A 461,373-nucleotide genomic window follows, 5' to 3' on the forward strand; every position below is an offset into this window, starting at 1 on the left:
TGGTACTGCACGTCGACCGGCCCGGCGCGCAGCAGGTTGACCAGCCGCGACAGCATCGGACGGAACGCGCCGCGCTTGAGCTTCGAACGTTGCGCCAGCGAAATGATCGCGGATTGCGCGCGCGTCGGCGCAAAGGCGCCGAACGGCGGCGCCGACGGATCGTTGGCCGCGGCGATGCGGGGGGAAGGGCCTGATTGTGCCAAAATGGTCTCGCCGGAGAGGAGCGACTATGGCGTCTAGATAGCCGAGTTTGCGGCCGGCTCCAACGCCGCTCGCGCCAAGCTCAGACCTGGCGCTCGACCATCTTCAGCTTGAGTTCGGCGATCGCCTCGGCCGGATTGAGGCCCTTCGGGCAGGCCTTGGCGCAGTTCAGGATGGTATGGCAGCGATAGAGCCGGAACGGGTCCTCGAGATTGTCGAGCCGCTCGCCGGTGGCTTCGTCGCGGCTGTCCTTGACCCAGCGGTTCGCCTGCAGGAGGGCAGCAGGGCCGAGATAGCGGTCGCTGTTCCACCAGTAGCTGGGGCACGAGGTCGAGCAGCAGGCGCAGAGGATGCATTCGTAGAGGCCGTCGAGCTTGGCGCGGTCGTCGTGGCTCTGCCGCCATTCCTTCTGCGGCGTCGGCGAGGAGGTCTTCAGCCACGGCTCGATCGAGGCATATTGCGCGTAGAAATTGGTCAGATCCGGCACCAGATCCTTCACGACCGGCTGGTGCGGCAGCGGATTGATCTTCACCGCGCCCTCTTTCACGTCGTGCATCGACTTGGTGCAGGCCAGCGTGTTCTGGCCGTCGATATTCATGGCGCAGGAGCCGCAGACGCCCTCGCGGCAGGAGCGGCGGAAGGTCAGCGTGGGATCGACGTTGTTCTTGATCCAGATCAGCGCATCCAGCACCATCGGGCCGCAATCGTTGGTATCGACCAGATAGGTATCGACGCTCGGATTCTTGCCGTCGTCCGGATTCCAGCGATAGACCTTGAATTCGCGCGTCTCGGTCGCGCCTGCCGGTTTCGGCCAGGTCTTGCCGCCCGATATCCTCGAATTTTTCGGCAGTGCAAATTCAGCCATCGTGTCAAGCCTTCGCTGTCGTGATCAATACACCCGCGCCTTCGGCGGGATGTACTGCACGTCATTGGTCATCGTGTAGTCGTGCACCGGACGATAATCGATCCTGGTGTCGCCGCCGGCGTCGATCCAGGCCAGCGTGTGCTTCATCCAGTTCTTGTCGTCACGGTTGGGGAAATCCTCGCGCGCATGCGCGCCGCGGCTCTCGCTGCGGTTCGCCGCCGAATCCATCGTCACCACTGCCTGCACGATCAGATTGTCGAATTCGAGCGTCTCGACCAGATCGGAATTCCACACCAGCGAGCGGTCGGTCACCGCGATGTCGCTGATGCCGCTGTGCACCTTGTGAATCAGGTTGTGGCCTTCGTTGAGAATCTCGCCGGTGCGGAACACCGCGCAATTGCTCTGCATCACATGCTGCATGCTGTCGCGCAGCTTGGCCGTCGACGTGCCGCCGGAGGCATAGCGATAGTGATCCAGCCGCCCGAGCGCCTTGTCGGCCGAGCCCGCCGGCAGTTCCGGCTGCGTGGCGTTGGGCGCCAGCTTCTCGGCGCAACGCAAGGCCGCGGCACGGCCGAACACCACGAGATCGATCAGCGAATTGGAGCCGAGACGGTTGGCGCCATGCACGGAGACGCAGGCCGCCTCGCCGAGCGCCATCAGGCCGGGCACGGTGGTGTTGTCGTCGCCATTCGTCTTGGTCAGGACTTCGCCGTGATAATTGGTGGGAATACCGCCCATATTGTAATGCACCGTCGGCACGATCGGGATCGGTTCGCGGGTGACATCGACATTGGCGAAGATCTTCGCCGATTCGGAAATGCCCGGCAGCCGTTCGGCCAGCACCTTGGGATCGAGATGATCGAGGTGCAGGTAGATGTGATCCTTCTTCTTGCCGACGCCGCGGCCCTCGCGGATTTCGATCGTCATCGCGCGCGAGACCACGTCGCGCGAGGCGAGATCCTTGGCGGAGGGCGCATAGCGCTCCATGAAGCGCTCGCCTTCGGAATTGACGAGATAGCCGCCTTCGCCGCGCGCGCCTTCGGTGACGAGGCAGCCGGCACCATAGATGCCGGTCGGATGGAACTGGACGAATTCCATGTCCTGCAGCGGCAGACCGGCCCGCAGCGCCATGGCGCCGCCGTCGCCGGTGCAGGTATGCGCCGAGGTGCAGGAGGCGTAGGCGCGGCCATAGCCGCCGGTCGCCAGGATGGTGGTCTGGGCGCGGAAACGATGCAGCGTGCCGTCGTCGAGCTTCAGCGCGATCACGCCGCGGCAGGTGCCCTGGTCGTCCATGATCAGGTCGATGGCGAAAAACTCGATGAAGAATTCCGCGGCGTGGCGCAGCGCCTGGCCGTACATGGTGTGCAGCATGGCGTGGCCGGTACGGTCGGCGGCGGCGCAGGTGCGCTGCGCCTGGCCCTTGCCGTAGTCCAGCGTCATGCCGCCGAACGGCCGCTGGTAGATCTTGCCGTCCTCGGTGCGCGAAAACGGCACGCCCCAATGTTCGAGCTCGTAGACGGCTTCGGGCGCATTGCGCACCATGTATTCGATCGCGTCCTGGTCGCCGAGCCAGTCCGACCCCTTGACGGTGTCGTACATGTGCCAGCGCCAATTGTCCTCGTGCATGTTGCCGAGCGCCGCCGAGATGCCGCCTTGGGCCGCTACCGTGTGCGAACGGGTCGGGAATACCTTGGTGATGCAGGCGGTGCGCAAGCCCGCTTCGCTGCAGCCGACCACCGCGCGCAGGCCCGCGCCGCCGGCGCCGACCACGACCACGTCGTAGGTGTGGTCTTCGATCGGATAGGCCTTTCCATTGCCGGCGGGACCGCCAATCGGGGCCTTGCCGTTGCCGTCAGCCGCCATGGGCTACACTCCGGAGGACAGTTTGAGAATGGCGTAGATCGAGGCCAGCGCCACCGCAACCGAGAAGAAATTATTGGCCATGATGGCGGCGAGCTTCACCATCTCGCCATGCACATAGTCCTCGATCACCACCTGCATGCCGATCTTCATGTGCCAGATGCTGGCGACGATGAACAACAACAGGATGATCGCGACCAATGGCGAACCCAGGATTTGCGCGGCGCCGGCCTGGTTGCGGCCGAGCAGCATCATGACCACCACGATCACCGGCAGGATCAACAGCAGCATCGCCACCGCGGTGAGGCGCTGGCGCCAGAAGTCGGACGTGCCGGAATGCGAGGAGCCGAGGTTGCGGACGCGTCCGAGCGGCGTGCGCATCGATTTGACGCTGTGCGTATCGGGCGCGCTCATCGTCCGCCTCCGATCGCGTAGGCTGCGATCCATAACAGCACGGTGAGCGAGATGCCGCCGATCAATGCGCCCCAGGTCAGCGCCTCACGCTCGTTGGCCTTGAAGCCGTAGCCGAGATCCCAGAAGAAATGCCTGATGCCGCTGAGCAGATGATGCATCAGCGCCCAGGTGTAGCCGAACACGATCAGCCGGCCGATGAAGCTCGAGGTAAAGGCCTGCACATTGGCATAGGCGGTGGGCCCGGAAGCCGCCGCGATCAGCCACCACGCCAGCAGCAGCGTGCCGAAATACAGCGCAATACCGGTGATGCGATGGATGATGGACATCGCCATCGTCAGGGTGACGCGATAGGTCTGCAGATGTGGTGAAAGGGGTCGTTCGATCCTGGCGGTCATTGGCGACTTTGACGGTTGCGGGCCCACGCAGGGACCCCTTGAGGGATCGCGGTAGACGAAGCCTATTTACGAAGTCGAATCACTCAGTGCAACGACGAAATCGGCGGTTTGCGAACGGGTATTCATAGTTTCAGATGAGCCTTGCAATTGAGCGCATTGACAAGGTCGAGGGCTCCTGTTGGCTGGTATACCTGAAGCACGATTCATGAACGCGCGCAGTTTAGACGCGCCAACAGGGAGAAACCCCGCATGGCAACCGCTGGGCTCAATGTCTCCGAACTTGTCGAACTGGCGCTGCTGCTGGTCGCGGTCGGCGCGCTCTCGGGTTTTCTCGCAGGCGTGTTCGGTATCGGCGGCGGCGCCATCCTGGTCCCGGTGTTCTACGAATGCTTCCGACTAGCAGGTGTGCCGCTGGAGGTGCGGATGCCGCTGTGCATCGGCACGTCGCTCGCCATCATCATTCCGACCTCGATCCGCTCCTGGCGCGCCCACTACCTCAGGGGCGCGGTCGATACCGAGATCCTGAAAGCCTGGTGGCTGCCGGTGCTGATCGGCGTGATCGCTGGCAGCGTCACCGCACGCTACGCGCCGGAGCGGCTGTTCAAGATCGTTTTCGTCGCCGTGGCCTGGTCGGCCGCCGCCCGCCTGTTGCTGGCGCGCGCGACCTGGAAATTAGGCGACGATCTCCCCAAGGGTCCGCTGATGAAGGTCTACGGCTTCATCGTTGGAATCCTCTCCACGTTAATGGGCATAGGCGGCGGATTGTTTTCGAACCTGCTGATGACGTTCTACGGCCGGCCGATCCATCAGGCCGTGGCGACCTCGTCGGCGCTGGCGGTGCTGATCTCGATCCCCGGCGCGCTCGGTTATGTCTATGCCGGCTGGCCCGCGGCCGCGCGCTTTCCCGAAATCGCCGCGCTGCAACTGCCTTTCGCGCTCGGCTACGTCTCGCTGATCGGTGCCGTATTTGTGATGCCGACCAGCCTTCTGACCGCGCCGCTCGGGGTCAGGGCCGCGCATGCGATGTCGAAACGCACGCTGGAAATGGCCTTCGGCACCTATCTGTTCATCGTCGGCAGCCGCTTTGTCATAAGCCTGCTTTAGCGGAGGCGCGGCATGAATTCCAAATATGACCCGTCAATCCTTCAGTCGCACTTCGCTGTACCGCCATTTGCGTAGATCGCCTGCGCCCACGATCCGGTCGGACTCGACTAACGCGGCGAGGCGGGCGCCGACGATATCGGCATCGATCGGCGGCTTGAGTTGCTCGCACTGCTCCAGCGTCTTGAAGATAACCATCGCGGCCTTCTGCAACCGCGAGGTCATGACCGAAAAGATGATCCGATCGAGATCAGCTTCGGATATCGATGCCGGCAGGGAGATGTCTTTCCACCGAAGCCTGCTGCTGATGACGGGAGGCTCAACGAAAAGTCTCTTGTCCATTGGATCCTCCGCTGAAAACGCGACGCCTCATTTCGCCTTGGCGTAAATATCCGAATAGGTATCCCGCAAGATATTCTTCTGCACCTTGCCCATGGTGTTGCGCGGCAATTCGGCGACCACGATCACCTTTTTCGGCATCTTGAATTTGGCAATTCGGCCGTCGAGCGCCTTGAGCACGGAAGCCTCATCGACCCTGGCGCCCTGGTCGCAGACCAATACGGCGGTGACGCCCTCGCCGAAATCGGCGTGCGGCACGCCGATCACGGCGGATTCGATCACGCCCGGCATGGCATCGATCTCGCTTTCGATTTCCTTCGGGTAAACGTTGAAACCGCCGGAGATGACGAGATCCTTGCCGCGGCCGACAATGTGCACATAGCCCTTGGCGTCGATCTTGCCGAGGTCGCCGGTGATGAAGAAGCCGTCGTCGCGGAATTCGGCTTTGGTCTTCTCCGGCATCCGCCAGTAGCCCTTGAAGACGTTGGGGCCCTTGACCTCGATCATGCCGATCTCGTCCCGCGCCAACTCCTTGCCGGTTTCGGGATCGGTGACGCGCACCGACACACCGGGCAGGGGATGGCCGACCGCGCCGGGAACGCGTTCGCCATCATAGGGATTCGAGGTGTTCATGTTGGTCTCGGTCATGCCGTAGCGCTCGAGCACGGCGTGGCCGGTGCGCGCGAACCATTCGCGATGGGTGTCGGCGAGCAGCGGTGCGGAGCCCGAAATGAACAGCCGCATGTGTTTGGTCGATTCCTTGTTCAGCGCCGGGCTTTGCAGCAGCCGCGTGTAGAAGGTCGGCACGCCCATCAGCACGGTGGCGCGCGCCATCAGCTTGATGATCGCCTCCGGGTCGAATTTCGGCAGGAAGATCATCGAGGCGCGCGCGAACAGGGTGACGTTGCTCGCCACGAACAGGCCGTGGGTGTGGTAGATCGGCAGCGCGTGGATCAGTACGTCCTTGTCCGTGAAGCGCCAATAGTCGACCAGCGACAGCGAATTCGACGCGAGATTATCGTGGCTGAGCATCGCGCCCTTGGAGCGGCCCGTGGTGCCCGACGTGTAGAGGATCGCGGCGAGATCGTCGTTGGCGCGCGCGACGGTTTCGAATTCGGATTTGGCCTTGGCGGCGGCGTCGGTCAGCGACCCCTTGCCGTCGGCGCCGAGCGTCTCGACCTTGGCGCCGACTTTGGCGGCGATCTTGCCGATGCCGTCGGCCTTCGACGGATCGCACACCACCAGCGACGGTTCGGCGTCGGTGATGAAATATTCGAGTTCGTTGAGCGTATAGGCGGTGTTGAGCGGCAGATACACCGCGCCCGCGCGTACCGTGGCGAGATACAGCACGAGACCCGGCAGCGACTTCTCGGTCTGGGCGGCAACGCGGTCGCCGGTCTTGACGCCGCTTCTGACCAGCACATTGGCCATCTGCCCGGCGAGGGCGATCAGCTCGCCATAGCTGATGCGCCGGCCGTCGAGCATTTCGATCGCAAGCCGGGCTGGATCGTCGAGGCCGTCGAACAGGCGGGAGAACAGGTTGGCGTTCATGATGGTTTTCTGGTCGCGTTCATGCATCATTGCGGGAAGGGCGGACGCGGTGGTTTGGCCGCGACAATGTGACAGTTCAATAGCAAAAACGCCCTTCACAAAGCAACGGAGACAGTTTGCATGTCAAATGACGGGAAACGCGTGGCCTGGGTGACCGGCGGCGGCAGCGGGATCGGCGAGGCCGGGGCGGAGGCGCTGGCCGCCGATGGCTGGACGGTGGTGGTTTCGGGGCGGCGGAAAGACGCGCTGGATACCGTCGTGGCCAAGATCGACAGGAGCGGCGGCAAGGCCGAGGCGATCCCGCTGGATGTCAGCGTCGCCGCCGACGTCGACAAGGCCGCCGGGCAGATCCTCGCCAAACACGGCCGCATCGACCTGCTTGTCAACAGCGCCGGCATCAATGTACCGAAACGCAGCTGGGCCGACATGGAGCTGGAAGGCTGGAACCAGCTCGTCGATATCAATCTCAATGGCGTGCTGTACTGCATGCGCGCGGTGCTGCCGGCGATGCGCCAGCAAAAGGACGGCTGCATCATCAACGTCGCGTCCTGGGCCGGCCGCCATGTCTCGAAAATGCCGGGGCCCGCCTACACCACGACCAAGCACGCGGTGCTGGCGCTGACCCATTCCTTTAACATGGATGAATGCGTCAACGGCCTGCGCGCCTGCTGCCTGTCGCCCGGCGAAGTCGCAACCCCGATCCTGAAGCTGCGGCCGGTGGTGCCCTCGGAAGCGGAGCAGGCGCGGATGCTGCAGCCCGAAGATTGCGGCCGCACCATCGCCTTCGTCGCCAGTCTGCCGCCGCGCGTCTGCGTCAACGAGATCCTGATCAGCCCGACCTGGAACCGCGGTTTCGTGCAGACGCCGAACAATCGGGATTAGAGTTCGTTGGGCGGATTGAGCAGCAAGCGTAGCCCGGATGAGCGAAGCGATATCCGGGTCCGGTTTCCAGGCGCGCACTGCACCCGCATGTCGCTGCGCTCATGCGGGCTACACTCGCTCTCGCCCTCCTAAGGGCTGGGGCGCAGCAAGCGTAGCCCGGATGAGCGAAGCGATATCCGGGGCGGCTTGGAGGCGTACGTCGCCCGCACATCTTGGCGCTCATGCGGGCTACGGCGGCGGGCTCGGCTCTCCGAAATCTGTTGCGCTCTCGCCGATGTCGCCTGCCCAATCGTCCGGCAACCGGCCTTCCCGAACGTACCTGTGAAACGACGAATAGGGCCAGTCGCTCACCCGCCGCGCCAATCCATGTTTGACCGGATTGAAATGGATATAGTCGACATGCCGAGCGAAATCGCCATCATCGCGGATGGTGTGCTCCCAGAACCGTCGTTGCCAAAGCGCGAGATCGCCATTCGGCCAGCGCTTGAGATCGAGGCCCGCTCCGATTAATGCGTTGCTAAAATTCCCCTTGATCCGCCGCCAGCGGCCCGGGAAATCCTTGTCGTTCGCTGGCAAGGTCAGGATGGCGTGAAGATGGTCCGGGAGAACGACGATGGCGTCGATCGCGAAGTGGCTGGCGCGGCGAGCCGCGCAGAAGGCCGAACGCAGCGCGTCGATGTGGTCAACAAGAGCGGTCGAGCGCCGGTCAGCCAGTGTGGCGGTGAAGAACCATGTTCCGCCGGGGACGAAGTTGCGTCGATACCGGACCATTGGGGATCATCCATGCCACGGCAATAGACATGCACGCTATCCGATAATGTCGCCGGATCAACCAAGCGATATCCGGGGCCGGCCTGTGAGCCTGATGCATCCCCGCATGTCGCTGCGCTCATGCGGGCTACACTCGCTCCACCCATCCTACGGGCTAGGTGAAGTACTCACAACCACAAAAGGAATAGCTGCAGTCCTGCAAGCGCCAAAGCGATCGAAATCCACAGCCGCAGCTGACGGCGGCGGCGACGGGTTCGCTCCGAATCGACGCTAGAGAATTGGGCCACTACGGACAAGATCGAGCGATACCAGAACCCCGCAGAGTTACCATGATCTTCGACCCAATCGTGTATGAATCTAGTGTTATGGTACGCTGCGACAAGGACCACTCCAAAAAACAGCAGAGTGTTGATAAGGCCTGCGACGTTGATGAGCTTTTCCAACACCTAGCATCCCGCCCTAGGAATTACCGTGACAGTGCACTCAATACCACGCGCCGCGCCGGCCCGTCAGCTTCATCGAGGCTGGGGACCTTCCGCGTGCATTCAGCGGAATTGCGCGTAAAACCTAATTTCCTGAGCCGGATCAAGCTGATTCTACCTGTCCAGTCCCGCCTGAAAAAATATTCTGTTTTTCCGAAATCGCAAATCAGTTTATATCCGCAGCCGTTCACCCCACTCGAGGGGCGTATCGCGATCGTCACGGACGCGGGGTTGGATGCGATGGACGCGGGCGGCGCTAAAGACGAGAGCGTTTTGCTGGCGGACGGAGAAGTCGTGTGGTCCTGACGCCTCGACGCTGGCGTCAAGTTGGCAGCTCACGCTGCCGGCGACGGTGACAAGAAAGCCCGATCACCGGGGAGAGCCCGAAGGAAACCGTTAAAACCATTGCGCAGGGAAGGCCGGACTGCTTCCGCTGAACCTGTATGCTCGTGTGCGCTCTTTTGCACAATTTTGCACGCGAGACCGCGGGTGCAGCGCGCACCCGGCTTTCCCTGCGCCCTCTTTTCGAAGAGAGCGTGAAGAAACAGCAAGCCTCGGGCGCAACGCGTCGCGGGAATTATATGCATGTCCGGGAGATCGTCATTGCGAATGTTGAAACCGTCATTGCGAGCGCAGCGAAGCAATCCAGCTTTCTTGCTTGCTGCGCGATGGATTGCTTCGCTGCGCTCGCAATGACGGTCGGGGCTGCGCTTCGCGCCGACCGGCAATGACGGGGTTCCACACGGACACCCCAGCCAAAAGTTTCAAGCATCACGATAAATTATTCTTCGAAACCGCCCCCAAAACCTCCCGTAGCTCGGGCCAACAGCGACGCAGTCAGATCATCCTCCGACAAACGTCGTTGTTGCCACAAGCACCGGCGGATGTCCGCCGGGCGCCTCAATCCATCGGGAGATTATCCATGTCCAAGCGTATTGCATTTCTTTCCGCCGCCGCCCTCGCGGCGCTGGCCCTGACCGCAACCATCGTCGCGCCGGTGAGCGCGCAAGACAAAATGAAGAGCGAAATGTCCGGCGAGAAGACCGTGATGGTCGGGGGTGCTGCAATGTTCCCCTCGAAGAACATCATCCAGAACGCCGTCAACTCCAAGGACCACACCACGCTGGTGGCGGCGGTGAAGGCCGCCGGTCTCGTCGGCACGCTGGAAGGCAAGGGCCCGTTCACCGTGTTCGCGCCGACCAACGCCGCCTTCGGCAAGCTGCCGGCCGGCACGGTGGACACGCTGGTGAAGCCCGAGAACAAGGCGACCCTGACCAAGATCCTCACCTATCACGTGGTTCCGGGCAAGCTCGAGGCTTCCGACCTGACCGACGGCAAGAAACTGAAGACCGTCCAGGGCGAAGAGCTGACCGTCAAGCGGTCGGGCAACACCGTGATGATCATCGACTCCAAGGGCGATTCCTCGACCGTCACGATCCCGAACGTCAACCAGTCGAACGGCGTGATCCACGTGGTCGATACCGTCCTGATGCCGTCGTAACCCCGCTTGTCCTGGTTTAGTCCCCAACAGGATGTGCGACCGCGAGCCGGGGCAGCCCGGCTCGCTTTTTTGTGACTGCGATAGCCTGCCGGCATCGATTCTATCGTGCGTATGGCAGTAACGAAGCCGGGGTTCCCGGCGTATAATCTGACGTACCGACCTTTCAGAGATGGAAAAGCCAGGAATTAGCGATGTCCAGTCTTGCAGCCAGCGATGAACGTGCAGTCCCGGCCCCGGCGAAGGTGATCCAGCCGGCCTGGGTCCGGACCGTGCACTGGATCAACGCCGTGGCGATGATCCTGATGATCATGTCGGGATGGCAGATCTATAACGCCTCGCCGCTGTTCGATTTCCTGAAATTCTCGAAGACCATTACGCTCGGCGACTGGCTCGGCGGCGCGCTGCTCTGGCATTTCGCGGCAATGTGGCTGCTGATGGTCAACGGCCTGGTTTATCTCGCGCTGGGTTTTGCCACCGGCCGCTTCCGCAGGAAGCTGCTGCCGATCACCCCGGCGGGGGTGATCGCCGATGCCAAGGCGGCGCTGACCGGCCATCTCTCACATGACGACCTCACCCGCTATAACAACGTGCAGAAGCTGCTCTATGCCGGCATCATCGTGGTCGGCGTTGTCATCGTGCTGTCGGGACTGTCGATCTGGAAGCCGGTGCAGCTGCAATGGCTGACCGCGCTGTTCGGCGGCTATGACGTCGCGCGTTTCGTTCATTTCTTCTGCATGGCGGCGATCGTCGCGTTCCTGGTGGTGCACGTCGCGCTGGCGGTGCTGGTACCAAAAAGCCTGCGCGCAATGATCATCGGCCGCTAACAAATTCGAGGAGAATACGATGGGCCGACTTCGCTCGCTTCTGATCCCCGGCGTCGACAAGAAACTGTTGGTCCGGGACGCGGTAAAGGTGATGCCGGATCTGGCGCGCCGGCGCTTTATTGCCGGCGGCGCAAGCCTGGGCGCGCTGACGCTTCTGACCGGCTGCGACGTGTCCGACAGCTTTTCCGCCGAGGACATGCTGAAAAAGGTCTCGAAGTTCAACGACGCGGTACAGGCAGCGATCTTCAATCCCAATGCGCTGGCGCCAACCTTCCCGGAAAGCGCCATCACAAAACCGTTTCCGTTCAACGCCTATTACGCTCTCGACGACGCGCCTACCATCGACGGCAAGGAATGGAATTTCGAGGTGCGCGGGCTGGTCGACAACAAGAAGTCGTGGACGCTGGATGAACTCTACAAGCTGCCGCAGGTCAAGCAGGTCACGCGCCACATTTGCGTCGAAGGCTGGAGCGCGATCGGAAGCTGGACCGGCACGCCGCTGCGCGATTTCCTCAAGCTGGTCGGCGCCGACACCCGCGCCAAATATTGCTGGTTCCAGTGCGCCGATTCCGAAGGCTACAACTCGCCGCTCGACATGGAGACGGCGCTGCATCCGCAAACCCAGATGACCTTCAAATTCGCCGACGAGATTCTGCCGCGCGCCTATGGCTATCCGATGAAGATCCGGGTGCCGACAAAGCTCGGCTTCAAGAATCCGAAATACGTGATCTCGATGGAAGTCACCAACGACTACAAGGGCGGCTATTGGGAAGACCAGGGCTACAATTCGTTCAGCGGGAGTTGATGGCGTGAGTGGCGAATAGCGAATGGCGAATAGCGAATAGATAAGGAATTGTTCGCTACTCGCTACTAGCTACTCGCCATTCGCCATTCGCTATTCGCGGCTAACCAGCCTCCCCTGAAACGCCGCCGCCATCGCGCCCACTGCCAGCATCGCCGCGGAAACATTCAACGCATAGGACAGGCTGCCCATCGCGTCGGTGACGGCGCCGACCGCGATCGGACCGAGCGTCTGGCCGATGCCGAACGCGATCGTCATCGCCGCAATTCCCTTCGGCCAGGCGGAAGGCGGATAGTTGAGCCGGACAAAAGCGGTGGTCGATCCGACAACCGCGAAGAACGCCACCCCGAACACCAGTGCCGATACCGCCAGCAAAGCCGGCGAATGTCCGAACAGCGGCAGTGCTGCGCCCAGCGCGTTGACGCCGAGGATGATCGCGGTGGAGAGGCCGCCGCGGTCGAGCGCCAGCACACGGCGCCACACCCAGGGCGTCACGAAGGCGCTGACGCCGATCAGGCTCCAGAAGGCGCTCTGCGCCGCCGCGCCGCCGCCGGCGTCGCGCACATAGGCGATCATGAAGGTCATGTAGGCGATGTAGCCTGCGCCGAACAGGAAATAGCCGGTGAGATAGATTAGGATGGGGGAAACCGCGAAGTTCGCCGGCGCCGCGGCGGCGATTCCCGCATTGGCATCGACCGCAGTCAGCAGCAGAGGAACGATCATCACAAGGGAGAGCAGCGTCATTGCCCACCATACGATCCACCACGAGCCGGGCCCGAATGCCTGCAGCACAAAGGGGGCGATCAGTCCGGAGGACAGGATGCCGAGTCCGGGCCCGGCGTAAAACAGGCTCAGCAGAAAATCCGCCCGCGCAGGACGCGATTGAGCGATCGTCGCCGCCAATGCGGCGCCGGAAACGAATGCAAGCGCCGCGCCGATGCCGACCAGCAACCGCGCAACGCTGAGGACAACGAAATTGCCGGATAAGGCGCTCAACGCCAGCGACAGCACGCAGGCCAGCGTCCCCCAGCGCACCGCGGCCGAAAGGCCGTATCGCCCGATGAGCTTCGAGGCCGCCAACGCGCCGGCGAGATAGCCGGCCGCATTGATGGTGTTCATGAAACCCGCGGCCGAATACGACCATCCGAGCGCATCCCGCATGTCCGGCAACACCAGCGAGTAGGCGAAGCGGCCGATGCCAAGCCCAATGGTCGGCGCGAGCGACAGGATCAGGATCAGCCGCGCGGGATGCGCAGGTGGCGAGGGATCGGGGGCTCTCACGGGAATCTCCGGCAGGGTGCGCCATTGTGGCAGGCCGGGCGGCGGTTGCACAGGCGCGCCACCCGCAATGGTGTCTTGCCATCAGCGCAACGGCGTTTTAGCACTCCGCGCGCATCGAAATTGGCCGTCATGCCCGGGCTTGTCCCGGGGATCCACGTCCTTCCTCTTCGTTGCTATCGAAGACGTGAATGGCCGGGACGAGCCCGGCCATGACGAATGGTATGAGGAAATTTCCCATGGCGACCCACAAGCTCCTGCTACTCCCCGGCGACGGCATCGGCCCCGAAGTGATGGCGGAGGTGAAACGCCTGATCGGCTGGCTCGATGCGCAAGGCATCGCGCATTTCGAGACCGAGGATGGGCTGGTCGGCGGCGCGGCCTATGATGCCAGCAAGCAGAGCATCACCGACGCGACCATGGCCAGGGCGATGGCGGCGGATGCCGTGATCTTCGGCGCGGTCGGCGGTCCGAAATGGGACAGCGTTCCCTACGAGGCACGGCCCGAGGCCGGGCTATTGCGCCTGCGCAAGGACCTTGGCCTGTTCGGCAATCTGCGGCCGGCGGTGTGCTATCCCGCGCTTGCCGACGCCTCGAGCCTGAAGCGCGAGGTGGTCGAGGGCCTCGACATCATGATCGTGCGCGAACTCACCGGCGGGGTGTATTTCGGCGAGCCGAAAACCATCACCGATCTCGGCAACGGCCAGAAGCGCGCCATCGATACCCAGGTCTACGACACCTATGAGATTGAGCGCATCGCCCGCGTCGCCTTCGACCTGGCGCGCAAGCGCCGCAACAAGGTGACTTCGATGGAAAAGCGCAACGTCATGAAATCAGGCGTGCTGTGGAACGAGGTGGTCACCCAGGTGCATGGGCGCGAATACAAAGACGTCGAGCTGGAGCATCAGCTCGCCGATTCCGGCGGCATGAACCTTGTGAAATGGCCGAAGCAGTTCGATGTCATCGTCACCGACAATCTGTTCGGCGACATGCTCTCGGATATCGCGGCGATGCTGACGGGCTCGCTCGGCATGCTGCCGTCGGCTTCGCTCGGCGAGGTCGACGTCAAGACCAAGAAGCGCCGGGCGCTCTACGAGCCGGTGCACGGCTCCGCACCCGACATCGCCGGCAAGGGACTGGCCAATCCGATCGCAATGATCGCCTCATTCGGAATGGCGCTGCGCTACTCCTTCGACATGGGCCGGCTCGCCGACCAGGTCGATGCGGCGATCGCGGCAGTGCTGGCAAGCGGCCTGCGCACCGCGGATATCAAATCCGAGGGCACCACGTCCGTCAGTACCACGCAGATGGGCGAAGCGATCTTGAAGGAATTGCAGAAGCTGCACGCGTAAGGGCGCGCATCTCTCCGCGTCGTCGTCCCGGCCCTGAGCCGGCACCCGTCAGCACAAATGTGTGCGGTTGGTTTATCGAAGCGCAACGGCGTCTGGATCCCGGCGTTCGCCGGGACGACGTGAGATCTGGGGCGCCGGATCAATACAGCGGGAAACCCCGCGGATATCCACCCAGATCCGACGGCGGGTTCAGCGGCTGGCGGTCGATCGGGCGATTGTTGTTCTCGCGCGCGAAGTCCGGGTACCCGTACTCCGATGGAAACGCGTAATCCAGGAATTTGCGGTCGCCGGGCAATACTTCGACGCCGGCATCGAGCCAGGAGCGCTTGGTGACGTAGATGCGGGTGTGCGGCCCCTGCTGATACACCACATTGGGACCGTTCGCCCCGTAATAGGGCCGGCCACGGTTGTCGTACTGCCGCTTGGGTTCGGCGCTGGCCGATGTCATGGCGAAGCCAACGGCGATGACGGCAACGGAAGCCAGCAACATCGCAAGCCGGTTCGCAGCAGGGAATCTTGGGGTCATCATGTCCTCACGGGCGGACTATGCCGCCATTTCCGATTTGCGGTCACCTTAGCTGGCGCGGCTATCCAGCCACAAGGTCAAACCGGCCACACTGCGCCGGAATAATGCGGCGAATTGAAAAAAGTTGCTTGGAAACCAGCGGCTTGACCACCGCCGATCTACAGCGCGCCGCGCAAAAACGGGTTGCCGGCGGAAGTCACCCAGTCCGCCGAGGGCGCCGCCGGCGAAGCCGCCGCGCAGTTCGTCCGCCGGAGCTCGGCGCGGGCGAACAATTCCGCCAGTTTGGGGTCGTTTCCGGCCGTGAGCAGGATCAGCCGGTTGAGCATGCAGCCGACCGCCGCCCGCTGCGCTGGCAAGCCGTCGCCCGGGCAGGACCAGCCGGAGATCTGCAGATCGGGATCGTCGAGACGCTTGAGAAAGCCGAGGCAGGATCCGCCCTCGCCGGGACGGCGAAGCAGCGTCACCGTGCCGAATTTGCTGTCGATGACGCCGGCGGCTTCCAGCTCGCGCGCGCCGCTGGCCTCCATTCGCGCGGCAAGGTCGGCGAAAGCCGGTCCGGATTGGCTGAATTCATCGCCCGGACGATAGATTTCGAGCTCCGCGACCGGCTTTTCGCCCTGCCCGGTCCAGCGCATGATGTCCCGGCGACCGCCCAACGGATGCCGGAATATCTCGTAAGTTTCTGTTTTGTCTGGAAATTCGGATTGGCTCACGGCGAACGCCGGATGCGAGCGGTCAGCGAGACTCCAGCTCGCTTTGGCTGGGGGCTCGTTTGATCCGTCCACCGGCAATTGATCCCACAGATGGATGCCGAGCATCGCAACCAACGCCAGAGTACCCACATAAGCCAGCAGGCGCGCTAGCGTGGCCGTGCATTCGTCGGCGAAGCTGGTGAGCGCCGGATAAATTCGGGTCTGATATGAGGGGTGGGCGCGGCTGGTCCAAAACGATCGCATCAGGCGTCCGATTACGCGGGTCTAACGTTGTCTTGCCGGCGTTTCTCGCATAGAAGCGCTGCCTCTTCCCTTTCCGCCGCAGGCGGTGAGGAGGCATTTTTCTGCGGAGAGTGAACGATGGGTTACAAAGTCGCGGTGGTCGGTGCGACCGGCAATGTCGGGCGGGAAATGCTCAACATTCTGGACGAACGCAAATTCCCGGCTGACGAGGTCGTGGCGCTGGCGTCACGGCGCAGCATGGGCGTCGAAGTGTCCTATGGCGATCGTACCCTGAAGGTCAAAGCGCTCGAGAATTACGATTTCTCCGACGTCGATATCTGCCTGATGTCGGCGGGCGGCGCGGTGTCGAAGGACTGGTCGCCGAAAATCGGCGCCGCCGGCGCGGTCGTGATCGACAATTCCTCCGCCTGGCGCATGGACCCGGACGTGCCGCTGATCGTGCCCGAGGTCAACGCGGATGCTGTCGCAGGCTTCGTCAAGAAGAACATCATCGCCAATCCGAACTGCTCGACCGCGCAGCTCGTGGTGGCGCTGAAGCCGCTGCACGACAAGGCCGTCATCAAGCGCGTGGTGGTCTCGACCTATCAGTCGGTGTCGGGCGCCGGCAAGGACGCGATGGACGAGTTGTTCTCGCAGACCAAGGCGGTCTACACCAACAGCGACATCGTCAACAAGAAGTTCGCCAAGCGCATCGCCTTCAACGTCATCCCGGAGATCGACGTGTTCATGGAGGACGGCTACACCAAGGAAGAGTGGAAGATGATGATGGAGACCAAGAAGATTCTTGATCCCAAAATCAGGCTGACCGCGACTTGCGTGCGGGTGCCGGTGTTCGTCGGCCATTCCGAAGCCGTCAACATCGAGTTCGAAAACCCGATCTCGGCCGACGAGGCGCGCGACATCCTGCGCACGGCGCCGGGATGCCTCGTGATCGACAAGCGCGAACCCGGCGGCTACGTTACGCCCTATGAGGCGGCGGGCGAGGACGCGACCTATATCAGCCGCATCCGCGAGGATGCGACCGTGGAGAACGGCCTGGTGCTGTGGTGCGTCTCGGACAATTTGCGCAAGGGTGCGGCGCTGAACGCGATCCAGATCGCCGAATGCCTGATCAACCGCAAGCTGATCAGAGCCAAGAAAAAAGCGGCGTAAGTCATAAGGAGCCGGAAGTACGATGACCGAGCAACCGGCTCCGTATCGGCCCAATCCGACGCTGAAGCGTCTCGAGCACGGGATGGAAAGCGTGCTGTTCAACAGCCGCTGGCTGATGGCGCCGTTCTATCTCGGTCTCGTCGTCTGCCTCGCGGTGATGTTGTTCAAATTCTTCAAGAAACTGTGGGAGTTCATTCTCATCGCGCCGTCGGCCAATGAAGCCGATATCATCCTCGGCGCGCTGTCGCTGATCGACGTCTCGCTGATCGGCAATCTGATTCTGATCGTGGTGTTTTCGGGCTACGAAAACTTCGTCTCGCGGATCAATCCCGGCGACCATCCGGACTGGCCGGAATGGATGACCAAGGTCGATTTCGCAGGCCTGAAGCAGAAGATGCTTGCCTCGATCGTTGCGATTTCGGCGATCCAGGTGCTGAAGGCATTCATGAATATCGACGCTTTCTTCGACGCCCAGAAGATGGGCTGGCTGGTCGGCGTGCACCTGGTGTTCGTGGTCTCGACCCTGTTGCTGGCGCTGTCCGATCGCTGGGGCGGCGACCACAAGAGCGAGTAGCGAATGGCGGGTAGCGAATGGAAATTTCCCCCATTCGTCACTTGCCATTCGTTATTCGCCTACCCTGTGAAATTCCTTGGCCGCCTGGTCGAGCACGAACAACGAGCCTTCCTTCACGCCGAAATAGGCGCCGTGCAGCTTGAGCTCGCCGCGTTCGACCGGCGTCCGGACGAACGGAAATGTCAAAAGGTTCTCCAGGCTGCGGAACACGGCGGCCTTCTCGATCCGGATCGTGAAATCGGCCATCGACTCGTGGCCGCGCTGGGACACGGTCTCACCCGGCTTGATGAACATCGCCATCCATTTGCCGATGAAGTCGCCAGGCGACAGCGGCTCGATCTTGTCGATGAAGGCGCGGATGCCGCCGCATTGGGCGTGGCCGAGCACCACGATATGTTTTACCCGTAACACCGTAACGGCATATTCCAGGGCTGCAGACACACCATGCGCGCCGCTATCGGGCTGATAGACCGGTACCAGGTTGGCGATGTTGCGCATCACGAACAGTTCGCCGGGGCCGGCGTCGAAGATCACCTCCGGCGACACGCGGGAATCGCAACAGCCGATCACCATCACCTGGGGTGACTGGCCGCGCTCGGACAGTTCGCGGTAGCGCGACTGTTCGGTGGGCAGCCGCTGCGAGGTGAAGGTGCGATAGCCCTCCAGTAGACGTTCCGGAAATCCTGTCATGGGCGTTGCATAACCATATGCGGGAAGCGGGAACAAGCCTTTCGGAGGGTCGGCCGAGATGCTATCGCGAGAACTCCAGGAATTGAAGGGAACCAACCCATGATCCGCCCGCGCCGCAGCCTGCTGTTCATGCCCGGTTCGAACGCGCGGGCTTTGGAAAAAGCGCGGAACCTCCCCGCCGACGGCCTCATCCTCGACCTCGAGGATTCAGTGGCGCCGGAGGCCAAGGCGCTGGCGCGCGACCAGATCGCGAAGGCCGTTGCGGCCGGCGGTTTTGGCAAGCGCGAGATCCTGATCCGCGTCAACGCGCTGGATTCGCCGTGGTGGATCGACGACGTCACCATGGCCGGCAAGGCCCGGCCCGACGGCATCCTGGTTCCAAAAGCTTCCAGCGTGAAGGATCTGACGGCGATCGCCGACCGGCTCGGCGATATCAACGCCGACATCTCGATCAGGGTTTGGGCGATGATCGAGACCGCGCGCGCGGTGCTGCATGCCGAGGAGCTTGCCAGCGCCTCGCGCGATTCCGAAATGCGGCTGGCCGGTTTCGTGTTCGGGCCGAACGACATTTCGCGGGAAACGCGGATCAAGATGCTGCCCGGCCGCGCGGCGATGATCCCCATGATCACGCATTGCATCCTCGCCACGCGCGCCCACGGTCTCGACATTCTCGACGGACCCTACAGCGATTTCAGCAATTTCAACGGTTTTGGGCAGGAATGTACCCAGGCGCGCGATCTCGGCTTCGACGGCAAGACGCTGATCCATCCGGGTCAGATCGAGGCCTGCAATGCGATCTTCACGCCGCCGGCGGAGGAAGTCGCGCATGCCCGCAGGATCATCGCCGCCTTTGAGCTGCCGGAAAACGTCTCGCGCGGCGCGATTTCGCTCGACGGGCAGATGGTGGAGCGGCTCCACGCCGACATGGCCCGGCGCACGATTGCGATCGCGGACGCGATCGAGGCGATGGCGCATTGAAGGAACGGTTATCGTTGGATGGGTCGAGCTCTTGCGAAACCCATCAGACGGATTGGAAAAGACGATGGGTTTCGCTTCGCTCAACCCATCTACTGCCCGTTAGAAAATGCCTCCACCCGCATTGTGCAGGCGGATCAGGAACAGCGCCGCCACCGCAATGACGATGGCGAGCGAAACGTGAATCCAGGCGGAACGCGAGATCTTCATTTGTGCAACTCCAGACCCAGCACATCGATCGTGGGCGCGTTGGGGCAATATTCCTCATAATGTTCGGCGGCAGTGCCGGCGGCGAATTCGCGGACGCATTCGCCCTTCTGGTGGCAGAAGGCGCAGACGCGCTCCATGTCACGCAGCACCAAAGGCTGCGTGCGCGAAAGGGCCTCTTTGTCGATCCCGAGCGCCTTGAGCATCTGCGGCAGTTCGTCCGCGGCATGCGGCCCTTGACGGACCAGTTGGCTCGGGTCGCTTGGGGAAACCCTGAGTTCGCTGGCGATGCGGACGAATTCGGCGGTGTTGAGCCGACGCAATTCGTTCAGCTCCCGGCGGTGTTTCAGCCAGTCGCTGAACGCCGTAACCAGCGTGTCGAAGACGGCGTATGGTTTGGTTGGGTGGACATGGAACACCTCCGAATGCACGAAATTGAGCACGAACGGAGGCAGGCGTTGTTGCGGTAGATCAACCGTGGGCAGCCTCGGAAGGGCTCCTTAGGGCGAACCGAACCGTTCCGTCGCCCAGGCATAAAGACTGCCGGGGATCGGTAGTTTGCTGCCGCGGCCCTTGGGCGAGATATGCAAGCCCGTGATGCCGGGATCGCTGATCAAGGCTGAAAAATCCGACGGGTCGAAGAACAGTTTTGGGTCGGCGTGAACCGCATAAAACGATTTCTTCGGCAAGGCATGATGCAATTCGCTGGCCCGGCGCGCGAGCGCGGTCAGCGCCGCCGGCCCGAAGATCGCAACGCGGATGTCGGAGAGGCGGCTCGATCCGCCGCGCCAGCGTTGCAAGGCGAAGGTCAGCCGGTGCCGCAGCGCCAGCCAGTCCGGCGTCAATTCTTCCTGCTGGATCAGGTTCGCGAACGCCACCACGATCGGATCGCCTGGGGGCAGATAGAGCACGGAATTGCCGAGTTGGCGCGGTCGCTCCCAGGCGAAATAAGGCCGGGTCTGGTCGATCTCGACCGGCTTGAGCAGCAGCACGTCGGCGTCGAGCCACAGGCCGGCGCTCTCCGCCATCAGCCGCATCCGGAAAAAATCGGAAAATTGCAAGATGGTCCAGTCGCGCCAGCCGCCGTCTTGTTGCGGCGGCCGCAATCTTTCGGAGAAGGCGTGCGGCAGGATCGCCTCGGCTTCGGCGTTGCCGACACCGTCGGGCAACCCGGCCAGCGGATCGAAACTATAGACGGTGACCTTGTGGCCGGCGGCGACCTGTGACCTCAGGCATGTCAGCCGCAGCGCATCGAGCGGTCCGTGCCAGAAGGTGACGACGTCGGGCCGCATGCGCGTCACCTTCCTCAAGCGCCTGACTGCCGTCAGGTCAGGCCCAGGCGCGCTCGGTCTTTGCCTTGGCTTCGTAGGCGTCGATCGAGGTCTTCTTCTCCATGGTCAGCCCGATGTCGTCGAGGCCGTTGATCAGGCAATGCTTGCGGAATGGATCAATCTCGAACTTCACCGTGCCGCCGTCCGGGCCGCGGATTTCCTGGCTGGCCAGATCGATGGTCAGTGTCGCATTGGCGCCGCGTTCGGCGTCGTCGAACAGCTTGTCGAGGTCTTCCTGGGTAACGCGGATCGGCAAGATGCCGTTCTTGAAGCAGTTGTTGTAGAAAATGTCCCCGAACGAGGTCGAGATCACGCAGCGGATGCCGAAATCCAGCAGCGCCCAAGGCGCATGCTCGCGGCTCGAGCCGCAGCCGAAATTGTCGCCGGCGACCAGCACCTTGGCGTTGCGATAGGCCGGCTTGTTGAGGATGAAATCCGGGTTCTCGCTGCCGTCGTCCTCGTAGCGCTGTTCCGAGAACAGGCCCTTGCCAAGGCCGGTGCGCTTGATGGTCTTCAGGTACTGCTTGGGGATGATCATGTCGGTATCGACATTGATGATCTTCAGCGGCGCCGCGACGCCTTCCAGCGTGGTGAACTTGTCCATCGATCGCACTTCTCGGTTAGAGATTAGGGAAAAGCGTTTTGCCCGCGTGGTTTATCGCGAATACCGCCGTCGTTAAAGGGCAAATTCCCTAATCCGCGTCGGCCTCTATCGCCTCCATATCCTCGTCGGACAGGCCGAAATGATGGCCGATCTCGTGAATCAGCACGTGGCGGACGATATCGCCGAGCGCCTCGTCATGTTCGGCCCAGTAATCCAGGATCGGCCGGCGGTAGAGCCAGATCATGTTGGGCAGCCGGGCAATGTCGCCGTGGCTTTGATGGGGCAGACCGACGCCCTGGAACAGGCCGAGCAGGTCGAATTCGCTTTCCGCCTCCATCTCGTCGAGCACCTCTTCGGTCGGAAAATCGTCGATGCGGATGATCACGTCCTCGCACAACTCGCGAAACGTCCTGGGCAGGCGCCCGAAGACGTCGTGTGCCATGGCCTCCATCTCGGCCAGCGAGGGTGCTTTTGCGGTCCGCCACATTTGGAGGTTTTAGCGTGGGTTCCGCGTTCATGCATGCAGTATTAACGGAATAATTGGCACGTATTCCAATCGCAAAACCACAGCCCACCTTCGGATCGAGTCCGAGGCCGAGCTTTTGCGGAATGCGCGTCTGTGGTTGACCTCGGCGCGGCAATCGGAGACCTTGCCGCCGGCAACAGCTCGATGGTGGGTGTGATGATGCGGATCGGAACGGCGGCGATATGGGTCGCTTTGGCAGGCGTTTTTTCGCTGCCGGCGTCCGGGGCATACGCGCAGGACGCGCGGCGGCAGGCTTCGCAGGCGGCGCAGCCTGCCGCGGCCGAAATCTCCGCGCAGCGGCGGTTCCGGCCGCCGCAGACACGCCTGCGCGTCCAGCCCTATTACGAACCGAACCCCGAGGGCGTCTATCCCCGGTACTACCCCGGCCGCAACGCGGTGCGCGAATGCAACGCCACCTACGTGCAGGAATACCGGCCGAGCGGCACGGTAATCGTGCCGCGCATGAGCTGCTTCTGGCGTCCGGGCTAGTTTAGCGAAATTTGCCGTCGGGCGATTGTCGGAAGCGCTGCCGTGCGGCGTCGATCCGTCCCGCGCCGCGGAGTTTGATCAAGCCACGCCTTTTGCATCGGAGAGTGTCTCATGGCGAAGCGGATCGGCGCAGCCATCCTGGCGGCCACGTTGACGCTCGGCGGCTCAGTCGCGGGCAATGCCGCGTCGGCGGTTCCGTCGCAGACCGTGACGCAAAAACCGCAAACGGGCGGACCGACCGACGTCAGCGCACGCCTCCGCATCCAGCATCAGCACCGCGCCATCCATCGGCAAACTTATCGGCCTTATTATTACGACCGGCCTGTTTACTACGCGCCGGCGCCGTTCTTCCCGTTCCTTGGGCTCGGCTACGGACCCTGGTGGTGAGGCGGGAGCCTCGTCAGCGAACGGTCAAAGTTCCGAGACGCAAATCCCTTCGCCAATAACGCGGTCGATCATCGTCAGCTTTACGATGACATGAGCAGTCATCTCCAATCCCTATTCCAAATGAGCGCGATTTTTTTGCGCTTCGCTGCGTAGGTTGAGATTGCGGCGCGCACATTCATGGCGCGTTCACGTGCCCATCTTTATTTTAATGTTGGGATCGATCGCAAATGAACCTGCCGAAGTCAGGCCATTCTCTTGGCCCGGGCTTTCGTTGCCTGAATTCAGGGAGGTCTCACACATGATCAGCATTAATTCAGGGAGGTCTCACACATGATCAGGATTTTGGATTCCGGGCGCGGCGCTGTCCGTCGTCTCGGCTTTGCAGCTGCCGCGATGCTGGCGCTGTCAACCGTTCCGCAACGCGCCGAAGCGCTCTCGCTGATCAATCCGGGTGCTGTCTCCGCGGCGAAACTTGGCGCCGACGGGCTGACGACCGAAGTCCGCGGTGGACATGGCGGAGGTGGAGGAGGTTTCCACGGCGGTGGAGGTGGCGGAGGCTTCCACGGCGGTGGCGGTTTCCATGGCGGCGGAGGTTTTCACGGCGGCGGCTTCCACGGTGGTGGCGCCGTATTCCATGGCGGCGGGTTTCGCGCCGGACCGGTCTTCCATGGCGGCGGCCATCGATACAGCGGCCTTCGCTATGGCGGCTATCGATTTGCGCACCACCATCACTTTCACCGGCGCTTCTTCTATGGCGCGTCATATTACCCGTATGACGATTACCCCTATTATTATTCGTACCGTCGCTGCCGGGTGATCTTGACCCATTACGGCCCGCGCCGCGTCTGCCACTATCGCCATTGGCACCACCACTGGCACCATCATTATCGTTACCACCGGCATCACCACATCCATTGGTAAGCGTCGAGACGTCCGCTGAAATGAAACAGGCGCCCGAAAGGGCGCCTGTTCTATCGATGCCGGGCGAGGGCTACCCCCGATCCCAGTTCTTGAATTTCCATCGCTTGATCTTCCAGGGCGTTAGAGTCTCCAGTCGCCACTGCTCCCAGCGGTCCGGCGGCCAATGACTGAGACGAGAGGTTTCCTTGACCACGGGCTCGGCGGCGGTTCGGACGACGCGACGGCGGACCTGCCGCGTCGCTTCGCTGATCATATCGACGAATTCGGACTTGTCGGACATTGTTCGACTCCTCGCGAGCTGCCAAGCCTGCCTCGAACCAGTCTGCCTCCAACACCTTAACGAGTTGCTTCGGGAACGCCTCGAGGTTGAGCGAAGGGAGAAATCTACCGCCACTCCCGGATGTCGACGAAATGCCCGGCGATCGCCGCGGCCGCCGCCATGGCCGGCGAGACCAAATGGGTGCGGCCCTTGAATCCCTGGCGGCCCTCGAAATTGCGGTTCGAGGTCGAGGCGCAGCGCTCTTCGGGCTTGAGCTTGTCTGGATTCATGGCGAGGCACATCGAGCAGCCCGGCTCGCGCCATTCGAAGCCGGCCTTGAGGAAGATCTTGTCGAGGCCTTCGGCTTCCGCCTGCTCCTTCACGATGCCGGAGCCCGGCACCACCATGGCGTTGACATGGCCGTTGACGGTCTTGCCCTCGGCAACCTTCGCCGCCGCGCGCAGATCCTCGATCCGGCCGTTGGTGCAGGAGCCGATGAAGACGCGATCGAGCTTGATGTCGGTGATTTTTGTTCCCGCCTTCAGGCCCATGTAGTTCAGCGCGCGGTGCTTCGACAGCCGCTTGGCCTCGTCGGCGATCTCATCGGGGTCGGGCACGAAGCCGGTGATCGACACCACGTCCTCGGGCGAAGTGCCCCAGGTCACGATCGGCGGCAGTTTTGCGGCATCCAGCCTGATCTCGTGATCGAAATGGGCGCCGTCGTCGCTTCGCAGCGTATCCCAGTAGCGCATCGCGGCGTCCCAGTTGGCGCCCTTCGGCGCCTTCGGGCGGCCCTTGAGGAATTCAAACGCCTTTTCATCGGGCGCGATCAGGCCGGCGCGGGCGCCGCCCTCGATCGACATGTTGCAGACCGTCATGCGGCCTTCCATGGACAGCGCACGGATGGCATCGCCGGCGTATTCCAGCACATAGCCGGTGCCGCCGGCGGTGCCGATCTCGCCGATGATGGCCAGGATGATGTCCTTGCCGGTGACGCCGTCGGGCAATTTGCCGTCGACGACCGCGCGCATGTTTTTCGCCTTTTTCTGGATCAGGGTTTGCGTCGCCAGCACGTGTTCCACTTCCGACGTGCCGATGCCGTGCGCCAGCGCACCGAACGCGCCATGCGTGGAGGTGTGGCTGTCGCCGCAGACGATGGTGGTGCCGGGCAGGGTAAAGCCCTGCTCGGGGCCGATGACGTGGACGATGCCCTGACGCTTGTCGAACTCGTTGTAATATTCGATGCCGAATTCCTTGGCGTTATGGGCCAGTGCCGCGATCTGCTCGATGCTTTCAGGGTCCGGATTGGGCTTCGAGCGGTCGGTAGTCGGAACATTGTGATCGACCACGGCCAGCGTCTTCTCCGGCGCGTGAACCTTGCGCCCCGTCGTGCGCAGGCCTTCGAAGGCCTGCGGCGAAGTCACCTCGTGGACGAGGTGGCGATCGATATAGAGCAGGCAGGTGCCGTCATCGGCTTCGTGCACCAAATGGTCATTCCAGATCTTGTCGTACAGCGTGGTGGGTTTGGACATGAGTGTGAGCCCTCGAGGAAATTTGCGTGAGCAGGAAAGCGCGGTTACGCGCGAAACAGTCGAGATATCGGCGCGGCGTCAGAGCGCGCGCGAAAGTTCCGAGGTCGCCGAGGTCGCGAACCGTCCGAAAAAGCGGCCGGGCAGGCGGCTGCGATCGTCGATCACGATCCGTGAGACGATGAGGCAAGCGATGCTGGTCTGATCTGGAACCATTGGGTTTTCTACCACAGCGTCGGCCATCGCGACAATCAATCGATAGCTAGATAGGTATGGCGCAACAAAAAAGCGCGGGGTTGAGCCCGCGCTTTTCGTCAAATCCATGGTGCGCGGCGATTACTCGCCGACGGCAGCGGCAGTGGCAGCCGGGCGATCGGACTTCTTCTCGACGATGCGGGCCGACTTGCCGCGCAGGTTGCGCAGGTAATAGAGCTTGGCGCGGCGCACCTTGCCGCGGCGCACCACCGTGATCGAGTCGATCATCGGCGACATCACCGGGAATACGCGTTCCACGCCTTCGCCGTAGGAAATCTTGCGAACCGTGAAGCTCTCATTGAGCCCGCCGCCGGAGCGGCCGATGCAGACACCTTCATAGGCCTGCACGCGCGAACGGTCACCTTCGACGACCTTGACGTTGACGATCACGGTGTCGCCGGGGCCAAAATCCGGAATGGTTTTGGTGGCGGCCAATTTGTCGAACTGCTCTTTTTCGAGCTGTTGAATAAGGTTCATCGCAAAATCTCCATCGGCGGCGCGCCCCAGCCGCCAAGGCACGGGCTGCGCGGGTGTTCGTTATCCTGTAGCGCGTATTCCGCAAAGGTGGACACCGGTTTTGCGGAAAGAATACGCGCCACTCAAAAAATCGAGCATTTTCTTGCGGCAAAACCGGAATGCCACTTTGCCGGAAAATGCTCGGTGCGCGGATTTGGCGCTCGTATACGGCAAAGGCGGCGGCTTGTCACCCTTCCGTCGTGTTTTTTGGGCGTTTTTGCCGAGGCGCGGACGGGGCTTGCCTGGCGGCCCAGAGGTCCGGCCGCCGGGCCCGGGTCAGGGCCTCGGCCTCGGCCTGCCGCCAGGCCGCGATCTTGGCGTGATCGCCGGACAACAGGATTTCCGGAATGGTGCGGCCCTCGAAGTCCTGGGGGCGGGTATATTGCGGGTATTCCAGTAGTCCTTCGGAAAAGCTCTCCTCGGCCCCGGAAGCCGGCTTTCCCATGACGCCCGGCAACAGCCGGACACAGGCATCGATCACCGCAAAGGCAGCGATTTCGCCCCCGGACAGCACATAGTCGCCGATCGAAACCTCTTCGAGCCGGCGAGCCTCGATTACGCGCTGGTCGATGCCCTCGAACCGGCCGCAGACGATCAGGGGGCCGGGCCCGGCGGCGAGTTCCCTAACCCACGACTGGGTCAATGGCCGACCCCGCGGGCTCATCAATAGCCTTGGTCGATCCCTTGGACGGTCGGCAGCACTATCCGCGGCATCGATCGCAGCCGCCAGCACGTCGGCCCGCAGCACCATGCCGGGTCCGCCCCCGGCCGGCGTATCGTCGACGCTGCGGTGGCGGTCGGTGGCGGAATCCCTGATGTCGCGCGCCTCCAGCGCCCACAGGCCCGACGCCAGCGCCTTGCCGGCAAGGCTCGCGCCGAGGGGGCCGGGGAACATCTCCGGAAACAGGGTGAGGACGGTTGCTCGCCAGGGGATTATCTCGGCAGCCATGCTCAGTCGTCCGCACTGGAGGGATTGTCGCCCTCGATTTCGTCAGGCATTTCGATCACCACGCGTCCGCCTGGGACATCGACCATCGGCACCACGGCATTGGTGAACGGCAGCAGTAGGGTCGACCCGCTGGGCGGCGCGATCTCGATGATGTCGCCGGCACCGAAATTATGGATGGCGATGACGCGGCCGAGCGGTTCATTGGCGGTATTCACCGCGGCAAGCCCGATCAGGTCGGCGTGGTAATATTCATCCTCATCGGTGTCGGGCAGTTTTTCCCGCGCGACATAGAGTTCGATGCCGTTGAGACGCTCGGCCTCCTCGCGCGTGGCAACGCCTTTCAGCGTCGCCACCAGATGGCCCTTTGCCTCGCGCGCGCTCGTGACCTCGAACTGACGCGCGCCGTCTTTTGTCACCAGCGGACCGTAGGCCTTCACCGCCAACGGGTCTTCGGTGAACGTCCACAGTTTCAACGCGCCGCGCACGCCATGCGCGGCGCCGATCCGGGCGACGCAAATCGGTGCTGCCACTGTCGCAGCCCCGTTACGCGTCAGGCCGTCTTGGCGGCGGCTTCGGCCTGCGCCTTGCGCTCCTTGCGCGGCACGGCCCTTTCCGGATTGTTGCGGGCGGCACGTTTCACGACGCCGGCGGCATCGAGGAAGCGCGTCACGCGGTCCGACGGCTGCGCGCCCTTGGCGAGCCAGGCCTTGACCTTGTCCATGTCGAGCTTCAGCCGTTCGGCGTTGTCCTTCGGCAGCAGCGGGTTGAAATGGCCGAGACGCTCGATGAAGCGGCCGTCGCGCGGAAAGCGGGAGTCGGCGACGACGACGTGATAGACCGGACGCTTCTTGGTGCCTGCGCGCGCGAGGCGGATAACGACTGACATTTTGGTCTCCTTTGAGGTGTCTGTTCGAATGGTTGAGTGAATTGATCGCGATTATTTTTTCTTGCCGAGGCCGGGGAAACCGCCGAGGCCCGGCAGGTTCGGCTTGCCGCTCAAGCCGGTGAGGCCAGGCAGATTCGGCAGGCCCTGCCGCAAGCCTGCGGGAAGATCCTTCGGCAGCGCGGGCATGCCCCCGGGACCTGCGCCACCGGGCATTTTTTCGGTCAGCGCCTTCATCTGCTCGGGCGAGGGCGTGCCGCCGCCAAAGCCCATCGCCTGGGCGATGCCGGCCATCGGGCCGCGCTTGCCGGAGCCCATGGCCTTCATCATGTCGGCCATGTTGCGATGCATCTTCAGGAGCTTGTTGAGGTCTTCGACCTTGCCGCCGGCGCCCGCGGCAATGCGCTTCTTGCGGCTGGCTTTGAGGATATCGGGATGCTTGCGCTCCTGCCGCGTCATCGAATCGATCAGCGCGACCTGGCGCTTCAGGATCCTGTCGTCGATGCCGGCGTTGGCAATCTGGTTCTTCATCTTGGCGATGCCGGGCATCATGCCCATCAACCCGCTGATGCCGCCCATATTGGCCATCTGCAGCAATTGCTCGCGCATGTCCGACAGGTCGAACTGGCCTTTGCGCATCCGTTCGGCGGTGCGCGCCGCCTTCTCGGCGTCGATATTGGCGGCGGCCTTCTCGACCAGCGACACCACGTCGCCCATCCCGAGGATGCGTCCCGCGATCCGGCTGGGATGAAAATCCTCCAGCGCGTCGGTTTTTTCACCGGTACCGATCAGTTTTATGGGCTTGCCCGTCACCGCGCGCATCGACAGTGCAGCGCCGCCGCGGCCGTCGCCATCGACCCGCGTCAGTACGATGCCGGTCAGCCCGACGCGCTGGTCGAAGGATCGCGCCAGATTCACGGCGTCCTGGCCGGTCAGGGAGTCCGCGACCAGCAGCACTTCATGCGGATTGGCGGTGGCTTTGATCTCGGCCGCCTCCGTCATCATCTCTTCATCGAGCGTGGTGCGGCCGGCGGTGTCGAGCAGAACCACGTCGTAGCCGCCGAGCTTTCCGGCCTCCAGCGCGCGTTTGGCGATCTGGGTCGGCTTCTGGCCGGCGACGATCGGCAGGGTCGGGATATCGAGGTCGCGCCCGAGCACCGCGAGCTGCTCCATCGCCGCCGGGCGATAGATGTCGAGCGAAGCCATCAGCACCTTGCGCTTGTCGCGCTGGGTCAAACGGCGGGCGAGTTTTGCGGTGGTGGTGGTCTTGCCAGAGCCTTGCAGGCCGACCATCATGATCGCGACCGGCGGTACCGCGTTGAGGTCGATGGTCTGGCCGTCGGACCCCAGCATGGCGACCAGTTCGTCGTGGACGATCTTGACCACCATCTGGCCGGGGGTCACCGACTTGACGACGGTCGCGCCGACCGCCTGTTCGCGAACGCGATCGGTGAAGCTGCGGACGACATCGAGCGAAACGTCCGCCTCGAGCAGCGCGCGGCGCACCTCGCGCATCGCGGCATCGACGTCGGCTTCGGACAGCGACCCGCGCCCCGTCAGCCGATCGAGAATGCCACCAAGCTTTTCCGACAGATTGTCGAACAATGCCGTTGTTCCTTGCCTAGGCGCTGCGTCAGTCACCGCCGTCATACCCCGCGAAAGCGGGGTATCCAGTACGCCGCAGCTTCTCGGCTCAAGCGAGCTGCTCTGGGATACTGGATCACCCGCTTTCGCGGGGTATGACGACCACTTTACTATCTCGGCATAGTGCCGAGCCGATCAACCAAACACTTTCGCGCCCGAGGGCGCATCGCGCTGTCGGGCGTTAACCTCCGGCCTCAGGGACCGGGCGGCGGGTCGAAAAGATGAGTCCTTCCGATGAATTCCGCGGGTTAAACCCCCGCGAGGCCCAAAAGTCAAGGAAAGTCGCGGCCCGATGGCGGCTTCGTGAAGCCCGGTACCCGGTGTACCCCCTTGCGAAGGTGGAAGTTTTTGGGACCAATCGGGTCCATGAGCTCAGCAGACAATACCTATTCCGGCCCCGTTTCCGATCACTTCGACGGCCGGCAGTTTTTCGATCCCGATGGCGCGCCGCCCAAATCCCTTCGCGAGGTGCTGCGCTGGCAGTTCAGTCGCGACCGCCAGCGCCAGGTCTGGCCTGAATGGGCGCCGAGCCCGCATGCCGACACCCCGCCGGCCCGCGTCGACGGCGGCAAGGTGCGGCTGTCGTTTGTCGGCCATGTCAGCTGGTTGATCCAGACCGCGGGGCTGAACATCCTGGTCGATCCCGTATGGTCGGAGCGCGCCTCGCCGGTACGCTGGGCCGGACCACGGCGCCATAACGACCCCGGCATTGCCTTCGACGCGCTGCCACCGATCGACGTCGCGCTGGTGTCGCATGGTCATTACGACCATCTCGATATCGCCACGCTGTCGAAACTCTCGGCAAAATTCTCGCCGCGGGTGATCACGCCGCTCGGCAACGACGTCGCCATGCGCCGCGCCGACGACAAGGTCAGGGCCGAACCGTTCGACTGGCACGACCGCGTCGACCTCGGCAATGGCATCGCGGTAACGCTGGTGCCGACCCGGCACTGGACGGCGCGCGGGCTGTTCGACCGCAACAAAGCGCTGTGGGCGAGTTTTGTACTGGAGACGCCGGCCGGCAAGATCTACATCGTGTGCGATTCCGGTTATGGCTCGGGCAAGCATTTTCGCGATGTCGGGCAAGCGCACGGCCCACTGCGCCTGGCGATATTGCCGATCGGCGCCTATGAGCCGCGCTGGTTCATGCGCGACCAGCACATGAATCCGTCGGATGCCGTGAAGGCGCTCGACGATTGCGGCGCCCAAGCCGCGCTGGCGCACCATCACGGCACGTTTCAGCTCACCGATGAAGCCATCGACGCTCCCCTTACCGCGCTGCATGCTGCGCTGGATGACGCGAAGATCCCGCGGGAGCGGTTTGTGGCGCTGAATCCGGGGCAGGTATTCGAAATCTAGTCGCCGTCCCGGCCAAGCGAAGCGCGAGCCGGGACCATAACCACCAATCTGAATTATTGGAAAAGACTCGACCAACGGCTTCGCTTAGCCACGGAAGCCGGTGGTTATGGATCCCTGCTTGGCGCCTTCGGTAAAGCTTCGGCGGCCCACCGTCATGACCCCCGGCGAAGCCTTGGCGTAGACGGGTCGCAGGGACGACATTCTACGGCCCCGCCTGCTTGATCGCCCAGGACACGCTCACCGTCACCTGCAGCGTCTCTTCGCCCTGGGCGACCGGTGTCGGGGACACCGCCATGCCCGCGGCCATCTTGCGAAAGGGCATCGGGCCGGGGGCGCCTTGCTCGGAGATGTCGAGCGGCGCGCCCAGCGTGACGCCGGCGGCCTTGGCATAGATCTCGGCCTTGCGGCGGGCATCGGCGACAGCCTGTCCGCGGGCGTCATCCAGAAGCTTTGACGCGTTGGACACGGAAAAACCGATGCCGCCGATATTGGTCGCGCCGGCGCCTACCAGAATATCGATGGTGCTGGCGACCTTTGGGATGTCGTGCAATCGGACGGTGACGCGATTACTGGCCTGGTAGCCGACGACGGGAGACGGTCCGGGGCGGTTTGGCGCGTATTGCGGTTGCAGCGACAGCCGCGAGGTCTGGATATCCTTCTCGTCGATGTTGGCGGCCTTCAGCGCCAGCAACAGCTTGCCCATCGCCGCGTTGTTGGCATCGGATGCGTCGCGCGCGGTCTTGGCGTCCGAGGTGACGCCGGCCTCGATCTCCGCCCGATCCGGCGCCACCGATATGGTGGCTTCGCCGCTGACGGTGATCATCGGCGGCGGCATGGTCTGCGCCAGTGCAGGCGTAGCAAGCAACACGCTCGCGAAAATGGCGGCGGCGGGCGGAGTGCGATGTCCCATAAATCTCATTTCAGCGGCACGTAGACGTTGATGACCAGCTTGTCTTCCGCGGTCTTCAGGGGGTCGGTGAGGTATTCCTCGATAAAAGTGTCCTTGGCTTCGAGCTTCTTGTCGTCGAGGTGATTGGTGATGGCCTCATAGGTGTTGTCCATGTTGTCGTAGGACCCGCGATGGACGAATTTCAGGGCCTTGCCGTCGGGCGATTTGCCCATGCTCATGGCCTTGGTCAGGTTTTTCGGCTCCTGATCGACAGGGATTTCAGCCAGGTAGGTGAACCCGGTATCGTCGGTGGAGGTGTAGACGATCATCGCGTTGCCTGACGCCTTGATGCCCTGCTTGTCGAGCAGCGCGGAAAGCGACTTGAAGGAATCGATCAGGGTGTCGAACGCCGAATCCCAGTTGGCATTGCCCTTGAGGACGACGACCGTCTTGGGCTCCAGCGTGATCTGCTCGCCGAAGGGGTCGGCGGTTTGCAGCGGCGCGGCGGCGGGGGGCGTCGCGGGGGTCTCGGCGGCCGCCGGCGGGCTGGCGGGTGCCGGCGACGGGCTCGCGGCCGGAGCCGGGCTTGCCGCGGGAGCCGGGGTTTCCGAGGCGGCAGGTGCCGCGGGAGAGGCCGCCGGCGCCGGCGATTGCGCCAGCGCGTTGCCAAGGCCCACCGAAATCGCTGCGATCGGGATCAGCGCGAGCATGACAAGGCGAAACGAGCGGCGGCAAATCATTCGGTCTTCTCCAAAGCCTTAAATTCTGGCGGCGGCCCGCCCATGTGTCCGGGGTTGAGGTTCCGGTTCACGCCGGCGAGGTTGCCGCCATGCTAACACGCAGGCGCAGCTTTCGTCCCATGAGAGTTATTTCATGGGGCTCCCATGCAGGCAGGGGGCGTCGACACAGATTCACCACACTGGCCAATCCGTCGTCATTCGCCATATAAAGCAGGCGGAGTTCAGGGAATGCCATGAGCGCGCTCGCCAACCACAGCTTCACCAAGATGAATGGCATAGGCAACGAGATTGTCGTGGTGGATCTGCGCGACAAGTCCGCCGCCGTCACGGCCGAGGAGGCGCGCGCCGTGGCCTCGCCTGCCGGCGTGCCTTACGACCAGCTGATGGTGCTGCAGCCGCCGCGTCTGAACGGCACCGAGGCCTTCATCCGCATCTACAACAATGACGGTTCGGAGGCCGCCGCCTGCGGCAACGGCATGCGCTGCGTGGCGCGGCGGCTGTTCGAGGCCACTGGCCAGACGGCCGCCACCTTCGAGACCAAGGCCGGGCTATTGAATTGCTGGCAGGGCGCCGACGGGCTCTACACCGTCGATATGGGTCCGCCGAAATTCGGCTGGAAGGACATTCCGCTGGCGGAGGAATTTCGCGACACGCGATCGATCGAATTGCAGATCGGGCCGATCGACGCGCCGGTGCTGCACACCCCGTCGGTGGTCAGCATGGGCAACCCGCACGCGATCTTCTGGGTCGACGACGTCAACGCCTACGATCTCGGCCGCTTCGGGCCGCTCCTGGAAAATCATCCGATCTTCCCGGAGCGCGCCAATATCACGCTGGCCCATATCGTCGATCGCGACCACATCACCATCCGCACCTGGGAGCGCGGCGCCGGTCTGACAAAGGCTTGCGGCTCGGCGGCCTGCGCCACCGCGGTGGCGGCGGCCCGGCTGAAGCGCGCCAACCGCGTCGTCCAGATCGCGCTTCCGGGCGGCGAACTCGCCATCGAATGGCGCGAGGGCGACGACCACGTGCTGATGATGGGGAGTGCGACCTTCGAGTATGAAGGCCGTTTCGATCCGGCGCTGTTTTCCTCCGTCGCCTGAGATGAGCGTCGAGATCGTCACCTTCGGCTGCCGCCTCAACGCCTTCGAATCCGAGGTGATTGCGCGGCAGGCTGAGAGCGCCGGGCTGACCGACACCATCGTGGTCAACAGTTGCGCGGTGACCAATGAAGCCGTGGCGCAGGCGCGGCAATCGATCCGGCGGCTGAAGCGCGAGCGGCCCTCGGCCCGGATCGTGGTCACCGGGTGCGCGGCGCAGACCCAGGCCGGGATGTTCGCTGGCATGGCCGAGGTCGATCGCGTGCTTGGCAATGACGACAAGATGCGCGGCGAGGCCTGGCGCGCCGCGCGCGTCGCGCTGGACGGCGCGGCGAAATTCGGCGTCGAAGCCAGCGAAAAGATCGCGGTCGCCGACATCATGGCCGTCAGGGAAATGGCGCCGCATTTGCTGGAGGGGTTTCAGAAGGGCCTGCCGCGGGTATTCGTGCAGGTGCAGAACGGCTGCGACCACCGCTGCACCTTCTGCATCATTCCCTATGGCCGCGGCAATTCGCGGTCGGTGCCGATGGGCGCGGTGGTCGAACAGGTCCGCGCGCTGGTCGAGCGTGGCCATGCCGAGATCGTGCTGACCGGCGTCGACCTCACCAGCTACGGCGCCGATCTTCCGGGCGCCCCAAAGCTCGGGCAACTGACAAAACAGATTCTGCGGCATGTGCCGGAATTGAAGCGATTGCGGATATCATCGATCGATTCCATCGAGGTCGACCGCGACCTGCTCGATGTAATCGCGGACGACAAGCGGCTGATGCCGCATCTGCATCTGTCAATGCAGTCCGGCGACGATTTGATCCTGAAGCGGATGAAGCGGCGGCACTCGCGCGCCGATGCTATAGCGTTCTGCGCACAGGTGCGGCGCTTGAGGCCGGATATCGCGCTCGGTGCCGACATCATCGCGGGGTTTCCGACCGAAACCGAAGAGATGTTTTGTCAATCGCAGGACCTGGTGGAGGAATGCGGCCTCACCTTCCTCCACGTCTTTCCCTATTCACCGCGGCCGGGCACGCCGGCGGCGCGAATGCCGCAGGTTAACGGCAATGAAATTCGCGAGCGCGCCAGACGGCTGCGCGCAACGGGTGAAGCCAGCTTGCAGAAGCGATTGGCGTCGGAGCTTGGGCATACGCGGCAGGTGCTGATCGAGAGCGCCAGTCAGGGGCGTACCGAGCATTTTATTCCTTTTGCCATCACAGGCGAAACGCCGGGCGCGGTGCGGGCGCTTGTGATTACCGGAAACGATGGTGCGCGGCTGACCTCAGACGGTCGTCGCCCGGCTTGACCGGGCGATCCAGTACGCCGCGGCCTCTCGGTTGATCACGAACGTCTCTGGAATGCTGGATCATCCGTTTTCGCGGATGACGACAACGGTGGTTGTGGCCAGAGCGGCAGCGCGCTCGCAAATGACGAGCTTCACTCCCCATTCCATCCGCACACCCTGAGCCGCTCCTGCAGATGAGCCGGCGCCGGTGCCACCACGCGCACCGGGTCCTTGTTGCGGGATATCGGGATCACGATCTCGCGGGAATGCAGATGCAGGTGCGGTTCGCCGAAACGGGGACCGTTGCCGTAGATGTTGTCGCCGAAAATCGGCCAGCCCATGGCGGCGCAGTGCACGCGCAATTGATGGGTGCGGCCGGTGACCGGCTCCAGTGCGAGCCAGGTCAGCCCGTCGCCACGTCCCAGCACCTTCCAGTTGGTGACGGCTTTCTGCCCTTCCGGATCGGGCTTCTGCCACCAGCCGCGCTCGGCGTTGAGGCGGCCAAGCGGCATGTCGATAGTGCCCTCGTCCTCGGCCGGGCCGCCCTCGACCACCGCCCAATAGGTCTTTGAAATCTTGCCATGCTTGAATAGCAGGCCGAGCGACGCGGTTGCCTTGCGATGGCGTCCCAATACGAGGCACCCGGAAGTATCGCGGTCGAGCCGGTGGGCGAGAACCGGCGGGCGCGGCAGGCCGAAGCGCAAGCCGTCGAAGGAGGATTCCAGATTGGCGCCGCCGTTGGGGCCGCGATGGACCGGCAGCCCGGCGGGCTTGTCGATCACCAGCATCAGCCCGTCGCGATGGAGCACGCGGGCCTGGATTTCCTCCGCGGTCAATTCGGGAACTTCGGTCAAGCGTTCGAGACTTTCGCTCATGGCGCGAAACCGCTAACACAGCCCCGCCATGAACGACACTCCGGAAACGACAAAACTGAGCTGGTGGCGGCGGCTGTCCAGCGGCCTGAAGCGCACCTCGACTTCGCTCGGGACGGCGGTGGCCGATCTCGTCACCAAGCGCAAGCTCGACCGCGCCATGCTTGAGGATATCGAGGACGTGCTGCTGCGTGCCGATCTCGGAACCGAGGTGGCCTCGCGCATTTCGGCGGCGGTAGGCCACGGCCGTTACGACAAGTCGATCTCGGCCGCCGACGTAAAATCGGTGGTCGCGACCGAAGTCGAGAAGGTGCTTTCGCCGGTAGCAAAGCCGCTTGCCGTCGACGAGACCAAGAAGCCGTTCGTCATCCTCGTGGTCGGCGTCAACGGCTCCGGCAAGACCACCACCATCGGCAAGCTGGCGGCAAAACTTTCCGCCGAAGGCCGCAAGGTGATGCTGGCCGCCGGCGACACCTTTCGCGCCGCCGCGATCGAGCAGTTGAAGATCTGGGGCGAGCGCACCAAATCACCGGTCATCGCGGGCGCGCAGGGTTCGGATTCCGCGAGCCTGGCCTTCAACGCGCTGACGGCGGCGCGTGAGGGCAAGCTCGACGTGCTGCTGGTCGACACCGCCGGCCGGCTGCAGAACAAGGCCGAGCTGATGAACGAGCTTGAAAAGGTGGTTCGCGTCATCAAGAAGGTCGATGCCTCCGCGCCGCATGCGGTGCTGCTGGTGCTGGACGCCACGGTCGGACAGAATGCGCTGTCGCAGGTCGAGGCGTTCCACCGTACCGCGGGCGTTACGGGCCTCGTCATGACGAAACTCGACGGCACCGCGCGTGGCGGCATCCTGGTGGCGCTGGCGGAGAAACACAAACTGCCGGTGCATTTCATCGGCGTCGGCGAGGGCGTCGACGATCTCGCTGCCTTCACCGCGCGGGATTTTGCCCAGGCCATCGCAGGGATTGAATAAATGGACAAAACGACGCCGCATCCACTGCTCAAGCTCTTGACCGAGCTTGGTCCGCTCCTGGTGTTTTTCGGCGCCAACGCCAGGTTCGGCCTGTTCGCCGCCACCGGCGCCTTCATGGTAGCGATCGTGGCCGCGATCGTCGCGTCCTATGTGGTGACGCGGCATGTGCCGCTGATGGCGTTGGTTACCGGCGTCGTCGTCATCGTGTTCGGCACGCTGACGCTGGTGCTGCACGACGAGACCTTCATCAAGGTCAAGCCCACCATCATTTACGGCCTGTTCGCCGCGATCCTCGGCGGCGGGCTGTTGTTCGGCCGCTCCTTCATCGCGATCATGTTCGACCAGATGTTCAACCTGACGCCGCGGGGCTGGCGCATCCTCACCGCGCGCTGGGCGCTGTTCTTTTTGGGAATGGCGATCCTGAACGAGATCATCTGGCGCACCCAGAGCACCGATTTCTGGGTCGCCTTCAAGGCGTTCGGCGTGATTCCGCTGACCATGATCTTCGCGATCGCGCAGATGCCGCTGACCAAGCGCTATCATCTGGAGCCGGCGTCGCTGGAAGCGAGCGACGCGGCGGAGGGGGATGTGAGCAAGGGCTAAGCAGACAAAGGCAAAAATTAATTTGAAACGAAGTGTGTTCAGCCGGCTCGCATCGGCAGCCCCAGGAGTTACGGGGGTCTACGACCCCGCCTTGAGCGCCTTGTCGATCTCGACCTTGAGCACGGTGTTGATATTATCCGATGTCACCGGGCCGACCATCTTGTAGACGATGGTGCCTTCGCGGCCGACGATGAAGGTCTCGGGCACGCCATAGACGCCCCATTCGATCGCGGCGCGGCCGTTGCCGTCGACGCCGACGAAGCCGTAGGGGTTGCCGTAGCGGCCGAGGAAGCGCCGCGCATTGTCGGGGGCGTCCTTGTAGTTGATGCCGATCACCTGCAGCCGCTTGTCGCGGCCAAGCTGGGTCAACAGCGGCGCCTCATCGTGGCAGGGGATGCACCACGAAGCCCAGACGTTGACGACGCTGACCTTGCCTTTGAAGATGGCCGGGTCGAGCCCCGGCACCTGTGCGCCGCCATCGACCAGCCCCGCCAGCGGCGGCAGCGGCGTCTGCGGCGCCGGATGGCCGATCAGGGCCGAGGGGATATGCGAGGGATCGCCGGTGCCTAGGCGGAACCAGAACAGCGCGACCAGCGCCGCGAAGGCGATCAGCGGCAGCGCCATCAGCCAGGATCGGCTTGAAGTCGGGCGCGCCGGCGGAGTACCGCTTCTCGATGTCTCGCTCATTTCATATCCACCGCGCTGCGCCCGGAACGCCTGACCACGCCCGACGCGTCGAGCTCGCGCAGGCGCGACTTCTGGCGGCGATAATCGATTGCGATCCAGGCAATAAGAACAAGCACCACTGCTGTGACCAGCACATAGGAGGTCACGATGAAGGAAGTGTAGGGACCGAGCCACATCGTGTTCACGCCGATCGCCGGCTGGCTTGCATCATCTGCAAGCTGCGCACCCGGCGGCGCAGGATTTCGTTGCGCATCGCCGCCAGATGCAGCGTGAGGAATAACAGCGAGAACGCTACCGCCATCACCAGCAGCGGGATCAGGAAGGCGCGATCGAGCGCGGGCCCGCCCATCCGCAACACCGACGACGGCTGGTGCAGCGTGTTCCACCAGTCGACCGAGAACTTGATGATCGGCAGATTGATGGCGCCGACCAGCGTCAGCACCGCCGCGGCACGCGCGGCGCGGGAGGGATCTTCAACCGCCCGCCATAGCGCGATCAAGCCGAGATACATCAGAAACAGGATCAGCACCGAGGTCAGCCGCGCGTCCCATTCCCAATAGGTGCCCCACATCGGCCGGCCCCACAGCGAGCCTGTCACCAGCGCAAGAAACGTGAAGGAGGCCCCGATCGGGGCGGCGGCCTTGGCGGCGACGTCCGCGAGCGGATGCCGCCACACCAGCGTGCCCAGCGAGGCCAGGCTCATCACGCCCCAGACGAACATCGAAAGCCATGCATTCGGCACGTGGATGAACATGATCTTGACGGTGGCGCCCTGCTGGTAATCGTCCGGCGCCATGGCCGACTGGTAGAGACCGATCGCCAACAGGATCGCGGTTGTGCCCGCGAGCCAAGGCAAGACGCGCGCGGTCAGCGTCAGGAACCGGGTCGGGTTGGCGAGATCGATCAGCGTCATGGCACCCTGTTAATAGTCGTGGCCGCCAGAGGCAATCCGCATGAATGCGCTCCGCGAGAGTTGATCGAGGTCAAGTGATCCCAACGTCAATCCAGCCCGTGCCGCAGGCTGGCGGCGGCGGCGAACGGTCCGATGACGAAACTGATCAGCGACAGCGCGCACAGGATCGAAAACGGCGCGCCGAACGACAATCCCGATATCGCGGCCTGCGAGGCGGCGACGCCGAAGATCAGCACCGGTATCGACAGCGGCAGCACCAGCACCGCCAGCAACAGCCCGCCGCGATGCAGGGTCACGGCCAAAGCGGCGCCGATCATTCCGGTGAAGGTCAGCGCCGGTGTTCCCGCCAACAGCGTCAGGGCGACAGCCGACGTCGAGAGCGCATCGAGGTTCAAGAGGAGCCCCAGCACCGGCGTTGCGATCACCAGCGGCAGCCCGGCGGCCAGCCAGTGCGCCAGCGCCTTGGCGGCGCAGGCGAGTTCCAGCGGCGTGCGGCCCATCACGATCAGGTCGAGCGAGCCGTCGTCATGATCGGCGGTGAACAGCCGGTCGAGGGTGAGCAGGCTCGCCAGCAACGCGCCGAGCCAGAGGATCGCCGGTCCGAGCCGCGTCAGCAATGCGAGATCGGGGCCGACCGCGAACGGCATCAGCACCACCACGGTAAGGAAGAACAGGACGCCGATCAGCGCCCCGCCGCCGACTCGCAGCGAGATGGCGATGTCTCGCCGGATTAGCGCGGCAAGCGCGGTCACGACACGCCCCCGATCCGCAATTCGCGCGCGGCAAGGCCCAGCGGCGCGTGGGTGGCGGCGACGATCAGGCCGCCGGTCCTGAGGTGATCGCCCATCAGGCTTGCAAACAGGCTTTGGCCGCCGACATCGAGGGCGTTGGTGGGCTCGTCGAGCAGCCAGATCGGGCGCCGGACGGTCAAAAGCCGGGCGATCGAGAGCCGCCGCCGCTGGCCGGCCGACAGATAGGCCGCCGGCAGGGAAACCGCATGGTCGAGCCCAACCGCCGCAAGGCTCTCCTCGAGCCCTTCCCTGGTGTCGGAGCGCTCGCCGCCGAGAAAATCCCGCCAGAAGGACAGGTTTTCAAGGACGCTCAGCGCAGGCTTCAGCGCGTCGCGGTGCCCGAGATAATGGGCCTGTTCGGGCAGCGTCAGCTCGGCCTCGCCGCCTTCCAGGCCGATCGAACCGCCGGCGATCGCCAGAAGGCCGGCAATCATTCGCAACAACGAGGTCTTTCCCGATCCATTGGCGCCGATGATGGCCAGCGCCTCGCCCGAGGAAGCCTCGAAATCGAGGCCCGAGAACACGTCCCGGCCGCCTCTCACACACGTGACGCCACGTCCCGAGAGCCGCATTTTGCCCTTTCACAGCCCTCTAGAATTGATGGGTACCGCAGCAGAATTTTTGGGTGGCGCAGCGCTGCGGGACGATTGTCGGTGTGGCGGTGCCACCGGAATGATTCTATAAGCCGGAACCTGATGCAGCACACAATCCGCGTCTGCAAGCCATCGGGCCAACGCATGATGCAAGTTTGCTGACGGTGTTTAAATACCCTTGCCGGGTATAACTGACAATTGGGAATTCCTCATATGACCTCGCTCGACAGCTTCAAAAGCCAGAAGACCCTCAAGGTCGGCGGCAAGACCTATGTCTATTACAGCCTGCCCGCCGCCGAGAAGAACGGTCTGAAGGGAATCTCCAAGCTGCCCTATTCGATGAAGGTGCTCTTGGAAAACCTGCTGCGCAACGAAGATGGGCGCACCGTCAAGAAGGAAGACATCGTCGCGGTCTCGAAATGGCTGAGGAAGCGCAAGCTCGAGCATGAAATCGCATTCCGTCCGGCGCGGGTCCTGATGCAGGACTTCACCGGTGTGCCGGCGGTGGTCGATCTCGCGGCGATGCGCAACGCGATGCAGGCGCTCGGCGGCGACGCCGAAAAGATCAATCCGCTGGTGCCGGTCGATCTCGTCATCGACCACTCCGTGATCGTGAACTTCTTCGGCGACAACAAGGCGTTCGGCAAGAACGTGGTCGAGGAATACAAGCAGAACCAGGAACGCTACGAGTTCCTGAAATGGGGCCAGAAGGCGTTTTCGAATTTCTCCGTGGTGCCGCCCGGCACCGGCATCTGCCATCAGGTCAATCTCGAATATCTCGCGCAGACGGTCTGGACCCGCAAGGAGAAGATGACGGTCGGCAAGAAGAAAGGCACCTTCGAGGTCGCCTATCCGGACTCGCTGGTCGGCACCGATTCGCACACCACGATGGTCAACGGCCTCGCCGTGCTCGGCTGGGGTGTCGGCGGCATCGAGGCCGAAGCCTGCATGCTCGGCCAGCCGCTGTCGATGCTGCTGCCGGAAGTGGTCGGCTTCAAGCTCAAGGGCCAGATGAAGGAAGGCGTCACCGCCACCGACCTGGTACTGACGGTCACACAGATGCTGCGCAAGCAGGGCGTGGTCGGAAAATTCGTGGAATTCTACGGTCCCGGCCTCGACTATCTCTCGGTCGCGGACAAGGCGACCATCGGCAACATGGCGCCGGAATATGGCGCGACCTGCGGCTTCTTCCCGGTCGACGCCGAGACCATCGATTATCTCAAGACCTCCGGCCGCAAGTCCGACCGCGTCGCGCTTGTGACCGCCTACGCCAAGGCGCAGGGCCTGTTCCGTACCGCCAAGTCGCCCGATCCGGTCTTCACCGAAAAATTGATCCTCGATCTCGGCGACGTGGTGCCGTCGATGGCCGGACCGAAGCGGCCCGAAGGCCGTGTCGCGCTGCCCGCCGTGGCCGAGGGCTTTTCCGCGGCGATGACGAGCGAGTACAAGAAGGCCGCCGATGCATCGACGCGCTATGCGGTGGAGAACCGCAATTTCGATCTCGGCCATGGCGATGTGGTGATCGCGGCGATCACCTCCTGCACCAACACCTCCAATCCGAGCGTCCTGATCGGTGCCGGACTTCTGGCCCGCAATGCCGCGGCCAAGGGCCTGACCGCAAAGCCCTGGGTGAAAACCTCGCTGGCGCCGGGCAGCCAGGTGGTGGCGGAATATCTTTCCAATTCCGGCCTGCAGCTCGAGCTCGACAAGGTCGGCTTCAACCTGGTCGGTTTCGGCTGCACCACCTGCATCGGCAATTCCGGACCGCTGCCGGAAGATATTTCGAAGTCGATCAACGACAACGGCATCGTTGCTGCCGCCGTGCTGTCGGGTAACCGCAATTTCGAAGGCCGCGTCAGCCCCGATGTGCAGGCCAATTATCTCGCTTCGCCGCCGCTGGTCGTGGCCTATGCGCTGGCGGGAACGGTGACCAAGAATCTGGCCGTCGAGCCGATCGGGACCGGCAAGGACGGCAAGCCGGTGTACCTCAAGGACATCTGGCCGACGACGAAAGAGATCAACGCCTTCATGAAGAAATACGTCACCTCGGCGATCTTCAAGAAGCGCTATGCCGACGTATTCAAGGGCGACACCAACTGGCGCAAGATCAAGACTGTGGAGAGCGAAACCTATCGCTGGAACATGAGTTCGACCTATGTGCAGAACCCGCCTTATTTCGAAGGCATGAAGAAGGAGCCGGATCCGATCGTCGATGTGGTCGATGCGCGGATTCTGGCGATGTTCGGCGACAAGATCACCACCGACCACATCTCGCCGGCCGGCTCGATCAAGCTGACCTCGCCCGCGGGCAAATATCTGTCGGAACATCAGGTGCGTCCGGCCGACTTCAATCAATACGGCACGCGGCGCGGCAATCACGAAATCATGATGCGCGGCACCTTCGCCAATATCCGCATCAAGAATTTCATGCTGAAGGGCGCCGACGGCAATATCCCCGAGGGCGGCCTGACCAAGCACTGGCCCGACGGCGAGCAGATGTCGATCTACGAAGCGGCGATAAAGTATCAGGCCGAGCGGGTGCCGCTGGTGGTCTTCGCCGGCGCCGAATACGGCAATGGCTCGTCGCGGGACTGGGCCGCGAAGGGAACGCGGCTGCTCGGCGTTCGCGCGGTGATCTGCCAGAGTTTCGAGCGCATCCATCGCTCCAACCTCGTCGGTATGGGCGTGCTGCCGCTGACCTTCGAGGACGGCGCCTCCTGGCAGTCGATCGGCCTGAAGGGCGATGAGAAGGTGACGATCCGTGGCTTGCAGGGCGACCTCAAGCCGCGCCAGAAGCTGATCGCGGAGATCGTGTCGGGCGACGGCTCGCTGCAGCGCATTTCGCTGCTATGCCGGATCGATACGCTCGACGAGCTCGATTACTATCGAAACGGCGGCATCCTGCATTATGTGCTGCGCAAACTTGCGGCGTGATGCGGGTTGTGATCCATGGCTCACCGCGAAGTGAGTAGCGGCTCAAGGGGAGGCGGCCTATGAAGGGCCGCCTTCTTGCGTTCGAAGGCCGCCTTCCGGGGGACGGTATCAGGGACCGTAAAAGCGTTAACGGCGTGGGTGGGGTTCGGTTTCCAGCATGACAACGACGATGGCCTATAATCTGATTTCGCGCTGGTCGGGTACGCTTGGCGTCTGCGCGATTGTCGCCATCATCCGTCCGGCCCATGCCGACCCGCGCGCGGTGGTCGAGCTGTTCACATCGCAAGGATGCTCGTCATGCCCGCCCGCCGACAAGATTCTCGGTGAACTCGCCAAGGATCCGTCGGTGATCGCGATGAGCATGCCGATCGATTACTGGGATTATCTTGGCTGGAAGGATACGCTCGCGGATGCGCGGTTCAGCGCCCGCCAGAAGGCGTATTCCCAGGTGCGTGGCGATCGCGAGGTCTACACCCCGCAAGCGGTCGTCAACGGCGAAGTCCATGTGATCGGCAGCGATCGCGCCGGCATCGAGGATGCCATCGACGCCACCAAGAAGACCGTTGGCGTGATGTCGGTACCGGTAACGATGACGCAGTCCGGCAAAGAGATCAACGTTTCGGTCGCTGCCGCCAGCAAGGGGCCGGCGGCGATGCGCGGCGAAGTCTGGATCTGCTCGATCTCGAAATCGGTGCCGATCTCGATCGGGCGGGGCGAGAACGGCGGCCACGAGGTCACCTACCACAATGTGGTGCGCAACCTGCTCAAGGTGGGCGACTGGAACGGAACTGCCGGCAGCTGGACGGTGCCCCTGGAAAATATTTCCCGCGACGGAGTCGATGGCGCGGTGGTCTATGTCCAGGACGGCAGCCGCGACAAGCCCGGCGCGATGCTGGGAGCGGCCATCACTTCGCTGCACTGAGTTCCCGCTTTTGGGTTTTGTCATTCCGGGAGGCGCAGGTCCCCCGGACGTTTAGCGCTCAATCGTGGATGCGGCCTGGCTCGCTCGTTGCGCGCTGGAATGGCGGTCCCATGGGCGACAGCAGATGGCGGCGACAGCAGATCGGCGCAGGCCGGCCGCAACGACACTCCACGAACAAAGCCACCCTGCAAACAAACAAAAAGGACCAACTTTCGTTGGCCCTAATTGAGAATAGTCTCGCTGCGAACAGGCCCGATCCCGACGACCCCGGGGGGCTGGGGGCTGAGGAATCCGGAACCGAAAGGACCGGGCCAACGCAGAATCATCTTGTCGCAATTCAGCAGGGCGGGCCCTTGGCAGAAGTAGGGCGGTATTATGATTCCGCTAACGATCCCGTGACGGCCTGGATGCGCCATCGCACACCCGGTTTTCCGGCCGGCGAGGGGGCCCGGAGCGATCGGCCGGGCGGGAAATCGACGCACCCGTCACCGGCCCCTCTTGCAGCCGCGCGCCGTTGGCGCAATCATGTCGCCCGGATGACAAGGAGGCGCTCCATGAGTTCGATGTCGGAGGAAGCCGATCCAAGCGAGGCCCGCGCAGCGGCGCGCATCGCCGCTGCGGGTCCAGTGCCAAGCGGGGTGACGTTCAATCGTCTCGAGCTCAATCGCATCCTGAATTTGTACGGGCGCATGGTCGCCGACGGTGAATGGCGCGACTATGCCATCGATTTCCTCAGGGAGCGCGCGGTATTCTCGGTGTTCCGCCGCGCTTCGGAAGTGCCGATCTACCGCATCGAAAAAGATCCGCGGCTCGCGCGCAAGCAGGGCATGTACAGCGTGATCTCGGCGAGCGGGCTGATCCTGCGCCGTGGCCACGAACTCGACCGCGTGCTGCTGGTGATCGATCGCAAGCTGGCGGTGGTTTGAGTCGACATCTCGTTATTCCGGACCAGCGCACGGTGCTGATGTGAAGTATCATCCCGTCGGCAGCGTCGTGCCACCGTCGCCGAGGGCAAGCTGCATCATCACGGTGTCGAGCCAGCGGCCAAATTTTAAGCCAACATTGGGGTGGGTCCCGATCATCTGAAACCCGCACTTCGTGTGCACTCCGATCGAGCCGGCGTTGGCGGAATCGCCGATCACCGCGATCATCTGCCGGTAGCCGCGCGCCTCCGATTCCGCAATCAGCCGTTGCAGCAATCGCAGGCCGATGCCCTGCCGGTGGATCGCGGGCTGCAGATAGACCGAATTCTCCACGGTGAAGCGATAGGCCGGCCGCGGCCGGTAGGCGCCCGCATAGGCGTATCCGACCACGCGGCCTTCGAGGAGCGCGACGAAATAGGGAAAGCCGCCGTCCGTCAGCGCGTCAAAGCGCCGCGTCATCTCGGCGAGGTCCGGCGGGATCAGTTCGAACGTTGCGGTGCCGTGGCGGACCGCGTGCTCATAGATCTCGGTGACGAAGGGCAGGTCGGCCGCGGTGGTGGGCCTGATTTCGAGCGAGTGCATGACGGGAAGAGTATTTTCGCTTCGGGCAAAAGAAAAGCCCCGGCCGCAAGGCCAGGGCTCGAATTGTTCCGCTGAAGCTACCTGATCAGTCGCGCTGGCCCAGCAGCTGCAGCAGCAGCGTGAACAGGTTGATGAAGTTCAGATAGAGCGACAGCGCACCGAGGATGGAGGCGCGTTCCGCCACGACGCCGCCCTGCGAGGCGTAGCCGTAGATGTAGTCGTTCTTCAGCCGCTGCGTGTCGTAGGCGGTGAGGCCCGCGAACACCAGCACCCCGATCACCGACACCAGGAACTGCAGCATCGAACTAGCGAGGAAGAGATTGACCAGGCTCGCGATGACGATGCCGATCAGGCCCATGAACAGAAAGGATCCCATCCCGCTCATGTCACGCCTGGTGGTGTAGCCGTAGAGGCTGAGCGCGCCGAAGGTCGCCGCGGTGATGAAGAACACCCGCACGATCGAGGTGTGCGTATACACCAGGAAGATCGAGGACAGCGAAATGCCCATCAGCGCCGAGAACACCCAGAACAGCATCTGGGCCGCGGCCGGCTGCAGCCGGTTGATGCCGGCCGAGATCACGAACACCATCGCGAGCGGCGCGAGCATGAACAGCCACTTCAGCGGACTGAAATACATCGCGTAGCCGAACGAGGTCAGCGAAATATCGCGGAAGTGGTAGGCGGTCGCCGACGGATCGTTGGTCACCGCCGCCATATAGATGCCGAGCGCGGCGAGGCCGGTGATGGCCAGGCCAATGCTCATGTAGTTGTAGATGCGCAGCATGTAGGCGCGCAGACCGGCGTCGACGGTCGCGGCGTCAACGCGCCCGGCGGCCCGGCCGAAAGGAGAAGAATAGTTGCGGTCTAGGTCCGACATGGTCGAATTCCCGTTGGTTGCCCCGGCGGAGCGCAAGGGTTTGCGTCGCCGGTGGTAGAAATCTATCTCAGATACCACCGTTTGCTGACATTAATTTTGCGTCATCAAGCGGCGTCTAACCTGACTGGTATGTGGGAAACTAGCACATTCACCGCAAGCTTCCATGCGCGGCTGAATGTCGCTCCGCAAGCCCAAATCCCGCGGTTAAAGCGGATAACGGGGCCGTGAGTTATGTCCGGTTGCCGGAATTGGAGGTATCGGTCGCCTTAACCAGTTGGCCGCGGCCGGTATAAATTTTTCATAAATTCCGCAGCACGGTCGCGGGCTTCTGGTTCAGGGCCAGCAGCGTGCCCGCGAGCCCCAGTCCGACTGTGACGACCAGCGCCGCCGCGACCACGCCCGCGGCGCTGCCGGCCTGCCAGACGAAGCTCAGCGTCATCAGCCGGGTCACGATCAGCCAGGCCGCGACGGAACCGGCGATCACGCCGAAAACGGCGGTCGCAAAGCCGATCAACAGATATTCGAGCGCATAGGCGCCGAGCAGCCGCGCGCGGGTGGCGCCCAGGGTTTTGAGGATGACCGCGTCATAGACCCGGTGGCGATGGCCGGCGGCAAGCGCGCCGCCCAGCACCAGAATGGCCGAGATCAGGGTCACCGCGCTGGCGCCGCGGATCGCCAGCACCAGATTGGTGACGACGGTGCCGATGGTTTCCAGGGCCTCGCGGACCCGGACACTCGTCACCATCGGAAAGGCGTCGGCCACGGCCTTGATGATCTTCGCGTCCCCGGCGGGGTCCGGATGGATTTCGGTCAATGTCGCGATATGGGTGTGCGGCGCGCCCTTGAAGGCGTTGGGCGAGAACACCAGCACGAAATTGATGCCGAGGCTTTGCCAGTCGACCGTACGCAAATTGCCGATGGTGGCCGGAAGGTCGCGGCCGAGCACATTGACGACGATCTCGTCGCCGATCTTCAGCCCGAGCCCGTCGGCGATCTTCTTCTCCATCGAGACCAGCGGCGGCCCGCTATAATCGGCGCCCCACCACTGGCCATCGACCACCTTGGAGCCCTTCGGGATTTCCCCAGTATAGGTCAGGCCGCGGTCGCTCTGCAGCACCCATTCGCTGTCGGTGGAGGCCTTGAGGTCCTCCGCCTTGACGCCGCGGGCCGAGACGATGCGCCCGCGCAGCATCGGCACGTCCTCGATCGTCGACTCCGGGCCGGCGGTCGCTTTAAGGAAATCGGCGAAGCGGCCGGCGTCACTGGCGGGGATATCGATGAAATAGAACGACGGCGCCCGGTCCGGCAGCGCCGCCAGGAATTGCCGCCGCAGATTGCCGTCGATCTGGGTGATCGTAACCAGCACCGCCAGGCCAAGCCCGAGCGACATCACCACCGACGGTGTCAGCGCGCCGGGCCGGTAAATATTCGAAATCGCCAGCCGCAGCATGGTAAAGCGGCTGCGCGGCAGCCGGCGCGCCAGCGCCATCAGGCCGGCGGCGATGCCGCGCAACAGCGCGAATACCGCGATCGAGGACACCACGAACACGGCTGCGACGCGCTTGTCGTAGGCGAGCCCGATCACGACCGCGATCAGCAGCGCGATCACCACCGCCATCAGCGCGAGATAACGCCAGCGCGGGCGATGCCATTCGCTATCGACCGCCTCGCGGAACAGCGCCGCCACCGGCACGTCGTGCACCCGGCCGAGCGGCCACAATCCGAAGGCAAGCGCGGTCAGAAGCCCATAGATGAAGGACAGGACCAGTTCGTCCGGATGCAGGGCCGGGACCACCGGCAGCGGCAGCAGCTTGCCGAACACGCCGACGATGATGAAGGGCAGCGCGGCGCCCGCGGCCAGCCCGATCACCGAGCCTACTCCTGCGAGCACGACGACTTGGGTGAGATAAATCGTGAAGACGTCGCGGCCGGTGGCGCCGAGGGCCTTGAACGCGGCGATGACGTCACGTCGGCGATCGATGTGGCTCTTGACCGCGTTGGCGACACCGACGCCTCCGACCAACAGCGCGGCGAGGCCGACCAAAGTGAGGAACTGGGTGAATCGGCTGATGGTGCGCTCGAGCTGCGGCGAAGCGTTGGTGCGGCTGCGAATCTCCCAGCCGGCCTCCGGCAACGCCTTTCGCACCTCGTCGATCAGCGCGGTGGCGGCGCGGTCGTCGGTGGCGCTGTCAGGCAGTTTCAGGCGATAGATCCAGCGCACCAGGCTGCCCGGCTGCAGCAGTCCGGTTGCGCGCAGGCCGGCTTCGCCGATCAGGAAGCGCGGACCGAGACCGACGCCGCCGGCGAGCTTGTCCGGCTCGGCGTCGACGACGCTGCGGATCTGGAAATTCGCGCTGCCGACGCTGACGCGGTCGCCGAGCTTGAGATCGAGCCGCGCCAGCAGCGTGGAATCGGCGGCCGCACCGAATGCGCCGTCGCGTTCCGCCAGGAGATCGGCGACCGGCATTTTCGGCTCCAGCGCCAGCTCGCCGAGCATCGGGTAGGCGCCGTCGACCGCCTTGAGTTCGACCAGCGCCAGCCGGCCGTCGCCGGTGCGCGCCATCGCGCGCAACGTCGCCGCGACCGACAGCGCGCCGCGCGAGCGCAGGAAGGCGACTTCATCCGGCTTGGCTTCGCGCTGGATCAGGGAGAAGGCGACGTCGCCTCCGAGCAGCGTGCGGCCTTCGCGCGCCAGGCCCTCGCTGAGGCTGGCCGCGACCGAGCCGACGCCGGCGATCGCCATCACGCCGAGCGCGATGCAGGCGATGAAGACATAGAAGCCGCGCAGGCCGCCGCGCAATTCGCGCAGCGCAAAGCGCAGGGCAAGCAAGGAACTGCGGCCGCCGCGAACGGGTCCGGAAGCCATGGCGCCGTGAATGGGTTCGGAGGCAATCGTCATGAAGCGGCTTTTGGATCCGCGCCTTGGCTATCGATCCGGCCCGAGCGCAGCCGCACCACGCGATCGCAGCGCTGCGCCAGCGAGCTGTCGTGGGTCACCAGCACCAGCGTCATGCCGCGCTCGGCATGTTTGGTGAACAGGAGATCGACGATCTGCTTGCCGGTGGTCTCATCGAGATTGCCGGTGGGCTCGTCCGCGACCAGGATGGCGGGGTCGGGTGCCAGCGCGCGTGCCAGCGCGACGCGCTGCTGCTCGCCGCCGGACAATTGCGTGGGGTAGTGATGCAGACGGTCGCCGAGGCCGACGGAGTTGAGTTCCTCCGCGGCGCGTTTGGCGGCATCGGGATTGCCGGCGAGCTCCAGCGGCACCGCGACATTCTCCAGCGCCGTCATGGTCGGAATCAGATGGAAGGACTGGAACACGATGCCGACCTGGCGGCCGCGAAACCGCGCCAGCGCGTCCTCGTCGAGGGCATTGAAAGGGGTGCCGCTCACCACCACCTCTCCGCTGTCGGGACGCTCCAGTCCCGCCATCACCATCAGAAGCGTGGATTTCCCGGATCCGGACGGCCCGATCAGGCCGATCGCCTCCCCCGGCGCGACGCGCAGGCTGATATCTTTCAGGATATGAACGCGCGCGGCTCCTGAGCCGAGCGAGAGATTGACGTTCGAGATGGAAATGGTGTCCGACTCCAGGCCGGCAAGTGAAGAGGGTTCGATGAGACTGTCCATGGCTCGGTCATATGGCACTTCCGCATACGCGGTCGAGAGGCGGGTGCGGATGTTCGTGCACATACTTGTGTTGGGCATGGTCTTGATGACGGCGGGGGCGGGGTTTGCCCAGGCGCCAGGCGCGGCCGGGGCAAAGCCGATCAAGATCGTCGTATTGGGTGATTCGCTCAGTGCCGGCCTTGGCCTTACGGGTTCCGCGGCATTTCCCGAGCGGCTTCAAAAGACCTTGGAATCCAAGGGTATAGCGGTTGAGATCAGCAATGCCGGGGTGTCGGGCGACACCAGTTCCGGCGGCCGCGACCGGCTCGACTGGTCGGTGCCCGAGGACACCCAGGCCGTGATCCTGGAACTCGGCGCCAACGATGCCCTGCGCGGCACCGATCCCGCGGTGACGAAATCGGCGCTGTCGGATATTCTCGCCCGGCTGAAGGCCCGCGGGATCGCGGTGCTGTTGTGCGGCATGGTGGCGCCGCCGAATTACGGCAGCGACTATTCCGCGCGCTTCAATGCGATCTATCCCGATCTCGCCAAGTCTTTCGGGGTGCCGCTATATCCGTTCTTCCTCGAAGGCGTCGCCGCCGACGCCAAACTCAATCAGGCCGACGGCCTGCATCCGACCGCGGAGGGCGTCGACGTCATCGTCAAGAATATTCTGCCCACGGTACAGGCATTTCTCGGCACGATATCCGGGCAACGCAGTTGAAAGTTGGGCACCACTAACCCTAACGCCGTGTTTTCCCGGGAGCTTTCCGATCTGTTAACGTCGGCTGCTTCGCAGAGTCACATAACTACGCTAGAAATTAGTGATCGGTGATTCGTCACCGGGCTTGTTACAGGGCAGGATCGTTCCAAGGATCATGCCCCAGCATCGGGAGTCACGCTGATGCCGCGTTTGTTCACTGGACTGGAAATTCCGGCCGAGATCGGCCAGACGCTTTCCAATTTGCGGGGTGGCCTTCCCGGCGCCCGCTGGATCGACCCCGAAAATTACCACGTCACCTTGCGCTTCATCGGCGATATCGACGGCGTTGCGGCCAACGAAATCGCCTCGCTGCTGTTTCGGGTCAACCGCAAGCCGTTCGAGGTTGCGGTACAGGGCCTCTCCAGCTTCGGCGGCAAGAAGCCGCGCGCGGTGGTGGCCCAGGTGGTGCCGAGCCGGCCATTGATCGAGTTGCAGGCCGAACTCGAGCGGCTGATGCAGCGCATCGGGCTCGATCCCGAGGGGCGGAAATTCACCCCGCATGTGACGCTGGCGCGGCTGCGCGATGCTTCCAACCAGGACGTCGCCGATTATCTGTCGGTACGCGGCTATTTCCCGACCCGGGTTTTTACGGCCTCGCGCTTCGTGCTGTTCTCGTCGCGGGCCTCCACCGGCGGCGGGCCCTATGTGGTCGAGGATTCCTACGCGCTGAGCGCCTGAGGGAGAGGCAGCCCGGCGTGTTCCGGATGCCGCGCCGTGCACCTGGGTCCGCGCGCCGCGCGGCCTGAGCGCAGGCTCCACGGTGCGCTGCTGATCCGGGGCCTATGGCCGCCGAACTCCATGGGGTCCCGGCTCTGCTGTGCATCGCATAGGACGCCGCGCCGCGTCCGGACCGCGCGACCGCATAGCCGCTGCACCAATTCTTGGCTTGCATTTTCCGTCCTGTTGGGGCCGTAAGGGGGGCATGCTGTCTCCCCCGTCCGCCTCGTTCCGCGCCCATTATCAGTCCCTGGTTTCCTCCGGCGCGATCGAGCCCGACGCCGCGCAGGAAGAGGCCGCCGACGCATTGGCGGAACTCGAGCAGCGGCTCTCGGACTACAAGCCGCTCCGCAAGCAGGGCCTGCTCGGCCGGCTGTTCGGCGACAAGGACGAGCAGCCGCCGCGCGGCCTCTACATCCACGGCGAAGTCGGCCGCGGCAAGACCATGCTGATGGACCTGTTCTTCCAGCACAGTTCGGTCACCCACAAGCGCCGCGCGCATTTTCACGAATTCATGGCCGAGGTGCATGAGCGGATCTACGGCTATCGCCAGAACATGGCGCGCGGCGAGATCGCCGACGCTGACGTGATTGCGCTCACCGCAGCGTCGATCTTCGATGAGGCCTGGCTGCTATGTTTCGACGAATTCCATGTCACCGACATCGCGGATGCGATGATCCTGGGACGGCTGTTCAAGAAGCTGTTCGAACTCGGCACCGTGGTGGCAGCGACCTCCAATGTCGCGCCCGAGGATCTCTACAAGGGCGGGCTGAACCGGGCGCTGTTCCTGCCTTTCATCGCGCAGATCTCCGATCACATGGAGGTGCTGCGGCTCGATGCCCGCACCGATTTCCGGCTGGAGAAGCTTGCCGGGGTGAAAATGTGGCTGGTGCCGGCGGACGCCGCCGCCGCCGCGCTCGACAAGGCCTGGGCCAGGATGACCGGCAACGCCAAATGCAAGCCGCGCGACATTTCGATCAAGGGCCGCATCCTGCACGTGCCGTGCTCGGCGGACGGCGTGGCGCGGTTTCCCTTCGCGGATCTCTGCGAAAAGCCGCTCGCGGCGTCCGACTATTTGAGGCTCGCGCACGACTATCATACCATCATGGTCGACCGCATTCCGGTGATGGACTACGGCGAGCGCAATGCCGCCAAGCGTTTCATCGCGCTGATCGATACGCTCTACGACAACGCCGTGAAGCTGATGGCCTCGGCGGCGGCCGATCCGTTGTCGCTGTATCTGGCCACCGAGGGTCCTGAGGCCAATGAATTCAAGCGGACCTCGTCGCGGCTGATCGAGATGAGTTCGGAGTCCTATCTGGCGCTGCCCCACGGCTGCAAGGACTCCGCCGCCAGCGGGTCGACGACCGGATTGGTCGAGACGTAAGGCGCGACTTCCGGTCATTTCGGGATCGCGGGTGAAACGAGCGAGCCCGGAATCGCCGGGTTTCGAGTTTCATCCATCCCGAAATAGCGAAAGTTGGATGATCGAAATCAAGGCAGGGCTGACAATTGAGCATAGCCTGACTTGAACGGGTCGGTCGAAAGGGATAACCAGCCGTCCAGCTTCTTTTCTACTCCTCCTTGACCTTCAAAGGATAGATTTCCCATGGCGCGCGACAAGATTGCTTTGATTGGCTCCGGCCAGATCGGCGGCACGTTGGCTCACCTTATCGGCTTGAAGGAGCTCGGCGATGTCGTGATGTTCGACATTGCCGAGGGCGTGCCGCAGGGCAAATCGCTCGATATCGCACAATCCTCGCCGGTCGACGGCTTTGACGCGCATTTTACCGGCGCCAATTCCTATGAGGCGCTGGACAACGCCAAGGTCTGCATCGTCACTGCCGGCGTGCCGCGCAAGCCCGGCATGAGCCGCGACGATCTCCTCAGCATCAACCTCAAGGTCATGGAGCAGGTCGGCGCCGGCATCAAGAAATATGCCCCCGACGCCTTCGTGATCTGCATCACCAACCCGCTCGATGCCATGGTCTGGGCGCTGCAGAAGGCCTCCGGCATGCCGCACAAGAAGGTGGTGGGCATGGCCGGCGTGCTGGATTCCTCGCGCTTCCGTTATTTCCTGGCCGACGAATTCAACGTCTCGGTCGAGGACGTTACCGCCTTCGTGCTCGGTGGCCACGGCGACACCATGGTGCCGCTGGTGCGCTATTCCACGGTGGCCGGCATCCCCCTGCCCGATCTAGTCAAGATGGGCTGGACCTCGCAGGCGCGGATCGACGAGATCGTCGACCGTACCCGCAACGGCGGCGCCGAGATCGTCAACCTCTTGAAAACCGGTTCGGCGTTCTATGCGCCGGCTGCTTCGGCGATCGCGATGGCCGAGAGCTATCTCAAGGACAAGAAGCGCGTGGTGCCCTGCGCCGCCTACCTCAATGGCGAATACGGCGTGAAGGACATGTATGTCGGCGTGCCCGTCGTGATCGGATCGAAGGGTGTCGAGCGCATTGTCGAGATCGAACTGGCCGGCAAGGACCGTGAAGCCTTCGACAAGTCGGTCGGCGCCGTGCAGGGCCTGGTCGACGCCTGCAAGAAGATCGCGCCCGACCTCCTCGGCCGCTGATTCTGCTCGATTTTCGGGGCTCCCTGTTCGGAGGGCTCCGAAGCGGTTTGAATTGATCTGTGGTATATGGTATGCCAGCCGCAAAACTGATGTGAATTTCAAAATTCACCGCACGAGGGTTCGGGGAACGTCCAGATGAATATCCATGAATACCAGGCCAAGGCGCTACTGCACGAATTCGGCGTGCCGATCTCGAAGGGCATGCCGGTGCTGCGGCCTGCCGATTCCGACGCGGCGGCGAAAACGCTTCCCGGCCCGATCTGGGTGGTGAAGAGCCAGATCCATGCCGGCGGCCGCGGCAAGGGCAAGTTCAAGGAAGCGTCCGCCGGCGACAAAGGCGGCGTGCGCATCGCCAAGTCGGTCGCCGAGGTCAACGACTACGTCAAGCAGATGCTGGGCGCGACGCTGGTCACGGTGCAGACCGGACCGCACGGCAAGCAGGTCAACCGGATCTACATCGAGGAAGGCTCGGACATCGACAAGGAGTTCTACCTTTCGATCCTGGTCGATCGCGAGACCTCCGAAGTGGCGTTCGTGGTCTCCACCGAAGGCGGCGTCAATATCGAGGACGTCGCTCATTCGACGCCGGAAAAGATCATAACCTTCTCGGTCGATCCGGCGACCGGCATCATGGCGCATCACGGCCGCACCGTTGCGAAGGCGCTGAAGCTCACCGGCGATCTCGCCAAGCAGGCGGAAAAGCTGGTGGCGCAGCTCTATAACGCTTTCGTCGCCAAGGACATGGCGATGCTGGAGATCAATCCGCTGGTCGTCACCAAGCAGGGCCAGTTGCGAGTGCTCGACGCCAAGGTGTCGTTCGACGACAACGCGCTGTTCCGTCACCCCGAAATCATCACGCTGCGCGACGAGACCGAGGAAGATGCCAAGGAGATCGAGGCGTCGAAATACGAATTGAACTACGTGGCGCTGGACGGTACCATCGGCTGCATGGTCAACGGCGCCGGCCTCGCCATGGCGACCATGGACATCATCAAGCTCTACGGCATGGCGCCGGCGAACTTCCTCGATGTCGGCGGCAGCGCCGATAAGGCCAAGGTGACTGCGGCCTTCAAGATCATCACCGCCGATCCCAACGTGAAAGGTATCCTGGTCAACATCTTCGGCGGCATCATGAAATGCGATGTCATCGCCGAGGGCGTGGTCGCCGCTGTGAAGGAAGCCGGCCTGAAAGTGCCCCTGGTGGTGCGGCTCGAGGGCACCAATGTCGAAGCTGGCAAGAAGATCATCCGCGAGAGCGGCCTCAACGTGCTGCCGGCCGACAATCTCGACGACGCCGCACAGAAAATCGTCAAGGCCGTCAAGGGAGGCTAGGCCATGCCCGAGGACCATCTCGCCGCACCGACACCGCTTGAGGAGCACCGCAAGCTCGCAGCGTTCGCGGGCGAGTGGAGCGGTGACGAAGTGGTGTATCCCTCGCGCTGGAACCAAGGCGGGCCCGCCACCTCGCACGTCGTGGCCCGCATCGACCTCAACGGCTTTTACCTGATCCAGGACACCCGACAGACCCGCAACGGCAAGGAAAGCTTCGCCACCCACGGCGTCTTCACCTATGACCGCGAGGATCGGCTCTACAAACTGTTCTGGCACGACTCGCTCGGCTATTACCCGCCGTCGCCGGCCTCCGGCGGCTGGAGCGGCAAATCATTGATCCTGGTGCGCGGCTCGCTGCGCGGCAATGCGCGCCATGTCTACGAAGTCATCGACGAAAACAACTATTCCATGAAAATCCAGTTTTCGCCCGACGCGGAAGGGTGGGCCGACGTGCTCACCGGCGTCTACCGGCGGATCCACTGACCCCCCGACCTACCGTCTCGCGAAAGCAGCCCCAACCATGTCCATCCTGATCGGCAAGAATACCAAAGTCATCTGCCAGGGTTTTACCGGCAAGAACGGCACGTTCCATTCGGAAGCTGCGATCGCCTATGGCACCAAGATGGTCGGGGGCACGTCGCCCGGCAAAGGCGGCTCAACCCATCTCGGGCTGCCGGTGTTCGACACCGTGACGGAGGCGCGCGACAAGACCGGCGCCGACGCATCCGTGATCTACGTGCCGCCGCCGGGGGCTGCGGACGCGATCTGCGAAGCCATCGATGCCGAAATCCCGCTGATCGTTTGCATCACCGAGGGCATCCCGGTGCTCGACATGGTGCGGGTGAAGCGCTCGCTCTCGGGCTCCAAGTCGCGGCTGATCGGGCCGAACTGCCCGGGCGTGATGACGGCGGGCGAATGCAAGATCGGCATCATGCCGGCGAACATCTTCAGGCCCGGCAATGTCGGCATCGTCTCGCGGTCGGGCACGCTGACCTATGAGGCGGTGTTCCAGACCTCCCAGGAGGGCCTCGGCCAGACCACCGCGGTCGGCATCGGCGGCGACCCGGTCAAGGGCACCGAATTCATCGACGTACTGGAAATGTTTCTGGCCGACCCCAAGACCACCTCGATCGTCATGATCGGCGAAATCGGCGGTTCGGCCGAGGAAGATGCCGCCCAATTCCTCAAGGACGAAGCCAAGCGCGGCCGCAAGAAGCCGATGGTCGGCTTTATCGCCGGCGTCACCGCCCCTCCCGGCCGCCGCATGGGTCATGCCGGCGCGATCATTTCCGGCGGCAAGGGCGACGCCGGCTCCAAGACCGCGGCAATGGAATCGGCAGGAATCACCGTCTCGCCGTCGCCGGCCCGGCTCGGACATACCCTTGCCGAAAAATTGAAAGGCTAATTCATTCTTTGGTTCTTTTCGGGGCGCGGTTTCACCCCAAATAGGGTAAAAGGCCTCCTATCACGCTGATCCGGTAGCCGGATCGGGTGTTGCGCCGTTTTCTATGCGCCATTCGAAATCGCCAGGACGTTAATCATGTCTCGCCAAGACGCGAACGCCGCCTTCGCCCTCTCGTCATTTTTGCAGGGCACAAACGCCACCTATATCGACGAGATCTACGCCCGCTACGAAAAAGACCCGGCTTCCCTCGATCCCGAGTGGCAAGATTTCTTCAAAAGCCTGAAGGACACCCCGGCCGACGTCCGCAAGAACGCCGAGGGGCCGTCCTGGGGCCGCGACAACTGGCCGCTGACGCCGAGCGACGACCTGACCTCGGCGCTCGACGGTAACTGGGCCGAAGTCGAAAAGTCCGTCGGCACCAAGATCGCGGCCAAGGCGCAGGTCAAGGGTGGTGCCGAGCTGACCGCAGCCGACATCCATCAGGCGACGCGCGATTCCGTGCGCGCCTTGATGCTGATCCGGGCCTACCGCATGCGCGGCCACTTCCACGCCAAGCTCGATCCGCTTGGGATCGAGCCGGCGCGCAATCGCGAGGAGCTCGATCCCCGCTCCTACGGCTTCGTCGAGAGCGATTTCGACCGCAAGATCTTCCTCGATCACGTGCTTGGTCTTGAATATGGCAGCTTGCGCGAGATCGTTGCGATCTGCGAGCGCACCTACTGCCAGACCCTCGGCGTCGAGTTCATGCATATCAGCAACGCCGCGCAGAAGGCCTGGATCCAGGAGCGCATCGAGGGGCCGGACAAGGAAATCAGTTTCACCCGCGAGGGCCGGCGCGCCATCCTGATGAAACTGATCGAGGCCGAAGGCTTCGAGAAATTCTGCGATGTCAAATTCACCGGCACCAAGCGGTTCGGTCTGGATGGCGGCGAATCGCTGATTCCGGCGCTCGAGCAGATCATAAAGCGTGGCGGCAATCTCGGGGTAAAGGAAATCGTCGTCGGCATGCCGCATCGCGGCCGCCTCAACGTGCTGACGCAGGTGATGGGCAAGCCGCACCGCGCGCTGTTCCATGAATTCAAGGGCGGCTCGGTCAACCCCGACGCGGTCGAGGGTTCCGGCGACGTCAAATATCATCTCGGCGCCTCGTCGGACCGCGAGTTCGACAACAACCGCATCCATCTGTCGCTTACGGCCAACCCGTCACATCTGGAAATCGTCGATCCCGTGGTGCTTGGCAAGGTGCGCGCCAAGCAGGATCAGCATGGCGATCCGCCGGACCAGCGCATCTCGGTGCTGCCGCTGTTGATGCACGGCGACGCCGCATTCGCGGGGCAGGGCGTGGTTGCCGAATGCTTCGGCCTGTCCGACCTGAAAGGCTATCGCACCGGCGGCTCGCTGCATTTCATCGTCAACAACCAGATCGGCTTCACCACCTATCCGCGCTACTCGCGCTCCTCGCCCTATCCGTCCGACGTGGCGAAGATGATCGATGCGCCGATCTTCCACGTCAACGGCGACGATCCGGAAGCCGTGGTGTTCGCGGCCAAGGTCGCGATCGAATTCCGGCAGAAATTCCACAAGCCGGTCGTGATCGACATGTTCTGCTACCGCAGGCATGGCCATAACGAGGGCGACGAGCCGGCATTCACCCAGCCGGTGATGTACAAGCGGATCGCGTCGCATCCGAGCACGCTGGAGATCTATTCCAAGCGGCTGGTCGCCGAAGGCGTGATGACCGAAGGCGAGGTCGAGAAGGCCAAGGCCGACTGGCGCACCCGGCTCGACGCCGAACTCGAGGCAGGGTCCGGCTACAAGCCCAACAAGGCCGATTGGCTCGACGGCAAATGGGCCGGCTTCAAGTCGGCGGACCAGGAGGAGGACGCCCGCCGCGGCGTCACCGGCGTCGATGTCGCCGTGCTCAGGGATATCGGCCGCAAGATCACCAAGGTGCCGGATGGCTTCCGCGCTCACCGCACCATCCAGCGGTTCCTGGAGAACCGGGTGAAAGCGATCGACACGGGCGTCGGCATCGACTGGGCGACCGGCGAGGCGCTGGCGTTCTGTACGCTGTTGCAGGAAGGCCATCACGTCCGGCTGTCGGGCCAGGATTCCGAGCGCGGCACCTTCTCGCAGCGGCACTCGGTCCTGATCGATCAGGAAGACGAGAGCCGCTACACGCCGTTCAATCATATTGGCGGCGACCAGGGCCATTACGAAGTCATCAACTCGCTGCTGTCGGAAGAGGCCGTGCTTGGTTTCGAATACGGCTATTCGCTGGCGGAGCCGAATGCGCTGACGATCTGGGAAGCCCAGTTCGGCGATTTCGCCAACGGCGCGCAGGTGCTGTTCGACCAGTTCATCTCGTCGGGCGAGCGCAAATGGCTGCGCATGTCCGGTCTCGTCTGCATGCTGCCGCATGGCTATGAAGGGCAGGGGCCGGAGCATTCCTCCGCGCGTCTCGAACGCTTCCTGCAGATGTGCGCCGAAGACAACATGCAGGTGGTCTATGCCACCACGCCCGCCAACTTCTTCCACGTGCTGCGGCGTCAATTGCATCGCGAGATCCGCAAGCCGTTGATCCTGATGACGCCGAAATCGCTGCTGCGCCACAAGCGCGCGGTCTCGCGGCTCGACGAAATGGGTTCGGGGACCACCTTCCACCGCATTCTCTACGATGATGCGGCGATGCTGCCGGACGAAAAGATCAAGCTGGTGGCGGACAACAAGATCCGCCGCGTCGTGCTGTGCTCGGGCAAAGTCTATTACGACCTTTACGAGGAGCGCGAGAAGCGCGGCATCGACGACATCTACCTGATGCGCGTCGAGCAACTCTATCCGGTGCCGTTGAAGGCGCTGGTGCAGGAGCTTGGACGGTTCAAGGGCGCCGAGGTCCTGTGGTGCCAGGAAGAGCCGCGCAACATGGGCGCCTGGCACTTCATCGAGCCCTATCTCGAATGGGTGCTGAACCAGATCCATGCGCCGAACAGGCGCCCGCGGTACGCCGGACGCGCCGCGTCGGCTGCGACCGCGACCGGTTTGATGTCGAAGCATCTGGCGCAGCTCAAGGCGCTGCTCGACGAGGCGCTGGGCTAGCCATTCATGATCCGGATGCCCCCGCGAAAGCGGGGCATTCGCCTTCTTTCTCGATGACCGATTTTTGAGGCGCCGATGGCCGGGACTAGCCGGTCTATGACGCAAGAGGAAACAAGCCAATGACTGAAATTCGCGTTCCGACGCTCGGCGAATCCGTGACCGAGGCCACCATCGGCCGCTGGTTCAAGAAGGCCGGCGATGCCGTGGCCGTGGACGAGCCCCTGGTCGAGCTCGAGACCGACAAGGTCACCATTGAGGTCCCGGCGCCGTCCGCCGGCGTGCTCGGCGAGATCAGCGCCAAGGACGGCGAAACCGTCGCGGTCGGTGCGCTGCTCGGCCAGATCAATGATGGCGCGGCGGGAGCCGCCGCCAAGCCGGCTGCGGCGCCTGCGAAGGCCGCCGCACCGGCGGCCGCTGCCGCCGCGCCCGCTGCTGCGGCGGTTGCGTCAAGAACTCCCCCGGCCGACGCGCCGCTGGCGCCATCGGTGCGCAAGATCTCCGCCGAAAGCGGCATCGATGCCGCCACCGTCCCCGGTTCCGGCAAGGATGGGCGGGTGACGAAAGGCGACATGCTGGCCGCGATCGAGAAGGCGGCCTCGGCGCCGACGCCGGTCAACCTGCCCGCCGCCGCGGTGCAGGTGCGGGCGCCCTCGCCCGCCGACGATGCGGCGCGTGAAGAGCGCGTGAAGATGACGCGGCTGCGCCAGACCATCGCGCGGCGCCTGAAGGAAGTGCAGAACACCGCCGCGATGCTGACGACCTTCAACGAGGTCGACATGGGCCACATCATGGCGATGCGCACCCAGTACAAGGACGTGTTCGAAAAGAAGCACGGCTCCAAACTGGGATTTATGGGCTTCTTCACCAAGGCCTGCGTGCAGGCGCTGAAGGACATCCCGGCCGTCAACGCCGAGATCGACGGCACCGATCTGATCTACAAGAATTATTATCACATCGGCGTCGCGGTCGGCACCGACAAGGGCCTGGTGGTGCCGGTGGTGCGCGACTGCGACCACAAGTCGATTGCCGAGATCGAAAAGTCGATCGCCGATTACGGCCGCCGCGCCCGCGACGGTCAGCTCAAGATCGACGAGATGCAGGGCGGCACCTTCACCATCACCAATGGCGGCATCTATGGTTCGCTGATGTCGACGCCGATCCTGAACGCGCCGCAGTCCGCCATTCTCGGCATGCACAAGATCCAGGATCGCCCGATGGCGATCGGCGGCAAGATCGAGATCCGCCCGATGATGTATCTGGCGCTGTCCTACGATCACCGCGTCATCGACGGCAAGGAAGCGGTCACCTTCCTGGTGCGGGTCAAGGAAAACCTGGAAGATCCGGCGCGGCTGGTGCTGGATCTCTGATCGGCGTTCTCATTTTATCGTTGGCCGCGATGGCGTGCGTTTGGTTTTTCGGGGGCTAGTCTTGACGGACAAAGTTGCGATCATCACCGGCGGCAGCCGCGGCATCGGCCGCGCCACCGCTATCGCCGCGGCGGCGCACGGGTTTCGAATCGTGGTCGGCTACGCCAGCAATGAGGCCGCGGCCCGGAGCGTGGTCTCCGCCATCGAGGCCAGCAACGGCAAGGCGATCGCGGTGAAATGCGACGTCGGCGACGAGCACGATATCCTGGCGCTGTTCAAGGCCGCCGACAAATTCGGCACGTTGGGCGCGCTGATCAACAATGCCGGCATCGTCGGGCCGACGTCGCGGGTGGACGAGATGTCCGCCGAACGCATCCAGCGCATGATGGCGGTCAACGTCACCGGCAGCATGCTGTGCGCGCGCGAGGCGGTGAAGCGGATGTCGACGCGCCACGGCGGCAAGGGCGGCGTCATCGTCAATTTGTCGTCGGTGGCCGCCAAGCTCGGTTCACCCAACACCTATGTCGATTATGCGGCCTCCAAGGGGGCGATCGATTCCTTCACCATCGGCCTCGGCTACGAGGTCGCCGGCGAGGGCATTCGCGTCGCCGCGATCCGGCCCGGGCTGATCGATACCGAAATTCATGCTAGCGGCGGCGAGCCCGACCGCGCCCACCGTCTCGCGCATGCGGTCCCGATGAAGCGCGTCGGCACCGCCGGAGAGATCGCCAACGCCATCGTCTGGCTGATGTCGGACGACGCGTCCTACGTGACCAGCGCCATCCTTGATGTATCGGGCGGTCGCTAATACCTGTCACAGCCTCAAGCTACGGGACTTCCCATCATGGCCACTTACGATCTCGTTATCATCGGTACCGGTCCCGGCGGATATGTCTGCGCGGTGCGCGCGGCGCAGCTCGGCATGAGGGTCGCGGTGGTCGAGAAGGATGCGACGCTTGGCGGCACCTGCCTCAATGTCGGGTGCATGCCCTCGAAGGCGCTGCTCTACGCTTCCGAAATGTTCGAGGAAGCCGGCCATAGTTTCGCGAAAATGGGCGTCAGCGTTTCCGCCCCGAAGCTCGATCTGCCCGCGATGATGAACTTCAAGCAGCAGGGCATCGACGGCAACGTCAAGGGCGTCGAGTTCCTGATGAAGAAGAACAAGATCGACGTCATCCATGGCAAGGGCAAGATACTCGGCACCGGCAAGGTCGAGGTCACCGGCAATGACGGCAAGACCCAAATGGTGGAGACCAAGAACATCGTCATCGCCACCGGCTCCGACATCGCGCGGCTGAAGGGCATCGAGATCGACGAGAAGCGCATCGTGTCGTCGACCGGCGCGATTGCGCTCGACAAGGTGCCGGAAAAACTCTTGATCGTCGGCGCCGGCGTGATCGGGCTCGAGCTCGGCTCGGTGTGGCACCGTCTCGGCGCGCAGGTCATCGTGGTGGAATTTCTCGACCGTATCTTGCCGGGGATGGATGGCGAGGTCGCCAAGCAATTCCAGCGCCTCCTTGAAAAGCAGGGCTTTGCGTTCAAGCTCGGCGCCAAGGTCACCGGCGTCGACACCTCAGGCAAGACGCTGTTAGCGCAGGTCGAGCCCGCCGCGGGCGGCAAGGCGGAAACGCTGGAGGCCGACGTGGTGCTGGTGGCGATCGGCCGCGTTCCCTACACCGAGGGTCTCGGTCTGAAGGAAGCCGGAGTTGCGCTCGACAATCGCGGCCGGGTGCAGATCGACCAGCATTTCGCGACCACCCTGAAGGGCGTCTACGCCATCGGTGACGTCGTCGCGGGCCCGATGCTCGCCCACAAGGCCGAGGACGAGGGCGTTGCGGTCGCGGAAATTCTCGCCGGCCAGGCCGGCCATGTGAACTACGATGTTATACCAGGGGTCGTGTATACCACGCCGGAAGTATCGTCGGTCGGCAAGACCGAGGACGAACTGAAGCAGGCGGGCGTCGCCTACACCGTCGGAAAATTCCCTTTCACCGCCAACGGCCGGTCCAAGGTCAACCAGACCACCGAAGGTTTCGTGAAGATTCTCGCAGATGCGAAAACCGATCGGGTGCTCGGCGTGCATATCGTCGGCCGGGAAGCCGGCGAAATGATCCACGAAGCCTGCGTATTGATGGAGTTTGGCGGTTCCGCCGAGGATCTGGCGCGCACCTGCCACGCCCATCCGACCCGATCGGAAGCCGTCAAGGAAGCGGCGCTTGCAGTCGGCAAGCGCGCGATCCATATGTGATCGACGCCGAAAAACTGGGCGGGGACACCTCGGGATGATGCGCCGCCTCCTACAGCCGATCTGGGTTCTGCTCGCGATCATCTTCCTGATCGAAGCCTGGCTGTGGGATCACCTCGAGCCGATCGTGGCGTGGTTCGTGGCGCTGATCCCGTTGCGGGCCTTCAAGCAATGGCTCGCCGAACGCGTCGATACGCTGTCGCCGGCGATGACGCTGATCGTTTTCATCGTGCCGGTGATTCCGCTGTTTCCGCTCAAGCTGGTCGGGCTGTGGCTGCTCACCCATGAATACTGGATGAGCGCCATCGCCACCATCGTCTTCGCGAAATTCCTCGGGGTAGGCGTCGCCGCGTTCGTCTTCGACGTGACAAAGGACAAGCTCCTGGAGATGAACTGGTTCGAGACGCTCTACGAGTTTATCCTCGGGTTGCGCGCCAAGGCCAACGCGCTGGTCGATCCGATCAAAGCCAGAATCAGGGACGCGCTGCGCGGCGACGGCAGCAGCTGGTCATCGCGCACGCTGCGGCTGATCCAGCGCTTCCGCAAGAGCGTGCACGAAGCGCGGTAGAGCGTGATGAGTAGTTCGCGGGCTCTGCTCACCTCTCCCATCGAGAGAGGTGGGCGCGTAGCGCCGGGTGAGGGGTTACGGTCCCTCGTTAGAGCTGTGCCCCCTCACCCGATTTGCTGCGCAAATCGACCTCTCCCCGATGGGGAGAGGTGAAGGGAACGCGGACGGATCGATTCATACCAACGGCTCGAAACTGTGACTCATTAGGGATTCCCAAATCAGGGAAACTCTGACTCGATGCTAGCCTTTGAGAGGAGCGGCATCGATGGGAGCGGCGGTATCGATCACCCGACTTGATCTGACGGCTTCGGCGCTTCGCAAGGCGGCGAGCGGAGAGAAGGATAGCGCCGCGGCGCGTCGGATACTCGCGCTTGCGCTGGTGCTCGATGGCTCGGACCGCAAAACGGCGGCCGAAACCTGCGGCATGGACCGTCAGACCTTGCGGGACTGGGTGCACCGTTACAACGCCGCGGGACTGGCCGGGCTTCGCAATCTCAAATCGCCAGGTCCCGGATCAAAACTCACGGTGCGGCAGCAGGCCGAATTGGCCGAGCTTGTCGAGGCCGGCCCCGACCCCGCGGTGCACGGGGTAGTGCGTTGGCGGCGGGTCGATCTGCGCGACGAATTGCAGCGGCGCTTCGGTGTCACGCTCCACGAGCGTTCGGTCGGGAAGGTTCTAGCCAAGCTCGGCTACCGCAAACTGTCGGTAAGGCCCCGCCACCCGCAGGCTGACGAAGAAGCCCAGCAGACGTTTAAAAAAACTTCGCCGCGACCGTCAGGGCGCAAATTCCCGAGCACGCCAAAGACAAGCCGATCGAAATCTGGTTCCAAGACGAGGCCCGGATCGGCCAGCAGGGCACGCTGACCCGCGTCTGGGCCAAGCGTGGAACGAGGCCCCGCGCACCGCACGACCAGCGCTACGACTGGGCCTACCTGTTCGGCGCGGCCTGTCCGCAGCGTCGCGTCGCAGCAGGTCTGGTCATGCCGGCGGCGAACGCCGAGGCCATGTCGCTGCATCTCACAGCGATCTGCCGCAAGGTGGCGGCAGGTAGCCACGCCGCTCTTGTCCTCGATGGCGCCGGCTATCACATTGCTGCCGCGCTCACGATCCCCGAAAACGTCACCCTGGTGCGTCTGCCACCCTACGCGCCTGAACTCAATCCGATCGAAAACGTCTGGGAATATCTGCGCGGCAACAAACTCGCGATCACCGTCTTCGACGACTACGACGACATCGTTGATAAAACCTGCGACGCATGGAACTTCTTTGAACACGATCCAAAGCGCATCGCCTCAATCACCACACGAACATGGGCAACAGTCAATAATTAGGGCCGTTGGTATCACTCAAGAATCATCCCGCTCTAGAACGTTTTCAAGCGAAGTGGAGACCGATCCGCGTTGAGAAAACGCGTTACCCAAGTTCCGTTTCGATTCTATCGGAACGGGGCTCTCGCCGTTCACGGCAGATGCAACAGATGCGGCACGAAGATGCCGAGCGCGGTGAAGGCGATTCCCGCCAGCATCAACAGGCCGGAGATCCAGGCCAGCGCGATCATGCCGGTGATGATGGTCGCCGACGCCAGCACGATGCCGATCTGGAAGGCGGCGGAGGCGAGTTCGAAGTGATGGTACTTCGCCGTGGCGAGGTCGCGCTCTTCCTCGGCATGCTTGGCGCGTTCGGCGAGTTGCTCGGTGCCTTCGCCGGTGGAAGGCTCGGAGCGATAGCGCGCCGCGGTCTGCTGCCAGTCGTCAATCTGCTTTTGCAGCGCCGCCTTCGCGGCAGCGTCGCCCATCAGCCCGAGGCTTAACCTCGACTGGTCCGAGGCGGCCTGGACCACGGTGCGGCGGATGCTTTTGGCCTGAAAGAACGCCCACAGGTTCGAGGCCTCGACGTTCTTGGCGATGGATTCGGTCTGGGCGCCCTTGCCCAAAGTTTCCGACAGCGCCAGGCAGAGCGCGATCACGGCAATCAGCAGCGCGATCTTCCTGTTCTCGCCGGCGGCTTCCTTGGTGTGCTCCGCCTGCTCCAAAACTTCCTGTGCGCTCATGATTCCCTCCCTGTGGATGCGCCAACGATTGACCGAACGGCACCGCCGGCGCAAGGGGCAAGCGGGCGTGACGGTGGCGTGACGGGGATGAAAGCGGGGCGATTTTCAGGCGCGGGGATGCGTGGATTTATAGACTTCCAGCAGCCGCTCGCTGTCGATGCCGGTATAGATCTGCGTGGTCGAGAGCGACGCATGCCCGAGCAGTTCCTGGATCGCGCGCAGGTCGCCGCCCCGGCTCAACAGGTGCGTCGCGAAGGAATGCCGCAATGCGTGCGGCGTCGCGCTGTCGGGCAGGCCAAGCACACCGCGCAGCCGCTCCATGGTGAGCTGGATGATCCGGGGACTGAGCGGCCCGCCGCGGGCGCCGACGAAGACCGGCCCTTCCGGCGGCAGTTGATGCGGGCACATCGCGACATAATCCTGAACCAGCGTCAGCACATTCTGCAGCACCGGCACCATGCGGGTCTTGTTGCCCTTGCCGGTCACGACCAGTACGTCGCCGGCACCGGGCAGCGGCACGTCGCGGCGTTTCAAGCCGAGCGCCTCGGAGATGCGCAGGCCGGAGCCGTACAACAGCGCCATCACGGCGGCGTCGCGTGCCCAGATCCAGGGATCGCGGTCCTCGCCAGCGCGCTCGTCGGCGTCGGCAAAGCGCTTCGCCGCGACAATCGGAACCGGCTTCGGCAGGCTCTTGCCGACCTTGGGCGCGCGGATCGCCGACAGCGCTCCGACCTTGCCCCTGCCTTCCCGTTCGAGAAAACGGCCGAACGAGCGCAGTCCCGCCAGCGTCCGCATCAAGGACCGCCCGCCGATGTCATCGGCGCGCCGCATCGCCATGAAAGCCCTGACGTCGCTCGTCTCCAGCGCGGCAAAGCGCGAGAGCGTCACGCGCGCGCCCCAATGCCCCGAAAGGAAACCGAGAAATTGGCGGAGGTCGCGGGTATAGGCTTCCAGCGTCTTCGGCGACAGCCGCCGCTCGCTGCGCAGATGCGCCAGCCAATGCGTCATCTCCAGCGTGATGGTGCCGTCGGCGCAGTCGAGTTCGATCGGTTGAACCGCGGGAGCTGGCTTTGCCATTTGGCTGTCTTTCGGGCCGCTGTGCGCGCGCGATGATTCTTGCTTATTATATCGCACCTGTTTCGTTTACCGTTCGCTAATCTGGCGGCTGGCCGCGCCCGGACTCTGGCCCCGACCCGCCGATGGACGTAAGTTCAGCCCTTCCTCCCGGTTTTTGAGTCTGATTTTTGAAAATGGACCACACCACGCGCGCCGGCACGTCATCCGCATCGTCGACCGGTGTCGTCGATGTGCTGGTACCGGTCGCGCTCGATCAGAACTATTCCTACCGGGTGCCGCGCGGCATGGAACTGAAGCCCGGGGACGTGGTCTGCGTGCCGCTGGGGCCGCGCGAGGTGGTCGCGGTGGTGTGGGCGGAAAACGCCAATCCCGATCCGCGCCTGCACAACCGGCTCAAGGTTGTCGGCGAAAAGCTCGACGTGCCGCCGCTGAAGGAAGAGCTTCGTTCACTCGTCGATTGGGTCGCCAATTACACGCTGTCGTCGCGCGGCATGGTGCTGCGCATGTGCTTGCGGATGGGCGAACATCTAGGCCCCGAACGGGTGCGGATGGGCGTGCGCCTGATCGGCGAGGCGCCCAAGCGCCTGACCCCGGCGCGGCGGCGGCTGATCGATGTGCTGTCCGACGGCCTGCTGCACGGCAAATCCGAAGCCGCTCATGAAGCCGGCGTCAGCGCCGGTGTCATCGACGGCCTTGTCGACGAGGGCACGCTGGCGACCGAACCGATGCCGCGCGCGATGGCGCCGCCGGCGCCGGATCCTTCCTTCGCGACGCCCGACTTTTCCCGCCAGCAGCGCACCGCCGTCGATGCCATGCGCGCGCTGGCGGCCAATGGCAGCTTTCACGTCGCACTGCTCGACGGCGTCACCGGCTCGGGCAAGACCGAAGTCTATTTCGAGGCCATTGCCGAAGTGATCCGCCGCGGCAGGCAGTCGCTGATCCTGATGCCGGAGATCGCGCTGACCGGTCAGTTCCTCGACCGCTTCGCGCAGCGTTTCGGCGTCCGGCCGCTGGAATGGCATTCCGAACTGACGCCACGCAGCCGGCAGCGCAATTGGGCCGCGATCGCGGCCGGTGAAGCGCCCGTGGTGGTGGGGGCGCGCTCGGCGCTGTTTCTGCCCTATGCCAATCTCGGGCTGATCGTGATCGATGAGGAGCATGACCAGGCCTACAAGCAGGACGAAGGCGCGCATTACCATGCCCGCGACATGGCGGTGGTCCGCGCCCATATCGCCAAGATCCCGATCGTGCTGGCCTCCGCCACGCCGTCGGTCGAGACCGAAGTCAACGCGCGCAAGGGCCGGTACCAGCGTATCGTGCTGCCATCGCGGTTCGGCGGCCAGCACATGCCGCACATCGAGGCGATCGATCTGCGCCGCGAGCCGCCGTCGCGCGGCCGCTTCATTTCGCCGAGGCTAGCCGGCGAGATCAAAATCGCCATCGAGCGGCGCGAGCAGGCGCTGTTGTTCCTCAACCGCAGGGGCTATGCGCCCTTGACCCTGTGCCGGGCCTGCGGGCATCGCTTTGCCTGCACAATCTGCGACGCCTGGCTGGTCGATCACCGTTTTCGCCAGCGCCTGGTGTGCCATCACTGCGGCTTCTCGATGCCGCGCCCGCATGTCTGCCCGCATTGCCAGGCCGAGGAATCGCTGGTCGCGGTCGGCCCCGGCGTCGAACGCCTGCAGGAGGAAGCCGCGGCACTGTTTCCGCAAGCCCGCACCATGGTGCTGTCGAGCGACCTGATCACCTCGATCGAAACCATGCGCGCCGAGTTGACCGAGATCGCGGAGGGCCGCGTCGATATCATCATCGGCACCCAATTGGTGGCGAAGGGCCATAATTTCCCGAGGCTCAATCTGGTCGGCGTCGTCGATGCCGATCTGGGCCTGAGCAATGGCGATCCGCGCGCGGCCGAGCGCACCTGGCAATTGCTCAACCAGGTGATCGGACGCGCCGGACGCGATCAGGGCAGGGGCGTCGGTTATTTGCAGACCCACCAGCCCGAACATCCCGTGATGAAGGCCCTGGTGGCGTGCGACCGCGAGGCGTTTTATGCCAGCGAGATCGAGGCCCGCGAGCGCGCCTCCTATCCGCCGTTCGGCCGGCTGGCGAGCCTGATCATTTCCGCCGGCGACCGGCCGACCGCCGAAGGTTTTGCGCGCAAGCTTGCCGCGATCGCGCCGATCGACGAGCGGATCAAGGTGCTGGGACCCGCCGAAGCCCCGCTCGCGGTGATCAAGGGCCGCTATCGCTTCCGCCTGCTGGTGAAATCGGCCCGCAATGTCGATCTGTCGGAATATCTGCGCGAATGGCTGGCCGCCGGTCCGAAGACAAAAGGCAATCTCAAGCTTGAGGTCGACGTCGATCCGCAGAGCTTTTTGTGAGTGAGAGGATGATGCCGCAGTGACGGCCGACAAAAAAGCCCGCCGTCATTTACGACGGCGGACCCTTTTTCGGCGTGCAGCAAGTCTGCGGCCGTTACGCTACGCAACGCTTACTGGGTTTGATGGATCGAAGAGGCGCGCAAGACGCCGTCAGGAGACGACTTCAGCGGTCACCCGGCCGACGCCGGCGCTGGTCAGGCCGATCGCGCGGGCGGCGCCCGTCGACAGGTCCAATACCCGGCCGCGGACGAATGGGCCGCGGTCATTAACGGTGACGACGACGCTGCGGCCGCCATGGGTCACCCGGAGCTTGGTGCCGAACGGCAGTGAGCGGTGGGCGCAGGTCAGGGCGTTCTGATTGAAGTGCTGACCGGAGGCAGTCTTGCTGCCGGACTCGTTGCCGTAGAAGGACGCCATCCCCGAGAAGCTGCGTCCGCCGCCCGACGACGGAGCGATCGAGGCATTGGCGCCGCGCCAGGCCAGGCTGCCGGCGCCCCGCGGCGAGTCACTGGCGTGATGGTGATGATGGTAGCCGTCGTGATGATGCCGATGTGATTTGGCAGAAGCCTCGGTGGCGGTTCCGCCGACCAGGAGAGTTGCGGTGACGAGCGCCAGCGCAGTGCGCGACTGGGTTACCCTTCCCAGTGTCGGGTTTTTGAATGTTACCATGCATTAGTCCCTCGGATAGTATTGCCACATGTGTGACTAGTGGAACCCCCGTCCCAATTTGCTTGGTCGCCGTTTGGTGGGCTAATGAGGCATAAAAGGGGCAGTAAAACCTGTTTGTCTCCCGCTGAAATATCTTGTGACCGAATGCGGTCAATCGTTAATATTTCATAAGTACTGCAGACACATGAAGAATTAATGGTTTATTACTTAGAAATACTTTCAAGAGAAGTCGTCGCCGAAGAAGACGAGATTTCGCCAAGTAATGCGGGCGGTCGGATGAACCCGGCCAAGCCGGCGTTCCCTGCGTATGGCTCCATGCAGCCATGCATCCGGCGCCGGAACGAATTGCCGCTTGCGATTTCCGCGAAGCGTCAGCGTGATCTGGTCGGGGCCGAAAAACTCGCGGCGCCGGAGGAGCCGAAAAATGTCATCCGGCCGGCACGGATAAGCACATGCGACAAGGCAGCGCCGGCGCGTTCCGTCATGTTGCACCTGCGCTCCTGCTATGTTAGCAAAGCCGCGATTTTAACGATCCCGGTACAGCCTGTGCCGGTCGAAAATCGAAGTCCCGCTTGAATTCCAAGGGCTTGGATCGCTAGGCGCCGCATCGTGGCGACGGTTTTTCCCTTGCGAATTTGACAGCAATAAAGAGCAAGCTTGTGGCTGCAGAAGATCCGTCGGTTTCGGGAGTGTCCGGTCGTTACGCAACGGCCTTGTTCGAACTGGCGCGGGATGAAAAATCCATCGACGCGGTCAGGGCCGATCTCGATAAATTCGAGGCCATGCTCGGCGACAGTGCCGATCTGAAACGCCTGGTCCGCAGCCCGGTTTTTTCGGCGGAGGTGCAATCGAAGGCGCTTGCCTCCGTGCTCGACAAGGCCGGTATATCAGGCGTTGCCGCCAATTTCCTGAAAGTTCTCACCGCCAACCGCCGGCTGTTCGCGGTCGCCGACGTGCTGCGCGCGTTCCGCGCGCTGGTGGCCAGGTTCAAGGGCGAGGCGACCGCGGATGTCACCGTCGCCGAAACGCTCAGCGACAAGAATCTCGACGCCCTGAAGACCGCACTGAAATCGGTGACGGGCAAGGACGTCGCGCTCAACGTGAAAGTCGATCCTTCGATTATCGGCGGCCTTGTGGTCAAGCTCGGCAGCCGCATGGTGGATAGTTCGCTTCGCACCAAACTCAATTCGATCAAGCACGCGATGAAAGAGGCAGGCTGATGGACATCCGCGCCGCGGAAATTTCCGCGATCCTGAAAGACCAGATCAAGAACTTCGGCCAGGAGGCTGAGGTTTCCGAAGTCGGACAGGTGCTGTCCGTCGGCGACGGCATCGCCCGCGTTTACGGGCTGGACAACGTCCAGGCCGGCGAAATGGTCGAGTTCGAGAACGGCACCCGCGGCATGGCGCTGAACCTCGAGACCGACAACGTCGGTATCGTGATCTTCGGCGCCGACCGCGAGATCAAGGAAGGCCAGACCGTCAAGCGCACCCGCGCCATCGTCGACACCCCGGTCGGCAAGGGCCTGCTCGGCCGCGTGGTCGACGCACTCGGCAATCCGATCGACGGCAAGGGGCCGATTGCTGCGACCGAACGCAAGCGCGTCGACGTCAAGGCGCCCGGCATCATTCCGCGCAAGTCGGTCAACGAGCCGATGGCGACCGGCCTGAAGGCGATCGACGCGCTGATCCCGATCGGCCGCGGCCAGCGCGAGCTGATCATCGGCGATCGCCAGACCGGCAAGACCGCGATCGCGCTCGACACCATCCTCAACCAGAAGCCGCTCAACGCGCAGCCGGACGAGAAGATCAAGCTGTATTGCGTCTATGTCGCGATCGGCCAGAAGCGTTCGACCGTTGCCCAGTTCGTCAAGGTGCTGGAAGAGCAGGGCGCGCTGGAATATTCGGTCATCGTCGCCGCCACCGCCTCCGATCCGGCGCCGATGCAGTACATCGCGCCGTTCACCGGCTGCACCATGGGCGAATATTTCCGCGACAACGGCATGCACGCGGTCATCATCTATGACGACTTGTCCAAGCAGGCCGTCGCCTATCGCCAGATGTCGCTGCTGCTGCGCCGCCCGCCGGGCCGCGAAGCCTATCCCGGCGACGTGTTCTACCTCCATTCCCGCCTGCTCGAGCGCGCCGCCAAGCTCAACGACCAGCAGGGTTCGGGCTCGCTGACGGCGCTGCCGATCATCGAAACCCAGGCCAACGACGTGTCGGCCTATATCCCGACCAACGTGATTTCGATCACCGACGGCCAGATCTTCCTGGAAACCGACCTGTTCTTCCAGGGCATCCGTCCCGCGGTGAACGTCGGTCTGTCGGTGTCGCGCGTCGGATCGTCGGCGCAGACCAAGGCGATGAAGAAGGTCGCCGGCAAGATCAAGGGCGAGCTGGCGCAATACCGCGAAATGGCGGCGTTCGCGCAGTTCGGTTCCGACCTCGACGCCTCGACCCAGCGGCTGCTGAACCGCGGTTCTCGGTTGACTGAACTGCTGAAGCAGCCGCAGTTCTCGCCGCTGAAGATGGAAGAGCAGGTGTGCGTGATCTGGGCCGGCACCAACGGCTATCTCGATGCCCTTCCGCTCAGCAAGGTGCGCGCCTTCGAGGACGGCCTGCTGTCGCTGTTGCGCGGCAAGAACGTCGAGATCCTCAACAGCATCCGCGAAAGCCGCGATCTCAGCGACGATACCGCCGGAAAGCTGAAGGCGGTCGTCGAGAGCTATACCAAGACGTTTGCCTAGAGAACGAGACGTCGATGCCCGGCACAAAGCCGGGCATGACAAAAGCGAGGCTTGCGGTCGGATCGAGGATCGGATCGCCGGGGTGAACTGAGAATGGCTTCCCTTAAAGACATGCGGGTCCGCATTGCCTCCACCAAGGCGACGCAGAAGATCACCAAGGCCATGCAGATGGTCGCGGCGTCGAAACTGCGCCGTGCGCAGACCGCCGCCGAAGCGGCGCGGCCCTACGCGGAAAAAATGGACGCGGTGATTTCGAATATCGCCAGTGCCGCGGCGGGGTCGCCCGGCGCGCCGGTGCTGCTGGCCGGCACCGGCAAGGATCAGGTCCATCTGTTCCTGGTCTGCACCGGCGAACGCGGCCTGTGCGGCGCCTTCAACTCCTCGATCGTGCGTCTCGCCCGCGAGCGCGCGCTGGCGCTGATGAACCAGGGCAAAGAGGTCAAGTTCTTCTGCGTCGGCCGCAAGGGCTTCGAGCAGCTGCGCCGCACCTTCGAAAAGCAGATCGTCGAGAATATCGAGTTGCGCTCGGTCCGCCAGCTCGGCTTCGTCAATGCCGAGGATATCGCCAAGCGGGTGGTCGCGCGTTTCGACGCCGGCGAGTTCGACGTCTGCACGCTGTTCTTCTCGCGTTTCAAATCCGTGATCGCGCAGGTCCCGACCGCGCAGCAGATCATTCCGCTGGTGGTGGAGACCGAGGCCGCCAATGTTGGCGCTACCACATCCTACGAATACGAGCCCGAGGAAGACGAGATCCTGACCGGCCTGCTGCCGCGCAATCTGGCGGTGCAGATCTTCCGCGCGCTGCTCGAAAACAATGCCTCGTTCTATGGCGCGCAAATGAGCGCGATGGACAACGCCACCCGCAACGCCGGCGACATGATCCGCAAGCAGACCCTGATCTACAACCGAACCCGTCAGGCCCAGATCACCAAGGAGCTGATCGAAATCATCTCCGGCGCCGAGGCGCTCTAGCCACTCGCGCGACACACTGGCGGACTTCTAGCGAAAAGAATTCGAAGGAGAGAGTTTTATGGCCGCAGCAGCAAACCAGACCGGACACATCACCCAGGTCATCGGCGCCGTCGTCGACGTGCAGTTCGAAGGGCACCTGCCCGCCATTCTGAACGCGATCGAAACCAAGAACGCCGGCAATCGCCTGGTGCTCGAAGTGGCGCAGCATCTCGGTGAATCGACAGTGCGCACCATCGCAATGGACACCACCGAGGGCCTGGTCCGCGGTCAGGAAGTCACCGACACCGGCTCGCCGATCCGCGTTCCGGTCGGTGCCGGCACGCTCGGCCGCATCATGAACGTGATTGGTGAGCCGATCGATGAAGCCGGTCCGCTGGTAGCGGAAGGCCTGCGCCCGATTCACGCGGATGCGCCGAGCTATACCGACCAGTCCACGGAAGCCGAAATTCTCGTCACCGGCATCAAGGTCGTCGACCTGCTGGCGCCTTACGCCAAGGGCGGCAAGATCGGCCTCTTCGGCGGCGCCGGCGTCGGCAAGACCGTGCTGATTCAGGAGCTGATCAACAACGTTGCGAAAGCCCACGGCGGTTATTCGGTATTCGCCGGCGTCGGCGAGCGGACCCGCGAAGGCAACGACCTCTATCACGAGTTCATCGAATCCAAGGTCAACGCCGATCCGCACAATCCGGATCCGAGCGTGAAGTCGAAATGCGCGCTCGTGTTCGGCCAGATGAACGAACCGCCGGGCGCCCGCGCCCGCGTCGGCCTGACCGGCTTGACGGTCGCCGAGCATTTCCGCGATCAGGGCCAGGACGTGCTGTTCTTCGTCGACAACATCTTCCGCTTTACGCAGGCCGGCTCCGAAGTGTCGGCGCTGTTGGGTCGTATCCCTTCGGCGGTGGGTTATCAGCCGACGCTCGCCACCGACATGGGCGCGTTGCAGGAGCGCATCACCACCACGCACAAGGGGTCGATCACGTCGGTGCAGGCGATCTACGTGCCGGCCGACGACTTGACCGACCCGGCGCCCGCGACCTCGTTCGCCCATTTGGACGCGACCACGGTGTTGAACCGCGCGATTTCGGAAAAGGGCATCTATCCGGCGGTGGATCCGCTCGACTCGACCTCGCGCATGCTTTCCCCACTCGTCGTCGGCCAGGAGCACTACGACACCGCGCGCATGGTTCAGCAGGTGCTGCAGCGCTACAAGTCGCTGCAGGACATCATCGCCATTCTTGGCATGGACGAATTATCAGAAGAGGACAAGATCGCGGTGGCCCGCGCCCGCAAGATCGAGCGCTTCCTGTCGCAGCCGTTCCATGTCGCCGAAGTCTTCACCGGCTCGCCCGGCAAGTTCGTCGACCTCGCCGACACCATCAAGGGTTTCCGCGGGCTGTGCGAAGGCAAGTATGACCATCTCCCCGAGGCCGCCTTCTACATGGTCGGCAACATCGAAGAGGCGGTCGAAAAGGGCAAGAAGCTGGCGGCCGAAGCAGCGTAAGAGGGCGAATAGCGAATAGGGAGTGGCGAATAGTTAAAGGCCATTCCCTTCCTTCACTGCTCGCCATTCGCTACTCGCCACTTACTACTCGCAGGTACACCACCATGGCCACCTTCCACTTCGATCTCGTCTCGCCTGAAAAGCTCGCCTTCACCGGCGAGGTCGATCAGGTCGACGTTCCCGGCGTCGAAGGCGATTTCGGCGTGCTCGCCGGACATGCGCCGGTGGTGGCCGTGATCCGGCCGGGGATCCTCACGGTGACCACGGGCGGCACCCATCAGAAGATCATCGTGCTCGGCGGGCTTGCGGAAATGTCCGAGAATGGCCTGACCGTGCTGGCCGATGTCGCCACCTCGATCGACGAGCTCGACCGGGCGCGGTTCGCCGACACGATTTCCGAGATGGAAGCCAAGCTTGCCGAAAAGGACGGCTCGGAGCTCGATCGCGAGATCGAACGGCTCGATCATTTCAAGAGCATCCAGAGCCAGCTCAGCGCGACGGCGATGCACTGAGCGGGTCGGCCCCGCCAGCCGCGGCAAAACCAAACTGAATTGAGCCTCCGCGACGGCGCGACCGGCGCCGGAACTTAGGTTGCGCCTGTGAACTTCTGGCGCCATTCTGCGACCAATCATCGTGGTCCGGGGCCGGCTTTCATGAAACGCAAGATCGCAGCCATTTTTGCGGCGGATATTGCCGGCTATTCGAGGCTGGTCGCCGAGGACGAAGAGGAGACGCTGCGGCGTCTGGCCTCCTACCGGGCAGTGACCGACGATTTCATCGCCAAATCCGGCGGACGAATCTTCAACACCGCCGGCGATGCGGTGCTGGCCGAATTTCCGAGCGCCGTCGAAGCGGTGCGATGCGCGATCGACATCCAGGAAAGCCTGCGCACCCGCAATATGGCCTATCCGCCCAGCCGCCAGATGAGCTTTCGCATCGGCATCACGATCGGCGACGTGGTCGAGCGTGACGGCGACCTGCTCGGCGACGGCGTCAACATTGCGGCGCGGCTCGAGGGCCTGGCCGAGGTCGGCGGCATCTGCGTCTCGCGCGCGGTGCATGAACAGGTCGCCAACAAGCTGTCGGTGCAGTTCGCCGATATCGGCGCGCAGGAAGTGAAGAACATTCCGACCCCGGTGCATGCCTATATGGTGGCGATGCGCCGCGAGGACGGCACCTACGCGACACCGCAAGTGAAGAAGCCTGCTGCCAAAGCCTCGGCAACGCCGAACTGGATGTGGCCGCTGGCGGTGACGGTGGTGTGCGTCGTCGCCATTGGCGTCGCAGGCTTTCTGTATTTTACCAAGCTTGAGCTGCCAGGAAGGTCCGGGGAGACGTCCACCGCAGCCAACACGACCCCGGCGGCAACTGCGGTCGCGGCCGCGGCGCCCGCGGCGCCGGCCCCTCCGCCGGCGGCACCGATCGCATCGAGCGAGAGGTTTGCGGCCGAGACCGTGCCGTTCGTCGGCGATCGCGCCCGTATTACCCTGGCGAACGAGTATGCGCCCGCGGCGGACTTCAAGGCCGTCGCCCTCAACAATGCCGGCGTCAACGCGTTTGTCGTGGCGCAGCCGAGCGAAGAAGCCGCGAAAAGTGCCGCCGTCGAGCAATGTCAGAAACACGCCGACGCGGCGCAGTCGCCGCGAAAATGCGAAGTCTACGCCGTCGGCAACACGGTGGTTTCCATGTATGGCCATCCGCCGCTGCCGCCGACGCCCTGGATCGTGCACGATCCGTCGACCGAACGGCCGCTTGTTCCCGTCGAGGTTCCCCTGGTCCACGAAGGCCCGAGGAAGAGCATCGACGAAAGATACCTGCGGGGACGCAAAAGCAAGGCGATTGCGGTTGGGCCGGGAGGGCAAATGTTCTTCTTCTTCAATCAGGACTCGCCGGAAGAGGCGGCGCGGCGGACGCTCGAAGGCTGTGGCGCGGTCGCGGGTACGGCCTGCAAGATCGTCGCTGTTGATGATGTGTTCGTGGTGCCGGTGCCGACCATCCTGAAAGTCACCGGCCGGCCTGCCGGCAACGCCTCGATCGCGGCGGACGCGCGCGACGACGTGGTGCGCCAGCTCGCGGCTGCGTCGGACGGATGGAATGCGGTTGCGACCGGCGCGGCGGGGCATCCGGGATTGGCGCTCAAGGCGGCGAACGAACAGAACGCGATCAACCAGGCGCTCGGTAACTGCGCCAAACGCGACAGCGACTGTCACGTCATCGCGATCGGTCCGTTTTCGGTCGGACCGAATTAGGGCGCGTATTCATACATCGAGATTGATGGGCGCCGCCGTCGCATGATTGATCTGATATGAAAGAGGCCGCTGGGGCGCCATGATTCGTAATCTGCTCGCCATATTTGCGTTTGCTTCTTGCTTGACGGTGTTCGCTTCAGCAGCGGTCGCGACGTATTTTCATTTCCAAGCAATAGCAAACATCCCGGCTGGTGGCCCGCGTCGGAGGATTGTGAAAGTGAATCGCTTAAATGCTCTCTTGTTCCCTGATGAGCTATCCCCCATCGGACTGCAGTATAGAGTACGTTGCCTAAGGACTTTGACCGCGCCTTTGCTTCATTGTCGCTACGGCAGCGACGGCGTTGGTGCTTGCATTGACAAAAACCGAACTAAAACGCTGCGAGCGAACACTTGGCGTTCGCCGGAGAGAAACCGGTTCGTACACTACCGCATCACGCGCTGTAGTTCGCTCATCCCGCACACGCCGCAAACCGTTGCGCCACCGTGCGATACACCTCGCGCCGGAAGGGCACCACGAGTTCGGCGACGCGGTCGAGCCGCTCCCATCGCCATTGGTCGAACTCCGCCGGCTGGCCATTGCGCGGCGTCAGCGGATCGATCTCGGCATCGGAGCCGGTGAAGCGCAGCGCGAACCATTTCTGGCGCTGGCCGCGGAATTTTGCGAGTCGGTGCGACGGCGGTCCGGCGAATGGCGGAAACTCATAGGTCAGCCAATCCGTCTCCGACAGATAGTCGGCGTTGGTGACGCCGGTCTCTTCCCAGAGTTCGCGCATCACCGCGTCGCGCGGATTTTCGCCTGCGTCGATGCCGCCCTGCGGCATCTGCCATTCCAGTCCGGGAAGAATGATCTCCGGCCCGTCGTCCCGGAAGCGCCGCCCGATCAGGACATGACCGGCCGCGTTGAACAGCGCGATCCCTACATTGGGACGGTAGAGTTTGCCTTCTGTCATGGAGTCTCCGGTCGTCATTCCGGAATGCGCGAAGCGCAGATCCGGAATCTCGAGGTTCCGGGTTCATGCTTCGCATGCCCCGGAACGACGTAACGCACTAGCCGCCCGCGAGGCCGGAAAATTCCTTCACCACGCGCTCATAGACCGGCCGCTTGAACGGGACGATCAGCTCGGGAAGATTCTTCATCGGCTCCCAGCGCCAGGTGATGAATTCCGCCTTGTGGCCGCCGCCGGGACTGGCGACGTTGATTTCGGAATCTTTGCCGGTGAAGCGGACCGCGTACCATTTCTGCCGCTGCCCGCGATAGCGGCCCTTCCAGGTGCGTCCGGCGACGGTGCGGGGAATGTCGTAGATTAGCCAGTCGGTGACCTCGCCGAGCTTCTCGACCGAACGGACGCTGGTCTCTTCATAGAGTTCGCGCTTGGCGGCCTCCCAGGTATCCTCGCCGGGATCGACTCCGCCCTGCGGCATCTGCCAGACGTGGGAGTCGTCGACATGTTCGATGCCGCCGGCGCGACGTCCGATGAAGACGAGCCCTGCCGGGTTGATCAGCATCATGCCGACGCATGTTCGATAGGGCAGGTCTTCGTAGCGCGCCATTCCGTCAGAGCCTCTCCGCGTCATATGGGGCGGCCCGACACAAGGCCCAAGAGCCGGGGTCGCCAGCCGGTTGATATTTAGCTGGATTTTGATTTCAGCATCGTGGTTGTCAATGGCACAAGCATGATGCCGCGGCTTTCGAGCGTCTTGGCCCAGAGGCCGATCCGCTCGATCGAGATTGGCAGCGCCGAGGCGATACCGACCGCGGTTCCGCGGTCTTTCGCCAGATCTTCCAGCTTTGCCAGCGCCCGGTCGATCTCAGCCGCCGTCGGCACTGCGTCGATCGAGATATCGGCCCTGGCGAACGGCATCAACTGGCCCGCCGCCAATGAGGCCGCGACGCTGCGCGGCGCCGAGCCGTCGTCGAGATAGCCGAGCCCGCGCTTGGCGGCCTCGCGGACAATCGGCTGCATCACCGCATCGGCGGCGACGAAGCGCGCGCCCATGAAATTGGCGATCCCGGCATAGCCCTGGAACCGGCTGAGGTGCCAGTACAGCCGGTCGAGGTTTTGCTCGGGTCCAAGCGTCGTGAGCAGGGTTTGCGGGCCCGGATCGTTGTCGGGATAGTCGAACGGCTCCATCGGCACCTGCAGCAGGATCTCGTGGCGCTGCGCGCGCGCCCGCTCGGCCAGTTTGCCGGGATCGGAGCCATAGGGCGTAAACGCCAGCGTCACCGCGGGCGGCAGTTTCATGATGGCGTCAGTGGTCTTGGCGGCGCCGACGCCGAGGCCGCCGACCACGATGGAAACCGTCGGCATCCTGGCTGCCTTTGCGCGGTCGGCCTCGGCGGCGTAGACCGTGAAGGGTTTCAAGCCGTCCGCCACCACCGGGATCATGCCGTAGCGCGATTTTTCGAGCAGGCGGGCGTCGATGCCGGCCATCATGGCGGGCGCGGCCGCAGGCTCCCCCGCTGCGGCCTTTTCCGCAGCTTCGCCGCCGCCAATCGGGACGTCGTGGCGCGCGCCGCTGGAGCCGTCGATGATGGTGACGGTCTTCGGCTCGCCTGGGGTCTCGTGCCTGGAGGCGGCCTTGGCCCCGTGTTCCGGCGCGGCTGCGGGCTCCGCGGCAGGTTTTTCTTCCGCGGGCGTCGGCGGGCGGATCGCCACGCGGACGATCGGCTCGCCGCCCAGTGGATTGTCGTTGAAGAGGGCGAAGCCCGCGAAGGTAACCAGGAACAGGCCGAGCAATACGGCCAGCAGCTGGAATCCGGTAAACGGCAGCCGGTAGCGGCGTTTCCGGCGCGGTGTCGTCTGCCCAAGCGGCGTGCTCAGATCGTCGGCCGTCTCTGCCATGGATCTTTCCCGAATCAACGGGCCGACGATACCACGGCGCGGCACGGCCAAGGCAGATCCGCGGCCGCCGCGGCCGCACAGAGGCGCATTTCGGGGCCCAGGCGAACTTCCGGGAAATCATCCAGCAAAAAGGGCGGCCCGAGGGCCGCCCTTGGCGGTAGATGCAGGTGAGCCGCAGCCCTGAATCAGTTGGCCGACTTGTTGGCAGGCTTGTCGGTCGCGGTCCTGTCAGCCGTGGTCGGCGCGGTCGCGTTGACCTTGATGCCGTGCAGCAGGTCGTCCGCCATCTTCAGCGCCTTGTCGTCCTTGGCGTCCGGCGGCACGTAGGATTGCGAGCCGGTCTTTTCGTCGCCGTCGTTCTTCAGATGCCCGCGCAGCGAGGCTTCACCCTTGGTGTCGGTGCGCGACTTCAGTTCGTCCGGCACGTCCTGCACCACCTCGATATCGGGAACGATGCCCTTGGCCTGGATCGATTTGCCCGACGGGGTGAAGTAGCGCGCGGTGGTCAGGCGCAGCGCACCGTTGCCGCTTCCGAGCGGGATGATGGTCTGCACCGAACCCTTGCCGAACGAGCGCGTGCCGACCAGCGTCGCCCGCTTGTGGTCCTGCAGCGCACCGGCGACGATTTCGGAGGCCGATGCCGAGCCGCCATTGATCAGAACGATCACCGGCTTGCCCTTGGTCAGATCGCCCGGATGCGCGGTGCGGCGCTGGGTTTCCTCGGCGTTGCGGCCGCGGGTGGAAACGATCTCGCCGCGCTCGAGGAAGCTGTCGGAAACCGTGACCGCTTCTTCCAGCAGACCGCCGGGATTGTTGCGGAGGTCGATCACAAAACCCTTCAGCTTGTCGCCGATCTGGTTCTGCAGGTTGGCGACTTCCTTCTTCAGGCCCTCGGTGGTCTGCTCGTTGAAGGTGGTGATGCGGATATAGCCGATATCGTCGGCCTCGACATGCGCGCGCACCGAGCGGACGCGGATATTGTCGCGCACCAGCGTCACGTCGATCGGGTTGTCCTGGCCCTTGCGCATGATCTTCAGCTTGATCTTGGTATTGACCGGCCCGCGCATTTTCTCGACGGCCTGATTGAGGGTGAGGCCCTGCACGGCTTCGTCGTCGAGATTGGTGATGATGTCGTTGGCCATGATGCCGGCCTTCGACGCCGGGGTATCGTCGATCGGCGAAACCACCTTGATCAGGCCGTCTTCCATCGTGACTTCGATGCCGAGGCCGCCGAATTCGCCGCGGGTCTGCACCTGCATGTCGCGGAAGCTCTTGGCGTCCATATAGCTCGAATGCGGATCGAGGCCGGACAGCATGCCGCTGATGGCTGATTCGACCAGCTTGGAGTCGTCGGGCTTCTCGACGTAGTCGCTGCGAACCCGCTCGAACACATCGCCGAACAGATTGAGCTGGCGATAGGTGTCCGAGGTCGCGGCGCGCGCGCTCGATCCCATCAGCATGGAGCGAGGTTGGGTCACGAACAGCGTCAGAGCCGCGCCGGTGGCGGCGCTAAGGAGAATTACTGAAGTCTTGCGCATCATCCGCGAACCTTTTCGCCTTCATTTGCGGCCCACCATGGGCCTGGATCGATTGGAGTGCCGTCCTTACGGAACTCGACATAGAGCACGGGCTGGCTCGCATTAGTCGCGAGAATGGATGCGACCCGGGACACCGTCCCCATGATCGCGACCGGCTCCCCCGTAAGTACAAACTGGCCGATGTTGACCGAAATGCGCTCCATCCCGGCGATCAACACATGATACCCGCCACCGGCATTGAGGATCAAGAGTTGTCCGTAGCTGCGGAAGGGACCGGCGTAAACAACCCAGCCGTCACACGGTGTTGTGACCTGAGCTCCCGGCCGGGTTGCCAAAGAAATGCCCTTTTCGACGCCACCCGCCCCGTCGGAACCGCCAAAATCGCGAATCTTGACGCCATTAACCGGCAGCGCGAATAAACCCCTGGCGGAGGCGAAAGCAATGGCCGGGCTCAGCCGGGCAGGGTCCTTCAGCGCCCCCAGATTCGGCTTGCCGTTGAGGGCGGCGGGCGCGCCCTGCAGGCTGGCGGTTTCAGCCGCCTTCGCGGCGCTCTTCAGGTCCTGCTCCATCTTGGCGATCAGGCCCTGGAGGCTGTCGACCTGCCGGGACAGCGTGATGGCGCGCGCGCCTTCCGTTTCCATGTCTTTTTCGATCGAACTCTGCTGGCGCTGGCGCTCGTCGACAAGGGCGGCGAGCCGGGTCTGGTCGTCCCTGAGCTTGTCGCGGTCGGCCGCGAGCCGGTCCCGCTCGGTCGCGATGGTCTTGCGCAGCGATACCAGCTCGGTCAGATCACCCGTCAGTTTCTCCGCACGGGACCGCAGTTCAGGTACCACGGCGCCGAGCAGCATGGCGGTGCGAAGCGATTGCAACGCGTCTTCCGGCCTGACCAGCAAGGCCGGTGGCGTGCGCCGACCGGCGCGCTGCAGGGCGGCCAGCACCTCGACAATCTCGGAGCGGCGCGAATCGAGCGAACTGCGGATCTGCTGCTCGCGGGAATCCAGCGGTCGCAGCCGTGCTTCGGCATCGCCGATCCGGGTTTCGACACCGCGTACCTGGGCCGCGATGTCGATCAGCTGCTGATTGAGCTTGCTGCGATCCTGGCCCATCGAGGTAATTTCGGATTTCAGCTTCTCCTGGGCGTCGGCCGCGTTCTTTTGCTGCGTACGGGCCGCTTCCAGTTCCTGCTCGCGCTGCTTGATGGCGTCGGATGAAGCGGCCGTCGTCTGCGGCGTCGAAGCCGCGGTCTGCGCGGCAGCGGGCGACAGGCTAAAACTTGCAAACCCCGCGGACAACAACGCGATCGACAGCGGAATACGGCCGGAAGCGGACCGGCCGCGGCCGATGGTGTCAGGGTAGGCGTGGTTGGTTCGCGTTGGCTGCATCAAGGTCGGTCGGCGCTCTCTTCAACGAAGACGCTGGCGCGGCTTACGCGCGGTGATAGGGATGACCCGCCAGAATGGTCGCGGCCCGATAGACCTGCTCCAGAAGCATGACGCGAACCATCTGGTGCGGCCAGGTTGCGGCGCCGAACGCCATTCTCAAGTTTGCCTTGCGCCGCAAATCGGGCGAAAGTCCGTCCGCGCCGCCGATTGCAAAAATAGTGTTGGCAACCTGTTCGTCCCGCCAGCGGCCGAGATGCCGGGCAAAACCGACACTGTCGAGATTGTCGCCGCGCTCGTCCAGAGCCACCAGCACGGATTTTTGCGGGGTTGCGGCCGAAATGGCCGCCGCCTCCTCGGTCATCCGGGTCGAGGCGTCGCGCGCGCGGCTTTCGGGAATTTCATGAATATCGAGGCCGCGAAAACCGAGCTTGCGGCCGAGGTCGTCGAACCGTTCGCGGTAGCGCTCGGACAGCTCCCGCTCAGGGCCCTGCTTTAGCCGGCCGATTGAGATGACAACGAGGCGCATGAGCGCAAGCTAGCATGCGCTCATGCCGATTCGCATCGGCTCGTCGGTCAGATCGCCTTCGCCGCCGTCGGAACCTGCGTCCACAATCTCTCGAGATTGTAGAATTCACGGACCTCGGGTCTGAATACGTGCACGATCACGTCGCCGGAATCGATCAAGACCCAGTCGCAATTGGGCAGGCCCTCGACGTGGAGGTTCTTGATTCCGGTTTCCTTCAAGGCTTTGGCAACATTTTCCGCGATCGCGCCGACGTGACGGTTGGCCCGGCCCGAGGTGACGATCATGTAGTCGGAATATGCAGATTTGCCGCGAAGGTCGATGGTGACCGTTTCTTCCGCCTTCATGTCGTCGAGGCGGGAGAGGATCATATTCAGCGTCTTGTCGGCGTCGGGTTGCGCCTTCAAGGCCGCAGCTTGTGTCGATGTTTTACGCGCGGTTTTGGGGGCCGGTTTCTTGGGAACCTTGGGTAAAACAGACTTGGACAATACAGATGTGGCCAGGGACCATTCCTTTCACTGTATCGCGGGCGCCGAATCTCGGAGCCCACAGGCTATACTACGCATGTGGTGTTAACGGTTTCAATATTCTAGTGATGCGGTCCCGTCACTTTGTCTTCCAGCTGCCGTCCGGGTTCCGCATGCCGGTCGACGACAGATTGAGTTTCAGGCCGGTGAGAAACACCCAGGCCGGCGCACGGAGATCGGCGAGGCTGCCCGCCTGATTTTCGCGCAGACGGTAGCGGGCGAGCGCTTGCGCCGCGGGCGCGGCAAGCGCGCGAAAACTTTGCGGCGGACGGTCGATCACCGCGATCGGCACTTCGGACGCGATGCGCCGCCAGTTTTGCCATCGATGAAATTGCGCGAGATTGTCAGCGCCCATGATCCAGACCAGGCGCAGCCCGGGAACGCGGCGGCGCAGATAAGTTATGGTGTCAACAGTGTAGCGGGTTCCGATGACGGATTCGAGACAGCTGATGTCGATGCGCGGATCGCCGGCCATTTTGCGCGCGGCCTCGGCGCGTTGTTCGAGATCGCGCAAGGCGCCTTGTTCCTTGAGCGGATTGCCCGGGGTAATGAGCCACCAAACGCGGTCGAGCTTCAGCCGCTTGATCGCGAACAGGCTGATCGCGCGATGCGCGTCATGCGGCGGATTGAACGAGCCGCCGAGCAGCCCGATGCGCATGCCGTCGGTGTGAAGCGGGATGGCCTGAGCGAGAGACGCGACCGAGGCTTGCTTCAAATGAGCCACCGCGGGCGCAGTGCATTCATGTTTGACGCGTCCTTGTTTGACGCGTCTTCCTTGCGCCAACCGGCGTCCGCCACGCTTGAAAACGCTTTGCTTGAAAACGGCTTGTTTGAAAACGCTTTGGCGTTCACGGCCGCGTCTGCCCGGTGCCATGGACGCGGTACTTGAAGCTGGTCAGTTGCTCGGCGCCGACCGGGCCGCGCGCGTGGAATTTCCCGGTGGCAATGCCGATTTCCGCGCCGAAGCCAAATTCGCCGCCATCGGCGAATTGGGTCGATGCGTTATGCAGCACGATTGCCGAATCGACCTCGTCGAGGAACCGGCGGGCGGTGGCTTCGTCCTCGGTCACGATCGCGTCGGTGTGGTGCGATCCGTGGTTGTGAATATGCGCGATCGCCTCGTCGACGCCGTCGACGACTTTTGCTGCGATGATCGCGTCCTCATATTCGGTGTCCCAGTCTTCCTCGGTCGCCGGCTTCACCCTGACGTCGACTTTCTGCACGGCGGCGTCGCCGCGCACCTCGCAGCCGGCGTCGATCAGCATCTCGACCAGCGGCTTCAGCGTCGCGGCTGCGCCGGCGCGATCGACCAGCAGGGTTTCGGCCGCGCCGCAGACGCCGGGTCGGCGCATCTTGGCATTCAGCACGATCGACTTCGCCATTTCGAGATTGGCGGCGGAATCGACATAGACGTGGTTGACGCCTTCCAGGTGCGCGAACACCGGTACGCGCGCTTCGGCTTCGACGCGGGCGACCAGGCTCTTGCCGCCGCGCGGCACGATCACGTCGACGCCGCCGTTCAGGCCGGTCAGCAACAGGCCGACCGCGGCGCGGTCGCGGGTCGGCACCAGCGTAATGGATGCCTCCGGCAAGCCAGCCTCGCGCAAGCCCTGCACCAGACAGTCGTGGATCGCGCGGCAGGAGCGGAAGGAGTCGGAGCCGCCGCGCAGGATCACGGCATTGCCGGATTTCAGGCACAACACGCCGGCGTCGGCGGCAACGTTGGGACGACTTTCGAAAATCACCGCGACGACGCCGAGCGGCACGCGCACCCGTTCGATCACCATGCCGTTCGGCCGCTGCCAGCTTTCGGTGACGACGCCGATCGGATCCGCTATCTCGCGCACGGTGGCGATGCCGCCGGCCATTGCGTCGATGCGCGCCTGCGTCAGCGTCAGCCGGTCGATGAAAGCGGCGCTCGCGCCGCCGGCGCGCACTTCGGCGACGTCCTCGGCATTGGCTGCGAGGATAAGGGGCGCGTTGGCGCGAATGGCGCGCTCCATCGCTGTTAGCGCCTCGTTCTTCTGATCGGGGGAGGCAAGCGCCAGCACCCGCGCGGCGGCGCGGGCGCGGCCAGCGAGCTCGGTCATCAGAGCCGGCAAATCGGCGCTTCCGTCGATGGCTTTGAGCGGCGCGGACATATCGGTTTCAACCTTGGTTAAGGCAATGTCCTAGCACGGAAATCGCCATTTTGCGAAGGCCGGCGGGGCATGGCTGGCAGGCGGCGGCAGGCTTTTTGGGCCTGTGCCCAGCTAGGCCATTGGCCTAGCTCTGCGAAAACGCACCGCTCGGGCCGACCACGAGATCGTCGCGGTGGATCATTTCGGCGCGCCCGCTGACCCCGAGGATGGCCATGACGTCGGGGGAGGAGCGGCCCCTGATTTTCTCGGCATCCTCCGCGTCATAGGCGACGAGCCCGCGGCCGATTTCATGGGTGTCGGGGCCGCGCACCACCACCGCGTCGCCGCGCGCGAACTGTCCGTCGACCCGGATCACGCCCGCCGGCAGCAGGCTCTTGCCCGCGCGCAGCGCGCTCACCGCGCCGGCGTCGATGGTCAGCGTGCCCTTCGGCTCCAGCGATCCCGCGATCCAGCGTTTTCGCGCGGTGACGGGGGTCGCGGGCGTCAGAAACCAGGTGCAGCGGCCGCCGTCGGCGATCGCCTGCAACGGATGCTCGATCTTGCCGGACGCGATCAGCATATGAGTGCCGGCGGTGGTTGCGATCTTCGCCGCCTCGATCTTGGTATGCATGCCGCCGCGCGACAGTTCGGATTCTGCGGCACCCGCCATCGCCTCGATCTCGGAAGTGACGCTCTCCACCACGGGGATCAGTTTTGCGTTGGGATTGCTGCCCGGCGGCGCCGTATAGAGGCCGTCGATATCCGACAGCAGGATCAGCAAGTCCGCGCTTGCCATGGTGGCGACACGGGCGGCGAGGCGATCGTTGTCGCCGTAGCGGATTTCATTGGTGGCGACGGTGTCGTTCTCGTTGATGACGGGCACCGCGCGCCATTCCAGCAGTTTGCCGATGGTCGAGCGCGCGTTGAGATAGCGGCGGCGTTCCTCGGTGTCCTGCAAGGTCACCAGGATCTGGCCGGCGCCGATGCCGTGATGGCCCAGCACTTCGGACCAGGTTCGCGCCAGCGCGATTTGCCCCACCGCGGCGGCGGCCTGGCTCTCCTCAAGTTTCAATGTGCCGCGCGGCAGTTTCAGGCGGCTGCGGCCAAGCGCGATCGAGCCCGACGATACGATCAGGAGTTCGCGCCCTTCGCCGTGCAGTTTGGCCAGATCGGCGGCGAGCGCGGTGAGCCAGGCCGCCCGCACCTCGCCTGCGTCGGAATCGACCAGCAGCGAAGAGCCGACCTTGACGACGATGCGGCGGAATTTTTTTAAAGTCGGGCGGGCCATGGTGCTGTCGGACAATGCGGCGTGGGTGGCGAGAGCAATACGCGCCACTTCGATGATTTGGAAGTGGCGCGGAGGGCTAAAAAAAGTCAGCCCTGCGGTGTGGTCGAGGGCGCCCGAGCCTCGGATGCCCACGGCTCGGCCTGCGCCACGCCCTTGGCCTTGGCCGATACCGGGGCTTCGCCGATCACCGCGACCAGTGCGCGCAACGCCTCTTTCACGCCTTCGCCGGTTGCACCCGACATCAGCAACGGCGTCTTTTTGGCGGCGCGCTTCAGCCGGTCCTTCTGCTTCTTCAACTCGTCGCCCGTCACGGCGTCGATCTTGTTCAGCGCCACGATCTCGATCTTGTCGGCGAGCTGTCCCTCATAGGCTTCGAGTTCGGTCCGCACCGTCTTGTAGGCCTTGCCCGCGTGTTCGCAGGTCGCGTCCACCAGGTGCAGCAGGACACGGCAGCGCTCGACATGGCCGAGAAAGCGAGCGCCGAGGCCCGCGCCTTCATGCGCGCCTTCGATCAGCCCCGGAATGTCCGCCAGCACGAATTCGCGGCCATCGGAATTCACCACACCGAGTTGCGGGTGCAGCGTGGTGAAGGGATAGTCGGCGATCTTCGGTTTCGCCGCGCTGACCTTGGACAGGAACGTCGACTTGCCAGCATTGGGCAGGCCGACCAGGCCCGCGTCCGCGATCAATTTCAGCCGCAGCCAGATCCAGCGCTCCTCGCCCTCCTGTCCCGGATTGGCGTTGCGCGGCGCGCGATTGGTGGAGGTCTTGAAATGCGCGTTGCCGAACCCGCCATTGCCGCCTTCGGCCAGCACGAATTTTTCCCCCAGCGTGGTGAAGTCGTGGATCAGCGTCTCGCGGTCCTCGTCGAACACCTGCGTTCCCACGGGAACCTTGAGGACGATCGGCTTGCCGTTGGCGCCGTGGCGGTCCTTGCCCATGCCGTTGGTGCCCTTCTGGGCCTTGAAGTGCTGCTGATAGCGGTAATCGATCAGCGTGTTCAGTCCGTCGACCACCTCGATGACGACATCGCCGCCGCGGCCGCCATTGCCGCCGGAGGGTCCGCCAAACTCGATATACTTCTCGCGGCGAAACGCCACGCAGCCGTTGCCGCCGTCGCCGGAGCGGATATAGACCTTTGCTTCATCCAGGAATTTCATGGGCTATAGGTAAGGCAGAGGGGCCGGTGCGGCAACCCACGAGCTTGGTAAATATCGAGAAAGCTCAATATTTTAGGGCTTTATTGGGGCGTCGATGACGATCCGGCTTATGTGGTATGGTTTCCGCGGGGGACGTTAACCAGCGAGATCGGGAAATCCTCATGAGACGCCGCCGCTTCATCGGGCTCGTTGGCGGCGCGGCGGCTTCAGCGACGCTTTGGCCGCTCGCGGCGCGTGCGCAGCAGGATCTGCCAGTGATCGGATTGCTGCACGCGGGCTCCCGGGAAGAGAACGCCAAACGCCTGGCGTCATTTCAGAAGGGGCTGGCCGATGCGGGCTTCGTCGAGGGCCAGAATGTCACGATCGAATATCGCTGGGCCTCGGGCAGGAATGACGATCTGCCGGCGATGGCCGCCGATCTGGTCCGCCGGCGGGTGAGCGTGATCACGACGCCCGGCAGCACGGCGGCGGCGGTGGTCGCCAGCGCGGCGACGACGACCATTCCGGTCGTGTTCTCCTCCGGCACCGACCCGGTGGCGCTCGGTCTTGTCACGAGCCTGCGCCGGCCGGGCGGCAACGTCACCGGGATCACCTCGCTGAACGCCGAGCTCGCCGCCAAGCGGCTCGGGCTGCTTCGCGAATTGGTGCCGAAGGCGGCGCGCTATTTTGCGCTGGTCAAGCCGACTTCCGAACTCGCCGCGCCCTTTGTCAGGGATTTGCTGGGCGCGGCCGCGAGCCTCGACATCACGGTCGATGTCCTCAATGCCGATACCGCCGATCAGATCGATGCGGCCTTCGCCGGCATCCCGAAATCGCCCGGCAACGTCATGGTGTTCGGCCCCGAGGGGTTTTTCTACATTCATCGCGCCCGCATCGCGGATCTGGCGCTGCGCGGCGGGTTGTCGACGATGTTCGATGTCCGCGACTATGTCGATGCCGGCGGCCTTGCCAGCTACGGATCGGATTATCTGGATCTGATGGAGCTCACCGGCAATTATGTCGCCCGCGTCCTGAAGGGCGCGAAGCCGGCCGATCTTCCGGTGCAGCAGGCGACCAAATTCGAATTCGTGATCAATCGCAAGACGGCCCGCGCGCTCGGCATCGAGATTCCGCCGACGGTGCTGGCCACCGCGGACGACGTGATCGATTGAGGCTGCGGCCTATTTCGCCTTCGCCGGCCGGCGGCGGATCAGGAACTTCTGCATGCCCTCCAGCACCAGCTCGCGGCGCTGGTTGAACACCGTGGAGCGCAGGGTCACCACGCCGGTGGTGCGGCCGGGCTTAAGCTCCGTCACTTCGAGCGCAGGATAGATCGTGTCGTCGGCGAACACGGGTTTGAGAAACCGGCTCGACTGTTCGAGAAAGCCGACCAGCGATTCCTCCACCATGTAGGGAAACAGGCCGGCTCCCGGCGCCGTGTGGACCAGGGTCTGGAAACCATGGGCGAGCAGGTTTGGCATGCCGCGGGCGCGGCAATATTCGACGTCGTAATGCACCGGATGGGTATCGCCGCTCGCGGCCTGAAACGCGGCGAACACCGCCGGGGTCATGGTGCGGCTGGGAATGACAAAACGCTCGCCGAGCGTAAAATCCTCGAACCAGCGTTGCTCCGGCACCATGCGGTGGCTCACGGGATCGAACTCGGTCATGGCTGGGTTCTCGCGCGGACGGACGAATGTTCCAGGACTGATGTTCCATCGGTATCGCAGCGGTATGAGTGCCGCAATCGATTCCGGTCAATTCGTCGTGCCCGGGCTTGTCCCGGGCATCCACGTCTTTAAAACGACGCGGCACCAAAGACGTGGATGGCCGGGCATAGGCGAGCGAAAGCGACGCCGTCCTTTCGGACGGCTATGCCCGGCCATGACGGAGAACTGGGATCGCAATTCAGGATGAATCCACTTTCCAAAATCCCCGCCGTCACCGACGAGCGTTCCGCGCGCCTCGCCGGCATCGGGCTGATGCTGTTGTCGATCTTCATGTTCTCGTTCGGCGATGCGCTCGGCAAGTTCCTGGTCGCGACCTATTCGGTTGGACAATTGCTGTGGCTTCGCGCCTGCGCCGCGCTGATCGTGCTGTTGCCGATGATCTGGCGGCACCGCGGGGAGTTCTTGCGCCTCGAACGTCCGTGGCTGCAATTGTTCCGGGTGATGCTCTCCACCATGGAAGTCGCGGCGTTCTTCCTGGCGACCGTCTATCTGCCGCTCGCGGACGTCGTGACCTATTATCTGGCGTGTCCGATCTTCGTCACCGCGCTGTCGGCGATCGTGCTCCGCGAGCATGTCGGCTGGCGGCGCTGGAGCGCGATCCTGATCGGGTTTGGCGGCGTGCTGATCGCGCTGCGCCCGTCGGCGCAGACCATCAGCTGGCCCGCGATGATCGCGCTCAGCGGCAGCCTGTCGTTCGCGGTGCTGATGCTGATCACCCGCTCGCTGCGGGCGACGCCGGATATCGTGCTGGCCTCGTCGCAATTCATCGGCACGTTCGCGCTCGGCGCGCTGATGTCGCCGTTCGGCTGGGTCACGCCCGGCCTCGGCAGCCTCGGCCTGTTTGCCGCCGCCGGATGCATCTCGGTGAGCGCGCTGTTGTGTGTCAACCGCTCGCTGAAGCTCGCGCCTGCCAGCGTGGTGGTGCCGTATCAATATTCGATGATCGTCTGGGCGGTGATGTTCGGATATTTCGTCTTTGGCGACGTGCCGCAGATGGCGACGATCGCGGGCGCTGCCATCATCATCGCTTCCGGGCTCTACATTTTCCTGCGCGAGCGAAAGCTCGGGCGCGGCGAGGCGGTCGTCAGTCCGCCGGTGTAACCGGGGCGTGAGCCGATGCTTTGGCTGCGAGCCGCGGCGACAAGGCGATCGCGAGCGGCAAGATTGCAGCGGCCGTGATTGCCGTCGCCATCATGGCGCCGTGCGACCCTACCGCATCGCCCAATATCCCGAACAGAATCGGCGCAATCGCGCCGGCCCCGATCGTGCCGGTATAGAAGATTGCGAACGCCCGATCCGTGCGACCGGAGGGCGCCAGTTCCGGAACGGTGCCGTAGAGAACCGAGGAGGTGCCGTTGAGCATGAGGCCGACGACGGGCAGGAGCGCCAGCACCGGGACGAGCGGCAACACCAGGACGGAAAGGATTGCGGCGGCCGTTCCGGCCTCGGTCACAAGCACCGTCGCGAGGACGCCGAACCGTGCCCCCAGCCAGCCGCACGCAAACTTCCCGGCAGCACCGCCAATAAACACCAGAGCAAGCGCCGATCCGATCGTCGATAAGGATGCGCCCTGCTCCTTCAGCAAGAACGGCAGGAACGTCAGAAATCCCATGCGCACGCTGGAGTCGAGGATTCCGATGGCCAGCAGTAACGGGAATCCGCCATGCGCGCCGGAGGCGCGGCCTTCGGCTTTTTTGCCCAGGGAAACCGGCCGCAGGTTGGCCGGAAAAAAGACCGCCACGGCCACCGCCACGACCGCGCCGAGCGCGGCGAGAAACCACACCATTTGGTGCCAGGACATCATGACCAATAAAAGAGACGCGCCGCCCGGAATGGCGGCCTTGCCGACATCGCCAGCGAAATTGTAAGTGCCGAGGGGACCGCGTGCGTCGTCTTGATAGGCGCGCGAAACCGCGGCCGAGGCGATGGGGTGTTGCGTACTCAATCCGCATCCGGTCACCACGAGTGCTACGCATAATCCAGCCAATCCGGCCGAATAGCCCGCAAGCAGGTAGCCAATCGCCGCCAGCACCGTGCCGAGGGCGAGCGTGGTGCGCCCACCAAGACGCTCCGCTGCCCGTCCGGCCGGCACCTGCAGTCCCGCCATGGTGGCGGCGGCAAGTCCGCGCAAGAACGCCAGCGCACCGTAGCCGAGCCCAAACTCGGCCTGCCAGACCGGCAACAGCAGATAGATCAAATCGGTGTAGCCGTCATGCAGCGCGTGCGCCGCACAGGCGGTCCAGAGCGTCCTTCCGCGCGCCACAGTCCGGGCAGCCGCCTTTCTGCCGTTTGCGTCCAGCGCCGTCATTAGCCATCCGATTCGCTGTCTTGCCCCAAGCCGAGAAAAATCCTCCCAGGATGGATCCAAGCCTGCGGCCATTTCCATTTTTTCAGCTGGCTTAGCTCACTAGCCGGGAGCCTTCAACTGAGCTATTTTCCCGTTAGATGGGAGGAAAACTCACGCATGGGCGAAAATGAACTGCCACCCCTCAATGCGATCAGAGCCTTCGAGGCCGCGGCCCGGCGCGGTAGCTTTGTTGAAGCAGCGAAAGATTTGCACGTCACCCATTGGGCGATCGGCAAGCAGATAAGGCATCTGGAAGACTGGCTCGGCGTCCCGCTGTTCGAGCGACGCGCCCGCGGCGTCGCGCTGACGGACCATGGCGCGGACCTCCTGACAGATGTCGGCGCGGCACTCTCGCGCCTGACGTCGGCAACAAGCAGACTTCGAGAACCTCGATCCGCGCGCCGCGTGTCCGGCATCGTTCGCGTCAACGCGTTGTCGAGTTTCGCCCTGCGCTGGCTGCTGCCGCGGCTCTCGAGATTCCAGGAATCGTATTCGAGCGTCGAGGTGAAAATTTCAACCACGTCGCGCAAGCTCCGTTATGTCGGCACCGCTTTCGACATCGGCATACGCTCGGGCGTGGAGCACGGATCCGGAATTCACTGCGAGACGCTGATGCCGGACCGACGGCTTCCGGTGTGCAGCCCGAGAATCTTGCGTGACCGTCCGGTGGAAACCGCGCACGACTTGCGACGGCACGTTCTGTTGCATTCCACAACGACCCGCGCCGCGTGGCCGCAATGGTTCTCGGCGGCGGGCGTCTCGGGCCTGGCGCCGATCCGGCACCTCGAGCTGGATCACGTCTACCTTCACCTGCAGGCGGCCGTCGATGGCCTGGGCATCGCCCTGGGATCGCTGCACCTGATTGAGGCGGACATCGCGGCCGGTCGTCTGGTTTGCCCGATCGCGGCTCCCGAATTGCGGGCCGACGACTATCAACTCGTCATCAGGGATGATCGCCTGCGTGATCCCGCCATCGAGGCATTCCGAAGCTGGATTCTCACCGCCGCCAGGGAGCCATTGCCGAGCATCGAACCGCCCTTCCGCCAAAATCGGGGAACACGCTCTCCACGCCGACGGCCCGGATCCGATGCCCAGCGCGGCGGCAGATAGATCAGCGTTGGGTCCCCTGATAGCCGACGTTAGTCAAAACGGTCGGCGGGTCGAAAGGTGCCAACAGCGGAAGTCACGGCTTCCTTTATTTTGCGAGCCTCATATCGGAACCGGGGCGTTCAGCTCGTTCTCATCTTTGAGGCTGCTGCAGCTCTCGGGCGCTTCGCTTGACTCCGATCGTCCCGTATGGCCACGCGCTTCACCTTCTTCACGTCCGATCCCGCGTGTTTGGAGCCGCGGTTGTGCGCGGCATATTCCTGGCCGTCGACCGGTGCGACATGCGGCGGGTCCCTGTCGAGATATGGGCGCCCGATTCCGAACTCCTTCCCATGCGCATCGACCCACTTCCAGAGCTTTTCGGAGGAAGCCCATCGCTGGTCGCGAGTTTCGCCCTGGACACTCACGATATCGGCCGCAAGCCCATGCCCATAGCCACCATGGGAGCTCCCGCCATGATACGACCTGTTGCTCGCCGCCTTGAGGCCGCTTGCGATCGACTGGCGGTAGTCATCACGGAACGCGCTGGTGATGCCCGGCGAAAAGCCCGCCGCCTCCGCCGCGTGAAGCGTATGAAACAGTCTTAGCTTGAAGCTCCGATCCATGCCTCCGATCACGTAGTCCATCATCGACATGCCGGCTCGTTCCGCCGCCTTCGGATCCTTCCACCCAAAATCTTCATCGACGAGCTTGGTGAAGGTTCTGGCGACAGTCACCATCTTCCTTTTCCGCTTGACGGTGACGTTCCTCCGTTCAAGCTCCTTGATGGTGTCCTCCTTGGGCGTCCGTTGATAAAGCGCCCACAGATATCGATCGACACAGATGTCCACGACCAGGCACTCGTCGACGATTTCGATGGAACTCGCGGCTTCGTTGGAGCTCACGGCCTTGCCGGCGTCGCCCGGTTCGAGATCCGACGGATTCGCCATTGCGACTTGCACAGGCGCTGGTTCGGTTGGCGGCACATCCGGCAAATTGGTCGAGGCCGCCTCGACAACCGGCTCCGGGTTGTTCCCGGTGATTGATGCGTCGGCGACCGCTTCCGCAAGCGATAGCTCGGCCGTCGCTACATCGGTTTGACCGAGATTGTCATTGAGCATCGAGCTTGGCTGCGGTGCCCCCGCGAGTTCCTGTTCGGTGGAGAGAGAGGGAGCGCTGATGTCCGTGTGTGACGCCGCGCCGGTGTTCTGGATTCCTGCAGGCCCGAGGGCAGCGAGCAAGCCGACAACCCCGGTCGCGAGAATGACCGATCGCAACAAAGGCGCCGGCACTGTCGAAAGTCGCCGCGGGTTCATCATCCCAGCCTCCAAAGGCGGCATCGGACCGGATTGCACAGCAAGCATGCGGACGGCGCTGATTGTTCGGACAAGGTTATGGTCGCGCAATGGCGCAAACGGGCAGGTCGTGTGCTTTTCCCGGAAGTGTTGCCTGTGTGCAACGGCAGGCGGCAGGCCTGCGAACGCCCGCTCGATGGGCTGCGATCACCACAAAGGGTGAGCACACACATGCGAGCCACCCTTCCTCCTGCTCCGGCTGTCGTATATGAGAGATTTGCCAGCGGGACGTGCCGATACTCCCCGGGAGCGAATTGGCGGCGTGCATGGTGGCGGCGGTTAGCTAATCCGATAATCGCGTTTCGACACGTGATCGACGCAGGCGCGGGCAGGCATTTCAACCGGGGCGTGGCATGGCAAATCGATTGACGACGGCGCAATCCACCGGGGCGATGCGGCGTTGGAGGCCTCCAGTCATTGTGACGGTCGCGGCGATGGCCGCACTGACGGCGCTGACCGCTGACGCCGCGGCGAGACAGGCGCGCCCCGCGCCACCCATCGAGGCGACGGCGCCGCGCGAGGCAGGCGAGCCGATCATGGCGATTGTGTCGATCAAGAGCCAGCAAGTCACTTTCTACGACGCCGACGGCTGGATCCTGCGCGCACCGGTATCGACCGGCATCGCAGGACGCGAGACGCCAGCCGGCGTCTTCGCCGTCCTGGAGAAGGACGTGGACCACCACTCGAGCCTCTATGACGATGCCTGGATGCCGAACATGCAGCGCCTTACCTGGAACGGCATCGCGCTGCACGGCGGGCCGCTGCCCGGGTATGCGGCCTCGCACGGCTGCGTGCGGATGCCCTATGGCTTTGCCGAGAAGCTGTTCGACAAGACGTGGATCGGGATGCGCGTGATCATCTCGCCTGATAACGCCGAGCCGGTCGAGTTCTCCCATCCGGCGCTGTTGGTGCCGAACCGGGAAGCCATCGCGGCCGCGCCGGCCAGGGCCGAGGCGCTCGCCCGCGAAGCGGCCGAGGCTGCCGGGGCGGCCGTCGAGGCGAAGAAAGCCGCCGCGACAGCGCCGCGCGAGACGGCGTCGCTGACTTCGTCGCTGCGCAAGCTGGAGGGGCTCAAGACCCGCGCCGACGCCGAACTCGCCTACGCCGAGAAGGCGCTCGCCGCCGCCAGGACGGACGAGGCCAAGGCGCGCGCCGAGGACCTCAAGCAAAAGGCCGCCGCCAAGTCCGCGGATCTGGGGACCCAGCTCGACACCGCCAGGGCCGACGCGAAACCGAAGCTCGACGCCGCCGCCGCCGCAAAGGACGCCGCCAGGGCGGCCAACAGAAGGAAGGCCGACACCGCCAAAGCGGCAGGCGAGGCCACGCTCGCGCTGGAGCCGGTCTCGGTCTACATCAGCCGCGCGACGCAGAAGCTTTACGTGCGGCGCAACACGCATAAGCCCTGGCCGGACGGGGGCGAGGTGTTCGATGCGACCATTGAGGTTCCGGTCACGATCCGCGATCCCGACAGGCGGATCGGCACGCATGTGTTCACGGCGGTGGCGGGCAACGATTCGGGCCTGCGCTGGACCGCGGTGACGATCGACACCGGGGACGACGCCAAGGACGCGCTCGACCGCATCACCATCCCGCAGGATGTGCTCGATCGCATCGCGCCGACCGCAGTGCCGCGATCCTCGATCGTCGTCTCGGACGAGCCGTTGAGCAGCGAGACCAACTATCGCACTGAGTTCGTCGCGGTGCTGAACAACCAGCCCCAGGGCGGCTTTGTGACGCGCCGGCCGACGGCTGATGTCGCCGTTGCAGGCGGCAATTTCTGGGACGACGGCTTCGGGTCCTTTTTCCAGCCCAATCGGAACTTCCAGACCGGCAATCCGCGTCCGCGCGGCGGCCAGTCCTTTTTTCCGATGCAACGCGGCTGGTGGTAAGACGCGGCACGCTGCCTGAGCAAAAGTCTTCCGGGTTACCCCCGAAAGCGGACATCACTCAGTACAGGCGGCACTTCGGATATGCGCCATTAGCGGAAATCGTGCACTCATTCGATCACCTTATCTGCGCGGGCCAGAACAGAGTCGGAAATTCTGAGGCCGAGCGCCGCGGCCGTTTTGAGGTTAGGGCAAAATCGAAGGTCTGCGCTGACCCTAGTCATTGTCCGCCACGCTCCGAAAGCGACCGAAGTACTGCGTTGCTGCAAATTGACGTGACGGATCGATAGGGCGTGTGGGCAAGTAGATATAGTCCGCGTTTCGGCTCCCCGAGCAGGCCGTTACAGGCGCTCAAGAGCCGGTGATAACGCGGCGCGCTGCTCCGCTTCGCAGTTGGGCGCTTGCCCAGAGCCGAATATCGCTTCGGCAACGCCTTGTACCTAAAAGCCAGGACCGCGAAACTTGCGCCTCGCAGTCCTACTTCCGCCGCGCTTCCTGAGCCTTCTGCATGGATACTGCGTGATGCACGGATCGTCGCGCGACTTGGATGTCGGAGGCGTCTCAATTAGCGCGAGATATCTTGATGCAAATGAGCGGGCTGTGAAGGAGCAATTGCAGAAAACCGGCGTTCGACTTGCTCGCATACTCAATACTGCGTTTGGAAATTGACGACCGACAGTGCCGGGGGCGGGACCCTGTCGAGCCTCGACGGGGCGGTTTCTGCGCTGGCGCATAAAACGCCGTGGCATAGCTTAGCGCCTTTTTTCACTAGGCGATGTGCCGGATATGACTCGCGCCGCCATAATCTCGATGCCCGAAATTAGCGTCGCTTTCACGGTCCCTCGCGTCTCGATCTCCGCTGCTATCCTGACCGCTGCAGCGGTGGTGATACCGGTCATGACGCTCACATAATCAAAGGGTGCACCCCTGGTCGAGTAGAGGTTACATTGCCCCCCTTCTTTTTTAACTACCTTGGTGACATCATTTACTCCTTTCTTCTTCTGTGCTGCGCTCTGCACAGTACCTTTTTCGGTATGCTTGATGAGGAAGAAATACGTGACCACCTCATCTTTCACAGCGCCTTTAGGATGTATCGCTGCCATTAGCCCTTCTCCTCTGTTCTGATCCCGCCCCGCTCGGCGGATCGACACAATCGAACCGGTTTCGGTGGGTGTCAATAACGACCAAGCGACTCGCGGTGCCTCGCGAGCTCAAGCCATTCTCTCGCAAATTAGCACACGACTCTGAATTGCGCCCCACTTTCATTACGCGGACACACCATCAGTGCAGTGAATCCAACAGAGCCTTGGCCTCCTTAAGATCCGATGTCTCATAGCCTTCAGTGAACCAGTCGTAGATAGGGCCGAGCAGATCGCGCGCTTCATAGCATTTGCCTTCACTACGCCAGAGGCGCGCCAGGCTGGTTGCCGCGCGCAATTCCCAAACTTTTGCGCCCTGCCGTTTCGCAATCGCCATGGCCTGATGATAGTTCATTTCGGCCGCGGCTCGTTCGCCCATGCCATTCAGAAGATCGCCTCGCAACCGATGCAACTCGGCCTCTTCGAACCGCTCTTCGATCGTCCCGAGGACGAGCGCAGCTTCGGTAAGGCAACTTAGCCCCTCGTCAGGCTGTCCAATCATAGCGTAGGCATCTGCAAGCAACATGAGCCAATATGGCGTCATTAGGACGGTGCCGGTGGCACGTACTGCCGATAGCCCCTGCTTGATCAGCGTGAGTCCTTCCTGTGTCTGACCAAGAGCGCTCAACGACCATCCGCGATACGCAATGCCCCAAGCCAACCATAACGGAAAATTGTGTTCGATCGAGAGGGCGACACCTTCATCGGCGCGTCGACGCACGATCTCCGGCGAACGGCCAATCCACTCCACCCAACATGCGAAGGAAAGCGCCATGGCTCGCGTATACGCGTGTTCAAGCCGATCAGCCTCCGATAACACTTCATGAAGCCGCAGCCGAGCTTGATCGACGTAACCTAGGGACAGCAGCGTCCAGGCAAGATGCGCCATCGCAGCTACATATGGATCTGCCGTCGTCAGCTGCGTAACCACAGCCCGATGCACCGGATTGCCTAAGTCATGACACTGCTCAAAGTGCGCGCAAGCGGCGCCAAATTCCCCGAGATAGAAGCGAATCATTCCGTTTAGGTAATGCCCCAGCAATTGCACATCGACATCATTCCGTGACTCACCGATTTCTTCCACCTCTTCGGCACACGACAGCGCGAGCTTCAATTCGGATCGGACCATGTGGTACGCCCATTGGCCGTGGAGCAGTGGAACGAGATACTCCCGCCGATCCAGATGCTCAGCCAGTGCCTTCGCTCGGGCGAAGGTCGCGCCTACAGTGGGCGCTGAATACCCTCTTGTGGCGATCAGCGCTCGACCGAGTGCCATCTGTAGATCCAACTCCAGTTGCTGACGCCCAGGGCCATCAGGCAGTCTGGCAAGCTGGTCCAGTCCCTTCTGCAATTGTGTGCTCGCCTCCGTCATTGCGGATCGCGCTAGAGCCTGTTGGCCAGCCCTCAGCCAATAACCAACTGCCTCCTCTGTAAGGGCGGCCTCTTCGCAATGCTGTGCCAGAAGCGCAGGCTGGCCTGTCACAATTTCCGGGAACTGGCGCTCGAGAACGGCGACGATGCGTGCATGTACCTGGTGCCGTCCACTGCGCAGGAGGGTGCTATAGGCCGCATCCTGGACGAGCGCATGTTTGAAAGTGTATTCTGCGTCAGGCGGGCTGCCACGTTGAAACATCAATTCAGCGCCCACGAGTTGCGCCAACGCCTCGTCTATTTGCCGCTTCGGCATTGGCACAACGGCACTGATCAACTCATGTGAGAATCGTCGGCCGAGGGCCGCTGCAACCTGCGCGACTTCTCGCGTCGGTGCCAACCGATCGAGGCGCGCCAGAAGCGAATCGTTCAGCGTCGCCGGAATGGCAAGCTGCGGCAACGGCCTAGCCACGTTGTAGCGGTCGCCGACATCCACGACTAGGCCACTCTCGACGACGGTCATGGTCAGCTCCTCGATAAACAGCGGCACGCCATCGGTGCGCTCGACGATCTGGTCGGCAATTTCCTTGGGCAACCTCTTGCCGCCCGCTACCTGAACAACTATTTCGGCGCATCGCCGGGGCGGAAGTCGGTTGAGGTTGAGCATGGTCACATGCGGAAGGCCGACCCACGGTGGCGCGAACTCCCGGCGGAACGTAATGACGACAAGGACACGTAACGTCGGCACCCTGTCAACGAGCAGATCTAGCGACTCTCGCGTTGAGGGGTCGCTCCAGTGCAGGTCCTCATATACCATCAGCACCGGCTGACGACTTGCCAATCCTTCGACCTGTGCCAACCTTGCGTGAAGCGTCTTTTCCTTGCGCTTTTGCGGCGTAAGGTTCAGGGGCGGATAGCGGTCGCCCGTCGGGATCGACAGCAACTCCGCCATTAGGGGGACGGCCTCACTCAGATCATCGGTTGCCTGACGAAGCACCGCCTCCAACTTATTCAGCCGCTGCTCGTCAGTGTCCTCGCGCCGAAAACCGGCCGCCCGTTCGAGCTGCGTGATGCCTGGATACAGGGCGCTGTCCCGGTGGTGAGGAGAGCAAAAGTACCGCAAGCGGGTATGTGGCTCATTACTCAGGCGTTCCAAGAGCGTCTGAGCGATGCGCGACTTGCCGATGCCTGGCTCGCCGGAAATGAGCACCACGCAGCCCTCGCCGCGCTTCGCCTGGTCCCATCGGCGCAGGAGCAGGTCGATCTCCTCCTCGCGGCCGATGAGCGGCGTGGTGGTGCCACGCAGCGCCTCAAAGCGGCTGTCAACTGTGCTCAGGCCTGTCACATGCCAGGCCTGCACCGGATCGCCAAAGCCCTTCAGGGACATGACGCCGAGATCACGGTACTCGAAGAGCCCGCCAAGAAGGCGCCGGGTGCTGTCACCAATGACCACGGTCTCTGGCTCGGCCAGTCCTTGGAGCCGCGCCGCAAGGTTGGGGGTCTCGCCGACCACCTCGTGTTCCTGCGATACACCTTCACCGATGAGATCGCCGACAACCACCAGGCCGGTGGCAATGCCAACGCGCACCCGCAAACGGACACCGACGACAGTTCTCCGCTTCGCTACCGCCTCGACAAGACCTAGCCCAGCATGGACTGCGCGCTCCGCATCATGCTCGTGCGCTCGAGGGTAACCGAAATAGGCGAGCACACCATCGCCCATGTATCTGGCGACGAAACCGCCGCTCTTGTTAATTTGCTCTGCACAGCAGTGGTGATACGCGCCGATCACCTCCCTCAGATCCTCTGGGTCAAGTTTTGTCGCGAGCGCGGTCGAACCGACAAGATCACAAAACATAACGGTAAGCTGGCGACGTTCGGCTCCGTCCTGTGCCTGCGGTGCGGGGGGTGCTGCTGCCTGGGGCTGAGCGACGACCGCAAGCTCGATAATTGCTGCCAGCATCTTGCGTCGATGCCCGAGCGAGACACCAAGTTCATTAAGGTCTCGATCAGTCAAATGGCGGAGGACCGAAACATCAATGTCGTTCTCGGCAAAGCGCTGCGCGTATTCGGACATGCCGAGCGACGCCAGCCACTCTTCTATCGTGGACACAGGCTACCTCTTGGCTAAAACTCGACCCGGTGGTCGAGGGTAGCACTCAGGGTGCTCGCCGTTCTCCTTGCAGAAATTATCGTTCCCGGTAGTCGACGAGTATGAAACAGTTCACAAGATATCGGCAAAGCGCTCCCCGTATCCGCAGTTTATGGACTTCGCGGGGAATGATCCGGTCGTAACCCTAGTCAACAGCCGCCCCCCAGGAGCTCCGGGGATCATCGTTACGATTTCCATCCACGCCGCGGCCCGATGCTCGGCGCGATGAACTCTCGCCGCTTCGTTCGATCATCTCTCATGCCTATTCGCCGACTTCGGTAGTGATGACATCGCCGAACAATTCCCAACGCTCGCCCTTGAATGTCCTGAGCTGAAATTGCTTGATTGGAGCGAAGTCAGTTGCGCTGGTGTTGATCGTGATGCCGGGCAACACCCCTTCCAGCTGCAGACCCTTGATGCTCGCGGCCTGCTTCATGATATTTTCGCGGGTAAGATCATCGCCGCATGCCTGTAGTACATGGATCATCGTCTGCGCATAATTGTAGCCGATTACTACAGATGAGTCTTCGCGGTTACCTTCCGGAAAATATTTCGCCAGAAATGCATCGAAGTGCTTGATTCCGACGTCATCGTTCCACTGCGGATCCGTCGGATCCTTGTTGTAAGCGGTCGAGATGATGTTTTGTCCGTTTTCAATACCTGCGGGCCTCATGACGGCCCCGGTAGATGAGCCAACGCTGTTGAGAATGAACAGCGGTTTCCAACCCAATTCAGCTACTTTCTTGATCGACTGCGCTGCGAATTTCGGTGTCGTGATGCTAATGAAAATATCTGCACCCTCCGACTTGAGCGCCACGACGTGCGAGTCAATGGTAGGGGTGGCGGTTTCGTAGCTTTCCTCTCCGACAATCATCGAAGCCGCCTTGGCGCCCAGACCGTCCCGGATACCTTTGACGTAATCTTTTCCGTAGTCGTCGTTCTGATAAAGGATACCGATCTTGCCGGTCGGCCTTTCCTTCAAAATGTACTGTGCATAAATGCGACCCTCGCTCTGGTAATTGGGTATCCAGCCCATCGTCCAAGGAAAATGTTTCGGATCGTTCCACTTTGTCGCACCAGTCGAAACAAACAGCTGAGGCACCTTCTTCTCGTTCATATACTTTTGAATCGCCGAGTTGGACGGCGTACCGAGAGGATTGAAAATGAACAGCACTTCGTCGCTTTCAACCAGTTTGCGGGCTTGTTCAACCGCCTTCGGCGGGCTGTAGGCGTCATCATACGAGATGAAATTAATTTTGCGACCGTTGATGCCACCCTCCGCATTTATCTTCTTGAAGTACGCAGCCTCGGTCTTACCGATGACGCCGTAAGCGGAAGCTGGTCCGCTATAAGGCATGATGTTGCCGATCTTAATTTCAGTATCTGTCGCACCAGTGTCGTATTTCTTCTGGGCAATTGCGCCGGTGCTGGTTGCTGCCAACAAAATAATGGTTGCCGACAGTATCTGTAATCGATCACGAAAAGCTGGCATGATAGACCTCCCTGAAAAAGTAATTCGCGCAATAATTGTCGCATGCCCGTGCGCACGATGGGTGCTCGCTGAGAGACCGGCGCAAAAGGACTGTCGGTATTATTGAGAGTGCGATGCCCGCCGACGGCATTCTCCGCTGCCCATCCACCTCGAACGGAGACGTCGGCACGTCCCGTCTCGAAGAGCAGCTCTAAGCAACACTACATTATCCCCCGCCCATCCAAAAGACCTCATGTTGGCCCGGGGTGCGGCACATAGTTCGGTCAAAATCAGTGACCCAATGCCCGTTCTGGGTCATTCGCGTCACTTTGATCGGGCGCATGTGACTTCCGGTCTACCCCCGAAGAACGGACATCGCCGGACCGACCGGGTTATTCCGGTTCGTGCCAGAAGCGGGCATGTTGGCTCATCGGGACTATCTCAATCCAAATCGATTGGTGACCCGTCGGGCAAATCACTTCGTTCGGCGCGCGACGGCCTGTCCAGCCCTCTTTGCAAAAATATTCTGGTTTTCCGAAAGACCAAATCAGTTCTATATGCGCATCGTCCCGTCCCACAGAGGGGCGGCTCGCGATCGTCACGGACGCGGGACGGGATGCAGTGGACGCGAGGGCGCTCTTGACGAACGGCGCTGACGCGGACGGCAAAATCGTGTGGTCCTGACGCCTCGACGCCGGCGTCAAGCCCGGGAGAAACAAGCTTCTCAGGGATGACGGTGACAAAAAAGCCCGATCGCCGGGGAGAGTACGACATAAGCCGTAAAACCATTGCGCGGGGAATGCGGGGTGTTTCCCGGTGTGACCTGACAACGCGTGTGCGTTCTACCACACTCATTGCACACGCGGCTATCGGGCGCATCGGACGCCCGGCATTCCCTGCGCCCTCCGATCGGAGAGGGCGGAATGAATGACAAAACCTCGCGCGAAACATGCGGCGAGATCGCGGAGCCATGCACGGTGATCTCCCCTCCCTCCACGCGCCCTCGCGCGTGGCGGGAAGGGGGTGGGGGGTGTCTCGGCAGACTCGCTGCCGGAAGAGCAAGCCGATAGACCCCCCACCCCCCGACCCCTCCCCACCGCTTCGCGGGGGGAGGGGAGGAGTTGTTCGCGATGGCAGGCTGTTTGAAAATTGAATCCGTAGCACAGCTCCTGCTGTCATCATCCGAAAGCGGATGATCCAGTATCCAGAGACATCTGGAATTGAGCCGACGCGCCGCGGCGTACTGGGTCCCCGCTTTCGCGGGGACGACGGCAGCTACGTTCGCGGGCAGTTTTGTTCGCGGAAAGACGCGGTGGCGCTCAGTCGCTACCGCCCGCGCCGTGTCGAGCTGCCCCAGTTCTTCAGCGACGACCACACGCCGCGCGAAAGCCGGAAGCAATCGACCGGGGTCGATGAGCCCAGCGCCTCGAAGCGGTGCAGTTCGACGCCGCTCCACTGGAAGCCGCATTTCTCCAGGATGTTGCGCGACGACGGGTTGGTGACGCGTGCGCCTGCGACCAGGTGCTCGGCATCGAACTCCTCGAAGGTGAAATCGATCACCGCGCGTGCGGCTTCAGTGCCGAAACCCTGGCCCCAATACTCGACGCCGAGCCAGAAGCCGAGTTCCGGCGCGTCCGGCTGGCGCCAGTCGACGCCGACCATGCCGATCGGCGAAAAATTGTTTTCGATCAGGAATACGGTGCCGCGATTGTCGCCTGCGGTCGCGCGAACGAATTCGATCGCGTGGTCCTGGCCATAGGGATGCGGCAGGCGGCGGCTATTTTCCGCAATGCGGCGATCGTCGGCGAGACGCGCGATCGCTTTTACGTCCGCGAGCGTCGGCCTGCGCAGCAGCAGCCGTTCGGTCTCGAGGACGCAAGGACTTGCCTCGCGCAACGTAGGGGTCGGGATATCCTGCAGCATGTCGGGCTCCTGTATGCGAAAACAAAAAGCAACTCTGAACACGCACAACAAAAAAGGGAGGCCGGTTTCCCGCCTCCCCTGGAGCCTTCTCGCTCCGCCGGTTCAACAGGACCCGGCGGACTCATGTTGTCCACCGTTTACTCGGCCGCGGCTTCCGTCATCGGAACAACCGACACGAAAGTGCGGCCGTTGGCTTTTGCACGAAACTCGACATGGCCTTCGACCTTCGCGAAGAGAGTATGGTCGGTGCCCATGCCGACATTAAGGCCGGGATGCCAGGTGGTGCCGCGCTGACGTGCAATGATGTTGCCGGGAATGACGTGCTCGCCGCCATAGGCCTTGATCCCGAGCCGCTTGCCCGCTGAATCACGCCCGTTTCGCGATGAACCGCCTGCTTTTTTGTGAGCCATAGCCCGTCTCCAAACTTCGCCGAATCTTTAAATCAATTCCTTGACGGAATCATTTCACTTTTTATCACGCTTCACTTTTTATCACTTTTAGCCTTGGCGGCAGGCTTCTTCGCCGCCGCTGGCTTGGCGCGCGGTTTTGTCGCGGCCTTGGCAACAGCCTTCTTCGGCGCTGCCTTTTTCTTCGCGACCGTCGGCGCCTCGTCGTCGCCGTCCAGCGGCGCCGGAGCCACCGGCTTCTCCCGTTTCGGACGTGGTCCGATCGAGGGCGTCGCGCTATCGGTCAGGATCTCGGTGATGCGGAGCACCGTGATCTCGTCGCGATATCCGCGCTTGCGGCGCGAATTCTTGCGGCGGCGCTTCTTGAACGCGATCACCTTGGGGCCGCGCTTGTGCTGCAGCACTTCGGCCGCAACGGAAGCGCCTGCCACCGTGGGCGCACCAAGTACCGGCTGGTCGCCGCCGACCAGCAAAACTTCGCCAAGCTGCACGATCGTCCCGACATCGCCGGCGATCTTGCCTATCTCGAGCACATCATCCGGAACGACGCGGTATTGCCGGCCGCCGGTTTTGATGACTGCGAACATCGTTTTATTCCTTCGTGTTCGATCCCGGCCTCGGAACGGGTCCGGGCCGGCTTTTTCTTCAGTCGTTATGGGTTCATCGCGACGATCAGATCGTCGCGAATTTCCGCGCGATCGGGGAGCGATCCCTTAAATCCGCGCAAAAACAAGCGGCGCGAGGAATTTCCCGCGCCGGGTGCGGGGACTTATAGCCGGGAAGCGGCCTGAGTCAAGGAAAACTGCCCCAAAAACCGGCCAAATCTGAAGGATTTGGCGCATTTCTGGCCCGATCGGCCGGTTTCGGGCGAGGCTAACCTTGCCAGTGAAACCAATGGGTTCCCGCGCCGTTGTCCCGCCGGCTCCCACCGGGCAAGGGCAAAATGGCGGACGATGTAATAACGAGAACGGGCATCGCCCGCCACGGCGCCACCCGGCTGCCGTCGGTGGACGTGGACAGCTTCAATATCGAGCTGAAGGACGACGACGGCTTTCTCGGCGACCGCGCCAGCAAGCGCGCGTTCCGCAAGATCCTGGACAGCTTGCGCCAGCCGCTGAAGGGAAATGGCGACGATCCGCTCGGCAAGAAGGCCTCGGCGGATCTGGGCAAGAGCGAACTCGATGAGGCCTTGCTTGGCGAGGACGTCGGCGCCGCCGCGCTGGTGCATGGCGCGATCGAGGAGTTTGCCCAAGAGCTTAGCCATGTGACGCAGCGCTTCCTCAAAACCAAGGCCTGGGCCGATACCGAACGCATCGTGGTCGGCGGTGGCTTTCGCGAAAGCCGGGTCGGCGAACTCGCGATCGCGCGCACCGATGCGCTTCTCAAGGCCGGGGATTTCAAGGTCGATTTGGTGCCGATCCGCTATCACCCCGATGACGCCGGCCTGGTCGGCTGTCTGCATCTGGCGCCGTCGTGGATCTTCGAGGCCCATGACAGCATTCTTGCGGTCGATATTGGCGGGACCAATATCCGCTGCGGCGTGGTCGAAACCCGCTGGAAAAAGGCCCCCGATCTGTCGAAGGCCGCGGTCTGGAAATCCGAACTGTGGCGGCATGCCGACGACGAGCCGACGCGGGAAGGCGCGGTCAAGCGGCTGGTGAAGATGCTGAAGGGCCTTATTGCGGCCGCGGAAGCCGAAGGCCTCAAGCTCGCGCCCTTCATCGGGATCGCCTGTCCTGGCGTGATCAACGAAGATGGCTCGATCGAGAAGGGCGCGCAGAACCTGCCGGGCAATTGGGAAAGCAGCAAATTCAATCTGCCGGCGAGCCTGGTCGAGGCGATCCCCGAGATCGGCGATCACGACACCGCGGTGCTGATGCATAATGACGGCGTGGCGCAGGGGCTTTGCGAGGTTCCATTCATGCAGGACGTGGAGCGCTGGGGAGTGCTGACGATTGGCACGGGGTTAGGCAATGCGCGCTTCACCAACCGCCGCAAGGAAAAGGATAAAGGCAAGGACGAGAAGAAGGACAACAAGAGCAAGGATTAAGGTTGGGCGGACGGGTAACCTTGACTGGTTAGGTTAAGACCGGGATTGCGTTGCCGATTGTGGGCGGATCGCTACCGTCCAATCGTCGCTCGGGCTGGCCGGCGAAGCCGCACTTCACGGCCGCAATTTCAATGATGCGACACGGGACCGCCGGTTTTTATCGCGTCTGGCGGTCCCACCCTTGTCTGCAGCGGCTGCCGAACCGGGAATTTCCCCTCTCCGGCGCCTTGTCTGCCCCGCCATCCTCGCCTAGAACTCCGCCCGACCGCGGGCGCGAGAATCGCCCGTTATGGCGCCCGGAGAGGTGGCAGAGTGGTCGAATGCACCGCACTCGAAATGCGGCATAGGTGCAAGCCTATCGGGGGTTCGAATCCCTCCCTCTCCGCCAGTAAGTCTTTGATATAATTATATAAAATATATCTCGCGAAATTGCGCGGACACTTCCGCGGGTTAGTGCAGATACCTGCGGTAGTTGGCCACTGAGAGAGCGAATTGGTCGTTCTTTTCGCGATGAATGGAGGTCGTTTCTCATAACGCGACTTTGCCAGTGGCCTTCTCTGCAATTGATGGCGTCAATGACGGCGCGATCTTGTATATCGCGCGGCCTTTTTGATTTCTCCATACCGGCGTTGGGCCCTTTAACGCTCTATCTCGACTGGATTCTGCAGACTGCGCGACAGTGGGGCGCTGCATTCTCAAATCTTCGGTCAATTCGAGCGCAACCACACTTGCGCAGCGCCGAGCGCAGTAGAATTTGTTAAGCTGCTGACAGAGAACGCGCGCATTCGCCAAACTCGACCATGACGCAAACGGACATCAGAATTACCGACCTCATGACGCGGCTCACTGCGCTGGAACGCGAGCGAGCGGCGATCGTAGCCGAGATCGAGACGCTGCGATCGGCAGCGAGTGAGCAGGCCGCTGCGATCAAAGTTATCCCTTCGGAAAAAGCCGGCGATCTCGTCGATCGGAATTCGACAATCGAAAGCAAGATTGCCCTGTTCCGACGGCTTTTCCGCGGCCGTTCGGATGTCTTCCCTATCCGTTGGGAGAATCGCAAGTCGGGGCGCAGCGGCTACGCACCCGCCTGTGCGAATGAATGGCAGCGCGGGATTTGCGAAAAGCCGAAAGTCAAATGTTCGGCATGTCCAAATCAGGCATTCTTGGTCGTAGATGACGTGTCAATGGAACGTCATCTACGCGGGACCGACGCGAATGGCGCCCCGTTTGTTATGGGGGTCTATCCGATGCTTGCGGATAATACCTGTTCGTTCCTGGCCGCGGATTTCGACGAAGGGGAATGGCGAAGAGATGTCTTCGCTTTTAGGGAGACCTGCCAGCGTCACGCAATTCCTGTTGCCATTGAGCGGTCGCGGTCCGGAAACGGTGCCCACGCCTGGATCTTTTTCAAGGAGCCAATACCGGCAGCGTCGGCGCGCCGTCTTGGGGCATTCCTTATCACCGACACGATGGAACGTGTCCCCGATATCGGATTCGGATCCTACGATCGGTTTTTTCCGAGCCAGGATTCGATGCCGGCGGGTGGGTTCGGTAATTTGATTGCATTGCCGCTCCAGGGGCTTGCGCGCAGCTCTGGCAACAGCGTGTTCATCGACGAGTCTTGTTCGCCATATCTGGATCAGTGGACCTTCCTGTCCGCGGTTGATCCTATAGCGCGAGCGAAGGTGGATCATCTTATCGAGGAAGCAAGTGCATCTGGAAAAATTCTTGGCGTGCGTATCCCTCTCGTCGACGAAGACGAAGAACCGTGGCTTGCCCCGCCGTCGCGCCGACAGCCGCCACCAGCAATCGACGGGCCCTTGCCAAGTGCGATCACCGTCGTACAGGCGGACCAGATCTACATCCCGCGTCATGCGCTACCACCGTCGCTGATCGCCCGCCTTATTCGCCTCGCTGCGTTCCAGAATCCCGAATTCTATGCCGCACAAGCAATGCGCCGATCGACCCATGACAAGCCTCGGATCATCTCTTGTGCAGAGTTGACTAGCCATCACGTTGCTCTACCTCGGGGGTGCTCCGACGCCGTCTGCGATCTCCTCGCGTCACTTGGAATTGCAGTAACCATCGAAGATTGCCGCACCACCGGAGCGCCGATCCCATTCGCATTCACCGGCTCACTACGTCCCGATCAGAAACCCGCGATCGCAGCCCTGTTGCCGCACGATACAGGCGTGCTTGCGGCAACGACGGCATTCGGCAAGACGGTCTTAGCCATCCGGATGATCGCCGAACGCGGGTTGAATACGTTGATCCTCGTTCACCGCCGTCAACTGATGGATCAATGGATTGAGCGGCTCACGGCGTTCTCAAACCTGCCGCGCGATGCGATCGGCATAATAGGCGGTGGTCGTCGTAAGCCGAAGGGTCAGGTTGATGTCGCCCTGATCCAGAGCCTTGTTCGCAAAGGAGAAGTTGACGATATCGTCGGAAATTATGGACATCTCGTGGTCGACGAATGCCACCATCTGTCGGCCGTGAGCTTCGAAATGGTCGCGCGCCGCAGCAAGGCCCGTTACATCCTCGGCCTGTCAGCAACAGTGACGCGGAAAGACGGACATCACCCGATCATCGTTATGCAATGCGGTCCTGTCCGCCATCGCGTAGATGCGCGATCCGAGGCCGCCAAACGCCCATTTGATCACGTGGTGCGGATCAGGGACACCAGCTTCCAACTCCAAGCCACGTTGAACGCCTCTTCCCCTTCCATCCAGGATGTTTTCAAGGCAATGGTCGCCGATGAAGCGCGCAACGGTTTGATATTTGATGATGTCTTGCATGCACTCGAAGCAGGACGGTCACCTGTCGTGATCACCGAGCGGACCGCCCACTTGGAGATCCTTGCAAAGCGTCTCGAGCGTTTCGCGAGGCATGTGATCGTGCTGCGCGGTGGGCAAAGCGAGAAGCAACGCAGCGATATCGCCGCGCGTCTAGCCGCGATTCCCCCGACCGAGGAACGCGTCATAGTCGCGACCGGGCGCTATCTCGGCGAGGGTTTCGATGATTCCCGTCTCGATACTCTTTTCCTTACTATGCCCATAGCGTGGAAAGGTACACTTGCCCAGTATGCCGGCCGGTTGCACCGTCTCCACGACTCCAAGCGCGAGGTGATCATCTACGACTATGTCGACATGAACGTGCCGGTTCTGGCCCGAATGGCCGCAAAACGACGCGTCGGATATCAAGCAATCGGCTATAGGATTCTTGCTACCGGTGATTTGCTTTCCGGTCAGTCGGTCGCATCAGAGGCATCCGGTGAGGCGCCCGCAACTTTCTCCGTTTGAGGCGAATTATGTGGGATATTTTCGGACATCAATTTCGGGTCGGAGGGCCTAGGCGGACGGGTCGACACGCTCGCCCAACGCGCAGACCTTGCCCGCAATTGTCAGTGCCGGCCCGATTCGGCCGACATCCCCACTGGTGAGAGAGCGGTGCGCCGCGAGCTTCTGCACCTTTTGCGGGATTTCTCTCAGTGGGCCATTTTGCGGCACATGAGCGGAAATTCAGCCGACATTTCAAAAGGATATTTTGAGAAGCCTATCGGGAGTTTGAATCCCCTCTGGTCCGCCAGTAAGTCTCTGATATTACAATAGAAAATGTAACTGACTCAATTGTGCCGTCGCTTCCGCGGGTTAGCGCCCGCAGTTACGCGAGTAGGCCACCGAAAGAGCGAATTCCTCGCCCTTTGCACGTTCAGTGTCGGTCGTTTCTCAGAAGGCGACTTTGCCAGTGGCTTTCTCTGCGAATGATGGTGGTGATTAGAAGACGTTCCAGCGTACGCGCCGCGCTAGCTATCGTAGCGCCTTGATCAGGGCCGCGCTTCGAGCACCATGTTAAAGGGCGTTTCGGCGGCGCGACGGAACCGGGTGAAGCCGCCGGCGCTCACCACTTGCCGCAGTTTGACCTCACCCGCTTGCGCCCCGAGACCAAGCCCAACCTCCTGCGCCAGCGACGCGGGCGTGCAGATCATGGTGGAGGCTGCGTAATACATCCGTCCGACGGGATTGAGGTTTGCTGCAAGATGATCATGCGCGAACGGCTCCACAATCATCCAGGTGCCGTCTGGCTTCAGCGTCTCGCGCACGTGCGCGGACGCACCGACCGGGTCCCCCATGTCGTGCAGACAGTCGAAGAATGCGACGAGATCGTAACTCCCGGGATAGGTCTTGGCCTGCGCCACCTCGAAGCTGGTGTTGGCAGCGACGCCGGCGTCCGCGGCCGCCTTGCGCGCGCGATCAATCGAAGCCCCGTGATAGTCGAAACCGGTAAAATGCGATTTCGGGAAGGCCTTGGCCATCACCACCGTCGAGGCGCCATGGCCGCAGCCGACGTCGGCCACCCGCGCGCCCTGCTTGAGCTTGTCGACCACGCCATCCAGCGCGGGGAGCCAGGATGAAACGAGATTGGCATTGTAGCCCGGACGGAAGAAGCGCTCGGTGCCGCGGAACAAGCAAGCGCTGTGGTCATGCCATGCCAAACCCTTGCCGGTGCGGAACGCTTCCGCCACCTTTGGCTCATCGAGCCAAAACGCCGAGACCGCCTCGAAGGCGCCGGCCATGAAGGCCGGACTGTCTTCGTCGGCAAACACGGTGGCCTGCTCGGCGTTGAGATAAAAGGAATCCTCATCTCTGTCATACCCGACGTATCCGGCCGCGGCCTGGGCTGCGAGCCATTCGCGCACGTTGCGCTCGTGGGTTCCAGTCCGCCGCGCGAGTTCAGCGGCGGTCATTCTATCGCCGGACTGCATTGCCTTGTAGAAACCAAGCCGATCGCCCAGCACAACCAGGGCACCGGTGGCGACGCTGCCCAAGTCGCCGACCATCTTGCTGAGAAATGCGTCGAGTTTGTTTTGATCCGGCTGCTGCATGGCGCTCTCCCAAAGGTTCACGTCGAGAAACCGTCGTCCGTTTCGTGGTCACCCCTGAAAACACCCATCTTGCAAGCCAGAATCGACGGGCAACCTTCGTCGTTTTCGCGCGGTTACCGCCGCAGTGATGCACTGGAGAAACGGCGCAAGTTGATGGAGGCGTGGGCGAGCTACGTGAGCGGGTTACCGGCAATGTTGTGCAGATCAGGAATCGAAAAAGGCCCTGACTTTGGCTAGATCTTCAGGTGTTGAACGGTGGCACCCCGCTTGATTGCCTAAGGCTCAACTTGGAATTACGCTGCCGAACGGAGTTCGGGAGCCTTGGATTCTGTGGTGTTGCATTCTTTGAAGTGTGAAGCGATTTCCGCTTCGGCGAGATGCTCCCACTTCTGTGCTTCGATTAAATATTTCCAGCTATGTACAGGGTCGAACGCTGCGAACTGACGGCACAGAGAACCCATGGCCCGGTAATGTCGAACGTTTTCCATTGCAACCCCCGCCCGCTTCATATCCACAGCTTATTCTGCCTTTTTCGTCAGAGTCATTATGATTATGCGAAAGAACTATTTTTGGCTGGGGGGGCAATGTTTCGAACTTCCCGGGGGAAATCACGGAGACCGTGCTGGCGATGTCATCGGAGACAAGGCCGAACAGGCTTACAGGCGGGGCGATGCATTGGAGAAGCGCCGGAAGTTAATGATCGTGCTGCGCGGTGGGCAAAGCGAGAAGCAACGCAGCGATATCGCCACGCGTCTGTCCTTCTGTGCCAATTGTCGCATCGTTGTGAGATCTTACCCTATGACGCAGACCGACAGGGCCTTGATCGAAACCCACGGCCCGAACGCCGGGCTTAGAAGCAGTCTTCGTCGTTTGCGGCCTGAGTAGCAAGCGAGGACGGTGTTACCTCGCCGGAACGGGCTACCAAGTTCGTGGGAAGGAGCGGAGATCACGGAAATTCGCCCTTGAACAAACCGGCATCGAGCCTGTCGAGGGCACCGGACTATCTCAACGATGGTAAGGACCTGTTTCCGACTCACTGGGCCGAATTGCCTGAGCCACCCAAGTGATGCCAAGTACCTATGGCGTACCTAAGGCCGCTAGTGATTTCGGAATTCGTAACCTATGTATTTGGTTGGCGCTGCGTCAGTCATCGCTGAATCTTCAATGCCCGGAGGGCTTCATTGCGTTCGGGATGAAGAGCCAGCGCCTGAGGATTGAAATTGCACTGATCCGAAACCTGCTACCCCGGGTCCAATCATGTCCGGTGCCCTTGACCTAACCGAGCCCCGCCATCTTCTGACGAAGCTGTCGTACGAAATCGATACGCTCGCAGCAGACCCCCGCAACAGCTATGCGGCAATCAACGCTCTCCGCGACGCCTATCATTTGCGTGAATGGATTTGGCACGGCCGCTTGAAGAAGAACCCTGGGCTCCAAGCTCAGATCACGGGACGGGAGACCAAGGGGGCGGTTGCGGAAAGAGAATGTAAATGGAAGGAGTACGTCAACAGAAAATGTCAGAATTTTTCTCTCATCCAAGAACTATGCAACGGTTCAAAACACTTCAGGCCTAAGGCTTCGGACGAAGTGCAGGCCACTCATCACGCTGGATACGGTAGCCCTCTTTTTGCCTATGGCGCTGGGGTTCTCGGTTATGGCGTCGACGGCCTTTTCGTGCAGGTCAAAGCCGGGCACATCGTTTCAGTGACCCATCTCCTCGAATCCGCCCATGATTTCTGGATAAAGCTGTTTGAGCGGTCCCCACAACTAGGTTGACGTGAACCTTACGCGAGAGGCATCTGTCAGTGAAGGCGATTGTGTTGTCTGCGGGGGATGGCCCAAAGCAGATCAATCATCAATGCGGTTATTGATTGACAGCCTTCCACTGCAGGAGGTGGAGCAGATTTGCGACGGATGCTTACAGGCGTTTCGGACCAATTGCGTCGTTGGACCAAACCCTAGGCCGGACGGGCGGACAAGACATAGAGAGCGATCTAAGCGAACGATCTGTTTCGATAGACTGGCGCCGGGGGTTTATCGCCATTCAGTCTTCTGCTGGTTCATTGTCTTCCTCTATTTCAACTTCCCCTTCGCCGCAATTTAAGGCAGCGCGAGCCAGATTTATCTCTAGCAATTTGGCCAATGCATCTTCTTCCGAGATGTCAGCAGGCCATCCATAGGCTGCCGCGACAGCCGCATCGAGATCGCGATGGACGTCGGTGAGCCATTGCGGGCGCTGATTATAAAGGTTGGTTAGCGTTCGGGTTTTCAGCGTAACGGCGGCCTGCGCATCTTTCGGCAGGATACGGTCGGGATAGCCGGGGACAACTTCGGGCTCGATCTTCACGAGGTCAGGCGGATTGAGCCACGCGTTACGCAATTCATCGAGCCGCCTTGCCGCCCTCGCAACCGTCTGCGCGCGCGGATCGTTCTCGTAGTCCTTTGCGGGGATATTGGGCGTCAAGCCCTTGGGGAAGGGAAAGGTCCGAAACACGCGCGAACTGTTGTATCGACGAGCGGTCGGATGATTTCCGTAGGGAGAACCGAGAGCTCTAGCCCAGGCTATGTGGAACCGGGAATGCAAAATACCGAAACTGGTGTCGTCTGATCGCGAAATAACAATAAGATTTTTGTCTGGAACGACGCCAGTGGGAAGCCACGCGAACACAGTGTGTGTCGGCGTCTCAGGAGTGGCAATTAACCTGTGATGCGAAGAAATGTTAGAGAACATCGCAGGCGCACGCCGAGCCAGAAGCCACCAGCTTTTCTTTTCTCCAACGGAGCCAGATTTCTCGCGTGCCGATTTTACAGGCTGAGCAATATGTTGAAATGGAGCTTCATAAAGACTCGCCGCACGCAAGCTCATTTCCCCGAAATTTATTATCCATTTGCCCGAACCGCGCGCGGTTACGTCTTCGCCATTCAACCAAGGGAATAAGACGTCCGAGTTTGGTCTACCATTCGGATTGAGCGGCAACATAAGCCACGCACGCGCGAGATCGCCGACAATATCAAACGCGCCTTTCTTAGAGATTCCGTTGAACGCCGTGTTGGCGTTTTCAGGAAGCGCTGTTGCCGTGGTCATATCTGTCGAGCGCGATGAAAGATCGGAATGGATTTTTTCTACCTTTCTTGAATCAAGCTCTGCAAATCCTTGTGGCTTTGGATGATCGAAGCAAACGAGAGATACGCGAACAGCAGCTCCTTCAATCGTCCACTCTTCATTTGACCATGCGGCAAAGATCCTGCCGGCCGCTGCGATGCGATCTAGCACAGCGCGATTTGCGCCCCCTCGTATCGAATTCGTTGAAACTAGGCCAACACGAAGCGCAGCCTCAGAGCAGAGTTGCTTCTCCGCTTTGTCAAACCAGTAACACACCAGGTCTGCGCCTCCTGGCACGCGTCCAAGGTAAATCTCTCTTAGCGTCTCCGTATAGTCCCCGCCTAAACTCTCCCTCATAAATTTATCGCCTAGAAATGGCGGATTGCCAACGATGAACTCGGCAGCGGGCCAACCAGCTTCGACAAACGATCCTTCGCTCCTTTTTGTGATCAGCGCGTCGCGGCATTCGATCGCGTCAAGCTTACGTAGAATAGGTGGTGGCTCAGAATAAATTCCATTGCGCCTGCGCCATTGAATATCGCCGATCCAAATCGTGGTGCGAGCCAACTCGGCAGCAAATGGATTGATTTCGATGCCATGTACGATCTCAGGGCCTACCTCTAAGGCCCTGGGCGAAAGTTCTAGTGCCTCACACTCAAGTACGGCACGATTTTCGAGGTCTTTTACGCCTTGAAGCGCGAGATAAAGAAAATTTCCCGATCCACATGCTGGATCAAGGATACGTATGTTGGCCAATCGGTGAAGAAATGCATCGCGCAACTCCATTGCTTGGGACCGAAGCTTGCGAGAAGCGGTATCGGCAGCGCGGCGATCCCCTGGACTCTGGCTTCGGGGGACAATACCTGACGCTTTCTCCGCAAGAGGAATGATCTGTGCCTTTATGCTCTCCCATTCAGCGCGCAACGGGCGCAGAATGACCGGCTCGACGATCATCATTATTTTTTCGGGATCGTATAATGCGCGCCGATCTGCGCGCGCTTGTCGGGATCGAGGAAGCGTTCGAACAAAGTGCCGAAAATGGTAGGGTCGATCAGGCTCCAATCGAGATTTCCGGCCTCGACCAGCAACCCGATGTCGCCGTCATCAAGCTGGATGGCGCGCCGACCATCGAACAAACCGCCGTTGAAATGCGCAATATCGGTGAGGTCGAATTCGCCACCATTTTCCATAGCCTCGAACAGCGAATTGAAATATTCCTGCGCCTTGTCTGGTCGCTGCCCTGCACGCTTCAAAAGCTTCGGAAAGAAGCCTTCCGGTAAGAGCTTTACGCTGTTGGCAAAATAACAGAAGACGAGTTGGTTGACGAAATGCGCCACTTCCTCCGGCGTACCCCGGCCTTGTAACCGCAATGCGATCGTAGAAAACTTGTCTGCGGCTTCTTTAGTAATGCCAGTCCGGGTTTCTTTCGGCCGCAGCCGTTCAGGATCATGAAAGACCGCCCAGAGAATTTCGCGCTTTTCCGGCAGTGCCAGACCGTCGAGTTCGATTTCATATTGCTTCGGGACTGTGTTCGTCCATGCGGTGCGAATGATAAAGCGATCGGTATCGCAGACGACCTGAAGCGGTGGATTTTCCAGTGCGGCGGCGTACCGCACCAGCTGGTCCATGGCGGCGTTGAGGTCACGCTTTTTCTTTTTATATTCCCACGCAAAGAAATTCTTCTTCCAAACATCGGCGAAGCCCTCGCCACCACCGGTCTTAGTGGCTCCCTTTTCAAACGTGAACCATTCGCCAGTTGGATCAGCCGAAACCGGATCGTCGTGCTCAAACAACTTACACAAGTCGAGAAAGTGCGTATGCGCGGCAGCTCGCTCGGTGAGCGCAACGGGCTTCCATTTTTTTATGAATTCGGCGGGAGTCATCAATTGGGACAGACGTTGCCAGGCGGGGCTTATTGGTCGACTTGGGCCCTTGATTAACCACTAGCTGGCATGATTCTCTAGGCCAGCGAGGATAATAAATGGCGAAGAATCCAAAATTGAAGGGACCTCAAACCCCACGGCATAGGCGGCGGCGGAAACGACCACATCCCTGATAGGGTGTGTATATCTCCGGTTGTTCAGGACTCCGCTTGCTCCCGTTGGAAAGCGCCCATAATAATAGGCTTTTCCCGGAGATTCTTTATGGCTGAGGCGATATCTCTTCCAACCCGCACGACCATTGAAGACGTTATAGCCCTGGTCAAATACCTCGCAACCAAACCCATGGGGGCGACGGTTGCTGAGGCCAAGTCTATTATTGACAACGGGCATTTGGACGCCCGAAAGCTGAGTGCCTACAAATACTGGGGTCTTGCGGAAGAGGCCGATGGCGGAAGGCTCAAACTGGAGCTTCGGCGCACCGCGGCGAAGGATAAGGGAGCCCATCTCGCCAAGGCTATGCGGGGGGTGATCGAATCCATCCCTGCCATCATTGGCGAGTTCACATTGTCGTTGTAACTCCAGCCCTCATTGCCTGTGTTATAAGGCGGGTCGATAAACACGCAGTCCACCTTACCGGCGTACAAGGGCAGCAGTGCTTTTAGCGCGTGTAAGTTGTCGCCGTGAATGATGAGGTTGCCGTCAAGCGCGACGGCGCCAATCCCTTTTTTCGCGTGCGGCTCCAGCGGCCGAAAGGGCACGGCCAGGTGATGGTTGTAGACAAATTCTTTGCCTTTAAAGTTCAACTCAGTCACATCGCCCCCGTCCCGAAAACATCGGTTTCGCCGACGCATAGAATCGGATGGTGATGGTGCTGGCAACAGCACTCCGGACGCGCTCGCCGCAAAGACCGGTGGCAGGCACAGATAATTGCGTAAAGTGCCGAATGATTGCGGCCGAACCTTAAGCTCGGGCGACGAAATGTGAAGAAAAATCTTCCATTTTGCAAAAATATAGGCCATAAATCCGCCTATACGCAATTGATGGATTCGCTCAAATGCACGATACGGTCCAACGCCACCTACGCCTAACTCTCGGCAAAGACTTGCTTATTGACCTTGAGGACAGGGTGCGGGCCGAAGCGGTCAAAGCCTTCGAGATGATTCGCGACCATTCGGGTTTGGACAAAAAGCGGGCCCGAGAAGCTGAAGGACAGGCGCGGTTCCGGATGTGGGAGCAAGGCTTCGAGGAAGTCTGTTCGTCACATGGTGGCCGCCTTCTTGACGGCGGCGTGATCCCAAACACCGAACTGAAGGTGTTTCAACCGTTCATGCGGCTTGAGCAGGGCGAAACAGGCATCATCCTGGGCCTCGCAGCTATGCCCGAGCCAAAGTCGATTCCGATAAAAAATAAGTCGCGGAGCGCCGGCGTTAGCCTCAACTACGATCTTTCCCCGCGCCTGGATCTCGACGGTATGGGACCGAAAGTCGGAGACGTTTTTGCTCTGCTGCTTGTGTCTCGCCATCGTGAGCGGGCTGGCCAAATCGAAGAGATTGCCGTCGGGATCATCGATTCGGCCTATGAGAGCTACTTGTTCTATGAGTCACTCGACACTTTCCTAAGTGGTCACGGGGACGCTCCTGCTGCGGGCCCGGTCAATCCGACTTCGCCAACTCCGTCAGCGGCTCCAATCAAGGTCTCGCTGAAAAAAGTCGTAAAGCCATTCGTCCCACCAGAAGCTCCGAAGCCCGAAGAAGAAGACGGCAGTGCGGAAGGCGATTGAGCCTTCGCGACAGCGTAGATTTTCGGTTGGGTGAATAAAAATGCGTGTTGGAACGCCTGGATTCGTTCGGGAGCGATTGACCGAGGCTCGCGCCGCGCGACGACTTGCGAGCATGTCGGCGCTTGCTCGGCTTTTGAGCGTGAGCGCAAGCACGGTGACACGTTGGGAAGACGGCTCCAGTGCACCGGATTCTGATGCTCTCTCCGCACTTGCCGGCGCGCTACAGGTACGACGCGAATTTTTCCTTCGACCTGTGTTTGATAGCACCCGGCCTGTCTTTTACCGATCTCTGGCGAGCACGCTCGTCCGGGACATCGACTATCAGCACGCTCAGATGCATTGGTTGCAAGAAATCAGCGCGGCACTGCAACATTATGTGGATTTTCCCAGTGCTGACATTCCTGATGTGCTCGACGGGGCGAGTTACAAACAACTTCGCGATGAGGATATCGAGAAGATTGCACTCGATTTGCGGCGCCACTGGAAAATTGGTGAAGGTCCCTGCACGGACGTTGTGGCGCTGCTCGAACGCGTAGGAGTTGTCGTCGGCGCCATAGAAATGGGTACATCCAAGCTCGACGGGCTTTGCAGTTGGTCAGCTTCCGAGTGTCGGCCGCACATACTCTTGGCAACAGACAAGATGTCGTTTCCCCGGCGCCAAATGGACGCTGCGCACGAATTGGCCCACGCCGTTTTACATAAGGACGTCACAGAGGACGAGCTAAAGAAAAACCTCAAGCCAATCGAAACGCAGGCTTTTAGACTCGCGAGCGCATTTTTGCTGCCGTCTACAACCTATCCGCACGAGGTTCGGCGACCTTCGTTAGCGGCTCTTTTGTCTTTGAAAGAGCGTTGGCGCGTGTCCGTAAAAGCACAGATTAAGCGTCTTTCCGATCTCGATATCATTCCAGAGACTCATGCAACAGACCTCTACAAGCTCTACTCGGCAAAGGGCTGGAACCGGGAAGAGCCGCTGGATCGAGAGTGGCTGGTACCCGAGCCGCGAAGCCTAGCGGACGCGATGAATATTGTGGTCGACTCAGGCCTGCGCACCAAAGCAGACCTTCTCTCGGTCGAATTTACAATGTCGGCCGGCGACGTTGAGAATCTGACTTGCCTCCCGCCCGGTTGGTTCTCAGCACGTACAGCGGAAGTAGTTCAGTTGAAGCAGGATTCGGCACGTATCATGCCGAAATCAGAATTTCCCGGTGTGGTCGTGCCCTTTAATCGAAAGTAAGTCCGCCAAATATACGCAATACCGTAGTCCTCTGCAACATCTTGCGTTGACCGCCTTTACCGCTACATTGGTCCACAAGCTTACAGGCAGATTTATTATCGTGTTTCGCGATATATGATCCAAAGTCAGGCACGCTGCTCCCTATGATCCATGATTGAAACATATGGCCCATGGCCTATGCGACGCGTAGGAGTGCCTGTAAGCCTTTTTCCTTTGGTGATTTGCGTTGTCGATCCTTCACACCCTCCGCACAGCAAAAACTCGATATGATGTTGCAGCGCTGCTCGGCTACAAGCCGAGCGCTTTGTCCTATATCGTCTTTCAAATTCCAACGGCGGAAAAATACAAGACCTTCGAAATTAAGAAAAAAGGCGGCGGCAAACGTCGCATCGATGCGCCGATTCCGATGCTCAAGGGACTTCAGAGGCGACTCGCCGACGTTCTGTACGAATGCCTTCGCGAGTTAGAAGAGCCCGAGAAACGCAAGAACAAGTTGTCACATGCGTTTCGCAAGGACTACTCCATAATCACCAATGCGAAAGCGCATAAGTCGCGCCGTTACGTGTTAAATCTCGACTTGCAGAATTTCTTTCCTAGCTTGAACTTTGGGCGCGTCCGCGGCTTCTTTCTCAAGAATAATCAGTTCAAGCTGGCCGAACCTGTAGCGACCATTCTCGCACAGATTGCTTGCAATGATGGAGTATTACCCCAGGGAAGCCCATGCTCGCCGATCTTGTCCGAGCTATTGACGCATTTCCTCGATATAAGGCTGGTCAAATTGGCCGCCAAAAACCAATGTTCCTATACGCGCTATGCTGACGACATCACATTCTCGACCAACCAGAAGGAATTTCCAGTGGCCCTTGCGGTCGCGGTGGGCGAAGGTTGGATACTAGGTGATGAGGTAAAATCTCGCATCGAGGGTGCTGGATTTACGATAAACGACACAAAAACTCGTATGCAGGTGAGGGGGAGTCGCCAAACCGTCACCGGCCTCACGGTCAATGAAAAAGTCAATGTACCGCAGCGTTACTGCAAACTTGCACGCGCGATGACGCATTCATTTCTCGCCACCGGCGCCTACAAGCGCGACGGGGTAGATGACTCTTCTGTTCCGCGCCTGGAGGGCGTCCTTGACCACATCTATCACATTAAGGAACGACAGATAGATATTGCGATCGACGCTGAAAAGAACAAGGAAAAGCGGCACAAGCTGCATGCCGACCGGACCAAACATAAGAACGAATATCCCTCGGCGATACGCCTCATCTACTTCCAACTCGTTTTCTTCAAGCACTTCATCGATCCGTCAAAGCCGCTCATCATTTGCGAAGGACCGACCGACTCAATCTACCTTAAGAGTGCGATTCGCAAACTGGCGGCACTCCATCCGAAGCTGGCTTCGACTAAAGACGGCAAGCTTTCCCTCGATATTCATTTCTTCAAATATTCAAAGCAATCGAAGGATCTCCTGCAGCTTCGAGGCGGCTCACCTGACCTCAAATTCTTCCTCGAAGCATGGAGAGACAAGCTTGCTAAGTTCAAACACCGCCCGATGAAGCACCCGGTGATTGTGCTGATCGATAATGACGATGGCGCAACTCAGATATTTAAGCTGGCTCAGAGCAAGAAGTTTGGCGTCACCATTGGTCACGCGACGGACTTACCTTTCTATCATCTTGGCGGCCATCTCTATCTTGTCAAAACGCCGATCAAGGGTCCCGACAATAAGTCCTGCCCCGAGGATTTTTCGACCCGGCCCTGCTGGCAACCAAGATCGACGGCAAGACCTTTAATCCCGACAAGGAGCACGACGCGCCTGGCGAGTTCGGAAAGGTCGTCTTTGCAGAGCGTGTCGTGCGGCCGCAGGCGGGCAGCATCGACTTCTCAGGCTTTGATCCCCTTCTCACTCGCATTGACGCCGTACTCGATGATTACGCCAAACGCAGGGCTACGGGCCCAGCGCCCGCGCCATCGCCGGCGGTCCCAGCGGTGTCGGCACCGACAAAGAAGAAGCGCGCGAAGGCAGCCGCCGCCGTGGCCACGCCCTAACGTGGGCTGCGCAAGCCAATCGATTGATCTAGGACGGAACCGAGCTGGCGGGGGTGCGGCCGGCCGCGTAAATCCGGTTCAGGACTCGAGCCGGGAGGCGTCAATGCTTTTCCCGAACCTCAACACGGCACTGATGGAATCAAAGATGAAACGCGCCTCCGCCTTTTCCAAAAAAACGTTATCGTGGGCGAGGCTTTGATTTTTGCGGATATGGTTGAACTTGTCGAAAAGTCCGATCGAGTTCCTCAAAAGTTGTTGGGTCATCTCCCGCAATTCCCGCTCTTGAATGACACTCTTGACGTATTTTCCAAGCCTGCTCAGCAGGCCACCTGCGATACTTGAATTCCATAACATTGGATCGGCGAAACTCACCGCGCCCCGGGGCGCGAACGCTCGGTCGAGCTTTCTGGCTATCTCCGGCTCCATAGAACGTCGGACTTACGCGTAAGCATCGCCGTTTTCGCTAACGCGGTTGTCTCCGTATCACCTTCCAGGACCTTTCCGACCAGATCGGGTGACAACCATGCGAGATGAATCAGGTTGCTGACATAGTTGTCGGTGATGCCTTCACGTACCGCAATTTCCGCCATCGACCGCGATTTGCCCGTCGTGAGTTGTTCGAACCAGACCAAGGCGCGTGCGATCGCCTTTACGACAACGGCGTCAGGTGTCTTGCCATTCTGATCGTCGAAAACGAGTTTGCCAGAGCCGCCGCCTGGGGCGGCAGGAACAGTCGCCTCAAGTGAGATGATGTTGTCTTGGCCGTTGTCCTGGGATGGCTCCGCGAATGTGTCAGTCAACACCGCCAGTAACTGGTCTCGATTGATTGAGATATTTAGGCTAGTTGGACTGACAGTCACGCGCGCGAGAATATCCGCAACATTCTGCGCCATGGGTGCGGCGGACGTCAGCGAATCCGCGAACTTGCTTGCGATTTCAAGGCCGCTGCCAATCTCTGCCGGCCGACACCGCGTTTCGCGAAGCAAGGTCGATATCTGGGTTTTATCCGTCAGAAACCTTTGCAATTTCGCCAGCACGAGCTCGTCGATCATGACTGCGGGTAGCCGGAGCCTTGGTACGCTAGCCGCTGCGACGGAACGCCCATTCCCGTCTGACGTCACGTAATATCGGTAACGCTTGCCATTTTTGGTCGCGTGGCTGGAGACGAGCCGATTGCCGGCGTCGTCATAAATGAGCCCTGCGAGCAGACTTTTGCTTTTTGCGTTAGTCCGGGCCCGATTTTCGTGATGGTTGGCCCCAAGCTGGGCCTGGACGGCGTCCCATGTCGCGGCGTCAACCAGGGGCGGATGCTGACCAGGATACCGCACACCTTTATGCTCAATCTCCCCTATATAAAGAGGGTTCGACAGGATCTTGTAGAGGTGACCGCGCGCAAAGGACAAGCCGCCGACCGCTCGGCCTCGGGGCGTCGCATATGGCTTGGTCTTGAGATGGAGGCGAACGAGTTCGGTCTGGACCCGCTGGACGTTTTTGAGTTTCAGAAACAGGTCAAAGATCGTCCGGACGGTCACGGCCTCGGTTTCATTGATGGTGAGGGTCCGGTCCTTGCGGTCATAGCCGATCGGCACCCAGCCTCCCATCCACATGCCCTTCTGCTTGGATGCGGCGATCTTGTCGCGGATCCGCTCACCCGTGACTTCGCGCTCGAACTGCGCAAAGGACAGAAGGACATTGAGGGTCAGGCGCCCCATCGAGGTCGTGGTGTTGAATTGCTGGGTGACCGAGACGAACGAGACGCCCGCCGCGTCGAAGATTTCGACGATTTTCGCGAAATCCGCCAATGACCGGGTAAGCCGGTCCACCTTGTAGACCACGACCACGTCGATCAGGTGGGATTGGATATCGGCCAGCAACCTTTTGAGGGCCGGTCGTTCCGTCGATCCGCCTGAATAGCCGCCATCGTCATAGAGGGAGGGAAGGGGAGTCCAGCCCTCGTGCCGCTGACTCTTTATATATGCGTCACAGGATTCGCGTTGCGCATGCAGCGAATTGAAGTCCTGTTCCAGTCCCTCTTCGGAGGATTTCCGGGTGTAGATCGCGCAGCGAAAAACCTTGGTCCGGGGCGGGGCCGGATTACGCATTTCGCCCGCTCCTCGTAGACTTCACTTTTGAAACAGGCTCAGTGCTGACGTCAAGAGTTGCAGGCAAGTTAGTTCGCCGCGGCCCCGACGCGTTCTTGTTCCCAGATGGCGCCCGCTTGATGCCAAAGAAAGCAAACCCGTTCCAGTTGGTACCGGTAATGGCATTGGCGACGGCGGAGAGTGACTTGTAGGTCCGACCGTTCCACTGGAATCCCTCCGCCAATGCTGTGACGGTATGGGTGGTGCCCTGCCATTGCCGGATCATTTGCGTGCCGGGTTTAATGCGGCTGCTGCCTAGCATGGCGTTCGCGTCACCATTTCGAACGGCGTTGGCGATTTCCCGCAGCCGACGCTTTGTTGCGACCGATAGTCCACCATAGACCTCGACCTGCATTTGATACGCCACCGCCCGCGCCAAAAAATTTCGGCGCAATGATTTGGGCGCGGGATGGCCAAACAGCGCCTTCCATCGGTTCCGGAGTTCGAGAAGGCTGAGATCGCGCAAACGCCCGATCTCAGCCTCAAGAGCTGCATCTTCGATCGTGCCACGTGGCATTCGATCAAGCCTTTCGCGCCGCCGAGGTCTTCTTACTCTTTGCGGCTTTGGCCGTGCCGATCCGGTAGTTTCTGACACCGTCGATCTTCTCGGAGAGGAGGGCGAGTTTCAGCTTTTTGCGCACGGTGCCGGCGAGAAATCCGCGTACCGAGTGCTTCTGCCATTGCGTCTCCTTGACCAGGACATCCAACGTCGCGCCTTCCGGGCGCTGTAGGAGGGCGACGATCTTGTCCTGTTTGGAGTTTGGTTTGGCTCGATCGGGCGATGGCTTGGTTGTCCTCGTGGAAACGGCAGCGGTCTTCTCTGCCCTCGATCGCTTGGCGCGGCCTGGCCGCTCGTTCGACTTGGGTTGCGTGGATACATCTGGGCCTGCGACTTCATTGGGATCAGCCGCGGCATTATCGTCCGGCGCCTTGGCCAGCTCGATCGCTCTAAGGCCGGCCTTCGTAATCCGCAACGAATAAGGCCTGTTATCGTCGTCGCGCCGCCATATCGGCATGTCGTGCTTGGCGCGAAGCTCTTGCAGAAGCTTTTCGTTCAAGAGCCTGTCGACCACCTTCTTTGCGGCGTTGCCTTTGAGATTTGCAGGTAGAAGGGCTGCATGGTCGGCTCGTTGCGAAGCCGAAGACAGAATCAGTAGTTGAGTATCGGAGAGCTTCATAAAATCCTCCTTCAAGGTCGTGCGGCATCATCGCCGCCACGACCGCAACCCCGCGGAAGACGCAAGCGCCGGCGGGGAGGAGGCTTAAAGAAAAATGACCCTCAACTTTGTCGACTGATCCGGTTGATGAGGCTCGCGGCATTCAGCAGCGTGGTTGCCTCGTACAGAAGTTGCTCCATGTCGAGTGCGACTTCGAGGCCCTTCTCGTGAAAGCCAGCCCCAGCGCAGGCGTCTGCTGCGCGTCCTATTCCCGCGGCCTTGTCGAGCCGGCTGCGAATTTCGGTTAGGTAAGCTCTAATTGTCGTTTCGACTAAATGTGCGTCCATGGCGGATAACTCCTTGTTGCCACCACACACGCTTCCCGTGCCGGCGAAGTCGAGCGAAACCAAAGCAATCTTGTTGCTCATTTCAAGCGATACCAGGCATCTTAGGATCCGAATCGAGAATATCCTCATTAAAGCGAGGAAGACCTCAAAGGAGCATGCGCATCGGAATGTTGCCAAGCAAATTTCCCGTGTTACAACCCGTTCCAAAGCAGGAGTGGAAGTTGCCTAAAAAATCCAAAAAGAAAATCGTACGCGGGAATATTCGAAAGCCGATGTCAGAGAGCTTCGGGCTCATTCCAAAGCGAGAACACCCGTCGACAAGATCGCAAAGTTGACCAAGCGGACCGTGGGCTCTTTACGCCAGAAGGCGCTCAAACTTGGCATTGGCCTTGGTCACCAGCGCTGACTAAGAGGCGATCACTCACCCAATGCGCAGCCCGCAGCAGCGCGGTCACCGATTGGACGCGGTGCGGATCGGCCTCGAGACCGGATCGACGTCCACGTGATTAAGGACAGAACTCAACCGAGTTCGCCCACCACCCTCCGTAGCGAGCATGCAAGTGGGGTGCCGCGTCTTGACACGTGGTTTGTTTTCCCAAGCTGACGGTAAGAGAACTCAACCCTCTCAAGGTAAGGGTCGAGCGCAGATAATTTGTTGAACTCAAGAGAGGTCTGCCGTTTGAAATTGTATGGGGGAGCCAAGGGGGAGCGGCAGAGTGTTGTGCCGATCCCAAGTAGGGGCAGGCTTCGCGGTCCGTTAATGACCACCCACGTCGGGCATGGGGCCTTCCCGCGAAAGTGCTGGAGGACAACAGCTCGATGCCGTAAAAGCTGCAATTCGACAAATTGACGAGTTCGCGGACTTCCCGTTTTCGATTGACGCCAAGCCAACGAATGGTGGCCCAAAGAACTACATGCGCGACCTCTGGCTTGGACAGAAGCCTTCTCGGCAAAGGCGGGCCAATTCCCGAGGCGCAATCCGCCGGCTACAGGAGGGTTGACATCCAAAGCTTGGATAATATTTCCGCCGAGCAGCACTTAGGCGGCAATAGCGATCTCCAATTGCGCGCCGGTAGGCTGTGCTGAGCCCCCAAAGTAGGACTCCAACTCCGCCAATGCGCGATACTCCCAATCCTTGGCCTGCCCAAGCAAGGACCAGCTTTGGCCAGGTCGGAGGGCTGCGGTTTGCCGGTATAGCGACGCGATGGTGCGAAATCGACGTACGTTCTCTAGAACTGCTTCCCTGCTCATGATCTGCGCTCCACTTCACCCCTTTGACTGAGGAGAATGTGCGCAAGAACGATTTTCGATTCGTTACTGGTATTTACGCGATCGGTTGAATGGTTTGCAAACGGTTGCGAATCTGAGGACCCAAACTGCGCGGGCAATTTGCGGACGGCCTCTGATCAACCGGCTGGCGAGATCATCCGAAAAACCAATTAACGAGTGTGGCGAATCGGCGGGTTGCCGCGCGGCGGAGCTTAATAAAACAAAGGGAGCCGCCGAGGCGGCTCTCAGTAGCAGATGGCTGTGTCAGGGTCAGCCGCCAACTCGTCCGTTCTGCGCGGTCGTAGTCGGACATAGCTATTGCGATTCGATGCGACTTGCCTGTCACATGCATTGATTTCCAGAAGTTTAAGCCGTGCCTATCTGGCGGTTCGCTCGCTACCGCCCTGGCAATGTCAATCAGGCGGATGCATGGCTCGGGAACTCAATAGAGTCCGTCTAACCAGGCCGGATCTCCGTGGAACCTATTTAAGAATCGTTTTGCCATATAATCATAATGACTCTGACGCAAACAGAAGAAATAGACTGGCGGCAGGAGGGTCCTGGGATGAGTGACAATGATTGCTCGGCGATGGAATTGTACTGTCTGGAGCGGGCGAGGTTAGAGCCTTCGAATCGAGGAAAATGGATTTGGCAAGCGGAGCGCTGGCACGAGCTTGCACGCGCTCAAACTTCCTGGCGCCTCCAGAAGAGGCCACTTCAGCAGTCGATGCACACCGAGCCGATGGCAACGCAACGCCAACAAGGCTAAGCCTTCCGAAGGTTAGTTTGCGTGATGAATGTTAGCGAGTTGAAGAACGATGGGCTCGCGGCCCCTTCGATGTCATTTTAACGGAACGGCTCAGTTGTCTAGTTGGCCAAAATCTGAACTCGGAGAGCAGCGGAGAAAGATCCGGCGTGATCGCAAACATCTGGAGGCCAGATCACGACGATTTCTGAAGACATATTTGAACGCCGACGAAGCCCAAAAACCGCATTTCTATGAAGTATTGCAAGAGGCTTCTCAGCAATGCCACCCAACGCAATCGGGCTTGCCGTCGCCAGACTTGGAGGATGCCGACATCGCCGAAGCTACTTCCAATGCTGCGATGAAAGTGGTGTTAGAAAGAGGTATTCTTAAGAAAGGTGACCGCACTGCCGATTTCGTAACCGATGCCTACGCTACTGTTGGTGTCGCGTATCACAGAGCAGCAGGGGTCTACGTGCTTGATAAAGACATGCAGGAGTTGGGGACTGCGGCCGTTCACCTTCTCACAATAGCAACGTCATATATGACGCGGCACCATGACGGCTCTGAGCTGCGTTAACCGTACGACAAACAACTTTTCCAGTTCCTCCATCTTTTCCGAGCCTGCCCTTTAACAGCCTGAATCCGTCCCGAGCTTACGACGACCGAGTTGCTCGGCTTGAGGGATTAGCCATGAGGATAGTGGGGCTCCCAATTGTCTGTCTGATCCTCCTAGGGGCAATAGCGATTAAGGCTGGGACGGCGGCGTCGCGTCCTCCGGCCATCGAACCCTTACCGAATCGAACGACCGTTGGCTCAGCCGTCCCGCAGGACACCCTAACGAAGGCGGACAAGCTCGAAATCTCCTATGTGCGCAAGGCGGTCCCGGTTGACCCGGTCACACAGTTTGCGAAAGCAACCCCCGAACCCTCATTGCCGTTGCCCACAACGGTCCCGAAGGTTACTGGCCGTCATTGGCATGACCCGCATTCGATGAAGGTCGAAAAGGGCGCACAGGACCGACGCATCAAGAGCTCGCAATCAAAGAAGGGGCAAGAATCACAGAAGAGCAAGAATGTCGAACCTCCGAAGGCAATCGTCGACCTCAGGCCATGTCGGCGCCCCGAGGGCCTTGCGGGGTTGTTGAGGGCACTGAACCTCTCACCAGGATGCGACACGTAGTTTCGCACGACGGCGAGGTCAACGCAGGTTGAATAGGTTTCTCACTAGCTGTCCAGAAATGATCTCCGCGAAGGATAACCTGGTTGACGATACAGCTGTCGTCGAGCCGCCGCGAGCGACCGCAGGGGTGTTCGATAGCGTCGGTCGGTAGTTATCAACTCTGGCCCCCCGCCGTTCAACTGCCTTCGGCAGCTTTTTGGCTGAGTCGACCACTGTCGGAAATGGGTCCACAGAAGCGTACGATTGCAGCGACGATGGACTGCCTGCACCTTCGCTTTTGAATGGCGGCGGTGGCGGAACTACCGTCGGCTGACTGGTGTCAATGACCACTCGCTCGGGTGGCTGCTGAATTGAGGCTATCCGAATAACCGGCTTATCGATTGCCTCATGCCCTGGCTCTCGCGTGGGTTCGGGAAGGAACCAATTTGCCACGAACAGTAGCGCAAGAAGCGATGTGCCAACCCAGACTACGTATCGTACGATAGGCATAGAAATCTCTCGCCGTTGTGACGAGAGCAAACGCCGCAATTCCTGACGATCAACTAAAGAACGTGGTTACTGCCAGAATTGTTGTTGGGGCAGTGTAAGCAAGCTCCACATTTGCTCCAGCTTGGCTGCTCGATGTCGATAACCCCGGAGAGCGACTCACGCATTTCCCGCGCGATGCCAGCCGGACGCCAACAGGACGAACAGCGTTCGGTTGCCTTGATATTTGGCCTCAGCCCGACTGCTTGCCAATCCATTCATTATCGCCGCTCCGTGGCGGACACATGCGCCCTCCTGCTCGGGCTGCTCTTGATAATCATTACCTCCAACATGATTGAAGGCTACCTAGTCCCAATCAGTTAGAGTCCGCGCTTGATCAAGCAAGATACAGACTTGTCCACGCCAGCCATTGGCGCATATTTTTTGATGGCGGTTAAGTTTCCGCATTGTTGGGTTTCCGCTGCCGGGGGGACTTCACCGATTGCGCAATCCTCCCTGCGTCCGGACCCGGACGCAGGGATAGGCGGATGCTGACCTAAAGATTGGGGCGTCGCGACGCTATCCTACGCAGCGCATAGCGATGGAGGCCTTAGTGCCCGGTCTCCAAGACGATGACGAGGCCTGTCGGTTCCGGTTCGTGGGGCCTCAGTTTCGTAAGGGTCGCATCACTCCAACTGGCAAGGCTCACGACTTCTCCGGTTCGAATTTCCGTTTCCAGTTTTTCGGCCGGCTCCAGGACGTTAAGGCCGCTGTCATCGATAAAGAACGTATGTTCCCCGAACATGCTATGCAGTTGAGGAACCGCCGGATGATTATCGGGAAGAACCTCAGCCTCGAATTGGCTCAAGGTCTTTTTCACCTGTGTCGAATTCAGCTTCATGATTACTCCTGTTTTTGCCACCAGCCTTTCGGAGTGCGCGCTATATCTAGCGATGAAGGTCTGCGGGGAGCCTCTAGCAAAGCGGGGCTTTCTCCTAGTTCCCGCCGCCGGTACCGGGCGACGACGCGCCGAACGGCTTTGGTCATTAGTGAGAACCCACCATGATTGTTTGTGTTCCATCTTCAGCGCGACCAAAGCCAACCTGTCGCGGCGAGCGTCAGAGCCGGCGCCCCCTAAACAGACATCTTCGTAGCCGGCTGGAATGTCTCAAACGTGCCAACAGGCGACATCGCGCCTTGCGGCGAGTTGTGGCGCAATAATCACACCCGAATGAAATCGGTGGTTGATGCCGCGCCTGGTCTTGTTCAGCGGCGGTTCCGCCCTCATCGTGGGTCGGATTTAGGTTGGAGGAACAGGTTGGGGATGCAACATGTCTTCCGTCGATTGTGCCAAGAGTTCGTACGGCGCCATTAAAGCAAATCATATTCCTGACGCGTTCTCGGTCTCGGGCGCTCGTGTCCGGAATGTCATTCGACTGTTTGCCATCGTTCTCGGCGCGGCGTTGCTTGCGGCTTGCGCTCAGTCATCCGTTGTCACCAGGAATTCCGAATTTGTTGGCCCCAGTCGACAGGCGTCGCTGCAGCACAATCGAACGGCATCATTCGTCACCAACAGGCGTGTCGCATCCGCGAAAAAGCATATCCCGTTCGCGCGGCACAACAACGCGGCCCCGACACAGATCGCCTCGCGGGGAATTGCCAGCTTCTACACGGAAGGGCAACAGACCGCGAGCGGCGAAAAGTTCGATACGCACGATTTAACCGCCGCTCATCCTACGTTGCCGTTTGGCACCCGGCTGCGGGTGACAAACGTCGCGACGGGGCGGTCAGTGACAGTTCGGGTCAATGACCGCGGTCCGTACATTCCCGGACGAGTAGTCGATGTCTCACATACTGCGGCCGATGCGCTGGGAATGGTTGGAAGTGGGATCGCAAAGGTCAAACTTGACGTCGTCCAATAGCTAGCAGAAGCGGCCTAAAGGTAAGGATCGAAAGATCGTTTGGATCATCTTCAGACATTGACGCCCGCAATCGCGAAGTCTGCTTTGCCCGGAACAACGGACATCGTCGGATCGCCCGGCTAGGTCCGTTTCGTGCCACGAACGGACATTCACGTAATAATATTGAGGTCCGCTCACGCCTCGAAAACCAAGCGAGTTCCTGTGTACCCGCGTAAGAGCTTCGTCGGCATAGCAGCGCGCGCGATTTCGTAAAAAGGTTCGCCCGTACAATGCAGCGGAACCACGTAAGTCGGATCGATTTCCTGGAGTGCCTTGACCGTATCTCGAACGTAATCCTCTTGATAGGGCGCGAGATGAAAGCCTCCAATCACTGCATGAATTCTTTCCACACCGGAGGCAGCTTGAGCTTGCCTGATTGCGTTGACCACGCCGCGATGGCTGCACGAAGTCAGGACGACAAGCCCCCGTCCTTTCAGATTGAATGCCGTCGCAATCTCGTGCTGAAATTGATCCGGCACGACGGGCGCACTGCGTTCCGCCTCGCTGAGGCGGTCGGGATAGCAGCCGACGCCCCGCTCAAAGCCAATGGTCATTGCGCTCGGCGATAGCACCTTCTCAAAGGTCTTCTGACCGATCTGCCCCGTGGCCACGGCGTGATCGGCAACCAGGGCCGGTCTCTCCGCGACGGTCACGGCGAGGTCGGCCTCTTCGAGGGCTTTTCGGTTGATGACACCGAAGTTGCCCCGCGCCGGGGGGGCAGTCCACTCGCGCGCGCAGAAACATCCTTCGCCACCGACAAACAACGGCAGTTTGGGCTTTAGCTTGCCACTATGCGCCTGTAAGAAACCGACGAGGCCGCCAAAGTGGTCCTGGTGCCCATGGCTGAGCACAAGTGCGTCGATGGCCGCAGGGTCAATACCAAGCAGGCTCGCATTGTTGAGAAGTGCTTCCGGCGTGAAACCGAAATCCACCAGGACGTTGCGCGTCTCGTTGCCGCGCCGCGACTCGACATGCATCGCAAGGCCGAATTCGCTGACCAACGTTTTGCGCGGCGGCTTGTCGCTAAGACCCCAGCCAAAGTGCTGGACATCGAGGTTGGGCAGCTTTCTGCTCGGGGCGACAGCGAACTGATAGCTATCGATCACTATCCGGACTGCCACGCGGTCGAGCTCAGGCAATGATCCGGTGACCGTCTCAGCCCTGACCGGCTTCGAGCCAGCGAGGAGCGTAGCAAGTATCATGCTTAAGACACTGGCGCCGCCACTACAGATAAATTCTCGCCGCCCAACCTCGTCGCAGAAAAACTGCCGCCAAGGCACCTGAGGACGTGCCGGTGTTAGCGCAATCGAGTCTGAAATATGATCACTACCCATTGCTACCTCCCGTTCCTGCCAACAATCAGGCCATAACCAGAAGGCGCGGGACCGCACGGACGTATTTCGTCCCAGAGGGTCGGGCGTCTTAACTAAGAAATCATCCTATCAACTGCTCAAACTGCTGCCACGTCAACAAAACGCCGCCAAGAGCTTTGACGAGTTGCATAGTGTCGTTGGCCGTCGCCAAGGTTGGGACAGTCCGCCTTACCTGCATTAGCAGGTCTCCTCGACGAGAAGCTCGTCCGCGATCAAATATGACAGCCCTCGTCCAGCGCTGTAAGCGGCTTCTGCCGATGTCGCATAAGGGTCAATCGCGTCATTTTGGCCGCGTGCCGGTCACTTCCGGTTTGCCCCTGAGAGCGGACTCAAATCGGACATCGCTGGAGGTCCGTTTCGTGCCAAAAGCAGACTCATACACCGCAGCAAATAGCATCTCTAGCCGCATTTGGCTGTATAAGTTCGCGCTATGGCTTCCTTAGGAAGTTAGATCGCAACCTGTCAGCAAACCAAACCACAAAAATCGCAGCGAACGACAGACAAAAGTATATACCAGACCATAAAAGAGCGTTTCCCGCAGTTGTCATAGCTCTCTCCCTTGCATCCAAAAAGGATCGCCTCAATGGGATGATTGCCGACAATCGCAGGACGGATGTTGCGATAAATCAATTTGGCGCCACGCCGTTGAGGCGGATACTCCTTCATCGTGATGGACTTGCACCATCTACTCCTTGCCGGTCTCCCGGTGCACTCCGCTCTACCCCCAAAACCGGACATCGCTCAATGCGGTCGGCATGTCCGTTTCGTGCCATGAAGCGACATTGCGCGTCGCAAGAGACCGTCACTAAGGCGGCCTTAGTTCAGCGCGATAAGCGCGTGTGCCATTCCGGGTTCAGTCCGCGTTCAACGAGAATGCGAGACCCACGCGCCGGTGTTTTGAGAAAGTGAGCCGACGCCGAGGTTTGCCCACACGCCGCTCCCGAGGAGCAGGAGAGCGATACCCACTCCGAGCACTTGTTTCATTTTAAAACTCCATGGCTGGACGTCACGGAGCCAAGCGCGAACGTGCTTGTGAGAGCGAATGCGGTTGCCAGTGCGATTGTTAGTTTCATAATTGTCTCCTTGTTTACACAAAGGACAACCGCACACCGTCTTTCCGCCGTTCCTTGCTAGGTCACTTGAGCTGGGCTGTTGCTCATTCTTCAAAGGATGTTAGCCCATCTGCTTACCGCGTAAATCGCTGTGGATAGTGTTCGGTCCCATCGCCATCGGCCCAATCTCTTTAAAGCGCGATGCGGTCTCCTTCTGTGCCAGGTGTCCCCAGCGCTCCGCTTCACCAAGCCATTTCCAACTATGCTCACTATCAAACACGGCTCGTTGTCGGTAGAGCAGTTCCATATCGCGGCAACTCATTTGTTGTTTCATGGCTTACCTACCTAAGATTGGACCGCATTCTACGGTTTGTTTGCCCAGGCTTTCGTTACATCGGTGCGGCTATTGTGTGAAAGGGAAGCGCCCTTGACACATCGCCCACTCGCTATCTGTTTATTGGATATGCATCGTGAGAAGGCTTCGTCACTCTCATTACGCTTTTTGCTTCCGATGTCCGAATTGGGTGGCGGACATTGTCGTGCTCCTCATTCGTGGGATGGTCAGTGCGGAACAGGGCTTCGACACGTTGGCAGCGTTGCCCACAAGGGGTATCATTCAACTGACGGTGCTGAGCCGGACCTCTTTAGGTAGCAATTGGTACCGGCACCCGCAGCTGGCCAAGTCGCGATTAAGGTCTGTCATGGCTGCACCAGTGACCCATTACGTCAAGAGCGACGATGTTCATATCGCCTATCAGGTTATAGGCGATGGACCGTTGGACTTGCTGTTCGTCCCGGGTTTCGTGTCACACATCGAGGCGACCTGGCAGTCACCGGTACGCAGCTCGTTCTTCCGTCGCCTGGCATCGTTCTCCCGCCTTATCCTCTTCGACAAGCGTGGCACCGGAATGTCAGACCGGGGATCGCAGATTTTCACGCTTGAGCAGCGCATGCACGACGTGCGTGCGATTCTGGACGAAGTCGGTTCAGAGCGGGCGGCTTTGTTTGGCGTATCCGAGGGCGGGCCGATGTCCTTGCTTTACGCTGCCACGTATCCCGAACGCACATCGGCGCTGATCTTGTACGGCTCCTATGCTAAGCGCAGTTGGGCGCCCGACTATCCCCTAGGCTGGGACGACGAGCAATGGCAGCGCTTCCTCGAAAACATCGAACGCAATTGGGGCACACCACAAGGAATTAGTATCGAAATGTGGGCACCGAGCCTTGCCCGCGATCCGAGTTCCGCCGAACGCCTCGCTTCCTATTTTCGCACAGCGGCAAGCCCCGGAGCAGCCGCCGCGATCATGAAGATGAACAGAGAAATCGATGTGCGACACGTCCTGCCCGCGATCCGCGCTCCGACGCTCATTTTGCACCGCGTTGGAGATCGGGTTCTCGACGTCGAGCACGCGCGCAGAATGGCTCAAGGCATCCCGGGAGCCCAGCTGATCGAGCTACCTGGCACGGATCATACATTTTGGGTGAATGACGGCGGTCTGCTGCTGGACCATGTCGAGCAGTTCTTGACGGGCAAGCGCCATGCGCAAGACCGGGAGCGGGTCCTCGCTACGGTTCTCTTTGCGGACATCGTGGGATCCACCGAGCGAGCTGTCGCGATTGGTGATCGTTCATGGCGCGAATTGCTCGCGGCATTCCGTGCAAAAGTTCGGGATACGTTGCGGAACTTCAACGGGCGCGAGATTAATACTGCGGGCGATGGTTTCCTTGCGGCCTTCGACGGCCCGGCGCGAGCGATCCGCTGCGCAGGTGCGATCCGCGAAGCAGCGCGCTCGCTCGGCCTCGAAGTCCGCTGCGGACTGCACACCGGGGAATGCGAGCTGGTCGGTGAAGACCTGGCTGGTATCGCAGTGCACATCGGCGCGCGAGTCACCGCACTGGCCGCGCCCGGTGAAGTGCTCGTTTCCCAGACCGTTCGAGACCTGGTGGCTGGTTCAGGATTAACGTTCGCAGAGCGCGGCGTGCACACCTTGAAAGGTGTGCCGAGCGAATGGCGCCTGTTTCAGGCAATTGTGGATTGACGCACGACTTGGGCTTGCGGAACGCAACCACGGGGCCATCATCCGCACCCTGCCATGACTGCTATGGGTCAAACTGAGAAGAACTCAGTCTGAGCAAATGTCTTCCGGGTTACCCCTGAAAGCGGACGTCGCTGGATGCGGGAGGCATGTCTCAAACGTGCCATAACCGGAAGAACTCAATGAGAGTATGAGATTTTGAGCTCCCAAAACTGACGCGTTTGTTTCGGACGGGATTGGTTCTGCACGCGGTGCTGGCGTCATCTCCAGCCTGGACCAACAAGCGGTTCCGGCGCTTTTGGTTGCTTCAGCACAGAATTTCAGTCAGCAATCCGGGGAATCTGCCGTTCATGCCTTGACCGACCCGGCGGTGAGGCCGGAGACATAGTGTTCGACGAAGAGCGAGTAGATGAGTGCCACCGGGATCGAGCCGAGCAGCGCCCCAGCCATTAGTTGACCCCAGTAGAACACGTCGCCGCGGATCAGCTCGGCGATGACGCCGACCGGCACGGTGCGCACCGAGCTCTTGGTCAGAAAAATCAAGGCGTAGAGAAACTCGTTCTGCGAAAAGGTTGTGGTATGGGAGGCTTGGCTGGGGAAATTCCCGCCCGACCGGCCTTTACCCTTAGCGCTATCAAGACAAAGGTGGAGCTTCTTGCGGTGTCGGCAGCCGAACTCGGCTTTGAGACCGAGACTGCGTCGCTGGCGGACATCTATGCGCGCGCTCAACATCTAGGCTTTGGACTTGCGGCAGCAGAGGTCGCTCCGCAACTTAGGCTTCAATATTTTGAACAGCCGATCGGTGAATTTCTCATCATCGGAATGGAGCCAATCAAGACGTGGAACGGCGAGCCCGTCATTTTAAATGTAGCTAATGGCGGAGCGGGACTAATCTTCATCGGCCAAGATGGCAGCGCCGACGCACAAATATCCGTAGCGTCGCGTTTGCTATTCGTGCGGACCAATGAAGTCGACGAGGCCGCAGCGCTCGTCCATCACTGAAATTTCCAGGTACGCGCAGATACTGCCTAACTCAAGACGCTGCATAACAGGTGCGGCAAATCGTACCTAACCGATAGCCGAAGGGTGAATGCAGCAGCGCGAGCAGCTTCACTAACCCAACAACCCGTGCTAAAAGCGAGGTTGGACGGTAGGCTTACGGACTACCGCCCAACTTTGAGTAGGCGATGCTTAGAAACCCGCCTCCATACTGTAGAACCTTCCGTTCTTCCCGTGACTCGGAGGCGGGTTTTCTTCCTAGCCGCGTCACTCGCTCGTACACAATGTCCTGCCCGATTCCCAATGTCCGAGAAGGGGCAATCGCGTCACTTTGACGGCTGGCCGACGACTTCCGTTTTACCCCAATCAGCAGACTAATTCAGTGTCCGTCGGCAGGTCTCAAAGGTGCCAACAGCCGACGCGCGTTGAGACGTCGCCATCCCCCTTTGGGCCAAAAGCACCGCCTTCGAGCCCGCGTTCGACCACTTTCGGTCTGGTCCTATGGACGTACAATAGTTCTTGCGCCTGTCGAAGGCGTAAGATCTGAAGTTGGAAGGTGGACCGCTATTAGGGCAAAGGTAGTGGCCCCGCCGCGACCGGGCGGCGGGGCTCGAATTTTATTTGCGGGCCCGCGCCTGCTCAGGACGGCGCGATACGTCCGCGCGCGGCGTTATGAGCCGGGTGTTTTGACGACGAATTTCCCGTCATAAAGGCCGGCTCCCTTGAACGCGGTCGGCACGCTTTCGAAACTGCCCGTGCCCGTAGCGTTTGCGTAGGCACCCGTGCCAGAAAGGATCGTATATTCGCCCTTCGTCCGGCCTTCTTTGACCGAGCCAGCATAACGCGCCGTGATCGAGGATCCGTCTTCGAAAGTGTAGGTGCTGTAGCCGTAAATGGGTCCCGAGCCTTTGAGCAAGTCAGCGGAAGCCACGAAGTCCTTCACGGCAGTGCGGCCGTCCTTGAAGAAGGCCACGCCGAACATTTTGCCAGACCCGACCACTTGGCCTTCGATATTTGCTGCCTCTGTTACCTTGTAATCGATCGGCTTGGTGACGAGCTTGAACTCGAGCACCTGCTCTCCGGCTAGAGCGGTCGACGCCACAAAGACCAGCGCCACGCCAGAAAGGAAAACGGCGAGAGACTTAGGCATAAGCTCCTCCTGCGTTTGCTGAAATTTACGAATGCGTGCCGCAGCGGGCTGTACACTCTGCCTGAGATTTCTGTTGCGACACGGCAGAGAGCCCGAGCGATGCCCCGCCAGCGGCTGAAGTTTTGGAAATCCAGCATGCAGGCTTGGGCATGACTATAGGTCAAAGCGATGGAAAAAAGGTTCAGGACTTGATCAGGTGCGATTGTATCGGGGAGTGCCAATCCTCGCGGGCCGTTCACCGGGGCAGCGGTGACGCACGCTTTGGGTCATCTTCGGGCTTCGGCCCGCTTGATCGGGACGTCCGCTATTCCCCCCGAAAGCGGAAATCGTCAGGTCGCCCAGGCATGTCCGAAAAGTGCCAAGAGGAGACTCGTGCACTGCAGCAAATCGTCGCTATTCGATCACTTCGTCGGCACGCGACAACATCGTCCGCACCAAGTGAGTTCGATTATGTTTTTGGACAGCGGTTGATTTCGTAGGTCTGGAGATTGCATCGGGAGGCGGTAAGAAGTGGCGCGCTGACGCCTAGCCGCCCCGCGCATTCTGCAAGATCGCCGATAGTGTGCTCGCCTTCGGTGGGTCGACCGTCTTCCATATCGATCAGCATGAAGGGCCCATAAGCCGAGTCCGGTTGGGAAAATAGCGCGGAGATTTCGCCAGCGGTATTGAAAGCTGGCAACGGCGGGTAGCCCACCGCCGTTACGACCCGTGTGCACTCCGCGATGACGGCAGAGACAAAGGACGCGCCGTCAGATGCCCGTGCGATAACTCCGGCGCGCGATCTGCTCAAGGACGCGATTGTCGCGCTACAGGCAAATCCGAAGAATTTCTCCCACATCATCATGAGGACGTTGTCCGTGACTTGGACCGGGATGCCACCCGCTTCCAGCGCGGTCTTGATTGCAGTGCATCGGGAGGATGAGCGGCCGTCGAGTTCACCAATGGCGGTAATGTTAACACGTACCTGACTCTGCTGGATTGTTCCGTCCGGCATTAAGGCAGCATTGATGACCGTGAGCCCACCCAGCACGCGCCCGGCACCAAATCTCTCCGTAAGAACGTCAATATGTCGTACGCCATTCAGTACAGGTATGATCACGTTTTGCTCGCCCATCGCCGGAGCAATCGCGTCCATGGCCCCAGCAAGATCGTAGGTCTTGCAGGTGAGCAGAACGACATTGTAGGTCCCGTCGAGCTGGCCTTCTTGAACTGTCCTGACCTGCGTGCGGAGTTTCGACTCCGTCCTGTGTTTTTACGATCAGGCCATCGTGCCGAAGCTGGGCGGCGCGCGCTGGTCGGACGAGAAATGTGACGTCGGCCCCGCCCTTGATAAGCATTGCACCAAAATATCCCCCGAGCGCTCCAGCGCCCAATATCAGGTATCGCATTTGGTCCCCCGATGGCTCTCGATGGCCGATAGATCGTATTCACAGATTTACGTCGATGCCGAACTCGCGCTTGACCATGAGGATGTAGTCCGCATCGCTCGCCGCCCCGATATCAATTACCTCCTCGTCGGTCTTGCTCGCCCGCCATTGGAGGAACGGTGCGGCATCGGGACCGACGGGATAACGGAGCTGCCAGCTGTCGCTATCGACAATCTCGCGGATTTTGTCGCCAACAACGTAGGGCGACGTCGGTTTGGTCAGCGACTGCGCGAACATGGCCCTTTGACGCCGGTAATGCGGATAAGGACTGTCGTCGGCTACCGGCGCTGCCTTCGAGAATATCGGCGTAGCGATGACGCCGGGTTCGACAACGGCAACCCTCACATTGAACGCCTTCATTTCCTGCGCGAGGCACTCGCTCAAGGCCTCCAGAGCAAACTTGGACGCAGAGTAAGCCGCTGCAGGAGCCAAAGCCATTCGGCCAGCTATCGACGTGACATTGACAATGCAACCCTGCCGCCGCTGGCGCATCCCGGGTAAGACGGCCTTGATGCAGCGGAGCGCACCGAAGAAATTGGTTTCCATCACCTCACGAAATCTCGCCGCTGAGCTTTCCTCCACCGAGCCGCCGCCACCAATCCCGGCGTTATTCACCAGCACGTCGAGGCGACCGTGTTGGGCCATGACCTTGGCGAACGCACTTTCCACCGAAGCATCATCATCTACGTTGAGCGTGGCCATCGTGACCGGAAGCTTCTCGGCCGTCACGATTTTCTGAAGCTCCCCCGCGCTCTCCGGATTTCGCATCGTCGCAATGACGGTATGCCCCCCACGCGCAAGCGTCACGGCGGTCGCCAATCCAATTCCGCTGCTAGTGCCAGTAACCAACGCAATTGCCATTCTCGCCTCCCCGAAAAAAGCAACAGTGTAACTGCCCGCACTCCAAAATTGGAATACGTCTTGGGCTACTAGAATGAAATATATCCGTGAGTGGTCGACTTCCGAGAAGGGTCATTTTCGGACCTCAGCGCGGTCCTGAACGATGTCCGCTCTATGCCGGCGAACAGACATCACCGAGCGCGGACACGAGGTCGGTTTGGTGCCAACTGCGGTCATTCTGCAACCGCGTAGATGAGTGCTGCCCTCACCGGGAAGGCTGCACTTGATCTGCCCATGAGAGTGCTGGCGTGGGAGGATACCCAAGGTAAGGTGCAATTGAGTTACACGTCTTGGGGCGAGTTCAAATTCCGAAACCGATTCACCGGTCATGACAAGCGGCTAGCCGGGCTTTATGAATCTTTGGCCAATAAGGCCACCGAATAGCGACAGCAAGTAATTGGCGCTTTGGCCGTGACACAGCCAACGATATGATCTGGCCGCATCGCCAGAATTATCATGCTGCCTATGATCCGTCACGACAGACGCTCAGCATGTAGATGCAAAGCCATCTTTGTCGCGCCTTTCCGCTCGGCCGACGGCGGCCCGATGCTGAAGCGGCGAGCATGATACCGACGCGGTCAAAACGACTGCGCTTGGCGGCGTCGGCACATTGCGGCCGGTCAGGACCGCCGCGGCCGATACGGCTCACAGAACCTCAATACTCGAAAGCAACGCCCGCAACTCTCAGCGGAGCCTCAGAGATCGATGCCGACCGCGATGTTACGGCCCTTCAATTCGGCAAAGGTAGCTGTGTTTGCGTACAGCTTTGTGAATGCTTCGTCCTTTGCCAATGCCTCCTGTACCTTTCCGTACACTTCCCAACTGGAGTAGCGCGTGGAGATAAGAAACTCTCCGGCCCACATACCAGTGTGAAACCGGGAAAGTCGAAGAAATTCAGCACCGTGTTTTTCGAAGATTGCCTTCGCCTGCTTGGCGGTCTTGATCATTTCCTCAGGCTTGTCGCTCTTGAAGCGTGTAAATTGTACAATAGCCATGACCTAATCCCTCCGTTGAGCCCCCACGGGTAGGTCGAGGAGTGGCCGCAGAGGTTCACAGGAAATCGGGTCATAAGCGCCGTTTTAACGGTCGGCCGATGACTTCCGGTCTACCCCGAACTTCAGACATATCGGTGCAGCGCACTAAGTGACGTTATGTGCCAAAATCGGAAGTGGCGCGCGCTCATACCATCAGCTCGGCAGAAGAGGCCGGAGCGGAGTTGTGTTTACCCTTTATAACCCGAAATTTCACTCTTCGATTGTAAATTTACGGTAAAACATTAGGGGTTGAGATCGGCGTTATCCGGGGCGATCAACTTGCGGGAATTTAGCTTGGTAGCGGCTGTTGTTCTCGGGCTTATCGCCGGCGTTTTCGCGACGCTCCTTTTCATTTTGGTGGCAGCGAACATTTACGAACCCCTGCAGCCACGCCTTTTGCCGCCGAACCCATCGGCCGAAGTGTTTGCCCTGTTTATGCTTGCTCTCTATGCTTTCTGGTTTTTTGCGCTTTGGGCGATCACTCGGAAGGTAGGTCAGCTGAATTTCGTTCTCCTATTTCTCTTCGTGCTTCCTTTGCCTTCGATTGTGGTCGCCTACGAGTGGGGGAAATCTCTTGACGAGCGGTGGGGACATCGATCTGACTTAACGACCGCACCGAACGCCAAAGTCAGAGTGGCACGTTCGGTGGCGGTCCCTTTCCTTGCCGATTAGCGTCGGCGCTCGGTGCCTCGCCACTACTCTTAACCGCGAATACGCTTGAGGGCGTGACACTTACGCGCTGCTGGGATGCAAGCAATGGTATTTATGTTTCTTTTAAAGATGCTTCTCGCGAGCCCCGTCACGTACCTGGGTTTCATCATGGCTATTGTGGCTCCGTCGATGTTTAATTGGAAGCCAAACGCGCTGCTCTGGCTGCTTGCGCTGCTTCTGAACTTCCCTTCTCTTCAAGTTCTCTATTTGGCAAGCTCTCATTATGGAAGCTGGGTGGATGGAAACACTGATCACCTCGTGGATGCACCACCGATGGCGGTCGTGGATTCGCTTATAATCTTTTTTTGGGGCACCGGCGGCGCCGGTTTAGGATTGGTCCTTTGGTTAGTGTTACCAGAACGACTTCGGGCTATCAGACCAGCACGCGCCATTTTCTCGCGCAACTTTTGGAGGGCGAGGCGACCGGACTGACTATCCGCTAATGGGATCATTTTCAGACCTCAGACCGCTCTTGAGCCAGGTTCGTTGAAACCCCCAACAACAGAGTCAGGGCCCTTTCCTCAGCCGGCATTACCCAGCTTCGACGGTCATACGACCCCGTCCGACTCCCGCCATGGCCGCCGCCTTCGCGACGTTGAGGCCGCTACCCTCGCCCTTGACGGGTCTCCCCCGATTACCCGAACCACCTGCCTTGCGCTGGTGAAGATTCGCGAGGGTTGCCTGGGCCTCTTCTGATTTCGTTGTTCATGCCTGCCCCCTGTCCTGCGGGATGGCCGCCTGATCGGTCGCAGCGAGAACGAACCCTGCGCCGCGGATGTTGCGGATCATCGGGACTTCATTTGGCCCGTCGACCTTGCGGCGCAGCTTGCCCATGTGCACGTCGACGAGATTCGTTTCAGGCACGAATTTGTAGTGCCATACCTCTTGGAGCAGCATGGTGCGTGTCAGGATCTGGTCGTGCCGGCGCGCCATATATTCGAGCGGGCGGAATTCGCGCGGCCGGAGCTCAAACGATCGGTCGCCGCGCTTCGCTGTTCGATTGGTGAGATCAAGTTCGAGAGATCCTACGCGCAGTGCCGACCTCTGTTGATTACTTGCGATGGACACGGGCGCGTTTGTGGGTGGCGTGCTAAGCACGCGGGTAGCCTGGGTCATGTGGATTCGCTCCGTTGTGGCTTGGGTTAGAGCCGGGGCGGAAGTTCGCGCTTCCCCTCGGCTCGCCGATGTGGTAATACCAAAACATGCCAAAGTCAGGAACGGTATTACCAAAACCTAACAAGGGAGGGCGGCCCGCGACCGGTCGCGATCCCGTTCGCGCAATTCGACTTTCCGACGAATTCTTATCGAAGGTTGATGCTTGGTCATCAAAGCAGAATGACGAGCCCGGCCGCTCCGAAGCCATCCGCCGCCTGGTCGAGCTGGGCCTAAAAGCTCGGCGTTAGTTAGCAAAACTCACCTTGCAAGCCGTCGATGTTCGCTACCTGTCCTGCCATCCGTCTCCTATCTGACAGAAGGTACGGGACGTGAACGCGTCGGGCAGCCACAATTCTCGAGGGCGGCCAAGTCGACCGCCTGGAAGGCGGAGCGAAAATGACCGGACCTCGTCCAGCAGGCCGACCGTGGACGCTTACGGACGACGATATGCTGCGCAAGCTAGTAACTTCGGGAATGAAGCCGCGGCTGATCGCCCAAAAAATGAAACGCTCCATCGGAGCCATCCAATCGCGAATTTACCTTTTTAAAAAGTCCCGAAAGGAGCTTCCGCTGAAAGGCTCCTGATTTGCTGATTTGACAATTCCCCTTTCGGGGCGCTTTCGCCGCGTCGGCCGGCCACGCTACGGTGTGATGGTGGCTGCAATCAACGACGAAGGGGATGGTTATGATTTCGGTTTTGATCGGTGTTTTGATTATCGTCGTCATCGGCGCAATCTGCTTTTGGGCCATCGATAAGTTTGCCAACGACCGCCGACTATCGAATCTGCTCAAATTGCTCGTGGTGCTCATCTGCCTCGGTGCCATTTTGCAACGAGTGCTCCCGTTAACGGGAACATATTGATCAATGCCATCCGTCGCCTGGTCGAACTCGGGCTCAACGTCAAAACGCCAGAGCCGCCCGTCAACAAGCCCGCCCGCGCCTCGCGCGCCCGCTGCCGAATCGATCGACCAGATGATCGACCCATTGGCGCCACCCCAAGAACGCGCCCAGCGCCGAAGCCGGCTCACCAAGGGGCCTGAGGAGTTTCGTGAGGTGCGCGTCGATCGGCCGAAAGCGAGAAGATGAGCAAGCGCACGATCGCTCTGTTGGTTTTAGCGGTCGTTGCAGCTGCGGCCCTCACGGTTGAGGTCACCTATTTAGTGCTCGACCGCTTCGTGCTCCGTGATCCGAACGATCCACTTACCAAAGCGGGCGGGCTATCTCCGGCGAAGGACCTGAAGGCGAAGGGAAAATAACTCCTCAACCGCCATCTGTGCCCTTGCGCGGTCGTATCGGTATCACCCTCGCTGGCCCACGAGGCTTTTTGGGCGGCTCCGGCATCGGATCTTGTGGAGCGTCAGGATCGAATCGAGTCCATTCGTCGTCCGTGTAGCCACAGACCACACTCCACCACAGTTCGGACAGCTCAGCCCTCGCCCACGGCAGGCTTTTGATCTCTGCTTCTTCATCTTCTCGGTCGCCGACGTCCACCGGGACGGGTATCGCAGGGCTTGTCCACATGATGCCGCCAGCGGGCAACTCGACGTATTCGCAGCCGCCTACGTTGGTGCTCTCTCGCCGGCCCGACACTGGCGCTCGTCGGATTGCCGCTTGGCGTTCAGGGGAGAGCGATTATATGCACGAACAATGGGGAGATACGAAGTCCATCCAAGAGGAATGAACTTGAGAATCCCAGTCATAGCTGCAGTAGCGATGTCGATTATCGGGCCCGCATTCGGACAGACGCAGCCCACGCGGCCGTCTGCCTATGCGACCGGCCCGACGATGCCCTCCGCCTTCGCGACTGCTCCCCTCAATCCTTGCTATGCCCGCTTGTCGTATAATCCCACCAGCCCTTGTTACTCCGGTACTGCTTATCCCTCCTACTCCGCGATTGAGCCCTTCGAATTTCCTAATGCGACAAATCGGCAGGCTTTGCCGGGTGCCGATAGCCTCAACGGAGATCAGGCGAGGCAGCGAATTGAAGCGAAGGGTTATTCAGATGTATCCGGATTGCAAAAGGACAATCGCGGAATTTGGCGCGGCAAAGCGACGTTAAAAGATGGCAGGTCCGTTGCCGTTGTCCTCGATCTAGACGGTAACATCTACTCTGAATTGTCTCCGTCCATTACCATCCGTCCGCTCAACCTCAACGATTGATGATCGATCTTGTCTTGGCAGTCCTCAGGTTGATAACGAGCTCATATCTGGTCGGTGCCTGCACCGGCAGGTCAGCGGGCTTCTCGCCTCAGCGTCTTGAAATGTGGATAGGTCAGGGCCCCGTGCCTATTCCTTACCAGACTGGCGCGGTATTTTGTTACTTGGGCAGATGTATTGATCGCTCTTGTTTGAGAACTACCAAGTTATCGATGTCGTGCTTCCACTACGGGAGCTTGATTATGGAAATCGATTTAAGGTTCGTCACGGATGTCGGGGCGAGTGCCATTGCGTTGAAGGATCGACACGCCGGTACTCAGGCGCAAGGAAGCAAACCCTTAGTCGCCCCGAACGACTACGAGGGGCCTTGGCCGTTTATTCCATTTCCCGAAGATTGGTATGCGGCCTTCGCAGAAACGATGCCCACCTGCCCGAAGTGGGCTAGGGCCGTTGAAGAAATGATGTCGCGAGTTCAGCTCGACGACGGCGCGAGAAAAGCTAAAGCTGCCTCTCACGTCGGCCCTGCGGCAGAAGCAAACCCAATTCGCGAGCTCGTCGTCGAACGGAGGCGATGTGACGTCCAAGCTCTCTCGCCATTGTTGGCACTCTTTCCTTCCGCTGCGCGAGTTCGATCAGCAGCTTTGTCTCCTCTTCGGTCCATTTGCGGGGTTTTGCAGGCTCCATTGCTGTCCTCGCTCCGAGGATCGAAACCTGTATCAGTTGCGACTGCGATTCGGGCGCGATGAAGGCGGACACCTTCACCCACTGCGCCTGGCGGCAGGTCAATCGCGTCGGTTTGACACCCCGCCCTCTACTTCCGGCACCCTTTAAGTGTTCTGATGCTGAATAGGCAAATCATCCTGCTTCACTCCCTCTAACCGTAAAGAAAACGCCGCCCGCATCCACAGAACCTTCGAGGTTCATAGTGTGGCGCGTATCGCTTCTCACCGCGATCCTTAGCGCAAATTGTCGTAGTCTCGAATAGAATGGAGGAGCACGGATGGATTCTCGGATTTGCTGGATTGTACAACTGACGATCGTGGTTTGTTTTGTCTATCTGTTTGCAACAAAGCCGTCGTGCCGCGATGGCTATACGGCAGTTGTTGGTGGCGGCACGGGATGGTACTGCGCACCCGGATATCTACCTTAGGAAATGCATGCACCGATACGGTCTTCATACCGAACCCTCGGCCTATTCGCATCATCATCGAATTCGCGCGCGGCGTACTGTGAAAAAGATGTACAACAAATAAGCGTCTATCAAAATGGTGATCGCCATCACGCTGTAGGCCCACGGGCTTTCCATCAAGTCCAGCTCGATCAACACCCGGGAGAGGCCGAATCCGACGACCCATGCATCAAAGCTCATGCATATTCGACGAAACGTCTCGGCATCCACCCGTCGGATGAAATAGGCACCAAGCGGTATCCCAACCACAACGCAGGGAACGAACACCCGTAAGATGTCCCCGCTTTCGGCTATAAACAGGCCAAGCTGATAGTACACGACCGCGGTCACGCTCGACTCAACCACGCGAACCAATGCGAGACCGGCGCGAAACTCATTTTTGACTAGGCCTTGATTGTTGAACAAAATCGCCAAGGGAGGTCCTGAGATCGTTGTTACCGAATACAGGATGCCCAGCGCCGTTCCAAATGGGAGACCGATCAACCAGCTGAATCGAACTGGCCTCCGCCAACCGGCTGCCTGAGCCAGGATGAGGGGCAGAATGACTGTATAGGTCCAGAATTTGACCCAGCCGGGTTCAAGCGAAGCAAGAACAAAGGCTCCGACGGCGATACCGGGCAACATCCCAACGAGAATTGGAAACACCCTTTTCCATACAGTCGGGACGCCGTTCAGATTAATGAACAGGACGTATAGATTAAGGAAGACTTCGACCACAACGACGGCGGGATTGAGGATGCGATTTGTAAAAAAAACGAGCCCAAGCGGCACGGTGAGCGACGAAAACCCATAGCCGATGGCACCATTTACAAAGGCCGCAAACAGGGCGATCCCGGCAAGAACGATCGCAGCGTGGTCAAGGGAAGGCATCTTTAGTTCCTCCCAAGCGCGGCAGTATAGCTCAACGGGTCGGCGTGTCGAAAAAAAGGATAAGGGACCGTCCTCGCCTTAAGGGCCGTTCGCTACGCGGCCAATGTCCGGTGTGGGGTCAAAAGCTGAAAACCTCGATGCGAGCATATGTTTTCCGCTTTACCCCGAGAGCGGACATCGCCATGTCCGAAAACTCGCCCCGGATAAGATACAGGATCGGTCTTCCCGGCGCTTGCGAACCCACATGCCCGTTGAGACCCGTCCGTTAATGAGGTCGCACGCGCGCTGGACTCATATTGATCCGGGGCGCAACAGCAACAATCAGAGACCGCATACACTGATGCAAGACCGCTGACGCCAGCTCGACGAAAACCTCCTGCGACACGCGGCCGGACAATACATGTGGGTCAAAGCGGACGTGAAGTAATATTCAAACGGCGTCCAGCCGAACCTTCTCAAGGTCAGGGTCGAGGCAGATAGTTGTTGAACTCAAGAGGAAACTGCCGTTTGAAATTGTACGGGGGAGCCAAGGGGGAGCGTCAGAGGGTTGTGCCGAGCCCAAGTGCGACAGGCGAGGTCGGTTTACCGGGGCAGAGCGGACATGCCGCAGACATGCTGTGGGACCCAACTGCGACATTGGCCGCAACCCGTGTTCACCGCCTATATCATATGAGCCAGGAGGCCGATTACCGACGCTCTGCGAAATGGAAAAGGAGATGCGGAGCGTACGCATAGAGTATTCGTTTACGGCACGCTCAAGAGCGGCTTCTGGAACCATTACTTGCTTATGGGCTGCGAATTTGTTGGCGGCGCCGTTACCGTTCCGACTTACAAAATGATTGAGAACGGTTTCCCGGTGATCATGCCTGATCCTGAAGGCAAGCCCTTGGCCGGTGAAATCTACACCGTCGATGATGAGACGCTAGCGCGGCTCGACCAACTTGAGCGCGAGGGCAGCCTAGTAGCGTCGTAACTCAACGTCGGCGTGATGGCGCGTCAGAAGCTCCCCCTGCATGCTTCCGTCCGAGGATGCACAGCAACTCGCTCGCGGCCGCGAGTTGCATTCAAGCAACACTGTTTGAAAAAATCGATGACCTGGAGTTTCCGCCCTTGGGCGGTCATATCTTGATCCGAGGGTTCCCCGGCGTCGCATGCTTGGCAGTTCAATCTGGTTCAGGTGGAGCGTCGGGAGGCTACGATCATTAACCCGCGGCGATTGGCGATGGTGCCGGCGCTAACCGTAGTTCTCGCGGGTTGCGTTGTCGCCTGGGTTGCTGGCTTCGGTTCGTCCGGCATCGAAGACACCGCTGCGGCGCCAATCATCGACCGCCCCCCACCATCTCTCACTGCCGACGCCGAGATCGCGGACTCCCCACAGACAACCGTGTTGGCCAACGCCGCTGTCGATAGCGCCGATACGGCGGCGCCCGCCGCAGTGGTGACGGCAACCGACACGAGGGCGGTGTCAGATGAGCCGGAACCGATCGCCGAGGCCGCCGCGACTTCGCTTGCCGCGATCCATCAGATCGCGGTACCGCGCCCGAGCGTCGCAACGCCGAATGCTAGAGTTGCTGATGCATTCAGCGCCATCCCGCTGAACCTGACGACGGTGCCGACAACCGTCCGCGCATCGTTGCTGGCCCCGGCTATCGAGGCGAAATTCGATACAAGATCATCGGCTAATGCGATTGTTGCGGCGGAATTCAGCGACGCGGCGCCGGACGCGGTGATGCCGTCCGATGTGACCAGTTCGCTGCGGCAAGGGCTAATGTTGCGGGCCCGTGCCAGCCTTGAGGCTGCGCCGCCCGAGAACGAGGCAACGTCACAGCAGGACCGTCCGCTCGCTGCTTCGCCCAATCCGGACGAGGGCGAACTGCCGTATCTAAAGTACTACGTCTACTCGGAATGTCCGCCGCCGGAGAAACCCGCGAAGATCGCCTTGTCGGCGTTGAGCGACGTTCCGCTCGGAACGCCCGTCCAGGAGATCGAACGTGCAGCCGAAGCGTTCGGTGTCGATGTCAATTTCATGAAGGCGGTCGCCAAAATCGAATCCGATTTCAATCCCAGGCAACGCACCGGCTCTTATATCGGCCTGTTCCAGCTGAGCAAGTTTGAGTTCAGCAAATACGGATCGGGCGACATCCTCAATCCTCGCGACAACGCTATGGGTGCCGCCTACAAGTTTCTCAGCGAGGCTGCGCTATTCGAAATAATGACGCAGAAGAAGCCGACCTTTTCCGACCTCTACCTGATCCACCAGCAGGGCTGGGAAGGAGCCGCCCAACACATCAGCCGTCCGCAGCGGATTGCCTGGAAGTCGATGTGCGCAACCCAGGAGGGCTCGGCGAAGGGCGAGCGATGGTGCAAGCGCGCTATCTGGGGCAACACGCTGCCTGCGGTCAAACGCGAATGGAAGTCGGTCGATAGTCTGACCTCGGGTGCGTTCGTGGCGATGTGGCGAGACCGCGTCGACACGCTCTATGCCCGCTATCCTGTGCTAACTGCGGCGGCCGAACGCTTGAGATAGAACAGCTTGCGACTGCGCACGCCTGTCCCACACATCGTTTCGTCGGGAAGGTGTGTCGGCAATCTTGGGAGTCCATTTTCCGACGAAGACAAAAGAACCGGCCTGAGGCCGCTTGCCGATGGAACGGATCAGGCCGCGGCACTGGCGGTGCGTTCGGTCGCCGTGACTGCGCCTTGGACGCCGCATCAGATAAAGCGGCATCGTTCTTGGTACGGAGCGCCGGATCGGTCAGGCCGTTTTCACTCGTGTTAATTTCATCAAGGCATATGTCGCATCGTTACAATAGCGCAGCGCCTCGCCCAAGCGCTGCCTCGCAATTGAATTATATGATGATCGATCTTTTTCATTTTCGTTCGGGGGAAGTTCGGCCTGCTGGTTAGCTTGAAGCACCGCGACCATCTGCAAGATCAATCCGCCGGCTATGCCCAAAACGTATAGCTGATCCAGAAGGTGTATGAGTTCGTCGGGCGGAACAGGTTTGCTTTCTTGAAGAATGGCCGCTTCAATTTTTGGCTTAAATGCGGTCAGGGCTGGAATAAGAACGAGCGCTAGTCCCTGCGCTCTCCTGATCCGAGTTAAGTTGAACAGTTTTGGCTCAGGGCGCGACTTATTCACCGACATGTCACTTACTCCACCACGCGGATAAAATCGAACAGCCGCCATAGGGACGGTCGCAGCTCGTGCACGCGTATCCAGAAGGTGAGGTCTTCATGCTGCCCGGATATCGTTAACAAAAGGTTAAGGCGAGAGCTGTGCAGTTGTGCATACACGGCGATCACCGCAGCCTGATTTTCGATGGAACATTGTGGGTAGTCGGTAGTGCCAGCTATTCACAGAGGCAAAAAAGCGGGGGGCAAATCTTCCACATCAAATCACAGGCCAATGATTTGTTTTTCCGGGAGATTTCATTTCTTGTGGTGATTTTTCACTCCAATTGACATTGCTATCAAAGAAGCGACGTCAATCGTTGGCCACTTCATGATCGGGCAGCGACGATGTCGTAAATCGTGCATTTGCCGTTGCGGTGCATGTTTGAACCGGACGCTAATTATGACAAGTAGCGCCGCCTGATTGCCTACGCACCGATCCTCCAACCCGCGTGCGTTGTGCGATGACCGGCACTCGTCCGCCCCAACGGGACCGTGCGGCTTTCTCTCGGCGCGAATGATCGTCAGGAAGCGCGTTGCGCAAACGGAAGTGGAATGAAGCGATGAAGTGCAAAAATGGGAATACCGAACGCGAGTATCAGGACCGTCTCGAGATTTTGCGGAAAAATGCCTTCAAGACGCAACTACGGCCGCTGAGGTCACTCGAGACCGCAACCAAAAAGCGGAGAGCGCTGAAAAAGCAAGCGGCGGTCACGAAATCAACATCGACGACTTCCGGCTAACGGTGCGGCCGGCCGCGCGTTATACGAGATAACATTGCACCGCCTTCGGATGATCCTAAGGCCTCTACGCTCCCGCCGCGTAGGGAGGCCCCGACATGAGCGCGAATAAATCGCGCCGCCCTGGAATCGTGGAGTTAGGCGTCGCATTGTCTTGGGGGATTTCGGCGTGTGTAAGATTTTTGCGTTAGAAGGCTCGGTGCACGGCGCGCTACAGGCTGCTTGATTCCAAGGCGCGAGCGACGCGAATCAATACCGAAATCTCGCGCCGTCGCACAATCGCTTCCGTCGTGTAGTGACCATGCTTGAAAGCGTTCCTGTTGCCCTTCGGTGCACCCGGCGATGGTCCACCGCGCATTCGGCACCTTCCGTTTGCCATCGCTGGCGACTGGCGCGCCTTGCCGCCGCTTACCACACGTTGCTGCGCGCAAAAGCAGGCTCCCGGACCATCCCTCTTGCCCAGTCCCACCTCTGGCTACGATGCTTTTTCGGCTTTAGCGATGCCGCCGGCTTCCTTACCGGGGCGATGCCATCGCGCGATACCGATGCCATTGCTTCCTCACCCTTGGCCTCTTCGCGCCCGACTTCGCGGCGCGGCCACGCAAAATCGTCGGCGCGGCCGGGGGGCGGCGTCAGCGCTTCACCCTTGAGCAGCGTACGTGCGGCGAGCGCATCGACCGCGGCCGGGCTCGTTCCCGGCCCTCCGAGCAATTGATCGGTGCCGACCGAGGAGGCGACCAACGGCAGGATTGGACCTGCGAGGGGCCGCGGAGCGGGCTGACCGGGCACGGCATTGGCATCGGGCGTCGCGGGCTCGGTTGGCAATATGATTGGCGCCGAACGCGCGGCGAGGAGGCGCGTGATTTCGCGCTCGACATAATGCGCGAGCTTGCGCGCGCCGGCCTTGGTGAAATACACGCCGTCGGAAGAGCGCAGCTGTCGGATCTGACCTTCGAAGTCCGGGCCCTTCTGCACGAAGTGGCCCCCCTCGTCGACAAAGCCGTCCCAGACATCGACATAGGTGATGCCGGTCTTGCCGGCCACATCGCGATAGAGCGAATCCAGGAACAGCGTGTCGGCGGTCGCCTTCTGGCCATATACCACCGGCAGACCGACCCATAGCACCGGCACACCCTTGGATTTCAGGACGCCGATCATCTCCTCGATCTTCTTGGTGTAGAGCTCCACCCAGCGTTCCTCGTGAAACTGATAGAGGCCGTTCGGGGAGCGCGCGCTTTTCTCCGGTCCTATGAGGGGCGGCGCTACGCTATTGTCGGTGGCATCGTCCGGCGACAATTCAAAATCCGTTGCCTTGTCATGCGGCTTGGCATTGGGCTGCGCGTCGGATTTTGTGTCTGAAGGCTTGCCATCGGGTTTGGCCTTGGCATCCTTCTTGTCGCTCTTCTTGTCCGGCGATTTATTGTCCGATTCATTCGCGGCCGGCTCGTGGATCGCGACTCGGTCATTGAGCCCGAGCATGACAACAATGGCGTCAGCTTTTTCGGTGGCGAGAATGCTTTTGGCGGCGGCGGCCCAATCGGCCGGATCGCCCTTGGGCTGATATTTGATCAGGCCGGAGGTGTTTTTCGCCTTTCGGATCACGCCCAGGTCGGGCTGTTCTGCATAGGCGGTTTCAAGACCATCGGCGAGCCAGTCCGCCATGGCGTCACCGAGCACCAGAATGTGGTGCTCGGGTACGGTGTCGCGTTTCTCGGGCGGCGGCGCTTTTGAGAAATCCTCGTGCACGGGCGGTAGTGTTTGCCGGCGAGGCTGCGGCGCGTGCTGTTGGAACGGCGCAAATATGTCATTACCAAACCAGCCGCCACCGAACCCGCCGCCACCGCGTTGTGGCTGCGGCCGTTGCTGAAATCCGCCGAAATTGAAGAACTGCGCTGAGGTGGGCCCGACAAGGCCGAACACCATTCCCGCCGCCATAGCTAGCGCCATCAGCGGGCCTCTCTTGGTAAAGATGCACACCTTTCTTGGCATGCTGTTGGACTGCACAAGAACTTGCCCCAACACAAACTAGCACTCAGGCTCTATGACGAGTCTCAGATTACCGTGAAGTGCGTTACCGTCAGTGCGGACCAAACGAAGCAACAGCCCAAGTCCGCCTCGGGGTTCCAAATTGGGACAGCGGAAGGGATCAAACACCGGTCCTCCGCACGCCCGGCCTAATCGCATCAGGGCCGATATTTCATCGCCGGGCAATCGCTTCTGCCGAGTAACGGCCATGCTTATAGGCGTGCTGATTGGCCTTAGGGCGCCTGGAGATGGGCCGCAGTGCATCTGCACCGACCGTTCTTCATCGCTGGTGACCGGCACGGCTTGCGTATTTGCCAGAGGAGGACGCCTATCGCTGTCCAGCTGGAGAGCGATTGCCGTATCGCTAACGGCCGCTGCCTACTCGGCAAACTCGGACCTGGCGAGGCTCGCGCGGCACGTCCGTTCTACCCTCAACAGCAGACATTCGTCAGGCCGCCCAGCTTGTCCGAAAAGTGCCAAGATGCGACATTGAACAGCTCGAAGTTCATAGACCGGCCAACTGATACGGTCTCGCTTCTCCTGGCGCTGTGCACGCGCGGTACGGCCGCATCTCAAGCACCCCAATATTGCAGGCTTGGGCAGCGTATCGCTGGAGATGAATTACGTATATTTGGCAGTTCGTACGCGCGGCTTGTCTCATAGGGTTGACATTGCACCCAGGGACAGCGCCTACAGCAGTCACATCGAGCTATAACGCATCGCACTTCTGACCGCGTCATCAATCTCACCAGCCAACTGGTCTTCGCCTATTTGATGCAGATCAGTAGCCAATGACGCCGCCTGTCCGGCGCTCATCGAGAGCGGCTGGTCGGTGTCATAGCTGAACTTGATGCGCCAGATCCCGCCGTAATTTCGATGAGGCTCGATGAGCACTACCGGGAGATCGGGCAACCCGTTCTGAAACAGCAGCAACGACAGACTGGTCATTGGAGCCGCCGGGTGCGCTGATCCGATATTCACAACACCAGCTCCGCCTCAACGCGGCTTTGCCTGTTGCTGCGTTCGGCGTACCCATGCATCGAGTTAATCCCAAACAGGGCCTAGTTTGATTTTGGCGGCGGCCTTTGATGTCGTGGCAAAGCATAGTGGATCGTCGGCCAGGGTTGATGTTGAGAAATGTCCCTCGTCGTTTCCGACGTCAGGAAGTCCAATCATAGAGCAATGCCGGCCTAAAGATACAGCTATTAAAGCGGATTTGGCTGACGCCCGCCTCGCTATTGGGCGAGGGAGTTCCTATATCTCGGATATCACCGCCCGCCCTCGGCTGTTATCGGTGACTGAGAGCGTTGCGCTCCCGCCTCAACCAAGCAGGCGGTCCGATGCCCGATACCCCAAAATTCGATTTTCGTGAGTGGTCTGGTGCCGCCGGTGCTGCCGCCGATCTTGTTCGGCCTGCTGATCGCCGCTGCGGTCGTTCTTAATTGACCTGCGGCAGCGAAATCTGCGCGCATGGCGGACAGGAGACGGCATGGCAAATACAGCGACCATCAGGAACGCAAACGGACTTCCCGCGACCTTCGCCGGATCAAAGTCGGGGCAGGATGACGCCCCCTTTGTTTTTGTCAAAGTAGGCAACGAAGAGCGCCGCATGCGATGGGCCGAATGGGACGCGCTCCCGGCCTGGACCGGTCCCCGCCCCGCACGGACAGCCAAAGACTAATCGCGCCCGCTAAGCGTCCGCGAGGCAGCACGGGCCTCTGTTCCGTTTCAGTCCGTAGCGCCAGAGCCAGGAGGCCGCCTTGACGATCGAACATGCCATCGCCCGAACCAAGCCGAAGCCCTGGGGCAGCACCGATCTGCGTCCGTGGAGCCTGGCGTCGACAAGCGACGGCCCGATCGGGGAATTGTGGTTTGAGCGCCCGGGCCCCGCTGCGCCCGAGACGGCGCTGCTGCTCAAACTGCTCTTCACAACCGAGCCGCTATCGATTCAGGTTCATCCGGACGATGCGTTTGCGCGGTCGATCGGGCTTTCCAACGGCAAGACCGAAGCATGGTACATTCTCTCCGCCATTCCGGGCGCAGAGGTCGCGGTGGGACTGAATTATCCGCGTTCCGCCGCCGAGCTGCGAACGGCGATCGCGGACGGCTCGATCGCCAACATCATGCATTGGCACCCGGTCCATCAAGGCGACGTCATTTTCATTCCGGCCGGAACCATTCACGCGATCGGCGCCGGCATCGTTCTCGCCGAAATCCAGCAGCACAGTGACGTCACGTTCCGGCTGTTCGACTATGGACGGCAACGGGAATTGCACATCGAGAACGCCGTCGCCGTCGCGACGGCCGGGCCTCGCGAATCTCAATCGCCTCCCGAACGATTGAGCGACGCGCGAATGGTCCTCACCGTCAATCCTCACTTTGTCCTGGAGCAGATCGACCTTGATCCGGGTTCCGTTTGGGTGCTCGACGCACCGAAAGAGACCTGGGTTCTGGCGATCGAAGGTCACGCCCAACTCGGCTTGACGAGGTTGGCGCCTGGTGACGCCGTTTTCCTGGAAGCGGACCATGCCGAAATCGAGGTCGGCGCGCACGGGTTGAAAGCGTTGCTGGCCTATCCCGGCCCTACCATAAACCCCGATGCTCTGACAGAGCGCAGCGCTGCCGGGGTCAATCGCGCACGACATGCTGCCTCGTGTGCCCCGCAGGTGCCGACTCCCTTGGCGCATGCATCGCTCAATCAACCGGGGACATCAAATTGGCCGTTGTAAATCGTATCGCGTTCATCGGAAATTCGCTTCCCCGCCGCTGTGGCATCGCGACCTTTACCACCGATTTGCAGTGCGCCGTTGCGGCCTCGCGGGGCGATCTGGAAACCGTCATCGTCGCGATGACCGATCACGGCCAGGTCTATGATTATCCGGCCACGGTCGACCTGCAGATCGCTGACGATCGGCCGGAGGATTATGTGCGCGCCGCCGAGTATCTGAACAGCGGCGGGTTCGAGGCCGTCTCCCTGCAGCATGAATTCGGCATTTTCGGCGGCGAAGCGGGAGGTCAGATCATGACCCTGCTGTCGCGCCTGACCATACCGATTGTGACCACGCTGCATACGGTGCTGTCCGAGCCGACAAAGGTCCAGCGCGAGGTCATCGCGCGGATTGTCGAGGCGTCATCCAAGGTCGTGGTGATGGCTGAAAAAGGCCGGGAACTGTTACGCTCGGTCTATCAGGTTCCCGACGAGAAGATCGAAATCATCCCGCACGGCATCCCGGAATTTGCATTCGTCGAGCCTGACGCGGCCAAAGCCAAACTCGGCTTCAGCAACAAGTCCGTCATCCTGACCTTCGGCCTGCTGTCGCCGAACAAGGGCATCGAAGTCATGATTGACGCGATGCCCTCGATCCTGACAACCCGGCCCGACGCCGTTTACGTCGTGCTCGGAGCGACGCATCCCAACCTCGTGCGCGATCAGGGCGAGGCCTATCGTGAGAGCCTGGTGGCGCATGCGCGCAAGGCCGGCGTCGAGGATCATGTGGTGTTTCTGGATCAATTTGTAGATCAGAAGACGCTGCTCGATTTCATTTCGATGTCCGACGTTTACGTGACGCCGTACCTGAACGAAGCCCAGATGACATCGGGCACGCTCGCCTATAGTTTCGGGCTCGGCAAAGCCGTGGTTTCCACCCCGTATTGGCACGCCCGCGAACTGCTCGCCGACGGCCGCGGCATTCTGGTTCCGTTTGGCGACGCGGCCGCTCTCGGCCTCGAAATCGCAAAGCTGCTGACCAACGACGTGCTTCGGCAGGCGATGCGCAAGCGGGCTTATTCGAGCAGTCGCTCCATGACATGGGAACGGACCGCCGAGCGCTATATGTCGGTCTTTGAAAATGCTGGCCGCCGGCATCGGCTCAAGACCATCGCGCGCTCGGACACCAGCACGCTGCTGCGCGACAGACGCGCGCCGCCGGAGATGCAGATCGATCATTTCCTGTCGATGTGCGACGATACCGGACTGTTTCAGCACGCCGTTCACAGCGTACCGGACCGCGCCCACGGTTATTGCGTCGACGACAATGCCCGCGCGCTGCTGGTGGCCTGCGCCCTCAACAACCCGGGCGAACAGCGGCTGCCGGAAGTCCTGACGGCGCGGTTTGCCGCCTTCGTCCAGCACGCCTGGAATCCCGGCACGCAACGGTTTCGTAATTTCATGGGCTTCAATCGCTGCTGGCTGGAAGACAAGGGGTCGGAGGACAGCCACGGACGAACGCTCTGGGCCTTGGGTGTGTGCGCGCTCACCGACGCCAATTTGTCGCGGCGATCATGGGCCGCATCGCTGTTTTCCGAAGCGATGCCTGCGGTCGAAGGCTTTCGCTCGCCGCGTGCGTGGGCTTTTGTCCTGCTCGGGCTTGATGCCTATTGCACGGCCGTTACGGACGACGTCCGCGCGACGCGTCTCCGCACCCTGCTTGCCGATCGATTGATCTCGATTTTTGATGCCGTCGCAACCAACAACTGGGTTTGGTTCGAGGACGGGCTCGCCTATGACAATGCCCGATTGCCGCAAGCGCTGATCGTGACGGGCGTCGCCAGCAAGACATCGCGTTATGTCGATACCGGTCTGAAGTCGCTGCGCTGGCTGGTGACCCGGCAAACCTCGGCAAAGGGTCAATTCCGGCCGGTTGGCACGGCGGGATTTGGTGACAGGCGCCAACCGCCGCAAGCCTTCGACCAGCAGCCGCTAGAGGCCGCGGCGACCATCTCGGCCTGCCTCGCCGCGTGGCGCGCCGATCACGATGTCGAGTGGAAAGCCGAAGCCGCCCGGGTGTTCGCGTGGTTTCTGGGCAGTAACGACCTGTCGGTTTCCCTGGTCGATCTGGAAACGGGAAGCTGCCGCGATGGCCTGCATCCCGACCGTCCCAATGAAAATCGAGGCGGAGAATCCGTGGTGTCGTACCTGCTCGGGCTTTCCGAGATTCGACAAATTGCCCGCCTGAGCGAAAGCCGCCCCAAGCCTGCTCCGCTGGTCGCCTGACGGCGCCGATAACTATTCCTTCCTTCAATCTGTCAGAGGTCGCCGTGCCGGAATTTCCCTTTCTCAATCGCCAGGCCCTTCATCTGCGACCCGATCCGACACGCGTGATCGTTCGGCCTTTCAAGCCAGCAACGGAGCCGCGCGACCTCAATCCGACGGACAAGACCCGTGCCAACCATATCGTCGAGCGGGTTCTCGCGCTCGATCCCGAAGCCGCGGACCGTCAATTGGCCGATGTTCTGGAAAACTTCCTCGGCCGTCACCGCAATTTGTTGCAGACCTTCGAGGCCCGCGCCGCGGAGATGGAAGCCGCGCTGGCCGACCATGTCGCGTTCACGCAGGTGCAGCGGCAACTCGTGGGCGCCTATTTTCTCAACGAATATTCGTTCGAGGCGTCGGCATTATTCAATCCGAGTATCGTCGTGCATCCCGATCAGTCCGGAACGCCGGGAGGCAGCCTTCGCTTCATTCTGAGTCTTCGTGCCGTCGGCGAAGGCCATGTGTCCTCCCTGACATTTCGGTCGGGGTTGATTGCCGCGGACGGGACCGTCAATGTCGATCCGACGGCACGTCTTGCATCCAGCCCCGATATTGTCAGGCTGACATCGGGCGCAGGCGGCGACGATATCGACGTCACCTTCACGGCCGGCGAAGATATCAGCGAGCGGGTGATCTTTCCGGTCACCGAAGCGCAGTCGAACGGGATCGAGGACGCCCGCTTTGTGCAGTTCAGCGGTGCTGGACAGAAGGTCTACTACGCGACCTACACCGCCTATAGCGGACGGGCCATCCGATCGGAGCTGATCGAGACCTCCGATTTTGTATCGTTCCGGCTGTCGGCCTTGAAGGGCAGCGCCGCGCGTAACAAGGGCATGGCGTTATTTCCGCAAAAGATCGACGGCAAGTATGCAATGATCGCGCGCCAGGACAACGAGAACCTCTATTTGATCTATTCCGACGATCTCTACACATGGGATGGCGGCCAGCCGATTCTGAAGCCTCGATATCCCTGGGAATTCGTGCAGATCGGCAATTGCGGATCGCCGATCGAGCTCGATGAAGGATGGCTGCTGCTGACCCACGGCGTCGGCCCTGTGCGGAAATATTCGATCGGCGCGGCGTTGCTCGACAAAAAGGATCCTTCGAAGGTGCTCGCCCGCCTGCGCGAGCCGCTGTTGCGTCCCGACCCTTCCGAACGCGAAGGATACGTGCCGAACGTCGTCTATACCTGCGGCGCGATGCGCCATCGCGACAAGATCATCTTCCCTTATGCGGTCTCGGACACCTTCTGCAATTTCGCGACCATTGAGATTGATTCTCTGATCGCGGCGATGGACAGATAGCGCCGTAATTGTTCTTCTAACGTCAAAATCCTTCGCATTGGACGGCGCTAACCGTGCTCAAAATCAACTAGGCCAGTAAGATCGAAATAGACTGGTATCTCAGTTGGAAGGTATCAAGATAGCGGACTAGTTGAAGAGCGGGTCCTTCGCACGGAGGTCCGTTCTGGGTCAAAAGGCGAAATACTCGCTGCGAGCAAATATCGTCCGCTGTTGCCCCTATAGCAGACATACAGCGACTACATGCGCCACGTCCGTTCGGTGCCAACAGGCGACATTCCATTCAGACACCTCACCCAACGCGCCGTGGGGTTAGTTTTCCGCAATCTCTCGTTAGCGCCGTACCACCGGCAACATTAGCCCTACGATTCTTAACCCTTGCCGTTACTGCGCCCGCCCACCATCATGGTGCCGATTTTTTGTCGCAGCTAGGTGGTGGCCATGCCGGGCACGAGTAGTTGGCAGCTCCGCGAGGGCGAGCAAATCATTGCTTGCAATACAAGCCTATTCGGTCAAAAGCACTTTTTGATCGGAATCACCCGCGTTCGCAATGAAGCGCTCATTCTCCAAGACACGCTGGACTACGTCGGCACGAACGTCGATGCGATAGTCGCCTATGATGACGCGAGCACGGATCGAACGCTGGAGATTCTTGGCGAACACCCAAAAGTCGCTCTAGTTGTGACAAATCGGTCGTGGGAAGCGGACATCGAGGCACGCCGGATTGCCGAGGGTCGACATCGCGGACTTTTGCTGCAGACGGCGCGCGAACATTTGCAGTTCGACTGGATATTTTGCTTCGATCCGGATGAGCGCGTTACCGGAGATCTACGCGGGTTCATAGAAGGAACGCATTCCAGCGATTGCGACGGCGTTCGGATTCAATTGTTCGACGCCTATTTGACCCCTGGCGATCATGCACCCTATCAAGCCGATCGCGAACTATTGGGCTTTCGTCGTTTCTTCGGCCCGGAACGGCGAGACATTCTGATGTTGTGGCGAAACCGGTTGGAGTTCATCTTCGCGAAGCGAGAACCGAGCGGCGTAGAACACGTGCGGACCGATCTTTATTGCCAACACTATGGTAAGTCGTTGTCGGTCGACCATTGGGAAGAGACCTGCGACTACTACATGCGACACTTTCCATTCGATACCTACGGACGAAAATGGCTCGAGCGCAAAGGTCGAGCAATCCACACCCAATCTGACTTCATGCGACCCCTGCATGAGTGGGGCGACACGCTCTTCGCGAATGCGGTCAAGATGTGACCTGTCCGAAAATCGAACGTACCTTCCGCCCCGCGCCAATGTGACCGCTTGGTTTGACAGGCTAACGCCGCGTTTCTCACACAGGGCAATTTTTGGTCGAAACGGCCAACTAGACCAGCGAATGCAATGCCTTAACCGCGGCCTCGCGACCCCCGATAGGAACAAACAGATTCACCGAATGCGGTGACGAAACATATTTGTCGACGATGATCCCATGACTTTGCAGAATCTGAATGGCCTTGAATGGCAAGTCTGAAGAAACGCCGCCGAAGCATGTGATGCTCACCGAACTCAGGGTCTCGCGCTGTTTGCGCAAGTTCTTGCTCCCCTCCAGCGTGCGCAGCAAGGTGTCGAGCGATTCCGAATCGGAAGTCATCATGATGCGGGTTTTTCCGGCGGTGAAAGCCGAAGCGAGGAGTTGCGGCCAGGACAACCCGTTTTGTTTGAGATGCTGCGCGAACTTCTCAAAACCCTGATTGAGATCCGCCGAATCGATCTCCACATGCTCAATGCGAGCCATCGAGTTGACGGCCAAAACCTTTCCGTTTTCCATTCCGCAAACCTCCTTCATCACTTGCGTGCTGTGTTCAGCGCCGCCCCATTTTTTCAAAACCAAGCGCACATTTTGGCTTTGTGCCAGCTCCACGCTGCGGAAATGCAAAACCTTGGCGCCCCAGAAACACATTTCGGATAGCGATGCAAAATCCAGGTGACGCAACGGTTTGGAATTCACCACGATGCGCGGATCGGCCGAGCAGACGCCGTCGACCTCTTTGATTATTTCACAGCAATCGGCCCTCAGCGCCGCGGCCATGGCGACCGCAGTGGTGTCGCTGCCGCCCCGGCCCAGCGTGGTGATTTCTTTGGTCACCGGATTCACGCCCTGAAAGCCGGCCAAAACCACGATGCGCCCGCGATCGAGTTCTTCGCGCACGCGAACTGGCCGCACATCCAGAATGCGCGCGGAGGAATGGGATTCGTCGGTCATCACTCCGGCTTGACTGCCGGTAAAACTGATCGCCGGCACGCCGAAATCGGAGAGCGCCATGCTCAATAGAGACATACTGATGCGCTCACCGGTGGTCAGCAACATGTCCAGTTCACGGCGATTGGGATGCGGGCTTACTTGATAAGCCATCTTAACAAGTTCGTCGGTGGTCTTACCCATCGCTGAAACGATCGCAACTACCCGATGACCGCGTCTGTGTAGGTCGGCAAGACTGCTCGCAACCGCGCGGATTTTTGCCGGGGTTTCAAGGCAGGCGCCGCCGTATTTTTGCACGACGATGGGATTGTTGCGCATTCTACTTATAGAAATACCCCGAGCGAGCTCCGCGCGCCAGCGCGAACAAACTGCGACACGCGCGGCTGCGCGCCCGTATCAGGAGGCCAGTCCGTTTGGGATCAAACTCGGAAACACTCGCTGCGAGCAGATGTTTTCCGCTTTACCCCTTACCCCTGAAAGCGGTCCAACCCCCTCGAGCGGGAACGTTGTGGAGTTAGGGCGAAACAACGCAACCACCCGGTTTTCGTCAAACATAAACGCTGACTTATGTTTTATTCGGGTGCCTCAGGGCCTACGCAACGCCTGAGTGCTAATCCGAAATTCTGGTAAATGATCGTGAACTTGGTTTCTTGGGGTCCTAACTCTGTGAAGGTTAGGGCCCACATTGCAGTTCACTGTTGAATTCAGAGTTGCGCCGCTGTTTTGCTGGGAGAGCCGAGGGGAGCGGAAGGACAGTTCGCCGGAAGATTTGTCGTCCCGACGTAGGAAATCCGAATCGCTCTTAATTCTTAGGACTGTATTGCGCCCGAAATCTCAGCAGCCACTCAAACGCACAGGGAAGCTCATAGGCGCGATTTGCGTAACGCCGGTGCTTCGAGGCGGTCGGAATCCTTCAAATTTTGCCAGAGATTGAGCAAATCTTCGGTGCGGAATTAAGCGCTCGCACAGAAAAAGTAAATGAATTCAGTAGTTTAGGATTGCCGGCCTGTCGAGCGGTCGGTCCGATTCTCGAGGGTCTCAGCCCCCATTATGGTAGCGGCGCCGGTAATTCGTGAGCACGGACAAAGCCCGGGCATGTGAGTTTAGAGATCTTTGGCACGAAATATGCTATAATTGATATATAGTTGAATTGGAGATGAAACGATGCGAGCTACTCCCAAAACGATACAGCCTCAACCCTCGGAATTGGACAAGCCGGCCAAGGAGCGGATCGTCGAGCACGCTGATAGGCTATTCACCCTTTGGGGCGTCAGAATATCGACGGACATGATCGCCCACTTTGCGCACACCAATGTCGGCACGATCATCAAGCATTTCGGCACCCGAGAGCGGTTGGTTTCCGATTTCCTGAAATCGCTTATGAAGCGAGCGGAGCAATCATGGAAGCAGATCGAACAGGAACACCCAAATGATCCCGAGGCACAGCTCAGGACGTGGGTCCTCCACTCTGAATTCGCGGCCGACCTGTCCAATCAGGAAGAGCATGCCCAACTGTCGAGAGCTGCCGTGGATCTCATAGGCATTGAAGCCAAGAACCCTCTTTTGAGCGAAATCGAAAGGTTTTGGCAGGCCGAGCGACGGAAGATCGTAAAGTTGTGCGAACAGGCCAGGTTTCGCGATCCGTCGGGGTTGGCCGACAAGCTCCTGTTGCTGGTGCAGGGCGCGCGCAACGAGCGCAACGGCTACGGTTTTGGGGGGCCCAGTCAAAAGGTACGCGAGGCCGGGGACGACTTGATGGTAGCCCATGGTGCCCAGCGAAAGCCGCTTCTTGAAGTGTGATAGAGTTTGTTTATTCCATCGAGCCGGAGCAAAGCGTGTCGAAAGACGACCAATTCGCAATCGTCGTGTTCACTTCAGAAACGGTCGAAACCATTCTGAGTCGCGGCGGTACGGGAGACTGGGTATTGAGCCCAAAGACGGCTGGCGCCTGCAAATATGTCGTGTGTTGCCGAAAACCTGCCTGGGATAATAAGAAAGAGGGGATCACTCATCGGGCCGCGTTCCTGATTGGCCTCATTTCCGGTTTGCGCAAGCAACCCGAAAGCGAAAACGATCGCGGCCAGCCACGCTTTCTGATCGAGCTATCCGAATATACCACATTTGAGCGTGCGGGTGTCTGGAAGGAGGGCCGCAATCCCATCTCTTACAAGACTCTCAAGGCTCTGGGCATCGATCTCCGCGGGTTGAAGTTCAAACCGATGCCGGTGCCGGCTCCTTCCTCAAAATTGGGGGGTACTGGCAGCGCACCGATGACCATTGCGGACGCTAAAAAAGCCTTAGCTGCCACGTTTGGAGTAAGCCCCGATGACGTCGAAATCACGATCCGCGGCTGAGTTAATCATGACTACGATCGTTTGCGCCGCAGGCCAGAAATCATCAAAGTACATTTGAAGTACGCGATACTTAGATGTATATAGGCCTCAACGCAAGGAGGCGTACATGAGTGATTTCCGCATCGAACATCTGCCCGTTGCTGATCTGAAGCCCAATCCCCGCAATGCGCGTCGACATCCCAAAAAGCAGCTGCACCAAATCGCAGCCTCAATCCGCGAGTTTGGCTTCAACAGCATTGTCGTCATTGACGAAGACGGCGTTATCCTGGTGGGCCATGGCCGGGTCGAAGCAGCCAAGCTGGCCGGTTTGACAACCCTTCCCGTCCTGCGCATTACGCATTTGACCGCCGAGCAGAAGGTCGGATTTTCGCTCGCCGACAATAAGATTGCACTCAATAGCGACTGGGATATGGAGCAGCTGACGCTGCTTTGGCGGGAGCTGTCCGCACAGGACCTTAATTTCGATCTGGAAGTAACGGGATTTGAGACGGCAGAAATCGACCTACTGATTGACGGCCCGACGGTTTCGACCAAGGCCGACCGCAGCGACATTGTTCCGGAACTGCAGAACGAAGCCGTCTCCCGATTGGGCGATCTCTGGCACCTAGGCGAACACCGGCTGATTTGCGCCGACGCCTGCGACAAGGCCGTTTACCCGGAATTGCTCAATGGCGAACAGGCAAGGATGGTATTTGCGGATCCTCCCTACAACGTCCCGATCGACGGTCACGTCGGGGGTCTTGGCGGGGTCAAACACCGGGAGTTCAAGATGGCCTCGGGTGAGATGACCCCGGCCGAATTTCAACAGTTCCTGAAGGTGGTGTTTGCTAACATGGCGGAGGTTAGCCTGAACGGTGCTGTCCACTTCATCTGCATGGACTGGCGCCATATGGCGGAAGTCATGGGTGCGGCACACGGCATCTACTCGGGACTCAAGAACCTCTGCGTCTGGAACAAGAACAACGGCGGAATGGGATCGTTTTATCGCTCAAAGCACGAGCTGGTGTTCGTCTACAAGGTGGGGACTGACCCCCATGTGAACACGATTGAGCTCGGAAAGAACGGGCGCTACCGGACCAACGTCTGGGACTACGCCGGCGTCAATACCTGGCGGGCCGGTCGAGACGCGGACCTGGAAATGCACCCGACGGTCAAGCCGACGGCGCTGGTGATCGACGCCATCAAGGACTGCTCCCGCCGCGGGGAGATCGTACTGGATGCTTTCTCCGGATCGGGAACGACCATCATTGCCGCTCACAAGTGCCGGCGCAGGGCACGCGCGATCGAACTCGATCCGCTCTATGTCGACGTCGCCATTCGCCGTTGGCAGACCTTTACCGGCGAGGGGGCAACGATGGCCATCACGGGCGAAACGTTTGCGGAGGTCGAGGAAAGGCGCGGTGATCCGTTGCAGTAGCGCAGGCTCTCATTTGTGGCAAAAAACCCACAAACGCCCGCAATCAGCTGCTAATCTACACCCTGAAATTTGATCGCAACCGTTGTTTGTGATACACAATCAACACCTCGCCTAAGACCCGAATTGCGGTTTTAACCGTTGCGTGATGCACAAATTCGGGAGGTAAAGCGTAGATGACGGCGTGACGCCCGATAGGTCTGAATTTCTCGCAAGAGCAGAAATTCGGTAAACCTGCGGGGTCGCGCCGATCTTGTTTGTGGCCTCGCTCCTATTCGTCGTTTGACAGAGGAGATTGAATTGCCACGTAACAACTTGGGCCAGTTCAAGCCCGGCACGTGCGGAAACCCGCGAGGGCGCCCGCGTAAGCTGCCGCGAAAGATTCATCCGGACTTACTCAGGGCGGATTTTTTCGAAATCAGCGAAACCTTGGTCCCAATTATCGAAAATGGTCGGCGCAAGCTAATTCCCGCGAGTCTAGCCATTGATAAGCAGCTCGTGTTAAAGGCCGCTTCAGGAAATTTGCGGGCAATCCTCGAATGGAGCAAGATGCGTCACAGGCACGCGTTGGAGCATGTAAAGAGACAGCTTGACTGTATGGAGCAGTTGCTGAAGTCGGAAGACATCTTGCGAAAGTTTCCGGAGGATGTGACGGATGAGTACAAGGCTTTGACCAGGAATTTGCGTGCCGCAATCGATGCTGATTATTTGCCCTAGCTAGGGACTGAAAAATAGTGAAAGTCGCGGAGCGCATCCATGCGCTCCGCGATTTTTTATCTGCAAACGATCAAGGTCAAATCCGAAATCGTGCGGCGTCCTCGAAAGACCTCAAGCTGCCGTGGCTCTCGCCGGCGACATTAGCAGCCTGTACAGGCCTGTTTCGCACCTGTTCATCGCCTGTTAGCCGCCTGTTATCAGCTTGTTCTCAAGAGAAACAAATTACTTATCCATTCGATTAAACCCCGGAAAAGACGGAAAGAAATTGCCAGGGGCCCCATTCCGACGCTCAATCTTGAGTTTTTCGGCCAATAACAGGCGAATTGCCTTGAGAGTGGTTCGCAGCAGACTGCACCCACCGCCACCTCGGCAAAAACTCGAAAAGCCCTTATGTTATGGGCTTTTCCGATAGATGGCGCGCGCTGGCTTCAGGATGATGACGTCAAGGACGAGCGGACTTTCGCCAGCAGCTCAGCCCGTACTTTGCGGGCCGCCACCGCCTGATCCATTTCGACCTTGACGAACGTGACCGGCGTATTGGGCTGCAGCTGGCCGATCAGATCCATATCGGCCGAAATGACCGTGCCGACCATGAAATAGCCGCCGCCCGAAACCGCGTCACGATGCAGCACGATCGGTTCGGTTCCTCCGGGCACCTGGATCGAGCCATAGGGATAGCAGGCATCGGTGATGTTGGAGGGATCGGAGCCCGCGCCGAATGGCGGCTCGCGCGGCACGAACGCGAGCGGCTTGCCGCCCTTGAAGCGGTAGCCGATCCGGTCGGCTTCCGGAGCGACCTTCCAGGTATCGGAAAAGAACCCCTTGCCGGCGGCCTCGGTGATGCGATGCCAGTAAAGTCCGGGGATGACGCGCAACTCCGTTGGCATTCCAACCGGCAAGCCGCGCAATTCGTCCCCGACTGCACGGCCCTCCTTGACCGCTGCATTGGCCGTGCCGACCGGCAACTCGTCGCCGGCCTCGAGCTTGCGTCCCTTGAAGCCGCCGAGGGCGCCGAGCGCATAAGTCGAGCGCGAGCCGAGAACCACCGGCACGTCGATGCCGCCTGCGACGGCGATGTAGGCGCGCGCGCCTTTTTTCAGGAAATCGAAGGAGAGCTTTTGGCCGCGCTTCACGTTGAAGGAGGCCCACGTCTCGCGCGGAACGCCATCGAGCTTCGGCGGCAACTCGGCCCCCGTGACTGCGACCATGGCGTCATCAGTAAACTCGAGCTCCGGCCCCATGAAGACGGCTTCGAGAACGGCTGCTCCCTCCTCGTTGCCGACGAGCAGGTTCGCGGCTGCGAGCGCATGCCGGTCCATGCCGCCGGAAAGCGGGATGCCGATGTGATAATAACCGGGCCGCCCGAGGTCCTGGACGGTGGTGGCAAGACCCGGCTTCAGAACCTTAATGGCCATGGAGGACCCCCTCGAGTTTGTGATTGTAGCCATCGATGTCTTGGTTGAACTCGGTCAGCGAGAACGAGACGTCGCGGATGACCGGCGCGAAGCGGCCCGCCTCGACGTCGCCGACGGCCGCGTCATAGGCCGCCCGGTCGATCGGCTTCCACTTCACGATATCGCCCGGCTTGAACAGGCACATGAAATCGCGCAGGTAGCTGATCTTCTGGTTGGGATCGTAGATCGGCATCGGCGTGATGCCGAACATCTGGTAGCCGCCGGCGCCGCGCACCGAGTAGATGCAGCTGAAGCAGCCGCCGTGCCCGACCGTGAGCTTGGGCGTGTCCGTTCGCGGGCGCAGATATTTCGGCGCCTGGAGCTGCCGCTTGCGCTCGACCATCTGATAGAGGAAAGGCAGGCCGGCGACGAAGCCGACCATGGAGACGAACCAGGGCGCACTCGAATGCGCCTTGATGAAGGCGTCAACCCCGTCGAGATGGTTGATGCGTGCGGCATATTCCAGATCGGTGCTGTTGGGATCCTGATGACGCTCGCGGAAGCGCATCAGCGTCTCGTTGGTCCAGGGATCGTCGTACAGCACCGGGATTTCGATGATCCTGGTCGCGATCACCGGTTCCGACTTCCCGGCAGCCGAATCCAGCCGCTTCAGCTCGGCGAGCATGTCATCGGGCTTGATCAGATCGGAATCGAACTTCACCTGATAGGAGGCGTTGGCCGGGCATATCTCGGTGACGCCCTTGATCCTGGCGTCGCGCACCGCATTGGTGATGAAGAGGCTCTTGAAAAAAGCCTCGAGCGACATCGCTTCATCCACTTCGGCGAAGATGTGCTCATCGCCGCCGAAGGAAAATCGAGTTTGCATGGGGCACTGGCCTCCTGTTGCTGACGGGACGGATTATTTTGCGGTTGCGGGAGCGGGAACGGTCGGCACCGCCGGAGCAGCCTCTGCTGCGGCGAGACCTGCGATATGTGATGCCAGCCACGGTTCGAGCCAGGCGGTATGAAACCGCCCGGCCTGCACGTCGGGATCGCGAACCAGCGCCTGGTGCAGCGGCTTGGTCGTCGCCAGCCCCTCGACGTTCAGTTCACCGAGGGCGCGTTCGAGACGTCGGATCGCGCTTGCCCGATCCTCGTCGTGGACGATCAACTTGCCGAGCAGGCTGTCGTAGAACGGCGGCACCGTGTAGCCGGCATAGAGCATGCTGTCGAAACGCACGCCATTGCCGCCGGGCACGCTGAGCGCGGTGACGGTACCCGGGTTGGGGGCGAAGCCTTTCGCCGGATCCTCGGCGTTGATGCGGACCTCGATCGAGTGACCGTTGACGCGCACCTGGTCCTGGCGGATGCGCAGAGGCTCGCCGCCGGCGATCCGGATCATTTCGCGCACCAGATCGATGCCGGTCACCATCTCGGTCACGGGATGTTCGACCTGGATGCGCGTGTTCATCTCCAGGAAATAGAACGCGTGGCTGCGATCGTCGTACAGATATTCGAGCGTCCCGGCGCCGCGGTAGTGCACCGCCTTGGCGAGCGCGACCGCCGACGAACAGAGTTTTTCACGAATGGCTGGTGTCAGCGAGGGCGACGGAGCTTCCTCCCAGACCTTCTGACGGCGGCGCTGCAGCGAGCACTCGCGTTCGAAGCAGTGGATGACGTCGTGGCCGTCGCCGAGAATCTGCACCTCGATGTGCCGCGCGCCTTCGATGAGCTTCTCGACATAGATCCCGCCGTCGCCGAAGGCCGCGAGCGCCTCGGCCTGCGCCTGTGGCATCAGGTGATGAAACTCCTCGGCCGAGCGCGCGATGCGGATGCCGCGGCCGCCGCCGCCGGCCGCCGCCTTGATCATCACGGGAAAGCCGATTTTCTCCGCCAGGGCGAACGCCGCCTCGGCGGACTCCAGACGGCCGCGGCTGCCTGGAACCGTCGGCACTTTCGCCGCCGCCGCCGCTTCGCGCGCGGCGACCTTGTCGCCCATCAGGCGGATCGATTGAGCCGTCGGCCCCACGAAGATCAGCCCCGCCGCCTCGACCGCGGCGGCGAACTCGGCATTTTCGGCAAGGAATCCATAGCCTGGATGGATCGCGTCGGCGCCCGTTGTCTTGGCGGCGGCGAGAATCGTATCACGGTTGAGATATGATTTCGACGCCTGCGCAGGGCCGATGTCGACGCACTCGTCGGCAAGCCGCACTGCAAACGAGTCCTTGTCGGCCTTGCTGTAGACCTGCACCGTCGCAATGCCCAATTCGCGCGCCGCACGAATGATGCGCACGGCGATCTCGCCGCGATTGGCAATGAGAAGTTTCTGGATCGTCATGGGCGGTTTGACTGGCTCAGACATCGATCTCGGCGATCGGCTGGCCGGCCATCACGGCGTCCTCGTTGTCGACAAGGAAGCGCACGATCTTGCCGGCCACGCCCGCTTTTACTTCGTTGAACGACTTCATGACCTCGACGAGGCCAACCGTGTCTTCCTGCGTGACCGCGTCGCCATCGGATTTGTAGTCCGGCTTGTCCGGTGCCGGCTTGCGGTAGAATATGCCTGGGAGCGGCGAAAAGATTTGCTGTAGAGCCATGAGTTCCTCGTACTTTGATCGGCTTTGCCCTGCGCGTCAGCGCGCTGCCAGATAGGGGCGGACTGCGTCGCGAACCGCCACGGCGATGTCGACGGCATTCGGTGTGTCGGAGTGGACGCAGATGGAATCGGACCCGACGGTGATGTCGTTTCCAGCCACCGTGCGCGTCTTGCCTTCGGTCACGGCGCGCAGGCAGCGTGCAGCCGCGTCGGTGGGATCCTTGGCATCGTGTTCGCGCGTGATGATGAGGCTTCCATCGGCATTGTAGTCGAGATCGGCATAATATTCGGCGACGAAGGTGTGACCGCGGCGCTGATAGACCTTCTCGTGCAGCGTCCCTTTCATGCCGAACAGCGGCACCTTGTAGACATCTGCGGCGTCCGCCACGGCCTCGGCGATGTCCTCCATTCGTGCGGCCATGCCATAGAGCGCGCCGTGCGGCTTGATATGATTGAGAGCAACGCCTTCGGCATCTAGGAACGCCTTGAGCGCGCCGATCTGGTAGAGCAGGCAGTTCGTCAGCTCTTCGCGGCCGATCTTCATCTCCCGGCGTCCGAACCCCTGCAAATCAGGCAGAGAGGGATGGGCGCCGACCTTGACGCCGTGCTGTTTGGCCAGGCGCACGGTCTCGCGCATGTGATTGAAGTCCGAGCCATGGAATCCGCAAGCGACGTTGGCGACGTCGATCTGGGGCATCAGGCCTTCGTCATCGCCCATCTTGTAGAGGCCGAAAGCCTCGCCCATGTCGCAATTGATCATGACCATCTCCGTGTTGTCCTTATCCCCGCCGCTGCATTCGCAGCGCAACATTCGTGAACTAAATCTAAGCCCGGCGAACGAGACGCCTGCCGACTTCAGCAGGCGTCACGTTCATGGCGATCGACCCAAGGAGACGCCGCAGGCGAAAACCTTGGGCGACGCGTTGCCCGGCCTTACTTGGACACTAGATAGTCGACCGGGATCTTCTCCGAAATCGTCCACTGATCGACCACTTTCGGTTTGCCCGCTTCGGTATCGACGATCAGATAGCGGCCCTGGTTCTGATGGTGCAGGTCCTTGCTGAAGGTCCGCGGCCCGAACAGCGTGGGCTCGTTGGTCATTTTCTCCAGTTCGGCCACGACAGGCGCGGCATCCGTCGACTTGGCGCGCTCGACCGCCTTGGCCCAGACGTCGATCAGGACATAGCCGGGATAGACGTACTGGCTGGACGGATCGCCGCCGGTGACTTCCTTGTACTTCTTGTTGAACTCGGCGACCTTCGGATTGGGGTCGTCGCCATAGATCGAGCCCTGCACCGGCACGTAGAAATTCGACAGGTCCGGAACGGCGCTCAGCCAATAGCTGCCATCGACGCCCGAGCCGTTGAGGATCATCGACTTGATGCCGGCGGCGCGGATCTGCTTGATGGCCGAAACCGCGCCCGGCATCATCGTGCAGAGCATGATGGCGTCCGGCTCCTTCGGCAGGCTCTTGATGCGGGTGATCTGGGAGGCGATCGAGGCATCGTCGTTCTTGAAGGTGTCGGTGCCAGCGAGCGTGGCGTCCTTCAGATGCGGCATCTCCCAGTCGAAGCCGTCGCAGATTCCCTTGTTATAGACGGTCCAGCTGTCGAGCAGCCGGTAGAAGCTGCGGGCATTCTTCTTGGTGTAGGCCCACTCGGCCATCGTCGCGCCCTGCACCGCCGCCAGCACTGAGGCGGAGAACGAGTAGGGACCGACCCCGGGGATGCCGGCCTTGATCGACTCCGCGCACAGGAAGAAGGAGACTTTACCGGCCGACTGAGCCTGCAGAGCCGCCGGCGCACCGAAGTCATAGTCGCAGGAGACGATCACGAGGTCGGCGCCCTGGTCGAGCACCGCGAGGCCCGCTTTGGCGCCCTCGGCCTGATCGGTCTTGGTGTCGGCAAACACGGCCTTGATCTTCTTGCCAAGCAATCCGCCCGCTTTGTTGATCTCGTCGATGCGGATCAGCGCGGCGTCCTGGGCCGGCTTGTCATAGGCCTGCATGAAGCCGGATGCGGCGGTGGCAAATCCGACCACGATCTCGTCGGCCGCCAGGGTCGGGGTCGACCACAGCGCGCCCGCCACGGCCAACGCACTTAGTATTTTGGTGAAACGCATTTAACCACTCCTCCGTTTTGTGAACTGGACTTCAATTCGATTCCTTCAGGGCCGTCTGCACAGGCTGCGGCAACCGCTGTCCGAGCGGCCACCCTCTCCAGGAGAACTCGCGGTTGCGGGTAAGGCCGGTTGGCAAGTACATCAGGATGACGATGGTGATGATGCCGATTGCGATCTCCTGCACTCCGTTCGGGAGCGCGATGGTCAGGCCGCCGAGGCTGACGCCCTTTTCCAGGTCGCGAAACATCTCGATAAGCGCGGAAATCACCACGACGCCGGATACCGCCCCGCTGAGGCTGCTCATGCCGCCGACCACCAGCATCGACAGGGTGATGAACGTCGTGCGCAGATAGAACGAACCCGGATTGACGATGCTCAGGAAGTGCGCATAGAGCGCGCCGGCCAGACCAATGATGAAGGCGCTGACGACAAAGGCGATCAGCCGCTCGCGGACCATGTCGATTCCGGAGGCGCTGGCGGCCACGGCCTCGTCGCGGGTGGCGCGAAGCGCGAGGCCGGAGCGGGAAATCGAGTAGAGATAGGCAATCGCGATGGCGACCGCGGCGCCCAGCGATCCGATCCAGACATTCGTATTGGGCGGGATGCCGACAATAGAGCCTTGCCCGCCCGTCACCGAGTCCCAGTTCGAATAGACGTTGTTGACGACGCCGAGCAGCCCGAAGGTGGCGATCGAGGCCGCGATCCCCGATAACCGCATGATGACGCGCCCGACGATGAGCGCGAACAAGGCCGCGAATACGCCCGAGATCGGCGTCGCAACCCACATCGGCAACTGCGTGTGCAGGAGCCAGGCGGGCAGTCCCTTAAGCGTGACCGATTTCATCATCGGCGGGATGGTCAGCCATGCGGTCATATAGGCGCCGAGGCACATGAAGCTGATATGGCCGAATGACAGCAGTCCCGAATTGCCGACGAAGACGTAGAGGCCGGCGACCACCATGATGTTGATGAACATCTCGACGACGGTGCGATTGAAGGCCCTGCCGCCGAATTGATAGGTCAAGGCCGCAATGGCGAGCAGCGCGGCGACCAGGATGACCGGTGTCGTGATCGTTCGCCAAATCACCGATGTTCGCCGCGCCATGGATCAGACCCTCTGCTTGGCGGATTTGGGCGCGAACAGCCCTTGCGGGCGCACCAAGAGGACCACGATCACGGCGCCATAGACAAAGGCATCGCGGAACACGCGGGCGTCATGCGGCAGCGTCGCCTGGAACAGGACGCTGGCGCCGCCGATCAGGAAGCCGGCCGCAACCGCGCCCGGCACGCTGCCAAGACCTCCGATCACCGTGGCGATGAAGGCGATCAGCATAACATTGGCGCCCATCCCGATATCCGCCGTGCCGGAGTTGGTCGCCAGGATCAGCCCGATCGCGGCCGCCAGCATGCCGCTGATAGCAAAGGCCAGCAGAATGACGCCGTTGGCGCGCACCCCGAGCATACGGGCCATGGTGAAGTTCTCGGCGGCGGCGCGCATCTCCAGGCCGTAGCGCGTGCGCTTGAGGAACAGCGTCAGTACGATCAGGACGGTCAGGGTAATTACAATCGTCACGACCTGCAGCATCGGGATGCGGGCACCCAGAAGCTCGACCGGCAGGCTGAGACTCGGCCACAGCGTGATCGACTTCGGGCGGCTCGAATACAGCATCAGCAGCAGATTGCGGATCGCAAAGCCGAGGGCAAAGGAAGCGATCATCATCGTCGCCGGGTTGGCATTGCGGAAACGCCGGAAGACGATCACCTCCGACAACATCGACAGCGCCGCGCCGACGAGCAGCAGCAGCGGAACGAGAAGGTAGAACGGGAGGTTGCCGGCGAAGACGATGGCGGCCGCATTGATCGACGGCCACAGCATCGCGAACACGCAGAAGGCGATGAAGTCGCCATGCGCGAAGTTCACCAGCCGCATTACGCCGAAGATCAGCGCGATCCCCAGCGCGCCAAGGGCATAAAGGCTTCCCAGGCTCAGCGCGTCGAAGACGATTTGCAGCACTTCAGTCATGCTCAATGGTCCCCGAAGCCGAAATACGCCTGCTTCAGGCGCTCGTCCTTGATCATGTCGCCCGCCGCGCCCTCCAGAACGATGCGTCCGCCGCGCATCAGGATCATCCGTCCGCCGGTCATCATGGCGCGCGTCGAACTTTGCTCGACGATCAGGAGGGTAAGTTTGCGTTGCTCGCGCAGCCGGATCAAGATTTCGTACACGAGGTCGATGATCTTGGGCGCAAGTCCGAGCGATGGTTCGTCGATCGCCATCAGCCGGGGCGCGGCCATCAGGGCCCGGCCGATGACGAGCATCTGCTGCTGGCCGCCGGAAAGCATGCCGGCGGCCGTATGGCGGCGCTCGGCCAGCATCGGGAATTCGCGGTACACCGATTCAAGATCGCCGGCGACCTTGTGTTTGTCGGCGCGCATGCCGGCGCTGACTTTTAGATTCTCCTCGATGGTCAACGCACCGAATACGTTGCGCCCTTCGGGCACGAGCGAGAATCCGCACCGGGCGATTGTCTCGGGCGGGGCTCCCGTCACTTCGGTGCCGCCCAGCGTGATGGATCCCGAGACGGGCGGCACGACGCCCGCAATCGCGTTCAGCAAGGTCGACTTTCCTGCGCCATTGGGCCCCGTCACGAACAGGACTTCGCCCTCGGCGATGTTCAGGCTGATACCACGCAAGGCGGTCAAGCGCCCGTAGCGGACCGTAACGTTGTCGACGGCCAGCAGCGTCATGGAGCGACTGCCTCGCCGATCGCAACCGCCGGAATAATTTCGTCGCGTTGCGTGCCCATATAGGCGTGCCGAACCGCATCGCTGTTGCGGATTTGGTCCGATGGACCGACTTCGATGATCTCGCCGGAGTCGAGCACGAAGATGCGTTCGCACAGTTCGAGCACGAGGCCGATATTGTGCTCGATCAGCAGCACGCCGACGCCGAGTTCTCCGGCGATGCGCTTGATGATGGCCGCCAGATCGTGGCTTTCGTGCTCGGACATGCCGGCCGCGGGCTCGTCGAGCAGCAGATAGCGGGGATTGCACATGATGGCGCGGCCGATGGCGACGCGCCGCTCGTCGGTGTAGGGCAAGGCTCCGGCGATGGCGCCCGCGAGGTGCGATATGCCGAGCCAATCCATCACCCGCTCGGCCTCTGCGATCGCGTCGCGCCGGGTCAGCCCGAGGCCCACGCCGGTGACCTCGAGATTGTCCACGACCGGCAGCTCGCGAAAAAGACGTCCTGATTGAAAAGTACGGGCTACGCCCTTGCGCCGCAGCTTGTGAGCCGCAATGCCGTCGACCGTTTCGCCCTCCAGTTCCACGGTCCCCCAGCCAACGCGTTGAAAGCCCGTCAAAACGTTGATGAGTGTGGTCTTTCCGGCCCCGTTGGGTCCGATCAGTCCGGTGACGCGCCCGCGCGGCACGGCCAGCGTAACGCCGGACAAGGCTTTCAATCCCTCGAACTGGACGCTGACATCACGAGCGACCAAATCCAGGTGACCGGAAGTCATTGAGACGCCTTTTCAAACACGAACGAACCGGCTTGATTTGTTGCGTCGCACCAGCGATTGTAAAACTCGAAAAAATGCTCGCTGATATCGGAATTTTTTATGGCTCTGACTTTCCGTCAGGTGCGTCACTTCATTGCCACCGCAGAGACCGGAAAGGTTTCGGCCGCAGCTGCCGGCCTCAACGTGACGCAATCGGCCGTCACCGCATCCATCAAGGCGCTTGAAATCGAACTCGGACGAAAGCTGTTCGACCGCCATTCGAACGGCGTCACGCTCACCTTCGAGGGACAGCAGTTCCTGCAGCGCGCCCGCACCATCGAGGCCAGCGTTTCGGATGCGACGCGCGGGCCGCATCGCTGGGGGACCCAGGTTGATGGCACCGTCGATGTTGCCGTCAGCTACACCGTTGCGGGGTACTTCCTGCCGCCGCTTCTATCGCGCTTCTGGCGGGCCTTTCCGGGCATCACGGTGCGACTCCACGAGTACGAGCGCGACGCCATCGAGCAAAGCCTCATGAGCGGCAGTGTCGATGCCGCCGTCATGCTCGTTTCCAACCTGCACGACCGCCGCTCGATTCGCTCGCGCCTCTTGTTGCGTTCGCCGCGCCGCCTATGGGCCTGCGCCAATCATCCGCTGCTGCACAAGGACAATGTTCGGCTGGCCGATCTCGCCGGCGAGCCATTTCTGATGCTGACCGTCGACGAGGCCGAGCGCTCGGCGATGCGCTACTGGCAGCGTACCCCGCACGTTCCCAACGTCATCTTCCGCACCCTGTCCGTGGAAGCCGTTCGCAGCATGGTGGCCACCGGCATGGGCATCACCATTCTGTCCGACATGGTCTACCGGCCATGGTCTCTCGAAGGACACCGCATCGATCTCAAGACGCTCGATGACGAGGTTCACACCATGGATGTGGGGCTTGCGTGGAAGAGCAAGGCCCGGCTATCCCCGGCGGCCCGCGCCTTCTGCGAGTTCGTCGCACTGGCCTATCCCGGACCGGATCCGGTTCAGTTCGACTGAAGATCAGAGGCAGCCACAGCCAGCGCGCGCTTCGCCTTGTTCAGCGCGGCATTGCAGCGCGCAATATTGCCGGAGCGTTCTGCCGCGCGGGCGCGGTCAAGCGCATTGAGGGCGCGCCCGATATGCGATCCGTTGCCGGCGCCTTCAGCGGCTGCGATCGATCTGGGTGTTGGTTGATAGTTGCGCGTCGCAGCGAGGCTTTCCGGCCGCCAGGGGCCCTGGGCGGCACGGTTGGTGATAATGGCATCGGCCTGGGCCTGGACGCGATCAATCGAATCCTGGCAGGAGCTCGCGTGGCCCGGCGCCGTGGTCAGAAGGAGGATGACGAGTGCGGCACCAAACCGTGCGCCCTTTGTCATGGGTTAGCCTCCATTGCGTGCGGCAGCGGGCCGCCACGCGCCTATCAATTGCCGGAGTTCCCCACAAATGTCTTTCGCAAATGAACGTGTCGCATTTGATCGCGGTTCGAGAGGCCCGGCAGCCGCTGCGGAACGACGGCTACCCGGCGAGAGCGTCCGTCAGAGAGGCGATCAACTGATCGGCGCCGAAAGGCTTCGTTAAAAGGCTGTGCGCGCCGCTTGCCTTTGCCTGAGCCAATAGCGTCGGCTCGGTGCGAGCGGTAATCAGGATGACCGGAATGTCGCTGGCGCCGATCGCCTGAAGTTCGCGCTTGAGTTCAAGGCCGCTCATGCCCGGCATGCTGATATCCGAAATGACGCATTGGCAGCGTCCGACGTCGCTGCTCGCCAGGAAGTGCAGGGCCGATTCATAAGCGGCTGATCTGTAGCCGAGCGACCGGAGCAGGGTTTCCAGCGCCGAACACAAGGAGGCGTCATCGTCGACGATCGCGATTAACGGAGGCACAGACACGCGGGTTCCTTTCAAACGTACGGTCGTTCGAAACCCTTATGACGCCGCGGCGGCTGATAAAGTCATGCGCCAGCTATTGCGGGAGCGTTTAATTTAATACCGTAATAAAGGCATCAGGGTTTGGTCACTGTCAAGCGTCTCGCCGCGCCGCCCGTCCTTCACGTGATGCTCCCGCGGCCGAATTTCAGCCGGTTTTCCCGGCGCACGCCCGGTGTGATGGAATTGCGCTCGGAGTGTTCGTGCGATTTTGGAAAAATTTCGGGTCGTTTTGAAAGACCTGCCGCGGTCGATCAAAATACGAGTTCCCGCCGCGTGCCGATCTTTCGACGGAGTACGCTTCCCCTTGCTGATCTTGGAGAGCTGGCGCTCCCCTGCAAAAAGCTGTCGCGAAAGAACAACACCGACGGGCTCTCTGGAAGGCTGTCACAGCAACGACGTGTAATCGTTACGTAAGTTCCTCAAGGATTATCGCATGTCTTTACGGGCGCCCGGCTGGTTCGGGTGCTCGAATACACAGGGGACTTGCGATGACTATCAAGAACAGACTTCACGCGGTGTTGCTGGCGGCGTTCGCCGGCGCGACGCTCGTGCCGGCCTATGCGGTAGCCGACGACGCTCAGTCCGCGCGATTGCAACGCCAAATCGATGCGCTGCAAAGCCAATTGCAAAGCCTGCAGAAGCAGGTGAGCGAAACAAAGAAAGCGCAGCGCGAGGCGTCGGCTCAGGCGGCTCAAGCGCCGGCTGCCCAGGCCCAAACCGGTGGACCGCAGCTGCCCTTCAAGGCGCCGATTGCCATGCCGGGCGGTGTGAAAATGACATGGGGCGGCTTTCTGGCGGCTGAAGCGGTCTATCGACAGCATAATACCGTGTCAGATATCGGAACGCCCTTCGCTTCGATTCCGTATCCGTTCTCGCCGCAATACAAGGAACCCGAGTTCCGCGGCACCGCGAGGCAAAGCCGGATTTCGTTGCTCGTTGAGGGCGCCCTTGATCCCGTGCAAAAGCTCGCCGGCTATTACGAAATGGATTTTCTGGGAGTCGGCGTCACATCGAACTATAACGAGAGCAACAGTTGGGCACCTCGGCTGCGGCAAGGCTACCTCACCTATGACAACAGCGATTGGGGCTTCCATCTTCTGGCGGGCCAGTCCTGGAGCCTGCTGACCCAGAACACGGTCGGCATCACCCCGCGTAAAGAAAATATTCCGCTGACGATCGACGCGAACTATATCGCCGGCTTCGACTATACGCGAAACTGGCAAATTCGGGCGGTGAAGGATTTTGGGCCGACGGTCTCACTGGGCGTCTCGATCGAGAACCCGGCCTCACAGGTGTATGCAAGTTCCGGCGCCATCGCCAATGGCGGCTCGTTGAATGGTTTGATCGTGAACTGGGCGAACGCCGGCAGCAGCTTCCTGGGCAGCGGCGGCTTCGCCAACAACTTCAACACGGAAACGGCGCCGGACATCATTGGAAAGGCCGTGTTCGACCCGGGATGGGGTCATTACGAGCTGTTCGGGCTGGCTCGCTTCTTCACCGATGGCGTCTTTACTTGCAACCCGGCACTTGTGCCTGCCAACGGCGTTTGCCCCTTTACCACCGCGAACGTCGGAACAGCGAATTCGCACGTGACGGTTGGAGAGGGTGTCGGCGGTTCGGTGTTGTTGCCTGTCGTTCCGAAGCTGTTGGATCTGCAGGGGTCGGTCCTTTATGGCCGAGGCATCGGCCGCTATGGCGCCGCCCAATTGTCTGACGTCGTCGTGGCATCGGATGGCACCCTGTCACCGATCACGGCCTGGCATGCCATGGTCGGTGCGGTTGGTCACCCTGCGGCGGGACTTGATATCTATGCCTACGCCGGCACGGAAAGGGCCAACGGGAATGTCTTCAGTTCAGCTGCAGGTCCCACCGGATTTGGCGTTACGACCTTGAGCAATGCCGGCTGCGGGATTGTGACGGGAGCGTCGTTCACGGGTGGTACGTCCAACTGCGCCGCTGTGAACAAGGAAGTAGATATGGCGACGGTGGGTTTCTGGCAGAACCTCTACAAAGGTGACTACGGCCGAGTGGCAACGGGATTTCAATACCAATATATCAGGCGCAAGTCTTTCGACGGCGTGCCTGGTCCCGTCTCGACAAGCGACAACGTCGTCATGTCCTCGTTGCGTTATTATCCCTTCTGACGCCGGGATCGGATAGCGCGAGCGCAATGAGAGGAAGCGTCCGGCTATTGCTGGGCGCTTCATTCGGTGCCGTCCAGTCTCGGGAGACCCGTTCACCGCGCCATCGGCGTACCTATCACGTCGGCCTTGTCCGTCGAGCAATGCCGGCATCTCTCGATGATGGCGCGCGCTATTATCAACGCGCCCGAAATGCCGGCTTGCGTTTCTCCATAAACGCGGTGCGGCCCTCGATATAGTCGGCGGACGCAAAGCAGGCATCGACGGCCGCTTGCGCCGCGGCAAGGTTTCGTTTCTCGGGATCCTTGGTCGCTTCATTCACGCTGAGCTTGACCGAATTGATGGTCAGCGGCGCGTTGCCCCCGATCGTGCCGGCATAGTCGCGCACATAGGTCTCGATGCCGGCGGCCGGGACCACGCGATTAACCAGCCCCATTTGCAGGGCTTCCGTCGAGTCGAATTGTCGCGCAGTATAAAAGATCTCCTTGGCAAAGGAAGGGCCGACGACGTCGACGAGACGCTTGATGCCCTCATAGGCGTAGCCGAGACCGAGCTTGGCGGCGGGGACCGCGAAGCGGGAATTCTGCGCGGCCAGCCGAAGATCGCAACACAGCGCCACGCCGAGGCCGCCGCCGATACAATAGCCCTGGATCATCGCAATCGTCGGCTTGGGAAACCCGATGATGGCGGCATTGGCCAGACCCGCAATGCGGTTGTATTCCAGCACGGTTTCGGGCGATGAACGCTTTTCCCCGTACTCGGAAATATCCGCGCCCGATATGAACGCCTTGCCGCCGGCGCCGCTCAGAACCACCACCCTGATCTGATCGTCCTTTTCGAATTCGGCCATGATTTCCGGGACCGCCTTCCACATCTCCATCGATACGGCATTGTGGCGCGCGGGGTTGTTGAATTGCATCCAGCCGATCGGGCCGTCTTTCCTTGCAATCATTCGTTCCGTGCTCGTCTTCATGGGATTCTCCTGCTGGGACCGATTCAAATAATCAACTTGGCATTGCGAGCCAACGGGTCGGCGCAGAGCGCCGCCCGATGACGCGCTCCGCAAAGCAGACCACACTTGGTTTGCCGCCTCATGGTTGCTTCGCTCGCGCTCGCAATGACGGCGCCTTCAAACTATCTTTCGGGTTCGGAATTCGGCGATCGACTTGTCGTCGTAGCCATACGCCCTCAGAATTTCATCGGTGTGCTCGCCCTTGTCGGGCGTCGGATGGGCGATGTGGCTCGGCGTCCGGCTCAGCTTGACGGCCTGGTTGACGACCGCGATGTCGCCGAGCGCACCGTGGTGCACCGGCGCGGCCATGCCGAGATGCCGGACTTGCGGGTCGGCAAAAACCTGGTCCATGCGATTGATCGGGCCGCAGGGCACGCCGGCCTTGTTCAGCTTCGCGATCAGCTCGCTGCTCGACTGCTGCTTTGTCACTTCGGAGATAATCTGGTTGATCGCGGCCCGGTTCCTGGAACGCGCCGAATCCTCGGCAAAGCGGGGGTCTTCGAGCAGACGCGAAAGCCCGAGCGTCTGGCAGAAGCGCGTGAAGATATGCTTGCCGGCGGCAGCGATGTTGATATGGCCGTCGCGGGTGGGAAACACGCCGGTCGGAATACTGGTCGGGTGGTCGTTGCCGGCCTGGCCCGGTACGTCCCTGGCGATCAGCCAGCGCGCCGCCTGGAAATCCAGGAGCGAGATCTGCGCGCCGAGCAGCGACGACTGCACCCATTGACCCTCGCCGGAAACCTCGCGTTCCAGCAGCGCGACCAGGATTCCCATCGCACAGAAAATGCCGGCGCCAAGATCGGCGACGGGAATTCCGACACGCACCGGGCCCTGGCCGGGAAGACCCGTGATCGACATCAGTCCGCCCATGCCTTGCGCGATCTGGTCGAAGCCGGGCCGTTCGCGGTAGGGACCGTCCTCGCCGAAGCCGGAAATCGAGCCGTAGACGATGCGCCTGTTGATCGCGCGAATCGTCTCGTAATCGATTCCGAGACGGAATTTCACGTCCGGCCGGTAGTTCTCGATCACGACATCGGCGCTCTCTACCATCTTTTTGAAGATGGCGACGCCATCGGGTTCCTTCAGGTTGAGCGTGAGGCTGCGCTTGTTGCGATGCAGGTTCTGGAAATCGGGTCCGTGCCGGGGCCCGCCCATGTCGCTCTCGTCCAGCCCCTTCGGAAGCTCGATCTTGATGACATCGGCGCCCCAGTCGGCCAATTGCCGCGCGGCGGTCGGACCCGCGCGCACGCGCGTCAGATCGAGCACCTTGAAACGGGCGAGCGCCTGCGAGGCGGGAGTGAAGGACATCGGATTTTCTCCTGTTGATTTTATCGGGGATCAAGCGGGCTCACGCGATCAATGCCATCTGCCGCGGTTCGAACTCCAGCCAGGCGCTGGCGCCGATCGGGATGTCGTCCATCGGCGAGGCCATGACCCGCAGCGGCGAGGTCCCCTGGCGCGGCCGCACCACATAGTCCCAGTGCTCGCCGAGGAACGCGCGCTCCACGACGACGACATCGACGGAGGCTGAACCGGCGGCCGGCGGAATATCCGACAGCCGCATGCTGTGCGGCCGCACCGAAAAAACCGCCCTGCCCGCCGGGGGCATATCGTGCTCGAAGGCGGCGCGCGGCAGCGCAAAGCCGTCGAACGAAATCTGATTGTCCTCGGTAACACCCTCGATGAAATTGGTGCGCCCGATGAAGCCCGCCACGAAGCGCGTCTTCGGCTGGTTATAGAGCGCGCGGGGGTGGTCGACCTGCTCGATGCGACCATGGTTCATGACCGCGATCCGATCCGAAGTCACCATCGCCTCGGCCTGGTCGTGGGTGACGTAGACGGTGGTGACGTGAAATTCGTCATGCAAGCGCCGGATTTCAAACCGCATCTCCTCCCGCAAGGTCGCGTCCAGATTGGATAGCGGTTCGTCGAGCAGCAGCACCGAAGGCCGGATCACGATCGCGCGGGCCAGCGCCACCCGCTGCTGCTGGCCGCCTGAGAGCTCGGCGGGATAGCGGTCGGCGAGGTGATTCATGTGCACGACTTCCAGCATCTCGCCGACCCGGCGCTTGATCTCGGCCTTGGCGATCTTGCGCAGCTCCAGGCCGAAGGCGACGTTCTGCTCGACCGTCATGTTCGGCCAGATCGCGTAGCTCTGGAAGATCATCGACATCTGGCGCCGGTCCGGCGGAACCGAGCCGGCGGGCGAGGAGAGAATCTGGCCGTCCATCTCGATGGTGCCGAGCGTGGGATCGACGAAGCCCGCGATCATCCGCAAAGTCGTGGTCTTGCCGCAGCCGGAAGGCCCGAGCAGCGAGACGAATTCGCCGGACTGCAGTTCCAGATCGATACTGTCGACGGCAATAAAATTGCTGTAGCGCTTGCTGACGCCGGTCAGTCTGAGCCTGCTCAACTATTCCTCCGCAGCATGAAATCGCGTCCAATCATCCTGGAACCGATCGCGGCGATCGCTACCGTCACGACCAGCAGGATGACGCCGAGCGCCGACAGCACCTCGAAATTGCCTTCTTCCGACAGGTCGAACAGCATCACCGAGATCACCCGCGTGTTCGGCCCGACCAGGAAGATCGCCGAGGATAATTCCCGCGTCGCCGGAATGAAAACCAGGATCCAGGCGCCGGCGAGACTTTTCTTCAGGAGTGGAATCAGCACTTTGCGAATCGCCAGAAGACGGCTGCCGCCGAGAATCCGCACCGCCTCTTCCATTTCCGGGTTGATGCTGCGCAGCCCCGCTGCGCTCGAGGTGTAGGCGATGGGCAGAAAGCGGGTGGTGAAACCCAGGATCAGGATGGTCGCGGTGCCGTAGAGCGCCAGCGGCGGCGGGGCGTAGGCGGCATAGAAGCCGATCGCCAGCACGATGCCGGGAACCACGAACGGCGCGACGCAAAGGAACGCCAGCACGTTGCCGAACGGCACGAGCTTCCGGTTGACCACATAGGCGATCGCCAGCGACAGGCTGATCGCGGCAAAGGCGGTCACGCCCGAATAGACGAAGGTGTTGAGGATCGTTCGCTTGGCCTGGGTCTGCTCGACCAGAAGATAATAGAAATTGTGCAGGGTCAGATTGTCGAGGCTGAAGCCGCGGCCCCAGGCCTTGGCGAACGCGGCCTGCAGCAGCACAAGCATCGGCAGGAACACCGAAAGCGCGCAGACGATGAGCGCATAGCCGAGCATGACCCAGCGCCACGGCCCAAGCGCGATCATCCGCCGCTCGCCGCCCTTGCCGGTGACGGAAGTATAACCCCGGCGTCCCAGGATCCGGCGTTGCAGCCAGAACATCAGCACGGTGATAGCGAGCAGCGGCATCGAATAGGCAGCCGCCTCCTCGACGCGAACCGGATATTCGAAGAATTGCCAGAGCTGCGTCGACACCACGTTGAAACGCGCCGGCAGCGCGATCAGCGCGGGTGCGCCAAACAATGCGACGGCTTCGAGAAAGCTGATGATGATGCCGCCGATGATCGCGGGCGTCACCAGCGGCAGGGTGATGCGCAGCGTGGTCCGCAGCGTGCGGGCGCCGAGGATGTTGGCCGCATCCTCCATCTCCGACGACACCAGGTCGAGCGCCGAGCTGGTAAAGACAAAAGTGTAGGGAAATGAGGTCACGGCGATCACCAGGATCAGGCCGGTCATGGAATAAATATTGAAGACGCCGTGGGTGGCGCCGGTCAGCGCCATCCAGACCTTGTTCAGCCAGCCGGAATTCGGTCCCGCCAGCAGGATCCAGCCGATGGCGCCGAGATAGGGCGGCGTCACGAAGGCGGCGAACACCATCAGCCGGACGAATGCCTTGGCCGGCATGTCGGTGCGGGAAATCGCCCAGGCGATCGGAACGCCAAAGCAGGTGGCCAGCAGCGCGACGCCGACGCCGAGTTCCAGCGAGTTCAGCAGCGATTGCAGATGCCGGATACTGCCGTAGGCGGTGCGGTAGTTCGCCAGCGTAAAGCGGCCGGTGTCGGTTTCCTGCAGGCTGGAGACGATCAATCGCAGGACCGGATTAAGGATCAGGAAGCCGAGCACGGCAATCAGCACCAGCCACAGCAACATGCTGGCGTCGAGACGCCTTATTCTCGAAGCAAGGCCGGAAAATTGTACGGCGCGGAGGTCGAGCGAGTTGTCGGTCACGTTGTTTACCCTGCCGTGACTAGACGCCGAAGGTTTCGCGCCACTGCTTGATGACTTCCGGAATGCCCTTGGTGATCTGCTCGACCGTCGGCCGGATGATCTTCACATCCCTGGCCGATTTCGCGCCCGCGGGCGCCGAGACTTCCGGCCGGATGGTTTCGTTGAAGTGCTCGACCCAGATCCTCGAGGCGCCTTCACTCAGCAGAAATTCCATGAACAGGCGCGCGGCGTTGGGATGCTTGCTGCCCTTCATGATGCTGGAGGGCGCGATGATCAGCACGGTGCCCTCGGTCGGATAGATCATGGCAAGCGGGTTGCCCTTCTGCACGCTCTCCATCAGCGTGCCGACCGGCCCGGACCCGGCAATGGCGCTTTCGCCGGCGTTCAGCATGGTGACGGTATCGTTGATCGAGCGGCCGACCCGTGGATTGTTCTTCGCGAGCTTCTCGAAGAAATCCCAGCCGTATTGATTGCGCAGTGTCAGCGCCCAGGTGCCGACATAACCGCTGAAGCCGGGATGACCGAGCGCAATGTTGTTGTTCCACTTGGGATCGAGCAGGTCGGTCCAGTTTTGGGGAGCATCTGCTTCCTTCACCTTGGACGTATTGTAGCCGATGCCGATCATGCCGGCCGAGGTGACGAAATAATAACCGTCCGGATCGTAGTTCTTGTAGACGTCGAGCACCTTGCTCGAGTTCTCGGGAACGAATTTTTCGAAGGCGCCCCCGGCCTTCAATGCGACGGAGTGGCCGAGATCGGTCGAACTGAGGACGTCGCACTGGATGGCGCTGGCCCTGATCTCCTGGGTGACGCGCTGATAGGCGACCTGGGCGGTGGTGCGCAGCACGTTGACCTTGAGGCCCGGATAGAGCTGCTCGAAGCTGCGGCCGAGCACTTGGGCGGTGATGTCGTCGGATTGCGCGGTGTACCAGGTCAGTTCGCCGCCTTCCTTCTTGGCGGCCTCGTAAAGTTCCTTCTCGTGAGGGGTCATGGCGGCTGCGGATTGTGCCAGGGCGTTGTTGCCGCCGAGCACAAGAAACGCCGAACTGCCGAGAATGAAGTTGCGCCTCCGAATGGGGAACATGCGATCCTCACCTGAATCTTGCTTTTTGTTGCGGCGAGTATGCGGGCTTTTCGATCGGGCTTCAATTCATTCCGCCGCGAAATCTCTCCCACTTTGGAAGGGCAGCAGTGCGCCGCACCAATCGGACGCATGTCCTGCTGGAAAGACGTCCTTGCGAATTACGCGCCGCGATCGAGCATCGCCTTGAAATCCGCGCGGGCGCGCTGCGCTTCGAACCGGGCGGTTTCGGACACATCGCCGAGGCCGAAATAGCCGTGGATCAGGCCGGCGCCATGATGGTACCGGGTCGCGACATCGGCGGCGGCGAGCGCTTCGGCATAGGCTTTGCCTTCATCGCGCAGGGGATCGAACCACGCCGTGCAGACCACTGCCGGCGCGAGCCCCGCCAGGTTTTTTGCGCGCAAGGGTGAAACGCGCCAGTCCTCGCCATGCCCGGCGTCCGCAAGATAATGGCCGGCGAACCACTCCATCACCGCGCGCGACAGGAAATAGCCTTGCGCATTTTCCGCGCGCGAGGGGAAGCGCGCATTTTCGGTCGGGTTCGCGTAGCTTCCGGCGACATCGGTGACGGGATAGACCAGCAATTGCGCGGCGAGACTGATGCCGCTGTCGCGACAGCCGATCGCGACCGCCGCTGCCAGATTGCCGCCGGCGCTGTCGCCGGCGACACCGAGGCGCGCGCCGTCTCCGCCGAACTCGGCGATGCGCGCGGAAACGTCGCACAAGGCGGCAAAACTATCCTCGAACGCGCCGGGAAGGCGCGTCTCCGGCGGACGCCGGTAGTCGACGGAGACGACGACGGCGCCGGTTTCGATCGCAAGCAGACGTGCCTGCCGGTCGTGGGTTTCGAGATCGCCGGCAACCCAGCCGCCGCCGTGGAAAAACACCACCGTCGGCGATTTCACTTCCGAGACGCGATAGATCCGTGCGGCCAGCGGCGACGCAGCACCTGTCACTTCCGTGTCCCGCACGCTCGCCACCGGCGGTGGCGGAACCGCGGCCCGCGCCGCGGCCAGCGCGCGCAGCGAATCGCGCGCGCTTTGCGGGGTCATGGTCTCGGGATCGCGCAGCGGCAACAGCGGAATGATCTGGGCAATGACGGGATCGAGCGGTGCGGTCATGCGGGGGTTTCCGGCGGCATTCCAAACTGACGCGGCACCATATCGCGGCCGGCAATGACGGCAACCCGGGCGGCAAGAGGTCGTTGAGCGCCGCTTCGAAGGAACCCGGAATTGCACGCGCCGATCCGCGAGATTTGTTGCTTTCTGAAGCGGTTACGCCTAAAAGCCCGTCTTCACGGGAACACCCGCCATGGCCCATAATTTCGCGATCAACGACGACGTCCATCACCAGCAGCAGGGGCCGCAAGGCCGCGCCGACGTCAAGGAGCGCAGTATCTATACCATCGTCAGCTGCCTGCCGATCGAGGCGGACGGCCGCCCGCGCTACCGCATCAAGAGCAAGACCGAGAATGTCGAGCGCGTGGTGACCGAGGAGCAGATCAGCCGGCTGGGCTGACCTGCTGTCATTCATCATATTATGAGCATTTCGTCATGTTGGACGGTTTAGCTTGCTATCTCCGGCGCGGCAGCGTATACGCCGCCCATTCGAACAATCGATTTGCTTGTTGATCGCGCCGAACCGGCTCTACTCCCCAAGACATCGCTGAAATCGGATCAAGCCCGCGCGAAGGTTCGTGCGGGTGGCACCCGCGCATTTGCGCATCTTGGAGAAGTAAAATGGCTACCGGAACAGTTAAGTGGTTCAACGCGACCAAGGGCTTCGGCTTCATCGCGCCCGATGGCGGCGGCACCGACGTATTCGTGCATATCAGCGCCGTCGAGCGCGCCGGCATGAGCTCGCTCAACGAAGGCCAGAAGCTTTCGTTCGAAGCCAAGGTCGACAGCCAGCGTGGCAAGACCAGCGCGGAAAACCTTCGCGCCATGTGACGCCGTCTGAACCGGGATTACCGCGGACGTACCGGGATCTCGGATCAGCAGCGTTTCCCTGAGTAGACAAGATCAAGCCCGCCGGTTGCACCGGCGGGCTTTTTCATGGGCGAGGTTGGCACCCGATCCGGCCCGGAGGCCAAAGCCGGTTCAGGCCTCGGTGAGGTCGCTCATGCGGGCTTGACCGGCGGCGCGTTGGCCGGAGCGCCCGGTGCCGGCTGCATCAAGAGCGTAATCGGGCTTGATGCCGCATCCTTTGATGCCTCGCTCTGGCTTTTTTCGCTTGGCTTGACGGTGGATCGGACAACCATGAATCGGTTCAGAACGTCGAACCAGAAGGGCGCACCGAGCATGACGGCGAACGCGGTCACGAACCAGCCGATGACGGCCTTGAGCAGCGCGCCCGTCGCGAATTTACAGTTCTTCTCTTCGGAGCACATTTGCGGTTGCGGGAGCAACCATCCATCTTGTGTGTTCGCCCAACCGATGGGGAATCCGATTTTTCCCAACTCGGCTGACAGGTCGTCATATGACCTGGTCGTATCGGCGGCCGGAGCTGTGCCTTGCTGCTGCGCTGTCGCGACGATGCCGTCCCGGAGCGTTTTGTCGTTGGTCAGCCGCTGAGCTATCGTGATCGAATCCACGTTGAGGACAGCGGCGGCTGCGATGCCGATCAAAAAGAGGATCAACTGGGTGCGCCGCCGATACCAGCCGGAGACGCGATCCATGGTGGCATCGAACCAGCCTTCGAGGTTCTTCCTGACGGCGTTGATGTCGCCCTGCGCATCGTCGATTGCCCCGAGCACGATGTATTTGATCTGCGGCGGCAGATTGCCGGCGCACGACTTCAGACCATCTATCGTCAGGCTGGCGCGGGCATCCTGCAGCGGCGCAACGGCATTGGCCTGCGCGGCGGCGCCCGCTGCCGGCGGCGCGCTTCTCAATACGATGTCGAGAAACGCCGAAACAAATGTCCGCGACGGGATGTAGGACGGAAGGTCGCCGTTCTTGGCTTTGTCCAGCGTGTTCCGATACAGCGAGTTGATCAGGGGGTGCTTGTAGATTTGGCCGACGAGTCCGGCGTAATTGCCCTTCGTGCTGTCATCGAGCATTTCCCTGAGACCGTTTTCGAGTTCTTTCGACCGACTTTTAATGACCCCCTCGATTGCTTCGCGAACCGCGGTGGCTATCAGACTCATCATCAAAAACAGAAGGCTCATCCCGATGCCGACATCCAGAACGTCCGATCCCAACATATGATTTTTCTCCACGATGAAGTTGAAAGGCCTCTTCCGATTGACAAAAGTATGGGTAAGCAATGCAACCTTAATATACGACAATAACAGAATACAACTTCCATAGAGAGGTTGAAAAAATCAGCCAGCGGATTTGTTGCGGCGCAAATAGCGTCGCGACCGGATCAGCCGCCGCCGCCGCCGGCGGCGCCATCGCGCAAAGTGCGGTCGAGCTCGGAGAAAAGGTGTTTCCGACGTCTAGAGCCGGCGACAAGCGACGCACCCTACGCCGGTAACTGCGGAGATGGCAGCGTTCGGCAGCGTCAAGGCGACGGCGAGTGGAAGACCATCGCGCACGATACGCATATCACGTGGCCGGATACATCTGGCATCGCAGCGTCCGGCGATCTCACAAAGGGCTATTGGGCCTTCTCATGCGCGGCGATGCCGACGGCCTTGTAATCGTAGGTCGGATAGAATTCGGTGCGGTAGCTGCCCCAGGCGGTACTCTCCAGGATGCGGTTGACCTCGCGCAGACGGGACGCCGGCAGCCGCAGCGTGACGACCTGTCCGATTCCCATCATCACATACCAGGAAACCACTTCGACGCCGGCCGGCGGGAAGGCTTTGTAGAAGCCTTGTCTTTCGAGCTGCGCGTTGAGTTCGCTCAACGGGCGCGACTGGTCGTGCTTGAAGAATATCGTCAGCATCACGGCGTTGTCGGCCGTCGGCGCCGCGTTCTCGGTCGGCGCCGCCGCGGTCTGCGCCGTGGCGTCCGGGCCGAGCGCCAAAATGGCGGCCAGCGCCGCCATCGCCACCAGTGATCCCTTGCAGCGGCCCATGGCCATCTTCCTTTCGATGTGTCGGGCGTCCGCCGCGACTTGCGGGCGACGATCATCGCAAACTCCCGACCGGAGAGCCAGGTTCCTGTCCGCGCCGTTCAAACCCGCAAATGTGAAATATCTCACAGCCGGCGGTCTGGTTCGGCGCTATTCATGATCGCGGCCGGGCCACTTCCACATCAAGGACGGGGAAATGAACACGCGGCGGCTGGCTTATTGGTGGTTCAGGTTCGTCGTCTCGGGACGATTTCTGGACAAGTTCCTGAACACGCGACGCATGAGGCAGGATTAGCCGCCTTAAGCGAAAGGCAGCGCGCGCAGCATGCCACGGGAAAGTCGGCTTTCCAAACGCGCGATTTCTCAGGCCGCCCCTGTCAGCTTCTTCAAGAAGGCGCCGCCGCCGCTCACGGCGTCGCGACCCTTATAGGCCAGGTAAGTCAGGCGTCCGGCGAGGGAATCATGGCTGCGCAAGCGGCGCGATCCCAGGACATGGCCGACATTGTCGGGAAACCGCGCCACCTCCGCCTCGACCAGGGCAGCAATGGACGCCATCAGGGTTTCGAGGCGGACTCCCCAGTCGCATTGGTCGAGCTGGTCGATGCGGACCTGCAACGCGTATTCGGTGTCGTAGATCTCGGTCAGGATTTCCTTGGCGACGAGCACCCGGTTGTTCCTGAGCGCAACCCGCAACGTCGCCCGGCTGTCTTCCAGACGGTCCAGCACCATCGAGACCGCGATAGCATAGGGCGTGGCGGCGACGTCCGTGGCGTTCTTGGTGGCCGCTGCCTTGGTGGCAAGGCGGACGAGTTGCCAGTGATTCTTGAGCCGTTTGGCGATCATCGCGAGCGCAAAGGGAACAACGTCGGCGTGGTTTTTCCTGAACGCATCGAGCAATGCCGTTATCTTGACGACCTGCGCGTCGTCGAACTTCTGGATGGCCGCCGGCAGCGTCGCGTTGAATTTTGCCAGCGCATCCCGCTCGCGCAGTACGGCCTGCGTTTTGGTCAGGTCGTCATAGGCCGAGCGCGATGCCGTATAGGTCGCGAGCTTCTTGCGGGTCTGCTCGGCGCCATCCGGCGAGCCCAGCATGTTCTCGAGAGATTTGGCGACCTTGACCTGGAACGTGGCGGCGACCTGCACCGCCTGCTTCTGGTTGTTGGCAAGGATCAACTCGTCGATCTTCTTGGTGTAGTCGCTGGCCATGGTCCGCAACAGATCCCGGCTGATCCATTCCCAGATCGCGGCCAGTGAGCCGCGCTGTATCAGGCCGGAATTGGCATGCTCCGGGGCGCCGTTGACGAGCATCGGTTCCAGCGGTGCAAAGAAATAGCGCGACGGCATGCTGATTCGATTTTGCGTCGAGCCATCCTTGCGGAACTCCGCGCGCAACTTGGCGAGTACTTCGCCGGTGCCGGGCATTTCGCCTTCGCTGGCCTCCAGCCGCTCGAGTTCCGTCAGAAGACAGTTCCGCGTTAGCGGCGTCAGCCGCTGCAGAAACTCCTGAATCCGATCCGCCAGCTCCATTGCAACCGCGATCTGTCTGCGATTTTCGATCAGCTACGGCGCACCCTCCGCCTGGAGACGCGCCAATAGGATATGGAAACACAAAAACAGTTTGTGCCAGATTAAGAAATAAACGCGGGCCCCGTGAAACTACGGGCACCGCGGTTTAACGCCGAAAGCACTTCTACTATCCGTAGAACTACCGATGTTTTTGTCACAAGCCGTGGAATCACGGCGCTTTTCGTATGTATCGGCGGGATTTTCTGCGGGCGTCGCGACAGCCCGGCATTCCAGATTCTCCAAAAAGTCCGTATTCTTACTGAGTAGAAAATTAACCCTCGAAGAGCACAGGCTCGTTAAACAATTCGTATGGGACATCAAGAAAACCGAATCGCTGATTCGCCTTTCTCGACGTGGATCGAAAGCAGCGCGCCTCCCGACGACGATCTGGAAACGGTCCGGTTGTCCGCCGCACGCACGCGGGCGATGGATGAGGCAGGCGCCGCGATCGCCCGGCAGCTCAACGGACCAATGACTGCGCTCTTGCTCTACATGGGCGAGATCAAGCAGCACAGCCAGCAGCTTTCGCAAGCTGCGGGTAATCGGGTCTACCTGCAGCAGGTGGTCGAGAACGCCCTGCAGCAGACCGAGCGGGTCTGCGCCATGATCAAGCAGATGGCCGACACGCACGAGGAACCGGCCGCCGAGTCCGGCCGCAAGACCGGGTGGGAGAAGCGAGCCGGCCGCGGCAAGGAAGGTGCCGGCGTGATGTTCGCATCAAGCGCCGGCCAGAAGCCGCTGACCAAGCGCGAGCGCGAAGTGCTGAGCCTGATCAGCGAGGGCTATTCCAACAAGCAGGGTGCACTGCGGATGAATATCAGTCCGCGGACCTTCGAAAGCCACCGCGCCGAAGCGATGCGAAAGCTCGGCGCGCGAAACACCGCCGACCTCGTCCGCCTGGCACTGCTGCACCCGGCCGGCTAGGCGGCATCGGCTCTGATTGAGTCAGAGCCAGAGCGCCAAATCCCTTTCTGCCGCGTTCTTCACGCGCAGCGGTATCCGAGCCGCATCGGGCGCGGGCGCGCATGTTTCGTCCGAAAACGCGACGGCGTTGCCATCGCGCGGCGCGGCTGATGCGTGCGCCAGGCCGGATCGCTTGCCTGTCCTGAATTTTCTGGATTGCGATTTGTTGTCGGCGATGAGGCCGACGCGGGGCGCGCGCAGAGCGCGCGCCGGCTCAGTAGAGATCTTCCACGAATGAATGCACGCGGGGCGCGGTGGAGCGCGAGACGTCCGGTTTGGGCGGGCTCGGGATGATCGTAACGGTCCAGCGTTGCGGGATGCTTGTCTTGCTCTCGAGCACGGCGCGAACGTGGCCGGTGACCGTCGACCCGCCCGACCTTACCGTCGCGATTCTGCCGTTGAATTGCGCAATGCGGAGGCGCCGGACTTCTTTCTGGTCAGCCGTTTCAAACGTAAACATGAAGCCTCCCTCCCGCTCGCGCGATTGTCGCGGTTTGTTATTAGCCATGTATGAAAATGCGACGCCGTAGAAGTACGGCCGCAATCTTGCCGCGCAGGCTCGGTGTTGCAGGTTCTTCAGCGCTGCAGCTCCAGTGCCGCGGCCGATGAATAGGCCCTGTCCAGTTCGTCAAGCAGCGCGCGATACTCGCGAGCGCGAGCCGTTGGCGGCTTGTATCTGCGATTGTTAGGCGGCGGAGCCCGGGAACACCGCTTCCATTTTGGTTTTCAGGGTCGCGGCATTGAACGGCTTGACGATGTAGTTGCTGACACCGGCCTTCTTCGCGGCGATGACGTTTTCGGTCTTCGATTCCGCCGTTATCATGATGAAGGGGGTTTGCGAGAGCTCGGGGCTGGCGCGGACTTCCCTGAGCAAATCGTAGCCGGTCATCGGCTCCATGTTCCAGTCGGAGATCACCAGGCCGTACTTCTTGCCCTGCATCTTGGCGAGTGCGGCCGAACCGTCGCTGGCATCGTCAACGTTCTCGAACCCGATCTGCTTGAGCAGATTGCGGATGATCCGGATCATGGTGTTGTAGTCATCGACCACCAGGATCGGCATCGACAAATCAAAGGCCATGACTCTACTCCGCGCGGTTCGCAACTTGCCTGGCACGGGCGGGAGATCGCGGCATACGAAGAATTTTCGACGCTTTTTTCGAACTCGCGCTCGTCAGTATCGTGACAACTAGCAGCGGTCATTGAAGAGTGCGTTAATTCTGAACGGAATAAATCCACCGACAGCGCCGCGAGAGCCCGTAATTATACGGGTGCGGCTGGCCAGAACGATCTGCCGACCGGAGGTGGCGATGGCTCACGACAGGCAACGAGGCCGAAGCAGCCTGTTATACTGCGCCTTTACCGTCGCGTAGCATTCGCAAGAGGTTTTGCCGAGACCTTCGAGGTTGAGGATCTCGATGTGCCCCCGGCTGTAATGGATGAAATTGGCCTGCTGCAGCGTGTTGGCCACCAGCGAAACGCTGTTGCGCCGTGCGCCGATCATCTGCGCCATCGCTTCCTGGGTAAGGATGAGCTTGGCGCCGCCGGACAGATCGTGGGCCTGCAACAGACATCGCGCCAGTCGGGATTCCACCGTGTGCGAGGCGTTGCAGCCGGCGGTCTGCTGGATCTGCGCATAGACCGCCAGCCCGTGGCGAACCAGCGCCGCCCGAAACGTTGGGCTTTGATCGGCTGCGGCGCGGAGGCGATCGAGGTCGAGCGTCGAGGCGACGCCTGGCACCATCACCACCGCGCTGTTCAGCGCAGTCGCATCGCCGAGAGCGGAAAATGAGCCGAACACGCTGTCGCGGCCGATCATGGCGATCTGAACGTGTTCTCCCTTTGCAAGCTTCACGACGAGGGAGATCACGCCCTTGTGCGGCAGGAACGCGCGCTTGAGCGATTCACCCACTTCGACCAGCACGGTTTCCTGAACCAACTCCACGGTTCGCAGATGCGGACGGATCAATTCGAAATCATCAGCGTTGAGCGCCGACAAAAATCCGTTAGGTGAACGAGGAGCCGAATCCAAAAGAGCCTCCTTCCTCACGCGAACATAACCGGTCCGGCGGTCCCTGATACCGTCACGCTTATGCACGGTACTCGACGTAGAGGATGGGCCTTGCACGCAAAGTTGGCAAGAACAAATGGCATATGGGCGCATTTTCCTGCGCCTGTTTCCTGGAACTGCGCTCACGTCACCGCCCGCCGCGAAGGAATGGGTCGTCGCTGCGGCGCGTTCAACAGCCGACGATGGTGTGAGCCGACGATGGTGTGAGCCGACGATGGTCTGCTTTGACAACACCGTAGCATTCGCAGGCCGTCTCTCTCAGACCTTCCGCGTTCGCGATGTCGATGTAACCCCGGCTGTATCTGATAATTCCAGCCTGCTGCAGCGCGTGGGCGACAAGGGAAATCGCGTTGCGTTGCACGCCGATCAGTTGCGCCAGGGATTCCTGCGTCAGCGGCAATGTTTCGCCGCGGGATAGATCGCATGCGCACAACAGCAAGCGCGACAGGCGTGCTTCAACCGAGTGCGAGGCGGTGCAAGGCAGACAAGTCGCCACGTTTGCGATTATCGATACGAATGAGAAAATAGATCTGCTGCTTACCGACGTGATGATGGCCGGCTCGATCAACGGCCGGCAACTCGCCGTCGAAGCGATGAGCCGCAGGCCTTCGCTGAAGGTGTTGTACACCTCCGGCTGTTCGGAGGACGCCATGATTCACGATGGCTATCTCGATCCCGGCGTGCTGCTGCTCGCCAAGCCATATCGCAAAGCCGATCTGGCCAGGATGATCCGCGTCGCGCTCGAGGCCTGAAACAAGCGAATTCCAAGATGAACTCAACGCGTTTGCGCGCTGCTTGAAGCGGCGTTGCCGCGCTTGATCGCGGCGATTTCATCGATGCGCGCGCAATCGCGTCGATGCGCGGAAGGCGTCGCGCCGATCTCGTGCGCGCTCATTTCTAGGTATTACTACTGACCGCCAATTTAACGAACAGGTAGCACCGACAGAACAGGGTGATACGTCGCTGCCTGAAACGTGCGGCGTCGCGTCAACAGTGTTCATCCAGAAGGGTATCCAAATGTCCAGTATCGTTCTCTCTGCGTCGGTTCGCCAGAACCTGCTCTCGCTCCAGTCGACCGCCGATCTTCTCGCCACCACTCAGAACCGTCTCTCGACGGGCAAGAAGGTGAACTCGGCTCTCGACAATCCCACCAACTATTTCACGGCGCAGGGTCTCGATAACCGCGCCAGCGACATCAGCAACCTGCTCGATGGCATCGGCAACGGCGTGCAGGTTCTGCAGGCCGCCAATACCGGCATCACCTCGCTGCAGTCGCTGGTCGACACCGCGAAGTCGCTCGCCAACCAGGCGCTGCAGACCACGGTCGGCTACTCCACCAAGTCCAACGTCTCCACGACGATCGCCGGCGCGACCTCATCCGACCTGCGCGGCACGACGACATACACAAGCGCATCGGCGATCAGCAACGTCGTTGCCAACGGCACCGCCGGCGGCGCTTCCCCGGTCACGTCAGCGATTACGCTTGGCGGCATTGCGGGATCCCTGGTTGGTACTGCGGGCGTCGACGGCGCCGGAACTGCGGCCAAGCTGGCTGCTGGCCTCACCCTGCTCGGTGCTCCGAGCGCCACCACCATCGCGGCCAATTCGGCACCATCAGACGGTGACGTCCTGATCGTCAATGGCAAGACCATCACCTTCCACGCTGGCACTGCTCCGGCCGCGGGCGGAGTTCCCACCGGCTCCGGCGTCAGCGGCAATATCGTCACCGACGGCAGCGGCAACTCCAGCATTTACCTCGGCACCACGGCTGCGCCCTTGGCAACCGTCGGTGACGTGCTGAAGGCTATCGATCTCGCCAGCGGCGTCGCCAAGACCGTGAACGTCGCAGGCGCAGCAACCATCACCGGCTCGACCGCAGCGATCTCCGCCGGCGGCGTGCTCACCCTGGCTACCACGACGGGCGCCGACCTCAGCATCACCGGCAAGGCCGATCTGTTAAAGGGCCTCGCTCTGACCACGTCGGTCGGTTCCGGCAACGTAACCGTAGGCGCAGCGCGTACCACCGCTGCGACAACCACCGCCAACCTGATCCAGGACGGCTCGACCCTGAACGTGGATGGCCACACCATCACCTTCTCCAACGCGCACGTGCCGGCGGCGGCGCAGGTTCCGACCGGTTCGGGCATCCTCAACGCCGTCCAGACCGACGGCAACGGCAACTCGATCGTCTATCTGCAGACCGCGACCATTGCCGACACGCTGAACGCGATCGATCTGGCTTCCGGTGTGCAGACCGCAACCAACTCGGCCGGCGTTGCGGCATTCTCGACCGCGACGGGCGTTACCCCGTCGTCGGTGAATGCGAACGGCACGCTGAAGCTCAGCACCGGTACGGTGACTGATCTCAGCATCAGCGGTGGCACCGGCAATGCGCTGGCCGCCCTTGGTCTCAACGGTCCCACCAACAACAGCAGCAGCTTCAACGCTGCCCGTGCTGCCGGAGTCGGCGGCATCAACGGCAAGACCTTGACCTTCTCCTCCTTCAACGCCGGCACGGCGGTCAATGTCACCTTCGGCGACGGCACCGGCGGTACGGTCAAGACGCTCGACCAGTTGAACGCCCAGTTGCAGGCCAACAACCTGACCGCGACGCTCGACTCGACCGGCAAACTGTCGATCTCGGCGAACAACGATTTCGCTTCCTCGACCCTCGGGTCGGTGACAGCGGGCGGCGCGATCGGCGGCACCATCACCAGCGCGCTGACCTTCTCGACCGCTTCGGCGCCGGTTGCCGATCCCTCGGCCCAGGCCGTCCGCAGCAACCTGGTTACCCAGTACAACAACATCCTGGCCCAGATCACCACCACGTCCCAGGATGCTTCGTTCAACGGTGTCAACCTGTTGGGCGGCGATACGCTGAAGCTGACCTTCAACGAGACCGGCAAGTCGACCCTGGGCATCACCGGCGTCAACTTCAATGCGGCGGGTCTTGGCCTCGCCAACCTCACCAGCGGCGTCGACTTTATCGACAACGCCGCCACCAACAAGGTCGTCGCGAGCTTGTCCGCTGCCAGCACGTCGCTGCGGTCGGAAGCTTCGGCTCTCGGTTCGAACCTGTCGATCGTGCAGATCCGCCAGGACTTCTCGAAGAACCTGATCAACGTGCTGCAGACCGGCTCGTCCGACCTGACGCTGGCCGACACCAACGCGGAAGCGGCCAACAGCCAGGCGCTGTCGACCCGCCAGTCGATCGCGGTGTCCGCGCTGTCGCTGGCCAACCAGTCGCAGCAGAGCGTGCTCCAGCTGCTCCGCTGAGTTCGGCTGCAAGACAAACAACGGCGGCGGGGGAAACCCCGCCGCTTTCGACCTAAGCGTTCCCCGGGTTTTATGGCGCCTCGCCTGCCGCGTATTCACGCAAGCGATGCTCCGAAAATGTCGAGGGTGGTTTTGCCCGCGTACCCTAGAAAAGGAGACGACGATGCCGCTGCGAGTCGAGCTGAAGCCGTTTGAGCGGATCGTCATTGGCGAAACCGTCATTATCAATTCCGGCACCCGCACCTCGTTCCTGATCGACGGCGAGGCGCCGATCCTTCGCGAAAAGGACACCGTGACCGCCGAGACCGCCAACACGCCGGTCAAGCGGCTCTATTTCTGCGTCCAGATGATGTACCTGAAGAACGACATTCCGAGATATCGGAATGCGTATCTCGGCTTCGTCAAGGAGCTGCGCGAAGCTCTTCCCGGCTCGCGCGATGTGATCGACGGCGTCAACGCTCATGTCTCGGGCGGCGCCCTCTACAAGGCCCTCAAGGAACTCCGAAAGCTGATGAAGGTCGAGGAAGGCCTCTTGATGAGCGCCTGACGCCGGCGTTCGGCGTGTGAGCTGCGAACGGCATCCCGCAGCGTCTATCGGTTCAAAGTGAAAGGTATCGCGTAGCGTAAAACCCAACCCAAAAAGTATTGCGTACAAACGGTTCAATCCAGAAAGGTACCCGAATGTCCGGCATCGTTCTCTCAGCATCGGTTCGTCAGAACCTGCTCTCTCTTCAGTCGACCGCCGATCTTCTCGCCACCACGCAGAATCGCCTTTCGACAGGCAAGAAGGTGAATACCGCTCTCGACAATCCCACCAACTATTTCACGGCGCAGGGCCTCGACAACCGCGCCAGCGACATCAGCAACCTGCTCGACGGCATCGGCAACGGCGTACAGATCCTGCAGGCGGCCAACACCGGCATCACCTCGCTGCAGAAGCTGGTCGACACCGCGAAATCGATCGCCAACCAGGCGCTGCAGACAACCGTCGGCTACTCCAGCAAGTCGAACGTCTCGGCAACCATCCCCGGCGCTACTCCAGCCGATCTGCGTGGCACGACGACCTACACAAGCGCGACAGCGCTCAGCAACGTCCTCGCCAACGGTACCGCCGGTGGCGCTTCCCCGATCACGGGTGGGACCTTGCTCGGCGGCGTTGCCGCTTCGCTGGTCGGCACCGCTTCACTGGCGGGCGACGGAACGGCCAAACTTTCGGGCGCGCTGACCCTGGTCGACTCGACCGGTACCGCGGCCACCGCGCTTCTGGGCAATGCCCAGCCCACGGACGGTGACGTCCTGGTCGTCAACGGCAAGACCGTCACCTTCAAGGCGGGCACGGCTCCGGCTCCCGGCTCCGTTGCCAGCGGCTCCGGTGTCTCCGGCAATATCGTCACCGACGGGTCTGGGAATTCCGAGGTTTACCTCGGCACGAAAGCCGCTCCGTTGGCGACCCTGAACGATGTGCTCAAGGCGGTCGATCTCGCCAGTGGCGTTGCCAAGGCCGTGAACACCGCGGGCGCCGCGGTGATCACCGGCTCGACCAGCGCCATCAACGCCGGCACCGGCGTTCTGACGCTCAACTCGTCGACCGGCGCCGATCTCAGCATCACCGGCAAGGCCGATTTGCTGAACGAGCTGGGTCTGACCACATCGAGCGGTTCCGGCAACGTCACGGTCGGCAAGCCGCGTACGACGGCGTCGACAACCACCGCCAACCTGATCCAGGACGGCTCGACCCTGAACGTGAATGGCCACACTATCACCTTCACCAACGCGCACGTGCCGTTGCCAGCGCAGGTACCGACCGGTTCCGGCATCAGCGGCGCCGTCCAGACCGACGGCAACGGCAACTCGATCGTCTATCTGCAGACCGCGACGATTGCCGACACACTGAACGCGATCGATCTGGCTTCCGGTGTGCAGACCGCAACGAACACGGCTGGCGTCGCGGCATTCTCCCCTGCGACGGGCGTCACCCCGTCGTCAGTGGGCGCAAACGGCACGCTGAAGCTCAGCACCGGTACGGCGGCTGATCTCAGCATCAGCGGTGGCATCGGTAACGCGCTGTCCGCCCTCGGTCTCAACGGTCCGACCGGTAACAGCAGCAGCTTCAACGCCGCCCGCGCCGCGGGAGTCGGCGGCATTAACGGCAAGACCTTGACCTTCAGCTCCTTCAACGGCGGCGCGGCGGTCAATGTCACCTTCGGTGACGGCACCGGCGGTACGGTCAAGACGCTCGACCAGTTGAACGCCCAGTTGCAGGCCGATAACCTGCAAGCGACGGTCGATGCGACCGGCAAGTTGCTGATCACGGTAAACAACGATTTTGCTTCCTCGACCCTCGGGTCGGTGGCGGCGGGCGGCGTGCTCGGCGGCACCATCACAGGTGCGTTGGCCTGGTCGACCCCTTCGACGCCAGTCGAGGACGTTGCGGCTCAGGCCGTCCGTTCCAATTTGTTGTCCCAGTACAACAACATCCTGGCTCAGATCACCACCACGGCGCAGGATGCTTCGTTCAACGGTATCAACCTGCTCGGCGGCGACACGCTAAAGCTGACCTTCAACGAGACCGGCAAGTCGACCCTGAGCATCACCGGCGTCAACTTCGATGCGCCGGGTCTTGGCCTCGCCAACCTCACCAGCGGCGTCGACTTCATCGACAACGCCGCCACCAACAGGGCCATTACCAACCTTACCGCTGCCGACAATTCGCTCCGGTCGGAAGCCTCAGGTCTCGGTTCGAACCTGTCGATCGTGCAGATCCGCCAGGACTTCTCGAAGAACCTGATCAACGTGCTGCAGACCGGTTCGTCCAACCTGACCCTGGCCGACACCAACGAGGAAGCGGCCAACAGCCAGGCGCTGGCAACCCGCCAGTCGATCGCGGTGTCCGCGCTGTCGCTGGCCAACCAGTCGCAGCAGGCCGTGCTGCAACTCCTCCGCTAAGTCGGGCGGCGAGATCAACAATCGAGGCGGCGGGAGAGATCCCGCCGCCCTCGGACCAGGCGTTTCCAGGGTTTTATAGCGCCTCGCTTGCCGCGCATTACGGCGAGTGAAACCTCGAAAAGACCGAAAGCAGGCCGTCCACGGGTGCCTGACGCCGCGAAAATCCCGCTTGCCCATATCCGGCCTCGGGTTGCCCGGTTCGACCGCGGCTGACTTGGCCCGCGAGGTCAGGCCAGGCCGGAGAATAGCCGGAGGCATCACGACCTGTAGCCATCCGCTCAAGATTGCCGTTCATGTTCCATGTGCCACCTTTGCAGATCGTTCAAGGCGATCCGCCAAGACGGACGAGGGCCGGCGCCGACGCATGCCGCGCCGCGTTCAGGCCCGGCGGTAACCGTCGCTTTTGTCCGTATTAGCACGGACATCGAAATTAACGTGAATGAGCAACCGTGAGGGATATCGCTCGTAACGAGGGATATCCGTTGCTCCACTTCAGGTGACCTCCCCGACCTCGTTGGTTGCTGGTTGTGTCGGCGGCACAGTCACTTCCGGCCATGGGATGTGGCAGGCTCGAGGCTGGCACGCAGCAGATCTCCGGCGCGAAGAATGGTTGACGGTCGACCGCAACGCTAATGCCCTGGAAGGCCTGTTTCATGGATGATCTGTTGCGGGAGTTTCTGACGGAAACCAGCGAGAGCCTGGATACCGTCGACAATCAGCTGGTGCGGTTCGAGCAGGAACCGAACAACGCCAAGATACTCGATAACATTTTTCGCCTGGTCCACACCATCAAGGGCACCTGCGGCTTCCTGGGACTGCCGCGGCTGGAAGCGCTGGCGCATGCCGCCGAGACCCTGATGGGCAAATTCCGCGACGGAATGCCGGTGACGGGCCAGGCGGTGACGCTGATCCTGACCACGATCGACCGCATCAAGGACATCCTGGGCCGGCTCGAGGCGACCGAGGCGGAGCCCGACGGCTCCGATCAGGATCTGATCGACGAATTACAGGCGATGGTGGAGCGCGGGATGGAAGCGATGTCAGCGTCGGCTCCGCCGATCGCGTCCGCGGCTTCGCCGGTCGCGTCGGCGTCGGCTTCGCCGGCCGAAGCGGCGCCTGCGGCTGCCGCTGAGCCTGCGGTTGCGGCGGGCTCCTTGATACCGCAGATGCTGGAGCGGCCGCTGCGTCCCGGCGAAGTGTCGCTGGATGAACTGGAGCGCGCGTTCCGCGAAACCGCGATCGAGGTTGCATCGCCGCCCACGGCGCCGGTCGCGCCAGCTGTCGCCGCGCCCGCGCCGCGGGCCGCGCCCGCCAGGGAAGCCAAGCCGGTGGCGAAAGAGGCAAAGCCGGCCGCCGCCGTAAAACCCGCGGCCAGCAAGGTGGCCGCCGCCGACGAAGTGCACGAGGCCGACAAGGTCGCCAACCAGTCGATCCGCGTCAACGTGGATACGCTGGAACATTTGATGACCATGGTGTCGGAACTGGTGCTGACCCGCAATCAGCTCTTGGAGATCTCGCGGCGCAACGAGGACACCGAGTTCAAGGTGCCGCTGCAGCGGCTCTCCAACGTCACCGCCGAACTGCAGGAAGGCGTCATGAAGACGCGGATGCAGCCGATCGGCAACGCCTGGCAGAAGCTGCCGCGCATCGTGCGCGACCTCTCGGGCGAACTCGGCAAGCAGATCGAACTGGAGATGCACGGCGCCGACACCGAGCTCGACCGCCAGGTGCTCGACCTGATCAAGGATCCGCTCACCCACATGGTGCGCAACTCCGCCGACCACGGCCTGGAGACCCCGGCCGAGCGCGCGGCCGCCGGCAAGCCCGAGCAGGGCACCATTCGGCTGTCCGCCTATCATGAAGGCGGCCACATCATCATCTGCATCGCCGACAACGGCCGCGGCCTCAACACCGAGCGGATCAAGGCCAAGGCGGTCTCGAGCGGTCTCGTCAGCGAGGCTGAACTCGAGAAGATGACCGAAGCGCAGATCCACAAGTTCATCTTCGCGCCCGGCTTCTCGACCGCGGCCGCGGTCACCTCGGTGTCCGGCCGCGGCGTCGGCATGGACGTGGTGCGCACCAATATCGACCAGATCGGCGGCACCATCGACATCAAGTCGGTGGCCGGCGAGGGTTCCAGCGTCACCATCAAGATCCCGCTGACGCTTGCCATCGTCTCGGCGCTGATCGTGGAAGCCGCCGGCGACCGCTTTGCCATTCCGCAGCTGGCGGTGGTCGAACTGGTGCGGGCGCGGGCCAATTCCGAGCACCGCATCGAGCGCATCAAGGACACCGCGGTGTTGCGGCTGCGCAACAAGCTGTTGCCGCTGATGCACCTGAAGAAACTGCTCAAGATCGACGACGGCTCCTCTTCCGATCCGGAGAACGGCTTCATCGTCGTGACCCAAGTCGGCAGCCAGACCTTCGGCATCGTGGTCGACGGCGTGTTCCACACCGAGGAAATCGTGGTCAAGCCGATGTCGACCAAGCTGCGCCACATCGACATGTTCTCCGGCAACACCATCCTGGGCGATGGCGCCGTGATCATGATCATCGATCCCAACGGCATCGCCAAGGCATTGGGCGCCTCGGGTGCTGCCAGCCATGAAATCGCCGACGAGAACGCGGCTTCCCGCGCCAGCGCCGCCGATCAACTGACCTCGCTTTTGGTGTTCCGCGCCGGCAGCGCCCAGCCCAAGGCGGTGCCGCTCGGCCTCGTCACGCGTCTGGAGGAGATCGCCGCCGACAAGATCGAGCTCTCCAACGGCCGCTACATGGTGCAGTATCGCGACCAGCTGATGCCGCTGGTGCAGATGAACGGCGTCAATGTCCAGACCACAGGCTCGCAGCCGATCCTGGTGTTCGCCGACGACCGCCGCTCGATGGGGCTGGTGGTCGACGAGATCGTCGACATCGTCGAGGAGAAGCTCAACATCGAGGTCGCGGGCGAGCAGCTGGCCGGCATTCTCGGCTCCGCCGTGATCAAGGGCCAGGCCACCGAAGTGATCGACGTCGGCCACTTCCTGCCGATGGCGTTCCCCGACTGGTTCACGCGCAAGGAGATGGCGCCGTCGGCGTCCGCGCAATCGGTGCTTTTGGTCGACGACAGCGCGTTCTTCCGCAACATGCTGGCGCCGGTGCTCAAAGCCGCCGGCTACAAGGTGCGGGTGGCGCCGAACGCGCAGGAGGGCCTGACGGCGCTGCGCTCGGGCCAGGTCTTCGACGTGGTGCTGACCGACATCGAGATGCCCGACATGAACGGGTTCGAGTTCGCCGAAATTATCCGGGCCGACCAGCACTTAAGTGCGATGCCGATCATCGCGCTGTCCTCGCTGGTGTCGCCGGCGGCGATCGAGCGCGGCCGGCAGGCCGGCTTCCACGATTACGTTGCCAAGTTCGACCGTCCCGGCCTGATCGCGGCGCTGAAGGAACAGACCGCCGAACTCAACCGCGCGGCATGAAACAAGTTCAGCCAGCCATGAGCAAGCTCAGCCCGGGCATAAGCAAGCTCAGCCCGGGCATAAGGATCTGAAGCATGACCAGCAAGACCGACTTGACCGAAGGCGCCGTCGCCGAATACGTCACCGCGATGATCGGAGGCCAGCTGTTCGGGCTGCCGATCTCCCGCGTCCAGGACGTGTTCATGCCGGAACGGCTGACGCGGGTGCCGCTGTCGCCCGGCGAGATCGCCGGTGTGCTCAATCTGCGCGGCCGCATCGTCACCGTGGTGGACATGCGCGCCCGGCTCGGACTGCCGAGGGCCGACGACGGCAAGCCGCCGATGGCGGTCGGCGTCGACCTGCGCGGTGAGTCCTACGGCCTGCTGATCGACCAGATCGGCGAGGTCCTTAGGCTTCCCGACGCGGGCCGCGAGGAAAATCCCGTCAACCTCGATCCCCGCATGGCCAAGCTCGCCGGCGGCGTGCATCGTCTCGACGGTCAGCTCATGGTCGTCCTCGATGTCGATCGCGTCCTCGAAATCGTGCCGAAAACCGTGCTGGCAGCCTAGCTTTGAGTTGCGATCGCAACGCCCCATTTGGGAGAAGCCCGAAATGAGAACATGTCTTGTCGTCGATGACTCGACCGTCATCCGGAAAATCGCGAGGCGAATTCTGGAAGAGATGGATTTCGAGATCACCGAGGCCGAGGACGGCGAGAAGGCGCTGGAAGTCTGCAAGTGCGGACTGCCCGACGCCGTCCTGCTCGACTGGAACATGCCGGTCATGGATGGCTTCGAGTTCCTGGGCAATCTGCGCCGGCTGCCTGGCGGCGACCAGCCCAAGGTGGTGTTCTGCACTACCGAAAACGGGATTGATCATATTGCGCGTGGGCTTGATGCGGGCGCCAACGAATACATCATGAAGCCGTTCGACAAGGACATCGTCGCCGCGAAGTTCCGGGAAGTCGGATTGATCGAGGTTACGGTGCCGGTCTAGGCCGGTTCCACGTCTCATAAGCCGTATCAGGTTGCGTCAAGTCATGACTATTGAACCAAACGCGGGGAAAAATCCTCGTTCCGGTTGCACCCGGAGGGGCGGCTATCCGCGCCGCCGGATGCCTTGCCCGTCATCGGCGCGCACAACCCGGAAAATTGACATTCGCGTCATGGTGAAATCGCCCAGCGATGTCCGTCCGAAATCATTACATTTCGTTTCGAGAGGCCGCCCGTGACCCCGCCCGACTACGAATATCTGCGCAAACTCCTGAGAGACCATTCCGGTCTCGATCTGTCTGCCGACAAGCAGTATCTGATCGAAAGCCGGTTGCTGCCGCTGGCGCGCAAGGCCGGCATCGCCGGCATCAGCGAACTCGTGCAAAAAATGAAGGATGGGTCCGCCTCGCTCGTCACCCAGGTGGTCGAAGCCATGACCACCAACGAAACCTTCTTCTTCCGCGATAAGGTTCCGTTCGATCACTTCCGCGATTCGATCATGCCCGAAATCCTGCAGGCTCGCGCCGGCCGCAAGAGCATCCGGATCTGGTGCGCCGCCGGCTCGACGGGTCAGGAACCCTATTCGCTCGCGATGTGCCTGAAGGAAATGAGCGGGGCGCTGAGCGGCTGGCGGGTCGAAATCATCGCCACCGACCTTTCGCAGGAAGTGCTCGAGAAGTCCAAGGCGGGCATCTACAGCCAGTTCGAGGTGCAGCGCGGCCTGCCGATCCAGTTGCTGGTCAAATACTTCAAGCAGACCGGCGAGTTTTGGCAGATCAACGCCGACCTTCGCGCCATGGTGCAGCATCGCCAGCTCAATCTGCTGCACGATTTTTCCCAGCTCGGCACGTTCGACGTGATCTTCTGCCGCAACGTTCTGATCTATTTCGATCAGGACACCAAGATCAACATCTTCAACCGGCTTGCCAAGCAGATGGAGCCGGACGGATTTCTCGTGCTCGGCGCGGCCGAGACGGTGGTCGGGCTAACTGACGTCTTCAAGCCGTTTCCCGATCGGCGCGGTCTCTATCGGCCGAGCGGCGTGCGCCCGGCGCCGGCGAAAATGCCGGCGTCCGGCGGCGCCTCGCCGAAGGTGTCGGCGGTGGCAGGGCTTTGACAAATGGCAGACGACGCTAAAGGACCGGAACGCGTGACCTTCAGTCGCGGATATGGCGTCTGCATCATGGGCATCGACGGTACCTGGCGCCGCGATTGTCTGCTTAACGCCATATCGGACAATGACGCCATCCTCACCGTCGAGGGCTCGATCCAGGGCCTCAATCTCAAGGAGTTCTTTCTCCTGCTGTCATCGACGGGGCTTGCCTATCGCCGATGCGAGCTGGTTCGCGTCAACGGCACCGAGATCGACGTCCAGTTCCTGAAGGGCAAGAACAAGAAAAAGCGGGCGGGCGCGGCTTCGCCCCAGGACACCATGATGGCATAACGCGTAGCGCGACTGCATAGCGGAACAAGCCCGACAAATCCCGCACAATTGCTAAAGACACCGGTCGAATTTCAGCCCGTCGTTTTACGCCGCTGAAGCTCGGGGGATGAGCGGTGGCCGCTGGTATGCGGCTTTCATCGCGTCAACGTCTCGAGGCGCCTTGCGCTCGATCAAAATCTGACGCGTCTGTCCGCCGATCGCCGAGCCTAGGCAAATCCGATCGTGGCGGCGAAGGCGGCCCCGGCCGCGGTCCGGCCTGAACGAACGAAACGGGGAGCCGACATGTTGGGGCACCGTCATCGGGCGCCTCAGGCGCAACCGCTCCAGCGATCGAGGTGCGGCGCGGTACCGGCCGTCTTAATTCCAGGCTGCGGTGTCCTGGTAGCATGCAGTAGGAGAAAGGCTGCGCCGAGATGGGCTTCGCAGGTTTTCAATGCCGCACGCGCGCCCGCGTAACGCGGCGTGACGTCATCCAGGACGAATATATTGGTGCCGGTTTCCCAATAGCCGAGGGGAACATCGTCGGGGACGGCCTGCTCGATCCGTTGCATGCTGGCCTGGACGTGCGCGATCAGCGACATGAGATCGGAACCGATCGCCTCATGGAGGTCCTCATTACGAGCCGAGGTTCCGCCGCCTGCTGCGTTGTGCATGAGAGGTCTCCTTTACCGGGCTTTTTATGCCTCCACCGCTACTTGTGCGTTAAGTCGCGGTCCCGTACAAATACGGGTGGGGACGACGACTCTGATATCAGCGTATGCGTCGTTACATCAGTCCGTCATCTCTTCACTGTCTATGGACGATGGTACATGACCGAAACACCACCCTCGCGCGGCGAAATATTCGTGGTCGACGACGATCCTGCTGTGCGCGAAACGCTTTCCGTGGTCTTGTCGGCCGGTGGCTATCAGGTGATCTGCTTCGCGGACGGCGCGGCGCTGCTCGCGGTCGCGCGCAACCGGACACCTTCCTGCATCCTGCTCGACGTGCATATTCCCGGTAAATCCGGCCTCGATATCCTGAGGGAACTTCGCGGCGAGGAGTATCCCGCGCCGATCTTCATGATCTCCGGGCAAGGCGACATCGCGATGGCGGTCTCGGCCATCAAGAACGGCGCGCTGGACTTCATCGAAAAGCCGTTCCGCGGCAGCGAAATCGTCGGACGGCTGGACGAGGCGATCAGGGCGTATGCGCGGCGGCAGGCCGACAGTTCAGCGTCGAGAGTAGCGTCGCTGCATTTTCCGGGGCGCGAACCGTTGACGCGGCGCGAACGCGAGGTGCTGGAGCAGTTCACCTCCGGCGCATCCAACAAGGAAGCCGGCCGTCAGCTCGGTATCAGCCCGCGTACGATCGAAGATCATCGCGCCAACATCATGAAGAAGCTCGGCGCGAGGAACGCGGCCGACCTGATCCGTATCGTGATGACCACTCCGCGCGCGTCCTGACGCCGGGCGCCGCCGCCTATCGCCGCGAACGGAACACGCGCACCCGGAGCTACCGCGATCGGCCAGGATCACGCTTGATCATCCCGGCCTCAAGTGGCGAGCGCCTTGCGGATCATGGCCCCCATATCCGACTTGCGGTACGGCTTGGCGAGCAGCAGCACGCCGGTGTCGAGCCGGCCGTGATGGATGATCGCATTCTCGGTATAGCCCGAGGTGAACAGCACCTTCAGCTCCGGTTTGCGCCGTTGCAGCTCGTTGGCAAGCTGGCGGCCGTTCATCGCGCCCGGCATGATGACGTCGGTGAACAACAGATCGAATTGATTGCCGGCCTCGAACACGGTCAGCGCCTCCGCCGCATTGGCCGCATCCAGCGTGACGTAGCCCAGCGAATGCAGCTGGGTCAGCACGTAATCCCTCACCAGCTTGTCGTCCTCGACGACGAGAATGGTTTCATGTCCGCCTTGTACCGCCAGCGCGTTGGAGGCCTCGGACGCGACCAGCGCTCCGGTGCCCGGCGGCAGGTACATCTTGATCGTCGTTCCGTGACCCTCCTCGCTGTAGATCTTGATATGCCCCGCCGATTGCTTGACGAAGCCGTAGACCATGCTCAGTCCGAGGCCGGTGCCCTTGCCAGGTCCCTTCGACGTGAAGAACGGGTTGAAGACCTTGTCGAGGATACCGGCGGGAATGCCGGTCCCGGTGTCGCTCACGGCAATCAGGGCGTAGCGGCCGGGCCGGACGTCGCCGTGGATGTTTGCGTAATTTTCGTCGAGGAACGCCGAGCCGGTCTCCAGGATAAGCTTGCCGCCATTGGGCATGGCGTCGCGGGCATTGAGCGACAGATTGAGGATGGCGGTGGCGAGCTGATTGGGGTCGACGGTGGCTACGCAGGCTTCGTCTTCGAATACCGATTCGATCTCGATGTGCTCGCCCAGCGTGGGCCGCAGCAGCTTGGCGGTGTCGATGATCAGCGTATTGATGTCGACCTCGCGTGGCTGCAGCGGCTGCTTGCGCGCGAACGCCAGCAGATGCTGGGTGAGGTCCGCGCCACGCGCGGCGGCGTCGTCGATCATCCTGGTGATGGCTGCGAGCTGCGGCTCCTTCTCGACCGCCTCCGCCAGGATTTCGATGGTTCCGGTAATTACCGTCAGGATATTGTTGAAATCATGCGCGATGCCGCCGGTGAGCTGGCCGAGGGCTTCCATCTTTTCGGACTGCCGGATCCGGTCCTCCGCCGCGATCTTGTCGGTGAGATCACGGTAGAATCCGTTGAACACAATGCCCTCGCGGCGGCGTAGCGCGGTGACGCTCACCTCGGCTGTGAATTCCTTGCCGTCGCGCCGCACCGCCCTGATTTCGCGGCGGCCTCCGGAAAGCCAGTCTTGCCCAGACCGGCGAAAGCGCTCCAAGCCTGCCTTGAGCCTGTCGCGGTCCGCTTCTACGACGATCAGATCGATCAGGCTTTTCCCAAGGGCGTCCTTGCGCGGCCACCCGAAAATCTTTTCCGCCGCCGAATTCCAGTTCAGGATGCTGCTGCTCTCGTCGGTCTGGACGAAGGCGTCGAGCGCGGTTTCGATGATGCCGCGTGCCAGTTGCTCGCTTTCGCGCAAAGTTTCCTGCGCTCGCCGGCTTTCGGTCATGTCGCGGCCGACGAAGAAATACCGCCGGACCGGCTCCGACCAGGTGCCCATCCAGGACAGCGTCACGAGCCGTCCGTCCTTGTGGACGTAGCGTGAATCGGTGTTCTGCGCGGGCTGTCCGCGCCGGACCAGCCGCATTTCCTTGCGGCTGATTTCGAGATCGTCAGGGAGCAGGAACTCGCTGGCGTTGCGGCCGATCATTTCGTCCGGCGCATATCCCAGGATGGTTTCGGCGCTGGGGCTCACCTGGACCAGCACGCCGCTGGGATCGATCACCAGGATCAGATCCTGCGAAGTATCGAAGATGCGGCGGCGCTCCTCGATCTGCTGGCGCAGCGCGTGCTGGGTTCGCCTGCTTTCCGTAATGTCGCGGGCGGTTTTCGATGCACCGATGATCGCGCCCGACGGCGTCTTGATCGGGGAAATGCGGAGCGCGACCTCCACCAGACGGCCGTCCCTGCGCAGGCGCACCGTTTCATATTGCTCGATGGTTTCGCCCCAGTTGACCCGGCGCAGGATGTCATGCACCTCCGCGATCCGGTCGGGCGGTACGATCAGATCGATGTTCTTGCCGACCGCTTCCGCCGCGGTATATCCGAACAGCCGTTCGGCGGCCGGATTCCAGCCGGTTATCGTGCCGTCGAGGGACTTGGTGATGACGGCGTCGTTGGAGGACTCGACGGCGGCGCTGAAAAGACGCTCGCGGGCGGCGTAGTGGTCACGCGCGGCCTCGGTCCGGCGATGTTCCCGGACCTCGCGTTGCAGTGCCTCGGTCTTGGTGTTGGCCTCGCCCAGCACCCGCGCAAACGCCCGTGCCAGCACGCCGGTCTCTCCGCCCGCATCGACGGGAATGGGCGGCGGGTCGTTCTTGCCGATGCCCTCGACGGCCGCCGTCAATCGACTGATCGGCTGGGTCAGCGAGCTCGCGACGAGCACGGCCAGCGCGGCCGCGCCCAACACCGCGATCAACCCGACCAGCAGGGAGGTGTTCTGGATCGCCGCCGCCGGCGCCATGAAGACGGCGTTCGGAACGGTTTCGATGATCCCGATCCATTCACTGCCGGCAAGAATGGCCGGAGCGAGCGCCGCCGCGCTCGGCCGCCCGGTCTGATCGGGCACGATGTTCACCACACTTTGCAATGTCCCGGGTGACGCCGCTAAATAGGGAAAGTCGCTCTGCCAGTTGGTCGACGTGCCCAGCTCCGAGCCGAATTCGCGGCTGGGGTCGGGATGGACGAGATAGTCCCCTCGTCCATTGACGACGTAGATCCCCCCGCCCTGCTGCACCGATGACCGGACGCGGTCAAAAGCCGGCCCTAAATCGACGTTGACGATGACGACACCGAACGGTTTGCCGTCGGGCGTGAAAATCGGCGTCGCGACGCGTATCGTCGGTCTGTGCGGCGTCTCGATTTCCCCGTAGGACCGCCCCAGATTGAGCGGTGATACGTATAATTCGTCCGGGCGCAACTTGATCGAATCCTGGAAATAGGCCCGATCGTCTCTTCGTTGCAACTCCGGCTCTGCAACGATCCGAAGCGCTCCATTGGACCCGAAGCGGTCGACGCGTACGATCTCGCGCCCGCCGTCATCGAGGCCGATGATGCGAAGCATCGCATAAGCAGGGTTGGCTTGAATTTCGGCAAAGAGCCGGGCTGCGATCCGTTCCCGCCACGTTTTTTCCGAGATGCCATCAACGGGATCGACGCCACCTGCCAAATGCGCGCGGATCAAGCCGTTCAACGCGGCCGAGGATCGAAAGCCTGCGATGTCTCCCCGCGCGCCGGCCACGAAGTATTCGAGATCCGCGGCGACGAGCTGCGAATGAGCCTCGATGCGATCGAGGACGCGCGGCAGCAGCGCCTGCTCCAGGCTGCGATAGCTCAGCCATCCGACCGCCGATACCGCGATCGCAACCAGCAAGACCATCGCGATGGCTAGTCGGGTGGCGAGCGTCATCTGTACTCTCGCGTCGCCTGGTGATCCTTTGGCGCATAGCCGGGCAGGATAGACGACGCTGTGTTGGCATTATGGGCCGGGCGCAATATTCCCCGCTGGAACCGATGATGACGATGAGCGCTTCGCGGCGTCAAGACAATCTGCGACCGCCGCCATCAGAGCGGCTGGCTTGAAGGGCTTTTGCAGGCTGCTGACGGCGCCGAGCTTGGTCGCCATGGTCAGAAAGTCCGGACCCGCGGCGGGATCCGGCTCGATCGGGCGGCCGGAGATCACAATGATCGGCATCAGCGGCTGCTGTTGGTGAATGAGCCGCATCGCTTCCAGCCCATCCATTCCCGGCATGAAAATATCGAGAAACAACATGTCGAATTTTCCGGATTCGATGATCGCCAGGCCCTTGCGGCCGTCATTGGCGACGAAAACGCTGTGGCCGGCCCGCTCCAGCAGAAGTCGGATGGTGGTCTGGACGGCAATGTCATCGTCGACGATCAGAATTTTTGCCAAGAGCGAATCTTTCGCGGTGCATGAAATATGTCAATGTTGAGTTGTGAATCCGTTGCCTGCCACGCGCAAGCCATTCTTCGGCGACGCGCGCGCCATATTGTTGAAAAAAAGCGACGCATCGCGCTGCTGCTATTCCCGATACAGTGCAGACGACGCCGGACGTGGCTTCGCAACGGATGATTCGCGTCGCTTCAGCCAATGATGGAACCCGCGCCGGTGATTTCATACCGCATCCGGTATTTGCACGGGTTTCTGTTTCACTCCCGATTAAACCTCGGGGATTCTCCCGGAGTTGACGGGCCTTTCTTCACGCAGCATGGCCTGCGCATTTGTCTGAAGGCGGAAACTTCGTTCGCCGATACGGCGGCGCATGGCAGCGGGGATCCGAAGGCGGCGGCGCATCGGGGCTATGAAGGTGGGCAGGTCGACAAGGCGGCTGTGATCTGGAAGCGGCCCTCGTCAACGGCGAGGCTTACAGGATGATGATCGGCGAACGGCGCTTTGCCGTTGCATAGGCTCGGCTCGATAACGAGCCGGGCCTCGTTGATCAGGCCGCACGCACGGTGTTGAGAAACTTGCCGACCTCGAGCTTGAGGCGGTTGCTGTCGCCGGACAACGACTGCGCCGCCGCCAGAACCTGCGACGAGGCGGATCCGGTCTCGCCGGCGCCGCGCTGCACGTCGACGATGTGGGACGAGACCTGCTGGGTACCTTGCGCCGCCTGCTGCACGTTGCGGGAAATTTCCTGCGTCGCCGCGCCCTGCTCTTCCACCGCCGCCGCGATGGTCGAGGAGATTTCCGACAGTCTTTCGATGGTGCCGCTGATCTCCTTGATCGCGCCGACCGACTCGTGGGTCGCCGCCTGGATGCCCGAGATCTGCTGGCCGATCTCGCCGGTCGCCTTGGCGGTCTGCTCGGCCAGCGCCTTCACCTCGGATGCCACCACCGCGAAGCCACGTCCGGCCTCACCGGCTCGCGCGGCCTCGATCGTGGCGTTCAACGCCAGCAGGTTAGTCTGGCCCGCGATGGTGTTGATCAGTTCGACGACGTCGCCGATGCGCGCGGCGGCCTTCGACAATTCGCTGACGCGGTCGTTGGTCTTGCGCGCCTGATCGACGGCCTCGCCCGCCATCCGGGCAGATTCCTGCACCTGGCGGCTGATCTCGTTGACGGACGACGCCATTTCTTCGGTAGCCGAGGCCACCGACTGCACGTTGGTGGAGGCTTCTTCCGAAGCGGCGGCAACCATGGTGGTGAGCTCCTGCGCCCGCGCCGCGGTCGAGGTCAGCGTGCCGGCGGAGGCTTCCAGTTCGGTCGAGGCCGAGGATACGGTCTCGACGATCTCGCCAACGGCGGCTTCGAAGCCATCGGCGAGCTTGATCATGTCCGCCTTGCGCTGCTTGGCGGCGATCTGGTCCTGTGTGGCCTTGGCCTCGGCTTCCTCGCGGGCCTTCTCCTCAGCCCTGACTTTGAAGGTCTCGACCGCCTGCGCCATGTCGCCGATCTCGTCCTTGCGATCGAGACCCGGGAGCACAACGCCGAAATTGCCGCCCGCGAGTTCTTTCATGCCGGAGGTCAGTCCCGACAGCGGCTTGATGATGCCGCGCGCGATCAGGAACGCGATCAAGAGGCCAATCACGACGGCTGCGCCGGCCACCACTTCCTGCATGGTGATGGTGCCGCTGATGAGACCTTCGGTATCTGCGGTCGTCTTGGCGAAAGCCCTCCCGATCGATTCCCTCACCCCGTCGAGTTTTCCAACTGCGTCGACGGTCAGGGGCGTGATGGCCTTGTAGTAAATGTCATCGCCCGCCACCAGATTGGGCCCGGTCTTGTTGAAGGCCTCGGCGTATTTGGCAACACCGGTCTTGACGTTCGCCAGCAGCGCCGCGAGATTCGGGGGCAGGTCGGCTTTCTCCAGAACCGCGATCTGCGCCTGGGCCTTTTCGGTGTTGGCCTTGAAAGTCGCGAGCCCCTTGGCGTCACGGGTCGCCAGCATCCGCCAGTTCGCGACGCGAACCAGAAGTACCTTGGCTTCAAGGAAGGCTGCGCCCGGGGCAGAATCGGTTTTTGCTATGGCATCGACGAATTTCTGGACGTCCTCCGCCATCTTGTCGCCGTCGGTGAACAGGGACGCCTGACCGGCAACCACCTGCTTGACGGCCTCGCCGAGCGCGAGGCGCTTAGCCTTCAGTTCCTCGATATCCTTGCCGATCTCTTTGTAGGTCGCACGCCGTTCTTCGGACCGGGTCGTCTTGTCGGCTTCCACCAGAAGATCGCCCGCCGTCTTCAACCGCGTTTCGGCTTCGGTGTAGGATTTCTCGTCGTGATCGAATGCGTAGCGGAGGATCGCGCGCCGAATCGCCTGGAGGTTCGCGGCGATTTCGCCCACCCGGATCGTGTTCTCGGACTGCAGCGTCATCGCCGCGACCTGGGTGCGGAGTTCTCCCAGTTGCCATACCGCGAAGCCGGCAAGGCCCACGCAGAACAGCAGCAGTGCAGCGAATCCGCCATAGAGCCGGCCGCTGATTCGAAGATTCAGAAATGACATTGAATCCGTCCTCGCAAATGCAGCAATTTGGAAATGCGAGGGGAAGCTGCTCCCCCGGCGAAATGGCGCATTTGCGCGGCCACTGCCAATGAATAGCAGCTCGAAGATATGACACCCTTAATATACCCCTCGTACAAATACGGGAAATTGGATGATAACCCGCCGCGCCGGCGGCGCTGTTCCAGCGTCCGCGTCATCTCGTGCCACACGGCGGAATCGACCTGACCGCCGCGCTTGCACGAAAATGCCAGGGCGGCCCCTAAGCCGTGCCGGTACATTTCCGCAGCGCGGTGCTGGCGGCGACCGCGCTGGTTTCCTGACGACTGGCCGCCATGCGCCGGTACCCGTGAAAGCGGGCTTGCCCGGCATAGACCGCCTGTGAGATGACCTGAGCGGTCTCGAACAGGTGTGATCATGGCAGACAAGAAAAAGCCTCAGGAAACGCTCCGCAGCGCGCGCTGGTTTGCGCCCGACGACCTCCGTGCCTTCGGCCACCGCTCGCGTGCGATGCAGATGGGCTACGCGCCCGAGGAGTGGAAGGACCGCCCGGTCATCGCGATCCTCAATACCTGGTCCGACGCGCAGCCCTGCCACATGCATTTCAAGAGCCGCGTCGACGATGTCAAGCGCGGCGTGCTGATGGCCGGCGGCTTTCCGATGGAATTGCCGGCGCTGTCGCTGTCGGAATCGTTCCTGAAGCCGACCACCATGCTCTATCGCAACATGCTGGCGATGGACGCCGAGGAGCTGTTGCGCGGCCATCCCGTCGACGGCGTGGTGCTGATGGGCGGCTGCGACAAGACCACGCCGGGCCTGCTGCTCGGCGCCACCAGCATGAACTTGCCGGCGATCTATCTGCCCGCGGGACCGATGCTGCGCGGCAACTGGAAGGGCAAGACACTGGGCTCGGGGTCGGATGCCTGGAAATACTGGGACGAGCGGCGCGCCGGGAAAATCTCCGACAAGGACTGGGTCGATGTCGAGGCCGGCATCGCGCGCAGCTACGGCACCTGCATGACCATGGGTACCGCCTCCACCATGACCGCGATCGCCGAGGCGATCGGCATGACGCTGCCCGGCGCCTCGTCGATTCCGGCCGCCGACGCCGGCCATATCCGTATGGCCTCTGAATGCGGCCGCCGCATCGTCGAGATGGTCTGGGAAGACCTGACGCCGAGACGGATCCAGACCCGCAAGGCGTTCGAAAACGCCATTACGGTGGCGATGGCGATGGGCTGCTCGACCAATGCGATCATCCATTTGATCGCGCAGGCGCGCCGCGCCGGCCAGGACATTGGATTGGAGGATTTCGAGATCGCCAGCCGCAAGGTGCCGGTGGTGGCCAACGTGCGGCCGAGCGGCGACAAATATCTGATGGAGGATTTTTTCTATGCCGGCGGATTGCCGGGCCTGATGAGCCGGATCCGGGACCATCTGCATCTCGATTGCCTGACGGTAACCGGCCGGACGCTCGGTGAGAATATTGCGGGCGCCGAGGTCTACAATGACGACGTCATCCGCTCCTTCGAAAATCCGATCTATGCCGAAGGCGCGCTCGCGGTGCTGAAGGGCAATCTCGCCCCCGATGGCTGCGTGATAAAACCGTCAGCCTGCGAGCCGCGCTTCCTCAGGCACACCGGCCCGGCTCTGGTGTTCGACGACTATCCCGCGATGAAAAAGGCGATCGACGATCCCGATCTCGACGTCACGGCCGATCACGTGCTGATCCTGCGCAACGCGGGGCCGCAGGGCGGGCCGGGCATGCCGGAATGGGGAATGCTGCCGATCCCTACAAAACTCGTGAAGCAGGGCGTGCGCGACATGGTACGGCTGTCGGACGCGCGCATGAGCGGCACCAGCTACGGCGCCTGCATCCTGCATGTGTCACCGGAATCCTATATCGGCGGGCCGCTGGCGCTGGTGAAGAACGGCGACAGGATCACGCTGGACGTCGCCGCGCGTACCATCAATCTCGACGTCCCGGAAGCGGAACTGGCCAAACGGCGCGCCGCATGGCAGCCGCCGGAGCCGCGCTACGAGCGCGGCTATGGCTGGATGTTCACCAAGCATATCAGGCAGGCCAATGAGGGCTGCGACTTTGACTTTCTCGAAACGTCGTTCGGCGCGCCGGTCGACGAGCCGTCGATTTATTAAGCCCCGTCGTTCCGGGATGGTCCGAAGGACCAGACCCGGAGCTTCGAGAGATTCCCCGATGCGCAATTGCGCATCTGAGGTTCGATGCTTCGCATCGCGCCGGAATGACGGACAACCAGGATAAGGCCACATGACAAAACTCAGCGATACCACCCGCACTAAATTAAAGTCCGTCTCCACCGCCACGGTCGCGACCGCGCTGTTCAAGCGCGGCTTTCGCATCCAGATGATTCAGGACGTGCATGCGCTTGGCGCCGATCAGCCGGTGCTGGTCGGCGAGGCCTTTACCCTGCGCTACATGCCGGCGCGCGAAGACCTCAACAAGCTCGAGGTGTTTCGCGACCGCGCTCATCCGCAGCGCAAGGCGATCGAGGACTGTCCGCCCGGCGCGGTGCTGGTGATGGACAGCCGCAAGGATGCCCGCGCGGCCTCGGCCGGCGCGATCCTGGTGACGCGGCTGATGCAACGCGGTGTCGCCGGCGTCGTCACCGACGGCGGCTTTCGCGATTCAGCCGAGATCGCAAAACTCGGCTTTCCCGCCTACCATCACCGCCCGAGCGCGCCGACCAACCTGACGCTGCATCAGGCGATCGAGATCAACGTCCCGATCGGCTGCGGCGACGCGCCAGTGTTTCCCGGCGACGTCATCCTCGGCGATGGCGACGGCGTCATCGTGATCCCCGCGCACCTCGCCGACGAAATCGCCGTTGAGGCCGTCGAGATGACCGCGTTCGAGGATTTTGTCACGGAGGAGGTGAAGAAGGGCCGCGGCATTTTCGGTCTTTATCCCGCCACCGACGAGCAGACGCTGGTGCAGTTCGCGGCGTGGCGGAAGAAGATGGGGAGGTAGGCGCACCATAAGACACGTCGTCCCGGACAAGCGAGCGGAGCGAGCGCGATCCGGGACCCATAACCACAAGCGCTCGTTATTGCCAGGATGTTGCCCTAGCGTGCCTGAAACCGTCGTTCGGTGGTTATGGGTCCCCGCTTTCTCGGGGACGACAACCTGGATGACCTGGGCTACGACGTTCTCTCCACCATTCCCACCGCCCACAGCGCGAACGCATAGGCGATCGCGACCTCGTCGAGCCGGTTGAATCGACCCGATGCGCCGCCGTGGCCGGCGCCCATGTTGATCCGCAGCAACACCGGTCCGCCGCCTGTCATGGTGGCGCGCAGCCGCGCGATCCATTTGGCCGGCTCCCAGTAGGTGACGCGCGGATCGGTCAGGCCGCCCATCGCGAGAATCGCCGGATAATCCCTGGCCGCGACGTTGTCGTAAGGCGAGTATGACAAGATGGTCTTGAAGTCCCTTTCGCTCTCGATCGGGTTGCCCCATTCCGGCCATTCCGGCGGCGTCAGCGGCAGCGTGTCGTCGAGCATGGTGTTGAGCACGTCGACGAACGGCACCTCGGCGACGATGCCGGCGAACAATTCGCCAGCGCGGTTGGCGACCGCACCCATCAGCATGCCGCCGGCGCTGCCGCCATGGGCGACAATGCGTTTGGTCCCGGTATATTTGGCTGCGATCAGCGCGCGCGCGCTGGCGGCGAAATCGTCGAAGCTGTTGGTCTTCTTCTCGCGCTTGCCGTCCAGATACCAGCCCCAGCCCTTGTCGGTGCCGCCGCGGATATGGGCGATGGCATAGACAAAGCCGCGATCGACCAGCGACAGTCGGTTGGCCGAGAACGACGCCGGCATCGCCATGCCGTAGGAGCCGTAGCCATACAAAAGCAGCGGCGCGTTGCCGTCGCGCGTGAGGTCTTTGCGGTGCAGGATCGATACCGGCACCTCGGCGCCGTCATGCGACTTCGCCATGATTCGGGTGGTGACGTAGTCGGCGGGGTTGTGGCCACTGGGAATTTCCTGGCGCTTGCGCAACACCCGCGTGCGCTTCGCCATGTCGTAGTCGTAGACCTCCGACGGCGTCGTCATCGACGAATAGGAAAAACGCAGATTCGTCGTGTCGAATTCATAGGAGCCCATGGTGTCGAGCGAATAGGCCGCCTCGTCGAAGGCGATGGCGTGCTCGTCGCCTGTGCCGAGATCGCGGATGATGATGGACGGCAGCGCATTGGCGCGCTCCAGCCGCACCATGTGGCCGGCATAGAGCTCGACATCGAGGATGTAGATGCCGGCGCGATGCGGGATCAGCTCGCGCCAGTTGGCGCGCTCGGGGGCGGCGAGCGGCGCGGTCACGACCTTGAAATCGATCGCGCCGTCGGCGTTGGTGAGGATGAACAATTCCTCGCCGCGGTCGGCCAGCGAATATTGCACGCCGCTCTGGCGCGCGGCGACCAGCCGCGGCGGCGCCTCGGGACGGGCGAGATCGATCAGCCGCTGCTCTGACGTTTCGTGGTCGCCGCCCGCGATCACGCAAAAACGCCCGCTGGAGCTCTCATGGATATGCGTGAACCAGCCGGCATCGTGCTCCTCATAGGCCAGACTGTCGTCCGCCTGCGGCGTGCCGAGGCGATGGCGCCAGACCTGCATCGGGCGGTGGTTGTCGTCGAGCTTGACATAGAAGAAGCTCTTGCCGTCAGTGCTCCACACCACCGCGCCGTCGGTTTCCTCGACCAGATCGTCGAGGTCCTTGCCATCAGCCCAGTCGCGCACGCGGATGGAAAAATATTCCGAGCCCTTGATATCGGCGCTCCAGGCCTCGAGTCGATGATCCGGCGAATGCCGGGCGCCGCCGAACTTGAAATATTCCTCGGATGCCGCGAGCTGGTCACCATCGAGCACGATCCGGACCTCGCCGCCGTCGCGCGGCATGCGGCCGAACAGTTCGTGCTGGCCGCCCTCGCGGAACTTGCGCAGATAGGCGTAAGGACCGTCCGGCGAGGGCACGCTGGAATCGTCCTCCTTGATCCGCCCGCGCATTTCCGCAACCAGCGTCTTCTGCAGGGCGGCGGTGTGGCCGAGCAGGCTCTCGGTATAGGCGTTCTCGGCTTCGAGATATTTCCTGATATCCGGATCGAGCACGGCGGGATCGCGCAACACTTCCTGCCAGTTTTGATCCTTCAGCCAGGCGTAGTCGTCCACCACCGTGATGCCGTGGGTGGTGAACGGATGCGACCGGCGCGGCGCGACCGGCGCGGGGAGGGAGGTCTTTTGATCCATTGGTGCTCACCCGGTTCCGCTCGCGGACCTTGCCGCGGTTGTCAACGCTATATCGGCGCTCGCCAGCGGATTGCCAGATATGGCGCCCCTGCGCCAGTGCCGCGCACGGCTTGTTGACTGCCGGGTTGTGTGGTTAGGGTTTTTCGGCCCTGCGCCCGGGAAAGGCCTGATGCTCTTCAATTCCTATCCCTTCATCTTCCTGTTCCTGCCGGTCGCCCTGTTCGGCTATTTTGCGCTCGGCCGGTTCGGCAATCCTTTGCCCGTGATCTGGCTGGCGCTGGCGTCGCTGGCCTTTTATTCCTTCAGCAACTGGCAATTCGTGGGCCTGCTGCTGGGCTCGATCGCGTTCAACTATTTCATCGGCCTGTTGTTGATCGCAAGGCGGCTGCGCGCGCGGATGCGATTGGCGGTTCTCACGATCGGCGTCACCGGCGATCTCCTGGTGCTCGGCACATTCAAATATGCCGGCTTCCTCGCCGCCAATCTCGATGCGCTGTTTTCCACCGGCCTCGCCGTGAACATCCTGCTGCCGGTCGGGATATCCTTCTACACCTTCACCCAGATCGCCTTCCTGGTGGATGCCTATCGCGGCAAGGTCGCGGGTTACGCGCTGCCGCGTTACGCGCTGTTCGTGACCTACTTCCCGCATCTGATCGCCGGGCCGATCCTGCACCACCGGGACATGATCCCACAGTTCGAGCGAAGCGAATCGAAGCGGCCGGATCCGCATCTGATCCTGTGCGGCCTGATCATTTTCGCGATCGGCCTGTTCAAGAAGACCTGCCTCGCCGACGGCATCCAACCCCTGGTCGCGCTCGCCTTCGGCCCCACGACACCGTCGTTTGACCAGGCCTGGATCGGCGCGCTGGCCTACACCTTCCAGCTCTATTTCGATTTCTCCGGCTATTCCGACATGGCGATCGGAATCTCCCTGATGTTCGGCATCTTCCTGCCGCTCAATTTCAATTCGCCGTACAAGGCCCGAAACATCATCGACTTCTGGCGGCGCTGGCACATGACGCTGTCGCATTCCTGCGCGACTATCTCTATATCCCGCTCGGCGGCAATCGCGGCGGGCCGGCGCTGCGCTATGTCAACCTGATGATTACAATGGCGCTCGGCGGGCTCTGGCACGGCGCGGCCTGGACGTTTGTCATCTGGGGCGTGCTGCACGGCTGCTATCTTTGCATCAACCACGCCTGGAACAATTTTGGTCCGGCGATAACGCCGCGCCTGGCGTCCCTGGCAAATCTTGCCGCGTTCGCACTCACGTTCCTCGCCGTCGTCGTCGCCTGGGTGTTCTTCCGCGCCGACAGCCTGTCAAGCGCGCTTTACGTGCTGTCGAAGATGGCCAGCCCTGCGCAAATCGCCTTCGGCCGTGGCGAAATGGCCGACGCAGTCTTCATCGGCATCTATGCCGCCATCGCGTGGTTCGCGCCGAACACGCAAACCATCATGGGTTACGATCACGCCAATAGAACTGTCGGAGGGACGCTCGACGGCTCGCGGCTGCGGCCGCTCTTCCTTTACGCCACCGCGGCGGTGCTGGCTTTCGGGATTCTCGGAATCCAGCAGCACAGCGAATTCATATACTTCAGGTTTTAGAGCATGACCCGGAAAAGTGGGAACCGGTTTTCCGAAAAGGTCATGCTCAAGCAAAGAATGAGTGCACCTGCCAAGGATCTGCTGCGGTTTCTGGGCGCCACCGCACTGGTCATTTTTGCGGCGTCCGCGCTCACTTTCATCGTCGACCCGCTGCAGTTGTTCAGGCCGGCGCGGCTGGTTGCGGCGATGTATTCGCCTGACAGCCGGATGCAGGACGCCGGCCTGATCAGCAGCCAGGAATTCGACACCGTCTTCATGGGCACCTCGCTGGCGATCCACTTCCGGCAGAGCGACATCGACCGCCTGCTCGGTGGGAAGTCGCTGAAGCTTTCGATGACGGGGTCGACGTCGCATGAGCAGAGTTTTGTCATTGCCTCGGCGCTCGAGCGCCATCCCAGGCGGGTGATCTGGGAGATGGACGACTGGATCTTCCGCGATTCGCCGGATGTCGATCACGACATCTATCTTCCGGCCGATCTTTATCGGCGAGACATCAAGGGCTTCGCCGGTTACCTGTTCAGCGGCGCGATGGCGCGCGAATCGGCGTGGATCATGGTGCGCTCGATTCCGCCGCTTGCGCCGCTCGTCGCGCGGCTGACCAACGGCGTCATGTTCAAATTTCCGATTTCCCGCGTCGACGACATCAACATCCTCCGGCCCGAGATCGACGTCCAGGAAGCCTATAACGCGAAAAAGGCCGTGGATGCTTTGAGGTCCATCACCGATCCCGTGCGCAGTGCCTATCTGGCCGAAGGATACAGCTTTGAACCGATGGTGAAGAATTTCGAGCAGGATGCGGTCGGCCTGATCGCGAAAAACCCGGATATTCTGTTCGACATCTATTTTCCCCCGTACTCGATCCTGCAATGGGCCGCGATGAGGGACGCCTCGCCATCGACGCTGCAGCTCGTCTACGATTTCTCCGCCTATGCCGCCCAGCGGCTGGCGGAGTACCCAAACGTCCGCCTGCACGACTTTCGCGCGGTCAGTGAGGTCACCCACAACCTCGGCAATTATGCCGACGTGATCCATCATTCGCCTGACGTCGATCTGAAGATCCTGTCGTGGCTGGCCGCAGGCACCTACGTCGTCGACCGCGCTGCGCCGCTGGCTTCGCTGGAACGGCTCGAGGCGCAAGTCGCGGCGTATCGGGTCGACAGTATCGAACGGTAGGCGCATTAACTCGCAGCATGCTCCGTTTCACCTCTCCCATGGGGAGAGGTCGGCGCGCAGCGCCGGGTGAGGGGTCACAGCCTAACGATGAACCGTAATCCCTCACCCCAACCCTCTCCCTCTGGGAGAGGGAGCTCACCGCCGTTGTCGCGGGCAGATCAAATTGGGGGCGCGTTGCGGCTAGCTAATTCCTTAACCGCGCATCGGCGTTGGCGCCGAATACCGGGATCCGGTTGACCGCGAGCACGACCGCGAACGTGATCACCAGCATCGCGATGCCCAGCACCGAGATCGCGGCGAGGTCGCCGCTTTCATTGAGGTCGTAGATCAACACGCTGATTACCTTGGTCTGCGAGGTGAACAGCACGATCGCCGCCGACAGCTCCCGCATCACGCCGATGAAGATAAAACACCAGGTCGCGATCACGCCGGTGCGCAGCAGCGGTGCGGTGATCTGGCGCAGCGCCTGCAGCCGCGTTGCGCCGAGAATGCGGCTGGCGTCCTCGAGTTCCGGATGAATGGTGGCGAACGCCGCCTGCAATTGCTGATAGGCCGAGGGCAGGTTGATGGTGAGGAAGGCGATCAAGAGGATCCACAGCGTGCCATAGAGCACGAAAGGCGGCCGCGTGTAGCTGAGGAACAGCCCGACGCCGAGCACGATGCCGGGCACCGCGACCGGGGCGGTGGCGAGAAAGCCGAGCATGCGATGGCCCAGGATTACCCGGCGCGTCGTGACATAGGCGATCACCAGCGCCAGCATCGTACCGATGGTCGCGGTCGCGGTGCCCAGGATGACGGTGTTCTTCAGCGCGAGCTGGGTCGAGGACAGTTCCGTGAACACGAACACGATGTTCTTCAGCGTCAGCGTCGATGGCGTCACCAGCGTGGTCGCGTTCGGCGAGAAGGCCGCGTTGAGCAGCGCGAAATAAGGCAGGAACACCGGGTTGAGCAGCACGATCAGACAGAAGCCCAGCGCCGCCCAGCGCCATTTCCTCAGTTCGACCTGGCGCGGTGCGCCGTATTTGCCGCCGACGACAGAGTAGCCGCGGCGGCCGAGGATGAATTTTTGCGCTTGCAGCAGCAGGATGGTCAGCAGCAACAGCGGCACCGCAGCGGCGGCGGCGAGCTCCAGCTTCGGCGGATACTGGAACAGGCTCCAGATCTTGGTGGTCATGGTGTGGAAGCCGGCCGGCAGCGCCAGGATCGCCGGCGATCCGAACAGGGTCATGGCCTGCAGGAAGGCGATCAGCGCGCCGGCGACGAGAGCAGGCAGCGCCAGCGGAATGGTGACGCGCCGTGCCGTGGTCCAGGCCCTGCCGCCGAGGATCGCGGACGCATCCTCGAGTTCGCCCGGCATGTTGTCGAGCGCGTTGGCGACCAACACGAATACGAAGGGGAAGGTGTAGCAGGAAATCACAAAAATGATTCCGGTCAGCGAGTAGATATTGAACAGATGATCGTCGGAGTCGGCGCCGGTGAGACAACGAAACAGCTGGTTCAGCAAGCCGCTGTTCGGCGCCGCCAGCAGTTCCCAGGCCACCGCGCCGAGAAACGGCGGCGTCACGAAAGAGGCGGTGACCAGTGCCCGGATCAATTGCCGCCCCGGCATGTCGGTGCGCGACACCAGCCACCCCATCGGCGCCGCCACCGCGCAGCAGATCACGGCCGAAGTCGTGGCGATGATCGCGGTGGTCAGCAGCGGATCGAGAAAATCGGGATTGGTGAACAGCGTGACGAAATTGTGCAGCGTCACGTGATTGGCCTTGTCGGTGAAGGCGTAGACGGCAAGCCACGACATCGGCAGCGCGATCAGCAATATCAGGCAGGCCGCGAACAGTCCCAGCATCGGCTTGGTCCAGTCGAATCTGCCGCGGGTGCCGTCGATGGGGGTGGTGATGGTCATGCTGGGTTCAATCTTGGTTATCTTTTATCACCGGCTTGCATCTTTCGCTCCCTCGCCCCGCTCTTGCGGGGTCGAGACGAGCAAGCTCGCTCTGAGAGGGTTGGGGTGAAGGGCTCTATCGGCAAGTTCGACCCGCGGAGAGTCCCCCTCACCCGTCGCGCATCTGGCGATGCGCGCCGACCTCTCCCCGCAAGCGCAGGGCGAGGTGAAGAGCGCGCCGCCGCCCTACCGCGAGGATGGGCATCACACCCGAAACAGTTTCGCATAGCGCGTCTTGATTTCCTCGGCCATCTGCTCGACGCCGGCCGCATCTTCCTTCATCAGCTTGATGTCGGATATTTTCCGCCGGCCCGGCTTCGATTGCACCTGCGCATGCACCGAATATTGCGCGGTGAAATCGATGAAGAATTGCTGGGTTTCGCGGGTGTGCAGCCATGCCTGGAACAGTCGTGCGGCATTGGGATGCGGCGCGGCGGCGAAGATGCCCGTCGGCCCCGAAATGGTCGGCGTGCCCTCGGCCGGATAGACCGGTTCGACCGGCTGGCCGGCCTCCTTCAGCAGCACGATGCCATATTCGTTGCCGTCGGCCATCACCGCGCGCTCGCCGAGCGACAATTTCTTCGGTGGATCGGTTGACGACTGCACCTGCATGACGCGCTGCTTCGACAGCTTCTCGTAATAATCCCAACCCAGTTCGCGCACCGTCTCGAAGGTCGCGGTCATGATGGTGCCGCTATAGGCGGGATGCCCCTTGACCATCTTGCCGGCCCATTTCGGATCCAGCAGGTCGGCGAAACTTTTCGGCGCGTCCTCGGGCTTCACCAGATTGGTGTTGTAGGCGATCGACGACAACCAGATCCGCGACGTCGCGAACATGCCGTCGGGGTCGCGATAGTCAGCCGGAAAATATTTAGCGATTTCTTCCGACACGAACGGCGCCAGCCAGCCGTTCTTCTTCCAGGGAATGAAGTGCGAGGCGTCGGAGCTGTTGATCACGTCGACGGCGTGGATGTTGCTCGCGGCTTCCTGCGCGACCCGCTGAAACAGCCGCTCCGAGCCGGAGCGCTCGATCTGGACGGAAATCCCCGGATAGTGCGCCTCGAACGCCTTGCCGAGCTTTTCGCCGACGGGAAGATCCATGGAGGAATACAGGATCACCGTGCCTTCCTTTTTCGCCGCGTCGATCAGTTGCGGCGTGATGGATTCGGCCGGCGGGGCTTGCGCGCGCGCAGGCTCGGCGAACACGCTTGCCATGGCCAGCGCGGCCGAGCCCTGCAGCGAGGTTTTGAGAACGTCGCGCCGGGAAAGTCGTTTGCCTCTCATCGCGTCCTCCTGTTGGCGGTTCACCGGCTCAGCGCGCGGCAGCGTTCGGGCGGAAGATAAAGCCAGACCTCCGTGCCCACGGGCACGGCGTTATCGATCGGGGTGACCACCCGCAAGGTCGTACCGTCAGGAGTTTCGACCATGTAGTCGCGGTTGGCGCCGAGAAACACCTGGCGCGTCACCCTGGCCTTGACCGCATTGCCGGGCGCGGGCGGCGGCTGCGTCGAAAGCTGGATGTCGTGCTGGCGGATGGCGACGATGGCTTTCTGGCCGGGATCGAGTGTCGCGCCCACCACCTGCAGGATCGCGCCGGCGAACGCGACATGATTGCCGTCACGGGCGGTGCCGGCGATCACATTGCTGGCGCCGATGAAGCGTGCGACGAATTCCGACTGCGGCCGGTCATAGATGTCTTCCGGCGTGCCGAGCTGGTCGATCCTGCCGCCGTTCATCACCGCGATCAGATCGGCGGTGGTCATGGCCTCGGACTGGTCGTGGGTGACATAGACCGTGGTGTAGCGATATTCGTCGTGCAGGCGGCGGATCTCGAACCGCATCTCCTCGCGCAGATTGGCGTCGAGGTTGGACAGGGGTTCGTCGAGCAGGAGCGTCTGCGGCTCGACGATCAGCGCGCGCGCCAGCGCCACCCGCTGCTGCTGGCCGCCGGACAATTCGCCGGGATAGCGCTGCGCGAGAATCTCGAGTTTTGTGGTGGCCAGGATTGCCGCGAGCTTCTTCGCGATGGTGTCGCGGTCGAGTTTGCGCAGGCGCAAGCCATAGACGATGTTTTCCGCCACCGTCATATGCGGCCACAGCGCGTAGCTCTGGAAGATCATCGACATCTTGCGCTGTTCGGGCGGCAGCGTGCGCGCGCGCGACGACACTACGCGGTCGCCGACATGGATCTCGCCGTCGGAAGGTTCGAGGAACCCCGCGATCAGCCGCAGCGTGGTGGTCTTGCCGCAGCCGGAGGGCCCGAGCAGGCAGACCAGCTGCCCATGATCGATCCGCAAAGATACATCATCGACCACCGCAAGCGATCCAAATCGCTTGGTTAAGCCGCGCAATTCAACGGACGCCAATCAAACGCCTCCCCAAATCCGGTTCCCGCCTGCCGCGGAATACACGTCGCGCCGTTGTCGGCTTATTTATCGCTGGATCAATATAAGCACGAATGGAGGGCCGGCGAAAAGACTTGGCGTTCAACTATCGTCGTCCCGGCCTTGAGCCGGGACCCATAACCACAGGCTTTAGCGGCTGCGCGGGCCCGATGATTCCGAACCCGTGCCTTACGCACTCACGCTTTCGCCGAGCCAGTCGATCGCGGCTTCGGTGCCGCCGTTGCCATGGGGGATTTGAAGCGCGTTGAGGCCGACTTCGATGACACCGAGTGTGCCTAAGATCATCGGCGCGTTGACGTGCCCCATATGGGCGATCCGGAACGCCTGGCCCTGCAAATCGCCGATCCCGACGCCCAGCACCACGCCGCATTTTTCCTTGCAGTATTTATGCAGCTCCACCGGGTCGTGGCCGTTCATGACCACGGTTGTGACGGTGTTGGAGCGTTCGCTCGCTTCCGCGATATTGAAGCCGAGCACCTGGCCCTCGGCCCAGACCGCGACTGCGCGGCGCACCGCTTCGCCGAGCAGGCGATGGCGCAGGAACACGTTTTCGAGTTTCTCCTCGAACAGCATGTCGACCGCCTGGCGCAGCGCGAACAACAGATGCACCGGCGCAGTGCCGGCATATTTGCGGTAGTGCTCGGAGCCCTCGCGCTCGGTCCAATCCCAATAGGGCGTCCGCAGTCCGGCGGTCTTGTGCACCTTGCGCGCGCGATCGTTGGCGGCAACAAAGCCGAGGCCCGGCGGGGTCATCAGGCCCTTCTGCGAACCGGACATCGCGACGTCGATGCCCCAGGCGTCCATCTCGAACGGCATGCAGCCCAGCGATGCCACCGCATCGACCATGAACAACGCCGGGTGGCCGGCGGCCCTGATCGCCTTGCCGATGGCTTCGATGTCGTTATAGGCGCCCGAGGCGGTGTCGACCTGCACCGCGAGGATCGCCTTGATGCTGTGCTCCTTGTCCTGCCGCAGGCGTGCTTCGACCTCGGCGGGACGGATGGCGCGGCGCCAGTCGCCCTTCAGCACCTCGACCTCGACGCCCATCGCGGCGGCGGCGTCGCCCCAGCCGATCGCGAACCGGCCGCTCTCCAGCACCAGGATCTTGTCGCCGCGCGACAGCACGTTGGTGAGCACCGCTTCCCAGGCGCCATGGCCGTTGGCGATATAGACATAGGATCGGCTTTTGGTGGCGAACAGTTTCGACAGGTCGCGATGCAGGCTGTCGCTCAGCTCGATCATCTGGTCGGAATAGATGTCCAGCGCCGGACGATGCATCGCCCGCAGCACCTCGTCGGGCATCGTGGTGGGACCGGGGATCGCCAGGAATTCCCGGCCCGCGCGAACGGTCATTTTTGTTGTTCCTTCTTGGGTGGGCTTCAAGGGGAGGGATGCAGGGAAATGAGGAGGAATTCAAGGTTGAAAGTCATCATAATCAATTGAAACCGTCATTGCGAGTCAACGGGTCGGCGCGAAGCGCCGCCCGATGACAGGCTCCGCGAAGCAATCCATTTTTGCCGTACGTCACTTGCGCTCCCTTGCGCATGCGCTTCGCGTTTGTCGCAGGCAATGACGACAAAATGCGGCCCGCGGTCCATCCTACTTCGCCAGCGCGTCGGCGATGCCGTGCCAGATCTGGTCCTTGATCTCGGTGGCCGACGGGCTCGGGATGACGGTGGCGGGGCCGGTCCGTTTCTGGCACGCCACGACCAGGCGCAGGATCCACACCTCGCCGTCGGTGTAATAGGGATCGCCGCCGCCGTTGCGCCCGGTCATGGTGGGGCCGATGCCCGTGACCTGGTATTTGGCGTCGACCATGCCGGCGGCTTCGAGGTCGGTTGTCAGCAGCAGGCGCTCGGCGTCGATATCGGCACCGATGTGGTGGGTGATGGCGCCGGTATAATGGCTGACGCCGACGCTGCGGTCATAGGTCACCGCGCCGAGCCAGACCGGCCGCTGTTCGTCACCTTTGTCCAGCACCTTCCAGAACCGCACATGATGGCGATGATCGGGGCTGTTGCCGTCGGGCTTTTCGAACGCGAGATCCTCGCGGCGGCCGAGATAAAACAAAGGACTCACCGGCGCGTCGCGATAGGGCCGGTCCAAGAGCACGCTGCCGGCGATCTCGATCGAGGAGCGCAGCGTGACGGGATCGGCCGGAAACCAGCCGGCGGCCGCCATGGCGCAGAGCACGTCCTTGTCGTCGCCGACCAGGCCGACATTGATCGGATCGCCGGGAATGCCCTGCGCGGTGCGCGTTACCATCGGCAAATTGGCGAGCTTCTTCTGGTGCTCGTGATGGGTCCACAGCGCCGGCAGCGCCAGATAAGCGAGGAAGGTGTAGGCGAGCACGACCGCCATCGCGGCCACAAGAAAGCGCTGCAGCCGCGAACGGTCCGGCAGTGGCTGCGATTCCAGGTCGTCGTAAAGATCAGCCACGGCGCGCTCGTAAATGCATTCGCGGAGCTTAGCTCATGGTGGCCTTGAGTTGAATCGGCGATGTGCCGGCTCGTTCCACCTCGCCCCGCTTGCGGGGAGAGGTCGCCGCGCTCTTGGCGCGGCGGGTGAGGGGGACTCTCGGCGTGTCCGGCTTGCTGAGGCAGCCCCTCACCCCAACCCTCTCCCCGCAAGCGGGGAGAGGGAGAAGCAAACGACCGCTGTTGCGACTACCGTCTCGTCTCGCGGCAGCCGGCGGCTTCGGCGTCTTCCTTCGAGCAGAACCAGCGCGTGCCCTTGCTGATCGTCATCTTGATCTGCGCATACCAGCGGCTGGCGGGCGTGTGGTAGATGCATTCGCCGGAGCCGTTGACATTGCCCTTGATGGTGCAGTCGGGCGATGGCGCGACCGATCCCGAGGCCGATGCCAACAGGATCGCATGCGCGTTCGGCGGCGGCTTGGCGGCGCCGAGGATGGTGGTCTTCTTGTTGCGGACGCGCCAGTCCCACGGCGCGATGAAGGCGCCCTGCCACATCCCGGCCTTGGCCTCGCGCGCGGCTTTCTCGTCGGAATCGTAGTCATGGGAAAACCGCGCATAGGACAGCGCCCAGCCGCTCGCCACCAGCCATTTCTGGATGTCCTCGCCGTCGACCTCGCAGTGCGCCACGACCCGGCCGCGGCGGTCGGCGGCCTGGCGTTGGTGGCAGGTCCAGCTCTTGTCGCCGACATGTTTTGTCAGCTCCTCGCGCGCGGCGACGCCGCAGGCCCAGCGCTCGCCTGAATTGTTGAGGCAGAGCTGATCCACCGACGGCGCGTCGATGCCGCCGAGGCGAATCCGGGTCGAGCCGATCTGGATCGAATCGCCCTCGCGGATTTTTGGCACGCCGGTGATGTCAGCCGCCTGCGCCAGCGCCGGCAAGAAAGCTGATATGAACAATAATGCGATAGCCGGCAGGAACTTCATGCGCATGCAATGACGCCGCCTTCAATGGAATCGGTTCGGTATTGCCGCCGATTGTGGTGCGGATGCGGCCAAAGCACCAGCGGCGCGAGACGATGGGTGTTTTCAACTTAACGCTACCGCGACGGCCGCCGGCTTGGGGCTGCCTCCCATCGTCGTCCCGGCTTAAGGCCGGGACGACGACCTTTGTTAAGCCGAGCCAACCCCCATCATCGCCCGCCGCGCCAGCGCCAGGCCCATCAGCACGAAGGCCGAGGTGACCTCGGGGCCGCCGACCAGGATACGGGTCGGTGTCTTCATCTTGTTCCACTCATAGGCCCGAAACGGCCCGCGCCTTCCGCCTTCGCCTGTGTGGGCGATGATGCAGTGCAAGGCCGGCGTGAAGGTCGCGACATCTGCGCCGAGATGGCCGAGCGCGATCAGCGCCAGTGCGGCGTCGAAGACGTTCATCTCGCGCGCGATCAGCTCGGTCTGCACATAGGCCAGCACCTTGGCGCGGATGAAAGCGAACGCGCCGCCAGGATCGATCAAGGCCTGGGCGGCCAGCGGCAGCGCGATGAAGGCCGCGTAGCAGCGGCCGAAATAGGCGCAATAGAGCTCCGGCAGATAATAGATATGCGAGCGCGGATCGGCGATCGCGCCGCTTTCGGCGAGCCGCCGCTGGAACGAAATGATGCGGTGCACGGTGTCGAGCCGCGCCGGCGTCTCCAGCACCTTCCAGCGCACCAGGTTGCGGAAGGAGACCTCGAGGATGTCGAGATTGAGCGTCGGATCGAGGTCGTTGCCGAATGGGCGCTCGCCGGCAAAACTGTCGATCCAGGTGGCGACGCCGCCCTCGTAGTCGATGTTGTCGTTGATCGGCACGGTGACCTTGGGCTCGTTGGCGCCTTCGCGGACCTGGTAGCCGGCGTAGAAGTCCAGCAGCGGCTGGTCCAGCATCGGATCCTCGGAGCCGGCCTGCGTGGCGGCCGAGAACGAGCACGCCGTGGTGTCGCAATCCGGCACGTAGACGCCGAAGCCGAGATCCTGCTTGATCTGGGCGAAGAAGCGGGAAAAGCGCGGATGCGGCAGCGGCGCCAGCGCGGTGACGACATCGAAGGGTGATCCATCCTGCGCGCGCACCTGCTCGCGGCTGGTGACGAGGCAGAACTCGACCATCGCGGAAATCGCGCCGCGCGCCGCCGCGGTTTCGCCTGATGAGGCGAGGCCAGTCTCGACAAAACTCAGCAGCGCCTCGGTGAAGAACGCGTCGTAATAGGCCGAGCGGTGGCGGATCTGCACCGGCTCCCACATCGGCTCGGCGATGCCCTTCCACGGCGGGTTGACCAGGTCGCGCACCGGCGAGCGGGCGATGAAGACCCGCGCCAAATTGAACAACAAGGTCGAGTTCTTGTAGCCGCGCGAATTCAGCCCCGTCAGCGCCATCAGGAATTCGCGGCCGCGCAGATCGGGATCGCCGAGCAAATTGAAGGCGGCATAGGTCGGGATGAACCCGTTCTTGCGAAACGAGCCCAATAGATGCACCCCGCAGGCCCGGATCGCCTGCTCGATCTCGGGCACATCAGGCGCGCGGCCGGGTGCGGTGACCGGCTTCGGCCGGGGATGGCTGAGCTCGATCGTATCCATGAGCGCCACCACCGGGGCGCCGATCGCGGCCCAGTCCGGCGTCGCCTGGTCGCGCGCGCTGATGAGCGCCTCGCGCAAGCCGGCCAGCCGGCTCTCGTCGCGCAATTCCATCAACCCGGTCCGGCACAACAGCGGGCGCAGTGCCGGATTGCCGAGCGCGGTCCGGTAGAATTTTGCAAGATGCGGGTCGCCGCCGGATGGCTTAGCGAGCAGGGGATCGCAGACGTCGTACAGCGACGGGCCGTCTTTCCGGACTGTCAATGCGCGGTAGGCGGCCCCGGCGAAATGCTGAAAACCCATCGAAGTCTTTCCGCGGGCCGTTGACGGCAGGCAGCGGCGATCCGCCGAAAAGCGGTGGCCATTCCCTCCCGAACGCCCCCAATGCGCCCTCAAGTGCTTGAAAAACTACACGGAAAGACGGGGAATACAAATGTGACTGAAGTCACATGAAAGCACGGCGGGTTTTTTCTGATCCGCACGCCGGGCAAGCTCGCTGGAGGCCGTCTTAAGTATCGGGCCGAACGAGCGAAAATCGTCGCGGCCCAGATGCCGCAACGGAGTTTGTCAAGGGGTTTTAGTATTCCATTAAGGTTGCCCGGCTTCTCCCTTCCGGTTAATGCTTTGTTTGCTGCGGTGCCGCAAATTGAGCGCAATTGGACGTCACACGTCCGGCACTCCCAAAAAACCAGAACGGCGTAGGGCGCGACCAACTTTCGCGCTGTCTTGAGTGACGAGGAAACGACCTGCGATGAATGTAACCCCCCTTCGCATCTCCGGCCGCCCGGTCGCTGTTGCCGCTGTGCTGGTCGGCATGGTGTCGCTGGCGATCGGCGCGCATGCCGCGCTCAACATGCGCAACCTCGACGCCGACAAGGCGGTCGCCGCCGCGAGCAGCGTCGATTTGTCCAAGAAGGGTTCACGGATCGCGCTCGTGATCGGCAACGGTCATTATCCCGACGCCAATGTGCCCCTCGCCCAGCCGATCAACGACGCCCGCGAACTTTCCGCCGAGCTGCGCCGCGACGGTTTTGACGTCGATGTCATCGAGGATGCCAGCAAGGACGACATGACCCGCGCGGTGGCGCGGCTGCGGACCAAGATCCGTCCCGACAGCGTGGTGATGCTGTTCTTCGGCGGCTACGGCATCCAGGTGGGCAGCGAGAGCTACATGATCCCGGTCGACGCCGCGATCTGGAAAGAGGGCGATGTCCGCCGCAACGGCGTCTCGATCGAATCCGTGCTGGACGTGATGAAAGAGCAGGGCGCCTGCGCCAAGCTGGTCGTCGTCGACGCCTCCCGCCGCAATCCCTATGAGCGCCGCTTCCGCGGCTTCTCCCACGGCCTCGCCCCGATCGCAGCACCCGACAACGCCCTGATCCTGACCTCCGCGACGCCGGACAAGGTCGCCGATGACGGCAAGGGCCAGCACAGCGTGCTGGTCACCGAGCTCCTCACCAACATCGGCGCCCGCGATTCCGACAAGCCCACGGCGGCCGAAGCCATCTTCAACAAGACCCGCATCGCCATCGCCAAGGCCAGCGACGGCGAGCAGGTGCCGAGCGTGTCGTCGTCGCTGCTCGAAGACGTCAGCTTCGCCGCGACGGACAAGGCCGGCAGCTAAGGCCGATCGTCATTCCGGGGCGCGCGTCAGCGCGAACCCGGAATCTCGAGATTCCGGGTCTGGTCCTTCGGACCATCCCGGAATGACAAAAGTTGAGCTCTCCCCGTTACATCACAGCGCCGCCCGCTCGGTGCACCTCGCCCCGCTTGCGGGGAGAGGTCGCCGCGCTCTTGCGCGGCGGGTGAGGGGGACTCTCCGCGAGTCCGCTGCTGCGGAATTTGCTGAGGCGGCCCCTCACCCCAACCCTCTCCCCGCAAGCGGGGCGAGGGGGCTCATTGCCGCTGCTGAAGCACCACGACTTCTCAAACGCCGCCCCTACTTCCGCTCCCCGCTCGCCGTCACCGCGCGCACCGGATCGCCCTCGCGCAGCAGCGCGCCGGCGCGGGCCACGACGATGTCGCCTTCGTTGAGCCCGCTCTTGATCTCGACCTGGCCGCCCGCCATCAGCCCGACCTCGACCTGCTTGGTTTCGACCCGCGCGCGCCGCACCACCTGGACCACGGTGCCGGCGTCGCCGTAGAGCACCGAGGTCAGCGGCACCGCGATGTTGCAGCTCTGCCCGATCGTGATCAGCGCGCGCCCGGAGGAGTTCACCAAAAGCGTCCGGTTGGTGGTGATGCCGAGGAAGACCTGGCCGAGCTGGCTGTTGGGCTCGACCGTCGGCGCGATCCGGCGCACCCTGGCGTCGACCTCGCCGGCGCCGGGGATCTTGATCTTCGCGGTCTGGCCGACCTTGAGTTTTGCGATGTCCTGCACCGGCACGAGGCCAACCAGGTCGAACTCGCCGCGCGCGATGATCGTGAACAGCGCCTCGCCCTTGGCTGAGGCCATCGCGCCGATCGTGGCCGTGGAGGTCTCGACCAGCCCCGCCACCGGCGCCTGCACCTGGGCGACGCCGCCCTCGGGCAGCGTCAGCCGCGCCAGCGTCTGGCCCGCAGTGACGGTATCGCCGGCCTCGGCCAGGATTTCCGAAACCTTCAGCCCCATCCGTTCGGGGCGCACCATTGTTTCCTCGCGCGCCAGCACGAGGCCGGACACCTCGACGATATCCCCGAAGCAGGATTTCGCCGCCGTCAGCACCGTGACGGTAGCGCCCTTGGGGGCGTCGGGATCGTCGGCGGCGAAGGCGGGGGAGGCGAGGGAAAGGAGGAGGGCGGCCGAGGCGAGGAGGTTTCGCGAACGCGCGAGGAAAGGAGGCATCGGAATTCCTGTTCCGGTTGGGTGTCTATCGATACCAGAAGGTAGCCGCCAGCGCCAAGCGGGGAAGCATCGTCAGACATTAGAGCGGATGGGCGTGGTTTGGTTCAACGGACAAGCGGGCGTACAACGGTCGTCATGCCCGCCTTGTGCCGCGCGTCAGGTAGGGTTGGGATATCAAAAGGCAGGAGGCCGTGGCGTTGTGCCCAAGATCGATATGATGTAGCTCGCCTATGGCGGGAATTACGTTGTATCACTCGGCGGATCGTTGCGAACATTGAGGCCTTGCGAGGAAACTCCATAATATGCCGACCCTGCATTGGCTCACCCGCGACCAAGACCTGACTGCCGCCGATAAAGTTCCATATCGCCTTTTGGAGGAAGTGCCGGATCTCGCCATCGGCGACCGCCAAACCGGCAACATGCTAATACAGGGCGACAACCTTGATGCACTGAAAGCGCTGCTGCCGTTCTACGCCGGTCAAGTGAAGTGCATCTACATTGATCCTCCCTACAACACGAGGTCCGCTTTCGAGCACTACGACGACAATCTGGAGCACACGAAGTGGCTATCCACAATGTGGCCAAGGTTGGAATTGTTGCGTGATCTGTTGTCCGAAGACGGGTCGATTTGGGTTTCGATCGATGACAACGAAGCGCACTACCTCAAGGTCGTGATGGATGAAATCTTCGGTCGCTCGAATTTCATTGCGAACGTGTTGTGGCAGAAGGTGTTTTCCCCCAAAAATACGGCGAAGCATTTTTCCGAGGACCACGACCATATGGGTCCCTGCGTTCGCAGGGACGACAGGGTGCTTGGGGTTGGTAGCGTGCGCCACTCGCATCTACTGCTTCCGTCGCCGCGTTGCCGCCGCGGCCACCGCCGCCTGCTCGCCCTCGCGCCAGCGCAGGATCTCCACCGCGAGCACGGGATGATTGAATCCCTTCAGCTGCAGGTCATCCAGCGGCTTGCCGTCGACCCATTGTTCGACCATGCCGTAGACGCGCCGGCTCACCACGATCTGGCCGGCCTTGGCTTCGTCGCACAGGCGCGAGGCGAGGTTGGTGACGCTGCCGATCGCGGCGTATTCGAGCCGCTGCTCGAAGCCGATCTGGCCGAGCGTCGCGTAGCCGAGCGCGATGCCGACGCCGAAACCCAAACTGTGCCCGCGGTTGCGCCAGCGCTCGGTCAGCGCGCCGATGACGTCGCGCATTTCCACCGCCATCTGCACCGCACGCTTGACGTGGTCTTCGAGCTGCAGCGGCGCGTTGAACAGGATCATCACGCCGTCGCCGGCATAGCGGTCGAGGGTGCCCTCGTAGCGGAAGATCAGCTCGCCCAACGCGGCGTGATATTCGCGCAGCACGTTCATCGCCTCTTCCGGCTCGGTGCTCTCGGTAAAGGAAGTAAAGCCGCGCAGATCGCAAAACACCACCGTCACCTCGCGGCGGTGGCTGTCGAGCAGCGCGTCGTGGCCGTCGGACGAGGCGATCAGCTGCGCCACCTGCGGCGCGAGGAAGCGCTCGAGTTTCCGGATGCGCTCGATCTCGGCGAGCTGTTTCTCCACCCGCTCTTCCAGCGACTTGTTCCAGTTCTTGAGCTGGTCGGTCTGCTCCTGCAGTTTGGCGGCCTGCTGCTGCACGGTGGAATGCGCGGACGACAACTCGCGGCCCTTCTGGTCGACTTCCGAGAACAGCCGCGCGTTGCGCATCGCCAGCACCGATTGATGCGCAAACGTGCGCATCAGCCCGATCAGATTGCTGGAGAATTCGCCGGCCTCCTTGCGCAGCACCACCAGCGAGCCCAGCACGCCCTGCTGGTCGACCAGCGGCACCACCAGCACCGAACGAAAACCGGCAGTCACCGCGACGTCGCGCAACAGCTGATCGGCGGCGGTGGCGAGATCGGGGATCGCGACCGGCTCGCCGGAGGAAGCGGCCTCGCCAAGCACGCTGGAGGCCTCATCGATCACGAGGTGGGCGCCTTCGGCGCTGCGGTCGATGCCGATCGCCTCGCTCAAATTGAACTGATGGCTTGCCGCGTCATAGCCATAGATCAGGACCGCGTCGGCCTGCGTGATTTCCAGCGCGCGCGCCGCCACCGTCGGCAGCACGGCGTTGAGATCGAGCGAGGCGGCGACCGCGCGGCCGACTTCCTCCAGCACCTTGAGCTCGTTGATGGAGCGCGCCAGATCCCGCGTGCGCTCCTCGACCTTGGTCTCCAGCCCCGAATAGGTTTCCTGCAGCTGGCCGGCCATGCTGTTGAACTGGTCGGCGAGTTCTTCCAGCTCGTCCTTGGTATGCACATCGATGCGATGGCTGAAATCGCCGGCACCGAGCCGCCGCGCGCCGGCGCGCAGGGCCGTGATCGGGATCAGCATCCGCCGCGCCATCAAGGTGCCGGCGAGGATCGCGACCAGAAGCCCGAGCCCGATCAGAAGCGCGATCCGCACCAACTGATCCCGGATCGGCGCCAAGGCCTGCGCGGTCGGCTGCTCGAACAGCACGAACCAGCCGAGTTTCGGGATGGCGTTGGACGCCGTCATCACCGCATGGCCGTCGGCATCCTTGCCCGATTCCGGCTCCTCCTTGCCCTTCAGCAGCGCCTCGACCTGCGGCAGTTTCGCCAGATCCGCGGCCAGCTCCGGCCCCTTGGCGGACGTCGCCAGCACCCGGCCGTGCGGATCGACCACATAGGCGGAGGTGGCCTTGCCGACCTGGGCGTCGCCGAGGAAGTCGGAGAGAAACGCCAGATCGATATCGGCGACGGTGACGCCGCCATTGAGGCCGGCATGCGACACCGCGATCGACATGACCGGACGCGAGCCGCGGAAATCCGCCGGCGAAAAACTCAACCCGCGGGTGACGGTCTCGATGAAGCGGATGTCGCGGGAAAAATCCGCCTTGCTGCCGACCACCGGCGGCGCGCCGCGCGACGCCTTCAGCTGCTCGCGGCCGGTGCCGTCGAGCAGCGAGAGCTGGGTGACGGGCGCCACCTGGTTGAGGAGCTGGGCGTAGTCGGCATTGTGCTTGGCCAGCGTATCGGCGCTCGCGCGGGTCACCCAGCTGATCTGCCGCTCCAGTTCCGCGACCGACTGTTCGATCCGCCGGGCGCTCGCTTCGGCCCTCTCGCCCATCGCGTCGGTGAGGCTGGCCTTGGTGGCGCGGTAGGAGATCCAGGTCTCCATCGCGCCGTTGACCGCCAGCACGAAGATCACGAGGCCCACCAGCGCGAACACGTATTTGGCGAACAGGCCCTGCCGGAGCGACCCAATCTTGTCCGTAACCGCGATCATCCAGACCCTCGGCAGCAGCCCCCCTCGGCCGCCTTCGTTCATGGCCGTCCCGGCCCAGGCCTGTTTAGCACAATTCGGGGGGTGCGGACGGGGCCTCTGCCAGCGTGGTTAGCCGCGATTTTGGGCAGCTTCTCCCTCCCTCGACGCGCGCAGCGTGGTGTGGGGAGGGCCGGGGTGGGGTGGGGTGGCGCAGCTACGATGGCCTATCGATTGAACAACTGCCGCAGCACGTCGTTCATCGCCGGGCTGTCCTGCGGTGGCGGGGGAGCCGAGTCGTTCGGCGCGGGCGGCGAGGGGCTAGTAGGAGCAGGCGAACCGGGCGCGGGAATGCTCCGGCCCTGGCCCGTTCCCTGGCTCCGCCCCAACCCCTGCTGCAGCAGATTACCGATGGTGTCACCAAGCGTGCCGCCGAGCGGATTGGACGAATTGCCGCCGCCGTTGGTGTCGCTGTCCTGTCCGCCGCCGAGCAGTCCACCGAGCCCGCCCAAGCCGCTGCCATTGCCGCCGAACAGGCCCTTGCCCATTTCCTTCAGCTTCGCATAGGCCGCGTCGGGATTGTCGAGGATGCCCTGCATGTCCGGATAGATCCGCGGCTCGGCCCAGGGGCCGTCGATGACCACGGGAATGCCGAGCCCGACCGGATCGGAGGCGCGGCCCTGGCCCTCGGTGGTCAGCACCAGTTTCGGTTCGACGCGAAACGCCAAGGTCTGCGCGCCGAGATCGACAGTGCCCGCGCCGGTCATCTTCACCAGCGGGCCGACCAGATTGAGATCGCTGGTCGTGGCCTGGCCCTTCTCGACGCGGAACGACGCGCCGAGTTGCGTGAGATCCGTGGTCTGCTCCTTGCCCTCCTGCCAGCCCGACAGCGTGCCTGATGTCAGCGAGCGGATCATCTGCGCGACGTTGAGGCCGCGAATGGCGCTGTCCTGGAACACCGCGAACACGGTGCCGTCGAGGTTGGACATGATGGCACGCTGGCTGTTGCCGGCCGAACGCAGCGCGAGCTTGGCCTGCAATTTGCCATCGAGCTTGTCGAAATTGGCCGCGCTCCGCAGCAGCGGCAACGCGCGTACGCCGGCAAGATCGCTTTGCAACGTATAGGTCGGGCTTCCCATCGAGGCATCGACGATCAGATCGCCGCTGGCCTGGCCGCCATAGGCGCCGAGATTGGCAAACCGCGCCTTCAGAACGCCGGCGGCGAGCGCACCGTCGATCGCAGCCGGCGCGATATGCGCCTCGCCGATATTGATCTCGGCGGCAGAGATGCGGGCCTGGACGTCGACATAGTTCAGCCCGGTGAGGTCGATCGTCGTGTTGCTCCAGGAATTCTGCGGGCCTTGCGCCGGCGATGCGCCACCCTTGGCGGCGCCGGCGACGTCAAGCCGCTGGAAATCCAGATCGAGTTTTATCAGCGGCTTGCTGGAAAGGTCGGCCGCCGCCCAGCCGTTGAAGGCGCCGTCGCCGAGCGTGCCGGAGACGCCGTTGATCATCACCACCGCGCCGTTGAGCCGCACCTCGGCCTTGGCCGACAGCGGCGCCTGCAGCGCGCCGGGCGCCTTGAGCTTGAGTTCGACCGGAATATTCTGCCGTTCGCCGGGATGCGCAGGCGCGGTGGCGTCGATATCGAAGGTGAGCGTCTGCTCGCCCGACTTGGCGCTGCCGGTGATCTTGATCTTGCGGTCATCCGACATCACGGCGTTGGCGTTGATGCCGTCGATGCGGGTGTTGACGCGGTCGCGCAGATTGGAAAATTCCACCGCGCCGTCGGCCACCCTGACGCGCTCGATGATCGGCGTGGTCGCGTCCGGCTCGCCGCTTGCGGGTGCGGGGGACCGCGAAGGGGCGAGCGGCCCAGTGCGTTCGCGCAGCAGCGGCACATGCAGCACCGGGCGGGTGATGACAAGCTCGGTGACTTGCGGATGGCCCGACCAGACGCTGCCAAGGGTTACGTCGGCCTGCACGCTGCCGACGGTCAGGCGGCTCGTGCCGTCGCGATCCTTGGGATCCTGCAGGGTGACGTCGTTCAGCGTTACATTCAGCGACGGCCACACGCCGACCTTGGTCGCGCCCGCGATCGTCAGCCGGTAGCCGGTGTCGCGTTCCACCCGCGCCTGGATCGCCGAGGTCAGGAATCCCGAGGGGATCCCGACGATCGCGAGCAGCGCGAGTACGACGATGACGGCGGCAACGGCGCTGCCCGCGATTTTCAAGGCTCTCATGACGACATTCCAGAAACCGGCTGACTGCATTCGGCGGCGCCATCGCGGGGCGCGCGCGCTTCTTCTTGAGCTTATCCCGGAAGCGGAAGCCGCTCAAAGCCGCCAAAAATAGCCCGGGGGTGCTGCAAAGTTATGTGACTTATGACACACTTCAGGGCGATACCGATTTGAAGACGACCCCACTTTGAACGATTTTTAGCCGGCTCCGGTTCGAGCTGGCCCCAAGGAAGGCATTGCCATGAGCAAAGCGGCCGAATTTGCCGTCATTTTGAAGATGAATCCGATGTTCGCGGATCTGGGCGCCGACGAACTGGCGCGGATTTCGAGCCTTTGTCACACCCAGCATCTGGGGCTGGGCGAAATGCTGTTCCAGAAAGGCGACCCCGGCGACGCCCTGTTCGGGGTTCGCCGCGGCCAGATCCGGATCGAGACCGGGGTGTCCGATGGCAGCCGCCTGACCCTGAATTTCATGGGCCCGGGCGAACTGTTCGGCGAGGTCGCAGTCCTCGACGGCCAGAGCCGCACCGCCGATGCCACCGCGGGCGAGCCCTCCGAGCTGTTCGTGCTGCGGCGCGAGGACTTCCTTTCGCATCTCGAACGCGAGCCGAAGGTGGCGATCAAGATCATCATGCTGTTGTGCCAGCGCATCCGCTGGCAGAGCGAGCGGATGGAGGAATCGATGCTGCAGCCGCTGCCCGTGCGGCTCGCGCGCCGGCTCTGCGCGCTGGCATCCGATTTCGGCTCCGAGGTGCACATCTCCCAGGAGCAGCTCGGCGTCTTCGTCGGCGCCGCGCGCGAGAGCGTCAACCGTCAGCTGCAGCTATGGCGCAAGGATGGCATTCTGGACCTGCAGCGCGGCCGCATTCTGCTGCAGAATATGGGCAAGCTGACGGCGGTGGCGCGGAACGAGTAGGGCCGGCTTCGGAGCTCTCGAAGGCAGCCCATCCTCTGATATGCCCCGGGCTTTTCAGCATGGGCTCTATCGAAGGAACTATCCCTCCCTCTGGGTGTTTAAGTTGGTTATGGTCCAGCCAGGATAATATTCATGCAGCAAAGAGAGCGGCCCCATGCATCGTCGCCGGACGATGGCCGCTACCGGATGCTGATCGAAGCCGTCAACGATTACGCCATCTACATGCTCGATCCGGACGGACGCGTATCGAGCTGGAACCCCGGCGCGCGGCGTTTCAAAGGGTACGAAGAGTCCGAAATCCTGGGCGAGAACTTCTCGCGCTTTTACACCGAGGCCGATCGCGAACAGGGCTTGCCCCGAAGAGCGCTCGAGATCGCCGCGCGCGACGGAAAATTCGAAGGGGAGGGCTGGCGCTGCCGAAAGGACGGCACCCGGTTCTGGGCCCTTGTCGTCATCGATCCAATCAAGGATGCCTCCGGCAATCTGATTGGCTTCGCCAAAATCACCCGCGATCTTACCGAGCGAAAGCTTGCCGAAGAGGCGCTTCGGAAAAGTGAGGAACAGTTCAGGCTGCTGGTTCAGGGCGTTACGGATTACGCCATCTATATGCTGACGCCGGCCGGCCAGGTTTCAAGCTGGAACGCCGGTGCGGAAAGGATCAAGGGCTATCGTCCGGAAGAAATCATCGGCCAGCATTTTTCAAGATTCTATACCGAGGAAGACCGACAAGCGGGCGCGCCGCGGGTCGCGCTCGAGACGGCCGCGCGAGAGGGGCGATTTGAAAAGGAAGGCTGGCGCATCCGCAAGGATGGCAGCAGATTCGTGGCTCATGTCATCATCGATCCGATCCGCGCGCCCGACGGAACGATTCTGGGTTTCGCGAAGATCACCCGCGATATTACCGAGCGTAGAGAAACCGAGCGCGCCCTTCAGGAGGCGCGCGAAGCCTTGTTCCAGTCCCAGAAGATGGACGCAGTCGGGCAGCTTACCGGCGGGGTCGCGCATGATTTCAATAATCTCTTGATGGCGGTTCTCGGCAGCCTCGAACTTCTGCGCAAGCGTCTGCCTGCCGACCCCAAAATGACGCGTCTCATCGATAACGCGATACAAGGCGCGCAACGCGGCACCGCGTTGACGCAGCGCATGCTTGCCTTCGCCCGCCGGCAGGAACTCAAGCCGGCGCAGATCGATGTGGCGGATCTTGTTGGCGGCATGACGGATCTCCTGCACAGTTCTCTCGGAGCAATCGTTCAGATCCAGACGGATATTCCCCGGGGGATCAGAAAAGTACTGGTCGATCCGAATCAGCTGGAACTCGCCATCCTGAATCTGGCGGTGAACGCGCGCGACGCGATGCCCAAAGGTGGATCCATTTTCATTGCCGCGCGAGAAGAGAACGTCGCCAATATGCCGAGCCTGAAGGCCGGACGTTATGTCTGTCTTTCCGTGACCGATGAGGGGTGCGGGATGGATGAAGCGACACAGCGGCGCGCGCTGGAGCCGTTCTTCACGACCAAGGGCGTTGGCAAGGGAACAGGGTTGGGCCTGTCCATGGTTCACGGCATGATCGATCAATCCGGCGGCAAGCTCGTCCTGAAGAGCCGGAAGGGCGAGGGTACGACCGTTGAACTCTGGCTGCCCGTTGCGGCAACCGGCTTGGGATCTGTGTCGGGAGAGGAAAAGGACGTAAGGGAGTTTGAGCGAAGAGAAGGGCCGCTTGTGATCCTCGCAGTGGACGACGATGCACTGGTGCTGCTCAATACAGTGGCCATGCTGGAAGACCTCGGCCACACCGTCCTGGAGGCGACGTCCGGCAAGGAAGCCCTCGATATCATCCGGCGCGAAGGGGGCGTGGATCTCGTGATAACCGACCAGGCCATGCCGCACATGACGGGCTCCGATCTGGCCGCTGCGATCAGGGCCGAAAGGCCGGACCTACCGATTATCCTGGCGACCGGATATGCGGAGCTTCCGCCTGGCACGGACAAGGGTCTTCCAAAGCTGTCGAAGCCGTTTCGCCAGCAACAGCTTGCGGATGCCATCGTGGAAGTCCTTGCGCCCGAAGCGCCGCGCGTCGCGAGTTTCGGTTAGCGCTGCTGCCTTTGCTGGTTTTGGCACGCCGCGTCTCTCGGCGAGCAGCACGTCCCCTCCTTGCGGGGAGAGCTGCGAGTGCGGAAAGTCGTTGACTCAAATTGTTTTTTGGCACCTGCGGACGGCGAGTGCAGTTTGGCGAACATTTTTTTGAGCGCACATGATCTCAATTGAGACACCAAAAATTTTGAATTGGAACATGAACATCTTTTAACAATCAGAAACACGACGCGCAGCAGTGCTCGATCGGTTTTGCCAGCTTCGCTCCCAGCGCGGAGGCGGACCGATTGCGTTTGCCTGCTGCGCGCCGCGAGTCACTGTGTGTGGGTTTCTGGGCCATGTGTATTGCGTTCTCAGAGATGGCCGCGCGTTCGGAAATTTCCCCGGCGCGCTGGCGAAGACCGTTTCTGGTCTGGATGGACGGGATCGAAGCGGGCTGGGCCATTCCGCTCCTGCTGATCGGATTTATCGCGGTTTGGCAGGCGTTTCTGGTCATCGCCTATCTCGGCGGCGATCTGCATCCCGACGTTCTCGAGACATGGACGCTCGGACGCGGCATCGAATGGGGCTACTCCAAACATCCCCCGCTGATGGGATGGGTCGCACGCGCATGGACGTCGGTCTTTCCGCTCAGCAATTGGTCGTTTCAGTTGCTGGCGGTGACCAATTCGGCGATTGCGCTGTGGGCCGTCGATCTCATCACGCGCCACTTCGCAAGGGGCGACAAGAGAATTGTCGTGCTGTTGCTCCTCATGCTGCTGCCGGCGTACCAGTTTCACGCCCAGCGCTTCAACGCCAACGCGGTTCTGCTGGCGGCGTGGCCGATCGCCACCTATTGCTTCCTGCGGTCGTTTGAAACCCGCGAGATCGGATGGGCCGTCGCCGCCGGCGCAACCGCCGCGCTCGCGATGCTGGGCAAATACTATTCGGTGTTTCTCATCACAAGCTTTCTTCTCGCCGCGATGTGTCATCCGCAGCGCCGCGCCTATTTCGGCTCGTGGGCTCCCTGGATTTCGACGATCACAGGAATGGCCGCGCTCGCGCCGCATTTGGTCTGGCTGGCGACGACCGGAGCACAGCCGTTCGCCTATGCGCTTGAACGACATGCCGGCAAGGCCCATGTCCCTCCGCTGATTGAACCGCTTCTCTTTATTCTCGGCGTTGCGCTCGTGCTGGTGATCCCGACCGCGGCATGGATTCTGATAGCGGGCGACCGTCTCAAGAAGTTTCCGCAGGATTTTCGCAACCTGAACCCCGGCCTGTTGCTGCTCTTCCTTGTCAGCGTCGGGACACTCGTTCTTCCAGCCATCGCGGCGGTCGGGCTGGGCGCCGATATGCCTCCGATCTGGGCGCTGCAGGGGCTTTTCCTGTTCGCCATTCTGATTGTCTGCGGCGCAAGCTATCCGATCGAACGCTTTTATTCGGTCAATCTGGCGGTCGCTGTCATTGGCATCGCGGTGCTTGCCGCCGTCGTGGTGGCGCCGGTTCACGCGCTCTATCGGAACTTCCATCCCCTGAACGAGGGACGCAATTTCTATCAGGCGTCCGCGATGGAATTGACCCGGCAATGGCATCAGCAGTCTCGTGCGGCGCTTCCGGCCGTCGGCGGCGACGATGGCCTCGCCTTCGCCATGGCTTTCTACAGCCCGGACCATCCTGTGTATGACGTGCGGCTTGTCCACCCCCATACCGAGAGTTTGCCGCCGCAGACCAAGTTCGAACGGGGATGGGCGGCCCTGTGCTTCGATGGCGACGAGCATTGTGTCGCCGCGATGGAAGCCGCCGCGGCACGGGCTTCCCGCTATGTCAGAACCGAGTTCGTGCTGGAGTCGACGCTCTTGGGCCAGCCCGGTGCGACGCAGGGTTTTGTCGCCCTGATCGTTCCGCCTTCCGCCGAGGACGCCGCCCCGCCCACCGGCATGGCCGAAGATATCAGCGCGATGCGGCGCGGCCCTGTGGAATCGTACTGAAAAGCGTTGAGGAGTGCGGCGGAAATGCTACTCCGCCGCCGGCGAACGCACGATGGTCGGCGGCGGGGGCGGCTCGCGGTGGTCGCCGCCATGGTCGTTCGCCTGCTCGCTCTCGGGGTGTGAGACGATAAGCTTCTTGCCGAAGTGCCAGAACAGCGCGCCGATGTCGTCCATCAGCATGAACATCGCCGGCACGAACACCAGCGACAGTGCAGTCGAAAACACCAGGCCGCCGATCACGGCGAGCGCCATCGGCGAGCGGAATTCGCCGCCGGCACCGAACGCCAGCGCCGAGGGCATCATGCCGGCGGCCATCGCGATCGTGGTCATGACGATCGGGCGCGCGCGCTTCATCCCGGCGTCGATGATCGCCTCGTGGCGCGGCTTGCCTTCGCGCATCGATTCGACCGCGAACTCCACCAGCATGATGGCATTCTTGGTGACGATGCCCATCAGCATCAGGATGCCGATCCACACCGGCGTGGTCAGCTGCTTGCCGGTGACGAGCAGTGCCGCGATCGCGCCGCCGATCGACAGCGGCAGCGAGAACAGGATCGTGATCGGCTGGAGGAAGGTGCCGAACAACAGCACCAGCACCGCATAGACCATCATCAGGCCGGCGGTGATCGCGGTGGCAAAGCCTTCCGACAATTCGTTCAGGCTTTCGGCGTCGCCGGAGGGGCTGACCTTGACCCCCTTGGGCAGCGTCTTCATCACAGGCAGTTCGTAGATCTTCTTGGTGGCGTCGCCGAGCGCGGCGGAGCCGACGAGGTCGGCGGCGACGGTCGCCTGACGTTCCCGGTCGTAGCGGTTGATGCTGGTCGGGCCCTGGTCGAGCTTGATGTCGGCGACCACCGACAGCGGCACGCCGCCCTTTTCGCCGTGCTGGCCGAGCGGCACCCGCAGCTGTTCGAGCAAGGCGAGATCGCCGCGCGCAGTGTCCTCGAGCTGGACCCGGATCGGCACCAGCCGATCGCCGGCGTCGAACTTCGCCAGCGCCGGGCCGACGTCGCCGATGGTGGCGACGCGGATGGTCTGCGACAGGCTCTCGGTGGAGACGCCGAGCCGGGCGGCGAGATCCGCCTTCGGCTGGATGCGCAGTTCGGGCCGGTCCAGCGCGGTCTCCGAAATCACGTCGGAGATGATCGGAATCCGCTTCATCTGGGTCGCCAATTCGCTGGCGACGTTGTTGACGATATTGCTGTCGGTCCCCGTCACCACCAGCGAGATGGCGCGCAGGCCGTTTTCGTCGAGGAACCAGTAGCGGATGTCGGGGACGCCCTCGAGTTCCTGGCCGATCTCCAGCTCGAGCTGGCGCTGGGTGATCTTGCGCTCGGTCTTCGGGGTGTAGTTGATGATCAGCGCGGCGCGGCGCACCTCGAAGGTGCCGGGCGGCACCCTTCCGCCGTCGACGAAGATGCTCTTGACCTCCGGCCGCTGGCGCAGGCGCGCGACGATGTCCTCGGTGACCTTTTCGGTAAAGGCGAGTTGCGTGCCCGGCGGCAGTTCCATCGCCAGCAGCGAGCGCGCCGAGTCCTGCGCCGGCAGGAAGCCTTGCGGCAGCAGCGTGATGCTCCAGATCGAGGCGGCGAAAATGCCGAAGCCGATCAGCACGGTGATGAAATAATGGTTCACCGACCAGGTGACGAGCCTGACATAGGCGTGCATGGCGCGGCCCGGCGGCGGATCGTCGTGGTCATGATGCTTGAGAAAATATGCCGCCAGCACCGGCGTGACGAAGCGGGCGGCGAGCAGCGAGAAGAACACCTGCACCGACACCGTGATGCCGAACTGCTTGAAGAACTGGCCGGCGATGCCCGACATGAAGCTGGCGGGCGCGAAGATCGCGATGATGGTCAGCGAGATCGCGATCACGGCAAGGCCAATTTCGTCGGCGGCCTCCAGCGCCGCGCGATAGGGCGACTTGCCCATCCGCATATGGCGCACGATGTTCTCGATCTCGACGATGGCGTCGTCGACCAGAATGCCGGTCGACAGCGTAATCGCGAGGAAGCTGACCAGGTTGAGCGAAAATCCCAGGATGTCCATCGCCCAGAACGCCGGGAAGATCGACAGCGGCAGCGAGATCGCGGCGATGACGGTGGCCCTGATGTCGCGCAGGAACAAAAGCACGATGATGACGGCGAGGATCGCGCCCTCGAACAGGGTGGAGATCGCGGCTTCGTAATTGCCTTTGGTGTACTCCACCGAGGTGTCGATCAGTTTCAGGTCGACATCGGGATAGGCCGCCTTCAGCGCGTCGATCCGCTTCTGCACGGCAGCAGCAACCACCACGTCGCTGGCGCCCTTCGAGCGCTTGATGCCGAGCGCCACCACCGGCTCGCCGTTGAAGCGGGCGAAGGTGCGGCGGTCGGCGATGGTGTCGGTGACGGTGCCGAGATCGTCCAGCCGCACTTCGCCGCCGCCGAACAGCGGGATCATGGTTCCCGCCAGATCGTTCAGCGTCTTGGCGCCGGCCAGCGTGCGGATCGCCTGGTCGTTCTTGCCGATCTCGGCGCGGCCGCCGGCGAGGTCGACATTGGTGCCGCGCAGGCTCTGGCTGACATTGACGGCGGTCAGCCCCGCGGCCTGCAGCCGGTCGGGGTCGAGCGAGACCAGGATCTCGCGCTCGACACCGCCGATGCGCTCGACCTGGGCGACGCCGCGCACGCCCTGCAGCGCGCGTTTGACGACGTCGTCGACGAAATAGGACAGTTGCTCGGGCGTCTTGCCCGGCGAGATCGCGGCATAGGTGACGATCGGCAGGCCGATCACGTCGACGCGCTGGATCAGCGGCTCGGTGACGTTCTGCGGCAGGTTGGCGCGCACCCGCGTCACGGCGTCCTTGACATCGTTCAGTGCGCGGTCGGTGTTGGTCTCGAGCGCGAACTGGATCGTGGTGAGCGACAGCCCGTCGGTGATCGACGATGAAATATGCCGCACGCCCTCGACGCCGGAGACGCCGTCTTCGATCGTCTTGGTGACCTGCGATTCCAGTTCCGCCGGGGCCGCGCCGAACTGCGAGACCGCGACCGAGATCACCGGGATGTCGGCCGACGGCAGCCGCGTCACCGCGAGTTTGGTGAAGCTGACCCAGCCGAGCACCAGAAGGATGATCGAAAAGACGATGGAAGGCAGCGGATTGCGGATCGACCATGACGAAACATTAAGAGCCATCAGCGTACCCGCGTCCGATCGAGGTCCTCGGCGAACACGGTCTTGATCTGGTCGCCGTCATGCAGCGAAGAGCCAGCATCGGCCACGACGATTTCGCCGACGTCGAGGCCTTCAAGGATTTCCGTCGAGGTATCGGACACGAGGCCGGTGCGGACCTTGCGCGTTTCCACCGTGTTTCCTTTGACCACCTGGACCGTCAGATGGTCAATGGCGGTGCGAGGCACGGCGACACCGCAGCTGCGCTTGGCGTCGATATTGGCCCGGGCAAACATGCCGACCTTGAGCGAGGGATTGTTGCCCAGGGCTATCCGGACGTGGCCGAGTTGCGTCGAGCGATCGATCTGCGGCGAAACCAGCCGCACCCGTCCGACGAGATCGGGCGCGTTGTCGCGGCTTATTCTCACCGTCGCGCCGGGACTGAGTTTCAGCATGTGGACCGCCGGCACCTCGGCGTCGAGCTCGAGCTCGTTATTGACGGCAATGCGGAACATCGGCCCGGCCTGGGGCGAGGCCGGTGCGCCGACGACGGTCCTGACCTCGGTGACGAGGCCGGCCGCCGGCGCGCGCAGCGACACCGGTGCGGCTGAGGATCTGCCGCCGGGCTGCTGCGGCGGCGCCGTCAGCCGGGCCAGCTCCTGATTGTCGGTGACCAAATCGCCTTCGCGGACGAACACGTCGGTGACCTTCGAGCCTTCCTGATCGACCCCAACCACCGCTTCCCGGCGTGGCACGACGTAGCCGGTACCGCGGACCATATCGGAGAAGCAGGCATTGGTCGATTTCGTCACCACGACGAGGGCGGTACCCGGCGTTTCCTTTACCTCCGGATGGGAGCGATGCTCGAACCAGTACCATACGCCGCCCAGAGCGGCGAAGAAGACCACGGCGAGCGCCGGTTTTACATATTCGGTGAGCGTCATCGCCGGATCATTCCAGACCTGTTTGGCTGATACGATAGGGGATTTAGGCCGTCATTGCGAGCCACCGGGTCGGCGCGAAGCGCCGCCCGATGACAGGCTCCGCGAAGCAATCCGGCTTCGGTCATTCCGCGGCGATGCCAACGGGTCCGCGCAAAGCGCGGCCCGATGACAGGCTCCGCGTCGAACTCTGTTGCACATCGGAAAATCTCGAGATTCCCGGTCTGACCCTAACGTACCATCCCGAAATGACGAAAAGCTGGATTGCTTCGTCGCGGAGCCTGTCATCGGGCGCGCATTCGCGCGACCCGTTGGCTCCTCGCAATGACGAGAAAAGCGTCCCGCGGTGGTGCGGGACGCCTCGGTGCTGCGGAACCTCACCTGGCATCCGCGCCGGTCACTTGGACGCGGTGGTCTTGTTGGCCATGTTCACGACCTGCACGCGGCGATTGACCTCGGCCAGGGGATTGCCGGGGTCCTTGAGCTTGCTCTTGCCGTATCCGACGGTGACCAGATCGGAACCGGCGATGCCATATTTATCGACCAGATAGCGCTTGATCGAGTCGGCGCGGCGCTCGGACAGGTCCTGATTGTAGGCCTCGGTGCCGGCGGCGTCGGTGTGGCCGGCGACGACGAAGGTCGAGCCCTTCAGGTCGGGATTGGTCAGCGCCTTGCCGAGCGCCTGCACCGACGGCAGCGATTTCGAGCTGATATCGGCCGAGTTGTAGTCGAAGGTGATTTCCAGATCGATATTCGGCTTGTCCTTGGCGGCGGTGGCGATCTCTTCGCGCTCGGTAACCGAAAGCGAGCGGGTGGCCCGGCCGCGGACGCTCTGCAGTAGACGCCCTTCGGCAGCGTCCGCGGCCGGGTCGGTCTGGGTCTGCGGACCGAACGACAGGCCCCGGGTCAGCGGCCTCTTGGCCGGCGCCAGGGCGCGAACGATCTGATCCTCGGTGACATTGTCATCGCCGGCGACCGCGGTCGCCACGCCAAAGGAAAGTGCTGCGCCGATCGTCAGCAACGAAAGCATCGCAACAAGGGTTTGCCTTCCGAGAAAGGCCGTTCCCTTTCCAGAAAATATCGACATTGCCAGTCCCTCCTGCGCTGACCGCGCCGTTCCAATCAATGTTCCGAAAAAGCCGCGCACCCCAAACAAGGACAAGCCGGTCGCGGCGTCTCTCCTTGTGTCTCCAGAGCTCGCCTTGGGGTTCGAGGAAAGGCCGGCTTTTTCGGCCTAAATTGCCGTCAATTTACCCCGTAATCCGCGTATTCCTTGACAATATTGGGGTCCATCGCCTTGGCGTTGGCGATATCCAGATCCCCTTCGGAACCAGCGCCATTGCGCTTCTTGGCGAGGCCGCGCCCGTACAGCGAGGAGGTCAATCGCGGGTTGATCTTCAGCGCGGCGTCGAAATCGATAATGGCGTTCTTGATCTGGCCGCTCTTCAGGTTGACGAGGCCGCGGCTGTCCAGCGCGTCGACGAAGTTCGGGCGCAGGCGAAGCGCCTCGTTGCAATCCCTCAGCGCCGCCTGCAGGTCGCCGATCACGGTGCGCGCCCAGCAGCGGTTGTTGAGGGCTTCGACATCCTTGGGGTTGAGCCGGATCGAGCCATCGAAATCCTTGATGGCGAGATCGTACGCCCCCTTGGAGGCATAAACCTGCCCGCGCCGGTACAGCGCGTTCTGATCGTCGGGATTGGCGTTGAGCTTGTCGGTCAGGCTCTTGATGGTCGGGTCGTCGGCGAGCGCGAGTTGTGGCGAGCTCTCACTCTTCGGCACCGGCTTGTCGGCCGGAGGCGGAATCTCGACCTTTGGCGGCGGCAACGGGTCCTGGCGCGGCAAGGGCGGGAGCTGCGGCGGCGCGGGATCGGGGGCGGCGGGCTGGGGCAGCGCCGCAACCGCAGGACTTGGCATCGCAGGACTTGGCTTCGCAGGGCCCGGCGACGGGTGCGCGCCGGTGCCGGGGATGAACGAGAAATCCTCGGCCAGCGAGGAGGAAATCCACGGCACCTGCTCCTGGCGCGAGGCGCGGGTGACGCCGACGCGGGTGCGGTTGAGCGTCTCCTCCGCCATCAGATCGGGAACGCGGATTTCCTTGAGCAATTCCTGCACGAACAGGCTGCGGTCGCTGCCATTGTCCGAGACGACGGAGGAGAGCGCGGCCGAATACATCACCAGCGTGCCGTTCGGCGCGATCACCGGCGCCAGCCCCGCCGAAAAGCTCCGGAAGCGGCGCTCGAACGGGTTGCGCCTGGAGGCATCGATCAGGGCGATCTTGACGCCGGCGCCGCGGCTGTTGATTTCACCCAGCACCGTTTCCAGGCTGAAGCCGTCGCGGCGGATGTCGGCCTCGGTCCAGATCTGGGCGTCGACCGGGATCATGAAGCTCTGGCGGTTGGATTGGACGCCAAAGCCCGAGAAGAAGATCAGCGCGACCGAGCCGGGCTTGATGCGGCCGTAAAGGCGGTCGAAGGCGCGCCGCATCGCGTCGCCGGTCAGGTTCTCGCCGATCTCGACATTGAAGCCGTCGCGCTTGAGCTCGTCGGCGACGTCGCGGGCGTCGTTGATCGGCTCTTTCAGCGGCGCGTCGGCGTCGGGATATTTCGAATTGCCGATCACCAGCGCGATCCGGTCGCCGCGATCCGCAGCCGCCGACGGCACGGTCGGCGTGACCGAAACGAGCAAGGTCACAAGCAAGACGAATGGAATTTTCATGCAACGGCGGTCCAGCAAACGGGCGCCGATCCCAGCTCGCGCCTCGGCGACCCTACTCTACGCAATCCGCATTATCAAACCGGGCCGGCATGCCCTGTCAACTGTCGAAAGCTCCGCCCATTCCGTCAATTAGCCGCAACAAAACTTTCAAATCCAGCCGCCGTGTTGGGCTCGGCGCCAACGCTGCCGTCGGGGTGGTTGGGCAACGACGCGAGTTCCCTTTCGGGTAGTGGGGTGGTTCGGGAGCGGAGCCTAGAGTCAAAACGCGGTCGTAACGAGGCGCGACGCGACGTAGCCCTCCAAGCCCGTCATTCCGGGATGGTGCGCTAGCACCAGACCCGGAATCTCGAGATTCCGGGTTCGACGCTTCGCATCGCCCCGGAATGACGGCGGCTGGACACGCCCCGCCCGGTTTGACCTTTTGCCGTGGCGATGGCTTGTTGCGGGCCAAGCCACTCGCTCGACCCCGCAACCCAACCAGCAAGAAGTGGAACCGATGGGACACGCCTACGAAATCTTCGCGCTGCGCTATGCCACCATGTCGCCGCGCACGCCCCACCTCAATTACCTCGTGCCTGATCCGCATGAGACCACCGCCCAGGACCTCGATTATTTCGTCTGGCTGATCCGAGGCCACGGCCGCGACATCCTGGTCGATACCGGCTTCAACGCGGCCGAGGCGCAATTGCGCAACCGCAAGCTGACGCTCAACCCGGTCGAGGCGCTGGCGCGCTTCGGCGTCGCGGCTGACGCGATCAAGGACGTCGTCGTCACCCATCTGCATTACGACCATGCCGGCAATCTCGATCTGTTTCCGAACGCGCGCTTCCATCTGCAGGACCGCGAGATGAGCTATGCCACCGGGCGCTGCATGTGTTTTGGCGCGCTGCGGCATCCGTTTTCGGTGGAGCATGTGACGTTGATGGTGCGCCACGTCTTCAGCGAGCGTGTCACGTTCCATTCCGGCGATGGCGAGGTCGCGCCCGGCGTGACGCTGCACCGGGTCGGCGGCCATTCCGACGGGCTGCAGGTGGTGCGAGTCGAGACCGCGCGCGGGCCGGTAGTGCTGGCGTCGGACGCCCTGCATTTCTTCGGGAATCTGCATCGCCGCAGTCCGTTTCCGATCGTCTACAATGTCGGCGACATGTGCGTGGGCTGGGAGACCGTCGAGCAGCTCGCGGGCCATCCCGACCGCATCATCCCCGGACACGATCCGATCGTCAGCGACATCTATCCGCGCGCCAGCGACAGGGGCGATGCATTCGCGCTGCATTTACCGCCGTCGCGCTCGTTCGTGAAATAGCAACGCTTATTCGAGCGAAGCATGCCCCGGATGCGATCCGGGGCGCCAGCGTCGAGATCCGCCACGCCGGACTGATCGGCAGGGTGTTGCAGGAAGCGAGCGATGCCGGACTCTAATTCCCGTGATCGCGAAGCATATCGATGGAGGTAAACAGCCATGATCAAACGCTTTCCCGGCCTGACGCCGACCCGCAGCCGCGCCGTCGTGCACGACGACCTCGTTTTCACCGTGGCGGTTGCGCCCGATCCGGTAACCGCCTCGATGTACGAGCAGAGCGTCAAGGCGCTCCATCGCATCGACGAGAGCCTCGCTTTGTGCGGCACCGACAAGAGCAAGATACTCTCGGCGATCGTCTACATCGCCGACATGAAGCGGAAAAGCGAGATGAACCGCGCCTGGGACGAATGGGTCGATACCGCCAACCCGCCAATGCGGGTTTGTATCGGCGTCGATCTCGAACCGCCGCATATCGTGGAAATCGTGGTGACGGCCGCAAAGTGAGTGGTTGCGGGGACTGAAACGCTTCTGTCATTCCGGGGCGATGCGCAGCATCGAACCCGGAATCTCGAGATTCCAGGTCTGGTCCTGCGGACCATCCCGGAATGACGGCAGTTGAAGCAATCAATACTCCCCGGTCTTCCCGGCCTCCTTGCTGGTTTGCACCAGCCCGAGGCTCTTCTCGATCTTGCCGAGCGCATTTGCGAATTGCCCGCGCTCCTGCACCGACAGGCAGGACAGGATCTCCTGCTCCCGGCGCAACAACCGCGGGATCAATTGCTGGTACAGCGCGCTCCCCTTCGGGGTCATCCGCAACTGGAACTCGCGGCGGTCGTCCTGGTTCTCGACGCGTTCGACGAGTTGACGGTTCATCAGCGTGGTGACGGCGCGGCTGATGGTGGATTTGTGGGTTCGGGTGCAACGCGAAATGTATTGCGCGCTGCACGCTTCGTTGCGGAAGCCCAGCGTCGCCAGCACCCGCCATTCCGGAATGTCGAGCCCGTAGCGCTCGCGGTACTCGCTCGACAGCGCGGCGGAGACCTCGGCCGCCAGCCGGTTCAGCCGGAAGGGCGCAAATTTGAACAGGTCGAGGCTGGCGGCCGGTTTGGACGCGCTTTGCTGGCGCGAGCCAGTACCCACGCCAGATCGCCGTTCCGATCGCTTCTCCACCCGCTTCCCGGCCATGCTCTCGCTTGAAACCACCCTTGGCAAAAAATCGCTCCAATTTGAGTTGACGGCGGATGCCGGTAGGCTAGATAGTTGCATATGCGACTATCTAGCGGAATGACTATCTAGCGGGAACGGAGCCGCTTTGCCAGGGCAGACTGAGCGCATGGCGCCATCCAAAATCCAGTTCGGCTATCGGCGCCACGCCGATCAGGATCGGGCCGGCGCCGATATCGCCGAGCATCCGGTGGTCGTGGTCGGCGCCGGACCGGTTGGGCTGTCGTTCGCGATCGATCTGGCGCAGCGCGGCCAGCCCGTATTGCTGCTCGACGACGCGGACCGGATCGGCGAAGGCTCGCGCGCGATCTGCTTTTCCAAGCGTTCGCTGGAGTATTGGGACCGGCTCGGCATCGGCCAGCGCATGGTCGACAAGGGCGTGGTGTGGAGCGTCGGCAAGATCTTTCACGGCGCTTCGCTGCTCTACCAGTTCAACCTGTTGCCGGAACAGGGACACAAGCGGCCCGCCTTCATCAACCTGCAGCAGTTCTATGCCGAAGCCTATCTGGTCGACCGGGTGCGCGAGCTTCCCGCGATCGACCTGCGCTGGCGCAACAAGGTGACGGCGCTGGAGCAGCGCAACGACCTCGCGGTGCTGACGATCGAAACCCCGGACGGGCCCTATCGGGTCGCTGCGAAATATGTGATCGCCTGCGATGGCGCGCGGTCGTCGCTGCGGCAATTGGTGGGGGCGGAATTTTCCGGCAAGGTGTTCGAGGATCAGTTCCTGATCGCCGACGTCAGGATGACGGCGGAATTTCCGACCGAGCGCTGGTTCTGGTTCGATCCGCCGTTTCATGCCGGCCGCTCCGCGCTCTTGCACAAGCAGCCCGACAACATCTGGCGGATCGACCTGCAGCTTCATCCCGACGCGGACCCTGTGGTCGAGAAGCGGCCGGAGAACGTGCGGCCGCGGATCGCGCGCATGCTCGGGCATGACAAGTTCGATTTCGAATGGATCTCGCTCTATAAATTCCGGTGCCGCCGCATGGATAAATTCATCCACGGCCGCGTGATCTTTGCCGGCGATTCCGCGCATCAGGTCTCGCCGTTCGGCGCCCGCGGCGCCAATTCGGGCCTCGAAGATGCCGAGAATTTGGCGTGGAAGCTCGATCGCGTGCTGAAAAACCTTTCGCCGGAGGCCCTGCTCGAGAGCTACCACGCCGAGCGCAGTGCGGCGGCCGACGAGAACATAAGGGAATCGACCCGCTCGACCGATTTCATGGCGCCGGTGTCCCGCCAGGAAGCGCGGCTGCGCAGAGCGGTGCTGTCGCTCGCCAGGGAGACCGAATTCGGCAAGCGCATGATCAATGGCGGTCGGCTGTCGGTGCCGTCGATCTATCAATCGCCGCTGTCCAGTGCCGATGCCGAGATCTGGCGCGGCGGCCCGCAGCCGGGTACCTCGATGCCGGATGCACCGGTTGCCGCGCGCGCCGGCGATGCCATGTTCCTGACGGATGCTTTCGTGAAAGCGGGGACGCGGTTCACTCTGCTGGCGTTTTCCAATGGCGCTGCGGTCGATCCGCCCGACGGCGTCGGCGTGATCCGGATCGGGGGTGATGATGGCCTTTCGGATCCGCAAGGGTTGGCCACCAGGCGTTACGACGCCGAGCCCGGCACGGCCTATCTGTTGCGGCCCGACGGTTATGTCGCCGCGCGTTTTAAATACCCGACGCGATCAGCGCTCGACGCCGCCCTGGCGCGCGCATGCGGCATGAATTGAGGCGCAACATGGCATTGTCGACCAGCTCGAATTTCGCCAAGCCGGACGACGCTTTTCGCGCCGTCGTCGAGGCGCATCGCGGCTTGAGCGACGAAGCGAGCGCCGATCTGGACGCGGCGCTAGTGCTGATCCTGGCCAATCATATCGGCGATCTCGACGTGCTGGAGGAGGCGATCGCGCTGGCGAAACGGCGGATGCTCGACGCCAGCCAGCAACAACAGCAGCAGCAGTGAAAATATGCACATCATCAAAAGCGTCATTGCGAGCGAAGCGAAGCAATCCATAGACCAGGACAAAGCTGGATTGCTTCGTCGCTTCGCTCCTCGCAATAACGAAGTGGGTTCAGGGTTATCGCAAAAGGACTGGAATTAATGGCAAAAGGTTTCGCGTCAACGACCGACATGGCGGAGAAGAAAATCACCTTCTCCGAGATCGGCACCGATCTCTATGCCTTCACCGCCGAGGGCGATCCCAATTCGGCCGTGATCGTCGGCGACGACGGCTGCCTCGTGTTCGATGCGCAGGCGACGCCGGCGATGGCCAACAAGGTGATCGAGCGGGTGCGCACCGTCACCGACAAGCCGATCAAATATGTAGTGCTGTCGCATTACCACGCCGTGCGCGTGCTCGGCGCGTCGGCCTATCACGCGCAGGGCATCGTCGCCTCGCAGGAAACCTACCGGCTGATCCTGGAACGCGGCCAGCAGGATTGGGATTCCGAATACGGCCGCTTTCCGCGGCTGTTCCAGGATGCCGAGAGCATTCCCGGCCTGACCTGGCCGACGCTGGCGTTCGAAGGCGAGATGTCGATCTATCTCGGCAAGCGCGAGGTGCGCCTGATGCAGCTCGGCGCCGGACACACCTCGGGTGATATCGTGGCCTGGGTGCCGGACGCGGAAGTGATGTTTTCCGGCGACCTGATCGAATATCATTCGGCCTGCTATTGCGGCGACGCCTATTTGCGCGAATGGCCGGCGACGCTGAACGAGATTCGTGCCTTCAATCCCAAGGCGATCGCGCCGGGGCGCGGCGATGCGCTCAAGGGTCTTGCGACCGGGCGCGATGCGATTGCGATGACGCGCGATTTCGTCAGTACCCTCTATGGCGCGGCGGAAGCCGCCGTCGCCAAGGGCCGCAATCTCAAGGATACGATGGCGGCGGCGCGCGCGGTGATGGACCCGAAGTTCTCGAATTTCGCCATCTACGAACACTGCCTGCCGTTCAACGTCTCGCGCGCGTTCGACGAAGCCTCGGGGATCGACGACCCCGTGATCTGGACCGCCGAACGCGATCGGGAAATGTGGGCTGCCCTGCAAGGAGGATGACCATGAATATCAATACCTCGCCTGACCTGATCGGTCGCAGCACCGTCGGTATCACGCCGGGCTACATGTCCGGCTTCGGCAACAGCTTTGAGACCGAGGCGCTGCCCGGCGCGCTGCCGGTCGGGCGCAACTCGCCGCAGCGCTGCGCCTATGGGCTCTATGCCGAACAGCTCTCCGGCTCGCCCTTCACGGCGCCGCGCGGCAGCAACGAGCGCTCCTGGCTCTATCGGATCCGGCCCTCGGTCAAACACTCCGGACGTTTTGCAAAAGTCGATGCGGGGCTGTGGCGCACCGCGCCGTGCCACGAGCAGGAGATCGTGGTCGAGCAATTGCGCTGGGACCCAACGCCGATTCCGAAAACGGAAATGACCTTCCTGCAGGGCGTGCAGACCATGACCACGGCGGGCGACGCCGGCACGCAAGCCGGCATGGCGGCGCATGTCTATCTCGTCACGAAGTCCATGGTCGACCAGCATTTCTACAATGCCGACGGCGAGATGATGTTCGTGCTGCAGCAGGGCAACCTTCGTCTGGTCACCGAGTTCGGCCGGATAGATGCCGAGCCGGGGGAGATCGTGGTGATCCCGCGCGGGGTAAAATTCCGCGTCGAGATCCCGGGCGGCCCTGCACGCGGCTATCTTTGCGAAAATTACGGCGGAGCCTTCACGTTGCCGGAGCGCGGCCCGATCGGCGCCAATTGCCTCGCCAACGCGCGCGATTTCCTCACTCCCGTCGCGGCCTACGAAGACAAGGACACGCCGACCGAATTGTTCGTGAAATGGGGCGGCTCGCTGTTCAAGACCACGCTGCCGCATTCGCCTGTTGATGTCGTGGCGTGGCACGGCAATTACGCGCCGTATAAATACGATCTGCGCACCTTCTCGCCGGTCGGCGCCATCGGCTTCGACCATCCCGATCCGTCGATCTTCACCGTGCTGACGGCGCCGTCGGAAACCGCCGGTACCGCCAATATCGATTTCGTCATCTTCCCGGAGCGCTGGATGGTGGCGGAAAACACTTTCCGTCCGCCCTGGTATCACATGAACATCATGTCGGAGTTCATGGGGCTGATCTACGGCGTCTACGACGCCAAGCCGCAGGGCTTCGTCCCCGGCGGCATTAGCCTGCACAACATGATGCTGCCGCACGGTCCGGACCGCGAGGCCTTCGACCACGCCACCAATTCGGAACTGAAGCCGGTCAAGCTGACCGGCACCATGGCCTTCATGTTCGAGACGCGCTTCCCCCAGCGCATCACCACGCATGCGGCGAAGTCCTCGACGCTGCAGGATGATTACGCCGATTGCTGGAAGGGGCTGGAAAAGCGGTTCGATCCGAACCGGCCGTAGGGATTGCTCTCGCCGTCATTCCGGGTTCATCGCTGCGCGATGCCCCGGAATGACAATGCACCATAAGCAGGAGCAAAGAATTTGCCCCATCCCAACGATCCCACCCTTCGCTCCTTCGTCGCCGTCGATCGCGCCTCCGACTTCCCGATCCAGAACCTGCCCTATGGCGTGTTTTCGACAGCGGCTTCGCCGACGCCGCGCGTTGGCGTGGCGATTGGCGACTATGTGCTCGATCTCTGGGAGCTCGAACAGGATTGCCGCATCGTGGTTGGCGAGTTCGGCGTGTTCTCGGCGCCGACGCTCAATCCTTTCATGACGCTGGGCCCGAAAGTCTGGTCCCAGACGAGGGCGCGGATCAGCGAATTGTTGCGCCAGGATCATCCGGAATTGCGCGACAATGAAAAGTTGAGAGCGCGCACTTTGGTGCCGATGGCGCAGACCAAACTGCATTTGCCGATCGCGGTCGCCGGCTATACCGATTTCTATTCGTCGAAGGAGCACGCTACCAATGTCGGCGTCATGTTCCGCGGCAAGGACAATGCCTTGCAGCCGAACTGGCTGCATATGCCGATCGGCTACAACGGCCGTGCCTCGACCGTCGTCGTCAGTGGCACAAAGATACGGCGACCGCGCGGGCAACTAAAGCCGCCGAGCGCGGAGGTGCCGAGCTTTGGGCCGTGCAAGCGGCTCGACTTCGAACTGGAGATGGGCGTCGTGGTCGGGCAGCCCTCGGCGATGGGCGAGATGCTCAGCGAGCAGCAGGCCGAGGAGATGATCTTCGGCTTCGTGCTCCTGAACGACTGGAGCGCGCGCGACATCCAGCAGTGGGAATATGTGCCGCTCGGGCCGTTCCAGGCCAAGGCGTTCGCGACCTCGATCAGCCCGTGGGTGGTGACGCGCGAAGCGCTGGAGCCCTTCAGGGTAAATGGTCCAATGCAGGACCCGGCGCCGCTGCCGTATCTGAAGCAGGCGCAGCCGAACAATTTCGATCTTCAGCTCGACGTCGGCCTGCGCGCGGCACACATGAATGAGGGGCAGCGGATCTGCCGCACCAATTTCAAATACATGTACTGGTCGTCGGTGCAGCAACTGGTGCATCACGCTGCTTGCGGCTGCGCCATGAATGTCGGCGATCTCTTAGGCAGCGGCACTATCTCGGGTCCGGAGAAGGACCAGCGCGGCAGCTTGCTGGAAATCTCCTGGAACGGCACCGAGCCGCTCGATCTGGCCGGCGGCATCAAGCGCACGTTCCTGGAGGACGGCGATTCGCTTGTGATGCGCGGCTGGTGCCAGGGCGACGGCTATCGCGTCGGTTTTGGTGAAGTTGAGGGGACCATTGTAGCGGCCGAATAGACTTCCGTAGCAGCCATTAATTCCGTCATTGCGAGCGAAGCGAAGCAATCCATCTCTCGTGCAAAGAAAGAATGGATTGCTTCGTCGCTTCGCTCCTCGCAATGACGGTGTAAGAGGTCACCGCTCCTGCGCCGGAATGTCCCTGATCCGCGCCGAATGCGCGGCGATGTCCTCAAGACTGTATTTCAGATGCACGCGCTTGTCCGACGGCAACTGCCGGCCGACGCAGGCGCCGGGGCGCCATTCATGGGCGGGGCGGATCGGCCGCGGCGCAAATCCGCCGCCGCAGTTCGGGCAGACATTGTGCAGCTTTGTCTCGACGCAGTCGGCGCAGAACGTGCATTCGTACGAGCAGATGCGCGCTTCCGTCGAGGTGGGCGGCAGGTCCTTGTCGCAATATTCGCAGTTCGGCCGGAGTTGCAGCGCCATGGCGGTCACGTCGTTCGTAGCCGAGGCTAAATTTAGTTGCATCTTGTTCGAGCTTCGCACCTCACCTCTCCCCTTGTTGTGGGAGAGGTCGGATCGCATCGTTAGATGCGATCCGGGTGAGGGGTTACGGTCCATCGATAGACCTGAACCCCTCACCTCACCCTCTCCCCGCCCGCAAGGGGAGAGGGAGCGCACTGCCGTTACCGAAACAGGGAGTCAATTCTCGCGAGCAGAGACGTGTGTCGATCGCAGACGATCATGGCAAACTGCGCGGCAAATTCGAATGCCGAATCTCCCTCGATTTCGGACACGCTAACGCGCCGCGCCCTTCAGCGGAAGTTTCGAACTCTCCTTCAGCCGGTCCAGCACGATCGATGAGCGCACATGCGCCACGCTCTGGTGCGGCATCAGCACATTGTTGACGATGTCGGACAGGCTCTTGAGGTCGCGCAGCGCCGCCTTCAGGAGATAATCGGCGTCGCCGGTCAGTGAATAGGCCTCCTGGATATCGTCGACGCGGTTGACCAATGCGCGGAACCGCTTGGCGTTGTCGGGCGAGTGGGTCGCGAGCGTGATGTGGATGAAGGCGATGACGCCGAAGCCGAGCGCTTCGCTGGCGAGGTCGGCGTGATAGCCCGATATCACCTCGTCTTCCTCCAGCCGCATCCGCCGCCGCGAGCATTGCGACGCCGACAGGCCGGCGATCTCCGCCAGCTGCTGGTTGGTGAGGCGGCCGTCATCCTGCAGCGCGCTCAATATTTTGAGGTCGAAGGCGTCGACCGAGATCATGCGTAATACACCCGGATTATGCACGAACCGTGCATGCGATGGCGGTAATGCCAGTCATTTGCACGCCCATTGTGCGCCCAATGGCCGAAACTGCAAGTCCGAAACAGGGAGAATTGGTCAGCCATGGGTCCATTTCCGCACGACGCGCCGGCCGCGGTCATCAACTCCGACAATCCGATGGGCACCGACGGTTTCGAATTCGTCGAATACGCACATCCCGACCCGCAGGCGCTGCACGTGCTGTTCAAGCTGATGGGCTACGTGCCGGTCGCGCGGCACCGCGCCAAAAAGATCACGGTCTATCGCCAGGGCGACATCAACTACCTCGTCAATGAGGAACCCGGCACCCATGGTTTTGACTTTGTCGCCGCCCACGGCCCGTGCGCGCCGTCGATCGCGTTCCGTGTCGTCGACGCCAAGGCGGCCTATGACCGCGCGTTGGCGCTCGGCGCGGAGCCGGCTGGCATTCCGCCTGCGCAACAGACGCTCGACGTTCCCGCCATCAAAGGCATCGGCGGCAGCCTGCTCTATTTCGTCGACCGCTACGGCGCCAAGGGGTCTCCCTACGATTCCGGGTTCGAGTGGCTGGGCGCGAAAGACCCGCGGCCGGAGGGCGCCGGGCTCTATTACATCGATCACCTCACCCACAACGTCCATCGCGGCCGCATGGACGTCTGGACCGACTTCTACGAAAAGCTGTTCAATTTTCGACAGATCCGCTCTTTCGATATCGAGGGCCGCGCGTCCGGCCTGTTCTCGCGGGCGCTGACCAGCCCCGACGGCAAGATCCGGATTCCGATCAACGAGGATGCCGGCGAGAGCGGCCAGATCGAGGAATATCTGAAGGTGTATCGCGGCGAGGGCATCCAGCACATCGCCTGCGGCACCAAGGACGTCTACCGCGCGGTCGAAACCCTGCGCGACGCCGGCCTGCCGTTCATGCCGTCACCGCCCGACACCTATTTCGAGAAGATCGACGCGCGGCTGCCCGGTCATGGCGAGGAAATCGCGCGGCTCAAGCGCGACGGCATCCTGATCGACGGCGAAGGCGTGCTCGATGGCGGCCTCACCAAGGTGCTGCTGCAGATCTTTTCCGCCAACGCCATCGGGCCGATCTTCTTCGAATTCATCCAGCGCAAGGGCGACGACGGATTCGGCGAAGGCAATTTCAAGGCGCTGTTTGAATCGATCGAGGAAGACCAGATCCGCCGCGGCGTGCTGAAAGTGGACGACGCGGCGTAGGGGTTTTCTCGTCATTCCGGGGCGACGCCAACGGGTCCGCGCAAGCGCGGCCCGATGACAGGCTCCGCGTCGAACCCGGAATCTCGCAGCAACGACCTCTGGATTCCGGGTTCGCGCTAACGCGCGCCCCGGAATGACGCTGGAATTTACCTCGCCGCCTTCCACTGGCTCGTTAGCTCCGCAATATCCGCCATCACCGGTTCGCGGATCGCTGAGGGTGTGCGCGAAAAGCGCGGCGCGGGGGCGGGCTGGGTGACGCCGTGGCGGCTGACAAAAATCTTGCGGGCCGCCATGTGCGGATGATCGGGCGCTTCCGCCATAGTCAGGATCGGCGCGAAGCAGACGTCGGTGCCTTCCATGAGCTCGCACCACTCCTCGCGCGTCTTGCTCTTGAACACCTCGACCAGCTTTTGCCTGAGCGCGGGCCACGCTTTCGGATCCATCTGGGCGTCGAAACTGGAATCCGAGAGGCCGGCGATCTGGCGCAGCAACGCATAAAACTGCGGTTCGATCGAGCCGATCGAGATGAAGTTGCCGCAGCCGCATTCATAGACGCCGTAGAAATGCGCGCCGCCGTCGAGGAAGTTGCGTTCGCGCCCGTCGGTCCAGCGGCCGATCGCGGTCATGTCGAAGAACATCGACATCAGCGAGGCCGCGCCGTCGCACATCGCGGCGTCCACCACCTGTCCCTTGCCGGATTTTTTCGCTTCCAGCAGGGCGGCGAGCACGCCGACCACGAGGTAGAGCGCGCCGCCGCCGAAATCGCCGACCAGGTTGAGCGGCGGCACCGGCCGCTCTTTCGGGCCAATCGCTGCGAGCGCGCCGGTGACGGAGATATAATTGATGTCATGGCCGGCGGCCTGCGCCAGCGGGCCTTCCTGGCCCCAGCCCGTCATGCGGCCATAGACGAGGCGCGGATTGCGCGCCTGCACCACGTCCGGGCCCAGCCCCAGCCGCTCCATCACGCCGGGCCGAAAACCTTCGATCAGCGCGTCGGCGTTGGAAAGCAGGTCGAGCACTTGCGCGATCGCGGCCTTGTCCTTCAGATCGAGCTCGACGACCTTGCGGCCGCGCCCGGCCACCGATTTCATGTTCTTCCTGGCGCCAATGCGATCGAGCGTCACCACCTGGGCGCCCATGTCCGCCAGCATCATGCAGGCGAAGGGCCCGGGTCCGATGCCGGCGAATTCGACGATGCGGAAACCGGTCAGCGGCCCGCTGGCGTGCTGCGTCGGGGCCTCGGGTGCGGGAGCTGTCATGGTCTCGGTCACGTCAAAAATCCATTCCTGGTGTTTCGAGGTCTTATTGGTTCACGGTTGCTTTGGGACTGACTTCGTCGCCCTCATTCCACGGCCGCGGCAGCTGATGCACGCAGAAAATGCCGAATTTCATGGGCGCCCCCGCGGGATATTCTAGTTAATCGATTAGCTAAATTGTCTCGCCTTAAGCCGAGCGTGGCAAGCGCCTTTTGGCGCGAATGTCTCTAAATGCAGTGCGGCGCGCTTGGCTAGCGCGCCGCACGCATGGTTTGAGGCGGAATGCGCGATCAGCCGGCGTCGGCAACCGCGCGTTGCGCCATCACCTTGATCAGGTTGGCGCGATAATCCGGCGAGCCCTGAATATCGCCCAACAGGCCGTCGGCGGAAATCTTGACGCTGTCGATTGCGCCTGCCGACCAGTTGGCCGTCAGGGCCGCTTCGATCGCCGGCACCCGCATGACGCCGCTCTGCGACGCACCGGTGGCGGCGACGCGGACGTCGCCGGCCTTGGTCTTCACGACGAACACGCCGGTCAGGGCGAAGCGCGACGCCGGATGCGGAAACTTGGAATAGCCCGCCTTGGCCGGAATCGGGAATGAGACCTGGGTGATGATCTCGCCGTCGGCAAGGGCGGTAGAGAACAGGCCCTTGAAGAAATCATCCGCCGATATCGAGCGCTTGTTGGTCTTGATCGTCGCGCCGAGCGCGAGCACCGCCGCCGGATAGTCCGCCGCAGGGTCGTTATTGGCGATCGAGCCGCCGATGGTGCCGCGGTGGCGGACGGCCGGATCGCCGATCAGGGAAGCGAGATAGGCAAGCGCGGGAATCGCCTTTTGCGCCGGCCCGCTGGTGGCGACGTCGCAATGCGTTGTTGCCGCCTTGATCGTCACCGCGTCAGCGGAGACCTCAATGCCGATCAGGTCCTTGATCTTGCCGAGATCGATCACGTCGGATGGCGAGGCCAGCCGCTGCTTCATTACCGGAAGGAGCGTGTGGCCGCCGGCGAGATATTTCGCCTCCGAGCCTTTTGCAAACAAGGCCGCGGCTTCGTCGACCGAGGAGGGACGATGGTAAGTTGTCTCGTACATGAGTTTTCTCCCTCTCAACCGTGAATGGCGTGCCACACCCGATCGGGCGTGGCCGGCATTTCAAGCTTGTTGTTACCGATCGCATCCGTGATGGCGTTGATCACGGCGGCCGAAGCGCCGATCGCGCCGGCCTCGCCGCAACCCTTGACGCCGAGTGGATTTCCCGGGCACAGCGTCGTGGTGTGGTTCAGCTTGAACGACGGCAAATCGTCGGCGCGGGGCATCGTGTAATCCATGAACGACGCGGTCACGAGCTGGCCGCTACTGTCATAGATCGCGCCTTCGAGCAGGGCCTGGCCGATGCCCTGGGCGAGGCCGCCATGGACCTGGCCCTCGACGATCATCGGGTTGATCAGCCGGCCGAAATCGTCGGCCGCGACGAAGTTGACGAAGGAGGTCTTGCCGGTGCCGGAATCGACCTCGAGTTCGCAGATATAGGCGCCTGCCGGGAAGGTGAAGTTGGTGGGATCGTAGAAGGCGCTCTCCTTCAGGCCGGGCTCCATGCCGTCAGGCAGATTGTGCGCGGTGTAGGCGGCGAGCGCGACCATCGGCAGCGCGATCGACTTGTCGGTGCCGGTAACCTTGAACTCGCCGTTCTCGATGACGATGTCGCCTTCCGACGCCTCGAGCTGATGCGCGGCGATCTTCTTGGCCTTGGATTCCATCTTCTCCATCGCCTTGAGGATCGCGGTCAGGCCGACCGCCGCCGAGCGCGAGCCATAGGTGCCCATGCCGAACTGCACCTTGTCGGTGTCGCCATGCACGATCTGCACCTGGCTGATGGGAACGCCGAGGCGCTCGGCGACCAGCTGGCAGAAGGTGGTTTCATGGCCCTGGCCGTGGCTGTGCGAACCCGTCAGGATTTCGATGGTGCCGACCGGATTGACGCGGACCTCGGCGGATTCCCACAGGCCGACACCAGCGCCCAGGCTGCCGACCGCCTTCGAGGGCGCGATGCCGCAGGCCTCGATGTAGCAGGACAGGCCGATGCCGCGCAGCTTGCCTTCGGACTTCGCCTTGGCCTTGCGGGCGGGGAAGCCGGCATAGTCGATCGCCTTCATGGCGGCGTCGAGCGAGGCGCCGAAATCGCCGACGTCATAGGCCATGATGACCGGGGTCTGATGCGGGAATTGCGTGATGAAATTCTTGCGGCGCAATTCGGCGGCATCGACCTTCAATTGCCGCGCCGCGGTCTCCATCAGCCGTTCCACCACGAAACTGGCTTCGGGCCGGCCGGCGCCGCGATAGGCATCGACCGGGACGGTGTTGGTATAAACGCTGATCACCTCGGCGAAGATGTTGGGAATGTTGTACTGGCCCGACAGCAGCGTCGCGTAGAGGTAGGTCGGCACCGAGGAGGAGAACAGCGACATATAGGCGCCGAGATTGGCGTAGGTTTTGACGCGCAGCCCGGTGACCTTGTTGTCCTTGTCGAAGGCCATTTCGGCCTTGGTGAGGTGGTCGCGGCCATGGGCGTCGGTGAGGAAGGCTTCCGAACGGTCGCCCGTCCACTTCACCGGGCGCCGGACCCTCTTGGAGGCCCACAACGCCACCATCTCCTCGGGATAGATGAAGATCTTGGAGCCGAAACCGCCGCCGACGTCGGGCGCGATCACCCGAAGCTTGTGCTCCGGGGCGATATTGTAGAAGGCCGACAGCACCAGCCGCGCGACGTGGGGATTCTGCGACGTCGTATAGAGGGTAAAGTGCTCCTCGGCCTCGTTATAGTCGCCGATCGCCGCGCGCGGTTCCATCGCATTCGGCACCAGCCGGTTGTTGGTGATGTCGAGCGACACCACATTGGCCGCCGATTTGAAGGCGGCGTCCGTCGCGCCCTCGTCGCCGATGGTCCAGTCATAGATCACATTGCCCGGCGCTTCCGGGTGAAGCTGCGGCGCGCCCGGCTTGATCGCCGCGCGGATGTCGGGGGCGGCCGGCATTTCCTCGTAATCGACGACCACGGCTTCCGCCGCGTCGCGCGCCTGGTTCTTGGTCTCGGCGATGACGACTGCGACCGCCTGTCCGACAAAGCGCACGGTCTCCGGCGCCATCGCCGGCCATGCGCCCATCTTCATCGGCGAGCCGTCCTTGGAGGTGATCGCCCAGCCGCAGATCAGGTTGCCGACCTTGTCGTCGACGATCTGTTTGCCGGTGAGGACGTCGACCACGCCCGGCATCTCCATCGCCGCCGCGATATCGATGCTCTTCACCTTGGCATGCGCATGCGGGCTGCGGACGAAATGGGCAAAGGTCATGCCCTGCAGTTTGATGTCGTCGACGTAGCGGCCCTTGCCGGTGATGAAACGCCGATCTTCCTTGCGCACGACGCTGGCGCCAATACCTTCAACACCCATAATCCTGGTCTCCCTGCCGGAGTTCTGTTTTCCGCCATTTCCATCGAAATTCGGCGGTCTTTGATTTGGCGATCGGTGATCCGCGGACGCTATTCCGCGGCCTGCGCGACCTTCATGCGGCCGGCGGCGTCGAGCACCGATTTGACGATATTGTGGTAGCCGGTGCAGCGGCAGATATTGCCCTCCAGCTCGTGGCGGACGGTGTCCTCGTCGAGCTTTCCGCCATGGCGGTTGACGATGTCGATCGCCGACATGATCATGCCCGGCGTGCAATAGCCGCACTGCAGCCCGTGATTATCGCGGAACGCGGCCTGCATCGGATGCAGCTCGTCACCCTTCGAGATACCCTCGATGGTGGTGACATTGGCGCCATCGGCCTGCCCGACCAGCACCGTGCACGACTTCACCGCCTTGCCGTCGATATGGACCATGCAGGCGCCGCACTGGCTGGTATCGCAGCCGACATGGGTGCCGGTCAGGTTCAGATGTTCGCGCAGGAGATGGACAAGAAGGGTCCGGTCCTCGACCTCGGCCGAGACCGCCTTACCGTTTACCGTCAATTTGACTGTAGACACGCCTGATACCTCCCCGATGTTTTAATTACTCCGATTAGAAGCACCGGAGCAGGACTTTGCAACTGGGAATTTGGCCGCAGAAGTCATTGTGATGTCTTCTTCGTCTCAAGGGGGCGCCCGGCGAGTCGCGGGCCACGCGCCGCCGGCGCGCGCTTGAGCCGCCTGGCCACGCTTGGGGCCGGTCCCTGTAGACCAGCCGCAAGGGGTCGGCTTTTCCCCTGGCCTCAAATAGGCGCATCGGCTGCGAATTTACCGCCCCTTATTCATTCTGCTCTAATTTCGCGCAACGAGCCGGAAGCTCGCGCTTCCGGGCGCGTCTTTCGTTGGAAAAGCGGCTGGGAGGTTGGGGTGGGTTCGCAATTGGCATCGTCAAGGCTCCCAGGCCTGCGCTTTCGCGGCAAAGTCACCCTCGGTTTCGCCGTCGTACTCGCCATTACGGCGGTCAGCATGGGCACCGCCTATTACGGATTCGAGCGGGTCTCCTCGGGTGTTGCGACCTACCGCGGCAGCGTCTCGGAAGCCGATCTCGCCCGCAATATCGACCGTGAGCTGATCTCGTACCGGGCCGTGGCGCGCTATTATGTGGCGACCGGCAAGGAAGACGACGCCACGGCGGCGCTGGCGGCCGAAGCAAGCCTGAAAGAGGCCATCGATCAGTCGATGAAGGGCACCAGCAATCCGGCGCGCCGCGATCAGGTGACGCGCCTTGCCGGCGAATTCGGCACCTTCACCAGGATCTTCGCCGACATCCTCAAGGTCAAGCGCGACAGCGCGCTGCTGACGCAGAACCAGCTGGCGAAAAGCGGCAACATGCTGCGCTACAAGCTTGACGATCTCCCCAGCAACGCCGACGATGCGGAGCTGCAGCAGATCCAGTTCGGCGCGAAAAAAGTCACCGAGCAATTCCAGGCAGTGACGGCGCTCGCCAATACGTTCGTCATCAACTCCGACCAGACCGTGGCCAACAGCGCGCTGGCGCGGCTGAAATTCGTCGAGAACTCGATGCAGGCGATCCCCTCGAAGGACGAAAAGATCGTGGCGGGCCTCAAGGAGGCCAGCGAACTGCTCGGAGATTACCGGCAGGCGCTGACCAAGCTGGTCGAGAATTCGAAATCGGTCGAAAAACTCGTCGCCGAAATGAACGAATCGGCGGCGGCGATCGTCAAGGGCGCGAGCGCGCTGAAGGCGGACCTGTCTTCCGACCAGCAAAGGCTTGAAAACGAGTCGGATGCGACGATCGGGGAGACCGAGCACCTGATCGTGATGCTCGCGGCCGGCGGCTTCGTGCTCGGCGCGATCCTGGCGCTGCTGTTGGGCAAGGGGATTTCGCGGCCGATGATCGAGATGTGCAAGGCGATGCGCGAACTCGCCGGCGGCAATTTCGATGTCGTGCTGCCGGGCCTCGGGCGCCGCGACGAAATCGGCGAAATGGCCGGCGCGGTCGAGGAATTCAAGATGCAGGCAATCGCCAAGGCCGAGCGCGACGCGGCGGCCCAGGATGCCCAGAACAAGGCGGCGGGGGCGGCGCGGCGCGGCGAGCTCATTCGCTTTGCCGATGAATTCGAGGCGGCGGTGGGCGCGATCGTCTCCAACGTATCGGCTTCCGCCGTTCAGCTCGAACAGGCGGCCGGCATGCTGACGCGGACCGCGGAGACCACCCAGAGCCTGTCGAGCCAGGTCGCCGGCGCCTCGGAAGAGGCCTCCAGCAACATGCAATCGGTCGCCACCGCGACCGAGGAACTATCGACCTCGGTCGACGAGATCGGCCGGCGGGTGCGCGATTCCAACAAGATCGCCGACGCCGCCGTGCGGCAGGCGCAGGAGACCGACGGCCGCATCGGCAAATTGTCGCGCGCCGCCCAGGAGATCGGCGACGTGGTCAAGCTGATCACGGCGATCGCCGAGCAGACCAATCTGCTGGCGCTGAACGCGACCATCGAAGCCGCCCGCGCCGGCGACGCCGGCCGCGGTTTCGCGGTCGTCGCGTCCGAGGTCAAGTCGCTGGCGAGCCAGACCGCGAAGGCGACCGACGAGATATCAACCCATATCGCGGGCATGCAGGGCGCGACGCAGGAATCGGTCGCGGCGATCAAGGAGATCGGCGGCACCATCGGCCAGATCTCCTCCATTGCGTCGGCGATTGCGAGCGCGGTCGAGCAGCAGAGCTCGGCCACCCAGGAGATCGCGCGCAACGTTCAGAACGTCGCGCGAGGCACAGAGGAAGCCGCCGCCAACATCATGCAGGTCAATCGCGGCGCCACCGAAACCGGCTCGGCTTCCGAGGAAGTGCTGCACTCGGCCAAGACCCTTTCCAGCGAAAGCGCCCGGCTGCGCGAGGAACTGGATCGCTTCATGGCCAATATCAGGGCGGCGTAGCCGCGCCGCCGGGGCGCAAAGCACCGCGTAGGTGCTGGCCCGGGGGATCGCGGCGGGTGCGAATTTGGCGATGCGCCAACGGGTATACGCCCCAAAATAATATTTCTGAATTTCAGAAATTGTGCTTGCCGCCGCACCCAAATCAGTTCTATATCCGCGTCGTCCCGTCCCACAGAGGGGCGGCTCGCGATCGTCACGGACGCGGGACGGGATGCGGTGGCCGCGTTGGCGCTCTTGACGAACAGCGCCGGATGCGGACGGCAAAATCGTGTGGTCCTGACGCCTCGACGCCGGCGTCAAGTTTGCGGGTTCATTCGCAAGCGACGGTGACAAGAAAGCCCGATCGCCGGGGAGAGTACGACATAAGCCGTAAAACCATTGCGCGGGGAATGCCGGGTGTTTCCCGGTGTGACCTGACAACGCGTGTGCGTTCTACCACACTCATTGCACACGCGGCTATCGGGCGCATCGGACGCCCGGCATTCCCTGCGCCCTCTGAACGGAGAGGGCGGAACGAGCAGGCAAGACTCGCGCGAAACATGCGGCGAGATCGTGAAAGTGTGGCTGGCTTCACCTCGCCCCGCGTGCGGGGAGAGGTCGGCGCAAAGCGCCGGGTGAGGGGGACTCTCAGCGAGTCGGGCTTGCAGAGAGTCCCCCTCACCCGCTCGCAAGATGCTCGCGACCTCTCCCCGCAAGCGGGGCGAGGTGAGAACGACGTTCTGCTGTTTGACATGTAAATCGGGAGCAAATCATTTGCGCACGCACGTTCGCCACCCGAACCCACCCTGCGCACCAGCCCGTCAGCAGTCGTCGCCCGGCTTGACCGCGCGATCCAGTATTCCAGAGATGTTGGCGACAGAACCGAGAAGCCGCGGCGTACTGGATACCCGCCTTCGCCGATATGACAATTCACTCTCTCCCGAACTGCCGCTTCAATTCGCCCTTGGCCCGCTCCAGCCGGTCGCGTTGCGTCTTCGGCAGGCCCTTGCCGGCACGGTTGATATAGAAGGTCAGCATCGACAGCGCCGAGCGATAGGCGCCGGCCTTGCGGCGCGAACTCCGTTCCGCCGAGCGCTTTAGTGATGCCGCGATCTTCTTCGGATTGGTCAGCTTGAAGACGCCTTGCTTGAGATCGAGCGCATCGCTTTGCGCGGTGACGCGCTGCGACCAGCGTTTTGACGATGTCCTTTTGGCCGCCGTTTTTCTGCCCGCTGAACCGGCCCTCCGCGTCAGTCGTTTCGAGCTTCTTCGTGCAGTGGTTTTGCGCGCGGTCTTCCTTTCAGCCATCATCGACTCCTTTCCGTTTGAGCCAAAACGGCAGCAGGCCCAAATCGGTTCCTTTGCCGCCATGCGGGAACCCGGTTGTCCTTGCGGCGTTGACCCCGTGGCAGATAGGCCGCATTCACGCTTGAGAGCCCCGGAATGCAGCAATCCCGGGCGTTTCCTCATTGGTCCGATCGATGGATTTGCAGCTCAGCCCGGCGGTCGATGATAGCGCGCCCGACAATGCTCACATGTCGGCGCCGGGGAGGCGTAACGGCGATCGCGTCATCGAAACCAGCATTCCCGCGCGTCTCGACGGTTTGCGCTGGAGCGGCTTTCACACCCGTGTCGTGCTGGCGCTCGGCATCACCTGGATCCTGGATGGGCTCGAGGTCACGCTGGCGGGCGCGCTTTCGGGCGCGCTGAAACAGAGCCCGGTTTTGCAATTCTCCAATTTCGACGTTGGCCTCGCCAACAGCGCCTATCTGGCGGGCGCGGTATGCGGGGCGCTGGGCTTCGGCTGGCTCACCGACCGGATCGGGCGCAAGAAACTGTTTTTCATCACGCTCGCGCTCTATCTCGCCGCGACCGCGGCCACCGCTTTGTCCTGGGGCGTCGCGAGCTACGCGCTGTTTCGGTTTCTCACCGGCGCGGGCATCGGCGGCGAATATACCGCGATCAATTCCACGATCCAGGAGCTGGTGCCGGCGCGCTATCGCGGCTGGACCGACCTCGTCATCAACGGCAGCTTCTGGATCGGCGCGGCGATGGGCGCGACCTCCGCGATCGTGCTGCTCGATCCGCTGCTGATCGGCCCGGATCTCGGCTGGCGGCTGGCGTACCTCACTGGCGCCTGTCTCGGCCTCGTCGTCTTCGTGATGCGGATGTGGATTCCCGAAAGTCCGCGCTGGTTGATGATCCACAGCCATCCCGAACAGGCGCATGCGGTGGTGGAAGACATCGAACGCTCCGTCAAGGGACACGCGCAGGACCCAGGTCGGCACGCTTGGCCGAAGATAAAACTGCGGATGCGCGACCACACGCCGCTGCGCGAAGTGGCGCACACGCTGTTTTCGACCTATCGCCGGCGTTCGCTGGTCGGACTGGCGCTGATGATCGCCCAGGCGTTCTTCTACAACGCGATCTTCTTCACCTTCGCGCTGGTCCTTACCGACTTCTACGGCATCGCCGCGGACCAGGTCGGATGGTACATCCTCCCCTTCGCCGCGGGTAATTTCCTCGGGCCGCTGTTGCTCGGCCGCCTGTTCGACACGCTCGGCCGCCGCGCCATGATCACGCTCACCTATGGCGTGTCCGGCGCGCTCTTGGCGCTGTCCGGCTATCTGTTCTCGATCGGCGCGTTGAGCGCGCAAGGCCAGACTATTGCATGGATGGTCATCTTTTTCTTCGCTTCCCCGGCCGCAAGCGCGGCCTATCTCACCGTGAGCGAAACCTTTCCGCTGGAAGTGCGGGCGCTGGCGATTGCGGTGTTTTATTCGATCGGAACCGGAATTGGAGGCGTGGCCGGCCCGGCTCTGTTCGGCGCGCTGATCGATACCGGATCGCGCAACAGCGTTTTTGCGGGCTACCTGCTGGGGTCGGCCCTGATGATCGCGGCGGCCGTCATCGCCTGGCGTTACGCGGTCGCGGCCGAGCGGCAGCCCCTCGAATCGGTTGCACGCCCGCTGGCCTTTGTGGAGTAGAGTGAGATGAACCGGGATTTGGTAGACCAGGATGTGGCCGAGGTGCCGTTGCAACAGGATATGCCATCGCCCGACGAAGTGCCGGCGAACTTGACCGCGAGCGAACTGTCACGGCGGCTGGACGAATTCGCCGTCCTGCTCGATATCGACGGCACGCTGCTCGATCTGGCGCCGACGCCGCGCGAGGTGTGGGTGCCGCCGGGACTCGCGAAAACCCTCAACCGGCTGCTCGAAAAGACCTCGGGCGCGCTGGCGCTGGTCAGCGGGCGTTCGCTCAACGATATCGACCTGATCTTCGCCCCCGAACAGTTTCCGGCCGTCGGCGGCCACGGCGCGGAAATGCGACTCATGACGGACAGCGAATCGGTCGCGACCCACGCCCCGCCGATGGACAAGGAATTGAAGCGGCGGCTGGCGGCGATCGCCAAACTCAGCCCCGGAATCCTGCTGGAGGACAAGGGTTACTCGCTGGCGCTGCATTACCGACTCGCCCCGCACGCCGAAAAGGCGATCTTCGAGGCGGTATCGCTGATCAGGGCCGACCTGCCGAACGCGCCGATCGAGGTGTTGCCCGGCAAATGCGTCTGCGAGATCAAGCATTCCGGCTTCAACAAGGCATCGGGCGTCATCGAACTGATGACGCATCAGCCTTTCAAGGGGCGTCGGCCGATATTCATCGGCGACGACGTCACCGACGAGAGCGTGTTTGCGATCATGCCTGATTTCGACGGCCTGGCATTTTCCGTCGGCCGGCGCGCGCAAGGCGTCGCCCGCCATTTCGACGAACCGCGCGACGTGCGCGAATGGCTCGCGCGTCTCAGCGGTGGCGATACTGCGGCCGAACGGTGAAACGGAACTCGAAGAAACGACTCGAGGCGATATCAGTCACCCAAGCTGTCATTAATCCAATGTCGTTTCGTGGTGGAACGGCCGGGTTCCGCCGCGGCTCAGCCTGAATTTGGTTTCATTTCGTTGAAAGGGTGACGAGGAACCATATTGATGAATGCCAGTTAAATACGCGAGCCATTCAGGAGGGACCGGTGAACCTCGTCGTCGTTTCAAATCGCGTATCCCGGGGCAAGGCCAATGAGCCCATGACAGGTGGGCTTGCCGCTGCGCTTCTGCCGGTGGTGGAAAAATCCGGCGCGATTTGGGTGGGCTCCTCCGGTCGCGTCCGCGATGGTTCCCAGAAGGAACCGTTTGCCGAAATTGAAGCACTCGGCGCCGGCGCGCTAGCGATGCTGGATCTGCCGGCAGCGCATTACGGCGGATATTATGAAGGCTTTGCGAATTCGGCATTGTGGCCGGCGTTGCATTCCCGCTCCGACCTGATCCGCGCCTCGCAGGAAGATTATCTCAGCTATCGCGAAGTGAACGCCTTCATGGCGCGCGCACTGCTGCGCTTTCAGAAGCCCGACAGCGCGTTCTGGGTCCAGGATTATCATTTCCTTGCGCTGGGCGCGGAATTGCGCGATCTCGGCGTCACCCAGCCGCTCGGCTTCTTCCTGCATACGCCGTGGCCCGCGCGCGCCGTCATTGAAGGCGTGCCGCATCATCGCGAATTGATCGAGGCGATGCTGGCCTACGATCTGATCGGATTCCAGACCGGCGATGACTGCGAGAATTTCCTCGACTATCTCCAATCGGAACTCGCTCTCGAGGTCGCAGACGGCTGCGTCGCCTCGCGCTTCGGCACAACCCGGGTTGCGGTATTTCCGATCGGGATCGATCCCGAGAAATTCGCACAGCAGGCCGCCAAGGCGCTGTCGCATCCCGACGTGTCGCGGTTGCGGCGCAGCCTGCACGGCGAGAAGCTCGCGATCGGCGTCGATCGGCTGGATTATTCCAAGGGGCTGATCAACCGCATCAACGCGTTCGACCGAATGTGGACCACCCAGCCGCAGCTAGCACGTACCGTTTCGCTGCTGCAGATCGCAACGCCCTCGCGCGGCGCGATCGAGGCTTACGGCAATTTGCAGAGTGAGCTCGCCAAGCTCGTCAGCGACGTCAACGGCCGCCATGGCGAGGCCGACTGGACCCCGATCCGCTATCTCAACAAGGGATTTAGCCAGACCGTCCTGGCGGGGCTTTATCGAACCGCCCAGGTCGGCGTCGTCACGCCGCTGCATGACGGCATGAATCTGGTCGCCAAGGAATATGTCGCGGCCCAAAATCCGGCCGATCCCGGCGTGCTGGTGCTGTCGAAATTCGCCGGTGCCGCCAACGAACTGGACACCGCACTTCTGGTCAATCCCAACGACATCGACGGCATGGCGCGGACCATCGCCACCGCGCTCTCGATGCCCCTGATGGAGCGGTGCATGCGCTGGGAAGCGATGATGGAGAAGCTCCACGCCAGCACCATCCAGGGATGGTTCGCCGATTTCGTCGACGCCTTGCAGCAGACCCAGAGCGACCCCTGCGGACCAGAGCCATTGCCCGCGGAGCCGCCTGCGCCGTGGCCGCTGCGCTCGGTCAACAGCGGCGTTCGGTATCACTAGCGTTAGAAAGTCCGGCTAATAACAATACGCGACGCCATTGAGCACAGGGCACCGCGCCTTGTCGGGCGCGCTCGGATTGTCCAGCGGCACAACGCCCTTGCCCTGGCCGACGAACACGCCCTGTCCGACGACGACGGAGGATTTATTGCCGATGATGACGCTCGGATGCGGCGACGTCAGGCTGGAGCGGGTGCCGTCGGCCCAGATGATAGCCTGCCCGGAAAAGATCCCGCGCCGGCCGTCGTCGCAGATGACGTCGGTACCCTGACGGGTACAGGCCTGCGCCAGCGCGGGCGCGGCGCTGCCCGCCAGCATCGCCGACATCAGGACCGAAAACGCCAGCGCCCGATCGATGGTCATATTGTCCCTCCGCCCGTTGAATCGCGGCCATATTCTATCGTCGCCGGTAACCGGGTTTCGGTTCAGCCCCGCGCAAGTTCAAATCCTGGAAAAATTACACAATTTATTCAATAGGTTGCTGAAATATCGACGATCCCGGCCGCACTCACTTGCAAAAGTCGCCATGGCCCTTCAAGAGGGGGCATCCGGAGAGATGGCCGAGTGGCTTAAGGCGCACGCTTGGAAAGCGTGTGTGCGGGAAACCGTACCGTGGGTTCGAATCCCACTCTCTCCGCCAGATAAATGTATAAGTACTTGATTTTACGACGTAATTATAAAAAATTCGGTCCAGACGCACAGCCTGACGTACAAACCCAGTAGATTTTTTGTGGTTCGCCGCCCCACGACAACAAGTGGTCTGAAGCATGTTGTGACTATGTGGTACCTCCGGGCAGCCTGTGCCGTGACAGGGTAGTACACCCCTTTGCCCAAGCTTGTCGCACGAGGTTGCGACATTGTTGTCGCCATTAATGAACCTTCACTTAATCATCACTTCTCCCCTCATTCCCCCTTCACAGAAAGAATGACGGAGTTGAAGCTCGGCAATGATCCCGTGGGGGTTGCGAGTTCTCATGAGTTCGATTTCCACCCCGATGATAAGACGAGGAGTGGCAACAATCCATTCCAACCCCCTCGGACGATGCCAACAGACCGCAGAACAAATTCGATCTGTAACGACCGTGCAGAGGGGGCCGGCAGATTAGCTCGGGCTGAAGCGAGCTCACCCGTCGTGCCCGGGTCGCGCGGCGATCGGCCGTTGTCATTGCCACCTATGTCACCGGCCACGTCGAGCCTCCCAAGGGCGACTTGGTGCTGTTCTCAGCGAACACTGGCAGCGGCAAGAAGCTCCGAGGTGATGTTCACTCAAGGCGAGCTTGCGGTCGCTGATCTCTCGCTCGACAGCGCAGCAGCGATCCCGCTGACGTTGTCGCTAGTCGATCCTGACGGGCAGGGGGGGCCAAAACCTTCGCCCCGAAGGACCGGGACCGGTAGCTTAGAAACCTATTTTTTTACGCAAAATTCTCAAACTTATTTTTTTGGTGTACCGCGGTTTCGACCGGTCACGACGCCAGGTGGGGCCGTCAAAACTGTATAAAAATATGGTTCGGGACCCGGCTGGTTCGCACGCAAAATCTCCTATTTTCTAAACCAAAAAACCAACTTGAGTGAGTTGCCTCACCGCCCGCGTCCCCATCTGCGCCGCCGCCGGACCAGCTACCGGCCCTCGACTTGGCAGCTAGATACGAAGAAGATGCAGGCGGTGGGGGGTGGTCCAATCTCTGGCGAACTGCCGCCTTGCGCACCGGCCCTACTGCCACTCAGGGATTTTTTTCATAGGCGTAGATTTTTAAGGCCAATTTGGCACTTACGACCAACGGGCTTGGACGATCTCGCCATCACGCGCTTTGCCTGGCAACAGAACCGCAACGAGCTCAGTGTGTTGTCGGTATTCGGTCGGGTCGGCAAGCTCGTTGCTCTTGCGCTGCTCATGATGCGGCTCAGTTTCGAAGCATTATTTTTCCGCGCATCTGGTCCAGTGAGGGGGATACAAAAACTTAGCGAGGAAGGGCTCGCACCGGCAGGTTAGAACCTCATTTTTTTACGCAAAATTCTCAAACTTATTTTTTTGTGTGCTTTGGTCCGTCTAGTCAAATCCATGTGGGGGGTGGCCAAAACGCCCACAACTATCCTTTGAACAGCACAATATCAAACATCACCACTTTTGAGTCGGGATCGAACTCTGGAGATGGGTCCAGTAGCCTTGTTATCAGTAATTCCTTCCTTCCTGCACTGTTCAGGATTGGATCCTTCTCATTGTAGGGATCGTTTTCAAAATACATTTGCGTCACGAGCCTGTCGTGCCGACCGCTCACCTGGAAGTGGATGTGTGCCGGACGGATCAGGTCAGGTCCAGCAGGATAGGCTGCCGGCTTGATTGTCTTGAATCGATAGCGGCCTTGCGGGTCGGTGGCCAGCACGGCAGAGCCCACGAAGTTCGGGTCGAGCGGTGCCGGATTGGTGTCGTTCGGATGTGTGTAGCGCCCGTAAGCATTGGCTTGCCAAACTTCGACCTTCGCGTTGCGAACGGGCTTTCCCGCGAGGTTCAGCACGCGCCCCATCACGTTGAGCACCTGTCCATCTGCGTGGCCAGTCCGACCCGGTACTCTGGTCAGATCGAAGTTTCTAGTCAGCTTATTAAGCGGATAGAAGGGCCCAAGGATTTGAGCCGGTGTCCGCCGCAACGCCACTTCCGCAGCGGTAAGATTGGTTGAAAAGGCCACGCTGGAGCCGGCGAGTACAATGGACATCTTTAGGATCTCGCGGCGGCTGAGATCACCGATTGAGTAGCTGCCCATCTGCTCCTCCGAGAAAATTCGACCGATTTTTTCAGGGTGACGCGGTGAACAATAGCATTCCGTGGGGGCTTTCGGAAATGAAAGCGGCAGGCTCCGCTCGGCATTCTGCCCTCACTCTTCACAACCGCCATGTCCGAATGCACGAAACGGACATGCCGGAGCGGCCTGACGATGTCTGCTGTTGAGGGTAGAACGGACGTGCCGCGCGAGCCCTGCCACTTCCGATTTTGACCCCCAACGGACATTGGATAATTTTATTATTGCTTCGGTTTGAATTTTGGCGGCCACGGCGTTGGCAGCGGTTTGTCTGTTTCCACGACGTAGATGGCAAGCACTTTCGTGCTCTGGTCCCCGACCCCCAACTTCGTGCACAGCGCCGCGGGTACCGAAATCTAAAGCATAATTTAGTGGCACCGGCGGATTGCGAACCCATGTGAGTGTTACGGCTTCGCCGTTCCAGTGAATCATAGTGGCGCTCCCCATGTCTAACACCTCCGCAAAAGTCGCTATCGCATTGTTCATGGTCTTGACCCCACCTGCCGCATCATTTGCGCGAGGGGGCGGACACGGAGGCGGACACGCGGGGTTTGCGGCAATGGGAGCATTTTCGCGACCCGCCGGTTCGGCGGGTACGGGAAATGTGCCGATCAGTGGTATTCCGCGCGGTCCTGGGAACGCTGGTGGAATAAACAATTCTACGGTCGATCCAAGTGGCATAAGCAACGCTGCCAGGATGACAACGCTGCCGCAGCCGCTCATAGAGGCCCCGACGCAGCCGGGTGGTTCGCGAATTCCGGCCGAACCTCCGGCGATGAACGTACAACAGCAAGCGCTGGGGGAAGAATCCGGGGGACATTCCCAGCCGCGCGGCGATCAAGTGCCATCGGAGAAAAACCTGATGAATCCGAACGATCCGGTCAACAAGGAGAACGCGGCGCTCGACCGCAAGCTCGACATTTGCCGTGGTTGCTAAATATCCGCTCCGCCATCCGGCGCGATCAAATTGGGCGAGATGCAGAAGCTAGAAAGACGGTGGCCCAGCTCCTTGAGATTGAGCCCGATTTCCGAAAATCTCAATGGGTAGCTCCCAGTGGTCAATGGCAGGCTCAGATGTTTATCGACGGTCTCCGCAAAGCAGGACTTCCAGAGTGAGGTTGCCGGACTTCCGGTGTTGGCATTTTCGGACCTCGCGCGATGTCCGTTCTTAGGTGGCTTTCGGGGGGAAAGCGGACGTAGCACGGGCATCGCATTTTTGTAGCGAATGACCCAGACTGTGTGAAAACCTGACCGATGCTATGATTCCCTTGCTGAATCGCGGGGGGATGATGAAGGGTTTCGTTCAAGGGGCGGATCGCCAGCAACGACACTGTTACCGGAATGCCTTGATGATTGGGTGGACGAGAGCAATCCTGTTCGCGCGGTCGATGTGTTCGTCGATGCGCTGGAACTGCGCGAGCTGGGGTTCGATGGCGTCAACCCGGCGGCGACCGGCCGGCCCGCGTATCATCCTTCGGCGATGCTCAAGCTTTATATCTATGGCTATCTCAACCGGGTCCAATCGAGCCGGCGGCTGGAGCGTGAGGCTGGCCGCAATCTGGAAGTGATGTGGCTGACGGGACGGCTCGTTCCGGATCACAAAACCATCGCCGATTTCCGCAAAGACAACGGCCCCGCCATCAAGAAGGTCTGCGCGCAATTCGTTGCCTTGTGCCGCAAGATGGGTCTGCTGGCGAAAGCGAGCGTTGCGATCGACGGCAGCAAGTTCAAGGCGGTTAACTCGCGCGACAACAACTTCACGAAGGGAAAGATGGAGCGGCGTCTGGCGCAGATCGAGGAGAGCGTTGCGCGCTATCTGAGCCAACTTGACACAGCCGATCGCCAGACAGCTGCCGGTGAGGTGCCGTCGGAGGAGCTTGTGGCCAGGACCACGCGGCTCAAGGAGAAGCTGATCAAGCTCGAAGAGGAGGTCAAGCGCCTCAAAGCGATTGAGAAGGAGATGCTTGCCGCGCCCGATCAGCAGGTCTCCTTCACCGATCCTGATTCCCGCTCGATGGCGACCAGCGGGCGCGGCTCTGGGATGGTCGGCTATAACGTACAAGCGGCCGTTGATACGACGAACCATCTGATCGTCGCGCATGAGGTGACCAACGTCGGCACCGACAAGTCGCATCTTGCGAACATGGCCAACCAAGCGAAGGCGGCATTGGAGGCAGAAAACCTCGAAGCCTTCGCCGATCGCGGCTACTTCAAAGGCGAGGAGATCCTCGCATGCGAAGAGGCTGGCATCACGGTCACGCTGCCAAAACCGCAGACATCGGGGGCAAAGTCCGAAGGCCGCTTCGGCAAGCAGGATTTCCGCTATGTGGCCGAAGAGGACATTTACGTTTGTCCAGCCGGTGAGACGCTCATCCACCGCTTCGCGAACGAGGAAAATGGATTGGTCCTGCACCGCTATTGGAGTAACACGTGCCGGACCTGCGCGCTGAAGGCTCAGTGCACGAAGGGACCGCAACGCCGCATCACGCGTTGGGAACACGAGCACGTTGTCGATGCTGTGCAGGCCCGCCTGGACAAGAATCCGGACGCGATGCGTACTCGCCGCGAGACAGTCGAGCATCCGTTCGGCACGCTGAAGATGCGGATGGGGGCGACGCACTTTTTGATGAAGACGCTGCCCAAAGTGGCGACTGAGATGGCGCTGCACGTGCTCGCCTACAACCTCACGCGCGTGATGAACATCGTCGGTATCAAACCGTTCCTCGCAGCGATCCGGGCTTGAAGAGCGTGTCATGGTGCGCGCCGTGAGACCGCTAAGGTCGCTCAGCACGGCCCGAGGCTGCGCCCGGATTGACTCCAGACTCGATACAGCAAAAATAGGCTCAGCCGGTCGCGTCGAGGTCCGTCACGCCCGGTTGCTTGCAGTTATTGGGGTACGAAAAACGTTTCCACACGGCCTGGACCCGGAGCTGACTTTAGCGCCGGGGAAGATCGTCGAATTTGCACTTCCTGAGCGTGACCCATTTTACGTACACCCCGGAAACGATCTGCTATTATTTTGGAATACACAAAGGATGATCCTCCAGGCTTGGCTGGTCACATGAAGCGTCGCCATTTCATCACGCTTCTGGGCGGTGCGGCAGTTTTATCGCCGCTTGCGGCACGCGCGCAACAGCAGGCGGTGCCGATGATTGGATATCTTAGTGTCGGCTCGCCCGAGTCTGCCGCAAGCAACGTGGCCGCGTTCCGCGAAGGCCTCAAGGAAGCCGGCTATGTCGAAGGCAAGAACCTGCTGATCGAATATCGCTGGGGCGAAGGCCAAAATAATCGACTCCCGGCGCTAGCGACCGAGTTAGTTCGCCGTCGGGTAGCAGTCATTGTTTCGGCAAGCGGGACCCCATCAGTACTCGCAGCAAAGGCCGCGACAGCAACAATTCCGATAGTGTTTTCGGTCGGCACGGACCCGATCGCATTTGGGCTTGTCGCCAGCCTAAACAAACCGGGCGGCAATCTCACGGGCGTGACCTCATTGTTCGACGAGGTAGCATCGAAGCGGCTGGAGCTGGCGCACGAACTGATGCCCGCGGCGACGATCATTGCCTTGCTTGTCAACCCGACCAACCCCAATTCCGAGACGCAATCGAGAGACCTGCAGGAAGCCGCCCGGAAGCTTGCGCTGCAACTGCATATCCTGCGCGCCAGTACCGAACGCGATCTCGATGCGGTCTTTGCAACCGTTGCCCAATTGCGCGCAGGGGTGCTCCTAATCGGCGGCGATGCTTTCTTCGGGAGCCGGAGCGGGCAAATTGCTGCACTGGCGGTGCGGCATGCGATTCCGACGATTTCCTTTTTGCGTAGTTTCGCGACAGCCGGGGGATTGATGAGCTACGGAGGCAGTCTTACCGACGCGGACCGGCTGGTCGGCGTCTACACCGGCCGAATTCTCAAAGGCGAGAAGCCCGCCGACCTGCCTGTCCAGCAGTCCACGAAGGTCGAGCTGATCATCAATCTTAAGACCGCGAAGATGCTTGGGATCGCTGTGCCGCCCAATTTGCTCGTCGGTGCCGATGAGGTAATCGAATGACGGTGCTGAGAGTCTGGAATGCGCACCAAAGCGGACATCCGCCGACCACTCTGAATCTATGGGTTCACGCCCTAGCTTAGCTAGGTTGGCTTAGCCGGGGCCTACCGGTGTTCAATTATCCGAGGATAAAGCACCTATTGCAGTCGATAGGAGTGATATTGGCCTCCTAACTATGCAGAATCCGTTGTTCCGTTAAGAGAGGCATAGCGATTTGCCTCGCGGAACTTGGAACGCATTGATCGCCTTCGCTTTGACTCAGCGGAGGATTTCATGGCCCGCGTTTGGAACACACCTGTTTTCATCCTTGCCACCGTGTATTTCATTGTCGACGGTGTATTTTCTCACGTCACGCAACCGGTGACCGTTTGGATTGCTAAAAAGAAGATTTTCGAGGGAACGCGACTCTGGATCGTTTCTTTGCGGCCGTATCCTTCGCTCGCGCTTTTCGCCGTGCCGGTTATCATTCTGGAGCCGGCAAAGCCTTTAGCGGGGTATTTGATTGGGACCGGTCATTTTTTCGCCGGCGCCGTTATCTTTATCGCAGCGGAAGTTTTGAAGCTCACACTCGTCGAGCAGCTGTTTCAACTAAATCGAGAAAAGCTCCTGTCGATCCCAGCTTTTGCTTGGGGATATCAATATTGGCGCCGCATGATGGACGCGGTCCAATCGATGGAAGTTTGGAGGGCTTCACGACGACTGGCGGCCAATGCCGCATACTTAGTGCGGATTCGTTGGCTTCAATTTAAACACGCACAAAGATCCCATCCGTTCCGTTTCGCGCGGTCAGAACCAAACGTCCGTAGGCGCCATGCCGTCCGCCACCACAATTAGGGAAACGCGCCGGACCTGCCGGTCGCTCCCGACGAGGTGATTGAGTAAAGCTTTTCACTTCCGGTAATGGCACAAAGCTGACGTAACCGCCCCTTTGGTGAATGTCCGTTGTTGAGGGAAGAGCAGACGTCAAAGATTTGCTGCTTGAGGTCTACTTCAACCGGAACTAGGCGCGTCGTCAGACTTTCGGGGGGGTGGTCAATTCTCTGGCGCGACGAGGATGCGGACCGGTGGGACTCATTCATACGCAAAAAATCGGAATTGAATAGAAAAAGCCCACCTGGGTTCGGCAAGCCAGCATTATCGAAGTTGAGGCTTTCGAATTTGTGGTTTGGAAATTCAATCATGCTGCCCACTCAGCCGATAACGCCTCAGCCTGCTGCAATACGTTTTGGACCGCAGCGTCCTGCAAATCAGGTGGAAATCCATACTGCGTAGCAGCCTTTCACGTGCAGCCGAATGTTGGCGCGGGCACTGTCTCGATGCATCCAATCCAACGACACATTGCCTTTGATGACGGTCACAAGCTCATGGGCTATTACCCTCAACGTTGGTTCGCCCATCACCTGCCGCGCGCTGTCATTTTCCGCAAGCGCGTCGTAGAAGGCGATTTCTCCGTCGCTAAGGCCCGTCCTCGCCTCGGGCGCGTACGGCTCGGATATCCTTTGCAAGCCTTATCAGCTCTTCCAGGACCTCCGCCGTCGTGATGGCGTTCGTGTGATAACGGGCGATTGCCGCTTCCAGTCTCTCCGAAAACATCTTGGACTGCGTGACATTGCGCTTTGACTGCGATCTCACGTTCCCATTGATCAGCTTCTTTAATGCCTCTTTAGCGAAATTCTTTTTGTCGCTATTTCGTACCTCGGCGAGGAACTCGTCGGACAGGATCGAGATATCTGGGCTTTCCAGTCCTGCCGCCTTCATGATGTCAACAATCTCAGTCGAGACGACAGCACGGCTTACCAGTTGCTGAATAGCCAGTTCCCGTTCGGCGCTGCTTTTCTTGCCATCCCCCGGCAAATTCTTAACAAGCGCGGCCCGAATGGCTTGAAAGAAACCTACCTCCTCCCTAATAGCTCGCGCTTCTTCACTTGTTGCTGCCAAGGCAAAAGCCTTGGACAACGCCGCCACGCCATCAGCAAAGCGTCGGTGTGCTCGCTTCTTGGTTTCGTCACTGGTTTCCTTCGCGGCATCAGCTTGCTGAGCCGTTAGGACCCAATCGATTGCTCCAGCTATAATTGAAAGGCGCGTCTGGGCCGTGGAAGAGCTAGCCAGAGCGGGACGATAATCGAACCCGCCCTTGGTGTCGGGACGAAACATTGCCCTCACGATCTCATACTTCTCCAACAGGACCCGAATGGCCTCCGCCTCATTGATGCCGACCTGATCACCGCCGTGACCCGCATATTGCCCAAGCGCGCTTTGAAGGTTCTGCGCGACGCCGATGTAGTCCACGACCAGACCGGCTGGCTTGTCCCGGAACACTCGGTTGACGCGGGCAATGGCCTGCATCAGGCCGTGGCCCTTCAAGATCATCGCGGTCGGCAGCTTGTTGCGGAGTTTGCCGCAGCAGGTCTTTGCACATGCTAAAGGTGCTGAACAACTGATCATCGAGATCGTTGCGGTCGGTCAGCACGATTAGGGGGGAATCTGCATCGCCGGGTGCTTGACGATCTGTCTCGCATAGAACGCCATCAGCAGGCTCTTGCCTGAGCCTTGCGTGTGCCAGATCACTCCCGCCTTGCGGTCGCCCTGCGGCGCGCTCGCCGCCAGCGTGCGCGTCACCGCATGACGCACGGCGTGGAATTGGTGATAACCCGCGAGTATCTTTGCGACGTCGCTGCCGGTATCGCCAAAGACAATGAAGTCCTTGATCAAATCGAGAAAGCGGCGGCGGTCGATCACACCCTTGAGAACGGTCTCAAGTTCCGGGGTGCCCTTGGATGCAATATCCTCACCTGTCACCGTCCGCCACGGCATGAAGCGCTCGCGGTCAGCGGTCAGCGGTCAGCGACCCTATGCGGGCCGCAATGCCATCAGAGATCAGTAGAGCGGCATTTGTGCGGAACAGGGATGGTATTTGCAACTGGTTGAAGGCACCATCAAGCGTCGCGTTCTCGTCGCCGGGGTTCTTGAGTTCGATCACGCCAAGCGACAAGCCGTTGACGAAGATCACCACGTCTGGGCGACGGTTCGCCTTGTTCTCGATCACTGTGTATTGATTTACCGCCAGCCAGTCGTTCGCGTCGGGGTCGTCGAAGTCTATCAGGCGGACCAATTTGCCGCCGATCGAGCCGTCCGCGCGGCGGACATCAACTGGTACGCCGTCGATCATCTAGCCATGCAGGCGGCGATTCTCCGGCACCAGCGACGGCGTATCGGCCTGCATCAACTTGGCAAACACTTCGGCTCGCGTCTCGCCCGACAGTTACGGATTGAGCGTGGCGATCGCAGCATGAACGCGAGCGGCTAATGGTACGTCGCCATAGCTGCTACGTTCAGGCGTTGGGCCGTCAGGGCCGATATCATTCCCATTTATCGTCGTGTATATGACATTCCACTTTGAGCGTATGAGCGCGCTTTTTAAATTCCTGATTTATGTCGCAAACCACAATTTCCAATTAGTTCTTTCTGACGATCAACACGACCTTGGGAAATCCGTTCCGGAAGAAACGTCTGATTCGGCATCCCAGATCAACGAGCACACGGCGGGTAAAATGGACCTAGAAAGGATCGAGAAAAAACTGCGAGAAGCTCAATTCTTTTTGGACAAAATGAGGGACCAAGAGAGCAGAGCCGTCGGCGACAGAGACCCGTTCGATTTCTACCTCAGCGCTTGTCTCAGTGCGGCAAGGACCGTCGATTATCGATTAAAGCACGAACAGCCGACCTACAATGGCTGGCGCAAAAATTGGGATGCAAGCTTGAGTCCGTCAGAAGCAGGTCTGGTCAAATTCATGATCGATGATCGAAATGTCGAAGTCCACGAGAGTGGTTCTTCTCGCACCGTTAAGACCGAGGAAATTAAAATCGTCGGCGACACCTATTCTGATAAATCCGGCACTTTCTATGTGAGCGGACCACCCGGCTGCCGGCACCAATCATCTATAAACCTGGCTACTTCTTCACGGTAGATGGGATTGAGCAGAAGGCTACCGAGGCGTGCGCCGAATACGTGGCACGACTAGATCGGGTGCTCGCAAAGTTTAAAGGAACACCCTGATTTAGGATGCGTCGATGCTCATGCAGCATTGAGGCCGACGCCTTGCGGCGATCCCTCCAACTCGACTTCCAAATCTAGGACGATATCGTGGAGCAAACGTGCCGCGAGCGGATCAGTGGTCTCTTGCTCCATCGCTCGATAGCGAGCCACCTGATTTCTGCGCTCCTTCCAACTTTCGCTGTCAGTCATGGTGATGTCCCCCCATGCTCTGATCCCCCAGCGGCGACATTAAAACAAATCATCCGGGGCGTCCGTCTAGTAACGGACATAGTTCGTCGGTCTAGTAACGGACATAGTGTCCAGGACCCTGACCCGCTCGGCAAGGGCCTCGCGCGCCGCGATAGCTTGATCCGCGCAGCCGCTTCTAGGGAGCTTGGCATTGACGAATGCGGCGAGAGATTCAAAAAACTTTGGATAGAATTATGGGAAGCGCATCTTCGTCAAAGCGGCAAGATCGCTAAGACTTCGTACGTCTTTGCCCATAATCGCTCCCGTGCTCCTTGGTACGCCGGCGGCTATATCCTGAAAAATCGGACCGTGGCTCTGGATGATTCCCAGGTATGGACATGCGGGAAGCGTTATATTCTTCCTGTGGAAGCGAAACTTGTTTCTCAAAGATCTACGACTGTAAAAAACAAAAAAATCCGCGAGCTGGATTGCCCTACTATGAGATTTCGGAACGATGCTTATTGAGCGCAGCGTGCCTTCAAAAACGGGCATCTTCGCCATTCTGTGAAAGTACTGCTCTATTTCGGAATTATTGGTATTTCCCGTTTCCAGCAGAAAGGAAATTCCCTCTTGTTTAATCGCAGGGGCGACGGCTGGGTTAGTCAGTAACCTCGTCATTATGGCGGCGAATGCCACACCAATCGGCGACATCCTGTCGAACGCCCCCGGCTGAAGCTTCTTTCCTTTTTTCAACCCTTCTTTTTCAACGGCAATGCTAATCCCCGCCAATGCCAGATGGGATGCGGAAAAAACCTCATCGGTAAAGCTTAGCTTTCTGACCTTACTCCAGCCCGCGAAAGGCTGGTCGGTGTCATGAAATTGCTTGGCATGGAAAACTTCCACGCCATGACCATTCATCGCAGCGTCTAGCTTCGGCTCTGCCTTCTCCCATTGGTTCATATGAGCCAGAAAGCCACCAAGCGTGACAATTGGCAGTCCGCTAGTCCCACTGTCATCTAGATAGCATTGAAACACGGATACCGGCCTTTCGGCGGGTGATCCGCCGAAGCCTGAGGCTCCCCGGACCCGATAGAACGACTCACCCGCGCGCTACCCACCGTAGCACGCAAAGTATAAAATCGCCGTCACTTGGCGGGACAACTAACCTCGCCTCCGCTTCCAAATAAGGCGGCGGATGGAACCATCCACTCCGCTCGCGCTTAACGCCACCGGGTCACATTTCACATGCAGATCCGTGTCCGGCAGGGTCATAGCGTTTGGCGTCGACAAATGGTTGAGAGGTTCGCTTCCCCGCAGGTTTTCATCCAGCGATAAACCAAACGCCAGCAACGTTGAGAAATAGCCTCACGCATGTGTCAAGGCTTGTTACGACATCGTAAGTTGGCGTTCAGAGGGAGCAGGTTAGACTTGGGCAACCATGATGGGTAGCTCAATGTACTCAACCGAGGAATTTGCGGCGTTGGAAATCATGTGCCGTGATCGGGCTACGCTTGCCAAAAAAGAAATGGAATTTGCAGAAGCGGAATACTGGCTGGCAGAAGCAGAGGAATGGAAGCAACTCAAGAACGCGCATGCTTGGCGCACCCTCATCGATCACGCATCCTGACTCGACGGAGCCATCGGCCGCCGAAAAGCGGCCCTGGCCCTCTTGATTGTCCTCAATGACGAAGGGCTTGCGATCCAATGCTGACGGTGAAGCCTACAGCGACGAGGACCGACTTGCACGAATCGATCAATCGGAGCCGCGCCACGAGTTCTTCCTGAGTGGTGATCTCGTCGTTGATATGCGCGGCGCAGTCGATCAAGTCGGAAGCGGTATCCTCAAAGCAGCGATACGACAGTCCGAGCTGATGGTGCGGCAACTTGCCCTCCTGCCAAAGCACCCGCGTCAGAACAACGCTGACGGAGTCAACGTCAAAAACATTCCCAAAATGATTGCCTGCAGCGCGGTCATTTGCGGTCACTCGGGAAAAGAACCGGCTTACAATCGAATTGTGGAATTTCGGGAAAGTACAGTCCGAATGCACGAATTGCGTCGCGCTTGTTGACGTAGTTTCACCTCCCCAAAACGCACCAACCCGCGCGCCGCAGGCGCACAAATGAACCGCGCGCTCGGCACGAGTGTGATGTTTCGTGATTGAGCAATGTTGACCACGCACTCAGTCTGAATTGAAGCAGGATGCCCCCATCACCCCCGTGCCAAGGCATTGGTGACTGAGAGTTGTTGCGCCCGCGCCCAACCAAGGGAACCGTGTTATGCTCAATCGTTCCGCCCCCTCGTTTTTCCATGGCAAAGCTTCCAGTGAGCGTCCGTTCTGTGCGGACTGCGAGTCTCCAATGATCCTTTCGCGTCTTCAACCGGATAAGCCCGGCTTCGATTTGCGCACTTACGTCTGCCTGATGTGTGCCGCGACCGAAAGCATCGTCGTCACCATTTCATGAGCTGCGAGAATCTGGCCTCGCCCTCCACATAGGAAGCTGCCATGCCGTCTGTTGCTCGTGTGACGTACATACCGCTGAAGGCCTTGGCGACTAATGTGATCGCGATTTTCTCGCGTTCGCGCCGTAAAAGGCGCAAGCGCGATTCAATGACACCCGTCCCGCTCGTCAAGCCTCTGTACACCCTCGATGAACTTGCGGAGCTGCGGCGCACCATGCTGCGCTACGCTCGTTCTTTTCCGCTGGGAAACGAGCGCAACCAACACCTGCAGATAGCTTTCTCGCTGCGTAGGCTTTTCAGGAACGAGAAGTGGGCGGCCGCGCACATCATCAAGGGTTCGCAGTCGGATTCAATGTCGGCAAGCCGCAGCGCCTTCACGCGCTGGCGCTTGCGCAGGCCCGCGTTCTTTAGCCGCGACCGCGCGGCCTAGACCTCGTATCGCAGTGACAAGAAAACACGAGCAATTAGGGGATACACTTCGCGCCTGCTGGTGCAACTCCTCAGGCATCCTGACTCGGCGGGGCCATCGGTCGCCCGCGATTCAATTTCGAACAAGGCTTCGGACGATGCCGTGGCACGAGTGCCGCGCGGAAAACTGTTCCGAATCGGCTGTTTGTGACAGTCCGATCACGGTTTCATGAACGGCCAGCCGGACGGATTCTGATTCTTTCGAAAAGCCAACGCGTGGTATGGTTCTGTTCGTTTAATCACAAAAAAAGGGAGGACTTCCGATGGCACAAGCACCGAAGCATCCCGCGCATCCGGCGCAGGAGCATCATCACTCAGCCGCTGCTCACCACCATGCCGCCGCGCATCATCACCATCAAGCTGAGCACCATCACGCTGTTGGCGAGCACACGGAGGCAAAGCAACATGCAGCTGCGGCTCACGAGCATAGTGAACTAGCTCACAAACATACGGCAACTGCTCACACACATTCTAATAAATGACGACTAGACCGCGTTGCTGGCGCTGGCCGTCGAATACGAGCGCCAGTTAGCCTTGGATTTGTTCCACGATCATAGCTGATCTTCCTTGCATCCGACCCCTAGCGAGATCTGTTCGCTAGGCTGGCGCAGCACTTGAACGTGCTGGCGTCGGAAGTCGCGCGCGCGACGTCAGCGAAAAGAGCCGACGACGCTTCTTAGTTTGTTGCGAAAATCGCCTCATTGTAGAAAACGTCTTATCAAATAAATTGCGATCCGGGCGATGAGCCAGAGCCAGCCAATTTCTGCTACTGCGACCGCGATCAGATAGACAGCGGAAAAAATTCCATAGTCTCGCTGCGGCTTTATCTCGCCGCACACTGAGTTGCCGAAATCAAGATCAAAGGGCTTATCGGATACGGAACATGTTCCTGCGAGGCTCGCTTCCCAGGCTTTTAGATCAGACTGTGATCGCTTAGCCTGTGAGGCGCTGCTGGCTATAGCCGCTCGCCCTCTAAGAGAAAAAGTGCGCCGAAGACCGGGATGCAGCAAAAGACGAGCAGAGACGTTATTGGACATAGGATCACCCGGTACAAAGGATAATTCACGGTTTTCCATTCCTCGTTTTCATGAGCGGTCTCCGGCCGTCCGCTCCTGTAAGCATCCCCCGTTCGTGGCGGGATTGTTGTTGCTGATGAACATAGGCGCGGAGACGCAACAACTCCCTATATCGGGCGTGAAGATTTCCAACTTTGTCCTCGGTGCTGAGTAATTTGATCGGCTTCAACTATCGCTCCCGCCATCTATCAAAGACGAATCGGCGCAACCGGTTGCCGGTTGTCAGGCGACGGCGAACGCTCTTTCTTTCTTGCGACGGCTGGTAAGCCAGCCAAAGCCACCGAGACCGATCAGCATCATTGTCCAGGTGGGCGGCAAGGGCGTGGCGCTGGCTTCCACCTTTTCGACGCCCCAACCTTCATCACCAAGGCCCTGAAAACCGGCGTGGTCGCCGGTCAAACTCAGGTAGGAAAAGGTGAGAGTATTCAAACCGACATTCAGCGGTAGACCGGCGAAGGTGAAAGTTTCTTTCCCACCGTTCCAGCCGATGCCCGTACCGTTGTTCGTGGGGTTAGAGAGGCTCGCTCCGAACGGATTAGAATAAACGTTAGCTTGCGATCCGCTGTTGCTGCCGCCACCGAGATTGAACGTGCCCAGAAAGACTTGCTTGTCGTTTAACTTCAACGAAAAATCATCTTCGTAGGCGTTTTTCCCGTCGAGGCTCCCGTATCCATCCAAGATGAAGGAAAGCTCCGATGTGGAAGCCCCCGAATTGAAATTCAGCGTGAAGGATTGATCGGTTGCCATAGCGGCGGAGGGCCCGTCGTAAATTATGGTGGCTTGTGCGGAGGAGACCACCAGCACCGCACACGCCAATCCAGCAATCGTCGAACGAGCTAGAAAACGCATCACATGCTCCCCCTGATCAAAGAGATCGAACCGAATGTGATGCAATGCGGAAGATGGCAGGAGGGTACCAAACTGTAAATGAGTTTTTTTAAGCAAGCTGGACTGAAGCGAAGCGTTGCCTATCAGACCTAGGAACTCTGAATATTCTTCAGCCACCGTGTGAAGTGGCAAATAGTGCAGATATTTGCGGGTAAAAGCGGCAAGGACCGCCAGATATTATTGGGCGACCTGCGATAGATCTGCGCAAAAGATCATCGACGGTGAGCGCTAAGTTGGCATCGCGCGCCCAAAATTGTTGCGGCGAAGGAAGCAACTCCTCGCTCGCGAGAAAGTTAACTGCGAACCAGCAAAACGCCTTAAATAGCTGGCGTGATGGGTTCGGACAATAGAATTAAGGAGAAGCGCTTATGGGACCGGCGCTGGACGAAAGAGTTTTCGACGGATTCACAAAGCTAGACGGACCCGGGCATGAACCAGAGGCGTTACAGCACCTCCGAAAGGAATTGAAGCACATTCGGCTAGAGTTGGGAGAGCTTAAACGCACCGGGTCCCAAGTGGGACTGGTTAAATTGACTTCCGATGCACTCGCGCTTTCGATGCGGATAAAGCGCCTCGAAACATCGTGTAATCTCCGTCGCCGCTTTCGCGTTGCCCAGACCTATTGTTCAACTCGCTATAAGGACAATTGACCTCGCCACTTCGTAAATGCCGAAGCCGATGACCGCCGGCAGCGCAAGCACGAGGGCGACCCCGATTGAAAAACGAAGATCGGCTTTGGCGCTCAGCTTTTGGGTCGAAGTCGTTCGATGCCTCTCCGAGGAATCCGTCGGTGTACGCTGGATGCAATGCGGATGATGCTTGGCATCCAAAAATCTCATCGGCTGGATTGCCGAAGTTTGACACGATCACCGGTGTCCAGTTCGACCGACGCTGATTGATCATTGATCTCTCCGAATTGCCAGACACATTGGCACAACGGAAAGCGTCGGATTCCGTTCCGGGACATCCCAATTCGATACTATCGTCTCTCCGGTTGCAGAGTTAAATCCAAACCGTATAAATCGCCAGCATTCGCCTAATAAACCAGCATATGGAATTGCATTAATCGAACGCGGAAGTTTGACCCTGGCTGAGTTTCATCTTATAATTGCGGCATGGCGGCAGGATTTGCTTTGAAGGTTCGGAAAATTAGATCATGAAAAACGCTTTCCGTGTTTTACCTGCGATAGCTTTGGCCGCCGCGTTGGCGTTTCTTCCGCAGCCTTCTCTTGCCAATTGTGGTATTGACAAGGACGTGGGCAATGGCTGCGCAAAGGGCGCTCCGGCTCCTCTCCTTGGCGCTGGTCTTCCCGGTCTTGCGGCAGGCATAGGTTATGGCGCTTATTGGTTAGTGCGGCGTCGCCGCCGCAACATTGGCTAAAGCAGTTTTGATTTGAGAGGCCGCCTTACATTGCGGCCTCTTTTTTATTTCGTGCTGATGTCGCCGGTCACGGGCTCCGCTTAGCATTAAACGTGCATCGCCTTACCATCCGAAAAGTGCCGGTGCCAAAGGGCTGGGGTTGGTCGAACCCCTCAGCACCGGCCTCGCGTCGCGCTCCCAACAGCAGCGCCAGCGTCGCAATCGCGAACGATGGAAATATCAACAAAAAGTCCGATCATCAGGGCCGCCAGCATTACGTGCTGCTGGTGACCGAAGGATCAACCGTGCTTTCCGCAGTCTTGACGGCCGCCGTTGTTGCAGCTGCGCCAAGGGTCGGATGAATGGTTTTGCGATCCTTGTCCTTGATCAAGGTGAACGTTCCGACCACCGGGTCCTATCATCCAGGGATTTTTTTCTTTCGCCCCAGATTTTTGACAGACGCCATTCGATCGCGATATGGATGCTGGCCGCGAGCGGAAGAAAAGCGGCTGCTGTTTCAGATACTTAGCGGAGCGAAAAATTCGTTGGCTCGCAATCGCTGCGGCCATAGCAGGCAATTTGGGGCATTTATTTTCTGCTTTCGTCAGAGCTGGCTAGTACCTCGACACAGAGGTTTTGACTCGTTGAAATTGGCCTGATTTGGCTGAGGGCCTTGGATAGGCGCGCGCCATTTTGGCGCGAGCCTTTTCGGTTGTGAACATCCATTTGATGCGGGCGCGGTCGGCATTGCGCCGTTTCTCCCAGGCGACGGTCTCGGCGACGAGGCGGACGAAACTGTCGATGCGCCGATCGAGGCATTGGCGGGCGAGAACGCCGATCTCGATCTCGACCATGTTCAGCCAGCTGGCGTGCTTTGGGACGTAGTGGAACTCCAATCGGCGCCGTACCCGCCGTGCTTCGTCGGCCGGAAAGGCCTGGTAGAGCGCCCCGGCCGAATGGGTTGAGAGATTGTCGAGCACCAGGCGGATCCAAATATGGAGCACAGAGGCGTCCCATATAGCGTAGTTCAGATCCTTAGCCCGCCGGGCTATAGGTGGATCGTACATATCGATGCGGATCGAACAAAAACTGGCGTGGCAATAAGCCGACCTGGAGCCATCCGCTTGGCTGAAGTGACGATCGAGAAAATCATTCGAGCGAAATTCAACGAGGCTTCGAACCCGTGCGTTGGAAACTCGGGGCCATCGACTGCTGGAAATCATGAACGAGGATGTCGTGGTGTCGATCGAATTGCAAAATGATGTTCAATGGGACGGGGAGTGCCGCGCTCGCGCAGCTCTTCGAATATCTGGATCAGCGTGAATTGTTCACGGGCCGGCGCATTGCCGCCCGCAGCGTGCCGAGCTCGCTCGTCCACCGGCCAAGTTTTCGTCGCGGCTGTGCACCTTCCGTTCATATTTCAAACGAGTCTCGCCCGACCTCAGCAGCTTTGCGGACCGTATTGCTAGGAACCCTCAGGTCGCGGGCGATCTCCGTGGTCGTATTGCCCTTGATAAGGTGCTCGCGTCGAATCCGCGCAATCGACTCCACAGCCCATCACACCTGCTTTCCTCGAAAGGACGTAGCGCAACAGGCCAACCTATGCGGGCAAATTTTGGACGGCGATCCCCGAGACTCAGGGTCAAGAAACACAAATTCACCTTATAGCTTGAGCGAGCTACGGCTTGGAGGGGCGATGACCGCACTGGCGCGTAGCGGACGTACGCCAAAGCGCCCCCGTCGGCTAAGTGCCAAAAGCCAGGACCGCCTTCACCTCACCCTGGATAATCTGCAGAATTCACCGTTGATGCTCAGCACGTTGAGCGCCCGACCGTGATCATTGTCATCAGATCGGCATGGCTGGTGCTCGTCCCGCTGGATCGGTCCACCAGGAGCACTCTAGCCAAGGGTACTCTACGCGATCTTTGAGTCACATCCTTCGAATGCACGATGCCGACGCATGCCGACAGACTAACCTTGGAATCCGCTAAGGTTTGGAGCGCCATGACATCGCCGGCTCGACCCAGGGCATCGTCGGTTCTGCCCTGCGTTCAGCCCCGCTATAGCTGACCACCGAGCGCCGCCCTGCGCGCGGTGTCGCCAGAGATCCGGCCGAGAGACCGGCAGCTTTCGCGGTCACTGTACGCTGTACACTAATGTGGCGACGATAGGCAAATAGCTGGCTCGATCTGCGCGAAGGAGGTAGTACCGCAATGAATAACGAAGAAGTCGACCGCATCAGATCAGTTTATGCACGCTGGGAGCCGACATACGATTGTAGCAATGCCGGCTACTTAAGGTCCCTCGGTGAGCGGGACGACCGTTTAAGAGGCCTTCTCAGTAGGCTTCCCCACAACCTGACGCGATGCCGGGTGCTCGACGTCGGGTGCGGTTACGGCAGCCTGCTCAATCTGTTTCATGAGCAGGGAGTTCCCGCGGATGGTTTGTTCGGCATCGACTTGCTGCTAAATCGGATCCAAGTCGCCCGGAAGAGATATCCTTCTTTCACCTTAAAGGAGGGAAATGCCGAACAAATTGACTTTCCCGACAAGCGGTTTGACGTGGTGACTGTCTTCACAGTTTTTTCGTCGATCTTAGATCGTGGGATGGCCGAAAACGTCGCGCTTAGTATTGCCCGCGTTCTTGCGAGCGGGGGCACTATCATCTGGTACGACATGAGATACCCGAACCCGTGGAACCGGAACGTTAGACCGATCACCAAGCGTCGGATACGAGAGCTGTTTCCATCTTTTGAATTGCAGCTTGAATCGCTCACGTTGCTGCCACCCCTGGCGCGTCATCTGGGGCCTGCCACGAATTGTATCTACCCGCTGCTCGTCAAGGTGCCGGTTCTTCGCTCGCACTATTTGGGCCTGCTCCGCTCCGCGGCCTAGCCGGCTTGGCCATAAACATGGCGCCGTTTTTGCAGGAGGTGAGAGCAGCGCGAACAGAAACCCAGAGCCAGCTCTCGATGATAGGCCGACCGGTACCTTCGTCCGGTCAGGCCGCTCGTCGAGCAAAATCCGCAGGACAATGCCAACGGGGTGGAACATTGGCAATACTCCTATCGCTTCTTCGCGACGACAAGGAATTGCTGGGCAAATCGCGCGGGGATTTTGATGGAGCTTGCGATCCGCTCAACCGGTTCAATCCATGCTTCGCAGAGTTTCGGTAGCAACCGACCCGGCCGCGGAAGATAGCCGTAGGGTGTGACCTTCTCGATCGCAAATCCACCCGCCGTCAACAAGGTACTTAGTTCATCGATGCTCATCGTATTTCGTACTTGGGACCATGGAAGTCGGCTCACCATGCGCGAAGCAATCCCGAATGGTGAAGTAGCATTCATCTGCATGTTGCAAATGAGCCATCCCGCCTCGTTCAAGTGCTCCCGGATCGCTTGCAGCGCTTCCTTTCGCAAACGTTCGTCCGCGTTGAGAAAAAAACGGAAGGCTGTGACGGCGTCAAAGGTTTCACCCAACGCTTCGCTTGTAATATCTATCCGATGCAGTTGGACATTGTTCGGTACGCTTGCGCAGGCGAGCATGGGCAAAGACACATCGACGCCCACGACCTTCCCAAAGCATTCGGCCGCAACGTTCGTGATGCGGCCCGTGCCGCATGCGAAATCGAGACACGTTTTGTGCGGTCCGCCCAACGCGCCCAAAGTCGCCTCGACCAGGGGCTTTTCGATTTTGATCCAGAGCGCGGCATAGTAACCCGCGTCATAGGTCTTGTTGTAATGTTCTCCTGCGCCGGGCGCCGCATGGCTGACGCGATAATCATCGCTCATTGGAAGCCCGCTGCTACTCGTCGTCGCTGCTGGCCGGTGGCGAAATTGTGTCCGTTTCGAGTTGTACCAGTCCATCGTGCACTCCGCGGTCCAGATAAATCATTCGGGGCGGCTGGCTTCGCCAACCGGCGTTGCGTCGTCCGTCCTTTTCATTCCTCCAATGGTGGAGGCCTATCTCAACACGTTCAGAGTTGTTTCACCCGCTCGCTGTTGGGGCGCTGTCATTGTTTGCTGGCGCCCGGTCCAAAATGCGGTAACGGCCAACACAAGGCCGGGTTTGATTCCGAGGCACCGCTTAATGTGAATTGCCATCGCCACATTCCAGGCGACTAGCGTTCCCGAGGTCACAACTGCCGCTCCCATTGCGCCGTAGTGAATTGTCGTGATTGCACATCCCGCGATCGTCAGAGCCGCGAACACTAGCATAATCGCTGCCGCCGATCGTTCATGGCCGGTCATCGTCAGCAGGTTTTGCTGCGGACCGCCAGCCGCGGCGAGGAATTGTCCCATCACCAACGTTTGGGCGATGTGAGTATCGCCGGCAAAGTCTTGCCCGAACAAATTCAGCAGCGGGCCTGTAAGAATCAAAACAGGAAGCGCTAGCATGGCGCCACCTGCCAGCGACAGGACGGTGGCGCGGGCGAACAGGTACTGGAGGTCAGGGAAATCACCGCGTTCGTACACCGCGGACGCAGTAGGAGAAAAGTAGATGCTGACCGCGGCCCGCGACAGTTGGATCAGCATTGCCAGATTGAAGGCCAGCGCAAAGAGGCCCGCTTCGGAAATCCGTCCACTCCAGCCAAGCACCAGCACCCCAGTACGCGCCATGAGGATTTCAAGACCCATCATCATCATGACCGGAAGTGCGAATGACCACCATTCACGCGGCAGATAAGTCGGCTCAATTCCCTTGATCTGCTCCGGCCACAGCCTGATGGCGACGTAGATGACAAACACAAGCGTGGCGGCAGTACTGACAAACGACGCGACTAGGACCATCTGTGTATCCAGGGGCCAGAATTGACCCCAGGCGGCAAAGCCGACCGTCGCCAGCAGCAACCCATCACGGAACACTCGTTCGGGGAGGATGGCTGCGATGAAGCCGCCGAACACCCGAATGATGCCCGCGCCGACCAGATGCAAGGTGATCAGCGGGATAGTCGCGATGCCAATCGCCAGGCTGATCGCGAAGTTTGGCTCCAGTTCGTTCCACCGAAGCCACAGGATGACGAGGCCTGCGATCGATGCCATTACTGCCGCCGCAAGTGCACGGCTGATCGCGAAGCGGATACTACCATACATGAGGGACCATTCGTCGGACGCTCGGTAAGCCGACGTAAAGCGCAGGACGAACGTAACCAAACCCAGCGTCGTGACATACGACAGCAGCGAAACCCAAGCCCAAACATACGAATAGATCCCATACCCATGGGCGTGGAGCAGACGTGCGACCAAAAATTGCACGGCACAGGTCAGACCCGCACCGCAAATATAGGTGGCCAATGCCAAAATGGTGGCCCGCGTGAAATGGTCACCTCTCCTGCCTGTGCATCGGTCCGATGCCAGTCGGGCTCCAACCGCTGCCGCTGTGGGCGGGACTGGAAACGCAAGGGCTTCGACGCTGTTGTCACATGTTTGGATGCTATCGTCACATATCATGCATCGTTGGTCAGCCTGAGTGGCGCCCGCAACTGCATGCCCTACAGCGTTTGACTTGCCTTCAAGTCTCGTGAGAATTTCCCGCTCTATCTTATCGACAACATGATCGATGGACGACGGCTCGTCGAGCTGGACGACAACCACTGGCCGTCCGTGCTTCTGCAGCAACGCATTTACGCTCTCGATGATTGGAGCGAATTGCAGATTCGTGCTCTCCCCGGCCTCGAAGAAGCGCGCGATCACCGGCTCACTCCGCTTGCGATTGCGAAGACGGGCCTCCTGCACATCTGGATCGACCCTTACATAGACCGCAACGTCGGATTTTGGGATAAGCTTCAGAGCGCGCAGGAATACTGCCTCGTCTACGGTTCGACTGAATACTGACAGTGAGCAAACAGCCTGAATAAAGGCTTGATCGAAGACGATGATTGGATCGACATCGGATGACTGACGCCAAATCTCCGATAGCCGCAGGATATATTGGCTGACCCGAATGAACCAGACCGGGTTCCTCGGCGGCAACATGTACACCAATCGGGCTACGGCGCTGAACGCATGGCTGTGGGTGATCGGGTGGAACGTCATCGCAACAACGCCAACGATGGCTTGACCTATCCGGCCCAAAGCATATCCTAGGCCGCCCGGATCGAAGAGGGATACTTTGTCGGGCTGGTGCACAAGGGCAATCTTGGTCGTATAGCCGCGCTCACGCAAACGACACAAAAGTGCACGAGCAAGGGTTGTTTTGCCAGCACCGGGTGGCCCGAAAAACTCGACGATCATCAGCTCGGCTCCGTTGTGGAGCTATCGCGCAGACAGGTCCGGACGAGCTGCTGCGGCGCGGCGACGTTACGGGGGAATTGGTCGCTGTGGAATGCCATTGTCATGACTTCGGCTTGCTCAAGAAATCGCCGTGATCGGCAAAGCGATAGCGCGCGTGTTGGCGGAGATCCACGTCCGTCAAGACGGAGACTATCTTGTTCGGATCATTTGGATCATATTGGTCCGCCGACTGAATGAGCTGGATAGCGCTAACGGCAGTTTCACGGGGCGTAGTACCCCAACGCACAGCGAACAGTATCTTGTCCGCTTTACTGACGAGCAGCCTCACTTCGCTGCTATCGAATATTGACGGGGCATCGACGATCACGAGATCATAGGTATCGCGGACCTGCTCGATCAAGCTTGCAAACCCCGGGTTTGCAAGCACCGGAAGTAATTTGTTCTCGCTGCCGAAAGGCAGAAAACTAATGCAGGATCTGCCAATCGACCCAGCGGCCGAAGCGATCGGACTTCGTTTTGCCATGACATCGGTTAAAGTGGCAACCGGAGATCGAAACTCGAGCAAACTCATTGCCTGCGTGCGAAGCGGAGAAGCTTGACCGCCCGCTTCTAGCACCAGAACCTTCCATTGAAGCTGAGCAGCGAGTAGTGCCAAACTCCAGGCGAGAGTGGTTTTCCCTTCGCCCGGAATACTTGAGGTTATCACGAAGATCTTGTGCTCCGGACCATTTCGGAATATCGGGACGCTCCCGGTAAATATCGAGCGCACCGCCTTGGAATATGGCGCGCCGGGGTGTTCGCGCAGCAGATGCGGGATTGAGTGTGCCTCGCGCGGCATCAGCCGCGGTACTAAGCCAGCACATGGAATGTGCAGGGCTTCGGCCGTCTCCCGCTCTCCGCGCAAGGTGTGATCGAGACGATCCAGAGTCAGCGAAATCATGCAGCCGAACAGGATAAATGCGACGAGCGCAGGTGGGATGAGAAATAGTCTGTTAAACGAGGTTGGATGAATGGGTGGTTCGGCTAAGGCGAGGATCCTTATGTCGGGTTCCGCAAGTTTGCCGCGTTCGATCAGATCCTGGCGTTCTCGAAGAAGACTTTCGTAGAGCTGACCGAGCGCGGAAGCCTTGCGTTCAAGCGCTCGCAATCCAATAGTATCGTCGGTTGCCTCGGCGGCGGCATGACGGAGGAGCTCCAACCTGCTCTCGATAGATTGGATTTGAGATTGGTAGGTGCGCTGCTCTAGCTCCAGTCGAGATGTACTCGCGACGATCTCATTATCGATCGCCCGAAGAAGATCAGGTAACGGCGGATCTGCTGCATCCGAACGGCCGCGCAGTTTTCTGGCCGCGATGTTCGCCAACTCGGTCAACCGCGGCGAATCAAGCACCTTGGCTAAGTCGAGGATCGATCCGCCACCACGGCGTAAATTGCGGAACTCGTCGAGCCGCTTTTGTCCTGCATCGGTGTCGGATCTGAGCAGCGCAAGTTGGCGAGCCGTTTGCGTTATCTGCTGTTCCGTTTGATCCGGACCTGCCGCCTCATTGGCGACGTGGACCTGACGAAAAGTGTGCATCTCGGTTTCTGCACGCGCTACCTCGTCGCGTACATCGCCCAGACGCTGACTGAACCGGCTCACGGCGAGCGCGGCAGTGTCGCGCTTTTCGCGCCGAAGGGAGTTCACATAAACCCGCGCGACGGCGTTCGCAATCTGCGCCGCTTGGTTAGGATCGCGATCATTGTAGCCAACGCTGATAATCCTGGATCGACGCTCCTGTCCAACCTTGAGCCCGCGCCGTAGCCGAGTAAGCGCGGCATTCTCTTTGAGAATTGCTGGCTTGTCTGCTCTCCCGACATCCTTCTCGTCGAGAGACCCGAGCGCTTGCAAGGCCTGCCGGAGGTTGGCGTCCGACGTTAGCGTGGTGATGTGGGTATCAATGGCAGAGTCTTCGGCGACCTGTGAGACGGCGATGGGAGCGCCAGTCATGCCCTGGTTACTAATATCGGGCCGCTGCAAGTCAATAATGAGCTGCGCCGTGGCCAGGTACGAGGGCCCGAAGATGATCGAAGCGAGCAAAGCCAGAATGCCGCCGGCGGCCACCGTGTAAACAATCACGCGGCGACGGCGTTGTAACGTATTGAAGATGCGCTTGATAGCCTCGGCACCGTCTACTGGCTCGGCGGCGCGTGCGATCCGGGCCGCGGCTTCGAGTTGCCTGATTTCTTGCGCCGCAAGAAGTTGCGATCTTCTGTGCTCATCACTGAATGCGTCCAAGATTCGCTACCCCTGATGCATGTTGAAAGTTTGTGTCGGGAGCGGGCGTGGCAATGCGGCAAGGGAGTCCGTTGGCGATGCGGCAACAGAGTCCAGCCAAGCCTGCAGCATGAGAGCTGCCCACAGCACGCGTGAGTGGTCGCGTGTCCCATTGAGATGATCGCGCCAACATGACTTGACGAGAGAGACGTCAAGCAGCCCCTGTTTGCGCAGGCGTGTCTCGGAGAGAAGATCGGATGCCCACGCGCGCAGTGGTCCCTTGAGCCACGCGCCGATCGGAACATTAAATCCCTGCTTCGGCCGTTCGAACTGGTGCCGCGGCAAGTAGCGAGCGAGGACCTGGCGCAGAATCCATTTGCCTTGGCCATTCCGTATCTTGGTGTTGGTGGGCAGTCGCCATGCAAACTCGATCACTCTGTGATCGAGCATCGGGCACCGAGCTTCCAGGCTCGTGGACATGCTGGCACGATCGAGCTTTACGAGAATATCGCTCGGCAGGTATTCGGCCATATCACGGAACAGAAATTGCGACAGCGGCTCGTCGAGCTCTGGCCCGTCATTGCCGGTCTCAGGCTCGCCAGACAGGGCCAGCGAAAGCTCCGAAAGTCGAGTCATTTCGTCATAAATGGCCCGCTCATCGCTCGCGGCCAGAATCTTTGCGAAGCGACTGACCCGGGCGGTTTGCAACAGGGGGGAGCCGAGACTCGGAAGCGTTACGACATTAGCAAATCTGGCGTATGTACCGCTAGCCACTCGAGCCGCGAGTTTTGCGGCCGTCCGCCGGAGCGATCGATTGGAACCGAGGAGGTGGGCTACGCGAGCCATGACAACGTGCCGGGTATATCCTGCAAAGCATTCGTCGCCGCCGTCGCCGCTCAGAGCCACCGTTACGTGTTTTTGTGCCTCGCGCGAAATCAGCAAGGTTGGGATTTGAGATTCGTCGGCGAAAGGTTCGTCCCATATCGCAGGCAGTGATGGAATGACATCGAGGGCGTCGGCTGAGGTCAAGCGCACTTCCGTATGATCGGTCCCGAAGTGGCGGGCAACGGACGCGGCGTAGGACGATTCGTCATATGCCTGTTCATCAAAGGCGACGGTAAATGTTCGGACCGGCTGCGAAGATTGAGCCTGCATCAGAGCAACCACAGTGGAGCTATCAAGTCCGCCTGATAAAAATGCTCCGACAGGCACATCCGCCACCATGCGCTCGCGGACAGCGGCGCGAAGCACCTCATCGAGTTTGACTATGAGGTCGGCATCCGGGTCCGGGAGAGGGTCCATCCGCGACCTCTGCGCCAACCCGCTCAACGACCACCATGTCCGAATGTTGCAATGTATTTTATCGAGGTCGACCTGATCCGAGAGATCTTCCGGCCGTAGTGAGAGCAGCCCGGCGGGCGGGAGCTTGAAGACGTTCGACCAGATGCAGTGTTCGTCGGGAACTCTGCCGCGCGAGAGCAGGGCAGCGACGGCGGGCAAACTTAGATCGGAGTCGGCCGCAGAGCACGCATGGATGGCTTTCAGCTCCGAGGCAAATACAACGCCCGATGGGATCTTGGCCACGTAGAGCGGCTTTTTTCCCATGCGATCTCGAGCCAAATGGAGGATGCGGGTGTTCCGATCCCAGAGAGCCATCGCAAACATTCCGTTGCTGCGCTTAAGAGCGGACTCGAGGCCCCAGCACTCGATGGCGCACAGCAGTACTTCGGTGTCACTGCCGCCCCGAAATCGATAGCCGAGATCCACCAGTTGTTGGCGCAGTGTTCGGAAATTGTATATTTCGCCGTTAAAAGTGATCACGAACCGTCCAGTGGACGAATGCATCGGCTGGTGTCCGGCGTCGGTCAGGTCAATGATGGCAAGACGGCGATGCCCCAAAGTGATGCCAGCTTCGCGATCGCTCCAGAATCCTTCACCGTTTGGGCCGCGGTGGCGCATAGCATCTGTCATCCGGACAATCGCACGCGGGTCAGTCGCGCCGAGATAGCGCTGAGACGACAGGATACCTGCGATGCCGCACATCTCATCTCCTCGTGTTTAGCGCCGGCGATAAACGAAGCTGAGCGCATCCCGTGGATACGCAAAGGGCCATTGCAAACCAGACAATGGGATGTCGGATGATCAAGTGGGCGGTACTGAAGATCGTGACGGCGATCACTAGTACGAGGAGCGCATCAAGTTTCGCGCGGTATAGCAGCAGGGCGGTACTCGCAACTAGCCCAGCGAGGGCGCCCAACCCGATGATGCCCCCCTGGAGAAAGACGTCGAGAGGCGTGTTGTGAGCCTCGAACGGGTTGTCGCGGTTATGGACAACGTCGGGCGGATCGAGATGTGGCCCAGGTCCCAGGCCGAGCGAGCCAGAGCGCGCACCGAGCTCGATCGCTTGCTCCCATAGGTGAAGCCGGAGGTCCAATGTGCGCTCTGAGGCCGCTCCTCCCTTGTCCTTGGCCAAACTTAATGCAAAATCTTCAGCATCGCTGGCGCCCGCTTTCGCGAATGGCCACAGGGACACGGCCGCCGGAACGACGAATATCAACGCGAGAAGTACGAACGCGTAACGAAGACCGGAGCGAGAGCTGGCAGTCGAGACCGAGCGACGCAACTGCAGTCCGACCAGGAGCGCGCCCGAAAAGATCATCACGGAAATGAACGTGTCGCTCTTCGAAAGGCGGCCGGCGACAAGCGGTCCCACCGCGGCCAGGAGCCCGAAAAGACAGCCGAATCCCGTTGACGTTGACGCCAGATGGACCGCTAGCAAAGTGGTGACGCAACACACTATCGCTAGCTGATTGGGATTTTCTGCCCATCCGCGAAAGCGGTCCCAATACCATGGCTCTACGGACGGAAGGTGAATGATCTCCCAGCCTGCAGCAATCTGGGCGGCAATACCAATATTCCAAAACAGCATCAACAGCCACGCCGCACGACGAAAGTGCACGGGCTCATCGGCGATGGCTACAGCAAGGCAGGTCATCGTCGCCATCAGCAGGTACGCGAAAGTGTCGTGCAGTGACAAGTCGGTGGCGACGCGGTATTCGACGATGAAACCAACGAGGGCCCCGATGCTCAAGGCGAATGCAAAGAGGCCCCAGAACGTGGCGAGCCGATAGAGTGCCGCAACATGCGTTGAGCTGCGGCGGGCGAGCAAGTCGAAGACACAAATTAGGATCCACAGAACGATCAATAAATCGCCGAGACCGAGAGGCAAACCGGAAAACCGCCACTGCGTTGCCGATGACAGAGAAATGCCGAGAGCAAGAAGCGCGTCCCGCGTCATGACATGCCGCCAGTATCAATAGTGGAATGGCTGGACGAGGTGAGTTGGAGTTCACCTTCGCTTCCAGTCCTGTCGCCCGCAATGTGGCATTTCACGACTCGTTCGTAGATGCGGGCATACTGGCCCACGATGGTGTCCAGGCTAAACTTGCGCCGCACTAGGGATATTGAACGCTGACCCATGACCGCGGCGGTGGTCTGTTCATGCAGCAGATCCAGGATGCGTCTGGCCAGGCGCTGTGGGTCGCGCGGTGGTACGAGATACCCGTTCCAGCCATCGGTCACTACATCGGCACAACCCGGCATCCGCGTCGTCACGATCGGCAGGCCGGCAAGTCCTGCTTCAAGCAGCACACGTGGAATGCCTTCGCGATATTCGGACGGGAAAGCGAAGACGTCAGCCTGCCGTAGTAACGCTGGCACGTCGGTCCGCACCCCGAGCGCAGTTACATAGGGTCTGCGACGCTCGATCTCTTCCTGCGGCACTGCAAACGGGCCCTCGCTCTCCCGCGGACCGACGAGGATAAAGCGCACTTCGGGAAGTGCGGTGTGAACGATATCGGCCGCCCGTAGAAGAGTGAGTATGCCTTTCTGTTTTGTCAGCCGACTTACGGTTATGACAACGCCAGCGTCGCTAGCTCTGCGTCTCTCCCGTCCGGCTGCGTCGGAAGGGGCGGCGGTTGGAAACGCGTCGATTTCTATGCCCGATCCGCCGATCAAGTATCCCGGGCTGTGTCCCAGCAGCCTATATCGCTCGAAGAATTTCTTGTCGTCTCGGTTCTGAAAAACTGTACCAGCGGTCCAGCGCGCGGCGACGCGCTGAAGTGCGCAATAGATTGGGCGCAGAGCAAGGGTGTACAAACTGGTGGATGAGAAAACCCAACCCATGCCGTTGATCGTGCGAAGGATTGGGGCTGCATGCCTGACAGCAAATGGAACCAATAGGTTAGGTTTCGTATCAAAAGCTTGAATGAGGTCCGGCTGTACGTCACGCACGAGTCGGGCGAGACAGCGCAGTTCCGAGCGGGGAAAGGTATGCGCATCAAATCGATCAAACTGGTATTGACGGTACTCTATCTCGGCACGAGAAAAAGGTGACGGATCGCCGGTACCCGCCGCGGTAACGCGAAAACCGCGCTGCCTCAAGGCAATCAGAAAGGGAATGCGGAGATGGTGATCCTCGCCTCCGACGCAGAATAGATGGGGCTTCATGCTGCTTCTCTCGGTCGTGGCCGGGGTTTAAAAAATCGGCTTCAGGCCGCAAAATGATGCCTTCGCGTTTTAGTAGGTCCGCACGACCTCGCGCAGGTAGCCTTTGCGAAGCCCAGCAGGTTCGGGCGCAACAATGACGGGAGAGTAGCGAGGGCGGACATCTACGTCTTCATTCGTTCACATGACGCTTAAGCGAACCGGCCAGAACGACGCCTGCTCAAGCAGTTCGAATTTCCGTTAACGCCCTGGTGAACAAAGCTGGACGTTACGTCGGGTGGCAGGCGCAAATGCTTGTCGGTTTTCGCCCGCGCGTTGCAGATGTGCGAGTTTGCTCCGATCACGGTAGGACGGCGATCCGGGCAAGCAGGGCAACGAGCGCGGCCTGCCGCTTGGTGTTGGTTTTGGAAAATATTGCCCCCAACTGTGATCCGATCGTCGCGCGGCTTACCCGCAGAATTTTGGCAATTTCTTTCGGCGTCCTGCCCTGTGCGAGATGAAACGCCAGGCGAGCTTCAGCAAACGTCAAGCCGAACAATCGTTTGAGCGTGGTAGGATTGGGCGCGGGAAAGATATCTAGGTCTAGCAGAGCGATAGTGGTCGCTTGATCCATTGAAAAATTATTGAACTGACCCAACAGCACAGCGATGCCACGATTGCAGGATGTCGCAAGCCAGATCAGGGAACCCAATTTAAGTTCGAGTCCGCTGCGATCGATCAGCTCGCGAAGAGCGTATTGGTATCGAGAGGATTTCTGGTCGGCTACTGCATCTGCGCGATCAAGCATTGTCTGAGCAGCGGCGTCAATTTGGATGATTCTTCGATGCTTGTCGACGACAACGCATCCGCAACCCAGGCGCTCAATCAGATTCGAGATGGCGAAATGCAGATGGGGAACCGACCGGGGAACCGAGGGAGACAAAGGAATATTGTCGTAGCGAAACACATCCGGGTCTTGTATCGGACCCCGAACACTCGCCGCTACGTCCCCTAAAACCTGGGTACTTTCTGTTTGCATGGTTCCCTCCGGATTGGGTTCCCTCTCTCGAATGATGGGCTCATCCTCTAAGCCTTCGCACTGGGAGAATTGGCCGTTTTTTGAATGGACGTAAATTCCTACGAGAAAGTACTACGAGGAAGTACCACGAAAGACGTACCATGCTCTCTCGCAGTGCGGGACGGTACGATGATGTCAGGGCCGCGTTACGCGGCGGTCGAGCGCATCAGATATCGAGGAGACCACCGTTTGGATTAGGTGGCGAAAACCTTCGGAATGTCCTAAAGCTAACGAAAGGCAGGCGATTGGAGCGGCCTATGCCTCGCATCCTTATCGCAGATGATCACGGGCTTTACCGCCGTGGGCTGCGGATGACTTTGCAGAGCACGCTTCCAGATTTAGATGTTATAGAAGCCGACAGCATGGACGCTGCGATCGCGCGGCTGGAGGACTCAAACCGGATCGATCTTGTCATGATCGATCTTAGGATGGATGGAGAGCTTTCCTTTAATATTCTCAGAGAGATCCGCGCCAGCTACCCGAACACACGGTTCGTAATTATTTCGGCATCGGAAGCTCGCGCTGACATACTTCGGGCGCTGGAGTGGGGTCTCCACGGTTATATTTCAAAGAGCCAATCAGATGCCGAAATCATAACAGCGACCTCCGACGTGCTGTCCGGCCGCATCTACGTTCCCGCGATGATCGCAGAATTCAAATTGGACACCGCGACCGGAAATTGCGTGCCACTGTTCCCTGGAAATGCAGAACCGCAGATCGCAGAACTTCAAAGGTTGACCGCGCGTCAACGCGATGTCCTCATCTTGATAGCGGAAGGCCGTTCAAATAAAGAGATAGCGCGAGCACTTAGTATTGCGGAGGCCACGACCAAAATTCATGTCGCAGCCCTCATGCGGATACTTGGCGTTCGCAACCGCACAGAGGCAGCAGTGCGCGCGGGCTCCTGGCTGAAGGAAGCGAAAGCTTGATCTTCGCGTTTGCCCAGCGGCGCGGGCTCACCGTTTGCCTGAGTCCTGCTCGACGAGGCCCGCCCTGGCCGCCCTCGAACCGTAAAAGACGATCGGGTTGCTGCCGTAGGCCGACGCCTGATGCCCAACATGCGAGAGTCCGAGCACACTGGATAGAAAGATTGCTAGGAACGTCGGGAACCTTCCTCCCGCGAAGGCCGATAGGATGATGGCCGGGAGATAGATGATGAATTACCGGCTGATGGCCCAGAAGATGGCTCAGAGCGGCCCGCGCGGCAAAGCTCGCCGCAATTGCAAGGCCAGCCAGTAATAGCCCCGCTTGTAGTCGTGGCGCCAATGCTCGGGCGTGTGGGCCTCCGCCTCGGCCAAGACTGGCTTATTATCATTTTGCATGGATAAGGCAAAATTATAGGCATTTCGATCTAGTCCGTTATTAGTAGTGCGGATGCACATGCCGCCTGCCGCAACAATCTTCATGCAATTGTCTTAATAGTGTCATCTCAAGTTCAGTTTCAGTCTCGGTTGCTTGTCATGCACAGCGTGATCTCAGCGGTTGTTATTTCCCCGGATTCACTCTTCACGTATGGCCTTGTGCACTTGCTGCGTACGGCGAACTACTATCGTTTGGCCGGCGTCGCCCCGAGTCCCAAGGAATTCCACATCTCACCCGGAGAACACGAGCCGGAAATTGTCATTCTCGTACTGGAGGATGACGAGGCCAACTTGGCGGCAATCACGCATGTCCGGGGACAGTTGAAGACCGCCAAGATTGTCGTTCTCGGCGATTGCATCAATCCAGTTACCTGCGCGGAGGTGATACGCGCCGGAGCGGATGCCTATCTGTCGAGGTCGATAAGCAAGGATGCCTTCGTGCAATGGCTTGATCTCGTTGTCGCTGGTGAGGTCGTCATCTCGTCGGCATTGCTGGCTCCAAAGCTTGACGAAGGCGTTGATACCATGGCCGGCCGAGACGGCGGAGTCCATTCGTTCGACGAGCCTGTGAGTCGCCTGTCGCCTAGGGAAGCCGAAATCCTCGAATGCATCGTCGACGGCGCGTCCAACAAACAGATCAGCCGACGTTTCGATATCACAGAGGCGACGGTCAAAGTGCACGTCAAATCTATCCTGCGCAAGATCAACGCTCACAATCGAACCCAGGCCGCGATATGGGCTTTGTATCACGGCATGCGCCAATCGATATCAGCAATTTCGACGTAACCTGAGGCGGCGAAGCATCTGCCGGAGCCGGAAAACAATCTGCCGGGAGCTCGCGCCCCCTGTGCTCAAGGCCTGGCGCCCTCCGAGGGTCTTGTCGCGGCCCCAAAAAGCCGACGGCCATCTCTCGCCGAGCTTACCCGCTGATCCAGTTTTGCTCCTTTACCGATCGCTCGGCCGCGTCCGGTTCATGCGACGCAGTCAAAGCCGCGATGAAGCAGACCACGCGGCATGACCGCGCGTTTTTCCATAACGTCTTGCGCCAGCTCTCTAGGCTCGACCCTACCTGCAGGGATGGGTTTGCGTGGCGACATCAGAATCCGATGTCACTGCCGGATCCGAAAGCACGTCATAGTGCAAACGCATGAAGACAACACAGCAGCATGCCGGTATCAATGCGTAAATGCTTAAGCGAGCAGATTTGTTAGAGTGCGCACTCGAGGGTTCATTTCGGCCGCATCGATCCGAGTAGCCGACATTCCTTTCAGGTCGTCGCGGAAGATGCGCGGGCGGGCTAGCCAGATGATGCTTTGTTATGGCGGCCGATTGGAAGGGAGTTCGAGATGAAAGCGGTCATTCAATGTGGTGGAAGAGGCATGCGCTTGCGGCCTTACACGTCAATTTTGCCAAAGCCACTTATGCCCATTGGGTCGAGACCGGTACTAGAACTCCTCCTGAAGTGGCTCCGTCGTAACGGTATCCATGAAGTCTTTATCACCACCGGCTATCTCGGAAATTTGATCCGCAGTTTTTGCAGCGATGGCCACCAATGGAACATTGAAATCACCTACACGCAGGAAATTGAGCCGCTCGGCACGATCGGGCCGCTTTCGCTGCTGCGCGACCAATTGAACGAACCGTTTCTAGTGCTCAATGGCGATATACTAACCGACCTCAATCTTAATCAGTTCGTAAAGAGCCATCGACTTCACGGGACTCAGTTGACGATCGCGTCAGCTGTTCGTCACTCCAAAATGGAGTTCGGCGTCCTTGAGGAGACGGATGGAACAGTGACTGGTTTCCGCGAGAAGCCGATGCTAGCCAGCCGTGTGAGCATGGGTCTTTATTGCATGAACCCTGAGATCATGAACTACGTCCCTACGGGCGTTCCGTTCGGATTCGATGATTTGGTGTTGCAGATGCTCGAGCACGGCACGCCGATTCACACTTTCAGGCATGACGGGCTTTGGCTCGACATTGGTCGGGCCGAGGACTTCCATAAAGCCCAGGACATCGCATGGGACGAACAGTCGCCGGCGCTGCCTGTTGAAGCCGCCGCCTAACGGCATCAGGCTTGGCCGGAGCCGGCGCTTAAACCTGGCCCGGCGAGTGGGAGGAGTCCCGTGCTGTTAGTGTCGAAACCCATTCTCGGTATGGAAGAAAAAGCCGCTCTCTCTGAAGTGGTCGACAGTGGTTGGATCACGATGGGCGAGAGGGTGCGTGAATTTGAGTTAGCCTTCGCGCGTCTACACAAGGCAGAGGATTCGCTCGCCGTAAGTTCCTGTACCGCGGCATTGCATTTGATTCTGCATGCTTTGGAGATCGGCCCCGGTGATGAGGTCTTGGTCCCTTCGATGACATTCGTGGCAACGGCTAACTGCATTCTTTACGTCGGTGCGACCCCTGTTTTTGTCGACATTGAGTCGGATCATGTCCCACTCATCTCAATCGAGGATGCTGAAGCTAAGTGTACATCGCGGACCAGGGCCGTCATCTTGATGCACTATGCGGGATATCTGGCGGACCGGGGTGCCTGGCAAGCCTTTGCGCGTCGGAGAGGTTTGTTCTTAATCGAAGATGCCGCTCATGCGCCCGGGCGAGTAGAAGTAGGCACCTATGGAGTAGCTGCCGCGTTCAGCTTCTACGGCAACAAGAACTTGACCACGGCGGAGGGTGGAGCCGTCATCGCGAGCGATCGCACCTTGCTGGAAACCATGCGGCAGATGCGCGGGCACGGCATGACGAGCGGGACTTATCAGAGGCTCACAAGCCGCAATCCGAACTATGACGTGACTATGCTCGGGTTCAACTATCGAATGGACGAACTCCGGGCCGCCGTCGGATTGGTGCAGTTAAGGAAACTGACGGACTGGAACGACACCAGAGGCCGCCTCACTGAGCTTTACCGCCGCCTGATCGCCGAACGTTGTCCTTCGGTCAGCATTCCGTTCGGAGAACCCAGGATCTCGACGTACCACATCATGCCAGTTCTGCTTCCGGAGGCGGCGATACGGAGTACCGTAATCGATCAGCTCCGCCAACGCGGAATTCAGACGACGATCCACTACCCGCCGGTGCATCGGCTGAGTTTTTTCCGAACAAAGTGTCCCAATACGGACTTGCCGTGCACCGAGGATTTTGCGCACCGAGAATTGACACTTCCTCTCCACCCCGACTTGCAACCGGAGGCCGTCGAAACCGTGGTGATGCGCCTAGCCGCCGCCGTTGGATCACCTCGGAATTTGTTGGCTGCCGAATGAGCCGCGAGGACCCCCAACTTGCGGATGGCGCGGGCGTCGCTTGCTGCGAGGCCCCAATGCAACGTGCCTTCGATCTCTGCTTCGCTTCGGTGACGTTGATCCTCCTCGCTCCTGTCATGCTGTTGATCGCTCTTTTCATATGGGTGCACTCTGGCCGCCCGATTTATTTTTCGCAGCTCCGGCTAGGACGCCGCGGGCAGCTATTCTATCTCTACAAATTCCGGAAATTCTACGCAGACTGTGATGTGAATGGCACTCCACTAACGCTGCGAGACGATCATCGACTCACGGCGATCGGCAGAATTCTGGCGCTGACCAAGGCCGATGAACTGCCACAGTTCTGGAACGTGATCAAAGGCGAGATGTCGATTGTCGGACCTCGGCCCGAGTCCCTTGTATTCGCTGACTGCTTCAGAAACGGTTTCGAGCGGGTGCTTGATTGCAGGCCAGGGCTGTTCGGTCCTTCTCAGGCGTTGTTTCGTCACGAAGACCAGTTCTTTCCGACGAATGCCGATCCGGTGGAGTTTTACCGCGCATTCCTGTTTCCGGCGAAAGCCAAGATCGATATCGACTATTTCTCGCGGCGTTCTCTCTTCGGGGACATTGGCTGGATCATTCGCTGTCTGTTGGCCGTCATCGGGCTGAATTCATCAGTTCGTCTGGGAGGCGGCGAATTGGGCTTCACTCAAGCAATAGCGCCACAGAAACTCGATGGAGTAGGGTCGTGAGATACGTGGGGGCCAGGGCGCTGGTGACAGGCGCAGACGGATTCATCGGATCTCATCTGACAGAGGCGCTTGTTCAAGGTGGGGCCGACGTTACCGCTCTCGCACTTTATAATTCGTTCGACAGCTTTGGCTGGCTCGACGATTTGTCTGACGAGATCAGGGCGAAAATCAAGCTGGTCCGGGGGGATGTTCGCGATTCCGCTCTCGTCGACCGGATCGTGGAAGGCCAGGATATCGTATTCCACCTGGCTGCGTTGATCGCCATCCCCTATTCATACGCTGCGCCGCAGGCGTATGTTGAAACCAATATCCTCGGAACCTTGAACGTTCTGGAGGCGGCGCGCCGGCATGGGACGAGGCGCGTCATTCACACCTCTACAAGTGAAGTGTATGGCACGGCATTAACAATGCCTATCGACGAAACTCATCCCCTTCAGGGGCAGTCTCCGTATTCGGCGTCCAAGATCGGCGCGGACATGATGGCGGAGGCCTTTGCCAGGTCTTTCGGAGTACCGGTGGTCATCCTGAGGCCATTCAATACCTACGGGCCGCGGCAGAGCGAGCGCGCTATCGTTCCGGCGCTGCTGCGCCAAATCCTAGATGCGCGATGCACGTCGGTTATGGTTGGGGACACGACAACCGTGCGCGACCTGACGTTTGTCAACGACACGGTTAGGGCCTTCATGGCCGCAGGCTCGGCAAACGAGATCGAGTACGGCGGCGCGTACAATGCCGGCAGTCAGAGGTCGATCAAGGTGGCGGAACTCGTCGACATTGCGATGGAGCTGACGTCCTGCAAGAAACCGGTGAGAAGGGACGGTGCACGATTGCGCCCCCCCAACTCGGAAGTAAGAGCGCTGCTTGCTAACGCGCGTCACTTTCAGCAAGCGACAGGATGGGAGCCGCGTATTCCTTTACGAGAAGGCCTTCAGCATACGATCGCCTGGTGGCAAGCCCGGCTGTCGGGAGGAGTCGTACGCCGACACAAGGATCTTGTGACTTGAAACCGGCAGTCGCCAAAGTCGCTTTGATTATCGGCCTGATACCCTTGTTCAGTTCGCCGGCATGGGTGGCCTCGATCGAGCCGGACGCCGGCGGCCTCATCATTCAGGCCCCATTCATGTCACTCCCGGCCTATCTAACGCCGACGGCTGATCCGGTCTCCGGGTATACGATGGTGAGAGTAACTAATCCCGGCGCGGGATCCAACTCCAAGGAAAATTGCGGCAACGCGTATTGCACCCACCGCTATTCGAGCTCGCAAGCTTGGAATGCGGACCAAACGTTGCTGCTGATTTCGAACGGTTGCGGGGGGATGTGCTTTATCGATGGCCAAACCTACGTTCCGCTATTTCGCAGGCAGAGGCGCGGGGAGTGCGAATGGCATCCGAGGAGACCGGACGTCATGATCTGTGTAGCAGCACAATCCATTTCGCTCTGGTCGCCGCGAAATGACCGCTCGGAGCTGATCTTCTCGACCACTGCATACCGCGAGCTGCGGTTCGGTCCGTCAAAGGGCAATCCGACGCTGGACGGGAGTCGCATTGTTGTCCGAGGCGCCACTTACGACGGCAAATTCGATGCCTTTGTCTTTGACATAGGCGCGCGCCGCGCGCTGCCGGCAATTCATCTTGCTGAGCTTCCAGGAGAGAACGGCTTCTGCTCGATTTCGCCGCTTGGCACCTATGTCGTGTGTATTCAGAAGCTGCCTGGCGATATCGAAAATACCTTTATCCTCTCGCCGGAAGGGCACATTGTGCAGAGTTGGACCGAGCACCACCGGCCCGGCCACGGTGACATGACGGTCGATGACGCTGGTGATGAGGTCTACGTAGGCATTAGTAAATCCGCACCCGACCCCTATCAAGTCATAAAACGTCGGTTGAAAGATGGTGTGGTCACGTCGCTTTCCGCTTACGGCGAAGGCCAGCACGTTTCGCTGCGAGCCTCGACGCGGCCGCAGTGGGCATTCGTAAGCTACGCGGGCTACGCGGCCGAAGTGGCTAAGCACCCGGAATGGGCGCCGTTCGCGCAAGAAGTCGTTGCGCTGCCAATCGACGGCGGTGAATTGCCACGCCTCATCGCTCAAACGCGAAATGTGCCTCACGATTACTGGAGCGAGACCCATGCATCGCCCTCACCCGATGGGTCGCAGGTGATCTGGTCGAGCAACTGGGGCACGCCGGGTGGCCCGGTTTTCGATTTTGTCTCGCGTCTAGCGACGCCGGGCCCGGTTCAGAATAGGACCGTCAGGGGAAATCCCGACAAGAGGTAGCTTCCATGCGTGTCCAAGCGCCACGATATCTTCGTCATTCAATCAAGGTTTATAGTTTCGTTGCGGGCGTGTCGCTTGCCGTTAGCCAAACAGCGCTAGCAGAGTACCGGCTCGCGCCTGGCGACACGGTCGAGGTCGCGGTAGCTGGCATCCCCGATCAACGTTATCGCGCTTTGGTTCAGCTCGACGGCAGCATCAGCTTGCCGGGCGTGGGTCCGGTTGTCATAGAAGGCATGACGCAAGCGGCTCTTCAGGCGCGAATGGAAACATTGCTGCCTACGAAGATTATTCGCTATCGAACGCCGGATGGGCAAGAGCGTTCGGTGGTTCTCAAGCCCGCCGACGTGACGGCTTCCATCGCCGAATACAGGCCGGTCTACATCTCCGGGGACGTTCTTACGCCTGGACAGCAAGCTTATAGACCTCTGATGACGGTCCGCCAGCTCGTCGCGGTGGCCGGAGGGTACAGCATGTTGCGCTCGCGCGCGATGCAGGCAGGAGCCGATCCGGTTGAATTGCAACGCGATTACGAGGCGGCGTCGGTCGAATACGCAAAGGACTTTTTTCACGCCGTCCGTCTCCAGGCTGAGCTTCAGAATAAGACAGCTTTCCAACCGCAAACGCCGCTCGGCGCGTCGGTAGAGAGTGCGATAAGCTCCGCAATGATCAAGTCAGAAACCGAATCGTTACGTATTGCCCAAGACGACTTCCGAGCCGAGCAGGCCTTTCTTGAGGACAGCATCAAAAAAGGGGGCGTGCAACTGGAAGTCTTGAAGACGCAGGAGCAGGAGGAAGCCAAGGGAGTGGAGTCGGACGCCCAGGATCTCGACCGTGTTGGCAAATTGTTCAACTCGGGAACCGTGATAAGCCCCCGACTGACGGAGGCCCGACGAGCTTTGTTGCTGTCCTCAACGCGACATCTGCAGACCTCGGTCGAGGTGATGCGATTGCAACGTCAGCAGGATGATCAGCGACGTCAGCTTGAAAGGCTAGAAGCCCAGCGCAAAGTAAAACTTCTTGCAGAATTAAATGATACTAACGTTCGTTTGGCGGTGCTGTCGGCTCGGCTGCATGCTACGGGGCAACGACTACAGCCGCTCGGCGCGGGAGGCCCCGTGCCAGCCGGCGCGGACAATCTTAAGCCGGACGTAGTGATTATGCGCAAAGTCGAGCAAAAATGGACGCGGATAGGAGCCGCGCCCGACGCGGAGGTCGAGCCGGGGGACGTTGTCGAAGTAGTGCTGCGCGCGGAGGTACTTCCAAGCCAATAGCATGGACCTCATTCTCGATCCGATGCCCAAGTGATCAGACTGACCGATGGCGCAGGCCGCTCCCGCTTTTTACGTGCCGGTCACTCAAGGCGACAAGGTGGTTGATGGGCTAGCCTATGAACCTGATCCGGAGGGCGGTTGGTGACACTTGAGCGAGGTAAGTTCCGCGTGCTCGTGTCAGCGAGCTGCCAGACACTGCAGCACGCGGCGGCTCGTCACTTATGCCCGACAATCGGGCAGTCATGGCGGCCGATACTATTCGGCAAACTGGGCGACGAACGAAAGAGGTCGCGAACCGAGCCGGCCTTGTCCAGGGACTCAGCGATCTGAATTTGACCATCATCTGATGCGAGCTTTTGAACCAGCAGGAGGGATCATGATCTTTTTCAGGAGGGACCATGACCTTTGATCTTCACGGCCGGCACCGTTGGCTAGCCATGTTGGCTGTCGCCGGGCTGATACTGATTGGTGCGGGGGCCACTGGCCACATTACACTCGCTAGCCTTGCTGCCGGAATGGTCGCGTGGGCCAGCGGAGAATTGGCTCATTACCAGCATGGAAGAGCCGGCCCTAGCGCTGACCTCCAACGAGTGGCGAGTGGCCTTGGCGTCGCACTCAATCTTTTCGGACTCGCCCTGGTTGCGCTGGCGTTCTACCGATTTTGGAAATACGGGTACTGGCCGGTATCTGAAATATTGTGAGGACGAGGTGCTCGGGTGCTGGTGTGAGCGCGGCTTTAGGTACGCACCACACCGCCCAAGCAGAGTATAATCGCGGCGGTGTTGATCACGTAGTGGGTTCCTCAAATTCCCCAGCAGTGATTATTTCCGCACGAGAAGAGCCAAATTTCAAGGGCGAATAGCCGCTCCCCGGAATCCTCGCGGAGCAATGCCCCATTGGACGGATGGATCGAGGAACTTGGAGCAACGCAGGCTGGAGAACTGGTTGCTCGCCTGCATTCGAATTGAATATCCGGTCATAGTGGGACCGAACATCCTCATCGGGCTCGCAAGCCCGTTGCCTGATCTGGTCCAAGTCATTGATGTGAACATGGCCGCGGCTGTACGAGATCATCGCATGGAACGAAACAGTTCCCGCCGCTGCGGTTGGAGCGGGTATTCGGCGTCACCACCTTCGAGCTAGGGTGGTGGTCGGTGGTCAGCGGAAGGTCGCAGTGGCCATGGCTTGCTGGGGTCGCCAACAAGGATTTTGACCGCTAAGGGCCGCCCCCGGGCAGAATGGCCGTTTCGCAGCCTTGGATCCGCGCGGAGGGCAGGGGGCCGCCCCTGCGACGTAACCCAGTCCGCCCAACTCCGTGGGCCTACGATGGAGTACCCGGAGAAGGTTCGATCCCAGTTCCTCTCCCTCCGCCATCGATCGGGGTAGTCTGCTATCGAGCTCGGTCGACCACTTTCCAAAATCCCAACAAACTGAGACCTTCTAGGTGAATAGAGCGGTTCTGAAGCCGAATTAAATGGCCGTTACGCGTTCCAAAGGCGAGCCCACCCAGGATGCAATTCCCATTGACACTGCGGTGACACTGGCCGTCCTCGACGAAGTCAAAAATTGCAGAAATGGCTCATATTATTGGCGCACCCGACACGATTCGAACGTGTGACCTTTGCCTTCGGAGGGCCGCGCCCGCGATCGGCAAATTTAACCCGCAACAGAGCCGCACAACCAGGGACCTATCGACGCTTCTTACGCAGGGGCGCGTTCGCCAAGGGAATTCTCCCAGGAAAGAGTACCTGGTAATCTAATGCACGGCCTTGGCTGCGATGATTAAACACTCGAATGTAGCCGGCTTCTAAGAGGTAGGGAACCTTCCGCATGACTGTTCTGCGGTTGCAGGACGCCTCTTTCGCGATCAGTCCCTGGGTCGGCCAACAATGCCCTGTCTCGTTGTCCGCATGATTTGAGAGGGAAACAAGAACGAGCTTGGCGAACGGGTCCGGGATGTTCAGAGACAGCGCCCAAGCGACCGCTTGAATACTCATTTGCGGTCACCCTTGTCTGCCACCGAGTTGGTGGCTAACGCACCACGCGCCTCGATCCTTAATTTCTGATAGGCCGCAACTTCGCGTTCGGGCCAGCCAACAGCCCGACCGCGGGCTTCAAGCTTTACGGGCCGCGGAAACAATCCGCGACTAATTTTTTCATAGAGCGTGCTCCTGCTCCATCCCATGGCCTCTTGGACCTGGCGTGGGCGAACAAACTTCTCGAGCATCAATGCACCATCCCGTTGCGCGTCGGATGATTCCGGCGCTTCCGGGACGATCTATTCTGGAAAAAGAACCCCCGTCTTTTCTAATCTGATTTAGAAAAGAAGAAAATGGGGGGCCGACCAGCCAATGTCGGGAGTGCGAACCCGCAATCAAGCCTAACGCACTCACAAGGTAGAATTCTCGTCTCCGGGGATTTCCAGGCGCGGGTAGATTGACCAAGCTCCCGAAACGCGTCTGCGGTCGCTAGGAAGTGGGCGAGAGAGTCAACGGTGCAAGGGAAGTAGGGCGTGCCGGAATTCTTGAAAATCCCGGCTGAGACATACGCGGCCCAATAGTGCGAAACCGTTTTAAATTCCCTCCATAGGTTATGGATAGTCGCCCGGGAATATCCATGTCCGAAGCGCCTCGAAAGTTCGCTTACCGCATAGCTCACGGAATTGCCTTTCAAACCCTCCGTGGTCGCCCCGATGGCATGGTGTAAAATGGCGCCAGCGATAAAGCCTCCCTTGAAGGGAGCGTACGATTCCTCCCGCACCGTTTGCAGCGGCTTCGCGTCCGAGGCCGTTCGGAAGAGATCTCGAAAGAAGTCGTTTGGTAGGTGGTCGCGGTGCCTATTAGCAAACTCAATTCCAGTAGTCGTGCGGATTTGCTGACGGGCAACTTCATCGCTCGGAGCTAACATGTATGCCTCCAGCGTTAGGACGTCCAACTGTGTTGGGCTCCCTAAGGAGCCAAGCGAGTAGTTGGTGGTGTCAATAAATTTCACTAGACATCTACCTTGGAAAAACAATAACGCTGCCAGTCGGCCATGAGCTGTCGGCGCTTGTCGAACATGTCTCCGCGTCTATATGCGGCTTCGACCTTGTCCGAAACTGTGTGCGCGAGGGCAATATCCATCATCTCTTTGGGATAATTAGTGACCTCGTGACCCCAGTCCATGAACGCTGAGCGAAAGCCGTGAACCGTAAGTCCAATACCGACCATTCCGCGGAGCATCTCTAGCATCGCCATGTTCGAGAGGCTGGCATCGAGCTTTGCGCCTGGAAATGCGAATTTATAGTTGTGTTTCTGCAGGCCGATTATTTCGATCGCACGATCGCAAAGAGGCACTCTGTGTTCTCGGCTCGCTTTCATCCGTCCGGCCGGGATGGTCCAAATACGACGGTCTAGATCGAATTCGTGAGGAACGGCCCCGAGTGTTTCTCCGGTGCGGGCAGCGGTCAAAATCGTGAACTCAAGCGCCTGAGCGCTGATCTCGGCACGAGATCGTAGGCGGGCCATGAACGATGGTAATTCTCGATACGGAATTGCCTTATGGTGCTGGACGGTGGATACCTTTCCTTTGGCGGGGAGAAGTTTATCTAAATGCCCCCGCCATCTGGCTGGATTCTCGCCATCCCTGTATCCCCGTGCCTTAGCCCAATCCAGGATTGCCTCTATCCGGCCTCGGAGCCGGCTCGCCGTTTCCGGTTTTGAGTTCCAGATTGGCTCGAGCACTTTAAGAACAAGCGCGGTGTCAACGGCCGCGACTGATAAGATTCCAATGACGGGGAAGGCATAGCGGACCAAAGTGTTCGACCATTGCTCACGGTGCTTCTCGTTACGCCAACCCGACCGGTGAGCCGCGATATAGGCCTTGCCGCATTCCGCGAAGGTGAATGCCTTGGCCGCCTGGGCGACCGCTTCCGTACGGGCTGCGTTGCGGGCGTCTATTGGATCGATCCCCCGCAACAGGGAGCGCCGCCCCTCGAATGCTTTCTGACGAGCTTCAACCAGACTTAGGATTGGAAAGGGGCCAAGACCCATTTTCCGGGCTCGACCCGCACGCATATAGCGAAGGATCCAGGCCTTCGTGCCCCCGGCGGCGACCTGCAGATATAGACCGTCGCCGTCTCCAAAGAGACCGGGCTTCGACATACGCTTTACAGAAAGCGTGGTTAGCTTGTTTGTCTTCCGCAAGGCTGCTTCGGACCTTCTGCTACGTACGAATCAACGTACAAATAAGAGCCGGATTTAGCCGGACGACGACGGAATAGTCCAGACGCTGAAATCGAAATTAATCCCGTAATGCAAAGACTTGTCGTGCATAGTCGGACATTGCTGGAAGCCGTCGCGACGGACACTCTCTCCGCCATTTGCACGATTTTGTGCGCCAACCTACGATTTTGGACTATTCGTGCGCGATAGCGCGCTCTTGGGCCTCGACGCTTGCGCGGGGTGCAATAATGCAGGATGCCCACACAATTGTGGCTCAGGCCCAGAATGCAATCGTGCGATCAGTACGGCCGGATACTCTTGATTTCAGGCGTCATCTCGAAAAAGTCGCCGCAGCGCTCAGCGTCGTTTCTGGTGCGGTGCCGCTTCGGAGTTGCGAGGGGCCGCCTGTGGCGCAAAGCGGCCATTCGCAAGTTGCCAATGACGCGGCTTAGGCATCCGCGCTTGAATCTCGTCTGATCGACGCAGCCGGAAAGCGCGGATGGTTCGGTTCAACCTCAAGGACGAGGAGTGGGATGTCATGAGGGTGAGGTGTAGGCGCTCGCCGAAAAATCGGACCGCTTCATTCGCAATGGTGGCGGCGGTTCCGTGTCGGTCTCCCGCTGCAGATTATTAGCTCAATGACCATGAACCGATCGGTCCGTTGTGGAGCCGGGAAGCGGGGATCTACCATGAGGTCATTCCGATCAATCTTGAAAAACCGTGGAATCGGTCTGCTCGGTGATAACGGGCGGTCTCCTGAGCTTCTAACTTTGCCGCCGACAAGCGAGACTTGTCGGCAGCGCTGAGGCCGCGCCTGACGTGAAGGCGACAAACGGCATCTCCAGTCGCCAGAGTTCAGGATGGGCCGATTGCGTTGATGCACGGAGTGTGCGCAAGCCTTCGTCAGGCATGCTGTCCCGCGGCTTCGAGGATCAATTGCGTGATTTCGTCGGGATGGGAGATCAGCGAGAGATGGCTGGCCTTCACTTCGATGGTCTTGGCGCCCATTCGCTTGGCCATGAAGCGCTCAAGGTCCGGATTGATGGTGCGGTCTTCGGTCGAAACGGCGTAATAGCTGGGCTTGGATCGCCAGGCTGCGTTGGTGGTTTTGCCTGACAGCAGCGCCTTTTGGAATGGCTGCTGGACGGCGTAGAGCACTTTTGCTTTTGCCTTCGGCAGGTCGCTCGCGAAATCGCGCAAAAATGCCTCTTCGCTAAGACGTCCTTCGTCGCCATCGAAGACGATACCGGCTGTCGCCGGCGGAGTCGGAAAGGTCTTGGCCAGAGCAGTGTAGTCCTCGCCCGCGTCCGGCGCACGCGCAGCCACGTAGACCAGCGCGGAGACGTTCGGATGCATACCAGCCTCGGTGACGATCATCCCAGAGGAGGAATGACCCACCAGCACCACCGGCCCGTCTTGCCGCCCCAGCACGCGTTCGGCCGAAGCCACCGTCTCAGGCAGCGTCGTCAGCGGATTTTGTATGGCTGTGGCATTGAGCCCCGCCGCCTGCAATCGCGCGATCACTTCCGACCAGCACGAGCCGTCGGCGAACAGCCCGTGCACGAGCACGACATTCCTTGCCTTCACCGGAGTTGAAGTTGCGGCCATGCCACGTGTGGAGATCAGCGAAGCCGCAGCGCCTGTCAGGAGGGCGGCGGCAAAAGTGCGTCTGTTCATCATGATATCTCTTCCTTCAAGGTTGGATGGGATGTCCGGTTAATGGCGCAAGCGCGCTGCGAGAGTTTCAACCTTTGAGCATCGGCGCGCATTTGCTCCGAGCGATTACAATCGCGATGAGCCCATCTCTCTTCAGCGGAAGAACATTCCGACCAGGATTTTCCGATCCATGATCTTAAGCGGTTGGAGAACAGCATGTCGTTCGCTATCGATGGTGTTTGGACCGCTTTCGGGCGCGTTGCGTTCGGTGCGCAAGAATGTGAGGTCATCAGTGCCATACAAGAATCGAGGCCTGGCGCGCTTAGTCCTTCGCGGCGGGCGCCGGCGGCACCGGCAGAATAATTTCGGAAGCGACCTTCCAGTCCTTCCCGACGCGAAGCCAATTGATGATCATCAGAAACGGCTTGGCTGTTCCATCCTGCCCCGCATAAGAGACCGTGATGTTCATCGGCACGTAGGACTCGGCGACGTCGCGCGTCAAGCCTACAACTTTGAGCTTCGAATAATCCGGCTCAAGCACGACAGGACCGGAGCTGCCGATGTCATGCAGCTTTTTGTCAACTGCCTCGTTGCCCCAAAAGCCGGCCCAGTTTCCCTCGGACTGGATCGCGCCTTTAGCCACCAACAGGGTCGAGGGCGATTGCCAGAACATCCCATGCAGAGCCTTGAAATCGTGGTTGTTGGCCAATTCCATCAGCCTGCCGAACTTCGATTTTATCGCGCTGAGGGTCGCAGCATTCAGCGGCTCTTTCGCGACGGCGGGAGCAGACGCTACCGCCCTGATGGAAAGAGCCGAGGTAGTGAAAGTGACAAGAAGTGTCTTGTACATGTTGGAATTCCCTTCAGGCTTGATGGGCATGCGTCTGGCTCGCGTCACGACGTGGCTTTCTTGCGTTGCGCCACTGCCGCTTTGAGACGCTCTCTGCCACCGGCCAAAAACGTCATCAGTAAGTTTCAGCTTGCGCATTCGTGCAGCAAGGTGGTGATTTTCGCATCCAGATTGCGGGCGACGGCCAGTGCTTCCGCGCTGCCATACGACAGCAGATAACTCTCCATCTTGTAATAAGAGACGTGCACGCCATCGGGACGCTCATCAACGAGGATTGTGACTGGAGCGTAAGATCCAGCATCGGGCACGTGCTTGACCATTTCCTTCATGATGAGTGGATTGCCAATCACAAACCGCATGATCTTAGGCGTCTTGGATCCAGATTCGCGACGCAGAATGTCGCCCAGGTCGAATTCCGCGAAAAGCATAAGGTCCGTTTGGCCGAGACCGCTTTGTACAACGCGCTCCAAATCCGGGAAGGAATTGGTCGCCCTCGTCTCCTTGAAAAATTCAACCATGTTGGGTTGCCCGATCGCCGACTTGAGCGCGGCCACAACAGCGTCGAATGGTTTTAAGCTCGTGAGGCTGAAACGCTCCACCTCGACTTTAGCGATTGTCATTTGTCCTCCGTCACAACTCTCATGGATAAAGTGCGTCTGATACCGTCGGAACGCGCCGCGTGTCATGCAGCCGCGGGCTGTGCATCCAGGAAGGTCTGGACGTGGCTGACGAACGTCGCGTGGTGTTGAAACAGGGCGCCGTGCCCTGAATCGGGATAGAGGACCAGCTGAGCGTTGCTGAGTTCCTTGAACATTGCGTAGGCGTTGTTTGCGGGCAGCATGGTGTCGTGGCTACCGCTGGCCACAAGAGTGGGCTGGCGGATGGCGCGCAGAATTGCGTGCTCGGGATCAGGTGTGGCGCACCAGGTAATCAGCGCCTTGGCCTGCGGGTCGGTTACCGCGCTGCCGTTATCGGTGTCCCGATCGTCCTTCCGCAACTGCGTCCGCTTCAGGAATGCCAGGCCGGACGACCGGCTGGCGGACGACTTCGTGAAGAACAGCGGCAGGCGGGGGTCCGGCGCACCGGTTTGGGAAAACGCCTCTTGGAGAACTGCTAACAAATGTTCCTCTCCGCCTTTGGGCGCAGTGCCGACGAGGATGAGCTTGCGAACCAGCCGTCCATGCTCGGCAGCGATCTGCTGAGCGACGCAGCCGCCGAGGGAAAAGCCCAGCAGGTCGACTTCGGAGAGGCCGAGCACGTTGATGAAATCGACCGCATCTCGTGCCATCGTCGCGACATTGTCGGGTGTTTGACCGGTCGAGAGGCCGACCCCTACATTGTCGAAGGCGATTACAGGGCGATCGGCGGCGAGGGCGTTGACGACGGCGGGATCCCACGCATCGATGTTGCCCGAGAAGTGCTGCAGAAGAATCAACGGCGTTCCGGTCGATGGCCCGAGGCGGCGATAGGCGAAGCGGATTCCGTGGCCTTCGACGTAATGCGTCGGCGCCGTCTCGAGCGTGGCGACGTCTTCGTTCGCGATGGCGAGTTGAGTCATGTTATCCTCCGGATGCTTGGCATGAAATAATCGAGTGGGGGAAATGCGTTCTGCATTCCTCTGAGCGAGCCGGTGCGCTCCCGGCGCGAAAGCGCCGGGAGCAGTACCGTCACTTCACGAGCGCTGCCTTTTCGATGACCTCAGCGACTTGCTTCGCATGGACGACGAGCGAGGCATGGCTGCCGGCGACTTCCGTTATCTGCGCCTTCATCCTCGCTGCGAACAACTTCTGGGCCTCGGGCGCGAGCAACTTGTCCTTGGTGCTGATCACATCGAATGTCGGCTTGTCGCGCCAGGCCGCAATGGTGACCGGAGCCTCGAACGCAACGTGATTTAACGGAAGTTGCGAGGCAGCCAGGTGCGCGGCGATCTCCGGGGGAAGATCAGCCGCGACCGCGGAAGGAAACACCTTCGGGTCGATGTAGAGGTTGCCCTTGTCGTCGGGATGAATAGCGTTGCCGCCTTCGGTCGGCGGGCCGGCTTTGGACAGCGACGCCAGAGACTCTCCGACGTTGGGCGCGAACGCGGAGACATAAACCAGCGCCGAAACCTTGGGATCGTCCCCTGCTTGCGTGATGACGATCCCACCCCATGAGTGGCCGACCAGAACGGTCCTGCCGTCCTGCTTCGCGAGCGCCTGTTTGGTGGCATCGACGTCAGCGGCGAGCGAAGTGAGCGGATTTTCCACGAGCGTGACGTTGTAGCCTTTCTTCGTGAGAATATCGGCAACCGGCTGCCAGCTCGTCTGGTCCACGAAAGCGCCGTGCACGAGCACGATGTTGTGGGCCGCTCCCTTGGGCAGCTCGGCGGAATGGGCGGGGCCAACCATTGTCGATCCGGCCAGGAGTACGGTGGCTGCTGAAAGTAGGAAATTTAGCATTGATTGTTCCTGTTGGTATGTCGGACGGAATAATGTCCGGGGGGAATGGACAGGCGTTTCCAGTGAGATCGCGGTTCTTCCATCTGCCGGCGGCGAAATGGTTGCCGAACGTGGCGTCGGCCCGTTGCGATCTGAGTTAGTGCGGAGGGATATCGGACGGTAGGCTTCGATCGTCCAAGTATTGTGTCTGATCGTCCGCCGGACTAACATCGCCGACATGGATATCCTCGCGGAAGTGCTTGATCGCGTCCGCCTTGGCGGGACGCTGCTGTTTCACTTCGAGCTAGGCCATCCCTGGGGTCTGGCGTTGCCGGCGCGCCCTTACGCCTTGTTCCATTATCTCAGTCGCGGCTCGGCGACCCTCGTGTTCGAAGAGGGGCGGGAGCTCCACATGACCGAGGGTGATTTTGTCGTCGTTACGCGCGGCGAGCCCCACGTGTTCTATTCGGACCGGCGGGCGAAGCCATTGCCGATTCTGGACCTCGATCGGGCGCCCTCACAGATCGGCGTCGTTCGACACGGCGGCGACGGGCCGCCGCTTACAACAATGATCTGCGGCAATTTCACGGTGGCGCGGCCCTTGCGCGGCAGCGTGCTGGAATTGCTTCCATCCGTGCTTCTCCTGAAACCGACCGCGGACGGGGGTTGGTTCGAGGCTGTTCTGCGACGCATGGTGAGCGAGTCGGCGGTTGAGCGTCCCGGCCAACGCGTCGCGCTCTCGCGAATGACGGAGGTGCTCTTCGTGGAGGTGTTGCGCAGCTGGATCAAGTCGCTCGGCCCTGGAGAAGGCGGGTGGCTGGGGGCGATGGCGGACCCGCATATCGGACCGGCGCTTCAGTTGATCCACGAGCAACCGCATCGGCCCTGGACCCTCAGCGAGCTCGGGCACCGCGTCGGGCTCGGTCGCTCGGCATTTTCGGCGCGCTTCACCAAGCTCGTCGGCCAGTCCATGCAACGCTATCTGATCGGACGCCGGATGGCAGAAGCGGCGTTCCTGCTGGAAACCAGCGATGAGCCTATCGCACGGATTGCCAGCCTGGTCGGTTACGAGACGGCGGCGGCGTTTTCAAAACTATTCCATAGGCATCACGGCCTGTCGCCTGGCCGGTACCGAGCAGCTCGACGCTCTGACAGCGGCCAAGGGCAAGGCGACGTTCAGGTATCAGAAGTCGCCGAATGACCTTGGTCAAGCTGATGTTTGGGCCGCTATTGGTCATCATTTCTGATTGAACGTACGGAACGCAGCCATTCCGTGGCCCGAACTTTCATCAGGAGGTTCGACGCCGAACCGATCGGCGTCTGCAGTACCGGGTGACTGACGATGTCACAGAAAAAGCTTCTATCTTGCTGTCGTCTAACGCGCAGCGAGCCGGGGCTGGCACTTGCTCATGCCCTGAGGCGGCGCTGTTAAGGCTGAGGGATACCCACGGCTGGGGAGGCCGGCCGTCGAGGCCGCTTCCTGTCAAGAAATGGAGCGATCGAGGTTCACGAAGATAGAGTGCACGATCGCACGGTCATCATCGAATTCGAGACGGACCATTTGGTACGGACGGCCGATAGTGCCGTTCGTTATCAAGAGGCGCTTCAATGCGGAGGCAAACGGTTCGTCATCCGCTCCGTCGCCAAGCTCACGTCACGGCTCAGGACAGCCTCCGCATGTTGGCTGTGCTCGCCACGCAGGTCGCGGTCGTCGCTCGACATTCGAATATTTATGGGCCGATATCTCTCGCCTTGTAAGAAGAGTTGCTCGCGAATTCGAAGAAGCCAAGGGCTGTCGCGCGCCGCAACCAACGCAGCTTGAAAGCGGGCGTGAGCGTCGGTCCAATCCTCGCTAACCTGTTGTGCGGCTCAAGGCGTGATTGGCCGCAACAATCGCCACTTCCCAGTCGACATTGCCTTTGCTGATCGCGCGCCGACGACACTGCAATTTGATATCGATTCGGACCTCGGTGAGGTCGCTGACATCGGCCGCGTTGATAGGAGCGACGCGGAAACCCCGTTGTGGCCTGGCAATCACGAGCGACTCGGCGGAAAGCCGCGACAGCGCCCCCTTCACAAAGCTCCCTGTTATCTGCATTAGGGAATTGGACGAGAAGCCGCTGCGTGGCACTCCTGACTCAAAACAAGATCGTCGCGATGCGCATTCGGCGTTGACCTCGCATTATGCGCAAAATGGCATAAAAAGACCTGCCTTTTGGCAGCATACGACGTGGTCCATTAGCCCGTTTTATTCGATTGTCTGATCAGGAAACGAATGCCCAAGGGCTGTCCCGAGTGGGGAGAATCCTCCGACGGTCTGGCCAGGCATAGTTTTGCCGTCGCGTTGCGGCACACGCCTAACCGAACAGCTTAGAGGGGGATCGAATGCAGCAACACAAGAGCAATGGAACGCTGAGGATACTCGCCGATCCAGGTTTCAGGGAGTTGACCTCGGCACGCGCGAAGCTGCGATGGAGCCTCTCGGTCGTTACGCTGATCATGTTCTTCGGGTTTATCGTGGTGATTTCGACCGCCAAAGGTGCGTTGGGCACGATGATCCCGGGCAGCGCCATCCCGGTCGGCCTCGTCCTGACTTTGGCGGTGATCGGGCTAGTCGTCATGCTGACGGGAATTTACGTGCTGCGGTGCAACTCCCGCTTCGATGAACTTGCCCGCACTGTGAAGCAGGAGTTCGGCCGATGAGAGTTCGCTCCCTGTTCATCGCATTGCCGGCGTCGCTGCCGTTCACGGCGACCGTGGAAGCAGGCACCACGACCTCTCGCGGTCCGAATTGGATCGCCATCGGCATGTTCCTGGTGAATGCGATTCTTTTGCCGATGCGCTGGACGCACAGTGGGCCTCAATCCGGGTAAACGATGACGCGATGTTAGCGGCGCCGCTCGGCCGCGCTTGAGATCAGGATCGCCGGGTGTGTGTACCGAAAACCTGAACCCGGACGTAGTGATGGTGAAGTCCGCCAAATATCGCGTGTGAACTTATGCTTCAGGCCCGCTGAAGCGGGCGAACAGCCGGCGCGTCTTTGTCCAATGACCGATGCGTTCTGATGTCGTTATAATAGCGTGCGTACGATCGCAGGATCCGTCGCAGATAGGCCTCACCCAAGATGACGATATGATCCAGGCACTCGCGGCGCATCGATCCGACTCAACCGTTCGGCAAAGCCAATCTGCCGAGGCGAGGCTGGCGAACAGAAAACGGCGCTGTTACCAGCGCCGTTCTGGTGCACCTACGCGTGGAATCGGCCCACTTCGACTGGCGCTGGCGGGAGCGACCCGCTCTGGCTCTGCTGGCGTGGGAAGCCCTGACTCGCGATCCGCTGGAAAGGCTACGCCGCATCCAAGTGGAGTCAACTGGAACGACAATTAATTTTAGGCCAGCGGCTATCACCCATCGCGAGATCGCAGCATCGGCCTTGCTGATCGCATCCAAGCTCGCAAGTTGGCGACGCGCTGTCGGATCTCGTCGCGCTCTGAGGTGTTCAGATTTACCGGCGGCATCCGGTTCGGTTCGACAATGGTGCGCGGCATGGGCGGTTCGACACGAACGCTCTTCGTAAGCGCCGTCGTTGCTTCGACGAGCGCGTCAAGATCAGCCTTCCAGTTGGTCATGTTAATACTCCCCAACATCCAGCCTATCGGACTAGGCTCGAAGCCGCCATGGTAGCGAGGTGGGATGGTTAGGCACTGTGGAAAACTAGTGAGCTTGGCGCGACGTTGTCCCGGGACACTCACCATTTCCTAGATTGCCAGTCAGGTCTCGCGCTTCGTCACCCGGTGACCGCACGCTTGGCAAAAAAACTGTCCTTCGATGTCGGATAGCCGGACTTCGTCGCCCCAGCGATCGGCATTAAGACTGACAGAATGGCTGCACCGATAGTCGGAACGACAAACCAGGACGCCAGTCAGCCCGGGCGGAGCGCATCTCGGCAAAGGCTATTTTCTCCGGACGCTTCACCGCCGTGGCCGCATTAGCAGACTTATCCCACGCGCAAATGCGTCTCGTGATATCGCGATGCTGCACCGGATTACCATGCTGGTAGCTGGGGCGATGGTTGCTCTGTCGGTATTCTTCGTCTTTCGGCCGCTTCAACCCAGCAGTATACAGCCGTCTCATCCGACACCGGCGGCCACGAGGTGTGCTGCGCATCCCGGAACTAGCGCGATCCCTGCGGAATACAGTTGCGAGAAACCATGACCCGATGTGGTTCTCGCACTATTGGACCGGGGGCCGATTGGCGGTATTCTCCCCCGCCACAAAAAGAATGACATCTCCGTATTTACCGAATTGGGAGAAATCAAATGTGGATAATGACGAACAACAGCTACCTGTCCATCGTAAGCAAGGATTGTGGCCCGGCTGAATTGCTGGTCAGGGCTCGGCGTGCCGGCGATATCGAGAAGGTATTCCCAGATGCCAAGGTAACCCGGAACACCAGCAGTGATTATCTGTATCGGGCAGTTCTGCCACGCGATGTGGTGAAACAGGCCTTAGCCGCAATGATCGACCATATCGATTACCCGAACTTCAAGGATAGTGTTGAAGACAGGTCGTTGCATGCTGCCTATGTCGGTGTCTGGTGTGCAATGGCAGGACTACAACATCCGCCGCCAGACATAGAGCGGGCGACCCACGCAAGGTCAGCTCTGACCTCGAAAAACACATCGTAGCGCCTGTGGCGGAACATAAATCGCGGAATTTTTTTCCCTAAAATTCTGGATGTTGTTTGTGTGGTGATCGCCAGAAACTCAGGTGCCGTTACCTCAATGCCAAATACAAACCCAATAATTTTTGAGGTCCGGAGAGGATGGCGTGCTCAAGAAGGAGCTGCTTAGCCATCTTCGATCGAAGCGCTCGATGCGTCGCTCCGAGCCGGTTGATCCGGATGGCGATAGACGGGGGCACATCAAGGATATCGTCTCAATCCGTCAACGACCGGCGGCGGTTGAAGATCGGGCGGTGCTCGGCCATTGGGAAGGCGATCTCCTGTCCGGGCCGAACAACGGCCACATCGCGACCTTGGTCGAGCGTCATACGCGTTACGTGATGATGGCTAAGGTGGCAGGTAAGGACATCCGGACGGTCGTCTCCGCTCATCAAGCAGGCGAAGAAGCTACCAAAGGAGCTATATAAATCCCTGACCTGGGACCGGGGAAAGGAACTCACGGATCGTCGCCGCTTTACGTTGGCGACCAAAGTCGACGTATTATTTTTTGCGATCCGCAAAGCCCGTGGCAGCGCGGGTCGAACGAGAACACCAATGGCCTGCTGAGACAGTACTTTCCAAAGGGCACCGACTTGTCAGTTCACTCGCAAGCCTATTTGAACAAAATGCCTCGTCAGCTAAACGAACGACCACGTGAGACCTTGCAATTTGAAACCCCAGCAGAGGCCGAGGCACGTGCCTTTGCCAGGTCCCTTGGTGGTAAAGAACGGCTCCATCGCACGCTGCAGCGTCGCCTCCATTCCTTCGTCCGTATCGCGCATAGTAAGACAGATGTAGGTGCCCGGTTTCAAATGGCTGCCGTCTGGCTTCCGAGCTCGATAACCCGGTTCGGAGGGATACGAAAGAAATCCTTCGCCGCCAGGGCGTTGCGGTGCATGATCTTGAACACGCTGCAACGGATACGACCGAATCGCGAATTTCTGGGCTTCCGCGACTGCGAACTGCCTTATGCGGGCTGCTCGGATGCATTTTTCCGGCGCGCGTTGCACAATCGCGGCATCGCAACACGCTCAAAAAAATAAAAAAATAATATTAAGCATGCGAATAGGACTGCGTTCGCGGCTCAAGGAGATGATGTTTCGTCCTGTCGCGGTAAGATGCGACGCCCCTGGAGCTGCTAGAATCGATCGCGAGTCTTCCAGACGAAAACAACGAAAGCGGCAACCAATCCAGCCACGATAAGCATCCAGTTCTGGACCTCAAAACCCAGCAAGTCAAAATGTGAAATGAGAAATTCCAACGCGCCTCTCCCCCGGTCTTCTTGGGAAGGATAGGCATTTCAGTCTTCAAAATATATTATTTTTATATTCAGCACCGGCCGGACCGGCTGCGCGGCTCAGCCGTGAGAGGGATGGGACAGATTATCGCGGCCAAAGCGCCGGACTATCGACAGCAGCCGGTCGAATTCCGAGGGCCGGTAGCGAATACCATCGGGCGCGGTGATGAACTCCTGCCAGCCCTCTTCGGCGAGAGCGCGTCCCTTGGCAATGGCAACGACAACGCTCAACCGGACGGTCGTCGTGGTTTCCTCACCCCTTGATGCCTCCACAATGAAGGTCACGGCAATACCTTGTTTGTGCCATGCGCGTGCCGCGCACAAGTTCCGTTCCAGCCCAGCAATCAGAGCGGTGACTCGCGAAGCGGCGTCCATGGACAATCCGTTCAGGAGGTCTTCCAGGGCTCGCTTTCCTGCCAGCTGAGCGGCGCTGTACGAGCGGAAGCCGCTTTCCCATAGCCTCACGCCCATGGGCCGTCTTTTGCGGCGTATTTCCCAGCGCCAGGAGTCCCTCTTGTCCCGGGAAACGACGAGATAGAACGATCGGCGTGGTGAAGGACGGAGCATGACGAAGCGAAAGGCCCCGGACCAGCTGTATCGATCTAACCTGCTGAACAATCTTCAAGCCGGGCCTGAAGCCGATAGCCGACACCCGATTCGGTCACAAGCAGGCGCGGGTGATTGGGGTCGGTTTCGATCTTCCGCCGCAATTTGCGGACGAGAATTCGCAGATACTGAATGTTGTCCCGCTGGTTGCCGCTCCAGATTTCCTTGAGCAAATGGTCGTGCGTCACCACGAGGCCGATATGGGTCGCAAGAATGTGGAGCAGGCGATACTCTTTTCGGGTCAGGCTGATCTGGTTCTTGTTGAGTGACACGGTTCGGCTCACGAGGTCGACTGAGAGGGGGCCCGCCGTCACGACGGGACTTTCGGTTGCGGTCTTGAAATATCGCCGCAAGGCCGCTTCGCTGCGCGCCAGCAATTCGGCCATGCCGAAAGGCTTGACCACGTAGTCGTCGGCTCCCGCCTGCAGAAGCCGGACCTTTTCCTCCTCGCTCGATACCACCGAGAGAATGATGACGGGAACGTTCGACCACGACCGCAGGCGTTCGAGAACCTCGCTGCCGTGCAGATCCGGCAACGCCAGGTCAAGAATGATGAGATCCGGGGCACTGAAGGTCGCGGCTTTCAGTCCGTCAGCGGCGCTCTCGGCTTCAAGCACCGTGAAGCCGTGAATTTCGAAGCCTGCACGGAGAAACCGCCTGATTTTCGGTTCGTCTTCAATCAGGAGCACGAGATTGCTGGGCTTATTCATTGGCTAATCCGTCAATTCAAAAGGCTCAATATGGGAGCCGGGCAGAGCGATGGAGGCCGTTGTTCCCTGTCCCTGGCCCTGGCTCGAGATCTCGATACGTCCACCGTTCGCCCCGACAAAGGTCGATGCAATCCAGAAGCCAAGACCCGACCCGGGGATGGCGGCCTGATGGCGCTGGCTCCGGAACGATCTACGGCCCAGCTGCTGCTGTTCGTCCGGGGTTATCCCGACGCCCTGATCGGCAATCGACAGCACGACGCGCCCCTGTTCGACGTGCGTGCGGATCGAGATGGTCGAGCCGGACGGTGAATATTTCGCCGCATTTTCCAGGAGCTGCCCGCATGCTTCTTCGATCAGTCCCGAATCCACGTGAACCAGCGGTAAATCGTCGGCGAACGCGGTCTCGACCCTGTGTGCCGCCAGTCGTCGAACTCGTCCCCTGATTGCCGCATTGACAATGTCCCTTGGATCCGCCCACTCGAGGCGCGGGCTGAGTCCGCCCGCGGTAACCCGCGTTGCATTCAGCAGGTTTCGAATGAAGCCATCGAGTTGTGCGGCTTCGTCCGAGATGACCTCGACCAGCGAAAGCATCCGACCGTCTTGCCGAATCGCCGGCATCGAATCCAACACGCTCGCCGACCCCCGGATGGCCGCTAGAGGCGTACATAACTCATGCGAAAGCGTACCGTGGAATGCATCTCGCAATAGCTGGGCCTGCAGGTGCAGCCTGGCATCCTCCATCGCCTTGCCGATATCGAGACGCTGCAGCGTCAGCGAGACTTCCTCAAGAATAGCCTCGACGCGGCGTGTCTTGATTTCGATGGCTTCACGGGAGCCGCCTCCGAGATTGACGGCAACCAGGCCGTGGACCGCGGTTTCGGAAAAAAGTGGCCCCAGCAACCAAACGTCTCGCGTTGACTCATCGACGACCGCGCGAGGTGGACCTCCGATGGTTGCGCCCATCGCGGCGACGCGCTGTTGCACCGCCATCGGTACCCGACCGGTTTGCGGCACTTCAAAGTGATCGTCGGCCGTGGCCGCAAAGAACGCGACCGGTTGGCTGAGCGTGCGGGAAAGATATTTCTGAATGGCGGAGATCAGGTCCGAGACCGAGAAGCAGGCCGCCAAAAGCCGCGAGAAATCATAGAGCTGCTGCATCTCTTTTTCGCGCCGGCGCAAGGTCTCCGTCTCCTGGCGCAAACGCGAGGCAAGATTGCTGCTGACCAGCGCCACGACAAGGAAAAGCAGCAGGTCAACCGCCTCTTCCGGATTGTCGACCCGGAAGCTGTAGAAAGGTGCGAAGAAGAAGAAGTCAGCCGCGGCCGTGGCTGTAACCGACGCCAAGGTGGCCGGCCAGATGCCCCATCGAGTGGCAGCGACAATGACAGGTATCAGGTACGCGATCGGAACCAGGCTGAGCCCGAGATCCCGATCAAGCAGCAACAGAACGGCGGTCACCAGGCCGACGGAGATCAGCGAGAACAGCAGCGGCAATACTTGCGTTTGAAGGATGCGATCCGACGGCGGCCCTGCATCAGGCGGCAAAGCGTCGCCGTTTCTCGGTGCCGCCGGCCTCGCATGCGCTTCCGCGAGCCTTTGAACGTCGGGCAAATGAGAATTCAAGAAACTCGCCTTCGCAGCGCCAAGGCATCGGATAACCCCGTGGCTCACCAGAGCCGCAATGGGATCACGCCCCGGCAACATTTGATCACGACACGGAAATACAGACTTGCCAGGCTGGCGCCGATTAAGCACCGCCTGCAAAAAGTCGTCCTTGTCAAATCATCGTTGCCCCGATGCCGCCAACTAACCCAGCAGCGAGAACATTCTCCATAACGGCGTAGTAAAGCTATGTTGTTGGTGAGGCATGGAAATAAAAAAGAAATATATTCGCGCCCAATGTCGCCTGCACGGCGAACACCCATCCAGCGACGCCAAAGGCGCGACGAACAAGGAAAACAATCTTATGTTGTATTGCTGTGCCTCGGACAAGTGAGACTTCAGGTGCGTCAGGCTGTCTGAGCCACCTTCGCATCCAGCGTCTGCTGAAGCGCTTTGACATAGTTGAGCGCCCGCTTCTCGCCTGACAGTTCGGGCCTCGACGCGCGGTACAATTCCGCCTCGGCCGGTTGATGAACAGCCGGCGGCACCAGCGCCGCGATAGCGGCGGAGCTGATATATTTCGGCGGATACAGATAGAAGTCCATCAACGGCGTGTGCGGGCTTCGCGCATGACGCCTGAGAATCGCATGCGCCGTCGCTCCGGCGTCCGGATAGATCGCGCTCCACCCGGCAAAGCTGCTCGCCAATATCTCGAGCGATAATATCGTCGACGCTATCCGCACGAAGCCTTCGTTGGATTTCTTCGCGCTTCTGGTCGTTGAGGCCTTCCTGAGCAGTTGCCGAAACTCGTTATGTGATTCGATCAGGGGGCCCAGGCGCGACTTCCACAGAATATCGGGAAGGCAGGCATAGCCGTGCAGCTCGTGGTAGCTCTCGATCAGACCCCGGCATTGCGTCGTCAGGCTCTTCGGCAGGAAGCTGAGATCGAAATTCCCAGTCTTGTCCGCGAGAGTCCTGTCACCTTCCTGCTTCGCAATTGCGACGTCCATCGTTTTGCCTCGCACCGAGCGAACAGATTTCGCTCAATGCCTCAGCATAACGACTAGCGACATATATCTTCGATGGACAATCGCGGCCGTTTCCATAGAAAAATAATAGCGGATGCGCGCGGATGTTTTTAAGTCATAAAGAATAATCGCGCTAACCGCTGGAAATGTAGCGCGAAAGACACATCGTGGAACAAACTATTGCAGTGCGTTGCGCTCTTTTGCCAAAACGTCACGTTTTTCGCCGGGAGTTTGAGCAAAGCGGTGAGCAATTGATGATTGCGTACGCAAACAGCTTCGAAGACGCCATTTCGTATATTTTTTTTTTATGAAACCGCGCGGCAAACCGTATCGATTTTTCTCAGCCCCCCAACGATTGATCGTTGCGAAGGTTAACAGCGCGCCCAAAGGCGAAGGTGTCTGTAACCGCAACTTGGGGCAAGACTATGAAAAGAATTCTATTGGCGGGCGTCTCGTTGGCAACGATAGGCCTGAGCAGCGGGGCACAAGCGGCTGATCCGGCGAAGGGGCCATGCCCCTACGGAGGCGATCCCTACAAAAATTATAACTGCCTGGATTCTTATCTCGGCACTGACTTCCTGAGCCGCTTCATCAACTACTACCGGCTCGAGTGGGGACACGAAGCTGCGCCGTCCGATCCGAAGGCGCCGTCGTCACGCCGCGCGGAGTGGCCAGCCACACCGCAGAGCACGCCGCCGATGCCGTTTACCGAATGGCCGTATGGTGGATCGACCAGCATTGGCGTCACTCGCCCGAGTTCGATCGACAGCCCGCTGATGAATGCGCTCGGTAATACGTCTGCCGGCTCTTGGATGAATGACAACCACATCCAGGTCTACGGCTGGATCAATGCGGGTGGCAATTTCAGCAGCAATACCGTGCGTGGCGGAAACGTGCCAGCGGCCTATGACTACAACCCGAATACGGTGCAGCTCGACCAGGCCGTGGTTTATTTCGAACGTCTGCCGGATACGGTTCAGAAGGATCACGTCGACTGGGGCTTCCGCCTCGCGCCGATCTACGGCGAGAATTATCGCTACACCACGGCTTTCGGGCTGTGGAGCGATCAACTCCTGAACCAGAACAAGAACTACGGCTACGATCTGCCGATGGCCTATGGCGAGGTATTCATTCCGCAGATCGCGGAAGGCCTGCTGCTGCGGTTCGGCCGGTTCATCTCGGTCCCGGATATCGAGGCTCAGCTCGCGCCGAACAACTACATGTACACGCACTCGATGACCTACACCTTCGACAACTATACCAACACCGGGCTTCAGGGCACGCTGGCCGTGACCAAGAACTGGATGCTGCAGTTGGGTGTCTCGGTCGGCAGCGACACCATGCCGTGGAACGCGGGCGCCAAGATCGCGAATCCGTTCCCGAACCCGCTGTTTCCGGGAACCACTATGCTCAAGGATCCCGGCGCGATCCCGAGCGTGACCGGCGGCGTGCGCTGGACCAGCGACAACGGAAACGACAGCGTCTACGTGGTCGCTGACGCGATCAATAGCGGGACCTGGGGCTACAACAACCTGCAATGGTACGGGTTGACGGCCTACCACAAGTTCAACGACCAGTGGCACATCTCGTTCGAGACCTACAATCTGCACCAGAACAACGTGCTCAACGCGAACAATCCGGCAGCGCTTGCCGCATTCGCCGCGGGAGGCACGCCGTTCTCGCCTCAATATCTGGCGTTCAATGCGCCAGGCCTGGCTCAGTGCAACAGTACGGCTGTGTTCTCCTGCACGGCGTCGGTGCAGACTTATCTAGCCTACTTGAACTACAAGGCGACGCCGCTGGACAACATCTCCTATCGGATCGAGTTCTATGACGACAAGCAGGGCCAGCGTACCGGCACCAAGACTCGGTATGTCGAGACCGGCATCGGTTGGCAGCACTGGTTCTCGCCGCAGATCGAGATCCGGCCCGAGTTCTCTTATTACAGGTCTCTGGATGCCAACGCATTCAATGGCAATTCGAACCTGGGCATACCGGCCAACAAGAACTTCGCCCTGATCGGCTCGGCGGACATCATCATTCACTTCTGATGCGTGGAAAGGTCGCGGCGGGTTAACTCGCCGGACCTTCATCGGAACAATTCGACAGGGGATAACAATGAAGCGAATTCTTTTCACCGCCGTCTCGCTCGGTGTGCTTGGCCTGATGTCGCCGGCTCTCGGCGCCGATCTGCCGCTTTACACGAAGGCGCCGCCGATCGCGACGCCAACGTATGACTGGTCCGGCTTCTATGTCGGCGTGTTCGGCGGTGGCGGCTACGGCAATCACAATCTCAACAACGCGCTCGGCCCCGCCGGCTTCGCCAACTACACGATCAGCTACAGCTCGACAGGTGCTATTGCCGGCGGCGAGGCAGGCTACAACGTGCAGAGCGGCAACATCGTGGGCGGTATCGAGGTCGACGGGTTCTGGTCCGGCATCAAAGGCAGCGATATCTCCCAGTTCAACGCGGGCACGCTTCCGATCGGCGCAATGGACGCGACCAGTCTTCGGAGCGGCGCGACGCTGCGGGCGCGAGGCGGTATCGCCGTCGACCGCTTGCTGTTGTTCTTCACCGGTGGCTGGGCCTATGGCGACTTCCAGCATACCAATACCGACCCCGTGCTGGGCGTCGATCAGTTCACGGCTCACCGAAGCGGCCTGACTGCGGGCGGCGGTATCGCCTACGCGATCACCAACAACCTGATCGGCAAGCTCGAATACCGCTACTACGATTTCGGCAGGTACGAACGTCTCGCCCCGCTCAACGGTCAGATTCCCTACACTGTCGACAACACCTATTCAGTCGTGACGCTGGGCCTCGACTTCAAATTCGGAGGGCCGATCATTGCGAAATATTGATCCAGGCCGGAGCCGATTCGCAATCGCGCCGGGGTTGAAGCGAAGAATCGGCATAGCGCTCGCGGTCGCGGGGCTGTGCGCCGTGGTCGCGGGATGCGTCAGCGATATGGGAGCGTCGACGGCGGAGAATTCCGGCGGTAGCCAGCTTCGCTACTACGGGGGCCCGAAATATCCAATGTGGTCAGCCCAATAGGAGCACGCGGGCTTTCTTCGGAGACCGATATGACCTGCTTGAGCGCTGGAAGTGTGCGGGTCGGGTTCGTCATTCTGGCAGGCACGCTCCTGACCGCCGGAATGTGCGGGGATGCCGTTGCGAACACTGCCAAGCGGTACCTGCACGCTCGCGGCTTCAGATGCGAAAGCCGCGAGCGACGATCTGTGAAGGGTGAGCAGCTTGTGCCGCAGCAGCCGGTTCGGCTTGGGCCTATGCGTTACTACGGTGGCCCGAAGTCGCCGATGTGGCGCGGTCCGGTCGGGAATTAGAACGCGGTCGATAACTGGCGTGTCTCTCCAACGCGAGCGAGGTCGCGTATTCAAATGTGTGAATTTCTACCATGTTAGCGGCCTGGAATCCGCGGCGGCTGGCCATTGCCCTCGCGATCGCGGCGCTGGTGGGCGCGGGCCTCGTCGGCGTCGGACGGCTGGTGCTCGTCCAGCACGCGAAATCCTCGGAAACGACAGCCCAAAGCAAAGCAAAACTTCCGCGCTACGTTCCAAGTGAAGCGGAATGGGCGAGCCTGACGGTCGAGCCGGTATCCGAACGGGTGTTTCGCGCCGAACATGTGACCGAGGGCAAGATCGCCGTCAACGAGGAGAGCTCGACACCGATCTTCTCGCCCTATGCGGGCCGCGTGATCAAGCTTCTGGTGAAGCCGAGCGACCCCGTCGAACGCGGGCAACCGCTGTTCGTCGTCGAAGCCACCGACACGGTGCAGGGATTGAATGACTTTATCTCGGCGTTGGGCGCGCTGAATAGCGCGCGCTCCAAGCTCAAACTTGCGGAGATCGTCGAAAAACGAGCGAACGGCCTCTATGCCGGCAAGGCGGTGCCGCTCAAGGACTGGCAGCAGTCCCAGGCCGATCTGACGACGGCCCAGAACGACATGCGCTCGGCGGAAACGGCACTGGAGGCGGCGCACAATCGGCTGCGAATCCTCGGCCGCTCCGAGGATCAGATCGCGGCATTTCAGCAAACCAGGCAGATCAGCGCCGACACGCCGATCTATTCTCCGATCGGCGGCACGGTCGTGCAGCGCAAGATCGGGCCGGGTCAATTCATCAGCAGCGGCGCCAGCGATCCGGTGTTCGTGATCGGCGATCTCTCGACAGTCTGGCTGACGGCATTTGTGCGCGAGACCGAAGCCTCCGGCGTGGCCGTCGGCCAGGATATTGCCTTCTCGCTGCTCGCGATGCCCGGCAGCCAGTTCAAGGCGCGCATCGATTACGTGGCAGCCGCCATCGACCCCGCGACCCGCCGGCTGCTGGTCCGCGCCACGATCGACAACAAGGACGGCCTGTTCAAGCCGGAGATGTTCGCCAACGTGACCATCTATTCGGGCGGCGATCGTCCGGGGGTCGGCGTGCCGAAACAGGCGCTGATCTATGAAGGCGAACATGTGCGTCTGTGGGTGGTTCACGACGACAAGTCGATCGAGCTTCGCGACGTCGAGACCGGGCTGACGAACGACGATCTGGTCGAGGTCCGTACCAACCTGAAGCCCGGCGAGAACATCGTCACCAAGGGCAGTCTGTTCATCGATCGGGCGGCTACCGGTAGCTAATCCGCTTAAAGCGTCTCTAAGGAAATCCGGATCGAATGGACCGTCTCGTCGCCTTTGCTGTCAACCGCCGCTTTCTGATGGTCGGGCTGTTTGCTGCCGTGATCATCGGCGGGCTGGTCGCGTTCCAGCAATTGAACATCGAGGCCTACCCCGACCCGACGCCGCCGATGGTCGATGTCGTGACCCAGAGCCCCGGTCTCTCGGCTGAGGAAATCGAGCGTTACATCACGATTCCGCTGGAGACCCAGGTTGCCGGCATCAAGAATCTGAAAGTGATTCGGACCATCTCGCTGTACGGCCTGTCCGACGTCAAACTGCAGTTTTCCTTCGACTACACCTACGACCAGGCGCTGCAACAGGTGCTGAACCGGCTGTCGCAGTTGGCGCCTTTGTTGAACAATGCCCAGCCGCAGATCTCGCCGCTCAGCCCGATCGGCGAAATCTACCGCTATCGGCTGGTAGGGCCGCCCAACTACTCCGTGCTCGATCTCAAGACATTGCAGGACTGGGTCCTGCAGCGCCGCTTCAAGGTGGTGCCGGGGGTGATCGATGTCACCGGCTGGGGCGGTCGGACGAAAACCTACGAGCTTCAGGTCGATTTCAACAAGCTGGTCGCCAACGGGCTGACGTTGCCGCAACTGTTGCAGGCGGTGAGCAATGCGAACCTCAATGTGGGCGGCAACACCGTCAATATCGGCTCGCAATCCGCGGTCGTGCGCGGCGTGGGTCTGATCCGCTCCATCGACGCCCTCGCCAACACCATGATCACGTCGAGCAACGGCACGGCGGTGCTTGTCAAGGATGTCGCGAATGTTCAGGTCGGCGAGCAGCCGAGGCTTGGAATCGCCGGCCAGGACCAGGCCGACGACATCGTCCAGGGCATCGTCCTGATGCGGCGCGGCGAGCAGAGTTCACCGACCATCGCCCGCGTCGAGGAGTTGGTCGCGACCATCAACGATTCCACCATTTTGCCCCCGGGGGTCCGGATCGAACGTATCTACGATCGCAAGGATCTGATCGAAACCACGACCCATACCGTCCTCGAGAACATGGTTGTCGGCATCGGTCTGATCGTGTTCCTGCAGTGGATATTCCTCGGCGATCTGCGCAGCGCCTTGATCGTCGGCGCTACCATTCCGTTTGCACTGTTTTTCGCAGTCAGCATTCTCGTGCTGCGCGGCGAGTCTGCCAATCTGCTGTCGGTGGGTGCGATCGATTTCGGGCTGATCGTCGATGCTACTGTCATCATGGTGGAAGCGATCTTCCGCCGCCTGTCGCACACCGTCAGGCTCTCGGAGAGCGAGCAGGCCGCTATCTCCGCTCACACCGCCATGGGCATGAAGCACCATGCCATTCTCACGGCTTCGGCCGACGTATCGCGGTCGATCTTCTTCGCAGCCGCTATCATCATCGCGGCGTTCCTGCCGTTATTCACGCTGAGCGGCGTCGAAGGCAACATTTTCAGCCCGATGGCCCGGACCTACGCCTATGCGCTGGCTGGCGGTCTGCTCGCGACATTCACGATCACCCCCGCGCTGAGCGCGATCATTTTGCCGGCGCATGTCGAGGAAACCGAGACCCTCATCATGCGGTTTCTGCACCGCATCTACATGCCGGTGCTGGCCCGCTCGCTGGCCCATCGCCGGATCGTCCTGGCGGGTGCGGGCGCGCTGATCGTGATGACGGTCATCGCCGTGCGCATGCTGGGATTGGAATTTCTGCCGAAACTCGAGGAAGGCAATCTCTGGATCCGGGCGACGCTGCCGCCGACGATCTCGCTGCAGGAAGGCAATTCCTACGTCAACGAGATGCGCAAGGTGATCGCCGCCCGGCCGGAGGTGGAATCGGTGGTTTCCCAGCACGGCCGGCCCGATGACGGCACCGATGCAGCGGGCTTCTTCAACGCGGAATTCTTCGCACCACTGAAGCCCGCGAAGCAATGGCCGGATCGGGAGGACAAGGACGAACTGACGGCCAAGCTGCTGGCGGATTTGCAGGACAAGTTTCCCGGCGTCGAGTTCAACTTCTCGCAATATCTGCAGGACAATGTCTCCGAAGCCGTGTCCGGCGTGAAGGGGGAGAACTCCATCAAGCTCTACGGTAACGACCTGCAGGCGCTCACCGACACCGCCAACAAGATCAAAGCGCAGCTGGCGACGGTGCAGGGAATTACCGACCTCGCGGTTTTCACGTCGCTCGGCCAGCCGACGATCCAGATCGAGATCGATCGCGCGCGGGCCGCCCGCTACGGGCTTTCGCCGGGCGATATCAACACCACGATCCGGACCGCGATCGGGGGCGACAGTGCCGGCGACTTTTATGAACCGGGCAGCGACCGTCATTTCCCGATCATCGTGCGCCTGGCGCCGCAATACCGGAAAAGCGCCGAAGCAATCCAGAATTTGCGGATCGGCGCCCAGGGGCCGAACGGCATCACCCAGGTGCCGCTAAGCGAGGTGGCGACGATCAAACTGGTGTCGGGCGCGGCGTACATCTACCGCGAACAGCAGGAGAGGTATCTTCCGATCAAATTCTCGGTGCGCGAACGCGACCTTGGCAGCGCCATCCAGGAAGCTCAGCAGAAAGTCGCAGCCAACGTGCAGTTGCCACCCGGCTCGCGCGTCGAGTGGGTCGGCGAGTTCGGCAACCTGCAGGACGCTATCAAGCGGCTGTCGATCGTGGTGCCGATCAGCCTGACGCTGATCGCGATGCTGATCTGGTTCAATTTCGGATCCGTGGTGGACACGGTTCTGACCATGAGCGTGATCCCGATGGCGGTATTCGGCGGAATTCTTGGACTGCTGTTGACCGGCATCCCCTTCAGCGTTTCCGCAGCCATCGGATTCATCGCGCTGTTCGGCATTTCGGTGATGGACGGCATCATCATCATCTCTCAGTATAACCAGCTCATCGACGAGGGCATGGAGCGGGGCAGGGCGATCCTGCGCACCGGCGAGCTTCAGTTGCGGCCGGTGCTGATGACCTGCGTGGTGGCAGGCATCGGCTTGCTGCCGGCTGCGGTATCGTCCGGGATTGGATCGCAGGTGCAAAAGCCGCTGGCCGTCGTGGTAGTGGCCGGCATGATGCTGGCGCCCGTCGTCATCCTCGTCACGTTGCCTGCATTGATTTCGATGTTCTCGCGCCGAAGCCGATCCGGCCTGGCCGCGGAAGGCCATCTGGCGCCGGCGGAATGAGGGCCAACGGGATGGTCGAGGATGAGTTGTGAGTGACGCTGGTGCCGCATATGCCCTGGGTTTCCGCAAGGTGGGACTCCGCGTCGCTTGGCTGCTGCCTTGCGCAGTTGCCATCATCAATTCGGCTGCGATCGGTTCGTCAACCGCAGAAAGCTTGCCGGAAGCCCTGGTGAAGGGCTACCAGTCGAATCCGCAGCTCAACGCGGATCGCGCCCGGCAACGCGGGACGGATGAAAATGTACCGCAGGCCCTGGCGGGTTATCGGCCGCAGCTTGTAGCAAGCCTGAGCGCGGGGCTGCAGTCGGTGCGTAATCTGTTGCCTGACAATACGGTGCAGGGTGCCACGTTGCGTCCGTGGACGATCGGTTTGACCGTGACTCAGGTCCTGTTCAACGGCTTCAAGACCGCCAACAGCGTTCGCGTGGCTGAATTTCAGGTCCAGTCCGGACGCGAGGCGCTGCGAAACACCGGCCAGGGCGTCCTCCTGGACGGGGTGACGGCCTATATGAATGTGCTCGCCAATCAGGCGCTGGTAGAAGCGCAGCGCACAAATGTCGCGGTGCTCCGTGAAATCCAGGCGACGACCAAGAAGCGTCTGGATGCCGGCGACGTGACGCCGACGGATACGGCGCAGGCCGAGGCGCGGTTGAGCCGGGGACTGGCCGATCTCAATGCGGCGGAAGTGGCGCTGGCCATCAGCAAGGCGACATACACCCAGGTCATCGGCGACAATCCGGCTCAATTGGTCGCCGCGGCGCCGGTCGATCGGCTGTCGCCGCCGACGCTCGCTGCGGCCACGGAAACCGCAAGCCATGAAAATCCGGCCGTGCTCGGCGCCGGTTTCGACGTCGATGTGGCTCAAACCACGATCAAGGTCGCGGAGAGCAGTTTGCTGCCGACGGTGGCAGTGCAGGGGAGCGTCAGCCGCTCGCGGGATTCGGATTCAACGCTTAGTACATTCGCCACCGACCAGGCGTCGGTCGTGGGCCAGATCAATGTGCCGATCTACGATGGCGGCACCGCGGCTTCGCAAACCCGGCAGGCGAAGGAACTGACGTCGCAAAGCCGCATGGTGCTGGAACAGGTCAGGAATCAAACGCGAACCGCAGTCGTCGGCGCATGGGTGTCCAACGAAGGAACCAAGGTGGCGCTTACGGCAGCCGAGTCCGAGGTGCGAGCCGCCGGCATCGCGCTCGAGGGCGTCCGGCGCGAGGCGGCGGGCGGACAGCGCACCACGATCGATGTCCTCAATGCCCAGCAGGATCTGACCATGGCGCGCTCGAGGCAAATTCTGGCGCAGCGCGACCGTGTGATCGCGTCCTACACGCTCCTGAGCGCGGTCGGGCGGCTTGACGTACACACCCTCAATCTGAACACGCCGGATTATCTTCCGGAGGTTCACTACCATCAGGTGCGCGATGCGTGGCACGGCCTTCGTACGCCCTCCGGTCAATGAAGCGGCCGACACGGGGAGAGAGACATGATCAGCGGAAGGCAGGCGATCAGGGCGTTTCTCGTCGCGGCGACAATCACATCATCGCTAACGCTTCCTGCCTATTCACAGGGCTTCGGGAAAAGGGGGTGGTGGGCCGGGATCGGGATACCCGCTCGAAAAGCATCCGCCGGTCGATGAAAAAGCTTACAAGGCCGCGCTTGAGCGAAGACCGACGCCCGACCAGAAATACGATCCCTGGGGAGTCGCGCGTCCAGCTGAACCGGCGAAGGCTACGAAGAAATCAAACTAGTACCGCTGCACGGTGAATTTGACGGGTTGAATACTGGATCAAAGTAGCTCGGGAAGCTGCTGAGGATCAACGAGGAGTTCGATACTGCGGGCGACCCTCGGCTGCCGTCTGATGAAACCTGCCCGTTCGAGCGTCAGCACCATCTGATGAACGGATGGTGGGCTGACGCGAAAATATTCTTGCATGTCGGCTTCCGCCGGCGGCCTGCGATGCAGCCGCGTGTAGAGGTGGATAAACGCCAGATACTGCCCTTGCTTGGGCGTGAAGTTTTTTGCAGCGGGACTCACGCCGGCCATCCGATTCAGCTGTTCGTCCAAGCCTCACACGAGCGAGGAGGCAGGGATGAATGTACGCTATCGGGTCGAACTGAGCCAAACCGAGCGGGCAGAACTCACAGCGCTTTTGAGTGGCGGCAAGCACGCCGCGCGCAAGCTCAAGCGAGCGCAGATTTTACTGGCTGCCGATGCAGGCGCGAGCGACGAAGCAATCGCCACCGGTGTCGGCGCAAGCGGCTCGACTATCTACCGGACCAAGCGCCGCTTCGTGCTCGGCAACCTGGAGGCGGCGCTGAGCGAGGAGCCGCGCCCCGGAGCGGCCCGCAAGCTCTCAGGGAAGGAGGAAGCCCTGCTGGTTGCGACGGCCTGTTCGAGCCCACCCAAAGGCCGGGCGCGTTGGACCCTGGAACTCCTGGCGGGCGAGTTGGTCAGGCTCACCGAGCACGACGACATCTCCCGAGAGACTGTGCGCCGGCGCCTGGCTGAAAACGACCTCAAGCCCTGGCGCAAGGACATGTGGTGCATTCCGCAGGTCGACGGCGAGTACGTCGCCCGCATGGAGGATGTGCTCGACCTTTATGCCGAACAGCCCGATTCGAAGCGCCCGGTGGTCTGCTTCGACGAGAGCCCAACCCAGCTCATCGGCGAAGTCCGCCAGCCGATCCCAGCCGCGCCGGGCCAACTTGAGCGCTACGATTGTGAGTACAAGCGCAATGGCACGGTCAACCTGTTCATCTTCCTCGACGTGCACCGGCCCTGGCGCAAGGTCAAAGTCACTGACAGCCGCGCTGCGGTCGACTTCGCCGCCTGCATGCGCGAACTCGCCAATGTTCACTTCCCAAAGGCAGAGCGCATCCGGGTCGTGTTGGACAATCTATCGACCCACTCAGTCGGCGCGCTTTACCAAGCCTTCCCGCCGGCCGAGGCGCGACGCATCTTGCGCCGGCTGGAGTTCCACTACGTCCCCAAGCACGCCAGCTGGCTGAATATGGTGGAGATCGAGATTGGCGTGCTGCGCAGTCAGTGTCTGGACAGACGCATCGACAACCGGCAACAACTCGTATCCGAGATCGCCGCCTGGGAGCGGCAGCGCAACGCTTCACGCGCCCGCATCAAATGGATGTTCACAACCGAGAAAGCCCGCGCCAAAATGGGCCGTGCCTATCCCTCGGAAGGCTCTAAAACGCCCTCGCCCAATGAATCATAATCACTGTGCGGTACTACTAGGAATGAGCCACAATAGATGAGGAACCGTCTCGGCAACCATCGCATTTTGTGAAGGTGAGGGCATTCGCGGATGGCCTCACAGTTTCAGGGGACACCATGACAGAACACATCATTGTTTCGGACGAAGAATCCACACGCACCATCACGATGCGGCGTCCGGAAAAGAAAAACACGCTGACGCAGGACATGTACCTCGCGATGAGCGACGCGATCGACTCGGCGCAGTCCAATCGCGCGATCCGCTGCCTCATCCTGACCGGCCGTTCGGGCGTCTTTACTGCTGGCAATGATATCGGGGATTTCCTGCAGGCAGCGACCGCAAAGGACGATGTGGCGCGGCCGAGAAACGCAGTCATCTTTCTGCAATCGCTGGTGAACAACCAGAAACCGATCATTGCCGCGGTGGACGGCATCGCCATCGGGATAGGCACCACCATGGTGTTTCATTGCGACTACGTCATTGCCAGTACGACGGCGAAATTTCAATCGCCCTTTATTCAATACGGTCTTGTCCCCGAAGGGGCGTCCAGCCTGCTGCTGCCGCGGATGGTAGGTCACCAGCGCGCCTTTGCCATGCTGGTGATGGGCCGACCCATGAGTGCCGAGGACGCCCGCGAGGCGGGTTTCGTTAACACGATTGTCGCGCCGGGCCATGCCGTCGTCGAGGCCCGAAAGGTGGCGCGCGAGATCTGCGCATTGCCGGCGGACGCGGTGGCGATCTCCCGGAAATTATTGAAGCTGCCGACCGAGGATCTCGTCCGCAGAATCGGTCAGGAAGATCATTTCTTCGGCGAGCGGATGCGTTCGCCTGAAGCGATCGCGGCCTTCCAGAGTTTCTTTTTGCGTAAGAAGAGATGATCGCGGATTTAGCTCGGATCAGTGGCCGTTGCCACACTGCAGTATCCCGATCTATCTTGAGTTCTCAGCTTTTCGACCCCGCTTTGCCGTTTTTTTGATCGAAGGATCGCCTTGCCGATCTTTCGGGCATTAGATGATTGATTATTGCGCTTCTGGAAAAGCGAGATCATCTTCGCTGGAAGGGACAACAAGACGCCGAACAGAGTCGTCGCGCCCAGGAAACATCGAGTCTGTTCCGTTTGGGTTGTCTCGAACCAGATGGAGGGCGCAATGTACAAGAGCCTTGCTTCCATTACTGGAACATTCGCGATGATTGCCGCGGCACTCATTGTGTCCGGTCGCGCCGATGCCGGTGCATCCAATAGCGCGCCTTCGAAATACTCCCATACGAACCAACTCGCGGCGGTGCATCAGACGCGGACCGATCGACAGGCGCGGAGACCTGACATCGGCATTACGGAATATTCCTCGTCGGCTAGAGCCCGATCGCACGGGAACGCTTATCATTAGTTGGCCGCGCTTCCGCAGCTGCTCTGTGCGTTCATTGACAAAGGTACGCTGCGCTCGGTGTTGGCGTTGGCCTGCGCGTGTTTAGCTGGGCCGCGCGCGGGCTTTCCTAGTTTCAATGAAACCTGTCCCGAGGCCGTTCAGCCGGCCCCTGTGGACCCTTCGGGGTGACCCCCGCTTTGATTTCATCCGCAGTGACACGGCAGTCACCGTTCCTGTCGAACCGCAAGATGAACGCGCTCGGCTTCTCGACGAACTCCATACGCGTGATCTTGCCATCCTGGTTTTCGTCAAAATAACCGAAGTCTGCGTCCGCCAAGGCAGCGTCGGCCTTTTGGACCGTTGCGAATTCGAACCGGTCGAGATGCCCGTCGCGGTTGCGATCCGCCGACGCAAATAACCGGTCGGCAAAACCCCTCCACTCGTCGCAGGTGTAGACGCCGTCATGATTGGCGTCCCAGACAGGTGGCCCGTTCTTGAGCATGCCGTCCTGTGCTGGCTGGGGGCTGGATTGAGCCAGAGCGAGAGATACTCCCGCAATAACCAGCGCCATTGTCATCCCGGTCCTGCAAACGGGTCTTCCGTGCGACAAGGTCATTCTCCTGTTCCGGACCCGTTGCCAGGGCACCGGACCGATTTTGCGCAGATCATGTGCCGAAGGTGACATAGTAAATCGATATGAGTTCGTGATATTTTTCATTGCAAAAACGTAACAATCCCGACAGGAGTTATATCGATCTCGCGATAACCTGGGTGAAATGGAAGCGATGCGTTCACGGGCGCGACCCGCGATCGATCACGAAGCTATGCCAGGAGCGTTCATCTAAGTAGCTTTCGTTGCTATACGGCCTCCGCCCGAGCAGTTCGAAATCATTGGAATGCAGACTTCCGCTTTTGACGCGTTAGTGACCGCCGGCATGAAGCCGGTGTGGTCGACGATTAGAGCTCGATCTGCTCGGCCATATTTAGAGCGTCATCGACTTCGATCCCGAGATATCGGACGGTGCTCTCCAGCTACGTACCGCCGAGGAGGAGTTGCACCGCGCGCAGATTGCCGGTCTTGCGATAAATTTGGGCAGCCTTCGTACGCCGCATCGAGCGTGTGCCATAGAAGGCCGACTCCAAGCCGATGCTTTCAACCCAGCGATGCACCAGCCGGGCGTATTGACAGGTAGATATGTGAGGACTTGCATGAAGTCGACTTGGGAAGAGATATCGGGAACCTGTAACCCGGAGCAATGGTAGCCAGGCTTCAACGGAATTCCTCGACTGCTCCGTGATCTCGAACTGGACTGGATATGCGGGTGACCCGGTGGTCCGGCCCGGTCTCCCAGTACCAATCGGAGGCCGTTTCGGCATAATCACGCAAGCGCTGCTCGCCAAGGGCCTCCTCGGCCCGCCTGCGGTCCTCGATGTCGGTGGACGACCCGTACCATTTGACAATGTTGCCCGACTCATCGCGCAACGGCACGGCTTGGAACAAGAACCAGCGATATTCACCATCGAAGCGCCGGAGCCTGGCTTCAAGCCCGCCCGGCATGCCTGATTCCCATATTGCGGCCCACTTCACCAACATGCCCTTCTCGTCGTCAGGATGAAAAGCGCGAGGCCAGCCAGTTTCGGCCTGGTCAAGTGAGAGGCCCGTGTAGTCGAGGGCTGTTTGATTGAGGAAATCGGGGACTCCGTCCGGTCCGGCGCGCCAGACCAGCGTCGGGATTGTGTCGATGACCAGTCGAAGCCGATCCTCGGACTGCTTGATTTCGTCAAAGGCTTTTTGCAGCGCCTCCCTTGCGAGGTGCTGCTCGGTGACATCGATATGCGTACCTACCAACTCGGTCACGTCTCCTATCTTAGTTCAGTTGACGACGCGCGCGAGCCACGCACGCGCGCCTTGTAGCGTTCTGAAGTCTTCCAGGCTACGAGCCGAGATATCGGGATAAGCGCCGGCGGCCATTTCGTTGAGTGCCCGGCCAGGGCCGAGTTCGAAGAAAACGCTCGCTCCGGCTTCCACGCAGCCTTCCAGGCAGTGCGCCCACTGGACCGTGTGGGAGATCTGTTTGGCCAGCTTGTTCAAGCCGGCTGAGATGTTGACAACAGGAGAACCATCGATCCCGCTAAAGAGACGCACATTCGGGTCCGGCGCAAGTTTCGTCGGAGTTTGGTCTAAAATTTTGCGGAACTCCGACGAGGCCGCAGCCAGGCGCGGGGTGTGAGAGGCCACGTTCACCGCTAACCGAACGGCGCGTGCGGCGCCCATCCTTTTTGCGACATCAGCTATGATGTCCAGCGCTACACCGGGGCCGCCGAGAACGAAGGCGTCGCCGGGATTGACGATGGCGATCGCTGCATCATGGCGATTGCACAGATCTTCGACAGCGCCATAAGACAAGCCGCGGACGAATAGCAAGCCGTCTCCGGGCCTGCTGGGTGCGTCCATGGCGTTGGCACGTCGCGATACAAGGTCGAGGGTCATCGTGGCGTCCATCAAGCCCGCGACACTCCAGGCCGCCACTTCGCCCACGCTGTAACCTGCAATGATCAGCCTGCGAGGCCAAGCACCACGGAGGGTCGCCGTCGCAGCCAGCGCCTGCAACGTACAGAGAATTTGTCCGACGCGGTTCTGGTGCAGAGTGTCATCGGGATCGGTTTGAACCATTTTGCGTGCGTCGCGTCCGCCGAGTAGGGTCGCTGCGTGAGCAAAGAGGTTCGCGGCTTCCGGTGCGTCGCCGGTCAAGGCAAACATATTGGACCGCTGTGGCCCCTGTCCGGTGCATAAGACGGCAAGTGTCATCGACAGCACCTCATTAGGGAAAGAGCACCGCGATGGTGATCGCCAGCGTCACAATACTGAACGCGGTGCTCGCGATTACCGTGGAGCCTACTTGGGCCGAGTCCAACCGATAGTTCACCCCGAACAAGATGCCGAAGAAACCCGACGGCGCAGCCGCCAGTAGAATGGCTACCTTGGCAATCTCTGAGGGGACCGGAAGCACATGAACGATCGCGGCGACCAGCAGGGGCCGGACCATGTTGGCCGTCCCGGTCGCTGCTACGACCTGCCGGTCCAGGCGGAGCGACTGGGCCGACAAGATCAGGCCCGTCAGGAACAGCGCCACGCCGCCCGCCGTCTGTCCGATAAGATCGAGAGAGGCTCCCGCGACGGTACCCAAATTCAATCCGGACAGCGAGAGCAGGATTCCCAGCACGGGGGCTAGGACGACGGGCGTAGTCAACGCGTGCCGCAGAGCCCGGCGCACCCGTGCGGCAGAGGTCTCGGCATCGTTCTGTCCCTTGCCAACGGACAGTTCGAGCAGCATCAGTGTGATCGGGCTCACCAGGATCGAACCCGCCGCGAGAGCGACCGCGACGGACACGGTCGCGGTTGGGCCAAGGACCGTACTCGCGATCGGCAGCCCGATCCCAGCATAGTTCGGAAGTGACACCGTCAGAGCTTGTAGCGCAGCTTCACCTCTGGATCTTCTCAAGGCCCTACGCTCGAAGAAATACCAGAGCAGATAGATAATCAGCATGACCGCTCCGAGGATTACGAAGAGCGGCCCTTGCGCCATCATCTCTCCACGCGGGGCAGAGCCGGTCGACGCGAACAGAGAGGCCGGCAGGGCAAAATCCATGACGAGGGCGTTGATTTCTCCCACATGATGGTTGTCGATGGTGCGCATTCGCCCGGCGACATAGCCAAGCGCCATAACGAAGAAAATGGGCGCAAGCACCGTGAAGATCACCTGCGGCATGAGAAGAACTCTGCTTCGCAAGCCTGGATGAAGAGTGTCATCGCGAGAAGGTCTGCCGACCCGCCCGGACTGAGCCGGCGTGTGACGAACGACTGGTGCACGACGTTAGCCCGCTCGCGCCAGTTGCGTGTACCCACGCCGCCATCATCAAGAAAAACGCGGGCGGCGTACTGGGCATAGCGGAGGCCGGACATGCCGCCCCGGTGCAGAAGGTTGGTGTCCTCAAGAGAGGCGATCAACGCGAAACAGGCCTGTACGCGGGCTGCTTCTGTGTCGCCTGGTGCGATCAGGGCGCCCCATTGCAGGGCGGGCAAACCGACCTCATAGACGCTCAGAAAACCTTGAGCGGCCTCTGCTCGCGCACCGCCAGCTCCATAATGTCGGCGTGCCTCGCCACCATGGCTGTGCAGCTGCACAGGCCCATCCAAGATATTCCTGCCCCACAGCCTCACCACCACGTCGCCGAGCGACATCGTGGGATCGGCCAGCCCGCCTACCTTGGCGCCGGCAGCCGCGCAAAGCAAACCCAATCCGAAGATGGCGCCCCGGTGTGTGTTGATACCCCCGGTCGCGGCGAACATCGCAGCTTCGGCTTCAAGACCGATAATCCTGAGATGCCCCATGCCACGACCCTTGGCACCAGCTTCTGTCAGGGCGTGTAGATAGGGCTTGATTGCGGCGACGCTGCGCTGGAATGTGCCAAAATTCATATCCGAATGGCTGCCGGAGTCGACATGGCTGACGAGCCCGGGCTTGGGCCAAGTCTCCAACTCGCTCAGAAGGCACCGGACGGCAATGGCGGCGATGGCCTCTGCCTCATAAGCGTTCGCAAACCTCGCCTCGGTTGGGCCGCTCTGGTCTGAGTGTCGGGCTAGAGCGGCTGTCATGACTGGGTCCCATTGCTGAGGAAGAGGTTCGCGTCGAGCAAGGCGACGCCATCGGTGGTCTTGACCAGCAACTCGCGCGCGCCACTGTGGAGTTCGCGCCAATTCACGCCCGCACCGTCATCGCGCACTAATTCGCCGTCCAGGCGCATGGGCGCCGTAGCTTCGATTGCAGCAAGATCTGCAGTCAGCCGTACAAGATGGCTGCCACAATGGATCGGCAGGAGAAGATCGAGGTCCGAAGTGTCAGTCAGGTAGTCCAATCCTGTGAGTGTGCACCACGCCAGACTGCCGAAGATTCGCGCCTCCACGCCATACCGGGAAGCCAGGCTCACCACTGCGCCGAGTGTATGCTGCCACCGATTCGGTGCTACGCTGATGGCGGCGCTCAACCCAGGCGGCGGTGCTGTCGAAACGATATCTTCAGGCTGGATGAGAACCGAAAGCCGTCGTTTGCCGGCGAATGGTGGCAAAGGTAAACCCAACGGCAGCCCGTCAGCCTCGCCGGGCAGGGTGCGCCGTGCGACGAGAGGCCAGCCCCGATCGACCCACTCGATGACCAGCGGCTCCCCGGCAAGATCGTCTCGCGTCTTAAGCAACGAGCGCCACGCCGCCGGCGACACGAAGATGAGATCGTGGCGGCGTGGCCTCCGATTATTTTGATTGGAGTGCGAGATCATGCACACGCTCCGCGATATCAGCCGCCTTCGGGCGTCCCCTACGAGTCTTGCCGAGACGGTCGCGCCGATCGCCACCATCCTGATCGCCGCCGAGCAGCGTCTGAAGCTGCTCTGCCAGTGAGGTTTTCTCGTCCCAGGTGGAAAGCACCGCGCCCGTCTGAGCCAGGTTGTCCAACCCCGGGGCGAAAACTGGTGTGGACTTGGCCTTCTCCTTGAGGACGTCGATAGAGAGCTTTGTCACCTTGGACATCGAGGGCAGGTCCATAACCTCCGGCTCGGCCCCCGGTAGCGCCACAAGGACCCGGGTCGCCAATGCGGTCGCGAGGAAAGCGCCGGCGGCGCTGTGACCGTAAAGCAGGCCCACGGTTTGGCGGCCCTGCATGTCGGCGTAGATCAGGCACTTGGCGAGATGAGCCAAAAATTCATTCAGTCCTAGAAGCTCGTCGCGTTTGCTCATCCGCTGGCTGTCACTATCTACCAACACTAGAATGGGACCAGTGCCGCCACGCTCCATCGCATTCAGCACGTGGCGCGACAGACGGATCGCCTCGTCCACGCCGACCGCGGTTCGATCGGCGATGCCGATCACCACCGCGCGGCCACCGGTCTTCAACGACCCCGAACCCAGCAACACACCGTCGTAGTTCCTGACGTCGTGGCCTTGCGGAAACAATGAGGCGAGAATGTCATCGAGCGTCATAGCGTGGGTCCCCATCCCTATTGGCAAGATCGATAAAGTCCGAGGAAGACATGATCGGAACGGCTTCCGCGTCGAAGATGTCTTCGGCCCTCCAGATGTCCATGGCGTCGGCACAGTCACCGAAGCGTTGGAGGCGTTCCTCCAGGCGAGCCTGCTCGGCTTTGAGAACGTCCAAGCCGAAGCCCGGTACGGATCCGATCAAATGCAGCGTGATGTTACGGAAGCTCTGTATCGTGTCGTCGACGAAAGCCTCGGCGCCGCCGAGCAAGCGCCGGTGTTTGCCACCCATCGTGCGCCACACCAGCGCGCGATCCTTGGAGTCGAACTCCTCCACTCCGCGATTGGTCTCGATGACCTCGGGACCGGAGACACTGATGCGGCCCTGTTCGGACACGGCAAGCGCCGAGCAACAGCCAGCAATCAATCCGCCACCACCGTAGCAGCCCGCCCGGCCACCAATCAGACCGACAATCTTCACACCCGCCATCCGCGCCTCGATGAGCGCGCGCATGATCTCGGCGATAGCTAATTCGCCGGCATTGGCTTCCTGCAGGCGCACCCCGCCGGTGTCGAACAGAATCAGCACCGGCACCGACTTGGTGTCCCGCGCGGCGCGTAGAAGGCCTGTCAGCTTGGCGCCGTGAACCTCGCCGAAGGCGCCGCCCATGAAGCGCCCCTCCTGAGCAGCAACGTATATAGGCGTGCCAGCAATCCTGCCGCGCCCGACGACGATGCCATCGTCGAACTGCGTTGGAAGATCGAACACCCGCAAATGCGGACTCTGTTCACGCTGCTCCGGGCCGATGAACTCTTGGAAGCTGCCGGCGTCGAGCATCAATCGGACCCGCTGGCGTGCGGATGCCTCGTACCAGCTCACGGTCTTGCTGTTTGCGACGCGCGACACATCCGGCGCCTCCAATTTTCGAGCGTTCATCGATCTTCCTCCTCGATCAGGCGGACGGCCTGTGCCAGGCGCAGGGCGACCGTATCTGGACGCGCACCCCCATCGTTGACGGAGAGCTTCAAGCCGCCGGGTGAGCGACGCTCGACGAAGTCGGCAACGACCGCTTCCCACACCGCACCGAAGCCTTCAGCCGCGGTGTTGATGTCGACCTGGCATTCCGTATCGGGCAACAACCGCTCAACCAGGACTTCCAGATTTCCGGAGGCGACAACGCCGATGATGGCCAATGATTTGGAGCCAGCGGCGCGCTCTTGCGCTTTGTGGCGATAGCTCAGGGTTTCCATCGCAGCTTCCTTCTCACCAGTTGCGGAATTTGGAGGGCGGCGCATAGAGGCCACCGGACCATCGGACGAGATCCTTGATAGAACGTGCCGCTAACAGACTCCTGTCCGCATCGAGCGGATCGATGCCGAGGTCTTCCGGCCGACAGATGACGCCTCGCTCTCGCAGGCGCCGAACCATCTTCCCATCCCGGCCGCGGCCGACATCGGTGTAGCCCGCCACGCCACGGATCGCCTGCTCGCGCTCATCTTTGTCGCGGCAAAGCAGGAGATTGGCGATTCCCTCCTCAGTGACGATGTGGGTGACGTCGTCGGCGTAGATCATCAGAGGAGCGAGTTCGAGATTCAGTTTCTCGGCAAGCGTCAGGGCGTCGAGCTTCTCGACGAACAGTGGGACGTTCTTGTCGCCGAAGGTCTCGCCGATCTGCACGACCAGCTTGCGGCCGCGCCGCAGGGGTGGCGGGCCGTCGGGGTCGGCCTCCTTGCCCGCCTGCAGCCAGGGCGCGCTCGGATGGCGGCGTCCCCGAGCATCAGAGCCCATATTTGGCGCCCCGCCGAAGCCAGCAATGCGCGAGGTGGTCACGGTGGAGGAATTCCCCTGCAGGTCGATCTGCAGGGTGGAGCCGATGAACATGTCGCAAGCGTAGAGCCCGGCGACCTGGCAGAACGCGCGGTTCGAACGCAGCGCGCCGTCGGGGCCAGTGAAGTAGATGTCCGAACGGGCGCGGATGTAGTCGTCCATCCCCACTTCCGATCCGAAGGAGTGGATCTGCTCCACCCAGCCGGACTCGATCGCCGGGATTAGCGCGGGGTGCGGATTGAGCGCAAGGTGTGTAGCTACCTTGCCCTTCAATCCCAGCCGTTCGCCGTAAGTAGGCAGCAAAAGTTCGATCGCCGCTGTGTTGAACCCGATCCCGTGGTTCAGCCGCTTGACACCATAGCGTGCGTAAATGCCTTTGATTGCCAGCATGGCGGTAAGGATCTGGCCCTCGGTGATGGCGCCTGGATCGCGCGTGAACAGAGGCTCGACAAAGAAGGGTTTGTCCGCATTCACGACGAAATGCACGCGGTCACCCGGAATGTCGACGCGTGGCACTTTGTCCACGATCTCGTTGACCTGTGCGATGACCAAGCCATCTTTGAAGGCGGTTGCCTCAACGACCGTCGGTGTGTCTTCGGTGTTGGGCCCGGTATAGAGATTGCCATTTCGGTCCGCGCTGACCGCCGCGATCAGGGCGACATGCGGTGTCAGGTCGATAAAATAACGCCCGAACAGCTCAAGATAGGTGTGCACCGCCCCCAGCTCGATTTTGCCGCCGAACAGCATCTTGGCGATGCGCGCCGACTGCGGGCCGGAATAGGAATAATCGAGCCTGCGCGCGATGCCCTTCTCGAATACATCGAGATGCTCGGGCAGCACGACACCTGACTGGACCATATGAAGATCGTGGATCTTGGCGGGATCGACGTCGGCGAGCGCAGAGGCGAGGACGTCCGCTTGTTTCTGGTTGTCGCCCTCCAGACAGACGCGGTCGGCGGGCCGAATCACCGCTTCAAGGAAATTCGGCAGATCCACGACTTCGATAGTCTTGCCCGAAGCGTACCTGCGTCCATCGGCGAGGCGCTCCGCCAGGGTAGTCTTTTGTGCGTTCCAGCTCTTCATTCCTGATCTCTCTTATTCTAGTGGCTTTCTTCCGCGGTCATGCCGCGATCGTATCGCCATGGTGCAGCCTCCAACCACTGATCCGTGCAAGAACGCCCTCGGCCTGGGGTATGCGGATCCCACGATGGATTTGCCTCATTTCGATGCCCTGCTACGCCATGACGCCATACTCTCGAACACTCCATCGCGGCGGATCAGGCCGTGGAAAAGGGCTGCACCGAAATGGGCGAGGAACGTGAAGAAGAGCAAATAAGCGAGATAGGTGTGCAGGGATCGCAACCACGCATACAGCGCGACGTTGTGTGGCAGGATCGAGGGTAGCTGAAGCGGCCCGTAGAGTACGATCGGGTAACGTTAGTGCCTCGCCCAATGCTCTTTCGTTGCCTCCACGAGCTGGTCGCGCTTCGACGGCTTAGGCATCCGGTCGCCTCTTGCCTGATCGACGCAGCAGGAAAGCGCGGGAGGTTCGGTTCCACCTCGTGGAAGACGAATAGGATGTCCTGAGGCGCGAGGTGTAGGCGCTCGCCGAACAGTCTGACCGCTTCGTCCGCAAGGGTGGCGGCGGTTCCTGTCGACCTCCCGCTGGAGATGACTACCTCAACGACCATGAACCGATCGGTTCTGTCCGTTGCGTAGTCGGGGAAGCGGGGATCTACCAGAAGGTCATCCCGGTCGACCTCGAGAAAGCGGTGAAAGCGGTCGGCTCGGTGATAGCCGGCGACCACCTGGGCTTCTAACATTGCCTCCGATAAGCGGGACTTGTCGGCGGCGCTGAGGCCGCGCCGGACGGTGAAGGTTACAAACGGCATCTCCAGTCTCCACGGTTTAGGATGTACCAATTGCGTTGATGCGCTGAGTGCGCGCACGCCTTGGCCGCCATCCTGCAATTTGAGAGGCACACCGCCCCCGCCGGCGAAGTCGTCAGCTCGTCCACTGCCAATCTGCCGGCAGCCAGCGGTAAGCGCTCCCCTCGCGCACCACGTGCCCGAAGCCAGGAAAGGGTAGATGGTAGCTACCGACTAGCGTCTTGTCGGCCGCTGCGCGATCGAGGAAGGCCATGCGCGACTTAGTTGCCAGTGGCACGTCCATGTCGAACCCGAACGGCCATTCCGGATGCAGGAAGCTGACCGCCGAGTTGACCACGACGTCGCCGGTGAGGAGCATTTCTTCGCTGCCGGAACTGATATGCACCGAGATGTGGCCTGGCGTGTGACCGGCGGTGTCGAAGGTGGTGACGCCCGGCACTACCTCCGCCGCGGCCTTGATCAGGCGCAGCCGGGGGCTGGCCAATTTCAGATTCGCCTGGGTAACCAGCGGCTTCAGCGCGGGGGACACTTTGTTGGCCCATTCGGGGGCGCTCCAGAAGGCGACCTCGGCCTCGTTGGCGACGAATTCGGCCGAGGGAAACAGCAGCGACGCGTTCTCGTGGTCACTGATGCCCCACAGGTGGTCGAAGTGAAGGTGAGTGAACAGGATCATGTCGATATCGCCGGGCGCGTAGCCCGCGGCGGCGAGATTGCCAAGCAACCCGCCGGCCGTTTTCTGGAATTTGTCGACGCCGCAGCCTGCGTCGATCAACACCAGCTTGTCGCCGGTATTGACGAGGATGGTGTTGATTTGCAGCCCTACCGGGCTAGGCGGCTGGAACGTGGACGTGAGCAGGCCTCTTGCGTCCTCGGCCCGATCGCCCCACAGCGTTTCGGCCGGGAATGCGAGCGTGCCGTCGCTGACGACGGTGATCTCGATGGTGCCGAGCTTGAAGCGGTAGAAGCTAGGCTGCGCCTGCTTGCCCGCTTGGGGCGCACGGGCGATGGCGGGGGCGGTGGGGGCGAGTGCAGCGGCCCCGACGGCGGCAGAGCCGGCACGCAGGAGCATCCGGCGGTCAAGCATGAGCATGTCTGTTCTCCATGGCTGGTTGGGTTATGAAATCGATCGGTCGGGCTCACCGGACCGAGACGGAGATCGCCACATCGACATTGCTTCGGATCGCATTCGAGTACGGGCAGATCGCATGAGCACCCTGGACGAGCCGTTCAGCGGTCTGTCGGTCGATGCCAACCATGGCCACGGCAAGCGCGGCGGCCAACACGAAGCCTCCTGTCTCATTTCGACCGAGATCGATCCTGGCGGCGACGGTGATATCGTCGTCGCCAAAGCGGTGGCCGGCATCTCGGCTCACATGAAGGAGTGCATTCTCAAAGCAGGCTGCATACCCGCCGGCGAAGAGTTGTTCGGGATTGGTCGCATCGCCCCTACCGCCAAGCGCCCGGGGCAGTGCGAGCTTGAGGTCGAGCAAACCGTCTTCGCTGCGGATCGAACCGTGACGGCCTCCGCTCGCCGTGACTTTTGTGGAATATAGACTGGCCATAGCACATATGCCTTCTTCGCTGGGATTCGATCGGTTGTCCGGACTGTCGCCGCAACTCATCAGCGAACAGCCCGTGACGAGGACGCACACCTGCTAAGCGGGCTGTCCGGCGGCTTCCAGGATCAACCGGCTTATCTCGTCCGGTTGGGATATCAGCGACAGGTGACTCGCCTTCACTTCGATGGTCTTGGCGCCCATGCGCTTGGCCATGAAGCGTTCGAGATCGGGATTGATCGTCCGGTCTTCCGTCGAAACGGCATAGAAACTCGGCTTCGACCGCCAGGCCGCATGCGTCGTCTTGCCCATGAGCAGAGCCTTGTGGAACGGCTCTTGGACCGCATAAAGGACCTTCGCCTTCGCTTCCGGCAGGTCGCCGGCGAAATCGCGCAAGAACGCAGCCTCGCTGAGGCGTCCTTCATCGCCGTCGAAAACAATCCCGGCGGACGCCGGTGGCGTCGGAAATGTCTTGGCCAACGCCGCGTAATCCTCGCCCGCATCCGGCGCTCGCGCCGCCACATAGACAAGAGCCGAGACGTTCGGATGCATACCGGCCTCTGTCACGATCATTCCGGAGAAGGAATGCCCAACCAGGACCGTCGGACCATCCTGTCGCGCCAGCACGCGCTCGGCCGAGGCGACCGCTTCGGGCAGCGTCGTCAGTGGGTTTTGCACGGCTGTGGCATTGAGCCCCGCTGCCTGCAATCGTGCAATCACCTCGGACCAGCTTGACCCGTCGGCGAACAGCCCGTGCACAAGGACGACGTTTCGGGCCTTCGGCGCGGACTGCGCAGCGGCGGCGTTGCCCTGGAAAAGAGTGCTTGCCGCCCCCGCAGCCACCATGTTCACGAACGTGCGTCGATTCATTGGATACCTTGGCTGAAGATCGTCTTGGCTATTCATGGAAGTTCTCCTTTGCGTAAAGTTGGAGTTGGCTACTGGGAGCATTTCAGTTTGTGAGATTCGATTGCAGAGCAGTAAAGAGTCTGCGCAATGACGCGCGGGAATGAAGGCCAACCCGTTCAAGCTCGCCACGGTCGTAGGCCCCTGCAGGTTAAGATTGGAGGCGTGACCCTTTGGGCCATGAACGAAACGGCCAAACGTGGAACGATCGAGCCAAAACTATTCGCGTTTCGTGCGGCGCCATGTCCCTGGCGGAACGCCAACAACGCGCGAAAACGTCCTAGTGAAGTGGCTCTGGTCTGCAAAACCACAGTCCAAGGCAATAGAGCTCAGCGAAGCAGAGGACTTATCTAGGAGATGCTTCGCTTTCTCCGTCCGCCGGTATTGCAGCCACTGATGAGGTGCCATCCCGGTCGACTGACGAAACGCTCGGGTGAAGTGCCTATTCGAAAGTTCACAGGCGCGAGCGAGGACGTTGAGTGTGATGCCCGCGCCAATGTGGGCATCGAGGAACTCCTTAGCTCGCCGCTCTTGCCATGGTGCGAGACCGCCTCCCCATTGCTTTGGCAATGCCGCGACGTCGCCGTATCTAAGGGCAACGTGAATCGAAAGCGCTAGTGCAACGTGGTCAACGAATAGTTCGGGAGTTTCCTCCGGTCCTGCCGCGAGGGCCGGGCGCATAGACAACAGCAAATCGCGGGCGACTGGATCCCGAACGGTGGTACCAGGTGCATGACGCAGTTCTTGGATGTGCCTCGGTATGTCCCCGTCATCACCCATGGCCACAAGCGCTTTGTGTGGCAAGTAGAAATCCACGGCGTGGAATGGGTCTCTTAGGTCAGAAGCTAAATTTGTCCTTAAGTCGAAGATTGCGATATCGTCGGCGTCAAACCCCTTCGGCAGTATCAACCTACCATCTGCGTAGAGGTCGAAATCGGGGCACGTCTTCATTTGGAGCGAGATTAAGAATGCGTCTTCGCGCACTGCCTGGGTAATTCCGGCGTTGCGACGTTCGCAATTGAGCTCGAGGAACGCCATGCCTGTTCCCCGAGCCGCGCGTGTGGTCAGCACCGGTGCATCCGGCAGACCGACCGCCACGACGACGGGATTCTTCGTAGACGCTGGCTTGGGAGGATGGGGCATAGGATGACCCTCTCCACAAGCAAACAGTAGCACAAGTCGCGGGTTGTCCGAAAGCGTGACCTCATCCACCCCTAATTGCGACTTTGCACGGCTGTGGCATTGAGCCCCGCTGCCTGCAATCGTGCAATCACCTCGGACCAGCATGACCCGTTCGGCGAACAGCCCGTGCACAAGGACGACGTTTCGGGCCTTCGGCGCGCGCTGCGCAACGGCGGCGGTGCCCTGGATAAGAGTGCTTGCCGCACCCGCAGCCACCACGCTCACGAATGCGCGTCGATTCATTGGATACCTTGGCCGAAGATCGCCTTGGCTATTCATGGAAGTTCTCCTTTGCGTAAAGTTGGAGTTGGCTACGGGGAGCATTTCAGTTCGAGCGTGGCGGCCCCGATAGCGGCGGCAGCGGAGCCGGCACGCAGGAGCGTCCGGCGATCGAGCTTGAGCATTTCTGCTCTCCATTGCGATTGGCTTCAGTCACTCTGAAGCCAAGTAAGCCGATCTCCCGAGGGTTCGAGAGGATCCGAGCTGAATAGTTCTGAGAAATGGAGAGACCGGAACCGGCCCTAGCGGCCGATTGGCCGAAGGTCTATTGTTCGCCGGCCAACTTCTAAGTAAACCTGAGATATCCTGAGACGAGCAGAAAGGTGTGCCCCGCCGTCCGCGACCACAGGAGCACCCCAACTGAATTTGTAATTGACGCCTACTAAGGGCAGTTTGGGTCGTCAGTCTTGCATTAAGAACCTTCGGTGTGCCCCCGGCAAAAAGTCCGAGGCTTCGTCCTCGGGTTCGGCATGGATTGACCACGGGTGCGTTACTGCATCGAGTCGAGATACGCCTTCGCGGTCTTCAGGTCGGCAGTTTCGAAGCCTTCGCTGAAGCGATCATACACCGACTGCAGCAGGCTGCGTGCCTCGGCGGCACGGCCTTGATCCTGCTGTAAGCGCGCGAGGCTTGTGGCTGTTCGCAGCTCCCATGACAGGGCACTTTGCCGGCGCGCCCAATCGAGCGAGCGCAAGAAGTGCTCCTCGGCGGCCGCCGCGGCCTGCGGCGCCCCCTCCCGCAGGATGAGTTCACCTTTGATGCGCAGGAGCTCGGCGACGCACCAGCGCCCCTCATTGCGCTCGGATCGCGCGAGCGCCTCGTCGATTATCGAGAGCCCTTCGGCAGCTTTAGCGTCACGCCCGAGGGCGTCCGCAATCTCGGCGAGAAATAGAGTGTAAAGGAGGATAAACGCGTTCTGAGGGATGCGGCTGAATGCGGTGCGCAGAAGCTCTAACCCGCCGCCAATATCGCCCCGTTTGATGAGCCACACACCTTCGAAGCATCGACCAATGGCGTCCCACCGCCGCAGCGTGTGCCTGGCGGAGAGATCCATGAGCGCCTTTACGTAGCACTCCGCCAAGGTCAGATCGCCGACGAGAAGGGCGACGGGGCAAGCTGAATGAGCCAGGGCATTGGACAGCGACACCGGATGATCGCTGGCGCGAGCGTCGACTAAATTGCATTCAATGCTACGCATGGCCTGCTCAGCAAATCCCTGCAGCCAGAGTATCAGTGAGTAATACGAACACGCCGAGGAACGCTGATCATATTGAAACCTGATGACGTCCGATCTCCTGGCGACATAGCGACCCAGCATGTGCTCGATGTGCCGGCGCGCGCCTTCCAGGTCACCCAGGGAAAGCAGCGCCACGCCCACCAGACGGTCGCCGATTGGCCCGTCGGCAGGAACGGTGGTTTTCGCCGCATAGGTGCAAAATTTTTCGGCTACCGCCAGCGCCGCCCGATAGCTGCTGCTTGTAATGCGGTCGATGAACAAGCCCCAAAGCGCTCGCAGGCGGTAATCCGCATCGTCGAGGCTTTCCGCGATCTCAAAGGCGCTCGTCCAGGCCGCTAACGACTCGGGGCCGGAGCCCTTCGTCAGAAAGAGAGCCGCGCCAAGCGCGGTATTCAATTGCATATTGCGTCGTGCGTCTCGGCTCTCGGCGGGGCCGGAAAGCGCCCGCTCGACGCGACTGCGACATTCCTCCATCAGCGACAAGTGCACCCAGAGCGGCACCGCCGCCACGGTCAGCGCTACGCCGAGTTCGGCCAAGCCGGTCGGCGAGAACGCCCAATCCAAAGCCGCGCGCACCTGGCCGATCTGATGGCCATAGACCGCAAGCCACGCGTGCGCGGGCAATGTCTCCGCCTCGGCTTCGGCTCGCTCCAGAAGATCCCGGTAGTAGTCGGCGTGGCGTCGTGCCACATCGCCGAGCTCACCGCTTTCACTGAGCTTCTCGAGCGCGTAGGCGCGCGTGGTCTCGTGCAGCCGATAGTGCGTAATCACGCTTACGGCGTCCAAGGCCACAAGAGACTTCGTGACAAGGCTCGCCAGGGAGCGGACCACTTCCGATGCGGCTATCTCGCCACCCGCCGCTATCAAACTCGCCGCCTCTGCCTTAAAGTCGCCGGCGAAGATGGCAAGGCGTCGCATGACCAAGCGCTCGGGCTCGGGCAGCAACTCATAGCTCCAGTCCAGCGTTGCGCGCAGTGTCCGGTGCCGCGGCAGAGCCGTTCGGCGCCCGCCGGTCAGCATTCCCAAGCGATCATCCAGGCCTGCGGCGACCTGCTGGAGCCCGAGCGTGGCGACGCGAGTCGCCGCAAAATCGATGGCCAGCGGGATGCCGTCGAGGCGCCGACAGATCGCCGCGATCGTCGCAAGGTCGTCGCCATGCGGCGAGAAATCCGACTGCGCCGCCCTGGTCGTGGCGATGAAAAGCTGCACCGCGCTGTGAGCGGATATGTTTGCGGCTTCCTCATGCTGAGGCGGCACATCCAACGGCGGAACGCGGTAAACGTGCTCGCCCTCGATGTTCAGGATCTCCCGGCTCGTGGCCAGAATGGTCGTTCGTGGGCACATGCGTATGACAGTTTCCGCCAGCCTGGCTGCTGCGTCGATCACGTGCTCGCAATTGTCGAGAACCAGCAGAAGCTTCTGTGCTCCGATCGCCCGAGCGACGGGCTCGGCGGATATCTGGTCGCCACCGAGCTTCAGGCCGAGGCCCCCCGCCACAGCGGAGGGCACGAGACCAGGATCCGACAGCGAGGCCAGCTCGACCAGCCGGACGTCACCCTGGAAGCTCGGAAACAAGCCGCGGGCCACCTCTAATGCAAGCTTGGTCTTTCCGATGCCCCCGGGTCCGGTCGGCGTGACTAGCCGGTAGGCAGACAGAAGATCGCGCAGATGCCGCACCGCCGTGGTTCGGCCGACCAGGTCGGATGCTGCCGCAGGCAAATTGGTCTGAAACGGCTCGGCGGCGATCTGCACCGGTTCGAGGTCGATCGAACCAGCTGGTGACGTGCTCTCCTGCCGGAATGTCCAATCACCGAGCAGGCGATAGCCACGCCCGGACGCCGTCCTCAGGAGTTCACGATCCGGGCCGAGCGCCTTGCGAATTGCCGATATGTGAAATTGAAGTGCATTGTCCTCGACAATCGCGCCCGGCCATACGCGACTCGTGAGATCGTGCTTGGTGACGAGCCCGCCGGCCGAGCGAACCAGAACTTCGATGATGTCGAACGCGCGATTGCCGATCGGGACGGGAGTTCCACGGGCCCGCAGTTCACGGCGAGCGAGATCGATCTCCCACTCACCCGACTCGTACACCAGTCGTCGGCCTTGCGTCGCCACATCACGGCCCGGTGACGTGTCTGACATGATGAATCTCCTTCGCTGTCCTCATAACGAAAGCTAGGAAGCCATCATTGATTATAGAAACGGTATTTCATAATATGATTGATCGAAAAATAGGATCAATCGCATGCTCGATTTCGAGTTGCTGCGTGCCTTTGTTACCGTAGCCGATTGCGGCGGTTTCCACCGCGCCGCGGAGCGCCTCAACCTGACGCAGTCGACGGTGAGCCAGCAGATTAAGCGGCTTGAGCTCGAGACCGAACGGCCCTTGTTCCGCCGGACAACGCGCAGCGTCGTGCTGACCGACGATGGCGAGATGCTGCTCGAAGACGCGCGTCGACTGTTGCAATTTGAGGAAGCGGCCCGTCATCGCCTGGCGGCGCCGCGGCTGTCTGGCACCGTGCGTCTCGGCGTGGTCGAGGAGGTCGCCGGCGGCTCGCTGCCTTCGGCACTCGGCCGCTTCGCCAAGCTCCATCCGGGCGTGAGGCTCGAGGTGCAGATCGGCGTCAGCGCGGAATTGATCGAGCAACTCAATGCGGGGAGGCTTGACGTCGTGTTCGCAAAGCGCCCGCTCGGAACCTCGAAAGGGCGTCTGGTGTGGCGTGAGCCGTTGGTCTGGGCCGCGGCCGACACGTTCGATCTTGTTCCGGGTGCGGCGCTGCCGCTGGCCCTGTATCGCGAGCGATCCGTTTCTCGCGAGGCTGCACTCGCCGCGCTCAATGACAACGAAGTGACCTGGGAGATCGTCTATACCAGCCCCAGTTTGACAGGCGTGCGCGCGGCGGCGCTCGCGGGCCTCGCCATCACCCCGCTTCCTGCCAGCGCGCTGATCGCGGGCTTGCGCATTCTCGGCGTGGAAGAGGGACTGCCGCGGCTTCCTGACCTTGAGTTCGCGATCTACGAGAAGGCGCGGCCCGATAAGGCCGCCGCGGCACTGGCTGCGGTTCTGCCGACGCATTGCACAGGGACCATCACACCCGGCGATCTGAGATGAACCGGCACTTCAATCGTCGAGGGCCGGCTGTGGGTCAAAAGCGCCGCTGACCGAACGGCCGCTTCTGGCGCGCAAAGCGGCCGTTCCTTAGTACGCCGCTGTCACCTATGGGCTAACTTGGAAGAACAAGAAAGCAAGAACAGCAGGTCTTTCCTCGCAGGGCATCCCTGCCACCGCCGTTGTGGTGATGGGACGGACCCAGCACACCAACGACATCATCCCGCTGGTCCAGGCCGAGGTCGCAAGGCTGAATACGGACGGCAGCCTCCCCCCCGGCGTCAAGGTCGTTCCGTACTACGATCGCAGCTCGCTGGTTGGCGTGACCACGCATACCGTGCTGCACAATCTGGTCTTCGGTTGCCTGCTGGTTTTCCTGATCCAGTGGATTTTCCTCGGCGATCTCAGAAGCGCCATCATCGTCGGCGCCAACATTCCGTTCGCACTTTTCTTTGCCATCATCATCCTGGTGCTGCGGGGCGAAGACGCCAACCTGCTGTCACTCGGCGCCGTCGATTTCGGCATCATTGTCGACTCCGCCGTCATCATGACAACGCCCAGGCCCAGCGCGGATTGTTCTATCCGCAGGTCACGGGTAATTCGACATCCTCGAATCTGCTGCTTTCCAATGCCGGCAGCGTGTTCGGCGCCGATTTCGGTTCGGTCCCGCAGACCCGGTATTCGCTGGTGACCAATCAGCTGACTGTGTCATTCGTACCGGATATCTGGGGCGGCAATTTTCGCGCGGTGGAGAGTCTCGATGCGGTAGCGGAACAGCAACTGTTCCAGCTGGAGGCCGCCTACCTGGCACTGACGAGCAATGTCGCGACGGCCGCCATCCAGGAGGCATCGCTCCGCGGCCAGATCGCGGCCACCCAGCGCATCATCGGCATCGAACGCAACCTTCTCGATATATTAAAACGCCAGTTCAAGTTCGGCCAGGCCGCGCAAGCCGACGTGCTGGCGCAGGACGCCGCTCTTGCGGCGGCTGAGCAACTGCTTCCGCCGCTCGAGAAACAGCTCGCACAGCAGCGCAATCTGCTGACGGCGCTGGCCGGCCAATTATCCGCCGACGAGATCCTGCAGAAGTTCGACCTCGCCCATTTCAACTTGCCGGCGAACCTGCCCGTCAGCCTGCCCAGCAAGCTTGTCGAGCAGCGCCCTGATGTGAGGGCAGCGGAAGCCAACATGCACGCGGCAGGCGCACTGGTTGGCGTTGCGATCGCTGCCCGGCTGCCGAATTTCGTGCTCTCGGCCAATGGGGGATCGAGCGGCTATAACCTCGCCCAGAGCTTTGCGCCAGGAACCGGGTTTTATACGCTGGCGGCGAGTGCGACCGCGCCGATCTTCGACGGCTTTACACTCTACAACAAGCAGAAGGCGGCCGAGGCCGCTCTCGACCAGACCGAAGCCCAGTATCGCGCCGTCGTCATCACCGGATTCCAGAACGTCGCCGACGCCTTGCGTGCCCTGCAATCGGACGCCCGCGCCGTGAAGGCAGCCCGACGCGCGGAGGATACCGCGAAGGCGAGCCTCGATATCGTTGAGAAGCAGTTGAATGCCGGTCAGGTCAATCAACTCGCGGTCCTCAATGCGCAGCAGACCTACCTGACCGCGGCGGTGATTCGCGTGCAAACGGAGGCCAATCGTCTTTCCGACACCGCCGCGCTGTTCATGGCGCTCGGCGGGGGTTGGCCGGCGGCCTGCACAACACCGGTCTGGCGGGAATGCCCGATGGGCGAAACCTCCGCCGAGCAGCCGGCGGATCGAGTTCAAGTCGCAAAGTAATGGGATCCTTTGGCCAAGCGGTCGACGTACCTACGTAAGGTCAGTGTAAGCATGCGGTTTTAGTCTCCCGCTTTTGCGAGAGCCGTGATGGCATGACCGAAGAAATTAAAGCATTGACGCGGGTACGGGCCGAGGTTTTGAAGATCCGGCGGCTGGCAGAAGAAATACCCGACAATGGCGGCGAATGTCGCCGATAAACTGGAGGACCTGCCGCGAAATATCGTGTCGATGCCCCCGCTGCGGCCACAAGTGCCCGCGCGGCGGCACGAAGTTGAAACGACCTTGAGGCAATAATATGCGAACGCTCCTGACCATCCTAATCGCTCTTGGGGTCATTTGCATTTGGGACGTCAATTACAACCACGGCGCCCTTACCGACGGAACGAGAAGCATGCTGCGAGATATCGGTCACAGTATCCCCTGAGCTTGCCGATCAATTACGAACATCATCCAGTCGAGTCGCCTTATCGGATACGGTTTGCGATCTTTGTGCGCGAAGGCGATCAGACCTACGACAAGGTGAATGAGGTTCCCCAACAGCTGCGCAACCGCATCCTTGCAGTGAGGCCTTTCGATGTGAGCGCTATGATGGTCGACAACCGATTAGTTGGTAGGAACGAGCTCGAACCGCTCTTGGAAAAAAAGCTCGCGCCTTTAAAAAATGCTCGCGCCTTTAAATGTAGACTACATGCATATCCACTTTGCGGCAGCTGGCTGTTATGCCGCAAAAGTGCAACGAGCCTGGCTCTTGGCTGCTGATGTCGGCGCCTGGCACCTTTGAGACATGCCGACGGGCGCTGGGAATGTCCGTTAATCGGGCGGACCGGAAGTGGCTGGCCCGCGGTCAAAGTGACGCAGATGACCCGAAGGCGACTTCGTTGTTTCTTGCGCAATGGAGAAGACGGCCGCTTTGATTAGCGATATGGTCGATTTGCTGCCTACCTTGGGGGCGTCCTTGAAACGTCGCAAATTCATTACGATGCTCTGCAGGACCGCCGCGGCGTGGCCCTTCGTAGGTCGGGCGCAGCAGAACGCGACGGGTGGGAGGATGTCGAAGATCGGTCTGCTGTGGCATGCCGGCAGTCGTGCAGAAGAGGGCGTGTATTTCGACGTGCTGATGAAGGCGTTTGGCGATCTTGGCTATGTCGACGGCAGGAATGCCATCTTCCAGCATCGGTTTCCAGCCGAGCAGGCCGAGCGATTTCGTATGTTTGCGCGGGAGCTTGTCGACGAGAAGCCGGACGTGATCATCGCCGTCACCGGACAGGGCGCGGTCGAGGTCAAGCGTGCCTCTGGCACCGTTCCCATTGTCCTAGTGCTTGCACCTGACCCGGTTCATGACGGGCTTGTCGAAAGCCTAGCGCATCCGGGCGGCAGCGTGATCGGGCTGTCGTTGATGAATACGGATCTGTCGGGTAAGAGGATTGCCCTTTTGCAGGAAGCGGTTCCGAACCTTTCCCGCCTAGCGCTTGTTTACGATTCACATTTTTCAGCGAGTGCACCGGCTTTCGTGAACGCGGCGAAGGCAGCCGGTATTGAACTGCGCGCGGTGCCCGTGCCGGCGCCGGAAGCAATTGGTGAGGCGTTCACGTCGGCTGCGCGGGACGGTTTTCAGGCCGTGATAACCACCGGATCAATGTTGTATAACGAACGGGTGCGGGCCGCTGCCGCAGCATTGGCGAACCAAATTCCGGCAGAGGCCGCCGTTGGCGAAATGGCGCAAAACGACGGCATCCTGATGTCCTACGGACAGCATTTCCAGACTATTTTCGCAAATCGGCTGGGTATGCCGACAAAATCCTCAAGGGTGTAAGCCCGAAAGACCTTCCCGTCGAACAAGCGACACGCTTCAAGCTAGTGCTCAATCTCAAGACCGCCAAAGCGATTGGCTTAGCACTCCCTACATCACTGCTTGTTGAAGCCGACGAGGTTATCGAACGAGGTTTTTTAACTTCCGCTGTTGATGCTGTGGACGGCTCCTCTAGCGGCACATCGGTGCCATGGATGTGGGCGCTGTTGAGGCTCCCGCAATTCGGAGGAGCGAGCCATGCAGACGACAACGATGGATCCTTGCTCCACTGAAGAAAGTCATCGACAGCACGCTTCGGCCGATAGCAAATCTCAGACGATGAGCGAGAGTTCTTTCTCGGCCAGCTTCCTGCGCACGTCTTCAAGGGCATTTGCCGCGGGCTGGCTGAGGATACATTCGGCGGCGAGGTAGCCCCTTATCGGTCGGCCAACGAAGTTATGAGATCCTGCGTAGCGAATGTCTTGAACAATTGTTGGATCTATATCACGCAAATAAACGAACCCTTGGGCAAGGCGGAGCCTGCCAAAGCCGGAGCAGGCAACATCATAATTATCAAGGCAAGACCAGCATGAATGAGCACACTGAATGTGTCCGTGGGTCGCCTTCGCGCAAAGGGCCTCCTCTGACCGAAGGTCGCCGGCATCGATACTGAAATCCTGAAGGGGATGCGAGGTGGTGCCGTCACCGCGCCATCAGGGCGGACCGAGGAAGGCCTCTTGCGGACCACAGAATTCCTTCGCTGCCGCCGCGACGGCGCTGCTGATGATGTCCCGGCGTTCAGGCGAGCCCATCTTGAGCTCTTCGTCCCGGTTGATGATAGAGCCTGCCTCCAGCAGGACGGCAGGCATCCGGGTCGATTTCAGTACGACGAGCTGATCGTAGCTATAGACGCCGGTTTCCTTGTTCAGCAGCGGGTGCTGGTACCGACCCATGATGGCCAGGGTATATTGCTGGGCATATTGCAAGCCCTGGGCCTTCATTTCCTTGGCAACCAGTTCGGCGAATGAGAGGCTCGTCTTGAAATCCGGGTTGTTGCGGGAGACGAAGACGGAATAGCCACTGAAGCGGTCACTGAAATGACTTTTCTTGCCCTCGAATTCCCAGTCCTCGAGCAATGAGTTGGGTACGGAGTCGTGGTGGATCGAAAGGAAGAGGTTTGCGTGCAGATCGTTCGCCGCGTCGACTCGCTTGGCGAGGCTGGGCCTGGCCTTGCCCTCGGTCAAAAGCAACCTGGTCTCGGCAAAACCTTCGGCCTTCAATTTCTCCTCGATCCGTCGCGCAAGGCGCAGATTGAAAACGAACTCGGCGACGTTCCGGGCGCTGGTCGCGCCTTCTGACTCGGCGGTATGTCCCACATCCAGAACGATTCGGAATTTCGAGGGCTCGCACAGCGCTGCGACCGGTTTCGGGAGGTTCAAATTGGCCAGCCCCAGGCCGGCGAGTTTTACATTGTGGGGTTTTGGCGAGGCGGCGCGCTTAGTCGAGGTGGCGTGCTTTGGCGAGGCGACGTGTGCAGGCGATTTGGTGTGCTTTGACGAGCCTTTGCTGTGCTTTGACGAGCCTTTGAAGATGTCCGACAGCCAGCCGGCCTCGCTGACCTCGATCGGCAGAAGCACCAATGCGGCCATCACGGCGATGATGGTGCGGCGGCGCGGAACAAGGCCTGAGGGTGCGAATTTTCTACCTGACGACGGCAATCCCTGCTTTCCCCAGAATAATTTTCCGTTCGCGCTTCATGGCAGCACAAGACGACATTAACAGGGATTTTGAACCAGGAGTTACTGAAAATATATTACCAATTCGATCGGACGACCGGGATCAAAACTCTTTGAGAGCAGCAGCTTATCGCTCGCCTACCCCGTCTTGATCTCGTCAAATTGGGAACGCGCCTGTTCAAATTTGGCATTAAAGAGCCACATCGCATCAAGAATTTCCCGGAAGGTTGCAGATGTTCTTGCCCTGTCAGCATGTCCAAAGGCGAAGATGCTGTTGTTTCGCAGATATCCCATGATCGTCGGGTCGGAAATTCTGCAGTTGACCAGGTTGCCTGACTTAAGCGCGGCCCTAGTCGGAGTTGGAATAATTTGCATGAGTTCGAAGAGTTTCATTTGATCGATTGGATCTGGCAGTGTTTTTGCGATTGCGGCCACTTGCGGGAAAATATCTGCGTGGGTGCTCATAAGGGCATCGCGCACGGCGGTCCAGTGGTTAAGCCGATGATCCAGATTGCCAACCCGTGCCTCTTCCATCTTGTCGCGACGGCTCAGTGCAGGATTGAAAGCTGCTACCGATTTTTTTATCGCGGACCACTTCTTTTGACCGATTTGATCTTCGGATGGGCCCGTTTGCAAACTTCCCTTGTATCTGTTCGAGCGCGCGTTCCCCGCGTTTTGATTGCCATTTGTCTCGGCGAAGAAGAGCCCTAGGCTGATGCGGCCTGCCGCTTCAGCATTCGCCGCGTCAAGGCCCTTGGCTCGCGCAATCGCAATTCCCAAATCGACGACATCCTTGAATGGAGTATCTGAGTTTTGCGCTTTGGCGGGTGGCGCGTCCATGAGGTCGAAAAGCTTCCTGTACTCATCGAGCAGCGGCTCGCTGTCGGCATCAAAGTACGCCGGAGGAATTCCGAATTTATTGGGTCTTCCGATTTTGGACGGAAGAGCATCGGTGAGGTCTTTGTACGCGCTCATCATGTCGTTGCGTGCAAGATAGAGCGCTTGTCCCGGCAAGTTCGGCAGTCGTTGATTCGAATTGATCTGGACGCGCCGCTGACCCAGGATCGACTTGAAACGGTTTACTGCATTGCTATACACATTGAGTGCATCCGATTGCTTTTTCGTGAGCGTGTCCGGCTGACCCATTGCAGGCGAGACGAGCACGGCGGCCGTGAAGACGATTGTATCGGTGGCAATGGAAACCGGCGGTGTGAAGAGTCCGAGAGCAAGAGCTACCGTGGGCGCGGCGGTATAACTTCTTATCACCATGGCAGTTTCCGGGCCCAAGTTTCATCGGGTACGGCTCGCTGGGTCTAAACAGCGAATGCGCGGCTTGGCGAGACGAAAACCCCCAAAGCCCACGCAATGTCCGTTCCTAGCGGGGTGTTGCGAAACTCTTTTTGGATCACTGAAGACAAATTGTCTAGGCTGTAGGCGGCGATCAGATAATCGTGCGGGGGGACCCAGCAACTAGGACTAATCTTCGTCCGGCTCGCGCACAACCGGCGGTTCGTCGACGGAATCCTCTTCCTCTTCGTCCTCGTCCTCTTCATCAGGATCTCGGGGCGGTATCGTGTTGCCCATGATCACGAAGGGACTCCAGTCAATCAATCTGGTCGATGATTCCTCGGGGATGAGTGGGGTCATGTTGTTGCTCCTCGGGCGTGCACCCTAGGGGAGGCCGCCAACAGAGGCGGCCTTACCGGATGCGTAGTTCTGCGACTGCCAGAGCCGAAAGCTGCGCCGCGTCATGGACACCAGCTTGCGCGATCTTGATGATTCGCTTCGCGATCATTTCCGTTAGGGGGTCGTCGCGATCCTTGACGCAGAGGGCATGCAACGCTTGCTCGTATGCCTCTGTGATGCGCCTAATCTCTTCCGGCTCAAAGGCAGAGTTCTTTAATAGCCGATAGATAGCCATTTCTAATTGAACTTATCTTGGTGCCTGTAGCCCGAGGCCGGCCACTTCGTCATATGAGAAGCTGTCTCGGCTCGGCGGGCTTTGCGAAGCAGGAGGTCGCGCTCAACGCCCGGCGGGGTACCTTGAGCCTGCTTGCGTAACTGCGTTGCTTCCTTGGCAAGGCTTTCTTCAAGGGAGGTAGTTTGTGTGAAACGGCGATGCTCTGGCATACGCAGCTCCATCCATTTGAGGATTGGCGGGAGCGCGATCGGCGTTCTCATCACCGATAGCTGCCATGAGACCAGGCGGTGATGACAAAGTGTGCGCCCTGATCGTGAGAAGCGCCAGAACTTTCAATATTAACTTTCTGCCGGAATCAAGTTAGGCGCACTAGGCTAGTGTCATTCCGGCTTTCTCGCTGGACGTTCAATAAGTTCGTAAGTGGGAACGTGGGTAGTTTCCCGCCACGATTCGAGAGCAGCTCCGCAGACCGTGCAGACCGCGTCACCCGTATGCGGTACCAAGAACTTCTCTTCAGTGCGTCTGTACTCGGCGCCGCAATTGCACTGCACAATTGTCGCCATCCCCGGAATATGCGCTTCGGACGGTCGGTTTTCCAGCTCGGAACTCTGCCACAATCGAACTGATCACTACCAGAATGCCGCTCGCCGAGCCCGCGGGACTCACCGATGCGGGTCCGGCTCGCGGCTTCATGGTACCGGCCGATCGGCGCCAGCACACGGCTCGGCTGCACTGGTCAGCGGGTGAAGCATCCGAATCGGCTATAAGTATTAGATGCACCTGACCAGTGCGCCGCACCTATTGCCCATCACTTCCTTGCTCGCGGGATTGTTCCTGCTGCTCGCGCCTCGGGTCGTGAGCTTCGCTGTCGCTGTCTATCTGATCTTCGTCGGCCTTCTCGGGCTGAACGCGATCTATCACATCGTCAAATAAAGCCGGTACGCGGGACTGAAGCCCCGCGCCCTGGTCGATCGTCACGCTATGATGCGCCGCGCGCGGACGGTTCTCAGCAGTCTCTTCAGATCGCCGCAGATCAAGGCTGACGGTCAACCCACTTCGCGAGCAATCTGCTCGAGATATTTAGCGGCGGTGTTGCTGTGGTTCGGCGTCGTGATGACGATCGTAATGGAGATAGGACTGATCCATCCACCGGTCGGCCTCAAATACGCCGCGCGGTCGCCTGCGCTTCCGATCACAAGCAGCAGATCAGGCGCCTGACGATAGACACTAGCCCGGTGAAACCAGAGGAGCGGATGGGCGTTTACGCATTTGCGGACAGCGAAGACTACCAGATTGGCTGCCGTGCGTTCCTGAGCAAGCGAAAAGCAGATTTTGTCGGCCGCTAGACTAGCGAAGGCGTTCACCTCTAATATAAATCGCTTCTCGACAGAGTTCACGCGTTTGAGTTCAGAATGGATTGCCGCGCAAAGCGAGCCGAATCCTGACGCAGGAAGCGATATTTCGTCGTGTCGACTGAGGCGCTAGGCCGGAGCATTCAAGCTGAAGTGCTGGAAGATGTTGCCGATGCCAACGCCTGCGCATCGGTTATCTATCCACACGTTGGAGAAATTCAAACGTCCAGTTCACGCCCGCAGGAGAAAAATCAAGTACCCCGCTGCCGTTGAGGGCGCGAGGTATGATTTGTTCGATCATAACATGGCCGAAGCCTCGCCGTTGCGGCGGCATAACGGGTGGTCCGCCCTTTTCACACCAATGGATTCGAACCCTGTCGTTCGCCTCGCCGACCTGCCAGCGGATCAACACCTCGCCGTGCAGCCCGGACAACGCTCCATGCTTTGAAGCATTGGTCGCCAGTTCGTGCAAAGCCAAGCCTAGATGTTGTACGGCATCGGGTTTCAGGACGACCGGAGGCCCGGCGGCGTCGATCCTGCCTGCGTTGGTTTCGCCGAAGGGCCGCATCTGCGCCGATACGAGATCGTGGAACGAGGCGCCTTGCCAGCTATCCTTAACCAGCAGATCATGACAATGCGCGAGCGCCTGCAGCCGCTCCGAAAAACGCATTTGATACTGCCTCACGTCGCCCGCATATTGCGCGGTCTGGTTGGCGACCGCCATGACGACCGCAAGGAGATTCTTGGTGCGATGTGAAAGCTCGTCGATGATCAAGCGGATGTGCTCTTCACGGCGTCTCTGCTCGCTGATATCGACGTGAGTTCCAATCCACCGATAGACGGTCGACGTTGCGTCGCGCAGTGGAATCAACCGGGTCAGGAATGGGCGGTACTGCCCATCCTTTCCGAGCAGTGGTAACTCCATCTCCAGTGCTGTTCCGGCCTGAAGGGACTGCGCCCAGCGGCGGCTGACGTCCGGCAGTGAAGCAGGGGCGAGAAGGGTCTGCCAGTCATGAGCGCCGGCATTAACGGCCGACACGCCAGAGTAGTCGGACCAACAGCTGTTGAACCAGAAGATTCTGCCGTCGGCCTCAGCCATCCAAACCAACTGCGGGATGGAGTCGGCCAGTGTGTGAAATTGCCGCTCGCTTGCCCGAAGTGCCGCTTCGATGCGTTTGCGTTCGGTAATCTCTTCGGCTGCGACGTTGACTCCCACAATCTCGCCATCTGGACCCCGTACCGGATGCCAGTACGTAATCCACGCGCGATGTTCGTTCTGATCACGGCGCTGCCCTGCTACCTCGATCCCGGTCACCGGCTCGCCGCTTGCCATGATGGACCGAACGATCGCTTCGACCGATTCGGCCAATGCCGGTACGCACTCTCGCACCGTTCGTCCCAGATGCCCTTCAACGGAAATGCCGCAAATTTCGGTGAGATGCTGGTTAATCTGCAGATAGCGGCAGTCGGGAGACAAGAACGCGAGCCCGATTGGCGCAGTATCGTAGATAAGCTGCAACGCAGGCTGCTGGACGAACGACAGGCTGGGCAGGGAGGTCGGCCGCTCTACCCTCGCATCACTGTCTGCCTCGTCCGCCAACGGATGCCTCCCTAGCGATTCACGGTTCGCACCCTGTACCTAATCTATCGAGACACCGACCAAGCCTACACCTTTTTTCCGATATTATACGGCCTTCAGAATGGAATCCCTGCCGAATCGCGAGACGTGATGGAATCGATGTGGTGTTGACTGTCGGCGGATAAGGTCCGTGCGGCACAGGTTTTGTCGACGATGTCGTTGCAGTCGCGAAAATACGGCGCGCAGGAGGGTGAGCGTCGAGGCACGAACCGCCAAAAATTTACCGAAATTTTCGCGCCCGGCAGGTTGAAAATTTGATTCGAGATAGAACAGATGCGGGGCTGACAAAGAGGAATTCCGCAACGATTTCAATCCGCCTAGAAGGCTGGAAAATGTCACGACGGCTCCTGATAACATTGCGGAATTAGGCGACTTCCGAACTGAATACAGCGTCGGCGCTGCGGGGACTTTTCAAATGTCCACCATCAGCGAATGTCGGTATCGGTGGTTGCGCCTCCCCGCAACCATTTTCGTTATAACTCACTCACCGTCCCGGTCTAACCGCTGGGACGGCTTTGCCTTTTCTGAGGAACGCTGCGGCCGGGCGACGGAGCAGGTCCGGCTGCGGGCAGGTGTGACCTGGTCCCGCGAGAATGATAGGCTGGCATTTGCGCTCGACGAAGCGTCCAGAGACGCCACTCGCGCGCGCTAATTCAGCGAAACGCTCAGGAGCATGCGAGTCATCCGCGTCGGGCCGACGGCAACAGTCGCGAGCGGTCTGACCGTTGCTCAATAGCCGCTGGAAATCGCCGAGACGCCAATCGTTGCAACAACATTGCCAATCCGAGCCCAAGGAGCAGGCCGCGCTCCATGAACCAACCCAAAGCAACGGCTGGATCAAGATCTGGGTCATGGAGGACAAGGTGGATACCACGCCGACCGGATGGATCGAAAGTGCGAAGAGCACAAGCGTCATGAGCTAAATACGACGCTCGAAATTTGGTCGATGCCGGATTCAGGGCTTTCGCGGATACACGATAATCGACAGGTACGTCATCGGTGGTTTGACCAAGGTTTCCGGGCCATGAAGTGCTCCGGAGTCGAACAGGATCGAGTCGCCGGGCCGAAGCCGATAGCTTTTGTCGCCATGACGATAGAGTACCTCGCCCGTCAACATGTAAATGAACTCGATGCCTGCATGCTGAAAGCCAGTGAAGGCTTCCGCTTCTTCCTTCAGCGTGATTAAGTACGGCTCCACGACGACATCGCCGCCAATTACGTGTCCCAGCAACTGGTAGACGTGGCCCACTTTCGTGCCGCGACGCTCGATGATCACGCCCTGCTTCGCCCTGACGAAAGAGCAGTCGCGTCGCTCCTCGGTGGCGGCAAAAACCATGCTCAGCGAAACAGTCAGCGCAGTAGCGATCGACTGAAGGGTTGAAAGCGACGGCGATATCTGCCCGTTCTCAATTTTCGACAACATCCCGGCCGAAATATTCGACGCGCCTGCCAGGTCGTTTACCGACAGGTCCCGCTCGCGGCGAATGGAACGGATGCGTGCGCCGAGTGCGCGCTCCAGCGTTCGCGGCTCGACCGGCGCATTGGAGCCGGTAGTAAAATTTGTTTTCTCTGAATACACACTCCTAAGTAGCGTTTTTCTCGGCATGGCAGCGACCCCACTAATGGTCCTTGAGAACTAGCATGGTGCAAGGAAAAGCCGCCTCGAAACTTTAGGCAGTGGAATTCCGTTTGCGAGGCACAGTCAACGCCGCAGCGTTGAAAACGGCGTTGAGATGGCCTCCTTAGCTGCTGTCTCAGGCAATTGCTCAACAGTCTCTGGGCATTTAGCAACCTTGTTGCCGCGTGCGCGTGGCCGTGCGCACCGCCACTGCTCGATAATTTATCCGCAGTGCATAAATTTTACTCTTGAGAAACCGCCGTAGGGCGATACGTTGGCAAATAGATTTCTTCTTAGGAAATAGCAGGAGCGCTACATGGGGACCAATCGTCGCGACTTTTTGAAGAAGACCGCCTTGGCGGGTGGAGCGCTGGCGGCTGCGCCATATGGCTTTGTTCGCAATATCGATCAGGCCTGGGGCGCCGAGTCCTGGGTCAAGAAGGGGCAGCCGATCAAGATCGGACTTCTGTTCTCTCTTTCAGGCGCACTCGCGGTGCCGGAAGAAGACTCGACGTTGGTCATGCAGTACGCGATCGACGAGATCAACAAGGCGGGCGGCATCGATGGCTCGCCGATCGAACCGGTCATCGTCGACGCCAAGTCGGACTTCACCGTCTATTCGGAGAAGACGAAGGAATTGATCCTTCGCAACAAGGTGGTAGCGCTGTTCGGCTGCTACACCTCGGCCAGCCGCAAGGCGATTCTGCCGACGGTCATGGCGCAGAACCACTTGCTCTATTATCCGACCTGCTACGAAGGAGCTGAATGCACTCAGAACACGATATGCACCGGTCCTCTCGCCAACCAGCACTCGAAGGATCTGATTCCCTTCATGGTCGAGAAGTTCGGCAAGAAGGTCTTTTTTGTCGGCTCGAACTACGTCTGGCCGAAGGAATCCAACAAGAACGCGAAGATCTGGCTGCAGCAGGCCGGCGGCGAACTGGTGGGTGAAGAGTACATTCCGCTCGGCTCCTCCGAGTTCGGTCCCGTGCTGAACAAGATCCGCGAAGCTAAGCCCAGCTTCATCTTCTCCACCGTGGTCGGCGCCTCCGATATCGCCTTCCACAAGCAGTTCAAACAGGAAGGATTCAAGGTCGACTCCATGCCGATAGCGTCGCTCACCACGGGCGAGATCGAGACCCGGGCAATGGGCAACGAATTTGGAGCGGGGCATTTTCTCTCGGCGCCCTACTTCCAGACGATGGATAACCCGACCAACCACAAGTTCGTCGAGGGCTTCCTCAAGAGCAAATACGGCAAGAACGGAACGACGCACTACAACATGGAAGAGACCTACACGTCGGCCTACGTATTCAAGTATGGCCTCGAAAAGGCGCTCGCCGCGGTGGGTTACGACGCTCTTACGCCGCGCGCAATCCGCGATCACTCCGGCGGTATCAAGGTTGAAGACAACGTTTCCCCCGAAGGTCTGATATGGATCGACGACAAGAACTTCAATACCTGGCTGAAACCCAAGATCGGCCAGTGCCAGGCGGACGGAAGCTTCAAGATCGTCAAGACTTCCGATCAGCACGTCGCTCCCGATCCCTTTTCCATCTATCCGGACAGCGGCAAGTGCACGGCTGACGGCCTGGTGGCTCCAGACGGCAAGATTCGCAAGAACGTGATCTGAAGTTCGTCAACAGGGCCGCGCCCGCAATGGGCGTGGCGACGCCAAATGGCGGGATCGTGGGCCGTTGCCAACGGTCCCGCAGCGGTGTGATGGAGCTCTCATGGCCCTTGGCTCATTCTTTGGCTCATTCGAGCTCAGCGCATTTATCAATGCGCTCATCCTGGGCATCAGTATTGCCAGTATCTGGCTGCTGGCGGCTCTCGGGCTTACGATCATCTATGGCACAGCCGGCGTGATCAATATGGCGCATGGCGAGTTCATCATGCTCGGCGCGTACAGCTCGTACACGCTGCAGAGTCATCTCGGTTTGCCGTTTTTCCTTTGCGTTCCAGCCTCTTTCGTGATTGTGGCTGCCGTGGGCCTGATACTCGAGCGCGGACTGATCCGGTACCTGTACAAGCGACCTCTCGATACCCTCCTTGCGACCTTCGGAGTCTCTCTTGTGTTGATGCAGGGAGTCCGGCTGATCTTCGGCAGCGACCCCAAATATCTCGCGGTGCCCCAGATCTTCCAAAGCAACGTGCAACTGGGGTTCCTCAACATCTCCGTCTTTAGGGTGGTGGTTCTCGCCGTCACGATAGGGGCAGCGGCGGCGCTTTGGGCGTTGTTTTACCGGACGCGATTTGGCGTGCAGGTCCGCGCGGTGATGCAGAACAAGGAAATGGCCGCGTCCTTCGGCATCAACGCCGACCGGGTCTACATGCTCACCTTCGCGCTTGGCGCGGGGCTCGCCGGATTGGCCGGCTCGCTGTTCGGCGTTCTGAATATCGTTTTGCCCACCATGGGCGCGACTTATGTGGTCCAGGCGTTTCTGGTCGTCGTTGTCGGGGGCGGTACGCTTGCCGGCAGCGTTGTCGCTGGCGGAGCAACCGGCGAACTGCAGTCAATATTTGCTTACTTCACCAACGATACCTTCGCCCGCTTCGTCCTCTTCGTCCTGATCGTCGTCTTCCTGCGCATTCGCCCGCAAGGCCTGTTTGCGCCCTCTTCCACGCGCCGATGATTGTTTGTGGGTGAGGATCTGAAGCAATGAACATATTCCATAACGTCAAGGCCCAGTGGCTGGCTTACCTGGTCTTTTTTCTCGTGCTTGGCCTGGTGCCGACTTTCGTCACCGACAGCTTTCTGCTGAACCAGATGTCGACCTACGGCGTGTTCGGAATGCTGGCGTTGGCGATCAGCCTGTGCTGGGGGTTTGGCGGCATTCTCAACCTTGGGCTGGGCATCCCGTTCGGTCTCGGTGCCTACGGCATGGCGATGACTATGCAGATGCAGTCCCAGGATGCATCGAATCCGATTCCGCCCTTCATGCTGAATAACAGCCTCGACCATCTGCCGACGCTGTGGGTGCCGTTCATGAACTCGGCCGTCGGTATTGGACTGGCCCTGATTGTCCCAACGCTGTTCTGCGCCATCTTTGGCGGGTTGATGTTCCGTGCTCGCGTCTCCGGACCATTCTTCGCGATCATGACGCTCGCGATGCTGAGCGCCTGGTACACGCTGATCCTGGATCTGCAGCCATACACGAACGGCGTCAACGGCATCACGCCGCCGGCGCCGTTCAAGATCGGCGAGTTCACGCTCGATCCCTATAGCCCGCTGGCATACTGGACCGTATTCGGGCTGCTGCTGCTGGCGACGCTCGCCGCCAAGTTGATGACGCTCAGTCGGTTCGGCCTCGTCGTACAGGCCGTGCGAGGCGACGCTGAACGCGTGCGTTTCCTGGGTTACAACGTTGCCGGCTATGAAACCGCGATCTACACCATATCGGGCCTGATTGCCGCGATCGCGGGCTGCTGCTGGGTGGCGTTGACCCAATACGTGTCGCCGGCGCAGTTCGACACCACGCTGAGCCTGTCGATGGTGATCTGGGCGGGGGTCGGCGGAAGGTTGTCGCTGATCGGATCGATTGTCGGTGCCTTTATCGTCATGGGGGCCCAGAGCTACCTCGGCGACGCGCTGCTCGCGACGTGGCTTTTGGTGCTCGGCGCCTTCTTCATCCTGGTAGTTCGTTTCCTGCCCAAAGGTCTGATTGGGCTGGTCGAAAACCTGCTCGCGCGATTTCCCGTCGGATCGAAGAAAAGCAATGGAGATCGTGAGTTGCCGGCAGGCGCGATGTCTCCGCAGGCGGGCGAGTGAGGCGGCAACATGGGTTTTCTTGAAATCAGGAATCTCAGCAAGAGCTTCGACACCGTTGGCGTGATCAACGATTTTTCCGTCGAGATCGTCGAAGCAACGCTGTGCTGTCTGGTCGGCCCGAACGGGGCCGGAAAGACCACGACGATGGACCTCATCACAGGGCGGCAAAAGCCGACCTCCGGGCGCATTCTGTTCTGCGATGAGGACATCACGGGCCTGGACGAGCATGAGATTGCCCGCCGCGGGATTGGACGCAAGTTTCAGGTGCCAGCCGTGTTCAAGGAACTTTCGGTACGGCAGAACCTGGAGGTTGCCTACAGCCGCAGCACCAATCCACTAAAGAACATATTCCGTTTCAGGGAGCCGGGCTTCGCCGCAAAATTTGATGAGGTGCTGTCGCTGAGCGGCTTGACCGAGCGGCGCAACACGGAAGCCGGCATCCTTTCGCATGGCGAGACGCAATGGCTCGAAATCGGAATGGTGTTGATGCAGGACCCGCGCCTGCTTCTTCTTGACGAGCCGATTGCAGGAATGACCGAGGCTGAGATCGAAAAAACCGCGGCGATCTTCAGCGACCTGAAGAAAACAAACACACTTGTTGTGGTTGAGCACGACATGGGTTTTGTGCGGATGATCGCCGACGTCGTCACCGTAATGCATATGGGAAGCCTGCTGGCGCAGGGAACCATCAGCGAGATCGAACAGAATGAGCGTGTGCGTGAAGTCTACCTCGGCGGGGTCGAGGCATGAGCACGCTTCTGGCGATGGACCGGGTGACATCCTATTACGGCAAGACGCCGATCCTGAAGGACTTCAGCCTCCGGCTTGAGCAGGGCAAGTGCCTCTGCGTGCTGGGGCGCAACGGCGTTGGAAAAACGACACTGATGCGCACCATCATGGGGCTGACAGATCGCTCCAGCGGCAACATCGAGATCGACGGCCAGGAGATAGGCGAAGCGCCAACCCACGAACGGGCCAAGCTCGGCATCGGGTACGTACCGCAGGGGCGTGGCATCCTGTCCGAGTTCACCGTGCGCGAAAATATAATGCTCGGCACCTTCGCCCGCCGTACCGACGACAGCGAAATTCCCGAGGTCTGCCTGCGATTGTTTCCCTATCTCAAGTCCAATCTGGATCGCCGGGCAGGGCTGCTGTCGGGCGGCCAGAAACAGCAGCTCGCCGTGGCGCGTGCACTCGCGGTAGGTCCCAAGGTTCTGCTGCTGGATGAGCCGACCGAAGGCATTCAGCCTAACATTGTGCATGAGATCGGCGAGACCTTGCGGATGCTGAACAAGGAGCTGGGCATCACGCTGTTGCTCACCGAACAGCACATCAAGGTCGCAAAGCGGCTCGGCGACGACTTCTTGATGGTCGACAACGGACGGGTCGCCGCCGCTGGTCCGATCGATGCCCTCGACGACGACATCATTCACAAGCACCTGACGATTTAACCACCAAACATAAAGCTAGGAGACGCAACGATGATCCCGATTCCCCGAAAGACGACCCCTGAGGCCAAGCGGATGATCGAAGAGCACAAGGAGTGTATGGACTCCATGAAGGGCGTGGCTGGCAACAGCGTTCTGAAATGTGCAACACCAGGCAATACCACGACGGTGACGGGCGGCATCCACGAGGATCTCCAGCTCAACCGCGTGCTGCTGCGGATGCGTGCGATGCCGGCCAAGGGAAAGCTGGTGGTGATCTGCACCAAGGTCGAGAAGGAATGGCGCATTGCCCGCCTGTCGGGAATCCGCGGTGTCCCGCCCGAGTTCGTCACCGACAAGGTCTATGACAATGAGCAGGATCCGCAGCACGACATCTTCTTGATGCGGCTGGAGGAAATGCCCGAGAACGACGGCTTCCCCGAGCATTTCCGGGAAGGCTGGAAGCGCCGGGATGACAAGTGGACCGTAACCTGACCGCCGCGCTCGTACAGCATCACTGGAGGAGATCGATACTATGTCTTGGATGAAGATTACCGGTTACGCCGACAAATTCGGCGTGCATCCCGGCGACACCATCAAGTTCTTTGTCAATTGCGACGGTCCGAGCGAATACCAGGCCGAAATCGTCAAGATGATCCATGGCGACACCAATCCGCGCGGACCAGGCTTCATGGAGGAGCCGATAGCGGCGGCTTGCAACGCAACCTATAAGGGCGTCAAGCAGGAGATCTACAGCGGTTCCTACGGCTTTGTGGCCGATAAGCCCCAATTTCAGCTCGAGAGCGTGACTCTGCAGTGCTGGATCTGGCCGACGACTCCGAAGACCCATCCGAAATACTGGAAACACGGTGCGCAAGGCCTGGTCACCAAGTGGTGCGACGGCAAGGGCTACGGCCTTTTTCTGAACGAAGACGGGTGTATCGAATTTCGCGTCAACGATCAGGTGATAACCACCGCGGCGCCGGTTCGCGACCACGCATGGCATTTTGTCGCGGCGTCCTTCAATGCGGCGACCGGTGAGGCGACGCTTTATCATGAGCCGCAGATTGTCTATGCGCTCGATCCCGAGATCCCGCCGGTCACCAAGAAGCTGTCCGGCAAGCCGTCCTACGTTCCGGGTGCGCCGACTGTAATCGCCGGCTATTGCGGCAGCATCAGCGGTGCTCCCGAAGCCAAGGCTTCCGTGCCGCCGGGTGTTCTGATCAAGGGTCATTACAACGGCAAGATCGACTCGCCGCGCATCTGCAATCGTGCGCTCAGCCGGCTCGAAATCGAGACCATGAAGATGGGCGCGCAGCCCGGCTTGTCCGAGCGCCGCAACTCCGGCCCGTCCGGTAAACTCTCGGAGGCGATCGTGGCGTCGTGGGATTTCGGCGACGGCATCAACACGCTGATCGGCAAAGACACGGGTCCTTATCTGTTCAATGCGACGATCGTGAATTGCCCGACCCGTGCCATGACCGGCTATAATTGGGAAGGACAGATCTTCGACTGGAAAAATGCACCGCAGCAGTACGGCGCGATCCACTTCCACGATGACGATATCGACGATGCACGCTGGTCGACCAGCTTCGAATGGACCGTTCCCCAGGGCACCAGCAGCAAATTCTACGCCGTGAAGCTGACCACGAAGGACGGGGATGAAGACTATATCCCGTTCTGGGTGGTGCCACACGTCGGCGAGGAAACCGCGAAGATCGCCTTCATGGTGCCGACCATCAGCTACATGGCCTACGCCAACGAGCATCTGGCCAACAACGCCGGCGGCGCGGAACTCCTTGTTTACCGGGTTCCGATCATGCAGCAGCAGAACATGTTCCTGTCGGAGCATCGTGAATACGGCGGTTCGATCTACGACACCCATACCGATGGCAGCGGTCTCTGCCTCTCATCCAGGCTGCGGCCGATCCTGAGCATTCGGCCGAAATACGATCACTTCCTGGCACAGGCGCCGTGGCAGTATCCGGCCGATTTGCATATGATCTATTGGCTCGAGAAGATGGGGTACAACTACGACGTAATCACCGACGAGGACGTCACGTATGACGGGCTGGCGCGGCTGGAAAACTACAACGTGATCATCACCGGCTCGCATCCGGAGCACAATTCCGGACCGCAGCTCGATGCCATTCACAACTACATGCAACGCGGCGGACGCTTCATGTACATGGGCGCCGACGGCTGGTACTGGGTTCACTCGTATCATCCGGCGTATGACGGCAAAGGTCGCGGTATCGTCACCGAGATGCGGCGTTGCGAATCCGGCATCCGCACCTGGCGCGCCGATCCCGGCGAATACTATCACCAGGGCACGGGCGAACTCGGCGGTATGTGGCGCTTCCGCGGCCGCTATCTGCACACCATTGCCGGAACCGGCATGTCGTCGGAAGGCTTCGATATCTCGACCTATTACTCCCGCACACCAGAGAGCAATGACGCCCGTGTGGCGTGGGCGTTCGAAGGCATCACCTACGACGAGAAGCTCGGCAACTTCGGCCTCGTGGGTGGAGGCGCGGCGGGCACCGAACTCGATATCGTCGACACCATGCTGGGTAGTCCGCCCCACACGCTGGTTGTGGCGACGTCGGCGGGCCGCCATACCGAAGGTTATCTGCTCGTGATGGAGGATTACGGCTTCAATCAGCAGGGGCTCGACGGCACGCAACATCCGCGCGTTCGATCGGATATCGCGTATCACGAAACCCCGAACGGCGGTGCCTCCTTCGCGTTCTCGTCGATCGCGTTCTGCGGTGCGCTTCCCTGGAACAATGGCGACAATAATATCTCGAAGCTTGTCGGCAACGTTCTGAACCGTTTCATGGCCGATGGTCCGCTGCCGGCGCCGCCGGTCGAAGCGATCATGCACCGCGGGCGAGCGGACTACGATCAGCCGATGAACAAGGCGCGCAAGTAAGGATCAGGCGTCCGGGCGGTGGCCCGGACGCAGTATTCTCCTGGAAAAAGCACATGCTGGCTCATCCCGATTTCAGCTTCACGGACGGAGGGGTCGACCTCCAGGCGGCAGAGCTTTACGCAGCCTGCCGGCTGTCGTTCGGACTCGCGACCACCTTGCCGCGCCGCGCCTACACCTCCGAGGTCTTTCAGGATCTCGAGAACGAGAAAGTCTGGAGCCGGACCTGGGTCTGCGTCGGCTCGGTTCATGAGATAGCCAACGTCGGCGACCTGCTGCCGTATACGGTCGGACAGCACGCGATACACGTTCAGCGTCAGCAGGACGGCAGCCTGATCGGCCGCTTCAACAAGGCGCAGCACGGCGGCTGCCGCTCCGTTCCGGCCCAGTGCCGCGCCGGCAGAAAAACGAAATGCTCATATACGTCCTGCGGGTATAGCCGCGACCGCGAGGTCATCCCCGGCAGTGTGCTCGGTGAGACGGCGGCTCTCATGGGCCAATATCTCGGCGGAGTGCCGGAGCGGCTTTTGCCGGTACGGCTTCGGGTTGAAGCCGGCTATATTTTCGCAAACATCGATCCCAGCCCCGACAGCACGGCCGAACCTCCCGCCGTATCAGCCAACGGCATTTCCGGACGCAGGGAGGGATTCTGGCGCGTGCATCGGTCGAATTGGAAGCTTGCCGGTGCAAGCCTTGTCGATGTCGCGCGTACCGACGTCAACGGCGGCGCGCTCAATCTGGTCGAGGCGGAGTGGCATTTTCCGAACCTGGTACGGATCAGTTCGCAAAACGCGATGGCGTCGGTGATTTTGCAGCCCATAGCCACGGACGAGACGCTATGGCGAGTCTCGCTATTTGCGTCCCCGGGGTCCGGAAAATGCGAGGCTGCGCGCGGCAGGCTGCTCAAGCTGATCGATCGCGCCGCGGCGCGGGCGGAGGCGAGCCAGAATGAAATCCAGCTGGCATCGACCGACAGCCTGGATGAGACGACGCGGGCCGGCTGGAACTTCAATCAGGAAATCGTCGAGCACATCACCCGCCGTCACTCGGCTTACTGGAATGTCCCGCTCGTCGATGCAGCTTTGACGGCCCGATAATGATTCTGAGCGTGCAGCAGGTAAAATACGAATTTCTTGCCTACATCAAGGAGTTCGATCCGAGCTTCGGCAATTGGTATGTCGGCATCTCGGATAACCCCAAGCGCGAGCTGTTCGAGACGCACGCTGTCCGCGACGAAGGCGATCCCTGGCTCTACAAGCAATTGCTGACGTTTCGCGCGGCGCGAACGGTTCAAGCCTATTTCATCGAACATCTGAAGACCAAGGGGCAGGTCCCGGCCTCGGATTCCGAGGATTTCGATTGCGTCTATCTCTACAAGATCAACCAACATACACGGCAGTAGCATGAGTACCCTGGCTGAAGCGGAAGCGGCGTTCCTGCAACGCGACTACACCCGTGCGAAGGATATCTGGACCAGACTGCTCCGGACCGGCGACGCTTCGGCGAGCGCCTGGCTCGGCGCATTGTATGCGAACGGCCTCGGCGTCGAGCCGGACGCCGCCACGGCCTTCGGGTACTATCTCGGCGCTGCCGAGGCCGGCAATCTCCTGGCCGCAAACAATGTCGCGGTAATGTACTGGCGCGGTCAGGGCGTGCCGGCAGACCCGGAGCAGGCCTGTTCCTGGTTCAAGCGGACGGCAAGCGAAGGCGACGTCTTCGCGCAGTTCAACTATGCCACGGCCCTGAGCAAGGGGTTGGGCGTCGCCATCGATCTTGCGGAAGCATTGACATGGTTTCGTCGCGCCGCGGAGGCTGGTCATTACCTGTCGCAGGCGCGGTTGGGGCACTGCTACGCCAGGGGCATCGGCACTCCCGTGGACCGGATCGAAGCTTTCGTCTGGCTTTCGTCGGCGAGCCGGCACGGCGTCAACGTGGCGACAAACGATCTGAAGAATCTATTGCAGGATATGAGCGAGGCGGAGAAAGCCGCAGCGGCGGAGCGCCTGCCGCCGCTGGCGGGAAAGATTCCCCTTGTCGCGGCCTTATGATACTGTGTCGCAGCGCGCAAACGCTGGCGGCGTGCTCCTATTGGACTTATGAACGATAAGTCCGCCGTCGGACGCGCATGCAGGAGCTGAAATGACAATGCCGACGGTGACCGAGGCAACGTTGCGGGTGAGTCATGTCTTGGGAAGCTGGCTGGACCCGGCATTTCATGACAGGATTCACGCGCTCGAACATCGCGACGCCGTCGATGTCGTGGTCGTGCATCAGGTGGATCTCGCCCGACGCCGCTTCTTGGCGAAGTCCCGCAGGGGTGTCGAACTGGCTATCGCATTGCCACGCGAGGAACGTCTTTTCGACGGAGCAATACTTCTCCTCGAGGAGGAGCGGGCCATCATCGTTCGCTCGGAAGCCGAGCGCTGGCTGCGGCTGGAGCCACGCTCGACCGCCGATGCAATCGAGCTCGGCTACCAGGCCGGCAACCTGCACTGGCGAGTGCGGTTCGACGGGGACGTTCTGCTGGTCCCGCTGGAGGGCCGGCCGGAAGACTATGCCGCGCGGCTCGAGGACCTGATTTCGAGCGGGCGCGTCAAGATGAGTACTTTCCTGGCGGACGCCGGAGCGAGCGGTCCTGGAAGCCGCCATACCCATGAACATGCCGGTCGCCATCATCACGATAGCGGAGACGCCTGAGCTTGCTGGCGCTGCTCCACACCATCTGGCAGGCTGACGGAACGTTTCCGAGCGGATCGTTCGCGTTTTCCTACGGGGTGGAAGGCGCTGCAGCTCTGGGGCGCGTCAGCGACAAGACGTCGCTGCTGTCGCTCGTGGCAACGATATTGCAGTTCCGCTGGGCGACCTTCGATCGTGTGGCGCTGCTGCAGGCCTATCGCGCGTCCATGGACTTATCGAAGGTCGCGCGGATCGACCACGATGTGGAGGCCAGCACTTTCGGGGATTCGATGCGTACGGGCTCGCGAAGGAACGGCGGATCGTTTCTGGCATCGCATAGCGCCCTCGGCAATGATGCGGCCACGGCGCTGAGGCTTTGCGTTCGACGTAAGGAGTGCCTCGGCCATATCGCGGTCATGCAGGGTGCCGTATGGCCGACGCTGGGCATGGATGAGCGGCTGGTCCAGTTCGCGTCCGGGTACATGACCGCAAGCGGAATTGCCTCTGCCGCGGTGCGGCTGGGCGTGGTCGGCGCATTGCAGGCGCAGGGCGTCGTCAGCGAGGCTCTGCCGCTAATCGAGACCCTGGTCGCCCGCGAGGTGCCCGAGGACGCCCGGCTGTCGAGTGGCTTGCCTTTCCTGGACATTGCGTCGGCGCGGCAGGCGCAGGCCAGCCTGCGGCTGTTCGCCAACTGAAGGAGATCGACAATGCTTTTGACTCCAACGGAGATGGAGCGTCTGACGATCTTCACCGCGGCGGAACTGGCGCGGCGGCGCTGGGCCAAGGGACTGAAGTTGAATTACCCGGAAGCGGTCGCCATCATCACCGACGAGATCCTTGAAGGTGCGCGCGAGGGCCGCTCCGTCGCCGACCTGATTGGCTACGGTTCGACGATCCTGTCGACGGCCGACGTGATGTCGGGGGTCGCGGCGATGATGCATATTATTCAGGTGGAGGGGGTGTTTCCGGACGGCACGAAACTCGTCACCGTCCATGAGCCAATTCGTCCGCCGAAAGGCGCGGAGGCGGATTCGGAGCATCCCGGCGAAGTCATTGCAACGCCGGGACAGATCGAACTGAACGCGGGCCGCGAGCGAATCACCCTGACCGCCACCAACACCGGTGACCGGCCGGTGCAGATTGGATCGCATTACCACTTCTTCGAGGTCAACAAATCGATGGAATTCGATCGGGCGGCGGCCTTCAACAAGCGGCTGGATATTCCGGCCGGGACGGCGGTGCGTTTCGAGCCCGGCATTTCGAAGGAGGTGACGCTGGTATCGTTCGGCGGAGAACAACACCTGTCCGGCCTCAACAACCTGACAAATGGTGCCGCGAGCGATCCTGCGGTCCGGGCAGCCGCAATCGCTGCCGCAAAGGCGCGTGGATACAGGGGCGCGTGAGATGGTGACGATCAATCGGAAGGACTACGCGGCGCTCTATGGCCCGACAACGGGGGACTCCGTGCGGCTTGGCGATACGTCGCTTGTCGCGGTGGTCGAGAAAGACCATGCGGTCTACGGCGACGAGTGCCTTCACGGCGGCGGCAAGACGCTGCGTGATGGAATTGGCATGGCCGGGATCACCAGCGCCCAGGGCGCGCTGGATTTTCTGTTGTGCAACGTGCTGCTGATCGATCCGGTGCTCGGCATCGTGAAGGGCGACCTCGGCATTCGCCACGGCCGTATTGTCGGATTCGGCAAGGCCGGGAACCCGGCGATCATGGACAATGTTGATCCGCGCCTGATCGTTTCAACGGGAACGACAGTTCGCGATTGCGAGGGCTTGATCGCAACTCCCGGAGCGATCGACGTCCACGTCCATTTCGACAGTGCCGGCCTGGTCGAGCACGCGCTCGCGAGCGGGATCACGACGATGATCGGCGGATCCCTCGGCCCGATCACGGTCGGTATCGATTCAGGCGGCCCCTTCAACACCGGCAAGATGCTGCAGGCGGCCGAGGCGTGGCCGATGAATTTCGGGTTCCTCGGGCGAGGCAACGCGCATCGCGAGGCGCCGATGATCGAGCAGCTCGAGACCGGCGTGATGGGACTGAAGCTGCACGAGGATTGGGGCTCGATGCCGGCCGCGATCGACACCTGCCTGCGGGTCGCGGACGAATACGACTTTCAGGTTCAAATCCACACCGATACTCTGAACGAGTCCGGATTTGTCGAGAACACGCTGGAAGCGATCGGCGAGCGTACCATTCACATGTACCACACGGAGGGCGCCGGTGGCGGCCATGCACCGGACATCATCCGCGTGGCGGGCGAAGCAAATTGCCTTCCGTCGTCGACCAACCCGACCAACCCCTACACCATCAATACGTTCGACGAGCACCTCGACATGACGATGGTGTGCCATCACTTAAATCCGGCAATTCCCGAGGATGTTGCCTTCGCGGAGAGCCGCATCCGCGCCCAGACCATCGCAGCCGAGGACGTCCTGCACGACATTGGCGCCATTTCCATGCTCGGCTCGGACAGCCAGGGAATGGGCCGCATTCACGAGGTGATCTGCCGGACCTGGCAGCTGGCGTCCAAGATGAAGGATCAGCGGGGCCCGCTGCCTGAGGACAGGCCGGGCCTCGGCGACAACGCGCGCATCCAGCGTTATATCGCCAAATACACCGTCAATGCGGCGAGGACCTTTGGCATTGCCGACCACGTGGGCTCGCTCGAGGATGGCAAGATTGCCGACATCGTGATCTGGCGTCCCGCCTTCTTCGGAATCAAGCCCGAGCTTGTCATCAAGGGAGGCTTCATCGCGTGGGGCGCGATGGGCGACAGCGCCGCATCGCTGATGACCTGCGAGCCGATTCTGATGCGGCCGCAGTGGGGATCGTACGGTCGGGCGCCGTCTGCGCTCTCCGCCTGCTTCGTGCATCCGCTCGCGATCGAGGCGCGCCTGGGCAATACGCTCGGCCTGTCGAAGTCCTTGCTGCCGGTACGGGGTACGCGCAAGCTCAGCAAGCGCGACATGCTGTGGAATGACAATTGCCCGAGAATCTCGGTGGATCCAGAGACCTTCGAAGTGTTCGTCAACGATGTACTCGCGACATGTGAACCGGCGCGGGAATTGCCGCTCGCCCAGCGCTATATGTTGAGGTAACCATGGGTTCGCTGACCACCGTGCCGAACGAGATACCGGTCGCCTCCGCGGCGCGCGTCGGCATCGGCGGCCCCGTAGGCTCCGGCAAGACCGCGCTAATCGAGGCGCTGATCCCGGAATTGCAGCGGCGCGGCATCGACTTTGCCGTCGTCACCAATGATCTCGTCACCAAGGAAGACGCCGAGAGACTGAGGCGATCCGGTCTGATCGATCCCGCGCGGGTTTCCGCGGTCGAGGCGGGGGCATGCCCGCACACGGTGATCCGCGAGGATCCGACCCTCAACATCGCCGCCGGTGACGATCTCGAGGCGGCGTTTCCGGGGCTCGAACTTATCCTGTTCGAGTCCGGTGGCGACAATCTGGCGTCGACGTTCTCGCTCGACCTCGTCGATTGGTGGATGTTCGTGATCGACGTCGCGGGCGGGGATGATATCCCGCGCAAGCGGGGCCCGGGCCTGCTCCGAAGCGACCTGCTGGTCGTCAACAAGGTGGATCTGGCCCCTTACGTCGGAGTCAATCTCGAAGCGATGCTGGCGGAGGCCCGCGCCGTGCGCGGTCAGCGGACCGTTATCGCCACCAATGCCCGTTCAGGTGTGGGAGTAGAGGCCGTCGCCGATGCAATTATCGCCGCAGTCCTTTTCGGTGCAAAGCCCCGGGCGTGAGGCGAGAGCCTGGATCGGAGTTGATGTAGCCGGCGGGCGTACCGTGATCCGGCGCCAGCACGTAGGCTATCCCTTGCATGTGACGCGCGGGTTTTATCTCGACAGCGGCCGGCCCGATCTGTTGACCCTTTACCTGCAGTCGGCGTCGGGCGGGCTTTATGCCGGCGATCGTCTCCAGTTCGATATCTCGGTGTCGGAGGGTGCCGCGTTGTGCGTGACCACACAGGCCTCCACGGTCGTGCACAACGGCAGGGGCATCGGCTCGCTGCAGCGACAGATCATCGATGTCGGCGCGGGTGCCCTCTGCGCGCTTGTTTGCGATCCCTATGTGCTGTTTCCGGGCGCGCAACTCGCGGTCAGGACCATTGCCTCGGTGGCCGAGGACGGTGTCTTGATTTTCATTGACGGGCTAACCTGCCACGATCCGACGCAACGAGGCGGGCTGTTCGCGAGCTATGCAAGTTCACTGCAGGTGGTTCGGCCGGACGGCCGGCTCCTGTTGTCGGACGTGGGCGAGTTGCCTGGGACCAGCGTGGGAGAAGCCGGTGGTCCGCTCGGCGGCTATGCCGCAGCCGCCACCGTAACCATCATCGGACCGTCGTTCCGGCTGCCTGACCCGCGCGCGCTCGAGCAGGGGGTAAGCGATACTGGCTGTCTCGCCGGCGCGTCCGCGGCGCCCAACGATGCAGGTCTGGTGATGCGGATGCTCGCACACGGCGGTGGCGAACTGATGCGTGGTCTGGAAGCTGCGTTTCACCTCGCCGGAAGTGCTGCCGCGGGGACAGCATTGGCGCGCCGTCGGAAGTGAACGTTCAACTGGAGCTTCTGCGTGTGATTGGCAACGGCGCCAGTACGCTGGCGTCCGTCATGCTGCCGCCGAACTCTTCGGCAGCATCCTCCAGGCACGCCAGCAGGTAGACCGCGGAGGCGCTGTCCGCCAGCGCGTGGTAAGTCAGGCGATCCTCGACATCGGCGCGCAGAACGATCGCGTTGAGCCGTGCGACCGAGGTTTGGGCAATGGAGAGGTCGTCGAACCGGTGTGGCCGAAAGTCGATTGCGCATAGCTTGGAAAACATATCGGGAGCGGCCTCGCCCTGAACGGCGAACCAGGCGTGGCTGTGGCGACGTGGCATCGGGTAGGTTCGCTCGCCGTCCTCGATTCGCCAATCGGCCTCGAGCTTGGCGAGCGCTGAATCGTCGCCATCGCCTGCGCCGAGAAGAAAGACCTCGCTTGCCGCCAGCACCAGACACAGCGAGCCATTGGCCTGCCGAAACGCGCGGTTCGGCTGGTTTTCGACGACCATGCCGCGCTTTTGCATCGCCGAAAGCGTGCCGCGGCCCTTGAAGCCGAGCCGGGGCCGTTCCGACAGGTCGATGATGGCAAGCCGGGAAGTAGCCAAGCTCACATCTCCTGTCGCTTGTTGTCGGGATCGTAGAACGGCGTCGGTACGACCTCGGCGTCGACCATGCGTCCGCCGTCGATCCGGACCTGGAACCGCGACCCCACGGCACTGCGCGAGACGGGCAAATAGGCAAGGCCGATCACCTTGTTCAAGGTGGGCGACAGCACAGCCGAGGTGACCCGGCCAACAATGTCTCCGCCCTCGATCACCAGATGATTTTCCTTCGGGCAGGGCGCGTTCCGGTCGGACAGCATAAAGCCGGCGAGCACGCGGCCGACGCCTTTGGCGATCTGCATGTCCACCGAGCGCTTGCCGAGATAGGCAGGTTTCGTCTTCGACAGCGCCCATGTCATTCCGGCTTCCGCAGGATTCGTCAGGCCGTCGGTATCCTGGCCGACGATGACGTGTCCTTTCTCGAGCCGAAGCACGCGCTGGGCCTCGAGGCCGAACGGCTTGATGCCGAATGATCTTCCGGCTTCGACGAGGAGGTCCCACAACTTGCCGCCAAACCCCGAGGGGCAGTGAATCTCAAACCCGGCCTCGCCCACGAAGCCGACGCGCAGCACGCGAACGGGAATGTCGGCGAGACGGCCGCAGCGCACAGCAAGATACGGGAACGCCGTGGAGGAAAAATCGATATCGCTCTCCAGTCTCTCGATCACGGACCGTGCCTTCGGACCTGCGATATTGATGCCGGCATAGGCCGCAGTGACGTTGGCGATATCGACGTCGAGCTGCCACTGCTGATTCCAGAATCCCATCAACCGGTAGACCTGCTCGACGGCGCTGGTCGTCGCCGTGACGTAGAAGTGCTGATCATGCAGGCGGCATGCGACGCCGTCGTCGATGACGACACCGCTCTCATCGGTCAAGAGCGCGTAGCGCGTGCGCCCCACGGGCTGCTTCAGAAAATTGAAGGTATAGATGCGATCGACGAAGGCCGCCGCGTCGGGGCCGCGAATGTCGAGGCCGCCCAGCGTCGACACGTCGATGATGCCGACATTCTCGCGCACGGCCCTGACCTCGGCGACGATCGCCACCGCGCTCTCCTCCTTCGGGCCGTAATAGGCCGGCCGCATCCACAGCCCCGCCGCCATCATGCGGGCGCCCAGCGCCAGATGCCGGTCGTGCATTGCCGTGAGCCGGGTCGGCTCATAGCCGCGTCCCGCTAGATGGCCGAACTTCTCCGGCACCAGCGGTGGCCGGAACGTCGTGGTGCCGACCTTCTGGATGTCGCGACCGGTGGCCCGCGCCACCATGCGTATGGTGTTGAGATTGGCATGGCGGCCCTGACTGGGGCCAAGCCCGGCGGTGGAGTAGCGCTTGACGAGCTGGATGTCGTCATAGCCGTCGTGCACGGAATCGGTGATGTCGCGCGTGCGCAAATCTTCGTCGAAATCGATGAAATCCTTGCCGCCGGGGGATTCGGTGATTGGCCAGGGATAGGTAATATCCCTTGCCTTTGCGTCTTCCGCCGCCGCGGGCGGAGCGGTACCCCGGCCAAGGGCCGCCATCGCGGCAGCACGTCCGACCTGCTCGCCATGATCGCCGGCAAGGGCTTCCGACCAGATCCCTGCGACCGATCCAGCCACGTGTACGCCTGCGGGCAGATCTGTGGCGCGATGCATCGCGATGGTGGGATCGTAGGCGACTTTCGCGCCGGTGTGGCAAGCGAGGTTGATCGCTGGCGCGTACCCCGCGCTCATTAGCACCAGATCGCATTTGATCCATTCGGAGGGGCCGCGCCTGTCCTGGTCCAGGATCGACGCAATCGCGACGGCCTCGACGTGACGGCGGCCCTTCGCGGCGACGAGGGTGGTGTTCGGTACGATGCGAATGCCGCGCGCCTTGGCCGCCGCGCGGTCACTGTCGTCGGTGCTTTTCCTGAGATCGACGATGGCGGCGACCTCGATCCCGGCGTCAAGCAGGTCGAGGGCTGCGTCATAGCCGAAGCGGTTGGCCGTCGCGATCACGGCCCGGCTGCCGGGCCTGACGCCATACAGCCGCATCAGTCGCTGCGCGGCATCGGCGAACATGATGCCGGGAAGGTCGTTCCTGGCAAACACGAGCGGCTGATCATAGCCGCCGGTCGCAAGCACGGTTTGTTTCGCTCGGATCTTGTGGAGGCGATTGTCCTTCAGCGCCGACGCCCAATTGTCGACAAAGAGGCCGCTGACCGTCGTGTCCGACATGATCCGCAGATTGGGGATGCGCGACGCGCCTGACAGCAAGCTGAGCCGCTTCATCTCGGCTTCGGCACGGCCGCCCTGCATCCGTCCGAACAGCAACGATCCGCCCGGTGCCGGCCACTCGTCGATCAGCAGGACCTCTGCGCCGGACTCGGCCGCCGCGATTCCGGCGTTGAGGCCCGCAGGACCGCCACCGACCACCAGCACGTCACAGAACAAATGCTGCTTGTCGTAATGGCCGTGACGCGCTTTCGGGTCGAGCGTCCCCAGTCCCGCCAGCGCGCGGATCGGCCGCTCGAACAGCCGCCATGCGCCATGCGGGCGGAAGAAGGTCTTGTAGTAGAATCCGACCGGCAGGAAGCGGGAGAACAGGCCGAGCACCGCGAGCCAGTCGAAATCCAGTCGGCCCATACGATTGATCGAGGTCACTGCGAGACCCGGTGCGATTTGGCGCCGGTCGCCGCGAACATTCGGCTCGGTGCCGACCTGCACCATCGTATTGGAATCATGGCCGGCCATGGTCAGGACACCACGCGGCCGATGGTATTTGAACGATCGCGACAGCACATGGCGTCCTGATGCCATCAGTGCGCTGGCGACGACGTCACCGGCAAATCCCTGATGCGACGCGCCATCGAAACTGAACGTCACAGGTTGCGCGCGATCGAGCAGCAGTCCCCAGCCGTCCGCCGGCAATCTCGCACTGTCAACGGTCATGATTTGCGTTCCGAAAAATAATCCGCAGGACTCCTGGTCCACAGAATCTCATCGGTGATCCGGTTGCGCCGGGCGATGAACCAATTGTTGCTGGGTGCATGGATCCACCACTCGTCGACTTCGCCGGCGAGGTTGTCCTCGATGAAGAGATAGCTGGTCCATTCGTGGTCCGAACAGGCCGGATCGGGCGCGCTCTTGACGTCGCCCATCCAGACGAATTCGTCGATGTTGCGCGGGCCGTTGAGGGGGCAGTGCATGATTTTCATGGATGTAACTTCAATGTCCGACCGAGGCGGCGCCCTTTTCGCCGACCAGGTCGAAACTGTGGAAGCGATCGAGCGCGAACGGCTTGAGGAGGTCGGGCTGGCGGCCCGTCGCGACGCATTCGGCCATGCGGAAGCCGCACACCGGCGTCGCCTTGAAACCCCAGGTACCCCAGCCGGAGTCGATGTAGTAGTTCTCGACCGGCGTCAGTCCCATCACCGGCGAGAAATCCGGGGTCATGTCGGCGATCCCGCCCCATTGCCGCAGCACGCGCAGTTCGGCCATGAAGGGAAACAGCTCGAGCATGTGGGCCATGAGGCCCTCCTTGAAGTCGAGGGTTGAACGCGATCCGTACAGACCATAGGGGTCGGTCGACCCGCCCATGACCATTTCGCCGCGCGCGCTTTGCGAGATGTAGACGTGCAGCGAGCCGGAGACGACGATCTGGTCCAGGATCGGCTTGACCGGCTCGGAGACGCAGGCTTGCAGCGGAATCGTCTTGATCGGCAGGCGAAAACCCGCAAGCGCCGAGACGCGGCTCGATGAACCGGCGACGGCCTGGATGACCTTACCGGCATGGATGGTGCCCCGGTCGGTTTCGACGCCGATGGCCCGATTGCCCTGCTTCAGGATTCCGGTCACCTCGGTGCTCGGGTGTACTTCGACGCCGTGCGCCATCGCCCCCTTGGCGTAACCCCAGGCCACTGCGTCGTGCCGCGCCAGCGCACCGGGCGGGTGATAGAGCGCGCCGAGGATGGGGTAACGAACCTCTTCAGACATGTTCAGGGTCGGGCACAGGCGGCCGACCTCGTCGGCGTCGATCACCTCGGAGTCGACGCCGAGATGCTTGTTCACTTCGGCGCGCCAGCGCGCGGTGCGCATCGCGGCGTCGGTGTGCGCGAGCGTAAAATGCCCGCGCTCCGAATACATGATATTGATGTCGACCTCTTCGGAGAGCCCGCGGAACAGTTCGACAGATTCCTTGTAAAAGGCGACGCCTTCCGGCGTGAGATAGTTGGCACGGATGATCGTCGTGTTGCGCGCGGTGTTGCCGCCGCCCAGCCACGCCTTGTCGAGCACGGCTATATTTCTTATGCCGTGACGGCTTACGAGATAATACGCGGTGGCAAGCCCGTGTCCGCCGGCGCCGATGATGATGACGTCATAATTCTTCTTGAATTCCGGCTGCCAGCGAAGCTGCGGTGCATCCCGGCGACCGGGATTGAGGCCGTATTTTAAAAGGGCGAGTGGCAAGGGACGGGCTCCGCGAGGGGCTTCGCCGGGGAGCCTTTTTGCGGCGTCCCGGCCAGGACGGGGTTGAAATTGCCTCACCCCGCATACTTTCTCAAGAGGAAATATTATTTATTGGTATTGAAATCGGGGCCGGCCCTTGGTAAAGATCGTTCATCGTAACGCGCGCGACGGGACAAGGACAGATTGCGATGTGTGGAATTGTCGGATTGTTCATCAAGGACAAAGCGCTGGAACCGCAGCTTGGTCAGCTGCTCTCGGTGATGCTGGCGACGATGTGCGATCGCGGTCCGGACAGTGCGGGCTTTGCCATCTACGGAAGCGGCGAGGCGGGACTTGCTAAAATCACGGTGCAGTCGCCGAATCCTGCGATATTCAACGGGCTGGACTCCGCGCTTGCCGGCGTGCTCGGAGTCAAGGTGACCATGACGACAAAGGATACCCACGCCGTGCTCCGGCTCGACGGCGGACTGACGGACAAGGCGCGCGAAGTGCTGCGCGAGAAATTCCCTGAGCTCCGCGTGATGGGGGTGGGCGAGCGCATCGAGATCTACAAGGAGGTCGGCTACCCCACCGAGGTGTCGGACCGCTTTGGCCTTCCGGACATGACAGGTTCGCACGGCATCGGCCATACGCGCATGGCGACCGAATCGGCGGTGACCACGATGGGCGCGCATCCTTTTTCAACGGGGGTCGACGAGTGCCTCGTGCACAACGGGTCGTTGTCGAACCACAACAATCTGCGCCGCGACCTCAAGCGCGAGGGTAAGATCTTCGAAACCGAGAACGATACCGAAGTCGCCGCTGCCTATCTCACCGCGCAGATGGACAAGGGCCTGAGCCTCGGTGATGCCCTGGAAAAGAGTCTCGACGATCTCGACGGCTTCTACACTTTCGTCGTCGGCACGCGCGACGGTTTCGGCGTGCTGCGCGACCGCATCGCCTGCAAACCGGCTGTGCTGGCCGAGACCGATCGCTACGTTGCCTTCGGTTCCGAATACCGCGCGCTGGCCGGGTTGCCCGGCATCGAAAGCGCCAGGGTCTGGGAGCCTGAACCCGCGACTGTGTATTTCTGGGAACGCTGATCATGCCGACAGTTGATCTGGCGACCACTGGCCTGCGCGAACTCAATCAGGCGCTCCACGGACTGTGCGAGGGCACCAATGAAACGCACTGGGAAATCCTCAACCCCCGGGGAGCCCACGCGGTCGCGGTCGGAGTGAACGCGCCGGCGGAAATCGCCGTCCAGGGGAGCGTCGGCTATTATTGTGCCGGCATGAACCGGCAGGCCAGGATCACGGTGCAGGGTTCGGCCGGACCGGGCGTCGCCGAAAACATGATGTCGGGCGAGGTTATCGTGAAGGGCGACGCCAGCCAGTATGCCGGCGCCACCGGCAAGGGAGGCCTGCTGGTGATCGAGGGCAACGCCTCGTCACGATGCGGTATCTCGATGAAAGGCATCGATATCGTCGTCAAGGGCAATATCGGCCATATGTCGGCCTTCATGGCCCAGACCGGGAATCTGGTGGTCTGCGGAAATGCTGGCGAGGCGCTCGGAGACTCAATCTACGAAGCGCAGCTGTTCGTTCGCGGTTCGGTGAAAAGCCTCGGCGCGGACTGCATCGAAAAGGAGATGCGGCCCGAGCACGTCGAGTTGCTGACCCAGCTTCTTGCGCGGGCGAGCATCACCGATGTGAAGGCCCGGGATTTCAAACGCTATGGCTCGGCCCGCAAGCTCTACAATTTCAGCGTCGATAACGCGGACGCCTACGGCTGAACGGCCCGAATTTTGCAACCCTATTCTAGGTCAACAGGCGCTCCACGAATGTCCTACGTCAATCCTCCGACCGTTCCTCGGAAATCGGCAACTTTCGATGATTACACACTGTCCGAAATCCGCCGCGCGGCAACGACCGGGATTTACGACATTCGCGGCGGGGGTGCGAAGCGAAAGCTGCCGCATTTCGACGACCTGCTGTTTCTGGGGGCGTCGATGTCGCGCTATCCGCTCGAGGGATATCGCGAGCGATGCGATACCGACGTCGTGCTCGGCTCCCGCTTCGCCAAGAAGCCACTGCATCTGAGGATTCCGATCACCATTGCCGGCATGAGTTTCGGTTCGCTGTCGGCGAATGCGAAGGAAGCGCTGGGGCGCGCCGCGACCGCGGCGGGCACCTCGACAACGACCGGCGATGGCGGCATGTCGACCGAGGAGCGCGGACAATCGCAGACGCTGGTCTACCAATACCTGCCGTCGCGCTATGGCATGAACCCGGAAGACCTGCTCAAGGCCGACGCCATCGAGATCGTGATCGGGCAGGGGGCCAAGCCCGGCGGCGGCGGTATGCTGCTGGGACAGAAGATCACCGATCGCGTCGCAGCGATGCGGACGCTGCCGAAGGGCATCGATCAGCGCTCCGCATCGCGTCATCCCGACTGGACCGGGCCGGACGATCTCGAGATCAAGATCCTCGAGTTGCGCGAGATCACCGACTGGGAAAAGCCGATCTTCATCAAGGTCGGCGGCTCGCGGCCGTATTACGACGTCGCGCTGGCGGTGAAGGCGGGCGCCGATGTCGTGGTGCTGGACGGCATGCAGGGCGGTACCGCCGCGACACAGGAAGTGTTCATCGAGAATGTCGGACTGCCGACGCTGGCCTGCATTCGGCCCGCAGTTCAGGCGCTGCAGGATCTCGGCATGCACCGCAAGGTTCAGCTCATCATCTCGGGCGGCATTCGCAATGGCGCCGACGTGGCAAAGGCGCTGGCGCTCGGCGCGGACGCGGTGTCGATCGGCACGGCGGCACTGGTCGCGCTCGGCGACAATGACCCCATGTACGAAGCCGAGTACCAGAAGCTCGGCACCTCCGCGGGGGCCTATGATGACTGGCACGAGGGCAAGGACCCGGCTGGAATCACCACGCAGGATCCCGAACTGATGGCGCGGCTCGATCCGGTTCTCGCCGGTCGCCGCCTTGCCAACTACCTGAAAGTCATGACGCTGGAAGCGCAGACCATCGCGCGCGCCTGCGGCAAGAGCCACGTGCACAATCTGGAGCCGGAGGATCTGTGCGCGCTAACCGTTGAAGCCGCCGCGATGGCACGCGTGCCACTCGCCGGGACCGATTGGATCCCGGGGCGCGGAGGCTTCTAACGATCTCGCTAACATCAAACGAAAGAGATGGCGTCGTGTCCAAAGATCTGGCTCTGATCGCGAAAGAACGCGGTATCCGCTACTTCATGATTTCCTTCACCGACCTGTTCGGGGCGCAGCGTGCGAAGCTGGTGCCAGCGTCGGCGATATCGGAAATGCAGAAGGACGGTGCCGGCTTTGCCGGTTTCGCGACCTGGCTCGACATGACGCCGGCGCATCCCGACATGTTCGCGATGCCGGACGCCGCCGCGGTGGTGCAACTGCCATGGCGCAAGGAAGTGGCCTGGGTGCCCGCCGATCTGGTGATGGAGGAGAAGGCGGTCGCGCAGGGACCGCGCACCATCCTGAAGACCGTCGTCGCCAAGGCCGCACAGCAAGGCCTGCGGGTCAAAACTGGCGTTGAAGCCGAATTCTTTCTCATCGAGGCCGACGGCGCCGGCATTTCCGACTTGAAGGACAATGCCAGCAAGCCCTGTTACGACCAGCAGGCGCTGATGCGGCGATACGATGTCATCGCGGAAATCTGCGACTACATGCAGGAGCTCGGTTGGCACCCGTACCAGAACGATCATGAAGACGCCAACGGCCAGTTCGAGATGAACTGGACGTTCGATGATGCGCTCGTCACCGCGGACCGCCATTCGTTCTTCAAGTTCATGGTGCGCTCGGTCGCGGAAAAGCATGGCCTGCGCGCCACGTTCATGCCGAAGCCGTTTCCCGGTCTCACCGGTTCGGGGTGCCACGTTCACGTTTCGGTTTGGGATGAGGCAGGCTCGTCCAACAAGTTTCACAGCGACGACGATGAAATGGGACTGTCGCCGCAGGGATACAATTTCCTTGGCGGCATCATGAAGCATGCCGAGGGCATCGCCGCGATTACCAACCCCACCGTCAACAGCTACAAGCGTATCAATGCGCCGCGCACCGTATCGGGCGCGACATGGTCGCCCAACAGCGTGACGTGGACCGGCAACAACCGCACCCACATGGTGCGGGTGCCGGGCAAGGGACGTTTCGAGCTGCGCCTGCCGGACGGCGCCGCGAATCCATATCTGCTGCAGGCTGCCATCATTGCGGTCGGACTCGAGGGGATCAGTTCGAAGGCGGATCCCGGAAAGCGCCTCGATATCGACATGTACGCGCTGGGCCACACGGTGCAGAATGCGCCGAAATTGCCGCTCAACCTGCTGGACGCGTTACGCGCCTTCGACCAGGATAAGGAATTGAAGGCGGCCCTCGGCAACGAGTTCTCGGAAGCGTATCTCCGGCTGAAGCACCAGGAATGGAACAGCTATGCCGCGCATTTCACGCAGTGGGAAAGGGACGTAACGCTGGACATCTGAAACCGCCTTCGATCAAGGCGGCAGCGCACGGCAGGGCCCCCTCGCGCGGCTCATCATCCGATTCGGTCAGCTACGCCGTGGATAGATGATAATCGACAAGTACGTCATCGGCGCCTTGATCAATTCTTCGGGGCCGTGGCGCCCGGCTGCGTCGAAGAACAGGGAGTCGCCGGGTTCCAGGACGTAGCTGCGATCGGCATGGCGATATCGCACCTTGCCTGTCAGCATGTAGATGAACTCGACCCCGGCGTGCCGGAAGTCGATATAGGGTTCGGCATCGGCTTTGAGCGTGATGAGATAGGGCTCCACCGTGACCTCGCCACCGAGCGAATGTCCAAGCAGATCGTACATATGGCCGGCCTTGGTGCCGCGCCGTTCGATCCTCACGCCGGTTCCCGCCTTGACGAAGGAGCAGTCGCGTTGCTCGCCGGTCTCGCGAAACAGTCCGGCGATCGGAACGTTCAACGCCTTCGCCAGAGCCGACAGCGTGGAAAGAGAAGGAGAGATCGAGCCGTTCTCGATCTTCGAAAGCATGCCGGTCGAGATACCGGAAGCCACGCCCAATTCCGAAACGGTCAGGTCGAAGCTTTTTCGAAGCCGCCTGACCTCGGCGCCGATCTCGGATTCGAGGGTTGGCGTGGCGTCTTTCGGCGCGGACGAGCCCGTCAGAAGAACGCTTTCTCTTTTTGTCGGCGAAGCAACGGCTTTCCGACGTTGAACGACGGCTTTCTTCACCATCTTGATCCCCTAAAATCGAATGTCCCGGATGCGGCCGCATCGTTCGATGTTCCCCAAAGTGCTATCTTATTGTTTCCTGTAAAGAAATATGAATTGTGACGTCGTCCCCACACGTTGCAATGGCCATCGGCAGATTTGGCCGATCAGCCCCATGCGGACAGCCCCGCAGCCGCAGTCGCTGCGCGATAATTGGGCGCCGGCCGTCAGGAAGCTTGCCGAGCCCTCGGCCGGCCGATCGGACCGCACGACCGCCGCAGCCGACGCATCAAGGCGCCCGTGCGGCGGAGCCTACTTCGAAGCTCGCGCTGCCCGGCGGTTGCACGCCTCGTTCAGCCGCGACGGGCCACCGCCGCATCGACGGAATTTCCGAGCAGGCAAGCGATGGTCATCGGCCCTACGCCGCCGGGAACAGGCGTGATCGCCTCGGCGATATCGAGGGCCTCGGCGAATGCGACGTCACCAACGAGCCGCGTCTTCCCCGCGCCATCCGCAACGCGGTTGATGCCGACGTCGATGACGATCGCGCCGGGCTTGATCCAGTCTCCGCGGATCATCGCGGGCCGTCCGACGGCGGCGACCAGGATGTCTGCCATGCGCACGAGGGCCGGCAGGTCGCGGCTTTTCGAGTGGGCGATAGTGACCGTGCAGTTCTCTTTAAGCAGAAGCTGGCACATCGGCTTTCCGACGATGTTCGAGCGTCCGACGATGACGGCATTCAAGCCGGACAGGTCGGCGCGAACCGATTTGAGCAATATCATCCCGCCGAGCGGGGTACAGGGCACGATGCCTGGTCTTTAGAAAAATTGTTGATCATGGAGAAACTTACGGTGTAAAAGCCCCTTATGCTTGCCGCCGAGCGACGATCTCATGCCCAGAAGCGACAATACGGATAAGTTTGCTGGCCGGACGCTCGGGCTATTTCTGATCGACGGGTTCGCGTTGATGTCGTATGCGACGGTCATCGAACCGTTTCGGGCCGCGAACAATTTGGCGGGGCGCCAGCTCTACCGTTGGACGCATATCTCGGTCGATGGCCGTCCCGTATGTGCCTCCAACGGTGCAAGCGTACTTGCGGATCGCGCGGTCGGAAGGCCGCTTGCGTGCGATACGCTGTTCGTTTTCGCAGGCGGCGACCCGGCTGCATTTTCCGATGTCAAGACGTTTGCCTGGCTCAGGCGTCTCGCTCGCTCGAACGTGCGGCTCGCAGGAGTTTCCGGCGGCCCATTTCTTCTCGCGCGCGCAGGGTTGCTCGACGGCTACCGGGCAACTATCCACTGGATTCACCGGCCAGCCTTCCTCGATGCGTTTCCGACCCTTGCGATCGAGCCGAGCCTGTATGTGATCGACAGGCGGCGGCTTACCTGCGCGGGCGGAACCGCCGGCCTTGACCTTGCGATCGAGCTTATCGAGCGGGAACATGGTCACAAGCTTGCTGCCGACGTGAGCGAATGGTTCATCCGTACCGAGCCGCGTGCCGCCCATAAATCCCAACGGCTGAGCCTGCGGGAGCGTGTCGGTATCAGCGATGACCGCGTTCTGAAGGTTCTGGCGGAAATGGAAGCCAGGCTGGAAGAGCCTGCGGACCGGAGACAGCTGGCGAAGCTCGCCGGGCTGTCGCTGCGTCAGCTCGAAAGGCTTTTTTCCGCAGCTTTGGGCGAGACGATAGGCGAATGTTATCTCCGCATCCGCCTCGAAGAGGCCGCTGAACTGCTGCGCAACACGGGTATGACGATAACGGCTGTCAGTGTCGCCTGCGGATTTCAGAACGGCAGCCACTTTTCGCGCGCATTCAAGGCACGCTTCGGGAGGCCGCCAAGCGCGCAGCGACGCCGGTAGTCCAGGTTGGCGAAAAGAAGCACTCGGCGCAAACAGAATGATCTCGATAGCGACCGAGGCGTTGTCTGGTTATCTGGGCGCGCACTGCCGACTACCTGGAGCACATGCGATGCTCTTGGTCAGCTATTGCAATTATGGTGTGGACTCGACCAGTTGCCGCGCGGCGACCGCGGTCGATCGGTGCTGCTCCAACAATCGGGGCCTCCGCGCTGTCAGGTCGGCATCGCGATTGCCGGTCATAAATGATTTGCTTCGTCGATTGGTCAGGCCAGCGACGCCGCCGGTTCTTCGCTCTGCCGAATGAGGTTCAGAAAACGGCGCGTGCGGTCCTTGCGCGGATTGTCGAGCACTTCGGCAGGTGGGCCTTCCTCGACAATCGAACCTTCGTTGAAGAAAACGATGCGATCTGCCACATCTCTGGCGAAACGGATCTCATGGGTGACAATGATCATGGTCATGCCAGCTTCCGCGAGACTTCGGATGACGTTCAGCACTTCGCCGACGAGTTCCGGATCCAGCGCGGACGTGGGTTCATCAAACAGCATCAGGCGTGGCCTGACGGCGAGAGCACGGGCGATTGCCACGCGCTGCTGCTGGCCACCGGACAAATGCTGCGGCAGATGGTCGGCGTGGGTGGAGAGTCCGACAATTGCGAGCAGCCGGCGCGCCCGCGCTTCAGCCTCCGCAGGCGGTACATTGTGGACCCGGATCGGTGCCTCCATGATGTTCTCGAGCGCAGTCAGATTGCTGAACAGGTTGAACTGCTGGAACACCATGCTCACGCCGACCTCCGCACGCGCCTTGGCGCGCCCCGATGTCGGTTTCATCCGCCCGTTTTCCCTCACATAACCGACATAACGGCCGCCGACCTTGATCTCACCCTGATCGACGGATTCGAGATGGTTGATGAGACGCAGCAGCGTGCTCTTGCCCGAGCCGCTCGGCCCGATGACTGCTACCACCTCGCCGGGCTGCACGGCCAGGCTCACGCCCTGCAACACGTCCCGATCGCCATAGGCTTTCCACACATTGACACAGGACAGAAAGGCGCTGCTCTGCTCGGCCTGAATTTCGCGCACGGCCGGAATGAGTTCGCGCACCGCCTCAACACGGGAAGCGGGAAGAGAGATAGCGATCGGGACGGTACAGGAGACGGGTTCGGGCGGGGTCGATGACCCGAACACCAGCCCGCGCCCGCCTTTCTTTACCCGAATTTCGGGGTCCAGCCTGCGCTCCAGCAGCATCTGAACCCCGGATATCAGGCTCGTCAGCAGCAGATAGATCATCGCTGCGCCCGCGAATACGGTGAAGAACTTGAAATTCTGCCCGACAATTTGCTGGGAGCGGAAAGTAAGCTCGTTGACGAAGATGACCGAAGCGACCGACGTCATCTTGAGCATGCCGATCGTATCGTTGGCAAGCGCGGGAAGGATGGCGCGCATGGCCTGCGGCAGCACGATGCGGCGCAATGTGAGTAGCGGGCCCATCCCAAGCGAGGATGCCGCGATCGCCTGCTGCGGGTTGACCGACAATATGCCTCCGCGAATGATCTCTGCCGCGAAGGCTGCCTGGTTCAGCGAGAATCCAATGACGGCAGTGCTGAAGCTGCCGAATTTGAGCCCGATCAGCGGCAGCGCGTCGAAAATGAAGACAAGCTGGAGCAGCAGCGGCGTGCCGCGCATGAGCCATGTGTAGAACCAGGCAAACGAGCTGATGACCCTGAATTCGGACATGCGCATGAGCGCGAGCAGGAGTCCCAGCGTCAAGCCGATGGCCATCGAGAGCGCCGTGATCTGGATTGCCAGCACGGCTCCGGCCCACAGAAAGCCGGACGTGAAGTATTCCGCGACTTCGGCAGGCCAGCTCATCGATACGCTCCGGTCTGGAAGATGAAAAACATGATTGCCGTGGAGCGGCGCCATCCTGGCGGATGAATTGAACGGGCGCGCGACTGCCGGGGCGTATCGCGCGCCGCGTTCCGCCGGGCCCTATTTCGTCTTCAGTTCGGCGGCCAGTTCGAGCGCGGGATCGACGCCATATTTGGCGAAGATCGCCTTCTGACCGCCGGACGCCTGCACCGCTTTCAGGCCGTCCAGCAGAGCGGAAGACAGCACGTCATTGCCCTTCTTGATGGCAATGCCAATTTGAAAGCCGCTGATCACGCCATAGGCGCGCTCATAAACGGTCGGATTATCAGCGACGGTACGGTCGACCAGCGCGAGGTCAGTGAGCATGATGTCGGCGCGCTTGTTGGCAACGAGCCGGAAGCCGGCCGCATGGTCCGGATAGGTCATGACCTCCACGGTCGGCTTGCCGGCCGCAACACACTCTTCGCCGAGTTTTTTCATCTGGGCCTCCTCGACCGTGCCAAGGCCGGTCGCGACCGTCTTGCCGCACAAATCGTCGCTGGACTTGATTCCGCTCGGATTGCCCTTTTGCGTGATCGCACCGGTACCGGCCTTCATATAGACGATGAAGTCGCCCTGCTGCACACGCTTCGCGTTGTAGTAGAGATAGAACATCAGATCGATCTGTCCTGCGATGACCGCGGGAAAAAGTCCGGACCAGGCCGCTGGCTTGATCTCGTACTTCACGCCGATGCAGTCGAAGACGGCCTTGGCGAGTTCGATATCCGATCCGGTCAGGGTTTGGGTTGCAGGGTCGAGGCTTGCATAGGGCGGGGTCTGTCCGTCGGCACCCATCTGCAGCGTCTTGCCCGCGAGGGCCGGGTATTTTTCAGCAATTTTCGCCGGCTCGCAGGCCGGGGTCTGCGCGGAAGCCGGGAGGGTGAGATAAAGACCGGCAGAAATAAGCGTGAGGCAGGCGAATGCTAAGCGCAATTTGATATCTCCATCTTTCACATGATCCGATACGCGGAAGGCTTGTTCGGGCGCTTCATTCCCTTGCGGCATTATTTTGGCTTCCCGGGTCGCCGAGGACGTCGCTTCTTCGGCGTTGCTGTCTCGTGTTGGCGGCTGTTCGGCCTTCGTTGAAGATCCTCGCCGTCCGGCGGTCTTGCGACGATCCGGCCCGGGCGAACTGCCGGGTGCATGAATTGCTCGATGGGCGCGGAAACGGCGCCACGAGAATTGCAGGAGACTGACAAGAGGTGAGCGCAGCTATCGCCTACCGAGACATAAATGTGTCTCATATTGCTGTCGAAATAGGCGCTCTCTCCGGATCTTACGCGGAACGGTTCGTATTGATCGGTGTGGATCTCGATCTCTCCGCTGATCACGTAGACGAGTTCTTCGCCTTCATGCTGGCTCCAGTGCTCGAACTCATTGTGCGAGCGGGCCTTCACCCACATTTCCAGCGGAATCATGCTCTTGCGCGAGATTTCACTTGCGTGCGCGAGATAGTCGTACTGCTCGGTCGAGAACGGTACGGCCTCGCCCTGTGATGTCTTGGTTTTCCGTCCGCTGACGCCGATTTTCGGACCCGGCGTGACAAACTGTTCGAGAGCAATTCCCAGACCTTCACAGATTCGTATGACCACGTCGAAGGAGGGTGAGACCTCTCCTCGTTCGATCTTGGACAGGTTCGAGATGGAAACCCCGGTACGCTCGCCGACTTCGGCCAGCGTGAGACCGATTTCCTGACGAACAAACCGCAGCCGCTCGCTGATTGCATGCGCCGAAGACGGCGTCGTCCGCTGCGTCTGGAGTTTTGCCATGGATGCTCCGAATGCCCGGCTCTATTTGCCTCAAGCGAAGATAATTTCACTTTCAGGAAAAATCAACTTGATTCTCGTCACAGAAAGTATTTCTCATTGGAGAGAAAATCGGGGTCCGGTTTCGACAAGGAGATGATTGGTGAAAATCACGGGTGTGGATGCGGTGCCGTTTGCTCTGCCGATCAGGCGTCGTTTCCGGTGGAACGGCCTCGACCAGGAACTCGGTGAATTCGTCCTGATTCGCATCGGCACTGACGAGGGGTTCGTCGGATATGGAGAGGCGACCCCGCTGGCGACCTGGGGCGATGAGCACGGCCGACACGGCGGCGAAACGCTGGACACTGTGGTTTCCATCGCCGAGAAGATCTTGAGCCGCCATCTCAGGGGACAGGATCCAACGGCGATTTCCGCGATCGTGGAGCAGATGGACAGCCTTGTGATCGGTCACACCTATGCCAAGTGCGCGGTCGAGATGGCGTTGCACGATCTATGGGGCAAGTCGCTCGGAACGCCTGTCTATAAATTGCTGGGCGGCGCGGTACGGCCGGGCGTCGTTGTCGCGCATATGGTCGGACTGATGGACGTCGGCGAGGCCGTGGCGGAAGCCGAGGCAGCCTGCGCCGATGGCATCCGCGCGCTCCAGATCAAGGGCGGCCAGGATGCCGATCGCGATATCGAACTGGTGCGGGATCTGCGTCGGCGACTGCCGGCGCATGTGAGGCTGCGGCTCGACGCCAATCAGGGCTACCGACACGTCAAGACCGCATTGCGCGTCGCGCGCGAGCTGGAAGACTGCCGTATCGACTATATCGAGCAGCCGGTCGCTGGCCTTGCCGATATGCGGCAGGTGACCGGCGCGGCAAAGATGCCGATCATCGCCGACGAGAGCTGCTGGTCGCCGCGCGATGCGCTTGACCTTGTCGGGATGCAGGGCGCCGATGCCATATCGATCTATTTGGCGAAGGCCGGCGGCTTTCAGAAGGCCGGCCATGTCGCCGCCATTGCCGAGGCAGCGGGCCTGCCCTGCGACATCAACGGCTCAATCGAGTCCGCCATTGGCAATGCCGCCAATCTCGCTTTCGCCCTGTCATCGCGCCCGGTTTCGATTCCGGCCGTCATCCCGGTCTCGGCCCCCGCCGGTTGCCACCCTTGCAGGATCGGCGGGCATTATTTCGAGGACGATATCGTCACCCGCCCCTTCGGTTTCGCCGATGGCGCCCTTCTGCCTTTGGAGGGCCCCGGTTTGGGCATCGAGATCGACGAGGACAAGGTGCGGAAGTACGCGCTATGAGCGAATTGTCGGCAAAGTCCGAGGTGCCAGCGTTCCGGATTGCCGCCGATATCGGCGGGACGTTCACCGACGTCGCATTGCTCGCCCCTAATGGCACGCTCTCGACCGCCAAGGTGCCGTCAACCCCGGATGACTATGCGCGCGGCGTACTCGACGGTTGCCGTGAAATCCTGTCCCGGGACGGCATTTCCCCAGGCAGCCTCGCCGAGGTGCTGCATGCCTCCACCGTGGCGACCAACGCCATCCTCGAAGGCAAGGGCGCACGAACCGCGCTAGTCACGACCGAGGGGTTCCGCGATGTGCTGGAAATGCGGCGCATCCGCGTCCCCAGGCTTTACGAGCCGCTCTATCGCAAGCCAGCCCCTCTTGTTGCGCGCCGTTTCCGCTATGAGGTCCGCGAGAGGATAGGCCCGCGGGGCGAGGTTCTGGTGGCGTTGGACGAAGCCGGACTGGAGCGCATTGCCGAGGCGATCGCCGAAGCCGGTATCGAGGCCGTTGCCATTTGCTTTCTCCATTCCTACGCCAATCCGGCGCATGAGCGGCGAGCGGGCCAGATATTGCGCCAAAAGCTGCCGGGCCGCTTCGTCACATTGTCGGTCGACGTTCTACCGGAAATCCGGGAATATGAGCGCACCAGCACCACCGTCATCAACGCCTATGTGGCGCCTCCGGTCGGCTCCTATCTGCGCTCCCTGCGCAAGCGCCTGGATGGCGTCGGCATTTCGGCACCGCTGTTCATGATGCAATCGAGCGGCGGTATTCTCGATCTGGAATCGGTACTCCAGCGGCCGGCGCAAGTCGTCGAAAGCGGCCCTGCCGCAGGCGTGATCGGTGCCGGTTATGTCGGCCGGCTGGCCGGCTACGCCAACATCATCGCGCTCGATGTCGGCGGCACCACGGCCAAGGCCTCGGTGATCGAGAACGGCCGGCATCTGACCACAGACGAATACGAAGTCGGGGGCGGTATCTCACTCAGCAGCCGTCTGGTGAAAGGTGGCGGCTATGCGCTGCGGCTTCCCGTCATCGATGTGTGCGAGGTCGGGACCGGCGGTGGCAGCATCATCCGCCTCAACGCGGCTGGCAACATATCCATCGGCCCGCAGAGCGCCGGCGCGACGCCGGGTCCGGTTTGCTATGGACGCGGCGGCAACCTGCCGACCGTGACCGACGCCAACGTCGTGCTGGGCTATCTCAACCCGGAGGCGATCGCAGACGGGGTGGTCCCGATCCATGCCGCCGCCGCTCGCGATGCGCTGCAGAGGCAACTGGCCGATCCTTTGTGTCGGCCGGTGGAGGACATCGCCTACGGCGTTGTCGGCATCGCCAATGCGCTGATGGCGCGCGCGGTCCGCTCGGTCACGACGTCGCGCGGGCGCGACCCCCGCAAATTCATCCTGTTCGCCTTTGGCGGTGGCGGCGGGCTGCATGCCGTCGATCTCGCCGCTTCGCTCGGCATCGGTTGCGTCGTGGTGCCTCCGGCTGCGGGTGTGTTCAGCGCCTTCGGCCTGTTGTTCTCCGATATCGAATTCACCCAGTCGCAGGGCATGCTGATCCCCTTGGATGCGGCCCAACCTGCGCGCGTTGCGGCGGCATTCGAGACCATCGAGCAGGAGGTCCTGCATCGGCTTGCCCGTCCGCCCGATAGCATTCGCCTTCGTCGTAGGGTCGATTTGCGCTATGCGGGACAGGCGTTCGAATTGACTGTCGACCTGCCCGAGGGCTTACTTGACGCCGATGCACTCGACCGGCTCTCGGACGCGTTCGACGCGGAACATTACCGCACTTATGGCCACAGTCTGCCGCGTAGCCATGGTCGCGAAATTGTTGCCTTGCGCGTCGTCGGCACGGTCATTGCCGAGCGGCCGGAGGCAAAGGCCGTTGCCGACGGCGGTGGCACGGCTGCAAACAATACAGCAACGAGGCGAGCCTATTTCGGTGAACATGGCTGGCTGGAGACGCCTGTTGTCGGCCGCGGCCGGCTGGCACGACCCGTGCTTGGACCGCTCATTGTCGAGGAGGCCGACAGTACGACCATCGTGCCGCCTGGCTGGCTGGCAAGCCTCGACGCGCGGCGCAACATCGTCATCGAACATCAGGCGGAGTGATCAACATGAAGGACGACGCCGTGGCCAGAACCGATCCGCTGCTTCTCGAGATCATCCGCAATGGTCTTGATACGGTCGCCGATGAAATGGCCCTGATTCTGATGCGGACGGCCTATTCGGCGATTATCCGGGATTCGATGGACTATTCGACCGCCGTCTGCGACGCCGAAGGCCAGATCGTCGGACAGGGCCTGACGACGCCGATGCATCTCGGCAGTTTCTACGATGCAATGCGCCATCTCATCACCCAGTATCAGGGCGACATATACGAAGGCGATCTGTTCATCGGCAACGATCCCTATCTGGCTAGCGGCCAGCACCTGCCGGACATCTACATCATCCGTCCTTTCTTCCATGACGGCAGTCTGCAGGGCTGGGCCACGACGATCGCTCACCATGTCGATGTCGGCGGGCTGGTGCCCGGCAGCAATTCGATCGGCGCCACGGAAATATTCCAGGAGGGACTGCGGTTGCCGTTCCTGAAGCTGCGCGAACGCGGCGTTGATAACGCGGCGATCTGGAGCATCATCGAAGCGAATGTCCGGGTTCCCGGTCTGGTGCTGGGCGACCTTCGTGCCCAGGTGTCCGCCGCCGAGGCTGGGCTGCGCGGCTTCGACGAGCTCTTCGGCCGCTATGGGGCCGAGCCGATGCGTCAGGCATTCGTCGATCTTCACGATCTCGCCGAGCGTATTGCGCGAATCTATATCTCGGCGATCCCGGACGGCGTCTACCGTTTCACCGATCATATCGACGGGCTCGGCCAGGAACCGGAGCCCATCGTGCTCCAGGTGGAGATCACCGTGACGGGCGACGTGATCACAGCCGATTGGACCGGAACCGCGAAGCAGGTGCGCGGCGGCATCAACGCGCCGCTGTCCTTCACCAAGTCGAATGTCTATGCCGCGCTACGCTCGATCATGCCGCCGGATATGCCGAACTGCCACGGCTATACGCGTCCGATTACGGTGCTTGCGCCAGAAGGCACGCTGGTCAATTGCGTGTCGCCCGCTCCTTGCGGCGCGCGCGGCATTACCGGCTATCGCATTGTCGATTGCATGTTCGGCGCGCTTGCTCCGGCGCTGCCAGACAAGCTAACGGCGGATGGCGCCGGCGGATCGACCCTCCCGACATTTGCCGGGCAAATCGACGGTGCGCCCTTCGTGTTTTCCGAATGCATCATGGGCACCTGGGGCGCCAGCCGCGACCATGACGGCCAGGATGGCGTGCCTCACATGGCGTCCAACCAGTCAAACGTGCCAATCGAGATGATCGAGGCGGATTTTCCACTGCGGATCGAAAGCTACGGTCTCGTCACGGATACGGGTGGCGCCGGCCGGCGGCGCGGCGGGCTCGCCTTGAAGCGCGACTACCGTATCCTGACAGACGATTGCTTTCTCGGCGTGCGCTCGGACAAACGCCGCTTTCCTCCGCATGGCCTGTTCGGCGGTGGCGAGGGCGCGCCATCGACCAATACCGTGGAGAAAGACAACGAACTGACCGTCGTTCCGACCCTGCCGACCGAACGAATCATGCTCGGCCAGGGAGCCGTCTTCCGCCATATGATGGCGGGCGGCGGCGGCTACGGGAATGCGCATGAGCGCGAACCCGAGCGCGTCCTCGACGATGTGCTCGACGGCAGAGTATCCGTGGGCGCCGCCCGGGATGTCTACGGCGTCGTGCTCACGCCTGGGGGCCGCGGCATCGACCGCGCAGCAACTGACCGCCTGCGCAGCGCGGGCACGACCGACGAGAAGGATCGGCCATCGGAACGATCCTGAAGCTGCTTCGTGAACGGCTACACCGCCGTTTGACGGCTACTAATCCGGAAAGCCAATACGAATGCTGATTGCCGATTCCTTCTCGTCCACCCGGCGTCCGGTTCTGTTCGGCAATGGCGCGGTTTCGGCCGCGCACCCGCTGGCTGTCGCTGCGGGTCAGGTGATGCTGGCTGCCGGCGGCTCGGCGGCGGATGCGGTTATCGCCGGCCAGGCCGTCATGTGCGTGCTCACCCCGGATGATTGCGGCCTCGGCGGAGATGCCTTGTGCGTGATCCGGTTGCCAGACGGCAACGTGACTGCCGTGAATGGCACCGGTGCCTCACCCTTACACATGGTGCGCGCGGACGATGACGGCGGCAACAGCGTTACAGTGCCCGGTATTGTCGATGCCTGGCAAACCATGAGCCGCCAGTGGGGACGCCTGCCGCTCGCCACGGTGCTCGCGCCGGCCGTGAAAATCGCGCATGACGGCGCACGCCGCGGCCCGCGTCTCGCCGAAACATTTCAGCGCTATTCGGGCCGGCTGGTTCGCGGCGGCGCCGCGGCGTGGCCGATGTTGACCGCGCCGGTCGGCTCGATCGTCAGGCAGCCCGAGCTTGCCGCGCTGCTTGCCGATATCGGCCGGCTGGGACGGGCCGCCTTCTATGAAGGGCCTATCGCCGAAGGTATCGTCGAAGCCGTTCACCTGGGCGGCGGCGTGCTCGATGCCGCCGACCTTGCGCTGCACGGGACGGTAGTCGCCGCGCCGGTCACGACGACATGGCGGGGCCGCAAGGTGCATGTCCAGCCACCCGTCTCGCAGGGCGTCCTGCTTTCCATGGCGCTCGCCGGCGAGGAGCGTCTTGGCCCCTTGGAGGCTCGACAGCGCGACCATGCCTGCGTCGAGCTGACGCAAAGTAGCTTTGCCTATCGTGATCGTGTCAGCGAGGGCGCAGCCCTGCTTGCCGTGCCATTGCCTGTCGATCTCGACAGGGCGAGCCGCCGGGGTGGGCCGCGCGCCTATTTGCATACTGCCGGCGTGGCGGCATCGGACGCCTTCGGCATGACCGTGTCGTCGCTCATCAGCGTGTTCGACAATTTCGGTTCAGCAATCTACGTTCCTGCAGGCGGCTTCACTCTCAACAACCGTGCGGCGGGCTTTACCTCGCCCCCCAACGAGTGCGCAGGCGGCAAGCGGCCTGTGCATACGCTCGCGCCGGTGCTGATCGAAACCGAGCACGGCTGCGTCGCCTTGGCGACGCCCGGCGCGGATGGACAAATTCAGACCTTGCTGCAATTGTTGAGCGCAATATTCGTGGAAGGCGCCGATATCGCCAGCGCTATCGCGCAACCGCGCTGGCGAAACGAAAACTCACGCCTGCTGGTGGAGAGTGCGCATCCTCATCTCAACGGCCTTGCAGACTATGGACATGACGTCATCCCGATCGAGGATGGCGATCCGCGCTTCGGCGCGATCGTTTGCGCGGGTATCGAGCAGGGGCAACCGTTTTGCTGCGCGGATTGGCGCCGCCAGACCTGGGCGGGCGTCGTCTAGACGCGGCGTCACGGCGTCGCCAATTTCTTCGAGTGGGAAATCTGCGAGGCGCAGTGGACCGTGGAGAAATACAATCTGCAGAAATTCATCTCAGCGCAGGATCACTACAGCTTGCTGTATCGTGACATCGAAAAACGCATGGAGCCATTCTGCGTCAAATACGGTATCGGCATGAATTCGTATTTTCCGCTGGCGGGGGGACTGCTGACCGGCATGTATAAGCGCGATGCGGCGGCAACCCCGGGGACCCGTGCAGCCGCGAGCCCGAACTATGCGGCGTGGAACAGCAAACGAAATTGGGATGTTCAGGAGAATCTCAAGGCATTTGCGGAGCAAAGGGGATGGACGCTTCCGCAGATGTCCCTGGCGTGGCTGCTATCGCGCCCGGCGATGTCGACCATTATCGCCGGAGCCGACAGGACTGAGCACATTGCCCAGAATATCAAGGCGCTGGAAATCAAATTCACGCCCGACGACCTGATCGAGATCGACCGTCTGACGCTGGTGGACGAGGATCGCAGCGTGGCGCCAGTTTATCGCAAGCTCCGACCTGAAAAGGTCCACGAATTCGAGCCGATGCACGTCGTAAGAAACCGAAGTTGAAGGGCAAGATGCGAGAACCAACGATGTACTCGATCCATGAACCGCTAGTTGCTTAGCTCGCGTCAGCCGAATGGCCGCGCAAAGCGGACGTTCCTTAGTACGCCGCTGTCAGCTATGGGCTAATTTCGAAGACAAAAAGTAAGAACAGCAGGTCCTTCCTCACAAGGCATCCATGAGCTCGCGGACCTGCGGAAGCTGACCGCGAGAATAGCCTTTCGATACCGCCGCCCTCAGCTCTTCGAACCTGAGCCCCAAGAAGTCGTTGGCCGCGATCAGTCCCTTCCACCGTCTTGCGAGCGTCGCCGCCGCCGGCGGGCATGCCCTGATCGGCGGCCGCGTCTAGGTCGACGGAAGATGGCGCAGAGGCTTGGGGCGCAGCGGGCGCACGGGATGGGCTGATGGCTGGTAGCCAGGACCGTAGGTTCCTACGTGCTGGAATGAAAAACAGCTTGTACATCAATGGGGATTGACTGACACTCTCTCTGCCAGCATGCCCAAGACGTGTATTCTCCGGGCGAACTCATTGGCAGTTAGGCCCAGTAGCCGTGGCCATTTCTAATTTGAGCGCCGGACCCCCAAACGGCAGAGCCGCCCTTTATTCTCCGAAGGGCCGGTTTCTCTCCGAACCTCTGGACTCCACCCATTCGGTACGGTTCTCGAAATTCGATCGTTTCGAGTTACTTATGAGCCTCAGCGGAAAGTGGTTCGGCCGTTTCTCACGGATAAGCGATCGTGTTCGCCTCGGAGGTATTTTCTCAGATGGAGGTCTTGCCGAACTTGCCAGCGCCAACGCGCGGCAGACCCATTCCTAGGCTCAAATCCTGGAAGTCGATAGTTGCCGCGCTCGCCGGATTTAACTCCAATCCGCATATTTTAGTGGTAGTCACGTCGCAACTTGATTTCTACCATTTTCCGGTAGCTCCATCGCACTTTCATTAATATCATCTGAAATCACGACTTCAGCCTCAAGCAAGCTGTGAGTAAGGCTCGCGCGGCTTGATTGGCTGTTGTCTCGGCAAGGACCACCAAGAGTCCGGCACGGCAGAATTTCGGGAGGACGCTATGGGAATTCCGGTCGGCGCGGCGGCCGTCATCGACCGCCTCGCGGGGATGGTCGGCGCGCGTGTGACCACCGCCCGCGGCGTCCTGGACGAGCACGGCCGCAGCGAGGCCTATCATGCGAACCAGCCGCCCGACGTCGTGATATTTCCGGAGGCCACGCAGGAGGTGGCGCAGATCGTCGCGCTATGCGCGACTGCCGGCATGCCGATCGTAGCGTTTGGCGCCGGAACTTCGCTGGAAGGCAACACTGCGGCGGTCGCCGGAGGACTCTGCTTCGATTTTTCGCGAATGAACAGGATTCTAAGGCTGAACGACAAGGATATGGATGTCGTCGTGCAGCCGGGCATTACGCGCAAGCAGCTCAATGCGCAACTGCGGGACACCGGCCTGTTTTTTCCGATCGATCCCGGCGCTGATGCGTCGATTGGCGGCATGGCGGCGACGCGCGCCTCCGGCACGATGGCGGTGCGCTACGGGACGATGAAGGACAACGTGATGGCGCTGGAGGTGGTGCTGGCGGACGGACGCGTGATTCGCACCGGCCGGCGCGCGCGAAAGTCATCCGCCGGTTATGACCTGACGCGATTATTCGTCGGCTCTGAGGGAACGCTGGGGATCATCACTGAAGTAACGTTGAAGCTGCATCCTTGGCCGCAGGCGATCTCGTCCGCCGTGTCCAGCTTCGGCGCCTTGCACGACGCAGTCGAAACCGCAATCGAGATCATCCAGTCCGGCATTCCGGTGGCGCGGATTGAACTGCTCGACGAAGTGATGATGCGCGGCATCAATGGCCATTTCGGACTCGCCTATCGTGAGGCGCCGACACTGTTCTTCGAATTTCACGGCACCGAGGCTGGCGTTGCCGAACAGGCGGAATTCGCCGAGGCGACCGCCGCAGAGCACGGCGGGCTCGGTTTCGAGTGGGCGCAACTGCCCGAAGAGCGCACGCGACTATGGCGCGCCCGCGATAACACGCTCTATGCGGGGTTGAGCCTGAGACCTGGCGCGCGCGCTATGATAACCGATGTCTGCGTGCCGATCTCGCGGCTTGCGGAATGCCTGGTTGAAACGCGGCGCGAAGTCGACGCCCTCGGGATGATCGCCCCAGTCGTCGGCCATGTCGGCGACGGCAATTTTCACATGTTGATCCTGATCGATCCCGCCAATGCCGAGGAGATCGCCCGCGCTAAGGCCCTGCACGCGCGCATGGTCGCGCGTGCCATCGCAATGGAGGGCACCTGCACCGGCGAACACGGCATCGGGCTTGGCAAGATCGACTTCTTGAAGGACGAACTCGGCGAGGCCGTCGATGTCATGCGCAGCATCAAGGCCGCGCTCGATCCCCTGGGATTGATGAATCCGGGCAAGATCTTTCGGTCTTCGCTGGAGCCGCGCGCATGAGCGCCGCCGTTCAATCCGCAGGCGACGCACCAATGACGACGCCGCTATTTGAATTGCGCGGCATCAGCAAGGAATTTCCCGGCGTCAAGGCGCTGGACGACGTGTCCTTTGCGGTGTGGCCGGGAGAGGTCCACATGCTGCTCGGCGAAAACGGCGCCGGCAAATCCAGCCTGATGAAGGTGTTGTGCGGCGCCGATAGCGCCAACGGAGGCGAATTTTACTATAAGGGCGACAAGGTCTCGATCTCCTCCGCCGCCGACGCAAGAAAACTCGGCATCGCCGTGATCTTCCAGGAGTTCTCGCTCGTCCCCTATCTCGATATCGCGCAGAACATCTTTCTCGGCCGCGAGCCGTCCGGCCGCATCCCCGGGACAATCGACCGCCGACGGATCTTGCGCGATGCCCGGCGCATTCTGGACACGATCGGTTTCAACATCGATCCGTCGGTCCTCGTGGAAAGGCTCGGCGTCGCCCAGCAGCAGATGGTGGAAATTGCCAAGGCCATTAGCCAGAACGCCCGTATACTGGTGATGGACGAGCCGACCGCGGCGTTGTCGGATCACGAGACTGAACTGTTGTTCGCGCTGATTGCGCGCTTGAAGACCGATGGTGTCGCCATCGTCTATATCTCGCACCGTATGGCCGAAGTCTTCGCATTGGGCGATCGCATCACCGTGCTGCGCGATGGGCGCCGCATCGACGAGATCCGCCCCGGCGACGCATCGCCGGATCAGCTAGTGCGCATGATGGTCGGCCGCACCGTCGACACGAGCTATCCGCGCCATTTTGCGGAAACGCCCGGGAAAGTGCTGCTCGAGGTCAAGGGTTTGGCAGCGGCAAGCGGGATATCAGATATCGATCTCGAGGTCCGCGCAGGCGAGATTGTCGGGCTTTGCGGTCTCGTCGGGTCCGGACGGACCGAAGTGGTGCGCGCGATTTTCGGCGCGGACAAGGTGACCGCAGGCGAGATCATCTTCGACGGGCAGCGGACGTCGGGGGGCCCCGACCGGGCCGCCCGGCGCGGGATCGCGCTGATCCCCGAAAACCGAAAGAGCGAGGGGCTCGCGCTCTTGCGCTCGGTCGCCGACAATCTCGTCGTATCCGCACTACGTAAGTTGTTTCCCTCTCATCTGTTCGAGCCGCGCCGAGCCCAGCGCGTTGCAGACGGGCTGGTCAAGCAACTGCGTATCGGAACACCAACGTCCAGGCAGACGGTGGGCCTGCTGTCCGGAGGCAACCAGCAGAAAGTCGTGATCGGAAAATGGCTCGCGACCGGGGCAAAACTGTTCATCTTCGATGAACCGACGCGCGGCATCGATGTCGGTGCCAAATCGGAAATCTTCGCGCTGATCGATCGGCTGGTCGCTGACGGCGCGGCCGCTTTGATGATTTCATCGGAGCAGGCGGAAATCTGCCACGTCTGCGACCGCGCCTATGTGATGCGGGAAGGCCGGATCGCGGGGCAATTGTCGCGCGCCGAACTGACGGAGGAAAACATCGTGAGACTAGGGATGCATCATGCGTGAGGCTATCACCTCTCTGCCCGGCAACCCGCTTCAACGGATCCCCGGCGTCGCCGTCACGCTGGTGCTGCTTGTCGCCGTGTTCGCGAGCGTTGCGCCGGGATTCCTGTCGCCGGCAAATATCACGAACGTTCTGGTGCAGTCGACCGTTCTGACAATGCTGGCGCTGCCGATGACGCTGATCATCATGACGGAGGGGCTCGACCTGTCGATGGGCGCCGTCCTGACCTTCACATCTCTCGTCGTGGCCATCGTTTCGCTGGCGACCGGATCGATGCTGCTCGGCCTCGGTGCCGCGATTCTGGCCGGCGCCGCGTTCGGTACCGTCAATGGCTGGCTGGTGGCGACTCTCGGCATTCCCCCGTTCGTGGCCACGCTCGGCACGTTGGGCATGGCCCAGGGCTTGTCGCTGATCATCAGTGACGGCCAGAGCGTTGTGGGCATCCCGCACAGCGTGCGCGACGTCTATTCGGCGACCATCGCGGGCGTGCCGGTACCCGTCGCGATAGCGCTGGTCAGCTATGCCGCCTTTCACGTACTTCTCTATCATACCCGCTTCGGCACATACATCTTCGCACTCGGCGGCAATCGAGAGGCTTTGAAATATGCCGGTCTGGCGCCGAGCAGATTGCTCATCGCCGTCTATGCGATCGGCGGCATGATGGCCGGTGTTGCAGGGCTGCTGATGACCGCGCGAATGAATTCCGGCCATCCGACCGCGGGCCTCGGTCTCGAATTCGACGCGATCGCAGCCGTGGCCGTGGGGGGCACGTCGTTCGAACGCGGCAATGGCTGGCTGTTCGGCACGGCGCTGGGCGTGATCGCGGTCGGCGTGCTGCGCAACGGGCTCAACCTGATGGCGCTTCCGTCGTCGATCCAGGTCGCCAGTGTCGGACTCCTCGTCATCGTAGCGCTGTTCTTCGACGGGTTGCGGAGCCGGTCATGACTGACCTGACCAAACAGGCCTTCGCGCCGCCACGTGCCCTGGTCTCAGGGGACGCACTTCAGATCTTCTACCGGTTGCTCGCTGCGCTCCTGATCTGTGTGGTTCTGTCGTTCTCGAGCGATTCCTTTCTTAGTCTCGGCAACATTGTCAACGTGCTGCGCCAGGCCAGTCTGATGTTCTTCATCGCGTCCGGCCTGACGCTGGTGGTTCTGACGGCAGGACTCGATCTGTCGGTCGGCGCCAATGTCGCGCTTTCAGCCTGCCTTGTCGGAACGGTTATCCAGCAGACGGGATCGCCTACCCTGGGCGTGCTTACCGGGCTTGCCACCGGCGGCATCATCGGCCTTCTCAATGGCGTGATGGTGACGGCGCTGCGCATCCCCTCATTCATCGCAACCTACGGCATGTTGTGGGTGCTTAACGGCCTCACCTACTGGTATATGGCCGGCGAGACCATCCATGGCTTTCCGCCGGGGTTTCGCCAGATCGGCAGCGGCTATCTATTCGGCTTGCCGATCCCAGTCTACCTTCTTCTGATTTTCCTCGCGGTCGGAACCATCTTCGCGCAACGGACGACCTGGGGCCAGGAGATCTACGCGACCGGCGCTAATCCGATCGCGGCACGGCTGTCGGGCATTCCGGTCGCGCGACGGCTGCTTCTGGTCTATGGGGTTTCCGGAACGATGGCGGGTCTGGCGTCGATCGTGTTTCTCGCGCGCTTGAATTCAGCGGAAGCCGACATCGGTGAAAGCCTGACGCTTCCCGCGATCGCGGCGGTGCTGATCGGCGGCACGTCGCTGTTCGGCGGCGTCGGCACCGTGTTCGGCACCTTCGTCGGCGCGCTGATCCTGACGCTGGTGCTGAACGGCATGAACCTGCTGTCGGTCAACGCCAGCTGGCAGCCCCTCGTCACCGGTGTCATCGTCATCCTGGCTGTCTGGGTCGACATGAAAACGCGCCATCGTACGCCATGATATTCTGCAAACTTCAACAAACCAAAAAAGGGATGGAAACATGAAGCAATACCGGAAATTGACCTGCGCTGTTCTGGTGCTGTCGGGCGGATTCGCGGCCGGCGCACGGGCCGACGGCGAGACGATCGCTGTTTTCACGAAGAACCAGACCAACCCTTTTTTCCAGACCGTGCGGGTCGGCGCCGATGCCGCGGCGAAAGGGCTCGGCGCGAGAACGCTGCACTATATTCCGACCAAGCCCGACAGCATTCCCGAACAGCTCAGCCAGATCGAAGACGTCGTGGTGAAGAAGCCGAGCGCCATCGTCTTTATTCCGGTCGACTACAAGGCGATGGTGCCGGGCATCGAGAAGGTCAACGAGGCCGGAATCCCGGTCGTGAACATCACCGACCGCTCGGCTGGCGGCAAGTTCGTCGCGTTCGTCGGCGCCGACGACTACAGCCTCGGCCTCGAGACGGCCCGCTATCTGCTCAAGACGCTGGGCGGCAAAGGCAACATCGTCATCATCGAAGGCGTCAAGGGCTCGCTGACCAATGTCGACCGTGTCAGGGGCTTCAACGACGCGCTGAAGGAAAATCCGGGCGCGAAGCTGCTCGCTTCCCAGCCCGGCAATTACCAGCGGCTGCAGGCGCTCCAGGTCATGGAGAATCTGATGCAGTCCAATTCGCAGATCGACGGCGTGCTCGCGGCCAACGATGCCATGGCAGTCGGCGCCATCGAGGCGCTCGACGGCGCGAACCGCAAGGCGCAGGTGATCGGCATTAACGGCACCAAGGAGGCCGTCGATGCGATCAAGTCAGGCAAGCTACTGGCGAGCGGCGACTATAACGGTTTCGTTCAGGGCTGTGTCGGCACCATGATCGCGATCCGGTCGCTGCGCGGCGAGCCGGTGGTTACGGAAATCGTGCTGAAGCCGACCGTCATCACCAAGGACAATTATCAGCCATATGACGTTGCGCTGGAATCGCGGTCGTGCCCGTCCTGGGACGAAGCCGAGAAACTTCGTACGAAGTAACCGGCGCAGCGCGTCTGTTGCAGCGTACACGGGAGACCAGGCCGTCAATCGGATCGGCGGCAGCGATTGTCTGCCGATCGCCAAAACAAGCCCGACATCGCTTCAGGATTGCCCGCAAATGGTTCGACGTTAAGGAATGATCAGAAGGCACTACGACTACCCTTAGCAGTCAGCGTCCGTCGGATAGACAGGGTAATTTCGGACAGCGACGGCCTAATCGAGTTAGTTGAGGGGGTTGCCTTTTATTCGCGTATAAATAGTATTGAGGCTGTCTATTCAGCGGCTCGGTAGGTCGCACAACACATAACTCAGAATTATAGGCACCGCCGCTGCCGAAATTGAGTTTCGCCATCGCGAGCAGGAGCTAGAACGCATATCCGATCAGGCTGACGCGGGATCTTGCTGCAGCATGGGCTTGGCTTCGAGCCGGTCCGCGAAAGCGGACGCGTTGGGGTTGTCGCGTCCGAAGACGATTGAACTAAGTTCGGAATTTCTCGCGAAGACATCCATGGCATCTGTATGTGGAATCAGGCTCGATCCGAAAGCCGGTTTATTGCACTCATCGCCTGTATGCGAGGTTGTACATCAGGCGCTTCATCGGCAATGAACGTCACTTACGCCGATCGCGACATGCTTTCGAGGCGCTCACGCTCTTTCGAGTCGCTCACGCTGCTTGCGTCCGGCTAACCTATAACGAGTTTGCATACGAGCGATCACTGGAGAAAGCGCCGACGCGGTCAGAGGGAGAAATGCCATGCCACGCAATGGGTATCTTCGCTATGAGCCATCCATCGAACAACCGCGGCCGGATGAGGCGAAAACCATCGAGGCAATCGTGGCTTCAATCGAACGCACGAACGTGTCTAGTTTGGCTAAGCACCACCGCGCTATCCGTCAGCAACATGCCAAAGGCCAGGGATTCCTGAGGGGCGAATTGACTGTTTATGATGATTTGCCCAATCACCTGCGCCAAGGCATGTTTGCGACGCCTCGTACCTATCCGATCATAGTCCGCCTCTCCACCGCGCTTGGCGATATCCGCAGTGATCGCATCCGGCTTCCGCGAGGCATGGCCATCAAAGTAATAGGCGTGAGCGGCCCCAAGGCGCTGCCCGCCGACAATTCAACCAACCAGGACATCCTCCTCGTCAATCACAAGAGCTATTTTTCGGACGCCGCCGCTTATCTGAGCGCGCAGCGCATCGTTTTCGAACTGGAGCCCCGCGTGCCAGATTTCCTGCTCAGACTCAGCGGTCTCCTGGCACGCGGCCTCGTCAAGCTCTCCAATTGCACCGGCATTCCCATTCCGATGATTCTTAACGCGATCGGCGACTCCGGTAACAACATTCTTGGCGAGAGTTTTTATTCGGAGGGAGCGATACGTTTTGGCGACTATGTCGCCAAGCTCTGTGCCGCCCCCAATTCGGAGTCGGTTCTCAAGTTCAGAGGCCAGCCCAGCTTCAGAGACGACAGTTCCGTGCTGAATGCCGTCGTCGAGTTTTTCAAGAAGAACTCGGCGGAATACGAACTTCGTGCTCAGCTCTGCACAGATCTACAACGCACCCCGGTCGAGGACGCCTCGATCGATTGGCCCGAAGAAATTACACCATATCAACCCCTGGCAAGAATCACGCTTCCACCTCAGGCAGCCGACGGACCGGCACGCCGGGCCTATGCAGACGACCGTCTGTCGTTTGATCCGTGGCGGTGCCTTGCCGATCATCAACCACTTGGCTCCATCATGCGGCTGCGCAAGGAGGCGTACCGGAAATCCAGCGATTTTCGTCGCAAGCCGCCGACTACGGAACCTACAGAACCGCAGCACATCTCGGAGTTTCCGGACTGACTGCGGTCAAGCTTTTGATCCGGTTTTCAAAGCTTTGTCTGCCGGCCGGCACCGGCGAGAAACGCGACTGATCGCAAAGGATCGTTCGGCTCTAGCGAATTCGTCAGGGATCTGACGATCTGGTCCGAACGGCACCGGTATTTGGCAGCTTTCTCAGGCTCTCCGCTGTTCTCATAAAAACGCGCGGTTGTGGCATACACCCTCCAGGCCGCAAGAGGCAGCCTGGCAGTGCGGGCAATTGCGATGGCCCGGGACAAATCCGATCTGGCCGATTGGGAGTTTCCCGCTGCCATCGCTGCTCGTGCCATGACGTTGTGCGAAAGCGCGAGGAAGGCACGGTCGGGTGCGGCTGCCGTAACCTCATGGAGTCGCGCAGCCGCTTTTTGCGCTTGATCCAGGTCTCCGGCCTCAAGCCAGTAGTCGCAACAGCTCAAGAGATATTGCGGGACTATCAGCGACTCCATCGGCACACCGGCGATTTCGATCCGCTGCTCGATTGCGTCAAGGTGCTTGCGGGCCGAGGGCAGATTGCCCAGCCCGATATATGCTCTCGCCAACAGGGTTCTTCCGACAAAGAAATTGAACGGATTCGCTTCAACCATCGGATTGAGCGTTTCTTCCGAACGGCTTGCGGCGCGCTCAAAATCCTTCGCTTCGGCGTGCAGCCATCCGATCGTCAGGTGGCACAATGCGCTGGCTTGGGGATTCGCGTTTCGCTCTGCGATTGCCAGGGCGGAGGCCACGATCTCCCGTACTTCGCCCCATTTTCCGAGATAGAGCAGCGCAAAAGCTTCGACCGTGTTGTAGAGAGCGAAGAGATATACATCGCCGACCATGCGGGCCAACTCCCGGCCCCTTCTGGTCGCGTCGCAGCACGCTGGGTAGTTCGAACTCAGGAATTCGAGCACCATCTCCATCGAGCAGCGCCTCATCCGCATGCTGAGGTCCTGTGATTCCGCAATCAGCGTCGCCGCCTGACGGCAGAAGTCTGCATCTTCCTTCCGCCAGCCCCGCAGCATGAGAGAGAGATTGGCGACGTTCCCCTGCACCAGCGCCCTGAATGCGGGATCATCGATCGCGCGGCTCTTTGCGAATGCCTGCTCCGCGAACGGCAGGCACTGACGTCGATCGACGTAAAGGCAGAATCGGCTGAGATCGACAAGCCCATTGACCTCTTCTCGAAGATGTCCGGTCTCCACGGCATGGGTAACCATTGCGGTAAGATCTTCGAGCGAGCGAGGGAAATTTCCACCGGCGCGCCACGTCCAAGCCCTCTGAAGAAGGAGCTTCAGGCGCGTCGCCGGTTGTACCTCCCCCGGGAGGTGAATCAGAAGTTCGAGCGCCCGGGTCAGGTAGCTTGCCGCTTCCCCCGTGCAGAACCGCCGCGCCGCACTCTCGGCGGCGAGGCCCAAGTAGCGCACGGCCTTCGGGAAATCGTGCCCAAGCTCGAAATGAAGCGCGAGCGCGGAGGCCACCTCGGGCGCCCGGTCCCCGTACCCGTGTTCGAGGCTTCCTCCCACACGCAAATGCGTATTGACCCGGCGCGCGGGCGCAAGTCGCTGATACAGGACCTCCTGGTAAAGCGCGTGTTGGAACGCGTAGCAGCCAGAGACCGCCCCGTTTGGCCATTCGGTCACGCCGGCCGAGGCTACCACGCGGCCCGTCCGCGCCAGTTCCTCGCAAATCTGCTCGACTTCCAGAACGTCGCGATCCAGCGCCCCTGCCACCAAGACAGCCGAGAACTCCGCGCCCGCCGCGCTCGCGACTTCGAGCAAGCCTCGCTCGTCGACGCTCAAATCATCGATCTGCCGCGTAATCATCTCCCGCAGATCGCGCGGCATCGTGTCCTGAGAGATCGCTTCCTCAGATCCTAGTCGCCACGTTCCATCGAACTCGACGATCGCCCGTTGCGCGATGAGATGATCGACAAGGGAGACGACGAACAGCGGTTGTCCACCGGTTCGTGCAAAGATCCGCTCCTCCAAGCTTTTGGCAAGCTCGGCAGAGCCAAACCTTAAGCCAAGGTATTGCTCGACTTCAGTGCGTGCGAGCCGATCGAGAGCAAGGTCCGTACATCGACCATGGATCTGCAGATCCTGGTGAACGGCTCGAACTGGATGCTCCCCGACAGCGACGTCGATTGGCCGATAGGTGGCAAGGACAAGTATGGCCACCTTTCGATCTCGCCGCGCAATGCGAGAGAGTGCGTCCACCGTTGCGACATCACTCCAATGCAGGTCTTCGAGAATAATCACCCAAGGTCGTTCGGCAGCCAGGCTCTCCATGAGATCACCGAATTCGCGAAGCATGCGTTCCCGTGTGGCTCCGAAGACTTCATGGTGGAATGCAGCACGATCCTCTTCGCGCAAAAAATCTGGCATCTGCGCCAACCATGTGGGCGCGTGTTCGCGAAGAGATTTGAGCAGGGACGCTCCATCGGCTCCGCGGCATTGTTCGTGCAGCGCCTCGATCAGCGGTAGGAAAGCCTCATGGGTTCCGAACAGTTCGTTGCAACCACAGTGCAGCACGCCCATCCCGTGCCGCTTCATCCGCTTCGTCGCCATCCGGATAAGTGTCGTCTTGCCTATCCCGGCTTCACCGGTAATGAAAACGACCTGACGGTGTCCGCCCAAGGCTTGCTGCAGCACGCTTTCCAGAATCCGCAGGGGACCGGCCCGTCCGACCCGCCAGCGTCCGCGTTGATAGGCCGTATCGTCCGGAACGGGAGCTTCCTCCTCGAGCGGATGCTGGACATCGGGATGGCGAATCGCGTGGACGGAGGCAATGAACCGATATCCGCGCCGCGTTACGGTCTCAATGTAATTCGGCGCCAGCCTGTCGTCGCCCAACGCGGAGCGAAGTGAGTTCATGGCCACGGTCAGGCTCGACTCGCTTACGTGGAGGTCGGACCAGATGGCGTTGAGCAGTTCGTCCTTGGTTACCAATTCTCCGGGGCGTTCGACCAGGCAGCACAACAGCTCGAAAGGCTTCGGCGCCAGCACGACACGGTCTTGTCCTCGCCAAAGCAGGGCGTTGACCCGATCAAGCCGAAACTGACCAAAGGCAAACTCGCCTGTTCTCACGGCTGCGACCCTCACAGTCCGGATGTCTCCCGATCTTAAGAGAAAGCTAAGCGAAATGTAAGGGCGTCTTAAAGACCCAAGGACCGCGCGAGCACTAGCGTCGTTCACATCGGCGGTCCCGCCAGCAAGACCGGCGCGGGCGCCGAAGAGGAGGAAGGATCATGCTGAATCCAGCTCCCAGGGGAAACGACCAACAGATCGCGGTCACTGCAGCGGAAAGCGCGGCACTGATCGTGGTACCCGAGAAGATTGAATTCCTCAATTTTCTCGCCGACAAAACCGAGAGCATCGACTTGCCGGACGTGCAAGGGCGGCTAGACGGCGAGGGGCGGTATCCACGGCAAGTGTCCGAGCAGGTGCAGGCCGAAGAGGACCAGCCCAAGGAGCTGAAACGCGAAACATCCTTCCTTGGCGGAGCTCTGCGCTTCGCGGGAGCAATCGTCGGATATATGTTGGGCGGTCCGGCGGGAGCTGCGCTCGGTTCGATCGTTGGGGAGGTGATGGGCGACATGGCCGCTGAGCGAAGCAGCATCATCTGGCCCGACCTTGGGCGCGCATTTTTTTATCCCAAAGTAGGTTATCAAGAAGAAGATGCTTGTGATCGCGGCAGCCATGACTCCATTCACCTCGAGCGGAGTCGGTGCGAGGGCCGCAGGACTACCGACTTATGAACTGATGGGGTTCCCGATCTCCCCGCACCAGTTTTCGGTGGTGGGATCGACCCATGTTGAGCCGCGGTCGCCCGTCCCAACGCTTACGTTATTCGGAAGGCCCGCCTCTCCGCATCAAATCGCAGTCTTGATGCCGCGCCGGGAAACGGCCGGGATAACGGCGACCCGGGTGACCAACGCTGAACTCTCTGCACCTGAGCCGGAACTTTCGAACATGGCGATTCTCTGCTCATCTGCTTGCCTGCGGTTGCCCCACGGCGCCAACCGCGGGCTTACCCTGCGGCCCGAATATCGCTCCACGCTAATACGATCGCATGGCGCGAGGGCGGTAAAGTAGCGATCAGGCAAATGGTCGCCGATGGACGGAGCAAGCAACAGCGTAAGTCTGCCTAGCGCATCGACCCGCGACGTTGGTGACGGGCCTCCGAAGAGATTTCGCAATTGGCCTCCTACGTCCTTGAACAAGTCGTCTCCGCTGGACGGCTCGTCCGAACTGAGTTCGGAGCTGAGCTGCGTCAAATTGAATTTCGCGCCGCTCTCGCAACCGAAAATCGGCCGACGTGATGGAAGCCGAGTTCGACCGGTGGAACAGTAGGTACGATATCCCTTCTCTGGACAAGGCGGTAGGTCGTCGACCCGAACGTAGCACTGTAAGTGGCGACGAAATCCGTCCGCCCGACGCGCCGAAGACGAAGACTTGAGCAGAGTGAAGATTTTTTTCCTGTCGTGCTCGGTCCACCGTCACCAGTGCGATGGCCGCCCCTGCGAATCTCGCACGATAATCAACGCCGAGTGATAGCCACGTCGGCGGTACCGATATTGTTGGCGTAGAAGGCGCCAGCGAGGCCCGGCACCCCAATGACGGCGTCGTTGACGAAAAGGAAAAGTTCGCCGTCACGGGTTGCGTGGAGCACTTCATCGATCGTGTGGTCCTTTGGATCTGGATCCAAGAAGCTCTCTTCCCCACCAGTTCCGCCGGTTCGCGCCACAATGCGAAACCATGGTCTGATCAATTCGCGACGCATCGGAACGGCGAGGACCATGAGCCCTTTTTGCCAGAATCTTGGTGCATCAAGGCTGTAAAATCCTGCCAGGCTCGTGGGGATATCACGATCATACCAGGACGCTTCCTTAGATTTGATTGTGATTGCGTAGCGGCCACCATTTTCCAGCAGAATTCCGGTCGCCGAACAGACAGAAGAGGTGTTGAAAGCAAATACTCTCGTTTCTCCTTTGGCCATTCGAGTGGAAGCGGCGTTCTCGCTGCAAACAAAGCCTGCATCGTCAAGAGCAATGTAGGCGAGGTGATTCAAAAGCATGACACCCGCATACAGAAAGAAGATGGTAGAGAGTCCAGGACCAATGCTAAATTTCCATGATCTCTTTGCGGCCACATAGGCCGGGCTGTTTCGTAGCCGGTAGATCCAGTTGTCGTAGGAACGTGAGACGGCATGGCCGTCGACTACTGTGCTCTGCCAGATCGAGCCCATGTCGCTCTTGATCTGAGACGCCAGCCGTACGCCCAATGAGGTTAGTGCTCCGGCAACAGCAGCAAGAATTACGAAGGTGATGGGGCTGCGCGCATATCCGTTCACCCAGGGATCGGCGACTGAAGGCAGAAACGAACTGAGGAGGCGGATCAGATCAGAAATCCAGCGCACCGGGCTAGAGTATTCATCTGACGCAGGAAGGCTCTTCAGGAGCGGGAAAATAACTAGAGCAGCCGTTGCAAGGACCGTTAAGAAATAGACGATGCGGCGCTTCCAGACCGTATTCCACACGCTCTCCTGGGCTTTTGCACGCGCCTCGCTCTGTAAGAGCGTTTCATAGGGATTTGTAGACGCTGGAAGAATTTGTCCCGTGTCAGTCACGACTTCATAGCCTGCGGGAATCCCGAGAGGCGCACAGGGATGCGCATTATTCTGGACGCGCTTGAAGACGCTTTCGTGGATCTTGGGCAGGCGGATATTGACCTGGTCGCCGGGATTCTCTGAAAACTTGTCGTGGCACAGTTCGGCGAGATGGCGCGGGCCGTAGCGATAGTAACCGCCCAATCCGCTGCGCGAATCATAGAGTCGGCCGTCCTTGTCCCTGGCGGCGCTGGTATTGATCAAGCTATCTGGGTCGGCATTCGGCGCTGACTTGAATTGCAATCCACACTTCTGCGCCTCGGTCATGATCCAATACTGTGGAATTCGCGCCAGTGAATCATCGGGATAGCCACCGCCGACATTGGAGTGCATTCCCGAGAACCAGACCTGACTGATGCGTTCGTCGGATACGAGCCGGGTCTGGTCCGAATCGGTGGTTAGCTCGGCACTTTCATCCCAAAGGACCGGGTGAAACGTGGTGCGTTCGTCGTCCAACGCAAGGGCGTGGCAGGCTCGCTGGACTCGAGGGTTAAGCACACGGTTGGGCAGCTCAAGCGGCCAGATCCACTTGTTGACGCCGCGGGTCATTTCATCGACCGGCAACCCGTAGGCCGCCACGGTGTCCCAGAGTCCGAGGAAGCGTATGTTGTTGACGTGTCGATTGCCTGCCGCCGTGGTGGATGGTGGAATCTTGCGATCCTTGTGGAAGAGTTCCCACCAGACGGTGTGGTACTTGCGCCTCCGATAATCGCGGTAAGCGGCTTTCGCCAGATGGTCGAGGTCAGTTTCGTTCGTGGCCTGCACGAGGCCCTGGTCAAGTATCAGACCTACGACAACGCGGATCGTGAATGCGCCACGGCTAAAACCGAAGCCAAATATTTCATTGTCGTCGTCGCGGTAGTTTCTGCAGACAAATTTATAGATGTCGATGACGTTACGCTTCAGGCCGAAGCCAAACGCGCCACCGAGGAGTGCCAATGGCTTGAAGGTCGAGGTGCCAACTCCGTCATCATAAAGAGCAACCTGATCAGAGTTCGAGAGATCGAGGGCTTCAAAGGTGCGCCAGACGTTGGTACGCCACACCGCGGCTGACGAGTTTCCGGTCCCGTCGGAGAGCACCACGATTCTTCTCTTCGCCATCGCCCAAGTCCTCCCAGAGGCGCATCCGGCAGACTAGCGTGGTGGTGTGACTGATCGGTGTGAACTGGTTCACATCGAACAATCTTGGTGTAAGATCGGAGCATTGGCTGGTTGGCCCGCAGCCGGTGAGTGCAGCGCAAAAGCTTATTCCATAACGTCTGATGTGCGATTGGAAGCAAGTGACGCGAAGCGGTTGCCAAGACAATTAGGTCTGCGGACCGTTCCTCTCAGTGACGAGAAGCCGCCCCCTGCTACATCGAGGGATGCAAGCATTTATCCAGAACGGTGTGGTTCTCGTATTCGCTTATTTCTGGCTCGCGGTCGGGTCCAGACTATCTAGAATCTGTTTGGCGTGCCGCAAATCCGCCGAGTCAAAGCCTTCGGTAAACTGGGCGTAGATGGGTTGCAGCAGATGCCGCGCTTCGATTGCCCGGCCTTTGCTTTGCCAGAACGAGGCAAGATCGCAGGCCGTGCGCAGCTCCCAGCAACGGGCCTGTTGACCCCTCGCAATCTCAAGGCTCTTAGCGAACAAAATCTCGACTTGATCACTCGCGCGTTCGGTTGCGGAGAGCAAGCCCGCTTTGATGCGCAGGATCTCTGCCAGGCACCAGTACTCGCCCGTCTGCTCGGAGATAGCAATTGCCTGCTCAATCGCACCCAGCGCGGCCTCGTTGCGACCTGCTTTGTTGCAAGCCTGGGCTTCAAGCACCAAAAACAGGGGCAGCCACAGCCGCGCTCCTGCCTCTCGCCAAGCAGCCACACCCGCGCGAAGCAGCTCGATCCCGCGATCTATCTCGCCCTCATTCACGGTTGCCCATCCCTCGAGAATGCGCCCGCAGGCCATCCAGTGTGACAGACCGTGTTCCTGGCAGAGTGAGACGACTGAGCGCGCGTAGGATCTCATATCCTCCGAGCTGCGCCGGAAAATGTCGATCATGCCGCGGGCATGGCAAAGGGTGAAGGCCTGGGTGTGTGGATGGGACAGCTCCTCCGCGCGTGTCACTGCATCGGCTGCAATCTGCGATGCCTGGTCGACGGACCCCAGATGCCACAAGGCCCAGCTCAAGTAGCACAAGGCAGCTGCGCCAACATCCTGGCCATACTGGTATTGCAACGGAGCTCGGCGTTGGGGGTCGTAGAGCGCTCTGGCTTGCTCAAGATGAGGCAGAGCAGCGGTGAATTCGCCTTTCGTCACATACGTGGTGCCCATGATGCGATGAGCAACAGACAAAGCCGCCGCGTCAGTGTGGCGTTCTGCCTCTTTAAGGAACTCGCCGGCTGCGTCCGTCTGCTTGGCGACCTCACCGCCGACATAGTGGCCCGCCCAAATCCCATAAAGGATGGCCAGCTTTTGTGCCGGATCGGTTTCATCGTCGATGAGGTCCTTCGCACGAAGCAAGACTTCCGCGGTCTCGCGTGCTGCGTAGCCGTAGACGGCAATCATTGCCTGGCTGAACATTACCTCCAACCCGAGCGCCGCACGTCTGCGTGCCGGACCTTCAGGACGCGAACGCAGCAATTCGAGCGCCTGGGTCAGGTGGCGGATCGCCTCCGCGTTGGCCGAACGCTCGATCGTCCGTTGGCCAGCCTTTCGAAGATAGCTGATGGCCCGCTCAGTGAGGCCAGCCTGGATGAGATGATGAGCCAAGAGCTCGGGTTGAGTTTCGACGGTCTCGGGGAATCCCTCCTCGAGGGCATCGGCGATCCGCCCGTGAAGCTGCTGCCGTTTGCTGCGCACCAAGGTGCCGTAAGCCGCATCTTGAACCAGGGCGTGCTTGAATACATAGGTTGAATCCGGCGGTTCGCCTCGGGCAAATATCAACTCGGGAGCCGCGAGTTGGGCAAGAGCCGCATGCAACGGTGGTCCTGTTATAGGTGCGACAGCGGCGAGCAGCCGGTAGGAGAATTCGCGACCGATGGCCGCGCCGACCTGAGCGATCTCCCTAACCGGTCCGAGCCGATCTAGGCGGGCCGTCAGCGAGCCAAGCAGCGTTGTGGGAATCGCAAGCGGCGGAAGTGGGCCGACGGCGGTAAGTTGATCACCTGCACCTTCAAGCAGGCCCGATTCCAGCACCGACTTCGTGAGTTCCTCGACGAACAACGGAACCCCATCCGTCTTGCTGATGATCTGCGCGTACATTTCCGAAGGCAGGGTCCTTTGTCCGGCCACGTCGAATATCATGGCCTCGATCTGCTCGCGCCCGAGCCGGTCAAGCCGCAGCATGGTTACGTGAGGCTCATTGAGCCATTGCGGGAAGAACTCCGGCCTGAAGCTGATCAGGACGAATACCTGCGCCGTTTTGATCGAAGCGACGATACGGCTGAAGATATCGAGGGTGCTGGAATCCGCCCAGTGTGCGTCGGCGAGCTCGATAACCAGCGGCCGGTCGCGTGCGAAACCCAATATGTGTCGGATCAGCGCCGCAATCGTGAGGTCCTTCTGCCGCTGAGGTGTCAGGCCTGGCGCCGGGAGTTCACCTGGGATCGACAGCAGGGCAGCAAGGGAGCGCATATCGACAGGGGTCGCTGCACTGGATTCGGGCAGCGCAGCTTCCAGCTTCTCGAGCTTGACGTCAGGCGCGTCCCCTCGCTTGATTTGAGCCGCATGCTCGATCTGGTCGATAATCGGAAAAAACGGGCTGTTCGCATGGTGCAGCGCGCATTGATACCGGATTGTGCTATGCGGCTTTGCGTTAATCCGCTCCAGAAAGACTTCGCAAATGCGCGACTTTCCGATGCCGGCTTCACCGCACAGAAGCGCGACTTGACCTTGATTGGCTTTGGCTCGATCCCATAAGGTCAATAGCTGCTGCAATTCATGCTGCCGGCCGACAAACTGCGTGAGTCGTGGCCCCTGCGTAGAGCTGAACCGGTTCTCGATGGACCGCCTTCCCGCGACCAGGCAAGCGTTTACCTTTTCGGAAATTCCCGCAAGCTGGTACGAGTTGGAATCATCGCAAATGAATGCGCGACCAAGCAGCTTGCGCGTGCTTGCGGCGACGAGGATCGAACCTGCGGGAGCTATGTTTCGCAAACGGGGAGCAACAGTTGAAGGTTCCCCGACCGCGCCTTGGTCTGCAACCACGACCAGGCCTGTAGCGATTCCGATTCGTACCTGCAACGGTTTGCCGGAGGTCCATACGAGCTCGTCGATCTTCGCTGCAAGATCAAGCGCCGCATGCGCGGCGCGTTCCGCATCATCCTCGTAAGCCCTGGGATAACCGAATAACGCCAGAACCTCGTGCCCCGTGAAAGCAGCAACGCTCCCCCCCATATTCGTGATCGCGCTTGCGCAAGCGTCTTGGAAACGGTGGACCACGCCAGCGAGGTCCTCGGGGTCGACGTCAATGGCGGGTGCCATCGAACCCACGAGCTCACAGGACAGCACCGTCAGCTGGCGTCTCTCGGACCCGGAATGCGGCAGGTTGATGCGGGAGCCGCGCGCTCGCTCCGGCGCAGCCTCCATTTGCTCTCCAGATTCGACGGCGGCCGGCGACTCGCGATTTTCATCGACAGTTGGTGGACCGGCGGCAAATTTGTAGCCGGCACCTGACACCGTGATGATGAACCGCGGCGCCTTTGGGTACGGCTCGATCTTTCGCCGCAGCCGGCCGACGTGCATATCGATGCTGCGGCCATACAGCTCCTCGCCATGCCCTGCTATTGCCTGGCTTAATTGATCGCGCGACAACACGCGGCCTGGATTCCGTACAAATGCAACGAGTAGCGCAGCCTCCGCTCGGGTCAGCGCTACCTCGCGTCCGTCCGCATGCAAGAAAGTCCGACCAGGCAGGTTGAACCTGCAGCCCTCGATGCGCAGAGCGGCCGGTGCCAGTGCGGCATGGTCTTCCCCAGGGGAAGCGACCATCTCGGCGAGGCGACCAAGAAGCTTCTGTTCATCCAACGGTTGCAATAAATAGGCATCCGCGCCCGGAAGAGAACGACCCAGCCTGGCAAGATCCGCCGATCGCTCTGCCAACACGATCAATCTCGGAACTCTGTCGCTCAGTCGCCGCGCGAATGCCAAATCCGCAAGGCCAGAGCTAATTACAAGGATGGCGGCATCTATATCTTCGTGGACAGCCAGATCGAGTGCACGCCTTTCGTCCGCAGCGAGCTCAAGGGCATAGCCGGCCGGCTGCAGCAATCGCGCGATCTTGGCTCGAAGCGCCGTCCCCTGCGCTACAACTAGTACGAGCTTTCCGAACTTTCCCATCCGATATTCCGCCCGGTCCTGTGCACGAGTAACCGGGGCAAAGCCACCCAAGTTGTTACATTTTAATTACAATCCTGACAATGGCCCGGCTGCGCCATTAAGTTATTGTTTACAAAGCGGCAATTAGGAGACCTGCCGCGCCCGGTAATAGGATGTTTATTAAATAATTTATTAACTAATTTTGGGGGCCCAATTGAATTACACGGGGCGATTTTCACCCGGCGCGTCGGACGTGGAATCCGTCCGTTTTGATTTCGGCTCGTTGCCGGATCACGGCCACTCGGGAACGTTCAAAGTTCCGGACGCGCACCTTCTCTTCTCTGGGGATTATCTTAGGTCAGGCAGTGATCTGATTATCTCGGATCACCTGCATCGCGTGGTGTTGCCGGATTATTTTCACGGCGACAAGCGACCTTTGCTCGTCTCGCCTGACGGGGCTCCGCTCGATGCCAATGTCATTGACGCGTTAACAGGCTACACACACTACGCCCAGGCAGCAGGAGCGGCCGGCAAAGTGGTTGGTCATGTCGTCAAGATGACCGGCAGCGCCAGCATCGTACGCAACGGCGTAACCATCGTACTCAATAACGGCGATGCCGTCTATCAGACCGACGTGGTGCAGACCGGCAGCAACTCGACGCTCGGTCTCGTGCTGGTCGACGGCACGACATTCAATCTGACCGCCAATGCGCGGTTGATGCTGAATGATCTAACCTACGATCCTACCAGCACATCGAACACAGCTCTGTTCACCCTGGTTCAGGGGGCCGCCAGTTTCGTCGCCGGGCAGGTCGCCAAGACTGGAGACATGAAAGTTGGGACGCCCGTTGCCACGATCGGTATCCGCGGCACGGCGGTCATTCTCGATATTTCCTCCACCGACGGAACGGTAGGCATTTCGGTCGTCGATCAGCAAGACGGGCAAGTTCACGCGGTTCAGGTGTTCAAATGCGTTTCGACGGGCGTGCCCGGGGCGGCCTGCACGGCGGGGGATTTGATCGGAACAGTGACGAGCAATGGACCGTCGCTGACACTAACACCTGCGGCCAACTTTCAGGTTGTGGCACAAGAGAACAGCAAGACCGCCGCCCAGGTTGGGCAGGAATTTAATGCTTTCCAGCAGGTTTTGAGCACCTACGATGCTGGCAAGCAGCTGGTCCCAAATACGCCGCCACCTTCCGACGGTAAGCGAGGGGATGCCAATCCGCAGTCAACGACCAAATCTGCGAGCGCCGGTAGCAGCACGCCGCCAGGCGACACGAACAGCACCCAGATTATTACGACTCCGGTCAGCACCGCTCAACATCTGGATGCCGACACAGAGCCCAATGTTGTAGTCACGCCATTATCGTCGCCCAGTGTTAATCCGACTCAATCCCCCAGTTTACTTCAAGCTCCGTTTATCCAAGCTCCGATTATCCAACCACTTCCTACGATTGTGGCCATCACGAGCCCAGTTGCCGCGGGCAACATCATTAACCAGAGCGCGATATCGGCGGGCTTCATTATCAGCGGCACGGCGACCGCTGGCAATGTGCCTGTGAACGGCCAGACGGCGACGGTCGCAATCGTCGACAGCTCGAATGTCGTCAAATACACCTACACGACGACGGTGACGAACGGGGCATGGTCGGTGAAGGTGCCGGCAGCGCAGGCGCTGGCGCTGGCCGACGGTAACTACAGCATCCAGGCGACTGTATTAGATACCACCGGCAGTACGACGACCACGGTAACGCAGACGATCACGGTGGACACGGTTCCACCGACCGTGACCATCAGCACCACCGACACGACAACCAATCAGCCGACGCAGAAGATCTCCGGCCACGTAACCACGACCGAGGCTGCGGCCGGAGGAACAGTAACGTTGTACGACACCGTTAACGGTGTCACCACGCAGGTCGGCACCGCGGCCGTCGGCAGCGGCGGAGCGTGGTCCACCAGTGTGACGCTGTCAGGCAACGGCACCCACAGCATCGTGGCCAAGGATACCGATGTGGCCGGCAACACCGGGGCCAGCACGCCTGTCGTGTTTGCGCTGAATACTGCCGCCCCGACGATCGCGATCACGACCCCGGTCGCCGGGGACAACATTATCAACAAGGTCGAGGCGGCGGCAGGCGTCACCATCAGCGGCACGGCCACGGCTGGCAGCGGCGGCGCGGCTGTAAACGGCCAGGCCGCGACGATCGCGATCGTCGACAGCACCAACGCCGTCAAGGACGCATATGCTGCGACGGTGACGGGCGGGGTCTGGTCGGTGAACGTGACGGCGGCACAGGCGCTGGCGCTGGCCGACGGCAGCTACTCCATCAAGGCGAACGTATCCGATACCGCCGGCAATAGCTCGACCACCGCGGCGCTGACGATCACGCTCGACACCACGGCGCCGAGCGGCGGCCCGCCGGTCCTGACGGCGGCGTCGGACTCCGGGACGTCGCATACCGACGGCATCACCGACGTGACCGCGCCGACCTTCGCGGTGGCGCTCAATCCGACGGTTGCGGCGGGCGATACGGTCAAGCTATTGCTCGGCGGTTCGCCGCTGGCGCATCCGGTGACGCATACCGTCACGGCGGCGGACATCACCGCCGGCAGCGTCAGCCTGAAGGTGACGGCAGGCGACCTCGGGGCCGACGGCTCGAAGTCGATCACGGCCCAGTTCACCGATCTGGCGGGCAACAGCTCGACCACGTCGGCCGACGTGATCACGCTCGACACCACCGCCCCCGTGGTGGCGATCGGCAACACCGGTGGTCCGACCAACCAGCCGAGCCTGAGCCTTACCGGAACGATCGCCGGCGCCGATGCCGGCACCACGATCGCCATCTTCGATGGCACGACCCAGGTCGGCGTCGGCACCATCAGCGGCGGCACCTGGAGCGCCAGCGTCACGCTGAGCAGCGGCAGCAACGTGCTGACCGCCCATGTCACCGACGCGGCCGGCAATACCAACACCAGCAGCGCGGTGACCTATACGCTGAGCACGACGGCGCCGACCGGCGGCACGCCGGTCCTGACGGCGGCGTCGGACTCCGGGACGTCGCATGCCGACGACGTCACCAATGTGACGGCGCCGACGTTCACGGTGGCGCTCGGTTCGACGGTCGTGGCCGGCGATACGGTCCAGCTGCTGCTCGGCGGCTCGCCGCTGGCGCATCCGGTGACGCATACCGTCACGGCGGCGGACATCACCGCCGGCAGCGTCAGCCTGACGGTGACGGCGGGCGACCTCGGGGCCGACGGCAGCAAGCAGATTGCGGCGCAGTTCAGTGACAGCTTTGGCAACAGCTCGACCACCGCGGCGCTCGGCGTCACGCTCGACACCATTGCGCCGGCGGTTGCAATCACGAGCGGGGGCGGTCCGGTCAACCAGGCCGCGCAGACGATCTCCGGCACCGGTGAAGCCGGCACCACGATAAATCTGTTCGACAACGGCAGCCTGCTGCAACTGCCCACGGTGACGGTCGGCCAGAACGGCCTGTGGTCAGCCAGCGTGACGCTGGCCAATGGCAGCAACTCGCTGACCGCGAGCGATACCGATGCCGCCGGCAACGCCGGCTCCAGCAGCGCGGTGACCTATACGCTGAGCACCGTTGGTCCGACCGTAACCGAGAGTCTTTCGATCGATAGCGGAACGTCGTCGAGCGACAGGATCACCTCGAACGATGCGCTGACCGGGACGGGGCTCGCCAACACCGTGGTGCACTTCACGGTCGACGGCAGCCCGATTGCCACCACCGTGACTGCTAACGCCCAGGGGAACTGGTCGTTCACGCCGACCGGGCTGGCCGACGGGCCGCACACCATCGTGGCCAGCCAGACCGATGGCTTTGGCAACACCGGCACGGCCTCGCTCAGCTTTACACTCGATACGACGGTGCCCGCGGTTGCAATCACCACCATCGAAGGCGGCGACAACCTCATCAACGCGGCGGAAGCGGCGGGCGGCATCCAGATCGGCGGTACCGCGGAGATCGGGTCGACGCTGACGGTGAATGGTGCCGCGGTGACGGTGGACGGCACCGGGCACTGGACCACGTCGGTGACGCCGGCGGGCCAGGGCGCGCTGGCGGTGACGGCGATTGCAACGGATGCGGCCGGCAATTCGTCGAGCACCACCACCAATCTGACGGTGGACACCATCGCACCCGCGGTTGCGATCACGAGCGGGGGCGGTCCGGTCAACCAGGCTGCGCAGACGATCTCCGGCACCGGTGAAGCCGGCACCACGATAAATCTGTTCGACAACGGCAGCCTGCTGCAACTGCCCACGGTGACGGTCGGCCAGAACGGCCTGTGGTCAGCCAGCGTGACGCTGGCCAATGGCAGCAACTCGCTGACCGCGAGCGATACCGATGCCGCCGGCAACGCCGGCACCAGCAGCGCGGTGACCTATACGCTGAGCACCGTTGGTCCGACCGTAACCGAGAGTCTTTCGATCGATAGCGGAACGTCGTCGAGCGACAGGATCACCTCGAACGATGCGCTGACCGGGACGGGGCTCGCCAACACCGTGGTGCACTTCACGGTCGACGGCAGCCCGATTGCCACCACCGTGACTGCTAACGCCCAGGGGAACTGGTCGTTCACGCCGACCGGGCTGGCCGACGGGCCGCACACCATCGTGGCCAGCCAGACCGATGGCTTTGGCAACACCGGCACGGCCTCGCTCAGCTTTACACTCGATACGACGGTGCCCGCGGTTGCAATCACCACCATCGAAGGCGGCGACAACCTCATCAACGCGGCGGAAGCGGCCGGCGGGATCCAGATCGGCGGCACCGCCGAGATCGGCTCGACGCTGACGGTGAACGGCGCGGCAGTGACGGTGGACGGCACCGGGCACTGGACGACGTCAGTCACGCCGGCGGGCCAGGGTGCGCTGGCGGTGACGGCGATTGCAACGGATGCGGCCGGCAATTCGTCGACTACCTCGACGACGCTGACGGTGGATACCATCGCGCCGGCGGTTGCGATCACGAGCGGGGGCGGTCCGGTCAACCAGGCTGCGCAGACGATCTCCGGAACCGGCGAAGCCGGCACCACGATAAATCTGTTCGACAACGGCAGCCTGCTGCAACTGCCCACGGTGACGGTCGGCCAGAACGGCCTGTGGTCAGCCAGCGTGACGCTGGCCAATGGCAGCAACTCGCTGACCGCGAGCGATACCGATGCCGCCGGCAACGCCGGCTCCAGCAGCGCGGTGACCTATACGCTGAGCACCGTTGGTCCGACCGTAACCGAGAGTCTTTCGATCGATAGCGGAACGTCGTCGAGCGACAGGATCACCTCGAACGATGCGCTGACCGGGACGGGGCTCGCCAACACCGTGGTGCACTTCACGGTCGACGGCAGCCCGATTGCCACCACCGTGACTGCTAACGCCCAGGGGAACTGGTCGTTCACGCCGACCGGGCTGGCCGACGGGCCGCACACCATCGTGGCCAGCCAGACCGATGGCTTTGGCAACACCGGCACGGCCTCGCTCAGCTTTACACTCGATACGACGGTGCCCGCGGTTGCAATCACCACCATCGAAGGCGGCGACAACCTCATCAACGCGGCGGAAGCGGCCGGCGGGATCCAGATCGGCGGCACCGCCGAGATCGGCTCGACGCTGACGGTGAACGGCGCGGCAGTGACGGTGGACGGCACCGGGCACTGGACCACGTCAGTCACGCCGGCGGGCCAGGGGGCGCTGGCGGTGACGGCGATTGCAATCGATGCGGCCGGCAACTCCTCGACTACCACCACCAATCTGACGGTCGACACCATCGCGCCGGCGGTTGCGATCACGACCATCGAAGGCGGCGACAACCTCATCAACGCGGCGGAAGCGGCGGGCGGCATCCAGATCGGCGGTACCGCGGAGATCGGGTCGACGCTGACGGTGAATGGTGCCGCGGTGACGGTGGACGGCACCGGGCACTGGACCACGTCGGTGACGCCGGCGGGCCAGGGCGCGCTGGCGGTGACGGCGATTGCAACGGATGCGGCCGGCAATTCGTCGAGCACCACCACCAATCTGACGGTGGACACCATCGCACCCGCGGTTGCGATCACGAGCGGGGGCGGTCCGGTCAACCAGGCTGCGCAGACGATCTCCGGCACCGGTGAAGCCGGCACCACGATAAATCTGTTCGACAACGGCAGCCTGCTGCAACTGCCCACGGTGACGGTCGGCCAGAACGGCCTGTGGTCAGCCAGCGTGACGCTGGCCAATGGCAGCAACTCGCTGACCGCGAGCGATACCGATGCCGCCGGCAACGCCGGCACCAGCAGCGCGGTGACCTATACGCTGAGCACCGTTGGTCCGACCGTAACCGAGAGTCTTTCGATCGATAGCGGAACGTCGTCGAGCGACAGGATCACCTCGAACGATGCGCTGACCGGGACGGGGCTCGCCAACACCGTGGTGCACTTCACGGTCGACGGCAGCCCGATTGCCACCACCGTGACGGCTAACGCCCAGGGGAACTGGTCGTTCACGCCGACCGGGCTGGCCGACGGGCCGCACACCATCGTGGCCAGCCAGACCGATGGCTTTGGCAACACCGGCACGGCCTCGCTCAGCTTTACACTCGATACGACGGTGCCCGCGGTTGCAATCACCACCATCGAAGGCGGCGACAACCTCATCAACGCGGCGGAAGCGGCCGGCGGCATCCAGATCGGCGGCACCGCCGAGATCGGCTCGACGCTGACGGTGAACGGCGCGGCAGTGACGGTGGACGGCACCGGGCACTGGACCACGTCGGTGACGCCGGCGGGCCAGGGCGCGCTGGCGGTGACGGCCATTGCCACCGATGCGGCCGGCAATTCGTCGACCACCACTACCAATCTGACGGTGGACACCATTGCGCCGGCGGTTGCAATCACGAGCGGGGGCGGTCCGGTCAACCAGGCCGCGCAGACGATCTCCGGCACCGGTGAAGCCGGCACCACGATAAATCTGTTCGACAACGGCAGCCTGCTGCAACTGCCCACGGTGACGGTCGGCCAGAATGGGCTGTGGTCAGCCAGCGTGACGCTGGCCAATGGCAGCAACTCGCTGACCGCGAGCGATACCGATGCCGCCGGCAACGCCGGCACCAGCAGCGCGGTGACCTATACGCTGAGCACCATCGGTCCGACCGTAACCGAGAGTCTTTCGATCGATACCGGGTCGTCGTCGAGCGACAGGATCACTTCGAACGATGCGCTGACGGGGACGGGGCTCGCCAACACCGTGGTGCACTTCACGGTCGACGGCAGCCCGATTGCCACCACCGTGACGGCTAACGCCCAGGGGAACTGGTCGTTCACGCCGACCGGGCTGGCCGACGGGCCGCACACCATCGTGGCGAGCCAGACCGATGGCTTCGGCAATACCGGTACGGCCTCACTCAGCTTTACGCTCGACACCATCGCGCCGGCGGTTGCGATCACGACCATCGAAGGCGGCGACAATATCATCAACGCGGCGGAAGCGGCGGGCGGCATCCAGATCGGCGGCACCGCCGAGATCGGCTCGACGCTGACGGTGAACGGCGCGACGGTGACGGTGGACGGCACCGGGCACTGGACCACGTCAGTCACGCCGGTGGGCCAGGGGGCGCTGGCGGTGACGGCGGTGGCGACCGATGCGGCCGGCAATTCGTCGAGCACCACCACCAACCTGACGGTGGACACCATCGCACCGGCGGTTGCGATCACGACCATCGAAGGCGGCGACAACCTCATCAATGCGGCGGAAGCGGCGGGCGGGATCCAGATCAGCGGTACCGCCGAGATCGGCTCGACGCTGACGGTGAACGGCGCGGCGGTGACGGTGGACGGCACCGGGCACTGGACCACGTCGGTGACGCCGGCGGGCCAGGGCGCGCTGGCGGTGACGGCGATTGCAACGGATGCGGCCGGCAATTCGTCGACCACCTCGACGACGCTGACGGTGGACACCATTGCCCCGGCGGTTGCAATCACCACCATCGAGGGTGGCGACAATCTCATCAACGCGGCGGAAGCGGCCGGTGGCATCCAGATCGGCGGGACCGCGGAGATCGGATCTTCGCTGACGGTGAACGGCGCGGCGGTGACGGTGGACGGAACCGGGCACTGGACCACATCGGTGACGCCGGCGGGCCAGGGCGCACTGGCGGTGACGGCCATTGCCACCGATGCAGCGGGCAATTCGTCGACCACCACCACCAATCTGACGGTGGACACCATTGCCCCTGCGGTTGCGATCACCACCATCGAGGGTGGCGACAATATCATCAACGCGGCGGAAGCGGCCGGTGGGATCCAGATCGGCGGCACTGCCGAGATCGGGTCTTCGCTGACGGTGAACGGCTCTGCGGTGACGGTGGACGGCACCGGGCATTGGACCACATCGGTGACGGCGGTGGGCCAGGGGGCGCTGGCGGTGACGGCGATCGCCACCGATGCAGCCGGCAACTCGTCGAGCACCTCGACGACGCTGACGGTGGATACCATCGCGCCGGCGGTAGCGATCACCACCATCGAGGGTGGCGACAATCTCATCAACGCGGCGGAAGCGGCCGGCGGCATTCAGATCGGCGGCACCGCGGAGATCGGGTCGACGCTGACGGTGAACGGTGCTGCGGTGACGGTGGACGGCACCGGGCACTGGACCACGTCAGTCACGCCGGCGGGTCAGGGTACGCTGGCGGTGACGGCAATTGCAACGGATGCGGCCGGGAACACCGCGACCACAACTACCAACCTGACGGTCGACACCATCGCGCCAAGCGTTGCGATCGGTATCGACAACAGCAACGTGACCGCCAGCCATAATACGGCGGCGGTGACGTTCACATTCAGCGAAGCACCCATCGGGTTCAGTCTGGCAGATACCACGGCAACCGGTGGAACGCTCAGCAACCTCCAGCAGATCGATGCGACCCATTGGACCGCGTTATTCACCGGCAGTAGCAATACTCAAATTACGAATGCGTCGGTCAAGGTCACCGCGGCCAGCTATCAGGACACCGCCGGAAATCCTGGCGCTGCAGGGAGCAGCCCGGACTTCTCAGTTAACACTTTCCCGAACTCATGGTCGGATTCGAACGGCGGAAGCTGGACCGATGCCGCCAACTGGAGTTCGGGGACAGTTCCGTCAAGTGCTACAGATGCGCTGATCACGCCCTATGGCTCTGCGCCCTACACCATTACGCTTCTTCCCGGCGCAACGGCCGTCGTGAAGTCGCTCACGGTGAGCGATCCCAACGCAACGATTCTGGACGAAGGCACGCTTTCTGTCTTGTTCTCCCTCGTCATGAGCGCCGGCTTTCTCCAGGTGTCGAATGGCGGAACGCTCTCGCTTGGAGGCGCCGCAGCCTTCACGGTTGATTTCACCGGAACGGGCGGCAATCTGGTACTTGGGTCTTCGCCAGGTTTCACCGGGACGGTGAACGCGATTTCGACTGCGGACGGCACGGTGGCTATTGGTGGCGGCGGGAATGTGACGACCATTTCTGCCGACGCCATCGATTTGACGGCGTTGGGGGGTACTCAAGCTAATCCCTCGAATTTAAGTGTTGTGCCAACCGGAGCCATTACCGGTGCCGCGAACGGAATTGCCGTCATTCAAAACGCGTTTGGCAACATTGCTGTTGCTACATCCGGGCCCGTGATTGGCCAGGCCGGCCGCGGAATTTTCGCCGAGGAAAGCGCGACCGGCGTCGGCAGTGTTCTGGTCGGCGGCTCCGGAGCTGTGACCGGCACTGGCGCTGCCTATAGCGGCATCGTCGCCGAGATCCTGAACGCCGCGAACGCCAGTGACGTGACGGTCGAGCAAACCGGAAATATCAGCGGTGGTTACGACGGCATTCACGCGCTCACGGACGGCAACGGAAATGTGACCGTGATCACCGGTCCGAATGCGCTCATCAGCGGCGGCCGGTTTTACGGAATTGAGGCGACCTCGAACGGTACGGGAAGTATTTCCGTAACGACGACGACGAATGACATCGTCACGTCAGGCAGCGCCGGTATCAACGCTTACAACCAGGCAACTTCGATCCCGCAAGTTGGTGGAATTACGACGAGCTCGATTACAGTCACAGCAGTCGGCACCATCAACTCAGGGTCAGATCTGACCGGAAGCAGCAGCCGACCGGCGGGCATTCTCGCAGGTTACAAAGGGGCGGCGACGACTACACCCAACGCTGCGGTTTTTGGAAATGTTCTCGTCAACAATTCCGCAAACATCAATGCCGCGGGCGGCGATGGAATCCGAGCTTACAACTACGGCAGCGGCAATGTGACCGTCCACGATCTCGCCGGTACGACGATCGTGTCCGAAGATGAATTCGGCGTGACAGCCTCGAGCTACAGCATCGGCAACGTCGCAGTCACGATCGCCGCCGGCGACATCGTCAACTCCGGCTCCTCCGGCGTTCAGGCGATCAATCTGGCAACGGCTATTGCCGCCGGAGCGGCTTCGAGCGTCAGCCTGACGGCCAACGGTACGATCAGTTCGGGCACCCATCTTACGCCGGGCGGCTCTCAGCCTCAGGGGATTTCCGCTGGGTACTTCCCGGGTAATGCCGGAGCTCCCAATACCAACGTCAACGGGTCGGTGGTCATCGACAACTTTGCCAATGTGACAGCGGCGGCGGGGTGGGGCGTCGACGCCTACAATTACGGCAATGGAAGCGTAACGGTGACCGATGAGGCCAACACCACGGTGTCGGGCGCCCAGTATGGTATCGGTGCATACTCGCTAAGTCCCGGCTCAGGAAGCGTGAACGTCAACGTTGGTACTGGCGCGACGATATCCGCGGGTAAACTCTATGGTTTGACCGGAATCGTGGCCAGTTCGAACAATGCCGGCAACATTTCGATCACGACGTCGACGGGCGATGTGATCAATTCCGGAGGTACCGGAATCTCAGCCGGCAATCAGACAACCAGCGCCTCGGCCGCGAGCCAGATATCCGTTACTACTTTCGGAATCATCAACTCGGGTTTCGACATGTCGACCGGCGGCGGGCAGCCCGGCGGCATTTGGGCCGGTTATACCCCGGGCGGCGTAAATACGGTCAATAGCAACGTGCATGGCAACGTCGTTGTCGATAACAGCGCCGTCATCAATGCGGCATCCGGGGTGGGAATCGGACTCTACAACTGGGGCGCCGGCAATCTGACGGCCACCCTCGAGAGTTCCTCTGCGATAACCGCCCGGCTAACGGGCGTAACTGCCTATGCGCAGGGCGGCGGGAACGTTTCGATCACCAATCATGGGGCAATAACGGTCGCGAACGGCGTCGGAATATCCGTGGGGACGGGGACCGGTACCGCCAACAGCGTCAGCGGCATCGTCTCGATCAGCAATACCGGGGCGATTGCGGCGCTCGGTTCGGTAAACAGCCCCGTCGTCCAGATCAATAACGGCAGCACCCAAAGCGCGGTCTTTACAAATTCCGGAACAGTCACGGCGAATTTGCTTGCGACAGGCGGCTCGAATTTGGCGATAGCAGCCTATAATGGCGGCCTCACTGTCAACAATACGGGCACCATATCGGGCAGCGTCGGACTGGCGACGGCCACTTTCAACAACAATAGCGGCGGTATCTGGAATGTCGGCGGATCGAATTGGTTCGGCAACGGCGCCAACGCGATCAACAATGCCGGAACCATCAATATTTTCGGCACGAGCTTCTTTACCGCAGCCGGAACCCTCGCATTCAACAACTCCCTTGCATCCAGTGTCGTGAATGTCGAGGCGAATGCCGCCGCCTTCATCGGCGGCGCGGTCACCGGCAGCGGAACGTTCACGATCGGTGATCGTGCTGAACTCGAATTCGCAAGCTCGGTCGCTGCGGGACAGACAGTTTCATTTTTCGACGGTAGCGGCTTGCTGACGCTGGACAACCCGTCGAATTTCCATGGCACCATCGCAGGACTTGCGATCGGAGACGCCATCGAGCTCAACGGAGTTTCGGTGGCCAGTGCCGCGATCAACGGGTCGGTCCTGACGGTTACTGAAACAAACAGCCAGACCCTGACCTATCAGATCGCGGGTGCGCTTGCGGGCAACACATTCAGCGTGCTGTCCGGCAACGAAATCATCCTGGTCCCGGCGTCGGTAGTCCCCTTGACGGGCTCCTCCGGACCACTCTCCTTCACGCCGTCAACGCAACAACTCTACATCCTGTCGAACAAGACGATTTCTGGAGGAAGCGCCGCCGGCTTCAACGTCACGTCAGCCGACAGCACCTCGACGGATTATCTCACCGTTCAAATCAACCAGGCCTCCTCCATTTCTGGGCTCTCGGGCTCTTCCAACGGCGTCAATCTTACGACGACCGGAGCCAACATCGCGCTGATCAACGCCGGCACGATTTCGTCCGGCACCGGTGCCAGCGGCAAGGGCATCAATACGAATTCAACGACCGGCTCGACCGACATCATCGACTACGGCAACGTCACCGGTGGCCAATTCGGTATTGACGCCCATACGAGCGGGGTTGGCCCGCTCAATATCGTGGTCGGCGGGACCGCAATCATCACCGGCACAACTTCATACGGGATTCTGGCAATTTCGACCCTGGGCGTCCTGGACGTGAGCACGTTGCCTGGAATTACCATCAACTCCGCGAGCAGCGGTATTCTCGCTGAAAATCAGGGATCCTCGGTTCCGCAGGCTAATAATAGTTCGATTTCAGTGTCGACCGCAGGCACCATCAATTCGGGCAGCACACCCAATACTTCCGGCAGCGAACCGGCAGGAATTGTAGTCGGCTTTCTCGGAGGAACAACCTCGACGCCAACATCCGCGGTTGCCGGCAACGTCAACGTCAGCGACAGCGCCAACATCAACGCCGCCGCCGGAATGGGCATCGATGCTTTCAATTACGGAGTCGGTAATCTCTCGGTGTCCGTCAGTTCGGGCGCAACAATCACGGCCGTTGCAGCCGGCGCCACCGCTTTGGGCTTCGCACAGTATGGGATTTTCGCGTTCAATTATGAGGCGGGGAATACCAGCGTTACCACAGCATCTGGCTCGACGATCAATTCCGGCAGTTCGGGAATAAATGCCGCAAATCAGGCGACAGCTATTTCTGCGGCTGCGGCCAGCACCGTCACGGTCGTCGCACTCGGCGCGATCAATTCCGGCGCGAACCTCAACAATTCGGGCAGCACTCCTGGGGGAATCCTGGCGGGGTTCAATCCGGGCAATGCCTCGGTGTTCAACGCGAGCGTGGCCGGAAATGTCCTTGTCGAGGATAGCGGGGCCATCGTTGCTGCCGCTGGCGACGGCATCAACGCCTACAATTATGGTATCGGAAATGTTGAGGTTGATCTCGGTTTTGGGGCCAGCATCAGTGCTCTGGTGGCGTCGACATCGACGGGGCGTAAGACGCCATACGGTATTGCAGCGTCGAACTACGGCCCCGGCGACGTCACCGTCATAACCACCTCCGGAAACGTAATTCAGGCCGGAGGTACGGGGATCGACATCTCCAACCAGGCTGCCTCAATAGCCCCTGCCGCCGGTTCCGTGATCACCGTTTCAGCCGCTGGCACGATCAGTTCGGGTACCATCCTTAATTCCAGCGGCTCGCAACCGGGCGGCATACAGGCCGGCTATTCGGGCGGGACAACCGGCGGTGCAGCGAATACGAGCGTAAACGGCACCGTCATCGTCAACAACGCTGCCAATATCACCGCGGCCGCCGGCTGGGGCATCGATGCCTATAACTATGGGAACGGAGATGTAACGGTCAACGATTCCGCGGGAACAACGATCACCGGCGCCCAGTACGGCATTGCCGCATATGCCGAGAGCGGCGGGACGGGCAATGTCGCAGTCAACGTCTATTCCGGGGCGACCATCAACACGACGTCGAACATCGGAATTTTGGCGTTCAGCACCGATATCGGGAACATCTCGGTTATTACCTCGTCCGGCGACACCATCAACTCCGGAGGTGTCGGAATCAACGCGGTCAACGAAGCTGCAGCGATTCCGGCGTCGGCAAGCAGTTTAATCGTTGTCACCGCCTTCGGGACGATAAACTCCGGCAGTGTTGTAACTGGCACCGGAAGGCTTCCGGCTGGAATTGCCGCCAGTTATCTTGGCGGCGGCACATTACCCACGACTTTTCCTCTAACTGCCATAAATGGAGATGTCGTTGTCAACAACTTCGCAAATATCACCGCCGCTGCCGGCGACGGCATCCGCGCCTTTACCTACGGTATCGGCAATGTCACCGTAAATGATTTTGCTGGAACGATTACGGCGCTCGATGTGGGGACCCCCACGGACGGCAACGGTGTTCGGAACGGCTATGGCATTGGGATAAACGCAAATAATGAGGGCACGGGGGACATCCACGTCTCCACGGTCGCCGGTACCGTCATCCATTCTGGCGGCTCAGGCATCGCGGCTGTGAATATGGCTCCGGCCCCGTCTACCAGCTTAATCTCCGTCCCCTCCAGCAGCGAAATTTCGGTGCTGGCATACGGCACAATCAACTCGGGGACGATCCCGACCGCGGCGGCCAACAGCGATCCGGCGGCGGGCATCCTCGCGGGGTATAATCCCAACAATTCCGATACTTCGAACAACAACGTCCACGGCAACGTCTCGATCGACGATTATGCTTCCATCCTGGCAGCTGCCGGAACTGACGGCATACGGGCTGACAATTATGGCACAGGCACCGTAACGATCATTGCCGAGGCTGGAGCAACCATTACAGCCGGGCGCTATGGTATCGGCGCGTTCGGCTACGATGGCGGCGACGTGAGCGTCACCAACCATGCGTACGTGACAGGTGCGACGGCGGCCATCGATGCGCTGGCGACATCTGCCGGCACGGTCTTCATCGACAATTATGGAATGATCGCGGGAGACGTCGTCAGCTCGGGCAATGCAACATTCCATAACGAGGTCGGAGCTATCTGGAACCTTGCGGGCAGCAGCACTTTCACCGGGACCAGTGAGCTCATCAACGACGGGGCCATCGATACGACAGGCATATCCGGCATCGCCACGTCGGGCGTATTGAGCCTCGCCAATACAGGGGTCGTGGAGGTTCAATCCGGAAGCCTCGGCGTTGCCGCAGGGGTCACAGGTCTCGGCTCGTTTACGATAGACACCGGAGGGTTACTGGAGTTTGCAGCGTCGCTCTCTGCCGGGTCGATCATCACCTTTCAGGGCACCGCGGCCACGCTCAAGCTCGACGACGTCGCGCATTTCGCTGGCTCCGTGACCGGTTTCGCCTTCGGCGACACTATCGACCTTGTCGGCATCAGTCCCGCGAGTGTCAGCGTCGGCAATTCCGGTCCGTTGCAGATCGGTTATGGCACCGGATCCATCGCGCTGGGCGGCAACTACAACCCTGCCGATTTCACAGTCGGAGCCGACGGTCATGGTGGAACCGACGTCACCTGGAATCATCAAGCGCCGGTTATCTCAACAAGCGGCCTCACCATTATCCAAAATGGCAATGGTACGATGACAATAACGGGCCTGCAGGTCTCGGACTCCGACGCCGCGGCATCTACCGAGACCTTCACGATGACGGCGACAACCGGCGCCGCCGGTTCCGGAACCGGTGTTTCGCCTTCGACTGGCTCCGGCCTTCTGAGCGCGATCAACAGCGAGCTCGGGACCGGCATTACCTACAATCCCGGCATAACCCCGCCTTCGACCGACAAGGTCGCCCTCACCGTCAGCGACGGCTTCGGCGCAACCGATACGGTGAATTTTGTGTTTAACCTTGCCTCCGGCCCAACAACGCCTGTGACGCTGGTGGGCACGTCTGGCAAGGACGTGATTTTGGCCACCGGCAACAATGACGCGCTCACCGGCGGCGGCGGCGCGGATCAGTTTGTTTTCAACAAGACGACCGGCGCGCACACGATTACGGATTTCTCAACGATTAATGACCATATTGATTTGACCGCGCTGTCGTCGATCGTGACGGCAGCTACGCTTAACGCCTGGCTCGCCAGCAATGTGGCGCCAAGCACCACAAATCCGGCGGACACCGTGATTTCTTTGGGGAGCACCGAAACGATCACGCTGCACAATGTCCTAGCGACGAGCATCCATGCCAGCGACTTCATCATTCATGCTTGACATGCGTCGACTTTTGTTTTTAGCGATTGTGCTTTTTCTCGTGCGTTTCCCATCATTTCTGAGCATTCGATTGCGAGGGCCCAAAAATGAGTGAGCAGGTCGCAAGAGGTTTCTCCACGTCGAAGAATGAACAACGTCACGGTGAATCCGGGTATTCGAACCGAAGTAAAGATCGCTCATCGGCTAAGCCCATTACGATAGGGGCGCGGTTCAGGATGAGCGTGCTCGGCGCGGCCCGTAGTCCGCGCCTCGCCAAAAAGGAAGGCACTATTGTCGGTGCCAGCCGCCTCAATAGCAGCATTCGGGTCCTGTTCGACGGCTCCAAATCGCCAATTTCGCTGCACCGGGATTACGTCGAGCAACTCATCTCCGAGAGTGAAATATCCTTGCCGTAAGTCGTGATTTGACCAGGTCGTGCCTTCGCTTGCTGGGCTGAAAAGGTGTTCGAGTTGGCGGCCATCATGGGGGAGCCCCATGCTTATAATCCCGATACCTAGCTCCAGGCCGGCCTCACCGATCTGGTCAACCAGGGTGCTCGGTACAGGCTTGGCGCGAGGCCGGTGCTGACATGCGGATTGAAATGCTCACCAGAGGCATTTGGAACGAAGGCCGAAACGTTGTCGATCAGGAAGCTATCGATGACGCGATCATCGGGCGTCGTCACGAACGACCCGGCATTCGTCGCCGGTCATCCGCTCCAGGCCGGTTTCTTGACCTCTGCAACTGGCAAAGGTGCATCGATTTTCAGATGGGCGTATCCCGACACAAGTCAGTCGATACCCTTAGGGGCCACGTTCGCGACGCGAGCAATTCAAGGATCATGCCGGGGCTGGATTGCCCTGATCGGGGCTGTGCGCCGCATATCTGCTCCGGCGTTTTTTGCGGGCCGGGCCTTTGCACGGGCATTTTGCTCGGGCCGGATCTCTGCGCGCGCATTTTGTAAAGGATGGATTAGCCGGTGCCTTTGCACGTGCCGGATCTGCGGTGCGGCCTCTTGCGCAACCGGTGTTCGGGAATCTTCTGCAGGCTGTACAGGTTCTGCAGGCTTTACGGTCTCTACAGACTGTACGGGCTCGACGGACTGTACAGGCTCGACCTTTGCCCGTGCATCTTCCTCGGCCGCCCAGGCCTGGAGTTGCTTCAGCAAGTCTTCGGCTGGCTGCTGACGGATTTCGGTCTGGCTCTGATCGGCAGCTTCACGCGGGGAAGCCATTTCGTCGCCCTTCGGCACGTCCCCTGCAGTTGGCGCAGTTGGCGGCAAAACCTGACGGTCAGCGGTTGATTGAATTATTGGCGCCAGCTGACCGGTGCCATCCTGGGGTGCCGATGTGCCAATCAGGGAAGCCCTGGCTTTCGCAAAAAGCACGAGTGGATTTCCCGCCGACAGAACCGCGAACACGATCGCTCCCGCCGTTACGAACAAGATACTCGTCTTGAGGATTCGCGATGCAATTTCCGCTCTGTCCCAAGCTCTTAAAATACCCGACACATCGGGTTCTTCGGCATAATCCGAGGGAAGGAGCGGAACAAGATCGGTCCCCATGGTGATGTCTCCAAGCTAACGGCATCAGGTTCCTGTTGGCCAGCACTCTGCTATCGAAAGCCTCCGACGCCAGTTAGGAGAAACCTTGATTACATTAGGGCAGTGGATCTTTCGGGGGCCATGAATCGGTCGAAACCCACGCGGCGATCGATAAAACGCGGCCGGAACCGGTGCCGGCCGTCTCGCACCACCGCTCGCAACGGGCCTGTAGCTCAATGGTTACGGGTTTGATTTGTGTTCGTTGCACTGGTGATCCTACCGTGCATGAGCACAGATTGCGGTTGTCGGATGTGATTTTGGGGGGCTGACCGGGACAACCATCTCGATAGCACGGTGATAGCGAGTTCGGTCAGACCGGCAGTCGGCGCCGGGATGGGGCGGTGATTAGCGGGGACAATTAGGTTTTCGTTAACTATTCGGGGTCATTCTACATCGATAGGTTGTATTTGGAGGACATCGCATGCGGAGTCCCTGGATGCTTTCACCGGTCTCGACCTACTTCTTCATCGCGCTGGTCATTGTGATGGCCGCAGCCGGCACATGGGCGGCAGCTGGCTGAACGCAGAGCGGCCAGCTTTTGGTAGCGGATAGAATCCGTGAGGTCCGACACCGGGCCGCGGAAAGTCGCTCTTGGGTTCAGCCGTTTCGCGTTTCGAGCTGGGGCGACGAGCCGAGATCAGAGCCGCTGGAGCACGCGCGCGACCTGCGTCGCTGTCCACCGACCTTGCCCGCTCATGTCACCGGAGAACACAGCGCTGCTCGCTAAAAAGAACATTAATGCAGCGATTGCCCGCCCGGACCGGCACTCTCCATCGTGGCGTCCCAGTTGCTCGACCGGCCAAACTGTATCGGCGGCTGGGGCGGTCTCCCTAGCAGACCTGCGGCCGCCATTGGGCTAGCTCTTGGGAGGGGGATTGCCGGCGCCATACCGCCGGGTTACTACCTGTCGCGTTGGTCTATGTGGAGAAGGTTCGAACCCAGTTCCTCTCCCTCCGCCAGCTTGGCCGTTCGCCCCAGCGGCGTAAACTCAGATCCAGCGGTCCGGTGACATGGTTTCCTCCGATTGGCAGGTCGTGACGGCCCGGGCGCGTCCTGGCTCGGATCGGTTCGTGGCGATTGCTGTTTTTTCGCTGCTGGCCGCCGCCTCGCTTCTCCCCGTATTGCTGACGCCCATCCCGGCGATGGTCGATTATCCCAATCACCTCGCCCGCATGTATATTCTGAGCCAGAACGGCACGCCCGATGCCAACCCGTATTACGAGGTGGCCTGGGCGCTCTATCCCAACCTGGCGATGGATTTGCTGGTGCCGCAGATGGCGCGGCTGCTCAGCGTCGAAAATGCCACGCGGCTGTTTCTGCTCTTGAGCCAATTGTTGGTCGTCGGTGGCGCGCTTGTGCTCGAGCGGGTCGTGAAGGGGCGTGTCCATATCGCCGGCTTCGCGGCGCTGATGTTTCTCTATTGCCTGCCGTTTACCTGGGGCTTCGTGAATTTCGAATTCGGTCTGGGCGTCGCGCTCTGGGCCATCGCCGCCTATTTGATGGTGGTGGAGCACGCATGGCCGATGCGTTTCGTCGTCAACGCGGTATTCGTCACGGCCCTGTTTGCGGCGCATTTCTTCGCGCTGGGCATCTACGGCGCGACGCTTGGGTTCTATGAGCTGTGGCGCGCCCACGACCGGAAAATTTCGTACGGCGATGCCGCGTTGCGGCTGGCAATACTCGCAATACCGGTGGTGGTGCTGTTCGCCGTCATGCGGTCGACCGCTGGCTCGATCGGAAGCGAGGGCACGATCTGGCATTTTGAATTCAAGCCGATCTGGCTGTTTCGCATCATGAACGGCTACAATTTGACGGTGTCGGCGGCGACTGCGCTTGGGTTGATGGCCTTGGTCTATTTCGCCGCCAGGCGCGGCGTCCTAAAACTCGAACCGGCCGGAATTTGGCTCGCGACCGGCTTTGCACTGCTTTATCTTGCGATCCCGTCGAAGCTGTTTGGCACCTCGTTTGCCGACCTTCGCATCATCCCCGCGGCGGCCTTGATCATTCCGGCCTTCTGCTCGCTGTCGCTGCCCGACCGACGATGGACAATTGCTGCGCTCACTGCTGTCACCGGCATCACGCTCGCCAATCTGGCCGTGGTATTTGGGGTCTGGCTGTCCTACCGCGCGGATTATGCTTCTATCATCGAGTCGTTCCACAAGATCGACCGCGGTTCGCTGGTGCTCGTCGGGACCAGCGGCGAGGGCGAGGATCCGCCGTTCAACGATCTCACGCAGTATCCGATGTTTTATGCTCCGACACTGGCGGTGCATTACGCCGACGCCTTTGTGCCGAACGTCTTCACCGAGGTGGGCAAGCAGCCGGTGCAGGCACGCGCCGCCATCCGCCGTCTCGCCATCCCCTATGGCGGGCCGATGCCGATACGCGTGCTTACCGCGATTGCGGCGGGCCAGGCGCCGACCGACATTCCGCCTTTCATCCGCACCTGGTACCGGGATTACGACTATCTCTATGTGCTCGGACCGCGCGTGGTGAATCCGCTGCCAGACCTGCTGGAGGAGTTGGACGGGTCTGCGCGCTTTGTTCTCTATAAAGTCCACCGCGCGCCCTAGCTCAAGGCGTTGCCAGCTCCCGATGACGCTCCGCGTTTCGAGCGTAGCGTATTCGGCTGCACGCTCGGAACCGGGCCATCCGGCCACGCCCACGAAAACCGCCGAAAACGCCTCGAAGCAAGCTGTCCTTAACGGTTGCAGCAAGGCCACCTTAACCAACGGTGTTCTAGACTTCCGCCCATTCAACGGAGTGAAACCTCTCAAATGGCGGCCGATTCCGAAGCGATCAGCTACAGCATCGTGATTCCGGTGTTCAACGAAGAAGCCGTGCTGCCGGTGCTGCTGCGCCGGGTCGACCTGCTGCTCGCCCGGCTTGACGAGCCGTCGGAGGCGATCTTCGTCGACGACGGCAGCAGCGATTCCAGCCCCGTCGTGCTGCAGGCGCTTGCGAAGCGCGACCCGCGCTTCCGCTATCTCGGCCTGTCGCGCAATTTCGGCCACCAGATTGCCATCACCGCCGGGATGGACGCGGCGCAGGGCAAAGCGATCGTCGTCATGGACGCCGACCTGCAGGACCCGCCCGAAATCGTCGAGCAACTGATTGCCAAATGGAAGGAAGGCTACGACGTCGTCTATGCGCGCCGTCTGTCGCGCGCCGGCGAAAGCCGGTTCAAGCGCGCCACCGCCCACTTGTTCTATCGAATGCTTGGCAGCATGTCCTCGGTCGGCATCCCGGCCGATGTCGGCGACTTCCGTCTGATCGACCGCAAGGTGCTCGACGCGTTGCGCCAGATGCCAGAGCAGGACCGCTTCGTGCGCGGCATGATCGCCTGGCTCGGCTTCCGGCAGACCGAAGTGACTTTCCATCGCCTCGAGCGCGCCGCCGGTGAAACCAAATATCCGCTGTTCAAGATGGCGCGGCTCGCCATGAATGCGGCGCTCGGCTTTTCCGACGCGCCGTTGCGGCTGGCGATCTGGTGTGGCCTCGCGGTGTCGGGCCTGGCACTGCTCTACGGCGGCTGGGTGCTGGCGTTGTGGATGAGCAACGACAGTCATCTGGTGGCCGGCTGGTCCTCGACAATCGTTGTCGTGTCGCTGCTGTGCGGTATGAACATGTTGATGACCGGCATCGTCGGACTTTATGTCGGCCGCATCCATGCCGAGGTGAAGCGCCGGCCACTCTACGTGGTGCAGAAGCGGCTTGGCTTCGGGCGCGCCCAGGCCGCGCCGGCACACCCCGCGATCCACGCCGTGAACGAATAGGCGCGTGCACATGACCGAACTCTTCGACAGCTACCGTGGCACCTACCGGGACGTGGTGCAGTCCTCGATCGACTTCTCCGGCCTGCCGCACAGTTTTTTCATGCGCGCCAAGGCCGACCTGCTGCGCGAATTGATCGCGCGCCGGCTGGGGTCGGAAAAGCCCGCCATGCTCGATGTTGGCTGCGGTGTCGGCAGCTTTCATCCCCTGCTGCGCGGCATGGTGGGCCGCCTGAGCGGCATCGACGTTTCCTCGGCGAGCATCGCGCAGGCGCGCGCCGACAATGGCGACATCGACTACCGCGCCTTCGACGGCAGGAGCTTTCCCTTTGACGACGAAGGCTTCGATCTGGTGACCGCGATCTGCGTGCTGCACCACGTAGCGCCGGCCGAGTGGGCGCATTTCATGAGCGAGATGCGGCGCGTCGTGCGGCCCGGGGGGCTCATCTGCGTCATCGAGCACAATCCGTTCAATCCGCTAACCCGCCTTGCCGTCGCGCGTTGCGAATTCGACCGCGACGCCGTCTTGCTCGGCGCCGGCAAGACGCGGAATTTGATGGTGGCCGGCGGCTTGCGCGAGATCGGTGCACGCTATTTCCTGCTGTTGCCCTGGGAAGCGAAGCTTGCGCGCCGGGTCGAAGGCGCTTTAGGCAATTTGCCGCTTGGCGCACAATACGCCGCCTTCGGCACCGTCTGAGCTATTTCTTCGGCGCATCCCGCCGCTTGTGCACTACCGCCACGTCATCGCTGTAGACGCGTTGCCAGTCCGGCAGGCGGTCAAGCAGCGCTACCGCCGGCGTGTTCGGCGCGAGCAGAGTCGCGCCGAATTGATACTGGTCAAGCAGCTCGAGAAAATCGCGCAGGTCGGCCAGCGACACATCGCGATTGTAGCGCGCGATGAATTGGCCGCCGTACAATTCGCCCCGACCGTCAATGAAAGTGGGAATGCCGGCGAAGATCAAATAGCCGCCGAACGAATAATCGTTGAGCACGGGTCCCGCCTTGGCGAGACCGGCGTTGGCCACGGCTGCCTCCGGCGTGTTGATCAGGGCCGGGCGCACGTCGCGCGCCAGCGCCAGCCCAGTCGCCAGAATCATCACGCCCAAGGCTGTCACCAAGGCCGTCAGGTTGGCGCCGCGCGCCGAGCCGGCCGCATCATCCTCGGTCCGCGCGCCAAACTGCCGCGCCAGCGGCGCCGCCAGATAGAGCGGCGCCAGCATGGCCAGCAGGTCTGCATTGCGCACCTGCGCCAGTGCAAAATGTATCAGGCCGAGTACCACCAGCGCCCGCACCACCGGCAGCGTCACCCCGCGCGACAGCGCGAAGATGCCAGCCAGCAGCAGCAGCTCGAAGGTGTCGACATGGCCGAAGTCCTGCGGCCGCCATTCCGAGATCCAGCCGAGCGCAAGGCCGAGGCCGAGCGTCTTGAGCGGCATCAGCAGCGGGGCCGACCCGTAGGGCGTCAGGCTGCACGCTGCGACCGCCAGCGCCGTGAACGGCAACCAGCGCAGCAGCACGCGCGGCCATTCGCTGCGCTTCTCGTCGAGCAGGGCCTCGAGCACGGCCGGCCCGATCAGTCCAAGCGCGAGCACCACGCTGCCATGCAGATTGGCCCACAGCACCAGCAGCGGCAGCGCCCAATAGGGCGGGGGCGTCCGCCGGTCCATGCAGCCCACCAGCGCGGCTGCCCAGGCCACCATGATCGGCAGGGTCAGCACGTGCGGCCGCGCCAGCATATGCGGCGCCAACAGCGTTACCGCCGCTATGGCCATGAGCAGCGCCGGTGTTGGCGAAAGCTCTCGCAGCAGGAAGCGCGTCAGCAGGCCGACGGCGAGCGCGATTGCCGCCGCCGCAAGCGCCACCACGCCAGCCCAGCCGGAAAGCGCATACACGGCCGCGTAGATGACCTCCGACAGCCATTCGAAGGTGATCCAGGGCGCGCCGTGCATGGAAAATGAAAATGGGTCGCTCGCAGGCATGGCGCCGTGTGCCGTGATCCAGCGCCC

At 61.2% G+C, this 461,373-nt stretch carries 385 protein-coding genes, 2 tRNA genes and 15 pseudogenes (2 of these 402 only partly in view); 190 read left to right on the forward strand and 212 right to left on the reverse strand.

Annotated features, from left to right (window positions below; translation table 11 throughout):
• The 5 genes from B5525_RS10495 to sdhC all read right to left on the reverse strand — a co-directional run.
• A protein-coding gene (locus B5525_RS10495) for an FkbM family methyltransferase (RefSeq protein ID WP_079573186.1) crosses the window boundary here: on the reverse strand, window positions 1-176 show its beginning. 652 nt of this gene lie to the left of the window's left edge; the window shows 176 of its 828 coding nt (coding positions 1-176); its start codon is at window positions 174-176; its stop codon lies beyond the left edge, outside the window.
• Window positions 177-283: 107 nt separating this feature from the next.
• Window positions 284-1,066, reverse strand: a complete 783-nt coding sequence (locus B5525_RS10500) for a succinate dehydrogenase iron-sulfur subunit (RefSeq protein ID WP_079565939.1) — start codon at window positions 1,064-1,066, stop codon at window positions 284-286.
• Window positions 1,067-1,090: 24 nt separating this feature from the next.
• Entirely contained in the window at window positions 1,091-2,929 is a 1,839-nt protein-coding gene (gene sdhA / locus B5525_RS10505; RefSeq protein WP_079565940.1) for a succinate dehydrogenase flavoprotein subunit, read from the reverse strand.
• Window positions 2,930-2,932: 3 nt separating this feature from the next.
• On the reverse strand, window positions 2,933-3,307 hold the full coding sequence (gene sdhD, locus B5525_RS10510) for a succinate dehydrogenase, hydrophobic membrane anchor protein (RefSeq protein ID WP_172900102.1): 375 nt from the start codon (window positions 3,305-3,307) through the stop codon (window positions 2,933-2,935).
• 29 nt (window positions 3,308-3,336) lie between these two features.
• Window positions 3,337-3,735 carry a succinate dehydrogenase, cytochrome b556 subunit gene (gene sdhC / locus B5525_RS10515; RefSeq protein ID WP_079565942.1) on the reverse strand — a complete coding sequence of 133 codons (399 nt, stop codon included), beginning with the start codon at window positions 3,733-3,735 and terminating at the stop codon, window positions 3,337-3,339.
• 249 nt (window positions 3,736-3,984) lie between these two features.
• On the opposite strand from sdhC, the gene B5525_RS10520 reads away from it, so the two are divergent.
• The gene (locus B5525_RS10520; protein WP_079565943.1) at window positions 3,985-4,839 is read left to right on the forward strand and encodes a sulfite exporter TauE/SafE family protein; all 855 of its coding nucleotides are present in this window, start codon (window positions 3,985-3,987) and stop codon (window positions 4,837-4,839) included.
• Between the two features lie 33 nt (window positions 4,840-4,872).
• Here the strand turns inward: B5525_RS10520 and B5525_RS10525 are convergent, their stop codons facing one another.
• Both B5525_RS10525 and B5525_RS10530 read right to left on the reverse strand, forming a co-directional pair.
• Window positions 4,873-5,178 carry a DUF3658 domain-containing protein gene (locus B5525_RS10525; RefSeq protein ID WP_079565944.1) on the reverse strand — a complete coding sequence of 102 codons (306 nt, stop codon included), beginning with the start codon at window positions 5,176-5,178 and terminating at the stop codon, window positions 4,873-4,875.
• 27 nt (window positions 5,179-5,205) lie between these two features.
• Window positions 5,206-6,726: a malonate--CoA ligase gene (locus B5525_RS10530; protein WP_079573188.1), complete on the reverse strand. Its 1,521-nt coding sequence runs from the start codon at window positions 6,724-6,726 to the stop codon at window positions 5,206-5,208.
• A 120-nt stretch (window positions 6,727-6,846) separates the two neighbouring features.
• Here B5525_RS10530 and B5525_RS10535 point away from each other — a divergent pair, with 120 nt between their 5' ends.
• Window positions 6,847-7,608: an SDR family oxidoreductase gene (locus B5525_RS10535; RefSeq protein ID WP_079565945.1), complete on the forward strand. Its 762-nt coding sequence runs from the start codon at window positions 6,847-6,849 to the stop codon at window positions 7,606-7,608.
• 228 nt (window positions 7,609-7,836) lie between these two features.
• On the opposite strand, the gene B5525_RS10540 is transcribed toward B5525_RS10535, so the two are convergent.
• Window positions 7,837-8,379, reverse strand: a complete 543-nt coding sequence (locus B5525_RS10540) for an REP-associated tyrosine transposase (RefSeq protein ID WP_079565946.1) — start codon at window positions 8,377-8,379, stop codon at window positions 7,837-7,839.
• Window positions 8,380-8,708: 329 nt separating this feature from the next.
• Between B5525_RS10540 and B5525_RS10545 the strand changes: the two genes are divergently transcribed.
• The 5 genes from B5525_RS10545 (at window position 8,709) to B5525_RS10565 (ending at window position 11,991) form a co-directional block, all read left to right on the forward strand.
• Entirely contained in the window at window positions 8,709-9,167 is a 459-nt protein-coding gene (locus B5525_RS10545; protein ID WP_079565947.1) for a hypothetical protein, read from the forward strand.
• Between the two features lie 137 nt (window positions 9,168-9,304).
• The gene (locus B5525_RS10550; RefSeq protein WP_079565948.1) at window positions 9,305-9,592 is read left to right on the forward strand and encodes a hypothetical protein; all 288 of its coding nucleotides are present in this window, start codon (window positions 9,305-9,307) and stop codon (window positions 9,590-9,592) included.
• 191 nt (window positions 9,593-9,783) lie between these two features.
• Window positions 9,784-10,362: a fasciclin domain-containing protein gene (locus tag B5525_RS10555; RefSeq protein ID WP_079565949.1), complete on the forward strand. Its 579-nt coding sequence runs from the start codon at window positions 9,784-9,786 to the stop codon at window positions 10,360-10,362.
• Between the two features lie 191 nt (window positions 10,363-10,553).
• Window positions 10,554-11,186: a cytochrome b/b6 domain-containing protein gene (locus B5525_RS10560; protein ID WP_079565950.1), complete on the forward strand. Its 633-nt coding sequence runs from the start codon at window positions 10,554-10,556 to the stop codon at window positions 11,184-11,186.
• 19 nt (window positions 11,187-11,205) lie between these two features.
• Window positions 11,206-11,991 (forward strand): molybdopterin-dependent oxidoreductase, encoded by a 786-nt coding sequence (locus B5525_RS10565; protein WP_079565951.1) that lies wholly within the window; start codon window positions 11,206-11,208, stop codon window positions 11,989-11,991.
• 90 nt (window positions 11,992-12,081) lie between these two features.
• Here B5525_RS10565 and B5525_RS10570 read toward each other — a convergent pair whose 3' ends face one another.
• Window positions 12,082-13,269, reverse strand: coding sequence for a YbfB/YjiJ family MFS transporter (locus B5525_RS10570; protein ID WP_079573190.1), 1,188 nt, complete (start codon window positions 13,267-13,269; stop codon window positions 12,082-12,084).
• A 236-nt stretch (window positions 13,270-13,505) separates the two neighbouring features.
• Between B5525_RS10570 and leuB the strand changes: the two genes are divergently transcribed.
• The gene (leuB, locus tag B5525_RS10575) at window positions 13,506-14,618 is read left to right on the forward strand and encodes a 3-isopropylmalate dehydrogenase (protein ID WP_079565952.1); all 1,113 of its coding nucleotides are present in this window, start codon (window positions 13,506-13,508) and stop codon (window positions 14,616-14,618) included.
• 139 nt (window positions 14,619-14,757) lie between these two features.
• Here the strand turns inward: leuB and B5525_RS10580 are convergent, their stop codons facing one another.
• Complete coding sequence (locus B5525_RS10580; protein ID WP_079573192.1) at window positions 14,758-15,144, reverse strand: hypothetical protein; 387 nt, start codon at window positions 15,142-15,144, stop codon at window positions 14,758-14,760.
• Between the two features lie 158 nt (window positions 15,145-15,302).
• The gene (locus B5525_RS10585) at window positions 15,303-16,100 is read right to left on the reverse strand and encodes a hypothetical protein (RefSeq protein WP_079565953.1); all 798 of its coding nucleotides are present in this window, start codon (window positions 16,098-16,100) and stop codon (window positions 15,303-15,305) included.
• Window positions 16,101-16,217: 117 nt separating this feature from the next.
• On the opposite strand from B5525_RS10585, the gene B5525_RS10590 reads away from it, so the two are divergent.
• Window positions 16,218-17,252, forward strand: a complete 1,035-nt coding sequence (locus B5525_RS10590; RefSeq protein WP_079565954.1) for an aspartate-semialdehyde dehydrogenase — start codon at window positions 16,218-16,220, stop codon at window positions 17,250-17,252.
• 22 nt (window positions 17,253-17,274) lie between these two features.
• Complete coding sequence (locus B5525_RS10595; RefSeq protein ID WP_079565955.1) at window positions 17,275-17,826, forward strand: TIGR00645 family protein; 552 nt, start codon at window positions 17,275-17,277, stop codon at window positions 17,824-17,826.
• Window positions 17,827-17,877: 51 nt separating this feature from the next.
• Here the strand turns inward: B5525_RS10595 and B5525_RS10600 are convergent, their stop codons facing one another.
• Window positions 17,878-18,516, reverse strand: a complete 639-nt coding sequence (locus B5525_RS10600; protein ID WP_079565956.1) for a carbonic anhydrase — start codon at window positions 18,514-18,516, stop codon at window positions 17,878-17,880.
• 99 nt (window positions 18,517-18,615) lie between these two features.
• Between B5525_RS10600 and B5525_RS10605 the strand changes: the two genes are divergently transcribed.
• Complete coding sequence (locus B5525_RS10605) at window positions 18,616-19,494, forward strand: HpcH/HpaI aldolase/citrate lyase family protein (protein WP_079565957.1); 879 nt, start codon at window positions 18,616-18,618, stop codon at window positions 19,492-19,494.
• Between the two features lie 203 nt (window positions 19,495-19,697).
• Here B5525_RS10605 and B5525_RS10610 read toward each other — a convergent pair whose 3' ends face one another.
• From B5525_RS10610 to B5525_RS10625, 4 genes are all read right to left on the reverse strand, one after another.
• Window positions 19,698-20,141: a hypothetical protein gene (locus B5525_RS10610; protein WP_425305262.1), complete on the reverse strand. Its 444-nt coding sequence runs from the start codon at window positions 20,139-20,141 to the stop codon at window positions 19,698-19,700.
• Window positions 20,142-20,198: 57 nt separating this feature from the next.
• Entirely contained in the window at window positions 20,199-20,990 is a 792-nt protein-coding gene (locus tag B5525_RS10615; RefSeq protein WP_079565958.1) for a hypothetical protein, read from the reverse strand.
• Window positions 20,991-21,027: 37 nt separating this feature from the next.
• Window positions 21,028-21,633, reverse strand: a complete 606-nt coding sequence (gene leuD / locus B5525_RS10620) for a 3-isopropylmalate dehydratase small subunit (protein ID WP_079565959.1) — start codon at window positions 21,631-21,633, stop codon at window positions 21,028-21,030.
• A gap of 88 nt (window positions 21,634-21,721) precedes the next feature.
• Entirely contained in the window at window positions 21,722-22,120 is a 399-nt protein-coding gene (locus tag B5525_RS10625; RefSeq protein ID WP_079565960.1) for a metallopeptidase family protein, read from the reverse strand.
• 195 nt (window positions 22,121-22,315) lie between these two features.
• Between B5525_RS10625 and B5525_RS10630 the strand changes: the two genes are divergently transcribed.
• The 3 genes from B5525_RS10630 (at window position 22,316) to B5525_RS45290 (ending at window position 23,956) form a co-directional block, all read left to right on the forward strand.
• Window positions 22,316-22,648: a hypothetical protein gene (locus B5525_RS10630; protein WP_425305300.1), complete on the forward strand. Its 333-nt coding sequence runs from the start codon at window positions 22,316-22,318 to the stop codon at window positions 22,646-22,648.
• Window positions 22,649-22,759: 111 nt separating this feature from the next.
• Window positions 22,760-23,035: a hypothetical protein gene (locus B5525_RS10635; protein ID WP_079565961.1), complete on the forward strand. Its 276-nt coding sequence runs from the start codon at window positions 22,760-22,762 to the stop codon at window positions 23,033-23,035.
• Between the two features lie 330 nt (window positions 23,036-23,365).
• On the forward strand, window positions 23,366-23,956 hold the full coding sequence (locus B5525_RS45290; protein ID WP_079565962.1) for a hypothetical protein: 591 nt from the start codon (window positions 23,366-23,368) through the stop codon (window positions 23,954-23,956).
• 70 nt (window positions 23,957-24,026) lie between these two features.
• Here the strand turns inward: B5525_RS45290 and B5525_RS10645 are convergent, their stop codons facing one another.
• From B5525_RS10645 to ffh, 8 genes are all read right to left on the reverse strand, one after another.
• Window positions 24,027-24,236 (reverse strand): hypothetical protein, encoded by a 210-nt coding sequence (locus B5525_RS10645; protein ID WP_079565963.1) that lies wholly within the window; start codon window positions 24,234-24,236, stop codon window positions 24,027-24,029.
• Window positions 24,237-24,340: 104 nt separating this feature from the next.
• Entirely contained in the window at window positions 24,341-25,747 is a 1,407-nt protein-coding gene (gene leuC / locus B5525_RS10650) for a 3-isopropylmalate dehydratase large subunit (RefSeq protein WP_079565964.1), read from the reverse strand.
• Window positions 25,748-25,825: 78 nt separating this feature from the next.
• A complete protein-coding gene (locus B5525_RS43750; protein WP_154073147.1) occupies window positions 25,826-26,068 on the reverse strand; it encodes a hypothetical protein in 243 nt (80 codons plus the stop codon).
• A gap of 12 nt (window positions 26,069-26,080) precedes the next feature.
• A complete protein-coding gene (gene rplS, locus B5525_RS10655) occupies window positions 26,081-26,476 on the reverse strand; it encodes a 50S ribosomal protein L19 (RefSeq protein WP_079565965.1) in 396 nt (131 codons plus the stop codon).
• Between the two features lie 226 nt (window positions 26,477-26,702).
• Window positions 26,703-27,464, reverse strand: coding sequence for a tRNA (guanosine(37)-N1)-methyltransferase TrmD (gene trmD / locus B5525_RS10660; RefSeq protein ID WP_079565966.1), 762 nt, complete (start codon window positions 27,462-27,464; stop codon window positions 26,703-26,705).
• Between the two features lie 2 nt (window positions 27,465-27,466).
• Complete coding sequence (rimM, locus tag B5525_RS10665) at window positions 27,467-27,994, reverse strand: ribosome maturation factor RimM (RefSeq protein ID WP_079565967.1); 528 nt, start codon at window positions 27,992-27,994, stop codon at window positions 27,467-27,469.
• 20 nt (window positions 27,995-28,014) lie between these two features.
• A complete protein-coding gene (rpsP, locus tag B5525_RS10670) occupies window positions 28,015-28,350 on the reverse strand; it encodes a 30S ribosomal protein S16 (protein ID WP_079565968.1) in 336 nt (111 codons plus the stop codon).
• A 51-nt stretch (window positions 28,351-28,401) separates the two neighbouring features.
• Window positions 28,402-29,952, reverse strand: coding sequence for a signal recognition particle protein (ffh, locus tag B5525_RS10675; RefSeq protein ID WP_079565969.1), 1,551 nt, complete (start codon window positions 29,950-29,952; stop codon window positions 28,402-28,404).
• A gap of 405 nt (window positions 29,953-30,357) precedes the next feature.
• Here ffh and B5525_RS10680 point away from each other — a divergent pair, with 405 nt between their 5' ends.
• The gene (locus B5525_RS10680) at window positions 30,358-31,350 is read left to right on the forward strand and encodes an MBL fold metallo-hydrolase (RefSeq protein ID WP_079565970.1); all 993 of its coding nucleotides are present in this window, start codon (window positions 30,358-30,360) and stop codon (window positions 31,348-31,350) included.
• A 202-nt stretch (window positions 31,351-31,552) separates the two neighbouring features.
• Here B5525_RS10680 and B5525_RS10685 read toward each other — a convergent pair whose 3' ends face one another.
• Window positions 31,553-32,260: an SIMPL domain-containing protein gene (locus B5525_RS10685; RefSeq protein ID WP_079565971.1), complete on the reverse strand. Its 708-nt coding sequence runs from the start codon at window positions 32,258-32,260 to the stop codon at window positions 31,553-31,555.
• A 5-nt stretch (window positions 32,261-32,265) separates the two neighbouring features.
• Complete coding sequence (locus B5525_RS10690; protein WP_079565972.1) at window positions 32,266-32,979, reverse strand: GyrI-like domain-containing protein; 714 nt, start codon at window positions 32,977-32,979, stop codon at window positions 32,266-32,268.
• Between the two features lie 233 nt (window positions 32,980-33,212).
• Between B5525_RS10690 and dapF the strand changes: the two genes are divergently transcribed.
• A complete protein-coding gene (gene dapF, locus B5525_RS10695; RefSeq protein ID WP_079565973.1) occupies window positions 33,213-34,082 on the forward strand; it encodes a diaminopimelate epimerase in 870 nt (289 codons plus the stop codon).
• Window position 34,083: 1 nt separating this feature from the next.
• Window positions 34,084-35,373: a tRNA (N(6)-L-threonylcarbamoyladenosine(37)-C(2))-methylthiotransferase MtaB gene (mtaB, locus tag B5525_RS10700; protein ID WP_079565974.1), complete on the forward strand. Its 1,290-nt coding sequence runs from the start codon at window positions 34,084-34,086 to the stop codon at window positions 35,371-35,373.
• A 131-nt stretch (window positions 35,374-35,504) separates the two neighbouring features.
• Here the strand turns inward: mtaB and B5525_RS10705 are convergent, their stop codons facing one another.
• Window positions 35,505-36,227, reverse strand: coding sequence for an RluA family pseudouridine synthase (locus B5525_RS10705; RefSeq protein ID WP_172899845.1), 723 nt, complete (start codon window positions 36,225-36,227; stop codon window positions 35,505-35,507).
• 28 nt (window positions 36,228-36,255) lie between these two features.
• Here B5525_RS10705 and ftsY point away from each other — a divergent pair, with 28 nt between their 5' ends.
• On the forward strand, window positions 36,256-37,197 hold the full coding sequence (ftsY, locus tag B5525_RS10710; RefSeq protein ID WP_079565975.1) for a signal recognition particle-docking protein FtsY: 942 nt from the start codon (window positions 36,256-36,258) through the stop codon (window positions 37,195-37,197).
• Window positions 37,198-37,800 carry a septation protein A gene (locus B5525_RS10715; protein WP_079565976.1) on the forward strand — a complete coding sequence of 201 codons (603 nt, stop codon included), beginning with the start codon at window positions 37,198-37,200 and terminating at the stop codon, window positions 37,798-37,800.
• 78 nt (window positions 37,801-37,878) lie between these two features.
• Here B5525_RS10715 and B5525_RS10720 read toward each other — a convergent pair whose 3' ends face one another.
• The 5 genes from B5525_RS10720 to ccmA all read right to left on the reverse strand — a co-directional run bounded on the left by B5525_RS10720 (window position 37,879) and on the right by ccmA (window position 40,763).
• Window positions 37,879-38,487 (reverse strand): DsbE family thiol:disulfide interchange protein, encoded by a 609-nt coding sequence (locus B5525_RS10720; RefSeq protein WP_079565977.1) that lies wholly within the window; start codon window positions 38,485-38,487, stop codon window positions 37,879-37,881.
• Window positions 38,484-38,663 carry a heme exporter protein CcmD gene (gene ccmD, locus B5525_RS10725; protein ID WP_079573200.1) on the reverse strand — a complete coding sequence of 60 codons (180 nt, stop codon included), beginning with the start codon at window positions 38,661-38,663 and terminating at the stop codon, window positions 38,484-38,486. The genes B5525_RS10720 and ccmD overlap by 4 nt, the downstream gene beginning before the upstream one ends.
• A gap of 5 nt (window positions 38,664-38,668) precedes the next feature.
• Window positions 38,669-39,400 (reverse strand): heme ABC transporter permease, encoded by a 732-nt coding sequence (locus B5525_RS10730; RefSeq protein ID WP_079565978.1) that lies wholly within the window; start codon window positions 39,398-39,400, stop codon window positions 38,669-38,671.
• An 86-nt stretch (window positions 39,401-39,486) separates the two neighbouring features.
• Window positions 39,487-40,152 carry a heme exporter protein CcmB gene (gene ccmB / locus B5525_RS10735; protein ID WP_079565979.1) on the reverse strand — a complete coding sequence of 222 codons (666 nt, stop codon included), beginning with the start codon at window positions 40,150-40,152 and terminating at the stop codon, window positions 39,487-39,489.
• Complete coding sequence (gene ccmA / locus B5525_RS10740; RefSeq protein ID WP_079565980.1) at window positions 40,149-40,763, reverse strand: heme ABC exporter ATP-binding protein CcmA; 615 nt, start codon at window positions 40,761-40,763, stop codon at window positions 40,149-40,151. Before ccmA ends, ccmB begins: the two co-directional genes overlap by 4 nt.
• Before the next feature lie 234 nt (window positions 40,764-40,997).
• Here ccmA and acnA point away from each other — a divergent pair, with 234 nt between their 5' ends.
• From acnA to B5525_RS10755, 3 genes are all read left to right on the forward strand, one after another.
• Window positions 40,998-43,718, forward strand: a complete 2,721-nt coding sequence (gene acnA, locus B5525_RS10745) for an aconitate hydratase AcnA (RefSeq protein WP_079565981.1) — start codon at window positions 40,998-41,000, stop codon at window positions 43,716-43,718.
• Between the two features lie 157 nt (window positions 43,719-43,875).
• Window positions 43,876-44,640, forward strand: a complete 765-nt coding sequence (locus B5525_RS10750; protein ID WP_079565982.1) for a DUF1223 domain-containing protein — start codon at window positions 43,876-43,878, stop codon at window positions 44,638-44,640.
• A gap of 554 nt (window positions 44,641-45,194) precedes the next feature.
• The gene (locus B5525_RS10755) at window positions 45,195-45,566 is read left to right on the forward strand and encodes a DUF2794 domain-containing protein (protein ID WP_079565983.1); all 372 of its coding nucleotides are present in this window, start codon (window positions 45,195-45,197) and stop codon (window positions 45,564-45,566) included.
• Window positions 45,567-45,614: 48 nt separating this feature from the next.
• On the opposite strand, the gene B5525_RS10760 is transcribed toward B5525_RS10755, so the two are convergent.
• The 4 genes from B5525_RS10760 to B5525_RS10775 form a co-directional block, all read right to left on the reverse strand.
• Window positions 45,615-46,145, reverse strand: a complete 531-nt coding sequence (locus B5525_RS10760; RefSeq protein ID WP_079565984.1) for a GNAT family N-acetyltransferase — start codon at window positions 46,143-46,145, stop codon at window positions 45,615-45,617.
• 85 nt (window positions 46,146-46,230) lie between these two features.
• On the reverse strand, window positions 46,231-47,022 hold the full coding sequence (locus B5525_RS10765; RefSeq protein WP_079565985.1) for a Bax inhibitor-1/YccA family protein: 792 nt from the start codon (window positions 47,020-47,022) through the stop codon (window positions 46,231-46,233).
• Between the two features lie 298 nt (window positions 47,023-47,320).
• The gene (locus B5525_RS10770) at window positions 47,321-49,888 is read right to left on the reverse strand and encodes an ABC transporter permease (RefSeq protein WP_154073809.1); all 2,568 of its coding nucleotides are present in this window, start codon (window positions 49,886-49,888) and stop codon (window positions 47,321-47,323) included.
• A gap of 29 nt (window positions 49,889-49,917) precedes the next feature.
• On the reverse strand, window positions 49,918-50,652 hold the full coding sequence (locus B5525_RS10775) for an ABC transporter ATP-binding protein (protein WP_079573204.1): 735 nt from the start codon (window positions 50,650-50,652) through the stop codon (window positions 49,918-49,920).
• A 55-nt stretch (window positions 50,653-50,707) separates the two neighbouring features.
• Between B5525_RS10775 and B5525_RS10780 the strand changes: the two genes are divergently transcribed.
• The 13 genes from B5525_RS10780 (at window position 50,708) to B5525_RS10840 (ending at window position 66,034) form a co-directional block, all read left to right on the forward strand.
• Window positions 50,708-51,355, forward strand: coding sequence for an arylesterase (locus tag B5525_RS10780; RefSeq protein ID WP_079573202.1), 648 nt, complete (start codon window positions 50,708-50,710; stop codon window positions 51,353-51,355).
• 180 nt (window positions 51,356-51,535) lie between these two features.
• On the forward strand, window positions 51,536-52,072 hold the full coding sequence (gene thpR / locus B5525_RS10785) for an RNA 2',3'-cyclic phosphodiesterase (RefSeq protein WP_079565987.1): 537 nt from the start codon (window positions 51,536-51,538) through the stop codon (window positions 52,070-52,072).
• 244 nt (window positions 52,073-52,316) lie between these two features.
• Window positions 52,317-53,498, forward strand: a complete 1,182-nt coding sequence (gene zapE / locus B5525_RS10790; protein WP_079565988.1) for a cell division protein ZapE — start codon at window positions 52,317-52,319, stop codon at window positions 53,496-53,498.
• 222 nt (window positions 53,499-53,720) lie between these two features.
• Window positions 53,721-54,689 (forward strand): malate dehydrogenase, encoded by a 969-nt coding sequence (mdh, locus tag B5525_RS10795; protein ID WP_079565989.1) that lies wholly within the window; start codon window positions 53,721-53,723, stop codon window positions 54,687-54,689.
• Between the two features lie 135 nt (window positions 54,690-54,824).
• Complete coding sequence (gene sucC, locus B5525_RS10800; RefSeq protein ID WP_079565990.1) at window positions 54,825-56,021, forward strand: ADP-forming succinate--CoA ligase subunit beta; 1,197 nt, start codon at window positions 54,825-54,827, stop codon at window positions 56,019-56,021.
• 3 nt (window positions 56,022-56,024) lie between these two features.
• Entirely contained in the window at window positions 56,025-56,504 is a 480-nt protein-coding gene (locus B5525_RS10805) for a DUF1579 family protein (RefSeq protein ID WP_079565991.1), read from the forward strand.
• A gap of 37 nt (window positions 56,505-56,541) precedes the next feature.
• Window positions 56,542-57,426 (forward strand): succinate--CoA ligase subunit alpha, encoded by an 885-nt coding sequence (sucD, locus tag B5525_RS10810; RefSeq protein WP_079565992.1) that lies wholly within the window; start codon window positions 56,542-56,544, stop codon window positions 57,424-57,426.
• Between the two features lie 135 nt (window positions 57,427-57,561).
• Complete coding sequence (locus B5525_RS10815; protein ID WP_079565993.1) at window positions 57,562-60,522, forward strand: 2-oxoglutarate dehydrogenase E1 component; 2,961 nt, start codon at window positions 57,562-57,564, stop codon at window positions 60,520-60,522.
• Between the two features lie 119 nt (window positions 60,523-60,641).
• A complete protein-coding gene (gene odhB, locus B5525_RS10820) occupies window positions 60,642-61,889 on the forward strand; it encodes a 2-oxoglutarate dehydrogenase complex dihydrolipoyllysine-residue succinyltransferase (RefSeq protein WP_079565994.1) in 1,248 nt (415 codons plus the stop codon).
• Window positions 61,890-61,950: 61 nt separating this feature from the next.
• Window positions 61,951-62,697 carry an SDR family oxidoreductase gene (locus tag B5525_RS10825; protein WP_079565995.1) on the forward strand — a complete coding sequence of 249 codons (747 nt, stop codon included), beginning with the start codon at window positions 61,951-61,953 and terminating at the stop codon, window positions 62,695-62,697.
• A 36-nt stretch (window positions 62,698-62,733) separates the two neighbouring features.
• Window positions 62,734-64,137: a dihydrolipoyl dehydrogenase gene (gene lpdA, locus B5525_RS10830; RefSeq protein WP_079565996.1), complete on the forward strand. Its 1,404-nt coding sequence runs from the start codon at window positions 62,734-62,736 to the stop codon at window positions 64,135-64,137.
• 34 nt (window positions 64,138-64,171) lie between these two features.
• Window positions 64,172-64,702 carry a hypothetical protein gene (locus tag B5525_RS10835; RefSeq protein ID WP_079565997.1) on the forward strand — a complete coding sequence of 177 codons (531 nt, stop codon included), beginning with the start codon at window positions 64,172-64,174 and terminating at the stop codon, window positions 64,700-64,702.
• A gap of 265 nt (window positions 64,703-64,967) precedes the next feature.
• A protein-coding gene (locus B5525_RS10840) for an IS630 family transposase (protein ID WP_197687878.1) occupies window positions 64,968-66,034 on the forward strand; the annotation gives its coding sequence in 2 pieces (ribosomal slippage) (window positions 64,968-65,457 and window positions 65,457-66,034; 1,068 coding nt in all).
• Between the two features lie 128 nt (window positions 66,035-66,162).
• On the opposite strand, the gene B5525_RS10845 is transcribed toward B5525_RS10840, so the two are convergent.
• Both B5525_RS10845 and B5525_RS10850 read right to left on the reverse strand, forming a co-directional pair.
• The gene (locus B5525_RS10845) at window positions 66,163-66,753 is read right to left on the reverse strand and encodes a DUF4337 domain-containing protein (protein WP_079565998.1); all 591 of its coding nucleotides are present in this window, start codon (window positions 66,751-66,753) and stop codon (window positions 66,163-66,165) included.
• Between the two features lie 105 nt (window positions 66,754-66,858).
• Entirely contained in the window at window positions 66,859-67,830 is a 972-nt protein-coding gene (locus B5525_RS10850) for a tyrosine recombinase XerC (RefSeq protein ID WP_079565999.1), read from the reverse strand.
• Between the two features lie 173 nt (window positions 67,831-68,003).
• On the opposite strand from B5525_RS10850, the gene B5525_RS10855 reads away from it, so the two are divergent.
• Window positions 68,004-70,214 carry a primosomal protein N' gene (locus B5525_RS10855; protein WP_079566000.1) on the forward strand — a complete coding sequence of 737 codons (2,211 nt, stop codon included), beginning with the start codon at window positions 68,004-68,006 and terminating at the stop codon, window positions 70,212-70,214.
• 150 nt (window positions 70,215-70,364) lie between these two features.
• Here B5525_RS10855 and B5525_RS10860 read toward each other — a convergent pair whose 3' ends face one another.
• Window positions 70,365-70,883, reverse strand: coding sequence for a septal ring lytic transglycosylase RlpA family protein (locus B5525_RS10860; protein ID WP_079566001.1), 519 nt, complete (start codon window positions 70,881-70,883; stop codon window positions 70,365-70,367).
• A gap of 195 nt (window positions 70,884-71,078) precedes the next feature.
• On the opposite strand from B5525_RS10860, the gene B5525_RS10865 reads away from it, so the two are divergent.
• The 7 genes from B5525_RS10865 (at window position 71,079) to B5525_RS10895 (ending at window position 78,354) form a co-directional block, all read left to right on the forward strand.
• On the forward strand, window positions 71,079-71,459 hold the full coding sequence (locus tag B5525_RS10865) for a hypothetical protein (protein ID WP_154073150.1): 381 nt from the start codon (window positions 71,079-71,081) through the stop codon (window positions 71,457-71,459).
• An 83-nt stretch (window positions 71,460-71,542) separates the two neighbouring features.
• Window positions 71,543-72,103 carry a F0F1 ATP synthase subunit delta gene (locus tag B5525_RS10870; RefSeq protein ID WP_079566003.1) on the forward strand — a complete coding sequence of 187 codons (561 nt, stop codon included), beginning with the start codon at window positions 71,543-71,545 and terminating at the stop codon, window positions 72,101-72,103.
• Window positions 72,103-73,632 (forward strand): F0F1 ATP synthase subunit alpha, encoded by a 1,530-nt coding sequence (gene atpA, locus B5525_RS10875; RefSeq protein ID WP_079566004.1) that lies wholly within the window; start codon window positions 72,103-72,105, stop codon window positions 73,630-73,632. The genes B5525_RS10870 and atpA overlap by 1 nt, the downstream gene beginning before the upstream one ends.
• A 93-nt stretch (window positions 73,633-73,725) precedes the next feature.
• Entirely contained in the window at window positions 73,726-74,604 is an 879-nt protein-coding gene (locus B5525_RS10880; protein ID WP_079566005.1) for a F0F1 ATP synthase subunit gamma, read from the forward strand.
• 58 nt (window positions 74,605-74,662) lie between these two features.
• Window positions 74,663-76,105 (forward strand): F0F1 ATP synthase subunit beta, encoded by a 1,443-nt coding sequence (gene atpD, locus B5525_RS10885; protein WP_079566006.1) that lies wholly within the window; start codon window positions 74,663-74,665, stop codon window positions 76,103-76,105.
• Between the two features lie 104 nt (window positions 76,106-76,209).
• The gene (locus B5525_RS10890; protein WP_079566007.1) at window positions 76,210-76,617 is read left to right on the forward strand and encodes a F0F1 ATP synthase subunit epsilon; all 408 of its coding nucleotides are present in this window, start codon (window positions 76,210-76,212) and stop codon (window positions 76,615-76,617) included.
• Between the two features lie 141 nt (window positions 76,618-76,758).
• Window positions 76,759-78,354, forward strand: a complete 1,596-nt coding sequence (locus B5525_RS10895) for an adenylate/guanylate cyclase domain-containing protein (protein ID WP_079566008.1) — start codon at window positions 76,759-76,761, stop codon at window positions 78,352-78,354.
• 449 nt (window positions 78,355-78,803) lie between these two features.
• Here B5525_RS10895 and B5525_RS10900 read toward each other — a convergent pair whose 3' ends face one another.
• From B5525_RS10900 to obgE, 11 genes are all read right to left on the reverse strand, one after another.
• Window positions 78,804-79,304, reverse strand: a complete 501-nt coding sequence (locus B5525_RS10900) for an RNA pyrophosphohydrolase (protein ID WP_079566009.1) — start codon at window positions 79,302-79,304, stop codon at window positions 78,804-78,806.
• Window positions 79,305-79,401: 97 nt separating this feature from the next.
• Complete coding sequence (locus B5525_RS10905; protein ID WP_079566010.1) at window positions 79,402-79,905, reverse strand: RNA pyrophosphohydrolase; 504 nt, start codon at window positions 79,903-79,905, stop codon at window positions 79,402-79,404.
• Window positions 79,906-79,982: 77 nt separating this feature from the next.
• On the reverse strand, window positions 79,983-81,197 hold the full coding sequence (locus B5525_RS10910) for a divergent polysaccharide deacetylase family protein (RefSeq protein WP_079566011.1): 1,215 nt from the start codon (window positions 81,195-81,197) through the stop codon (window positions 79,983-79,985).
• Between the two features lie 185 nt (window positions 81,198-81,382).
• Window positions 81,383-82,738, reverse strand: coding sequence for a S41 family peptidase (locus B5525_RS10915; protein WP_079566012.1), 1,356 nt, complete (start codon window positions 82,736-82,738; stop codon window positions 81,383-81,385).
• Window positions 82,735-84,117, reverse strand: coding sequence for a murein hydrolase activator EnvC family protein (locus B5525_RS10920; protein WP_079566013.1), 1,383 nt, complete (start codon window positions 84,115-84,117; stop codon window positions 82,735-82,737). The genes B5525_RS10915 and B5525_RS10920 overlap by 4 nt, the downstream gene beginning before the upstream one ends.
• A 43-nt stretch (window positions 84,118-84,160) precedes the next feature.
• Window positions 84,161-84,643, reverse strand: a complete 483-nt coding sequence (gene rlmH / locus B5525_RS10925) for a 23S rRNA (pseudouridine(1915)-N(3))-methyltransferase RlmH (protein ID WP_079566014.1) — start codon at window positions 84,641-84,643, stop codon at window positions 84,161-84,163.
• A gap of 47 nt (window positions 84,644-84,690) precedes the next feature.
• Window positions 84,691-85,047 (reverse strand): ribosome silencing factor, encoded by a 357-nt coding sequence (gene rsfS, locus B5525_RS10930; RefSeq protein ID WP_079566015.1) that lies wholly within the window; start codon window positions 85,045-85,047, stop codon window positions 84,691-84,693.
• A gap of 199 nt (window positions 85,048-85,246) precedes the next feature.
• Window positions 85,247-85,825: a nicotinate-nucleotide adenylyltransferase gene (locus B5525_RS10935; protein WP_244568022.1), complete on the reverse strand. Its 579-nt coding sequence runs from the start codon at window positions 85,823-85,825 to the stop codon at window positions 85,247-85,249.
• 190 nt (window positions 85,826-86,015) lie between these two features.
• Window positions 86,016-87,308 carry a glutamate-5-semialdehyde dehydrogenase gene (locus B5525_RS10940; protein ID WP_079566017.1) on the reverse strand — a complete coding sequence of 431 codons (1,293 nt, stop codon included), beginning with the start codon at window positions 87,306-87,308 and terminating at the stop codon, window positions 86,016-86,018.
• A 124-nt stretch (window positions 87,309-87,432) separates the two neighbouring features.
• Complete coding sequence (gene proB, locus B5525_RS10945; RefSeq protein ID WP_079573206.1) at window positions 87,433-88,575, reverse strand: glutamate 5-kinase; 1,143 nt, start codon at window positions 88,573-88,575, stop codon at window positions 87,433-87,435.
• An 86-nt stretch (window positions 88,576-88,661) separates the two neighbouring features.
• Window positions 88,662-89,735 carry a GTPase ObgE gene (obgE, locus tag B5525_RS10950; RefSeq protein ID WP_079566018.1) on the reverse strand — a complete coding sequence of 358 codons (1,074 nt, stop codon included), beginning with the start codon at window positions 89,733-89,735 and terminating at the stop codon, window positions 88,662-88,664.
• Window positions 89,736-89,896: 161 nt separating this feature from the next.
• Between obgE and B5525_RS10955 the strand changes: the two genes are divergently transcribed.
• Window positions 89,897-90,886 (forward strand): ABC transporter substrate-binding protein, encoded by a 990-nt coding sequence (locus B5525_RS10955; RefSeq protein WP_172899847.1) that lies wholly within the window; start codon window positions 89,897-89,899, stop codon window positions 90,884-90,886.
• Between the two features lie 9 nt (window positions 90,887-90,895).
• Here the strand turns inward: B5525_RS10955 and B5525_RS10960 are convergent, their stop codons facing one another.
• A complete protein-coding gene (locus B5525_RS10960; protein ID WP_079566020.1) occupies window positions 90,896-91,384 on the reverse strand; it encodes a MaoC family dehydratase in 489 nt (162 codons plus the stop codon).
• Between the two features lie 243 nt (window positions 91,385-91,627).
• Between B5525_RS10960 and B5525_RS10965 the strand changes: the two genes are divergently transcribed.
• Window positions 91,628-92,545 carry a DMT family transporter gene (locus tag B5525_RS10965; RefSeq protein ID WP_079566021.1) on the forward strand — a complete coding sequence of 306 codons (918 nt, stop codon included), beginning with the start codon at window positions 91,628-91,630 and terminating at the stop codon, window positions 92,543-92,545.
• On the opposite strand, the gene B5525_RS10970 is transcribed toward B5525_RS10965, so the two are convergent.
• Entirely contained in the window at window positions 92,529-93,752 is a 1,224-nt protein-coding gene (locus tag B5525_RS10970) for an MFS transporter (protein WP_079566022.1), read from the reverse strand. The two genes, B5525_RS10965 and B5525_RS10970, sit on opposite strands and share 17 nt — an antisense overlap.
• A 156-nt stretch (window positions 93,753-93,908) precedes the next feature.
• On the opposite strand from B5525_RS10970, the gene gcvA reads away from it, so the two are divergent.
• A complete protein-coding gene (gene gcvA, locus B5525_RS10975) occupies window positions 93,909-94,901 on the forward strand; it encodes a transcriptional regulator GcvA (RefSeq protein ID WP_079566023.1) in 993 nt (330 codons plus the stop codon).
• 119 nt (window positions 94,902-95,020) lie between these two features.
• Here the strand turns inward: gcvA and B5525_RS10980 are convergent, their stop codons facing one another.
• Entirely contained in the window at window positions 95,021-96,193 is a 1,173-nt protein-coding gene (locus tag B5525_RS10980) for a D-alanyl-D-alanine carboxypeptidase family protein (protein ID WP_079573208.1), read from the reverse strand.
• A 392-nt stretch (window positions 96,194-96,585) separates the two neighbouring features.
• On the opposite strand from B5525_RS10980, the gene B5525_RS10985 reads away from it, so the two are divergent.
• Window positions 96,586-98,121 (forward strand): L,D-transpeptidase, encoded by a 1,536-nt coding sequence (locus B5525_RS10985; RefSeq protein WP_079566024.1) that lies wholly within the window; start codon window positions 96,586-96,588, stop codon window positions 98,119-98,121.
• 749 nt (window positions 98,122-98,870) lie between these two features.
• Here B5525_RS10985 and B5525_RS10990 read toward each other — a convergent pair.
• The 6 genes from B5525_RS10990 to rplU all read right to left on the reverse strand — a co-directional run bounded on the left by B5525_RS10990 (window position 98,871) and on the right by rplU (window position 107,168).
• Window positions 98,871-99,221 (reverse strand): hypothetical protein, encoded by a 351-nt coding sequence (locus tag B5525_RS10990; protein WP_079566025.1) that lies wholly within the window; start codon window positions 99,219-99,221, stop codon window positions 98,871-98,873.
• A 178-nt stretch (window positions 99,222-99,399) separates the two neighbouring features.
• The gene (locus tag B5525_RS10995; RefSeq protein WP_079566026.1) at window positions 99,400-102,741 is read right to left on the reverse strand and encodes an adenylate/guanylate cyclase domain-containing protein; all 3,342 of its coding nucleotides are present in this window, start codon (window positions 102,739-102,741) and stop codon (window positions 99,400-99,402) included.
• Between the two features lie 301 nt (window positions 102,742-103,042).
• The gene (locus tag B5525_RS11000) at window positions 103,043-104,272 is read right to left on the reverse strand and encodes an ABC transporter substrate-binding protein (protein WP_079566027.1); all 1,230 of its coding nucleotides are present in this window, start codon (window positions 104,270-104,272) and stop codon (window positions 103,043-103,045) included.
• Between the two features lie 1,305 nt (window positions 104,273-105,577).
• Complete coding sequence (locus B5525_RS11005; RefSeq protein ID WP_079566028.1) at window positions 105,578-106,174, reverse strand: GNAT family N-acetyltransferase; 597 nt, start codon at window positions 106,172-106,174, stop codon at window positions 105,578-105,580.
• Between the two features lie 137 nt (window positions 106,175-106,311).
• Complete coding sequence (gene rpmA / locus B5525_RS11010; RefSeq protein WP_079566029.1) at window positions 106,312-106,584, reverse strand: 50S ribosomal protein L27; 273 nt, start codon at window positions 106,582-106,584, stop codon at window positions 106,312-106,314.
• A 71-nt stretch (window positions 106,585-106,655) separates the two neighbouring features.
• A complete protein-coding gene (rplU, locus tag B5525_RS11015) occupies window positions 106,656-107,168 on the reverse strand; it encodes a 50S ribosomal protein L21 (protein WP_079566030.1) in 513 nt (170 codons plus the stop codon).
• 356 nt (window positions 107,169-107,524) lie between these two features.
• On the opposite strand from rplU, the gene B5525_RS11020 reads away from it, so the two are divergent.
• From B5525_RS11020 to B5525_RS11030, 3 genes are all read left to right on the forward strand, one after another.
• Window positions 107,525-108,631, forward strand: a complete 1,107-nt coding sequence (locus tag B5525_RS11020; RefSeq protein ID WP_079566031.1) for an ROK family protein — start codon at window positions 107,525-107,527, stop codon at window positions 108,629-108,631.
• 298 nt (window positions 108,632-108,929) lie between these two features.
• Window positions 108,930-109,019 (forward strand) — tRNA-Ser (locus B5525_RS11025).
• A gap of 412 nt (window positions 109,020-109,431) precedes the next feature.
• Window positions 109,432-111,933, forward strand: coding sequence for a TOTE conflict system archaeo-eukaryotic primase domain-containing protein (locus tag B5525_RS11030; RefSeq protein WP_079566032.1), 2,502 nt, complete (start codon window positions 109,432-109,434; stop codon window positions 111,931-111,933).
• 524 nt (window positions 111,934-112,457) lie between these two features.
• On the opposite strand, the gene B5525_RS11035 is transcribed toward B5525_RS11030, so the two are convergent.
• Entirely contained in the window at window positions 112,458-113,516 is a 1,059-nt protein-coding gene (locus tag B5525_RS11035; protein ID WP_079566033.1) for a class I SAM-dependent methyltransferase, read from the reverse strand.
• 1,257 nt (window positions 113,517-114,773) lie between these two features.
• On the opposite strand from B5525_RS11035, the gene B5525_RS11050 reads away from it, so the two are divergent.
• Window positions 114,774-115,292, forward strand: a complete 519-nt coding sequence (locus B5525_RS11050) for a hypothetical protein (protein ID WP_079566035.1) — start codon at window positions 114,774-114,776, stop codon at window positions 115,290-115,292.
• 268 nt (window positions 115,293-115,560) lie between these two features.
• On the opposite strand, the gene B5525_RS11055 is transcribed toward B5525_RS11050, so the two are convergent.
• Together B5525_RS11055 and B5525_RS45790 are read right to left on the reverse strand one after the other, a co-directional pair.
• Window positions 115,561-117,576: a class I SAM-dependent DNA methyltransferase gene (locus B5525_RS11055; protein ID WP_197687909.1), complete on the reverse strand. Its 2,016-nt coding sequence runs from the start codon at window positions 117,574-117,576 to the stop codon at window positions 115,561-115,563.
• Window positions 117,576-118,502 carry a type IIL restriction-modification enzyme MmeI gene (locus tag B5525_RS45790; RefSeq protein WP_197687910.1) on the reverse strand — a complete coding sequence of 309 codons (927 nt, stop codon included), beginning with the start codon at window positions 118,500-118,502 and terminating at the stop codon, window positions 117,576-117,578. The genes B5525_RS11055 and B5525_RS45790 overlap by 1 nt, the downstream gene beginning before the upstream one ends.
• Before the next feature lie 261 nt (window positions 118,503-118,763).
• Between B5525_RS45790 and B5525_RS43755 the strand changes: the two genes are divergently transcribed.
• The 4 genes from B5525_RS43755 (at window position 118,764) to B5525_RS11075 (ending at window position 123,770) form a co-directional block, all read left to right on the forward strand.
• Entirely contained in the window at window positions 118,764-119,078 is a 315-nt protein-coding gene (locus B5525_RS43755; protein WP_154073151.1) for a hypothetical protein, read from the forward strand.
• A gap of 478 nt (window positions 119,079-119,556) precedes the next feature.
• Window positions 119,557-120,282 (forward strand): hypothetical protein, encoded by a 726-nt coding sequence (locus B5525_RS11065; protein ID WP_079566036.1) that lies wholly within the window; start codon window positions 119,557-119,559, stop codon window positions 120,280-120,282.
• Between the two features lie 112 nt (window positions 120,283-120,394).
• Window positions 120,395-121,519 carry a helix-turn-helix domain-containing protein gene (locus B5525_RS11070; protein ID WP_197687911.1) on the forward strand — a complete coding sequence of 375 codons (1,125 nt, stop codon included), beginning with the start codon at window positions 120,395-120,397 and terminating at the stop codon, window positions 121,517-121,519.
• A 226-nt stretch (window positions 121,520-121,745) separates the two neighbouring features.
• Window positions 121,746-123,770, forward strand: a complete 2,025-nt coding sequence (locus tag B5525_RS11075) for a retron Ec67 family RNA-directed DNA polymerase/endonuclease (protein WP_079566038.1) — start codon at window positions 121,746-121,748, stop codon at window positions 123,768-123,770.
• Here the strand turns inward: B5525_RS11075 and B5525_RS47760 are convergent.
• The 6 genes and pseudogenes from B5525_RS47760 to B5525_RS46165 all read right to left on the reverse strand — a co-directional run.
• A pseudogene (locus tag B5525_RS47760) lies at window positions 123,746-123,997 on the reverse strand (hypothetical protein); the annotation flags it as partial. The gene B5525_RS11075 and the pseudogene B5525_RS47760 overlap by 25 nt on opposite strands.
• Window positions 123,982-125,673 (reverse strand): recombinase family protein, encoded by a 1,692-nt coding sequence (locus B5525_RS11085; RefSeq protein WP_079566040.1) that lies wholly within the window; start codon window positions 125,671-125,673, stop codon window positions 123,982-123,984. The gene B5525_RS11085 and the pseudogene B5525_RS47760, both read right to left, overlap by 16 nt.
• A complete protein-coding gene (locus B5525_RS11090) occupies window positions 125,666-126,229 on the reverse strand; it encodes a DUF2924 domain-containing protein (protein WP_079566041.1) in 564 nt (187 codons plus the stop codon). Before B5525_RS11090 ends, B5525_RS11085 begins: the two co-directional genes overlap by 8 nt.
• A 4-nt stretch (window positions 126,230-126,233) precedes the next feature.
• Complete coding sequence (locus B5525_RS11095; protein WP_079566042.1) at window positions 126,234-126,890, reverse strand: DUF3489 domain-containing protein; 657 nt, start codon at window positions 126,888-126,890, stop codon at window positions 126,234-126,236.
• Between the two features lie 101 nt (window positions 126,891-126,991).
• Complete coding sequence (locus B5525_RS11100) at window positions 126,992-127,297, reverse strand: hypothetical protein (RefSeq protein ID WP_244567866.1); 306 nt, start codon at window positions 127,295-127,297, stop codon at window positions 126,992-126,994.
• A gap of 957 nt (window positions 127,298-128,254) precedes the next feature.
• Window positions 128,255-128,467, reverse strand: a complete 213-nt coding sequence (locus B5525_RS46165) for a hypothetical protein (protein WP_079566043.1) — start codon at window positions 128,465-128,467, stop codon at window positions 128,255-128,257.
• A gap of 983 nt (window positions 128,468-129,450) precedes the next feature.
• Between B5525_RS46165 and B5525_RS11115 the strand changes: the two genes are divergently transcribed.
• Window positions 129,451-129,810, forward strand: coding sequence for a hypothetical protein (locus tag B5525_RS11115; RefSeq protein ID WP_154073152.1), 360 nt, complete (start codon window positions 129,451-129,453; stop codon window positions 129,808-129,810).
• A gap of 1,677 nt (window positions 129,811-131,487) precedes the next feature.
• On the opposite strand, the gene B5525_RS11130 is transcribed toward B5525_RS11115, so the two are convergent.
• Window positions 131,488-131,778: a hypothetical protein gene (locus tag B5525_RS11130; protein ID WP_079566048.1), complete on the reverse strand. Its 291-nt coding sequence runs from the start codon at window positions 131,776-131,778 to the stop codon at window positions 131,488-131,490.
• 430 nt (window positions 131,779-132,208) lie between these two features.
• On the opposite strand from B5525_RS11130, the gene B5525_RS11135 reads away from it, so the two are divergent.
• Complete coding sequence (locus B5525_RS11135) at window positions 132,209-132,799, forward strand: septal ring lytic transglycosylase RlpA family protein (RefSeq protein WP_079566049.1); 591 nt, start codon at window positions 132,209-132,211, stop codon at window positions 132,797-132,799.
• A 173-nt stretch (window positions 132,800-132,972) separates the two neighbouring features.
• On the opposite strand, the gene B5525_RS11140 is transcribed toward B5525_RS11135, so the two are convergent.
• Both B5525_RS11140 and B5525_RS11145 read right to left on the reverse strand, forming a co-directional pair.
• Complete coding sequence (locus tag B5525_RS11140; protein ID WP_079566050.1) at window positions 132,973-134,172, reverse strand: MBL fold metallo-hydrolase; 1,200 nt, start codon at window positions 134,170-134,172, stop codon at window positions 132,973-132,975.
• Between the two features lie 1,212 nt (window positions 134,173-135,384).
• On the reverse strand, window positions 135,385-135,597 hold the full coding sequence (locus B5525_RS11145; protein WP_079566051.1) for a hypothetical protein: 213 nt from the start codon (window positions 135,595-135,597) through the stop codon (window positions 135,385-135,387).
• Window positions 135,598-135,802: 205 nt separating this feature from the next.
• Between B5525_RS11145 and B5525_RS11150 the strand changes: the two genes are divergently transcribed.
• A complete protein-coding gene (locus tag B5525_RS11150; RefSeq protein ID WP_244567867.1) occupies window positions 135,803-137,302 on the forward strand; it encodes an adenylate/guanylate cyclase domain-containing protein in 1,500 nt (499 codons plus the stop codon).
• A gap of 345 nt (window positions 137,303-137,647) precedes the next feature.
• Here B5525_RS11150 and B5525_RS43760 read toward each other — a convergent pair.
• Window positions 137,648-137,872, reverse strand: a pseudogene (locus tag B5525_RS43760) (carbohydrate ABC transporter permease); the annotation flags it as partial.
• Here B5525_RS43760 and B5525_RS11155 point away from each other — a divergent pair.
• Window positions 137,870-138,301 (forward strand): annotated as a pseudogene (locus tag B5525_RS11155) (hypothetical protein); the annotation flags it as partial. The pseudogenes B5525_RS43760 and B5525_RS11155 sit on opposite strands and share 3 nt — an antisense overlap.
• Before the next feature lie 667 nt (window positions 138,302-138,968).
• Here B5525_RS11155 and B5525_RS11160 read toward each other — a convergent pair.
• The 5 genes from B5525_RS11160 to B5525_RS11185 form a co-directional block, all read right to left on the reverse strand.
• Window positions 138,969-139,448, reverse strand: a complete 480-nt coding sequence (locus tag B5525_RS11160) for a hypothetical protein (protein WP_079566052.1) — start codon at window positions 139,446-139,448, stop codon at window positions 138,969-138,971.
• 448 nt (window positions 139,449-139,896) lie between these two features.
• Window positions 139,897-140,619, reverse strand: coding sequence for a ketopantoate reductase C-terminal domain-containing protein (locus B5525_RS47765; RefSeq protein WP_425305301.1), 723 nt, complete (start codon window positions 140,617-140,619; stop codon window positions 139,897-139,899).
• The gene (locus B5525_RS47770; protein ID WP_079566054.1) at window positions 140,510-140,836 is read right to left on the reverse strand and encodes a 2-dehydropantoate 2-reductase N-terminal domain-containing protein; all 327 of its coding nucleotides are present in this window, start codon (window positions 140,834-140,836) and stop codon (window positions 140,510-140,512) included. Before B5525_RS47770 ends, B5525_RS47765 begins: the two co-directional genes overlap by 110 nt.
• Before the next feature lie 39 nt (window positions 140,837-140,875).
• Window positions 140,876-141,736: an SDR family oxidoreductase gene (locus B5525_RS11175; protein ID WP_079566055.1), complete on the reverse strand. Its 861-nt coding sequence runs from the start codon at window positions 141,734-141,736 to the stop codon at window positions 140,876-140,878.
• Between the two features lie 734 nt (window positions 141,737-142,470).
• The gene (locus B5525_RS11185; RefSeq protein WP_079566057.1) at window positions 142,471-142,770 is read right to left on the reverse strand and encodes a hypothetical protein; all 300 of its coding nucleotides are present in this window, start codon (window positions 142,768-142,770) and stop codon (window positions 142,471-142,473) included.
• Window positions 142,771-143,103: 333 nt separating this feature from the next.
• Between B5525_RS11185 and B5525_RS11190 the strand changes: the two genes are divergently transcribed.
• Window positions 143,104-143,481 carry a hypothetical protein gene (locus tag B5525_RS11190; protein ID WP_154073154.1) on the forward strand — a complete coding sequence of 126 codons (378 nt, stop codon included), beginning with the start codon at window positions 143,104-143,106 and terminating at the stop codon, window positions 143,479-143,481.
• 84 nt (window positions 143,482-143,565) lie between these two features.
• Window positions 143,566-143,952 carry a hypothetical protein gene (locus B5525_RS11195; protein ID WP_079566059.1) on the forward strand — a complete coding sequence of 129 codons (387 nt, stop codon included), beginning with the start codon at window positions 143,566-143,568 and terminating at the stop codon, window positions 143,950-143,952.
• Window positions 143,953-144,225: 273 nt separating this feature from the next.
• Here B5525_RS11195 and B5525_RS11200 read toward each other — a convergent pair whose 3' ends face one another.
• Complete coding sequence (locus B5525_RS11200; RefSeq protein ID WP_079566060.1) at window positions 144,226-144,636, reverse strand: winged helix-turn-helix domain-containing protein; 411 nt, start codon at window positions 144,634-144,636, stop codon at window positions 144,226-144,228.
• 724 nt (window positions 144,637-145,360) lie between these two features.
• Here B5525_RS11200 and B5525_RS43765 point away from each other — a divergent pair.
• The 3 genes from B5525_RS43765 to B5525_RS11210 all read left to right on the forward strand — a co-directional run bounded on the left by B5525_RS43765 (window position 145,361) and on the right by B5525_RS11210 (window position 146,836).
• A complete protein-coding gene (locus tag B5525_RS43765; protein WP_154073155.1) occupies window positions 145,361-145,537 on the forward strand; it encodes a hypothetical protein in 177 nt (58 codons plus the stop codon).
• 221 nt (window positions 145,538-145,758) lie between these two features.
• On the forward strand, window positions 145,759-145,932 hold the full coding sequence (locus B5525_RS43770) for a hypothetical protein (protein ID WP_154073156.1): 174 nt from the start codon (window positions 145,759-145,761) through the stop codon (window positions 145,930-145,932).
• A 457-nt stretch (window positions 145,933-146,389) separates the two neighbouring features.
• Entirely contained in the window at window positions 146,390-146,836 is a 447-nt protein-coding gene (locus tag B5525_RS11210; RefSeq protein WP_172899849.1) for a PepSY domain-containing protein, read from the forward strand.
• 1,201 nt (window positions 146,837-148,037) lie between these two features.
• Here B5525_RS11210 and B5525_RS11220 read toward each other — a convergent pair.
• Complete coding sequence (locus B5525_RS11220) at window positions 148,038-148,892, reverse strand: sulfite exporter TauE/SafE family protein (protein WP_079566064.1); 855 nt, start codon at window positions 148,890-148,892, stop codon at window positions 148,038-148,040.
• 787 nt (window positions 148,893-149,679) lie between these two features.
• On the opposite strand from B5525_RS11220, the gene B5525_RS46175 reads away from it, so the two are divergent.
• Together B5525_RS46175 and B5525_RS46180 are read left to right on the forward strand one after the other, a co-directional pair.
• Window positions 149,680-149,865, forward strand: a complete 186-nt coding sequence (locus B5525_RS46175) for a gamma-glutamylcyclotransferase family protein (protein WP_244568024.1) — start codon at window positions 149,680-149,682, stop codon at window positions 149,863-149,865.
• 249 nt (window positions 149,866-150,114) lie between these two features.
• Window positions 150,115-151,419 (forward strand): transglycosylase SLT domain-containing protein, encoded by a 1,305-nt coding sequence (locus B5525_RS46180; RefSeq protein WP_244567868.1) that lies wholly within the window; start codon window positions 150,115-150,117, stop codon window positions 151,417-151,419.
• Window positions 151,420-151,647: 228 nt separating this feature from the next.
• Here B5525_RS46180 and B5525_RS11235 read toward each other — a convergent pair whose 3' ends face one another.
• From B5525_RS11235 to B5525_RS11250, 3 genes are all read right to left on the reverse strand, one after another.
• Window positions 151,648-152,040 (reverse strand): hypothetical protein, encoded by a 393-nt coding sequence (locus B5525_RS11235; RefSeq protein ID WP_079566066.1) that lies wholly within the window; start codon window positions 152,038-152,040, stop codon window positions 151,648-151,650.
• A 1,174-nt stretch (window positions 152,041-153,214) separates the two neighbouring features.
• The gene (locus B5525_RS11245) at window positions 153,215-154,795 is read right to left on the reverse strand and encodes an SGNH/GDSL hydrolase family protein (RefSeq protein WP_079566068.1); all 1,581 of its coding nucleotides are present in this window, start codon (window positions 154,793-154,795) and stop codon (window positions 153,215-153,217) included.
• Between the two features lie 735 nt (window positions 154,796-155,530).
• Window positions 155,531-155,779: a hypothetical protein gene (locus B5525_RS11250; protein WP_079566069.1), complete on the reverse strand. Its 249-nt coding sequence runs from the start codon at window positions 155,777-155,779 to the stop codon at window positions 155,531-155,533.
• Between the two features lie 812 nt (window positions 155,780-156,591).
• Here B5525_RS11250 and B5525_RS11260 point away from each other — a divergent pair.
• From B5525_RS11260 to B5525_RS11275, 4 genes are all read left to right on the forward strand, one after another.
• Window positions 156,592-157,560: a class I mannose-6-phosphate isomerase gene (locus tag B5525_RS11260; RefSeq protein WP_079566071.1), complete on the forward strand. Its 969-nt coding sequence runs from the start codon at window positions 156,592-156,594 to the stop codon at window positions 157,558-157,560.
• The gene (locus B5525_RS11265; protein ID WP_079566072.1) at window positions 157,548-159,824 is read left to right on the forward strand and encodes a glycosyltransferase family 4 protein; all 2,277 of its coding nucleotides are present in this window, start codon (window positions 157,548-157,550) and stop codon (window positions 159,822-159,824) included. The genes B5525_RS11260 and B5525_RS11265 overlap by 13 nt, the downstream gene beginning before the upstream one ends.
• Before the next feature lie 44 nt (window positions 159,825-159,868).
• Window positions 159,869-161,167: a glycoside hydrolase family 130 protein gene (locus B5525_RS11270; RefSeq protein ID WP_079566073.1), complete on the forward strand. Its 1,299-nt coding sequence runs from the start codon at window positions 159,869-159,871 to the stop codon at window positions 161,165-161,167.
• 438 nt (window positions 161,168-161,605) lie between these two features.
• Entirely contained in the window at window positions 161,606-162,433 is an 828-nt protein-coding gene (locus B5525_RS11275; RefSeq protein WP_079566074.1) for a glycosyltransferase family 2 protein, read from the forward strand.
• A 109-nt stretch (window positions 162,434-162,542) separates the two neighbouring features.
• Here the strand turns inward: B5525_RS11275 and B5525_RS11280 are convergent, their stop codons facing one another.
• Entirely contained in the window at window positions 162,543-163,736 is a 1,194-nt protein-coding gene (locus B5525_RS11280) for an aspartate kinase (RefSeq protein WP_079566075.1), read from the reverse strand.
• An 846-nt stretch (window positions 163,737-164,582) separates the two neighbouring features.
• Here B5525_RS11280 and B5525_RS11285 point away from each other — a divergent pair.
• From B5525_RS11285 to B5525_RS11300, 4 genes are all read left to right on the forward strand, one after another.
• On the forward strand, window positions 164,583-165,218 hold the full coding sequence (locus tag B5525_RS11285) for a TetR/AcrR family transcriptional regulator (protein WP_079566076.1): 636 nt from the start codon (window positions 164,583-164,585) through the stop codon (window positions 165,216-165,218).
• A 35-nt stretch (window positions 165,219-165,253) separates the two neighbouring features.
• On the forward strand, window positions 165,254-165,772 hold the full coding sequence (locus B5525_RS11290) for a hypothetical protein (RefSeq protein ID WP_154073158.1): 519 nt from the start codon (window positions 165,254-165,256) through the stop codon (window positions 165,770-165,772).
• A gap of 106 nt (window positions 165,773-165,878) precedes the next feature.
• Entirely contained in the window at window positions 165,879-167,189 is a 1,311-nt protein-coding gene (locus B5525_RS11295; protein ID WP_079566078.1) for a site-specific DNA-methyltransferase, read from the forward strand.
• Between the two features lie 297 nt (window positions 167,190-167,486).
• Window positions 167,487-167,903 (forward strand): DUF5681 domain-containing protein, encoded by a 417-nt coding sequence (locus B5525_RS11300; protein WP_154073159.1) that lies wholly within the window; start codon window positions 167,487-167,489, stop codon window positions 167,901-167,903.
• Between the two features lie 428 nt (window positions 167,904-168,331).
• On the opposite strand, the gene B5525_RS11305 is transcribed toward B5525_RS11300, so the two are convergent.
• From B5525_RS11305 to B5525_RS11350, 10 genes are all read right to left on the reverse strand, one after another.
• On the reverse strand, window positions 168,332-169,318 hold the full coding sequence (locus B5525_RS11305) for a biotin-dependent carboxyltransferase family protein (RefSeq protein WP_079566080.1): 987 nt from the start codon (window positions 169,316-169,318) through the stop codon (window positions 168,332-168,334).
• On the reverse strand, window positions 169,308-170,183 hold the full coding sequence (locus B5525_RS11310) for a 5-oxoprolinase subunit B family protein (RefSeq protein ID WP_079566081.1): 876 nt from the start codon (window positions 170,181-170,183) through the stop codon (window positions 169,308-169,310). Before B5525_RS11310 ends, B5525_RS11305 begins: the two co-directional genes overlap by 11 nt.
• A 33-nt stretch (window positions 170,184-170,216) precedes the next feature.
• On the reverse strand, window positions 170,217-171,635 hold the full coding sequence (locus B5525_RS11315) for an acetyl-CoA carboxylase biotin carboxylase subunit (RefSeq protein WP_079566082.1): 1,419 nt from the start codon (window positions 171,633-171,635) through the stop codon (window positions 170,217-170,219).
• A 16-nt stretch (window positions 171,636-171,651) separates the two neighbouring features.
• Window positions 171,652-171,894, reverse strand: coding sequence for an acetyl-CoA carboxylase (locus B5525_RS11320; protein WP_079566083.1), 243 nt, complete (start codon window positions 171,892-171,894; stop codon window positions 171,652-171,654).
• 36 nt (window positions 171,895-171,930) lie between these two features.
• Window positions 171,931-172,659, reverse strand: a complete 729-nt coding sequence (locus B5525_RS11325) for a LamB/YcsF family protein (protein ID WP_079573218.1) — start codon at window positions 172,657-172,659, stop codon at window positions 171,931-171,933.
• Between the two features lie 167 nt (window positions 172,660-172,826).
• Window positions 172,827-174,014, reverse strand: a complete 1,188-nt coding sequence (locus B5525_RS11330; protein ID WP_079566084.1) for an ABC transporter substrate-binding protein — start codon at window positions 174,012-174,014, stop codon at window positions 172,827-172,829.
• A gap of 31 nt (window positions 174,015-174,045) precedes the next feature.
• A complete protein-coding gene (locus B5525_RS11335) occupies window positions 174,046-175,101 on the reverse strand; it encodes a branched-chain amino acid ABC transporter permease (RefSeq protein WP_244567869.1) in 1,056 nt (351 codons plus the stop codon).
• A gap of 21 nt (window positions 175,102-175,122) precedes the next feature.
• Window positions 175,123-176,037: a branched-chain amino acid ABC transporter permease gene (locus B5525_RS11340; protein ID WP_079566086.1), complete on the reverse strand. Its 915-nt coding sequence runs from the start codon at window positions 176,035-176,037 to the stop codon at window positions 175,123-175,125.
• Between the two features lie 2 nt (window positions 176,038-176,039).
• Window positions 176,040-176,762: an ABC transporter ATP-binding protein gene (locus tag B5525_RS11345; RefSeq protein WP_079566087.1), complete on the reverse strand. Its 723-nt coding sequence runs from the start codon at window positions 176,760-176,762 to the stop codon at window positions 176,040-176,042.
• Window positions 176,759-177,535, reverse strand: a complete 777-nt coding sequence (locus tag B5525_RS11350) for an ABC transporter ATP-binding protein (RefSeq protein WP_079566088.1) — start codon at window positions 177,533-177,535, stop codon at window positions 176,759-176,761. The genes B5525_RS11345 and B5525_RS11350 overlap by 4 nt, the downstream gene beginning before the upstream one ends.
• A gap of 99 nt (window positions 177,536-177,634) precedes the next feature.
• Between B5525_RS11350 and B5525_RS11355 the strand changes: the two genes are divergently transcribed.
• Complete coding sequence (locus B5525_RS11355; RefSeq protein ID WP_079566089.1) at window positions 177,635-178,555, forward strand: LysR substrate-binding domain-containing protein; 921 nt, start codon at window positions 177,635-177,637, stop codon at window positions 178,553-178,555.
• Here the strand turns inward: B5525_RS11355 and B5525_RS11360 are convergent.
• Both B5525_RS11360 and B5525_RS11365 read right to left on the reverse strand, forming a co-directional pair.
• Entirely contained in the window at window positions 178,543-178,914 is a 372-nt protein-coding gene (locus tag B5525_RS11360; protein WP_079566090.1) for a hypothetical protein, read from the reverse strand. The two genes, B5525_RS11355 and B5525_RS11360, sit on opposite strands and share 13 nt — an antisense overlap.
• A 139-nt stretch (window positions 178,915-179,053) precedes the next feature.
• Window positions 179,054-179,380 (reverse strand): response regulator, encoded by a 327-nt coding sequence (locus B5525_RS11365; RefSeq protein WP_244567870.1) that lies wholly within the window; start codon window positions 179,378-179,380, stop codon window positions 179,054-179,056.
• A gap of 572 nt (window positions 179,381-179,952) precedes the next feature.
• On the opposite strand from B5525_RS11365, the gene B5525_RS11370 reads away from it, so the two are divergent.
• Window positions 179,953-181,608, forward strand: coding sequence for a hypothetical protein (locus B5525_RS11370; protein WP_079566091.1), 1,656 nt, complete (start codon window positions 179,953-179,955; stop codon window positions 181,606-181,608).
• Between the two features lie 175 nt (window positions 181,609-181,783).
• On the opposite strand, the gene B5525_RS11375 is transcribed toward B5525_RS11370, so the two are convergent.
• The 6 genes from B5525_RS11375 to B5525_RS11400 all read right to left on the reverse strand — a co-directional run bounded on the left by B5525_RS11375 (window position 181,784) and on the right by B5525_RS11400 (window position 188,968).
• The gene (locus B5525_RS11375; RefSeq protein WP_079566092.1) at window positions 181,784-182,578 is read right to left on the reverse strand and encodes an enoyl-CoA hydratase; all 795 of its coding nucleotides are present in this window, start codon (window positions 182,576-182,578) and stop codon (window positions 181,784-181,786) included.
• A gap of 156 nt (window positions 182,579-182,734) precedes the next feature.
• On the reverse strand, window positions 182,735-183,925 hold the full coding sequence (locus B5525_RS11380) for a CaiB/BaiF CoA transferase family protein (protein ID WP_079566093.1): 1,191 nt from the start codon (window positions 183,923-183,925) through the stop codon (window positions 182,735-182,737).
• A gap of 40 nt (window positions 183,926-183,965) precedes the next feature.
• Window positions 183,966-185,030, reverse strand: a complete 1,065-nt coding sequence (locus B5525_RS11385) for an ABC transporter ATP-binding protein (RefSeq protein ID WP_079566094.1) — start codon at window positions 185,028-185,030, stop codon at window positions 183,966-183,968.
• On the reverse strand, window positions 185,027-186,763 hold the full coding sequence (locus B5525_RS11390) for an ABC transporter permease (RefSeq protein ID WP_197687912.1): 1,737 nt from the start codon (window positions 186,761-186,763) through the stop codon (window positions 185,027-185,029). Before B5525_RS11390 ends, B5525_RS11385 begins: the two co-directional genes overlap by 4 nt.
• Window positions 186,764-186,782: 19 nt before the next feature.
• Complete coding sequence (locus B5525_RS11395; RefSeq protein WP_079566096.1) at window positions 186,783-187,847, reverse strand: ABC transporter substrate-binding protein; 1,065 nt, start codon at window positions 187,845-187,847, stop codon at window positions 186,783-186,785.
• Between the two features lie 158 nt (window positions 187,848-188,005).
• Complete coding sequence (locus B5525_RS11400) at window positions 188,006-188,968, reverse strand: alpha/beta hydrolase (RefSeq protein WP_079566097.1); 963 nt, start codon at window positions 188,966-188,968, stop codon at window positions 188,006-188,008.
• 190 nt (window positions 188,969-189,158) lie between these two features.
• On the opposite strand from B5525_RS11400, the gene B5525_RS11405 reads away from it, so the two are divergent.
• Together B5525_RS11405 and B5525_RS11410 are read left to right on the forward strand one after the other, a co-directional pair.
• Window positions 189,159-189,365: a hypothetical protein gene (locus B5525_RS11405; protein WP_079566098.1), complete on the forward strand. Its 207-nt coding sequence runs from the start codon at window positions 189,159-189,161 to the stop codon at window positions 189,363-189,365.
• A gap of 221 nt (window positions 189,366-189,586) precedes the next feature.
• Window positions 189,587-189,796: a cold-shock protein gene (locus tag B5525_RS11410; RefSeq protein ID WP_079566099.1), complete on the forward strand. Its 210-nt coding sequence runs from the start codon at window positions 189,587-189,589 to the stop codon at window positions 189,794-189,796.
• Window positions 189,797-189,966: 170 nt separating this feature from the next.
• Here B5525_RS11410 and B5525_RS11415 read toward each other — a convergent pair whose 3' ends face one another.
• The 3 genes from B5525_RS11415 to B5525_RS11425 all read right to left on the reverse strand — a co-directional run bounded on the left by B5525_RS11415 (window position 189,967) and on the right by B5525_RS11425 (window position 193,397).
• Window positions 189,967-191,052 carry a hypothetical protein gene (locus B5525_RS11415; RefSeq protein WP_079566100.1) on the reverse strand — a complete coding sequence of 362 codons (1,086 nt, stop codon included), beginning with the start codon at window positions 191,050-191,052 and terminating at the stop codon, window positions 189,967-189,969.
• Window positions 191,053-191,450: 398 nt separating this feature from the next.
• Window positions 191,451-191,873, reverse strand: a complete 423-nt coding sequence (locus tag B5525_RS11420) for a hypothetical protein (protein WP_425305263.1) — start codon at window positions 191,871-191,873, stop codon at window positions 191,451-191,453.
• A 360-nt stretch (window positions 191,874-192,233) separates the two neighbouring features.
• On the reverse strand, window positions 192,234-193,397 hold the full coding sequence (locus B5525_RS11425; protein WP_079566102.1) for a hypothetical protein: 1,164 nt from the start codon (window positions 193,395-193,397) through the stop codon (window positions 192,234-192,236).
• Between the two features lie 348 nt (window positions 193,398-193,745).
• Between B5525_RS11425 and B5525_RS11430 the strand changes: the two genes are divergently transcribed.
• Window positions 193,746-194,360 (forward strand): response regulator transcription factor, encoded by a 615-nt coding sequence (locus B5525_RS11430; RefSeq protein ID WP_079566103.1) that lies wholly within the window; start codon window positions 193,746-193,748, stop codon window positions 194,358-194,360.
• A gap of 253 nt (window positions 194,361-194,613) precedes the next feature.
• On the opposite strand, the gene B5525_RS11435 is transcribed toward B5525_RS11430, so the two are convergent.
• The 4 genes from B5525_RS11435 to B5525_RS11450 form a co-directional block, all read right to left on the reverse strand.
• The gene (locus B5525_RS11435; RefSeq protein ID WP_079566104.1) at window positions 194,614-194,859 is read right to left on the reverse strand and encodes a hypothetical protein; all 246 of its coding nucleotides are present in this window, start codon (window positions 194,857-194,859) and stop codon (window positions 194,614-194,616) included.
• A 225-nt stretch (window positions 194,860-195,084) separates the two neighbouring features.
• The gene (locus tag B5525_RS11440; RefSeq protein WP_079566105.1) at window positions 195,085-195,477 is read right to left on the reverse strand and encodes a response regulator; all 393 of its coding nucleotides are present in this window, start codon (window positions 195,475-195,477) and stop codon (window positions 195,085-195,087) included.
• Between the two features lie 234 nt (window positions 195,478-195,711).
• Window positions 195,712-196,428 carry a Crp/Fnr family transcriptional regulator gene (locus B5525_RS11445; protein ID WP_079566106.1) on the reverse strand — a complete coding sequence of 239 codons (717 nt, stop codon included), beginning with the start codon at window positions 196,426-196,428 and terminating at the stop codon, window positions 195,712-195,714.
• A 208-nt stretch (window positions 196,429-196,636) separates the two neighbouring features.
• Window positions 196,637-196,867, reverse strand: coding sequence for a helix-turn-helix domain-containing protein (locus B5525_RS11450; RefSeq protein WP_425305264.1), 231 nt, complete (start codon window positions 196,865-196,867; stop codon window positions 196,637-196,639).
• Window positions 196,868-196,967: 100 nt separating this feature from the next.
• On the opposite strand from B5525_RS11450, the pseudogene B5525_RS46185 reads away from it, so the two are divergent.
• The 9 genes and pseudogenes from B5525_RS46185 to B5525_RS11495 form a co-directional block, all read left to right on the forward strand.
• Window positions 196,968-197,219 (forward strand): annotated as a pseudogene (locus B5525_RS46185) (hybrid sensor histidine kinase/response regulator); the annotation flags it as partial.
• A gap of 265 nt (window positions 197,220-197,484) precedes the next feature.
• Window positions 197,485-199,743, forward strand: coding sequence for a DUF1522 domain-containing protein (locus tag B5525_RS11460; protein ID WP_079566107.1), 2,259 nt, complete (start codon window positions 197,485-197,487; stop codon window positions 199,741-199,743).
• 163 nt (window positions 199,744-199,906) lie between these two features.
• Window positions 199,907-200,290: a flagellar biosynthesis repressor FlbT gene (gene flbT, locus B5525_RS11465; protein ID WP_079566108.1), complete on the forward strand. Its 384-nt coding sequence runs from the start codon at window positions 199,907-199,909 to the stop codon at window positions 200,288-200,290.
• 134 nt (window positions 200,291-200,424) lie between these two features.
• Window positions 200,425-202,689 carry a DUF1522 domain-containing protein gene (locus B5525_RS11470; RefSeq protein ID WP_079566109.1) on the forward strand — a complete coding sequence of 755 codons (2,265 nt, stop codon included), beginning with the start codon at window positions 200,425-200,427 and terminating at the stop codon, window positions 202,687-202,689.
• A 653-nt stretch (window positions 202,690-203,342) separates the two neighbouring features.
• Complete coding sequence (locus B5525_RS11475; RefSeq protein ID WP_079573226.1) at window positions 203,343-206,150, forward strand: hybrid sensor histidine kinase/response regulator; 2,808 nt, start codon at window positions 203,343-203,345, stop codon at window positions 206,148-206,150.
• Between the two features lie 74 nt (window positions 206,151-206,224).
• Window positions 206,225-206,698, forward strand: coding sequence for a chemotaxis protein CheW (locus tag B5525_RS11480; RefSeq protein WP_079566110.1), 474 nt, complete (start codon window positions 206,225-206,227; stop codon window positions 206,696-206,698).
• A 43-nt stretch (window positions 206,699-206,741) separates the two neighbouring features.
• Entirely contained in the window at window positions 206,742-207,125 is a 384-nt protein-coding gene (locus B5525_RS11485; protein WP_079566111.1) for a response regulator, read from the forward strand.
• Between the two features lie 231 nt (window positions 207,126-207,356).
• On the forward strand, window positions 207,357-208,238 hold the full coding sequence (locus B5525_RS11490; protein WP_079566112.1) for a CheR family methyltransferase: 882 nt from the start codon (window positions 207,357-207,359) through the stop codon (window positions 208,236-208,238).
• 3 nt (window positions 208,239-208,241) lie between these two features.
• Complete coding sequence (locus tag B5525_RS11495; protein ID WP_079566113.1) at window positions 208,242-208,565, forward strand: pilus assembly protein PilZ; 324 nt, start codon at window positions 208,242-208,244, stop codon at window positions 208,563-208,565.
• Window positions 208,566-208,873: 308 nt separating this feature from the next.
• On the opposite strand, the gene B5525_RS11500 is transcribed toward B5525_RS11495, so the two are convergent.
• Entirely contained in the window at window positions 208,874-209,218 is a 345-nt protein-coding gene (locus B5525_RS11500) for a hypothetical protein (RefSeq protein ID WP_079566114.1), read from the reverse strand.
• Window positions 209,219-209,374: 156 nt separating this feature from the next.
• Between B5525_RS11500 and B5525_RS11505 the strand changes: the two genes are divergently transcribed.
• Window positions 209,375-210,010, forward strand: a complete 636-nt coding sequence (locus B5525_RS11505; protein ID WP_079566115.1) for a response regulator transcription factor — start codon at window positions 209,375-209,377, stop codon at window positions 210,008-210,010.
• Between the two features lie 89 nt (window positions 210,011-210,099).
• On the opposite strand, the gene B5525_RS11510 is transcribed toward B5525_RS11505, so the two are convergent.
• The gene (locus B5525_RS11510; protein WP_079566116.1) at window positions 210,100-213,609 is read right to left on the reverse strand and encodes a PAS domain S-box protein; all 3,510 of its coding nucleotides are present in this window, start codon (window positions 213,607-213,609) and stop codon (window positions 210,100-210,102) included.
• Window positions 213,610-213,678: 69 nt separating this feature from the next.
• Window positions 213,679-214,113, reverse strand: a complete 435-nt coding sequence (locus B5525_RS11515) for a response regulator (RefSeq protein ID WP_079566117.1) — start codon at window positions 214,111-214,113, stop codon at window positions 213,679-213,681.
• A gap of 198 nt (window positions 214,114-214,311) precedes the next feature.
• On the opposite strand from B5525_RS11515, the gene B5525_RS11520 reads away from it, so the two are divergent.
• Window positions 214,312-214,596, forward strand: a complete 285-nt coding sequence (locus tag B5525_RS11520) for a hypothetical protein (RefSeq protein ID WP_079566118.1) — start codon at window positions 214,312-214,314, stop codon at window positions 214,594-214,596.
• Between the two features lie 64 nt (window positions 214,597-214,660).
• Here B5525_RS11520 and B5525_RS11525 read toward each other — a convergent pair whose 3' ends face one another.
• Window positions 214,661-216,664: a HAMP domain-containing methyl-accepting chemotaxis protein gene (locus B5525_RS11525; RefSeq protein ID WP_079566119.1), complete on the reverse strand. Its 2,004-nt coding sequence runs from the start codon at window positions 216,662-216,664 to the stop codon at window positions 214,661-214,663.
• A gap of 414 nt (window positions 216,665-217,078) precedes the next feature.
• Between B5525_RS11525 and araD the strand changes: the two genes are divergently transcribed.
• Complete coding sequence (gene araD / locus B5525_RS11530) at window positions 217,079-218,818, forward strand: L-arabinonate dehydratase (protein ID WP_079566120.1); 1,740 nt, start codon at window positions 217,079-217,081, stop codon at window positions 218,816-218,818.
• Between the two features lie 130 nt (window positions 218,819-218,948).
• On the forward strand, window positions 218,949-219,668 hold the full coding sequence (locus B5525_RS11535; protein ID WP_079566121.1) for a ribonuclease activity regulator RraA: 720 nt from the start codon (window positions 218,949-218,951) through the stop codon (window positions 219,666-219,668).
• Window positions 219,669-219,838: 170 nt separating this feature from the next.
• On the opposite strand, the gene B5525_RS11540 is transcribed toward B5525_RS11535, so the two are convergent.
• Window positions 219,839-221,941, reverse strand: a complete 2,103-nt coding sequence (locus tag B5525_RS11540) for a S9 family peptidase (RefSeq protein WP_079566122.1) — start codon at window positions 221,939-221,941, stop codon at window positions 219,839-219,841.
• A gap of 169 nt (window positions 221,942-222,110) precedes the next feature.
• Here B5525_RS11540 and B5525_RS47150 point away from each other — a divergent pair, with 169 nt between their 5' ends.
• From B5525_RS47150 to B5525_RS11550, 3 genes are read left to right on the forward strand one after another with little or no spacing between them, the layout of a single operon-like run.
• On the forward strand, window positions 222,111-223,043 hold the full coding sequence (locus B5525_RS47150; protein WP_276328846.1) for an MBOAT family O-acyltransferase: 933 nt from the start codon (window positions 222,111-222,113) through the stop codon (window positions 223,041-223,043).
• Window positions 223,025-223,546, forward strand: coding sequence for a hypothetical protein (locus tag B5525_RS47155; protein ID WP_276328864.1), 522 nt, complete (start codon window positions 223,025-223,027; stop codon window positions 223,544-223,546). Before B5525_RS47150 ends, B5525_RS47155 begins: the two co-directional genes overlap by 19 nt.
• Window positions 223,547-223,588: 42 nt before the next feature.
• On the forward strand, window positions 223,589-224,719 hold the full coding sequence (locus B5525_RS11550; protein WP_244567871.1) for a hypothetical protein: 1,131 nt from the start codon (window positions 223,589-223,591) through the stop codon (window positions 224,717-224,719).
• A gap of 184 nt (window positions 224,720-224,903) precedes the next feature.
• Here B5525_RS11550 and B5525_RS11555 read toward each other — a convergent pair whose 3' ends face one another.
• The 8 genes from B5525_RS11555 to B5525_RS11585 all read right to left on the reverse strand — a co-directional run bounded on the left by B5525_RS11555 (window position 224,904) and on the right by B5525_RS11585 (window position 234,390).
• The gene (locus B5525_RS11555; RefSeq protein ID WP_079566123.1) at window positions 224,904-226,622 is read right to left on the reverse strand and encodes an ABC transporter permease; all 1,719 of its coding nucleotides are present in this window, start codon (window positions 226,620-226,622) and stop codon (window positions 224,904-224,906) included.
• Window positions 226,623-226,865: 243 nt separating this feature from the next.
• The gene (locus B5525_RS11560; RefSeq protein ID WP_079573230.1) at window positions 226,866-227,945 is read right to left on the reverse strand and encodes an ABC transporter substrate-binding protein; all 1,080 of its coding nucleotides are present in this window, start codon (window positions 227,943-227,945) and stop codon (window positions 226,866-226,868) included.
• A 20-nt stretch (window positions 227,946-227,965) separates the two neighbouring features.
• Window positions 227,966-229,027 (reverse strand): ABC transporter ATP-binding protein, encoded by a 1,062-nt coding sequence (locus B5525_RS11565; RefSeq protein ID WP_079566124.1) that lies wholly within the window; start codon window positions 229,025-229,027, stop codon window positions 227,966-227,968.
• A 207-nt stretch (window positions 229,028-229,234) separates the two neighbouring features.
• Entirely contained in the window at window positions 229,235-230,419 is a 1,185-nt protein-coding gene (locus tag B5525_RS11570) for a pyridoxal-phosphate-dependent aminotransferase family protein (protein ID WP_079566125.1), read from the reverse strand.
• Window positions 230,420-230,665: 246 nt separating this feature from the next.
• A complete protein-coding gene (locus tag B5525_RS11575; RefSeq protein WP_079573232.1) occupies window positions 230,666-231,427 on the reverse strand; it encodes an LssY C-terminal domain-containing protein in 762 nt (253 codons plus the stop codon).
• 305 nt (window positions 231,428-231,732) lie between these two features.
• The gene (locus B5525_RS11580) at window positions 231,733-232,473 is read right to left on the reverse strand and encodes a thermonuclease family protein (protein WP_079566126.1); all 741 of its coding nucleotides are present in this window, start codon (window positions 232,471-232,473) and stop codon (window positions 231,733-231,735) included.
• Window positions 232,397-232,573 (reverse strand): hypothetical protein, encoded by a 177-nt coding sequence (locus B5525_RS45300; RefSeq protein WP_172899850.1) that lies wholly within the window; start codon window positions 232,571-232,573, stop codon window positions 232,397-232,399. Before B5525_RS45300 ends, B5525_RS11580 begins: the two co-directional genes overlap by 77 nt.
• Window positions 232,574-232,653: 80 nt before the next feature.
• On the reverse strand, window positions 232,654-234,390 hold the full coding sequence (locus tag B5525_RS11585; RefSeq protein WP_079566127.1) for a hypothetical protein: 1,737 nt from the start codon (window positions 234,388-234,390) through the stop codon (window positions 232,654-232,656).
• Between the two features lie 448 nt (window positions 234,391-234,838).
• Here B5525_RS11585 and B5525_RS11590 point away from each other — a divergent pair, with 448 nt between their 5' ends.
• Window positions 234,839-235,711 (forward strand): caspase family protein, encoded by an 873-nt coding sequence (locus tag B5525_RS11590; RefSeq protein WP_079566128.1) that lies wholly within the window; start codon window positions 234,839-234,841, stop codon window positions 235,709-235,711.
• Window positions 235,712-236,026: 315 nt separating this feature from the next.
• Here B5525_RS11590 and B5525_RS11595 read toward each other — a convergent pair whose 3' ends face one another.
• A complete protein-coding gene (locus tag B5525_RS11595) occupies window positions 236,027-236,911 on the reverse strand; it encodes an efflux RND transporter periplasmic adaptor subunit (protein ID WP_079566129.1) in 885 nt (294 codons plus the stop codon).
• Between the two features lie 419 nt (window positions 236,912-237,330).
• Here B5525_RS11595 and B5525_RS11600 point away from each other — a divergent pair.
• Window positions 237,331-237,633: pseudogene (locus tag B5525_RS11600) on the forward strand (DNA methyltransferase); the annotation flags it as partial.
• A 120-nt stretch (window positions 237,634-237,753) separates the two neighbouring features.
• Here B5525_RS11600 and B5525_RS11605 read toward each other — a convergent pair.
• Window positions 237,754-240,204 carry an adenylate/guanylate cyclase domain-containing protein gene (locus B5525_RS11605; protein WP_079573234.1) on the reverse strand — a complete coding sequence of 817 codons (2,451 nt, stop codon included), beginning with the start codon at window positions 240,202-240,204 and terminating at the stop codon, window positions 237,754-237,756.
• A 203-nt stretch (window positions 240,205-240,407) separates the two neighbouring features.
• Window positions 240,408-242,423: an AsmA family protein gene (locus tag B5525_RS11610; protein ID WP_079573236.1), complete on the reverse strand. Its 2,016-nt coding sequence runs from the start codon at window positions 242,421-242,423 to the stop codon at window positions 240,408-240,410.
• Between the two features lie 238 nt (window positions 242,424-242,661).
• Here B5525_RS11610 and B5525_RS11615 point away from each other — a divergent pair, with 238 nt between their 5' ends.
• The 3 genes from B5525_RS11615 (at window position 242,662) to B5525_RS11625 (ending at window position 247,397) form a co-directional block, all read left to right on the forward strand.
• Window positions 242,662-243,336, forward strand: a complete 675-nt coding sequence (locus tag B5525_RS11615; RefSeq protein ID WP_079566130.1) for a Crp/Fnr family transcriptional regulator — start codon at window positions 242,662-242,664, stop codon at window positions 243,334-243,336.
• Window positions 243,337-243,468: 132 nt separating this feature from the next.
• Window positions 243,469-245,427, forward strand: a complete 1,959-nt coding sequence (locus B5525_RS11620; protein ID WP_244567872.1) for a hybrid sensor histidine kinase/response regulator — start codon at window positions 243,469-243,471, stop codon at window positions 245,425-245,427.
• A gap of 338 nt (window positions 245,428-245,765) precedes the next feature.
• A complete protein-coding gene (locus B5525_RS11625; RefSeq protein WP_079566132.1) occupies window positions 245,766-247,397 on the forward strand; it encodes a glycosyltransferase family 39 protein in 1,632 nt (543 codons plus the stop codon).
• Window positions 247,398-247,424: 27 nt separating this feature from the next.
• Here the strand turns inward: B5525_RS11625 and B5525_RS11630 are convergent, their stop codons facing one another.
• From B5525_RS11630 to B5525_RS11645, 4 genes are all read right to left on the reverse strand, one after another.
• Window positions 247,425-250,574, reverse strand: a complete 3,150-nt coding sequence (locus tag B5525_RS11630; protein ID WP_079566133.1) for an efflux RND transporter permease subunit — start codon at window positions 250,572-250,574, stop codon at window positions 247,425-247,427.
• Window positions 250,574-251,494: an efflux RND transporter periplasmic adaptor subunit gene (locus B5525_RS11635; RefSeq protein WP_079566134.1), complete on the reverse strand. Its 921-nt coding sequence runs from the start codon at window positions 251,492-251,494 to the stop codon at window positions 250,574-250,576. The genes B5525_RS11630 and B5525_RS11635 overlap by 1 nt, the downstream gene beginning before the upstream one ends.
• A gap of 394 nt (window positions 251,495-251,888) precedes the next feature.
• Window positions 251,889-252,578 (reverse strand): OmpA family protein, encoded by a 690-nt coding sequence (locus tag B5525_RS11640; protein WP_079566135.1) that lies wholly within the window; start codon window positions 252,576-252,578, stop codon window positions 251,889-251,891.
• A 158-nt stretch (window positions 252,579-252,736) separates the two neighbouring features.
• Complete coding sequence (locus B5525_RS11645; RefSeq protein WP_079566136.1) at window positions 252,737-254,206, reverse strand: caspase family protein; 1,470 nt, start codon at window positions 254,204-254,206, stop codon at window positions 252,737-252,739.
• Between the two features lie 496 nt (window positions 254,207-254,702).
• Between B5525_RS11645 and B5525_RS11650 the strand changes: the two genes are divergently transcribed.
• On the forward strand, window positions 254,703-255,509 hold the full coding sequence (locus B5525_RS11650) for an N-acyl homoserine lactonase family protein (protein ID WP_079566137.1): 807 nt from the start codon (window positions 254,703-254,705) through the stop codon (window positions 255,507-255,509).
• Window positions 255,510-255,665: 156 nt separating this feature from the next.
• Window positions 255,666-256,010 carry a RidA family protein gene (locus B5525_RS11655; RefSeq protein ID WP_079566138.1) on the forward strand — a complete coding sequence of 115 codons (345 nt, stop codon included), beginning with the start codon at window positions 255,666-255,668 and terminating at the stop codon, window positions 256,008-256,010.
• 120 nt (window positions 256,011-256,130) lie between these two features.
• Here B5525_RS11655 and B5525_RS11660 read toward each other — a convergent pair whose 3' ends face one another.
• Window positions 256,131-256,709 (reverse strand): MarR family winged helix-turn-helix transcriptional regulator, encoded by a 579-nt coding sequence (locus B5525_RS11660; protein WP_425305302.1) that lies wholly within the window; start codon window positions 256,707-256,709, stop codon window positions 256,131-256,133.
• Between the two features lie 130 nt (window positions 256,710-256,839).
• Here B5525_RS11660 and B5525_RS11665 point away from each other — a divergent pair, with 130 nt between their 5' ends.
• From B5525_RS11665 to fahA, 5 genes are all read left to right on the forward strand, one after another.
• Complete coding sequence (locus B5525_RS11665) at window positions 256,840-258,453, forward strand: FAD-dependent oxidoreductase (RefSeq protein ID WP_079566140.1); 1,614 nt, start codon at window positions 256,840-256,842, stop codon at window positions 258,451-258,453.
• Between the two features lie 8 nt (window positions 258,454-258,461).
• A complete protein-coding gene (locus B5525_RS11670) occupies window positions 258,462-258,686 on the forward strand; it encodes a DUF2783 domain-containing protein (RefSeq protein WP_079566141.1) in 225 nt (74 codons plus the stop codon).
• Window positions 258,687-258,824: 138 nt separating this feature from the next.
• On the forward strand, window positions 258,825-259,778 hold the full coding sequence (locus B5525_RS11675) for an MBL fold metallo-hydrolase (RefSeq protein ID WP_079566142.1): 954 nt from the start codon (window positions 258,825-258,827) through the stop codon (window positions 259,776-259,778).
• Between the two features lie 2 nt (window positions 259,779-259,780).
• Complete coding sequence (gene hmgA / locus B5525_RS11680) at window positions 259,781-261,127, forward strand: homogentisate 1,2-dioxygenase (protein WP_079573238.1); 1,347 nt, start codon at window positions 259,781-259,783, stop codon at window positions 261,125-261,127.
• Between the two features lie 81 nt (window positions 261,128-261,208).
• Window positions 261,209-262,480 (forward strand): fumarylacetoacetase, encoded by a 1,272-nt coding sequence (fahA, locus tag B5525_RS11685; protein ID WP_079566143.1) that lies wholly within the window; start codon window positions 261,209-261,211, stop codon window positions 262,478-262,480.
• 117 nt (window positions 262,481-262,597) lie between these two features.
• On the opposite strand, the gene B5525_RS11690 is transcribed toward fahA, so the two are convergent.
• Both B5525_RS11690 and B5525_RS11695 read right to left on the reverse strand, forming a co-directional pair.
• The gene (locus B5525_RS11690; protein WP_079566144.1) at window positions 262,598-262,909 is read right to left on the reverse strand and encodes a DUF1272 domain-containing protein; all 312 of its coding nucleotides are present in this window, start codon (window positions 262,907-262,909) and stop codon (window positions 262,598-262,600) included.
• Window positions 262,910-263,221: 312 nt separating this feature from the next.
• On the reverse strand, window positions 263,222-263,698 hold the full coding sequence (locus B5525_RS11695) for an Lrp/AsnC family transcriptional regulator (protein WP_079566145.1): 477 nt from the start codon (window positions 263,696-263,698) through the stop codon (window positions 263,222-263,224).
• 123 nt (window positions 263,699-263,821) lie between these two features.
• Here B5525_RS11695 and hppD point away from each other — a divergent pair, with 123 nt between their 5' ends.
• Window positions 263,822-264,940: a 4-hydroxyphenylpyruvate dioxygenase gene (hppD, locus tag B5525_RS11700; protein ID WP_079566146.1), complete on the forward strand. Its 1,119-nt coding sequence runs from the start codon at window positions 263,822-263,824 to the stop codon at window positions 264,938-264,940.
• A gap of 146 nt (window positions 264,941-265,086) precedes the next feature.
• Here hppD and B5525_RS11705 read toward each other — a convergent pair whose 3' ends face one another.
• From B5525_RS11705 to B5525_RS11720, 4 genes are all read right to left on the reverse strand, one after another.
• Complete coding sequence (locus B5525_RS11705) at window positions 265,087-266,199, reverse strand: CaiB/BaiF CoA transferase family protein (RefSeq protein WP_079573240.1); 1,113 nt, start codon at window positions 266,197-266,199, stop codon at window positions 265,087-265,089.
• A gap of 287 nt (window positions 266,200-266,486) precedes the next feature.
• A complete protein-coding gene (locus tag B5525_RS11710; protein ID WP_079566147.1) occupies window positions 266,487-267,287 on the reverse strand; it encodes an FAD binding domain-containing protein in 801 nt (266 codons plus the stop codon).
• 14 nt (window positions 267,288-267,301) lie between these two features.
• A complete protein-coding gene (locus tag B5525_RS11715) occupies window positions 267,302-269,641 on the reverse strand; it encodes a xanthine dehydrogenase family protein molybdopterin-binding subunit (protein WP_079566148.1) in 2,340 nt (779 codons plus the stop codon).
• A gap of 89 nt (window positions 269,642-269,730) precedes the next feature.
• Window positions 269,731-270,216 (reverse strand): (2Fe-2S)-binding protein, encoded by a 486-nt coding sequence (locus B5525_RS11720; protein WP_079566149.1) that lies wholly within the window; start codon window positions 270,214-270,216, stop codon window positions 269,731-269,733.
• A 348-nt stretch (window positions 270,217-270,564) separates the two neighbouring features.
• Between B5525_RS11720 and B5525_RS11725 the strand changes: the two genes are divergently transcribed.
• The gene (locus tag B5525_RS11725) at window positions 270,565-272,592 is read left to right on the forward strand and encodes a methyl-accepting chemotaxis protein (RefSeq protein WP_172899851.1); all 2,028 of its coding nucleotides are present in this window, start codon (window positions 270,565-270,567) and stop codon (window positions 272,590-272,592) included.
• A gap of 909 nt (window positions 272,593-273,501) precedes the next feature.
• On the opposite strand, the gene B5525_RS11730 is transcribed toward B5525_RS11725, so the two are convergent.
• The gene (locus tag B5525_RS11730; RefSeq protein WP_079573247.1) at window positions 273,502-273,882 is read right to left on the reverse strand and encodes a DUF3175 domain-containing protein; all 381 of its coding nucleotides are present in this window, start codon (window positions 273,880-273,882) and stop codon (window positions 273,502-273,504) included.
• Window positions 273,883-274,052: 170 nt separating this feature from the next.
• On the opposite strand from B5525_RS11730, the gene B5525_RS11735 reads away from it, so the two are divergent.
• The 3 genes from B5525_RS11735 to B5525_RS11745 all read left to right on the forward strand — a co-directional run bounded on the left by B5525_RS11735 (window position 274,053) and on the right by B5525_RS11745 (window position 278,059).
• Complete coding sequence (locus B5525_RS11735; RefSeq protein WP_079566150.1) at window positions 274,053-275,558, forward strand: MFS transporter; 1,506 nt, start codon at window positions 274,053-274,055, stop codon at window positions 275,556-275,558.
• A 6-nt stretch (window positions 275,559-275,564) separates the two neighbouring features.
• Window positions 275,565-276,407 carry a trehalose-phosphatase gene (gene otsB, locus B5525_RS11740; protein WP_079566151.1) on the forward strand — a complete coding sequence of 281 codons (843 nt, stop codon included), beginning with the start codon at window positions 275,565-275,567 and terminating at the stop codon, window positions 276,405-276,407.
• Window positions 276,408-276,598: 191 nt separating this feature from the next.
• A complete protein-coding gene (locus B5525_RS11745; protein WP_079566152.1) occupies window positions 276,599-278,059 on the forward strand; it encodes a trehalose-6-phosphate synthase in 1,461 nt (486 codons plus the stop codon).
• Window positions 278,060-278,074: 15 nt separating this feature from the next.
• Here B5525_RS11745 and B5525_RS11750 read toward each other — a convergent pair whose 3' ends face one another.
• Window positions 278,075-278,419, reverse strand: a complete 345-nt coding sequence (locus B5525_RS11750; protein ID WP_079566153.1) for a hypothetical protein — start codon at window positions 278,417-278,419, stop codon at window positions 278,075-278,077.
• A 187-nt stretch (window positions 278,420-278,606) separates the two neighbouring features.
• Between B5525_RS11750 and B5525_RS11755 the strand changes: the two genes are divergently transcribed.
• Both B5525_RS11755 and B5525_RS11760 read left to right on the forward strand, forming a co-directional pair.
• Window positions 278,607-278,696: transfer RNA gene (locus tag B5525_RS11755), tRNA-Ser, on the forward strand.
• Window positions 278,697-279,839: 1,143 nt separating this feature from the next.
• Window positions 279,840-280,046 (forward strand): hypothetical protein, encoded by a 207-nt coding sequence (locus B5525_RS11760; protein WP_079566154.1) that lies wholly within the window; start codon window positions 279,840-279,842, stop codon window positions 280,044-280,046.
• Window positions 280,047-280,143: 97 nt separating this feature from the next.
• Here B5525_RS11760 and B5525_RS11765 read toward each other — a convergent pair whose 3' ends face one another.
• Window positions 280,144-280,815 (reverse strand): hypothetical protein, encoded by a 672-nt coding sequence (locus tag B5525_RS11765; RefSeq protein ID WP_079566155.1) that lies wholly within the window; start codon window positions 280,813-280,815, stop codon window positions 280,144-280,146.
• 733 nt (window positions 280,816-281,548) lie between these two features.
• On the opposite strand from B5525_RS11765, the gene B5525_RS43775 reads away from it, so the two are divergent.
• The 4 genes and pseudogenes from B5525_RS43775 (at window position 281,549) to B5525_RS11780 (ending at window position 285,727) form a co-directional block, all read left to right on the forward strand.
• Entirely contained in the window at window positions 281,549-281,788 is a 240-nt protein-coding gene (locus B5525_RS43775; protein WP_154073161.1) for a hypothetical protein, read from the forward strand.
• 352 nt (window positions 281,789-282,140) lie between these two features.
• Window positions 282,141-283,594, forward strand: a pseudogene (locus B5525_RS11770) (IS1182 family transposase).
• Window positions 283,595-283,912: 318 nt separating this feature from the next.
• Window positions 283,913-284,896, forward strand: a complete 984-nt coding sequence (locus B5525_RS11775) for an ABC transporter substrate-binding protein (protein ID WP_079566156.1) — start codon at window positions 283,913-283,915, stop codon at window positions 284,894-284,896.
• Between the two features lie 270 nt (window positions 284,897-285,166).
• A complete protein-coding gene (locus B5525_RS11780; RefSeq protein ID WP_172899852.1) occupies window positions 285,167-285,727 on the forward strand; it encodes a hypothetical protein in 561 nt (186 codons plus the stop codon).
• 413 nt (window positions 285,728-286,140) lie between these two features.
• On the opposite strand, the pseudogene B5525_RS45800 reads toward B5525_RS11780, so the two are convergent.
• The 3 genes and pseudogenes from B5525_RS45800 to B5525_RS45810 form a co-directional block, all read right to left on the reverse strand.
• A pseudogene (locus B5525_RS45800) lies at window positions 286,141-287,338 on the reverse strand (type I restriction enzyme endonuclease domain-containing protein).
• A 27-nt stretch (window positions 287,339-287,365) separates the two neighbouring features.
• On the reverse strand, window positions 287,366-287,707 hold the full coding sequence (locus B5525_RS47165) for a type I restriction endonuclease subunit R (RefSeq protein ID WP_197687915.1): 342 nt from the start codon (window positions 287,705-287,707) through the stop codon (window positions 287,366-287,368).
• A gap of 13 nt (window positions 287,708-287,720) precedes the next feature.
• Window positions 287,721-288,062, reverse strand: coding sequence for a type I restriction endonuclease (locus B5525_RS45810; RefSeq protein ID WP_197687916.1), 342 nt, complete (start codon window positions 288,060-288,062; stop codon window positions 287,721-287,723).
• Window positions 288,063-288,297: 235 nt separating this feature from the next.
• Between B5525_RS45810 and B5525_RS11790 the strand changes: the two genes are divergently transcribed.
• Window positions 288,298-288,861 carry a hypothetical protein gene (locus B5525_RS11790; protein WP_172899853.1) on the forward strand — a complete coding sequence of 188 codons (564 nt, stop codon included), beginning with the start codon at window positions 288,298-288,300 and terminating at the stop codon, window positions 288,859-288,861.
• A gap of 107 nt (window positions 288,862-288,968) precedes the next feature.
• Here B5525_RS11790 and B5525_RS45305 read toward each other — a convergent pair whose 3' ends face one another.
• Together B5525_RS45305 and B5525_RS11795 are read right to left on the reverse strand one after the other, a co-directional pair.
• Window positions 288,969-289,139, reverse strand: a complete 171-nt coding sequence (locus B5525_RS45305) for a hypothetical protein (RefSeq protein WP_172899854.1) — start codon at window positions 289,137-289,139, stop codon at window positions 288,969-288,971.
• 231 nt (window positions 289,140-289,370) lie between these two features.
• A complete protein-coding gene (locus tag B5525_RS11795; RefSeq protein ID WP_154073162.1) occupies window positions 289,371-290,153 on the reverse strand; it encodes a DUF3800 domain-containing protein in 783 nt (260 codons plus the stop codon).
• A gap of 418 nt (window positions 290,154-290,571) precedes the next feature.
• Between B5525_RS11795 and B5525_RS11800 the strand changes: the two genes are divergently transcribed.
• Window positions 290,572-290,745 (forward strand): hypothetical protein, encoded by a 174-nt coding sequence (locus B5525_RS11800; protein WP_154073163.1) that lies wholly within the window; start codon window positions 290,572-290,574, stop codon window positions 290,743-290,745.
• A 52-nt stretch (window positions 290,746-290,797) separates the two neighbouring features.
• Here the strand turns inward: B5525_RS11800 and B5525_RS45310 are convergent, their stop codons facing one another.
• Window positions 290,798-291,103, reverse strand: a complete 306-nt coding sequence (locus B5525_RS45310; protein ID WP_079566160.1) for a hypothetical protein — start codon at window positions 291,101-291,103, stop codon at window positions 290,798-290,800.
• 519 nt (window positions 291,104-291,622) lie between these two features.
• Here B5525_RS45310 and B5525_RS11810 point away from each other — a divergent pair.
• The gene (locus tag B5525_RS11810; RefSeq protein ID WP_154073165.1) at window positions 291,623-292,009 is read left to right on the forward strand and encodes a hypothetical protein; all 387 of its coding nucleotides are present in this window, start codon (window positions 291,623-291,625) and stop codon (window positions 292,007-292,009) included.
• Between the two features lie 736 nt (window positions 292,010-292,745).
• On the opposite strand, the gene B5525_RS43785 is transcribed toward B5525_RS11810, so the two are convergent.
• Together B5525_RS43785 and B5525_RS11820 are read right to left on the reverse strand one after the other, a co-directional pair.
• The gene (locus B5525_RS43785; protein ID WP_154073166.1) at window positions 292,746-293,123 is read right to left on the reverse strand and encodes a hypothetical protein; all 378 of its coding nucleotides are present in this window, start codon (window positions 293,121-293,123) and stop codon (window positions 292,746-292,748) included.
• 222 nt (window positions 293,124-293,345) lie between these two features.
• Window positions 293,346-293,972: a PEP-CTERM sorting domain-containing protein gene (locus tag B5525_RS11820; RefSeq protein ID WP_154073167.1), complete on the reverse strand. Its 627-nt coding sequence runs from the start codon at window positions 293,970-293,972 to the stop codon at window positions 293,346-293,348.
• Window positions 293,973-295,167: 1,195 nt separating this feature from the next.
• On the opposite strand from B5525_RS11820, the gene B5525_RS43790 reads away from it, so the two are divergent.
• Complete coding sequence (locus tag B5525_RS43790; protein ID WP_154073168.1) at window positions 295,168-295,392, forward strand: hypothetical protein; 225 nt, start codon at window positions 295,168-295,170, stop codon at window positions 295,390-295,392.
• 593 nt (window positions 295,393-295,985) lie between these two features.
• On the opposite strand, the pseudogene B5525_RS43795 reads toward B5525_RS43790, so the two are convergent.
• Window positions 295,986-296,360 (reverse strand): annotated as a pseudogene (locus tag B5525_RS43795) (transposase); the annotation flags it as partial.
• Window positions 296,361-297,584: 1,224 nt separating this feature from the next.
• Between B5525_RS43795 and B5525_RS11835 the strand changes: the two are divergent.
• Window positions 297,585-298,265 (forward strand): class I SAM-dependent methyltransferase, encoded by a 681-nt coding sequence (locus B5525_RS11835; protein WP_079566166.1) that lies wholly within the window; start codon window positions 297,585-297,587, stop codon window positions 298,263-298,265.
• Between the two features lie 170 nt (window positions 298,266-298,435).
• Here B5525_RS11835 and B5525_RS11840 read toward each other — a convergent pair whose 3' ends face one another.
• The 7 genes from B5525_RS11840 to B5525_RS11870 all read right to left on the reverse strand — a co-directional run bounded on the left by B5525_RS11840 (window position 298,436) and on the right by B5525_RS11870 (window position 309,381).
• Entirely contained in the window at window positions 298,436-299,236 is an 801-nt protein-coding gene (locus B5525_RS11840; RefSeq protein WP_244567873.1) for a class I SAM-dependent DNA methyltransferase, read from the reverse strand.
• Between the two features lie 96 nt (window positions 299,237-299,332).
• Window positions 299,333-301,603 carry an oligosaccharide flippase family protein gene (locus B5525_RS11845; protein WP_079566168.1) on the reverse strand — a complete coding sequence of 757 codons (2,271 nt, stop codon included), beginning with the start codon at window positions 301,601-301,603 and terminating at the stop codon, window positions 299,333-299,335.
• 100 nt (window positions 301,604-301,703) lie between these two features.
• Window positions 301,704-303,878 carry a GumC family protein gene (locus B5525_RS11850; protein WP_154073169.1) on the reverse strand — a complete coding sequence of 725 codons (2,175 nt, stop codon included), beginning with the start codon at window positions 303,876-303,878 and terminating at the stop codon, window positions 301,704-301,706.
• Window positions 303,879-303,884: 6 nt separating this feature from the next.
• Window positions 303,885-305,900 (reverse strand): asparagine synthase (glutamine-hydrolyzing), encoded by a 2,016-nt coding sequence (gene asnB / locus B5525_RS11855; RefSeq protein ID WP_079566170.1) that lies wholly within the window; start codon window positions 305,898-305,900, stop codon window positions 303,885-303,887.
• 1 nt (window position 305,901) lies between these two features.
• A complete protein-coding gene (locus B5525_RS11860; RefSeq protein ID WP_079566171.1) occupies window positions 305,902-307,155 on the reverse strand; it encodes an O-antigen ligase family protein in 1,254 nt (417 codons plus the stop codon).
• Window positions 307,152-308,366 (reverse strand): glycosyltransferase family 4 protein, encoded by a 1,215-nt coding sequence (locus B5525_RS11865; RefSeq protein ID WP_079566172.1) that lies wholly within the window; start codon window positions 308,364-308,366, stop codon window positions 307,152-307,154. Before B5525_RS11865 ends, B5525_RS11860 begins: the two co-directional genes overlap by 4 nt.
• A 337-nt stretch (window positions 308,367-308,703) precedes the next feature.
• A complete protein-coding gene (locus tag B5525_RS11870) occupies window positions 308,704-309,381 on the reverse strand; it encodes a helix-turn-helix transcriptional regulator (protein ID WP_079566173.1) in 678 nt (225 codons plus the stop codon).
• A 296-nt stretch (window positions 309,382-309,677) separates the two neighbouring features.
• On the opposite strand from B5525_RS11870, the gene B5525_RS11875 reads away from it, so the two are divergent.
• The gene (locus B5525_RS11875) at window positions 309,678-310,349 is read left to right on the forward strand and encodes a response regulator (protein WP_079566174.1); all 672 of its coding nucleotides are present in this window, start codon (window positions 309,678-309,680) and stop codon (window positions 310,347-310,349) included.
• A gap of 258 nt (window positions 310,350-310,607) precedes the next feature.
• On the opposite strand, the gene B5525_RS11880 is transcribed toward B5525_RS11875, so the two are convergent.
• Complete coding sequence (locus tag B5525_RS11880) at window positions 310,608-310,826, reverse strand: hypothetical protein (protein WP_079566175.1); 219 nt, start codon at window positions 310,824-310,826, stop codon at window positions 310,608-310,610.
• 54 nt (window positions 310,827-310,880) lie between these two features.
• Here B5525_RS11880 and B5525_RS11885 point away from each other — a divergent pair, with 54 nt between their 5' ends.
• The 8 genes from B5525_RS11885 (at window position 310,881) to B5525_RS11920 (ending at window position 319,019) form a co-directional block, all read left to right on the forward strand.
• Window positions 310,881-311,567, forward strand: coding sequence for a LuxR C-terminal-related transcriptional regulator (locus tag B5525_RS11885; RefSeq protein ID WP_079566176.1), 687 nt, complete (start codon window positions 310,881-310,883; stop codon window positions 311,565-311,567).
• A 560-nt stretch (window positions 311,568-312,127) separates the two neighbouring features.
• Complete coding sequence (locus tag B5525_RS11890; RefSeq protein WP_079566177.1) at window positions 312,128-312,847, forward strand: nucleotidyltransferase family protein; 720 nt, start codon at window positions 312,128-312,130, stop codon at window positions 312,845-312,847.
• A 60-nt stretch (window positions 312,848-312,907) separates the two neighbouring features.
• Window positions 312,908-314,044: a DegT/DnrJ/EryC1/StrS family aminotransferase gene (locus B5525_RS11895; protein ID WP_079566178.1), complete on the forward strand. Its 1,137-nt coding sequence runs from the start codon at window positions 312,908-312,910 to the stop codon at window positions 314,042-314,044.
• Between the two features lie 56 nt (window positions 314,045-314,100).
• On the forward strand, window positions 314,101-314,772 hold the full coding sequence (locus B5525_RS11900) for a sugar transferase (protein ID WP_244567874.1): 672 nt from the start codon (window positions 314,101-314,103) through the stop codon (window positions 314,770-314,772).
• Window positions 314,769-315,776, forward strand: a complete 1,008-nt coding sequence (locus tag B5525_RS11905; protein ID WP_079566180.1) for an SDR family NAD(P)-dependent oxidoreductase — start codon at window positions 314,769-314,771, stop codon at window positions 315,774-315,776. Before B5525_RS11900 ends, B5525_RS11905 begins: the two co-directional genes overlap by 4 nt.
• Complete coding sequence (locus B5525_RS11910) at window positions 315,773-317,047, forward strand: hypothetical protein (protein ID WP_079566181.1); 1,275 nt, start codon at window positions 315,773-315,775, stop codon at window positions 317,045-317,047. The genes B5525_RS11905 and B5525_RS11910 overlap by 4 nt, the downstream gene beginning before the upstream one ends.
• A gap of 5 nt (window positions 317,048-317,052) precedes the next feature.
• Window positions 317,053-318,318 carry a polysaccharide biosynthesis/export family protein gene (locus B5525_RS11915; RefSeq protein ID WP_079566182.1) on the forward strand — a complete coding sequence of 422 codons (1,266 nt, stop codon included), beginning with the start codon at window positions 317,053-317,055 and terminating at the stop codon, window positions 318,316-318,318.
• A 398-nt stretch (window positions 318,319-318,716) separates the two neighbouring features.
• Window positions 318,717-319,019, forward strand: coding sequence for a hypothetical protein (locus tag B5525_RS11920; protein WP_079566183.1), 303 nt, complete (start codon window positions 318,717-318,719; stop codon window positions 319,017-319,019).
• A 987-nt stretch (window positions 319,020-320,006) separates the two neighbouring features.
• On the opposite strand, the gene B5525_RS11925 is transcribed toward B5525_RS11920, so the two are convergent.
• From B5525_RS11925 to B5525_RS11965, 8 genes are all read right to left on the reverse strand, one after another.
• Window positions 320,007-320,315 (reverse strand): helix-turn-helix domain-containing protein, encoded by a 309-nt coding sequence (locus B5525_RS11925; RefSeq protein WP_079566184.1) that lies wholly within the window; start codon window positions 320,313-320,315, stop codon window positions 320,007-320,009.
• Entirely contained in the window at window positions 320,312-320,545 is a 234-nt protein-coding gene (locus tag B5525_RS11930; RefSeq protein WP_079566185.1) for a helix-turn-helix transcriptional regulator, read from the reverse strand. Before B5525_RS11930 ends, B5525_RS11925 begins: the two co-directional genes overlap by 4 nt.
• Before the next feature lie 763 nt (window positions 320,546-321,308).
• Window positions 321,309-322,502, reverse strand: a complete 1,194-nt coding sequence (locus B5525_RS11940) for a tyrosine-type recombinase/integrase (protein ID WP_244567875.1) — start codon at window positions 322,500-322,502, stop codon at window positions 321,309-321,311.
• A gap of 921 nt (window positions 322,503-323,423) precedes the next feature.
• The gene (locus B5525_RS11945; protein WP_079566188.1) at window positions 323,424-324,203 is read right to left on the reverse strand and encodes an alpha/beta fold hydrolase; all 780 of its coding nucleotides are present in this window, start codon (window positions 324,201-324,203) and stop codon (window positions 323,424-323,426) included.
• A 295-nt stretch (window positions 324,204-324,498) separates the two neighbouring features.
• Window positions 324,499-325,026 carry a hypothetical protein gene (locus B5525_RS11950; protein ID WP_079566189.1) on the reverse strand — a complete coding sequence of 176 codons (528 nt, stop codon included), beginning with the start codon at window positions 325,024-325,026 and terminating at the stop codon, window positions 324,499-324,501.
• Window positions 325,027-325,151: 125 nt separating this feature from the next.
• On the reverse strand, window positions 325,152-325,646 hold the full coding sequence (locus tag B5525_RS11955; RefSeq protein WP_079566190.1) for a DUF302 domain-containing protein: 495 nt from the start codon (window positions 325,644-325,646) through the stop codon (window positions 325,152-325,154).
• A gap of 62 nt (window positions 325,647-325,708) precedes the next feature.
• Window positions 325,709-326,584, reverse strand: a complete 876-nt coding sequence (locus B5525_RS11960; protein WP_079566191.1) for an alpha/beta fold hydrolase — start codon at window positions 326,582-326,584, stop codon at window positions 325,709-325,711.
• Between the two features lie 109 nt (window positions 326,585-326,693).
• Window positions 326,694-327,464 carry an alpha/beta hydrolase gene (locus tag B5525_RS11965; protein WP_079566192.1) on the reverse strand — a complete coding sequence of 257 codons (771 nt, stop codon included), beginning with the start codon at window positions 327,462-327,464 and terminating at the stop codon, window positions 326,694-326,696.
• A gap of 217 nt (window positions 327,465-327,681) precedes the next feature.
• On the opposite strand from B5525_RS11965, the gene B5525_RS11970 reads away from it, so the two are divergent.
• Complete coding sequence (locus B5525_RS11970; protein ID WP_079566193.1) at window positions 327,682-328,644, forward strand: AraC family transcriptional regulator; 963 nt, start codon at window positions 327,682-327,684, stop codon at window positions 328,642-328,644.
• 404 nt (window positions 328,645-329,048) lie between these two features.
• Here the strand turns inward: B5525_RS11970 and B5525_RS47775 are convergent, their stop codons facing one another.
• Together B5525_RS47775 and B5525_RS11980 are read right to left on the reverse strand one after the other, a co-directional pair.
• A complete protein-coding gene (locus B5525_RS47775; RefSeq protein WP_079566194.1) occupies window positions 329,049-329,255 on the reverse strand; it encodes a hypothetical protein in 207 nt (68 codons plus the stop codon).
• A gap of 40 nt (window positions 329,256-329,295) precedes the next feature.
• Window positions 329,296-329,520, reverse strand: coding sequence for a hypothetical protein (locus B5525_RS11980; RefSeq protein ID WP_079566195.1), 225 nt, complete (start codon window positions 329,518-329,520; stop codon window positions 329,296-329,298).
• Between the two features lie 308 nt (window positions 329,521-329,828).
• Between B5525_RS11980 and B5525_RS11985 the strand changes: the two genes are divergently transcribed.
• A complete protein-coding gene (locus B5525_RS11985) occupies window positions 329,829-330,146 on the forward strand; it encodes a DUF485 domain-containing protein (protein ID WP_079566196.1) in 318 nt (105 codons plus the stop codon).
• Entirely contained in the window at window positions 330,143-330,316 is a 174-nt protein-coding gene (locus B5525_RS43805) for a hypothetical protein (RefSeq protein WP_154073170.1), read from the forward strand. The genes B5525_RS11985 and B5525_RS43805 overlap by 4 nt, the downstream gene beginning before the upstream one ends.
• 531 nt (window positions 330,317-330,847) lie before the next feature.
• On the opposite strand, the gene B5525_RS11990 is transcribed toward B5525_RS43805, so the two are convergent.
• Window positions 330,848-331,072 carry a hypothetical protein gene (locus tag B5525_RS11990; protein ID WP_079566197.1) on the reverse strand — a complete coding sequence of 75 codons (225 nt, stop codon included), beginning with the start codon at window positions 331,070-331,072 and terminating at the stop codon, window positions 330,848-330,850.
• 690 nt (window positions 331,073-331,762) lie between these two features.
• Between B5525_RS11990 and B5525_RS12000 the strand changes: the two genes are divergently transcribed.
• Both B5525_RS12000 and B5525_RS46195 read left to right on the forward strand, forming a co-directional pair.
• Complete coding sequence (locus B5525_RS12000; protein ID WP_197687917.1) at window positions 331,763-332,131, forward strand: hypothetical protein; 369 nt, start codon at window positions 331,763-331,765, stop codon at window positions 332,129-332,131.
• Window positions 332,132-332,270: 139 nt separating this feature from the next.
• A pseudogene (locus B5525_RS46195) lies at window positions 332,271-332,852 on the forward strand (IS30 family transposase); the annotation flags it as partial.
• A 122-nt stretch (window positions 332,853-332,974) separates the two neighbouring features.
• On the opposite strand, the gene B5525_RS47780 reads toward B5525_RS46195, so the two are convergent.
• The 5 genes from B5525_RS47780 to B5525_RS12025 all read right to left on the reverse strand — a co-directional run bounded on the left by B5525_RS47780 (window position 332,975) and on the right by B5525_RS12025 (window position 337,391).
• Window positions 332,975-333,064: a hypothetical protein gene (locus tag B5525_RS47780; protein WP_425305303.1), complete on the reverse strand. Its 90-nt coding sequence runs from the start codon at window positions 333,062-333,064 to the stop codon at window positions 332,975-332,977.
• A 459-nt stretch (window positions 333,065-333,523) separates the two neighbouring features.
• Window positions 333,524-333,934, reverse strand: a complete 411-nt coding sequence (locus tag B5525_RS12010; protein WP_079566198.1) for a hypothetical protein — start codon at window positions 333,932-333,934, stop codon at window positions 333,524-333,526.
• Between the two features lie 131 nt (window positions 333,935-334,065).
• On the reverse strand, window positions 334,066-334,779 hold the full coding sequence (locus tag B5525_RS12015; RefSeq protein WP_079566199.1) for a response regulator: 714 nt from the start codon (window positions 334,777-334,779) through the stop codon (window positions 334,066-334,068).
• Window positions 334,780-334,782: 3 nt separating this feature from the next.
• Window positions 334,783-336,390 (reverse strand): sensor histidine kinase, encoded by a 1,608-nt coding sequence (locus B5525_RS12020; RefSeq protein WP_172899855.1) that lies wholly within the window; start codon window positions 336,388-336,390, stop codon window positions 334,783-334,785.
• 398 nt (window positions 336,391-336,788) lie between these two features.
• Window positions 336,789-337,391: a hypothetical protein gene (locus B5525_RS12025; RefSeq protein WP_079566201.1), complete on the reverse strand. Its 603-nt coding sequence runs from the start codon at window positions 337,389-337,391 to the stop codon at window positions 336,789-336,791.
• Between the two features lie 443 nt (window positions 337,392-337,834).
• Between B5525_RS12025 and B5525_RS12030 the strand changes: the two genes are divergently transcribed.
• From B5525_RS12030 to B5525_RS46200, 6 genes are all read left to right on the forward strand, one after another.
• Window positions 337,835-339,460, forward strand: a complete 1,626-nt coding sequence (locus B5525_RS12030) for an outer membrane beta-barrel protein (protein ID WP_079566202.1) — start codon at window positions 337,835-337,837, stop codon at window positions 339,458-339,460.
• Between the two features lie 67 nt (window positions 339,461-339,527).
• Window positions 339,528-340,271, forward strand: coding sequence for an outer membrane protein (locus tag B5525_RS12035; protein ID WP_079566203.1), 744 nt, complete (start codon window positions 339,528-339,530; stop codon window positions 340,269-340,271).
• Between the two features lie 554 nt (window positions 340,272-340,825).
• On the forward strand, window positions 340,826-342,052 hold the full coding sequence (locus tag B5525_RS12040) for an efflux RND transporter periplasmic adaptor subunit (protein WP_079566204.1): 1,227 nt from the start codon (window positions 340,826-340,828) through the stop codon (window positions 342,050-342,052).
• A 35-nt stretch (window positions 342,053-342,087) separates the two neighbouring features.
• Complete coding sequence (locus B5525_RS12045; RefSeq protein ID WP_079566205.1) at window positions 342,088-345,246, forward strand: efflux RND transporter permease subunit; 3,159 nt, start codon at window positions 342,088-342,090, stop codon at window positions 345,244-345,246.
• Between the two features lie 91 nt (window positions 345,247-345,337).
• Entirely contained in the window at window positions 345,338-346,702 is a 1,365-nt protein-coding gene (locus tag B5525_RS12050) for a TolC family outer membrane protein (protein ID WP_425305304.1), read from the forward strand.
• Window positions 346,703-346,802: 100 nt separating this feature from the next.
• Window positions 346,803-346,991, forward strand: coding sequence for a hypothetical protein (locus B5525_RS46200; protein WP_425305305.1), 189 nt, complete (start codon window positions 346,803-346,805; stop codon window positions 346,989-346,991).
• A gap of 38 nt (window positions 346,992-347,029) precedes the next feature.
• Here B5525_RS46200 and B5525_RS12060 read toward each other — a convergent pair whose 3' ends face one another.
• Window positions 347,030-347,287 (reverse strand): LexA family protein, encoded by a 258-nt coding sequence (locus tag B5525_RS12060; RefSeq protein ID WP_154073816.1) that lies wholly within the window; start codon window positions 347,285-347,287, stop codon window positions 347,030-347,032.
• A 46-nt stretch (window positions 347,288-347,333) separates the two neighbouring features.
• On the opposite strand from B5525_RS12060, the gene B5525_RS12065 reads away from it, so the two are divergent.
• Together B5525_RS12065 and B5525_RS12070 are read left to right on the forward strand one after the other, a co-directional pair.
• A complete protein-coding gene (locus B5525_RS12065; RefSeq protein ID WP_079566206.1) occupies window positions 347,334-348,473 on the forward strand; it encodes an IS630 family transposase in 1,140 nt (379 codons plus the stop codon).
• Window positions 348,474-348,589: 116 nt separating this feature from the next.
• Window positions 348,590-349,351: an enoyl-CoA hydratase-related protein gene (locus B5525_RS12070; RefSeq protein ID WP_079566207.1), complete on the forward strand. Its 762-nt coding sequence runs from the start codon at window positions 348,590-348,592 to the stop codon at window positions 349,349-349,351.
• Between the two features lie 622 nt (window positions 349,352-349,973).
• Here the strand turns inward: B5525_RS12070 and B5525_RS12080 are convergent.
• From B5525_RS12080 to B5525_RS12165, 19 genes and pseudogenes are all read right to left on the reverse strand, one after another.
• The gene (locus B5525_RS12080; protein WP_172899856.1) at window positions 349,974-350,417 is read right to left on the reverse strand and encodes an EF-hand domain-containing protein; all 444 of its coding nucleotides are present in this window, start codon (window positions 350,415-350,417) and stop codon (window positions 349,974-349,976) included.
• A gap of 380 nt (window positions 350,418-350,797) precedes the next feature.
• Window positions 350,798-351,154: pseudogene (locus B5525_RS46205) on the reverse strand (tyrosine-type recombinase/integrase); the annotation flags it as partial.
• Window positions 351,111-351,698: a PAS domain-containing protein gene (locus tag B5525_RS12090; RefSeq protein ID WP_172899857.1), complete on the reverse strand. Its 588-nt coding sequence runs from the start codon at window positions 351,696-351,698 to the stop codon at window positions 351,111-351,113. The gene B5525_RS12090 and the pseudogene B5525_RS46205, both read right to left, overlap by 44 nt.
• A gap of 15 nt (window positions 351,699-351,713) precedes the next feature.
• Entirely contained in the window at window positions 351,714-352,649 is a 936-nt protein-coding gene (locus B5525_RS12095) for an acyltransferase domain-containing protein (protein ID WP_079566211.1), read from the reverse strand.
• 13 nt (window positions 352,650-352,662) lie between these two features.
• Complete coding sequence (locus B5525_RS12100; protein WP_079566212.1) at window positions 352,663-353,610, reverse strand: AEC family transporter; 948 nt, start codon at window positions 353,608-353,610, stop codon at window positions 352,663-352,665.
• A complete protein-coding gene (gene mdcB / locus B5525_RS12105) occupies window positions 353,598-354,497 on the reverse strand; it encodes a triphosphoribosyl-dephospho-CoA synthase MdcB (protein ID WP_079566213.1) in 900 nt (299 codons plus the stop codon). Before mdcB ends, B5525_RS12100 begins: the two co-directional genes overlap by 13 nt.
• Window positions 354,494-355,174, reverse strand: a complete 681-nt coding sequence (gene mdcG / locus B5525_RS12110; protein WP_079566214.1) for a malonate decarboxylase holo-[acyl-carrier-protein] synthase — start codon at window positions 355,172-355,174, stop codon at window positions 354,494-354,496. Before mdcG ends, mdcB begins: the two co-directional genes overlap by 4 nt.
• A complete protein-coding gene (mdcE, locus tag B5525_RS12115; protein ID WP_079573257.1) occupies window positions 355,149-355,874 on the reverse strand; it encodes a biotin-independent malonate decarboxylase subunit gamma in 726 nt (241 codons plus the stop codon). The genes mdcG and mdcE overlap by 26 nt, the downstream gene beginning before the upstream one ends.
• Window positions 355,861-356,808, reverse strand: a complete 948-nt coding sequence (locus B5525_RS12120; protein ID WP_154073172.1) for a biotin-independent malonate decarboxylase subunit beta — start codon at window positions 356,806-356,808, stop codon at window positions 355,861-355,863. The genes mdcE and B5525_RS12120 overlap by 14 nt, the downstream gene beginning before the upstream one ends.
• Window positions 356,805-357,122: a malonate decarboxylase acyl carrier protein gene (mdcC, locus tag B5525_RS12125; protein WP_079566215.1), complete on the reverse strand. Its 318-nt coding sequence runs from the start codon at window positions 357,120-357,122 to the stop codon at window positions 356,805-356,807. Before mdcC ends, B5525_RS12120 begins: the two co-directional genes overlap by 4 nt.
• 13 nt (window positions 357,123-357,135) lie before the next feature.
• Window positions 357,136-358,782, reverse strand: coding sequence for a malonate decarboxylase subunit alpha (gene mdcA, locus B5525_RS12130; protein WP_079566216.1), 1,647 nt, complete (start codon window positions 358,780-358,782; stop codon window positions 357,136-357,138).
• A 135-nt stretch (window positions 358,783-358,917) separates the two neighbouring features.
• The gene (locus B5525_RS46210) at window positions 358,918-359,061 is read right to left on the reverse strand and encodes a hypothetical protein (protein ID WP_425305265.1); all 144 of its coding nucleotides are present in this window, start codon (window positions 359,059-359,061) and stop codon (window positions 358,918-358,920) included.
• A 248-nt stretch (window positions 359,062-359,309) separates the two neighbouring features.
• Window positions 359,310-359,591: pseudogene (locus tag B5525_RS47785) on the reverse strand (tautomerase family protein); the annotation flags it as partial.
• A 112-nt stretch (window positions 359,592-359,703) separates the two neighbouring features.
• Complete coding sequence (locus B5525_RS12145; protein WP_079566219.1) at window positions 359,704-360,678, reverse strand: MBL fold metallo-hydrolase; 975 nt, start codon at window positions 360,676-360,678, stop codon at window positions 359,704-359,706.
• Window positions 360,679-360,724: 46 nt separating this feature from the next.
• Window positions 360,725-361,210: an organic hydroperoxide resistance protein gene (locus tag B5525_RS12150; RefSeq protein WP_338075276.1), complete on the reverse strand. Its 486-nt coding sequence runs from the start codon at window positions 361,208-361,210 to the stop codon at window positions 360,725-360,727.
• Between the two features lie 33 nt (window positions 361,211-361,243).
• Window positions 361,244-362,014: an alpha/beta fold hydrolase gene (locus B5525_RS12155; protein WP_079566221.1), complete on the reverse strand. Its 771-nt coding sequence runs from the start codon at window positions 362,012-362,014 to the stop codon at window positions 361,244-361,246.
• A gap of 255 nt (window positions 362,015-362,269) precedes the next feature.
• Window positions 362,270-363,337 (reverse strand): helix-turn-helix domain-containing protein, encoded by a 1,068-nt coding sequence (locus B5525_RS47495; RefSeq protein ID WP_154073173.1) that lies wholly within the window; start codon window positions 363,335-363,337, stop codon window positions 362,270-362,272.
• Window positions 363,274-363,475, reverse strand: a pseudogene (locus tag B5525_RS43810) (alpha/beta hydrolase); the annotation flags it as partial. The gene B5525_RS47495 and the pseudogene B5525_RS43810, both read right to left, overlap by 64 nt.
• 526 nt (window positions 363,476-364,001) lie before the next feature.
• The gene (locus B5525_RS12165) at window positions 364,002-366,890 is read right to left on the reverse strand and encodes an ATP-binding protein (protein ID WP_079566223.1); all 2,889 of its coding nucleotides are present in this window, start codon (window positions 366,888-366,890) and stop codon (window positions 364,002-364,004) included.
• A 103-nt stretch (window positions 366,891-366,993) separates the two neighbouring features.
• On the opposite strand from B5525_RS12165, the gene B5525_RS12170 reads away from it, so the two are divergent.
• The 6 genes and pseudogenes from B5525_RS12170 to B5525_RS47795 all read left to right on the forward strand — a co-directional run bounded on the left by B5525_RS12170 (window position 366,994) and on the right by B5525_RS47795 (window position 371,727).
• Window positions 366,994-367,860 carry a LysR substrate-binding domain-containing protein gene (locus B5525_RS12170; protein ID WP_079566224.1) on the forward strand — a complete coding sequence of 289 codons (867 nt, stop codon included), beginning with the start codon at window positions 366,994-366,996 and terminating at the stop codon, window positions 367,858-367,860.
• A 169-nt stretch (window positions 367,861-368,029) separates the two neighbouring features.
• Window positions 368,030-368,407 (forward strand): annotated as a pseudogene (locus B5525_RS46220) (efflux RND transporter permease subunit); the annotation flags it as partial.
• Window positions 368,408-368,409: 2 nt separating this feature from the next.
• A pseudogene (locus tag B5525_RS12175) lies at window positions 368,410-369,645 on the forward strand (efflux transporter outer membrane subunit); the annotation flags it as partial.
• A gap of 489 nt (window positions 369,646-370,134) precedes the next feature.
• The gene (locus B5525_RS47790; protein ID WP_425305306.1) at window positions 370,135-370,404 is read left to right on the forward strand and encodes a hypothetical protein; all 270 of its coding nucleotides are present in this window, start codon (window positions 370,135-370,137) and stop codon (window positions 370,402-370,404) included.
• A 289-nt stretch (window positions 370,405-370,693) separates the two neighbouring features.
• Window positions 370,694-371,458: an ABC transporter substrate-binding protein gene (locus tag B5525_RS12180; protein WP_172899860.1), complete on the forward strand. Its 765-nt coding sequence runs from the start codon at window positions 370,694-370,696 to the stop codon at window positions 371,456-371,458.
• Window positions 371,443-371,727 (forward strand): ABC transporter substrate binding protein, encoded by a 285-nt coding sequence (locus B5525_RS47795; protein WP_425305307.1) that lies wholly within the window; start codon window positions 371,443-371,445, stop codon window positions 371,725-371,727. The genes B5525_RS12180 and B5525_RS47795 overlap by 16 nt, the downstream gene beginning before the upstream one ends.
• A 420-nt stretch (window positions 371,728-372,147) precedes the next feature.
• Here the strand turns inward: B5525_RS47795 and B5525_RS12190 are convergent, their stop codons facing one another.
• The 4 genes from B5525_RS12190 to B5525_RS12200 all read right to left on the reverse strand — a co-directional run bounded on the left by B5525_RS12190 (window position 372,148) and on the right by B5525_RS12200 (window position 375,091).
• Complete coding sequence (locus B5525_RS12190) at window positions 372,148-373,152, reverse strand: N-acetylmuramoyl-L-alanine amidase family protein (protein WP_244567876.1); 1,005 nt, start codon at window positions 373,150-373,152, stop codon at window positions 372,148-372,150.
• A 156-nt stretch (window positions 373,153-373,308) separates the two neighbouring features.
• Complete coding sequence (locus B5525_RS12195; RefSeq protein ID WP_079566229.1) at window positions 373,309-374,439, reverse strand: hypothetical protein; 1,131 nt, start codon at window positions 374,437-374,439, stop codon at window positions 373,309-373,311.
• Between the two features lie 207 nt (window positions 374,440-374,646).
• Window positions 374,647-374,817: a hypothetical protein gene (locus tag B5525_RS45315; RefSeq protein ID WP_172899861.1), complete on the reverse strand. Its 171-nt coding sequence runs from the start codon at window positions 374,815-374,817 to the stop codon at window positions 374,647-374,649.
• Window positions 374,818-374,869: 52 nt separating this feature from the next.
• Window positions 374,870-375,091 (reverse strand): hypothetical protein, encoded by a 222-nt coding sequence (locus B5525_RS12200; RefSeq protein WP_079566230.1) that lies wholly within the window; start codon window positions 375,089-375,091, stop codon window positions 374,870-374,872.
• A gap of 774 nt (window positions 375,092-375,865) precedes the next feature.
• Here B5525_RS12200 and B5525_RS12210 point away from each other — a divergent pair.
• Complete coding sequence (locus tag B5525_RS12210) at window positions 375,866-376,024, forward strand: DUF3096 domain-containing protein (protein ID WP_079566231.1); 159 nt, start codon at window positions 375,866-375,868, stop codon at window positions 376,022-376,024.
• Window positions 376,025-376,137: 113 nt separating this feature from the next.
• Here B5525_RS12210 and B5525_RS47500 read toward each other — a convergent pair whose 3' ends face one another.
• The 3 genes from B5525_RS47500 to B5525_RS12225 all read right to left on the reverse strand — a co-directional run bounded on the left by B5525_RS47500 (window position 376,138) and on the right by B5525_RS12225 (window position 379,688).
• Window positions 376,138-376,488, reverse strand: coding sequence for a hypothetical protein (locus B5525_RS47500; protein ID WP_079566232.1), 351 nt, complete (start codon window positions 376,486-376,488; stop codon window positions 376,138-376,140).
• 148 nt (window positions 376,489-376,636) lie between these two features.
• Window positions 376,637-378,043, reverse strand: coding sequence for a PAS domain-containing protein (locus B5525_RS12220; protein WP_079566233.1), 1,407 nt, complete (start codon window positions 378,041-378,043; stop codon window positions 376,637-376,639).
• A 994-nt stretch (window positions 378,044-379,037) separates the two neighbouring features.
• Window positions 379,038-379,688, reverse strand: a complete 651-nt coding sequence (locus tag B5525_RS12225; protein ID WP_079566234.1) for a helix-turn-helix domain-containing protein — start codon at window positions 379,686-379,688, stop codon at window positions 379,038-379,040.
• 328 nt (window positions 379,689-380,016) lie between these two features.
• Between B5525_RS12225 and B5525_RS12230 the strand changes: the two genes are divergently transcribed.
• The 16 genes from B5525_RS12230 (at window position 380,017) to B5525_RS12305 (ending at window position 395,091) form a co-directional block, all read left to right on the forward strand.
• Window positions 380,017-381,333 (forward strand): transporter substrate-binding domain-containing protein, encoded by a 1,317-nt coding sequence (locus B5525_RS12230; RefSeq protein WP_079566235.1) that lies wholly within the window; start codon window positions 380,017-380,019, stop codon window positions 381,331-381,333.
• Between the two features lie 100 nt (window positions 381,334-381,433).
• Entirely contained in the window at window positions 381,434-382,336 is a 903-nt protein-coding gene (urtB, locus tag B5525_RS12235) for an urea ABC transporter permease subunit UrtB (protein WP_079566236.1), read from the forward strand.
• 26 nt (window positions 382,337-382,362) lie between these two features.
• A complete protein-coding gene (locus B5525_RS12240) occupies window positions 382,363-383,472 on the forward strand; it encodes an ABC transporter permease subunit (protein WP_079566237.1) in 1,110 nt (369 codons plus the stop codon).
• A gap of 9 nt (window positions 383,473-383,481) precedes the next feature.
• A complete protein-coding gene (urtD, locus tag B5525_RS12245) occupies window positions 383,482-384,222 on the forward strand; it encodes an urea ABC transporter ATP-binding protein UrtD (protein ID WP_079566238.1) in 741 nt (246 codons plus the stop codon).
• A complete protein-coding gene (urtE, locus tag B5525_RS12250) occupies window positions 384,219-384,923 on the forward strand; it encodes an urea ABC transporter ATP-binding subunit UrtE (protein WP_079566239.1) in 705 nt (234 codons plus the stop codon). Before urtD ends, urtE begins: the two co-directional genes overlap by 4 nt.
• A 30-nt stretch (window positions 384,924-384,953) precedes the next feature.
• A complete protein-coding gene (locus tag B5525_RS12255; RefSeq protein WP_079566240.1) occupies window positions 384,954-385,394 on the forward strand; it encodes a N,N-dimethylformamidase, small subunit in 441 nt (146 codons plus the stop codon).
• A 40-nt stretch (window positions 385,395-385,434) separates the two neighbouring features.
• Window positions 385,435-387,834, forward strand: a complete 2,400-nt coding sequence (locus B5525_RS12260; RefSeq protein ID WP_079566241.1) for a N,N-dimethylformamidase beta subunit family domain-containing protein — start codon at window positions 385,435-385,437, stop codon at window positions 387,832-387,834.
• Window positions 387,835-387,887: 53 nt separating this feature from the next.
• On the forward strand, window positions 387,888-388,928 hold the full coding sequence (locus B5525_RS12265; RefSeq protein ID WP_079566242.1) for a hypothetical protein: 1,041 nt from the start codon (window positions 387,888-387,890) through the stop codon (window positions 388,926-388,928).
• A gap of 11 nt (window positions 388,929-388,939) precedes the next feature.
• Entirely contained in the window at window positions 388,940-389,233 is a 294-nt protein-coding gene (locus tag B5525_RS12270; protein WP_154073175.1) for a hypothetical protein, read from the forward strand.
• A 1-nt stretch (window position 389,234) separates the two neighbouring features.
• Window positions 389,235-389,879 (forward strand): tetratricopeptide repeat protein, encoded by a 645-nt coding sequence (locus B5525_RS12275; RefSeq protein ID WP_079566244.1) that lies wholly within the window; start codon window positions 389,235-389,237, stop codon window positions 389,877-389,879.
• Between the two features lie 97 nt (window positions 389,880-389,976).
• Complete coding sequence (gene ureE / locus B5525_RS12280; RefSeq protein WP_154073176.1) at window positions 389,977-390,528, forward strand: urease accessory protein UreE; 552 nt, start codon at window positions 389,977-389,979, stop codon at window positions 390,526-390,528.
• Between the two features lie 2 nt (window positions 390,529-390,530).
• Window positions 390,531-391,202, forward strand: coding sequence for an urease accessory protein UreF (locus B5525_RS12285; protein WP_079566245.1), 672 nt, complete (start codon window positions 390,531-390,533; stop codon window positions 391,200-391,202).
• A gap of 12 nt (window positions 391,203-391,214) precedes the next feature.
• Window positions 391,215-391,910, forward strand: a complete 696-nt coding sequence (locus B5525_RS12290) for an urease subunit gamma (protein WP_079566246.1) — start codon at window positions 391,215-391,217, stop codon at window positions 391,908-391,910.
• A 1-nt stretch (window position 391,911) separates the two neighbouring features.
• Window positions 391,912-393,621, forward strand: a complete 1,710-nt coding sequence (gene ureC / locus B5525_RS12295) for an urease subunit alpha (RefSeq protein WP_079573263.1) — start codon at window positions 391,912-391,914, stop codon at window positions 393,619-393,621.
• A gap of 2 nt (window positions 393,622-393,623) precedes the next feature.
• Window positions 393,624-394,283, forward strand: coding sequence for an urease accessory protein UreG (gene ureG, locus B5525_RS12300; RefSeq protein ID WP_079566247.1), 660 nt, complete (start codon window positions 393,624-393,626; stop codon window positions 394,281-394,283).
• Between the two features lie 43 nt (window positions 394,284-394,326).
• A complete protein-coding gene (locus B5525_RS12305) occupies window positions 394,327-395,091 on the forward strand; it encodes an urease accessory protein UreD (protein WP_244567877.1) in 765 nt (254 codons plus the stop codon).
• A 4-nt stretch (window positions 395,092-395,095) separates the two neighbouring features.
• Here B5525_RS12305 and B5525_RS12310 read toward each other — a convergent pair whose 3' ends face one another.
• The 4 genes from B5525_RS12310 to B5525_RS12325 are packed head-to-tail and all read right to left on the reverse strand — an operon-like array spanning window position 395,096 to window position 400,110.
• The gene (locus tag B5525_RS12310; protein WP_079566249.1) at window positions 395,096-395,683 is read right to left on the reverse strand and encodes a hypothetical protein; all 588 of its coding nucleotides are present in this window, start codon (window positions 395,681-395,683) and stop codon (window positions 395,096-395,098) included.
• A gap of 2 nt (window positions 395,684-395,685) precedes the next feature.
• Entirely contained in the window at window positions 395,686-398,592 is a 2,907-nt protein-coding gene (locus B5525_RS12315) for a 2Fe-2S iron-sulfur cluster-binding protein (RefSeq protein ID WP_079566250.1), read from the reverse strand.
• Window positions 398,589-398,858, reverse strand: a complete 270-nt coding sequence (locus tag B5525_RS12320; protein ID WP_079566251.1) for a sarcosine oxidase subunit delta — start codon at window positions 398,856-398,858, stop codon at window positions 398,589-398,591. The genes B5525_RS12315 and B5525_RS12320 overlap by 4 nt, the downstream gene beginning before the upstream one ends.
• A gap of 10 nt (window positions 398,859-398,868) precedes the next feature.
• Window positions 398,869-400,110, reverse strand: coding sequence for an FAD-dependent oxidoreductase (locus tag B5525_RS12325; RefSeq protein ID WP_079566252.1), 1,242 nt, complete (start codon window positions 400,108-400,110; stop codon window positions 398,869-398,871).
• Between the two features lie 188 nt (window positions 400,111-400,298).
• On the opposite strand from B5525_RS12325, the gene B5525_RS12330 reads away from it, so the two are divergent.
• Genes B5525_RS12330 through glnT form a run of 4 tightly spaced genes read left to right on the forward strand, consistent with a single transcriptional unit; the run spans window position 400,299 to window position 404,604 of the window.
• Window positions 400,299-401,192 carry a class II glutamine amidotransferase gene (locus B5525_RS12330; protein ID WP_079566253.1) on the forward strand — a complete coding sequence of 298 codons (894 nt, stop codon included), beginning with the start codon at window positions 400,299-400,301 and terminating at the stop codon, window positions 401,190-401,192.
• A gap of 2 nt (window positions 401,193-401,194) precedes the next feature.
• A complete protein-coding gene (locus tag B5525_RS12335; RefSeq protein WP_079566254.1) occupies window positions 401,195-401,884 on the forward strand; it encodes a GXGXG domain-containing protein in 690 nt (229 codons plus the stop codon).
• A 48-nt stretch (window positions 401,885-401,932) separates the two neighbouring features.
• On the forward strand, window positions 401,933-403,261 hold the full coding sequence (locus tag B5525_RS12340) for an FMN-binding glutamate synthase family protein (RefSeq protein WP_079566255.1): 1,329 nt from the start codon (window positions 401,933-401,935) through the stop codon (window positions 403,259-403,261).
• A 35-nt stretch (window positions 403,262-403,296) separates the two neighbouring features.
• Window positions 403,297-404,604 (forward strand): type III glutamate--ammonia ligase, encoded by a 1,308-nt coding sequence (glnT, locus tag B5525_RS12345; RefSeq protein ID WP_079566256.1) that lies wholly within the window; start codon window positions 403,297-403,299, stop codon window positions 404,602-404,604.
• A 66-nt stretch (window positions 404,605-404,670) separates the two neighbouring features.
• Here glnT and B5525_RS12350 read toward each other — a convergent pair whose 3' ends face one another.
• Together B5525_RS12350 and B5525_RS12355 are read right to left on the reverse strand one after the other, a co-directional pair.
• The gene (locus tag B5525_RS12350; RefSeq protein WP_079566257.1) at window positions 404,671-405,342 is read right to left on the reverse strand and encodes a helix-turn-helix domain-containing protein; all 672 of its coding nucleotides are present in this window, start codon (window positions 405,340-405,342) and stop codon (window positions 404,671-404,673) included.
• Window positions 405,343-405,671: 329 nt separating this feature from the next.
• Window positions 405,672-406,133, reverse strand: a pseudogene (locus B5525_RS12355) (bifunctional methylenetetrahydrofolate dehydrogenase/methenyltetrahydrofolate cyclohydrolase); the annotation flags it as partial.
• 151 nt (window positions 406,134-406,284) lie between these two features.
• On the opposite strand from B5525_RS12355, the gene B5525_RS12360 reads away from it, so the two are divergent.
• Entirely contained in the window at window positions 406,285-407,178 is an 894-nt protein-coding gene (locus B5525_RS12360) for a GlxA family transcriptional regulator (protein WP_244568031.1), read from the forward strand.
• A gap of 263 nt (window positions 407,179-407,441) precedes the next feature.
• Here the strand turns inward: B5525_RS12360 and B5525_RS47170 are convergent, their stop codons facing one another.
• The 3 genes from B5525_RS47170 to B5525_RS12375 all read right to left on the reverse strand — a co-directional run bounded on the left by B5525_RS47170 (window position 407,442) and on the right by B5525_RS12375 (window position 410,854).
• Window positions 407,442-409,046: an amino acid ABC transporter permease/ATP-binding protein gene (locus tag B5525_RS47170; protein ID WP_172899862.1), complete on the reverse strand. Its 1,605-nt coding sequence runs from the start codon at window positions 409,044-409,046 to the stop codon at window positions 407,442-407,444.
• Window positions 409,047-409,166: 120 nt separating this feature from the next.
• Window positions 409,167-410,018, reverse strand: a complete 852-nt coding sequence (locus tag B5525_RS12370; RefSeq protein ID WP_244567878.1) for an ABC transporter substrate-binding protein — start codon at window positions 410,016-410,018, stop codon at window positions 409,167-409,169.
• Between the two features lie 71 nt (window positions 410,019-410,089).
• The gene (locus tag B5525_RS12375) at window positions 410,090-410,854 is read right to left on the reverse strand and encodes a helix-turn-helix domain-containing protein (protein ID WP_079566260.1); all 765 of its coding nucleotides are present in this window, start codon (window positions 410,852-410,854) and stop codon (window positions 410,090-410,092) included.
• A 139-nt stretch (window positions 410,855-410,993) separates the two neighbouring features.
• Here B5525_RS12375 and B5525_RS12380 point away from each other — a divergent pair, with 139 nt between their 5' ends.
• From B5525_RS12380 to B5525_RS12430, 11 genes are all read left to right on the forward strand, one after another.
• A complete protein-coding gene (locus tag B5525_RS12380; RefSeq protein WP_079573267.1) occupies window positions 410,994-412,145 on the forward strand; it encodes a mandelate racemase/muconate lactonizing enzyme family protein in 1,152 nt (383 codons plus the stop codon).
• Window positions 412,142-414,250, forward strand: coding sequence for a hydantoinase/oxoprolinase family protein (locus B5525_RS12385; RefSeq protein ID WP_079566261.1), 2,109 nt, complete (start codon window positions 412,142-412,144; stop codon window positions 414,248-414,250). The genes B5525_RS12380 and B5525_RS12385 overlap by 4 nt, the downstream gene beginning before the upstream one ends.
• 5 nt (window positions 414,251-414,255) lie before the next feature.
• Window positions 414,256-416,028 (forward strand): hydantoinase B/oxoprolinase family protein, encoded by a 1,773-nt coding sequence (locus tag B5525_RS12390; protein ID WP_079573269.1) that lies wholly within the window; start codon window positions 414,256-414,258, stop codon window positions 416,026-416,028.
• A gap of 61 nt (window positions 416,029-416,089) precedes the next feature.
• Window positions 416,090-417,562 carry a gamma-glutamyltransferase gene (locus B5525_RS12395; RefSeq protein ID WP_079566262.1) on the forward strand — a complete coding sequence of 491 codons (1,473 nt, stop codon included), beginning with the start codon at window positions 416,090-416,092 and terminating at the stop codon, window positions 417,560-417,562.
• 60 nt (window positions 417,563-417,622) lie between these two features.
• Window positions 417,623-418,165, forward strand: a complete 543-nt coding sequence (locus B5525_RS12400; RefSeq protein WP_244567879.1) for an aldo/keto reductase — start codon at window positions 417,623-417,625, stop codon at window positions 418,163-418,165.
• Window positions 418,166-419,227: 1,062 nt separating this feature from the next.
• On the forward strand, window positions 419,228-420,628 hold the full coding sequence (locus tag B5525_RS12405) for an FAD-linked oxidase C-terminal domain-containing protein (protein WP_079566264.1): 1,401 nt from the start codon (window positions 419,228-419,230) through the stop codon (window positions 420,626-420,628).
• Window positions 420,625-422,154 (forward strand): sugar ABC transporter ATP-binding protein, encoded by a 1,530-nt coding sequence (locus tag B5525_RS12410; protein WP_079566265.1) that lies wholly within the window; start codon window positions 420,625-420,627, stop codon window positions 422,152-422,154. The genes B5525_RS12405 and B5525_RS12410 overlap by 4 nt, the downstream gene beginning before the upstream one ends.
• Window positions 422,147-423,097 (forward strand): ABC transporter permease, encoded by a 951-nt coding sequence (locus tag B5525_RS12415; RefSeq protein WP_079566266.1) that lies wholly within the window; start codon window positions 422,147-422,149, stop codon window positions 423,095-423,097. The genes B5525_RS12410 and B5525_RS12415 overlap by 8 nt, the downstream gene beginning before the upstream one ends.
• Window positions 423,094-424,071: an ABC transporter permease gene (locus B5525_RS12420; RefSeq protein ID WP_079566267.1), complete on the forward strand. Its 978-nt coding sequence runs from the start codon at window positions 423,094-423,096 to the stop codon at window positions 424,069-424,071. The genes B5525_RS12415 and B5525_RS12420 overlap by 4 nt, the downstream gene beginning before the upstream one ends.
• 40 nt (window positions 424,072-424,111) lie before the next feature.
• Window positions 424,112-425,086 carry a sugar ABC transporter substrate-binding protein gene (locus B5525_RS12425; protein WP_079566268.1) on the forward strand — a complete coding sequence of 325 codons (975 nt, stop codon included), beginning with the start codon at window positions 424,112-424,114 and terminating at the stop codon, window positions 425,084-425,086.
• A gap of 754 nt (window positions 425,087-425,840) precedes the next feature.
• Entirely contained in the window at window positions 425,841-426,932 is a 1,092-nt protein-coding gene (locus tag B5525_RS12430; RefSeq protein WP_079566269.1) for a catalase family protein, read from the forward strand.
• A gap of 26 nt (window positions 426,933-426,958) precedes the next feature.
• On the opposite strand, the gene B5525_RS12435 is transcribed toward B5525_RS12430, so the two are convergent.
• Entirely contained in the window at window positions 426,959-430,015 is a 3,057-nt protein-coding gene (locus tag B5525_RS12435; protein ID WP_079573271.1) for an AAA family ATPase, read from the reverse strand.
• A 161-nt stretch (window positions 430,016-430,176) separates the two neighbouring features.
• Here B5525_RS12435 and B5525_RS12440 point away from each other — a divergent pair, with 161 nt between their 5' ends.
• Window positions 430,177-430,686: a hypothetical protein gene (locus tag B5525_RS12440; RefSeq protein ID WP_079566270.1), complete on the forward strand. Its 510-nt coding sequence runs from the start codon at window positions 430,177-430,179 to the stop codon at window positions 430,684-430,686.
• A gap of 782 nt (window positions 430,687-431,468) precedes the next feature.
• Here B5525_RS12440 and B5525_RS12450 read toward each other — a convergent pair.
• A complete protein-coding gene (locus B5525_RS12450) occupies window positions 431,469-433,697 on the reverse strand; it encodes a DUF2235 domain-containing protein (RefSeq protein ID WP_079566271.1) in 2,229 nt (742 codons plus the stop codon).
• A 304-nt stretch (window positions 433,698-434,001) separates the two neighbouring features.
• Complete coding sequence (locus tag B5525_RS12455) at window positions 434,002-437,913, reverse strand: winged helix-turn-helix domain-containing protein (RefSeq protein WP_079566272.1); 3,912 nt, start codon at window positions 437,911-437,913, stop codon at window positions 434,002-434,004.
• 232 nt (window positions 437,914-438,145) lie between these two features.
• On the opposite strand from B5525_RS12455, the gene B5525_RS12460 reads away from it, so the two are divergent.
• Window positions 438,146-454,012, forward strand: a complete 15,867-nt coding sequence (locus B5525_RS12460) for an Ig-like domain-containing protein (protein WP_079566273.1) — start codon at window positions 438,146-438,148, stop codon at window positions 454,010-454,012.
• An 86-nt stretch (window positions 454,013-454,098) separates the two neighbouring features.
• Window positions 454,099-454,407, forward strand: coding sequence for a hypothetical protein (locus B5525_RS43825; protein WP_154073177.1), 309 nt, complete (start codon window positions 454,099-454,101; stop codon window positions 454,405-454,407).
• A 416-nt stretch (window positions 454,408-454,823) separates the two neighbouring features.
• On the opposite strand, the gene B5525_RS12470 is transcribed toward B5525_RS43825, so the two are convergent.
• Window positions 454,824-455,555, reverse strand: coding sequence for a hypothetical protein (locus B5525_RS12470; protein ID WP_079566275.1), 732 nt, complete (start codon window positions 455,553-455,555; stop codon window positions 454,824-454,826).
• 1,049 nt (window positions 455,556-456,604) lie between these two features.
• Here B5525_RS12470 and B5525_RS12475 point away from each other — a divergent pair.
• The 3 genes from B5525_RS12475 to B5525_RS12485 all read left to right on the forward strand — a co-directional run bounded on the left by B5525_RS12475 (window position 456,605) and on the right by B5525_RS12485 (window position 460,064).
• A complete protein-coding gene (locus B5525_RS12475; protein ID WP_079566276.1) occupies window positions 456,605-458,167 on the forward strand; it encodes a hypothetical protein in 1,563 nt (520 codons plus the stop codon).
• A gap of 204 nt (window positions 458,168-458,371) precedes the next feature.
• Window positions 458,372-459,370 (forward strand): glycosyltransferase family 2 protein, encoded by a 999-nt coding sequence (locus B5525_RS12480; RefSeq protein WP_079566277.1) that lies wholly within the window; start codon window positions 458,372-458,374, stop codon window positions 459,368-459,370.
• 10 nt (window positions 459,371-459,380) lie between these two features.
• Window positions 459,381-460,064 (forward strand): class I SAM-dependent methyltransferase, encoded by a 684-nt coding sequence (locus B5525_RS12485; protein ID WP_079566278.1) that lies wholly within the window; start codon window positions 459,381-459,383, stop codon window positions 460,062-460,064.
• Window position 460,065: 1 nt separating this feature from the next.
• Here the strand turns inward: B5525_RS12485 and B5525_RS12490 are convergent, their stop codons facing one another.
• Window positions 460,066-461,373 carry the 3' portion of a hypothetical protein gene (locus B5525_RS12490; RefSeq protein ID WP_079566279.1) on the reverse strand. The gene runs 150 nt beyond the window's last position, so the window shows 1,308 of its 1,458 coding nt (coding positions 151-1,458); its start codon lies beyond the right edge, outside the window — the gene reads right to left on this strand; it ends in the stop codon at window positions 460,066-460,068.

Origin of the sequence: Bradyrhizobium erythrophlei, assembly GCF_900129505.1 — a bacterium.
Lineage (GTDB): Bacteria > Pseudomonadota > Alphaproteobacteria > Rhizobiales > Xanthobacteraceae > Bradyrhizobium > Bradyrhizobium erythrophlei_D.

Coding starts and splice junctions, on each gene's coding strand:
- B5525_RS10850 (WP_079565999.1), bottom strand. CDS start 67,830: ATGGCAAAGCCAGCTCCCGCGGTTCAACCGATCGAACTCGACTGCGCC.
- B5525_RS10590 (WP_079565954.1), top strand. CDS start 16,218: ATGGGTTACAAAGTCGCGGTGGTCGGTGCGACCGGCAATGTCGGGCGG.
- B5525_RS11690 (WP_079566144.1), bottom strand. CDS start 262,909: ATGGCGCTGCAACTCCGGCCGAACTGCGAATATTGCGACAAGGACCTG.
- B5525_RS11495 (WP_079566113.1), top strand. CDS start 208,242: ATGGCAGACGACGCTAAAGGACCGGAACGCGTGACCTTCAGTCGCGGA.
- B5525_RS11835 (WP_079566166.1), top strand. CDS start 297,585: ATGAATAACGAAGAAGTCGACCGCATCAGATCAGTTTATGCACGCTGG.
- B5525_RS12040 (WP_079566204.1), top strand. CDS start 340,826: ATGTTAGCGGCCTGGAATCCGCGGCGGCTGGCCATTGCCCTCGCGATC.
- B5525_RS11655 (WP_079566138.1), top strand. CDS start 255,666: ATGATCAAACGCTTTCCCGGCCTGACGCCGACCCGCAGCCGCGCCGTC.
- B5525_RS12255 (WP_079566240.1), top strand. CDS start 384,954: ATGATCCCGATTCCCCGAAAGACGACCCCTGAGGCCAAGCGGATGATC.
- B5525_RS12390 (WP_079573269.1), top strand. CDS start 414,256: ATGAAGGACGACGCCGTGGCCAGAACCGATCCGCTGCTTCTCGAGATC.
- B5525_RS10770 (WP_154073809.1), bottom strand. CDS start 49,888: ATGGCTTCCGGACCCGTTCGCGGCGGCCGCAGTTCCTTGCTTGCCCTG.
- B5525_RS11735 (WP_079566150.1), top strand. CDS start 274,053: ATGGATTTGCAGCTCAGCCCGGCGGTCGATGATAGCGCGCCCGACAAT.
- rplU (WP_079566030.1), bottom strand. CDS start 107,168: ATGTTCGCAGTCATCAAAACCGGCGGCCGGCAATACCGCGTCGTTCCG.
- sdhC (WP_079565942.1), bottom strand. CDS start 3,735: ATGACCGCCAGGATCGAACGACCCCTTTCACCACATCTGCAGACCTAT.
- B5525_RS11635 (WP_079566134.1), bottom strand. CDS start 251,494: ATGACGCTCACCGAATATGTAAAACCGGCGCTCGCCGTGGTCTTCTTC.
- B5525_RS11405 (WP_079566098.1), top strand. CDS start 189,159: ATGGCCCATAATTTCGCGATCAACGACGACGTCCATCACCAGCAGCAG.
- B5525_RS11870 (WP_079566173.1), bottom strand. CDS start 309,381: ATGCAAACAGAAAGTACCCAGGTTTTAGGGGACGTAGCGGCGAGTGTT.
- mdcG (WP_079566214.1), bottom strand. CDS start 355,174: ATGATCTCGCACTCCAATCAAAATAATCGGAGGCCACGCCGCCACGAT.
- B5525_RS11955 (WP_079566190.1), bottom strand. CDS start 325,646: ATGACAATCGCTAAAGTCGAGGTGGAGCGTTTCAGCCTCACGAGCTTA.
- B5525_RS11295 (WP_079566078.1), top strand. CDS start 165,879: ATGAGTGATTTCCGCATCGAACATCTGCCCGTTGCTGATCTGAAGCCC.
- B5525_RS11220 (WP_079566064.1), bottom strand. CDS start 148,892: ATGCCTTCCCTTGACCACGCTGCGATCGTTCTTGCCGGGATCGCCCTG.
- B5525_RS11470 (WP_079566109.1), top strand. CDS start 200,425: ATGTCCGGCATCGTTCTCTCAGCATCGGTTCGTCAGAACCTGCTCTCT.
- B5525_RS11540 (WP_079566122.1), bottom strand. CDS start 221,941: ATGGATCAAAAGACCTCCCTCCCCGCGCCGGTCGCGCCGCGCCGGTCG.
- B5525_RS10690 (WP_079565972.1), bottom strand. CDS start 32,979: ATGATTTGCCGCCGCTCGTTTCGCCTTGTCATGCTCGCGCTGATCCCG.
- B5525_RS43770 (WP_154073156.1), top strand. CDS start 145,759: ATGAGCAAGCGCACGATCGCTCTGTTGGTTTTAGCGGTCGTTGCAGCT.
- B5525_RS11100 (WP_244567866.1), bottom strand. CDS start 127,297: ATGAGCAACAAGATTGCTTTGGTTTCGCTCGACTTCGCCGGCACGGGA.
- ccmA (WP_079565980.1), bottom strand. CDS start 40,763: ATGCGGCTCTCGGGACGTGGCGTCACGTGTGTGAGAGGCGGCCGGGAC.
- B5525_RS11130 (WP_079566048.1), bottom strand. CDS start 131,778: ATGAAGCTGAATTCGACACAGGTGAAAAAGACCTTGAGCCAATTCGAG.
- B5525_RS11420 (WP_425305263.1), bottom strand. CDS start 191,873: ATGGGCCGCTGCAAGGGATCACTGGTGGCGATGGCGGCGCTGGCCGCC.
- B5525_RS11400 (WP_079566097.1), bottom strand. CDS start 188,968: ATGACCGCACCGCTCGATCCCGTCATTGCCCAGATCATTCCGCTGTTG.
- mdh (WP_079565989.1), top strand. CDS start 53,721: ATGGCGCGCGACAAGATTGCTTTGATTGGCTCCGGCCAGATCGGCGGC.
- B5525_RS10760 (WP_079565984.1), bottom strand. CDS start 46,145: ATGCACTCGCTCGAAATCAGGCCCACCACCGCGGCCGACCTGCCCTTC.
- B5525_RS11305 (WP_079566080.1), bottom strand. CDS start 169,318: ATGGCCATTAAGGTTCTGAAGCCGGGTCTTGCCACCACCGTCCAGGAC.
- B5525_RS11845 (WP_079566168.1), bottom strand. CDS start 301,603: ATGATCGTCGAGTTTTTCGGGCCACCCGGTGCTGGCAAAACAACCCTT.
- B5525_RS10585 (WP_079565953.1), bottom strand. CDS start 16,100: ATGCGATCGTTTTGGACCAGCCGCGCCCACCCCTCATATCAGACCCGA.
- B5525_RS12425 (WP_079566268.1), top strand. CDS start 424,112: ATGAAGCAATACCGGAAATTGACCTGCGCTGTTCTGGTGCTGTCGGGC.
- B5525_RS10955 (WP_172899847.1), top strand. CDS start 89,897: ATGAGACGCCGCCGCTTCATCGGGCTCGTTGGCGGCGCGGCGGCTTCA.
- B5525_RS12265 (WP_079566242.1), top strand. CDS start 387,888: ATGCTGGCTCATCCCGATTTCAGCTTCACGGACGGAGGGGTCGACCTC.
- B5525_RS11650 (WP_079566137.1), top strand. CDS start 254,703: ATGGGACACGCCTACGAAATCTTCGCGCTGCGCTATGCCACCATGTCG.
- B5525_RS11440 (WP_079566105.1), bottom strand. CDS start 195,477: ATGGCCTTTGATTTGTCGATGCCGATCCTGGTGGTCGATGACTACAAC.
- leuC (WP_079565964.1), bottom strand. CDS start 25,747: ATGTCCAAACCCACCACGCTGTACGACAAGATCTGGAATGACCATTTG.
- B5525_RS10565 (WP_079565951.1), top strand. CDS start 11,206: ATGGGCCGACTTCGCTCGCTTCTGATCCCCGGCGTCGACAAGAAACTG.
- B5525_RS10935 (WP_244568022.1), bottom strand. CDS start 85,825: ATGCGCATCGGGCTGCTCGGCGGCTCGTTCAATCCGCCGCATGACGCG.
- hppD (WP_079566146.1), top strand. CDS start 263,822: ATGGGTCCATTTCCGCACGACGCGCCGGCCGCGGTCATCAACTCCGAC.
- B5525_RS10805 (WP_079565991.1), top strand. CDS start 56,025: ATGCCCGAGGACCATCTCGCCGCACCGACACCGCTTGAGGAGCACCGC.
- B5525_RS11175 (WP_079566055.1), bottom strand. CDS start 141,736: ATGGCAATTGCGTTGGTTACTGGCACTAGCAGCGGAATTGGATTGGCG.
- B5525_RS11860 (WP_079566171.1), bottom strand. CDS start 307,155: ATGACGCGGGACGCGCTTCTTGCTCTCGGCATTTCTCTGTCATCGGCA.
- B5525_RS12340 (WP_079566255.1), top strand. CDS start 401,933: ATGTCCTACGTCAATCCTCCGACCGTTCCTCGGAAATCGGCAACTTTC.
- mdcE (WP_079573257.1), bottom strand. CDS start 355,874: ATGACGCTCGATGACATTCTCGCCTCATTGTTTCCGCAAGGCCACGAC.
- B5525_RS11005 (WP_079566028.1), bottom strand. CDS start 106,174: ATGCTGCAGGATATCCCGACCCCTACGTTGCGCGAGGCAAGTCCTTGC.
- B5525_RS11500 (WP_079566114.1), bottom strand. CDS start 209,218: ATGCACAACGCAGCAGGCGGCGGAACCTCGGCTCGTAATGAGGACCTC.
- B5525_RS10905 (WP_079566010.1), bottom strand. CDS start 79,905: ATGGCGCGCTACGAAGACCTGCCCTATCGAACATGCGTCGGCATGATG.
- B5525_RS12065 (WP_079566206.1), top strand. CDS start 347,334: ATGAATGTACGCTATCGGGTCGAACTGAGCCAAACCGAGCGGGCAGAA.
- B5525_RS11595 (WP_079566129.1), bottom strand. CDS start 236,911: ATGCCTCCTTTCCTCGCGCGTTCGCGAAACCTCCTCGCCTCGGCCGCC.
- B5525_RS11160 (WP_079566052.1), bottom strand. CDS start 139,448: ATGCCTAAGTCTCTCGCCGTTTTCCTTTCTGGCGTGGCGCTGGTCTTT.
- B5525_RS11285 (WP_079566076.1), top strand. CDS start 164,583: ATGCGAGCTACTCCCAAAACGATACAGCCTCAACCCTCGGAATTGGAC.
- araD (WP_079566120.1), top strand. CDS start 217,079: ATGGCAGACAAGAAAAAGCCTCAGGAAACGCTCCGCAGCGCGCGCTGG.
- B5525_RS11000 (WP_079566027.1), bottom strand. CDS start 104,272: ATGCCAGCTTTTCGTGATCGATTACAGATACTGTCGGCAACCATTATT.
- gcvA (WP_079566023.1), top strand. CDS start 93,909: ATGGGCGAAAATGAACTGCCACCCCTCAATGCGATCAGAGCCTTCGAG.
- B5525_RS10880 (WP_079566005.1), top strand. CDS start 73,726: ATGGCTTCCCTTAAAGACATGCGGGTCCGCATTGCCTCCACCAAGGCG.
- B5525_RS10630 (WP_425305300.1), top strand. CDS start 22,316: ATGATGCGGATCGGAACGGCGGCGATATGGGTCGCTTTGGCAGGCGTT.
- B5525_RS11775 (WP_079566156.1), top strand. CDS start 283,913: ATGAAGCGTCGCCATTTCATCACGCTTCTGGGCGGTGCGGCAGTTTTA.
- B5525_RS10900 (WP_079566009.1), bottom strand. CDS start 79,304: ATGACAGAAGGCAAACTCTACCGTCCCAATGTAGGGATCGCGCTGTTC.
- B5525_RS10500 (WP_079565939.1), bottom strand. CDS start 1,066: ATGGCTGAATTTGCACTGCCGAAAAATTCGAGGATATCGGGCGGCAAG.
- B5525_RS10560 (WP_079565950.1), top strand. CDS start 10,554: ATGTCCAGTCTTGCAGCCAGCGATGAACGTGCAGTCCCGGCCCCGGCG.
- B5525_RS10915 (WP_079566012.1), bottom strand. CDS start 82,738: ATGATGCGCAAGACTTCAGTAATTCTCCTTAGCGCCGCCACCGGCGCG.
- B5525_RS12480 (WP_079566277.1), top strand. CDS start 458,372: ATGGCGGCCGATTCCGAAGCGATCAGCTACAGCATCGTGATTCCGGTG.
- B5525_RS11750 (WP_079566153.1), bottom strand. CDS start 278,419: ATGACCATCGATCGGGCGCTGGCGTTTTCGGTCCTGATGTCGGCGATG.
- B5525_RS10645 (WP_079565963.1), bottom strand. CDS start 24,236: ATGTCCGACAAGTCCGAATTCGTCGATATGATCAGCGAAGCGACGCGG.
- B5525_RS12025 (WP_079566201.1), bottom strand. CDS start 337,391: ATGGACGTCGCAATTGCGAAGCAGGAAGGTGACAGGACTCTCGCGGAC.
- B5525_RS11345 (WP_079566087.1), bottom strand. CDS start 176,762: ATGACGCTGCTGGCCGTCGACAACGTTACGGTCCGCTACGGGCGCTTG.
- ccmD (WP_079573200.1), bottom strand. CDS start 38,663: ATGTGGCTCGGTCCCTACACTTCCTTCATCGTGACCTCCTATGTGCTG.
- B5525_RS10705 (WP_172899845.1), bottom strand. CDS start 36,227: ATGAGCGAAAGTCTCGAACGCTTGACCGAAGTTCCCGAATTGACCGCG.
- B5525_RS12395 (WP_079566262.1), top strand. CDS start 416,090: ATGCTGATTGCCGATTCCTTCTCGTCCACCCGGCGTCCGGTTCTGTTC.
- B5525_RS46165 (WP_079566043.1), bottom strand. CDS start 128,467: ATGAGCAGGGAAGCAGTTCTAGAGAACGTACGTCGATTTCGCACCATC.
- otsB (WP_079566151.1), top strand. CDS start 275,565: ATGAACCGGGATTTGGTAGACCAGGATGTGGCCGAGGTGCCGTTGCAA.
- B5525_RS11485 (WP_079566111.1), top strand. CDS start 206,742: ATGAGAACATGTCTTGTCGTCGATGACTCGACCGTCATCCGGAAAATC.
- B5525_RS11380 (WP_079566093.1), bottom strand. CDS start 183,925: ATGTCCTTCACTCCCGCCTCGCAGGCGCTCGCCCGTTTCAAGGTGCTC.
- B5525_RS12320 (WP_079566251.1), bottom strand. CDS start 398,858: ATGAAAATCATGCACTGCCCCCTCAACGGCCCGCGCAACATCGACGAA.
- B5525_RS11560 (WP_079573230.1), bottom strand. CDS start 227,945: ATGAGAGGCAAACGACTTTCCCGGCGCGACGTTCTCAAAACCTCGCTG.
- B5525_RS12415 (WP_079566266.1), top strand. CDS start 422,147: ATGCGTGAGGCTATCACCTCTCTGCCCGGCAACCCGCTTCAACGGATC.
- B5525_RS10605 (WP_079565957.1), top strand. CDS start 18,616: ATGATCCGCCCGCGCCGCAGCCTGCTGTTCATGCCCGGTTCGAACGCG.
- B5525_RS12045 (WP_079566205.1), top strand. CDS start 342,088: ATGGACCGTCTCGTCGCCTTTGCTGTCAACCGCCGCTTTCTGATGGTC.
- B5525_RS11315 (WP_079566082.1), bottom strand. CDS start 171,635: ATGACGATCCAGAAACTTCTCATTGCCAATCGCGGCGAGATCGCCGTG.
- B5525_RS10815 (WP_079565993.1), top strand. CDS start 57,562: ATGTCTCGCCAAGACGCGAACGCCGCCTTCGCCCTCTCGTCATTTTTG.
- B5525_RS11195 (WP_079566059.1), top strand. CDS start 143,566: ATGGTATTTATGTTTCTTTTAAAGATGCTTCTCGCGAGCCCCGTCACG.
- B5525_RS12070 (WP_079566207.1), top strand. CDS start 348,590: ATGACAGAACACATCATTGTTTCGGACGAAGAATCCACACGCACCATC.
- B5525_RS11280 (WP_079566075.1), bottom strand. CDS start 163,736: ATGCGCAACAATCCCATCGTCGTGCAAAAATACGGCGGCGCCTGCCTT.
- mdcC (WP_079566215.1), bottom strand. CDS start 357,122: ATGGAAACCCTGAGCTATCGCCACAAAGCGCAAGAGCGCGCCGCTGGC.
- B5525_RS12150 (WP_338075276.1), bottom strand. CDS start 361,210: ATGAGTTGCGGCGACAGTCCGGACAACCGATCGAATCCCAGCGAAGAA.
- B5525_RS11375 (WP_079566092.1), bottom strand. CDS start 182,578: ATGAAGACGAGCACGGAACGAATGATTGCAAGGAAAGACGGCCCGATC.
- B5525_RS11035 (WP_079566033.1), bottom strand. CDS start 113,516: ATGCAGCAGCCGGATCAAAACAAACTCGACGCATTTCTCAGCAAGATG.
- B5525_RS47165 (WP_197687915.1), bottom strand. CDS start 287,707: ATGCCGTGGCGGACGGTGACAGGTGAGGATATTGCATCCAAGGGCACC.
- B5525_RS11840 (WP_244567873.1), bottom strand. CDS start 299,236: ATGGACTGGTACAACTCGAAACGGACACAATTTCGCCACCGGCCAGCA.
- B5525_RS43805 (WP_154073170.1), top strand. CDS start 330,143: ATGAGAGTTCGCTCCCTGTTCATCGCATTGCCGGCGTCGCTGCCGTTC.
- B5525_RS47780 (WP_425305303.1), bottom strand. CDS start 333,064: ATGCACCGCAACGCCCTGGCGGCGAAGGATTTCTTTCGTATCCCTCCG.
- odhB (WP_079565994.1), top strand. CDS start 60,642: ATGACTGAAATTCGCGTTCCGACGCTCGGCGAATCCGTGACCGAGGCC.
- B5525_RS11885 (WP_079566176.1), top strand. CDS start 310,881: ATGCACAGCGTGATCTCAGCGGTTGTTATTTCCCCGGATTCACTCTTC.
- B5525_RS10635 (WP_079565961.1), top strand. CDS start 22,760: ATGGCGAAGCGGATCGGCGCAGCCATCCTGGCGGCCACGTTGACGCTC.
- ureE (WP_154073176.1), top strand. CDS start 389,977: ATGCCGACGGTGACCGAGGCAACGTTGCGGGTGAGTCATGTCTTGGGA.
- B5525_RS10520 (WP_079565943.1), top strand. CDS start 3,985: ATGGCAACCGCTGGGCTCAATGTCTCCGAACTTGTCGAACTGGCGCTG.
- B5525_RS11145 (WP_079566051.1), bottom strand. CDS start 135,597: ATGAAACAACAAATGAGTTGCCGCGATATGGAACTGCTCTACCGACAA.
- B5525_RS10530 (WP_079573188.1), bottom strand. CDS start 6,726: ATGAACGCCAACCTGTTCTCCCGCCTGTTCGACGGCCTCGACGATCCA.
- B5525_RS10600 (WP_079565956.1), bottom strand. CDS start 18,516: ATGACAGGATTTCCGGAACGTCTACTGGAGGGCTATCGCACCTTCACC.
- B5525_RS12080 (WP_172899856.1), bottom strand. CDS start 350,417: ATGACAATGGCGCTGGTTATTGCGGGAGTATCTCTCGCTCTGGCTCAA.
- B5525_RS11970 (WP_079566193.1), top strand. CDS start 327,682: ATGGATATCCTCGCGGAAGTGCTTGATCGCGTCCGCCTTGGCGGGACG.
- B5525_RS11325 (WP_079573218.1), bottom strand. CDS start 172,659: ATGGTCATGATCAATTGCGACATGGGCGAGGCTTTCGGCCTCTACAAG.
- B5525_RS11605 (WP_079573234.1), bottom strand. CDS start 240,204: ATGATCGCGGTTACGGACAAGATTGGGTCGCTCCGGCAGGGCCTGTTC.
- B5525_RS12350 (WP_079566257.1), bottom strand. CDS start 405,342: ATGGTGAAGAAAGCCGTCGTTCAACGTCGGAAAGCCGTTGCTTCGCCG.
- B5525_RS11020 (WP_079566031.1), top strand. CDS start 107,525: ATGGCGGACGATGTAATAACGAGAACGGGCATCGCCCGCCACGGCGCC.
- B5525_RS12170 (WP_079566224.1), top strand. CDS start 366,994: ATGCTCGATTTCGAGTTGCTGCGTGCCTTTGTTACCGTAGCCGATTGC.
- rpsP (WP_079565968.1), bottom strand. CDS start 28,350: ATGTCAGTCGTTATCCGCCTCGCGCGCGCAGGCACCAAGAAGCGTCCG.
- dapF (WP_079565973.1), top strand. CDS start 33,213: ATGAGCGCGCTCGCCAACCACAGCTTCACCAAGATGAATGGCATAGGC.
- B5525_RS43755 (WP_154073151.1), top strand. CDS start 118,764: ATGGCTGAGGCGATATCTCTTCCAACCCGCACGACCATTGAAGACGTT.
- mtaB (WP_079565974.1), top strand. CDS start 34,084: ATGAGCGTCGAGATCGTCACCTTCGGCTGCCGCCTCAACGCCTTCGAA.
- leuD (WP_079565959.1), bottom strand. CDS start 21,633: ATGGACAAGTTCACCACGCTGGAAGGCGTCGCGGCGCCGCTGAAGATC.
- B5525_RS11645 (WP_079566136.1), bottom strand. CDS start 254,206: ATGAAAATTCCATTCGTCTTGCTTGTGACCTTGCTCGTTTCGGTCACG.
- B5525_RS12195 (WP_079566229.1), bottom strand. CDS start 374,439: ATGGTGATAAGAAGTTATACCGCCGCGCCCACGGTAGCTCTTGCTCTC.
- B5525_RS11370 (WP_079566091.1), top strand. CDS start 179,953: ATGACTATCAAGAACAGACTTCACGCGGTGTTGCTGGCGGCGTTCGCC.
- B5525_RS11135 (WP_079566049.1), top strand. CDS start 132,209: ATGTCTTCCGTCGATTGTGCCAAGAGTTCGTACGGCGCCATTAAAGCA.
- B5525_RS12385 (WP_079566261.1), top strand. CDS start 412,142: ATGAGCGAATTGTCGGCAAAGTCCGAGGTGCCAGCGTTCCGGATTGCC.
- B5525_RS12225 (WP_079566234.1), bottom strand. CDS start 379,688: ATGCCGAGAAAAACGCTACTTAGGAGTGTGTATTCAGAGAAAACAAAT.
- B5525_RS10715 (WP_079565976.1), top strand. CDS start 37,198: ATGGACAAAACGACGCCGCATCCACTGCTCAAGCTCTTGACCGAGCTT.
- lpdA (WP_079565996.1), top strand. CDS start 62,734: ATGGCCACTTACGATCTCGTTATCATCGGTACCGGTCCCGGCGGATAT.
- B5525_RS10855 (WP_079566000.1), top strand. CDS start 68,004: ATGGACCACACCACGCGCGCCGGCACGTCATCCGCATCGTCGACCGGT.
- B5525_RS10890 (WP_079566007.1), top strand. CDS start 76,210: ATGGCCACCTTCCACTTCGATCTCGTCTCGCCTGAAAAGCTCGCCTTC.
- flbT (WP_079566108.1), top strand. CDS start 199,907: ATGCCGCTGCGAGTCGAGCTGAAGCCGTTTGAGCGGATCGTCATTGGC.
- B5525_RS47150 (WP_276328846.1), top strand. CDS start 222,111: ATGCTCTTCAATTCCTATCCCTTCATCTTCCTGTTCCTGCCGGTCGCC.
- B5525_RS12230 (WP_079566235.1), top strand. CDS start 380,017: ATGGGGACCAATCGTCGCGACTTTTTGAAGAAGACCGCCTTGGCGGGT.
- B5525_RS10970 (WP_079566022.1), bottom strand. CDS start 93,752: ATGACGGCGCTGGACGCAAACGGCAGAAAGGCGGCTGCCCGGACTGTG.
- B5525_RS45290 (WP_079565962.1), top strand. CDS start 23,366: ATGATCAGGATTTTGGATTCCGGGCGCGGCGCTGTCCGTCGTCTCGGC.
- B5525_RS12035 (WP_079566203.1), top strand. CDS start 339,528: ATGAAGCGAATTCTTTTCACCGCCGTCTCGCTCGGTGTGCTTGGCCTG.
- B5525_RS11710 (WP_079566147.1), bottom strand. CDS start 267,287: ATGTACGAGACAACTTACCATCGTCCCTCCTCGGTCGACGAAGCCGCG.
- sucD (WP_079565992.1), top strand. CDS start 56,542: ATGTCCATCCTGATCGGCAAGAATACCAAAGTCATCTGCCAGGGTTTT.
- B5525_RS11520 (WP_079566118.1), top strand. CDS start 214,312: ATGATGGAACCCGCGCCGGTGATTTCATACCGCATCCGGTATTTGCAC.
- B5525_RS10985 (WP_079566024.1), top strand. CDS start 96,586: ATGGCAAATCGATTGACGACGGCGCAATCCACCGGGGCGATGCGGCGT.
- B5525_RS12330 (WP_079566253.1), top strand. CDS start 400,299: ATGTGTGGAATTGTCGGATTGTTCATCAAGGACAAAGCGCTGGAACCG.
- B5525_RS11985 (WP_079566196.1), top strand. CDS start 329,829: ATGCAGCAACACAAGAGCAATGGAACGCTGAGGATACTCGCCGATCCA.
- B5525_RS10835 (WP_079565997.1), top strand. CDS start 64,172: ATGATGCGCCGCCTCCTACAGCCGATCTGGGTTCTGCTCGCGATCATC.
- B5525_RS11210 (WP_172899849.1), top strand. CDS start 146,390: ATGTCGATTATCGGGCCCGCATTCGGACAGACGCAGCCCACGCGGCCG.
- B5525_RS10940 (WP_079566017.1), bottom strand. CDS start 87,308: ATGTCCGCGCCGCTCAAAGCCATCGACGGAAGCGCCGATTTGCCGGCT.
- B5525_RS12475 (WP_079566276.1), top strand. CDS start 456,605: ATGGTTTCCTCCGATTGGCAGGTCGTGACGGCCCGGGCGCGTCCTGGC.
- B5525_RS11505 (WP_079566115.1), top strand. CDS start 209,375: ATGACCGAAACACCACCCTCGCGCGGCGAAATATTCGTGGTCGACGAC.
- B5525_RS12095 (WP_079566211.1), bottom strand. CDS start 352,649: ATGACACTTGCCGTCTTATGCACCGGACAGGGGCCACAGCGGTCCAAT.
- B5525_RS45810 (WP_197687916.1), bottom strand. CDS start 288,062: ATGATCGACGGCGTACCAGTTGATGTCCGCCGCGCGGACGGCTCGATC.
- B5525_RS11070 (WP_197687911.1), top strand. CDS start 120,395: ATGTCGGCGCTTGCTCGGCTTTTGAGCGTGAGCGCAAGCACGGTGACA.
- B5525_RS11525 (WP_079566119.1), bottom strand. CDS start 216,664: ATGTCATTTCTGAATCTTCGAATCAGCGGCCGGCTCTATGGCGGATTC.
- B5525_RS11360 (WP_079566090.1), bottom strand. CDS start 178,914: ATGACAAAGGGCGCACGGTTTGGTGCCGCACTCGTCATCCTCCTTCTG.
- B5525_RS11665 (WP_079566140.1), top strand. CDS start 256,840: ATGGCGCCATCCAAAATCCAGTTCGGCTATCGGCGCCACGCCGATCAG.
- B5525_RS11695 (WP_079566145.1), bottom strand. CDS start 263,698: ATGATCTCGGTCGACGCCTTCGACCTCAAAATATTGAGCGCGCTGCAG.
- B5525_RS11675 (WP_079566142.1), top strand. CDS start 258,825: ATGGCAAAAGGTTTCGCGTCAACGACCGACATGGCGGAGAAGAAAATC.
- B5525_RS11245 (WP_079566068.1), bottom strand. CDS start 154,795: ATGCCAAGAAAGGTGTGCATCTTTACCAAGAGAGGCCCGCTGATGGCG.
- B5525_RS11890 (WP_079566177.1), top strand. CDS start 312,128: ATGAAAGCGGTCATTCAATGTGGTGGAAGAGGCATGCGCTTGCGGCCT.
- B5525_RS11535 (WP_079566121.1), top strand. CDS start 218,949: ATGACAAAACTCAGCGATACCACCCGCACTAAATTAAAGTCCGTCTCC.
- B5525_RS11030 (WP_079566032.1), top strand. CDS start 109,432: ATGACGCAAACGGACATCAGAATTACCGACCTCATGACGCGGCTCACT.
- B5525_RS10775 (WP_079573204.1), bottom strand. CDS start 50,652: ATGGACAGTCTCATCGAACCCTCTTCACTTGCCGGCCTGGAGTCGGAC.
- B5525_RS11925 (WP_079566184.1), bottom strand. CDS start 320,315: ATGAGTATTCAAGCGGTCGCTTGGGCGCTGTCTCTGAACATCCCGGAC.
- B5525_RS10595 (WP_079565955.1), top strand. CDS start 17,275: ATGACCGAGCAACCGGCTCCGTATCGGCCCAATCCGACGCTGAAGCGT.
- B5525_RS11900 (WP_244567874.1), top strand. CDS start 314,101: ATGCAACGTGCCTTCGATCTCTGCTTCGCTTCGGTGACGTTGATCCTC.
- B5525_RS11435 (WP_079566104.1), bottom strand. CDS start 194,859: ATGTTTACGTTTGAAACGGCTGACCAGAAAGAAGTCCGGCGCCTCCGC.
- B5525_RS10685 (WP_079565971.1), bottom strand. CDS start 32,260: ATGGGACATCGCACTCCGCCCGCCGCCGCCATTTTCGCGAGCGTGTTG.
- B5525_RS10750 (WP_079565982.1), top strand. CDS start 43,876: ATGACAACGACGATGGCCTATAATCTGATTTCGCGCTGGTCGGGTACG.
- B5525_RS12470 (WP_079566275.1), bottom strand. CDS start 455,555: ATGGGGACCGATCTTGTTCCGCTCCTTCCCTCGGATTATGCCGAAGAA.
- B5525_RS12335 (WP_079566254.1), top strand. CDS start 401,195: ATGCCGACAGTTGATCTGGCGACCACTGGCCTGCGCGAACTCAATCAG.
- mdcA (WP_079566216.1), bottom strand. CDS start 358,782: ATGAAGAGCTGGAACGCACAAAAGACTACCCTGGCGGAGCGCCTCGCC.
- B5525_RS11585 (WP_079566127.1), bottom strand. CDS start 234,390: ATGGGTTTTCAGCATTTCGCCGGGGCCGCCTACCGCGCATTGACAGTC.
- B5525_RS11065 (WP_079566036.1), top strand. CDS start 119,557: ATGCACGATACGGTCCAACGCCACCTACGCCTAACTCTCGGCAAAGAC.
- asnB (WP_079566170.1), bottom strand. CDS start 305,900: ATGTGCGGCATCGCAGGTATCCTGTCGTCTCAGCGCTATCTCGGCGCG.
- B5525_RS11415 (WP_079566100.1), bottom strand. CDS start 191,052: ATGTTGGGATCGGACGTTCTGGATGTCGGCATCGGGATGAGCCTTCTG.
- B5525_RS11810 (WP_154073165.1), top strand. CDS start 291,623: ATGCCGTCTGTTGCTCGTGTGACGTACATACCGCTGAAGGCCTTGGCG.
- B5525_RS10965 (WP_079566021.1), top strand. CDS start 91,628: ATGAATCCACTTTCCAAAATCCCCGCCGTCACCGACGAGCGTTCCGCG.
- B5525_RS11780 (WP_172899852.1), top strand. CDS start 285,167: ATGGCCCGCGTTTGGAACACACCTGTTTTCATCCTTGCCACCGTGTAT.
- B5525_RS11095 (WP_079566042.1), bottom strand. CDS start 126,890: ATGAAGCTCTCCGATACTCAACTACTGATTCTGTCTTCGGCTTCGCAA.
- sdhD (WP_172900102.1), bottom strand. CDS start 3,307: ATGCGCACGCCGCTCGGACGCGTCCGCAACCTCGGCTCCTCGCATTCC.
- B5525_RS10765 (WP_079565985.1), bottom strand. CDS start 47,022: ATGTCGGACCTAGACCGCAACTATTCTTCTCCTTTCGGCCGGGCCGCC.
- B5525_RS47170 (WP_172899862.1), bottom strand. CDS start 409,046: ATGAGCTGGCCTGCCGAAGTCGCGGAATACTTCACGTCCGGCTTTCTG.
- B5525_RS12485 (WP_079566278.1), top strand. CDS start 459,381: ATGACCGAACTCTTCGACAGCTACCGTGGCACCTACCGGGACGTGGTG.
- leuB (WP_079565952.1), top strand. CDS start 13,506: ATGGCGACCCACAAGCTCCTGCTACTCCCCGGCGACGGCATCGGCCCC.
- atpD (WP_079566006.1), top strand. CDS start 74,663: ATGGCCGCAGCAGCAAACCAGACCGGACACATCACCCAGGTCATCGGC.
- B5525_RS12000 (WP_197687917.1), top strand. CDS start 331,763: ATGTGGATAATGACGAACAACAGCTACCTGTCCATCGTAAGCAAGGAT.
- B5525_RS12315 (WP_079566250.1), bottom strand. CDS start 398,592: ATGACCGTTGACAGTGCGAGATTGCCGGCGGACGGCTGGGGACTGCTG.
- B5525_RS11865 (WP_079566172.1), bottom strand. CDS start 308,366: ATGAAGCCCCATCTATTCTGCGTCGGAGGCGAGGATCACCATCTCCGC.
- B5525_RS12100 (WP_079566212.1), bottom strand. CDS start 353,610: ATGCCGCAGGTGATCTTCACGGTGCTTGCGCCCATTTTCTTCGTTATG.
- thpR (WP_079565987.1), top strand. CDS start 51,536: ATGCCGCGTTTGTTCACTGGACTGGAAATTCCGGCCGAGATCGGCCAG.
- B5525_RS10865 (WP_154073150.1), top strand. CDS start 71,079: ATGGTTTATTACTTAGAAATACTTTCAAGAGAAGTCGTCGCCGAAGAA.
- B5525_RS11790 (WP_172899853.1), top strand. CDS start 288,298: ATGAGCGCGCTTTTTAAATTCCTGATTTATGTCGCAAACCACAATTTC.
- B5525_RS11550 (WP_244567871.1), top strand. CDS start 223,589: ATGCTCAAGCAAAGAATGAGTGCACCTGCCAAGGATCTGCTGCGGTTT.
- mdcB (WP_079566213.1), bottom strand. CDS start 354,497: ATGACAGCCGCTCTAGCCCGACACTCAGACCAGAGCGGCCCAACCGAG.
- B5525_RS46180 (WP_244567868.1), top strand. CDS start 150,115: ATGGTGCCGGCGCTAACCGTAGTTCTCGCGGGTTGCGTTGTCGCCTGG.
- B5525_RS11250 (WP_079566069.1), bottom strand. CDS start 155,779: ATGACCAGTCTGTCGTTGCTGCTGTTTCAGAACGGGTTGCCCGATCTC.
- B5525_RS10540 (WP_079565946.1), bottom strand. CDS start 8,379: ATGGTCCGGTATCGACGCAACTTCGTCCCCGGCGGAACATGGTTCTTC.
- B5525_RS12200 (WP_079566230.1), bottom strand. CDS start 375,091: ATGGCTATCTATCGGCTATTAAAGAACTCTGCCTTTGAGCCGGAAGAG.
- B5525_RS12440 (WP_079566270.1), top strand. CDS start 430,177: ATGCTGAATCCAGCTCCCAGGGGAAACGACCAACAGATCGCGGTCACT.
- B5525_RS11410 (WP_079566099.1), top strand. CDS start 189,587: ATGGCTACCGGAACAGTTAAGTGGTTCAACGCGACCAAGGGCTTCGGC.
- B5525_RS45790 (WP_197687910.1), bottom strand. CDS start 118,502: ATGACTCCCGCCGAATTCATAAAAAAATGGAAGCCCGTTGCGCTCACC.
- obgE (WP_079566018.1), bottom strand. CDS start 89,735: ATGAAATTCCTGGATGAAGCAAAGGTCTATATCCGCTCCGGCGACGGC.
- B5525_RS11630 (WP_079566133.1), bottom strand. CDS start 250,574: ATGGCTCTTAATGTTTCGTCATGGTCGATCCGCAATCCGCTGCCTTCC.
- B5525_RS12010 (WP_079566198.1), bottom strand. CDS start 333,934: ATGGGCGTGAGGCTATGGGAAAGCGGCTTCCGCTCGTACAGCGCCGCT.
- B5525_RS12420 (WP_079566267.1), top strand. CDS start 423,094: ATGACTGACCTGACCAAACAGGCCTTCGCGCCGCCACGTGCCCTGGTC.
- B5525_RS45305 (WP_172899854.1), bottom strand. CDS start 289,139: ATGACTGACAGCGAAAGTTGGAAGGAGCGCAGAAATCAGGTGGCTCGC.
- B5525_RS11610 (WP_079573236.1), bottom strand. CDS start 242,423: ATGAGAGCCTTGAAAATCGCGGGCAGCGCCGTTGCCGCCGTCATCGTC.
- rplS (WP_079565965.1), bottom strand. CDS start 26,476: ATGAACCTTATTCAACAGCTCGAAAAAGAGCAGTTCGACAAATTGGCC.
- B5525_RS43750 (WP_154073147.1), bottom strand. CDS start 26,068: ATGGATTTGACGAAAAGCGCGGGCTCAACCCCGCGCTTTTTTGTTGCG.
- B5525_RS11765 (WP_079566155.1), bottom strand. CDS start 280,815: ATGGGCAGCTACTCAATCGGTGATCTCAGCCGCCGCGAGATCCTAAAG.
- urtB (WP_079566236.1), top strand. CDS start 381,434: ATGGCCCTTGGCTCATTCTTTGGCTCATTCGAGCTCAGCGCATTTATC.
- B5525_RS11920 (WP_079566183.1), top strand. CDS start 318,717: ATGACCTTTGATCTTCACGGCCGGCACCGTTGGCTAGCCATGTTGGCT.
- urtE (WP_079566239.1), top strand. CDS start 384,219: ATGAGCACGCTTCTGGCGATGGACCGGGTGACATCCTATTACGGCAAG.
- B5525_RS11555 (WP_079566123.1), bottom strand. CDS start 226,622: ATGACCATCACCACCCCCATCGACGGCACCCGCGGCAGATTCGACTGG.
- B5525_RS11320 (WP_079566083.1), bottom strand. CDS start 171,894: ATGGCTCTACAGCAAATCTTTTCGCCGCTCCCAGGCATATTCTACCGC.
- B5525_RS11730 (WP_079573247.1), bottom strand. CDS start 273,882: ATGATGGCTGAAAGGAAGACCGCGCGCAAAACCACTGCACGAAGAAGC.
- B5525_RS10580 (WP_079573192.1), bottom strand. CDS start 15,144: ATGACCCCAAGATTCCCTGCTGCGAACCGGCTTGCGATGTTGCTGGCT.
- B5525_RS12375 (WP_079566260.1), bottom strand. CDS start 410,854: ATGGCAAAACTCCAGACGCAGCGGACGACGCCGTCTTCGGCGCATGCA.
- B5525_RS10895 (WP_079566008.1), top strand. CDS start 76,759: ATGAAACGCAAGATCGCAGCCATTTTTGCGGCGGATATTGCCGGCTAT.
- B5525_RS12290 (WP_079566246.1), top strand. CDS start 391,215: ATGCTTTTGACTCCAACGGAGATGGAGCGTCTGACGATCTTCACCGCG.
- B5525_RS11055 (WP_197687909.1), bottom strand. CDS start 117,576: ATGATGATCGTCGAGCCGGTCATTCTGCGCCCGTTGCGCGCTGAATGG.
- B5525_RS11085 (WP_079566040.1), bottom strand. CDS start 125,673: ATGCGTAATCCGGCCCCGCCCCGGACCAAGGTTTTTCGCTGCGCGATC.
- B5525_RS11090 (WP_079566041.1), bottom strand. CDS start 126,229: ATGCCACGTGGCACGATCGAAGATGCAGCTCTTGAGGCTGAGATCGGG.
- B5525_RS11875 (WP_079566174.1), top strand. CDS start 309,678: ATGCCTCGCATCCTTATCGCAGATGATCACGGGCTTTACCGCCGTGGG.
- B5525_RS11235 (WP_079566066.1), bottom strand. CDS start 152,040: ATGTCGGTGAATAAGTCGCGCCCTGAGCCAAAACTGTTCAACTTAACT.
- B5525_RS11350 (WP_079566088.1), bottom strand. CDS start 177,535: ATGACTTCCGGTCACCTGGATTTGGTCGCTCGTGATGTCAGCGTCCAG.
- acnA (WP_079565981.1), top strand. CDS start 40,998: ATGACCTCGCTCGACAGCTTCAAAAGCCAGAAGACCCTCAAGGTCGGC.
- B5525_RS10615 (WP_079565958.1), bottom strand. CDS start 20,990: ATGCGGCCCGACGTCGTCACCTTCTGGCACGGACCGCTCGATGCGCTG.
- hmgA (WP_079573238.1), top strand. CDS start 259,781: ATGAATATCAATACCTCGCCTGACCTGATCGGTCGCAGCACCGTCGGT.
- B5525_RS12145 (WP_079566219.1), bottom strand. CDS start 360,678: ATGCTCATGCTTGACCGCCGGATGCTCCTGCGTGCCGGCTCTGCCGCC.
- B5525_RS10860 (WP_079566001.1), bottom strand. CDS start 70,883: ATGGTAACATTCAAAAACCCGACACTGGGAAGGGTAACCCAGTCGCGC.
- B5525_RS43775 (WP_154073161.1), top strand. CDS start 281,549: ATGACAACGCTGCCGCAGCCGCTCATAGAGGCCCCGACGCAGCCGGGT.
- B5525_RS43785 (WP_154073166.1), bottom strand. CDS start 293,123: ATGGAAAACCGTGAATTATCCTTTGTACCGGGTGATCCTATGTCCAAT.
- rlmH (WP_079566014.1), bottom strand. CDS start 84,643: ATGCGCCTCGTTGTCATCTCAATCGGCCGGCTAAAGCAGGGCCCTGAG.
- B5525_RS11050 (WP_079566035.1), top strand. CDS start 114,774: ATGTCCGGTGCCCTTGACCTAACCGAGCCCCGCCATCTTCTGACGAAG.
- trmD (WP_079565966.1), bottom strand. CDS start 27,464: ATGGCTGCCGAGATAATCCCCTGGCGAGCAACCGTCCTCACCCTGTTT.
- B5525_RS11570 (WP_079566125.1), bottom strand. CDS start 230,419: ATGACCGTTCGCGCGGGCCGGGAATTCCTGGCGATCCCCGGTCCCACC.
- B5525_RS11960 (WP_079566191.1), bottom strand. CDS start 326,584: ATGACTCAACTCGCCATCGCGAACGAAGACGTCGCCACGCTCGAGACG.
- B5525_RS10720 (WP_079565977.1), bottom strand. CDS start 38,487: ATGAGCGAGACATCGAGAAGCGGTACTCCGCCGGCGCGCCCGACTTCA.
- B5525_RS12455 (WP_079566272.1), bottom strand. CDS start 437,913: ATGGGAAAGTTCGGAAAGCTCGTACTAGTTGTAGCGCAGGGGACGGCG.
- ureG (WP_079566247.1), top strand. CDS start 393,624: ATGGGTTCGCTGACCACCGTGCCGAACGAGATACCGGTCGCCTCCGCG.
- B5525_RS10920 (WP_079566013.1), bottom strand. CDS start 84,117: ATGCAGCCAACGCGAACCAACCACGCCTACCCTGACACCATCGGCCGC.
- proB (WP_079573206.1), bottom strand. CDS start 88,575: ATGGCCCGCCCGACTTTAAAAAAATTCCGCCGCATCGTCGTCAAGGTC.
- B5525_RS11575 (WP_079573232.1), bottom strand. CDS start 231,427: ATGGCGGTCGTGCTCGCCTACACCTTCCTCGCTTATCTGGCGCTGCCG.
- B5525_RS11200 (WP_079566060.1), bottom strand. CDS start 144,636: ATGACCCAGGCTACCCGCGTGCTTAGCACGCCACCCACAAACGCGCCC.
- B5525_RS11640 (WP_079566135.1), bottom strand. CDS start 252,578: ATGTCGATATTTTCTGGAAAGGGAACGGCCTTTCTCGGAAGGCAAACC.
- B5525_RS11510 (WP_079566116.1), bottom strand. CDS start 213,609: ATGACGCTCGCCACCCGACTAGCCATCGCGATGGTCTTGCTGGTTGCG.
- B5525_RS10845 (WP_079565998.1), bottom strand. CDS start 66,753: ATGAGCGCACAGGAAGTTTTGGAGCAGGCGGAGCACACCAAGGAAGCC.
- B5525_RS43790 (WP_154073168.1), top strand. CDS start 295,168: ATGAAAAACGCTTTCCGTGTTTTACCTGCGATAGCTTTGGCCGCCGCG.
- B5525_RS11625 (WP_079566132.1), top strand. CDS start 245,766: ATGTGTATTGCGTTCTCAGAGATGGCCGCGCGTTCGGAAATTTCCCCG.
- sdhA (WP_079565940.1), bottom strand. CDS start 2,929: ATGGCGGCTGACGGCAACGGCAAGGCCCCGATTGGCGGTCCCGCCGGC.
- B5525_RS47495 (WP_154073173.1), bottom strand. CDS start 363,337: ATGCTGGTCCGAGGTGATTGCACGATTGCAGGCAGCGGGGCTCAATGC.
- B5525_RS12120 (WP_154073172.1), bottom strand. CDS start 356,808: ATGAACGCTCGAAAATTGGAGGCGCCGGATGTGTCGCGCGTCGCAAAC.
- B5525_RS10545 (WP_079565947.1), top strand. CDS start 8,709: ATGATCTTCGACCCAATCGTGTATGAATCTAGTGTTATGGTACGCTGC.
- B5525_RS11930 (WP_079566185.1), bottom strand. CDS start 320,545: ATGCTCGAGAAGTTTGTTCGCCCACGCCAGGTCCAAGAGGCCATGGGA.
- ureC (WP_079573263.1), top strand. CDS start 391,912: ATGGTGACGATCAATCGGAAGGACTACGCGGCGCTCTATGGCCCGACA.
- B5525_RS12060 (WP_154073816.1), bottom strand. CDS start 347,287: ATGGCCGGCGTGAGTCCCGCTGCAAAAAACTTCACGCCCAAGCAAGGG.
- zapE (WP_079565988.1), top strand. CDS start 52,317: ATGCTGTCTCCCCCGTCCGCCTCGTTCCGCGCCCATTATCAGTCCCTG.
- B5525_RS11425 (WP_079566102.1), bottom strand. CDS start 193,397: ATGGAGCTGGCGGATCGGATTCAGGAGTTTCTGCAGCGGCTGACGCCG.
- urtD (WP_079566238.1), top strand. CDS start 383,482: ATGGGTTTTCTTGAAATCAGGAATCTCAGCAAGAGCTTCGACACCGTT.
- B5525_RS10990 (WP_079566025.1), bottom strand. CDS start 99,221: ATGGCAGCGATACATCCTAAAGGCGCTGTGAAAGATGAGGTGGTCACG.
- B5525_RS12015 (WP_079566199.1), bottom strand. CDS start 334,779: ATGAATAAGCCCAGCAATCTCGTGCTCCTGATTGAAGACGAACCGAAA.
- B5525_RS11615 (WP_079566130.1), top strand. CDS start 242,662: ATGAGCAAAGCGGCCGAATTTGCCGTCATTTTGAAGATGAATCCGATG.
- B5525_RS12165 (WP_079566223.1), bottom strand. CDS start 366,890: ATGTCAGACACGTCACCGGGCCGTGATGTGGCGACGCAAGGCCGACGA.
- B5525_RS12210 (WP_079566231.1), top strand. CDS start 375,866: ATGCACCTGACCAGTGCGCCGCACCTATTGCCCATCACTTCCTTGCTC.
- B5525_RS11620 (WP_244567872.1), top strand. CDS start 243,469: ATGCAGCAAAGAGAGCGGCCCCATGCATCGTCGCCGGACGATGGCCGC.
- B5525_RS12410 (WP_079566265.1), top strand. CDS start 420,625: ATGAGCGCCGCCGTTCAATCCGCAGGCGACGCACCAATGACGACGCCG.
- B5525_RS11275 (WP_079566074.1), top strand. CDS start 161,606: ATGCCGGGCACGAGTAGTTGGCAGCTCCGCGAGGGCGAGCAAATCATT.
- B5525_RS11340 (WP_079566086.1), bottom strand. CDS start 176,037: ATGACTGAAGTGCTGCAAATCGTCTTCGACGCGCTGAGCCTGGGAAGC.
- B5525_RS11880 (WP_079566175.1), bottom strand. CDS start 310,826: ATGAAGATTGTTGCGGCAGGCGGCATGTGCATCCGCACTACTAATAAC.
- B5525_RS10550 (WP_079565948.1), top strand. CDS start 9,305: ATGCTCGTGTGCGCTCTTTTGCACAATTTTGCACGCGAGACCGCGGGT.
- B5525_RS11185 (WP_079566057.1), bottom strand. CDS start 142,770: ATGGCTATTGTACAATTTACACGCTTCAAGAGCGACAAGCCTGAGGAA.
- B5525_RS11460 (WP_079566107.1), top strand. CDS start 197,485: ATGTCCAGTATCGTTCTCTCTGCGTCGGTTCGCCAGAACCTGCTCTCG.
- B5525_RS11915 (WP_079566182.1), top strand. CDS start 317,053: ATGCGTGTCCAAGCGCCACGATATCTTCGTCATTCAATCAAGGTTTAT.
- B5525_RS11140 (WP_079566050.1), bottom strand. CDS start 134,172: ATGGGTAGTGATCATATTTCAGACTCGATTGCGCTAACACCGGCACGT.
- B5525_RS11820 (WP_154073167.1), bottom strand. CDS start 293,972: ATGCGTTTTCTAGCTCGTTCGACGATTGCTGGATTGGCGTGTGCGGTG.
- B5525_RS47770 (WP_079566054.1), bottom strand. CDS start 140,836: ATGCGATACCTGATATTGGGCGCTGGAGCGCTCGGGGGATATTTTGGT.
- B5525_RS10910 (WP_079566011.1), bottom strand. CDS start 81,197: ATGGCAGAGACGGCCGACGATCTGAGCACGCCGCTTGGGCAGACGACA.
- B5525_RS12275 (WP_079566244.1), top strand. CDS start 389,235: ATGAGTACCCTGGCTGAAGCGGAAGCGGCGTTCCTGCAACGCGACTAC.
- B5525_RS11395 (WP_079566096.1), bottom strand. CDS start 187,847: ATGTTCCCCATTCGGAGGCGCAACTTCATTCTCGGCAGTTCGGCGTTT.
- B5525_RS12030 (WP_079566202.1), top strand. CDS start 337,835: ATGAAAAGAATTCTATTGGCGGGCGTCTCGTTGGCAACGATAGGCCTG.
- B5525_RS10625 (WP_079565960.1), bottom strand. CDS start 22,120: ATGTGGCGGACCGCAAAAGCACCCTCGCTGGCCGAGATGGAGGCCATG.
- B5525_RS11715 (WP_079566148.1), bottom strand. CDS start 269,641: ATGGGTGTTGAAGGTATTGGCGCCAGCGTCGTGCGCAAGGAAGATCGG.
- rpmA (WP_079566029.1), bottom strand. CDS start 106,584: ATGGCTCACAAAAAAGCAGGCGGTTCATCGCGAAACGGGCGTGATTCA.
- B5525_RS12450 (WP_079566271.1), bottom strand. CDS start 433,697: ATGGCGAAGAGAAGAATCGTGGTGCTCTCCGACGGGACCGGAAACTCG.
- B5525_RS10980 (WP_079573208.1), bottom strand. CDS start 96,193: ATGAACCCGCGGCGACTTTCGACAGTGCCGGCGCCTTTGTTGCGATCG.
- B5525_RS45315 (WP_172899861.1), bottom strand. CDS start 374,817: ATGACCCCACTCATCCCCGAGGAATCATCGACCAGATTGATTGACTGG.
- B5525_RS12430 (WP_079566269.1), top strand. CDS start 425,841: ATGCCACGCAATGGGTATCTTCGCTATGAGCCATCCATCGAACAACCG.
- B5525_RS43765 (WP_154073155.1), top strand. CDS start 145,361: ATGATTTCGGTTTTGATCGGTGTTTTGATTATCGTCGTCATCGGCGCA.
- B5525_RS11965 (WP_079566192.1), bottom strand. CDS start 327,464: ATGCTAAATTTCCTACTTTCAGCAGCCACCGTACTCCTGGCCGGATCG.
- B5525_RS10755 (WP_079565983.1), top strand. CDS start 45,195: ATGAGTTCGATGTCGGAGGAAGCCGATCCAAGCGAGGCCCGCGCAGCG.
- B5525_RS11670 (WP_079566141.1), top strand. CDS start 258,462: ATGGCATTGTCGACCAGCTCGAATTTCGCCAAGCCGGACGACGCTTTT.
- sucC (WP_079565990.1), top strand. CDS start 54,825: ATGAATATCCATGAATACCAGGCCAAGGCGCTACTGCACGAATTCGGC.
- B5525_RS12155 (WP_079566221.1), bottom strand. CDS start 362,014: ATGAATCGACGCACGTTCGTGAACATGGTGGCTGCGGGGGCGGCAAGC.
- B5525_RS11990 (WP_079566197.1), bottom strand. CDS start 331,072: ATGACCAACTGGAAGGCTGATCTTGACGCGCTCGTCGAAGCAACGACG.
- B5525_RS11800 (WP_154073163.1), top strand. CDS start 290,572: ATGTACTCAACCGAGGAATTTGCGGCGTTGGAAATCATGTGCCGTGAT.
- B5525_RS12405 (WP_079566264.1), top strand. CDS start 419,228: ATGGGAATTCCGGTCGGCGCGGCGGCCGTCATCGACCGCCTCGCGGGG.
- B5525_RS11330 (WP_079566084.1), bottom strand. CDS start 174,014: ATGCGTTTCACCAAAATACTAAGTGCGTTGGCCGTGGCGGGCGCGCTG.
- B5525_RS10525 (WP_079565944.1), bottom strand. CDS start 5,178: ATGGACAAGAGACTTTTCGTTGAGCCTCCCGTCATCAGCAGCAGGCTT.
- B5525_RS11310 (WP_079566081.1), bottom strand. CDS start 170,183: ATGCAAACTCGATTTTCCTTCGGCGGCGATGAGCACATCTTCGCCGAA.
- B5525_RS11950 (WP_079566189.1), bottom strand. CDS start 325,026: ATGTACAAGACACTTCTTGTCACTTTCACTACCTCGGCTCTTTCCATC.
- B5525_RS46175 (WP_244568024.1), top strand. CDS start 149,680: ATGGGCTGCGAATTTGTTGGCGGCGCCGTTACCGTTCCGACTTACAAA.
- B5525_RS10680 (WP_079565970.1), top strand. CDS start 30,358: ATGAGCTCAGCAGACAATACCTATTCCGGCCCCGTTTCCGATCACTTC.
- B5525_RS10555 (WP_079565949.1), top strand. CDS start 9,784: ATGTCCAAGCGTATTGCATTTCTTTCCGCCGCCGCCCTCGCGGCGCTG.
- B5525_RS43825 (WP_154073177.1), top strand. CDS start 454,099: ATGAGTGAGCAGGTCGCAAGAGGTTTCTCCACGTCGAAGAATGAACAA.
- B5525_RS10535 (WP_079565945.1), top strand. CDS start 6,847: ATGTCAAATGACGGGAAACGCGTGGCCTGGGTGACCGGCGGCGGCAGC.
- B5525_RS11430 (WP_079566103.1), top strand. CDS start 193,746: ATGGGACATCAAGAAAACCGAATCGCTGATTCGCCTTTCTCGACGTGG.
- B5525_RS12240 (WP_079566237.1), top strand. CDS start 382,363: ATGAACATATTCCATAACGTCAAGGCCCAGTGGCTGGCTTACCTGGTC.
- B5525_RS12180 (WP_172899860.1), top strand. CDS start 370,694: ATGTCGAAGATCGGTCTGCTGTGGCATGCCGGCAGTCGTGCAGAAGAG.
- ftsY (WP_079565975.1), top strand. CDS start 36,256: ATGAACGACACTCCGGAAACGACAAAACTGAGCTGGTGGCGGCGGCTG.
- atpA (WP_079566004.1), top strand. CDS start 72,103: ATGGACATCCGCGCCGCGGAAATTTCCGCGATCCTGAAAGACCAGATC.
- B5525_RS11480 (WP_079566110.1), top strand. CDS start 206,225: ATGACCAGCAAGACCGACTTGACCGAAGGCGCCGTCGCCGAATACGTC.
- B5525_RS12260 (WP_079566241.1), top strand. CDS start 385,435: ATGTCTTGGATGAAGATTACCGGTTACGCCGACAAATTCGGCGTGCAT.
- B5525_RS11355 (WP_079566089.1), top strand. CDS start 177,635: ATGGCTCTGACTTTCCGTCAGGTGCGTCACTTCATTGCCACCGCAGAG.
- B5525_RS12360 (WP_244568031.1), top strand. CDS start 406,285: ATGTCGTATGCGACGGTCATCGAACCGTTTCGGGCCGCGAACAATTTG.
- B5525_RS11580 (WP_079566126.1), bottom strand. CDS start 232,473: ATGCGCATGAAGTTCCTGCCGGCTATCGCATTATTGTTCATATCAGCT.
- B5525_RS11705 (WP_079573240.1), bottom strand. CDS start 266,199: ATGACAGCTCCCGCACCCGAGGCCCCGACGCAGCACGCCAGCGGGCCG.
- B5525_RS10960 (WP_079566020.1), bottom strand. CDS start 91,384: ATGACCGAGTTCGATCCCGTGAGCCACCGCATGGTGCCGGAGCAACGC.
- B5525_RS10730 (WP_079565978.1), bottom strand. CDS start 39,400: ATGACGCTGATCGATCTCGCCAACCCGACCCGGTTCCTGACGCTGACC.
- B5525_RS11590 (WP_079566128.1), top strand. CDS start 234,839: ATGAATGTAACCCCCCTTCGCATCTCCGGCCGCCCGGTCGCTGTTGCC.
- B5525_RS11475 (WP_079573226.1), top strand. CDS start 203,343: ATGGATGATCTGTTGCGGGAGTTTCTGACGGAAACCAGCGAGAGCCTG.